The 461,373-nt window shown below is 57.6% G+C and carries 403 protein-coding genes, 3 tRNA genes, 3 rRNA genes, 8 pseudogenes and 1 riboswitch (2 of these 418 running past the window's edge); of the genes and pseudogenes, 205 read left to right on the forward strand and 212 right to left on the reverse strand.

Annotation, left to right across the window (positions count from 1 at the left end; translation table 11 throughout):
• A protein-coding gene (locus FKCLFG_RS13435) for a cryptochrome/photolyase family protein (protein ID WP_472613578.1) crosses the window boundary here: on the forward strand, window positions 1–1,340 show its 3' portion. It extends 136 nt beyond the left edge of the window; only the last 1,340 of its 1,476 coding nucleotides appear in the window; its start codon lies off the left edge, out of view; its stop codon occupies window positions 1,338–1,340.
• Window positions 1,341–1,508: 168 nt separating this feature from the next.
• A complete protein-coding gene (gene gloA / locus FKCLFG_RS13440; RefSeq protein WP_472613579.1) occupies window positions 1,509–1,919 on the forward strand; it encodes a lactoylglutathione lyase in 411 nt (136 codons plus the stop codon).
• A 190-nt stretch (window positions 1,920–2,109) separates the two neighbouring features.
• Here the strand turns inward: gloA and rsmA are convergent, their stop codons facing one another.
• Genes rsmA through FKCLFG_RS13460 form a run of 4 tightly spaced genes read right to left on the reverse strand, consistent with a single transcriptional unit; the run spans window position 2,110 to window position 7,679 of the window.
• Window positions 2,110–2,877, reverse strand: coding sequence for a 16S rRNA (adenine(1518)-N(6)/adenine(1519)-N(6))-dimethyltransferase RsmA (gene rsmA / locus FKCLFG_RS13445; RefSeq protein ID WP_472613580.1), 768 nt, complete (start codon window positions 2,875–2,877; stop codon window positions 2,110–2,112).
• Between the two features lie 28 nt (window positions 2,878–2,905).
• Window positions 2,906–3,961 carry a 4-hydroxythreonine-4-phosphate dehydrogenase PdxA gene (gene pdxA / locus FKCLFG_RS13450; protein ID WP_472613581.1) on the reverse strand — a complete coding sequence of 352 codons (1,056 nt, stop codon included), beginning with the start codon at window positions 3,959–3,961 and terminating at the stop codon, window positions 2,906–2,908.
• Between the two features lie 7 nt (window positions 3,962–3,968).
• Window positions 3,969–5,393, reverse strand: a complete 1,425-nt coding sequence (locus FKCLFG_RS13455) for a peptidylprolyl isomerase (protein WP_472613582.1) — start codon at window positions 5,391–5,393, stop codon at window positions 3,969–3,971.
• Window positions 5,394–5,426: 33 nt separating this feature from the next.
• Window positions 5,427–7,679: an LPS-assembly protein LptD gene (locus tag FKCLFG_RS13460; protein WP_472613583.1), complete on the reverse strand. Its 2,253-nt coding sequence runs from the start codon at window positions 7,677–7,679 to the stop codon at window positions 5,427–5,429.
• 98 nt (window positions 7,680–7,777) lie between these two features.
• Between FKCLFG_RS13460 and FKCLFG_RS13465 the strand changes: the two genes are divergently transcribed.
• From FKCLFG_RS13465 to FKCLFG_RS13480, 4 genes are all read left to right on the forward strand, one after another.
• Window positions 7,778–8,815, forward strand: a complete 1,038-nt coding sequence (locus tag FKCLFG_RS13465; protein ID WP_472613584.1) for an aminoglycoside phosphotransferase family protein — start codon at window positions 7,778–7,780, stop codon at window positions 8,813–8,815.
• A gap of 92 nt (window positions 8,816–8,907) precedes the next feature.
• Window positions 8,908–9,612, forward strand: a complete 705-nt coding sequence (murU, locus tag FKCLFG_RS13470) for an N-acetylmuramate alpha-1-phosphate uridylyltransferase MurU (RefSeq protein WP_472613585.1) — start codon at window positions 8,908–8,910, stop codon at window positions 9,610–9,612.
• A 223-nt stretch (window positions 9,613–9,835) separates the two neighbouring features.
• Window positions 9,836–11,185 (forward strand): aminopeptidase P N-terminal domain-containing protein, encoded by a 1,350-nt coding sequence (locus tag FKCLFG_RS13475; RefSeq protein WP_472613586.1) that lies wholly within the window; start codon window positions 9,836–9,838, stop codon window positions 11,183–11,185.
• On the forward strand, window positions 11,185–12,330 hold the full coding sequence (locus FKCLFG_RS13480) for an FAD-dependent monooxygenase (protein WP_472613587.1): 1,146 nt from the start codon (window positions 11,185–11,187) through the stop codon (window positions 12,328–12,330). Before FKCLFG_RS13475 ends, FKCLFG_RS13480 begins: the two co-directional genes overlap by 1 nt.
• Window positions 12,331–12,571: 241 nt before the next feature.
• Here the strand turns inward: FKCLFG_RS13480 and FKCLFG_RS13485 are convergent, their stop codons facing one another.
• From FKCLFG_RS13485 to FKCLFG_RS13495, 3 genes are read right to left on the reverse strand one after another with little or no spacing between them, the layout of a single operon-like run.
• A complete protein-coding gene (locus FKCLFG_RS13485; protein ID WP_472613588.1) occupies window positions 12,572–14,020 on the reverse strand; it encodes an NAD(P)(+) transhydrogenase (Re/Si-specific) subunit beta in 1,449 nt (482 codons plus the stop codon).
• Window positions 14,020–14,331 (reverse strand): NAD(P) transhydrogenase subunit alpha part 2, encoded by a 312-nt coding sequence (locus FKCLFG_RS13490; RefSeq protein WP_472613589.1) that lies wholly within the window; start codon window positions 14,329–14,331, stop codon window positions 14,020–14,022. Before FKCLFG_RS13490 ends, FKCLFG_RS13485 begins: the two co-directional genes overlap by 1 nt.
• Before the next feature lie 12 nt (window positions 14,332–14,343).
• Window positions 14,344–15,459, reverse strand: coding sequence for a Re/Si-specific NAD(P)(+) transhydrogenase subunit alpha (locus FKCLFG_RS13495; RefSeq protein ID WP_472613590.1), 1,116 nt, complete (start codon window positions 15,457–15,459; stop codon window positions 14,344–14,346).
• A gap of 197 nt (window positions 15,460–15,656) precedes the next feature.
• Between FKCLFG_RS13495 and FKCLFG_RS13500 the strand changes: the two genes are divergently transcribed.
• From FKCLFG_RS13500 to bfr, 16 genes are all read left to right on the forward strand, one after another.
• A complete protein-coding gene (locus FKCLFG_RS13500; protein ID WP_472613591.1) occupies window positions 15,657–16,142 on the forward strand; it encodes an NUDIX hydrolase in 486 nt (161 codons plus the stop codon).
• Complete coding sequence (mnmA, locus tag FKCLFG_RS13505) at window positions 16,135–17,250, forward strand: tRNA 2-thiouridine(34) synthase MnmA (RefSeq protein WP_472613592.1); 1,116 nt, start codon at window positions 16,135–16,137, stop codon at window positions 17,248–17,250. Before FKCLFG_RS13500 ends, mnmA begins: the two co-directional genes overlap by 8 nt.
• A 438-nt stretch (window positions 17,251–17,688) precedes the next feature.
• Window positions 17,689–17,883 carry a hemin uptake protein HemP gene (gene hemP, locus FKCLFG_RS13510; protein WP_472613593.1) on the forward strand — a complete coding sequence of 65 codons (195 nt, stop codon included), beginning with the start codon at window positions 17,689–17,691 and terminating at the stop codon, window positions 17,881–17,883.
• A 91-nt stretch (window positions 17,884–17,974) separates the two neighbouring features.
• On the forward strand, window positions 17,975–18,283 hold the full coding sequence (locus tag FKCLFG_RS13515) for a hypothetical protein (RefSeq protein WP_472613594.1): 309 nt from the start codon (window positions 17,975–17,977) through the stop codon (window positions 18,281–18,283).
• Between the two features lie 56 nt (window positions 18,284–18,339).
• Complete coding sequence (locus tag FKCLFG_RS13520) at window positions 18,340–18,558, forward strand: (2Fe-2S)-binding protein (protein WP_472613595.1); 219 nt, start codon at window positions 18,340–18,342, stop codon at window positions 18,556–18,558.
• Window positions 18,559–18,576: 18 nt separating this feature from the next.
• On the forward strand, window positions 18,577–19,251 hold the full coding sequence (locus FKCLFG_RS13525; protein ID WP_472613596.1) for an energy transducer TonB: 675 nt from the start codon (window positions 18,577–18,579) through the stop codon (window positions 19,249–19,251).
• A 61-nt stretch (window positions 19,252–19,312) separates the two neighbouring features.
• Window positions 19,313–20,029 carry a MotA/TolQ/ExbB proton channel family protein gene (locus FKCLFG_RS13530; RefSeq protein ID WP_472613597.1) on the forward strand — a complete coding sequence of 239 codons (717 nt, stop codon included), beginning with the start codon at window positions 19,313–19,315 and terminating at the stop codon, window positions 20,027–20,029.
• Window positions 20,029–20,445, forward strand: coding sequence for an ExbD/TolR family protein (locus FKCLFG_RS13535; protein WP_472613598.1), 417 nt, complete (start codon window positions 20,029–20,031; stop codon window positions 20,443–20,445). The genes FKCLFG_RS13530 and FKCLFG_RS13535 overlap by 1 nt, the downstream gene beginning before the upstream one ends.
• A 176-nt stretch (window positions 20,446–20,621) precedes the next feature.
• Window positions 20,622–22,844, forward strand: a complete 2,223-nt coding sequence (locus tag FKCLFG_RS13540; protein WP_472613599.1) for a TonB-dependent receptor — start codon at window positions 20,622–20,624, stop codon at window positions 22,842–22,844.
• A 91-nt stretch (window positions 22,845–22,935) separates the two neighbouring features.
• Window positions 22,936–23,616: a Fe2+-dependent dioxygenase gene (locus tag FKCLFG_RS13545; RefSeq protein ID WP_472613600.1), complete on the forward strand. Its 681-nt coding sequence runs from the start codon at window positions 22,936–22,938 to the stop codon at window positions 23,614–23,616.
• Window positions 23,613–24,341, forward strand: a complete 729-nt coding sequence (locus FKCLFG_RS13550) for a PepSY-associated TM helix domain-containing protein (protein WP_472613601.1) — start codon at window positions 23,613–23,615, stop codon at window positions 24,339–24,341. The genes FKCLFG_RS13545 and FKCLFG_RS13550 overlap by 4 nt, the downstream gene beginning before the upstream one ends.
• Window positions 24,342–24,551: 210 nt before the next feature.
• Window positions 24,552–26,681: a TonB-dependent receptor gene (locus FKCLFG_RS13555; protein ID WP_472613602.1), complete on the forward strand. Its 2,130-nt coding sequence runs from the start codon at window positions 24,552–24,554 to the stop codon at window positions 26,679–26,681.
• Window positions 26,678–26,998 (forward strand): iron uptake protein, encoded by a 321-nt coding sequence (locus tag FKCLFG_RS13560; RefSeq protein ID WP_472613603.1) that lies wholly within the window; start codon window positions 26,678–26,680, stop codon window positions 26,996–26,998. The genes FKCLFG_RS13555 and FKCLFG_RS13560 overlap by 4 nt, the downstream gene beginning before the upstream one ends.
• 10 nt (window positions 26,999–27,008) lie before the next feature.
• Window positions 27,009–28,586 (forward strand): PepSY-associated TM helix domain-containing protein, encoded by a 1,578-nt coding sequence (locus FKCLFG_RS13565; RefSeq protein ID WP_472613604.1) that lies wholly within the window; start codon window positions 27,009–27,011, stop codon window positions 28,584–28,586.
• Window positions 28,579–28,977: a DUF3325 domain-containing protein gene (locus tag FKCLFG_RS13570; protein WP_472613605.1), complete on the forward strand. Its 399-nt coding sequence runs from the start codon at window positions 28,579–28,581 to the stop codon at window positions 28,975–28,977. Before FKCLFG_RS13565 ends, FKCLFG_RS13570 begins: the two co-directional genes overlap by 8 nt.
• A 241-nt stretch (window positions 28,978–29,218) precedes the next feature.
• Window positions 29,219–29,695 carry a bacterioferritin gene (gene bfr, locus FKCLFG_RS13575; RefSeq protein WP_472615865.1) on the forward strand — a complete coding sequence of 159 codons (477 nt, stop codon included), beginning with the start codon at window positions 29,219–29,221 and terminating at the stop codon, window positions 29,693–29,695.
• A 195-nt stretch (window positions 29,696–29,890) separates the two neighbouring features.
• Here the strand turns inward: bfr and FKCLFG_RS13580 are convergent, their stop codons facing one another.
• Genes FKCLFG_RS13580 through FKCLFG_RS13590 form a run of 3 tightly spaced genes read right to left on the reverse strand, consistent with a single transcriptional unit; the run spans window position 29,891 to window position 34,470 of the window.
• On the reverse strand, window positions 29,891–31,165 hold the full coding sequence (locus FKCLFG_RS13580) for a TolC family protein (protein ID WP_472613606.1): 1,275 nt from the start codon (window positions 31,163–31,165) through the stop codon (window positions 29,891–29,893).
• A 3-nt stretch (window positions 31,166–31,168) separates the two neighbouring features.
• Window positions 31,169–32,641 carry an HlyD family type I secretion periplasmic adaptor subunit gene (locus tag FKCLFG_RS13585; protein WP_472613607.1) on the reverse strand — a complete coding sequence of 491 codons (1,473 nt, stop codon included), beginning with the start codon at window positions 32,639–32,641 and terminating at the stop codon, window positions 31,169–31,171.
• Window positions 32,638–34,470 (reverse strand): type I secretion system permease/ATPase, encoded by a 1,833-nt coding sequence (locus FKCLFG_RS13590; protein ID WP_472613608.1) that lies wholly within the window; start codon window positions 34,468–34,470, stop codon window positions 32,638–32,640. Before FKCLFG_RS13590 ends, FKCLFG_RS13585 begins: the two co-directional genes overlap by 4 nt.
• A gap of 379 nt (window positions 34,471–34,849) precedes the next feature.
• On the opposite strand from FKCLFG_RS13590, the gene FKCLFG_RS13595 reads away from it, so the two are divergent.
• On the forward strand, window positions 34,850–35,104 hold the full coding sequence (locus tag FKCLFG_RS13595) for a hypothetical protein (protein WP_472613609.1): 255 nt from the start codon (window positions 34,850–34,852) through the stop codon (window positions 35,102–35,104).
• Window positions 35,105–35,276: 172 nt separating this feature from the next.
• Here FKCLFG_RS13595 and FKCLFG_RS13600 read toward each other — a convergent pair whose 3' ends face one another.
• Window positions 35,277–35,870: an SCO family protein gene (locus tag FKCLFG_RS13600; RefSeq protein ID WP_472613610.1), complete on the reverse strand. Its 594-nt coding sequence runs from the start codon at window positions 35,868–35,870 to the stop codon at window positions 35,277–35,279.
• A gap of 62 nt (window positions 35,871–35,932) precedes the next feature.
• Window positions 35,933–37,660: a multicopper oxidase family protein gene (locus FKCLFG_RS13605; protein WP_472613611.1), complete on the reverse strand. Its 1,728-nt coding sequence runs from the start codon at window positions 37,658–37,660 to the stop codon at window positions 35,933–35,935.
• A 569-nt stretch (window positions 37,661–38,229) separates the two neighbouring features.
• Between FKCLFG_RS13605 and FKCLFG_RS13610 the strand changes: the two genes are divergently transcribed.
• Together FKCLFG_RS13610 and FKCLFG_RS13615 are read left to right on the forward strand one after the other, a co-directional pair.
• The gene (locus FKCLFG_RS13610; protein ID WP_472613612.1) at window positions 38,230–38,922 is read left to right on the forward strand and encodes a hypothetical protein; all 693 of its coding nucleotides are present in this window, start codon (window positions 38,230–38,232) and stop codon (window positions 38,920–38,922) included.
• A 57-nt stretch (window positions 38,923–38,979) separates the two neighbouring features.
• Entirely contained in the window at window positions 38,980–45,195 is a 6,216-nt protein-coding gene (locus tag FKCLFG_RS13615; protein ID WP_472613613.1) for a peroxidase family protein, read from the forward strand.
• A 792-nt stretch (window positions 45,196–45,987) separates the two neighbouring features.
• Here the strand turns inward: FKCLFG_RS13615 and FKCLFG_RS13620 are convergent.
• Together FKCLFG_RS13620 and FKCLFG_RS13625 are read right to left on the reverse strand one after the other, a co-directional pair.
• Complete coding sequence (locus FKCLFG_RS13620; protein WP_472613614.1) at window positions 45,988–46,608, reverse strand: SCO family protein; 621 nt, start codon at window positions 46,606–46,608, stop codon at window positions 45,988–45,990.
• Window positions 46,609–46,672: 64 nt separating this feature from the next.
• Window positions 46,673–48,394, reverse strand: a complete 1,722-nt coding sequence (locus FKCLFG_RS13625; RefSeq protein WP_472613615.1) for a multicopper oxidase family protein — start codon at window positions 48,392–48,394, stop codon at window positions 46,673–46,675.
• Window positions 48,395–49,053: 659 nt separating this feature from the next.
• Here FKCLFG_RS13625 and FKCLFG_RS13630 point away from each other — a divergent pair.
• Window positions 49,054–55,953, forward strand: coding sequence for a peroxidase family protein (locus FKCLFG_RS13630; RefSeq protein WP_472613616.1), 6,900 nt, complete (start codon window positions 49,054–49,056; stop codon window positions 55,951–55,953).
• 227 nt (window positions 55,954–56,180) lie between these two features.
• On the opposite strand, the gene glmM is transcribed toward FKCLFG_RS13630, so the two are convergent.
• The 7 genes from glmM to FKCLFG_RS13665 all read right to left on the reverse strand — a co-directional run bounded on the left by glmM (window position 56,181) and on the right by FKCLFG_RS13665 (window position 65,847).
• Window positions 56,181–57,518, reverse strand: coding sequence for a phosphoglucosamine mutase (gene glmM / locus FKCLFG_RS13635; RefSeq protein ID WP_472613617.1), 1,338 nt, complete (start codon window positions 57,516–57,518; stop codon window positions 56,181–56,183).
• Window positions 57,519–57,642: 124 nt separating this feature from the next.
• A complete protein-coding gene (locus FKCLFG_RS13640) occupies window positions 57,643–58,791 on the reverse strand; it encodes a glycoside hydrolase family 10-like protein (protein ID WP_472613618.1) in 1,149 nt (382 codons plus the stop codon).
• Window positions 58,792–58,796: 5 nt separating this feature from the next.
• Complete coding sequence (locus tag FKCLFG_RS13645) at window positions 58,797–59,273, reverse strand: hypothetical protein (RefSeq protein WP_472613619.1); 477 nt, start codon at window positions 59,271–59,273, stop codon at window positions 58,797–58,799.
• Between the two features lie 110 nt (window positions 59,274–59,383).
• Window positions 59,384–60,646: a poly-beta-1,6-N-acetyl-D-glucosamine synthase gene (pgaC, locus tag FKCLFG_RS13650; protein WP_472613620.1), complete on the reverse strand. Its 1,263-nt coding sequence runs from the start codon at window positions 60,644–60,646 to the stop codon at window positions 59,384–59,386.
• A gap of 5 nt (window positions 60,647–60,651) precedes the next feature.
• Window positions 60,652–62,427, reverse strand: coding sequence for a poly-beta-1,6-N-acetyl-D-glucosamine N-deacetylase PgaB (gene pgaB, locus FKCLFG_RS13655; protein WP_472613621.1), 1,776 nt, complete (start codon window positions 62,425–62,427; stop codon window positions 60,652–60,654).
• Window positions 62,427–64,568 (reverse strand): poly-beta-1,6 N-acetyl-D-glucosamine export porin PgaA, encoded by a 2,142-nt coding sequence (pgaA, locus tag FKCLFG_RS13660; RefSeq protein WP_472613622.1) that lies wholly within the window; start codon window positions 64,566–64,568, stop codon window positions 62,427–62,429. Before pgaA ends, pgaB begins: the two co-directional genes overlap by 1 nt.
• 670 nt (window positions 64,569–65,238) lie before the next feature.
• Window positions 65,239–65,847, reverse strand: a complete 609-nt coding sequence (locus FKCLFG_RS13665) for a glutathione S-transferase N-terminal domain-containing protein (protein WP_472613623.1) — start codon at window positions 65,845–65,847, stop codon at window positions 65,239–65,241.
• Window positions 65,848–66,026: 179 nt separating this feature from the next.
• Between FKCLFG_RS13665 and purB the strand changes: the two genes are divergently transcribed.
• The 5 genes from purB to FKCLFG_RS13690 all read left to right on the forward strand — a co-directional run bounded on the left by purB (window position 66,027) and on the right by FKCLFG_RS13690 (window position 70,585).
• On the forward strand, window positions 66,027–67,454 hold the full coding sequence (purB, locus tag FKCLFG_RS13670) for an adenylosuccinate lyase (RefSeq protein WP_472613624.1): 1,428 nt from the start codon (window positions 66,027–66,029) through the stop codon (window positions 67,452–67,454).
• Window positions 67,455–67,560: 106 nt separating this feature from the next.
• Complete coding sequence (locus FKCLFG_RS13675; RefSeq protein ID WP_472613625.1) at window positions 67,561–68,085, forward strand: cytochrome b; 525 nt, start codon at window positions 67,561–67,563, stop codon at window positions 68,083–68,085.
• 89 nt (window positions 68,086–68,174) lie between these two features.
• Window positions 68,175–68,708 (forward strand): YceI family protein, encoded by a 534-nt coding sequence (locus FKCLFG_RS13680; RefSeq protein ID WP_472615866.1) that lies wholly within the window; start codon window positions 68,175–68,177, stop codon window positions 68,706–68,708.
• Window positions 68,709–68,760: 52 nt separating this feature from the next.
• Complete coding sequence (locus tag FKCLFG_RS13685; RefSeq protein WP_472613626.1) at window positions 68,761–69,327, forward strand: YceI family protein; 567 nt, start codon at window positions 68,761–68,763, stop codon at window positions 69,325–69,327.
• A 145-nt stretch (window positions 69,328–69,472) separates the two neighbouring features.
• The gene (locus tag FKCLFG_RS13690) at window positions 69,473–70,585 is read left to right on the forward strand and encodes an ATP-binding protein (protein ID WP_472613627.1); all 1,113 of its coding nucleotides are present in this window, start codon (window positions 69,473–69,475) and stop codon (window positions 70,583–70,585) included.
• 51 nt (window positions 70,586–70,636) lie between these two features.
• Here FKCLFG_RS13690 and FKCLFG_RS13695 read toward each other — a convergent pair whose 3' ends face one another.
• A complete protein-coding gene (locus tag FKCLFG_RS13695; protein ID WP_472613628.1) occupies window positions 70,637–71,686 on the reverse strand; it encodes a succinylglutamate desuccinylase in 1,050 nt (349 codons plus the stop codon).
• Between the two features lie 276 nt (window positions 71,687–71,962).
• Between FKCLFG_RS13695 and FKCLFG_RS13700 the strand changes: the two genes are divergently transcribed.
• Complete coding sequence (locus FKCLFG_RS13700; RefSeq protein WP_472613629.1) at window positions 71,963–73,375, forward strand: DHA2 family efflux MFS transporter permease subunit; 1,413 nt, start codon at window positions 71,963–71,965, stop codon at window positions 73,373–73,375.
• 89 nt (window positions 73,376–73,464) lie between these two features.
• On the opposite strand, the gene FKCLFG_RS13705 is transcribed toward FKCLFG_RS13700, so the two are convergent.
• From FKCLFG_RS13705 to FKCLFG_RS13730, 6 genes are all read right to left on the reverse strand, one after another.
• A complete protein-coding gene (locus tag FKCLFG_RS13705) occupies window positions 73,465–74,229 on the reverse strand; it encodes an ABC transporter ATP-binding protein (RefSeq protein ID WP_472613630.1) in 765 nt (254 codons plus the stop codon).
• 144 nt (window positions 74,230–74,373) lie between these two features.
• A complete protein-coding gene (locus FKCLFG_RS13710) occupies window positions 74,374–75,498 on the reverse strand; it encodes a succinylglutamate desuccinylase/aspartoacylase family protein (RefSeq protein ID WP_472613631.1) in 1,125 nt (374 codons plus the stop codon).
• Window positions 75,498–76,199 (reverse strand): ABC transporter permease, encoded by a 702-nt coding sequence (locus FKCLFG_RS13715; protein WP_472613632.1) that lies wholly within the window; start codon window positions 76,197–76,199, stop codon window positions 75,498–75,500. The genes FKCLFG_RS13710 and FKCLFG_RS13715 overlap by 1 nt, the downstream gene beginning before the upstream one ends.
• The gene (locus FKCLFG_RS13720) at window positions 76,196–76,888 is read right to left on the reverse strand and encodes an ABC transporter permease (protein WP_472613633.1); all 693 of its coding nucleotides are present in this window, start codon (window positions 76,886–76,888) and stop codon (window positions 76,196–76,198) included. Before FKCLFG_RS13720 ends, FKCLFG_RS13715 begins: the two co-directional genes overlap by 4 nt.
• A gap of 657 nt (window positions 76,889–77,545) precedes the next feature.
• On the reverse strand, window positions 77,546–78,319 hold the full coding sequence (locus FKCLFG_RS13725; protein ID WP_472613634.1) for an ABC transporter substrate-binding protein: 774 nt from the start codon (window positions 78,317–78,319) through the stop codon (window positions 77,546–77,548).
• A gap of 344 nt (window positions 78,320–78,663) precedes the next feature.
• Window positions 78,664–79,149, reverse strand: a complete 486-nt coding sequence (locus tag FKCLFG_RS13730; protein ID WP_472613635.1) for a GNAT family N-acetyltransferase — start codon at window positions 79,147–79,149, stop codon at window positions 78,664–78,666.
• A gap of 353 nt (window positions 79,150–79,502) precedes the next feature.
• Between FKCLFG_RS13730 and FKCLFG_RS13735 the strand changes: the two genes are divergently transcribed.
• From FKCLFG_RS13735 to FKCLFG_RS13745, 3 genes are read left to right on the forward strand one after another with little or no spacing between them, the layout of a single operon-like run.
• Window positions 79,503–80,372, forward strand: coding sequence for a phosphatase PAP2 family protein (locus FKCLFG_RS13735; protein ID WP_472613636.1), 870 nt, complete (start codon window positions 79,503–79,505; stop codon window positions 80,370–80,372).
• Complete coding sequence (locus tag FKCLFG_RS13740) at window positions 80,365–81,294, forward strand: diacylglycerol/lipid kinase family protein (RefSeq protein ID WP_472613637.1); 930 nt, start codon at window positions 80,365–80,367, stop codon at window positions 81,292–81,294. Before FKCLFG_RS13735 ends, FKCLFG_RS13740 begins: the two co-directional genes overlap by 8 nt.
• Window positions 81,295–81,300: 6 nt before the next feature.
• The gene (locus FKCLFG_RS13745; RefSeq protein ID WP_472613638.1) at window positions 81,301–82,137 is read left to right on the forward strand and encodes a metallophosphoesterase family protein; all 837 of its coding nucleotides are present in this window, start codon (window positions 81,301–81,303) and stop codon (window positions 82,135–82,137) included.
• Between the two features lie 113 nt (window positions 82,138–82,250).
• Here FKCLFG_RS13745 and FKCLFG_RS13750 read toward each other — a convergent pair whose 3' ends face one another.
• The 4 genes from FKCLFG_RS13750 to FKCLFG_RS13765 form a co-directional block, all read right to left on the reverse strand.
• A complete protein-coding gene (locus FKCLFG_RS13750; protein WP_472613639.1) occupies window positions 82,251–82,751 on the reverse strand; it encodes a VOC family protein in 501 nt (166 codons plus the stop codon).
• A 68-nt stretch (window positions 82,752–82,819) separates the two neighbouring features.
• Entirely contained in the window at window positions 82,820–83,266 is a 447-nt protein-coding gene (locus tag FKCLFG_RS13755) for a YybH family protein (protein ID WP_472613640.1), read from the reverse strand.
• Window positions 83,267–83,316: 50 nt separating this feature from the next.
• On the reverse strand, window positions 83,317–83,694 hold the full coding sequence (locus tag FKCLFG_RS13760; protein ID WP_472613641.1) for a VOC family protein: 378 nt from the start codon (window positions 83,692–83,694) through the stop codon (window positions 83,317–83,319).
• Window positions 83,695–83,985: 291 nt separating this feature from the next.
• A complete protein-coding gene (locus FKCLFG_RS13765; RefSeq protein WP_472613642.1) occupies window positions 83,986–84,345 on the reverse strand; it encodes a DUF1428 domain-containing protein in 360 nt (119 codons plus the stop codon).
• 63 nt (window positions 84,346–84,408) lie between these two features.
• Between FKCLFG_RS13765 and FKCLFG_RS13770 the strand changes: the two genes are divergently transcribed.
• The 3 genes from FKCLFG_RS13770 to FKCLFG_RS13780 all read left to right on the forward strand — a co-directional run bounded on the left by FKCLFG_RS13770 (window position 84,409) and on the right by FKCLFG_RS13780 (window position 87,139).
• Window positions 84,409–84,603: a hypothetical protein gene (locus FKCLFG_RS13770; RefSeq protein ID WP_472613643.1), complete on the forward strand. Its 195-nt coding sequence runs from the start codon at window positions 84,409–84,411 to the stop codon at window positions 84,601–84,603.
• Window positions 84,604–84,749: 146 nt separating this feature from the next.
• Window positions 84,750–85,340, forward strand: coding sequence for a peptidoglycan L,D-endopeptidase MepK (gene mepK / locus FKCLFG_RS13775; protein ID WP_472613644.1), 591 nt, complete (start codon window positions 84,750–84,752; stop codon window positions 85,338–85,340).
• A 200-nt stretch (window positions 85,341–85,540) separates the two neighbouring features.
• Window positions 85,541–87,139 (forward strand): L,D-transpeptidase family protein, encoded by a 1,599-nt coding sequence (locus tag FKCLFG_RS13780; protein ID WP_472613645.1) that lies wholly within the window; start codon window positions 85,541–85,543, stop codon window positions 87,137–87,139.
• A gap of 139 nt (window positions 87,140–87,278) precedes the next feature.
• On the opposite strand, the gene FKCLFG_RS13785 is transcribed toward FKCLFG_RS13780, so the two are convergent.
• Window positions 87,279–87,566, reverse strand: coding sequence for a hypothetical protein (locus FKCLFG_RS13785; protein ID WP_472613646.1), 288 nt, complete (start codon window positions 87,564–87,566; stop codon window positions 87,279–87,281).
• A 724-nt stretch (window positions 87,567–88,290) separates the two neighbouring features.
• Here FKCLFG_RS13785 and FKCLFG_RS13790 point away from each other — a divergent pair.
• Entirely contained in the window at window positions 88,291–89,031 is a 741-nt protein-coding gene (locus FKCLFG_RS13790) for an oxygen-binding di-iron domain-containing protein (RefSeq protein WP_472613647.1), read from the forward strand.
• A 104-nt stretch (window positions 89,032–89,135) separates the two neighbouring features.
• Here FKCLFG_RS13790 and FKCLFG_RS13795 read toward each other — a convergent pair whose 3' ends face one another.
• The 7 genes from FKCLFG_RS13795 to FKCLFG_RS13825 all read right to left on the reverse strand — a co-directional run bounded on the left by FKCLFG_RS13795 (window position 89,136) and on the right by FKCLFG_RS13825 (window position 97,358).
• A complete protein-coding gene (locus tag FKCLFG_RS13795) occupies window positions 89,136–89,504 on the reverse strand; it encodes a glutaredoxin domain-containing protein (RefSeq protein WP_472613648.1) in 369 nt (122 codons plus the stop codon).
• Window positions 89,505–89,836: 332 nt separating this feature from the next.
• Window positions 89,837–91,177 carry an N-succinylarginine dihydrolase gene (astB, locus tag FKCLFG_RS13800; RefSeq protein ID WP_472613649.1) on the reverse strand — a complete coding sequence of 447 codons (1,341 nt, stop codon included), beginning with the start codon at window positions 91,175–91,177 and terminating at the stop codon, window positions 89,837–89,839.
• Window positions 91,178–91,212: 35 nt separating this feature from the next.
• The gene (astD, locus tag FKCLFG_RS13805) at window positions 91,213–92,679 is read right to left on the reverse strand and encodes a succinylglutamate-semialdehyde dehydrogenase (protein WP_472613650.1); all 1,467 of its coding nucleotides are present in this window, start codon (window positions 92,677–92,679) and stop codon (window positions 91,213–91,215) included.
• Complete coding sequence (gene astA / locus FKCLFG_RS13810; RefSeq protein WP_472613651.1) at window positions 92,676–93,737, reverse strand: arginine N-succinyltransferase; 1,062 nt, start codon at window positions 93,735–93,737, stop codon at window positions 92,676–92,678. Before astA ends, astD begins: the two co-directional genes overlap by 4 nt.
• Window positions 93,738–93,745: 8 nt before the next feature.
• A complete protein-coding gene (locus FKCLFG_RS13815) occupies window positions 93,746–94,789 on the reverse strand; it encodes an arginine N-succinyltransferase (protein WP_472613652.1) in 1,044 nt (347 codons plus the stop codon).
• A gap of 49 nt (window positions 94,790–94,838) precedes the next feature.
• Complete coding sequence (locus tag FKCLFG_RS13820; protein ID WP_472613653.1) at window positions 94,839–96,116, reverse strand: acetylornithine/succinyldiaminopimelate transaminase; 1,278 nt, start codon at window positions 96,114–96,116, stop codon at window positions 94,839–94,841.
• 255 nt (window positions 96,117–96,371) lie between these two features.
• Window positions 96,372–97,358, reverse strand: a complete 987-nt coding sequence (locus FKCLFG_RS13825; protein ID WP_472613654.1) for a GlxA family transcriptional regulator — start codon at window positions 97,356–97,358, stop codon at window positions 96,372–96,374.
• 111 nt (window positions 97,359–97,469) lie between these two features.
• Between FKCLFG_RS13825 and FKCLFG_RS13830 the strand changes: the two genes are divergently transcribed.
• The gene (locus FKCLFG_RS13830; protein ID WP_472613655.1) at window positions 97,470–98,285 is read left to right on the forward strand and encodes an MlaE family ABC transporter permease; all 816 of its coding nucleotides are present in this window, start codon (window positions 97,470–97,472) and stop codon (window positions 98,283–98,285) included.
• Between the two features lie 48 nt (window positions 98,286–98,333).
• Window positions 98,334–99,308: an MlaD family protein gene (locus tag FKCLFG_RS13835; protein ID WP_472613656.1), complete on the forward strand. Its 975-nt coding sequence runs from the start codon at window positions 98,334–98,336 to the stop codon at window positions 99,306–99,308.
• Window positions 99,309–99,321: 13 nt separating this feature from the next.
• Here the strand turns inward: FKCLFG_RS13835 and FKCLFG_RS13840 are convergent, their stop codons facing one another.
• A complete protein-coding gene (locus tag FKCLFG_RS13840; protein ID WP_472613657.1) occupies window positions 99,322–100,377 on the reverse strand; it encodes an RNA-guided endonuclease InsQ/TnpB family protein in 1,056 nt (351 codons plus the stop codon).
• Complete coding sequence (locus FKCLFG_RS13845) at window positions 100,374–100,592, reverse strand: ribbon-helix-helix domain-containing protein (RefSeq protein ID WP_472613658.1); 219 nt, start codon at window positions 100,590–100,592, stop codon at window positions 100,374–100,376. The genes FKCLFG_RS13840 and FKCLFG_RS13845 overlap by 4 nt, the downstream gene beginning before the upstream one ends.
• Window positions 100,593–100,631: 39 nt before the next feature.
• Between FKCLFG_RS13845 and FKCLFG_RS13850 the strand changes: the two genes are divergently transcribed.
• Window positions 100,632–101,303 carry a hypothetical protein gene (locus FKCLFG_RS13850; protein ID WP_472613659.1) on the forward strand — a complete coding sequence of 224 codons (672 nt, stop codon included), beginning with the start codon at window positions 100,632–100,634 and terminating at the stop codon, window positions 101,301–101,303.
• Between the two features lie 136 nt (window positions 101,304–101,439).
• Here the strand turns inward: FKCLFG_RS13850 and FKCLFG_RS13855 are convergent, their stop codons facing one another.
• From FKCLFG_RS13855 to FKCLFG_RS13880, 6 genes are all read right to left on the reverse strand, one after another.
• On the reverse strand, window positions 101,440–104,715 hold the full coding sequence (locus FKCLFG_RS13855; RefSeq protein WP_472613660.1) for a type I restriction endonuclease subunit R: 3,276 nt from the start codon (window positions 104,713–104,715) through the stop codon (window positions 101,440–101,442).
• Between the two features lie 7 nt (window positions 104,716–104,722).
• Complete coding sequence (locus tag FKCLFG_RS13860) at window positions 104,723–105,949, reverse strand: restriction endonuclease subunit S (protein WP_472613661.1); 1,227 nt, start codon at window positions 105,947–105,949, stop codon at window positions 104,723–104,725.
• Complete coding sequence (locus FKCLFG_RS13865) at window positions 105,946–108,186, reverse strand: type I restriction-modification system subunit M (RefSeq protein ID WP_472613662.1); 2,241 nt, start codon at window positions 108,184–108,186, stop codon at window positions 105,946–105,948. The genes FKCLFG_RS13860 and FKCLFG_RS13865 overlap by 4 nt, the downstream gene beginning before the upstream one ends.
• 74 nt (window positions 108,187–108,260) lie before the next feature.
• Window positions 108,261–108,638, reverse strand: coding sequence for a type II toxin-antitoxin system RelE/ParE family toxin (locus tag FKCLFG_RS13870; RefSeq protein ID WP_472613663.1), 378 nt, complete (start codon window positions 108,636–108,638; stop codon window positions 108,261–108,263).
• Window positions 108,639–108,659: 21 nt separating this feature from the next.
• Complete coding sequence (locus FKCLFG_RS13875) at window positions 108,660–108,950, reverse strand: type II toxin-antitoxin system Phd/YefM family antitoxin (protein WP_472613664.1); 291 nt, start codon at window positions 108,948–108,950, stop codon at window positions 108,660–108,662.
• A 160-nt stretch (window positions 108,951–109,110) separates the two neighbouring features.
• Window positions 109,111–110,019 carry a DMT family transporter gene (locus tag FKCLFG_RS13880; RefSeq protein ID WP_472613665.1) on the reverse strand — a complete coding sequence of 303 codons (909 nt, stop codon included), beginning with the start codon at window positions 110,017–110,019 and terminating at the stop codon, window positions 109,111–109,113.
• Between the two features lie 334 nt (window positions 110,020–110,353).
• Between FKCLFG_RS13880 and FKCLFG_RS13885 the strand changes: the two genes are divergently transcribed.
• Both FKCLFG_RS13885 and FKCLFG_RS13890 read left to right on the forward strand, forming a co-directional pair.
• Window positions 110,354–110,809 (forward strand): MarR family winged helix-turn-helix transcriptional regulator, encoded by a 456-nt coding sequence (locus tag FKCLFG_RS13885; protein WP_472613666.1) that lies wholly within the window; start codon window positions 110,354–110,356, stop codon window positions 110,807–110,809.
• A gap of 218 nt (window positions 110,810–111,027) precedes the next feature.
• Complete coding sequence (locus FKCLFG_RS13890; protein WP_472613667.1) at window positions 111,028–112,446, forward strand: sensor domain-containing protein; 1,419 nt, start codon at window positions 111,028–111,030, stop codon at window positions 112,444–112,446.
• A 104-nt stretch (window positions 112,447–112,550) separates the two neighbouring features.
• Here FKCLFG_RS13890 and secF read toward each other — a convergent pair whose 3' ends face one another.
• The 3 genes from secF to yajC all read right to left on the reverse strand — a co-directional run bounded on the left by secF (window position 112,551) and on the right by yajC (window position 115,918).
• Window positions 112,551–113,489, reverse strand: coding sequence for a protein translocase subunit SecF (gene secF, locus FKCLFG_RS13895; RefSeq protein ID WP_472613668.1), 939 nt, complete (start codon window positions 113,487–113,489; stop codon window positions 112,551–112,553).
• 92 nt (window positions 113,490–113,581) lie between these two features.
• On the reverse strand, window positions 113,582–115,441 hold the full coding sequence (secD, locus tag FKCLFG_RS13900) for a protein translocase subunit SecD (protein ID WP_472613669.1): 1,860 nt from the start codon (window positions 115,439–115,441) through the stop codon (window positions 113,582–113,584).
• 99 nt (window positions 115,442–115,540) lie between these two features.
• Window positions 115,541–115,918, reverse strand: a complete 378-nt coding sequence (yajC, locus tag FKCLFG_RS13905) for a preprotein translocase subunit YajC (RefSeq protein ID WP_472613670.1) — start codon at window positions 115,916–115,918, stop codon at window positions 115,541–115,543.
• A gap of 359 nt (window positions 115,919–116,277) precedes the next feature.
• Here yajC and FKCLFG_RS13910 point away from each other — a divergent pair, with 359 nt between their 5' ends.
• The gene (locus FKCLFG_RS13910; protein WP_472613671.1) at window positions 116,278–116,514 is read left to right on the forward strand and encodes a hypothetical protein; all 237 of its coding nucleotides are present in this window, start codon (window positions 116,278–116,280) and stop codon (window positions 116,512–116,514) included.
• 101 nt (window positions 116,515–116,615) lie between these two features.
• Here FKCLFG_RS13910 and tgt read toward each other — a convergent pair whose 3' ends face one another.
• The gene (gene tgt / locus FKCLFG_RS13915) at window positions 116,616–117,755 is read right to left on the reverse strand and encodes a tRNA guanosine(34) transglycosylase Tgt (protein ID WP_472613672.1); all 1,140 of its coding nucleotides are present in this window, start codon (window positions 117,753–117,755) and stop codon (window positions 116,616–116,618) included.
• Complete coding sequence (gene queA, locus FKCLFG_RS13920) at window positions 117,748–118,782, reverse strand: tRNA preQ1(34) S-adenosylmethionine ribosyltransferase-isomerase QueA (protein WP_472613673.1); 1,035 nt, start codon at window positions 118,780–118,782, stop codon at window positions 117,748–117,750. Before queA ends, tgt begins: the two co-directional genes overlap by 8 nt.
• 168 nt (window positions 118,783–118,950) lie before the next feature.
• Here queA and recG point away from each other — a divergent pair, with 168 nt between their 5' ends.
• Entirely contained in the window at window positions 118,951–121,068 is a 2,118-nt protein-coding gene (recG, locus tag FKCLFG_RS13925) for an ATP-dependent DNA helicase RecG (RefSeq protein ID WP_472615867.1), read from the forward strand.
• 379 nt (window positions 121,069–121,447) lie between these two features.
• Here recG and FKCLFG_RS13930 read toward each other — a convergent pair whose 3' ends face one another.
• Window positions 121,448–121,855, reverse strand: coding sequence for a hypothetical protein (locus tag FKCLFG_RS13930; protein ID WP_472613674.1), 408 nt, complete (start codon window positions 121,853–121,855; stop codon window positions 121,448–121,450).
• Between the two features lie 284 nt (window positions 121,856–122,139).
• Here FKCLFG_RS13930 and FKCLFG_RS13935 point away from each other — a divergent pair, with 284 nt between their 5' ends.
• From FKCLFG_RS13935 to FKCLFG_RS13955, 5 genes are all read left to right on the forward strand, one after another.
• Window positions 122,140–122,343, forward strand: coding sequence for a hypothetical protein (locus tag FKCLFG_RS13935; protein WP_472613675.1), 204 nt, complete (start codon window positions 122,140–122,142; stop codon window positions 122,341–122,343).
• Window positions 122,340–123,227, forward strand: coding sequence for a LysR family transcriptional regulator (locus FKCLFG_RS13940; protein WP_472613676.1), 888 nt, complete (start codon window positions 122,340–122,342; stop codon window positions 123,225–123,227). Before FKCLFG_RS13935 ends, FKCLFG_RS13940 begins: the two co-directional genes overlap by 4 nt.
• A gap of 248 nt (window positions 123,228–123,475) precedes the next feature.
• Window positions 123,476–124,480 carry a TRAP transporter substrate-binding protein gene (locus FKCLFG_RS13945; RefSeq protein WP_472613677.1) on the forward strand — a complete coding sequence of 335 codons (1,005 nt, stop codon included), beginning with the start codon at window positions 123,476–123,478 and terminating at the stop codon, window positions 124,478–124,480.
• A 185-nt stretch (window positions 124,481–124,665) separates the two neighbouring features.
• Window positions 124,666–125,871: a CaiB/BaiF CoA transferase family protein gene (locus FKCLFG_RS13950; protein WP_472613678.1), complete on the forward strand. Its 1,206-nt coding sequence runs from the start codon at window positions 124,666–124,668 to the stop codon at window positions 125,869–125,871.
• 48 nt (window positions 125,872–125,919) lie between these two features.
• Window positions 125,920–126,888: a hydroxymethylglutaryl-CoA lyase gene (locus FKCLFG_RS13955; protein WP_472613679.1), complete on the forward strand. Its 969-nt coding sequence runs from the start codon at window positions 125,920–125,922 to the stop codon at window positions 126,886–126,888.
• A 58-nt stretch (window positions 126,889–126,946) separates the two neighbouring features.
• Here the strand turns inward: FKCLFG_RS13955 and thpD are convergent, their stop codons facing one another.
• The 6 genes from thpD to FKCLFG_RS13985 all read right to left on the reverse strand — a co-directional run bounded on the left by thpD (window position 126,947) and on the right by FKCLFG_RS13985 (window position 131,852).
• The gene (thpD, locus tag FKCLFG_RS13960) at window positions 126,947–127,870 is read right to left on the reverse strand and encodes an ectoine hydroxylase (RefSeq protein WP_472613680.1); all 924 of its coding nucleotides are present in this window, start codon (window positions 127,868–127,870) and stop codon (window positions 126,947–126,949) included.
• A gap of 39 nt (window positions 127,871–127,909) precedes the next feature.
• Entirely contained in the window at window positions 127,910–128,311 is a 402-nt protein-coding gene (locus FKCLFG_RS13965; RefSeq protein WP_472613681.1) for an ectoine synthase, read from the reverse strand.
• The gene (gene ectB, locus FKCLFG_RS13970) at window positions 128,308–129,600 is read right to left on the reverse strand and encodes a diaminobutyrate--2-oxoglutarate transaminase (protein WP_472613682.1); all 1,293 of its coding nucleotides are present in this window, start codon (window positions 129,598–129,600) and stop codon (window positions 128,308–128,310) included. The genes FKCLFG_RS13965 and ectB overlap by 4 nt, the downstream gene beginning before the upstream one ends.
• Window positions 129,601–129,653: 53 nt before the next feature.
• Window positions 129,654–130,175, reverse strand: a complete 522-nt coding sequence (ectA, locus tag FKCLFG_RS13975) for a diaminobutyrate acetyltransferase (protein WP_472613683.1) — start codon at window positions 130,173–130,175, stop codon at window positions 129,654–129,656.
• Between the two features lie 329 nt (window positions 130,176–130,504).
• Window positions 130,505–131,053 (reverse strand): MarR family winged helix-turn-helix transcriptional regulator, encoded by a 549-nt coding sequence (locus FKCLFG_RS13980; RefSeq protein WP_472613684.1) that lies wholly within the window; start codon window positions 131,051–131,053, stop codon window positions 130,505–130,507.
• A gap of 181 nt (window positions 131,054–131,234) precedes the next feature.
• Window positions 131,235–131,852, reverse strand: a complete 618-nt coding sequence (locus tag FKCLFG_RS13985) for a LysE/ArgO family amino acid transporter (RefSeq protein WP_472613685.1) — start codon at window positions 131,850–131,852, stop codon at window positions 131,235–131,237.
• 133 nt (window positions 131,853–131,985) lie between these two features.
• Here FKCLFG_RS13985 and FKCLFG_RS13990 point away from each other — a divergent pair, with 133 nt between their 5' ends.
• Window positions 131,986–132,882 carry a LysR family transcriptional regulator ArgP gene (locus tag FKCLFG_RS13990; protein WP_472613686.1) on the forward strand — a complete coding sequence of 299 codons (897 nt, stop codon included), beginning with the start codon at window positions 131,986–131,988 and terminating at the stop codon, window positions 132,880–132,882.
• Between the two features lie 25 nt (window positions 132,883–132,907).
• Here FKCLFG_RS13990 and FKCLFG_RS13995 read toward each other — a convergent pair whose 3' ends face one another.
• The 3 genes from FKCLFG_RS13995 to FKCLFG_RS14005 form a co-directional block, all read right to left on the reverse strand.
• Entirely contained in the window at window positions 132,908–133,759 is an 852-nt protein-coding gene (locus FKCLFG_RS13995) for a PA4780 family RIO1-like protein kinase (protein ID WP_472613687.1), read from the reverse strand.
• A 105-nt stretch (window positions 133,760–133,864) separates the two neighbouring features.
• Complete coding sequence (locus FKCLFG_RS14000; protein ID WP_472613688.1) at window positions 133,865–136,318, reverse strand: penicillin-binding protein 1A; 2,454 nt, start codon at window positions 136,316–136,318, stop codon at window positions 133,865–133,867.
• A 141-nt stretch (window positions 136,319–136,459) separates the two neighbouring features.
• Entirely contained in the window at window positions 136,460–136,936 is a 477-nt protein-coding gene (locus FKCLFG_RS14005) for a C40 family peptidase (protein WP_472613689.1), read from the reverse strand.
• Window positions 136,937–137,215: 279 nt separating this feature from the next.
• Here FKCLFG_RS14005 and FKCLFG_RS14010 point away from each other — a divergent pair, with 279 nt between their 5' ends.
• Window positions 137,216–137,608, forward strand: a complete 393-nt coding sequence (locus FKCLFG_RS14010) for a hypothetical protein (protein ID WP_472613690.1) — start codon at window positions 137,216–137,218, stop codon at window positions 137,606–137,608.
• An 8-nt stretch (window positions 137,609–137,616) separates the two neighbouring features.
• Window positions 137,617–137,862, forward strand: a complete 246-nt coding sequence (locus FKCLFG_RS14015; protein WP_472613691.1) for a DUF6139 family protein — start codon at window positions 137,617–137,619, stop codon at window positions 137,860–137,862.
• 172 nt (window positions 137,863–138,034) lie between these two features.
• On the opposite strand, the gene FKCLFG_RS14020 is transcribed toward FKCLFG_RS14015, so the two are convergent.
• Together FKCLFG_RS14020 and FKCLFG_RS14025 are read right to left on the reverse strand one after the other, a co-directional pair.
• Complete coding sequence (locus tag FKCLFG_RS14020; protein WP_472613692.1) at window positions 138,035–139,264, reverse strand: type II secretion system F family protein; 1,230 nt, start codon at window positions 139,262–139,264, stop codon at window positions 138,035–138,037.
• Window positions 139,265–139,266: 2 nt separating this feature from the next.
• Window positions 139,267–140,970 carry a GspE/PulE family protein gene (locus tag FKCLFG_RS14025; protein ID WP_472613693.1) on the reverse strand — a complete coding sequence of 568 codons (1,704 nt, stop codon included), beginning with the start codon at window positions 140,968–140,970 and terminating at the stop codon, window positions 139,267–139,269.
• A gap of 621 nt (window positions 140,971–141,591) precedes the next feature.
• Here FKCLFG_RS14025 and FKCLFG_RS14030 point away from each other — a divergent pair.
• The 23 genes from FKCLFG_RS14030 to FKCLFG_RS14140 all read left to right on the forward strand — a co-directional run bounded on the left by FKCLFG_RS14030 (window position 141,592) and on the right by FKCLFG_RS14140 (window position 162,623).
• Window positions 141,592–142,077 (forward strand): prepilin-type N-terminal cleavage/methylation domain-containing protein, encoded by a 486-nt coding sequence (locus tag FKCLFG_RS14030; protein ID WP_472613694.1) that lies wholly within the window; start codon window positions 141,592–141,594, stop codon window positions 142,075–142,077.
• Window positions 142,078–142,205: 128 nt separating this feature from the next.
• Window positions 142,206–142,679 carry a prepilin-type N-terminal cleavage/methylation domain-containing protein gene (locus FKCLFG_RS14035; RefSeq protein ID WP_472613695.1) on the forward strand — a complete coding sequence of 158 codons (474 nt, stop codon included), beginning with the start codon at window positions 142,206–142,208 and terminating at the stop codon, window positions 142,677–142,679.
• A gap of 110 nt (window positions 142,680–142,789) precedes the next feature.
• Window positions 142,790–143,278, forward strand: a complete 489-nt coding sequence (locus FKCLFG_RS14040) for a GspH/FimT family pseudopilin (RefSeq protein WP_472613696.1) — start codon at window positions 142,790–142,792, stop codon at window positions 143,276–143,278.
• On the forward strand, window positions 143,268–143,837 hold the full coding sequence (locus FKCLFG_RS14045; protein ID WP_472613697.1) for a type IV pilus modification PilV family protein: 570 nt from the start codon (window positions 143,268–143,270) through the stop codon (window positions 143,835–143,837). The genes FKCLFG_RS14040 and FKCLFG_RS14045 overlap by 11 nt, the downstream gene beginning before the upstream one ends.
• Window positions 143,838–143,841: 4 nt before the next feature.
• Window positions 143,842–144,690 (forward strand): prepilin-type N-terminal cleavage/methylation domain-containing protein, encoded by an 849-nt coding sequence (locus FKCLFG_RS14050; RefSeq protein ID WP_472613698.1) that lies wholly within the window; start codon window positions 143,842–143,844, stop codon window positions 144,688–144,690.
• Window positions 144,680–145,195, forward strand: a complete 516-nt coding sequence (locus FKCLFG_RS14055; protein ID WP_472613699.1) for a hypothetical protein — start codon at window positions 144,680–144,682, stop codon at window positions 145,193–145,195. The genes FKCLFG_RS14050 and FKCLFG_RS14055 overlap by 11 nt, the downstream gene beginning before the upstream one ends.
• 122 nt (window positions 145,196–145,317) lie before the next feature.
• Window positions 145,318–148,317: a DUF6701 domain-containing protein gene (locus FKCLFG_RS14060; protein ID WP_472613700.1), complete on the forward strand. Its 3,000-nt coding sequence runs from the start codon at window positions 145,318–145,320 to the stop codon at window positions 148,315–148,317.
• A 126-nt stretch (window positions 148,318–148,443) separates the two neighbouring features.
• The gene (pilM, locus tag FKCLFG_RS14065; RefSeq protein ID WP_472613701.1) at window positions 148,444–149,355 is read left to right on the forward strand and encodes a type IV pilus biogenesis protein PilM; all 912 of its coding nucleotides are present in this window, start codon (window positions 148,444–148,446) and stop codon (window positions 149,353–149,355) included.
• A complete protein-coding gene (locus tag FKCLFG_RS14070; RefSeq protein WP_472613702.1) occupies window positions 149,352–150,113 on the forward strand; it encodes a PilN domain-containing protein in 762 nt (253 codons plus the stop codon). Before pilM ends, FKCLFG_RS14070 begins: the two co-directional genes overlap by 4 nt.
• Window positions 150,110–150,811 (forward strand): MSHA biogenesis protein MshJ, encoded by a 702-nt coding sequence (locus FKCLFG_RS14075; RefSeq protein WP_472613703.1) that lies wholly within the window; start codon window positions 150,110–150,112, stop codon window positions 150,809–150,811. Before FKCLFG_RS14070 ends, FKCLFG_RS14075 begins: the two co-directional genes overlap by 4 nt.
• Window positions 150,796–151,164, forward strand: coding sequence for an MSHA biogenesis protein MshK (locus tag FKCLFG_RS14080; RefSeq protein ID WP_472613704.1), 369 nt, complete (start codon window positions 150,796–150,798; stop codon window positions 151,162–151,164). The genes FKCLFG_RS14075 and FKCLFG_RS14080 overlap by 16 nt, the downstream gene beginning before the upstream one ends.
• A 29-nt stretch (window positions 151,165–151,193) precedes the next feature.
• The gene (locus tag FKCLFG_RS14085) at window positions 151,194–152,924 is read left to right on the forward strand and encodes a secretin N-terminal domain-containing protein (RefSeq protein ID WP_472613705.1); all 1,731 of its coding nucleotides are present in this window, start codon (window positions 151,194–151,196) and stop codon (window positions 152,922–152,924) included.
• A 2-nt stretch (window positions 152,925–152,926) separates the two neighbouring features.
• The gene (locus FKCLFG_RS14090) at window positions 152,927–153,820 is read left to right on the forward strand and encodes an ExeA family protein (RefSeq protein ID WP_472613706.1); all 894 of its coding nucleotides are present in this window, start codon (window positions 152,927–152,929) and stop codon (window positions 153,818–153,820) included.
• Window positions 153,817–154,980, forward strand: a complete 1,164-nt coding sequence (locus FKCLFG_RS14095; RefSeq protein ID WP_472613707.1) for a tetratricopeptide repeat protein — start codon at window positions 153,817–153,819, stop codon at window positions 154,978–154,980. The genes FKCLFG_RS14090 and FKCLFG_RS14095 overlap by 4 nt, the downstream gene beginning before the upstream one ends.
• Window positions 154,981–155,207: 227 nt before the next feature.
• On the forward strand, window positions 155,208–156,185 hold the full coding sequence (locus tag FKCLFG_RS14100) for an HlyD family secretion protein (RefSeq protein WP_472613708.1): 978 nt from the start codon (window positions 155,208–155,210) through the stop codon (window positions 156,183–156,185).
• 8 nt (window positions 156,186–156,193) lie between these two features.
• Window positions 156,194–157,192 (forward strand): ABC transporter ATP-binding protein, encoded by a 999-nt coding sequence (locus tag FKCLFG_RS14105; protein WP_472613709.1) that lies wholly within the window; start codon window positions 156,194–156,196, stop codon window positions 157,190–157,192.
• Window positions 157,189–158,313 carry an ABC transporter permease gene (locus FKCLFG_RS14110; RefSeq protein WP_472613710.1) on the forward strand — a complete coding sequence of 375 codons (1,125 nt, stop codon included), beginning with the start codon at window positions 157,189–157,191 and terminating at the stop codon, window positions 158,311–158,313. Before FKCLFG_RS14105 ends, FKCLFG_RS14110 begins: the two co-directional genes overlap by 4 nt.
• 83 nt (window positions 158,314–158,396) lie before the next feature.
• Entirely contained in the window at window positions 158,397–159,383 is a 987-nt protein-coding gene (locus FKCLFG_RS14115) for a DUF5996 family protein (protein WP_472613711.1), read from the forward strand.
• 182 nt (window positions 159,384–159,565) lie between these two features.
• Window positions 159,566–160,516, forward strand: a complete 951-nt coding sequence (locus tag FKCLFG_RS14120; protein WP_472613712.1) for a hydrogen peroxide-inducible genes activator — start codon at window positions 159,566–159,568, stop codon at window positions 160,514–160,516.
• 65 nt (window positions 160,517–160,581) lie between these two features.
• On the forward strand, window positions 160,582–161,448 hold the full coding sequence (ubiA, locus tag FKCLFG_RS14125; RefSeq protein ID WP_472613713.1) for a 4-hydroxybenzoate octaprenyltransferase: 867 nt from the start codon (window positions 160,582–160,584) through the stop codon (window positions 161,446–161,448).
• Between the two features lie 150 nt (window positions 161,449–161,598).
• Window positions 161,599–161,916 (forward strand): ElaB/YgaM/YqjD family protein, encoded by a 318-nt coding sequence (locus FKCLFG_RS14130; RefSeq protein WP_472613714.1) that lies wholly within the window; start codon window positions 161,599–161,601, stop codon window positions 161,914–161,916.
• A complete protein-coding gene (locus tag FKCLFG_RS14135) occupies window positions 161,917–162,303 on the forward strand; it encodes a phage holin family protein (protein WP_472613715.1) in 387 nt (128 codons plus the stop codon).
• Entirely contained in the window at window positions 162,300–162,623 is a 324-nt protein-coding gene (locus tag FKCLFG_RS14140; protein ID WP_472613716.1) for a YqjK family protein, read from the forward strand. The genes FKCLFG_RS14135 and FKCLFG_RS14140 overlap by 4 nt, the downstream gene beginning before the upstream one ends.
• Before the next feature lie 53 nt (window positions 162,624–162,676).
• Here FKCLFG_RS14140 and proC read toward each other — a convergent pair whose 3' ends face one another.
• Window positions 162,677–163,489, reverse strand: a complete 813-nt coding sequence (gene proC / locus FKCLFG_RS14145; protein WP_472613717.1) for a pyrroline-5-carboxylate reductase — start codon at window positions 163,487–163,489, stop codon at window positions 162,677–162,679.
• Between the two features lies 1 nt (window position 163,490).
• Window positions 163,491–164,210 carry a YggS family pyridoxal phosphate-dependent enzyme gene (locus tag FKCLFG_RS14150; protein ID WP_472613718.1) on the reverse strand — a complete coding sequence of 240 codons (720 nt, stop codon included), beginning with the start codon at window positions 164,208–164,210 and terminating at the stop codon, window positions 163,491–163,493.
• A gap of 121 nt (window positions 164,211–164,331) precedes the next feature.
• On the opposite strand from FKCLFG_RS14150, the gene FKCLFG_RS14155 reads away from it, so the two are divergent.
• Window positions 164,332–165,375, forward strand: a complete 1,044-nt coding sequence (locus FKCLFG_RS14155) for a type IV pilus twitching motility protein PilT (protein ID WP_472613719.1) — start codon at window positions 164,332–164,334, stop codon at window positions 165,373–165,375.
• A 29-nt stretch (window positions 165,376–165,404) separates the two neighbouring features.
• Window positions 165,405–166,541 (forward strand): PilT/PilU family type 4a pilus ATPase, encoded by a 1,137-nt coding sequence (locus FKCLFG_RS14160; protein ID WP_472613720.1) that lies wholly within the window; start codon window positions 165,405–165,407, stop codon window positions 166,539–166,541.
• A 60-nt stretch (window positions 166,542–166,601) separates the two neighbouring features.
• Here the strand turns inward: FKCLFG_RS14160 and FKCLFG_RS14165 are convergent, their stop codons facing one another.
• From FKCLFG_RS14165 to FKCLFG_RS14195, 7 genes are all read right to left on the reverse strand, one after another.
• Window positions 166,602–167,327 (reverse strand): LrgB family protein, encoded by a 726-nt coding sequence (locus FKCLFG_RS14165; protein ID WP_472613721.1) that lies wholly within the window; start codon window positions 167,325–167,327, stop codon window positions 166,602–166,604.
• Window positions 167,324–167,656, reverse strand: a complete 333-nt coding sequence (locus FKCLFG_RS14170; protein WP_472613722.1) for a CidA/LrgA family protein — start codon at window positions 167,654–167,656, stop codon at window positions 167,324–167,326. The genes FKCLFG_RS14165 and FKCLFG_RS14170 overlap by 4 nt, the downstream gene beginning before the upstream one ends.
• 93 nt (window positions 167,657–167,749) lie before the next feature.
• The gene (gene glcF / locus FKCLFG_RS14175) at window positions 167,750–168,976 is read right to left on the reverse strand and encodes a glycolate oxidase subunit GlcF (protein WP_472613723.1); all 1,227 of its coding nucleotides are present in this window, start codon (window positions 168,974–168,976) and stop codon (window positions 167,750–167,752) included.
• An 8-nt stretch (window positions 168,977–168,984) separates the two neighbouring features.
• Window positions 168,985–170,076 carry a glycolate oxidase subunit GlcE gene (gene glcE / locus FKCLFG_RS14180; RefSeq protein WP_472613724.1) on the reverse strand — a complete coding sequence of 364 codons (1,092 nt, stop codon included), beginning with the start codon at window positions 170,074–170,076 and terminating at the stop codon, window positions 168,985–168,987.
• A gap of 25 nt (window positions 170,077–170,101) precedes the next feature.
• Window positions 170,102–171,589, reverse strand: coding sequence for an FAD-linked oxidase C-terminal domain-containing protein (locus tag FKCLFG_RS14185; protein WP_472613725.1), 1,488 nt, complete (start codon window positions 171,587–171,589; stop codon window positions 170,102–170,104).
• A 289-nt stretch (window positions 171,590–171,878) separates the two neighbouring features.
• Window positions 171,879–172,781, reverse strand: a complete 903-nt coding sequence (locus FKCLFG_RS14190) for a LysR substrate-binding domain-containing protein (protein WP_472613726.1) — start codon at window positions 172,779–172,781, stop codon at window positions 171,879–171,881.
• Entirely contained in the window at window positions 172,763–174,196 is a 1,434-nt protein-coding gene (locus FKCLFG_RS14195) for an FAD-binding oxidoreductase (RefSeq protein WP_472613727.1), read from the reverse strand. Before FKCLFG_RS14195 ends, FKCLFG_RS14190 begins: the two co-directional genes overlap by 19 nt.
• A 133-nt stretch (window positions 174,197–174,329) precedes the next feature.
• On the opposite strand from FKCLFG_RS14195, the gene FKCLFG_RS14200 reads away from it, so the two are divergent.
• Together FKCLFG_RS14200 and kefC are read left to right on the forward strand one after the other, a co-directional pair.
• The gene (locus tag FKCLFG_RS14200) at window positions 174,330–174,887 is read left to right on the forward strand and encodes a cob(I)yrinic acid a,c-diamide adenosyltransferase (RefSeq protein WP_472613728.1); all 558 of its coding nucleotides are present in this window, start codon (window positions 174,330–174,332) and stop codon (window positions 174,885–174,887) included.
• Window positions 174,888–174,966: 79 nt separating this feature from the next.
• On the forward strand, window positions 174,967–176,787 hold the full coding sequence (gene kefC / locus FKCLFG_RS14205; protein ID WP_472613729.1) for a glutathione-regulated potassium-efflux system protein KefC: 1,821 nt from the start codon (window positions 174,967–174,969) through the stop codon (window positions 176,785–176,787).
• Window positions 176,788–177,070: 283 nt separating this feature from the next.
• Here the strand turns inward: kefC and FKCLFG_RS14210 are convergent, their stop codons facing one another.
• Together FKCLFG_RS14210 and FKCLFG_RS14215 are read right to left on the reverse strand one after the other, a co-directional pair.
• A complete protein-coding gene (locus FKCLFG_RS14210; protein WP_472613730.1) occupies window positions 177,071–177,784 on the reverse strand; it encodes a hypothetical protein in 714 nt (237 codons plus the stop codon).
• A gap of 218 nt (window positions 177,785–178,002) precedes the next feature.
• Entirely contained in the window at window positions 178,003–179,652 is a 1,650-nt protein-coding gene (locus FKCLFG_RS14215; protein ID WP_472613731.1) for a diguanylate cyclase domain-containing protein, read from the reverse strand.
• Window positions 179,653–180,161: 509 nt separating this feature from the next.
• On the opposite strand from FKCLFG_RS14215, the gene FKCLFG_RS14220 reads away from it, so the two are divergent.
• Both FKCLFG_RS14220 and FKCLFG_RS14225 read left to right on the forward strand, forming a co-directional pair.
• Window positions 180,162–181,088: a hypothetical protein gene (locus tag FKCLFG_RS14220; protein WP_472613732.1), complete on the forward strand. Its 927-nt coding sequence runs from the start codon at window positions 180,162–180,164 to the stop codon at window positions 181,086–181,088.
• 215 nt (window positions 181,089–181,303) lie between these two features.
• The gene (locus FKCLFG_RS14225) at window positions 181,304–183,718 is read left to right on the forward strand and encodes a catalase (RefSeq protein WP_472613733.1); all 2,415 of its coding nucleotides are present in this window, start codon (window positions 181,304–181,306) and stop codon (window positions 183,716–183,718) included.
• Between the two features lie 239 nt (window positions 183,719–183,957).
• Here the strand turns inward: FKCLFG_RS14225 and folE2 are convergent, their stop codons facing one another.
• The 6 genes from folE2 to FKCLFG_RS14255 form a co-directional block, all read right to left on the reverse strand.
• Entirely contained in the window at window positions 183,958–184,773 is an 816-nt protein-coding gene (gene folE2, locus FKCLFG_RS14230) for a GTP cyclohydrolase FolE2 (protein ID WP_472613734.1), read from the reverse strand.
• 59 nt (window positions 184,774–184,832) lie between these two features.
• The gene (gene dxs, locus FKCLFG_RS14235; RefSeq protein WP_472613735.1) at window positions 184,833–186,713 is read right to left on the reverse strand and encodes a 1-deoxy-D-xylulose-5-phosphate synthase; all 1,881 of its coding nucleotides are present in this window, start codon (window positions 186,711–186,713) and stop codon (window positions 184,833–184,835) included.
• Window position 186,714: 1 nt separating this feature from the next.
• The gene (locus FKCLFG_RS14240; protein ID WP_472613736.1) at window positions 186,715–187,599 is read right to left on the reverse strand and encodes a polyprenyl synthetase family protein; all 885 of its coding nucleotides are present in this window, start codon (window positions 187,597–187,599) and stop codon (window positions 186,715–186,717) included.
• A gap of 48 nt (window positions 187,600–187,647) precedes the next feature.
• Window positions 187,648–187,902 (reverse strand): exodeoxyribonuclease VII small subunit, encoded by a 255-nt coding sequence (locus tag FKCLFG_RS14245; protein ID WP_472613737.1) that lies wholly within the window; start codon window positions 187,900–187,902, stop codon window positions 187,648–187,650.
• 101 nt (window positions 187,903–188,003) lie between these two features.
• Entirely contained in the window at window positions 188,004–188,474 is a 471-nt protein-coding gene (locus FKCLFG_RS14250) for a CreA family protein (RefSeq protein WP_472613738.1), read from the reverse strand.
• 210 nt (window positions 188,475–188,684) lie between these two features.
• Window positions 188,685–189,557 (reverse strand): S-methyl-5'-thioadenosine phosphorylase, encoded by an 873-nt coding sequence (locus FKCLFG_RS14255; protein WP_472613739.1) that lies wholly within the window; start codon window positions 189,555–189,557, stop codon window positions 188,685–188,687.
• A 204-nt stretch (window positions 189,558–189,761) separates the two neighbouring features.
• Between FKCLFG_RS14255 and FKCLFG_RS14260 the strand changes: the two genes are divergently transcribed.
• The 3 genes from FKCLFG_RS14260 (at window position 189,762) to FKCLFG_RS14270 (ending at window position 192,356) form a co-directional block, all read left to right on the forward strand.
• Window positions 189,762–190,124 (forward strand): translation initiation factor Sui1, encoded by a 363-nt coding sequence (locus FKCLFG_RS14260; RefSeq protein ID WP_472613740.1) that lies wholly within the window; start codon window positions 189,762–189,764, stop codon window positions 190,122–190,124.
• Window positions 190,125–190,169: 45 nt separating this feature from the next.
• The gene (locus FKCLFG_RS14265) at window positions 190,170–190,880 is read left to right on the forward strand and encodes a hypothetical protein (protein ID WP_472613741.1); all 711 of its coding nucleotides are present in this window, start codon (window positions 190,170–190,172) and stop codon (window positions 190,878–190,880) included.
• Window positions 190,881–191,261: 381 nt separating this feature from the next.
• Window positions 191,262–192,356, forward strand: a complete 1,095-nt coding sequence (locus tag FKCLFG_RS14270) for an FUSC family protein (protein ID WP_472613742.1) — start codon at window positions 191,262–191,264, stop codon at window positions 192,354–192,356.
• Between the two features lie 352 nt (window positions 192,357–192,708).
• Here FKCLFG_RS14270 and FKCLFG_RS14275 read toward each other — a convergent pair whose 3' ends face one another.
• The 6 genes from FKCLFG_RS14275 to FKCLFG_RS14300 form a co-directional block, all read right to left on the reverse strand.
• The gene (locus tag FKCLFG_RS14275) at window positions 192,709–193,869 is read right to left on the reverse strand and encodes an IS30 family transposase (protein ID WP_472613379.1); all 1,161 of its coding nucleotides are present in this window, start codon (window positions 193,867–193,869) and stop codon (window positions 192,709–192,711) included.
• Window positions 193,870–193,944: 75 nt separating this feature from the next.
• Window positions 193,945–194,172 (reverse strand): PaaI family thioesterase, encoded by a 228-nt coding sequence (locus tag FKCLFG_RS14280; RefSeq protein WP_472613743.1) that lies wholly within the window; start codon window positions 194,170–194,172, stop codon window positions 193,945–193,947.
• Window positions 194,169–194,387, reverse strand: coding sequence for a PaaI family thioesterase (locus FKCLFG_RS14285; protein ID WP_472613744.1), 219 nt, complete (start codon window positions 194,385–194,387; stop codon window positions 194,169–194,171). Before FKCLFG_RS14285 ends, FKCLFG_RS14280 begins: the two co-directional genes overlap by 4 nt.
• Before the next feature lie 279 nt (window positions 194,388–194,666).
• Window positions 194,667–196,046, reverse strand: a complete 1,380-nt coding sequence (locus tag FKCLFG_RS14290) for a sensor histidine kinase (RefSeq protein ID WP_472613745.1) — start codon at window positions 196,044–196,046, stop codon at window positions 194,667–194,669.
• Window positions 196,047–196,071: 25 nt separating this feature from the next.
• Window positions 196,072–196,746 (reverse strand): response regulator, encoded by a 675-nt coding sequence (locus FKCLFG_RS14295; RefSeq protein ID WP_472613746.1) that lies wholly within the window; start codon window positions 196,744–196,746, stop codon window positions 196,072–196,074.
• Window positions 196,746–197,078: a PepSY domain-containing protein gene (locus FKCLFG_RS14300; RefSeq protein ID WP_472613747.1), complete on the reverse strand. Its 333-nt coding sequence runs from the start codon at window positions 197,076–197,078 to the stop codon at window positions 196,746–196,748. Before FKCLFG_RS14300 ends, FKCLFG_RS14295 begins: the two co-directional genes overlap by 1 nt.
• A gap of 273 nt (window positions 197,079–197,351) precedes the next feature.
• Here FKCLFG_RS14300 and FKCLFG_RS14305 point away from each other — a divergent pair, with 273 nt between their 5' ends.
• Both FKCLFG_RS14305 and FKCLFG_RS14310 read left to right on the forward strand, forming a co-directional pair.
• Entirely contained in the window at window positions 197,352–198,299 is a 948-nt protein-coding gene (locus FKCLFG_RS14305) for a DMT family transporter (RefSeq protein WP_472613748.1), read from the forward strand.
• Window positions 198,299–199,165 (forward strand): sulfurtransferase, encoded by an 867-nt coding sequence (locus FKCLFG_RS14310; RefSeq protein WP_472613749.1) that lies wholly within the window; start codon window positions 198,299–198,301, stop codon window positions 199,163–199,165. Before FKCLFG_RS14305 ends, FKCLFG_RS14310 begins: the two co-directional genes overlap by 1 nt.
• A 337-nt stretch (window positions 199,166–199,502) precedes the next feature.
• Here FKCLFG_RS14310 and FKCLFG_RS14315 read toward each other — a convergent pair whose 3' ends face one another.
• Window positions 199,503–199,877, reverse strand: coding sequence for a hypothetical protein (locus tag FKCLFG_RS14315; RefSeq protein ID WP_472615904.1), 375 nt, complete (start codon window positions 199,875–199,877; stop codon window positions 199,503–199,505).
• Here FKCLFG_RS14315 and FKCLFG_RS14320 point away from each other — a divergent pair.
• The 5 genes and pseudogenes from FKCLFG_RS14320 (at window position 199,764) to FKCLFG_RS14340 (ending at window position 207,156) form a co-directional block, all read left to right on the forward strand.
• On the forward strand, window positions 199,764–201,203 hold the full coding sequence (locus FKCLFG_RS14320) for an OmpA family protein (RefSeq protein WP_472615868.1): 1,440 nt from the start codon (window positions 199,764–199,766) through the stop codon (window positions 201,201–201,203). The genes FKCLFG_RS14315 and FKCLFG_RS14320 overlap by 114 nt on opposite strands.
• A gap of 13 nt (window positions 201,204–201,216) precedes the next feature.
• Window positions 201,217–202,782, forward strand: coding sequence for a hypothetical protein (locus tag FKCLFG_RS14325; RefSeq protein WP_472613750.1), 1,566 nt, complete (start codon window positions 201,217–201,219; stop codon window positions 202,780–202,782).
• Window positions 202,779–203,612, forward strand: a complete 834-nt coding sequence (locus FKCLFG_RS14330) for a hypothetical protein (protein ID WP_472613751.1) — start codon at window positions 202,779–202,781, stop codon at window positions 203,610–203,612. The genes FKCLFG_RS14325 and FKCLFG_RS14330 overlap by 4 nt, the downstream gene beginning before the upstream one ends.
• 17 nt (window positions 203,613–203,629) lie before the next feature.
• A pseudogene (locus tag FKCLFG_RS14335) lies at window positions 203,630–203,827 on the forward strand (sulfurtransferase); the annotation flags it as partial.
• Between the two features lie 305 nt (window positions 203,828–204,132).
• A complete protein-coding gene (locus FKCLFG_RS14340) occupies window positions 204,133–207,156 on the forward strand; it encodes a transglycosylase domain-containing protein (protein WP_472613752.1) in 3,024 nt (1,007 codons plus the stop codon).
• 336 nt (window positions 207,157–207,492) lie between these two features.
• Here FKCLFG_RS14340 and FKCLFG_RS14345 read toward each other — a convergent pair whose 3' ends face one another.
• The 3 genes from FKCLFG_RS14345 to FKCLFG_RS14355 form a co-directional block, all read right to left on the reverse strand.
• Window positions 207,493–207,897, reverse strand: a complete 405-nt coding sequence (locus FKCLFG_RS14345; protein ID WP_472613753.1) for a nuclear transport factor 2 family protein — start codon at window positions 207,895–207,897, stop codon at window positions 207,493–207,495.
• 179 nt (window positions 207,898–208,076) lie between these two features.
• On the reverse strand, window positions 208,077–208,835 hold the full coding sequence (locus tag FKCLFG_RS14350) for a DUF3108 domain-containing protein (protein ID WP_472613754.1): 759 nt from the start codon (window positions 208,833–208,835) through the stop codon (window positions 208,077–208,079).
• Between the two features lie 2 nt (window positions 208,836–208,837).
• The gene (locus FKCLFG_RS14355) at window positions 208,838–210,037 is read right to left on the reverse strand and encodes a DUF3108 domain-containing protein (RefSeq protein ID WP_472613755.1); all 1,200 of its coding nucleotides are present in this window, start codon (window positions 210,035–210,037) and stop codon (window positions 208,838–208,840) included.
• 101 nt (window positions 210,038–210,138) lie between these two features.
• On the opposite strand from FKCLFG_RS14355, the gene FKCLFG_RS14360 reads away from it, so the two are divergent.
• The 4 genes from FKCLFG_RS14360 to FKCLFG_RS14375 all read left to right on the forward strand — a co-directional run bounded on the left by FKCLFG_RS14360 (window position 210,139) and on the right by FKCLFG_RS14375 (window position 214,703).
• Window positions 210,139–211,434 carry a branched-chain amino acid ABC transporter substrate-binding protein gene (locus FKCLFG_RS14360; protein ID WP_472613756.1) on the forward strand — a complete coding sequence of 432 codons (1,296 nt, stop codon included), beginning with the start codon at window positions 210,139–210,141 and terminating at the stop codon, window positions 211,432–211,434.
• Window positions 211,435–211,525: 91 nt separating this feature from the next.
• A complete protein-coding gene (locus FKCLFG_RS14365; protein ID WP_472613757.1) occupies window positions 211,526–212,191 on the forward strand; it encodes a PhaM family polyhydroxyalkanoate granule multifunctional regulatory protein in 666 nt (221 codons plus the stop codon).
• 498 nt (window positions 212,192–212,689) lie between these two features.
• Window positions 212,690–214,210 carry an aldehyde dehydrogenase gene (adh, locus tag FKCLFG_RS14370; protein ID WP_472613758.1) on the forward strand — a complete coding sequence of 507 codons (1,521 nt, stop codon included), beginning with the start codon at window positions 212,690–212,692 and terminating at the stop codon, window positions 214,208–214,210.
• 106 nt (window positions 214,211–214,316) lie between these two features.
• Complete coding sequence (locus FKCLFG_RS14375) at window positions 214,317–214,703, forward strand: DUF779 domain-containing protein (RefSeq protein WP_472613759.1); 387 nt, start codon at window positions 214,317–214,319, stop codon at window positions 214,701–214,703.
• 8 nt (window positions 214,704–214,711) lie between these two features.
• Here FKCLFG_RS14375 and FKCLFG_RS14380 read toward each other — a convergent pair whose 3' ends face one another.
• Window positions 214,712–216,595: a sigma-54-dependent Fis family transcriptional regulator gene (locus tag FKCLFG_RS14380; RefSeq protein ID WP_472613760.1), complete on the reverse strand. Its 1,884-nt coding sequence runs from the start codon at window positions 216,593–216,595 to the stop codon at window positions 214,712–214,714.
• Between the two features lie 402 nt (window positions 216,596–216,997).
• Here FKCLFG_RS14380 and FKCLFG_RS14385 point away from each other — a divergent pair, with 402 nt between their 5' ends.
• The 6 genes from FKCLFG_RS14385 (at window position 216,998) to msrA (ending at window position 223,604) form a co-directional block, all read left to right on the forward strand.
• Window positions 216,998–219,166 (forward strand): TonB-dependent receptor family protein, encoded by a 2,169-nt coding sequence (locus FKCLFG_RS14385; protein WP_472613761.1) that lies wholly within the window; start codon window positions 216,998–217,000, stop codon window positions 219,164–219,166.
• A gap of 311 nt (window positions 219,167–219,477) precedes the next feature.
• Entirely contained in the window at window positions 219,478–219,846 is a 369-nt protein-coding gene (gene copC, locus FKCLFG_RS14390; protein WP_472613762.1) for a copper homeostasis periplasmic binding protein CopC, read from the forward strand.
• Between the two features lie 216 nt (window positions 219,847–220,062).
• Window positions 220,063–220,803, forward strand: coding sequence for a copper resistance D family protein (locus tag FKCLFG_RS14395; RefSeq protein ID WP_472613763.1), 741 nt, complete (start codon window positions 220,063–220,065; stop codon window positions 220,801–220,803).
• A 241-nt stretch (window positions 220,804–221,044) separates the two neighbouring features.
• Window positions 221,045–222,304 (forward strand): cardiolipin synthase, encoded by a 1,260-nt coding sequence (gene cls, locus FKCLFG_RS14400; protein WP_472613764.1) that lies wholly within the window; start codon window positions 221,045–221,047, stop codon window positions 222,302–222,304.
• Window positions 222,305–222,462: 158 nt separating this feature from the next.
• A complete protein-coding gene (gene msrB, locus FKCLFG_RS14405; RefSeq protein WP_472613765.1) occupies window positions 222,463–222,975 on the forward strand; it encodes a peptide-methionine (R)-S-oxide reductase MsrB in 513 nt (170 codons plus the stop codon).
• Window positions 222,972–223,604, forward strand: coding sequence for a peptide-methionine (S)-S-oxide reductase MsrA (gene msrA, locus FKCLFG_RS14410; protein WP_472613766.1), 633 nt, complete (start codon window positions 222,972–222,974; stop codon window positions 223,602–223,604). The genes msrB and msrA overlap by 4 nt, the downstream gene beginning before the upstream one ends.
• Window positions 223,605–223,872: 268 nt before the next feature.
• Here the strand turns inward: msrA and FKCLFG_RS14415 are convergent, their stop codons facing one another.
• The 3 genes from FKCLFG_RS14415 to FKCLFG_RS14425 all read right to left on the reverse strand — a co-directional run bounded on the left by FKCLFG_RS14415 (window position 223,873) and on the right by FKCLFG_RS14425 (window position 226,921).
• Window positions 223,873–225,315: a sensor domain-containing diguanylate cyclase gene (locus tag FKCLFG_RS14415; RefSeq protein WP_472613767.1), complete on the reverse strand. Its 1,443-nt coding sequence runs from the start codon at window positions 225,313–225,315 to the stop codon at window positions 223,873–223,875.
• A gap of 225 nt (window positions 225,316–225,540) precedes the next feature.
• Entirely contained in the window at window positions 225,541–226,167 is a 627-nt protein-coding gene (locus FKCLFG_RS14420) for a glutathione S-transferase family protein (RefSeq protein ID WP_472613768.1), read from the reverse strand.
• A 40-nt stretch (window positions 226,168–226,207) separates the two neighbouring features.
• The gene (locus tag FKCLFG_RS14425; RefSeq protein ID WP_472613769.1) at window positions 226,208–226,921 is read right to left on the reverse strand and encodes a glutathione S-transferase family protein; all 714 of its coding nucleotides are present in this window, start codon (window positions 226,919–226,921) and stop codon (window positions 226,208–226,210) included.
• 247 nt (window positions 226,922–227,168) lie between these two features.
• Between FKCLFG_RS14425 and FKCLFG_RS14430 the strand changes: the two genes are divergently transcribed.
• Entirely contained in the window at window positions 227,169–227,696 is a 528-nt protein-coding gene (locus FKCLFG_RS14430) for a DUF3617 domain-containing protein (protein WP_472613770.1), read from the forward strand.
• Window positions 227,697–227,844: 148 nt separating this feature from the next.
• The gene (locus FKCLFG_RS14435; RefSeq protein WP_472613771.1) at window positions 227,845–229,056 is read left to right on the forward strand and encodes a YbfB/YjiJ family MFS transporter; all 1,212 of its coding nucleotides are present in this window, start codon (window positions 227,845–227,847) and stop codon (window positions 229,054–229,056) included.
• A gap of 97 nt (window positions 229,057–229,153) precedes the next feature.
• Here the strand turns inward: FKCLFG_RS14435 and FKCLFG_RS14440 are convergent, their stop codons facing one another.
• From FKCLFG_RS14440 to FKCLFG_RS14465, 6 genes and pseudogenes are all read right to left on the reverse strand, one after another.
• Window positions 229,154–229,915 (reverse strand): ABC transporter permease, encoded by a 762-nt coding sequence (locus FKCLFG_RS14440; protein ID WP_472613772.1) that lies wholly within the window; start codon window positions 229,913–229,915, stop codon window positions 229,154–229,156.
• Complete coding sequence (locus FKCLFG_RS14445; RefSeq protein WP_472613773.1) at window positions 229,912–230,838, reverse strand: ABC transporter ATP-binding protein; 927 nt, start codon at window positions 230,836–230,838, stop codon at window positions 229,912–229,914. The genes FKCLFG_RS14440 and FKCLFG_RS14445 overlap by 4 nt, the downstream gene beginning before the upstream one ends.
• Window positions 230,839–231,336: 498 nt before the next feature.
• On the reverse strand, window positions 231,337–231,534 hold the full coding sequence (locus FKCLFG_RS14450) for a DUF3079 domain-containing protein (protein WP_472613774.1): 198 nt from the start codon (window positions 231,532–231,534) through the stop codon (window positions 231,337–231,339).
• A 101-nt stretch (window positions 231,535–231,635) separates the two neighbouring features.
• Entirely contained in the window at window positions 231,636–232,385 is a 750-nt protein-coding gene (locus FKCLFG_RS14455) for an SDR family NAD(P)-dependent oxidoreductase (protein WP_472613775.1), read from the reverse strand.
• Between the two features lie 427 nt (window positions 232,386–232,812).
• Window positions 232,813–233,931, reverse strand: a complete 1,119-nt coding sequence (locus FKCLFG_RS14460) for a sensor domain-containing diguanylate cyclase (protein WP_472613776.1) — start codon at window positions 233,929–233,931, stop codon at window positions 232,813–232,815.
• A 40-nt stretch (window positions 233,932–233,971) separates the two neighbouring features.
• Window positions 233,972–234,070, reverse strand: a pseudogene (locus tag FKCLFG_RS14465) (IS5/IS1182 family transposase); the annotation flags it as partial.
• Between the two features lie 257 nt (window positions 234,071–234,327).
• Here FKCLFG_RS14465 and FKCLFG_RS14470 point away from each other — a divergent pair.
• The gene (locus FKCLFG_RS14470; protein WP_472613777.1) at window positions 234,328–234,924 is read left to right on the forward strand and encodes a hemerythrin domain-containing protein; all 597 of its coding nucleotides are present in this window, start codon (window positions 234,328–234,330) and stop codon (window positions 234,922–234,924) included.
• Window positions 234,925–234,952: 28 nt separating this feature from the next.
• On the opposite strand, the gene FKCLFG_RS14475 is transcribed toward FKCLFG_RS14470, so the two are convergent.
• Both FKCLFG_RS14475 and FKCLFG_RS14480 read right to left on the reverse strand, forming a co-directional pair.
• Complete coding sequence (locus tag FKCLFG_RS14475; protein WP_472613778.1) at window positions 234,953–239,242, reverse strand: translocation/assembly module TamB domain-containing protein; 4,290 nt, start codon at window positions 239,240–239,242, stop codon at window positions 234,953–234,955.
• A complete protein-coding gene (locus FKCLFG_RS14480) occupies window positions 239,239–241,056 on the reverse strand; it encodes an autotransporter assembly complex protein TamA (protein ID WP_472613779.1) in 1,818 nt (605 codons plus the stop codon). Before FKCLFG_RS14480 ends, FKCLFG_RS14475 begins: the two co-directional genes overlap by 4 nt.
• 186 nt (window positions 241,057–241,242) lie before the next feature.
• On the opposite strand from FKCLFG_RS14480, the gene queC reads away from it, so the two are divergent.
• Together queC and FKCLFG_RS14490 are read left to right on the forward strand one after the other, a co-directional pair.
• Entirely contained in the window at window positions 241,243–241,950 is a 708-nt protein-coding gene (queC, locus tag FKCLFG_RS14485; RefSeq protein WP_472613780.1) for a 7-cyano-7-deazaguanine synthase QueC, read from the forward strand.
• A 174-nt stretch (window positions 241,951–242,124) separates the two neighbouring features.
• The gene (locus FKCLFG_RS14490) at window positions 242,125–243,426 is read left to right on the forward strand and encodes an MFS transporter (protein WP_472613781.1); all 1,302 of its coding nucleotides are present in this window, start codon (window positions 242,125–242,127) and stop codon (window positions 243,424–243,426) included.
• A 121-nt stretch (window positions 243,427–243,547) separates the two neighbouring features.
• Here the strand turns inward: FKCLFG_RS14490 and FKCLFG_RS14495 are convergent, their stop codons facing one another.
• Window positions 243,548–243,850, reverse strand: coding sequence for an antibiotic biosynthesis monooxygenase family protein (locus FKCLFG_RS14495; RefSeq protein WP_472613782.1), 303 nt, complete (start codon window positions 243,848–243,850; stop codon window positions 243,548–243,550).
• A 205-nt stretch (window positions 243,851–244,055) separates the two neighbouring features.
• The gene (locus FKCLFG_RS14500; protein ID WP_472613783.1) at window positions 244,056–245,135 is read right to left on the reverse strand and encodes a tartrate dehydrogenase; all 1,080 of its coding nucleotides are present in this window, start codon (window positions 245,133–245,135) and stop codon (window positions 244,056–244,058) included.
• A gap of 119 nt (window positions 245,136–245,254) precedes the next feature.
• Between FKCLFG_RS14500 and FKCLFG_RS14505 the strand changes: the two genes are divergently transcribed.
• The 4 genes from FKCLFG_RS14505 (at window position 245,255) to FKCLFG_RS14520 (ending at window position 249,537) form a co-directional block, all read left to right on the forward strand.
• The gene (locus tag FKCLFG_RS14505) at window positions 245,255–246,172 is read left to right on the forward strand and encodes a LysR family transcriptional regulator (protein WP_472613784.1); all 918 of its coding nucleotides are present in this window, start codon (window positions 245,255–245,257) and stop codon (window positions 246,170–246,172) included.
• A 197-nt stretch (window positions 246,173–246,369) separates the two neighbouring features.
• Window positions 246,370–246,897, forward strand: coding sequence for a metal-dependent hydrolase (locus tag FKCLFG_RS14510; RefSeq protein WP_472613785.1), 528 nt, complete (start codon window positions 246,370–246,372; stop codon window positions 246,895–246,897).
• Between the two features lie 317 nt (window positions 246,898–247,214).
• Window positions 247,215–248,498: an O-acetylhomoserine aminocarboxypropyltransferase/cysteine synthase family protein gene (locus tag FKCLFG_RS14515; protein ID WP_472613786.1), complete on the forward strand. Its 1,284-nt coding sequence runs from the start codon at window positions 247,215–247,217 to the stop codon at window positions 248,496–248,498.
• A 160-nt stretch (window positions 248,499–248,658) separates the two neighbouring features.
• Window positions 248,659–249,537: a Wzz/FepE/Etk N-terminal domain-containing protein gene (locus tag FKCLFG_RS14520; protein WP_472613787.1), complete on the forward strand. Its 879-nt coding sequence runs from the start codon at window positions 248,659–248,661 to the stop codon at window positions 249,535–249,537.
• Window positions 249,538–249,675: 138 nt separating this feature from the next.
• Here the strand turns inward: FKCLFG_RS14520 and FKCLFG_RS14525 are convergent, their stop codons facing one another.
• Entirely contained in the window at window positions 249,676–250,002 is a 327-nt protein-coding gene (locus FKCLFG_RS14525) for an NIPSNAP family protein (protein WP_472613788.1), read from the reverse strand.
• Window positions 250,003–250,223: 221 nt separating this feature from the next.
• Window positions 250,224–251,282 (reverse strand): NAD(P)-dependent alcohol dehydrogenase, encoded by a 1,059-nt coding sequence (locus FKCLFG_RS14530; protein ID WP_472615869.1) that lies wholly within the window; start codon window positions 251,280–251,282, stop codon window positions 250,224–250,226.
• A gap of 180 nt (window positions 251,283–251,462) precedes the next feature.
• Here FKCLFG_RS14530 and FKCLFG_RS14535 point away from each other — a divergent pair.
• Window positions 251,463–251,726 (forward strand): annotated as a pseudogene (locus FKCLFG_RS14535) (aldo/keto reductase); the annotation flags it as partial.
• A 167-nt stretch (window positions 251,727–251,893) separates the two neighbouring features.
• Here FKCLFG_RS14535 and FKCLFG_RS14540 read toward each other — a convergent pair.
• From FKCLFG_RS14540 to FKCLFG_RS14550, 3 genes are all read right to left on the reverse strand, one after another.
• Window positions 251,894–255,517, reverse strand: a complete 3,624-nt coding sequence (locus FKCLFG_RS14540) for an indolepyruvate ferredoxin oxidoreductase family protein (RefSeq protein WP_472613789.1) — start codon at window positions 255,515–255,517, stop codon at window positions 251,894–251,896.
• A gap of 150 nt (window positions 255,518–255,667) precedes the next feature.
• The gene (phhA, locus tag FKCLFG_RS14545; RefSeq protein WP_472613790.1) at window positions 255,668–256,555 is read right to left on the reverse strand and encodes a phenylalanine 4-monooxygenase; all 888 of its coding nucleotides are present in this window, start codon (window positions 256,553–256,555) and stop codon (window positions 255,668–255,670) included.
• 168 nt (window positions 256,556–256,723) lie between these two features.
• Complete coding sequence (locus FKCLFG_RS14550) at window positions 256,724–256,903, reverse strand: hypothetical protein (RefSeq protein WP_472613791.1); 180 nt, start codon at window positions 256,901–256,903, stop codon at window positions 256,724–256,726.
• Between the two features lie 70 nt (window positions 256,904–256,973).
• Between FKCLFG_RS14550 and FKCLFG_RS14555 the strand changes: the two genes are divergently transcribed.
• The gene (locus FKCLFG_RS14555; protein WP_472613792.1) at window positions 256,974–257,465 is read left to right on the forward strand and encodes an Lrp/AsnC family transcriptional regulator; all 492 of its coding nucleotides are present in this window, start codon (window positions 256,974–256,976) and stop codon (window positions 257,463–257,465) included.
• Between the two features lie 111 nt (window positions 257,466–257,576).
• Here FKCLFG_RS14555 and FKCLFG_RS14560 read toward each other — a convergent pair whose 3' ends face one another.
• The 5 genes from FKCLFG_RS14560 to FKCLFG_RS14580 form a co-directional block, all read right to left on the reverse strand.
• On the reverse strand, window positions 257,577–258,260 hold the full coding sequence (locus tag FKCLFG_RS14560) for a GNAT family N-acetyltransferase (protein ID WP_472613793.1): 684 nt from the start codon (window positions 258,258–258,260) through the stop codon (window positions 257,577–257,579).
• A gap of 72 nt (window positions 258,261–258,332) precedes the next feature.
• Complete coding sequence (locus FKCLFG_RS14565) at window positions 258,333–259,577, reverse strand: multifunctional CCA addition/repair protein (RefSeq protein ID WP_472613794.1); 1,245 nt, start codon at window positions 259,575–259,577, stop codon at window positions 258,333–258,335.
• A 19-nt stretch (window positions 259,578–259,596) separates the two neighbouring features.
• Window positions 259,597–260,310, reverse strand: a complete 714-nt coding sequence (locus FKCLFG_RS14570) for a glutathione S-transferase family protein (protein WP_472613795.1) — start codon at window positions 260,308–260,310, stop codon at window positions 259,597–259,599.
• A gap of 43 nt (window positions 260,311–260,353) precedes the next feature.
• A complete protein-coding gene (locus FKCLFG_RS14575) occupies window positions 260,354–261,322 on the reverse strand; it encodes a complex I NDUFA9 subunit family protein (RefSeq protein WP_472613796.1) in 969 nt (322 codons plus the stop codon).
• A gap of 239 nt (window positions 261,323–261,561) precedes the next feature.
• Complete coding sequence (locus tag FKCLFG_RS14580) at window positions 261,562–263,487, reverse strand: lytic transglycosylase domain-containing protein (protein WP_472613797.1); 1,926 nt, start codon at window positions 263,485–263,487, stop codon at window positions 261,562–261,564.
• A 24-nt stretch (window positions 263,488–263,511) separates the two neighbouring features.
• Between FKCLFG_RS14580 and FKCLFG_RS14585 the strand changes: the two genes are divergently transcribed.
• Window positions 263,512–264,135: a 5-formyltetrahydrofolate cyclo-ligase gene (locus FKCLFG_RS14585; RefSeq protein WP_472613798.1), complete on the forward strand. Its 624-nt coding sequence runs from the start codon at window positions 263,512–263,514 to the stop codon at window positions 264,133–264,135.
• Window positions 264,136–264,141: 6 nt separating this feature from the next.
• On the opposite strand, the gene metF is transcribed toward FKCLFG_RS14585, so the two are convergent.
• From metF to metK, 4 genes are all read right to left on the reverse strand, one after another.
• Window positions 264,142–265,008 (reverse strand): methylenetetrahydrofolate reductase [NAD(P)H], encoded by an 867-nt coding sequence (gene metF, locus FKCLFG_RS14590; RefSeq protein WP_472613799.1) that lies wholly within the window; start codon window positions 265,006–265,008, stop codon window positions 264,142–264,144.
• Entirely contained in the window at window positions 265,009–265,350 is a 342-nt protein-coding gene (locus tag FKCLFG_RS14595) for a phage holin family protein (RefSeq protein WP_472613800.1), read from the reverse strand.
• A 153-nt stretch (window positions 265,351–265,503) separates the two neighbouring features.
• Complete coding sequence (ahcY, locus tag FKCLFG_RS14600; protein ID WP_472613801.1) at window positions 265,504–266,955, reverse strand: adenosylhomocysteinase; 1,452 nt, start codon at window positions 266,953–266,955, stop codon at window positions 265,504–265,506.
• 27 nt (window positions 266,956–266,982) lie between these two features.
• Window positions 266,983–267,069: riboswitch (S-adenosyl-L-homocysteine riboswitch) on the reverse strand.
• A gap of 99 nt (window positions 267,070–267,168) precedes the next feature.
• The gene (gene metK / locus FKCLFG_RS14605) at window positions 267,169–268,332 is read right to left on the reverse strand and encodes a methionine adenosyltransferase (protein ID WP_472613802.1); all 1,164 of its coding nucleotides are present in this window, start codon (window positions 268,330–268,332) and stop codon (window positions 267,169–267,171) included.
• A 184-nt stretch (window positions 268,333–268,516) separates the two neighbouring features.
• On the opposite strand from metK, the gene FKCLFG_RS14610 reads away from it, so the two are divergent.
• The 3 genes from FKCLFG_RS14610 to dapF all read left to right on the forward strand — a co-directional run bounded on the left by FKCLFG_RS14610 (window position 268,517) and on the right by dapF (window position 271,200).
• Window positions 268,517–269,383, forward strand: coding sequence for a lysophospholipid acyltransferase family protein (locus tag FKCLFG_RS14610; protein WP_472613803.1), 867 nt, complete (start codon window positions 268,517–268,519; stop codon window positions 269,381–269,383).
• Window positions 269,380–270,261, forward strand: a complete 882-nt coding sequence (locus FKCLFG_RS14615) for an LpxL/LpxP family acyltransferase (protein WP_472613804.1) — start codon at window positions 269,380–269,382, stop codon at window positions 270,259–270,261. The genes FKCLFG_RS14610 and FKCLFG_RS14615 overlap by 4 nt, the downstream gene beginning before the upstream one ends.
• Before the next feature lie 81 nt (window positions 270,262–270,342).
• Complete coding sequence (gene dapF / locus FKCLFG_RS14620) at window positions 270,343–271,200, forward strand: diaminopimelate epimerase (protein ID WP_472613805.1); 858 nt, start codon at window positions 270,343–270,345, stop codon at window positions 271,198–271,200.
• Window positions 271,201–271,372: 172 nt separating this feature from the next.
• Here dapF and FKCLFG_RS14625 read toward each other — a convergent pair whose 3' ends face one another.
• Window positions 271,373–273,001, reverse strand: coding sequence for a tetratricopeptide repeat protein (locus FKCLFG_RS14625; RefSeq protein ID WP_472613806.1), 1,629 nt, complete (start codon window positions 272,999–273,001; stop codon window positions 271,373–271,375).
• 123 nt (window positions 273,002–273,124) lie between these two features.
• On the opposite strand from FKCLFG_RS14625, the gene FKCLFG_RS14630 reads away from it, so the two are divergent.
• The 3 genes from FKCLFG_RS14630 (at window position 273,125) to FKCLFG_RS14640 (ending at window position 276,966) form a co-directional block, all read left to right on the forward strand.
• Window positions 273,125–274,432 carry a porin gene (locus FKCLFG_RS14630; RefSeq protein ID WP_472613807.1) on the forward strand — a complete coding sequence of 436 codons (1,308 nt, stop codon included), beginning with the start codon at window positions 273,125–273,127 and terminating at the stop codon, window positions 274,430–274,432.
• Between the two features lie 295 nt (window positions 274,433–274,727).
• Window positions 274,728–275,798 carry a porin gene (locus FKCLFG_RS14635; protein WP_472613808.1) on the forward strand — a complete coding sequence of 357 codons (1,071 nt, stop codon included), beginning with the start codon at window positions 274,728–274,730 and terminating at the stop codon, window positions 275,796–275,798.
• Between the two features lie 499 nt (window positions 275,799–276,297).
• Window positions 276,298–276,966 carry a DUF484 family protein gene (locus tag FKCLFG_RS14640; protein ID WP_472613809.1) on the forward strand — a complete coding sequence of 223 codons (669 nt, stop codon included), beginning with the start codon at window positions 276,298–276,300 and terminating at the stop codon, window positions 276,964–276,966.
• Between the two features lie 174 nt (window positions 276,967–277,140).
• Here the strand turns inward: FKCLFG_RS14640 and FKCLFG_RS14645 are convergent, their stop codons facing one another.
• The 4 genes from FKCLFG_RS14645 to gpmA all read right to left on the reverse strand — a co-directional run bounded on the left by FKCLFG_RS14645 (window position 277,141) and on the right by gpmA (window position 281,674).
• Window positions 277,141–277,887 carry a HesA/MoeB/ThiF family protein gene (locus FKCLFG_RS14645; RefSeq protein ID WP_472613810.1) on the reverse strand — a complete coding sequence of 249 codons (747 nt, stop codon included), beginning with the start codon at window positions 277,885–277,887 and terminating at the stop codon, window positions 277,141–277,143.
• Between the two features lie 81 nt (window positions 277,888–277,968).
• On the reverse strand, window positions 277,969–279,441 hold the full coding sequence (locus tag FKCLFG_RS14650) for a S41 family peptidase (RefSeq protein ID WP_472613811.1): 1,473 nt from the start codon (window positions 279,439–279,441) through the stop codon (window positions 277,969–277,971).
• A 3-nt stretch (window positions 279,442–279,444) separates the two neighbouring features.
• Window positions 279,445–280,824 carry a murein hydrolase activator EnvC family protein gene (locus FKCLFG_RS14655; RefSeq protein ID WP_472615870.1) on the reverse strand — a complete coding sequence of 460 codons (1,380 nt, stop codon included), beginning with the start codon at window positions 280,822–280,824 and terminating at the stop codon, window positions 279,445–279,447.
• A 103-nt stretch (window positions 280,825–280,927) separates the two neighbouring features.
• Window positions 280,928–281,674: a 2,3-diphosphoglycerate-dependent phosphoglycerate mutase gene (gene gpmA / locus FKCLFG_RS14660; RefSeq protein WP_472613812.1), complete on the reverse strand. Its 747-nt coding sequence runs from the start codon at window positions 281,672–281,674 to the stop codon at window positions 280,928–280,930.
• Window positions 281,675–281,908: 234 nt separating this feature from the next.
• On the opposite strand from gpmA, the gene FKCLFG_RS14665 reads away from it, so the two are divergent.
• The 5 genes from FKCLFG_RS14665 to FKCLFG_RS14685 all read left to right on the forward strand — a co-directional run bounded on the left by FKCLFG_RS14665 (window position 281,909) and on the right by FKCLFG_RS14685 (window position 284,863).
• Window positions 281,909–282,310, forward strand: coding sequence for a rhodanese-like domain-containing protein (locus FKCLFG_RS14665; protein WP_472613813.1), 402 nt, complete (start codon window positions 281,909–281,911; stop codon window positions 282,308–282,310).
• Between the two features lie 15 nt (window positions 282,311–282,325).
• On the forward strand, window positions 282,326–282,589 hold the full coding sequence (gene grxC / locus FKCLFG_RS14670) for a glutaredoxin 3 (RefSeq protein ID WP_472613814.1): 264 nt from the start codon (window positions 282,326–282,328) through the stop codon (window positions 282,587–282,589).
• Between the two features lie 102 nt (window positions 282,590–282,691).
• Entirely contained in the window at window positions 282,692–283,177 is a 486-nt protein-coding gene (gene secB, locus FKCLFG_RS14675) for a protein-export chaperone SecB (protein WP_472613815.1), read from the forward strand.
• Window positions 283,178–283,211: 34 nt separating this feature from the next.
• Entirely contained in the window at window positions 283,212–283,655 is a 444-nt protein-coding gene (locus FKCLFG_RS14680; protein WP_472613816.1) for an SH3 domain-containing protein, read from the forward strand.
• Window positions 283,656–283,867: 212 nt separating this feature from the next.
• A complete protein-coding gene (locus tag FKCLFG_RS14685) occupies window positions 283,868–284,863 on the forward strand; it encodes an NAD(P)H-dependent glycerol-3-phosphate dehydrogenase (protein WP_472615871.1) in 996 nt (331 codons plus the stop codon).
• On the opposite strand, the gene FKCLFG_RS14690 is transcribed toward FKCLFG_RS14685, so the two are convergent.
• A complete protein-coding gene (locus FKCLFG_RS14690) occupies window positions 284,860–286,071 on the reverse strand; it encodes a YbfB/YjiJ family MFS transporter (protein WP_472613817.1) in 1,212 nt (403 codons plus the stop codon). The two genes, FKCLFG_RS14685 and FKCLFG_RS14690, sit on opposite strands and share 4 nt — an antisense overlap.
• A gap of 374 nt (window positions 286,072–286,445) precedes the next feature.
• On the opposite strand from FKCLFG_RS14690, the pseudogene FKCLFG_RS14695 reads away from it, so the two are divergent.
• The 5 genes and pseudogenes from FKCLFG_RS14695 to FKCLFG_RS14715 form a co-directional block, all read left to right on the forward strand.
• Window positions 286,446–286,718: pseudogene (locus FKCLFG_RS14695) on the forward strand (MCP four helix bundle domain-containing protein); the annotation flags it as partial.
• Window positions 286,719–286,797: 79 nt separating this feature from the next.
• The gene (locus FKCLFG_RS14700; RefSeq protein ID WP_472613379.1) at window positions 286,798–287,958 is read left to right on the forward strand and encodes an IS30 family transposase; all 1,161 of its coding nucleotides are present in this window, start codon (window positions 286,798–286,800) and stop codon (window positions 287,956–287,958) included.
• Window positions 287,959–287,967: 9 nt separating this feature from the next.
• Window positions 287,968–289,383: pseudogene (locus tag FKCLFG_RS14705) on the forward strand (methyl-accepting chemotaxis protein); the annotation flags it as partial.
• 567 nt (window positions 289,384–289,950) lie between these two features.
• On the forward strand, window positions 289,951–291,660 hold the full coding sequence (locus FKCLFG_RS14710; protein ID WP_472613818.1) for a methyl-accepting chemotaxis protein: 1,710 nt from the start codon (window positions 289,951–289,953) through the stop codon (window positions 291,658–291,660).
• 692 nt (window positions 291,661–292,352) lie between these two features.
• Window positions 292,353–294,065 (forward strand): methyl-accepting chemotaxis protein, encoded by a 1,713-nt coding sequence (locus FKCLFG_RS14715; protein WP_472613819.1) that lies wholly within the window; start codon window positions 292,353–292,355, stop codon window positions 294,063–294,065.
• Window positions 294,066–294,188: 123 nt separating this feature from the next.
• Here FKCLFG_RS14715 and FKCLFG_RS14720 read toward each other — a convergent pair whose 3' ends face one another.
• Window positions 294,189–294,527: a cupin domain-containing protein gene (locus tag FKCLFG_RS14720; protein WP_472613820.1), complete on the reverse strand. Its 339-nt coding sequence runs from the start codon at window positions 294,525–294,527 to the stop codon at window positions 294,189–294,191.
• A gap of 226 nt (window positions 294,528–294,753) precedes the next feature.
• Between FKCLFG_RS14720 and gspG the strand changes: the two genes are divergently transcribed.
• The 12 genes from gspG to FKCLFG_RS14780 all read left to right on the forward strand — a co-directional run bounded on the left by gspG (window position 294,754) and on the right by FKCLFG_RS14780 (window position 305,874).
• The gene (gene gspG / locus FKCLFG_RS14725; RefSeq protein ID WP_472613821.1) at window positions 294,754–295,218 is read left to right on the forward strand and encodes a type II secretion system major pseudopilin GspG; all 465 of its coding nucleotides are present in this window, start codon (window positions 294,754–294,756) and stop codon (window positions 295,216–295,218) included.
• Entirely contained in the window at window positions 295,206–295,703 is a 498-nt protein-coding gene (gene gspH / locus FKCLFG_RS14730) for a type II secretion system minor pseudopilin GspH (protein ID WP_472613822.1), read from the forward strand. Before gspG ends, gspH begins: the two co-directional genes overlap by 13 nt.
• Before the next feature lies 1 nt (window position 295,704).
• Window positions 295,705–296,088, forward strand: coding sequence for a type II secretion system minor pseudopilin GspI (gene gspI, locus FKCLFG_RS14735; RefSeq protein ID WP_472613823.1), 384 nt, complete (start codon window positions 295,705–295,707; stop codon window positions 296,086–296,088).
• Entirely contained in the window at window positions 296,078–296,701 is a 624-nt protein-coding gene (locus FKCLFG_RS14740) for a PulJ/GspJ family protein (RefSeq protein WP_472613824.1), read from the forward strand. The genes gspI and FKCLFG_RS14740 overlap by 11 nt, the downstream gene beginning before the upstream one ends.
• Window positions 296,698–297,729 (forward strand): type II secretion system minor pseudopilin GspK, encoded by a 1,032-nt coding sequence (gene gspK, locus FKCLFG_RS14745; RefSeq protein WP_472613825.1) that lies wholly within the window; start codon window positions 296,698–296,700, stop codon window positions 297,727–297,729. The genes FKCLFG_RS14740 and gspK overlap by 4 nt, the downstream gene beginning before the upstream one ends.
• 20 nt (window positions 297,730–297,749) lie before the next feature.
• Window positions 297,750–298,994, forward strand: a complete 1,245-nt coding sequence (gene gspL, locus FKCLFG_RS14750) for a type II secretion system protein GspL (protein WP_472613826.1) — start codon at window positions 297,750–297,752, stop codon at window positions 298,992–298,994.
• Window positions 298,991–299,539: a type II secretion system protein GspM gene (gene gspM / locus FKCLFG_RS14755; protein WP_472613827.1), complete on the forward strand. Its 549-nt coding sequence runs from the start codon at window positions 298,991–298,993 to the stop codon at window positions 299,537–299,539. The genes gspL and gspM overlap by 4 nt, the downstream gene beginning before the upstream one ends.
• Entirely contained in the window at window positions 299,540–300,313 is a 774-nt protein-coding gene (locus FKCLFG_RS14760) for a type II secretion system protein N (protein ID WP_472613828.1), read from the forward strand.
• A gap of 35 nt (window positions 300,314–300,348) precedes the next feature.
• On the forward strand, window positions 300,349–302,517 hold the full coding sequence (gene gspD / locus FKCLFG_RS14765; RefSeq protein ID WP_472613829.1) for a type II secretion system secretin GspD: 2,169 nt from the start codon (window positions 300,349–300,351) through the stop codon (window positions 302,515–302,517).
• On the forward strand, window positions 302,517–303,959 hold the full coding sequence (gspE, locus tag FKCLFG_RS14770) for a type II secretion system ATPase GspE (RefSeq protein WP_472613830.1): 1,443 nt from the start codon (window positions 302,517–302,519) through the stop codon (window positions 303,957–303,959). The genes gspD and gspE overlap by 1 nt, the downstream gene beginning before the upstream one ends.
• 4 nt (window positions 303,960–303,963) lie before the next feature.
• Complete coding sequence (gspF, locus tag FKCLFG_RS14775; RefSeq protein WP_472613831.1) at window positions 303,964–305,184, forward strand: type II secretion system inner membrane protein GspF; 1,221 nt, start codon at window positions 303,964–303,966, stop codon at window positions 305,182–305,184.
• 114 nt (window positions 305,185–305,298) lie between these two features.
• Window positions 305,299–305,874, forward strand: a complete 576-nt coding sequence (locus FKCLFG_RS14780) for a type II secretion system protein N (RefSeq protein WP_472613832.1) — start codon at window positions 305,299–305,301, stop codon at window positions 305,872–305,874.
• 134 nt (window positions 305,875–306,008) lie between these two features.
• Here FKCLFG_RS14780 and hslU read toward each other — a convergent pair whose 3' ends face one another.
• From hslU to FKCLFG_RS14800, 4 genes are all read right to left on the reverse strand, one after another.
• Window positions 306,009–307,346 carry an ATP-dependent protease ATPase subunit HslU gene (gene hslU / locus FKCLFG_RS14785; protein ID WP_472613833.1) on the reverse strand — a complete coding sequence of 446 codons (1,338 nt, stop codon included), beginning with the start codon at window positions 307,344–307,346 and terminating at the stop codon, window positions 306,009–306,011.
• 5 nt (window positions 307,347–307,351) lie between these two features.
• Window positions 307,352–307,888, reverse strand: coding sequence for an ATP-dependent protease subunit HslV (gene hslV / locus FKCLFG_RS14790; RefSeq protein WP_472613834.1), 537 nt, complete (start codon window positions 307,886–307,888; stop codon window positions 307,352–307,354).
• Between the two features lie 94 nt (window positions 307,889–307,982).
• On the reverse strand, window positions 307,983–309,389 hold the full coding sequence (locus FKCLFG_RS14795) for an STAS domain-containing protein (RefSeq protein WP_472613835.1): 1,407 nt from the start codon (window positions 309,387–309,389) through the stop codon (window positions 307,983–307,985).
• A 12-nt stretch (window positions 309,390–309,401) separates the two neighbouring features.
• Entirely contained in the window at window positions 309,402–309,566 is a 165-nt protein-coding gene (locus FKCLFG_RS14800) for a hypothetical protein (RefSeq protein ID WP_472613836.1), read from the reverse strand.
• Window positions 309,567–309,595: 29 nt separating this feature from the next.
• Here FKCLFG_RS14800 and FKCLFG_RS14805 point away from each other — a divergent pair, with 29 nt between their 5' ends.
• Together FKCLFG_RS14805 and FKCLFG_RS14810 are read left to right on the forward strand one after the other, a co-directional pair.
• Window positions 309,596–309,802, forward strand: coding sequence for a hypothetical protein (locus tag FKCLFG_RS14805; protein ID WP_472613837.1), 207 nt, complete (start codon window positions 309,596–309,598; stop codon window positions 309,800–309,802).
• 48 nt (window positions 309,803–309,850) lie between these two features.
• Entirely contained in the window at window positions 309,851–310,777 is a 927-nt protein-coding gene (locus tag FKCLFG_RS14810) for a mechanosensitive ion channel family protein (RefSeq protein ID WP_472613838.1), read from the forward strand.
• Window positions 310,778–311,110: 333 nt separating this feature from the next.
• Here the strand turns inward: FKCLFG_RS14810 and dksA are convergent, their stop codons facing one another.
• The 10 genes from dksA to pabB all read right to left on the reverse strand — a co-directional run bounded on the left by dksA (window position 311,111) and on the right by pabB (window position 322,963).
• Window positions 311,111–311,488, reverse strand: coding sequence for an RNA polymerase-binding protein DksA (dksA, locus tag FKCLFG_RS14815; protein ID WP_472615872.1), 378 nt, complete (start codon window positions 311,486–311,488; stop codon window positions 311,111–311,113).
• A gap of 343 nt (window positions 311,489–311,831) precedes the next feature.
• Entirely contained in the window at window positions 311,832–312,881 is a 1,050-nt protein-coding gene (locus FKCLFG_RS14820) for a CobW family GTP-binding protein (protein ID WP_472613839.1), read from the reverse strand.
• A gap of 37 nt (window positions 312,882–312,918) precedes the next feature.
• Window positions 312,919–313,476, reverse strand: a complete 558-nt coding sequence (locus tag FKCLFG_RS14825) for a Fur family transcriptional regulator (protein WP_472613840.1) — start codon at window positions 313,474–313,476, stop codon at window positions 312,919–312,921.
• Window positions 313,477–313,534: 58 nt separating this feature from the next.
• Entirely contained in the window at window positions 313,535–314,575 is a 1,041-nt protein-coding gene (locus FKCLFG_RS14830) for a tyrosine recombinase XerC (RefSeq protein ID WP_472613841.1), read from the reverse strand.
• Window positions 314,576–315,143: 568 nt separating this feature from the next.
• Window positions 315,144–315,256 (reverse strand): 5S ribosomal RNA (gene rrf / locus FKCLFG_RS14835).
• Between the two features lie 169 nt (window positions 315,257–315,425).
• Window positions 315,426–318,300 (reverse strand): 23S ribosomal RNA (locus FKCLFG_RS14840).
• A 392-nt stretch (window positions 318,301–318,692) separates the two neighbouring features.
• Window positions 318,693–318,768, reverse strand: a tRNA-Ala gene (locus FKCLFG_RS14845).
• A 20-nt stretch (window positions 318,769–318,788) separates the two neighbouring features.
• Window positions 318,789–318,865: transfer RNA gene (locus FKCLFG_RS14850), tRNA-Ile, on the reverse strand.
• Window positions 318,866–319,017: 152 nt separating this feature from the next.
• Window positions 319,018–320,550 (reverse strand): 16S ribosomal RNA (locus tag FKCLFG_RS14855).
• Together the 16S, 23S and 5S rRNA genes with 2 tRNA genes alongside form the textbook arrangement of a ribosomal RNA operon.
• Window positions 320,551–321,070: 520 nt before the next feature.
• Window positions 321,071–322,963, reverse strand: a complete 1,893-nt coding sequence (pabB, locus tag FKCLFG_RS14860) for an aminodeoxychorismate synthase component I (protein WP_472613842.1) — start codon at window positions 322,961–322,963, stop codon at window positions 321,071–321,073.
• 269 nt (window positions 322,964–323,232) lie between these two features.
• On the opposite strand from pabB, the gene FKCLFG_RS14865 reads away from it, so the two are divergent.
• A complete protein-coding gene (locus FKCLFG_RS14865; RefSeq protein WP_472613843.1) occupies window positions 323,233–326,082 on the forward strand; it encodes a bifunctional diguanylate cyclase/phosphodiesterase in 2,850 nt (949 codons plus the stop codon).
• Window positions 326,083–326,091: 9 nt separating this feature from the next.
• Here the strand turns inward: FKCLFG_RS14865 and slmA are convergent, their stop codons facing one another.
• The 3 genes from slmA to argB form a co-directional block, all read right to left on the reverse strand.
• Entirely contained in the window at window positions 326,092–326,667 is a 576-nt protein-coding gene (gene slmA, locus FKCLFG_RS14870; RefSeq protein WP_472613844.1) for a nucleoid occlusion factor SlmA, read from the reverse strand.
• Window positions 326,668–326,880: 213 nt separating this feature from the next.
• On the reverse strand, window positions 326,881–327,585 hold the full coding sequence (locus tag FKCLFG_RS14875) for a pyrimidine 5'-nucleotidase (protein WP_472613845.1): 705 nt from the start codon (window positions 327,583–327,585) through the stop codon (window positions 326,881–326,883).
• A gap of 1 nt (window position 327,586) precedes the next feature.
• Complete coding sequence (argB, locus tag FKCLFG_RS14880) at window positions 327,587–328,510, reverse strand: acetylglutamate kinase (RefSeq protein WP_472613846.1); 924 nt, start codon at window positions 328,508–328,510, stop codon at window positions 327,587–327,589.
• A gap of 300 nt (window positions 328,511–328,810) precedes the next feature.
• Here argB and FKCLFG_RS14885 point away from each other — a divergent pair, with 300 nt between their 5' ends.
• Together FKCLFG_RS14885 and FKCLFG_RS14890 are read left to right on the forward strand one after the other, a co-directional pair.
• Window positions 328,811–329,008, forward strand: coding sequence for a hypothetical protein (locus FKCLFG_RS14885; protein ID WP_472615873.1), 198 nt, complete (start codon window positions 328,811–328,813; stop codon window positions 329,006–329,008).
• 198 nt (window positions 329,009–329,206) lie between these two features.
• Complete coding sequence (locus FKCLFG_RS14890) at window positions 329,207–330,331, forward strand: branched-chain amino acid ABC transporter substrate-binding protein (protein ID WP_472613847.1); 1,125 nt, start codon at window positions 329,207–329,209, stop codon at window positions 330,329–330,331.
• 27 nt (window positions 330,332–330,358) lie between these two features.
• Here FKCLFG_RS14890 and FKCLFG_RS14895 read toward each other — a convergent pair whose 3' ends face one another.
• The 3 genes from FKCLFG_RS14895 to FKCLFG_RS14905 are packed head-to-tail and all read right to left on the reverse strand — an operon-like array spanning window position 330,359 to window position 332,624.
• Window positions 330,359–331,036 (reverse strand): SPOR domain-containing protein, encoded by a 678-nt coding sequence (locus FKCLFG_RS14895; RefSeq protein ID WP_472613848.1) that lies wholly within the window; start codon window positions 331,034–331,036, stop codon window positions 330,359–330,361.
• The gene (locus tag FKCLFG_RS14900) at window positions 331,030–331,815 is read right to left on the reverse strand and encodes a type III pantothenate kinase (protein WP_472613849.1); all 786 of its coding nucleotides are present in this window, start codon (window positions 331,813–331,815) and stop codon (window positions 331,030–331,032) included. Before FKCLFG_RS14900 ends, FKCLFG_RS14895 begins: the two co-directional genes overlap by 7 nt.
• Window positions 331,816–331,817: 2 nt before the next feature.
• Window positions 331,818–332,624 (reverse strand): biotin--[acetyl-CoA-carboxylase] ligase, encoded by an 807-nt coding sequence (locus tag FKCLFG_RS14905; protein ID WP_472615874.1) that lies wholly within the window; start codon window positions 332,622–332,624, stop codon window positions 331,818–331,820.
• A 162-nt stretch (window positions 332,625–332,786) separates the two neighbouring features.
• Between FKCLFG_RS14905 and FKCLFG_RS14910 the strand changes: the two genes are divergently transcribed.
• Window positions 332,787–333,425 (forward strand): 1-aminocyclopropane-1-carboxylate deaminase/D-cysteine desulfhydrase, encoded by a 639-nt coding sequence (locus tag FKCLFG_RS14910; protein WP_472613850.1) that lies wholly within the window; start codon window positions 332,787–332,789, stop codon window positions 333,423–333,425.
• 83 nt (window positions 333,426–333,508) lie between these two features.
• Here FKCLFG_RS14910 and FKCLFG_RS14915 read toward each other — a convergent pair whose 3' ends face one another.
• On the reverse strand, window positions 333,509–333,853 hold the full coding sequence (locus FKCLFG_RS14915) for a hypothetical protein (protein WP_472613851.1): 345 nt from the start codon (window positions 333,851–333,853) through the stop codon (window positions 333,509–333,511).
• A 160-nt stretch (window positions 333,854–334,013) separates the two neighbouring features.
• Window positions 334,014–337,112, reverse strand: coding sequence for a COR domain-containing protein (locus FKCLFG_RS14920; RefSeq protein WP_472613852.1), 3,099 nt, complete (start codon window positions 337,110–337,112; stop codon window positions 334,014–334,016).
• Between the two features lie 434 nt (window positions 337,113–337,546).
• On the opposite strand from FKCLFG_RS14920, the gene FKCLFG_RS14925 reads away from it, so the two are divergent.
• Both FKCLFG_RS14925 and FKCLFG_RS14930 read left to right on the forward strand, forming a co-directional pair.
• A complete protein-coding gene (locus FKCLFG_RS14925) occupies window positions 337,547–337,732 on the forward strand; it encodes a type II toxin-antitoxin system HicA family toxin (RefSeq protein ID WP_472613853.1) in 186 nt (61 codons plus the stop codon).
• A 2-nt stretch (window positions 337,733–337,734) separates the two neighbouring features.
• Window positions 337,735–338,151 (forward strand): type II toxin-antitoxin system HicB family antitoxin, encoded by a 417-nt coding sequence (locus tag FKCLFG_RS14930; protein WP_472613854.1) that lies wholly within the window; start codon window positions 337,735–337,737, stop codon window positions 338,149–338,151.
• Window positions 338,152–338,524: 373 nt separating this feature from the next.
• Here FKCLFG_RS14930 and FKCLFG_RS14935 read toward each other — a convergent pair whose 3' ends face one another.
• From FKCLFG_RS14935 to FKCLFG_RS14945, 3 genes are read right to left on the reverse strand one after another with little or no spacing between them, the layout of a single operon-like run.
• The gene (locus tag FKCLFG_RS14935) at window positions 338,525–339,970 is read right to left on the reverse strand and encodes an efflux transporter outer membrane subunit (protein ID WP_472615875.1); all 1,446 of its coding nucleotides are present in this window, start codon (window positions 339,968–339,970) and stop codon (window positions 338,525–338,527) included.
• Window positions 339,971–340,016: 46 nt separating this feature from the next.
• Window positions 340,017–343,169 (reverse strand): efflux RND transporter permease subunit, encoded by a 3,153-nt coding sequence (locus tag FKCLFG_RS14940; RefSeq protein ID WP_472613855.1) that lies wholly within the window; start codon window positions 343,167–343,169, stop codon window positions 340,017–340,019.
• An 11-nt stretch (window positions 343,170–343,180) separates the two neighbouring features.
• Window positions 343,181–344,422 carry an efflux RND transporter periplasmic adaptor subunit gene (locus FKCLFG_RS14945; RefSeq protein WP_472613856.1) on the reverse strand — a complete coding sequence of 414 codons (1,242 nt, stop codon included), beginning with the start codon at window positions 344,420–344,422 and terminating at the stop codon, window positions 343,181–343,183.
• A gap of 363 nt (window positions 344,423–344,785) precedes the next feature.
• On the opposite strand from FKCLFG_RS14945, the gene FKCLFG_RS14950 reads away from it, so the two are divergent.
• From FKCLFG_RS14950 to FKCLFG_RS15000, 11 genes are all read left to right on the forward strand, one after another.
• A complete protein-coding gene (locus tag FKCLFG_RS14950; protein ID WP_472613857.1) occupies window positions 344,786–345,427 on the forward strand; it encodes a TetR family transcriptional regulator in 642 nt (213 codons plus the stop codon).
• A 31-nt stretch (window positions 345,428–345,458) separates the two neighbouring features.
• On the forward strand, window positions 345,459–346,598 hold the full coding sequence (locus FKCLFG_RS14955; RefSeq protein WP_472613858.1) for an MlaE family ABC transporter permease: 1,140 nt from the start codon (window positions 345,459–345,461) through the stop codon (window positions 346,596–346,598).
• The gene (locus FKCLFG_RS14960) at window positions 346,598–347,395 is read left to right on the forward strand and encodes an ABC transporter ATP-binding protein (protein ID WP_472613859.1); all 798 of its coding nucleotides are present in this window, start codon (window positions 346,598–346,600) and stop codon (window positions 347,393–347,395) included. Before FKCLFG_RS14955 ends, FKCLFG_RS14960 begins: the two co-directional genes overlap by 1 nt.
• Window positions 347,385–348,326, forward strand: coding sequence for an MlaD family protein (locus tag FKCLFG_RS14965; protein ID WP_472613860.1), 942 nt, complete (start codon window positions 347,385–347,387; stop codon window positions 348,324–348,326). The genes FKCLFG_RS14960 and FKCLFG_RS14965 overlap by 11 nt, the downstream gene beginning before the upstream one ends.
• Before the next feature lie 162 nt (window positions 348,327–348,488).
• Complete coding sequence (locus FKCLFG_RS14970; protein ID WP_472613861.1) at window positions 348,489–349,142, forward strand: ABC-type transport auxiliary lipoprotein family protein; 654 nt, start codon at window positions 348,489–348,491, stop codon at window positions 349,140–349,142.
• A gap of 3 nt (window positions 349,143–349,145) precedes the next feature.
• Complete coding sequence (locus FKCLFG_RS14975; protein WP_472613862.1) at window positions 349,146–350,324, forward strand: VanZ family protein; 1,179 nt, start codon at window positions 349,146–349,148, stop codon at window positions 350,322–350,324.
• Between the two features lie 324 nt (window positions 350,325–350,648).
• Window positions 350,649–351,119 (forward strand): MarR family winged helix-turn-helix transcriptional regulator, encoded by a 471-nt coding sequence (locus FKCLFG_RS14980; protein ID WP_472613863.1) that lies wholly within the window; start codon window positions 350,649–350,651, stop codon window positions 351,117–351,119.
• On the forward strand, window positions 351,116–353,167 hold the full coding sequence (locus tag FKCLFG_RS14985) for an FUSC family protein (protein WP_472613864.1): 2,052 nt from the start codon (window positions 351,116–351,118) through the stop codon (window positions 353,165–353,167). The genes FKCLFG_RS14980 and FKCLFG_RS14985 overlap by 4 nt, the downstream gene beginning before the upstream one ends.
• Window positions 353,164–353,373: a DUF1656 domain-containing protein gene (locus FKCLFG_RS14990; RefSeq protein WP_472613865.1), complete on the forward strand. Its 210-nt coding sequence runs from the start codon at window positions 353,164–353,166 to the stop codon at window positions 353,371–353,373. Before FKCLFG_RS14985 ends, FKCLFG_RS14990 begins: the two co-directional genes overlap by 4 nt.
• Window position 353,374: 1 nt before the next feature.
• The gene (locus FKCLFG_RS14995) at window positions 353,375–354,268 is read left to right on the forward strand and encodes an efflux RND transporter periplasmic adaptor subunit (protein ID WP_472613866.1); all 894 of its coding nucleotides are present in this window, start codon (window positions 353,375–353,377) and stop codon (window positions 354,266–354,268) included.
• Window positions 354,269–354,300: 32 nt separating this feature from the next.
• Window positions 354,301–355,773, forward strand: a complete 1,473-nt coding sequence (locus tag FKCLFG_RS15000) for an efflux transporter outer membrane subunit (protein ID WP_472613867.1) — start codon at window positions 354,301–354,303, stop codon at window positions 355,771–355,773.
• 232 nt (window positions 355,774–356,005) lie between these two features.
• On the opposite strand, the gene FKCLFG_RS15005 is transcribed toward FKCLFG_RS15000, so the two are convergent.
• From FKCLFG_RS15005 to modA, 4 genes are all read right to left on the reverse strand, one after another.
• Window positions 356,006–356,824, reverse strand: a complete 819-nt coding sequence (locus FKCLFG_RS15005; protein WP_472613868.1) for a TOBE domain-containing protein — start codon at window positions 356,822–356,824, stop codon at window positions 356,006–356,008.
• 87 nt (window positions 356,825–356,911) lie between these two features.
• Complete coding sequence (locus FKCLFG_RS15010) at window positions 356,912–357,622, reverse strand: ABC transporter ATP-binding protein (protein ID WP_472613869.1); 711 nt, start codon at window positions 357,620–357,622, stop codon at window positions 356,912–356,914.
• A 20-nt stretch (window positions 357,623–357,642) separates the two neighbouring features.
• Complete coding sequence (gene modB, locus FKCLFG_RS15015) at window positions 357,643–358,314, reverse strand: molybdate ABC transporter permease subunit (RefSeq protein ID WP_472613870.1); 672 nt, start codon at window positions 358,312–358,314, stop codon at window positions 357,643–357,645.
• Window positions 358,315–358,344: 30 nt separating this feature from the next.
• Window positions 358,345–359,103, reverse strand: a complete 759-nt coding sequence (modA, locus tag FKCLFG_RS15020; protein ID WP_472613871.1) for a molybdate ABC transporter substrate-binding protein — start codon at window positions 359,101–359,103, stop codon at window positions 358,345–358,347.
• A 219-nt stretch (window positions 359,104–359,322) separates the two neighbouring features.
• On the opposite strand from modA, the gene FKCLFG_RS15025 reads away from it, so the two are divergent.
• The 5 genes from FKCLFG_RS15025 (at window position 359,323) to FKCLFG_RS15045 (ending at window position 363,073) form a co-directional block, all read left to right on the forward strand.
• Entirely contained in the window at window positions 359,323–359,667 is a 345-nt protein-coding gene (locus FKCLFG_RS15025; RefSeq protein ID WP_472613872.1) for a (2Fe-2S) ferredoxin domain-containing protein, read from the forward strand.
• A gap of 2 nt (window positions 359,668–359,669) precedes the next feature.
• Complete coding sequence (locus FKCLFG_RS15030; protein ID WP_472613873.1) at window positions 359,670–360,305, forward strand: alpha/beta hydrolase; 636 nt, start codon at window positions 359,670–359,672, stop codon at window positions 360,303–360,305.
• A gap of 106 nt (window positions 360,306–360,411) precedes the next feature.
• Window positions 360,412–361,566: a D-alanyl-D-alanine carboxypeptidase family protein gene (locus FKCLFG_RS15035; protein WP_472613874.1), complete on the forward strand. Its 1,155-nt coding sequence runs from the start codon at window positions 360,412–360,414 to the stop codon at window positions 361,564–361,566.
• A gap of 291 nt (window positions 361,567–361,857) precedes the next feature.
• The gene (locus FKCLFG_RS15040) at window positions 361,858–362,703 is read left to right on the forward strand and encodes a D-amino acid aminotransferase (RefSeq protein WP_472613875.1); all 846 of its coding nucleotides are present in this window, start codon (window positions 361,858–361,860) and stop codon (window positions 362,701–362,703) included.
• A gap of 100 nt (window positions 362,704–362,803) precedes the next feature.
• A complete protein-coding gene (locus FKCLFG_RS15045; RefSeq protein WP_472613876.1) occupies window positions 362,804–363,073 on the forward strand; it encodes an HP0495 family protein in 270 nt (89 codons plus the stop codon).
• Window positions 363,074–363,131: 58 nt separating this feature from the next.
• On the opposite strand, the gene FKCLFG_RS15050 is transcribed toward FKCLFG_RS15045, so the two are convergent.
• From FKCLFG_RS15050 to FKCLFG_RS15060, 3 genes are all read right to left on the reverse strand, one after another.
• A complete protein-coding gene (locus FKCLFG_RS15050) occupies window positions 363,132–363,638 on the reverse strand; it encodes an acetone carboxylase subunit gamma (protein WP_472613877.1) in 507 nt (168 codons plus the stop codon).
• 63 nt (window positions 363,639–363,701) lie between these two features.
• Window positions 363,702–366,026 carry a hydantoinase B/oxoprolinase family protein gene (locus FKCLFG_RS15055; protein ID WP_472613878.1) on the reverse strand — a complete coding sequence of 775 codons (2,325 nt, stop codon included), beginning with the start codon at window positions 366,024–366,026 and terminating at the stop codon, window positions 363,702–363,704.
• Entirely contained in the window at window positions 366,023–368,194 is a 2,172-nt protein-coding gene (locus tag FKCLFG_RS15060) for a hydantoinase/oxoprolinase family protein (protein WP_472613879.1), read from the reverse strand. The genes FKCLFG_RS15055 and FKCLFG_RS15060 overlap by 4 nt, the downstream gene beginning before the upstream one ends.
• A gap of 87 nt (window positions 368,195–368,281) precedes the next feature.
• Here FKCLFG_RS15060 and FKCLFG_RS15065 point away from each other — a divergent pair, with 87 nt between their 5' ends.
• From FKCLFG_RS15065 to FKCLFG_RS15095, 7 genes are all read left to right on the forward strand, one after another.
• The gene (locus FKCLFG_RS15065; RefSeq protein WP_472613880.1) at window positions 368,282–368,500 is read left to right on the forward strand and encodes a hypothetical protein; all 219 of its coding nucleotides are present in this window, start codon (window positions 368,282–368,284) and stop codon (window positions 368,498–368,500) included.
• A 192-nt stretch (window positions 368,501–368,692) separates the two neighbouring features.
• Window positions 368,693–370,714, forward strand: coding sequence for a sigma-54-dependent Fis family transcriptional regulator (locus tag FKCLFG_RS15070; protein ID WP_472613881.1), 2,022 nt, complete (start codon window positions 368,693–368,695; stop codon window positions 370,712–370,714).
• 392 nt (window positions 370,715–371,106) lie between these two features.
• The gene (lipB, locus tag FKCLFG_RS15075; protein WP_472615876.1) at window positions 371,107–371,751 is read left to right on the forward strand and encodes a lipoyl(octanoyl) transferase LipB; all 645 of its coding nucleotides are present in this window, start codon (window positions 371,107–371,109) and stop codon (window positions 371,749–371,751) included.
• 53 nt (window positions 371,752–371,804) lie between these two features.
• The gene (lipA, locus tag FKCLFG_RS15080; protein WP_472613882.1) at window positions 371,805–372,788 is read left to right on the forward strand and encodes a lipoyl synthase; all 984 of its coding nucleotides are present in this window, start codon (window positions 371,805–371,807) and stop codon (window positions 372,786–372,788) included.
• A gap of 576 nt (window positions 372,789–373,364) precedes the next feature.
• On the forward strand, window positions 373,365–374,081 hold the full coding sequence (locus tag FKCLFG_RS15085) for an AzlC family ABC transporter permease (protein ID WP_472613883.1): 717 nt from the start codon (window positions 373,365–373,367) through the stop codon (window positions 374,079–374,081).
• On the forward strand, window positions 374,074–374,403 hold the full coding sequence (locus tag FKCLFG_RS15090) for a branched-chain amino acid transporter permease (protein WP_472613884.1): 330 nt from the start codon (window positions 374,074–374,076) through the stop codon (window positions 374,401–374,403). The genes FKCLFG_RS15085 and FKCLFG_RS15090 overlap by 8 nt, the downstream gene beginning before the upstream one ends.
• A gap of 715 nt (window positions 374,404–375,118) precedes the next feature.
• Window positions 375,119–376,180 (forward strand): ice-binding family protein, encoded by a 1,062-nt coding sequence (locus tag FKCLFG_RS15095; RefSeq protein WP_472613885.1) that lies wholly within the window; start codon window positions 375,119–375,121, stop codon window positions 376,178–376,180.
• Window positions 376,181–376,725: 545 nt separating this feature from the next.
• Here the strand turns inward: FKCLFG_RS15095 and FKCLFG_RS15100 are convergent.
• The 3 genes from FKCLFG_RS15100 to FKCLFG_RS15110 all read right to left on the reverse strand — a co-directional run bounded on the left by FKCLFG_RS15100 (window position 376,726) and on the right by FKCLFG_RS15110 (window position 379,638).
• A complete protein-coding gene (locus FKCLFG_RS15100; RefSeq protein ID WP_472613886.1) occupies window positions 376,726–377,070 on the reverse strand; it encodes a zinc ribbon domain-containing protein YjdM in 345 nt (114 codons plus the stop codon).
• Between the two features lie 153 nt (window positions 377,071–377,223).
• Entirely contained in the window at window positions 377,224–378,642 is a 1,419-nt protein-coding gene (locus tag FKCLFG_RS15105; RefSeq protein WP_472615877.1) for a sensor histidine kinase, read from the reverse strand.
• Window positions 378,643–378,987: 345 nt separating this feature from the next.
• Window positions 378,988–379,638, reverse strand: a complete 651-nt coding sequence (locus FKCLFG_RS15110; RefSeq protein ID WP_472613887.1) for a hypothetical protein — start codon at window positions 379,636–379,638, stop codon at window positions 378,988–378,990.
• 1 nt (window position 379,639) lies between these two features.
• Here FKCLFG_RS15110 and FKCLFG_RS15115 point away from each other — a divergent pair, with 1 nt between their 5' ends.
• The 3 genes and pseudogenes from FKCLFG_RS15115 (at window position 379,640) to FKCLFG_RS15125 (ending at window position 381,483) form a co-directional block, all read left to right on the forward strand.
• Window positions 379,640–380,032: a hypothetical protein gene (locus tag FKCLFG_RS15115; RefSeq protein WP_472613888.1), complete on the forward strand. Its 393-nt coding sequence runs from the start codon at window positions 379,640–379,642 to the stop codon at window positions 380,030–380,032.
• A gap of 199 nt (window positions 380,033–380,231) precedes the next feature.
• Window positions 380,232–380,674: pseudogene (locus FKCLFG_RS15120) on the forward strand (transposase); the annotation flags it as partial.
• 92 nt (window positions 380,675–380,766) lie between these two features.
• The gene (locus FKCLFG_RS15125; RefSeq protein ID WP_472613889.1) at window positions 380,767–381,483 is read left to right on the forward strand and encodes a response regulator; all 717 of its coding nucleotides are present in this window, start codon (window positions 380,767–380,769) and stop codon (window positions 381,481–381,483) included.
• Between the two features lie 66 nt (window positions 381,484–381,549).
• On the opposite strand, the gene FKCLFG_RS15130 is transcribed toward FKCLFG_RS15125, so the two are convergent.
• The gene (locus FKCLFG_RS15130) at window positions 381,550–384,525 is read right to left on the reverse strand and encodes an ATP-binding protein (protein ID WP_472613890.1); all 2,976 of its coding nucleotides are present in this window, start codon (window positions 384,523–384,525) and stop codon (window positions 381,550–381,552) included.
• Window positions 384,526–384,711: 186 nt separating this feature from the next.
• On the opposite strand from FKCLFG_RS15130, the gene torT reads away from it, so the two are divergent.
• Window positions 384,712–385,770 carry a TMAO reductase system periplasmic protein TorT gene (gene torT / locus FKCLFG_RS15135; RefSeq protein WP_472613891.1) on the forward strand — a complete coding sequence of 353 codons (1,059 nt, stop codon included), beginning with the start codon at window positions 384,712–384,714 and terminating at the stop codon, window positions 385,768–385,770.
• 440 nt (window positions 385,771–386,210) lie between these two features.
• Here the strand turns inward: torT and FKCLFG_RS15140 are convergent, their stop codons facing one another.
• Complete coding sequence (locus tag FKCLFG_RS15140) at window positions 386,211–386,519, reverse strand: c-type cytochrome (protein ID WP_472613892.1); 309 nt, start codon at window positions 386,517–386,519, stop codon at window positions 386,211–386,213.
• 336 nt (window positions 386,520–386,855) lie between these two features.
• Window positions 386,856–389,516 (reverse strand): molybdopterin-dependent oxidoreductase, encoded by a 2,661-nt coding sequence (locus tag FKCLFG_RS15145; protein WP_472613893.1) that lies wholly within the window; start codon window positions 389,514–389,516, stop codon window positions 386,856–386,858.
• Between the two features lie 462 nt (window positions 389,517–389,978).
• Between FKCLFG_RS15145 and hemN the strand changes: the two genes are divergently transcribed.
• The gene (gene hemN, locus FKCLFG_RS15150; protein ID WP_472613894.1) at window positions 389,979–391,373 is read left to right on the forward strand and encodes an oxygen-independent coproporphyrinogen III oxidase; all 1,395 of its coding nucleotides are present in this window, start codon (window positions 389,979–389,981) and stop codon (window positions 391,371–391,373) included.
• A 232-nt stretch (window positions 391,374–391,605) separates the two neighbouring features.
• The gene (locus FKCLFG_RS15155) at window positions 391,606–391,923 is read left to right on the forward strand and encodes a hypothetical protein (protein WP_472613895.1); all 318 of its coding nucleotides are present in this window, start codon (window positions 391,606–391,608) and stop codon (window positions 391,921–391,923) included.
• 234 nt (window positions 391,924–392,157) lie between these two features.
• Here the strand turns inward: FKCLFG_RS15155 and FKCLFG_RS15160 are convergent, their stop codons facing one another.
• From FKCLFG_RS15160 to FKCLFG_RS15180, 5 genes are all read right to left on the reverse strand, one after another.
• Complete coding sequence (locus FKCLFG_RS15160) at window positions 392,158–392,673, reverse strand: peroxiredoxin family protein (protein WP_472613896.1); 516 nt, start codon at window positions 392,671–392,673, stop codon at window positions 392,158–392,160.
• Between the two features lie 100 nt (window positions 392,674–392,773).
• A complete protein-coding gene (locus FKCLFG_RS15165; RefSeq protein ID WP_472613897.1) occupies window positions 392,774–393,445 on the reverse strand; it encodes a BON domain-containing protein in 672 nt (223 codons plus the stop codon).
• Window positions 393,438–394,034, reverse strand: coding sequence for a phosphoheptose isomerase (locus FKCLFG_RS15170; RefSeq protein WP_472613898.1), 597 nt, complete (start codon window positions 394,032–394,034; stop codon window positions 393,438–393,440). Before FKCLFG_RS15170 ends, FKCLFG_RS15165 begins: the two co-directional genes overlap by 8 nt.
• Before the next feature lie 35 nt (window positions 394,035–394,069).
• Window positions 394,070–394,462, reverse strand: a complete 393-nt coding sequence (locus FKCLFG_RS15175; RefSeq protein WP_472613899.1) for a YraN family protein — start codon at window positions 394,460–394,462, stop codon at window positions 394,070–394,072.
• A gap of 4 nt (window positions 394,463–394,466) precedes the next feature.
• Window positions 394,467–395,519: a penicillin-binding protein activator gene (locus FKCLFG_RS15180; protein WP_472613900.1), complete on the reverse strand. Its 1,053-nt coding sequence runs from the start codon at window positions 395,517–395,519 to the stop codon at window positions 394,467–394,469.
• On the opposite strand from FKCLFG_RS15180, the gene FKCLFG_RS15185 reads away from it, so the two are divergent.
• From FKCLFG_RS15185 to FKCLFG_RS15195, 3 genes are all read left to right on the forward strand, one after another.
• Window positions 395,518–395,769 carry a hypothetical protein gene (locus FKCLFG_RS15185; protein WP_472613901.1) on the forward strand — a complete coding sequence of 84 codons (252 nt, stop codon included), beginning with the start codon at window positions 395,518–395,520 and terminating at the stop codon, window positions 395,767–395,769. The genes FKCLFG_RS15180 and FKCLFG_RS15185 overlap by 2 nt on opposite strands.
• Window positions 395,766–396,680, forward strand: a complete 915-nt coding sequence (rsmI, locus tag FKCLFG_RS15190) for a 16S rRNA (cytidine(1402)-2'-O)-methyltransferase (protein ID WP_472613902.1) — start codon at window positions 395,766–395,768, stop codon at window positions 396,678–396,680. The genes FKCLFG_RS15185 and rsmI overlap by 4 nt, the downstream gene beginning before the upstream one ends.
• A gap of 224 nt (window positions 396,681–396,904) precedes the next feature.
• Complete coding sequence (locus tag FKCLFG_RS15195) at window positions 396,905–397,270, forward strand: helix-turn-helix domain-containing protein (RefSeq protein WP_472613903.1); 366 nt, start codon at window positions 396,905–396,907, stop codon at window positions 397,268–397,270.
• A gap of 54 nt (window positions 397,271–397,324) precedes the next feature.
• Here FKCLFG_RS15195 and FKCLFG_RS15200 read toward each other — a convergent pair whose 3' ends face one another.
• The 6 genes from FKCLFG_RS15200 to FKCLFG_RS15225 form a co-directional block, all read right to left on the reverse strand.
• Window positions 397,325–398,302 (reverse strand): septal ring lytic transglycosylase RlpA family protein, encoded by a 978-nt coding sequence (locus tag FKCLFG_RS15200; RefSeq protein WP_472613904.1) that lies wholly within the window; start codon window positions 398,300–398,302, stop codon window positions 397,325–397,327.
• Window positions 398,303–398,531: 229 nt separating this feature from the next.
• Window positions 398,532–399,638 (reverse strand): rod shape-determining protein RodA, encoded by a 1,107-nt coding sequence (rodA, locus tag FKCLFG_RS15205; RefSeq protein ID WP_472613905.1) that lies wholly within the window; start codon window positions 399,636–399,638, stop codon window positions 398,532–398,534.
• Window positions 399,639–399,683: 45 nt separating this feature from the next.
• Entirely contained in the window at window positions 399,684–401,657 is a 1,974-nt protein-coding gene (gene mrdA / locus FKCLFG_RS15210) for a penicillin-binding protein 2 (RefSeq protein WP_472613906.1), read from the reverse strand.
• A gap of 265 nt (window positions 401,658–401,922) precedes the next feature.
• Window positions 401,923–402,435, reverse strand: a complete 513-nt coding sequence (gene mreD, locus FKCLFG_RS15215; RefSeq protein WP_472613907.1) for a rod shape-determining protein MreD — start codon at window positions 402,433–402,435, stop codon at window positions 401,923–401,925.
• On the reverse strand, window positions 402,432–403,481 hold the full coding sequence (gene mreC, locus FKCLFG_RS15220) for a rod shape-determining protein MreC (RefSeq protein ID WP_472613908.1): 1,050 nt from the start codon (window positions 403,479–403,481) through the stop codon (window positions 402,432–402,434). Before mreC ends, mreD begins: the two co-directional genes overlap by 4 nt.
• Window positions 403,482–403,720: 239 nt before the next feature.
• Window positions 403,721–404,764: a rod shape-determining protein gene (locus tag FKCLFG_RS15225; RefSeq protein ID WP_472613909.1), complete on the reverse strand. Its 1,044-nt coding sequence runs from the start codon at window positions 404,762–404,764 to the stop codon at window positions 403,721–403,723.
• 248 nt (window positions 404,765–405,012) lie between these two features.
• Here FKCLFG_RS15225 and gatC point away from each other — a divergent pair, with 248 nt between their 5' ends.
• The 6 genes from gatC to FKCLFG_RS15255 all read left to right on the forward strand — a co-directional run bounded on the left by gatC (window position 405,013) and on the right by FKCLFG_RS15255 (window position 409,734).
• Window positions 405,013–405,315, forward strand: a complete 303-nt coding sequence (gene gatC, locus FKCLFG_RS15230; RefSeq protein ID WP_472613910.1) for an Asp-tRNA(Asn)/Glu-tRNA(Gln) amidotransferase subunit GatC — start codon at window positions 405,013–405,015, stop codon at window positions 405,313–405,315.
• Between the two features lie 202 nt (window positions 405,316–405,517).
• The gene (gene gatA, locus FKCLFG_RS15235; protein WP_472613911.1) at window positions 405,518–406,990 is read left to right on the forward strand and encodes an Asp-tRNA(Asn)/Glu-tRNA(Gln) amidotransferase subunit GatA; all 1,473 of its coding nucleotides are present in this window, start codon (window positions 405,518–405,520) and stop codon (window positions 406,988–406,990) included.
• Complete coding sequence (gene gatB / locus FKCLFG_RS15240; RefSeq protein WP_472613912.1) at window positions 406,908–408,488, forward strand: Asp-tRNA(Asn)/Glu-tRNA(Gln) amidotransferase subunit GatB; 1,581 nt, start codon at window positions 406,908–406,910, stop codon at window positions 408,486–408,488. The genes gatA and gatB overlap by 83 nt, the downstream gene beginning before the upstream one ends.
• Window positions 408,489–408,572: 84 nt before the next feature.
• Window positions 408,573–408,977: a DUF2721 domain-containing protein gene (locus FKCLFG_RS15245; RefSeq protein ID WP_472613913.1), complete on the forward strand. Its 405-nt coding sequence runs from the start codon at window positions 408,573–408,575 to the stop codon at window positions 408,975–408,977.
• A gap of 92 nt (window positions 408,978–409,069) precedes the next feature.
• Window positions 409,070–409,360: a type II toxin-antitoxin system RelE/ParE family toxin gene (locus tag FKCLFG_RS15250; protein WP_472613914.1), complete on the forward strand. Its 291-nt coding sequence runs from the start codon at window positions 409,070–409,072 to the stop codon at window positions 409,358–409,360.
• Between the two features lie 14 nt (window positions 409,361–409,374).
• Window positions 409,375–409,734: a HigA family addiction module antitoxin gene (locus tag FKCLFG_RS15255; protein ID WP_472613915.1), complete on the forward strand. Its 360-nt coding sequence runs from the start codon at window positions 409,375–409,377 to the stop codon at window positions 409,732–409,734.
• Window positions 409,735–409,807: 73 nt separating this feature from the next.
• Here FKCLFG_RS15255 and pyrE read toward each other — a convergent pair whose 3' ends face one another.
• Window positions 409,808–410,470 (reverse strand): orotate phosphoribosyltransferase, encoded by a 663-nt coding sequence (pyrE, locus tag FKCLFG_RS15260; protein ID WP_472613916.1) that lies wholly within the window; start codon window positions 410,468–410,470, stop codon window positions 409,808–409,810.
• 177 nt (window positions 410,471–410,647) lie between these two features.
• On the opposite strand from pyrE, the gene FKCLFG_RS15265 reads away from it, so the two are divergent.
• Complete coding sequence (locus FKCLFG_RS15265) at window positions 410,648–411,424, forward strand: exodeoxyribonuclease III (RefSeq protein WP_472613917.1); 777 nt, start codon at window positions 410,648–410,650, stop codon at window positions 411,422–411,424.
• 3 nt (window positions 411,425–411,427) lie between these two features.
• On the opposite strand, the gene FKCLFG_RS15270 is transcribed toward FKCLFG_RS15265, so the two are convergent.
• The 10 genes and pseudogenes from FKCLFG_RS15270 to hppD form a co-directional block, all read right to left on the reverse strand.
• Window positions 411,428–411,895, reverse strand: coding sequence for a GTPase (locus FKCLFG_RS15270; protein ID WP_472613918.1), 468 nt, complete (start codon window positions 411,893–411,895; stop codon window positions 411,428–411,430).
• Window positions 411,892–412,116: pseudogene (locus tag FKCLFG_RS15275) on the reverse strand (helix-turn-helix domain-containing protein); the annotation flags it as partial. The gene FKCLFG_RS15270 and the pseudogene FKCLFG_RS15275, both read right to left, overlap by 4 nt.
• Window positions 412,117–412,292: 176 nt before the next feature.
• Window positions 412,293–412,650, reverse strand: a pseudogene (locus tag FKCLFG_RS15280) (response regulator); the annotation flags it as partial.
• 53 nt (window positions 412,651–412,703) lie between these two features.
• Window positions 412,704–415,079, reverse strand: coding sequence for a sensor histidine kinase (locus FKCLFG_RS15285; protein WP_472613919.1), 2,376 nt, complete (start codon window positions 415,077–415,079; stop codon window positions 412,704–412,706).
• Window positions 415,076–415,651 carry a DUF4390 domain-containing protein gene (locus FKCLFG_RS15290; protein ID WP_472613920.1) on the reverse strand — a complete coding sequence of 192 codons (576 nt, stop codon included), beginning with the start codon at window positions 415,649–415,651 and terminating at the stop codon, window positions 415,076–415,078. The genes FKCLFG_RS15285 and FKCLFG_RS15290 overlap by 4 nt, the downstream gene beginning before the upstream one ends.
• 37 nt (window positions 415,652–415,688) lie before the next feature.
• Window positions 415,689–417,044: a 16S rRNA (cytosine(967)-C(5))-methyltransferase RsmB gene (gene rsmB / locus FKCLFG_RS15295; RefSeq protein WP_472613921.1), complete on the reverse strand. Its 1,356-nt coding sequence runs from the start codon at window positions 417,042–417,044 to the stop codon at window positions 415,689–415,691.
• Between the two features lie 225 nt (window positions 417,045–417,269).
• Window positions 417,270–417,596 (reverse strand): DUF1840 domain-containing protein, encoded by a 327-nt coding sequence (locus FKCLFG_RS15300; protein WP_472613922.1) that lies wholly within the window; start codon window positions 417,594–417,596, stop codon window positions 417,270–417,272.
• A gap of 79 nt (window positions 417,597–417,675) precedes the next feature.
• The gene (fahA, locus tag FKCLFG_RS15305; RefSeq protein ID WP_472613923.1) at window positions 417,676–418,986 is read right to left on the reverse strand and encodes a fumarylacetoacetase; all 1,311 of its coding nucleotides are present in this window, start codon (window positions 418,984–418,986) and stop codon (window positions 417,676–417,678) included.
• A gap of 11 nt (window positions 418,987–418,997) precedes the next feature.
• Window positions 418,998–419,540: a VOC family protein gene (locus FKCLFG_RS15310; protein ID WP_472613924.1), complete on the reverse strand. Its 543-nt coding sequence runs from the start codon at window positions 419,538–419,540 to the stop codon at window positions 418,998–419,000.
• 29 nt (window positions 419,541–419,569) lie between these two features.
• Window positions 419,570–420,643, reverse strand: coding sequence for a 4-hydroxyphenylpyruvate dioxygenase (gene hppD / locus FKCLFG_RS15315; RefSeq protein WP_472613925.1), 1,074 nt, complete (start codon window positions 420,641–420,643; stop codon window positions 419,570–419,572).
• A 335-nt stretch (window positions 420,644–420,978) separates the two neighbouring features.
• On the opposite strand from hppD, the gene FKCLFG_RS15320 reads away from it, so the two are divergent.
• Together FKCLFG_RS15320 and FKCLFG_RS15325 are read left to right on the forward strand one after the other, a co-directional pair.
• Window positions 420,979–422,808 (forward strand): glycoside hydrolase family 15 protein, encoded by a 1,830-nt coding sequence (locus FKCLFG_RS15320; RefSeq protein ID WP_472613926.1) that lies wholly within the window; start codon window positions 420,979–420,981, stop codon window positions 422,806–422,808.
• Between the two features lie 113 nt (window positions 422,809–422,921).
• Window positions 422,922–423,881 carry a TerC family protein gene (locus tag FKCLFG_RS15325; RefSeq protein ID WP_472613927.1) on the forward strand — a complete coding sequence of 320 codons (960 nt, stop codon included), beginning with the start codon at window positions 422,922–422,924 and terminating at the stop codon, window positions 423,879–423,881.
• Between the two features lie 87 nt (window positions 423,882–423,968).
• Here the strand turns inward: FKCLFG_RS15325 and FKCLFG_RS15330 are convergent, their stop codons facing one another.
• Window positions 423,969–424,466 (reverse strand): Spy/CpxP family protein refolding chaperone, encoded by a 498-nt coding sequence (locus tag FKCLFG_RS15330; protein WP_472613928.1) that lies wholly within the window; start codon window positions 424,464–424,466, stop codon window positions 423,969–423,971.
• A 186-nt stretch (window positions 424,467–424,652) separates the two neighbouring features.
• On the opposite strand from FKCLFG_RS15330, the gene FKCLFG_RS15335 reads away from it, so the two are divergent.
• Together FKCLFG_RS15335 and FKCLFG_RS15340 are read left to right on the forward strand one after the other, a co-directional pair.
• Complete coding sequence (locus tag FKCLFG_RS15335) at window positions 424,653–425,378, forward strand: response regulator (RefSeq protein ID WP_472613929.1); 726 nt, start codon at window positions 424,653–424,655, stop codon at window positions 425,376–425,378.
• Window positions 425,378–426,721 (forward strand): ATP-binding protein, encoded by a 1,344-nt coding sequence (locus FKCLFG_RS15340; RefSeq protein WP_472613930.1) that lies wholly within the window; start codon window positions 425,378–425,380, stop codon window positions 426,719–426,721. Before FKCLFG_RS15335 ends, FKCLFG_RS15340 begins: the two co-directional genes overlap by 1 nt.
• 96 nt (window positions 426,722–426,817) lie before the next feature.
• Here FKCLFG_RS15340 and FKCLFG_RS15345 read toward each other — a convergent pair whose 3' ends face one another.
• From FKCLFG_RS15345 to gstA, 3 genes are all read right to left on the reverse strand, one after another.
• Window positions 426,818–429,367, reverse strand: a complete 2,550-nt coding sequence (locus FKCLFG_RS15345; RefSeq protein ID WP_472613931.1) for a mechanosensitive ion channel domain-containing protein — start codon at window positions 429,365–429,367, stop codon at window positions 426,818–426,820.
• A gap of 84 nt (window positions 429,368–429,451) precedes the next feature.
• Complete coding sequence (gene ygiD, locus FKCLFG_RS15350) at window positions 429,452–430,258, reverse strand: 4,5-DOPA-extradiol-dioxygenase (protein WP_472613932.1); 807 nt, start codon at window positions 430,256–430,258, stop codon at window positions 429,452–429,454.
• A 193-nt stretch (window positions 430,259–430,451) separates the two neighbouring features.
• Window positions 430,452–431,063: a glutathione transferase GstA gene (gene gstA, locus FKCLFG_RS15355; RefSeq protein ID WP_472613933.1), complete on the reverse strand. Its 612-nt coding sequence runs from the start codon at window positions 431,061–431,063 to the stop codon at window positions 430,452–430,454.
• A 200-nt stretch (window positions 431,064–431,263) separates the two neighbouring features.
• Here gstA and FKCLFG_RS15360 point away from each other — a divergent pair, with 200 nt between their 5' ends.
• The gene (locus tag FKCLFG_RS15360; RefSeq protein ID WP_472613934.1) at window positions 431,264–432,379 is read left to right on the forward strand and encodes a lipid A deacylase LpxR family protein; all 1,116 of its coding nucleotides are present in this window, start codon (window positions 431,264–431,266) and stop codon (window positions 432,377–432,379) included.
• Between the two features lie 11 nt (window positions 432,380–432,390).
• On the opposite strand, the gene FKCLFG_RS15365 is transcribed toward FKCLFG_RS15360, so the two are convergent.
• Window positions 432,391–432,612 (reverse strand): hypothetical protein, encoded by a 222-nt coding sequence (locus tag FKCLFG_RS15365; protein WP_472613935.1) that lies wholly within the window; start codon window positions 432,610–432,612, stop codon window positions 432,391–432,393.
• A gap of 83 nt (window positions 432,613–432,695) precedes the next feature.
• Between FKCLFG_RS15365 and FKCLFG_RS15370 the strand changes: the two genes are divergently transcribed.
• From FKCLFG_RS15370 to FKCLFG_RS15380, 3 genes are all read left to right on the forward strand, one after another.
• Window positions 432,696–434,213: a B12-binding domain-containing radical SAM protein gene (locus tag FKCLFG_RS15370; RefSeq protein WP_472613936.1), complete on the forward strand. Its 1,518-nt coding sequence runs from the start codon at window positions 432,696–432,698 to the stop codon at window positions 434,211–434,213.
• A gap of 232 nt (window positions 434,214–434,445) precedes the next feature.
• Entirely contained in the window at window positions 434,446–434,640 is a 195-nt protein-coding gene (locus FKCLFG_RS15375) for a hypothetical protein (RefSeq protein ID WP_472613937.1), read from the forward strand.
• A 137-nt stretch (window positions 434,641–434,777) separates the two neighbouring features.
• Complete coding sequence (locus tag FKCLFG_RS15380) at window positions 434,778–435,038, forward strand: hypothetical protein (protein WP_472613938.1); 261 nt, start codon at window positions 434,778–434,780, stop codon at window positions 435,036–435,038.
• 121 nt (window positions 435,039–435,159) lie between these two features.
• Here the strand turns inward: FKCLFG_RS15380 and gcvA are convergent, their stop codons facing one another.
• The gene (gcvA, locus tag FKCLFG_RS15385; protein ID WP_472613939.1) at window positions 435,160–436,062 is read right to left on the reverse strand and encodes a transcriptional regulator GcvA; all 903 of its coding nucleotides are present in this window, start codon (window positions 436,060–436,062) and stop codon (window positions 435,160–435,162) included.
• 113 nt (window positions 436,063–436,175) lie between these two features.
• Here gcvA and FKCLFG_RS15390 point away from each other — a divergent pair, with 113 nt between their 5' ends.
• The 4 genes from FKCLFG_RS15390 to FKCLFG_RS15405 all read left to right on the forward strand — a co-directional run bounded on the left by FKCLFG_RS15390 (window position 436,176) and on the right by FKCLFG_RS15405 (window position 439,399).
• Window positions 436,176–436,541 carry a DUF2917 domain-containing protein gene (locus tag FKCLFG_RS15390; RefSeq protein ID WP_472613940.1) on the forward strand — a complete coding sequence of 122 codons (366 nt, stop codon included), beginning with the start codon at window positions 436,176–436,178 and terminating at the stop codon, window positions 436,539–436,541.
• 102 nt (window positions 436,542–436,643) lie between these two features.
• The gene (locus FKCLFG_RS15395) at window positions 436,644–436,976 is read left to right on the forward strand and encodes a hypothetical protein (protein ID WP_472613941.1); all 333 of its coding nucleotides are present in this window, start codon (window positions 436,644–436,646) and stop codon (window positions 436,974–436,976) included.
• A gap of 201 nt (window positions 436,977–437,177) precedes the next feature.
• Entirely contained in the window at window positions 437,178–438,068 is an 891-nt protein-coding gene (locus FKCLFG_RS15400) for a DUF6502 family protein (protein ID WP_472613942.1), read from the forward strand.
• Window positions 438,065–439,399 carry a DUF5666 domain-containing protein gene (locus FKCLFG_RS15405; RefSeq protein ID WP_472613943.1) on the forward strand — a complete coding sequence of 445 codons (1,335 nt, stop codon included), beginning with the start codon at window positions 438,065–438,067 and terminating at the stop codon, window positions 439,397–439,399. Before FKCLFG_RS15400 ends, FKCLFG_RS15405 begins: the two co-directional genes overlap by 4 nt.
• Window positions 439,400–439,476: 77 nt before the next feature.
• Here FKCLFG_RS15405 and FKCLFG_RS15410 read toward each other — a convergent pair whose 3' ends face one another.
• Window positions 439,477–439,605, reverse strand: coding sequence for a hypothetical protein (locus FKCLFG_RS15410; protein WP_472613944.1), 129 nt, complete (start codon window positions 439,603–439,605; stop codon window positions 439,477–439,479).
• Window positions 439,606–439,632: 27 nt separating this feature from the next.
• On the reverse strand, window positions 439,633–440,856 hold the full coding sequence (locus FKCLFG_RS15415) for an MFS transporter (protein WP_472613945.1): 1,224 nt from the start codon (window positions 440,854–440,856) through the stop codon (window positions 439,633–439,635).
• 134 nt (window positions 440,857–440,990) lie between these two features.
• On the opposite strand from FKCLFG_RS15415, the gene FKCLFG_RS15420 reads away from it, so the two are divergent.
• Window positions 440,991–441,221, forward strand: coding sequence for a hypothetical protein (locus tag FKCLFG_RS15420; protein WP_472613946.1), 231 nt, complete (start codon window positions 440,991–440,993; stop codon window positions 441,219–441,221).
• 419 nt (window positions 441,222–441,640) lie between these two features.
• On the opposite strand, the gene FKCLFG_RS15425 is transcribed toward FKCLFG_RS15420, so the two are convergent.
• From FKCLFG_RS15425 to FKCLFG_RS15490, 14 genes are all read right to left on the reverse strand, one after another.
• Window positions 441,641–444,301, reverse strand: a complete 2,661-nt coding sequence (locus tag FKCLFG_RS15425) for a DNA topoisomerase III (RefSeq protein ID WP_472613947.1) — start codon at window positions 444,299–444,301, stop codon at window positions 441,641–441,643.
• A 203-nt stretch (window positions 444,302–444,504) separates the two neighbouring features.
• Window positions 444,505–444,981, reverse strand: a complete 477-nt coding sequence (locus FKCLFG_RS15430) for a Smg family protein (RefSeq protein ID WP_472613948.1) — start codon at window positions 444,979–444,981, stop codon at window positions 444,505–444,507.
• Between the two features lie 380 nt (window positions 444,982–445,361).
• Window positions 445,362–446,315 carry a methionyl-tRNA formyltransferase gene (gene fmt / locus FKCLFG_RS15435; RefSeq protein ID WP_472613949.1) on the reverse strand — a complete coding sequence of 318 codons (954 nt, stop codon included), beginning with the start codon at window positions 446,313–446,315 and terminating at the stop codon, window positions 445,362–445,364.
• A 7-nt stretch (window positions 446,316–446,322) separates the two neighbouring features.
• On the reverse strand, window positions 446,323–447,528 hold the full coding sequence (locus FKCLFG_RS15440) for a TerD family protein (RefSeq protein WP_472613950.1): 1,206 nt from the start codon (window positions 447,526–447,528) through the stop codon (window positions 446,323–446,325).
• A gap of 12 nt (window positions 447,529–447,540) precedes the next feature.
• Window positions 447,541–448,479 (reverse strand): HpcH/HpaI aldolase/citrate lyase family protein, encoded by a 939-nt coding sequence (locus FKCLFG_RS15445; protein WP_472613951.1) that lies wholly within the window; start codon window positions 448,477–448,479, stop codon window positions 447,541–447,543.
• A complete protein-coding gene (locus tag FKCLFG_RS15450; RefSeq protein WP_472613952.1) occupies window positions 448,472–449,581 on the reverse strand; it encodes a cysteine protease StiP family protein in 1,110 nt (369 codons plus the stop codon). The genes FKCLFG_RS15445 and FKCLFG_RS15450 overlap by 8 nt, the downstream gene beginning before the upstream one ends.
• Entirely contained in the window at window positions 449,578–450,330 is a 753-nt protein-coding gene (locus tag FKCLFG_RS15455) for an HAD family hydrolase (RefSeq protein WP_472613953.1), read from the reverse strand. Before FKCLFG_RS15455 ends, FKCLFG_RS15450 begins: the two co-directional genes overlap by 4 nt.
• Complete coding sequence (locus FKCLFG_RS15460; protein ID WP_472613954.1) at window positions 450,308–451,489, reverse strand: phosphoribosyltransferase domain-containing protein; 1,182 nt, start codon at window positions 451,487–451,489, stop codon at window positions 450,308–450,310. Before FKCLFG_RS15460 ends, FKCLFG_RS15455 begins: the two co-directional genes overlap by 23 nt.
• On the reverse strand, window positions 451,486–452,508 hold the full coding sequence (locus tag FKCLFG_RS15465) for an ATP-grasp domain-containing protein (protein ID WP_472613955.1): 1,023 nt from the start codon (window positions 452,506–452,508) through the stop codon (window positions 451,486–451,488). The genes FKCLFG_RS15460 and FKCLFG_RS15465 overlap by 4 nt, the downstream gene beginning before the upstream one ends.
• Window positions 452,509–452,528: 20 nt before the next feature.
• Window positions 452,529–453,110: a TerD family protein gene (locus FKCLFG_RS15470; protein WP_472613956.1), complete on the reverse strand. Its 582-nt coding sequence runs from the start codon at window positions 453,108–453,110 to the stop codon at window positions 452,529–452,531.
• A 270-nt stretch (window positions 453,111–453,380) separates the two neighbouring features.
• Complete coding sequence (locus FKCLFG_RS15475) at window positions 453,381–454,082, reverse strand: TIGR00266 family protein (RefSeq protein WP_472613957.1); 702 nt, start codon at window positions 454,080–454,082, stop codon at window positions 453,381–453,383.
• Between the two features lie 165 nt (window positions 454,083–454,247).
• Window positions 454,248–454,823, reverse strand: a complete 576-nt coding sequence (locus tag FKCLFG_RS15480; protein WP_472613958.1) for a TerD family protein — start codon at window positions 454,821–454,823, stop codon at window positions 454,248–454,250.
• A gap of 42 nt (window positions 454,824–454,865) precedes the next feature.
• On the reverse strand, window positions 454,866–455,444 hold the full coding sequence (locus FKCLFG_RS15485; protein ID WP_472613959.1) for a TerD family protein: 579 nt from the start codon (window positions 455,442–455,444) through the stop codon (window positions 454,866–454,868).
• A 28-nt stretch (window positions 455,445–455,472) separates the two neighbouring features.
• Window positions 455,473–456,534, reverse strand: a complete 1,062-nt coding sequence (locus tag FKCLFG_RS15490; RefSeq protein ID WP_472613960.1) for a DUF475 domain-containing protein — start codon at window positions 456,532–456,534, stop codon at window positions 455,473–455,475.
• A gap of 306 nt (window positions 456,535–456,840) precedes the next feature.
• Between FKCLFG_RS15490 and FKCLFG_RS15495 the strand changes: the two genes are divergently transcribed.
• Both FKCLFG_RS15495 and FKCLFG_RS15500 read left to right on the forward strand, forming a co-directional pair.
• Window positions 456,841–458,010: a transposase family protein gene (locus FKCLFG_RS15495; RefSeq protein ID WP_472613961.1), complete on the forward strand. Its 1,170-nt coding sequence runs from the start codon at window positions 456,841–456,843 to the stop codon at window positions 458,008–458,010.
• 67 nt (window positions 458,011–458,077) lie between these two features.
• Window positions 458,078–458,154 (forward strand) — tRNA-Gln (locus FKCLFG_RS15500).
• Between the two features lie 318 nt (window positions 458,155–458,472).
• Here the strand turns inward: FKCLFG_RS15500 and gabD are convergent.
• The 3 genes in view from gabD to FKCLFG_RS15515 are tightly spaced (at most 23 nt apart) and all read right to left on the reverse strand, a layout consistent with a single transcriptional unit that may run on beyond the window.
• Window positions 458,473–459,927: an NADP-dependent succinate-semialdehyde dehydrogenase gene (gene gabD, locus FKCLFG_RS15505; RefSeq protein ID WP_472613962.1), complete on the reverse strand. Its 1,455-nt coding sequence runs from the start codon at window positions 459,925–459,927 to the stop codon at window positions 458,473–458,475.
• Window positions 459,928–459,950: 23 nt separating this feature from the next.
• On the reverse strand, window positions 459,951–460,787 hold the full coding sequence (locus FKCLFG_RS15510; RefSeq protein WP_472613963.1) for an ABC transporter permease: 837 nt from the start codon (window positions 460,785–460,787) through the stop codon (window positions 459,951–459,953).
• Window positions 460,788–460,808: 21 nt separating this feature from the next.
• Window positions 460,809–461,373, reverse strand: partial view of an ABC transporter permease gene (locus FKCLFG_RS15515; protein WP_472613964.1) — the 3' end only. The gene runs 728 nt beyond the window's last position; the window shows 565 of its 1,293 coding nt (coding positions 729–1,293); the start codon falls outside the window, past its right edge; the stop codon is at window positions 460,809–460,811.

Below are 461,373 nucleotides of genomic sequence, written 5' to 3' on the forward strand. Positions count from 1 at the left end.
CTTTACTGGAGTCCGGCCTGAAAGCCGACCGCCGGGTGGAATTCATCCATGCCAGCCTGCTCGAACTCGATACTGCTTTGCGGGCCATGGGCGGCGGCCTGATCGTGCGCCACGCCGGGGCTGCCGCTGAAATTCCCCGGCTAGCTGCCGAACTCGACGCCGAAGCGGTGTTCGTCAACCATGATTTCGAACCGCAGGCAATCGCACGCGACGCCGCAGTCGCCATTGCACTGCAAGCAGACGGCCGGCAATTGCTGGACTTCAAGGATCACGTCATTTTTGAGAAGGACGAGGTACTGACCTTGTCCGCACGGCCGTTTTCCGTCTTCACTCCCTACAAGAACGCCTGGCTCAAGAAGCTGCATGCCCGCAGCGACGACTTTTACCTGAAACCGTACCCGGTCGATGCTTACCACGCACAGTTGGCAGCGGCAGCCGAGTGCGTGATGCCGTCGCTGCTGGAAATGGGCTTTGCGCACAGCAATCTGCGCGAACTGAACATCCCGACCGGCATGTCAGGCGCACAAAAGCTGCTGCAGAATTTCCTGCCGCGCATGGGGAAATACGGCGACACCCGCAACTTTCCTGCGATCAAAGGGCCGTCTTATTTGTCGATCCACTTGCGTTTCGGCACGGTTTCGATCCGCACGCTGGCGCGCCATGCGGTGGAGGCGATACGATCCGATGCGGGCAGCACTGGCGCGGCAACCTGGCTGTCAGAGCTGATCTGGCGCGATTTTTACTGCATGATTTTGGATCATCATCCGCACGTGGTGGAACATGCGTTCAAGCCCGAATATGAGGCGATCTGCTGGGAATCCAGCGACGCCGCGCAACAATCCTTTCAAGCTTGGTGCGAGGGCCGCACCGGCTATCCGCTGGTGGATGCGGCCATGACGCAACTGAACCGGACCGGATACATGCACAACCGGCTGCGCATGGTAACCGCCTGCTTTTTGATCAAAGACCTCGGCATCGACTGGCGCTGGGGCGAGCGCTACTTCGCGCAACACCTGAACGATTTCGACCTGGCCGCCAACAATGGCGGCTGGCAATGGGCCGCATCGACCGGCTGCGACGCCCAGCCCTATTTCCGCATCTTCAATCCGGTCACGCAGTCCGAAAAATTCGACCCCGAAGGCGCTTTCATCCGGCGCTACCTGCCGCAATTAGCCAAACTGCACAACAAGCAAATCCACGCGCCGTGGCTGCTGGGCACGATGGAACTGGCGCTGGCCGGTATCACGCTGGGCGGCAACTATCCAAGCCCCATCGTGCAACATGACGCCGCCAGAAAACGCACACTGGAGCGTTATGCGGTGGTCAGGAAAGCGGCTTGAGGAGGATTTGCGGCATTAAATATACTATTCCAGTGTATTTTTTAATGCCGCAATAAAAATATGCAGAAATTGCATGTTTTTAACGCATACTCCGCATTTTTCGCATCTTTCGTGGACGCTGCATATCAGTTAAAGTAACGACTTCTTCCAATGAAAGGAAACAGCATCATGCGCATACTTCACACCATGCTCCGCGTCGGCGACCTGCAACGCTCTATCGATTTTTATACCAAGGTGCTCGGCATGCGCCTGCTGCGCACCAGCGACAATCCGGAATACAAATACACGCTCGCCTTCGTCGGTTACGGCAACAATCCGGAACATGCGGAGCTGGAGCTGACCTACAACTATGGCGTGGACAAGTACGAGATGGGAAGCGCCTACGGCCATATCGCAATCGCAGTCGAAGATGCCCAGAAAGCCTGTGTTGCGGTCAAGGCCGCCGGCGGCAACGTCACCCGCGAAGCCGGCCCGGTCAAGGGCGGCAGCACGGTAATCGCCTTCGTGGAAGATCCGGACGGCTACAAAATCGAACTGATCGAGCGCAAGGCCGATGCGGGTGGAAGCGGATTGCGCTAATTAAGAATACTGAGTGTGATACTGAAGCGCAGCGCAAGCCAGATTAACATTTATAAAAACGCTGGAGTATGCCAATAAAAATGGCAATTACCGCATATCAAACCTGCGGTTTGTAAAAATACTCTGTAGGTTGGCGCTGAGAAACGCGAAGCCCAACCTACGATATTAATACGGCGATTGTCGATTGCGGCTACAGGCGATTTGCCAGCGCCACATATTGTTCCAACGGCACGGTTTCGGGCCGGGTTTGCGGATCGACGCCGGCGGCGATCAGGTCGGCTTCGGTGAACATGCCGGCCAGGCAGTTGCGGATCACTTTGCGGCGCTGGGAAAATGCCTTTTTCACCACTTCGCTCAACTTGTCGGCGTCGCACGGCAAAGGCTGCGCAATCGGGATCATGCGCACGATGGCAGATTCGACGCGCGGCGGCGGATTGAAGGCGGTCGGCGGCACGATGAATAGCAACTCCATCCGGTAACGCCATTGCAGCATCACCGATAGCCGGCCGTAAGTCTTGCTGCCGGGCGCGGCGACCATGCGCTCGACCACTTCCTTTTGCAGCATGAAATGCTGATCTTCGACTTGCTCTGCGAATTCCGCAAAATGAAATAGCAGCGGGGTGGAGATGTTGTACGGCAGGTTGCCGACAATGCGCAGCTTCTTGCCGGGGGCGACCGGAATCTCTGCGAAATCGAATTTCAGCGCATCGCCGGCGTGCACGATCAGCTTGGCCGGGTCGAAGCTTGTCTGCAGCCGCGCCACCAGATCGCGGTCGAGTTCGACTACGTGCATCTGCTGCAGCGGCGCCAGCAACAGGCGCGTCATCGCACCTAGGCCGGGGCCGACCTCGATCATGGCGTCGTCCGGTTGCGGATCGATTACTTCGACGATGTGCGACAGCACGAATTTATCGGTCAGGAAATTCTGGCCGAAGCGCTTACGGGGGATATGTTTCATTAAGGAAATCTATTGTTGTTTATTCTTGTTATGTGCCGGCCGCCACCTGGGCTGCCATGTGGGCCGCCGCCTGGATGGCTTTGACCATGCTGCCGCAATCGGCATGACCGACGCCTTTGGCCGCTAGATCGAGCGCGGTGCCGTGATCAACCGAGGTGCGGATCAGCGGCAGGCCGAGCGTGATGTTGACGCCCTGGCCGAAGCTGGCGAACTTCAGCACCGGCAAACCCTGGTCGTGGTACATCGCCAGCACGCAATCGGCATCCTGCAGATACTTGGGCTGGAACACGGTGTCGGCCGGATACGGGCCGCTGACCTGCATCCCTTTGGCTTGCGCGGCCTGAATCACGGGCGTGATCACGTCGATTTCTTCGCGGCCCAGATAGCCGCTCTCGCCTGCATGCGGGTTCAGGCCGGTGACCAGGATCCGTGGCCGGATTAAACCAAACTTGCGCTGCAAATCGCTGTGGATGATTTCCAGCGTGCGGCTCAAAGCTTCGAAGGTAATCGCAGCCGGCACTTGTTTCAGCGCCAGATGGGTGGTCGCCAGCGCTACCCGCAAATGCGGCGCGGTGCCGCCGGCCAGCATCATCACCACCTGCGGGGTGTGGGTGCGCTGGGCCAGATATTCGGTGTGGCCGGTGAATGCGATGCCGGCGTCATTGATGGTGCTTTTTTGCAATGGCGCGGTGACGATGGCGTCGAACCAGCCGCTTTGCACGCCTTCGATCGCGATATCCAGCGTCTGCAGCAGCGCGCGGCCGTTTTTCGGGTCAAGCTGACCGGGAACCACATGCGCTTCCAGCGGGCAGTCGATGACTATCAGCCGGTCCGGTGGAAAATCCGGCAAGCCGCCATCGCGCAGCGCGCGCAAGGAAAGCGCGACCAGGCTGATGGCAGGATCAAGTGTGTCGGCGATCATGGCCAGATAGGCCGCATCGCCGATCAATACCGCCCTGATTTCGGCGCGCAAGGCCCATGCCGCCTTGATCGATATTTCAGGACCAATGCCAGCCGGCTCGCCGGTGGTGATTGCCAGCGTGGGGCGGCTTGCCGGTTGTCGTGCGGATGCAAGTGCTGGCATCACAGTCTCACTTCTCGTCAGTGCGGAATTCGACATAGGCGCGGTCGCGTATCTGGCGCTGCCAGTCTTGCGTCGCTTCTTCGATCTTGATCTCGCGAATGGCCATGCGCGCGGCGTTGCGCTGGCGCTCCTGCGACACGGCATCGGTCTTGCGCTCAAGCACCTGGATCAGGTGATAACCGAATGGCGACTCGATCGGTTCGCTGACCTGCCCCGGCTGCAGCGCGTCCATCGCGCGCTCGAATTCCGGCACCGTGTCGCCGGGATAGAGCCAACCCAGATCGCCGCCCTGGGACGCCGACAAATCGTTGGAATAGAGCTTGGCCAGATCTTCAAACGTGGCCGCCTTGTTGTCCAGACGCTGTTTCAAATCGGTCAGCGTACGGCGCGCTTCATTGGCCAGCACCGCCTGATTGACCTTGATCAGGATATGCCGCGCACGCGTTTGCTGCACTGCCGGGGTGCTGGCATCGGGCTTGACGGCGGCGCGCTTGCCGACCAGTTTCAGGATATGAAAACCGTTCGCGCTCCTGAGCACCGCAGATACCTGGCCAGGACTCAGGCTGGCGACCGCATCGATGAATAGTTTGGGCAAGCGATCCTGGCCGCGCCAGCCCAGGTCGCCACCGGTGAGCGCCTCGCTGGCGTCGGAAAAGCTGGCCGACACCTTGGCAAAGTCGCCGCCCGATTTGAGTTGCTGCAGCGCCGATTGGGCGCGCTTCTCGCGCTCGGCGATTTGCTCCGGGGAAGCGTTTTCAGGGATGCGCACCAGGATCTGGGCCAGATTTAACTCTTGCTGGGCTTGTGCGGTATTTTTTTCAGCGCCGATATAGTTATCGATTTCCGATTCGGCCACCTGGATCTTGCTGTCAACTTCGCGCTCGCGCAGGCGCTGCGTGATGATTTGTTGCCGGATTTCTTCGCGGAACTGCGGAAAGGCAGTGCCTTCACGCTCCAGCTCGTCGCGAAATTTCTGCAGGGTCATTTTGTTTTGTTCGGCAATCCGACTGATGGCGCGGTCCAGCATGATGTCGTCGACCTGGATGCCGGCCTCTTTGGCAAGCTGCATCTGGGCCCGCTCCAGCACCATTTGTTCCAGCAACTGCTGCTGAAATTCAGCGCGCGGCGGCAGGTTGATGCCCTTTTTAACGGCCCGGGCCTCGACCGTGCGCAGGCGCTGCTCCAGTTCCTGTTGGGTGATGACTTCATTATTGACGACGGCGATGATGGCGTCCACCAGTTGCGGCTGGCCGGCATTCTTCGTCACGGCCGTCGCAGTTACCTTAGCTGCGGTCACTTTCGCTGCGGGCGCGCTCTTGGCTTGCGCCCAGACGCCGGCAGGTGCGCCCAATGCCAGGCTGAGTAGCAGTATCGTCAGTAGTGGTGCCGACTTGTTCGCATTACGATTACGCATAAATTGACATTCGCTCATGGTGTTTTCGTGTTGATGGATTGCTGGACCTGGTTAATTTCTTACTACAGGATCGTTGACTGGCTGGTAGCCGGGAATGTTTTGGCGCAGCGCTTCTAGCGGATTGGAGCCTAACTTGGAGAGTCCGTTCAATTCCAGCTGGAGAAAGACGGTCGAATTAGCGGTTGTGGTCGTGGTGGTAATGCGTTGCGCCACTACCCGGAAAATCCAGCAGTCTGCCTTGTATTCCATCCCGAACAAGCTATCGACGAGCTTGCGATCCGGCAACGAATAACTGACCCGGCCGACCGCATATATCCGGTCCGCCAGCGGCCACTGGCCAGAGAGTTTAACCTGCTTTAGCAATTCCACCGAACTGCTCTTGCGCACGTAGCGATACTCGGCGTTCAACACTTTTTTCGGCTCGGGCTGCCATTGGACGCCCAAATTAGTGCTCGACAGGTTTTTTTGATTGACGCTGTATTGCACCCCACTATCGAGGCGTAGCGCATTGGTCACGCGGCCGCTGGCGGCCAAAAGCAGGTCGGAGCGGCTTTCCTGAATGGCGCTGCTGGGACCATTCAACGTCACACGCGGCTCCCTGATGTAATAACGCTGCCCCAGTGACAGACGCAAACGCTCGGTCCCGTTCGGGTCCAGATAGCGTGACGTCAGCGCCGCGGTGAGCTGATTGGCGTCGCTGATGCGGTCCGAGCCCGAATAGCGGTTCTCGCTGAAGAGCTGAGGGTAATTGAAGGTTGCCTCGGCGCTGTCGAAATTCGGATACAGGCTTTGATCGCGGAAAGGCGTATACACGTAAAACAGGCGCGGTTCCAGCGTTTGCGTGGCTTCCCGGCCGAAAAATGTGGTGTCGCGTTCGAACATCAAACCGCTATCGAGCGAAAAAGTCGGCAGCGTACGCGTTAGCGTCGACGGTACCGCTGATGGCAAGCTGCCCGTCGGCGCGTCGAGTTGATAACTGGTGGCGTGCAGCGACAGTTTGGGCGTGATGAAATAGCCGGGCCGCACTATCGGGTAACTAATTTGCGGGTTGATCACCAGGCGGTCGCCGTTCGGTCTGCCGCGCAACTCTTCATCCGGCAGGAAAAAGCGCGTAAATTCCGAATCGAAGGCCCAATCGAATCCGTCCACATCTTGCCGTCCGGAATGAAAATTGAGTTGTGGCAAGCGACCGAATGGCCGTTCGATCGGCACCAGCGGGTCTTGCAGCAACTGGTAACTGGTCATCCTGGCAGCCGCATTCCAGTAATCACCGGAATAGCTTGTGTACACGTCGCGCGGCAACAGGCGCTGCGAACTGGCAGTGATGGTTTGCGCAAAGTCGCTCGGATAATCATTATCCGAAGCCCGGTTCAGGTTCCACCCGAACGACAGGCGCGGCGTCAGCGTCTGATTGTGAATCGAAGCCAGCGAGTAGCGGTTGGTTTTGGTTTGCTGATCGTCCGGCAAGACTTCGATCTTGGTTTGGCCGGCATAGCTCTGCCCCAGATAGCGGCCTTCGGCACCGAGTTGCAAGCCGCGCCGACTGATGATTTTGGGAAACAGCGTCAAATCGCGGTTAGGCGCGATATTGAAATAATACGGCAGCTCCAGTTCCAGTCCTCCTTTGGAGGTGACGCCTACGGTCGGCGGCAATACGCCCGATTTGCGCGCACCCGAGAGCGGAAACGACATCAAGGGCAGGCCCATGATCGGCACGCCCTTGAAATACACCACCGCTTTGGAGGCGGTGCCGACATCGCGCCCGGTGTCCAGGCGCAAGGTGTCGGCCTCCAGATACCAGTCAGGATCGGGACCTTCGCAGGTGCTATAAGTGCCCTGGCGGACGACCGCGCGCTCGTGGTTTTCAAAATCGATGCGCTGCGCCTTGCCCTGCGCATTATTCATCTCCAGCCGATATGTGGGATTGGTTACATAGCCGGCGCCCGAACTCATGTTGAGTTTTAATTGTTCGCCCTGGTACAGGTCGCCGAAACGCTTGATCCATACATTGCCGGAAGCGGTGACTTCATCCTCGACTTGCAGGTACAGCGCATGGTCGGCCTTGATGGCAGTCTGACCGCGCTGGATTTCGACCTTGCTGTCAAGCTGCAACTCGCGGTCGGGCCGTCCGGTCATGGTCTCGGCGCTGATCTCGGACGGCTGGCTTTCTTCTATCGCCCGGCTGCGGGTCGGATTGGGCAAGCCCTGCGCGTAAGCCAGCACGGGCAGATACGCAAGCGCAACAGCCGCTGCCAGCATGCTGAACCGATATTGCGGCTGTTGCGTTGCGGTATGCCGACTCATGAGCGAAAGGGATGAATAACCATGGCAGGCGATTTTTTGAATTGAATCCCTTATTATATGGGAACTCCTCACCCTCAACCGATTCCCCAGGCTGCTTCATGTCCTTATATACAACTTCACATACCCCATCCGATCTGCGCTTTGCCCAGCTAACCGAATGGCTGGCTACGCTGGCCGCCACGCCGACTCTGCCGCAAACGCTGCGCCCCGCCTCCAGCGATGCCAGTTTCCGGCGTTATTTTCGAGTTGATACCCCCGATGGCGGCACTGCCATCGTGATGGATGCACCGCCGCCGCAAGAGGATGTGCGGCCTTTCATCCATGTGGCCGACGTATTCGGCCAGACCGGCGTGACGGTGCCGCAGGTGTTGGCGGCCGACACCGACCGCGGCTTTTTGCTGCTGTCGGACCTGGGCGCTACCACTTATTTGCAACAACTTAATAGCGACACCGCCCATACGCTGTATCAGGACGCGACCGATGCGCTGATCCAGTTGCAAAGCCAAAGCCAGCCAGGCCTGCTGCCGGAGTACGACCGTGCGCTGCTGCTGCGCGAGCTGATGCTGTTTCCCGAGTGGTATCTGGGACGGCACCTGAACGCCACCCTGACCGATGCCCAACAAGCTGATCTGAACTTGGTGTTCGAAGCGCTTCTAACTAACAATCTGGCGCAGCCGCAAGTGTTCGTGCATCGCGATTATCACTCGCGCAATTTGATGGTTTTGCCACAGGGAAACCCCGGCATTCTCGACTTTCAGGATGCGGTATACGGCCCGCTCACCTACGACCTGGTATCGCTGCTACGCGACGCTTATATCGAATGGGATGAAGAATTGGTGCTGGACTGGGCGATCCGCTACTGGGAAAAAGCCAGGCGCGCCGGCTTGCCGGTCAATCCGGACATCGACCTCTTTTATCGCGATTTCGAATTCATGGGCTTGCAGCGCCACCTGAAGGTGCTCGGCATTTTCGCCCGCCTGAATTATCGCGACGGCAAGAATGCTTATCTGAAGGATATTCCGCTGGTGCTGGAATACGTATTCAAAACTGCGCGCCGCTACCGCGAACTGGCGCCGCTGGTGCGCTTGCTCAATGTGCTGGAAGAGCAAAAGCCGCAGATTGGGTATACTTTTTAACTACCCTCAGTATAGGAAAAAACAAGGAACTTACCGCATAGTTTTAGTGTGGTAAAAATAATACTCCGTCACTAATAATTAATGAAGCCATCATGAAAGCAATGATTTTTGCCGCCGGGCGCGGCGAGCGCATGCGCCCTCTGACCGACACCTGCCCCAAGCCGCTGCTGAAAGTGCGCGGTCGCCCGTTGATTGTCTGGCACATCCAAAACCTGGTGCGCGCCGGCATTACCGAGATCGTCATCAACCATGCGCACCTGGGCCAGATGATCGAAGAAACGCTGGGCGATGGCGCGAAATTTGGCGCCACCATTGTCTATTCGGCCGAAGGCACCGCGCTGGAAACCGCCGGCGGCGTGGCCCGCGCCCGAGATTTGCTGGGCGATGCGCCGTTCGTGGCACTTGCCGCCGACATCTTTTGCCCCCACTTCGACTTTACGCAGGTAAAAGACACGCTGGCGGAAGCCGACATGTGGGGCCGGCCTTATCCGGCCGACCGGCGCGACGTGGCCTGGCTGTATCTGGTCAAGAATCCGGCGCACCATCCGCAAGGCGACTTCGCGCTGAATCTGTATTCGGTCGTCAACGAAGGCGCGCCGCGCTACACCTTCTCCGGCATCGGCGTCTACCGGCCCGAAATGTTCGATGCCATCGAGGCTGGCGCTTCTGCCAAGCTGGCGCCTCTGCTGCGCGAATATGCGGCGCGCGGCCAAGTCGGCGGCGAGGTATACCGTGGCGACTGGACCGACGTCGGCAGCGCCGAACGGCTGGCGCAATTGAACGCGCCATTGGCTTGAACGATGCACAGCCAGGTTGGGTTTCACCCAGCCTCCGGCTGTGCGTGCATGCTCCGCATAAATGCGAGTATATTTTAGAACCGCAATGAACATATGCGGCCAGTGCCATTAAAACGGTGATACACCCTGTTTTTACGAAAATAATTCGTGCCACGAAGCTTGTCATGTTTTTCGTGTTTTTCGTGGAAAATCGGCATCAGCTACCAACTAGAGAGAAAATCCCATGAAATCATATACAAACCGGCGCGCCAGCCTGATCCAACAGATGCTGACCAAGGGCGGCGGCGTCGCCATCATCCCGACCGCGCCGGAAGTGATGCGCAACCGCGACGCCGATTATCCGTACCGGCACGACAGCTATTTCTATTACCTGAGCGGCTTTACCGAACCGGAAGCAGTGATCGTGCTGGTGGCGATCCAGGGCAAGCAGCCGCAAACCATCCTGTTTTGCCGCGAAAAGAATCTGGAACGCGAAATCTGGGACGGCTACCGGTTTGGGCCGGAAGCTGCGCGCACTGCGTTCGGTTTCGATGCTGCGCATCCGATTGCGGCACTCGATGGCGAAATGAACGCGCTGCTGGCCGATGCGCCGGCGCTGTTTTATGCGCTCGGCAGCGATGCCAAGTTGGATGCCCAAGTGCAAGGCTGGCTGGCTGGCGTGCGCGCGCAGTCGCGCGCCGGCGTAACCGCGCCCACCAGCGCCCATGATGTGCGCAGCTTGCTGGACGAAATGCGCCTGTTCAAGGATGCCGGCGAGGTCGGTTTGATGCGCCGCGCCGCTGAAATTTCATCGGAAGCGCACCGCCGCGCGATGCAAATCTCCCGCCCCGGCCTGCGCGAATACCAGCTGGAAGCCGAACTGCTGCACGAATTCCGCCGCCAGGGCTCGCAAGCGCCGGCCTACGGCTCGATTGTGGCAACCGGCGCCAACGCTTGCGTGCTGCATTACCGCGCCAGCGACGCCACGCTGAAAGATGGCGATCTGGTATTGATCGACGCCGGTTGCGAACTCGATAGTTACGCCTCAGACATCACCCGCACCTTTCCGGTCAACGGGGTTTTTTCCGGCCCGCAAAAAGCCTTGTACGAAATCGTGCTGGCATCGCAAACCGCCGCCATTGCCGAAACCCGCCCGGGGCGGCGCTTCATGGACGGCCACGACGCCGCGGTGCGGGTGCTGGCACAAGGCATGTTAGACACCGGCTTGCTGGACGCCAATAAGGTCGGCACGCTCGACGACGTCATCGCCAACGGCGACTACCGCCAGTTTTACATGCACCGCACCGGCCACTGGCTGGGCATGGACGTGCATGACGTGGGCGAATACCGCGCCAAAGCGGAAACCACCGCCGCAGACCAGGAAAAACCGTGGCGCATCCTGCAGCCCGGCATGGTGACTACGGTCGAACCCGGCATCTATGTGCGTCCGGCCGAAGGCGTGCCGCCGGAATTCTGGAATATCGGCATCCGCATCGAGGACGATGCGCTGGTGACGGCTACCGGTTGCGACATCCTCAGCAAGGACGCGCCGAAGACGGTGGCCGAGATCGAAGCCGTGATGCGGCAACAGTGATGCCAAGCGATTTCGAGATTGCCATTTGCGGCGCCGGGCCGGTTGGACTGACGCTGGCGCTGCATCTGGTCAAACACGGCGTGGCAGCAGCGCGCATCGCCTTGATCGATGCCAAGACGGTTGAACAGACCGTCCACGATCCGCGTTCCATCGCGCTGTCTTACGGCAGCCGGCAAATCCTGGAACGGGCCAATGCGTGGCCGATTGCCGCCACCGCAATCGAACAAATCCATGTCTCGCGCCGCGGTCATTTCGGCCGCGCCCTGATCGACTGCGCCGAATACCGCTTGCCGGCGCTCGGCTACGTCACGCGCTACGGCGCGATTGTGGCGGCGCTGCATGCCAGCGCCGCGCAGGCCGGCATCCGGATGCTGCGGCCGGCGCATTTGCGCGCACTGTCCGAGCAGGATGACGGCGTGACGCTGCAGCTGGAAGATGCCGACGGCACGCATTCGATCCGTGCGCAACTGGTGGCGCAGGCCGAGGGTGGCGTGTTTTCCGAGCAAACGGAGAAAGCGCTGCATCATGACTACGACCAGGTCGGGCTGATTGCCCACGTCAGTTGCAGCGCGCCGATTGCACAACGGGCGTTCGAGCGCTTCACTGCGGAAGGCCCGCTGGCGCTGCTGCCGCAAGACGACGGTTATGCGCTGGTCTGGTGCTGCCGCCCTGCCAGCGCCGCAATGTTGCTGAAACTGGACGACACCGCATTTCTGGCGGCGCTGCAACAGGCGTTCGGCAACCGTCTGGGCACGTTTCGCAGCAGCAGCGCGCGACTCGCGTATCCGCTGGGGCTGAATGCGCAACCGGCCATAACCGCACGCACCGTCACCATCGGCAATGCCGCCCAAACCCTGCATCCGGTGGCAGGACAAGGGCTTAACCTTGGTTTGCGCGACGCCGCTGTGCTGGCGCGGCTGTTGTCCAAACAGCCGCTGCCAACTGGCCTGGCCGAATTCCAGTTAACCCGCCAAACCGACCGCAGCACGACCATTCGCCTGACCGATACGCTGGCGCGCATCTTCGCCAGCAGCGCCGATGGCACGCCGTCGCAGGCATTGCTCGGACTTTCGCTCGGTCTGGTCGATGCCGGCAAACCGGTCAAACGCCTGCTGGCGCATCAGATGCTGTTCGGCCGGCGTTAGGGTCTGTCGGATTTGGCTCGGATGTTTGATAAATACATTAGATTGAGAGAACTATCTGTAGGAGCGCACCCGGGCGCGACAGACGGCTGCAGTCTGGCGACTGCTTTCGCGCCCGGGTGCGCTCCTACAAAAACCATCAACCACAAAAAAAAGCCGCATCGGGGTGTAATACCCGATGCGGCTTTTTCAAACTTGCCACCAACGCCGCTATTGGCGGCGCAGAAACGGCTTACTTGCCAACTTACTCGATTGCTTTGGTCATATCCTCGATGACCTTCTTGGCGTCGCCAAACACCATCATGGTCTTGTCCATGTAAAACAATTCATTGTCCAGCCCGGCATAGCCGGAAGCCATCGAACGCTTGTTGACGATCACGGTTTTGGCTTTGTAGACTTCCAGAATCGGCATGCCGGCAATCGACGATTTCGGATCTTTCGCGGCCGGATTGACCACGTCGTTGGCGCCCAGAACAAGCACTACGTCGGTCTGGCTGAATTCGCCGTTGATATCGTCCATCTCGAACACCTGGTCATACGGCACTTCGGCTTCGGCCAGCAACACGTTCATGTGGCCCGGCATGCGGCCGGCCACCGGATGGATCGCGAACTTCACGGTGACGCCTTTTTCCGTCAGCTTTTCGGCCAGTTCCATCAGCGCGTGCTGGGCTCGCGCCACTGCCAGGCCGTAGCCCGGCACGATGACGACGGTTTCGGCATTGCCCATCAGGAAAGCGGCATCGTCGGCCGAGCCGGATTTGACCGGACGCTGCTGCGCGCCACCAGTGGAAGCGACCGCGACAGCGCCACCGAAGCCACCCAGAAGCACGTTGAAGAAAGAACGGTTCATCGCCTTGCACATGATGTAGGACAGGATCGCACCGGAAGAACCCACCAGCGAACCGGCAATGATCAGCATCGAATTGTTCAGCGAGAAGCCGATACCCGCAGCCGCCCAGCCGGAATAGCTGTTGAGCATCGACACCACCACCGGCATGTCGGCGCCGCCGATCGGGATGATGATCAGCACGCCGAGCGCGAACGCGATGATCGTCATCAGGATGAACGGCAGCCAGGCCGGCACGGTGCCCGGAGCGAAGCAGAAAATCAATCCCAATCCGAACATCGCAATGGCGAGTATCAGGTTCAGGAAATGCTGGCCCTTGAAGCTGACGGGCGCGCCCTGAAACAGACGAAACTTGTATTTCCCCGACAATTTGCCGAAAGCGATGATCGAACCGGAGAAGGTGATGGCGCCGACGAAGGTGCCGATGAACAGTTCCAAACGGTTACCGAACGGGATCGCAATCGCATGCCCGGCAACGATACTGAAAGCCCACGGCTCCGACACTGCGGCCACCGCGATGCAGACTGCCGCCAAACCGATCAGCGAGTGCATCGCGGCGACCAATTCCGGCATCCGGGTCATTTCGACCCGTTTGGCCAGGATGGCGCCGATGCTGCCGCCAACCACCACGCCGAGGATGACCAGGCCGTAGCCCATGCCGGCGCCGGAGGCTTCGGATTTGAGCTTGACGATCAGCGCAATCGTGGTCACCACCGCAATCGCCATGCCGATCATGCCGAACGCATTGCCGCGACGGGCAGACGATGGATGCGACAAGCCCTTGAGTGCCTGAATAAAGCATACCGATGCAATCAGATACAGCATCGTGACGAGATTCATGCTCATTATTTGGCCTCCTTTGCTACTTTAGGCTCTTTTTTCTTGAACATTTCCAGCATGCGCTGGGTCACCAGAAAGCCGCCGAATACGTTGACCGCGGCTAAGGCCACGGCCAGCGTACCCATGACCTGGCCAACGACGCCTTCGGTCAGGCCGGCAGCCAGCATCGCGCCGACGATGATGATGGCGGAAATGGCGTTGGTGACGGCCATCAGCGGCGTATGCAGCGCCGGCGTGACGGTCCAGACCACGTGATAACCGACGTAAATCGCCAGTACAAAGATGATGAGATTGGTTACGGTGTGACTGATTTCCATGATGTCTCCTTATTATTTTTTAATGATCTCGCCGCCGGCGCACAGCAGCGTCGCGGCGACAATTTCGTCTTCGCGGTTGATCGTCAGATTGGCGTCGGCATCGATAATCAACTTGAGGAAATCGAGCACATTGCGCGCATACAGTGCCGAGGCGTCGGCCGGAACCTGGGTCGCCAGATTGGAGTCGCCGATGATGTGCACGCCGTATTGATTGATGATTTTTCCGGATACCGACAGCGGGCAATTGCCGCCCTGCTCGGCCGCCATATCGACAATCACCGAACCAGGTTTCATCGCCTTGACGGTTTCCTCGGAGATCAAGATCGGCGCCTTGCGTCCCGGAATCAATGCGGTGGTGATGATGATGTCGGCTTGCTTGGCGCGTTCATGCACCAGCTCGGCCTGACGCCGCATCCAGTCGGGGGGCATCGAACGGGCATAACCGCCGACGCCTTGGGCGATTTCGCGTTCTTCGTCGGTGATGAAGGGCACGTCGATGAACTTGGCGCCGAGCGACTCGACCTGCTCTTTAACTGGCGGGCGCACGTCGGACGCTTCGATCATCGCGCCGAGGCGTTTGGCGGTGGCAATCGCTTGCAAACCGGCCACGCCAACGCCCATGATCAGCACGCGGGCAGCTTTCACGGTGCCGGCGGCGGTCATCAGCATCGGCATGAAGCGGCCATAGGTGTTGGCGGCTAGTAACACCGCTTTGTAGCCGGCGATGTTGGCTTGCGACGACAGCACGTCCATCGACTGTGCGCGCGTGATGCGCGGCGCGGCTTCCAGCGCAAATGCGGTCAGCCCGTGGGCGGCCATCGCAGCGATATTGTCGGCGTCGAAAGGATTCAACATGCCGACCACGACGGTGCCCGATTTAATCAGCGCGCGTTCTTCAACCGAAGGAGCGCGCACCTTGAGCACCATATCGCAGCCGAAAGCATCGGCTGCATTGCCGATTTCGGCGCCGGCAGCCAGATAGGCTGCGTCTATGATGCTGGCAGTGATGCCGGCACCGGATTGCACAATGACCTGGTGCTTTGCAGCCACCAGTTTTTTGACCGTTTCCGGCGTAGCAGCAACGCGAGTCTCTCCCGAGCGCGTTTCGGCGGGGATGCCGATTTTCATGTTTCCTCCGTGGATTTTGTATTCTTGCGGAAATCTTACACGAGAATAATAGAACATCTCGTCGAATTCTATTTGTTGCAAGGCAATACTAGTTGTTAAAACTGACGCGATAGTCAGTAGTGCAATCCAGTATCCAATCCCACCAGCACAGCAGGCATGACGCACACGGTAAAATGCCGCCACACTCAAGGAAAATTATGACTGACATCTGGAAACCTTCGGTCACGGTCGCCGCTGTGATCGAACGGCAGGGCCGCTTTTTGCTGGTGGAAGAAGAAACCAGCGACGGCATACGTTTCAACCAGCCAGCCGGCCATCTGGAGCCGCAGGAATCGCTCGAACAAGCGGTGGTGCGCGAGACGCTGGAAGAAACCGCGCACGATTTCACGCCCACGGCGCTGATCGGCATGTACATGTCGCGCACCGTATCTGCGCGCACCAAGTGCGACGTAACGTATCTGCGCTTCACATTCACCGGCGAAGTCGGCAAACAACACCAGCAAGCGCTCGATACCGGCATCCTGCGCGCGCTCTGGATGACCTACGAAGAAATCGTGGCGTGCCAAGCCACCCACCGCAGCCCGCTGGTGTTGCGCTGCGTGGACGATTATCTGGCAGGGATTCGGGCTCCGCTGTCGCTGTTGCACACCCACGCCTCGATTTTCGAGGTGCCGCATGGCTAAGAAAAAAGTCGTGATTGGTTTGTCCGGCGGCGTCGATTCCTCGGTTTCGGCCTGGCTGCTGAAACAGCAAGGTTATGAAGTCATCGGCCTGTTCATGAAGAACTGGGAAGACGATGACGATTCCGAATATTGCTCAACCCGCGAAGACTGGATCGATGCGGTCAGCGTGGCCGACGTGGTGGGCATCGATATCGAGGCCGTCAACTTCGCCGCCGAATACAAGGACCGGGTGTTTGCCGACTTCTTGCGCGAATATCAGGCTGGCCGCACGCCCAACCCGGACGTGCTGTGCAACGCCGAAATCAAGTTCAAAGCCTTCCTCGACCATGCGATGAAGCTGGGCGCAGACTATATTGCCACCGGCCACTATGCCCGCGTGCGTGAGATGAATGGCAGTTTTCAATTGCTGAAAGCGCTCGACGCCAGCAAGGATCAAAGCTATTTCCTGCATCGTCTGAATCAGGCGCAACTGGCCAATACCCTGTTTCCGCTGGGTGAAATCCACAAGACCGAGGTGCGCAAGATCGCCGAACAGATCGGCTTGCCGAACGCGAAAAAGAAGGATTCCACCGGCATCTGCTTCATCGGCGAGCGTCCGTTCCGCGAATTCCTGAACCGCTATCTATCCTATCAACATGGCCCGATGAAAACCCCGGACGGCGAAGTGGTGGGCCAGCACGTCGGCCTGAGCTTTTACACGCTGGGCCAGCGCAAGGGCATCGGCATCGGCGGCATCAAGTCGCACCAAAATGCCGATGGCAGTAGCGATGCCTGGTATGTGGCCCGCAAAGATATCGCCAACAACACTTTGTATGTGGTGCAGGGGCACGATCATCCGTGGCTGCTGTCGTCCTCGCTGTCAGCCGATCAGGCCAGCTGGATCTCTGGTGACACGCCAAAATCGGGGCAGTATTCCGCCAAGACGCGCTATCGGCAAGCGGACATGGGCTGCGTTCTTGGGAGTATGGGTTCCGATGCGTTTTCGCTGCAATTCGACCAGGCGCAATGGGCGGTCACGCCAGGGCAATCTGCGGTCTTGTACGATGGCGACATCTGTCTGGGCGGCGGCATCATCGACGCCTCGGTTCAGGTTGATCAAGCCGAATAAAATTTAAAGCAGAAAAAAGGCGCACGCATTCATGCGTGCGCCTTTTTTTGCTGGAAAAACATACAACGCAATATGCTGCGCAAATGCGGCCCATCATAATTACTCTGAATTTTTTGTGGAGTATATTGAAAAACACTGCCGTTACCGCAGTATTACATTGCGTATAGTAAAAATACATGCATATGTATTTTTAATTTCCACCACTTAGCCTAACCCGCCGCCGTATTCAGAAACACCCGATTGGCAGGCATGATTCCATGTCTGCAGCAGCCCTCCCCTGATGTCATCCCCTGCCCAAAGCGCACATATTGTTGTTGCGCAATCACGCTTGTCGCTGGTTCGCGCAGAAAAATCCGGAAAACCGCTTGCCAACCTTCTTTAAATGAATAATAATTCGAACGTGAATGCGAATTGTTCTCATTTGATTAAGGCAAGATTATGACCCGTGCAGCGCAACACCAGAAGAATTCCGGACTCGAAAAAGTGCGCACAGCAGATGCAAGTGACACACCCATTGTGCGCATCAAGAGCCAGGACTTGTTCCAGCAAGCGCGTGAAGTCGAAATCGAGCATGAAGGACGCATTTATCGCTTGCGCCTGACACAACTGAATAAGCTGATTCTGAACGCCTGAATGGCACACGGGCATGACCAAAGCAGCACCACTCCAGCCAGCCGACCGCAACCAGGTAGCCAGCCGAACCAACCTAAACCAGGAGAATTTGATGGCAATCGACACACTGAATTCCGCGCTATACGAACCGAATGCTGCGCCCGCGCAACCGGAGTTGCTGGTCTCGGCCACGCTGCACCTGATGTCGCACTACACCGCAGGCGGCGGCTGCGTCAAACTGGCCTCCGTCATAGAACGGCATCTGAAAGCGCTGGCCGCATTGCCTGAGTTGGCCCCGATCCTGCGCGCCACCTGCCTGCAATTATCCGAACAATGGGAGACCGTGGTCGAACGCACTCTGCCCCAGCCGGACAAGTTCAAACGGTTTAGCAAACTGCTGCTAGGAGCGCGTTTCACATGAACTTTAAAACATCCCATCGGCAATATTTAGCCCACTGAAATGCGAAAGGTGCATCAATGATTGTCTGTCTCTGCAACAACGTTTCCGATCGCAAAATTCGTCAGGCGGTCGATTCCGGCCTGACCTCGATGTCCGCGCTGCGCAAGGAACTCGAGGTCGCGACCTGTTGCGGCAAATGCCATGGCTGCGCCAGAGAAATCCTGCGCGAATGCCTGAGCACCCCGACACGCCAGCCGCAAACGCTAGTCTTTCAAGCGCTTGCGCTGGCTGCATAAGGGCATCGGATGCACGCAATGGCAACAACAGCAATACGTCAGCAGGTCCGGCGTATCGGACCGCTCGGCCTGATTATCCTGCTGCATATCGGTTTCTTTTACGCGCTGCAAAGCGGCTTGCTGAAACAGGCGGTGCAAGCGCTGCCGACGAAGGAAGTGTTCGCCTCCTTCATCACGCCCGACCAGCCGCCCGCACCGGCTCCGCCGAAACCACAGCCAGCGCCGCCGAAAACCGTGCCCATCGTGAAAAAATCGATTGCACCGCGCCCCGCGCCACCCGTCAAAATGACGCCGTCGCCGCAAGCGATCACTGCCGCGCCGCAAACGCCCAGCCCGCCGGCCGAGGTCGCGGTGCCGAGCGTCGCAGAGGCGCCAACGGCACCATCTGCGCCCGCAGCGCCGGCGCCACCGAAAACCATTTCATCCGGGGTCGAATACCTGCAGCCGCCGCAACCGAAATATCCGCCAATCTCGCGCCGCATGGGCGAGGAAGGCCGGGTCATCCTGCGCGTGCTGATCAATGACAAAGGGCGTCCGCAGCAAGTGGACGTACAGCAATCTTCCGGCATCCCGCGCCTGGATGAGGCCGGCAGACAAGCCGTACTGGGCGCGTTGTTCCGGCCGCACATCGATAACGGCCAAGCCGTCGCCGTGTACGCAATCGTGCCGATCAAATTTCAATTAAATAATTAAATTATTAAATTATTAAATAATTGAATAATTAAACAATCAACGCTTATCAAAAGGAAACACTATGCAAGCCAGCCCCTACGGATTGGAAAGTCTCTGGACCCAGGGCGATATCGTCACCAAAGGCGTCGCCTTTCTGCTGCTCGCGATGTCGATCGCATCCTGGTATGTGATCGTCACCAAGGCATGGCAGCTATGGCGCTTCCGCCACGCGGCGCAAGCTGCCGGACACGCATTCTGGGACACCACCACATTATCTGAAGGCGTCGCTTTGCTCGGCAGCGCCAACCCCTACGCCGACATTGCCCAGAGCGGTGAAGAAGCGATGCGCCACCACAATGCACACAAGGGCCATCTGCACGATCAGCTGTCAATGAGCGACTGGGTCACGCTGTCCTTGCGCCAAGCCATCGACGAAGCATCCGGCAAGTTGCAAGCCGGCATGGCGGTGATGGCTTCGGTCGGCTCGACAGCGCCATTCGTCGGCCTGTTCGGCACGGTATGGGGCATTTATCACGCACTGGTAGCCATCGGCACCTCGGGGCAATCCAGCATCGACAAGGTGGCCGGCCCGGTCGGCGAGGCGCTGATCATGACCGCGCTCGGGCTGGCGGTGGCGATCCCGGCCACCTTCGGCTATAACGCGCTGGTGCGCGGCAACAAGGCCACCATCGCCAAATTGAACAAATTCGGCTTCGACCTGCATGCACTCTTCGTCACCGGCGCGCGCTCCGGCAGCCCGGCCAACGACGCCGAACTGAACCTGATCAAGGAGGCGTGATGGCGATCGGCTCCCTGTCGGACGCGGACGACGACTTCAATCCGGAAATCAACACCACGCCGCTGGTGGATGTGATGCTAGTGCTGTTGATCATCTTCATCATCACGATTCCGGCGATGAACCACAGCGTCAAGATCGACTTGCCGCGTGCCACCAACCAGCCCGATCTGGTCAAACCGGAGAACATCAATCTGGCCATTGATGCTGCGGGCACGGTGCATTGGAATAATGAGATCGTGGGCCCGGCCCAGTTGCAAACCCACATCGCTGCGGCAGCGCAAAAAACGCCGCAGCCTGAGCTGCATCTGCGCGCCGAACGCACCACGCAGTACGAAAAAGTAGCGCAAGTGATGGCGGCGGCGCAGTCCGGCGGCTTGAGCAAAATCGGCTTCATCACAGAACCGCAGGCGAAATAATCCAGTGCAATTGCAATATGCAGTGCAACGATCGCAGAGAACATGATTTACGCACTGCACTCTTGGGAGGCGACAGTATTTTGCGTAAGTCTTATTAGATTTTCAACCCATATGGAAGCCAGCCACGTGTCTTAGTGAGACATCAGCCAGCCACCTTTTACCGGTAAGGAGGCATGATGGCTTTTATCAAAACTCGCCCTGCGCTATTAGTGGCACTGGCACTGCAACAACTGTACACCCCTGCTTTCGCACAAACACCCGGCCCCGTACCGTCGACCACCAGCAACTCCAAGGTCGAGGCGGAGCAACTGCCGGAAGTGACCGTCAGCGACAATAAAAACAACGACGATTACGCACCGAGCGTCTCGACAATAGGCGGCAAGACGCCGACGCTCCTGCGCGACATTGCGCAATCGGTCACCGTCATCAACCGCGCAGTACTCAATGAGCAGGCGGCAACCTCGATGACCGAGGCGCTACGCAACGTGCCCGGAATCACGATTTCAGCCGGCGAAGGCGGCGCGATCGGCGACAACATCAATTTGCGCGGATTCTCGGCACGCACCGATGTGTTCCTGGATGGCTTCCGGGATCGCGGCCAATACACGCGCGATACTTTCTCGATTGAGGCGGTGGAAGTATTGAAGGGGCCGTCATCCATGCTGTTCGGCCGCGGCTCTACTGGCGGCGTGATCAACCAAGTCAGCAAAAAACCCAACCTGACAGCATCCAGCGAAGTCAGCGTCAGCGTCGGCACCGACGATACCTATCGCACCGCAGTGGGTCTGAATCGTCCGTTGTCGGAGACTTCGGCATTTCGCATCGAGGCATTTGGGCAAGACACGCAATCCACCCGAGATGTCGTGCACAACAAGGATTGGGGCGTCGCGCCGTCATTGCGCTTTGGGATCGGCACGCCGACCGAAGTGACGCTATCGGGATTGTTTCAGCGCAATAGCGACATACCCGATTACGGCTTTCCGTTCGTGACCACGAATGGCGCCGGCACCGTGCGCAAGCCGGTAGACGCGCCGGCCAATCGCTTTTACGGCTACACCGACGACATCTTCGATCAATCGGTGAATGTCGCCAGCGCCACCATCCGGCACAAAATCAGCCCGAATATCACCCTGCGCAACCAAACCCAGTACAGCCAATATGCAATCGACGCGTCACCGTCGCCGTTGGGCGCCGTCACCCGCATCGGCGGCGGCACCCCGACGCTCGGCGATCCGTTATCGCTGCTCAATGCACCGCGCCAGGATCGCGACCGCCATCTGGGCGATAAATCCCTCTTCAATCAAACCGATCTGATCGCCAAAATTCAGACGGATTCGGTATTGCATACGCTGACCACCGGCCTTGAAATCGGCCGTGATGAATATCATGAAGATCGCTTTGCCTGGAATCCGACCAATGTGCCGATCAACCTCGGCAACCCGGTCAACGGTACCCGTCAAGGTGCGCGCGCACTTAGCCGCACAGTCGAAACCACTGCCGACACATTGGCCGTCTACATCAACGATCAAATCGACCTGAACGAACACTGGAAGTTGGTGGGCGGTCTGCGCTGGGATCGCTACAAGGTTGGCACGACATTACAGAAATTCGCGCTGCCAGCGGGATTTGCTGCTGACACCACACTGCTTTCTGCGCCTCAAACCGATACGATGTTGAGCAACCGCGCCGGCGTGATCTACCAGCCCAACGAAGCGCAGTCTTACTACGTCTCCTACGGCACTTCGTTCAACCCTTCGGCGGAAGCGGTCACACAATCGTCGACAACCGCCAATGTAGCTCCGGAGAAAAATCGCTCGTTTGAAGTGGGCGCCAAACTGGATTTCCTGGGCGGCAACTTGTCATTCAATACGGCGCTATTTCATGTCGAGAAAACCAATGCGCGCACCACCGATGCGCTGACGGGCATTGTGTCGCTGGACGGCGATGTCCGCGTCCAGGGTGTTGAACTGGGTGTGGTTGGGCGCATTACGCCCGCCTGGCAAGTATTGGCGGGCTACACGCTGCTCGATGGCAAAGTGCTCAAATCACGCGACACAGGAACCGGTGTCGATCTTGGCATCCGCGCCGAAGGCAAGACGCTGCAAAATACGCCGCGTCACAGCGTGGCGCTATGGAGCACCTACAGCTTCCTCGGCAACTGGGAAGCGGGCGGCGGCGTGGTGTATTCCTCCAAGCGATACGTGAACAATTTTGAAACTGCGCTGGTCGATGGCTACACCCGATACGACGCAACGCTAGCGTACAAACAAAAGAGTTACGACATCCGCTTGAACCTGCAAAATCTGACTGATGAAAAATATTTTGAGACCGCGTCCGGTGGCAGGGCTACCCCGGTAAGAGGTCGATCGGCGATCGTAACGGTGGCGTATCGCTTCTAATGCATTAGCCGCTTTTATCTGATTGCGTCCCCATAGCGGACGCAATCATTTTAAGGTTTATTCACAAGGTCGGTTCACCAGGATTCATCCCATGTTGCTCACCATCCCCGATGTTTTAAGCCCGGAGCAAATTGCGCACTGCCGCGCTGTCCTGAACGCCGCCGACTGGGTCGATGGACGCATCACCGCCGGCTATCAGGGCAGCAGGGTCAAGGACAATTTGCAGCTGCCGGAAGACGCGCCCGCCGCCCGTGCGCTGGGCGATCTGATTCTGGGCGCGCTGGAGCGCAATCCATTGTTCATCAGCGCCGTGTTGCCGTCTGAAGTCTATCCGCCGCTCTTCAACCGCTACGATGGCGGCCGGCATTTCGGCGACCATATCGATAATGCGGTGCGATTGCTTCCGGGCAGCGGACGCAAAATCCGCACCGATGTTTCGGCCACGCTGTTCCTGGCCGATCCGGACGAATACGATGGCGGCGAATTATTGATCGAAGACACCTACGGCGTGCATTCGGCCAAATTGCCGGCTGGCCACATGATCGTCTACCCGGCGACCAGCCTGCATCGGGTTTCCCCGGTCACACGCGGCGTGCGCATCGCGTCGTTCTTCTGGGTCCAGAGCCTGATTCGCGATGACGCGCAACGCACCATGTTGTTCGATATCGATACTGCAATCCAGCGCCTTAACCAGACTGCCGCCGATGCGCGCGCAATCGTGCAACTCACCGGCTGTTATCACAACTTGTTGCGCATGTGGAGCGCGCCATGACAAAGGCATCGTCCATCAACCCGCACCTCGCCCTCCAGGAGAATCCGATTGATATCGGCGCAACCCCACCTCCGCCACTTCCGCCGCGTTCACCGAACAAGACACGTTCGCGACGGTCCGTGATCATGACATGGCTGCGCAAGACGCATGGCTGGATCGGGCTCTGGGGCGCGGCGCTCGGCCTGCTATTCGGTGGGACTGGCATCTTGCTAAACCACCGGGCGATCATGAAGATACCGGCCGCACAAGTTCAGGAAACGATGTTGCAGCTACCGCTGCCGAGCCCGGCACCGTTAAATGTAAAAAAAATGGCTGACTGGCTGCAGCATGAACTGGCTCTCGATCGCGCTGCCACCCGCACGCGTCGTGAACCGCCACGGCCAGTGGCATGGGGCGATAAATCGCTGCAGCAGCCGGAGCATTGGTCGGTCACCTTTAGTTCTTCACAGGCCAACATGCAGGCGGAATACTGGGTCGGCAACAACTTCGTCACAGTCAAGCGCAATGACCACAATATATTCGGCACCTTGAACAATTTGCACAAAGGCGCCGGCGTTGGCGTCGGCTGGATATTGCTGGCTGATACGCTGGCGGGCAGCATTATCCTGCTGTCGCTGACCGGCGTTTTATTATGGTCGCAACTCAATCGCCGGCGCCTGATCGGCACCGCCATCGGCTTGACGGCGCTCACTCTCATGATCGTTTTTGCGGTACAGGCAATGTAGATCGCAACGGCGTTCGAGATCGCCCATCCCACCCCGCTATTCCGTTTCTAAATCAATCGTGAACGCGAAGCCGACAAAGCGCGCGTTTGATTTAGAAATGGATCGCCTATTCGCATCACCGTTTTTACCCGTTTTTACCTCCTCCAATAGCCAGCCATGTGTCTTTTTGATGCACCAGCCAGCCACATAACTAAGCACAAAAAGCAAATCATGGCATTCAAAAAAACCCAACTGGTGCTGATGGTGAGCGTAGCGGCGCTGTCAGCGCAGCAATCGCAAGCCCAAGTCAAAAACCCGGATTCCGGCGCGCAGGACACGCTCATGCCGCCTGTGGTCGTTTCAGCATCCCGATCGAATATTGAGGCCGACAAGGCGCCTCAAACGGTCGTCATCATCGAGAAGGAAGAAATCGAACGGCAGCTGGCCATTTCGAACAACTCGTCGGATGTCTTGAGCAGCATTCTTCCTTCCTATACGCCCAGTCGCGGCAAGATGAACGGCTCCGGCGAAACGCTGCGGGGACGCACCCCTTTGATATTGATCGATGGCGTGCCGCAATCGAACCCGATGCGCCCTACCGGCCGGGAGGCGCACACCATCGATTTCACCATGGTGGAGCGCATCGAGGTGATTCAGGGCGCCAACGCCATCAATGGCCTGGGCGCCACCGGCGGCACGATCAACATCATCACAAAGCAACCCGCTAAAGGATCTTTCAACCAACATATTGATGTGCAGGCCACGATGCCGACGTCGAACCTGGGCTCCGATGTAATGAGCTACAAGACGACCTATCGCGTGGATGGACGCAAGGACAAGCTGGATTACCTGTTTTCAATCGGCTATGACAATCAGGGTTTGTACCGGGATGGCGGGGGCAGAGCGATCGGGGCCGACACTACGCAGGGCGATCTGATGGATTCCCGAAGCTACGACGTTCTTGGCAAGCTCGGCTACTGGATCGACGACAACCAGCGTCTGCAATTCACCGTCAATCGCTACAAAATCACGTCGAAGGCCAACTACATCGGGATCGCCGGCAATCGGCAGCTCGGAATTCCGTCCACCTCCATCGAAGGCGATCCCGAAGGCACGCCGGCCTCGAACAAGGTTTTGACCTCCAGCGTCAGCTACAACCACTTCAACTTGGGTGGCATGGAATTGTCGGCCATGCTGTTCAACCAGGAATTCGAAGGGCTATTCGGAGCGGATATTTCCCCGACATTCCAGGATGCGTCGATCGCGCCAGTGGGCACGCTCTTTGATCAGTCCCGGGCCGTCGCATCCAAGTACGGCAGCAAGGTCGGTCTGACAAAATCGGACCTTCTGAACGGGCGTCTGAAGTTGACAACTGGTTTTGATACGCTGTTCGACAAGGGCAAACAGGATTTGTACGGCACCGGGCGAACCTATGTGCCCGAATCGGAATACCGCAACCTCTCCTTGTTCGCACAGGGTGAATATCGACTTCTCGACAACGTCACCTTGCATGGCGGCGTGCGCAAGGAAAATGCCGACCTGAAGGTAGCCAGCTACCGCACGCTGGCGGCGAACAAAAACGTACTGGTCGAAGGCGGCACGCTGAAGTTCAATGAGGCGCTGCTCAACGCCGGCATCGTCTACAGCCCGATCCAGGATGTCAGCCTGTTCACCAGCTATTCCGAAGGGTTCGGCATGCCGGACATCGGACGCGCGCTGCGCTCAGTCAACACGCCGGGGCAGAGCATCAGCAACATGCGAAATCTCGAACCGATCCTGACCAGAAGCGTCGAGGCAGGCACACGCATCCGAAAAGGCCCGGTCGATTTCGAAGTCAGCTACTTCAAGTCGGATTCGGATTTCGGCACTCGCATCGTCCCGGTCAACGGCGTATTCATGATGGCGCGGGAAAAAACCCGCATTCAAGGCGTCGAGACCAGCCTCGGCTATCGATTCAACCCCGCGCACCGAGCAAAGCTCTCCTACGCCTACACCAAGGGCCGATATGACAGCAACCAGGACGGCAGCCTGGACGCCAAACTAGACGGCCTGAACGTCGCGCCCAATCGCGTGATCGCAACATGGTCCGCAAACTGGACCGGGAAGCTGGCATCGTTCGTGCAGGTACAGCACGCGTTCAATCAATCCTTCGACGATCCCGCAAAAGAATTCAAGGGTTACACGCTGGTCGATGCCACCTTGAATTACAAGCTACCAAAAGGCGAGTTGCGCCTGGGGGTCGCCAACGTGTTCGACAAGGACTACATCACGTATTACTCGCAAAGCGCGCTGGTCGAACCCAAACGTTATTTCGCCGGACGGGGGCGCACGGTCACGCTGGGCTACTCGCTCGGCTTTTGACATCGCCCACTAACGCTGGCGTGAAAGACATGGACCGGAAGCTGCCGTTCAACTTCGTCCTGCGCTTGCTGGGCGCAGTGTTTGGCGGCTACGCGCTGACGGCGCTGACGGTCGCCGCGGCGGGCGCAGTCATGGCCCGCCTTGGCGTGGCGCGATCCGAGGCGGTGGTCCTGGCGGCGATGCTGGGTTTTGTCGTTTATCTGACGCTGCTGTTGTGGGCTTTCAGCGTGCGCAGCGTGGCGCGGCTGTGGGTGGCGTTGGCGGCCGGCGCGCTGGCCATGTCCGTCCTGTTGCACTTTGTGAACTTTGTGAGCTAGGGGTACAAACATGGAACGCACTTTCGGGAAATCCATGGTCTGGCTGCACACCTGGGCCGGAGTGGTGCTTGGCAGCCTGCTGTTTGCCATCTTCTGGATGGGGACGTTGAGCGTGTTCGACCGCGAGATCGACCGCTGGATGAAGCCGGGGACGCGGCTGACGCCGAGCACGCACAGCATTTCCCTCGACCACATCGCGCGCGCTGTCACTGCGACGATTCCTGCGCAAGCGAGCCAATGGCGGGCCGATCTGCCGACTGAACGGGTGCCGACCCTGGGGTTTTCCTACCGCGACAGCGGAGGGAACGTCAGCGCCCGCCAGCTTGATCCGGCAACGTATGCATTCATCCCGGATCAGGGAACCGAAGCCGGCACCGGCTTCATCTTTCCTTTCCACTACGGCCTGCATCTGAAGTGGCAGGATCTGGGCAAATGGCTGGTGGGCCTGGCGGCGATGACGATGCTGGTGCTGCTGGTTTCCGGAGTGATCATCCACAAGAAAATATTTGTCCAGTTCTTCACCTTCCGGCCAAGCAAGCGCTTGCAGCGCAGCGCCCTGGACTTGCACAACCTGACCGGAGTGATCGGGCTGCCGTTTTATTTCGCGATCACGCTCTCCGGGCTGATCATCTTTATTACGCTCTACTTTCCGCAGGCGCACTGGGGCGTATACGACAGCAGCAAGCAAGCCAAGGCGGCTTTCACCACCGAGGTCTACGGCCGTTTCGCACGGCCCAAAGCCAATACGCCGGGAACGCTCGCTTCGCTGGACGCGATGGTGGAACGCGCCGAGCGCGAGTGGGCGGGAGGGCCGCCCTACTTCGTGCGTGTATGGCATCCGGGGGATGCCAACAGTTATGTCGAGCTGCGCCGCTCCTACGCTCGCGACATTACGATGAACCTGGATCAGATCTACTTCGATGCGGCGAGCGGAAAGGTTTTGCATCACTTCGAGGCGGCGCCGGTGATGACGGTGCAGCGTTTCATCTCGGGCCTGCATTTCATTCAGTTCGAGCACTGGGCGCTGCGCTGGCTGTATTTCCTCGCAGGCTTGTCCGGCTGCGTGATGATCGCCACCGGGTTTATTTTCTGGCTGGAGACGCGCCGCGCGCAGCACGCGAAGAAGGGGCTGGCCGGCGTGCGACTGGTGGAAGGGCTGGCAATTGGCAGCGTCACCGGCATCATGCTTGCCACGCTGACCTTCTTCATTGCCAACAGGCTGCTGCCATTGCCTGCCTCGTTTGCCGGCGTGGAGCGGGCCGGGCTTGAAATCTGGGCCTTCTACCTGATGTGGATCGCCGCCTTTGCGCATGCGTGGTTGCGCCCTGGCCGGGCCTGGCGCGAGCAGGCATGGATGATTGCCGGGCTGTCGGTGCTGGCCGTGCTGCTGAACTGGCTTACCACCGGCGACCATCTCGCGCATGCTCTCGCGACACGGCGCTGGGCAGTGGCCGGCATGGATCTGATGCTGCTGGCGGCGGCCATGCTTGCCGTGGCGGCAGCGCGCCGGCTGGGGCAGCGCGCGCGTGAATTTGCCGCGCCAATCGGACCAGCCGTCTCAATCCCCGGGGAGCGCACGCATGGCTGATGCGTTACTGACGGCCGCTGCGTTTGCCGTCTCCTATTTTTCTTTCGCGCTACTGGCCCTCGCACAAGAGCAGCATTGGCACAGTGTCACCCGCAGCTTGGGGCTGCCGCACCCATCTGCTGCGTCATTGCGGCGCTGGCGCTGGTTTGCCGGCGCCGGCCTTGCGCTCGGTTGCGCGCTGTGCCTGTCTGGCAATGGCACGAGCTTCGGCGTCCTGTTGTGGCTGCTGCTGCTGGGCGCCTGCGTCCTGGCGGTGACATTCACGCTGGCCTGGAAGCCGCAATGGCTGCGCGGCGTCGCAAGCTGTGCTCTGCGTGGGCGGGCGCATCGCGCTGTTGGCCCAATACCGCGCAGCGGCCGAAGGTCCGGGAATTCGTCTGAGCCATCATGACGGCGGCTTGGAGCAGGCGCTCTCGCGCCTGCCGGAAATGATCAACGGCGCGGCTAGTCGCGCTGGCAGACTGTCGCAGCGCAGTCAATGCGCTTTCAATTTGAAGCATTTCGGCCAACAAAATACGCATGGTGTGAAAACAGGCGTGCTAAGTTATTATCCGAAGTCCACCCAGGCATTAGCCAGCACTGCTGCCAGCCAAGCCGATTCCTTCACATCACCCATCACCTACGAGGCCCCCATGAAAGGCGACAAAAACGTCATCAAGTTGCTCAATGCACAACTGACCAATGAACTCACCGCCATCAACCAGTATTTTCTGCATGCGCGCATGTACAAGCACTGGGGACTGGAAAAACTCGGCAAGAAGGAATACGAAGAGTCGATCGGCGAAATGAAGCACGCCGATAAGCTGATCGACCGCATCCTGATGCTGGACGGCTTGCCGAACGTGCAGCTGATGCACAAGATCATGATCGGCGAGAACACGCCCGAGATGCTGAAGTGCGACCTGACGCTGGAATACGGCGCGCAAAAAACCGTCAAGGAAGGCATTGCCATCGCCGAAACCGCCGCCGATTACGTTTCGCGCGACCTGTTTCTGCTGATCCTGGATGACACCGAAGAGCATATCGACTGGATAGAAACGCAGATCGACCTGATCGAGAAAGTCGGCCTGCAAAACTACCAGCAATCACAAATGGGCGCTGCATCCTGATGCTGCATCCTGATTACCACATTAGAATAAATGCAGTGGTATATTAAAAAACACTGCCTTTGCCGCATATATAATATGCGGCAATAAAATATACAGATTGCAGTATTAAAAAAATGCGAAAGACATTATGAATGTCTTTCGCATTTTTTTAACTGCGCGATCGGATCGGCCGGCGGCTTATTGCGTCACGATGGATCAGGCCGGCGCAAACATGATCGACTCGATCTGGCTGAACGATTCAGGGATGGGCGTGGCCAGCTGAATATGCAGGTTCAGCAGATTTTCGGCCAGCGTCAACACCGCGTTCAAATATTCATCCTTGGTCTGGTACAGCGTCTGGATGCTGTTGATCACGTCGAGCTTGTTGCGCACGCCGCCGCGAAAACTCTTTTCGGTCGCTTCGACGCTGAGTTCGGCGGACTCGATGCCTTCCAGCCGGATTGCTATTTCCGCTTGCCCCGCCGCCACCAGTTCCCGCAGCCGCTCGGCATCCAGCCTGGTGCGATGTTCTATATCCCTGGTCTGCTCGCTAAAGCGTTCCGCGTTCGCCAGCGCGCCCGAGACCTGGTAATAATTGCCGACTTGCAAAGCTAAGGACAATTGCAGGCCAATGTAATTATTGGACAAACCGCCCGCCTGCGATCGGGTTGCGACCGCATTTATCGTGGGCAGGAAAGCGCCTTTAGCGCGCGTGACAGCCAGTTCGGCCAGCCGTTCGTTTTGGCGCGCCGCCATCAATTGCGGATTGTCCTGCGCCACGCGGGCCAGCGCATCGTTTTGCGGCGGCAGCGAGATGGCGGGCTTTTTGCGCACCAGCACGAAGGCATTGACGCCGGGAACCGCACCGGTGATCGACGCGAACTGACGCTGGGCCGCGGCCAGTCCGGCGCGCAGCGTAACGTCGGTGGCGCGGGCCTGGTCCAGCCGCACCTGGGCGTCGCGCAGATCGGTAATGGTGCCGGACCCCAGCTCGAACGTGCGCTTGGCCGACCGGGCCTGCTGATCGAAAGCGTCGAGCTTGGCCTGGTTGAGTACCAGGCTTTCGCGCGCCCGCACCAGTTCCGACACGGCCTTGAAATAGCGTTGCGCCAGCTCCTGTTCACGCACCTGATAGGTGGCGTCGGCGAGCAGCGCGCGCGGCTCGCCTTCCCTGAAGGTGGTATAGCGGTCGGCGCTGATGAGCGGCTGGATGAGCGATACCGTGGTCCGTATCGTATTTTCCGTTTCCATCTGCGCCGAGTTCAGCCGCAGCTCCGGATACAGCGCAGCGCGCGATACCTGAGAGGAGACGACGTTCACCTCGCGTTCCGCCCGCGCCGACTGGAACAGCGGCTCATAACGTTTCGCACGTTCGAAGTTTTCGACCAGTTCGCCGTCGGCCGCAGCGGCCAGTCCGGCCGCGGCCAGCAGCAAGGCCAGCATGCACAGCGACAATGGCTTGCGGATTCTGTTTTGGGTTCGCATCGTCATCACTCAACTCTCTTTGAAAGATTTGGCAAAGCGATCCGTCAGCGGCTTGAACAGGTAACTCATGAAGCTGCGCTCGCCGGTCTTGATCACGACGTCGACCGGCATGCCGGCCTGGACCATGCTGTCGCCCAGCAGTTTGTAGCCTTCACGTGTGGTTTCTATCTGCACCAGATAATATTCGAACGGTTGTTCCTTGCTGGTTGCCGGCAGACGGTCGGCGCCGACCATCCTGATCCGGCCGGGAATGACCGGCGTGGTATTGACATTGAATGCGCTGAAACGCATGTCGGCTTCGAGCCCCACCTTGACCTTATCGATCAGGTTCGGCGGTACCTGCGCTTCGACCACCAGCTTGCCTTCGCTGGGGACGATTTCCATCAGCACCACCCCGCCCTGAACCACGCCGCCCACGGTATTCGCTTTCAATCCCACCACCGTGCCGGTGGCCGGCGCGCGCAGTTCGGTCAGGCTCAGGTCGAACTTGAGCGAGTCGACCTTGGCGCGCAGCGCGCCGCGCAGCTTCTGCGTCTCCGCCAGCTGGGTCTCCAGATCGCGCCGGTAGATCGCCACAGTCTGGAGCAGCTGCAGCCGGGTGGCGGCGATGCTGGAATGGGTTTTGCCGAGTTCGGAGGCGGTAGTCGCAATGCTCGCCAGGATGTCGCTGCGCGCACGTTCGACTTCGTTGGCCCGGCTGCGCGGCACGAAGCCTTCGGCGGCCAGATCATTGTTGTTCTTCACTTCCACCGCCATGATCGAAAGCTGTTCGCGACGGGCGACAATGATTTTTTGCAGTTCGGCGGCTTGCGCCGCCAGTCCGGCAATCTGCTCGCGCAGGATTCTGAGCTGCCCTTCGATTTCCTCCTTGCGCGACAGGAAAAGCCGGGTTTGCTGGTGCTTGGCTTCGTCTACACGCGCATCCATCTGCACCATCTTCACCATCTGCTGGCCCACTGGATGGCCGGTCGGCTGCTCTGCGAATTCCGCCAGCCAGGCGATGCTGCGCAGGTTGCCCCGTTCGGACACCAGCCGGCTTTCCGCCGCAACGACATTGATGTAATCGAGTTCGGTGCTGTTGAGCGCGGCATCGATACTGAGCCGGTTCAGCTTGATCAACACATCGCCCTGACGCACCGTGGCGCCTTCGCGCACGAAAATTTGTTCGACCACGCCGCCGGAAGGATGCTGCACGGCCTTGCGGTTGCCCATCACGACTACCGTTCCGCTGACGTTGGCGCCCGAATCGATCGGCGCAAACACCGCCCATACCGCGAACCCGATGAAGGCAACCATGATCAGGCCCGCCGTCTTGCCTTTGACGCGCGACTCTTCGATTCTGATCGGTTCGATGCCGTCGCGGCGCAGCTGGTCGGGGTCGTAGGGATTGAGCTTGCCGAGCAGCCTGGAAGATTTTTTCTCCGGCAGCGACACGACCTTAGGCGCTTCCGTTCCCTGCTGATGCTGCGTAGGGGTTTTCATGCCGCCGCTCCTGTCAGTGGTGTCAATGCTGTTCCTGAAGACTGCTGATGCGGATGCTGATTCGGCTGCTGCCCGCCATGCTGGGGCGCTGCCTGCGGCGCTTTCGCTTCGCGCAATTTGCGCGCGGCCGAGAGCATGTCGGGGACGGAACCGAAGCCGACCTGCTTGCCTGCCGTCAGCACCAGCAGGTAATCCGCGGCGCTGACCAGGTCCGGCCGGTGCGTAGTGAATATCACGGTCGCCCCGGCCGCCTTGAGGTTGCGGATGGTCTGGATCAGGCAGCGTTCGCCGACTTCATCCAGGCTCGCATTCGGCTCATCCATCACGATGTAGCAGGGATCGCCGTAAATAGCGCGGGCAATCGCAAGGCGCTGCTTCTGGCCGCCGGTCAGGACAAAACCGGTTTCCCCCAGCTTGGTGTCGTAGCCTTGCGGATAGGCCAGAACGGTTTCATGCATCCCCGCCATGGTTGCGGCCTTGACGACTTTTTCCGAATCGACCTCGCCCAGGCGGGCGATGTTTTCCGCGATCGTGCCTTCGAAAAACTCGATTTCCTGCGGCACGTAGCCGATGTAGCGTCCGAGGTTGTGCTGCACCCAATCCGACATTTCCGCGCCGTCAAGCCTGACCGAGCCATTGCTCGGACGCCAGACGCCGACCAGGCTTTTTACCAGCGAAGACTTGCCGGCCGCGCTGGGCCCGACCACCGCCAGCACTTGGCCGGGCGCGAGGCTGAAATTGATTCCGCTGAGCACCGGGCGCGCAGACGATGCCGGATGCGCAGCCAGATCGGATACGCTAAGGTTGCCGGTCGGCGCTGGCAATTCCATCCGCTCGCCCTGGACATCGTCTTCGGCAAACAGGCTGTTGAGCCTCTCGTAAGCTTGGCGGGCATTCGAAATATCCTTCCAGCTGGCCAGCACCTTCTGGATCGGCGCGATCGACTTGGCAATCAGGAAGGTAGCCGCCATGACCATGCCGCCGGTGATCAGGCCTTCAATCGCCAGATAGATGCCGAGCCCCATCTGCATCGAAGGCAGCGCCTTGATCAGGAAGTTCGAGATGCCGCCAATCGATCCCGCCGATTCGCTGGCGGAAACCTGCATCCCTACGAAGCCCAGATGCCGCTCGTGCCAGCGCATGCGCAGGCTGCGCTGCATGCCGAGCGCCAGCGCCGTTTCGGCTTGCCGCAGGCTCTGGGCGGCCAGCCGGTTGGCCTCCGCCGAGGCGTTGTTGGCCTCGCCCAGCAGCGGCGTCGAAATTTTCTGGGTCAGATAGGTGACGGCGAGCAGCACGACTGACGATACCAGCGCGAAGATCGCCAGATACGGATGGAAAAACGCGCTGATGACGATGAACACGATGGCAAACGGCGCGCTCATCAGCGCCAGCAGCGGACTGCCGGTCAGGAACTGGCGCAGTTGCACCAGGTCGCCCAGCACCTGATGCACATTGATTTTCTTGCGGCCGACGAAGCGGCGAAACGACATGTCGAACACCTCCGCAGCCAGATCCCAATCGATGCGAAGCGATATCCTGACCATCATCCGGCCCCGGACCCATTCGAGCCCAGACCAGAACAGATACACGCCGAAAACCAGCGCCGACAACGACACCAGCGTGACTTCGCTGCGGCTGGTCAGCACCCGGTCATACAGATTCAGCGTGTAGAGAATCGGGATCACCGAAAGCAGTTCCACCGCTGCCGTCAGGATAAAAACAAACACGAACGCGTGCCGGCATTGCTTCATCACATCAGGCAGTTTGTTGCCCTGCCCTGACGTATCTGAAAACGCGGCATCCGCCACAGACATCGATTTTTTGCTCACAATAATATCCTCTACCGAATTAACGGTAAGTTGCCCCCGCAAGCCGGCGGGTCCAGGTTCAGTTGCCGGTCATGCGATGGTTAGCGCAAGTGTCTGCCGGCGTGATTGCCGAGGCCGTCCACGCCACTCTTTTAGTGATGATGATTCCCCCAATTAACAGCCGCCAGACTGGCAACCTTTACAAATATCGACCGTTACAGGCTGCTCGCTATTTTTTACTGTTTTGGTGCTGCGAAGCGATTGATTGCCAGTAATGTATTGGTTGAAGCGGCATCACCAATTTAACGAAATGTTATTTTGTTTGCAACAAATTTCCGGGGTTCAATAAGCAATGATTGATATTGCTCAGATCAAATACATTTCCGGAATTCAATAAGAAATGTTTGATTTTGCGCAGATTAAAACAGGAGGAAGAAGGCCGTTCAGCGCGGGCGGATTCGGCATGATGCTGTTGTTTACAGCATGGTCAAAATCAGGCTTTTTCACGTTGAAAAACAGCAGCGTAGGTGCGAATTTATTCGCACTTTTAACGACTCCATGCGAACTGATGCGAATAAATTCGCACCTACAAAAAAATGGCATCCCAATGTGCGCACCCGGACGCGACCACCAAACCACGCCACGGCAGTTTTAATGGCTACGCGAATTAACAATTACATTAAACAAAATAAATGCAGGGGTATATTAAAAAACATGATGTTTCACGCACACATATCAAGCGGAACTTAAATATACGGTCATTAGTATATAAAAAAGGCGGAAGACATGTGAGATGTCTTCCGCCTTTTACTGCCAACTCCAAAACGTCAGGCAGCGCCCAGGATGGTGCTGACGATCTGCCCGGTCGAACTGAGCGCCGGCACCATGCACCAGCGGTCGGCTGCCACCTTGCCGATCCGGACCATGCCCGTATGCTTCGAAATATCGGCGTCGGCGGTCGGGTCGCTATCATAAAAACCGAGCTTCCTACGGATGTTTTCCATCTCCGCCGGCTTGCCGGTCAAGAAGGTCCAGCCAGGCTGGATGTCATATTGTTTGACATAGGCGCGCAACGCTTCCGGCGTATCGAACTGCGGCCGCAACGACAGCGAGTACATGAAGATGTCTTTGCCAACCCGCCCGCCCAGCGCCTGCTGCACGCTTTTCATGTTGGCGGTATTGGCGGGACAAATCCCGCTGCAACTGGTGTACATCATGTTGATGACTACGAACTTGCCTTTCAGCAGGTCGTCGTAAAACCGCACGTTTTTACCGTCATGGGTTTGCAGCGTCGCGTTTGAAAAATAAGCGGCGTTGCGGGCGGCGGGCGCCGCTGCCGGCGTGCGTCCGCCGGCAAAGGACAGCGCGGGCAGCGCGGCCAAGCCGCCGGCCGCCCTCAGAAACAGGCGCTTGTTGTTCATGATGGTTCTCCCCTAATGAATGATTGGATGCCGATTGGATGGCGCGGTCGATAGCCTTGCTTTCAGGGCACGATATCGAAGCGGATCATCATCGCGTGGTCTTCATGGATCGTGTTATGACAATGCATCATGTATTTTCCGAGGTAATCCCGGAACCGGATGAACACGCGCAACTCATCGTCGGGGCCTAGCACATAGACGTCCTTGCGGCCGCGTTCGTGCGGCGGCGGCGCGACGCCGTTGCGGCTCAGGATGCGGCCCTCCTCGAAATGAATATGCACCGGATGGCTCCAGCCTCCCTTGCCTTTGAGCACCCAGATTTCCGCGGTGCCGCGCTTCGGGCTCGCAGCGGGCTTGGTGACGTCGAACAGCTTGCCGTTGACGGTCCAGCCGCCGGCTTCGCGGTCGAATTCCCAGCGGCGGGTACGCACCACTTCATTCAGATTGATCGGCGACAGTTCGCGCAGTTTGGGCGGCACTCGACTCATATCTTCTTCCTGCAAGGGCAGGACGACATCGAAGCGCAACAGCTGCGTGCCGGGATTCAGAATGACGCCGCTCGGCCCCCTGCCGCTGGTCTGATCCAGGCGGTTGACGATATACAGCTGGCTGCCGATCGGATAGTCCTTGAAATCGATCACGATGTCGGCGCGCTCCGCCGGACCCAGCCTGACCTTCGACATCGTCAGCGGCTCGGTCAGCAGGTTGCCATCGTTGGCGATATATTTGAACGACTGATTGACACCCTGGTGCACCAGATAGAACTCGTAAAAGCGCGACGGCCCGCCGTCGAGCAGGCGGAAACGGTACTTGCGCGGCGCCACCTTGAAGTAGGGCTGCACCTTGCCGTTGACGCAGAACTTGTCGCCCAGGATGCCGTCGGTCTCGAACTGGTCGTAAGCGAGATAGCCGCCCGAATCGAATTTCATGTCCTGGAACACCAGCGGCACGTCGTACACGCCGATCCCGCTCGGCAGGCGCAGCGCGTTCGGATTGCTGTCCTTTTCATCGCCCGAATCGATTTTGTCGAACAGCAGGTAAAAGCCGGCCAGTCCCTTGTAGACGTTGGGGCCGGTGAAATCCTGCCGGTGGTCGTGGTACCACAGCGTGCCTATCGCTTCGCGCGGGTCGCCGTCGGTGGCGTGGTGCAGCGGGTCGTCGTAGCCGGCATAGCAGTTCGAATACAGGTGGTCCTGGTACTTGCCGGGCGCGCTCAACGTCGGGCCGTACTTGGTTGCGCTGTAGTAGTTGCCGGTGAAGCCGTCGCTCTCGGAGCCGCAATGCAAATTATGCAGATGCGTTGATATTTCCGGCGAACCGAAGCCGATGGGATTGCGCGGTAGCTCGTTGTAGATACGCACGATGATCGGCTCGCCATAGTACGACTGGAAAGTCGGGCCGGGCAGCATGCCGTCGTAGCCCCAGATTTTCTGGGTCGGCAATTCAGGGTGGAACGAATGACTCGCTTCCTTGACCCGCAATTGGTAGTACTTCTGCGGCACGAAATCGGCCCAGTGCTGATGTGCATCCCGGCCGCATTCGCCGTTATTCAGGTTCGCATCCTGGGCCGGCGATGGACTGAGATGATCCACCGGCTCTTTCGGCCGATACACCGGCAGCGCCACCGCGAACGGCGTGGTGTACGGCGCGCGGGCGTCATTGCGGTCGCCGTTCTTGGCGGCCGCATCGCTCAGGCTGCCGCCGACCAGACTTGCGCCGGCGCTGACCGCTCCGGCTTTCAGCAGACGCCGGCGGCCGGCTTGCAGTGCTTCATTTTTTGTTTCAGACACAGGATTCCCCTTTTTTTTGTTTCGGACTGGGCAGCCGCCGGCGGGCAAGTCCTGCCGCTGATGGCGTACATCATGTTGGTAGAAACCGATTTTTTTGCCGCCACCGGTTTTACGGCGGGCGTTCGAAAAATGCGAGGCGCAAGGGCCGGATGATGCAGCGTTCGCCGCGCAGGCGAAAAGTGGCTACAACGCTGCCATTAGCAGCGCCCCCCTTGTTATTCATTTTGCTCCCCGACTTTAATTGCTAATTTTGTAACTTGATGCTACTTGAGCGCTTTAAAAGTCGATTGATAGTTATCAATTCTTTAATCTTATGCGTGACAAATAGGGCGCTGGATTGGCGCATGTTGAACGGTGATTATTCGTCAAAATCAGTGACTATTCAGCGCGCTTGCGGGAGAGGGTGACTGCAAAGTTGACGACTTAATTAATCGCTGCACTCTTCATGGATGCTTTGTCGGGGGTAGCCCGACAGCTACTCACTTTTCTTTGCTTCGCCAAAGAAAAGTAAGCAAAAGAAAAGCGACCGCAGACTTGCCCTTCGGGTACCCGTTTGTGTGCTGCAGAAAATGGGAAATGAAGGAACTCGCTACGCTCAGACAGCCTTCATTTCTGATCCATTTTCTGCAGCACACAAACGGCTGCGTCCACAGCGGCCTAACATCAAAAACAGCGTCACTACAACCGCCAATGACATAAAACAGTCACTTGGATATCAATCGCATAGCAGGATGAATAGATACAAAACAACGATAAAACATGGGGTATGGCAAAAAACAATGCCAATGCCGCACTGTTTACAGGTGAATTTAAAAACACTGGCGATACTATTTATGCTTTTCCGAAGCCTGCCATGGCTGCCGGCAGATACCGCACAAACAAGCCGCAGAAATTTTATTCCGCAACTCAACTGTTTGCTATTTGTCAATAAAATATTTTTGCTGAAAGGCTATCTTAATTTTAAGGTTGTATTTTTCGCAACTGATTGCCGGAAAGTTTATCCGAAGCAGCAAGGCGGCACGGACGTATGCCGAGGCGAGGAAAGCCGTCCATCACCTATAAAACGCAATCAAATCAGCAGTATTCATGAGGGGGAAAAGCAATGGCTTTATTTAATCGACAGGATGTCGAATCCATCCTATTTCAATGTCAATTTCCAGGGTCACGCGCAGCGATCATGCCGATCCGAACGCCAGCGCCGCATCGGCCTAACCGGCGAGCGCGCGGCAAGAAATGATTCTGATCGGACGCACACCCAATGAATACATGCGGCATCAAGCGATGCCGCAACTTTTAATCGACACTCTGGAGCAATCAACATGACCACCCCACAATACAATTTCACCGTCAACCAGGCTGATCTCGCATTCATCCTCAAGCAAATCGTTGTTGCAGAGCGAGAAGTGGCGGGCGAAACGCTGCAACAGATTATCGGCCCGAACGCCGCAATCCTGCCGATGGGCTTGCGCCATGTCGATGGCAGCAACAACAATCTGCTGCCGGGCGGCGCGCTGATCGGCGCCGCCGATCAAATCCTGCCGCGCATGGTGCCCGCCAGTTTTCTGAATGACGCCGACGGCGACACGATGCCTCTGGGCCCTCCGGGATCAGGCGCGCCCACGATTACCAACAACAACTACGGCGCACCAGGCAGCGTTGCCGATGCCGACCCGCGCACCATCAGCAACCTGATCGTCGATCAAACCGACCGCAACCCGGCGGCCATTGCAGCCTGGTATGCGAACCCGTTGGCGATCGCCGCCTACCAGGATGCCCACGGTGGCGCGTCGCCGAACCCGCTGACCTATACACCGACCAACACGGAACTTTCGATCATTGCCAACCAGTCACCGGATATCGGCCTGTCGCCGCAATTCAATGGCTGGATGACTTTTTTCGGGCAATTTTTCGACCACGGCCTCGACCTGATCACTAAAGGCGGCAACGGCACGGTGTATATCCCGCTGCAACCTGACGATCCGCTGTATGTGGCGGGCGGCCCCAACTTCATGGCTCTGTCGCGCAGCACTCCCTTCGCCAACCCGGCGACAGGTCTGCTCACCGAGACCGTCAATACGACAACGCCGTGGGTCGATCAGAACCAGACTTACACTTCGGCTGCCTCGCACCAGGTGTTTCTGCGGGAATACGCGTTTTCGGTCGACTCGAACGGCGATGGCATTCCGGATTCACACGCGGTGTCGACTGGCAAAATGCAAGATGGCGCCCATGGCGGCATCGCCAACTGGGCCGAAACCAAAGCCCAGGCGCTCAAAATGCTCGGCATCATCCTGACGGATGCCGATGTCCTTGACGTGCCATTGTTGCGCACAGACGCATACGGCAAATTCATTCCCGGCGAGCACGGCTTCGCACAAATAGCGACTCCCCTCGGATTTGTCGAAGGCACTGCTGCCGGCCTGGTCATTCCGGCCAACGCTTACCACACCGGCCATGCGTTTCTTAACGACATTGCCCATCACGCGGTGCCGGGGTTCATTGACCACGACCACAATCCCACAACGCCTGCGATTGCATTAACGCCGGATACGGACAGCGGTGTCGCAGATGACAACGACCCCCTGACTTACGACGATGAGATGCTGAACGCGCACTTCATCACCGGCGATGGCCGCGGCAACGAAAACATCGGCCTGACCACCGTTCACACCATCTTCCACTCCGAACACAACCGCCTGGTCGACGCCAACAAGGCAACGATTCTGGCTGCCGCGGCCTCGGGCAATCCAGCCGATCTGGCCTTTCTCAATGAGTGGCTGCTGACCGATGTGACGGCCCCGCCGGCGTCCGGCGCTGCTCTCAATTGGGACGGCGAGCGCCTGTTCCAGGCCGCCAAGCTGGTCACCGAGATGGAGTACCAGCATCTGGTATTTGAAGAATTCGCGCGCAAGGTCCAGCCCGCCGTCAATCCGTTCGTTTTTACCAATACGCCCGACATCAATCCGGCGATCGTCGCCGAGTTTGCCCATACGGTCTACCGTTTCGGGCATTCGATGCTGACCGACACGGTATCGCGCCTCGACATCAATATGACGCAGAACGACATCTCGCTCTTCGATGCGTTCCTGAATCCGCAGGCGTTCACGGCCAGCGGCTTGACAGTCGAGGCGGCGGCGGGCGCGATTATCCGCGGCATGACCAGGCAGGCAGGCAACGAAATCGATGAGTTTGTGGTCGACGACCTGCGCAACCGTTTGGTGGGGCTGCCGCTCGACCTTGCCGCACTCAACCTCGCCCGTGGTCGTGAAGCTGGAATCCCGGCCTTTAATGTGGTGCGGGCAGAATTCTACGATCAAACAAACAATATTGACCTGAAGCCCTACGACAATTGGCTGGCTTATGCGCAGAATCTGAAGAATCCGCTTTCGATCGTCAACTTCATTGCCGCCTATGGCACCCACGACACCATCACGGCCGAAGTCACGGTCGCGGGCAAACGCCACGCAGCGGAAATGCTGGTGCTGGGCGGCACCGGCGCACCCACGGACCGGCTCGATTTCCTCAACCACACCGGCACCTGGAGCACGCACGAGACCGGCCTGAACCTGGTCGACCTCTGGATCGGCGGCCTGGCCGAGAAGAAGACTGAGTTCGGCGGCATGCTGGGCTCCACCTTCAACTTCGTCTTCGAGACGCAGATGGAGAATCTGCAGAACGGTGACCGCCTGTACTATCTGAGCCGGCTGCAAGGCACGAACATGCTCAACGAACTTGAGCCAAACACCTTCGCCGCGCTGGTGATGCGCAACACCGATCTGGGTACTGTGGGCTCGTCGCATGTTAGCGGCACGCTGTTCGATACACCCGACCTTATCCTGGAGCTCAACCAGTCGGTGCAGCTCGGCTCCGATCCAACCCAGAACAGCGCGATTCTGCAGGCGATCGATCCGAAGGTGACGCGCGTAAATCCCGGTGCGGACGTAAATGGCGATGGCCACGCAGATGGCGGCTACCTGCGCTTCGCCGGCGGCGAGCATGTAACGCTGGGCGGCACCGCCGGCAACGATACGCTGATCGGTGACCGCGGCATCGACACGCTCTGGGGTGACGGCGGCGATGACTACCTGAATGCCGGGACCGAATCCGACCAGGTTTTCGGCGGCGACGGCGACGATATTATTCAAGATCCTTTCGGTGATAATTTTCTGCGCGGAGATGAAGGCAACGACGTCATTACCACCGGCGCAGGGTTCAACACCGTCTTCGGCGGCGGCGGCCAGGATTTCATCTCCATCGGTCAGGATGCAGCGGAGGTATTTGCCGGCAGGGGCAACGACTTCATCCGCGGCGGCATCGGGGCAGACGGACTGATGGGCAATGAGGGCGATGACTGGATCGAAGGCGGCGACGGCTTCGACAGTCTTTCTGGCGAAAACTCAGACCTGTTCTTTAATTCGCCGATCATCGGCCACGACGTGCTCAACGGCCAGGGCAACGATACCGATTACGACGGCGAGTCCGGCGACGACATCATGTTCGAAGGCCCAGGCATTCAGCGCAACAACGGCATGCTGGGTTTCGATTGGGGCATCCACAAGTCGGACCCGAATGGCGCGAATTCCGATTTGGCCCTCGGTGTATTGGCTAACGGCATAGTTACTCCTCCATTTGCGACCCAGCAAGACCTGACGCTGCGCGACCGGTTCGACTCGGTCGAAGGTTTGTCGGGATGGAAATTCGATGATGTGCTGTACGGGAGCAACGTTCCTCTCGGTGCGGTAGGCGCTGGCGGCGCAGAAGTCGTCGGCGGCACCATCTTCGACAGCGCACTGTTGCAGTCAGGCGTTGACCGCATCGCCGGGCTGCAGGCTGTGATCGGCGGAACGCACCTGGCCGACCCGAACGCGGTCGTCCTGGACACCCACCTGGGCGCCAACATCCTGTTGGGCGGCGGCGGCAGCGACACCATTACCGGCAGAGGCGGCAACGACATCATTGATGGCGACGCCTGGCTGAACGTGCGGATCAGCGTGCGCAGCGCCGATGATCACAATCACGAATTGTTCAGCGTCGACAGCATGACCGAAATCCAGGCCCGGATGCTAACCCGTGAAATCAATCCCGGCCAGCTCGAAATTGTGCGCGAAATCCTGCAGTCCACAACTGCTGCTACCGATGTGGACACCGCGGTGTACAGCGGCAATCGGGCCGAATACACGCTATTGCATAACACGGACGGATCGCTGACGGTCACCCATACGCCTGTGGTGGTGGCTGGTGGGGTTTTGATTGATGATGGCATCGATACCATCCGCAACATTGAGTTTCTGAAGTTCGCTGATCAAACTCTGCTGATTGTGAACCGTGCGGCGACCGGGGCGGCAGTGATCAGCGATGCGACCCCGACTGAAGGGCAAGCGCTCACGCTCAACACCACCTCGATTGCCGATTTGAACGGACTGGGAGCATTTTCCTACCAGTGGCAGTCTTCGGCCAACGGCACGACCTGGGCCAACATCGCCGGCGCGACTGCAGCGTCCTTCACGCCGGATGACAATCCTCTGACATCCTTCGGCGACCAGGCCGGTCTCCAGCTGCGCGCGGTCGTGAGCTTCACAGACGGCGGCGGCAATCCCGAAATCATCACTTCCGCAGCCACCGGTCCGGTGGGCGTGGATTGGGATGGCATCCCCTTCGTCAACAACACCTTCAACGGCACTGCGGGCGACGATATTGCCGACGGCGTCAGTCCGATCATCATCGGCGGCAATGACACTCTGAATGGCAATGCCGGCAACGACATCCTGAGGGGGAGCGGCGGCGCCGACACGTTGAACGGCGGCGCGGGCAACGATACGCTGGACGGCGGCGCGGGCAACGACGTCGCAGTCTTCGCCACCGCAGTCGGCAACTACAGCTTCGAGAGCAGCGGCACCAACATCCTCGTCACCGCTGATGTGGGAACCGAAGGCACCGACACCATCAGCACCGTCGAAACGCTACGCTTCAACGGCGTCAACTACGCGGTGGTCGCGGGCAGCACGGCAGCCAATACCAATTTGAATGGGCTCAATGGCGCTGCTGGCTCACAGGCCGTCTTCGGCTTTGCCGGCAACGACACGCTCAATGGCGGGGCCGGAAACGACATCGTCCACGGCGGCGACGGCGACGATACGATCACCCAGACCGGCAGCACCGGCGGGCGTGACATCGTCAATGGCGGGGCGGGTATCGACACCTATCGGCTCAACGGAGATGCAACTACCGAAACCTTCACGATCTACTCCCGGGCTAATGCGCTGGCGGCGATCGCGGGTCTTGCGCTCAGCGCCAACACCGAGATCGTGGTCGCCCGTAACGGCGCGGTGATTGCGGAACTCGACAACATCGAGGAAATCATCGTCAACACCCTGGGCGTGACGACCCCGGGCGGCGCGGGCGGTGGCGTGAGTGGCGGCGACACCGTCGTGGTGAGCGGCAACTTCGCCGGCACCAGCCTCAACTTCAACACCATCACGGTCAATGGCAGCCAAAGCACCGATACCGTCGACATCTCTGCTCTCACGTCGGAGCATCGCATAGTCTTCAATACCGACGGCGGCAACGACACCGTTATCGGAACGCTGCGTCCTCAGGACGTGATCAACCTGACGGTCACGGGCCCGACTGATGTTTTCCATGGCGGCGCCGGCAACGACACCCTCAATGGCAGCGCCGGCAACGACATCCTTGATGGCCGCGCAGGCGCCGACACCATGGCCGGCGGCGCTGGCGACGATACCTATATCGTCGACAACAGCGGCGACCGGGTCACCGAACTCGGCGGCAGGGGCAACGACACGGTGGAGACCACGCTGTCAAGCTACACACTGGGCGCCAATCTTGAGAACCTCACCTACATCGGCAGCGCGAACTTCACCGGCACCGGCAACACGCTGGCGAATACGCTCAATGGCGGCGCAGGCAACGACAATCTCAGCGGCGGCGGCGGCAACGACATCCTTTACGGCGGAACAGGTGCCGACACCATGGCAGGCGGCGCAGGCGACGATCTGTATTTCGTCGACAACGCGGGCGACATCATCAGCGAGCTTTTGGGTGGCGGCACCGACACCGTGCAGACCACAATGTCGAGTTATATTTTAGGTGTGAATGTCGAGAACGCAACGTTCACCGGAACCGGCGGCTTCACCGGAACCGGCAACGCGGGCGCCAACGTGCTGACCGGCGGCAACGGAGCGGATTCCCTGTCCGGAGGCGACAATGCCGATCGGCTGATCGGCGGCGAGGGCAACGACTCCATGAATGGCGGCGCTGGCAATGACACCTTCGGGTTCGCGGCGCTGTTTGGCAATGATTCCATCCAGGGATTCGATGCCAATCCGGCGGGCGGCGGGCAGGACAAGCTCGATATTTCCGCAATCGGGATCAATGCCGGCAATTTCGGCGCACAGGTTGTCATCAGCGACGTCGGCCTCGACACCCTGGTGCAAATCGGAGGCGACTCGATCCTGCTGCTCGGGATCGACGATGCCACCACCGTTACCGTGACCGATTTTCTGCTCGCGGCGTAACAAGCAAGCCGGCCAGAGCGCTCTGGCCGGCAACTGAAGTTGCTGTCGGTTTAACTGAAAGACAGAAGGCCGCGCCCAAGTTGGGTGCGGCCTTTTTTATTGGGGAAAAATAAGGAGTACTGCCATTTTTATTGTATTTTTCGCATATATAAATTGCGATAAAAAAACATACTCCATTTAATACTTGAAGGCGCGCTGCATTTTTTTCGTGCGTTGTGGACCAGGCTCTTCCCCATCAGGTGCTTGCAATTGGACTGTTTGTGGAACACTCAGGCAAATTCGCATACCGAAATATTTCCCGTGCCGTCATCAGGATTCTGTACCCCAGTGGCGCCATTAACAGCGCTGCGGTGAGCCATAAAAATGGCGACGCAGCCCGATTATCAAGTCAGGTAATTATTCAGCCCGCTATGGGAAAAGTCCAACTGAAGCAGTTTCTGTAGACACTCTGTTCAAACTCAGGCTTTTTCACGTTGAACAACAGCAGCGTAGGTGCGAATTTATTCGCACTTTTAACGATTCCATGCGAGCTGATGCGAATAAATTCGCACCTACAGACAAATGGCATCCCAATGTGCGCACCCGGACGCGACCACCAAACCACGCCACGGCAGTTTTGATTGATACGCGAATGAACAATTACATTAAACAGAATAAATTCAGGAGTATGTTAAAAAATACGGTGTTTAACGCGTACATATAAAGAAATACTTAAATATACAGCCAATAGTATATAAAAAGGCGAAAGGCATTTGACATGTCTCCCGCCTTTTAATTGCCCGCTCCAAAACGTCAGGCTGCGCCCAGGATGGTGCTGACGATCTGCCCGGTCGAACTGAGCGCCGGCACCATGCACCAGCGGTCGGCTGCCACCTTGCCGATCCGGACCATCCCCGTATGCCGCGAAATATCGGCGTCGGCGGTCGGGTCGCTGTCATAAAAACCAAGCTTCCTGCGGATGTTTTCCATCTCCGCCGGCTTGCCGGTCAAGAAGGTCCAGCCAGGCTGGATGTCATATTGTTTGACATAGGCGCGCAACGCCTCCGGCGTATCGAACTGCGGGCGCAACGACAGCGAGTACATGAAGATGTCTTTGCCAACCCGCCCGCCCAGCGCCTGCTGCACGCTTTTCATGTTGGCGGTATTGGCCGGACAAATCCCGCTGCAACTGGTGTACATCATGTTGATGACGACGAACTTGCCTTTCAGCAGGTCGTCGTAAAACCGCACGCTCTTGCCGTCATGGGTTTGCAGAATCGCGTTTGAAAAATAAGCGGCGTTGCGGGCGGCGGGCGCCGATGCCAGCGTGCGTCCTCCGGCAAAAGACAGCGCGGGCAGCGCAGCCAGGCTGCCCGCGGCCGCCCTCAGAAACATGCGCTTGGTATTTGGCTTGTTATCTAGTGTGTTGTTCATGATGGATTTCTTCCCTAATGAATGATCGGGCGCCGATTGGACGGTGCGGGCGATAGCCTTGTTTTCACGGCACGATATCCCAGCGGATCATCATCGCGTGGTCTTCGTGGATCAGGTTGTGGCAATGCATCATGTATTTGCCCAGGTAATCCCGGAAGCGCAGGAAAATACGCAGTTCTTCACCGTTACCGACGGAATAGACGTCCTTGCGCCCGCGTTCATGCGGCGGCGGCGCGACGCCGTTGCGGGTCAGGATGCGGCCTTCCTCGAAATGAATGTGGATCGGGTGCGTCCAATCGCCTTTTACCCTCAGCACCCAAATCTCCGCGGTGCCTCTTTTCGGCATGGCGCTGGCCTTGGTGACGTCGAACAGTTTGCCGTTGACCGTCCAGCCGCCATTGTTCCGATCGAACTCCCACACCCGGGTGGTCACCACTTCCTTCAAATCAATCGGAGGCAGCTCGCGCAGTTTGAAGGGAACCCGGCTGTTGTCGGCAGCCAGTTCGCCGACGTCGAAGCGCAGGATTTGCGTGCCAGGATTGAGTATCTTGCCGGTGGGGCCGCGGCCGTTCACTTGCTCCAGCTTGTTGACAAGGTATAGCGTGCTGCCAGCCGGGTACTTTGAGAAATCGATCACGATGTCGGCGCGCTCGGCCACGCCTAGCCGGACTTTCGACATCAGCAGCGGCGCCGGCAGCAAATTGCCATCGTTGGCAATGTAAGTAAACATCTGGTCCGCGCCCTTGTAGGTCAAATAGAACTCGTAGAACCGGGACGGGCCGCCATCGAGCAGACGGAAACGGTATTTACGGCGCTCGACCGGAAAGTACGGCTGGATCTTGCCGTTGACGCAAAACTTGTCGCCCAGGATGCCATCCGTATTGAACTGGTCGAACGCCAGGTAGCCGCCGGAATCGAACTGCTTGTCCTGGAACACCAGCGGTATGTCGTACTTGCCGATCCCGCTCGGCAAGCGCAGTGCGCTCGGATTGGTGTCATTTTCATTGCCTGAGTCGATTTCATCGAAGATCAGGTAAAAACCGGTCAGTCCCTTGTAGACATTTTGCGCAGTAAAGTCGATGCGATGGTCGTGGTACCAGAGCGTGCCCAGCGCTTCGCGCGGATCGCCGTCGGTGCCGTGATTTTGATCGTAACCGGCCCGGCAGTTCGAATAAAGATGGTCCTTGTATTTGCCGGGCGCGGTCATCGTCGGGCCGTACTTGGTTTCGCTGTAGTAGTCGCCGGTGAAGCCGTCGCTCTCGGAGCCGCAATGCAAATTATGCAGATGCGTTGATATTTCCGGCGAACCGAAGCCGACGTGATTGGCTGGCAGGTCGTTGTAGATGCGCACGGTGATCGGTTCGCCGTAGCGGGCTTCGAAGGTCGGCCCGGGAAGCATGCCATCGTAGCCCCAGATCGATTGGGTCGGCAGCTCGCGATGGAATTGGTGCTGTGCCGGCTTCACATGCATCTCGTAGAATTTTGTTGGCACGAAGTCGCTCCAGCGCTGATGGTTCGGCCTGCCGCATTCTCCGCTGGCAGGAGCAACCGTCGGGCTCGGGGAAAGTCCTGAGACCGGGCGCTTCGGGGTATATACCGGAAGCAGTTCGACAAAGGGCGTGGTATACGGGCTCGGCGGTGGCAGCGGAGCGGCCGGTGGGACCACGACTTGCGAATACGCGTTGCCGACCTTCGCTGCGATTACCACGCCGGCGGTCGCTGCTGCGCCCGCAATCAGCATTTCTCTACGTGCCATTTTTTTGCCTACGCCATCTTCGCTTGCCATGATTTCTACCCCTTGAATTTTGTTTTATTGGTTGTTTAATGCTCGCGCTGCATGAAACTCTTCACTGCTTAATTTTGCATTACTGACGCCATCGCTCCGGCGCCCTGACGAGGGCTGTGATTCAGGAGCAGCTCTTGCAACGTCGCCCTGGATGGCACTGGCGTCGTCGGGAAAATGGTATTGGGAAAACAGGTATTGAAATGTGCGAAATGTGCGATATGCAGAGGCAAAGCGGCTCTGCGCCGAGCTTTACGCCCGGCCCGCGATTGGACTTGAACATGATGCGGCTCCCCTTCTCATACGCGATCAAACCTTTTGACGCGCCGATTTTATGATTCTATTTCTGCGGCTGCATGGTTTGATCAAACATAAAATTAAATTGCTTTTCTGTCATGTAGTGTACGTTTCAGGACCGGCTTAGGTTTGATAAATCGCACATCCGGCCAGCACAAATTTCATTCGGTTGCGATTTATCAAGCATCGGGTTGTGCCGCTGCGTCCGCGCGGGAACTCTCCTACGCCGGCGGATCAGGATGGCGCGAATGCACCGGCCGCAATCAGGAATTTTCAACATGGCATGTTTTTGCTTTTGGTCAAGGTAGCTATCAGGAAATACATTATTGTCAATTGCCTAATAAACAACTTTAAAGGGAAATATCATGGCAACTTTCAATAGATCGGACCTCGATTTCATCCTGACCCAAATCAAGATGGCTGAAGCGGGACAACCTCCAGTGAACGTGCATCTCGCATTCGGGCTGCGCCAGGTAGATGGCCAGAACAACAACCTGGTGCCCGGCCAAGGCGATTTTGGAGCCGCCGACCAGGCATTTACGCGCGTGGCCGATCCGCTATTTCAGAGCGCCGGAACCACCCCGGCGGGCTTTGGCCCGCCCGCACAGACTTCATACGCACAGACGAGCGGTCTGGTATTCGATTCACAGCCGCGCACGATCAGTAATTTGATCTCCGACCAGAGCGCGAACAATGCCGCTGCCGTCGAAGCCGCCGCGAAAGCCAGCGATGCTCTGGGAATCGGCTATCAGCACCAATACAATCCCGCGACCCCGCCCGGCACGGATGGCACCAACCTGTTCATCAACAATGTCACGCCCGATAATGGGCTGTCGGCACCGTTCAACTCCTGGATGACCTTCTTCGGCCAGTTCTTCGACCATGGGCTGGACCTGGTCACCAAGGGCGGCAGCGGCACGGTATTCATCCCGCTGCTGCCGGACGACCCGCTCTATGTTCCCGGCGGCCAGACCAATTTCATGGTCCTGACGCGCGCCACCAACCAGCCGGGCGCGGACGGCATACTCGGCACGGCAGATGACATTCATGACGGCGCCAACACCATCACGCCGTTTGTGGACCAGAGCCAGACCTACTCCTCGCATCCGTCGCACCAGGTATTTCTGCGCGAGTACATTGCCGGCATCGACGGCCATCTGCACGCCACCGGAAGGATGCTCGACCATATCGCCGCCGATGGCAGCCATCACATGCCAACCTGGGCCGATGTCAAGGCTAACGCCCTCAAGCTTGGCATCCGGCTCACTGATGCGGATGTCGGCGATGTGCCGCTGCTGGCGACCGATGCCTATGGCAATTTCATTCCCAACCCGGTCACGGGTATGGCCCAGCTCGTCGTCAAAGGGCCCGACGGCATTGCTGGCACCGCCGACGACCGGTTGGTGTCCGGCTCCCCGAGCGCGCCTGTCGGCACGGACGCCGCAGTGCGCACCGGACACGCCTTCCTCAACGATATCGCGCATAACGCGGTGCCGGTCTTCAACGCAAGCGGCGTCCTGGTCCCGGACGCCGACGTCGCCACCCCGGACAATCCCGCCGCCGGGAACGCCGTGCCTGTCAACCCCTTGACAGGAGCCAACCTGGCATACGACAACGAGCTGCTGGACGCGCACTATATCGCCGGCGACGGCCGCGTCAACGAGAATATCGGCCTCACCGCTGTCCACGAAATATTTCACTCCGAGCACAACCGGCTGCTCGAACAGACCAAGTCGCTGGTCCGCGCCGAACTGGCGAACGGCGATTCGGCGTTCGCGACCGATTGGGTACTCGCGGGCGCCAACCTGGCCGATGGCATCCAGGACAATGAATGGAACGGCGAGCGCCTGTTCCAGGTCGCCAAGTTCGGCACCGAGACCCAGTACCAGCACTTGGTATTTGAAGAATTCGCCCGCAAGATCGCGCCGACCATCCACCTGTTTGGCAACACCGACATTCATCTCGATCCGGCGATCACCGCCGAGTTCGCGCACGCGGTGTATCGCTTCGGCCACTCGATGCTGGACGAGAATGTCAACCGTTATGAGATCGGCCCGGACGGCACCCCGGTCATCGATCCGCTGACCGGGCATCCCAAGCTCAACGCGATCGGCCTGATCGACGCCTTCACCAATCCGCTCGCCTACGCCAGGGAAGGCGCTAACGCCGCCGGCGAAATCGTGCTCGGATCGGTTAACCAGGTCGGCAATGAAATCGACGAATTCGTCACCGGCGCGCTGCGTAACAATCTGCTCGGCTTGCCGCTCGACCTGGCCGCGCTGAACATCGCGCGCGGCCGCGAAACCGGCGTGCCGCCGATCAACCTGCTGCGCAACGAGTTGTACAGCCAGACCCATGACACGTCGTTGAAGCCGTATGAAAGCTGGGATGAATTCGGCCAGTACCTGAAACATCCGGGTTCGCTGGTCAACTTCGTCGCCGCCTACGGCACCCATTCGAGCATCACCGGTGCTGAGAAACTGGTCGACAAGCGCGCCGCCGCGCTCGCTCTGGTGGAACACAGCGTAATCGGCAGCACCGGTTTCGACATGGATGCCTACAATTTCATCCACAGCAAAGCCGCCTATGCGAATAACACCGCAGATAGCCACGCGATCCATACCGCGAACGGCTCCATACCAGTCTGGAGCACCGGTTCGGTCACCGGCCTCGACAATGTCGACCTATGGATCGGCGGCCTGGCCGAGAAGCAGAACCTGTTCGGCGGCCTGCTGGGATCGACCTTCAACTTCATCTTCGAGACCCAACTGGAAAACCTGCAGGATGCCGACCGCCTGTACTACCTGCCGCGCATCGAAGGCACGCACTGGGGAACCGAGATCGAAGCGAACTCGTTCGCCGAGATGATCATGCACAACACCGGCACCCACCACCTGAGCGCGAGCATTTTCCTGACGCCGGAATATACAGTGGAAGCCGGCACCATCAACAAAAACGATCCATCGACCTGGCTGCACAATCCTGAGACCGGCAAACTCCTGGTCGAGGTGACGAACGACGGCACAATCCATTTCATCGGCGACGACAATTTCCTGGGCAACACCATTGTGCTGGGCGGCACCAGCGGCGATGACAAGCTGCTGGCCGGAAATGCCGACGATGACACGGTCTGGGGCGACGGCGGCAACGACACCATCGATGGCGGCAACGGCAATGATTTTCTGTTTGGCGGCGATGGCAATGACATCATTACCGATACCGCCGGCAACGACACCATCCACGGCGACGCTGGCGACGACATCATTGATGCCGGCATCGGCGACGATATCGTGTTCGGCGGCGACGGCAACGACTTCATCAATGGTGGCCTGGGGATCGACGCAATTTCGGGCGGCCTGGGCAACGACATCATCCGCGGCGGCGAGGACGACGACGAATTGGTCGGCAACGAAGGCGACGACTGGATCGAGGGTGGCCTCGGCGGAGACCTGATGGTCGGCGACAGCGGCGCGCCAACCGGCCAGGTGCCTCTGTTCGGCGGCAACGACGTCCTGAACGGGGGCGGCGGCGGCGACCGCATGCAGGGCTTTTCCGGCGATGACATCATGCTGGGCGAAGGCGGCTTCGACAGGTTCGAAGGCCGTCTGGGCTTCGACTGGGCATCGTATGAAAGCGCCCAGCAAGGCGTCAGCGTCGACATGAATCGCAAGGAGTTCATCGCCAATCCGAATACGCCAGCGGGAGACGCGATCCGGGATGTGTTCATTGAAACCGAAGCCGTCAGCGGCTCGGCGCACAACGATTTCTTGCAAGGCACGAACAATGCGATAGCGGACGCCTTCAACACGCTAACCAACGTCAACCTGATCTCGGGCCTGGACACGTTTTTCGCTCCGGGGCCGGTGAACTTCTCGGATGGCAACATAATGCTGGGCGGCGCCGGCAGCGACATGATCGAGGGCCGCGGCGGCAACGACATCATCGACGGCGATGCCGCGCTGCATGTCAGCCTGAGCGCGTATGCGCCCGGCGGCCAGATCATCCGGGAGATCAGGAACGACGGCCAGGCCGGCGATGTCGACACCGCTATTTACTCGGACGTGATGGCCAACTACATCATCGAGTTTCCGGATGATCAGGGCTTCTTTACCGTCAACCATATCTTGGGTACCGGCGCGATCGGTATCGACGGGGTCGACAAGGTTCGCAACATCGAGCGTCTGCAATTTTCCGATGGCATGATCGCGCTTCCCGGCGCAGCCAACGAGGTGCCGACCGGCGAGATTGTCATCTCCGGCGACACCAACCTGGCGACTCCAATTGTCGATCCCGTTATTGGAAGAGTGCTCACCGCCGATGTGACCACGCTGGCCGATGCCAACGGCATTGTAGGACCGCTGAAATACCAGTGGCAGCAGCAGGACCTGGCGCGCCTGGAATGGGTGCCGATCGCTGGCGCCACCAGCGCATCCTTCACGCCGGCCGATTTCCAGAAGGGCCAGCCGCTCCGGGTGCAGGTCAGTTTCGTCGACGGTCTGGGCTTCACGGAACGCATGCAATCCGTGGCGACCTCGGTCGTCACCCTGCCGCCGCTGGTAAACACCGCGCCCATCGTGGTGGTGCAGCAAGCGTTGACCGGCCTGCCTGACACCTCGGCCAAGTCCGGCGTACCAATCAACTTGTTCCTGCCGCTGACTACCGTGTTTGCCGACGACCAGACGCCGGCTAACCAGCTGATTTATGCGGCAAAACTGGCGAATGGCGCGACGCTCGATTCCATCGGGCTGCACTTCACGTTGCTAACCGATGCCAATGGCGTGACCGGCGGCCTGATCACCGGCACGCCGCCCGACAATTTCCTCGGCGCTATCGATGTACGTGTTTCCGCGACCGATGCCGGCCCCGGCACGCCGCTCACCGTCACCGACGACTTCCTGATCAATGTGCTGCCCAATATCATCAACGGCACCGATGCCTCCGAGACCATCAACGGCACCGAGGGCGTCGACCGAATTTTCGGCTGGGGCGGCAACGACATCATCAATGCGCTCGGGGCCAATGATTACCTCGATGGCGGCACTGGCGACGACACGCTTAACGGCGGCGCTGGCGCTGACACCATGCTTGGCGGCGCCGGCAACGACACCTATATCGTCGACAACGCCGGCGACGTGGTCACCGAATTGGCTGGCGGCGGAGCCGACACGGTGCAGACCACGCTGGCGAGTTATGCGCTGGGGGCCGAGCTGGAAAACCTGAGCTTCACCGGCACCGGCAATTTCGCCGGCACCGGCAACCTGCTCAACAATGTCCTTAAAGGCGGCGCTGGAGACGACACGCTTAACGGCGGCGCTGGCGCTGATACCATGTTTGGCGGCGCCGGCAACGACACCTATATCGTCGACAACGCCGGCGACGTGGTAACCGAATTGGCTGGCGGCGGAGTCGACACGGTGCAGACCACGCTGGCGAGTTATACGCTGGGGGCCGAGCTGGAAAACCTGAGCTTCACCGGTACCGGCAATTTCGCCGGCACCGGCAACCTGCTCAACAATGTCCTTAAAGGCGGCGCAGGCAACGACATTCTCGATGGCGGGGCAGGAGCCGACAGCTCGATCGACACCGCGCTGTATTCCGATGTACTGGCTAGCTATGACATCAAGCACAATCCCGACGGCACCTGGACCGTGGCACACCTGCGCGGCGCCGCGACCGACGGCACCGACACGATCCGCAACATTGAACATGTGCAGTTCGCCGACCAGGTGCTGAATTTGGTCAACCACGCTCCCACCGGCGCACCAGCGATCAGCGATACCTCGCCCACCGAAGGCCAGCAGCTGACGGCTTCGATCGGATCAATCGTGGACCTCGACGGGGTGGTGGGAGCGACGCTCACCTACCGGTGGCAATCGGGCAATGGCGTGAATTTCACGGACATTGCCGGCGCAACGGGCCCAAGCTTCACGCCGACCAAGTTGCTGGTCGGCACCCAACTGCGCGTTATTGCCAACTACACCGACACATTTGGAGCGCACGAGGAAGTCATCTCCGCCCCCACTACCGGCGTCGGCGGCCTGTTCATCGGCACCAATCTGGCCAACACGCTCAACGGCACGCAGTTTGACGACGATCTGCGGGGACTCAATGGCAATGACATTCTTAACGGCAGCGCGGGCAACGACCTGCTGGACGGCGGCGACGGCAATGACACGCTCAATGGTGGCACGGGCGCCGATACCATGCTCGGCGGCGCCGGCAACGACACCTATATCGTCGATGACGCGGGAGATATCGTGACCGAACTCGCAGGCGCAGGCATCGACACCGTGCAAACCACACTGGCGAGTTATACGCTGAGCGACAATGTGGAAAACCTGAGCTTCACCGGTACCGGCAATTTCGCCGGCACCGGCAACGCGCTGGCGAATACACTCAACGGTGGCGCAGGCAACGACATCCTCAATGGCGGCGGAGGCGCCGACACGATGGCAGGCGGCGCTGGCGATGATACCTATATCGTCGACAACAGCGGCGTCCTGATCACCGAACTCGGAAGCAGGGGCACCGACACGGTGGAGACCACGCTGTCAAGCTATACACTGGGCTCCAATCTTGAGAACCTAAGCTTCACCGGCACCGGCAATTTCGCCGGCACCGGCAACACGCTGGCGAATACCCTCAATGGCGGCGCAGGCAACGACAGCCTCAGCGGCGGCGGCGGCAACGACATCCTTAACGGCGGCGCAGGTGCCGACACCATGGACGGCGGCGCAGGCAACGATCTGTATTTCGTCGACAACGCGGGCGACATCATCAACGAGCTTTTGGGTGGCGGCACCGACACCGTGCAGACCACAATGTCGAGTTACTTGCTGGGCTTGAATGTCGAGAACGTGACGTTCACCGGAACCGGCGGCTTTACCGGAACCGGCAATGCGATCGCCAACGTGCTGACCGGCGGCAGCGGAGCGGATTCTCTGTTCGGAGGCGACAATGCCGATCGGCTGATCGGCGGCGGCGGCAACGACTTCATGAATGGCGACGCTGGCAATGACACCTTCGGGTTCGCGGCGCTGTTTGGCCACGATTCCATCCAGGGATTCGATGCCAATCCGGCGGGCGGCGGCCAGGACAAGCTCGACATTTCCGCGCTCGGGATCAATGCCGGCAATTTCGGCGCACAGGTTGTCATCAGTGGTGCCGGCCTCGACACCCTGGTGCAGATCGGAGGCGACTCGATCCTGCTCTTGGGAATCGACCATGCCACCGTTACCGTGACCGATTTCCTGCTCGCGGCGTAACAGGCAAGCCGGCCAGAACGCTCTGGCCGGCGCTGCGCCCTGTTTATCAAATCAGAGTAAATTATGGAGTATATTAAAAAACACTGCATTTTCCACATATACATTATGCGGCGCTTAAATATACAGTTATGAGTATAAAAAAAGCGAAAGACATTTTAATGTCTTTCGCTTTTTTTACCTCCAATTGAACGATAGCTGCTTCGAAAACGGGTATCTGCGTCGCAGGTTTACGCAGCGATCTTATCGGCAATGCGGCGTGCCATGCTGGCGGCATTCTCGGCGCTCTTCGCTTCGACCATCACGCGAATCAGGGGCTCGGTGCCGGACGTGCGGATCAGCACGCGGCCACTGTCGCCTAATTCGCGCTCGACTTGCTCCTTCTCGCTGACCATGGCCGGATTCTGTTGCCAGTCAAATCCAGACGCCACTTTCAGGTTGATCAGCGTTTGCGGGTACAGCACCAGGTCGCTGGTGCATTGCGCCAGCGTTTTGCCGCTGCGCTTTAGCGCGGACAATACTTGCAGCGCCGAGACGATGCCGTCGCCCGTGGTGTGCTTGTCCAGACATAACAAGTGGCCCGAACCTTCGCCGCCAAGAATCCAGCCGCGCTCTTTCATCACTTCCAGCACGTAGCGGTCGCCCACTTTGGCGCGCGCGAAGCCGATGCCCATTTGCTTGAACGCCACTTCCAGCGCCATGTTGGTCATCAGGGTGCCAACCGCGCCCGGCACCGGGCCGGTCGCCAGGCGGTCCATCACCATCACGTACAGCAATTCGTCGCCGTTATAAAGACGGCCTGTGGCGTCGCACATGATGAGGCGATCGGCGTCACCGTCAAGGGCGATGCCCAAGTCCGCTCCGTGGGCGCGCACCGCAGCCGACATCGCAGCCGGGGCCGTAGCGCCGAAACCGGCGTTGATGTTGAAGCCATCCGGCTTGTTGCCGATAGCGATCACCTCGGCGCCCAATTCGTGAAAGACGTGCGGCGCGATGTTGTAGGCTGCGCCGTGGGCGCAATCGACTATGATTTTCAGGCCGCGCAGATCGAGTTCGTTCGGAAATGTGCTTTTGCAAAATTCGATGTAGCGGCCCTGTGCATCGTCCAGGCGCTGGGCGCGGCCCAGTTTGTCCGACGCCACGCAGTGCATCGGCAAGTCCAGCGCCCACTCAATTTCTTGCTCGATGGCATCAGGCAATTTGCTGCCATGACGCGAAAAAAACTTGATGCCGTTGTCCTGATACGGGTTGTGCGAGGCGGAAATGACCACCCCGGCCGTCAGGCGCAGCGCCTTGGTCAGGTAGGCGATAGCCGGCGTCGGCATCGGCCCCGCCAGCATGACGTCCACGCCCGCCGCCGACAACCCCGCCTGCAGCGCCGCTTCGAGCATGTAACCGGAGATGCGCGTGTCTTTGCCGATCAGTACCGTCGGTTTAACCGAAGCGCTCTGGGCCTTGGCCAATACCTTGCCCGCGGCGTAGCCCAGACGCATCACGAAGTCGGGAGTGATCGGCGCTTCACCCACCAAACCCCGCACACCATCCGTTCCAAAATATTTACGTGCCATGTTTTTCCTTGGTTAGTTATGTCTGGGGCGCTTCCTGCAATATTTACAATATTTGCAATACTTGCGCGCATCGACTGCATCAGCACCGCCACGCCACATGCGTGGCAAGTTGCGAATGCAGTATTTATCGTTTTATAGCCGCGGCCCGATGTATTTTTACGATGCGCTCAATTTCCTTGGGTTGCCAGTACACCGCTGAGAACCATGCGATAGAGCCGACTTCTGGAAAATTTTTCTGAATGTTCGACAAAATTCCAACATTCTGTGCAAACGTGCCGGTGCCGTCGAGCGTCGGTTTGATCTCCGTATTGCGGGTTCGCTTGCGTGCAATATCCGGCATTAATTTTGTAGTGACCCAGCTGCTGGGAAAATCCCAATCCCTGAAATAGGCCATAGGCAGCACCTCGTCAAAATCCTTGCTGAATAGCGCAAGATCCTGTCCAACCTCGGAAAACTCCGGCGGCAGCACGAACGCCGTCAGGCTCACATTCGAGCGGATCGCCTTGACGGCCTGCCGGACCTCTCGCGTATAAGCGCTGATTTTTTGGGCGCGCCATACCTGCCAGCGGTCGGAAGCGTCAGAAGGTCTGGAAAAATCCAGCAGCATCGGATCAAGGCCGATTTCTTTTTGCGCTAGCTGGCGGGTGTAGGCCCCGACATCCATATTCACATCATCAAAGCGCAGCCAGTCCAGCGAAATGCCGTCGACCTTGTATTTCTTCACGATTTCGACGATCAAACTCAACTGGTAGGCCTGCACCGCCGGATCGATCGGATTGACGAAATATTCGACGTTATTTTTTCCTTTGAATACTTGGCTGACACCGTTTTCATTCGCCGTCATCTGCCAGCCAGGATGCGCGCGAATCGCCGCCTGATCGTGAAACTGCGGCAGCCATGCGTACACTTTAATGCCGCGTTTGTGCGCTTCCGCAATCGACGCGGCCAGTGCATCGAATTTCTCGTAACCCGCGGCGATCGGTGCAATTGCGCTGGCGTAATAGACTTCGCCGGATGGACGCTCGTCATCCTCGTCCTGTTTCACATTGACATGCACGACAGTAACGCGCGCGCTTTTTGCCCGCTCGAAAAAAGCAGCGACGTCTTGGCGCGTCGTGAAATTATTGATCGTTCTGACAATCAGTTCGATGCGCAAGGGCACGGCGACTGTAGAGACAGTCTGGGCGCCTTCCTTGGCCGTAGCGACCGGGATCAAGGAAGGCGTCGCACAGAGCGTCAATATGCTTGCGCACAGGAATTGCCGCAGTTTCATCATTTTTACGCAGCCAATTTTTGTGAATCCGGGTCCGAGTACGCGCAACGCACATCGGTCACAGCACCTGAGAGTGTGTGAAAAACCATCACTTGTTTTTCTTTCCGCATTGCGCTGAGCAGAACGCAGTCGAGATCAAAATGTTGGGCCATATCCTCCACTGTCAGCGCAACGCTGCTGGTGCGGCGGCGCGGCGGAGCCAGCAACAGGCCTAAAATTGACCAGAACAAGACTCCGCACATCAAAAGGCCGACCAGGCTCACATACGTACTTGAAATATGAAAATCTGCCAACATCGCATTGAAAAAAACTTCCTGCGCGGCATACCAGTTAATAAAAGACATTTTTATGTTGCCCCACTCGGCGCCGTTCGCCACCGAGATATGAAAATCTGCCAACAGCGCATTGAAAAAAACTTGCTGCGCGGCATACCAGTTAATAAAAGACATTTTTATGTTGCCCCACTCGGTGCCGTTCGCCACCGAGACCAGGACTGCGGCCCACATCGTCCAGCACAGCAGGAATAACGCCCCATCGCGCGCGCGGATGAGCGGTTTTTTTGAAGTATCTAAATTGATAATGAATTGTGATTTCATGGTTTAAATCCTCTGTCTGGGCTGGTCCATACTGCCCGTTGGCCATTTTTCTTGAATAACGCTTTTGGGAATCCGACAAATGTTGCGCAGGTAATCATGATCCAGTACAAAAACGGGTACCAAATAATCCAAAGGTAAATTTTCCATAATTTTTTTTCGTAACGGCTATCGAGATAAAACCCTATGGCAAATTGTGTGAGACAGATCAACACCAAAATGAAAAAGGTATTTTTTGACGAAAAAAGAAGCGACCAGTGCGGCAAGGCGCTCCCATGTCCCGTCAGCAGCATGATCAGGACTGCCAGTGCAAGGAACGCGGTGGTGTATACCCAGGTCAAACTGACCCCTAGTTCGAGCAATACCGGCCACATGTGACGCTGATTCCAATGCGCGAATACATTTAGGTTGCGAAGAAAAACTTCTGATCCGCCCTGCGCCCAACGCAGACGCTGCTTCCACAGTCCGGATAAAGTCTCTGGCATCAGAATCCAGCATTTTGCGTTCGGCTCAAACCGTACTTCCCATCCCGCCCGTTGCAGCTTCCACGTGACATCGACATCTTCCGTAATCATGTCGGTAGTCCAGAAATTTACATCCGCCAGCGCAGTCTTTCGAAATGCCGCCACCACGCCGGAGACTGAAAAAATATTGCCGTAAATCCGTTGCGCGCGCTTGATGATGCCGACGATGCTGGAGAACTCCCCTACCTGGATTTTTCCCAGCAACGTGGAGCGGTTGCGAATGCGCGGATTGCCCGTGACGGCGCCGACATGCGAGTAGGCAAAATGCGACATCATCCAGGTGCATGCATGGATATCCAGCAGCGCATCGCCGTCGATGCAGACCAGGTATTCATTGGCCGACAACAGCGCCCCCATGCGCAAGCCCATGGCCTTGCCCTGATTTGCCGCCAGATGCACAACCCTCAGCTTCGGATGCAGGGCGGACAATTGATCCAGCAGCTCACCTGTGTTGTCTGTGCTGCCGTCATTGATCGCAATGATCTCAAACGATGGATAGTCTTGCTGCAGCAGCCATCCGACCGTCTCCTGGACATTGTCGCCTTCGTTATGGCAGGGCAGCAAAATGGAAATCGGCGGATAGTGCGCAAGCGTGATGCTGGCTGGCTGCTTGCGTTCCCACTTGAAGTAATAAAGCAGCGCGCCGGCCAGCCAAACGTGGGTCATCACCAGCGGATAAAAGAATACGAAGCTCGACGCGACTTGCAGCACGGCTGAATGTTGCAGATAGTTCTCCATTTTGGCTATTTTCCGAGTAATACAAGCGGGTTGTTGTTTAGGGAGACGGCTTTTCGTACCAGGTCAAGCTTCACGGGGTCGTCCAGAAAATCATCGCTGTCGAGCAAAAAATCAGCGATGCCGCGATGTTGGAAAAAACGCATTTTTGTAACTATGTTTTCCAGGTCTTTGATGCTTGCGCCTTTTACGGGAAACGTCAGGATATGAACCTGGTCGGGCGTCAGATCGCGCACGAATGCCTCAAGCTCGGCGGGAGCGGCGTTGACGGGCATGGCGATGGTGAGCGGAACATCGATCCCATCCGGCGTGGCAGATGTGGTTTTCCCTTTAATGTTGCCCGGCGCGACGGCGCCGTCCCCGGTGTAATACAGCGTAGGCGTCGGGTAGTAGTTCATGCGTTTTAACAGCGCGGCGTTAAAGCCGAGTTGCGCGGCGTCGGTTCGCGTGCCATCGAACATCAATCCTTGCAACTTCGTATTCAGGCCCAACTCGCCATAGAGCTTGAGCAGATTCTCGCGGTCCCGCGCATTTGAAAAATCCAGCCGATGCAGCGCGCCGTTTTCTTCCCGTGCAAATTTCGACGAGTCGATCCGTATGAATACGTCAACCGCCAATCGGGTGCGCAGCTGCCAGGCAACCCGATTGAGAAAATCGGAGCGCATGGGCAAAATCGAGTTCGGAAAATAGGCTTCCCGGACCGTACCGTCCTGGGCCGGCGCCACGAATGCTTGCAACAGCACCTTGTTGATCCCGAGCCGCGCAATCTGATTCATGGCCCGGCCCAGATTCTCGTCCTGCTTGACCGGATCGATATCGTAAAGACGATCCAGACTCAGCCTGATCGCGCGGATCGGATCGCTACCCTTGGGCAAATGTCCGTGCTGAACCGTGTAGGAAAAGCTGCTGAGTGTCAGCTCCTCGCCCACCAAGGTGCGCGCCACCGCTTCCGTATCCACCGTCGAGGCCAGCCCGTCTGCCAAAGTGAAATTGATCGGCATGCCGGCGCGTGCGGCCTCCTCGGCCCCAATGCCGTCCATCGCGCCGTATGGCCAAACCATGATGCGCGGCGACTTCCCGGTGTGTTTTGCAATCAGCGCGGAATTTTTTTGCAAGTCTGCCCGTATCCGCAAACGAAGCTGCTGCGGCGTTTCATATTGCTGTTTTTCGGCATCGTATTGCAGGGTCACCGCGGCCGGCTGCGTGCTGTTTTGCGGGTTGGCGAGAATGCCATGATGCAGATCGTAGCTGTGCGAAGCCATTTCCACCAATCCGGAATCCGCCATTTCATTGACTTGCGCCCAAGTGACGAAGCGCTGCTTGGCAAAATAGGGGTCGGTTAAATTTTGATCTTCTGCAGACCGCTTCTCCTCCATCCATCGTCCTACCAGGCCGAACACTGCAGGAACCTTGTAGAGTTTCAATATCGGAAATGCGTTGATATAGAAATCTTCATAGCCGTCGTCCACGGTGAGCATGAAACTTAGCGCAGGCAGCGGCTTGCGCCCGGCTTTGGCCTCCAGCACATCATTCATGCTGATTCCTACGTAGCCGCGATCCCGTAGCCATGAAAGCTGTTCGGCAAGATTGGTTGCGCTGATCGCGTCAGGGTCGCCGTTATATTTGGCAGGCACCGAGTGATAACACAGCACCAAATACGGCTGCGGCTGCGCGGCGTTTGCATTGATGGACAAGCCGAGCAATAGCAGGCCGACGCTAATCAGGGCGCTGAATACTTGCCATGGATTGCGATTTTTGATTTGAGTGGAGATAAAATTTATCATTAGAATTTCCAGTTAAAGCTCAAGTTGGCCTCGGGGCCGGACGAAGCCACGCCGCTGTATAGCCGTCTGACGTATCCGGCACCGTAGCGCAGCGACAGCACGTCGCTCAGATTCACCTGCTGTTCGTAGTTGACGCTGCCTATCGTGCCGGTCGCAAAGCCTTCCTCGGCGTAACGGCCCACCGCCAGCACCAACTGCTGCCCGAACGAACGGGTATACCGTTGATAGTTGAACCACTCGCTGGTGTATGACAACTGCACGGAACGATCTTTTTTGGGATTGAAATAGGTGGCATTGGCAATGCTGTTGGTCGATCTGAAGAGATCGAGTCCAAGCGTGCCTTTATAAGAGGGTCCCTGGATCAGATTTGCCGTGCCGCCTAGCGATACAGAACGCCGGATATTCTGGTCTGACATATGCAGCTGAGAGTAGCCGGCCTGGACGGCTAATCGCTCACTGGCGCGATAGCTCGCAGCGATTTGGGCCTGCCGGCCCGAGATGCCGTCGAAACGCGCGCGCAACGGCACGTCAATGGGGTTCGAGTCCAAACCGCCGCTGAGTTGCCAATAGTCGTTCAAATCGAATCTGCCGTTCAACGCAATGCTGGTCTTCTTGTTGCGAAAAAATTCCTGCTGGACCTCGGCTTCCACTACGCCCACGCCTGCAATCGCATGTTCCACGCCGGCACCGAGGCGTCGGTAGTCGGCGGTGACATCATCGATGTTCGCGCGTTCGAAGTACTGATGGACAAATGGCCTGGTCTGAAACCCGATCGGTGCCCCCAGGACTTTGGTGTCGAAAATCAAACCCCGGCCACTGCCGACATTTTCCTTGCTGCGGGTGCTGCTGACCGACATCGTCAGTTCATTAAAATTGCGTACCTCCTGGACCCGCAGCAGGGTTTTAATATCAGAATCCTCCGGCGTGGCGACCTGCAATTGCGCCAGTCGCTCGCCCGCAGAACGATAGTCGCCGAGCACTGTGTCGGTCTCGACCAACGCAATATTGGTCTGACGTTCGTCCGGATCTTGTTGCGTGACCAGATCGAGTTCTTGTTTCGCACGGCGCGGCCAACCGCGCCACAAATATATTTTTCCGAGTGCCGCGTGCAGTTCCAAGCTCGATGGCGATTCTTCCTGCAACGCAAGAAAGTGGTTTTGCGCGACGTCTAGGCGATTTTCGTATGCACGTTCCCAGATTGCGGCGGATGTGGCGGCAAATTTTTCCGGCGGCAGCATCGGCTGCGCGACATAAGCATCGATGTGCTGTTGTGCTGCGGAGTAATCATTTTGCGCCATTAATGCATAAAACAGGCCGATATTGGCAGGCGCACTATTCGCCTCGGCAGCGATTGCGGCACGGTAGGCTTGCGCCGAAAGCTCAGGCTTTTTTTCCGCGAAATATGCCGATCCGGCGGCTTCATGCACGTACCCCGGGATCGCCAGTTTGTCGCTTTGCAGGGCCTCGTAGACAACGATCGCGTCGGCACTGCGTTGACGGTTGTTTAAGGCGCGCACCAGATCAAAGCGCGATCGCTCCGAATTTGGGTAGCGCTTCAGGTTTGCTTCGGCCAGTGTAATTGCCTTATCGCTGCTGGGGTATTGCCCGCCCGATTTTGCGTAATACACTTTTTCGCTCCATCGGATTGCGAGCGCGGTTTCATCTTCGTATAGACGTTGAACGATTTCTGCACTGATGTTCGGATACTGCCTGGCTTCGGCGAGCGCGCTGGTAGGCGAACCGAGCCGTGACAGTGCGAGCAACCGACCTTCGCGTGCCGTCCCATTTTCCGGTTCGAGCGCGAGGGCCTGATCATAGGCATTGAATGTCGCCACCAGATCGCCATGATCCCATTCGATCCTGCCGCGCGCCAAATGACCAGCGAGCAATTTCGGACTCGAACTTTGAATCGTCTTGATCATTGCAACCGCGTCCTCGTACTTGCCGGCTTTGGATAGAGCCAAGGCCGAGTCCGGAGTAGCGCTCATGGCTACCGGCATGACGGCGGTGGCAAGAACAGCGTTTTCGGCCGGCGGCGCAGTTGCATCCTGCATCGCGACAACAGGTGCCGCGTTTGCCGTGGACGTATTGTCAAAGGCAACGAGCGCCATCATTAAAAGTAATTTTGTCTTTTTTGTCATGATATTTTGGTTCGGCTGAACAATATGAACTTTCGTCTCGGAATGCGGTCATTAAGAATGATTGGGTGCACGTTCTCCAGCTCTATAGAGTTAGTGCGTGGCACGTCACGAGGTTTTCAACTTCGAGGCGTATTAAAAAATAATGCTCAATACAAATATATTCTTCAAGACGCATTGAGGAAGGTGTGTGCTTGAACTTTTCAAGCAACTATTCCTTCTGTCTTAGCCGCAATATTGCTACCGTTTAACGCTTCAGAGTTTGATTTTCCGCATGCAAATAATGAAAAAATGGCAACTTTTTTCATGTCGGATTTGATGGGCGATGACTGGCGGTGCATTTAAGCATCTTCGAGAAATGTCAGCCGCAGGATGGGGAGATTCGGAACGATTCGCTTGCCAGCCCTCAATGTTTAACCAGCACAACGCACTATTGGGCATCGCATTGCGACGATAGAATGCAAGCTGGAGGCAGATCAAAGGAATTTGAGAGGATGCAATAATTTAATTGTAAATTAACAATTAATTAGGGGGTATGTTGTAAAGCATAGCATTTACCGCATATATATAAAGCGGCACTTAAATATACATACCTATGTAAAATAAAAGGCGAAAGACATTTTAATGTCTTTCGCCTTTTTTACTGCTGATAGTTGCGCGTTTTGTCAGTAGCTTATTGCGGCGCGGTATCCTTGAAAGAGGGCCGCTCCGACAATTTCTCGAACAGGCGTTGCAAGTTGTGGTAATCCTCGCGCCACTGGATTTCCGGGAAGCGGAACGACAGCCAGCCCAGCGTGCAGCCGATTGCGATATCGGCCAGCGTGTACTGGTTGCCGGTGCAAAACGGCTTCTCGCCCAAGTCGGCGGACAATTTCTTCAGGCCGGCCTGGACCTTGCTCATCTGGCGCGCAATCCAGACCTCACTTTGCTGCGACTCGGGACGCTGGATTTTTTCCAGCCGCATCGAAACCGCAGCGTCCAGCACGCCGTCGGCCAGTGCTTCCCAGCATTTGACGCTGGAACGCTCGCGGCCGCCGACCGGGATCAGCTTGCCCACCGGCGTCAAGGTATCCAGATACTCGACGATCACGCGCGAATCGAATAGCACGCTGCCATCATCCATCAGCAGCGCCGGCACTTTGCCCAGCGGATTGGACTCTGCAATCGTCGTGTCAGCGGCCCATACATCCTCCAATACGAATACGTAGTCGAGTTTCTTTTCCGCAAACACGACCCGGACTTTGCGTACATAAGGGCTAGCGAGTGAACCGATCAGTTTCATAAGCGCTTTATTTTAAAAGGATGGCTGCAGTATATCATTGGTGCCCGGCGGTTTCGCCGCTCGCCAGGCCGCCCATTGGGGGCCCGCGCACGGATGGTAAAATCCGGTTTTCGCTGGTTTCCGCCCCCGACGCATGCGCTAAACTGGGCTTTCATTCATCTACATCACACTTCCCTATCATGTCACTGTCCCCGCTCTCCGCTCTTTCTCCGCTTGACGGCCGCTATGCTGCCAAAGTCGATCCGCTGCGTCCGATCCTGTCCGAAGCCGGCTTCATGCGGCATCGCGTCAAAGTCGAAATCTCCTGGCTGCAAGCATTGTCGCTGGCGGGTTTCGCCGAAATCAAGCCATTTTCAGCCAGCGCCAGTGCGCGCCTGGACCAGATTGCGGCCGAATTCACGGAAGCCGATGCGGCGCGGATCAAGGCCATCGAAGCCGTCACCAACCACGACGTGAAAGCGGTCGAATATTGGCTGAAAGAGTCGGTCGGACTGCCGCTCCAAAAAGGATTTGAACATCTGCCGGTGCGCCAGGTCACGATCGATGCCTCGATCACGGCGGAACTGAAGGCCGCTTCCGAATTCATCCACTTCGCCTGCACTTCGGAAGACATCAACAATACGTCGCACGGGATGATGCTGAAAGCCGCCCGCGACGAAGTGATGCTGCCGGCGCTAGAAGACTTGGTCGCCAAGCTGACCACGCTGGCGCACAGCCACGCCGAAGTCGCCATGCTGGCGCGCACCCACGGCCAGCCGGCCAGCCCGACCACGCTCGGCAAGGAAATCGCCAACGTGGTGGCGCGCCTGCAGCGCGCTCAACAACGTATTGCGGCGATCCAGATTCTGGGCAAGATGAATGGCGCAGTCGGCAATTACAACGCCCATTTGGCGGCCTATCCCGACGCCGATTGGGAAACTTTTTCGAAAAATGTGATCGAGCAGCGGCTGGGGCTGACATTCAATCCGTACACGATCCAGATCGAGCCGCACGATTACATGGCCGAATTGTTCGACGCCTTCGCGCGCGCCAACACGATTTTGCTCGACCTCAATCGCGACTTGTGGGGCTATATCTCGCAAGGCTATTTCAAACAAAGCACCAAGGCCGGCGAAATCGGCTCCAGCACCATGCCGCACAAGGTCAATCCGATCGACTTCGAAAATTCCGAAGGCAATCTCGGTTTGGCCAACGCGTTACTCAAGCATTTGTCGGAAAAATTGCCGATCTCGCGCTGGCAGCGCGACCTGACCGATTCGACCGTGCTGCGCAACATCGGCGTCGCTTTCGGCTACACGCTGCTGGCGTATGACAGCTGCCTGCGTGGACTGAACAAGCTGGAAGTCAATCCGGCCCGGCTGGCCGAAGACCTCGACGCCACCTGGGAAGTGCTGGCCGAACCGGTGCAAACCGTGATGCGCCGCTACGGCATCGAAAACCCGTATGAGCAACTGAAGGAACTCACGCGCGGCAAGGGCATTTCGAAAGAGGCGTTGCGCGAATTCATCGCCGGCCTGGCGATTCCGCAGCAGGCCAAAGATTTGCTGCTGGTGATGACGCCAGCCAATTACATCGGCATTGCGGCGGCACTGGCGCGCAAGATTTAATTTTGCGTCAGGGCAGGTTCCAAACCTGCCCTGACAATGTAGCCGTGGCAAGCAGCATTACATTTTTTTTGTTATATTCGTCCTAATCCGAACAATTTACACACTTATGCAACGATACACAAAAACAGCGATGTTGCTGCACTGGCTGGTGGCGCTGCTGATCATTTGCTCCTTTGCGCTGGGCGTCACGATGACCGACATTCCCGGCATCACGCCTACCAAATTGAAATATTTTTCGTGGCATAAATGGCTGGGCGTAACTATATTGGGTTTAGTTTGCCTGCGCCTGCTATGGCGCCTGACCCATGCGGCCCCGACTTATCCGGCCAGCATGGCGGCATGGCAGCAAAAAGCCGCCAGCGGCTTGCACGGCTTGCTGTACGTGTTGATGTTCGCCATCCCGCTATCGGGATATTTTTACAGTCTGGCGGCCGGCGTTCCGGTGGTGTATCTGGGCCTGGTGCCGCTGCCTGTGCTGATCGCGCCCGACCCGGAACTCAAAGTGTTGCTCAAAGCCATCCACTTTGCGCTCAACATGACATTGCTGGCTGCAGTCGGCCTGCATATTCTGGCCGCACTGAAACACCATTTCATCGACCGCGATGGCATTTTCAAGCGCATTTTGCCGTAACTCTGTCGTAACTTCTGCCGCAAACATTTTCTAGACAAGGATTACCCATGCAAGTTAAACCCGTCAAACGCAATACCGCGATTGCCCTGATGCTGCTCGTCAGCGCGCTGGCGTTGCCCAATATCGCCAGCGCATTGCTGAAGGCCGATCCGGCCAAAAGCACTGTCAGCGCAGTTTTCAAGCAAATGAACGTGCCGGTCGAAGCCAAATTCCGCAAATTCAATGCGAAAATCGATTTCAATCCAGCCAAGCCTGAAACCTCAAAAGCCACGGTGGAGATCGACACCAACAGTTTTGACCTGGGCGACAAGGAAATGAACCGGGAAGCGCTGAAGAAGGACTGGTTCAACGCGGCCCAGTATCCGAAAGCCAGCTTCGTCTCCAGCGGCATGAAATCGCTCGCTGCCGGCAAGCTCGAAGTCAGCGGCAAGCTCACCATCAAGGGTAAAAGCGCCAATGTCAGTTTCCCGCTGACGATCAAAAAAGAAGGTGTGCATCAGGTTTTCGAGGGTGCGCTGCCGATCAAACGACTGACCTACAACATCGGCGAAGGCGAATGGTCGGACACCAGCATGGTCGCCGATGAAGTCGTCATCAAATTCCACGTTGTTTCAGCGGAATAATGCAATCGCTCTATCACTTTCATATTTATCTCACTCTAAAAGGAATCAATTCATGAAATATTTCGTCGCCATCCTGCTTGCTGCCAGCACCGTTTCTGCTTTTGCAACCACTTACAATATCGACCCTAGCCATACTTACCCAAGCTTCGAAGCCGACCACATGGGCGGCCTCTCGATATTACGCGGCAAGTTCACCAAGAGCAGCGGCACTGTTACGCTCGATCGCGCTGCCAAAACCGGCGCCATCAACATCTCCATCGATACCGACTCGCTCGACTTCGGCCACGCCAAACTGAACAAACATGCAAAGTCGGACGAAATGTTCGACGTTGCCAAATTCCCGACCGCCGTTTACAAAAGCACCTCGATTAAGTTTGAAGGCGACCAGCCGGTGGCAGTAGAAGGCACGCTGACGCTGCACGGCATCACCAAACCGGTGGCACTGACCATCAACAAGTTCAAATGCATCCAGCATCCGATGCTGAAACGCGAAGTCTGCGGCGCCGACGCCAGTGCCACCTTTAGCCGCGCCGATTTCGGCATCAACTACGGTGTAGCGATGGGGTTCGCGCCGGAAGTGAAACTGGCAATCGAAGTGGAAGCAATCAAGGCTGACTGAGCGCGTCGCTAATACGTAAGTATCCTGCGGAAGAATCCCCGTCGCCCCCGCAAAGACGGGGATTCTTCGCTGCGCAAATCTTGCATTAGTACGCATCAGTAGATAAAATACTTATCGGTAAATACGATAATTATTCTAAATACTTATGCAGACATCTTCTCCTCACTGGCACTTCCCCCGTCCCGAACTGGCGCAAGCGTACCTGGCGTCCTTTGAACTCGGACTGTCCTGCGCACGCGGATTATTCGCCAGGCGCCGCATGGGGAAGACTGAATTTCTGATGCAGGATTTCATCCCGTCGGCCCAGGCCAAAGGGTATGCGTGCGTCTACGTCAACCTTTGGGATTTGAAGGACGATCCTGCCACAGCCTTGGTTTCCGCGCTGCACAAAGCGATTGAGCCCAAGAGCTTTGCCAAAGCGTGGGAGCGCCTCAAGACCCCGTTGAAGAAAATCAAGGCTTCCGGGAAAGTAGCCGGCTTTGCAGAGGCGGGCATCGAGGCGGAACTTGCTGATAAAGACCGACTGACCGGTACTTTGTTGATGGACGTGATGGCGGCCTTCGACAAGACTAAAACCCCGCTGATTCTCATCATCGACGAAGCCCAGGTACTCGCCAACGCGGAAAACACTATCTTTGCGCACGCACTTCGCGCCGCGCTGGATATTCGCAAGGAGCGCATCAAGGTATTGTTTGCCGGCAGTTCTGAAGCCACCTTGCGCCGGATGTTCGGCCGCGCGTCGGAGCCATTCTACAATTGGGCCGCGCTTGAGCCATTTCAGCTGCTTGGAGCAGAGTTTGTGGCGGCAATGGTCGAGAAGGTAGCCAGCATAGCGCGCACTCCATTGCCTTTGGCCGATGCGTTGAGCGCATTTGATGCGCTCAGGCAGACCCCGCTGTTCTTCCGGCTGTATCTCGACCGGTATCTGACGAATCCGTTTGAAGGCGCGCAAGGTGCATTGGACTTCACCAAGGCGCATGTCTTCAACGATATGGGATTTGAAAAACAATGGGACGAACTGCTGCCGGCCGACCAGGCCTTGCTGACAATGATTGCGGAAGGCGCCACCGACTTGCAGGGCAGTGAGGCCCGCGGGCGCATAGGTACGCGTCTCGGACTGGAGAAGCCGGTTACCGCCGCCACGCCGCAAAACGCTCTGCGCAGGTTAGCCGACAAAAATATTGTTACTCGGATGGACCGGGGCCGCTATCAGTTCGAAGACGAGGCGTTTGCCGACTGGGTCCGCCATCGGGAATAAGGATTCCTTAGAAATAAAAGCCTCTTAAATCTTTCGGTTTAAGTCCAGGCATCAATCTTGGCGCACCAGCATCAACCCGGCGCGCAGTCCGACCCTGACATCCGGATTCGGAAACACGATGTATTCCTGCGCCTGCTGGACCCGGTACACCGTCTCGCCGTCGCTGGCGATAATCTCCCCTTGCCGCATCGGCGTGAAATTGTGCGTGTTGCGATCGCATCCCATGCGAAAGTCGGCGCTGCGCTTGATGATTTCCTGTGCCACCCTGAACCGCCGCGGCAAACGGGACGCGGCCGACGCGCTCAAGACTTGCGGATCGGCACGCAACAGCGCCGCCAGCGCCGCTTGCGGCTGCGCCAGCAGGCTGGCGTCATTCTGGCCCAGCACGCCGATCTGCCCCAGCTCGACCGTGGCGCTGACCGTCGCGCACTCGCGCGCGCTGTACGAGCTGTAGGTGCTGGCCGATTGGGGACTGAACACCTCGGCCTCGACGCCGGCATGCGCCAGCCAGTGGGTTAAAGCTAAGGAGGAAGGCAATGGCAAAGTTTGCTTTCCTGCCTCGGCAGCCGACTCTGGCACGATCGCGAAGGTCGGATAGTGCGAAGGCCGGATCGCGGTGTGCAAATCCAGATGCCATTTTGTCGCGGCGGGCCGGGCAAAAAATGCTGCGGTAGCGTGCATGATGGCGTCGGCCCGCGCCGCCTCAGTGACCGACTGCAAGGCACCGCGCTTAGCGCTGAACAGGCGGTTCAGATCGGCCTCGATAAAGCGCCGCTGCTGCGCGATGGCGTCCGGATTTCCCACCACTATCATCAAATCCACCGCCAGTTGCTGCGGCGCTGCAGCCAGTTCGTCCAGCAAGTGCGCCAGCATTTCAATCGGCCCGGTTTCATCGCCGTGGATGCCGACCGACAGCAGCACCGACATCCGCGCGGTCTGTGCGGTCTCGCAGACAATCTGCAGCATGCCCTGCCCCGGCTGGCTGACCGCAAAACCCGCCGCAGAAAAAACCTGCGCGATGGCGCTAAAATCCGCAGCCGCCAATGCGCGTACTGAATCGGAAATGGCTGGCGCGGTTGCTGTCGGTACATTATTTTTCATGGGGTCTCCCGGATACGATTTGCCTAGTGTGCGCCAAGCCGCAACGGGCTGCTTCCAGCTACGCGACATCAATTTATAGCAGTGCGGCAGTTACCTGCAGCGATATCAAGCGACAAAGCTCGACAGCATGAAGGAATGCGCCGAACGTCTTAGAATGATGCTCTGGCGACGCCTGTTTTTTCCTGGGCGAAAAGTGGCGCCGGGCTCCGCGCATAACTCCACGCATCATTCCACGCATCACCCCACTTACATAAACAAATCAAAACACGCCGGCAGATGAACAACCCCACCGTCAAGAGCTACCTGCCCTGGGTTGTCGCCACCGCCTTGTTCATGGAACAACTCGATTCCACCATCGTCAATACTGCAGTGCCGGCGATGGCGGCGAGTTTGCATGTAACGCCCCTCAGTCTGAAGGCAGTGGTTACCAGTTATATCCTGGCCCTGGCGGTCTGCATTCCGATCAGCGGCTGGATGGCTGACCGGTTCGGCACCCGGCGGGTGTTCAGCACTGCGGTCGCGGTTTTCACCGCGTCCTCGATTCTGTGCGGTCTGGCGATCAATGTGCCGATGCTGGTGGCCGCGCGCATTTTGCAAGGCATCGGCGCGGCCATGATGATGCCGGTGGGACGGCTCGCGATTGTGCGCACCTTTCCCAAATCGCAACTGCTAACAGCCATGAACTTTGTCGTGATACCGGCGCTGATCGGACCGCTGCTTGGGCCTACGGTGGGCGGGCTGATCGTGCACTGGCTGTCGTGGCGCGAAATTTTCTTTGTCAATGTGCCGGTCGGCCTGGTGGCGCAATTCCTGATCCATCGCTATATGCCGGATTATCGCGGCGAGACGCCACGTCCGCTGGACTTGATCGGGCTGGTGTTGTTCGGTAGCGGCACCGCGCTGCTTTCCTGGCTGCTGGAAATATTCGGCGAACATACGATCGATGTCACCTCAGAAGCTATTTTGCTGCTGCTCGCCATCAGCCTGCTGGCTGCTTACGTCTGGCATGCGCGCCAGATGCCGTATCCGCTGCTGCGCCTGGAGTTGTTTCGGGTGCGCACCTTTCGGGTCTCGGTGATGGGCGGTTTTATCACGCGCCTCGGCTTGGGCGGACTGCCGTTTCTGTTGCCGCTGCTGTATCAGCTCGGCCTGGGTTTGCCTGCCTGGCAATCGGGCTTGCTGATGATGCCGACCGCCGCTGCCGCAATGGGAATGAAGCTGATCTCGGCCAAGGTACTGGGGCGTTTCGGCTACCGTCACGTGCTGATTGTGAATACGGTCCTGATCGGGCTCACCATATGTTTGTTCTCGCTGGTTAATTCGGCCAGCCCGATTGCCTTGATCGTGCTGCTGGGACTGGCGCAGGGCCTGTTCAATTCGCTGCAATTTTCCAGCATAAATTCAATGGCGTATGCCGACATCGACGGCCCCGACTCCAGCATGGCCAGCACCATTGCCAGTTCGCTGCAACAGATGTCGATGAGCTTCGGGCTGGCCTGCGGCTCGCTGATCACCGGCTGGTATCTGGCGGGGCTGCCGCAGACCGACCAGTTGGCCGTGACCCAGGCGCTGCATTACACGTTTCTGACTTTGGGTGGACTGACGGTATTGTCATCTCTGACATTCTGGACGCTGCGCCCCGAAGATGGCGAAAGCATCAGCAGAGCGCATTTGGTCGAGGTCGAATGAAACCGGAAAAATCCTGGAGCCGCGCACGGCGCTTACGCCATTCGGCAGTGCAAGCCTGCGTGCCGGCACTACGGGATTGCAAAACAGAATTACTTCAACGCGCCAGACAGAAATTTTTGCAGCCGTGCGCTTTGCGGGTTGGATAGCACGGTGCGCGGATCACCCTGCTCTTCGATCACGCCCTGATGCACGAAAATCACCTTGTTGGAAACGCTGCGGGCAAACTCCATCTCGTGCGTGACCACCATCATGGTGCGGCCTTCCTTGGCCAGATTCTGCATCACGCGCAACACTTCGACCACCAGCTCGGGGTCGAGCGCGGAAGTCGGCTCATCGAACAGCATCACGTCCGGCTCCATCGCCAGCGCGCGGGCAATCGCCACCCGCTGCTGCTGGCCGCCCGACAGATGTGCGGGATAAGAATCCTCGCGCCCTTCGACCCCGACCTTGGCCAGATAATGCCGGGCGCGTTCCATCGCCTCTTTTTTGGAGATTCCGAGCACGTGAATCGGCGCTTCCATGATGTTTTCCAGCACGGTCATGTGCGACCACAAGTTGAAATGCTGGAACACCATCGCCAGCTTGGAGCGCACCAGCTGCAATTGCCGGGCGTCGGGGCAATCGAGATCGCCGCTTTTCTGGCGCACCAGCCTGAGTTCATTGCCATTGACGATGATGCGGCCTTCGGTCGGCTTTTCGAGCAGATTGATGCAGCGCAAAAAAGTGCTTTTACCGGAACCCGAGGCACCGATGATGCTGATCACATCACCTTTTTGTGCCTCGACCGAGATGCCCTTGAGGACCTCGTTCTGGCCGTAACACTTGTGAAGATTCTCAACAACTAACTGGGGCATTCTGGTTCCTAAACTGATGTTGAAAAATACCTATTGGTGTATTTTTACACGAGTCAATCAAATCATGCGCAAATATCGACATATTTGCACATACTCCCAATATTTTTTCATATGACTGAATGTGCGCTGAACGCACATTCAATATCAGGGTCCGAGCAAATCACCACCGCTGCGCTTTTCTAACTTGCCGGCAATCTTGGCCAGCTCCATGCCGCGCGTGGCATAGCGAAATATCACCCGCGAATACATCACGCCGTCAACCGGGCTGACCACTGCATACGCGTGCCCGGAGAGCGGATCGACGATGTCGCAAATCACGTCGCCCGATTTCAACACGTCTCCCGGGCAGGCGACATAAGAAATCACGCCCGACTCGGCAGCATAAGCGGTCATCGAACCCGTCAACGGCGTCGGCGCACAGACTGCCGCCGGCGCAGCCACGTCCGAAGTCCCGTCGACAATCATGCCGCTACTGCACAAATAATGGTAAATGCCCTGCGCATCGGCGCTGGCGAGCTGATGCGATACATCTTGCTCGCCGCGCAATTCGACCGTGCTGGCAAAACAGGACTGCGGCACCGGAAACTGCGCGCCAAAATGCTCGCGCAAGCGCAACCACGGCTTGAACAGCATTTCATCGAAACAAGCACCGCCAATCGCGTCCGCAATCAGAATCACGCGCGCGCCCAGGTGACGGCCGAGCAACTCCGCCTCGGCGACATGATCCGACGACGCGTAGATATGCAGCACAGCTTCGCAATCGCAATGCAGGTCCAGCACGATATCGGCGTCGTGCGCCAGACGCATCAACGCTATGCGCATGCCGTCGAGCGGCGTGCGGCACTCTGCAGCGTCCAGCAATTGCCGCATGCCGGCGCGGATCAGCTGGATGTTGCGCTGCGCATCGTCGCTCAGGGAATCTGCCAGCAAGGCAATCAGCGGTTCCGACAAATCCAGAAAACTGCGGTTGAAGTTGGTTCCGCTGGCGAAATCAAAGCGGCCCATCTGGTCGTGCATGAAGGTTTGCCCCAGGCCAATCGGATTCGCCACCGGCACCACCACGATTTCGCACTGCAGGCGGCCTTCGGCTTCGGCCTGCTCCAGCATCGGGCGCAAATGATGCAGCACCAGCATCCCGGGCAATTCATCGGCGTGCAGGCTGGCTTGCAGGTAAACTTTTTTGGCGCCCGGCTGTCCGTAATGGAAACTGCTCAGGCTGTATTGGCAATTAGCGCTGCCGGTCGGCAGCGGGTGTTGATCCATGCGCATCATTTCACCTCTTGTGGACGTTGGTGGGCCAAATAGCGCCATTCGGCATAACGGAAGCCGCGCACCAGGATATAGGTCAGCATCATGTACACCACCGCGGCCACCATGAAGGCTTCGAACGGCAGGTAATAGGTCGAATAGATGCGGCTGGCGGCACCGGTCAGGTCGAGCAGCGTAATCGTGCTGACCAGCGAGGTGGAGTGCAGCATCATGATGACTTCATTCGAGTACGTCGGCAGGCTGGTGCGCAGTGCGGCCGGCAAAATGATGCGGCGCAGATTGGTCCAGTGGCTCATGCCGTAGGCATTGGCGGCCTCGATTTCGCCATACGGCAGGCTGCGTATTGCGCCGGCAAAAATTTCGGTGGTATACCCGACGGTATTGATGGTCAATGCGGCAACCGCACAAAACATCGGTTCCGACAACGCAGCCCAGGCAAAACTGTCGCGCACCGCCTCGAACTGCGACAAGCCGTAATAAATCAAATACATCTGCAGCAATAACGGCGTGCCGCGCACCACATAAGTGAACGCCCATATCGTCTTGCTGATCGCCTTGATGCGTGAATTACGCGCAACCGCCATCGGTATCGAGATCAGGAAACCGAGAAAAACGCAGGAAAACGTCAGTTTCACCGTCATCCAAAAACCACCGAGATACAGATAAAAAGTCTCCGGTGTCAGTATCGCCTCGAAATTCACACGTGACTCCCGTAACGCACGCCAACCGAATACTTGCGCTCAACCCGTCGCAACAAGTAGAGCGAGACCGACGTGATCAATAAATACAGCAGGCCGGCAAACAGCAGCCAGGTGAAAGGTTGGCGCGAACCGGCGCCGGCTTCCTTGGCGCGATACATGACATCCTGCAGACCGATAACCGAAACCAGGGCCGTTGCCTTGGACAATACCAGCCAGTTATTAGTAAACCCGGGCAGCGCGAAACGCACCATCTGCGGAAACAGGATGTGCGTATTGACCTTGAACGGGGTCATGCCGAAAGCGCGCCCGGCCTCGACCTGGCCGCGCGGCACGGCCAGCAAAGCGCCCCGAAACGTTTCCATGAAATAGGCGCCATAGATGAAACCCAGCGTAATGACGCCCGCGGTAAATTGGTTGAGTTGAAGCTGCATGTCCAGACCCAGCCACTCCAGAAAATTGTTCATGGCGATCTGACCGCCGTAAAACAACATCAGCATCAACAGCAAATCCGGAATGCCGCGGATCACAACCGCATAGATACGCGTGAATTCGCGCAAAAAACGGTGTTCCGAAGTAGCCATCAGCGCGCCGACCAAGCCGATCAGTGTGGCAATAAACAAAGAAAGTAGCGCAAGTTCAAGCGTTGTCGCAAAACCGCGCAAAATATGCCCGGTGTATCCATGAAACATAAGTCATCCACTCAATAGGTGTCGAATTCAAAAACCCGATGCACGCCAGTGCCGGCAAATGGCAAGTGGCAGACATCGGATTGCAGTGCGTTACAGATTACTTGTACGCTTACTTGCCCATTTACTTAGCTGCTTGCTTGCCGTAGACATCGAAATCGAAGTACTTATCGGCAATTTTCTTGTAAGCACCGTTGGCGCGAATCGCCTTGATGGCGAAAAGATGCTTCAGTTTCATTGATGTCCCTCCTGATATGTGGATTATTCCAACTGTGTGCAGGGATGCATGCAGCCTTAACCTTGATGGCGCCACGGATTGGCGCAACCAAGGCGCCGATGCACCGTCTTCTTGAAATTGGGCCGGGAGCCTATTCAGCAGTGCTATTGAGTTTAAATTATACGAAGCTCACCCCGGATAATCTTTTGAAATAACGACAGAAAATTTCAAATTCATCGAAAGGAATTTTGTCGATTCAGGGCGCGAATTGTATTGCAAGATGGGAGGATTCACTCTGATGGGATAAAAATAATTTCAATAGTCTTACCGCACATCGCCTGCGGGCGAGTTGACCGGCGCAACATTCGTCATCTGCGCGGACAGCGAACCGGTGATGCCGTTCTGCATCCGGTTCGCTGTCAGACAATCAAGTTCGCTGCTGATTACTTGCCGTACACATCAAAGTCGAAGTACTTATCGGCAATTTTCTTGTAAGCACCGTTGGCGCGAATCGCCTTGATGGCGACGTTGATCCGGTCCCTGAGCTTGGTGTCCTGCTTGCGCAAGGCGGCGCCAGTGCCGACTTTGAAGGTCGGATCATCCAGATCGGCGCCGACCAGTTCAAACGGCTTGCCTTCGGGCTTGGTGAGTAGACCTGCCTTGACCTCAACGATGTCGGCAACCAGCGCGTCGAGACGGCCGGATGCCATGTCCAGATATGAATCCTGGGTATTGCCGTAACCCACCACCGTGGCGCCGGCCTTGGCAAAGACCTTATTGGCGTAGGCTTCCTGAGTGGAGCCCTTGAGCACGCCGATTTTCTTGCCTTTCAGCGATGCCGGCGTGCCATTGATGCCGCTGCCGCGCTTGGCGATCACGCGCGAAGGCGTGTTGTAGATTTTGTCGGAGAAAAGGACCGCTTTTTTGCGCTCGTCGGTCATTGACATCGAGGAAATGATCACGTCGTATTTCTTGGCCATCAATGAAGGAATGATGCCTTCCCAGGCTTGGTCGACAAACACGCATTTCATTTTCATTTCAGCACACAAGGCGTTCGCGATATCGACTTCAAAACCCACCAGCTTGCCATCCGGCGTCTTGTATTCGAACGGCTCGTAAGTCGGGTCCTGACCAACGCGCAATTCTTTCATGTCGGCCGCCTGCACCGAGACCGCGAACGACAGGCCGAGTATGGCGATGAGATGCTTAAGTTTCATTGATGCCTTCCTTGTAAGTGGACTATTTCAACTGCCGGCAAAATTGCATGCAGTTCTAACCTTGATTGCGCGCTGGATTAATGTGCAATCAAACTTCCATAAATTTTCAAATTTGACAACCAAGCTGTTTAGCGGTCTTCGTACAAGCACTCCGACCGACAGCGAACAATACCAAATTTATGAACTGCATGAAAAGCAATATCCACCAGCAGGATGATCAGAGCATGAAATCGACTTGGTACAACATGCCGCCCAAAATCTATCCCACGTAAAAAACATATTGTTTACGCAAGCAGGCAAGCTGGACTTCGACACAGAATACACAATTGCTTTTTAAGTAATGTTTAGCAATCCAGCTTCTTTTGCCAGAACATGGCTTTCCCCATCTTAGGATCTAATGCATAGCTAGCGAAGCCAAAAGCTCTGTAGGCTGCTTGTGCTGGATGGTTTCCTTCCAGCACCTCTAACGTCAGCTTGCAACAGCCAAGCTTGAGAGCGATGGCTTCCGCTTGTTGGAGCATGCGCTTACATACGCCATGTTCTCGATGCTTCTGCGCAACAATAACGTCGTGAATGTTCAGCAAGGGTTTGCAAGAAAATGTCGAAAATCCTTCAAAACACACAATGAGTCCGGCCGGCACGCCATCCACAAAAGCAAGAATCACATGTGCTGTTTCTCTTCTGCGAAGCTCCGCCGCCAAGTTGGTTTTTACAAGATCTGCAAGCGCATGGCCACCACCCATCGGGTCAAGAGAGTAATCGCTCATTAACGCAATGAGTGCGTCAGCGTGTTGCGGTAACGCGAGATTTGCTTCAACAACTTCAACCATGTTGAGATACCTTTTCATTGTAAAAATAGCGTTTGAATAGAGGATGCGCAGCGCGTGAACGAAGCCGATTACCTTTCTTGTCTTGCTGCGCTGACGCTCGGCGCTCCTATCGAACCCTGACGTTTCCACATAGCATTATTGATCCACACTAATTCTTAAATTGCGGGTAAAGCCGGGGTTGATTCAGTAGTGCGCGCAGAGCCGTCGAGCGTATTATTAACTGGCGTTATCCATTGCCTCCGAAAGATGCGGAAGATTTCGCAAACAATGTACTTCTTAAAAATAGTAGGGTATGTATCACTATTTTCATGGCATTGTACGCATACATTTATTGGATTTATAAAAAATACTCCATGAAATACTGGCAGACATCAGCAATTGCATGGCTTGGCGTCAGACGAGAGATGCAGGACTTTTTCGCACTGTCAAAATATGCGCAACCGAATACTTTCCAACCTTCACCTATTATGCTGCCGCAACAATTCACATTATTTAAAAAATTTCTGCACCGTCGTTTCTCCACTGAGGGATATCTCGGGCTGCATTTGACGATCGGCGTTTTTTGCTTGATCGCCGCCAGCTGGATGTTCGCCAGCATCGCGCAAAATATGGTCACAGCCGATACAGCCCATGCGATCACGCTGGTGGATGTACGGCTCGCCCATTGGCTGCATTCTCATGCGACACCGTGGTTGACGCGCTGCATGCTGGTTTTCACCCATTTGCATGGCACGGTAGCAATTCTTTCTTATGTTGTATTGATGGGACTATTTCTGGTCCGAAAAAAGGATTGGCACTGGCTGGTGACGCTGCTTGTTACCGTGCCGGGCGGCATGCTTTTGAATGTTTTCATGAAGCAGGTGTTTCAGCGGACGCGGCCAGTCTTCGATCAACCGCTGCTTACGCTATCCACCTACAGCTTTCCAAGCGGACACACCGCGTCCACCACCCTGCTTTACGGCGTGCTGGCCGCGTATCTGATCTGCCATTCGAAGCCGTGGCGCTGGCGCATTGCCGTCGTCGTGATGACGGTGGCGGCAATGATGGTGGCCTTGGTCGGCTTGAGCCGGATGTATCTGGGCGTGCATTATCTGAGCGATGTGCTGGCCGCCACCGTCGAAGGCGTTGCCTGGCTTGCGCTCTGCCTGACCGTTACTACCAGCTGGCGCAAGCATCGCGCAGAATCTTCTCGCGCCGGCAACGCTGGCAACTCTTATGAATAACATCACGGTCGTCATCAACGCCGCAGCCGGCAACGGCCATACCAGCGAATGGGCGGATACGCTCGCGGCAAAATTTCGCGCCTGCGGACTCGAAGCGCACATCACGCTCGCCAAAAGTGGGGACGAAATTGTAACGACGGTGCAACGTGCGGTAGCCGCCGGCGCACCGATTGTCGTTGCCGGCGGCGGCGACGGCACCATCAATGCGGTGGCTTCATTGTTGGTCGACACCGGCAGTGCGTTGGGCGTCCTGCCGCTTGGCACCTTGAACCACTTCGCCAAGGATCTCGGCATTCCGCTGGAACTGGACCAAGCGATACAGCACATCGCCGCCGGCCACACAATCCAGGTCGATACCGGGGAAGTCAACGGCAAGGTTTTCATCAACAATTCCAGCCTGGGTCTTTATCCCGACATCGTCAGAGAACGGGAGAAACAGCAACAGCGCCTCGGCAGGGGCAAATGGCTGGCATTTTGCTGGGCATGCATGATGGCGCTGCGCCGCTTTCCGTTTTTACATGTGCGCCTGAGCATGGATGGGGAACAACATCTGCGCCGCACCGCATTCGTTTTTATCGGCAACAATGAATATCTCATGGAAGGATTCAACATCGGCGCGCGTGCATGCCTGAATGCCGGGCAATTAAGCCTGTATGTCAGCCACCGTACCGGGCGATTCGGCATGCTGCGGCTGGCGCTTAGCGCGCTACTCGGACGCATACGACAGGAGAAAGATTTTGACGTGGTGTGTACCAAGGAAATCCTGATTGAAACGCATCACAGGCATCTGCGGGTGGCGACCGATGGCGAAGTCAATGTCATGGAGACACCGTTGCAATATCGTATCCGACCGGCGGCCTTGCGCGTATTGGTGCCGCGCAAGTTAGACAGCGATAACGCTGTCGATGCTGCTGCCAAGTAACTCTCCATGCGCACACTTGTCCACTTATCGGATCTGCATTTTGGCCGTATCGATGCCAGGCTGATTCAGCCGCTCACCGATCTGATTCATGGCATCGATCCTGATTTGCTGGTGGTTTCCGGCGACCTGACCCAGCGCGCCCGCAGCACGCAATTCAAACAAGCGCGGCAGTTTCTCGACACGCTTCCGACGCCGCAAATCATCGTGCCGGGAAACCACGACATACCGCTGCATAACCTGTTCAACCGCTTCCTGCGCCCGCTCGACAAATACCGGCGCCATATCTGCGCTGATGTCGAACCGGTTTATATCGACGATGAAATCGCCGTCATCGGCATCAATACCGCGCGCTCCATGACGTTCAAAAATGGTCACATCAATCAGCAACAGATTGCACGCCTTCGCACCCATCTTTTACCGCTGGATCAGCATTGCATCAAGATTATCGTGACGCATCATCCGTTTGATTTTCCCGCGCAAATCGGCATGAAAAATCTGGTGGGCGGGGCCAGGATAGCCATGCAAAGTTTTGCCGAGTGCGGCGCAGACCTGCTGCTGGCCGGCCACCTGCATGCCAGTCATGCCGGCAGCACCGCAGAGCGCTATCCGATCAACGACTATGCCGCACTGGTGGTGCAGGCAGGCACCGCAACCTCAACCCGCGGCCGCGGCGAAACCAATTCATTCAACGTGGTGCGCATCGATGCTCCGCAGGTGGCAATCGAGCGGTTCGGGTGGGATCAGCAACGGTGCAATTTCGTGCCGATTGCAAGCGCCACATTCCGGCGTCATGGCGCTGGCTGGTTGCAAGTCGAAGGCATCGAAAGCCGCGCGCCGCGATAATCTGTCAGCAACAATTCCGCTTTCGTTCATTACATGATTAAGCCTGTTTTTTAAGCCTATTTTATCGCGCTGGGCTCCATGTAAATCGAGAATGCGCTCGGGTTGCACCCGCCCTACACGCCGGCATACGCCCGCTGCAGTGCTTCTATGTCGATCTTCTTCATTTGCAGCATTGCCGTCATGGCTTTTTGGGATTTTTCAGAATTTGGGTCACTGATCATCTCGGGCAAAACGCTGGGAACAACTTGCCATGAAGCGCCGTATTTGTCCTTCAGCCAGCCGCATTGCTGTGCTTTTTCGTCGCCACCCTCAGATAGCTTCTCCCAGTAATAGTCCACTTCTTCCTGCGTTTCGCAATTGACCTGGAACGAGATGGCCTCGTTGAATTTGAATATCGGGCCGCCGTTGAGCGCGGTGAACGCCTGTCCATCGAGTTCAAATGCCACGACCATTACCGTTCCCGCCCGTTTTCCGTGGATCTCATATCCAGCTTCTCCGTACCGGGCAATGTTTGTGATCTTTGAATTTTTAAAGAGTGCGGTATAAAACGCAACTGCCTCTTCGGCTTGATCATCAAACCACAAACACGGAGTGATTTTTTGAGTGACTTGCATAGTGTTTCTCCTAATATTTCTCCTGATCGGGTTTAATTTCAGCTGCGGCCCAGCACGTCCGGGAAGCACTACGGCTTGAGATCAAGCGATGCCATCCCGCTCTTCCCATCGAATGGTACCGAGGCATGCTCGTGCGCGATCATCCATTTGTTGTCAATCTTGCGCAGGCAAACGGTGGCGCGCCACCACATCTCGATTTTCTCTCCATCTGTTGTTGTTCCGTTGACCCGGTTGAGGCTGTGGCAGAAAGCCACGTCGTCGCCCGCTGCGATGCTAAGGTCGCGATTTTCAAAGCCGATCAGGCCTTGGAACGAGGAGAACCAATCCTCTGTGCGTTTGCGACACACATCCAATCCGATTTTTTGCAGTGGGTTTACAACATCAAACAACAGGATGTCTGGCGCGTAGTTGGACATAGCCCCATTGACATCTTTAGCCCGGACTGCCTTTGCCTGATCATCCATAAGCGTGCGGATCTGGGCTTCATCAATAGAGGTGCTATTTGCCGTCGTCATATCTTTCTCCCGTGCTCAAAAAACGCGGCGCAAGCAGTATTCCCAACCGCTTAAAGCGTCTGACTAACAGCCAAAATATTGCCTTCGCTATCTTTGAACCAGGCAGTTTTCGCGCCGCCCCCGGTGACGATGCTGTTCTCCATCTTCAGCCCTGGCATGTCGTACTCCTCGAACACCACGCCTCTATTCTTGAGCTCGGCCACCTCGGCCTCAACGTCATCAACTTGCCAGAAAGCAGTGCTTGCCTTCGAAGTGCCTGCGCCCTCTGACTTGTACATAAAAAACGGTGTGCCGTTGCCACATTTGTATATGACACCCCCGGCGAACTCTTCTCCGGGCTCGATCCCTAGTTCCTCCTCGTAAAATTTCCGAGCGCGCTCAAGGTTGGCAACCGGTATGTACGGCGTTATTGGTGCATTTTTCAACATAGTCATCTCTCCTTTGTGAGCAACATTTGCGAACTGGCCGAGAAAACGTTCGCGCAGCAAGAACTCCTGCCAACAGAATGATGGCGAATTGCAATAGTTTTGATCACATGGAATGCGTCTTGTCATAGAGTGCGGCGCAGCGACTCTCCTAGCCTAACTGACGCCAAAAAACTCCGCGAACCGGCCGTACGACAATGGCGCCTGAATTTTGCGAAAACGCACATCCCCAGTTCGCATCACCCGCCACCGAAAGCATCAGCACGCCATCACCGGCCAGCGTCATGCCATGCCTTAAAGATCAACCAATACCTCAAACCCGCCATAAATCATGCGTTTTCCATCAAACGGCATGTTTTCCGGCTTCATCATCTCGGCCATGCGTGGGTCCTTCATCACCTTGTCGTTGACCTCGTCGCGGTGGGCGCGCGATTCATACACGATCCAGGAGAAAATGACGGTTTCATCGGCTTCGAGATTCACGCTTTGCGGGAACGAAGTAAGCTTGCCAGGCTTCACGTCATCGGCAATGCACTCGCGAAATTGCAGCGCGCCATGCTCACGCCAGATCGCGCCGCATTTGCTCGCAACCTCGCGGTAAGCCTCTACATTTTTTTTGGGAAGTGGCACAACGAAACCGTCGACGTAAGGCATGACATTCTCCTTGAAGAAATACATCCGTTGAACATGCGGCGCAACTATTACGTGGCAATTACAATGTCCAGATTAGTCAAGGATAGTCAGGAAAACAAGGCGTTTATCCACCAAGCGCATGAAAGCGTTATCACCCGTTTTTGGGCAATCAGAATGCAACGTTTATGCAAATCAATAGAATTTTTCTGGAATGCAACAATGACTTCCAGCCAATACTGGCCGGCCAAGGATTTACAAGTGGAGCGTGAATGCGCATAAAATACTGCAGAACCTTACCGGGGCCGCAAGAGTGCCCAAATGAGATTCGCTGCGGGAAATCTACGTCAGTTATTGTCAGTTATTATCAGTTATTAACCGGCAGAGGAGTTGGCTTGAAAAGCCGCTCCAGCCGCCAAAGGAATGCCATGAAACCATTATTTAGCCGAGATACCGCCATTCCGATGGGCAAGACCGTACTCAGCCGGCGCGGATTCCTTCACGCGGGCGCGGTGGCGCTTGCCGCAGTCAGCCTGCCTGGAAGGAGCTTCGCGTCGATTTCGGCAGCCTCCGCGCCAGAGCGCAAACTGGGTTTTTACAATACGCATACGGGCGAGCAATTAAACACCGTGTATTGGGCGGATGGTGGGTACCAGCCTGAAGGGCTCAGTGAAATCTATCACTTGCTGCGAGACCACCGTTCAGGCGCTGTCAACCCCATTGATGCCCGACTACTGGATTTGCTGTGCCTGCTGTCGGCGTCGCTGGACACGAACGAGCGCTTTCATGTCATTTCCGGCTACCGGTCGCCCGTTACCAACGCCATGCTGTCGAAAAAAAGCAGCGGCGTAGCGAAACATAGCCTGCATATGGACGGACTTGCCATAGATATTCGTGTGCCGGGCCGCAATCTGGCAGATATACACCGCGCCGCCATTGCCCTGAATGGCGGCGGCGTGGGCTATTATCCTGCCTCCGATTTTGTGCATATGGATGTTGGCCGCATACGCACCTGGTGAAGTTTCAGAGCGATTGGCTTTATTTGAAGGATGACGGTCATCCGCAATTTTGGGCTCAAGGAAACTAGCAGAACCCATAGCAATCATAGTAATACTCCAGGCGCATTTCCATTTCTATCATCAACTGCGCCCCAGAATATGGCACTCGCCAAAAAGCTGGTATCGAATTAAAGCCCTCAATTATAAAGTTTGACCTATTCATGAAATCAATCAACACGGCAGTTCGTCCCAACCGGAGTTGCCAGTGCTTGCTGTTTGTGTTGCTTGGCTTCGTGCTGGGAAATACTGGCACAGCGTTCGCGAACAGTCTTCCCGTCTGGTTCGTCGATGGAAGTCCCACTGCAGATGCCGTGGAGGCAGTGCAAATCCTGAAGAGGGCTGATACGGATGGCCTGAATCCCAATGACTATTCGGCGGATTTGCTGGCGCAAGCGGTGGACAAAGCTACTCGCGCACCCCTCTCTGTGGTTGAGCAAGCAACACTCGCGGGCGGACTAACGCGGGCCGTGGAACATTTCATATCGGATATTCATTATGGCCGGGTAGCTCCGCGAGATGTTCACGCATCGTTTGCAATGCCCGCGAAGCAATTAGATCCTGAAATCTATGCAAGAGACGCTGTTGCCCGCCATATGCTCACCAGAGCCGTCCGCGCGGCAGCACCCCAGTTGCCGCTCTATGTTGGCTTGCGCCGAGCGCTGGTAAAGTACCGCGCGCTTGAAAACGCCCCCGCTTTCCAGCATCGGCTGCCTCCTATGGCAGGAAATAAAATTGCGCCCGGCCAGGCCTACCTGGGCACTTCCGATTTGGCGCAGAAACTGATGGCGCTCGGGGATATGGCGGCAGAGGCGCCCATTCCAACCCGGTACGAGGCCGCCCTGGTCGATGGCGTCAAGGCATTTCAGAGTCGTCACGGGCTGGCAGCGGATGGCGTCATTGGCAGGGCCACCTTTGAACAGATCAATACCACCATGGCTGCGCGCGTGCGCCAGATCGAACTAACGCTCGAACGCCTGCGCTGGACGCCATTGCTGTTGGGTCCCAGGATGATCGTGGTGAATGTGCCTGAGTTCGTCCTGCGCGCATACGAGATTAACGATGGCCAGATCAGTGTGAAGGTGGCGATGAATGTCATCGTCGGCAAGGCACTTGATACCCGCACCCCACTTTTTTTTGAGGATATGCGCTACATAGAATTTAGCCCTTACTGGAATATTCCACCCTCGATTGCCAAAGCCGAAACCGTGCCGAAGCTGCGCCATGATCCCGCTTATTTCAACAAACAGGAACTGGAGTTTGTGAATGGCGATGGACGGGTTATCTCAGCATTGTCGGGGGCGAATCTGGATGCGGTGCTGCAAGGGAAATTGCGTATTCGTCAGCGGCCCGGGCCAAAAAATGCACTGGGCGACATCAAATTCATTTTCCCTAATAACGACAATATTTACCTTCACCACACACCCACGCCACAACTTTTTAAGCGTGATCGGCGCGATTTCAGTCATGGCTGCATCAGGGTGGAAGATCCCGTTTCTCTGGCAAAATTTGTCTTGCAGGATCAGCCGGACTGGACCGAGGAGCGGATTCGCGACGCCATGGAAAATGGCAACTCAAAGACGATTCGTCTGAAGCAACCATTGCCGGTGGTGATCGCTTATGGCACCACAATTGTCAAAAGCGATGGCAAGGTCTATTTCTTTCAGGACATTTACGGCCACGATCAATTGCTCGATGCCGCCTTGAGCAAGAAAAACAGTCTTACGCGCAAAGAGTCCGAAAGAGTTCAGCGTCAAATGTGAGTAACCGTAGTGAGTGACCGTACCGCGCGCCCGACGAAGCCATCGGCCTCGCGAACGCCCGAAGCTATCCTGCCTTTTGCCGGGACCCAGCGGTCCGGCCGAAAGCCGCGAGCGAACCAGAACGATCCCGGATAGGCGGTTACGGCTGCAAGTTGTGGACGTCAAACGCCGTTTCTTGCGGCGGCGGGGTCAACCCGCCCTTGATGCCCTGTTGCATTCGGGGCAGCAGGATGTCGTCGCGGAACTGCTCCCAACTCTCCTTGGAGTCGTGGATAGCCACGATCGTCCAGCCACCAGCCGACGGGCCAGCCGCGTGGAAGATCTGGCCTTTCGGCAGGCTCCCTCTGCCGGGATGGACCGCCGCGATTGACGCCTCGTACTGCTCCTTCGTACCACCAGGGAAGTAATGCACGATACCGTATGCCATTTTCGTTCTCCTCTCAGGTTAAAGGAGCCGCCTCTCGCGGCCCTTGATGTTGAAACATAAAGTGAAATCCGCAACGCGCAGCGGTGTAGTTCAACTACGTTATTGGGCGACAATTTTGCGCACTTGTCCACGCAAGACACGCACAGGGCACACGACGCAAATAATTTCAAAAAATAAGGAGTATCGTAATTTTCATGATATTTTTCGCATATATTCATTGCGTGCATGAAATATACAGCAGCCACTATAGGAAATTCGTCGCACCCTCGCTTGCATTTTTGCATCTATTCCTGCGCACTTCATTTCTTCTTTTTTCGCGCCTTTCATGTTTTTCGTGGAGATTGTTTTCCACCTTGGTGAAGTACGCAACATCAGTCAAATAATCGTTCAAATCAGTAATTCAATATTGAATATTGCGCGGCGTCGAATGCGTCCGGTTTGAGCGATATCAGATGTCAAAGAAAAATTTGTGTGCCTGTTCACGTGCGACACGGCGCATGCGCGAATTGTTTGAAATCTCAGCCAAGCCTGGCTGCCGAAAAGCCCCTTTATCCCCACCACCGATCGGCCTCCATTGATCTTCCTCAATACGTTATTGATAACAATAATTAACTTAAAGACAGTCATAAAGCGAAAAGCTGGATTGCGCTGAAAACTGCTTATGACATAAAACTGTCTGCGCATAACAAAGTCAGACGAGGGCGTCATAAAAAGGAGGATGGTCATGCAAAGCAAAGTAACTGAAATCGCGCCGGACATCTTTCGGATTTCAACGTTTCATCCCGATTACGCCATCCAGTTCAACCAATTCCTCATCAATGATGAGGAGCCGTTCCTGATGCATACGGGCTTCAAGAAGATGTTTCAAACCACGCTTGAGGGAGTGCGTTCGATCATCGATCCCGCCAAGCTGCGCTGGATTGGGTTCAGCCACTTTGAATCCGATGAGTGCGGGGCATTGAACGAGCTGCTTGGGATTGCTCCGCACGCGCAGGCGGTGTGCAGCGTTGTTGGCGCGATCGTGATGATCAACGACTTCGCAGACCGCGCGCCGCGGCCGCTTGCCGATAACGAAGTCTTGCAAACGGGCAGACACCGGCTTCAATTTCTTGCGACGCCCCATGTGCCGCACTGCTGGGACGCCGGTTTGTTCTTCGATCAAGCAGAACGGACACTTCTCTGCTCAGATCTGTTCTTCCAGCCGGGCGATCCCGAACCGATTATTGATTCCGACATCGTCGGGCGGGCGCGCGACGCAATCTACGGAAGCCTGGACGGGCCGCTGGCGAAGGACATGCCCTACACCCCATACACGGACAGCACTCTCGCACGACTTGCTGCCTTGGACCCAACAACGCTGGCGGTTATGCACGGTTCTTCGTTTCGGGGCGACGGCCGGAAGGCCATTCTTGACCTTGCTGCCGTGATCAAGGCGGTCCTGGGTAAACCAGAGGGTAGCTCCTAACCTGCTTTAGACCCGAACATATTTTCGTGATGCATCATGCGTCACGCCCTCTTCATCAATGATGAATAATCCATGTCAGCAGCGGACGGAAATTTTTCTCCATCTTATTCAGCAATCATGCGAGAGAATTCTCCGCTATCGATCAACCGCTGCAGTTCGGCTGCTCCACCCACCAGCATGCCTTTGACAAACACCATCGGGAAGGTTGGCCAGCCGCTCCACATCTTGAGGCTGTTACGGCGTCTCCACTGGCTAAGGTAGCTGCCATACTCAAGGTACTTGTACGGCGTGCCGATCGCATCCAGCAACTTGCGCGCCTTGCGGGGGAACGGGTTTTGCGCCATGCCGACGACGACTACAGCGTTGCTTGCGATGGCCGCCTGCACTTCGCGAATGATTTCGGAATTCTTGTTAGTGATGGCTTGGCGAATGGCAGGATGGATATGGGCTTCATCTAGAATGCTGCGAGTCATGATGGCTTTCTATGTTGTTATGGTGTTATCGCAATGATAGGGCACGAAGCCCGCCGACGGGCTTCCTTGCCTTGTCCACAATAAGGACTGCGCCTGAACGAAAGAGTGTATTTCCAAGGCGAGATGCGCGTTGATGGCTGAAAATGAACGATCGGCTCTCGCTGCAAGCCGCCTGTCACTTTCTAGGAAACGGTGATTTGAAAGTCAGCCTGCCGCCCGAAATATCGTGAGTGGCCGTTAAAGAATTCCGGCAGCGTGGGTCAAGATCGCATCAGCGTCAACCGGGGCATGCGATCAGGCGTTTCCCCTGGACACTTTAGGCATTGCGCCGATTAGAACGCGTACAGCTCCGGCAAATCCAGAATTGTGCGCAATGCGTCCAGCGCCGTTTGCATCTCCAGCGCCAGCATCGGATCGGCCAGATCATCGGGCGACAGCCGGTCGCGGTAGTGCTTTTCGACCCAATCCACCAGGCTTGCATACAGGCTCTCGGTCATGATCACGCCCTGATGCATCGCTGCTGCCTCGGCATCGGTCAGCGCCACCCGCAAACGCAGGCAGGCTGGGCCGCCGCCGTTGCGCATGCTTTGGCGCAAATCGAAACTGATCAGCTCATCAACCGGGCCGCCGTCGCCAACCAAGCCTTGCAGATAGCGCGCGACTGCCGGGTTTTCCTGACATTCCTGCGGCACTACCAGCGCCATCCGGCCATCTTCTTTTGACAATAACTGGCTATTGAACAAGTAGCTCGATACCGCGTCAGTGACCGAGACTTGCGCGCTATCTACCCGTATCGGTTGCAATTGCGCGCCGGCATCGGCCAGCGCAATGTGTAGTGCGGAAAGTGTGGCGGATTCGTCGAGGAAAGCTTGCTGGTGATAGAACAGCACCGTGCCATTGCCGACCGCGATCACGTCGTTGTGAAATACGCCTTGGTCGATCACCGCAGGGTTTTGCTGCACATATACGGTGCGCTGCGGTTGCAGGCCGTGCAGCCGCGCCACCGCCTGGCTGGCCTCCAGCGTTTGGCGCGCCGGAAAACGTTGCGGCGCCGCGGCGGCAGTATCGAACTCGGCCCTGCCGTACACGAACATTTCTACTGCGCCAGCGCCATGCGCAGCGCACAGCCGGGTGTGATTGGCCGCCCCTTCATCGCCGAACGCCGGCGTACCAGGCAACGCGTCATGCACCGCGAAGCGCGCACACTCCTTGAAAATCGCGCGCAGGGTGCGGGCGGTTTGGGTCTGCTCATAAGAGCGGTGCAACTTGCTATTCAGATTGGCGACGGTGAAATGCACGCGGCGGTCCAGGGTGTCGGCCGACGGGCTGACCGTAGCCGCATTCGCGCTCCACATCGGCGCGGCCGAATAGGCGCAGGCCAGAATCACCGGAGCCTCTTTGGCGGCGCGCGCCAGCACATCGGCATCGCTGCCGCCAAAGCCGATACTGCGCAACAGCCTGAAATCGGGCCGCAGCTGCGGCGGCAGCACGGCTTGGGCGAAACCGCGCGCCGCGAGTGCGCGCATCTTGGCCAAACCCTGCAACGCCGCCTGTTTCGGATTGGACGCGCTTTTGACGTTATTGAACGAGGCAACATTGCCAAACGACAGGCCGGCGTAATTGTGCGAAGGGCCGACCAGGCCGTCAAAATTGAATTCGCGTGTGGTGTGCATGATTTTTTCGGCCTGTCTGCCTGCGTAATTAGAAATTAGAAATGCAAACCCGGCGACAGTTTTTGCGGCATTTCCAGCGTGGTATTCTCGATTGATGCTACCGGATACGCGCAATAATCTGCGGCGTAATACGCACTCGGACGATGGTTGCCGGATTTGCCGTTGCCACCGAACGGTGCAGTACTGGCGGCACCTGTGGTCGGCCGGTTCCAATTGACGATGCCGGCCCGAACGCTGTTTAAAAACTGTTCCCACAACGCCGCATCGTCCGACAGCAAACCAGCGGCCAGGCCGTATTCGGTCGCGTTCGCCGCTTCCAGCGCGGCATCAAAGCTAGCCACGCGCACCACTTGCAGCAAGGGGCCGAACCATTCTTCATCCGGCACCTCTTTGGCATCGGTAACATCGACGATGCCGGGCGAGAGGAAACCGGTGTTTTTGGCGAGCTGGCGCATTTCCAGCAGCACGTTGCCGCCACGCGTCACCAAGCCGGCTTGCGCAGCCAGCAGTTTTTCTGCGATTTTTGCCGACACGACCGGGCCCATGAACGGGGCCGGCGACGCGTCTGATGTGCCGACCGTGATCTTGCCGGCGACTTCAACCAAGCGCGTAATGAAGGCGTGGCCGCGGGCGGAATCCTCGACGATCAAACGCCGCGCGCAGGTGCAACGCTGGCCGGCGCTGACGAATGCCGAAAAAATCGCGTGATGCACCGCCGCATCTATATCCTGCACATCCCATACCACCAGCGCATTGTTGCCGCCCATTTCCAGCGCCAGCATCTTGCCCGGCTGACCGGCAAACTGGCGATGCAAAATAGCGCCAACCTGATAGCTGCCGGTAAACAGCACGCCGTCGAGTTGCGGATGTTGCGACAATGCCTCGCCGGTGGCGCGGCCGCCGTTGACCAGGTTCAGCACGCCGTCCGGCAAGCCGGCCTGCGTCCACAAAGAAACCGTCTTGATCGCGGTTTGCGGCGCATATTCGCTCGGTTTGAAGACGATGGCGTTGCCGGCGATCAGGGCCGGAACGATGTGGCCGTTGGGCAGATGGCCGGGGAAATTGTAGGGGCCGAGTACGCCGAACACGCCGTGCGGCCGGTGTCGCAATACCGCGCTGCCGTCGGCCACCGCGGCTTGCGTCTGGCCGGTGCGCGCCTGATAGGACTGCAGCGAAATATCGATCTTGCCGGCCATGCTGGCAACTTCGGTGCGCGCTTCCCACAGCGGCTTGCCGACTTCCAGCGCTATCAGGCCAGCTAATTCTTCCGTATTCTCTTTCAGCAGATCGCGAAAGCGCTGGCAGACTGCAATGCGCGTTTGCAGAGAAGTGCGCGACCACAGCTGAAAACCGGCGCGGGCCGACTGGCAGGCGCTATCGACGTCGGCAGCACTCGCCGCCGCGCCGCTCCAGAGCGCATCGCCATTGGCGGGATTGATGACCGTAAATGCCGGGCCCTGGCCGGCGAGCCACTGGCCGTTGATGAAATGCGCAGATTTCATGAATTTTTCCTGGCGTTAAGTGTCATGGTGCGAACCGGATCGCCGACACCGCAGGCCAGCAGTTCCCGCTCGGATGCGGAGAGGGCAATGCGGGCCGATGGTGATGGCGATTCGGCTGGCGAGACGATGATGCGAAAGTCGGGCAATACGGTATTGGAAACCAGCACCGGATTAGCAACCGCCTCAGCTGCCTCAGCGACCTCGGTGCCGTTTTCCGCGGCCGGCTCGATGATGGCGAGCACGCTTTCGCGCAGCGCGCGCAACTCGCGCACTCTGGCTTGCAGCACCGGCCCGGCGTCGAAAATATCGACATAACCTTCGTAATACATGCCTTCCTGCTCCAGCAAACGGCGCGCCGGCGCAGTGGCGACATGCACGCGGCCGATCACTTCCTGCGCTTCCTTCGGCAGATAAGCGACATACAGCGGATAGCGCGGCATCAGTTCGGCGATGAACGATTTTTTGCCCAGGCTGGTCAAGTCGTCGACATGATCGAAATCCATCTTGAAAAAATGCCGTCCCAGGCTTTCATAAAACGGTGAAATGCCAGCCGCATCCTGAAACCCGCGCATTTCGGCGATCACCTTGGCATTGAACAAATGCGGGAATTGGGCTATGAACAGTAGCCGGCTTTTCGACAGCAGCTTGCCATTGGTGCCGCCGCGATAATCCGGATGCAGGAACAGCGAACACAACTCAGTAGCGCCGGTCAGATCGTTCGACAGGTACAGCGTTTCCATCTTCGAAAAGACGCCCAACTCCCGGCTCGAATGCACCAGCGTGCCGATCCGATAGTTATAGAACGGCTCTTCCAACCCGACCGCGCTCTTGATCGCGCAAATACCGGCCAGCCGGCCAGTGCGCGTATCTTCCATCACGAACACATAATCGCGCTGGGTCGGCGCGATCTGCTCGGCAAACGAGGCGCAGGCGATTTCCAGCCGCTGCCCCAGCATCTTGCGGTCCGGCTTCAACGTCGTCATGCCGCTGCCGACCTGGCCGGCCAGCTCCAGCATCCCTTCCAGATCGGATTCATTAACAGCGCGTACAACTAACATTTCCGACCTCACAATCTGACACATAAAACGGGTTCGCCAACAGTCAACTTCAGGCTTTGCAGCACCTGCGGCGGCAGCCGAAGGCCGGCCGCATGTTCCAGCGGCGCGCAATCGAACAGGGTGGCGCGAAAATCATTTTCTCTGGCAGTCGCCAGCAGATACGTGACGCTCGCCGCGCCGGCCAACGCGGATTCATCATCCGGCGCATACGCTGCCACCGGACGCACAAACGATGCCGAAAACGAGCGCAACGCGTGCTTGTGGGCCTGCATGATCGGGCCACCGTCGAAGATGTCGATGTATTCGTCCGGCTCAAAACCTTCTTCGGTTAACAACCGGAATGGCAGCTCGCCCTCCGGATGGATTTGCCCCATCACCGCCTGCGCATCGCCCGGCAGCAGCGGCACATACACCGGGTAATGCGGCATCAGTTCGACGATCAGGGTGCGGTTGCGGGCACCTTCGATTAAGCGTTCTGCTTCCAGAAAATCCATTTGAAAAAACTTGCGCCCCAGCGCCTCCCAGAACGGCGACTGCGCATGGCTGTCGGTAATCCCGGCCAGCGACACGAAGAAGCTGTCGCCGAAACGCTGCGGCAAAATCGCAGCGAACAGCAGCCGCGCCCGCGACAACAGCGCCGCCTCCTGGCTACAGTTGCCCCAGCCGCGCACGAAAAAACCCGACAGCTGCGAATGGCTGGTCAACTCGGAACACAGCGTCAGTGCATGCACGCTATGGCTGATGTTGAGGTCGCGCGAGACTTGCTGCATGACGTCGTTGCGGAACGCGAAATAGGTGCCGTTGGAGCCGGCGGTGGCGGAAATCGCCGCGGTGCCGGCGATCGACTGGTCCAGCGTCGATTCCAGCACGAACATGTACGATTCCTCGCTCGGCATCACCACCGGCGTCGCAAAGGATGCGATGGAGCGCTCGACCACGCGCGTGATCGCTGCCCGCGTTCTGGGCAACGTGTGTACGCCGGGCGAAGCGACTGTCGCCAACGACTCCAGCGCTGCAATATCGGAAATTTCTACCGGCCGCACAATATACATAGGCTGCTCCAATCTGATCAAAGACGACGTGTTATAGATGTCATAGATGTCATAGTGCCGCCACGGAAACCGCCAGAAACTCTTCGAGCGCACGACGCAGCAGCAGGTCTGCCTCATCGATTTGCGCATCTGACACGATCAGCGCCGGCAGCAGCCGCACCACATCGGGGCCGGCAATCAGCAGCATCAATCCTTCCGCTTCGGTCGCTCTGGTGATGTCCTTGGCGCGTCCGCGGTATTGCTCGGTGAGCACCATGCCAAGCATCAGGCCGCTGCCGCGCACCAGTGAAAATACTTGCGGATAATCGCCGATGATCGCTTGCAGCATCGCGTTCAGCTTGACTGCGGCTTGCCGGACTCGCGCCAGAAATTCCGGCGCCCGGATAATTTCCAGCACCTTCAGCGCCACCGTCGCGGCCATTGGATTGCCGCCATACGTGGTGCCGTGGGTGCCGACGGAAAACGACGCTGCGATCGCTTCGGTGGTCAGCATCGCGCCGACCGGATAACCGTTACCGAGCGCCTTGGCCGAGGTCAGGATATCGGGCGTGACGCCATAGCTCATGTAGGCAAACAACGTGCCGGTGCGGCCCATGCCGCATTGCACTTCGTCGAAAATCAACAGCGCGTTGTGCTGGTCGCACAAGGCGCGCAGCGCTTGCAGATATTCCTTGCTGGCCGGCACCACGCCGCCCTCTCCCTGCACCGGCTCGACCACCAGCGCGCAGACATCGTTGCCCATCGCAGCGCGCGCCGCTTCGATGTCATTGAATGGAATGTGCGTCAGTTGCTGCGGCAGCGGCCCGAAGCCTTCGGTATATTTGGGCTGGCCGCCGACCGACACCGTAAACAAAGTGCGGCCGTGGAAAGAATTGGTGCAGGAAATGATGCGCGACTTGGCCGTTCCGAACTTGTTGCTCGCATGTTTGCGCGCCAGCTTGAAGGCGGCTTCATTGGCTTCCGCGCCGGAATTGCAGAAAAATACGCGCTCGGCGAAAGTCGCCTGCGTCAGTGCGGTAGCCAAACGCAGTACCGGCTCATTGGTAAAACCGTTGCTGACATGCCACAGCGTTTTGGCTTGCGTGCACAAGGCTTCTACCACGGCGGGGTGCGCGTGGCCCAGACTGGTGACTGCGATCCCGGCGGTGAAGTCGAGATAGCGCTTGCCATCCTGATCCCACACTTCCAGGCCGGCGCCGCGCACCGGCACCACCGCGCTGGGCGCATAGGTCGGCACGATTACGGCATCGAAAGTTTTTCTGGTAACGGTTATGGGCGTGGGCATTGTGGTTGCCGCGCCGGACTGCATGCTGGTCGATTCATTCATATTCACTTTGACTCCCAAATCATCCTGAAGAGGTTGTCATTGTAAAAAAACCGGCGCTAAAACTCTTTTGAAACTGCGACAGGAAATATCATAATCCCGTGGCCTGCGGCGCGGCGTTCGCACCCGGGTGCGCTGCTACAGGCGGCGCGGAGATTTTGCAAAAGCCCACCACGGATAAATACATGCCATTGTATTTTTATATTCCGCAATATACATATGCTGAAACGGCGGCATTTATATGCATACCCCAAGTTTTTACGATTTCAGTGGGTGCGGCAGAACGCTGCGGCCGGGCACCAGCTTGCGTTGTCGCTCCTCGCGCGGGGTGATGCCGAACAGCGCGCCGTAAGCGGTAGAAAAATGCGAACCGGAGGAAAAGCCGCACATCAGGCCGATCTGAACGATCGAATGGTGCGACTCGCGCAGCAGCTGGCGCGAGCGTTGCAGCCGCAGCTCCAGGTAATAGCGGGAAGGCATCGCGGCCAGATATTGCTTGAACAGGCGCTCCAGCTGGCGGCGCGAGATGCCGACCAGGTTGGCGATGTCGTCGGTGGCGAGCGGCTCCTCGATATTGCTCTCCATCAGCGCGACCGCTTCTGACAATTTCGGCTGCAACACGCCGAAGCGCGCCTGCAGCGCCTGGCGCTGGCGCTCGGCTGCGCCGCGGATGCGGTCCACGCACAGCGCTTCCTGGATTTGCGCCTGCAATTGGGCGTCGAACAGCGCGCCGATCAGGCACAGCGCAAAGTCCATGCTGGCGGCGCCGCCGCAGCAACTCAGCCGATTGCCGTCGATCTCGAATAAATTCGGCGTCAGGATGGCGCGCTCGGCGACCTCGCCGGCGTCCGCATACAGCGCCCACGGCAACGCGGTGCGCGCCGCTTCCATCGCGCCGCTGCGCGCCAGCCATAACACTGCCGCCCCGACCGCGCCCCAGAACGGCGCGCGCTGACAGCGCTCCAGCAAGATGCGGCCCTGATCCTTATTCAATTGACCCAGCGCATCGTCGGAAACCAACAGGCAGAGTTGCGCCGCAGGCCAATCCGGCGTTTGCAGCGAAGGTTTCAGCGCGGACTCCAGCGCCAGCAATTCAAGCTGCAAACGCGCCGGTCCCAGCGCTTTGGCCGCCATCTGCAGCGGCTGCAACAGCCCTGCCAGCGTGAGCGAGACTTCGCCGTCGGGGCAAATCAGCAGGATGCGCAACGGGACTTGGTTTAGGGCGGAGAGAGAAACAAATGGCATCGGAGCAGAATACGCTTTTTCAGCGCGCACCTACAAGCGGGCAGCGCAGGCAACGCAGACAGCAGCACGGACTGGGATTGCAAATACCGCATTCGCTGCTACCATGCCGGGATGATGACTCAAGCTACTTACTTGTCGGCGCTCAAGCGCCTGGGCCGCAGAGTGCTGGCGTGGCTCGGCAGCTGGTGGCAGATCGTGCTGTTTGGTGTGCTGGTATTGACGCTGGCGCTGTCGCCATCGACCTACAGCCGTGCCGGCCGCAGCACTATCGCGCGCGAGATCGTGCGCGCGACGATGCCGAACCTGATGTGGTTTACCGTGCTGTCGGCCCTGATCAGCGTGGTGCTGATCCGGATTGTGGTTGTCACTGCTCTCAGCTACGGCTTGTCGCGTTTCGCCATCGAGATGGTGGTCAGGGTGCTGGTGCTCGAACTGATTCCGCTCACGGCCGCCATGTTCGTGGCGCTGCGTTGCACCCTGCCAGACAGCGCGGAGATCGCGCTGATGCGCGCGCAGGGCGCCTTGGACGCCTTGCGGCGCAAAGGGATAGACCCGATCCGTCAGGAATTTTTGCCGCGCGTGCTGGCCGGCGTGTTTTCGGTGTGGATGCTGGGCGCGGTCAGCTGCCTGCTTACCCTGGTTCTGGCATATCTGGCAATCTATGGCTTCACGCCCTGGGCGCTGACAGGCTACACGCGGGTGGTCGGCCAGGTATTCAACCCGGCCGTGACCTTGATCCTGGTGCTCAAAATCTTCTTTTTCAGCCTGGCCGTGTCGTTCATCCCGATGGCTTCGGCGTATTACGATGACGTGGCCGCGGTACGCCGCCACCGCACCGACCTAGCCAGCGGATTGGCCGGCATGGTGCGCCTGTTTGCCGTTGTGCTGGTGATTGAAGTGGCCTCGTTGATGGGCAATTATTATTAGCTTACTGATAGTTTTTCAAAAAAATACCTCCGCCAAACATACATATCCATGACAGATAAAACAAACGACACAGCACCCCTGCCCGCCACGCCGCCGATTCCCCATGTCGAGTTCAAGGCGGCCTTGCTGCTGATCTTGATGGTGGTATTGGTGTCGGCCACGGTGGTCTACCTGATGTATGCGCGCGGCGCATTCGAATCAACCCAGAAGCTGGTGCTGGTGGCGGACGACGCCGAGGGCGTTATGGTCGGGATGGACATCACGTTCGCCGGCTTTCCGATCGGGCGCGTCAGCCGCATCGAACTCAACAACCAAGGCAAGGCCCGGATGATTATCGAAGTGGGGCGCAAGGATGCGCACTGGTTGCGCAGCTCCAGCATCTTCACGATGGAACGCGGCATGGTGGGCGCTACGCGTTTGCGCGCCTTCAGCGGCGTCCTGAGCGACCCGCTGCTACCCGACGGCGCTATACGCAACGTGCTGGCAGGCGACGCCACCGCCGAAATTCCCCGCATTCTGGTTGCCACCAAAGAATTAATTCAAAACCTGAACACCCTGACCGCAACCGACTCGTCGCTGGACTTGAGCTTGCGCAACGTGAAGTCCGTCACTGAAAAACTCAACGGCAAGAGCGGAGCGCTGGGCGTCATCACCGGCACCGATGAAAATGCGAAAAAACTGCTGGTCACGCTCGACCGCGCCAACCAGTTGCTGGCCACCGTCGATGGCATGGCGACCAAGGCCGACCGCCAGGTATTTGGCAAGAACGGCGTGATGCCTGAAGCACAGGCGACTATCGCCCAGCTCAACGGCTTGCTAACCGACGTCAGGACCAGCATGAAAAAAGTCGATGCGGTGTTGGTCGAAGCGCAGGCGGTCGGCGCCAACGTCAAAGACGCGACCGTCGATCTGGCCCCGCTGCGCGCCGACGTCGAGAGCAACTTGCGCAAGGTCGAGCAACTGGTCAATGAAATCAATCGCAAGTGGCCGTTCAAACGCGAAGCGGAGATCAAACTGCCTTGACGTCCTCCCCGTCCTAAAGGACGGGGACTCCTACAGCTAGCGTCGCACGTCCGCGACGGAGAATGTTTAACGCAGCATTTTGGTCACGATCATGTACACAACCGCAATCACTGCATTTCCATTCCCTTATTCCAAGCCCTGCGATACCTTTCGGCCGCGAGTCAGGCAGATTGCCGCAACTCGAACAGGTTTGGGTGGTAAAACTTTCGTTCACTTCTTCGTACCAAGCCCCTGTCGCAATCGACTTGTATTTGAGCATGCTTCGGAAGGACGACCAACCTGCATCCAAAACAGATTTCGCCATACTGGTCTTGGCGAGCCCGGCGGCATTCACGTTGCCGACCGCAATGTAATCAAACTCTCGGACGATGCGCGCCGAAAGTTTGTGGTGAAAATCGTTTCTACGGTTCGTGATTTGCGCATGGATCGCGTTCACGCGGCGCTTTTTGTGGGCGCGCTGCGCCACTGCCAGCGCCTGTTCAGTGCCGCGATAGATGCGCTGTGCCTCGATTTTTTCGCCATTGGACAGCGTGGCAAAGTCTTTCAGCCCAAGGTCTATACCAACACCGCGCACCGGCTGACGAACCCCGGCAGCGACGATATCAACATCAATGACGATGTTCAGAAACCAGTTGCTCTTGCGATCCCTGGCAAAGTTGGTGCCATCCTTGATCTTGCCTTCGGGCAGGGCGCGACTGTTGAATACGCGGAAGGTGTTGCCGGCAAAACGAAACGCATCGCCCTCGCGCTTCAATTCACGGCCCTTGATCGGTACCCAGCCCATCGATTTTCTGGCGCTGCGATAGCGCAGATACGGACGCTTCTTTTGGGACCGCGACTTGGCGTATTGCTCGCACACGGCATTGACCGTGCCGGAATGCAAGCCAAGTTCCTTGCTGCTGCCAGCCGTGAGCTTGTTCAGGTCGAACCCGGTATGCCAACGCCGGCCAAAACGCAAAGCATCCTTTTGCCGGTCGTTACAGAAATTCCAGACGAAATTACAGGCCCGGCTTTGCTGGTTCAGCAGGCCGTTCAGCGATTTCACTCTGTATCTGTAAACAAGGATCATTTTTGCTTTTTGAGAAAATCTTCAATGGCGCGCCGAATCAGCTCGGCAACCGAAAGTCCAGTTTGTTCTGACAGGGCTTTCAGCCGTTCAACCGATGGGTTGGTCAGATATATGTTTGTCCGTTTCATGCCCACAATGTACGCCACATTTGATATGGAGCGCAGCATGTGTTTAAGCGCCAAAGCAGGGAAACCTTCGGCTTCCGCTCTTTTCACTCCCCGGCCTGAAGACCGGGGTTTCTCGGAGCAAATATAATGAAATTTATCCCATTTTTTGGCGTCGCCATGCTCGCCCTACTATTTAGCGCCTGCGCCAGCGGCCCTGCCGTTCCTGACTGGCAAATGAACGCCCAAAGCGGCATCGGGCGCGCCAGCGCTGCCTATATGTCCGGCAACGACAGAGTCGAAGTTCAGGAATTCGCCAAGGCGCGCAGCGAAATGGCCAGCACCGGTCAGATCGCATTGGTGGCGCGCGCGGAATTGATCCGCTGCGCCAGCCGCGTGGCCAGCCTGGTGCTGGAAGACTGCGCCGGCTTTGAAAAGCTGCGCCAGGACGCAGCAGCACCGGAACGCGCCTACGCCGACTATTTGGCCGGCCGTGCGCAACCGCAAGACGTCGCGCTGCTGCCCGCGCAGCATCAAGGCGTGATGCGCGCCGGCGCAGACCCTGCGGCAGTTTCTGCTGCTATGGCCGGCATCAGCGATCCGCTGTCCCGCTTAGTGGCTGCCGGCGTCTTGTTGCGCAGCGACCGCGCCAGCCCGGCTGTGCTGACGCTGGCGGTCGACACCGCCTCCGCCCAAGGCTGGCGGCGTCCGTTGCTGGCATGGCTCGGCGTGCAAGCAATGCGCGCCGAGCAAGCCGGCGCTACCGCAGAAGCGCTGCGCCTGCGCCGGCGCATGGATCTGGTTCAGCAGGCCAAACCCTAATAATCCATCTGTGGATTTTTGACCGGATTGCTTTATGCAATCTTAATATTGCCAATATATTCGCCTGGCACACGAATTCATTGGCGTTTCGAGGTCTGGTGTGAGCCCGCTTAAATGCCGGCCTCACAGTTACGCATCAATGCATCTGCCCCATAAACTCGACATGTCGGAACACTGACTCGGCACTCAGGATAATTTCATCTTGGGTGAACTCATCGGGCATCCCTGCGAACAATTCATTAATAATAGCCACCTTGAGTTTTGCCTGAGCAGAGGCGCGGTCTCGTAGACTGCCCATTTGTCTTCGATTTTCTAGCATGGCAAGTAGTGCGATGGAAACGCTTTTAATCTTTTCGCGATCTTTTTTACTGAGCTTGAGCTTGTTATTACTGAGCAAGTCGAACACGGCGAGTTGGTCTTCGCTTTCCAAACCTTCGCGAGTGTAGCGTTGTTCTTCTTGATCAAGCGAATCGTGAAAGCGCAACAACTCTTCGAAAACACGTTGGATTTCAACTTCATCTTTATCGCGGTTATATTCCGCAACGATGTCGAGATAGCGCTGATAAAAATCCATCCGCACTGGGTTTTTAGCAATCATGCTCGCCAAGCGCGCTTCAATTTTTTCTTTCAGGGTCAGCGTCGCCTTTTGCTTTAAAGGGCTCTTGGCAAACTCGGCGCGCAGGCGCTCAAAATTGATGCCTGAAAGATCGTATTGCTTGGTCTCCTGATACGTCCCAAGTGGTTCTAATTTTGCCGCCACAGCAGCGTCTACCACGGCGTTCAATTCCTGAAGAATGCGGTTGATATCGACATCGTCACGCGCCTTTTGCAGACGGTTATAGATGGCAGAAATGGCATTTTCCTCGTCGTCGTAGTTAAATAGCCCGGCATTAGGAAACAAGCCGCGGAAGCGGTCTGTAATGTCTTCGCAGAGCACCTGGTAGGTTTTTTTGCTTTCTGCATCACAGCAAACCGCATTCTCGGCCAGTAGCAATTCCAACTGTTTGTCAAAGCCATCGGCCTCGATCAGTTTATCAAGGTCATAGCCAACGCCCATCAAATGCGTTCTGGCCTTCAGGATCGCTTCGGCATAGTCGGCCAACGCCTGCGTCTCGTCGCGCAAAGGGTCTACGGCTGGACCGCCAGCATCGCCCTGGGCAAAAGTCGCCAAGGCTTTACGCAGACTTTTGAGCATGCCGTTGTAATCGATTACCAAGCCGTTTATCTTGTTGGCCGCCACGCGATTTACCCGCGCGATGGCCTGCATCAATGTGTGTCCTTTCATCGGCTTATCCAGATATAGCGTCGCCAATGATTTCACGTCAAAGCCTGTCAGCCACATAGCGCAAACAATCGCGATGCGGAAAGGATGCTTGCTATCCTTGAAGCATTCTTCCAGCTTGCGGCCAGCGATGCCTTTGCTGATCAGATCGCGATGCGGGCGTACATCGAGCCCCCATTCTTCGAAGTCTTTCACTTCGTTCTGTTCAGGGCTAAACACCGCACACATTTGGGTTTCGCGCATCCACGACACATGCGCGCGCAAGCGTTCCACAAAGGGACTTGGCTTTTTTCCGGTTTTGGTGAGGAGAGCTTCTTGATTGGCCAGCTTGGCTTCCAACTCGACTGTCTTCGCTTCCCAGCGGGTTTTAATCAGCACATACATGCGACCACAGGTAATCTTGTCGATGCAGACAAACATCGCCTTTGAATTTCCGCCATAGTGAATCGCTTCACCCGGTTTGGTTGAAGGTTCCATCAAACGCCAGCGCTGGTGGAAGTGTTCGACAAAATCAGTTGCGATATCGCCCAGATGGCTATCGGAAGTCAGCACCGGATAATCGCGCGCCAATTGCCGATAGAGTTTTTCTTCCTGCTCTTCGTCCAGTTCGCCATCCGCTTTGGCGGCGTCAATACGTTCTTCAATGCGCCGGTTCAAGTCAGCATCGACAATCTGCAGTTTCTCGCCGCGATTCTCATAGTACAGAGGCAACGTTGCGCCATCGGCTACCGCACGTTGAAAGTCGTATACCGAGACATAATCGCCAAACACCTCGCGGGTAACTTGTTTTTCAGGGCCATCAATCAGCGGGGTTCCGGTGAAACCGATGAACTTTGCGTTTTGCAATGCCTTACGCATGTTCAAGGCCAAACGATTATATTGGGTGCGGTGCGCTTCATCGGACACTACGATGATGTCATCGCGGAGGCTCCAAGGCTCTTTTACCTGCTCGTGAAATTTATGGATCAAGCTAAATACATAGCGGCGATCTTGATCCTGGAGCAATCGTTGCAGGCCATTGCCATCGCGCGCTTTGTCGCCTTTGTTGGTGGCTACGCCGCAGTTCACAAAGGTGCCGTAGATTTGCGCGTCAAGCTCTTTGCGGTCGGTCATTAGCACGAAGGTGTAGCGCGCCGATACCGTGCGATGGATTTTTTGACAGAAAAACACCATCGAATAACTCTTGCCGCTACCCTGCGTATGCCAGAACACGCCCAAGCGGCCAGCTGCCACATCGGGGGTATTGCGCCGCAAATTGGCGATAGCGAGATTCACACCCAAATACTGGTGATTGCGCGCAACGATTTTCACCACAAAGCCTTCGCTGTTATCAAACAGCGTGAAATTCTCTACTATATCCAGCAAATTTTTCTTGCTGCACATGCCCTGCAGCAGAATCGGCAGCAGCGGCTTCTTCGGCGCTTCATTCGCTTTCGGTGCGGGATCTTCATCGCTTTCAGTCAGTCGCTTCCAGCGGTAGAAGTGATCCCAGCCGTTGTTAAGCGCGCCAAAACGGGCATCTACGCCATTCGACACAATCACCAATGCATTGAAGTGAAACAGATGCGGGATGGTGTCTTTGTTATCGCGATAATTATCGTCAAACGCTGCCTTTAAGCCTTTGTCGTGGCGCTTTAGTTCGATAAACACCAGCGGCAGACCATTCACAAAGCCGACAATATCGCAGCGCCGATCCCACGATGCGCCCTTTACCCATAGTTCGCGCACCGCCAGAAAATCGTTGTTGTCGGGCGTATCAAAATCAATCACCCGCACCCGCTCGTCACTCTCGCCATCGGCCGATTTCACCTTTACCGGCACGCCATCGCGCAGCAGTTTCCACTTGGTCTCGTTATGCTGCAGCATCGACTTGCTTGGGTCGGTATCCAGCAACGTATCCATGGCGGCCACCAATGCCGAATCCGGCAGCTTGGGGTTCAGCTTCTTCAGCGCCGCTGTTAGCGCGCGGGTGAGCACCACTTCCGAGCGATCCTTGCGCCCCAGCAGTGAATCCGGGCCGTAGGTTTCTTTATCGTACGCATAGATCGAGCGCCATTTCAGCGTTTTTTCGAGAAACGCCGCAGCAGGTTCTTGAACCAGGATATCTTCTGAGTAATCGCGTCGGGCCATAGTGGGTTCACACGGCCAGTTGGCCGGACATTAGTTTGGGGAGTAAGGCGTCGCGTGCTTCTGCCAGCAAATTACAGGACATGACCAGAGCATTGACCTGTTCGAAGATAGGCCATACTAAGTTATGAAATTCGACTTGAAGATGATTTGGAGGCGCCAATAATTTCAAAGCACCAATGTCTGCACGACCTAGTTCTAGTTGATTGGTTGCGCCTCTGCCCATTGATTCAAAAACTGGTGCCAGTTCCAGCAATGCAACGCCTAAAAATCCCATCGTTTTAGCCAATTTTGGGCGCGCAATGGTGACATGTGTATCGACAGTACAGTCAGCAATTTCTCCTCGCACCTGGGCAACACGACCAAGCGTGCCCGCGCCAGTTGAATTGATTAAAATATCGCCCAGTTGAACCAGCTTATCTTCCCTAACCTCTTTCGATTGGTGCCGTGCAGGCGCTAAATTCAAACGCCCTTCACGAATACATTTTTGATTGATGACCAATCCTTTAGCCAAGTCGTCGTATTTTGGTGTAATCCCACGACTTAACAATACAGTGAAGTCGTCAACAGGTTTACGGTCCCAACCATCCGGCAGGCCATCCGTCACCTCCACTAACGCATAACCGGGAAAGCGGAGTTTGACGAACCATTCGCGATACAACAGCCGCGCCGATTCTTCGAGCAATGCGATACGGCGGTGGTTGTTTTCGATGAGATCGTCGTAGGCTGAAAATAGTTTAACGACTCTATCTTGCACGTCAATTGGTGGTAGTTGAAACTCAAAGCTGGCAATGTCTTTGCCGCTGATATGTGGAATATTTGCGCCGGTCGTAATTCGTTCGATATGGACTACAAAGGACAATGCAGAAAGGGCGTAACGTAGGTAGTTCGTTGTGGCTTTTTGCGGTATGCCACGGATTAGAGTAACACGCTGGACGAGCAAGCACGGAAGATCTTGTTCCTTGATCCATGCAAGCTTCAGCCCGCCGCCGACGATGGGGCGATCCATTGCTAAGATCACGTCGTCCACCCGAAGTTGGTAACGCGCCAAATCATCATAGGCATCGTTGCGCCACTTCATGGCTTTATCGCCCCAACGAATGTGACCTTGCTGAACGTTGTCGCCTCGTACAAGTTTCACACCATCTTCGGATGCTCCAAGAAATTGCTGGCTCTTGAATGCAAAACCAACCAACATGTCGGCAACGTCACCTAGCTTAACCGTCTCCAGTTTCATTCAATAAGTCCCGAAAAAGCCAATTGAATTCTGCTTGCCAGTTCCGTTGCCCTATCGTTCAGCTCGGCCAACTCGCTGTGAACCTCCTTCATTCGCGTCACGAATGCTTGATCGTCTTCTGCGTCCGGACCGCCCACCGCGACGCCGACATAGCGCCCCGGTGTCAGCGAATAATCGTTAGCGGCAATATCTGCGCGCGTAACCAGCTTGCACAGGCCGCCAACATCGTCATACAAACCTTCGGGGAAGCGGCTTAACAGCCAATGCGCCTGGTGGATAAAATAGGGTGCGCGTTTCAGCGCCTCGTGGCTTAAGTCGCGCACGGTGAGCGCTTCGTGCTTTTTTACATCGCGCGCTTGCAGGGCTTTCTTGGCACTGCGGCAGGGTTCCGGGTCGAATCCAGGCCACAGCCGTGCACGGCATTGTTTTTCGGCTGTGTCCAACAGCTTGAGCCACGCTTTATGGCGCGCTTCCACCGCGTCCAGCGCCGCTTTCAAAACAGCTTGCAGGGCTTCAAGTTGGACTTGCAGGTTTTTCCGGGAAGCGAAGTCAACCGATGTGCTGATTTGAGCGCGTGTCTTGAGGGCTTGCGCTAGCAAGGTTTGCACGCTTGATTTCCAGGCCGTCGATTGGCTTTGCGCCTCTGCCACTTGCGCGCGAAAGTCAGCCAGCACCGCATCTTCCAAGCGCTGTTCTTCGGCCAGTTTGCCGCGCACGGTTGCCAAGGCTGCAGTGTCTTGCGTGGCTTTAGCCAGTTTGACCAATGCGTTTGATAACTTCGCGACGGTGTCGCTATCGCTGCGCAAGCGCGTCGGCAACGTATCTAGCCAGTTAGCCGCGACGCTCTGATAACGACCGAGCAGATCAGTAAACTTGTCTTGCTCGCCACGATATAGCCACGTAATCGCGGTGAGATTGGCGAGTTGTTCGTCGGTGAAAATGTGTGAGCGTGCCGAGACCACGGTGTAGACGTTGCGCGCGTCGATCATCAATACATCGTCGATAGTTTCTTTAGTCTTATTCTTATCAAAAAACCACAGGGTGCAAGGCAGGCTGCGGGTATAAAAGAACTTATTCCCGATGGATATCATCACGTCCACATGGCCGGTTTCCACTAGCTTTTGGCGGATTTCTTTGTCTTTGTTCCCTGCGTCCGAGGCGCTGGAGGCCATTACGAAACCGGCGCGGCCTGTATCGTTCAGGTAACTGTAGAAATACTGTAGCCACAGGCTATTGGCGTTAGAAATCGTCTCGCCATCGTCTTTCTTTTTGCTCTTGCCAGCCGTGCCCGGCAGGCCAAATGGCAAGCGATTGCCTTCGCCCACATGGCCCTTGATCTTGTTGAGCTGCACGCCATCCACATTAAACGGCGGATTAGCCATCACAAAATCACACTTGCCCAGCAAATCATGCTGGTCTTCGTAGAAGGTATTTCCAATCTTGATTTGGCCTTCCAGCCCATGCACGGCCAAGTTCATCCGCGCCAGTTTGCTGTTGAGGTCGGCTTTTTCCTGGCCGTAGAAGGTGATGTCTACATCGTTGGTATTTTTATGGCGCGCATCTTCGATAAAGTGGCCGGTCTGCACAAACATGCCGGCAGAACCGCAGGCCGGGTCTAGCACCTTGCCATGATCGGGTTCGATGACGTTGACGATCATGCGAACCAAGCTTGGCGGCGTAAAGAATTCGCCGCCTTCTTGCGCGCCGCTCATGGCGAATTGGTTGAGAAAGTATTCGTAGATGCGGCCAAAGACATCGCCCTTGGCCCCGGCGAGCAGCGGGCGATTAAAAATTTTGATCAGTTCAGCCAGCAGATCAGGATCAAAACCAATATAGTCTTTAGGCAAGGCGCCCGCCAGCAGTTTATTGCCATGCTGGTCGCTGACCTGATCTTCAATCGCAAGCATGGCGTCGCGAATATTGACACCCAAAGTCGCACTTTGCGGCAAGCTGGCAAGGTAATCGTAACGGCTCTTTTCCGGCAAATAGATGGCGGCCTTGCCGCTAAACCCCAGCTTGATGAGCCCTTCCCGCACGGCACCGGTGGCGCGAGCCGGAATAGCGGCTTCGACTTGCGGCAGCAATGCATTGAAGCGCGTGGTGGCATGACGCAGGAAGATGAGCCCCAGCACCGGCATCGAGTATTCAGTTGCGGTGAGCTTGGAGTTGGCTCGGAGCTGATCGGCGGCTTCCCAAAGATCATCTTCGAGTTGTTTTAATTCTTGGTAATCAATCATTTTTCACGGTTTTTCTGTGTGCTGCCTGCTGCAGCGACTTGAATCGCAATCTTGTCAGCTAGGCGTTGTTGCAGTTACGTCGCAGGCCAGTGCCCGGCAAAGTCAAACGAGAGCTGCCGATGGTGTTTGATCGACAGCAGGGTGACGGTCTCATCGTAGCGTGCGTACAGTATCTGGTAATCGGACAACAGGTACTCGCGCAACTCTCCATCGCCTAACTTGGCTCGCAGCGCGGCAACGGCAGTGAGCACTTCGACCGACCTGGCCGGGCGCTCCATGAACGACCGCCCCATGTCTGGAAATCGCTCAAGGTTAGGAACGACGGTATCGAGCAATGCGTCCAGCAGCGCGTCGTAGGCATGCTGTGCGCTGGCTTCTGCCAGGAATGCAGCAATGCTTTCGAGGTTGCGTTCAAAGTTGGCGGCGAGCCTGACGATGGTTTTTTGTGGCACGTGATGTCCTTGCTGCAAAAGTTACGCACCGGGGCGATTTTTCAATCGCTGGATGGCATCGCGTGCGTCTTCCACACGACCGGCGGTAATGTCGTCCAGCCCTTTGCCGGCTTCGTCGATCAGCAGCAGATGGATGCGTTCACGCTCAAGCTGGTGGTAGTAGTCGAGACGCCGGGCGTCGATCAGCGCGACGTAACTCTCGCCATTCTTGGTAATGATTTTCTCGGCGCCAGCCTTGACCTGCTCGGCCAGTTCGGAGAGGTTGGCGCGGGCCTGCGAAAACGGCACGATGTCGCTTGTAGAGATACCCATGAATGCCTCCTTGATTGTGCAAAATGTGCAAAATTTTGTACATTATATGGCAAGGCGCTGTAGGCAGAAATTATTTCACGCGCGTTCCTAAGGTCGCTGGTGCGCACTCCGCACCAGCGACCTATCCCTAACAAGACTGATCATCTCCCTGGAAAAAACATCAGGACGCAACCGGCACCGCCTCGGGTATTTTCGCCTGCGCGCCGCGGCCCTTCCACTGGCTGACTATGATGCCGGCGATCAGCAACACGCCGCCGATCACGCCGCGCCAGCCCATGGTTTCACCTATCCAGAAATAGGCGGCGATGGCCGCGCAGGCCGGCTCGAACGCATACGTGACGGCGGCCTCGTTGGCGCTGGTATGACGCTGGCCCCAGACTTGCAGCGAAAGTATCGCGGCGGTGGCGACGATGCTGAGGTACAGCAGATTCGGGGCGTGCTGGCGCACCGCCTGCTGCAATTGCAGCCAGTCGACCGATTTGTGCGGCAGCTCCCACAGCAGCAGCCAGAGCGCAGCGAAAATGCCGACCGTAATGATTTGGACCGCAGTCAATGCCATCAGATGACTGGCCTTGCGAGTCGCCATTTCCATCTGCTTGACGTAAATGCCGTAGCAGACTGCGCCGCCCAGCGCCAGCGTGTCGCCATACGACCAGGCTCCGCCATCCCAGCACAGCGCCGAAATGCCAGCCATCGCCAGCGTAATGGCGAGCGCGATGTGGCGCGGCGGCAGCTTGCCGGCCAGCACGCCCAACAGCGGCACCACCAGCACGTTCAGGCCGGTGACGAAGGCATTGCGGTTGGAACTGGTCAGTGCCAGGCCTTCGGTTTGCAGCATGAAGGAGACAAACAGGGTCGCGCCCAACAGCGCACCCGCCAGCACATCGATCCGCCGGGCCCGCCACAGAAAGGGCGACAGCAACAGACCCGCCAGCGAGAAGCGCAGCAGCGCGATCCAGACCGCGGACAGATCGGCCGATAAATCCTTCATGGCCGGAAAAGTCGTGCCCCAGACGCAGGTCACAAGCAGCAGCGCCAGAATGCCGCGCAGGTGGTGAGGTATCAACATAGTCAAGTTCAGGTTAAAAATAGTGGACGGGAAATCCGGCGGCAGAGAATCGAACAGCAGAGATGCACGCTATTAATGCGCTTTTTGATTCTTTTAATGCAGCCTGGAAACACATGGTACTACAATCTGTATTTTTTAAATAAGCCTATTAACATGCGTAAAAAGCATATATAAACGATATACTCCCTTTAATTTCGTCAACGAATGGCAGCAAACCGGGACCTCGATCAGCCTGATCCAGCGCATTGAACGCAGCCCGATCTGAGCCGAAATGATCTGAGCCACGATGATGGCCGATAAGTTCGACAACGCCGGCTGCCGATATAATCGCGATATGAAAGAACGCTACTTACGCAGCCTGCGCCTGTTGTCCGAGTGCTATCACGGCTTCGAACAAATGTCTGCGCCCGAAATCCGCAAAGCCGGTCTCACTCAGGCGCAATTCGACATCATCGCCACCCTTGGCAATACGCCGGGCATGACCTTCAAGGAACTGGGCCAGAAAACCCTGATAACCAAGGGCACTCTGACCGGCGTCGTCGATCGGCTGGAATGCAAGCAACTGGTGCGGCGCATCACCAGCCTGGAAGACCGCCGCAACACCATTGTGCAACTGACCGCAGCCGGCGAGCGCACTTTCGAACAAGTGTTCGATCCCCACATACAGTTCTGCAAGCAACCGTTTTCCGGCTACGCCGAAGCGGATTTCGTCGCGCTCGAAGCAGCCCTGGGCAAACTCAAAAACCGGCTGGACGCATTGAGCACCGTCAATAAAAGTGCAAAAAAGTAAAACAAAGCAACTTATGCTGCTGCCAACCTAAAAATGCGTCAGAATGTGCAACCAAATTAATTGTCCATATGGAATTTTTCGGGTGTTGCAGCGTCCGACCGAACAATGCAATTCTGGCAAATATTGAAGTGGCGCCTCGCGACATAGGAATAGAAGGAGAGCCGCATCAAATTGGCGACAAACGCTGCCTAACATTCGTTTCTATTTTGCGCATTAGCATGCTAAAAAACCCACCTCCGATTGACGCAACGCAAAGGCGCCAGATGCTGCTGGAATACCAGGCGCTGCTGGACCATGTTTCGCTCGGCATCGCATTTATCCGCGATGGCAATTTTTTGCACTGCAACCGGCGCCTGAGCGACATATTCGGCTGGCCCGACGACCAGCTGGCAGGACAGCCAGCTGGTCTGCTCTTTGCATCGGAGGCCGGTGCCGAACGCTCCGGCCTGGCCACAACGGCACTGGGTGACGGGCAACCGCGTGATGCCGAACTGCTGATGCAAAGACGCGACGGCAGCACGTTTTGGTGCCATCTGGTGGTAAATGCGATCGATTCGGCTGATCCTGGCAAGGGCCAGATATACCTCATTGAAGACATCACCGAACGCCGCGCCGCGGATGCAGCGGCGCGACTGCTGCTGCTGGAACATCAGGCGATTCTGGACAACGTCTCGCTGGCCATCACCTTCACCCGCAAACGCCGCTTTTTGCACTGCAACCAGCGCTTTAGCGAAATGTTCGGCTGGCCCAGCGACGAACTGATCCAGCAAACTACCGATATCCTGTATCCGACGCCGCAAGCGTTCGACGCATTATCCACGCTTGCCAGGGCGACGCTGGGCAGCGGACAACGGCTCGATACCGAACTGCTGATGCAAAGGCGCGACGGCGCCACGTTCTGGTGCCGCATGCTGGCCAAGGCGATCGATCCGGACGATCTCGGCAAGGGTTCGATCTACATCACCGAAGACATCACCGAACGCAGGAACGCGCAAGAAGCGCTGCTGCGCGCACACGACAATCTGGAGTTGCGGGTGCAGGAACGTACCGCAGAACTGGCTACCGCCAACCAGCGCTTGCAAGCCGAGATACTGGAACGCCTGCAAGCTGAAAAACAGATTCGCCACCTGGCCGATCACGACGCCCTGACCGATTTGCCCAACCGCCGCCTGCTGGAAGACCGGCTCAGGCAAGCTATAGCCGTAGCCAAGCGCAGCGGCAACCAGATGGCTGTCATGTTTATCGATCTGGACAGCTTCAAGCCGATCAACGATTTGCTCGGACACCGGGTCGGCGACTTGCTGTTACAGGCAGTAGCGAAACGGCTGCGCGAGCTGCTGCGCGAGATCGATACCGTGGCGCGCATCGGCGGCGACGAGTTCGTTCTGGTGCTGCCCGACATGCACTCGCAGGCGACCGCGTGCGAGGCCGCCAAAAGAATCCTGAGCGCGCTGGTGCAACCGTACCAGGTCGAAGGCAATGTTTTGACCGTCACGCCCAGCATCGGGATTAGCCGCTATCCCGAACACGGCGCCGATGTCGAGACCCTGATAGGCCGCGCCGACGATGCTATGTACCTGGCCAAGCAAATGGGGCGTAGCAATTACCAGTTCTATATTGACCCCGACAAAGAATAGTTTCCCATTTCCAGTTTTTTCATTTCCGCCGCAGCCGCAGCGCACCGATAAAAAAAGCCAGTCGACAGATTTCTGGCGACTGGCTTGGCAATAGCGCTGGATGCTTACACTACTGCGCCATCGCTTTCCACTTTATCCTTGACCGGTTTGACCAGATCTTCGCGCTTGATGCCAAGCCACATTGCGATGGCAGCGGCGACGAACACCGAAGAATAAATCCCGAACAGAATGCCGATGGTCAGCGCCACTGCGAAGTAATGCAGCGCCGGGCCGCCGAACAGCAGCATCGACAGCACCATGATCTGGGTCGAGCCGTGCGTGATGACGGTACGCGAAATAGTGCTGGTGATCGCGTGATCGATGACTTGCGGCACAGCCATCTTGCGGTGCTTGCGGAACATTTCGCGGATACGATCGAAGATAACCACCGATTCATTGACCGAATAGCCCAGCACCGCCAGCACGCCAGCCAGCACTGAGAGTGAAAATTCCCACTGAAAGAATGCGAAAAAACCCATGATAATGATCACGTCATGCAAATTGGCGACAATCGCTGCCACCGCAAACTTCCATTCGAAGCGTAGCGCCAGATAAATCATGATGCCGAGGATCACCATCGTCAGCGCCATCAGGCCGTCATGCGCGAGCTCCTGCCCCACCTGCGGCCCGACGAATTCGGCGCGCCTGAGCGCCACATCGGCATCTTTTGCCTTCAGCGCCGTCATCACCTTGTCGTTTTGCTCGGCTGCCGTCACGCCGCTCTTGAGCGGCAGGCGGATCATCACATCCTGCGCGGTGCCGAAGCTCTGCACCTGGTTATCGGTGTAGCCCAGCGCTACCACCGATTTGCGGATGCCATCGATATCGGCCGCTTTGGAATAGGCCACTTCCATCACGGTTCCACCGGTAAATTCAATCGATAGATGCAAGCCTTTGCTCACCAGGAAAAACACCGCCAGCGCAAACGTGACTGCCGAGATCACATTGAGTACCAATGCGTGGCGCATAAACGGAATATCTTTTTTGATGCGGAATAATTCCATCATCGATCCTTTCAATGCGGTGCTCTGGCCCGGCCAGACCACCGCGAGATGCTTGATTAAAACTGGCTAAACTGACGTAAGCACAGAACCGTTTAATGTTCCGGCTTCCAGACCGTCCCAATCGACAGACTGGTCAGTTTTTTCTTGCGGCCGTACCACAGATTGGCCAAACCACGCGAGACGAACACCGAAGAGAAAATCGAGGTCACGATGCCGATGCAATGCACCACCGCGAAGCCGCGAATCGCGCCGGAACCGAAGATCAACAACGCCAGACCGGCAATCAGAGTGGTCACATTGGAGTCCAGAATGGTGGCCCAGGCCCGATCGAAGCCCATTGCTATCGCCACTTGCGGCGAGTGTCCGGCCCGCAGCTCTTCCCGAATCCGTTCGTTGATCAGCACGTTGGCGTCGATTGCCATACCGAGCGTGAGCGCAATCGCGGCAATTCCCGGCAAGGTCAAGGTCGCCTGCAGCATCGACAGAATCGCCACCAGCAACAGCAGATTGGTCGACAGCGCGAACACGCTGAACAGACCAAACAGCATGTAATACACCGTCATGAAAGCGGCCACTACCAGAAAACCGTACATGGTCGAATCAAAACCCTTCTTGATGTTTTCAGCGCCGAGCTGCGGGCCGATGGTGCGCTCCTCGATGATTTCCATCGGCGCCGCCAGCGAACCGGCGCGCAGCAGCAGGGCCAGGTCGCTGGATGCCTGGGATGAACCTTCGCCGGTGATCTGAAAGCGCGACCCGAGTTCATCCTGGATGGTAGCTACCGTCAGCACTTCGCCGCGATTTTTCTCAAACAGCACGATCGCCATCAATTTACCGATCTTGCCGCGGGTGGCGTCGCGCATGCGGCGCCCGCCGTCGCCGTTGAGATCGATGCTGACCGATGGCCGGTTGTTTTGATCGAAGCTGGCAGTGGCGCTGGCAATATAGTCGCCGGTAATGATCGGCTCCTTGTACAACACCACCGGCGCGCCCTTGCCGACCTTGAACAGCTCGGAGCCAAACGGAATCGCGGCGCTTTCTTCAGTGCCGCGGGTAACTGTTTCGTCGACCAGGCGAACTTCCAGGGTCGCGGTGCGGCCGATGATGTCCTTGGCGCGCGAGACATCCTGCACGCCCGGCAATTGCACCACGATCCGGCTGGCGCCCTGGCGCTGGATGATCGGCTCGGCCACGCCGAGTTCGTTGACGCGCTTGGACAGGGTCGTGATGTTCTGCTGCACACCGTCATCCACGGTTTTCGTCAGGGCTTCCGGCTTCATGCGCAGCACCAGCTTGAGTTCGCTGCCGCTGCCGCTCACATTGAACGTCAGCTCACTGAGTTGCGACGCCAGCTCTGCCTGCGCTTTAGCCAGGGTGGGCTGATCGCGGAACAGCAGTTCGAGCGTATCGGCGCTGCGGGAAAGACCGTTATGACGGATGTTTTTATCGCGCAAAATGCTGCGAACACTGGCTTGCAGTCCTTGCAGACGCTTGTTAAGGACCGCCTTGGTATCGACTTCCATCAGGAAATGCACGCCGCCGCGCAAATCGAGGCCGAGGTACATCGGCAGCGCATGGAGGCTTTGCAACCAGCCTGGCGTATTCGGCAACAGGTTGAAGGCGACGGTATACACCGGGTCCACCGGGTCGGTGTTGAGTGCTTTCTCCAGCAATGCCTTGGCCTTGAACTGGGCATCGGGATTGGCAAAGCGGGCCCGCACCGAACCCTGATTGCCAACCGCATCAAAGAACACGCCGCCAGTGGCCATGTCATTGGTTTTCAAAATCTGTTCTACCTGCGTCACCAAGCCGGTATCGACCTTGATGGTGGCTTTGGCGCTACTGATTTGCACTGCGGGCGATTCGCCAAAGAAATTCGGCAGCGTATACAACACGCCCAGCAGCAGCGCAAAGGCGATAACGAGATACTTCCAGAGTGGATAACGATTCATATTGATTCAATGTTCAGGGTTGGCCGCCGGGCAGAAATGGCCTGGGTGACTTGGATGGCCGGAACTCCGCACAGCGCGCGCGAACCGGCACACACAGCATCAAATCGATTTGATCGTGCCCTTTGGCAGCAAAGTGGCGATGGCCGCTTTTTGGATCACGATTTCGGTGCCATTGGCGATTTCCAGTGTCACATAGACATCAGTCACTTTGGTCACGCGACCCAGCATGCCGCCGCTGGTGATCACCTCGTCGCCCTTGGCGATGGCTGCCATCATGGCCTTCTGCTCTTTTTGACGTTTCATCTGCGGACGGATCATCAGAAAATACATCACCGCAAACATCAGGATGATCGGCAGAAAACTAGTCAGGTTGCTACCCAAACCCAAAGATTCCAGTGGGCCTGATTGTGCAAATGCATTAGAAATAAACAAGGCGTACTCCAGTTGGTTGTTATAAACAGGCAGGCATTTTAGCATTCAGGCATGGGTTTCCTGACACGCGGCCCTATGACGGCAGGGCAAACCAGCGCCAGCATTCGACATGGCACTGGCCAGAAATTCATACAGGCAACAGTATTTTTAAAGTCGCAATGAAAATATGCGTGAAATGCTATTTATTTGCACATACTGTGCCAATATTTGTTATCTGAGATTGGACATTGCCCATACTTTCCCCAATTATGGCGTGCGTAACATGAGTTATTAATTTGGGGTGTGCTGCGACACAACAGTTCCGCTTGAAAATTATTTGTATTCGTTGTCAACCGGACTCAGAAGCGCTGCGTTATCTGCACTACGTAGCGATTGTCTACGGACCCAACCAAAAGGACTTTAGCATGAACAAACTTATCGCAACTTTAGTAGCCGCTACTTTCGCAATGGGTACAGCTTTTGCAGCAACTCCTGCTGCTCCTGCAACTCCTGCTGCTGCAAGTGCACCGGCCGCTACTCCAGCCGTGCCAGCTAAAGCCGCTGCGAAAAAATCCAGCCACATGAAAAAAGCCAGCCATACCAAGAAAATGAAGCATGCAGCAACGAAAAAATCAACTCCTGCTCCAGCGCCTGCTCTGTAATAAGCAATAACGCACGACCGCTAAATAAAAAGCCCGGAGTTGCCAGTTTTCATAAACTGTCAACTCCGGGCTTTTTATTTTTGTAGCTGCAATTGCAATGATCAGATTCCGCGCGAGCGCTCCGTGCGGAAGCGCAGCACAAAAACCGAAAATTGTTGCGCGTCGATGGCCGAGCGCATTTCACGCATCAGCTGCAAGTAATAGTGCAGGTTATGGATGGTATTCAAGCGCGCGCCCAGAATTTCGCCGGTGCGGTGCAAATGGTGCAGATAAGCGCGTGAAAAATTGCGGCAGGTGTAGCAATCGCAGGTTTCGTCGAGCGGCTGCTCGTCGTCCTTGTAGCGCGCATTCTTGATCTTGATGTCGCCAAAACGGGTGAACAGCCAGCCGTTGCGCGCATTCCGGGTCGGCATCACGCAGTCGAACATGTCGATGCCGTTGGCTACGCCAGCTACCAAATCTTCCGGCGTGCCGACTCCCATCAAATAATGCGGTTTGTCGGCCGGCAGCCTTGGTCCGATGTGCGCCAGCATGCGCATCATTTCTTCTTTCGGCTCGCCCACCGACAACCCGCCGATGGCAATGCCGGGAAAACCGATGTCTTCCAGACCGGCCAGCGATTCGTCGCGCAAATGTTCGAACATGCCGCCTTGCACGATGCCGAACAGCGCATTCGGGTTTTCACCGCCGACAAATTCATCCTTGGAACGTTTAGCCCAGCGCAACGACATGCGCATCGATTGGGCCGCCTCGTCGAGTGTGGCCGGACGGCCATCGATTTCATACGGCGTGCATTCGTCGAACTGCATCACGATGTCGGAATTGAGTGCGCGCTGGATCTGCATCGAGACTTCCGGCGACAGGAACAATTTATCGCCATTAATTGGTGATGAAAAATGCACTCCTTCCTCGGTGATCTTGCGCATCGCACCCAGCGAAAACACTTGAAATCCGCCGGAATCGGTCAGGATCGGCTTGTCCCATCCCATGAAGCGATGCAGGCCGCCAAATTTTTTCAGCACCTCGACGCCGGGGCGCAGCCACAAGTGAAAGGTATTGCCGAGGATGATCTGGGCGTCGATCTCCTTGAGCTCCAGCGGCGACATTGCCTTGACCGAACCGTAAGTGCCGACTGGCATAAAAATCGGCGTTTCGATCACGCCGTGGTTCAGCGTCAGGCGGCCGCGGCGGGCCGAAGTTTGACCGCTGTCGTCGGTTTTAAGGAGTTTAAAATCAAGCATGGTTTTTTGTAGTTAAAAGCATCGCATCGCCGTAGCTGAAAAAACGGTAGCGCTGGGTGATCGCGTGGGAATAAGCGCTGCGGATAGTGGCATAGCCGGCAAAGGCCGACACCAGCATCAGCAAGGTCGATTTCGGCAGGTGGAAATTGGTGATCAGGCGCGTCACCGTTTTAAACCGATAGCCGGGCGTGATGAATAGCGCAGTATCGGCGCTGCCGGCGACAAGCGTGCCGGATTGCGAGGCCGACTCCAGCGCGCGCAGGCTGGTGGTACCGACCGCCACCACGTCGCGCCCGGAGGCTTGGGCGGCCTGCACCGCATCCACCGTGGCTTGCGACAGCGTGTACCACTCGCTGTGCATCTGATGTTCGGCCAGATTTTCAGTGCGCACCGGCTGAAAAGTGCCGGCGCCGACGTGCAGCGTCACGAACGCGAACTGCACGCCCTTGGCGCGCAACTTATCGAGCAAGTCCTGATCGAAATGCAGGCCCGCAGTCGGCGCCGCGACCGCGCCGAGTTCTTTCGCATACACGGTCTGGTAACGGGTTTCGTCGAAAGCATCGGCGGTGTGCTCGATATACGGCGGCAATGGCAGCCGGCCGTGCGCCTCGATCAGTTCGAACACGTCGGACGGAAAGTTCAACGTATAGAACTCGCCGACCCGCACGCCGACCGTGACGTCGAAAGCATCGGCCAGGCGGATGGTGCTGCCGATTGCCGGCGACTTGGAGGCGCGGATTTGCGCATGGACGGCGCGGCTATCCACCACGCGCTCGATTAATACTTCGACTTTTCCACCGGTGGCTTTCACCCCGAAGAAACGCGCTTTCAGCACCCGGGTGTCATTGAACACCAGCAGATCGCCAGCGGTGAATTGATCGGTAATATCGGCAAACCTGCGGTCGATCAGCGTGTCGCCATCGACGTGCAGCAGGCGCGAAGCACTGCGCTGCGGCAGCGGGGTTTGCGCAATCAGTTCCGGCGGCAGGTCGAAGTCAAAGTCGGATAAGGAGTAATTGGGATGCATCGTGTGTCTTGAATTGATAATTCCGGAGAATTAGGGAGCCTGCCGGAAAATTAACTGTATTTAATCACAGCATTAGTCTTGATCAGTACAATAGATACAGGTAAATTATCTGTATCTATTGTAAATAGCCGGCTATTTTACGCCCTAGGCGGTCCATTGATGAGCCACATGCCAGAACCAAAGCAAATACCCGCTGCCGCGCCGGCGCCATCAGCCCCCAAAAAACCTGCGTCCTCAGCGCTGGGCAAAATGGCGGACAAGCTGGCCAAACTTGGCCTGCGATCCAGCATGGATCTGGCGCTGCATCTGCCGCTGCGCTATGAGGATGAAACCCAGGTGCTGTCGATCCATGAAGCCGGCCTGCACTTTGGCCAGCCGTCGCAGGTCGAAGGCGTAGTCAGCGGCTGCGAAGTGCAATACAAGCCGCGCCGGCAACTGCTGGTGACGCTTGCCGACGATTCCGGCCAGTTGGTGATGCGCTTTCTGAATTTTTACGGCAGTCAGCAAAAGCAGCTGGCCGAGGGCGCCCGGTTGCGGGTGCGCGGCGAACTGCGGCACGGCTTTTTCGGCCCCGAGATGGTGCATCCGACTTACAAGATCGTGATTCCGGGAGCGCCGCTGGCAACGGCATTAACGCCGGTCTATCCGGCCGGTGACGGCCTGTCGCAAAGCTTTCTGCGCCGCGCAATTGCTGAAGCGCTGGAGAAGCTCGATTGGCGCGACACACTGCCGCCGGCGCTGCTGGAAAATCTCGGCTTGTCGGCCTTCGAGCCCGCGATTCGGCTGCTGCACAACCCGCCGCCGGACGTCGATCAGCATAGTCTGATGGAGCGCACCCATCCCGCTTGGGAGCGGATGAAATTCGATGAATTGCTGGCCCAGCAGCTATCTCTGAAACGTTCGCAAGCGGCCCGCCGCAAAGTCAATGCACCGGCGCTGAACAGCATCGGTCAACTGTCGAATGCGTTCCTGATGACGCTGCCGTTTGCGTTGACTGGAGCGCAGGAAAAAGTGCTGGCCGAAATCCGTGGCGATTTGCGCGCCGCCTTCCCGATGCAGCGGCTGCTGCAGGGCGACGTCGGCAGCGGCAAAACCGTGGTGGCGGCACTGGCCGCCGCGCAGGCGATCGACAACGGCTACCAGGCGGCGCTGATGGCGCCAACTGAAATCCTGGCCGAACAGCATTTCCGCAAGCTGGCTAGCTGGATGGAGCCGCTCGGCATTCAGGTTGCCTGGCTGACCGGCAGCCTGAAAAGGAAAGAGAAGCTGGAAGCGCTGGCACAAATCGAGTCCGGCGCCGCGCAGCTGGTGATCGGCACCCACGCGCTGATCCAGGACGCGGTGCAATTCGCCCGGCTGGGGCTGGTGATCGTCGATGAACAGCACCGCTTCGGCGTCGGCCAGCGCCTGAGCCTGCACAACAAGGCCGCCAACGCGCAGTCCCCTGACCTGACGCCGCATCAGCTGATGATGAGCGCCACGCCGATCCCGCGCACGCTGGCGATGACGTATTACGCCGACCTCGAAGTCTCGGTGATTGACGAACTGCCGCCCGGCCGCAGCCCGATCGTGACCCGCGCCGTCGACCAGAACCGACGCGAAGAAGTAATCGCCCGGGTCCATGCCGCGGCCCTCGAAGGGCGGCAAATCTACTGGGTTTGCCCGCTGATCGAGGAGTCCGAAGCGCTGCAACTGCAAACCGCAACCGACACCCACGCCACGCTGACGACAGCATTGCCCAGCCTGCAGGTCGGCTTGGTGCATGGCCGCATGAAAGCGGCCGAAAAACAGGCGGTGATGGATGCTTTCACCCAAAACCGGATGCAGGTGCTGGTCGCCACCACCGTGATCGAAGTCGGGGTCGATGTGCCGAACGCGTCGCTGATGGTGATCGAACACGCGGAACGCTTCGGCCTGTCGCAATTGCACCAACTGCGCGGCCGGGTCGGGCGCGGCACGGCAGCTTCAGTTTGCCTGCTGCTGTACCAGAGCCCGCTGGGCTGGGTCGCCAAGCAGCGCCTGATGACGATGCGCGCCACCACCGACGGCTTCGAAATCGCCCGCAAGGATCTGGAAATCCGCGGCCCTGGCGAATTTTTAGGTGCGCGCCAATCGGGCCAGGCAATGCTGCGCTTCGCCAACCTGGAAACCGACCAATGGCTGGTAGAAAAGGCGCGCAATCTGGCGCAGTTTTTATTGCAAGACAAATCGGAGGACAGCGCGCGCATTGTAAGAGCGCATCTGGCGCGCTGGCTGGGCGAACGAGAGGATTTTTTGCGGGTATAAACCCAGGGCAGGTTTGGAACCTGCTCCTATGACGCAACCGCAACCGGCACCTGAAATTACCCGGCAATTAAACCGCTTAACGTCCGCTTCAAAAAATAGTCTGGCAGATTTAAAGCCCCCAGTATTTTCTGGGTTTTTTTGAGAGTATGCTAAAAAACAATGGCATTGCCGCTTTATTTAAAACATTAAATAAAAATACCCTGTCTTAGCAAGTATGAAAATGTAACGGCTTTGCAGGCGTTGTGACGCTATGGGCAGAGCGTTTCAAGCTTTTAAACTGCGAATACGACAAGCGTATTGGTGATGCTCTCAAAACCGCAAAGTCTGCGCCGGTGCTGTCAAAGCAGCAGTTGGAACCTGGTTGGTGCGACCAACCGCACTATCTGGCAGCAGATACTAACGAGATAACATCACAACCTGACATCTTCTCCTGATTTCGCTCAATCTCTGCCAGCAGATTTATCAAGGTCTCTAGCCATGGGTAGCGCTGATAGCGCTGGGCTTTGTTCTTTACCTCTAGTTCAGAGATGACCTGCGGGGTCAAAATGCGCGGCTGGGTTCTGCTACATCCCCCGCCATTAAGTTGCGCACGTTTGCCCAGATAAGCGAGCGCGCACTGTCGTTTATATGCGCTGACGTCACCATAGCAACTGACAAAATCTTTGTTGTCATGGGGCCTTGCGATGTGTTGTAAATAACCTTTCCAGTCACCCTCACGGATTTCAATCGTCACCTCTTGTGGATAAACGTCGGACACTTGGTCATTTGCGTAAAGGACTGCTGACATATCACCTCCGCTGCTACGTTATTGAATTACTACGCTAACTTGTTATTCATCCCACCCAGAGTTCGCTTCAACAGTGCGTCCATCATTGTTTTTTCAGCCCGTACTGCCATTTCTTCGCACTATCACTTTCATATTAGTTAATAATTTTGTAACTGATACTGAGAAATAACAAGACAAGCGTCAATAATTCGGCGCGCCTAATAATCAACCGCCACATCTTGGAAAGGTTAAGGTGCAAGTCGCCACCAACTTGACTGAAGTTATGATAAAAATACCGAAAGCGATTGAACACGCAAAACACTTCGCCGGACTGGAAACCGAGCAATCACGGCTCGAAAAAGAAGGATTTCCAAGGGTATGAAACGGGAGTATGGACCCACCGAATCGAATTAGCGCAGAGCCCGAATTTAGAAAAAATGAGCGCGCAAGACGACCAAATTCTGGGCCTGAAGGCCGACAAGATTGCCATCAATAAGGCTAATACATGAAATTAGATCCCATTTCGCTCAGACTTTTTGTTGATATCGTAGAGGAGGGCTCTATCGCAGCGGCCGCGACGCGTCAACACATTGCGGCTTCTGCGGTAAGTAAGCGCATCAGCGACTTGGAAGATGTGCTTCAGACGCAATTACTGACCCGCACCAATAAGGGCGTGGAAGCGACGGCTGCGGGAATCGCTTTGGCGAACTTGGCGCGTGGCGTGCTTCACGAAATGGATGAAATTTACGTACAAATGCGCGATTACGCGACCGGGATTCGGGGTCACATCAGAGTGATGGCCAATATCTCTGCGATCACCCAATTTTTGCCAAGTGCCATCAAATCGTTTTTATCGGAACATCCGCAAGTACAAATCCATTTGCAGGAAAACATCAGCACCGTCATCACAAAAGCGGTCTTCGAAAACGTGGCCGATATCGGCATTTTTACCATGATGCCGCACGGTCAAAATTTGGAGATATTTCCCTACCGTGACGACGAACTCGTTTTGATAACGCCGGGAGAGCATCCGCTAGCTGGACGACGTTCCGTCACTTTTATGGAGACGCTGGATTACGATTATGTTGGTCTGCATACGGGAAGTGCAATTAATCTGCAGTTGATTAAATCTGCCGCCGATTTGGACAGAACCATAAGAATTGCCATCCAAGTTACCAGTTACGACGCTTTATGTCTGATGGTGCAAACCGGATTGGGAATCGGGGTGATGCCGCGCGCCGTTGCCCAACCGTATATAAAAGCACTGGGAATCCACGTGGTTACGTTGAACGAGCCATGGGCAAAAAGAGCATTAAAAATTTGCGTTCGTTCGCTGGCTGCTTTGCCGGTCGCTGCACAACTTCTCGTCAATCATCTGAAACAATCTGCGTAACGCGCTGCCATCGTGATGCACGATGGCAGGCTCTCGAAATACTGTTTTTCGATATTCTCTTCCTCGCGCATTATCCCGATAACGGCGCAGTCGTGGTTTTTCAAAAATCCGAGCATCACGCGCTCACGCACAATGCTTTTACACGCTGCGCTGCGCATTTTTGATGACTGCAATAGATACATTTATATGCCCGAATACAAAGCGTTAAAACGCAAACAAGACTTAAAAAGATTTCTAAGGAGACTGAAATGAAATTACGCAACCTCATCGCCGGACTTGCCACTTTTGTCGCTTTGACGAGTGCTTTTGCCCAACAGCCGCTGATTATCAAGTTTAGCCACGTTGCATCGAGTGATTCCCCCAAGGGCAAGGCGAGCGAATATTTTAAAAAAATATTGGAAGAACGCAGCAAAGGGCGCATCAAAATAGAGACGTATTCCAACAGCACGTTATATAAAGACAAAGAAGAAATGGAGGCATTGCAATTGGGCGCAGTCCAGATGCTTGCACCGGCTCCCGGCAAATTTGGGCCGATGGGAATCCGTGAATTTGAAGTCTTGGATTTGCCATTTTTGTTCGACAATATGGAAGAAGCGCGCAAGGTGACGGATGGCCCTATCGGTCAAAATCTGTTGCAAAAATTGGAAGGAAAAGGACTTGTCGGACTCGGTTTCTGGAACAACGGATTCAAGCAAATGACCGCAAACAAGGCGTTACACATGCCTGACGACTTCAAAGGTTTGAAGATGCGGATTCAATCTTCAAAGGTAATCGATTCTCAAATTCGCGCGCTCGGCGCGATACCGCAAGTGCTGGCGTTTTCAGAAATTTATCAAGCGTTGCAAACAGGCGTCGTCGATGGGGAAGAAAATCCAGCGTCGAATATCTACACGCAGAAATTCCACGAAGTACAAAAATACATGACGCTCTCCGATCATGGGTATCACGGATATGTCGTCGTTATGAACAAGCGATTTTTTGACGCGATAAAACCCGATTTGCGTACATTGCTAATGGGCGCGGTGAAGGATACGACGACGTACTTTAACGCCATTGCAAAACAAGAAAACGATCTCGCGGTTGACAGCATTAAAAAATCTGGAAAGACACAGATTATCCAATTGACGAAGCAAGAAAAAAACGCATGGAGAAAAGCGACGCAAATTACGCATCGGGAAATGGAAGGCAGGATCGGTAAAGAATTGATCCAGTCGATCTACAAAGAGACTGGATTTAATCCAAGCAAACTTTGATCGGATAGGCTCGACTTTCAGGATTTTTAAAAACACAAGATGTATTTAGCCCGCTATAAGGGACGTCTACATAGGGACGTCTAGATCCGAGCAGTTTTTGGTGGAGCGGCTGTAACCGCGATTGCTTACTTTGTTCTTAATTAGAATTCCGGCTGAATAATTACAAACTTTTTAGGATGATAAAAATGCCGAAAGACGACCAAAAAACGCCGCTAAAAGGCATAAAGGTGATCGAGCTCGGTAGTTTGGTAGCCGGTCCCTATGCCGGCGCTTTGCTGGCGCAATTTGGCGCGGAGGTTATTAAAGTCGAATCTCCCGGTGAAGGTGACCCGCTACGCAAATGGCGCAAGTTGCATGAGGGGACGTCCTTGTGGTGGTACAGCCAGAGCCGCAATAAGAAGTCGATAACAGTCAACCTGAGATTGAGCGATGGTCAGCAGATTATTCGCGACCTGGTAAAAACCGCCGACATCGTCATTGAGAACTTTAGACCAGGTTCTCTCGAAAAATGGGGCCTGGGCTGGGACGATCTTTCCAAGATCAACCCAGCGCTGATCATGATCCGCATTTCGGGGTATGGTCAGACCGGTCCTTACAGCAAGAAGCCTGGGTTCGCGGCAATCGCGGAATCGATGGGAGGAATGCGTTACGTCGCCGGATACCCGGATCGGCCGCCGGTGCGTTCCGGGATCAGCATTGGCGATACTCTGGCATCCCTGTATGGCGTGATTGGTGCGCTGCTGGCAATGCACCACTTGAAGGCGAACGAAGGCCAGGGCCAATATATCGATGTCGCGCTGTACGAATCCGTCTTCGCCGTGATGGAAAGTTTGATACCGGAATATGCGATGTTCAAACACATACGCGAGCGCTCCGGCGCCAGCTTGCCGGGGATTTCTCCATCGAATACCTACCCGTGCCGGGATGGTCGCCACGTCATTATCGCGGGCAATGGCGACAGCATATTTAAGCGCCTGATGATCGCTATCGGACGTCAAGACTTAGCGGAAGATCCGCAACTTGCGCATAACGATGGCAGAGTGCAACGCAATGAATTACTTGACGCCGCAATTGGGGGCTGGACTTCACAGCACAATTTAGCTGACGTCATGCAGATATTGGAAGCGGCGGCTGTTCCTAACGACAAGATATTCACGGCGGCGGATATTTGTGACGACCCGCATTATCAAGCGCGTGAAATGATTGAACATCACACCTTACCCGATGGCACTCCGATTTCCTTGCCTGGAATCGTCCCCAAACTGAGCGCAACGCCTGGCGTGACAAATTGGGTGGGGCCTAAGTTGGGCGAGCACACCACTGAAATATTGCGCTCGATCGGCATCGGCGAAGATGCGTTGGCCGAATTGCGATCTCGCGGTGTGGTGTAAGCGCACTCTTCGGAAACCTAATCGCTTTGAATTAACAGGAGAGCACTTGTGTTTACCCATTTTTCCGAGAAATTGATCGTTCAGGAAGTCGCGCCAAGGGATGGCTTGCAAATAGAGTCAACCTGGGTTGAGACAGGTGACAAGATTGCGTTAATCGACCGCTTGTCGAATGCAGGATTTTCACGCATTGAAGCGGGCTCGTTTGTTTCCCCGAAAGCGATTCCGGCGCTGCGAGATGGAGAGGCCGTTTTCTCTGGCATATTTCGCCAGCCGGGCGTCATTTACGTTGCCTTAGTGCCGAATCTCAAAGGTGGGCAGCGGGCGCTTGATGCGAAGGCCGATGAACTCAATCTCGTTATGTCGGCGAGTCAAACACATAATTTTGCCAATATGCGCATGACTTGCGAGTCGTCGCTGTCCGCGTTTGCAGATATTGTGCGGCACACGAAAGACACCTCGAATGCAACACTCAATGGCACGGTTGCTACCAGTTTCGGATGTCCATTTGAGGGGAAGATCGACGAAGACCGGGTAATAGCTCTGGTCGACGCCTATCTTACATTGGGTATTGGTGGAATTACCCTTGCTGACACCACCGGGATGGCCAATCCGCGGCAAGTGGCCAGGCTCATCACCCGGGTTTTAGAACGTGTGGGGAGTGATGCGCTTACGCTGCATTTACACAACACGCGCGGACTGGGTTTAGCCAATGTCTTAGCCGCTTATGAAGTCGGAGCGCGTCGATTTGATGCAGCGCTAGGCGGATTGGGCGGGTGTCCTTTCGCGCCGGGGGCCTCTGGGAATATTTGCACTGAGGATTTGGTCAACTTGTGCGACGAGATCGGCATTCCGACCGGGATTAATTTGGAAATGTTAATTCAATTGTCCCGCACTTTGCCAAGCTTGCTCGGCCACGCAGTGGCGGGCCAAGTAGCAAAGGCAGGACGCAATTGTGATTTACATCCTGCACCCGATAACATCGTTCAACTTGATGCTACGTTCAGTCAAGCTGCTTAACTGATAAGGCGCAATCGCGCACTTTCTACTGGGCAGTCAGTCAGATTCGGACGAAAAATCATGCAATCGTCAGCGGCTCAGGCTCCAGCGACGCCAGGTTGTGACGCGCGGCGATGAACTCGGGGCGCGGCTTCAATCCGCCCTGCGGCGCTTGCAACTGATTTTCGATACTGTTGTAGACAAAAAACACGTTGCTGCGCGGATAGGGCGTGATGTTGCTGTTCGACCCGTGCATGGTGTTGCAATCGAAAAATACGACCGAACCTGCTTTTCCCTTGCAAGACGTGATGCCGCCCATGTCCGCCAGGTAGCGCAGCAGGAGTTCGTCCGGCACGCCGTATTCCTGCTTCTTCAGTGATTGCTTGGTGTGATCAATCGGCGTTCCACCGGCACAGGAAATGAAGTGCTTGTGCGAACCGGGGATCAGCATCAGCGGGCCGTTGAATTCATCGTTGTCGGTGAGCTGAATCGAGCAGCTCAATGCGCGCATAGCCGGCATGCCGTCTTCGGTGTGCCAGGTCTCAAAATCGGAATGCCAGTAAAACTCCTTGCCGCTAAATCCGGGTTTGTAGTTGATGCGCGACTGGTGAATATAGACTTCACTGCCGAGTATTTCGCGCGCCACATTCAGCACGCGCGGGTCGCGCATCAGGCTGGCGAATACATCGTTCAGACGGTGCACATCGAAGATCGAGCGCACATCGCCGCTGCCCGGCTCCGCAATGACTTCGTCGCGGCCGGTCGCTGCAAAATCTGTGCGCATCATTTGCATTTCATCAAACAGGCTAGCTGCCTCGGCCGCCGTGAACAGCTCGGGCAGAAACAGGAATCCGTTCTCCCGGTAGGCATCGCGTTGCGCCGCGTTCAGCGTAGTGGAGGTGAAGGTGGCGCTTGGTTTCTGGCCGTAGACGACCGGCTCGCAGCGCGCCAGGATCGCCGGTGAAATCAGCGCGCGGCTCTTGTAATGGTCTTGGGATAGCATCTGATGCTCCTCTCTTTATTCGACGGATGATTTGACGAGTTATTCAACGGCTGCTGGCGCGGCGGCGTAGACGCCATCGGCGTCATGTACTTCGTTGCCGACCAGCGGCGGATTGAAGGTGCACACCAGCCGCAGGTCGCCGCCGGCATCGGCGCGCAGCCAATGGCGGTCGTTCTTGTTGAGCGCGTAAATGGTGCCCGGCTCGATGCGGAAAATTTCACCCGAAGGAATCAGCTCAACCTCACCACTGCCCTCGACGCAATACACCGCTTCCAGGTGGTTCTTGTACCAGATGTGCGTTTGGGTGCCGGCGAAGATGGTGGTTTCGTGCATCGAAAACCCCATCCGGTCGTCGCGCAGCAGCAGACGGCGGCTGGCCCAGGTTTCGGTTTTTACGTCGCGTTCGGTATTCAGGATGTCTTGCAGGCGTCGTACGATCATGCTGTCACCTCTATATTCTTTACTGCAGTGGCGCTCAGATCACTCACCGTATCGGCCAGCGCCTGCTCCAGGATGTCCAGGCCAGCCAGCAGCTGTTCCGGTTCGATGGTCAGCGGCATCAGCAGCTTGATTACTTCATCGCTGCCGCCCGAGGTTTCGATGATCAATCCGTTCTGGAACGCCAGCGTGGTAACGCGGTCGGCCAACTCCGGATCTTTAAATGCCAAGCCCTGCATCAGGCCGCGTCCGCGTCGCATCATTTCAGCAGCCGGATACGTTTTCACCAGCTTGTCGAGATAGGTGGCGACGGTCTGCGCTTTCTTGTCGATCGATGCCTGGAATTTGTTGTCGCTCCAGTAATGGTCAAGCGCTGCGGCGGCGGTTACAAACGCCATGTTATTGCCGCGGAAGGTGCCGTTGTGCTGGCCCGGCTTCCACACGTCGTGCTCAGGTTTGATCAGGACCACCGACATTGGCAGGCCGTAACCGGACAGCGATTTCGACAGGGTGATCATGTCGGGCTGGATGCCGGCTGGCTCGAAACTGAAGAAAGTTCCGGTGCGACCGCAACCCGCTTGGATGTCATCGACGATCAGCAAAATTTCATGACGGCGGCACAATTGTTCGATTTTTTTCAGCCAATCCAGGCTGGCGAAATTCAGGCCGCCTTCCCCTTGGACGGTTTCAAGAATAATCGCGGCCGGAAAGTCGACGCCGCTGCTGGGGTCAGTAATGAGCTTGTCGAGCATCGCGACGGTATCGATATCCGGGCCGAAATAGTTGGAATACGCTGCATGATGCACGTCTGTCAGTGTCGCGCCAGAGGCATCGCGGAACTTGCGATTGCCGGTCAGCGACAGCGCGCCCAGCGTTACGCCATGAAAGCCGTTGGTGAACGAAATCACATTCTGGCGACCGGTCACATTGCGCGCCAGCTTGATCGCGGCTTCCACCGCATTGGTGCCGGTAGGGCCGGTGAATTGCATTTTGTAATGCATTTTGCGCGGTTTCAGGATGCGTTCTTCAAACGTGCGCAGAAAATTTTTCTTGGCCGCAGTGGCCATGTCGAGCCCTTGCACCACGCCGTCTGTGCCCAAATACGCGATCAGCGCTTGTTTCAACACGGGATTGTTGTGGCCGTAGTTCAGGCTACCGGCACCGGCCAGAAAGTCGATGAACTCGCGGCCATTTTCGTCGGTTTGTACAGCGTTTTGGGCTTTGGTGAAAATAGTTGGGAAGGAACGGATATACCCACGAACCTCGGATTCCAGTTTATTGAATGTACGCATCATGCTTCTCCTTAGGGGATGGAATGGATGTTGACTATCGTCTTGCCGTCAAGCTACGCGGTCCAGGGACCGATTTTGTAGAGACGTTCTTCTTCGTGCCCACTCTCGCCGAAATCGTCGGCGCTAAACAGAGTGGTGGTGGGACAGCCTGCAGCATGCTGCAAGGCAAAATTGGTAAACAATCGGTTGGATGCGGTGTTGCTGGGGCTGACGGTGGTTTCCATCCAGCGCAGACCGCGCGGCGCGATGCAGTCGGTAAGCAAGTGCTGCAGCATGCGTCGGCCCAGTCCCTGCCCGCGCTGCTGCTTTGCTACCGCGACTTGCCATACGAATAGCGTGTCCGGCTGCTCGGGCGGAATGTACGCGGTGATAGCGCCGACAAGTTTTCCGTCGGCTTCCGCCACCACGCTGGTGTGCGCATGGTGCAGGCACAGCAGAAAATAGGCATAAATTGAATTCAGGTCGAGCGGCGGGCAAGCCGCGATCAGACCATGCAGCGCCGCGCCGTCGCGTTGCTGTGGTTGCCGTAACGTCAGCTGACTCTCTGACGCTGGATCGGATATTGGTGTATTCAAGTGCTGCTCTCCTTTTGTAGACAAAAACGCTCTCACGGCAGGCTTCAGCCGCAGAATGTATTTGCTGGTGAGGAACCTCATCGCTGCACAATGCAGATGAGGGGCGATCTTGCTCACAGTGCTGCTTTTGCGCATGCTGCGAGTGCGGCGAATAGTGTTTCGCCTTGTTGTAGCGAATGTGATGCTGTTGTTCGGCGATGCGAAGACGCTAGCTTAGGGCTTGCATCGGCCCAAGTCTGTACGCCAACACACAGCAAGGCAGTTGGAAAAAACCAAACCCAAAGAAATCAGGGCGCAGCTCGGAGAATCAAATACGAGTCAAATAAGAGTCAAGCAACGCCGGCAGGCGCCTTAACTTCAAGCAGAGTAGCGAATTGCTCCAACACCACCACCAACGTATGTTGATCATCTTCCGGCAACGCGCCAAGCGCACTGGAAAAACCTTGCGGCAGCGCCGACGGCGCATTGTCGACCAAGTGCTGGCCAACCGCCGTTACGCTCACAAAGACATTGCGCCGGTCGCGGGTATCGCGTTCGCGGCAGACCAGCTTCTTTTCTTCCAGCCGGTCAACGATGCCCACTACAGTGCTTGAACTCAGGTGTATTGCCCGCCCGATCGACTTCAGCGTACTCGGCCCCAACTGGGCAATCGCCATCAGCGCTACCAGTTGCGGCGATGTGATGTTGTGGGTTGTCTTGAGCCGCTTGGAATGTTGCTCCACGCACTGCGCGATACGACGCACGCTTTGTAAAATGCGGATTGAATCATTTACGGCTACAAGTTTGGTGGCATCGTTCATGAGCGCCACTGTAACGACATCCTGGCTTCCTGTCTCGCCCCACAGCAACAATCCCGGCGTTTCTGTTTTTTGTTCCACTGGACTCCAAATAAAGAGCCACCATTGTATATTAATAACAATCCATGTCAAATCATCTCAATTCATATCATTTCAATGCGAATGATTTTAAGTGTGGAAATATGGATTGAAGAAGCTTAAATACATTCCTGTAATCAGCCTGTTTTCAGCGCGCTTGATTGCTGCGTGCGCCCCGCCCGCATCAAGCCACGCTGCCCAGCGCCAGCGTCCCGGCCAGAACCAACATCACCGCGCCGATCATGCCGTCCAGCACGCGCCACGCCAGCGGCCGTGCGAATAACGGCGACAGCAGGCGCGAGCCGAAACCCAGCAGCACAAACCACAGGACGGAAGAGGTCATCGCGCCCAGCGCGAACCACAGCTTGCCGGCGCCGGCCTGTTGCGCACCCACCGCGCCCAGCAACACCACGGTATCCAGATATACGTGCGGGTTTAGCAGCGACAGAACGACGACGGCCGTGACTGCCTGCGCGGCGCTCATGACGACGGCCTGCCGATTCACCTGCAACGCATGATTTGCCCATGCCGCACGCCAGGCACGCAATCCATACCAGCTCAGAAAAGCCACGCCACCCCACTGCGCCAGCCCCAACAACACAGGATTGCCGCCTATGGCCGCACCCATGCCGGCGATCCCGACGCCGATCAGCAGCACATCGAGCACGATGCACACCAGCACCGTCAGGCCGACATGCTGTTGCCGCAAGCCCATGCGCAACACATGGGCGTTTTGCGAGCCGATCGCGATGATCAGGCCGGCACCGAGGCCGAGACCTTTCAGGTAGAACGGAAGCAGCATGATGGAATCCTGTATGCGATTGAACGATGGACACCATTTTGCTTTTGGGCTCACAATTAATGAAGCAGAATTAATTTAATTAGTGAATCATTAAAAATTCTTAATATAGAGCCACTTTTCACACCAAAACCCCATGAAATTCGATCCCAGACAATGCGAAGCGGTACTGGCGGTGATAGAGACCGGCAGCTTCGAGCAAGCCGCCAGCCGCTTGCATCTGACCTCGTCGGCAGTCTCGCAGCGGGTGCGGGCGCTGGAAATGCAGCTCGGCAGCCCGCTGCTGGTGCGCAGCCGGCCGTGCCGCGCGACGCAGGCCGGTCAGCGCCTGCTGCAATATCTGCGCCGTGCGCAATTGCTGGAACAGGATTTACAAGCGGAATTTGCCGGCAATCAGTCGGCACCGCTGATGCTGGCCGTGGCGGTCAACGCCGACAGCCTGGCCAGCTGGTTCCTGCCGGCGCTGGCGGAATTTTTAATCCGCGAGCAGGTGCTGCTGGATCTGACGGTGGACGACCAGAACCACACCTACGCGTTGCTGGAAGCCGGTCTGGCGCTGGGCTGCATTTCGACCGAGCGGCTGCCGATGCGCGGCTGCGTCACAGAAACGCTGGGGGTGATGCGGTATCGCTGCATGGCCTCACCCGGCTTCCGTCAGCGCTGGTTTCCGCAGGGAATGAACCGCAGCTCCGCACGTTTGGCGCCGGTGCTGACGTTCGACCGCAAGGACCGCTTGCAGGCCGATTTCCTGCTGCAGCATTTCGGCCTGACGGCAGACGCTTACCCTTGCCATACCATCCCGGCCTCGGAAGCGTATATGCAGGCGGCGCGCCTGGGACTGGGCTGGGGCATGGTTCCGGAGGTGCAGATGGCGCATCTGCAGGATAGCGGTAGGCTGGTCGAGTTGGTCGATCTGGCGCCGGAGCAGCCGACCGATGTCGAACTGTTCTGGCACCACTGGAAGGTGCAATCGCCGCGTCTGGAGTTGATGTCGGCCACCCTGGTGCAGGCGGCGCGGCAGGTGTTGCTGTAATGATGCTGGTTCGGCGCTAGTTTAATTAACCCGCCAATTCCTGCCGGTAGCGAATGCGCGCCTCTTCCTCCAGTCGGGCATCCTCGATCTCGCGCAGCACGCCGTCGACATCCACCTTGCGGTTATCTTGCTTGACGCGGCCCGTCAACGGAGTCTCTGGCGTGAGCAAACCGGCCTGATACAGGGCCCAGATTTCCTTGCCGAACTGCGAAACCAGCAGCGCGGGGGCGAACTGGCCGAAGTAATTTTTGAGATTATCCACATCGCGTTCCAGCATCGGCCCGGCGTTGGTATTGCCGGCCGCATCGACCGCTTGCGGCAAGTCGATAATCACCGGCCCGTCGGCATCGACCAGAATGTTGTACTCGGACAGATCGCCGTGGATGATGCCGGCGCACAGCATCAGCACCACCTGGTGCAGCAGCAGCGCGTGGTATTCCAACGCCGTGGCTTCGTTCATTTCGACGTCATTCAGGCGCGGCGCCGCATTGCCATTGGCGTCGGTGAGCAAATCCATCAGCAGCACGCCTTCGAAGCAGATATACGGCGTGGGCACCTTCACGCCGGCAGCCGCCAGACGGTACAGCGCATCGACTTCGGCGTTTTGCCAGACTTCTTCCTGCATCTTGCGGCCGTAGCGGCTGCCTTTTTCCATCGCGCGCGCTTGCCGGCTATTCTTGACCTTGCGGCCTTCCTGGTAGACGGCGGCCTGTTTAAAACTGCGCTGGCTGGCGTCTTTATAGACTTTCGCGCAGCGGATATCGTCGCCGCAACGCACCACATATACGGTGGCTTCCTTGCCGCTCATCAACTGACGCACGACTTCGTCCAGCAAGCCTTCCTGCACTAGCGGTTCGAGTCTTTTGGGAGTTTTCATGAATTACGGGGCCCTCATTGGATTACATACAGGATTAGGTATTTTAAGTTTGCGCAATGAATATATGCGTGCATATCGCAGTTTTTACGCATACTCCACATTATTTCAATAGTAGTAGAGCGGCTCCCGCGGCGTTGGCGCATCGACTATTGACTCGTCGGTACTCAAGCCGGAGTCGGAGTTCGCATCCGGCCCGGACTCCGCCGGCAAGGCTTGCCTCTGCGGCAGCGTGCGTAATTGCTCCATCCAGTCCTCGGGAACAGGTTCTGCTGCTGGCGCTGCTGGTGCTGTTGGTTCTGCTATTACCGGAGCCCGCTCTGGCGGCAGTTTACCGCCCGGGAATAGCGCTCTGGCATCGATCAGCCGCGCGTTCAAAGCGCTGCGGTAGAAGTCGCCCACCAGCAGCACCGCGTTGTGGCCGCCTTGGCCCCAGTAATTGCTGCGCATGGTAACGCGCGCATCGTTGAAGCCGACCCAGGCGCCGGCCACCAGATTCGGGTGCATCAGGATAAACCAGCCGTCGGTATTGTTTTGCGTGGTGCCGGTTTTGCCGGCGATATCTGCGCTGATGCCGAAGCGCGCCTTGACCGCCTGGCCGGTGCCCTGATTGACCGCGCCGCGCATCATGTCGATCAGCTCCACCGCCGATTCGGACGACATCGCACGCTGGCCTTTGGTCTCGAAAGTGACCAGCACATTGCCTTTGCGGTCGCTGATGCTTTTGATGAAAACCGGTCTGCGGTATTCGCCCTGGGCCGCAATGGTCGCATACGCCGACACCATTTCCAGCAAGGTCACCGGGCTGGTGCCCAGCGCCAGCGACGGCACTTGCGCCAGTTTGCTCTGGTTGATGCCGACCGCTCTGGCCAGCTTGACGATGCTGGGCAGGCCGACATCCTGCATGACCTGCGCGGTGATGGTGTTTTTCGAATACACCAAACCCTGGCGCAACGTCATGGTTTTGCCGCTTGCGCCCGACATGTCGGTGGGCCGCCAGATGCTGCCGTCACCGGCGCGGATATCGATCACGCTATCCTGGTACGGCCGATCCGGACGAAAACCTTTCTCCAGCGCGGCGCCATACACGATCGGCTTGAAGGTCGAGCCGGGCTGGCGCTCGGCTTGCGCCACATGGTCGAACTGGTCGCGCCGGAAGTCGCGGCTGCCGACCCAGGCCCGCACTTCGCCGTTGTTCGGATCAATCGCCACAAAGCCGGCTTCCAGGCGCGTCTTGGCGGCCCGCAGCTTGGCGATGAAATTGCGATCTGCCTGCAGTTTTTTGAAGGCATCGGCGGCGCTGACGCCGGCGTCCAGCGCTTTTCTATATTCGGCCGATTCACGGATGAAGCTGTCCTGCAGCGCGCCATGGGTATCCCAAAAATAACGGAACGGCGCGACCTGCCGGCGCACGCTCGCATACACGGCAGTCGAGGTCGAGATCAGGCCGCCCTGGCTCTGCCCCCATTCCACATCGGCGATGTTTTGCAGCGCATCGGCCTGCCGCTCAACCGCGCGCAACGCTGCCTTCTGTAACCCGGCATCGAGCGTGGTATGGATAATCAAGCCGTCGAGCTGCAAGTCATACTCATTCTGATCGGCCCATTCGATCAGCCACTTGCGCACATGGGCGGTGAAATGGGTTTCTGTGCTGTCGGCCTGGTCGTATTGGCGATGAAAACGCACTCTCAGCGGCTTTTTCAGCAGCGATTTGTATTGGGCGTCGCGCAGATGCCCGTGCTTGTGCATTTGCCCCAGCACCACGTTGCGCCGCTCCAGCGAGCGCTCCGGGTTCAGCACCGGATTGTAATAATGGGTGCCTTTGAGCATGCCGACCAGCGTTGCGCTTTCCAGCACATTCAGTTTCGCCGCCGATTTATCGAAATAAGTGCGCGCCGCCATTTCGATGCCGAACGCGTTGTACAGGAACGGCACCGTGTTCAGATAGGTTTCGAGAATTTGATCCTTGCTGTAGGCGCGCTCGATTTTGAGGGCGGTAACCAATTCCTTAAGCTTGCGGCTGATGCTGCGCGACCGGCCGATCTCTTCCGGGAACAGATTACGCGCCAGTTGCTGGGTAATGGTCGAGCCGCCTTGGGCGTCGCCGCCCAAAGTATGCAAAACCGCGCCGGCGGTGCGCCGGAAATCCACGCCATGATGCTGGTAGAAACGGTGATCCTCGGTCGCAACCAAAGCCTGAATCACGTAGGGCGAGACTTGCGACAGCTTGATGCGCTGCTGCTGGCCCTGGTTGAAACTGGCTAATTGCACACTGTCGGCCGACAGGATCGTGCTCGCCTGCGCGGTGCGCGCCTGTTGCAAATCCTTGATGCTGGGCGTGGTGGGAATCAGTATCAGAATGTACAAAAACAGCAACACGCCCAGCGCCGCGCCGACCAGGCCGAGCATCAGCGCGCCGCGCCGCAGCGGCGGCTTGCCCATCAGATAAGCATGCAAAGCAGCAAACCAGCGCGCCAACCGGGGCACCCAGGTGGCGCGCAACTGACCAGCGCGCTGGCGTAGCAGATCCAGCATGCGCGGCAGGAATTTTTTTTCGTTCAAGTCGAACCTATCGGGGTTTTTCGGAGGAATCGGGGGGCGACGGAGCGCAGGCACAACATGATACAGGCGCATACCGGTGGGCGCAGGCAAGTCGCGCCCGGGCAAATGGAGCGAAGCATACACCAGAGCCCTGCACTATTTTTAATCAAAGTAACTGCGCGTCATTTCATAGCGTTGCGCGTAGTAGCGGTTATCGAGCCGGTCGATGCGCACCCGGCCGTTGGTCGATGGCGCATGGACGAAGCGCGCGTCGCCGATATAAATGCCGACGTGTGAAAACGAGCGGTTCATGGTGTTAAAGAAAATCAAGTCGCCCGGACGCACGCCGGAACGCGGGATTTCCCTGCCGCGCCGCGCAATATCGGCCGCGCTGCCGCTCACGTTCACGCCGGCTGCACGCTGATAGATATACGACACCATGCCGCTGCAATCGAGCCCGGCTTCCGGATTCTTGCCGCCAAAGCGGTAGCCGGTACCGATCAAGCCCAGCGCATAGAGGGCGACCTCGTTGCCTTGTTCGCTGGCCGCCGGCCGCGCTTGTTGCGGCGGCGTCGTGCTGCAAGCAGCCAACAGCATTGCCAGACACAGAAGAAGAAATTTCAATCGCGTGATTTTCATGCGCCAAGTATAGCGGGCAAGCACCACGCGGCACTGCTGCCGGAACACTTGCAAAGAGTTGAATGCGCGTTTGACATGTGCGCGATTCGACGTTTGATGCCGATTAGTTTGATGCTGCTTAATTTATCGCGATTTTTACCCAATTCCTAAAGCGGATTAAGGATATTCCGATACAAGCGCCACCGCTATTTCCCTACACTACCGATCTGCGTCCGGCGGCAACAGCGCTTGCGCCACGCCACATACCACTCATTAAAAAGGTTACTCAAACAAAAAATGATGCAAGCTGAACACAAAGAAACCGAACTTACCCAATACGATCCGAGCCGCATGCTGGATGCGGTGCTTAAAAAAATGCAATGGAAAAACGATGCCGCCCTGGCCCAAAAGCTCAACGTCCACGTCGATGTGATTCGTCGGATTCGGGCCAAGACATTGCCGCTCGGAGCGTCGATGTTGCTCTGGATGCAAGAAGCCACTGGCATCAGCATCGATGAATTGCGCCAATTAATGGGCGACCGGCGCGCAAAATTACGGACAAGTTGTACCTCAGCATTGAAGCCGCCCCGTTTTAACCGCTTCATGCCCCCAAGTCATTCGAGCGCATTGCTCGTCATACCGGGGCAATTGCAGCCGCAAGGTTTGAATATTTCCTGCCAACCTGGTCGATAGGAACAAGCATGAAGGTGGATATTTACCAAAGAATGGAAAGCCAGAACCGCACTTCGTATCTGGCAGTGCCGCAGGGCAAGCTGCTGCCGCAAGAAGTCACCAGCACCGATTGGCAGGCGGCCGAACGCGATATCGACCTGGAACAAGATACCGCCGAGCTGTTCAATTTAACGCTTGACGATGCCCTGGAGCAGATCGGCGCGAAAGGTTACGCGATCACGCATCTGCAAGATCTGCAAGCCCCGCCACCGTAGCGCATCCCTTTCACGCGATATACATGGATTGGTATTTTTTAATGTCGCAATGTTTATATACGTAATTTCCGGTGTTTTTTCACATACTCCAGCAATAATTAAATTACCCCATTCCCTCTCCCCAACCCTCTCCTGCACGCGGGAGAGGGAGTTTTTGCCCTCTTTCGTCCGCCTATTTTTTCAGCGCAACCTTGCCCATATCCCAGATCGGCAAGAAAATTCCCAGCGCCAGGATCAGCACCAGAATGCCCAGCGCGACGATCAGGATCGGCTCGATCTGCGAAGACAGCGTCTTGAGTTCGTAATCGACTTCACGCTCGTACATTTCGGCGATTTCATCCATCAAGTCATCGAGCTCGCCGGTTTCCTCGCCGACCGCAATCATCTGCAGCACCACCGGCGTGAACACGTCAGCCACCAGAGCGGTGCGCAAAATACTTTCGCCGCGCTCGACGCCGTCGCGCATTTGCTCGATGCGGCTGGCGATATACGTGTTGTCCACCGTTTGCGCAACCACATTCAGGCCCTGCACGATCGGCACCCCGCTCTTGCTGGACAAGGCAAAGCTGCGGGCAAAACGCGCCAGCGTGCCTTTCAGGATGATTTTTCCGACGATAGGAAAGCGCAGCTTGAGCTTGTCCCATTGGTATAAGCCCTTGGCGGTCGAAATAGTTGTCTTGAATGCAAACACCGCAGCGCCTATCGCCGCCAGCATCAACGGCCAATAGTGCACGGTGAATTCCGAGCTCGACATCAGGATGCGCGTCATCAACGGCAATTCCGCATTGAAACCGGCATACACCTTGGCGAAAGCCGGGATCACGAAGATATTGATCACGCCGATCGCCGCCAGCATCGCAATCATCACAAAGGACGGATAGCGCATTGCAGTGCGCACCCGTTCGCCCATCTCGCGCTCAAATTCAAGATGCGCAAACAGGCGCAAAAAAACCTCTTCCAGACGGCCGGTCATCTCGCCCACACGCACCATGTTCAGGTAAAAACTGGAGAACACGCTGGGATGACGGCGCATCGCCGCAGACAGTTCACGCCCGGCATCGAGCGACTCCCGGATGTCCTTGAGCACCCGTCCAAATGATTTATTGATGGCCGATTCCTGCAAACCCGCCAGGCCGCGCATGATCGGCACGCCGGCTTTCAACAGCGTATACAACTGCCGGCTGAACAGCTGAACGTCGATGGAGCGTACTTTTTCTTCGGTCAGGCGCGTCCACCAACCCACGTCGTCGCCGGTTCGCGGCTGGCTGGTTGCCGTGATATCGATCGGCGTGATGCCGGTATTGAACAACTGGCTGGCGACGGCGCTGCTGTCGACGCCTTCCAGCACGCCTTTGACCAGTTCGCCGCGGGAATTGCGCGCTTTATAGGCGAAGTAAGCCATCTTTAGTCCTCAAGCTGGTTGCTGATGCGCATCGCTTCGCCGACCGTGGTTTTTCCTGCGATCACCATTCTCACCGCGTGGCGGCGCAGGGTTTCGCCGGCCATTTGCGCTTGCGCCACCTTGATGAAGGCGGCCGGATCATTGCCATTGGCGGCGTCCGCCACTTCCTGCGTCATTTCGAGCATTTCGTAGACTCCCATGCGGCCGCGAAAACCGGTGCCATTGCAATGCGAGCAGCCGCGTCCATGCCGGTAGCGGTGCGCGCTGACCGTGTCTTTAAGCTCCGCCTTCAACCATTCATGCTCGTGGGTTTGCAATGGATGGTCTTCGCTGCAACTTTCGCAAATCACGCGCACCAGGCGCTGCGCCACCACCGCCTGCAGCGAGCTGCCGACCATATAACCGGGCACGCCCATATCCAGCAAACGCATCGGCGTGCTGATGGCGTCGTTGGTGTGCAAGGTGGACAACACCAGATGGCCGGTCATCGCGGCGCGCATGCCGATCTGGGCCGTTTCCTGGTCGCGCATCTCGCCCACCAGCACCACGTCGGGATCCTGCCGCAACGCCGAGCGCAGCACCCGGGCAAAATTCAGCTCGATTTTGTCGTTGACCTGCACCTGATTGATGCCGGCCAGCCGGTATTCGACCGGGTCCTCGACCGTGATCAGTTTTCGTTCCATGGTGTTGAGCTCGGACAGCGCGCCATACAACGTGGTGGTCTTGCCGCTGCCGGTTGGCCCGGTCACCAGCACCAGCCCGTTCGGGCGCTGCACGATGGCGCGGAAGCGTTTCAGCATGGCTGGCGGCATGCCGATGGCGTCCAGATTGAGCGTGCCGCCGCTTTGGTTGAGCAGGCGCATCACCACCGATTCGCCATATTGGGTCGGCATGGTGGAAATCCGCACGTCGATCTGCTGCTGCTTGACCTTCATCGCAAAGCGGCCATCCTGCGGCATGCGTTTTTCCGAAATGTCGAGCTCCGACATCAGCTTCAGGCGCAATGCCAGCGATGCGGCAATCTTGATATCGGCCTCGGTTTGCAGGTGCAGCACGCCGTCGATGCGAAAGCGAATCTGCAAGCGTTTTTCCTGCGGCTCGATATGGATGTCGGAAGCGCGCACCTGGGTCGCGTCATCGAATACCGATTGCAGCAGCTTGACCACCGGCGCATCCTCCAGGCCCGCGCCCATCCCCAGCGTGCCGAAATCGATGTTGCCGTCGCCCAGATCCCGCTCCAGTTCGCGCGCCAGGCCGGAGATCTCATCGGTGCGGCGATACAGGCGATCAATGGTCTGCAGCAGTTCGCTTTCATTGACCACCGCCAGCGCGATGTCGCGTTTCACCAGACGCGTAATTTCATCATAGGCGAACAGATCGGTGGGGTCGGCCATGCCGATCAGCAGCGCATCGTTGCGCTCGTCGAGTGCGATGGCGCGGAAACGGCGCGCCTGCATTTCAGGCAGCAGGCGCACTGTGTGCGGCTTGATGTTGTAGTGCTTGAGGTTGATGTAAGGGATGTTGAGCTGCCGCGCCAGCGCGCCGGAAATCACCTCTTCCGTCACAAAACCGTTCTCGACAAAAACCCGCCCCAATTTACGCCCGGTACGTTTTTGCTCGCTGAGTGCCAAATTCAGCTGCTCTTCGGACAGCAGTTTTTGCTGCAGCAGGATTTCACCCAAACGAATTTTTTCCGGCCTGGCCATACATGCTCCTTGTAGTTTTTGCCTGGGAAGTTGATGCACCGCATTTTATGCCATGCGGGCGCGGCGGGCCGGGTGGTTTTTGCGCTGATTCGGCATCCCAGCCTACGCCCGCCGCATTGCGCCAGTTCCGCCGGCATTGTTCATGGGCCCTATTTTTTTATCGGATACGGTGGGGTATATGCATAAATAGTGCACTTTGCGCATTACCTAATTGCGTCTCTAAAAAATACGCAGGTATGTATAGTTAAATTTCGGGCCAGCAGCACGAAATGCCTGTATCAGCGATGCCCTATCGAAGCAGCGACCGCTGCCGCAGGCACCGCAGACTGTCCGCCACACTCGCACTATCCGCTTGTACGTTCGGCAAGGATGGCACTCGTTTGAGCGCCACTGTGGCAATGAAGCCACAGTGTTATTGGCGTCAGGAAACTTAAGCCCGAATTTGATTATTAAATATCAACATTTTAGCGAAAAAAATCAATTTCGATTAACCGTCTGTAAAAGGCGACTTCTTCCCATGTAATATTGCAAAACAGAAAATTACTGCTTCGTATTTGTTATTTTGAAGTATTATTTTTTGTACCAGTTTGTCAAAATAATGCACTTTAAAGGGGATTGAAAATGCGAAAAATACGAAACATGCAATCTGGTTTTACTCTCATCGAATTAGTCGTGGTCATCACCATCCTGGGCATCTTGGCCGCGCTGGCGCTGCCAAGGTTCGCCGCGCTGCAAACCGAAGCGCGCATCGCGAAAATGAACGGCGCACTCGGTTCGCTCAAAGCAGCGGCAGCCCTGTCCCATTCCGCGCAATTGACGCAGCAATTGGCGCCTGATACAGCGGTTACGATGGAAAATTCCAACGTCGCAATGACAAACGGTTATCCGACCAGCGGTCTGTTTTCGATAGGCATTGCGGCCGGGTTTGTGGATGCGGCAGGTGCGGTCATAGACGGTTTTGTGCCGACCGCCACCAGCGCGACCGTTTTTACGGTTACGCCCGATACGACGCATGCTAACTGCGCAGTCACCTATACAGTGCCTAATGCCGCCGGCTCTGCTCCGCTTTACAGCAATGCCGGCTTAACTGCAGCAAATTGCCAATAGCACCAATGGCGCGGCATTCAATTGAAATCGATTGAATGCCGCAAAAATTGTACAAGTCGTATAGCTGAATGTAACAAACCCGCATCTGTGGTGCCGGCACTTGGAATTATTTAATAACGGAGTTGGATATGAAGATGAAAATGCGCATGATGAACAAGCAACAATCTGGTTTCACCCTGATCGAGCTGGTGATGGTGATCGTGGTTTTGGGTATTCTGGCGGCGACCGCGTTGCCGAAGTTTGTCAACCTGGGGACCGATGCCCGCGCCGCCGCGATGAAAGCGGTGGAAGGCTCAATGCGCTCCACCAATGCGATCATTTATGCCAAGGCGGCAGTAGCTAACCAGTTAGGTGCCGCATCTGCTACAACTAAGGTAACAATCGATGGTAAAGATATATTGCTAGCTTATGGTTTTGCTCAAGACGCGACTGAGCTGGTCAAAGCAATGGACTTGACTACCGCCGATTTTACGGTCGCTGCGACCGTCGGTAAAACCGTTACCCACAGTGGGGCAATCGATAAGACCAAGTGCCTTGTGACTTATGGCGTTGCCACCGCTACGACACTCCCGACCTATCTTCTCGATTCAACCGGCTGCTGATCCGCAACGCCGCAGCCCGGGCACCATGTCGCGCCCGTGCTGCATCTGTAGTCTGTAAAGAGGCACAGCCTGCCTTGTTCTTGATATCTCTTTTCTTGCCAGAGTAAGCAATGTTTCCACGCGCTTCGCATGGCTTTACCCTCGTCGAACTTATCATGGTGCTGATTATCACCGGCATCCTGGCCGCAGTCGTGGCGCCAAAGTTGATGGATAACAGCGACATCCAGGCGCGTGGGTTTGCCGATCAGGTGCAAGCTTCGCTGCGTTACGCGCAAAAAACTGCGATTGCACAACGCCGCTTTGTTTGCGCTGCGTTTACGTCCAACAGAATTACCCTGACCATCAATGCGACAGCGGCGTGCCTGCCGGGAACCGCTCTGGCTCTGGCTTCGGCGGACGGCAAGCCAACGTCTGTCGTTGCCGCCCCTTCCGCCATCACGTTTGTCACCGCTCCTCCAGGCATCGCGGTTCCCACCACACCGCCCGATTTCAGCTTTGATGCGCTGGGCAGACCCAGCCCGAATGCGCAACAAACCATCCGTATAGCCGGTGCCGCCAGCGCCATCACCGTGGAACGCGAGACCGGCTATGTCCACTGAGTACCGGCAAAGAGGCATCTCGCTGATCGAACTGATCATGTTCATCGTGATCGTCAGCGTCGGCATTGCCGGCATCCTGTCGGTGATGAACGTCACCACGAAAAACAGCGCCGATCCGCTGCTGCGCAAGCAGGCGCTGGCGATAGCCGAATCACTGCTGGAAGAAATCGAGTTGCAGCCGTTCACTTATTGCGATCCGGATGATCCTCTAGCATCAGATGCGCGTGGCGCAGCGGTCGATGCTCCCGGTGCTCCTGGTTGCACTAGCGCAGCAACCATTCAAGGAATCGCGCCTCAAGCAGGCGAAGGCCGCTATGCGGCGCCTCAATTTGATAATGTTGGAGACTATAACGGCTTCGCCATGGCAGGCATTCGCGACATCGGCAATGCCCCCATTGTCGGCCTGGGCGCTTACAACGCATCAGTTGCCATCGTGCAGGTGGGCGGAACATTCGCCCTTCCAGCTAATGACGTATTGCAAATTGGTGTACGAGTCGTCTCAGGCAATACCGATATCACTCTCACCGGCTACCGCTTCCGTTATGCGCCAAAGTCCTAATCCGATGCAAACTGCCATGACCCAGCGCCAGCGCCAGCGCGGTTTTACCCTGATCGAAGCGATCATGGTCATTACCATTACCGGGATTCTTGGGGGAATGGTGGCGATCTTCATCCGCACCCCGATTCAGAGCTATTTCGATGTCGAACGGCGCGCAGAAATGACCGACACCGCCGACACCGCATTACGCCGCATAGGGCGCGATGTGCGGCTGGCGTTGCCGAATAGCGTGCGCACCGTTGGCGCCTCGCCACTGTGTATGGAATATCTGCCAACCGTGAGCGGTGGACGCTACCGCGCGGAGGCTCCCGGTACTGCGCTGGATTTTTCGGCCCCGACCAAAACTTTCGACGTGCTGTCACCCTTGAATCCAGTTCCGGCTGTCGGCGACCAGCTGGTGGTCTACAACCTCGGCATACCTGGCGCGGATGCGTATTCCGGCGTGAACCGGGCCACCATTGCAGCTCCCCTTGCTGCGAACAGCATCACGCTAACTGCGGCCACGCAGTTTCCGTTCGCTTCCCCCGGCAACCGCTTTCAGGTGATACCGGATGCAGAACAGGCAGTTTTTTACGTATGCACCAATAGCGGAACCGGGATTGATGCCGCCGGCAATGGCAATGGCGCCTTGTATCGTTTATCGCACTACGGGATTAATGCAGCCGATCCGGCGGCCTGCCCTGCCATACCGGCCAACGCACCGATGCTGGCACAAAATGTCAGTGCCTGCAATTTCACCTATACAGTCGGGGCAGAGCAACGCAACAGCCTGGTCTCGATGCGGATTGCCGTTACAAAAAACAATGAAACGGTCAGTCTTTACCATGAGGTACATGTCAGCAATGTGCCTTAAACACACCCCAATCACCGCAATATGCAATCCCCTGCCCGGCGACCAGCGCGGCTTTGCGCTGGTGTCGGCTATTTTTCTAATAGTGATATTGGCCGCTCTGGGCACATTCATGGTCACCCTCTCGACGGTTCAGCACACCACTTCCGTCCAGGATATGCAGGGCAGCCGCGCCTATCAGGCGGCGCGGGCCGGGATCGACTGGGGCGCGTATCAGGTGCTGATGCCCGAAAACAACACTACTCTGACACAGTATTTTTGCCCACCGCCACTTAAGAAAACGACAGCGCTCAATAATCTGGCCGGTTCATTGGCAGGCTTTGTCGTTACTGTCGAATGTATTGAGTCTGACGTCTTACCTTTTACGGAAGGTGCCAATCAGATTCGCGCCTACCAGCTCACGTCCACAGCCAGACTCGGTACAGCGGGCAGCGCCTATTACATCGAACGGCAGATATCCGCATCGATCAGCACTTGCCGGACAAACGGCGCGCCTTGCGGGGATTGAGCAGAGCAGACAAGAAACCGAGATGAACTAATTATTTATAATGGGGTATAGGCAAAAAAAGTTCCTTATCCGCATATATTTAGTGGCATTGAAAAAATACTGATCAAACATAAAGATTTTCGATGATTACATTCTGCTGCGCGCAATTACACCGTAGTCTGGCTTCAATTTTACGTGACCGCACCAACCTGCCCAGCGCCCGATTGCCCGTCCAGCGTGAACCCTCAACGCTGCTGCGCCTCAGACTCTTGTGCCGCATCGCGTCATTGAGCGCCGCCGCGCGCCGTCGGATATTCCTGCTCGTCGCGCTGCCGATGTTGTTGCTGGCCGCTTTGACGGCACAGGCGACGGACTATACATTTTCTCCATCATCTAAAGACCTGCCTGCAGGCTGTAGCCGCGACAAGGGCGACGCAGCCAGCTCCTACACTTGCGGCGCATTGACTCTTGCCTCAGGCGACACAGTCGCCATTAAATCGCCAAAGACGATCACCATCACTTTCACCGGCGCATTCGTTACCGGTGCCGGCGTCTTCATTAATTCAGGGGGAAGCCCCTCCGACCTCGACCTTGTGGTTAACGGCGCGGTCACCCTGGGCGCCGGCTCCACTTTGAACGCGAACCTGCAAACTCTCGGAGCCGGCGCCGTCACCATCGGTGCGAACAGTTGGATTAGCGGCAACGTCAGTACCGAAACGGGCTTCGTCAAAATAGGGGCAGCAACCATACCGCCCCCAGCACCACCGACACCGCAACAGACAGGGATTGGCGGCAATGTCAGCACCATTACCGGCTATGTATCAATGGGGGCTGATTCAGTAATCAACGGCTCGGTCACCACACAGAGCGCCGGCTACGTCACACTGGGGGCTAGTGCAAAAGTCGGTGGCCCTATCGCCACGCTTGGCGCTGGCTACGTCACCCTAGGGGCTAGTGCACAGGTCAGTGGCTCGATCACAGCCAGTGGCACCACCGGCGCCGACTATGTCACAACCGGGGCTGGAGCCGTCGTCAGCGGCAATATCAGCACCGCCGGTAGTTACATCACCCTCGGTGCCAGTACCCAGGTCAGCGGCAATATCAGCGCCAAGACTAGTTACATCGTCGTCGGTGCTACTTGTATAGTCGGCGGCCAGATAGCCATGAATGATCCCACGCCGAGCTACATCACTATCGGTGCGTCGAGCAGAGTCTATGCCGTGTGCTGCAACGGCAAAGATGCGAGCTGCGTAACTAACGGCTCGGGCATACTGCCGGAGCCGTTAGTATGTGGAGCGCCTGGTTCTGGGGGCTCCAATGCCGCTAATTTTGCATGCATGGAGAAAAGTGCTGGCTACAATAATTTGGTGAGCAATCCCCTTTTGCGCAATCCTTTGTATACCAAGCTTGCGGACACTAACTTCATGTTCGACATCGCCGCGCTCAAGACGGACGGTGCGATAGAAACTGCTTACGCCTCTACATCCAACAAAAGTGTAACGGTGGAACTGGTGGATGGCGCTGGCACTACTGCCTGCGCCAGTCGTACCGCCGTCACCCCAGCCATTTCCCAGACACTTATTTTTGCCGCAGCCGATCAGGGGCGCAAAGCTACCGCCAATATGACGGTCAGTAAAGCCTATTCCAATCTGCGCTGCCGGGTGACGGATGCCAGTAAGTCGCCCAGCATCGTCGGTTGTTCGTCTGACCAGTTTTCGGTCCGTCCAAGTGCTTTCTCGGTGAGTTCGAGCGCAAACGCCGATGCCATTGGCGCAAGTTCCACCGCAACGCCTGCGGTGAAGGCGGGTGCAACATTCACGCTAACTGCCAGCACTTTGTCATCCTACGATGGAACGCCAAAAATTGATTTGAGCAAGCTTGCCGCGCACTCTGGCGCGGGCCGGGCCGGGTCGCTTAACGGGAGTTTCGGTGCGGCGACTTCGGGCACGGGAGTGGCAACGGGGAGCCTCACCTATTCCGAAGTCGGCTACTTCAATTTAGCGCCCGGAGGTGTCTACGATGACACGCTCACTATTGTCGATCAGACAAACGATTGCACAGACAATTTTTCCAATACGCTGGTCGCTGGCAAGTACGGCTGCAAGTTCGGGAACACATCGACTACGAACTATTTCGGTCGCTTCATTCCTGACCATTTCTTGGTTGAATCCGGCGCAGTAGTCAACCGGCAGCCAGCGAACTGCGCCATCCCATCCAATTTCACTTACGCCGGCGAGGAGATGCAGGTAAAGGACTTCAAACTGACTGCCTACAATGGTTTGGCAACGCCGACGGTGACGAAAAATTACTCGGGAGTTTTTGCCAAGTTTGACGGCAGCGCTATCAGCAACTTCAGTTTTGCTGCGGTTGACCTGCCGGATTTGACGCTGCCGAATAACGCCAAAGCTTTTGTCAATGGGATCGGCGCGGGCGAACTTGGTCTGGTGTCGTCCAGTGGCAGTTGGGCTACTGGCATCGACGGCGGGGTCGGCACATTTACCGCCAACCTTAAATTGAACCGTGCCGCGACCCCGGATGGGCCCTACGAATCCTTCCGCATTGGCATTGCGCCAGTCGATCCCGATGGAGTGACTATCCTCCTGGCCGGCAAGAATCTCGACATAACCGCCCCGGCTGATGGCACTTCCGACAAAGTGCTGATCGGTAGTTCCATAGTTCGCCATGGGCGCATGGCGCTTTCCAATGCGCATGGGTCGGAGCTGCTTGCCTTGCCGATTCCAATGAAAGTGCAGTATTACAAAACGGGATCAGGCTGGATAACCAACACCGACGATAGTTGTACACCGATCACCTTACCTGCCAGCATTGGTATTAGTTATGCTGCTTTGACCGCAAAAAACAAATTGTCCGCGACAGGCAGCAGCGTAAAAGCGTATCTGAAGAATACATCAGGCATTGTCAAAGACAATCGCCTATCGTTGGCGAATCCAGCCAATTCAGCCATTGGCCCAGGAAGTGGATATGTCGATGTGTATTTCGATCTTGCAACCATGCCATGGCTCAATTTCAACTGGAAAGGAAAGCTTACCCCAACAGCAGCGGAGTTAAACCCCACTGCCCGCGCGACCTTCGGTACGTACAAAAATGCCAAGGAATTCATCTACATACGGGAAATGTATTAAGCACCAAATCGCGCCGGCAATTGACAAGCGCGGTGTAGTAACTTAACTTCTGAAACTATTTTATAGAGCGCGAGCAAGGGTTTATTTGTGGGCTTATTCGGTAAAACCAAGAAAAATTCCGGCTGGATGGCTATTAGCTGCCAATCCGATGGCATTTTCGTTGCCTATGTAAACAGGCCAGCATCAGGCAAGCCGCTGGTGGAATTATTTTCTTTTTATCCTGCTGATAAGGCAGCGTACCCGGCTGCGCTCGATAAACTCGCAAAAGAACTGCATGCGGATCGTTATCAATGCTCGCACTTGCTGACTTCCGGTGAGTACCAGTTGCTATCACTGGATGCGCCGAATGTGCCGCCTGACGAGCTCAAGAATGCAATCCGCTGGAGCATCAAGGACATGCTGGATTATCACGTTGATGACGCCACTATCGATGTGCTGGCGGTGCCGCTCGACAAGGACGGGCCGGCGCGCAGCAATACCCTGTTTGCCGTGGCGGCCCGCAATCAATTGATCGGACAACGCCAGGCCCTGTTCGAGGGAGCAAAAATCGCGTTGCGCGTGATCGATATTCCGGAGATGGCGCAACGTAATATTTCCGCGTTGCTGGAGCCGGAAGGACGCGCCATCGCGCTGTTGTCGTTTAATGCTGAAGGTGGATTGATTACCATCACTTTTGGCGGTGAACTGTATCTTTCACGGCGCATCGACATGACCGTGATGCAACTGCAGCAGGCTGACGGATCGCACATGACGGCTCTGCATGAACGCATCACGCTGGAGCTGCAGCGCTCGCTGGATCACTTCGACCGGCAATATCATGCGATGCCATTATCCAAATTATTACTCTCCCCAATGGGTCCGGAGGGAGCCGGTCTGCAAGAGTACCTGGCCGCTAATTTGTATACCCCGGTGGAGACCTTAGATCTGGAATCGGTTCTGGATTTTTCCAAGGCGCCGGAACTGAATAATGTTGAATCACAGCAACGCTATTTCATGGTGCTTGGGGCCGCCCTGCGCCATGAGAAGAGGGCGCTATGAGTCAGCAGATCAATCTCTTCAATCCGATTTTCCTGAAGCAGAAAAAATATTTTTCTGCGGTGGCCATGGCGCAAGCTCTGGGTTTGATATTGCTTGGCGCGTTGTTTCTGTCTGCCTATTCACGCTATCAATTTTCCGGCATACGCACGGAGGCGACCAATACGGCAGCGCAATTAGACCGGGTACAGCTGCAGTTAAACATGGTCAAAGCGGAATATGCGCCACGCCAAAAAAGTCAGGCGCTCGAAGACGGCGTCAGGACAACAGACGCGGAAGTGAAGTCCTTGCAACTGGTATTCGATACCCTGCAAAAAGGCGACATTGGCAATACCAAAGGATATTCAGCTTATTTACGCGCATTTGCGCATCAAATCGTGGATGGATTGTGGCTCACCGGCTTCACCATTGTGGGCGCCGGTACCGAGTTGGGCTTGCAAGGGCGCGCGCTGCGGCCGGAGTTGGTGCCGGCTTACATCAATCGGCTAAAACAGGAGCCTGCCATCCAGGGGAAAACTTTTTCCACTTTAGAAATACAGTTGCCGCAGGGACCAGGCAATAAAGTGCCTTCAGCAAGCGCCCTTTTCGCGGCAGCGCCGTATGTTGAATTTGATCTGCACTCCTCCGGCATAGTGAAAAATACAGCGACATCTGCTTTGCCAAACGCCCCTACAGCGCCGGAAGCTTATATTGCGTCCCACTTGCCACCGCCAAAAACGGCCAAGGAATCAGCAGAATCGCCTGGAGCAAAAAGCCAATGAAGCAAACGCTACAACGATTTATCCTGAAAATTGATGCGATGAGCCTGCGCGAACGCATCATGATCTTTGCCGGAACGGCACTGACATTGATGTTGTTGCTCAACACACTATTGTTCGACCCGCAATTCGCACAGCAGAAGATTTTGTCGCAACAAATACAATCGGACCAGTCAAAAATTGCCCAGATGCAGACCGAGATTCAACAAAAAGTGGCGTCACAAGTGTCCGACCCGGATGCCGCCAATAAGGTACTCCTGCAAAAATTGCAACAGCAGTCCCAGCAAATGCATGCTGACTTGCTGGGCTTGAACGATGTATTGGTCAAGCCGGAGTACATGGCTTCGTTGCTGGAAGCTATTTTGAAGCGCAACGGTAGCTTGCGCCTGATTTCACTCAATACCCTGCCTGTGAGTAGTTTGATGCCAGTTGCGGCCAACACGGCGACAGTTCCGGCAGAAAAAGCCGTGCCAGCAGCAGCGCAAAGCGCGCCGGGCACCGGCGAGATTTACAAGCACGGCGTGGAAATTGTGCTGCAGGGGAAATATCTGGACATGCTGGCTTATACGTCGGCCCTGGAAGCGATGCCGTGGCAGTTGTTCTGGGGCAAGGCAAAGATGCAAGCAGAAACCTATCCGGAAGCAACCTTGAGCCTGACTCTGTTCACCCTGAGCCTGGATAAAAAATGGCTAAACCTGTGAGCCTGTCCGGCAAGAGCATCGTGCTGCAGGCGTGCTTGTGGCTGTTGACGTCACTGGCCGTCGCACAGACAATCCCGGACCCGACGCGGCCGCCGGACTCGATCGGCGCGGGACGCGGGGAAGCGGCAGCATCGGCTGTCGCTGGTCCGGTGCTGCAATCGGTGCTGATTTCTCCGGGCAGAAAAATGGCCATCATCAGCGGCCAGACGGTGAAACTGCATGAGAAATTCGGCGACTCTCGCCTGATTCATATTGGTGAAACAGAAGTCATTCTGCGCAATGGCAAGACAGAACAAACATTGAAACTTTTTCCCGATATCAAGATGCGGCCAGCGATGCACTCCGCTCGCTAAAATGTGAATCAACAGGCTTTAGATAAAGAATGCAAAAGACACTATTAAGCTTCCTGATTATAGGATTGACAGGATGCGTTTCACCTGCCCCGCAACGTGAAACGTATGATTTGATCAATGCGGAAATGAACAAGGCAGTGGAAACCAAGGCCAAGCCGGCGCAGCAGGATGCGGTTTTCGCCGCGCTGTTGCCGCCGCTGAAAATTGAAATGCCAAAAACCCGGCAGCCGCTGGAAGAACGATTCAATTTGTCGTTCAACAATGCGCCGGCGCAGCAGTTTTTCATGGGGATAGTGTCGGGCACGCGTTACAACATGCTGGTGCATCCTGACGTCACCGGCACCATCTCGGCCAATCTCAAGGACGTCACCTTGTTCGAGGCGCTGGATGCAGTGCGCGAGCTTTACGGCTATGAATACAAGGTGGAAGGGGCGCGCATTTACGTTAAGCCGTTGAGCATACAAACCAGCATTTTCCAGGTCAATTACCTCAACAGCAATCGCAAAGGCTCATCCGATATCCGCGTGATTTCGGGCTCGGTAAGCGATGTGACATCCAATAGTTCAGGTATGGGTGGCGCATCGGCTTCCGCCTCTGGAACGACTACCCATGCGGTTGAAAGCAGCAAGATCAGCACCTCTTCCAATAACGATTTTTGGGCGGAGCTGAGAGCATCGCTGGAAGCCATCGTCGGAAACAAAGACGGGCGCAGTGTGGTCATCAGCCCGCAGTCGGGGGTAGTGGTGATTCGCGCGATGTCGGACGAATTACGCAATGTGTCCACTTTTTTGAAGGCGACGCAATTGTCAGTGGATCGCCAGGTGATTCTGGAAGCCAAGATCATGGAAGTGGAGTTGAATGACAACTTTCAATCGGGCATTAACTGGGCCTCGTTTGCGTCGCTCAATGCGATTAAAAACAGCCGTTCATCGCTCGGATTTGTCTCGCCCGGGTCAACCTTGGCGCCATTGCCGCTGGATGGGAGCAATCCGGCTGCCTTAACTAGCGGGGGCGCCAATGCCCTCAATGCGGTCAGCGGTATCGCATTGAATGCGGCTGGCACAGCGGCGGGTTCTCTGTTTGGTCTGGCTTTTCAGACCAGTAATTTCGCGGCGCTGATTTCATTCCTGGAGTCGCAAGGCACGGTGCATGTGCTATCCAGCCCGCGGATTGCGACCATGAACAATCAAAAAGCGGTATTGAAAGTCGGTACCGACGAATTTTTTGTAACGAAGCTCACCACAACCCCCGGCACCAGTTCAGGCAGCACTACGCAATTACCGATAACGACAGTGGATGTGCAGCCGTTCTTTTCAGGCGTGTCGCTCGATGTCACGCCGCAAATCGACGCAAACGGCAATATCACGCTGCATGTCCATCCTTCTGTCAGCAAAGTCACTACGGTCGACAAAACCATCAATTTGGGGGCAAATAATGGCGTCTTGAGCCTGCCCTTGGCTTCCAGCGCCATTTCCGAGACCGATAGTGTGGTGCGCGGCCAGGATGGACGCATCATTGCGATCGGTGGCCTGATGCGGCAATCCTCGTCGTCGGATCGTTCGCAAGTGCCGGGTGCCGGCGATGTCCCGGTGTTGGGCAACCTGTTCCGCAACACCGGCCGGGTTTCGCAAAAACGCGAACTGGTCATCTTGCTCAAGCCGACCGTGATTCAGGGCGAAGATAGCTGGGCGCAAGACATGCTCGATAGCCAGCGCCGGATTCAAGGCTTGGCGCCGCGTGATGCGCCGGGGACGTACTAGGGATGTACCAGGCACATTTCTGTTTGCGCGAATTGCCATTTGGGATTACTCCGGACACCAGCTTTTTTTTTGGGTGCGCCAGTTACCAGGCAGCGTTGAATACGCTGCTGATTGCAACAAATAGTGGTGAAGGTTTCATCAAGATCACCGGTGAGGTCGGCACCGGCAAAACCTTGTTATGCCGCAAGTTCATGGCTTCGCTGGATGCGAGTTTTGTTACCGCGTATATGCCGAACCCCTATCTTGAACCGCGCACCTTTATGCTGGCGTTGGCCGACAAGCTGGAAATTCTTCTGGAAAAAGATATCGACCAATATCAGTTGATGAAATCAATCAATCATCGTCTGCTGGAGTTGGCGCGCCTCGGAAAAAAAGTGGTGCTGTGCCTGGATGAAGCACAGGCGATGCCTTTGGAAAGCCTCGAGGCGCTGCGCCTGCTGACCAATCTGGAAACCGAGAAAAGAAAATTATTACAAATCGTGTTGTTCGGTCAGCCGGAATTAAACCTCAAATTGCAAAAAAACGCGATCCGGCAGCTGACCCAGCGCATCACGTTTCACTATGAAATTGCGCCGTTGAGCAAGAGCGATATGGCGTTTTATATCGATCATCGCCTGCATATTGCCGGCTTTACCGGCAGCCGCTTGTTTAGCCCTGGCGCTCTGCGCCGGCTGTACGCGGCCAGCGGCGGCATCCCGCGGCTGGTGAATATTCTGGCGCATAAATCCCTGATGGCGGCCTACGGCGAAGGTCGGCAACAAGTTCGTGCAGGTCACGTCAAAATGGCGGCTCGGGATACTGGTTCAGTAAAAAAGGTTTCCTGGGTTTGGTGGCTGCTGGGCGGCTCGACATTGCTTTTTGCTGTTATCAATATGGCTTGGAATTATTTCAGATGAGTCTCATCAATCAAATGCTGCAGGATCTGGACCAGCGTGGATCTGGCGCCGTGGGTAGCAGCGTAGCGCAAGCCGATATCAGGCCAGTGCCCGGGCCAGGCAACAGATTGCGACTGGCATTGTGGGCAGCGCTGTTGTTGACCGCATTATTGGCTGCCGGTATTGCGTGGTTGCTTTGGCGTCACGCCGCGCCTGTACCTGTGATTGCGGCAGCCAAACCCGCCGTGCCGGTGTCAGCACCGCCATCGCCGCAGAATATGCTGCCGCGCGCCAGCATCGTTCCCGATCAGCTGGAGCCACAGGAAAAAAATACGGTTGTCGCAGTGTCGGCAGCGCCAGACGCCCCCGTCCCAGCCGTAATCGAATCATTAGCGGAAAAGCCGCCCGAAACCAAACCTGCGCCAGTCAAATCCCCAACTGTGACGATAGCTGCCAAACCGCCAGTCGCTGCAGTGACGGCACCGGCTGCAGCGGCAGCAGCGCCTGCGGTGCCGGCTAATGTCAATAAAGACGCCAAAAAGTCCGGGGAAGGCAGCGCAGACGAAGCCGGGGATAGCGATAAATTCAAGCATGCCAAAGAGGTCACGCCGCAGCAAACCACTGAAAATTCTTATCGCCAAGCCATAGCGCGCATCGATGCCGGACAACCGGCAGAAGCCATCGAGATCCTGGAGCAAGTCTTGCAGCGCAATCCGAAACATGCGCCAGCGCGCCAGACTCTGGTGGGCTTGCTGCTGGAGGGCAAGCGTCAGGATGATGCGGTGCGCGCATTACGGGAAGGCTTGAACATCGATCCAGCCCAGTCGGGAATGGCCATGATTTTGGCGCGCCTTCAGGTGGAACGCGGCAATCTGCGGCCGGCGCTGGAAACCTTGCAACGCACCCTGCCGCATGCCGCGGATCAAGCGGATTACCAGGCCTTCCTGGCCGCCTTGCTGCAGCGTGAAAAACGCCACAAGGAAGCGGCTGCGCATTATGCGGTTGCCTTACGCAAAGTCCCGCAAAACGGCCTCTGGTGGATGGGCTACGGCATCTCGCTGCAAGCAGATAATCGCCTGGCGGAAGCGCAGGATGCGTTTACACGCGCCAAGGCATCCGATATGTTGTCTGCTGAATTGCAAGCATTTGTGGATCAGAAGTTGAGGCAGATGCAGCCCTGATGTGGTTATTCAGGAATAGCTGCCCACGCTGCAGCAATAGCCGGGCGTTTTTTACATATTTATTTGAGTATATTTTATATTACCAATAAAAATATGCATGAAATGCCATGAAAATAGCGATACACCCTGTTTTTTATGAAGTGCATCGGGTCATGAACCCGGCTCGTGCTTTTCCTGTCTTTCGTGGACAATGCATAACATCCGTTAAACAGGCGAAAGAAGTTCCGATGAAAGCACTGCGTACTCTGTTCATGCTGGGTTTTGTCGGTATTGCCGCTGCGCTGGCGGCTTGCACCGAGCCGCCGCCCGGCAGCTTTCCCGGCTATGCGGAAGCCGATTATGTGCGCGTTTCCACTCCGATCGCCGGCACTCTGCTGACCCTGCATTTCAAAAAAGGCGACCAGGCCAAGCGCGGCGCGTCCGCCTTCGTGCTGGAGCAAGAAAGCGAAACCGCAGCCCGCGCAGAAGCCGCATTTCGCGTCCAGAGCGCAGCAGCCTCGCTGGCGAACCTAAAAAAAGGCAAGCGCCCGGATGAAATCGCCACCGCGCAAGCGCAACTGGCGCAAGCGCAAGCGGCGCAGCGCCTGAGCGCGGCCGATCTGGTACGACAAACCCAGCTGATCGATGCCCATTTCGTTTCGGCGGCGCGGCTGGATGAAGCGCGCGCTGCCGTCATGCGCGACCAGGCCCGCGTGCGGGAGCTGCAAGCGCAATTGCGGGTGCAGCAACTCGGCGCCAGAAGCGACGAGATTGCGGTGGCCGAACAAGCGCTGAATGCAGCGCAGGCGCAACTGGCGCAAGTCGCCTGGCGGGTCGCGCAAAAAAGCCCGACCATTCCGGTCGATAGCGCGGTGGCGGATGTGCTGTTTCAGGAGGGCGAGTGGGTGCCGGCCGGCGGCCCGGTGCTGAGTTTGCTACCGCCGCAGAACATCAAGGCGCGCTTTTTCGTCCCGGAAACGCTGCTGGGAAAACTACATCTGGGCCAGACCGTAGAGTTGCGCTGCGACGGTTGCAGCGCAGCGATTGCGGCCTCCGTCAGCTTCATCGCGCACGACGCCGAATATACCGCGCCGCTGATTTACAGCAAGGAAAACCGGGCGACGCTGGTGTTCATGGTGGAAGCGCGGCCCGACCGCAAGCACGCCACTCTGCTGCATCCGGGCCAGCCGCTGGAAGTCAGGCTGGCCGATGTTGTCCGGCAATGACACAAGCGATGACGCAAATAAGGACACAAGACACGCCGATCATCGACGTGCGCGGCCTGACCAAGCGTTTTGGCGATCATATCGTGGTCGATCACTTCGACATGCGAGTGCCGAAAGGCCGCATTTACGGCTTCCTCGGGCCGAACGGCAGCGGCAAAACCACCACCCTGCGCATGCTGTGCGGCTTGCTCAATGCCGATGAAGGCGAAGGGCAATGCCTGGGCTACGACATCCGGCGCGAATCGCATCTGATCAAACGCCAGGTCGGCTACATGACGCAAAAATTCGGCCTGTACGAAGATTTGAGCATCGCGGAAAATCTCGATTTCATCGCCCGCATCTTCGAAGTCGCCGACCGCAAGAAGACCGTCGAGGCGACGCTGCTGCGCCTGGGCCTGACCAGCCGCCGCAGCCAACTGGCGGGCACTTTATCCGGCGGCTGGAAGCAGCGCCTGGCACTGGCCGCTTGCCTGCTGCATGCGCCGCAACTGTTGTTGCTCGACGAGCCGACCGCCGGCGTCGATCCGAAGGCACGGCGCGAATTCTGGGACCAGATCCACGATCTGGCCGCGGCCGGCCTGACAGTGCTGGTCACCACCCATTACATGGATGAGGCCGAGCGCTGCCACGAGCTGGCTTACATTTCCGAAGGCCGCTTGCTGGCGCGCGGCACGGTGGCCGAACTAATTGCCGGCGCGGGGCTGGTGACGTGCGCGATTGCCGCCGATGATCCGGCTGCGTTAAGCGCATTGGCCCGCCAACTGCGCACATTGCCGGCGCTGCGCAGCGTCGCTTCTTTCGGCGCCACGCTGCATGTCAGCGCATCTTCGCAGCAGGTGCTGGATGATGCGCTGGATGCGGCGCTGGCGCCTGTTGCGGGCCAGGGCTTCCAGGTCACCGCGATTGAATCCAGCCTGGAAGACGTTTTCATCGTCTTGATGCAAGACAGCCAGGATGGTCAAAGTGGTAAAAATGAGCAAGATGCTCAGGTCAGGAGCGGCGCATGAGCTGGTCGCGCTTTCTCGCCATCCTGCTGAAAGAATTCCGGCAAATTCGGCGCGATCGGCTGACCTTTGCGATGATGGTCGGCGTGCCGATTCTGCAACTGATTTTGTTCGGATTCGCGATCAATACCGATCCCAAGCACTTGCCGCTGGCGCTGGTTTCCGCCGACGAAAGCACGTTTTCGCGCAGCTTCATTGCGGCGCTGGAAAATTCCACCTATTTCCGCATCACGCAGCGCCCGAACAGCGAGGCACAGGCCAACCAGTTGCTGGCCGAAGGCCGGGTTCAGTTCGTGCTGGTGATCCCGGCGAATTTTTCGCGCCGGCTGATCCGAGGCGAAAAACCGGCCGTGCTGCTGGCTGCGGACGCCACCGATCCGGCAGCGTCCGGCAATGCGCTGGCCGCCATCAACGCCATCAGCCGGCAGGCATTGCAGCGCGATTTGACCGGCCCGCTGGCTGGCCTGCAGCCGACCGACGCGCCATTTGAAGTGCGGGTGCAGCGCCGTTACAACCCGGAAGGGCTGTCGCGTTACAACATCGTGCCGGGTCTGATCGGCGTGATCCTGACCATGACGATGGTGATGATGACTGCGCTGGCGATGACCCGCGAACGCGAGCGCGGCACCATGGAAAACCTGCTGGCTACGCCGGTGCGGCCATTCGAAGTGATGGCCGGAAAAATCGTGCCCTACATTCTGATCGGCTACGTCCAGGTCACGGTGATTCTGGTCGCCGCGCACATCCTGTTCGATGTGCCGATGGTCGGCAGTTTGGCTTTGCTATTGTTTGCGCTGGTGCTGTTCATTGCCGCGAACCTGGCGGTCGGCTTCACTTTTTCGACCATCGCCAAAAACCAGTTGCAGGCGATGCAACTGACTTTCTTCTTTTTCTTGCCATCGATGTTGCTGTCGGGATTCATGTTCCCGTTTCGCGGCATGCCGATCTGGGCGCAATGGGTCGGCCAAATACTGCCGCTGACGCATTTCCTGCGCATCGTGCGCGGGATTCTGCTCAAGGGCAATACGCTGGCGGAAATCACCCCCAGCCTGTGGCCGATTGCCGCATTCATGCTGGTAGCGGGTGCAATTGCGTTGCAACGCTATCAAAAAACGCTCGACTAAGCATTAAAGCTAAATAGTAAATAAAATCGCAATATGGCAGTTGAAAACACCTGACACGGTTAAATTTTTGCATGGAGGAAATAATGGAAAATGCGAATTTATTGACGGATGCGTGCGAGTCGGATCAATGGCCCAGCTTGCGTTATGCGGACTGGCAGGATACTTGCGCGACGTTGCACATGTGGACCCAAATAGTGGGCAAGATCCGGATGGTGCAATCGCCGTGGACCAACCACTCCTGGCACGTCACTCTTGCGCTCACCGCGCGCGGCCTGACGACCTCGCCGATCCCCTGCGGCACACGCACGTTTCAGATCGATTTCGACTTTATCGAGCACCGGCTGTTGATCGCGACCAGCGATGGCGCAGTCAGAAAAATGCCATTGAAGCCGCGCTCGGTGGCGGATTTTTATCATGATCTGTTCGCGCATCTGGCCGCACTTGGCCTGGACGTAAAAATTCGCACGACGCCGAATGAAGTCGCCGACGCCATTCCATTCGAGCAGGATCATCAGCATGCGTCGTACAACCCGGAATACGCCAACCGGTTTTGGCGCGTTCTGGTGAGCGCCGACCGGGTGTTCAAGCAATTCCGCGCCGGTTTCATCGGCAAATGCAGTCCGGTGCAATTTTTCTGGGGCAGCTTTGACCTGGCCGTGACGCGCTTTTCCGGACGCACTGCCCCCGAGCATCCTGGCGGCATCCCCAATTGCCCGGATTGGGTCACGCGCGAAGCCTATTCGCACGAGGTAAGCAGCTGCGGATTCTGGCCGGGCAGCGCGCAGTTTCCTAGCCCGGTGTTTTATTCCTATGCTTACCCGGAACCGCACGATTTCAGCGCGGCGGCAATGCGTGCAGAGGGCGCTCGCTACGACGACAGCATTCACGAGTTCATCTTGCCCTACGACGCGTTGCGATGCGCCCCTTCGCCCGATGCGGCGCTGCTTGAATTTCTGCAGGACAGCTATGCGGCAGCCGCGAACCTAGGCGGCTGGAATCGTGCGGCACTTGAACGCGCGGTGCCCGAGCGCCGCGATCAGGAAGGTGCTGGCAGCGCCGGTTATCCTTGAAAAAGGGGCCGGATTCCGCAACATGCTTTTTACAGCGCACAACAGTAAACTATGGAGTATATTAAAAAATGTGCTATTTAACGCATATTTTTATTGCGCATAGATAAAATACAGGATACCGGTATATTATCAACGCCAGAATCCGGCCGGCGTCCGCCGATGGACTGTGCGAAGATACCGGCATGACACTGACAGAACTCAAATACATCGTCGCCGTCGCGCGCGAAAAACATTTTGGCCATGCGGCGGAAGCCTGCTTCGTGGCACAGCCAACCCTTTCGGTGGCCATCAAGAAGCTCGAGGATGAGTTGGGCGTGGTGATTTTCGAGCGCGGCGGCGCTGAAATTTCGGTCACGCCGCTGGGCGCGAAAATCGTCGCGCAGGCCGAACTGGTGCTGGAGCAGACTGCCGCCATCAGGGAAATCGCCAAGCAGAACAAGGACCCGCTGGCAGGCCCGTTGCGTCTGGGCGTGATCTACACCATCGCGCCGTATCTGCTGCCGCCGCTGGTGAGCACCATGATCGACACGGTGCCGCAAATGCCGCTGGTGCTGCAGGAAAATTTCACGGTGCGGCTGCTTGAACTGCTGCGCCAGGGCGAACTGGACGCCGCCATCATGGCGCTGCCGATTCCGGATCATGGCCTGATGGTGCAGCCGCTGTACGACGAACCGTTCGTGGTGGCGCTGCCGAAACACCATCGCTGGGCCAACCGCAGCAGCATCGCGGCCGAAGATCTGAAATCCGAAACCATGCTGCTGCTGGGCAACGGCCATTGCTTCCGCGATCAGGTGCTGGAAGTTTGTCCGGAGATGTCGCGCTACTCCGGCGCCAGTTCCGGCGACGGCATCGCCCGCACCTTCGAAGGCTCGTCGCTGGAAACCATCCGCCACATGGTGGCTTCCGGCATCGGCATTACCGTGCTGCCGAAGGCATCGGTGCCGGACATGGACGCCAAAGACGGCATGCTGCGTTACCTGCCGTTCGAACAGCCGGCACCATCGCGCCGCGTGGTGATCGCCTGGCGCAAAAGTTTCACGCGCAGCCTCGCCATCGAAACGGTGCGGCAAGCGGTTCTGCGCTGCACCCTGCCCGGGGTGACGATGATCGATGCCGCCGCACTGGAACAATAGCGCAATTGTTGTAACTTCCGTTGCAACTTCCCATTTTGCTTTTTACGATGCTTTTAACAATAAACATGCGCACACTCGCTGCCCGCCTGCCCCTGTATTTCCGTCTGGTCCGACTCGACAAGCCGATCGGCATCCTGCTCTTGCTGTGGCCCACACTGATTGCGCTCTGGCTTGCCAGCGACGGCATTCCGGACGGGAAGCTGCTGCTCATTTTTACGCTGGGAACCGCGCTGATGCGCTCGGCCGGCTGTGCGGTCAACGATTACGCCGACCGCGACATCGACCGCCATGTCAAGCGCACGGTCGACCGGCCGCTGACTTCCGGCAAGATCAAGGCATGGGAAGCGCTGATGGTGGCGTTGGCGTTGGCGCTGGCGGCATTCTTGCTGATCCTGCCGCTGAACGCGCTGACCAAGCAGCTGTCGGTGGCGGCGCTGCTGATCGCCGGCAGCTATCCGTACTTCAAACGTTTTTTCGCCATCCCGCAAGCCTATCTGGGCATCGCCTTCGGCTTCGGCATCCCGATGGGATTTGCCGCGGTGCAAGCGACGGTGCCGGCGCAAGCATGGTGGCTGCTGCTGGCAAACATCTTCTGGGCGGTCGCCTACGACACCGAGTACGCGATGGTGGACCGCGACGACGACCTGAAGCTCGGCCTCAAAACCTCGGCCATCACTTTCGGCCGCTTTGATGTGGCGGCGGTGATGCTGTGCTACGCGGCGACGCTGACCATCATTCTGGCGGTCGGCTGGCAATTCGGCCTGCGCAGCTGGTTCCTCGCCGGCCTGCTCGGCGCTGCCGGTTGCGCGATTTATCATTACACGCTGATCCGCGAGCGCGACCGGATGCGCTGCTTCGCCGCTTTCCGCCACAACAACTGGCTCGGCGCATGCATCTTTGCCGGCGTAGCGCTCGATTATGCCGCTGGTTAAAATTCGCCTATACTGGCTGCAGTGTAGATGCAGATATAGATGCAGATGCACGAAGGTCATTTCTGCTTGCCCATTTGATATGGGACAAAACAACCCGAGTGACCTTCAGTAAAATCATTTCAGACCAATCCAACTTTGCCAAGGTGCCTTATGAATCCCAATGAAATCAATACCGATGGTCGCGACAAGATGATGGGCGAACTGAAAAGTGTCATCACGGACGCGGAAGAACTGATGAAAAACACCGAACAGCAAGCCGGCGAAGGATTCAGAGTTGCCAAGGCAAAATTTGAATCGACGCTGCGCAGCGCAAAAACCGAGCTGGTCCATCTGGAAGAAACCATCGTCGAAAGAACCAAGGACGTCATGCATAACACCGATGAATATGTCAAAGATCATCCGTGGAAGTCAGTCGGTTTGGGCGCTTGCGTCGGACTGATTATCGGTTTGCTCATCGGCCGCAAATAAGTGGCGATTGCTGCATCGATTTCCCGGCTGGCCGGGACGCTGATCGACCTGCTGCAAACGCGGCTGGAACTGGCCACGGTCGAACTGGAAGAAGAAACCCTGCGTTTCTTCACCTATCTGCTGCTTGCGCTGGTTGCGATGTTTTGTCTCGCCATGACGATATTGCTGGGCACAGTGCTGATCGTCGCGATTTTTTGGGATACGCACCGGATTCCGGTTCTGGCCTCATTGATTGCCGCTTTCGGTTTCTGCAGCATCGTGATCGGGTTGGGAATTCGCAGCAATTACCGCGGCAAGCCGAAACTGTTGTCGCACACGCTAGCGGAATTGCGCAAAGATTTCGTGCGACTCGATCCCGACCATAGCGGCGACAGGAAGGTGTCATGAATTCCTCTACGTTCGTGCGGCTCGCCAGACGTCGTGCTGAATTGATCGCCCGCTGCACTGCACAGCGCGATGCGCTGTCGATGCAAAGCCAGTCCCTGGTGCAGATGACATCAACCCTGGACCATGTGTTAGCGCTCTTGCAGCGCATCAAGAACAGCCCGGCCGCGATTATCGGTTTACTGGTTGGCCTGGCCATTATCAAGCCGCGCCGCCTGTCGCCGCTGCTACGCACCGGCCTGCTGGCCTGGCAGGCGCTGCGCACCGCTGCGCCATTGCTGCATGACATGGTGACGCGCAACAAGAAAAAACCAGGCGTTTAGTTAAGGTTTGTTTAGTTAAGGTTTGTTTAGTTGCGTTTGTTTAGTTACGTCTGTTAATCGCGTCCCATCTCTTCACCCAGCTCCCGACTCCTAAACGCTGCCGCCTTCACCGCACCGATGATGCGGTCCTTGACGCCGCTGGCGTCCATGCTGGTGAGTGCCGCATACGTGGTGCCGCCTTTTGAGGTGACGCGTTCACGCAAAACCGCGGCCGGTTCGGTGGATTGCGCAGCCAGTTGCGCGGCGCCGACAAAGGTGGCGATCGCTAGCCGGCTGCCCTGCTCTGCATTCAATCCCAGTTCTTGCGCGGCCTGTTGCATCGCTTCGATAAAATAAAACACATAGGCCGGGCCGCTGCCGGAGACTGCGGTGACCGCGTCAATTTGCGCCTCGTCATCCAGCCAGACCGTGCTGCCTACCGCCTGCATGATGCTGTTTGCGGCATCGTGCTGCGCCGCCGACACGCCCGGCAGCGCGACCATTCCGGTGATGCCCTGACCGATCAGGGCCGGCGTATTCGGCATGCAGCGCACGATTGCAGCGTGGCCCGCCAGCCAGCGCGACAAATCCTGCGCCCGGATGCCGGCGGCAATCGACAGCACCAGTTGCGTCGATACCTGCGGCTGCAGATGCGCGGCCACGTCCCGCATCTGTTGCGGCTTGACTGCCAGCACGATCACGTCCGAGTGCGCCACCCTGGCATCGATCTGGGCGGCGGTGGTGACGCCGAATTGCTGCGCCAGTTTTTCCAGCGTGGCGGGATTCAGATCGACCACATGGATATTCGCGCCGGCCGTGAATTTTCCGGCCAAACCGCTGATTAACGCTGTAGCCATGTTGCCGCCACCGATAAAGCTGATTTTCATATCATTCCCCATAATTTCGTTGACCAAAGATTGCCGACCCCACGCGCACAATGGTGGCGCCTTCGGCGATGGCTGCCGCCATGTCGGCCGACATTCCCATTGATAATGTATCGAGCGCGCAACCCTGTGCGTTCAAATCTTCAAACAATTGCCGCAAGCGAGCAAACGACTGGCGCTGCAAATCGAAGTCCGCAACCGGTTCGGGGATCGCCATCAGGCCGCGCAGGCGCAGGCGCGGCATGGCGGCCACTGCTTGCGCCAGGGCAGCAATTTCCTCAGGCGCGGCGCCGCTTTTGCTCATTTCACCGCTGATGTTGACCTGTAGGCAGATATTCAGCGGCGCCAGATGCTGCGGGCGCTGCTCGGACAAACGGCTGGCGATTTTTTCACGCTCGACCGTATGGACCCAGTCGAAATTTTCGGCGATGGGCCGGGTCTTGTTGCTCTGGATCGGGCCGATGAAATGCCACTCCAGCAGCGGCAACTTGTTTTGTTCCTGATGCAACGCAGCGCCTACTGCAGCCATCTTGTCCAGCGCTTCCTGCAAGTAGTTTTCGCCGAACGCCGCCTGCCCTGCACGCACTGCTTCCAACACGGCTTCCGGGCCAAAAGTCTTCGACACCGCCAGCAACTGAACGTTATCGGGATGGCGCGACGCGGCCTGCGCCGCTTGAGCAATGGCCAGGTGAACGGCTTGCAAGTTTTGGGAGATTCTGGTCATAATCATTTTTTTGTAAGCGATGCTTGATAGAAACTCTGCCTGAGTTATATTAAAATTTTGCAGCAAATATTGCAGAAAACACACCAACACTCACGCATTATTGCAGGCCAAAGGATTATAAATGGACATCTCCGAACTACTCGCGTTCTCGGTAAAGAATAATGCATCCGACTTGCATCTATCAGCCGGCATGCCGCCGATGATTCGCGTACACGGCGATGTGCGCCGGATCAACTTGCCGGCAATGGATCACGCGGAAGTGCATGGCATGCTGTACGACATCATGAACGATAGCCAGCGCAAAAATTACGAAGATCACCTCGAATGCGATTTTTCGTTCGAGATACCGGGCCTGGCCCGGTTCCGCGTCAATGTCTTCAATCAGGGGCGCGGCGCGGCTGCGGTGCTGCGCACCATTCCGTCCAAAGTGCTGTCGCTGGAACAGCTCAATGCACCGAAAATTTTTACCGATCTGGCCATGAAGCCGCGCGGGCTGGTGCTGGTGACAGGGCCGACCGGGTCCGGTAAATCGACCACGCTGGCGGCCATGGTCAACCATGTCAACGAGAATGAATACGCGCACATCCTGACGGTCGAAGATCCGATCGAATTCGTGCATGAATCGAAGAAATGTCTGATCAACCAGCGCGAAGTCAACACCCATACGCATTCCTTCAGCAATGCGCTGCGCTCGGCCCTGCGCGAAGATCCGGACGTGATCCTGGTGGGCGAATTGCGCGATCTGGAAACCATCCGGCTGGCCCTGACCGCAGCCGAAACCGGCCACATGGTGTTTGGCACGCTGCATACTTCGTCGGCGGCCAAGACCATCGACCGTATCGTCGACGTTTTCCCGGCCGAAGAAAAGGAAATGGTGCGTTCGATGCTGTCGGAATCGCTGCAGGCAGTCATTTCGCAAACACTGCTCAAGACCAAGGACGGCACTGGCCGCGTCGCTGCGCATGAAATCATGCTTGGCACACCGGCGATCCGCAACCTGATTCGCGAAGGCAAGGTAGCGCAAATGTACTCCGCGATCCAGACCGGCAGCAGCATTGGCATGCAGACACTGGATCACAACCTGACCGAACTGGTGCGGCGCAATGCGATCTCCGTCGGCACCGCGCGCGCGGCGGCAAAAACGCCGGAAAATTTCCCCGGCTGATCCTCGAATAACCCACTAAAGGCAACACCATGGAACGCGAACAAGCCACCAAATTCATGCATGAATTGCTGCGACTGATGGTCAGCAAAAATGGCTCCGACCTGTTCATCACCGCCGATTTCCCGCCGGCATTCAAGATCGACGGCAAGATTCTGCCGGCCTCCAACCAGGCCCTGAGCGCCGTCCACACGATCGAACTGGCGCACGCCATCATGAGCGACAAGCAGGCCGCATCGTTCGAAGCCACGAAAGAATGCAATTTCGCCATCAGCCCGGGCAGTCTCGGCCGCTTTCGGGTCTCGGCCTTCGTGCAGCAGGGCCGTGTCGGCATGGTGTTGCGCGCCATTACAGCCAAGATTCCCACCTTTGAAGAACTGGGCTTGCCGGAAAGTCTGAAAGAAGTAGCGATGGCGCAGCGCGGACTGGTGATCCTGGTCGGCGCCACAGGATCGGGCAAATCCAGCAGCCTGGCGGCCATGATCGGCCACCGCAATCAGAATAGCTACGGGCACATCATCACGATCGAAGATCCGGTCGAATACGTGCATCCGCACAAGAATTGCATCGTGACCCAGCGCGATGTCGGCGTGGACACCGAAAGCTGGGGCGTGGCACTGAAAAACGCGCTGCGCCAGGCGCCGAACGTGATTCAGATCGGGGAAATTCGCGACCGCGAAACGATGGATTTTGCCATCGCATTTGCCGAAACCGGCCATCTGTGCCTGGCGACTCTGCATTCCAATAACGCCAACCAGGCACTCGACCGGATCATCAACTTCTTCCCGGAAGAACGCCGCCACCAGCTGTTGATGGACCTTTCGCTGAACCTGAAAGCCATCATCTCGCAACGCCTGATTCCGCTGCGCGATACCAAAGGGCGCTGCGTAGCGGTTGAAATTTTGCTCAATTCGCCGCTGGTCGCCGATCATATCTTCAAGGGCAATGTGCAGGAAATTAAGGAAGTGATGAAGCGCTCGAATGAAATCGGCATGAAGACTTTCGACCAGGCGCTGTTCGATCTCCATGAACTCGACATGATTTCCTATGAAAATGCGTTACGCTTTGCCGATTCAGTCAACGATCTGCGGCTGGCGATCAAGCTCGACAGCAAGAATGCCAAGAACCGCGACCTCAATGCCGGCACCGAGCACATGGGAATTGTCTAGTTGCGCAGCATCGTAGGTCGGGTTAGCGGCTTCATCGCGTAACCCGACCTACAAAAGCCACTATATTATCCCCAGCAATTTCAACACCAGCGGCAAGAACAGGGCCGTCAATAGTCCCGACAGCCCCATCGCCAAGCCGGCAAAAGCGCCCATTTGCTCGCTGACCTGAAATGCCCTTGCGGTGCCGATGCCGTGCGCGGTGACGCCGAGCGCAAAGCCGCAGGTGCTGGCGTCGGTAATCTTCATCAGGCTCAGGATGCCGCGCGCCATGACCGCGCCGAGCACGCCGGTCACCATCACCAGCACCGCGGTGAGCGACGGCAGGCCGCCGATTTTTTCCGCGACTCCCATCGCAATCGACATCGTCACCGACTTCGGCGCAATCGAAAGAATGGTCGCCGTCGATGCGCCCAGCCACTTGGCGACCGCCATTGCAGTGGCAATAGCCGCAGCCGAGCCGACAATAGACCCCACCAGCAATGCGAACCAGTCGCGCTTGAGCTTTGCGATCTGCTGGTACAGCGGAATCGCCAGCGCCACCGTGACCGGCCCCAGCAGAAAATGCACGAACTGCGCGCCATCAAAATAGGTTTTGTAGGACGTCCCGGTCGAAGTCAGGACCAGTACGATCAAGGCCACCGCGATTGCCACCGGATTGGCCAGCGGATTGAACTTGGCCCGGGTATAAATCGCAAACGCGATCTGGTAAGCCAGCAGGGTCGCCGTCAGCCACAGCAATGGCGAGGCTGCCAGATACACCCAGATCGCATCCAGCTTCGGCGTCATTTCTGCAAACCCTTGACGACTGCAGCGGTGACCACGATCGACACCACGGTGCTGGCCAGCAGCGCCGCGACAATCGGCAGCCACTCGGCAGCAACCCGCTGGAAATGCACCATGATCCCGACGCCGGCCGGCACGAACAGCAAAGACAAGTGGCGCAGCAGAGCAAGCGAGGTCGGTGCCAAATCGTGAATTGCATCGCGTTTAAACACCAGATACACAAACAGCAGCACCATGCCGATGACAGGCCCGGGCACCGGCAGCGACAACGCATAAGCCAGCCCCTCCCCGAGAGTTTGAAAAACCAGCAAGGTGGCGCAGGTATTGATCATGGCGGATGCTCCCGGAGGCTTGCACTACTTAATTTTGCGTATGCATCGTCGGGTTACGCGATGAAGCCGCTAACCCGACCTACTGATGTCGTGTCAGTTACCCAATGCGCTATCGATCAACTCGATCCAGTGCCGCACCGGCGTCGCGGTGCCCGACTGCAGGTGTGTGATGCAGCCGATGTTGCCCGAGACGATCAGCTCCGGCGCGCTGGCCTGCAGATTGGCCAGCTTGTTGTCGCGCAATTGATACGACAGCGCCGGTTGCAACACCGAATAAGTGCCGGCCGAGCCGCAGCACAGGTGGCTGTCGGCGCACAGCGTGACATCGACGCCGGCCGCGCGCAACACGCCCTCGACCTTGCCGCGAATTTGCTGGCCGTGTTGCAGCGTGCAGGGCGGATGATAGGCAACCCGTTTGTTGATCTTGCCATCCAGCTTTTGCAGCAATGCTGCTTCGAAATCGGGCAGGATTTCACTCACGTCCCGGGTCAATGCCGAAATCCGTTGTGCCTTTTCTGCATAGGCCGGGTCGGCTGCCAGCAAGTCGCCGTAATCCTTGACCGTCACGCCGCAGCCGGAAGCCGTCATCACGATCGCTTCCGCGCCGGCCTCCACCAGCGGCCACCAGGCATCGATGTTGCGCCGCATGTCGTCCAGGCCACCGGCCTGATCGTTCAGATGGAAGCGAATCGCGCCGCAGCAGCCGGCTTTGGGCGCCACTATCAATTGCACCCCGAGCGCATCGAACACGCGGGCGGTGGCGGCGTTGATGTTGGGCGACATCGCCGGTTGCACGCAGCCGTCCAGCAGCAGCATTTTGCGTGCATGTATTGTCGTCGGCCAACTCCCGGCTGGATGCGCAACGGGAATTTTGTTTTTTAGCGCCTTCGGCAACAACGGCCGCAGCAATTGACCGGCCTTCAGCGCCGGCGTGAACAGCCAGCGGCGCGGCAACACTTCTTTCAGCGCGGTGCGCAGCAAGCGTTGCGACAGCGGACGCGGCACCTGGTCATCGACGATCTTGCGCCCGATATCGATCAGGCGGCCGTATTGCACGCCGGACGGACAAGTGGTTTCGCAATTGCGGCAGGTCAGGCAGCGGTCCAGATGCGACTGCGTCTTGGCGCTGGCCTGCTTGCCTTCCAACACTTGCTTCATCAGATAGATGCGACCGCGCGGCCCGTCGAGCTCGTCGCCCAGCAGCAGGTAGGTCGGGCAAGTCGCGGTGCAGAAACCGCAGTGGACGCAGCTGCGTAAAATTGCATCGGCCTCCTGGCCTTCGCGGGTGTTTTTGATGAAGTCGGCGAGATTGGTTTGCATGATGTGTCCTACAGATGCGCGAACATCCGGCCCGGATTGAAAACTGCGTCCGGGTCGAATGCGGTTTTCAGGTTGCGGTGTATCCGGTCGATGGCCGGGGCCAGCGGCTGGAACACGCCAACCGACTTGTCGCCGCCGCGAAACAGGGTCGCGTGGCCGCCGGCCTGAAACGCCGCGGCGCGCACGATGGCTGCAGCGGCTGCGCTGGAATCGGTCTTCAGCCAACGCTGTGCGCCGCCCCATTCGATCAATTGCGCATATTCTTCCAGCAGCGGCGCCGTCATGCCCGGCACCGACAAGCGCCACAAAACCGCTTGTTCAGCATCGTCATCAAAATCGTCAAAGAAGCCGTTGCTCTGTTCGCGCAACGGAACCCAGAACTGTTCGGCATCCTCATCCCGCACTGGCTCGCCGCCCAACTTGCTCTGCGCGGCAGACACCGCCGCTTGCGCGCCCGACAGGCGCAGGATCAGCACGCCGTCATGCCAGGCGCTGGCCGAAATCGGCAACGGCTGGCCGGCCCAGGCATTGAGTTGCGTGATCGCCTGCGCCTGCTCCAGCTCGAAGCGCAAGGTGGCTTCGGCGAACGGTTTCGGCAATACCTTGAACGACACTTGCAGGATCAGGCCCAGCGTTCCCATCGATCCGGCCAGCAGCCGCGAGACATCGTAGCCGGCCACGTTCTTCATCACCTGGCCGCCGAAACGCAAGACTTCGCCGCTTCCATCCAGCAGCGTTGCGCCCAGCGCGAAATCGCGCAGCGCGCCGGCGGCAGGACGACGTGGGCCGGACAGGCCGCTGGCGAACACGCCGCCGATGGTGGCACCGTCGCCGAAATGCGGCGGCTCGAACGCCAGCATCTGACTCTCGGCTGCCAGCGCCGCCTCGATTTCCGCCAGCGGCGTGCCGCAGCGGGCGGTGATCACCAGTTCGGTCGGATCGTAAGCGACGATGCCGCGATAAGCGCGGGTATCGAGCGGCGCACCGGCCAATGTTTGGCCGTACCAGTCTTTGCTGCCACCGCCATGAATGCGCAGCGCGGTCTTGTCAGCAGTTGCGCTATGCACTTGCTGTTTGAAATGCTGTAACACTTGCTCCATCATTTACCCGATCGATTCATTAAACTTAAAAACGCGGCAAATCCGCAAACTTCAGCTGGCCGCCGGAAACCCGCATTTTTCCGTATTCGGCGCAGCGCTGCAGGGTCGGGATCGCCTTGTCGGGGTTGAGCAGAAAGGCCGGATCGAAAGCGCGCTTGACGGCGATGAAGGCGGCGATTTCGAGCGCGGTAAACTGCACGCACATCGAACCGATCTTCTCGATGCCGACGCCATGCTCGCCGGTAATGGTGCCGCCGACTTCGACGCACAGCGCCAAAATTTCTGCACCGAAGCGTTCGGCGCGGTCGAACTCGCCTTCCAGATTGGCATCGAACAAAATCAGCGGGTGCAAGTTGCCGTCGCCGGCATGAAATACGTTGGCGCAGCGCAGGCCGTACTTGATTTCCATCTGCGAAATGCCGAGCAATACCTGGGCCAGATTCTTGCGTGGGATGGTGCCGTCCATGCAATAGTAATCGGGCGAAATCCGGCCGGCGGCGGGAAACGCGTTCTTGCGGCCGGACCAGAAGCGCATCCGTTCGGCCTCGTTTTGCGACACCGTGATCGCGGTCGCGCCGCACTCCTTGAGCACCGCGCTCATGCGCGCAATGTCTTCTTCCACCTCTTCGATGGTGCCGTCCGACTCGCACAGCAAAATCGCTTCGGCGTCGATGTCGTAACCGGCCTTGACGAACGGCTCCACCATCCGGGTTGAGGTCTTGTCCATCATCTCCAGCCCGGCCGGGATCACGCCGGCGGCAATCACGTTGGCGACTGCGTTGCCGCAACGCACCACATCGTCGAACGACGCCATGATGACGCGCGCGGTGTGCGGTTTCGGGATCAGTTTCACCGTCACCTCGGTGACGATTCCCAGCATCCCTTCGGAGCCGATGAACACCGCCAGCAAATCCAGCCCGGACGCATCCAGCGCGCCGTTGCCGAGTTCGATGATGTCGCCGTCGATGGTGACAGCCCGCACCCGCATCACGTTGTGGACGGTCAGGCCGTATTTCAGGCAATGCACGCCGCCGGAATTTTCGGCCACGTTGCCGCCGATGGTGCAGGCGATTTGCGATGACGGATCGGGCGCGTAATACAAGCCGTGCTGGGCGGCGGCGTCGGAAATCGCCAGATTGCGCACGCCCGGCTGCACCACCGCGGTACGCGACGCCGGATCGAGCGCGACGATGCGGTTGAGCTTGACCAGCGACAGCACCACGCCGTCGGCAATCGGCATCGCGCCGCCGGACAAGCCGGTGCCGGCGCCGCGCGGCACGATCGGTACCGCCAGCTCGCGGCAGGTTTGCATGATCGCCACCACTTGCGCCTCGTTTTGCGGCAGCAGCACCACCATCGGCAGGCGGCGATACGCAGCCAGCCCGTCGCATTCGTAGGGCCGGGTATCTTCCTCGTTAAAGAGGATGCAATCGGCCGGCAGCAGCGCGCGCAAGGCAGCCACCACCTCGCGTTGCCGCTCCGGCATAAAAGTCGGTTCTGTAGGCGCATTCATGGGCGAGTCCTAATACGGGTGAGGCGGATAAGATAGGTAAAACGGAGTGACACCTTATCACCGCTGTTTCAGTCACAAATAGCAGCAATGCACAAACCATTTTTTACTTTTGGTGACGCTATGGGTAAAAGCATTGCAAGCGGGATTGTGCCAAAAAAGCGTTTTTATGTGGCGTGAAATATTTTCACCCATCCTACGGCATTAATCATTAAAACCGGGGTATGAATAGCATGCGCAATAAATACATGCGGAAAATACATTGTTTATTGATATACCCAGCCAAGTACAATTATTTTATATGCTTGAAAGTCGCAGTCAGCCAGGCGATGAAGGTGGCCACTTCGGGACGCTCCAGCACTTGCTGCTCGTAGACCAGGTAATACGCGTGCGGCGGCGTGTGCAGATGCACGTCGAAAATTGGCACCACTTCGCCGGTAGCGATCGCGTTCTGGGCGAAATGCTTGCGCGTGAGCGCCACGCCGTTGCCGTGCCGGGCTGCTTCCAGCAGCAAACCCAGGTCGTCGACCCGAAAGCCGGTGGTCGGCTCCGGCCAGTCCAGCCCGGCCGCTTCGAACCACGGTTGCCACGGCTCCAGCGGCGAGCGCAGCAAGGTTGCGCGCTTGAGGTCGGCCGGAGCGGCGAGGCCGCCGATCTGCTCCAGATAGCGCGGGCTGGCTACCGCGAACACCGCTTCCTCGAACAATTTTTCAGCCACTTGGCTCTGGTATTCGCCGGTGCCGAAGCGCACTTCCAGATCGGCTTCGGACAGGCTCAGGTCATACAGCGGCACCGACAGAAAGGCTTCCAGAATGATCTCCGGATGCGCGCGCACGAACTCTTCCAGCCGCGGGATCAGAAAGCAGCGGGCGAAGGTCGGCGGCACCGTGATTTTGACTTTGGGCTGGGAAATGGCCTTTTTGTGCGGCAGCGGAAAATCGGTCAGGGTGCGCAGCGCCACCCGCACCACATCCAGATAACGGCGGCCGAATTCGGACAGGCTGACGGCCCGGCCATCGCGATTGAACAGCCGCTCGCCGGTGTAATCTTCCAGCAACCGGATCCGGTGCGACAGCGCCGAGGGCGTGATGCACAACTCTACGGCGGCCAGCGCAAACGAGTTATAGCGCGCCGCCGATTCGAATGCCGACAACGCATGCACAGGGGGGAGCCGGGTTAGTGCGCGGGTTGCCATCTGATGATTTTTCCAGGGTTCATGAGGTTGTGCGGGTCTAGCGCATGCTTGATCAGGCGCATGGTATCGATCGCTGCCGCGCCATGCTCCTGCACCAGAAAGTCCATCTTGTGTAGTCCGACGCCATGCTCGCCGGTGCAAGTGCCGTCCATCTCGATGGCGCGCGTGACCATGCGCGCATTGACGCTTTCGGCTTCTGCAATAGCGACGGCATCGGCCGGGTCGACCAGCAACAGCACATGGAAGTTGCCGTCGCCGACATGGCCGATGATCGAATGCGGGATGCCGCTGGCTTCGCAGTCGGCCTGGGTGGCCAGAATGCACTCGGCCAAACGTGAAATCGGCACGCAGCAATCGGTGGTGATGGCGCGCCAGCCGGGGCGCATTTGCAGCAGGGCGAAATAGGCATTGTGACGCGCTGTCCAGAGCCGGGTGCGGTCTTCCGGCCGGGTCGCCCATTCGAATCCGCTGGCGCCGTGTTCGGCCGCGATTTCCTGCACCCGCTGCGCCTGCTCTTGCACGCCGTGCTCGCTGCCGTGAAATTCGAACAGCAGCAGCGGCTTGACCGGCAACTCCAGTTTGTCGTGGGCGTTGATCGCCTTGACGCTGTTTTCATCCAGGAATTCGACCCGCGCCACCGGCACGCCCATCTGGATGGTTTCGATCACGGTGTTGACCGCGTCGGCCACGCTGGGGAAGGAACAGACCGCCGCCGAAATCGATTCCGGCAGCGGATACAGGCGCACCGTCACTTCGGTGATCACGCCCAGCGTGCCTTCGCTGCCGACAAACAGGCGCGTCAAGTCATAGCCGGCCGAAGATTTTTTGGCGCGGGTGCCGGTCTGGATGACGCTGCCGTCGGCGGTGACGACCGTCAGCTTCAGCGTGTTCTCGCGCATGGTGCCGTACCGCACCGCATTGGTGCCGGAGGCGCGGGTCGCCGCCATCCCGCCCAGCGAGGCATCGGCGCCCGGATCGATCGGGAAAAACAGGCCGAAATCCTTGAGCGCCAGATTCAATTGCTTGCGGGTCACGCCGGCCTGCACGGTGGCGGTCAAATCCTCCGCATGCACCGCAATCACCGCGTCCATCTGCGACAGGTCAATCGTCAGCCCGCCCTGCACTGCCAGGATGTGCCCTTCCAGCGAGGTGCCGGTGCCGTAGGCAATCACCGGCACTTGATGCGCGCCGCACAGGCGCACTGCGGCGGCGACTTCCTCGGTGCTGCGGGCAAAAACCACCGCGTCCGGCAGCATCGGATCATACGAGGATTCGTCGCGGCCATGATGCGCGCGCACCGCCTGCGCCACCGAAAAACGTGCACCGAAAAGTGCCGCAAGCGCTGATGCAAAGGCTGCCGGCAAGTCGGACGATAAAGTTTTTTCGGTTGCCTGTAACTGCTCTATGTGGTTCATTTTGGTCTCCAAATAAGTGCCTGATTTTACTCCGCAGCACCGCCCGGCGCATATTTACAACGTCGGGTCTGGCACCGAAAGGCGCGAATTGACGTATTCTTGAACTCCTTTTCCACCAACCAGAATCGACATCATGGGCAATCGGCTTTCCAAGATAGCAACACGCACCGGCGACAAGGGCACCACCGGCTTAGGCGACGGCAGCCGCATCGACAAGGACAGCCTGCGGATTGCCGCAATGGGCGATGTGGACGAACTCAACTCGCAGCTCGGCGTGCTGCTGTGCGAACCGCTGCCCGACGCATTGCGCGAGGAATTGCTGTCGATTCAGCACGACCTGTTCGACCTGGGCGGCGAACTCTGCATCCCCGGCTATACGATGATCACGCCGGTGCAAGTCACCCGGCTCGATCACCTGCTGGAGAAATACAACGCCGATCTGACGCCGCTGCGCGACTTCATCCTGCCCGGCGGCTCACGCGCCGCAGCGCAGGCGCACGTCTGCCGCACCATCTGCCGCCGCGCCGAACGCACCATCGTCAGCCTGGGCAAAACCGAGAAAATTAACGATGCGCCGCGCCAATATACGAACCGTTTGTCCGATCTGCTGTTCGTGCTGTCACGCGTGCTGAACCGCTTTGCCGGCGGCAGCGACGTGATCTGGGAAAAGGAACGGGATCGCACTATCTGAGTTTAAGTAGTGCAGGCCTCCGTGCCTGCACTACTGCCATATACAGTATTCCCGTGCTCTTCCCTGATCGGAACCCGCGATGGAACACGACCTGCTATCGAATGCGCTGATCTATCTGGGCGCCGCCGTGCTGGCAGTACCGCTGGCGAAACGCCTGGGGCTGGGCGCGGTGCTCGGCTATCTGCTGGCCGGAATGGCAATCGGACCATGGGGCTTGGGCCTGATCGCGGGGGTCGAAGCCATGCTGCATTTTTCCGAATTCGGCGTGGTCATGCTGCTGTTTCTGATCGGGCTCGAACTTGAGCCGAAGCGGCTGTGGTCGCTGCGCCAGCCAATCTTCGGCTGGGGCGGGTTACAAGTCGGCGCCTGTACTGCAGCCTTGTTCGCCGCCGCGCTGGCGCTCGGCGCTGATTGGAAAACGGCGCTGATCGCAGCACTCGGCTTGTCGCTGTCGTCGACCGCGATTGCGCTGGCGACGCTGGAGGAACGCAACCTGAAGGCGACTCCGGCCGGTTCGGCCGGGTTCTCGATCCTGCTGTTTCAAGACATCGCGGCGATTCCGATGATCGCCTTGATTCCATTGATCGGGGCGGCGCCGGTTGCCGGCCAGGGTTCGGGCTTGCTGGTTGCGTTGAAACTAGCAGCGGTGATTGCGCTCCTGGTCCTGTGCGGGCGTTACCTGCTGCGTCCGCTGCTGCGCATCATTGCCAACACCGGCATGCGCGAGATATTCACCGCATTCGCGCTGCTACTGGTGATTGCGATCGGCGCTTTGATGCAATGGGTCGGCATGTCAATGGCGCTCGGCACCTTCCTGGCCGGCGTGCTGCTGGCCGATTCCGAATACCGGCACGCGCTGGAAACCGACCTCGAACCGTTCAAGGGCTTGCTGCTCGGCCTGTTCTTCATTGCGGTCGGGATGGCGGTCGATGTCGGCGTGCTGCTGGAGCGGCCATTGCTGGTCGGCAGCCTGGTACTGGGCTTTCTGGCGCTCAAGAGCGCAGTGCTGTACTTGCTCGGCCGGCGCTTCGGGATTGCGCGCGGGCAGCAAGTCTTGTTCGCTTTTCTATTGGCGCAAGGCGGCGAATTCGCGTTCGTGGTGTTTGGCGCCGCAGCCGCCGCCCGCGTATTCACCGCGCCAATCGCCTCGCTGCTGCTGGTCGTGGTGGCGTTGTCGATGGTGGCCACGCCGCTGTTGCTGCTGCTGTATGACCAGCTGATCGCACCGCGCTTGCGCAAACTGGAGCAGCGCCCTGACGACCGGATCGAACCGCAAGACAACCCGGTCATCATCGCCGGCTTCGGCCGCTTCGGCCAGATCATCGGCCGCCTGCTGCTGGCCAACCGCATCCGCGCCACCGTGCTGGACCACGATCCGGACCAGGTCGATCTGGTGCGCAAATTCGGCTTCAAGGTGTTCTACGGCGACGCCACCCGCAGCGATCTGCTGCGCGCTGCCGGCGCCGAAACCGCCCGGATGATCGTGGTCGCGATCGACGATGTGGCGGACAGCCTGGCGCTGGTGGACGCGGTCAAGCGGCATTTCCCGCACCTGAAAATCCTGGCGCGGGCGCGCAACGTCAGTCATTACTACGATCTGATGGATCGCGGCGTGACGCTGCTGGAGCGCGAAACCTTCGAAGCCGCGCTGCAACTGGGCGGCAAGGCGCTGCAGGAACTGGGTTTTGGCAGCGAGCGGGTTGGCCAGGTAGTGCAGCAATTCCGGGACCATAATATCAAGTCGCTGCATGCGGTATATCCGCATTACCAGGACCAGAATCAGATGATCTCGCTGGCCAAGCAGGGGCGGCAGGAGCTGGAAGAGATGTTCGCCCGCGACGCCGCCGCGCTGCCGTCTGAGGCCGGCGGCAGCGCGGCGCGCAGTGAAGCGGACCAATGAGATATGCACCGATTGGGGACTGGTTTTTTGGCTGGAAATTGGCCAGCGCATAATCGGAATCGGTGACCAACCTACTGTCAGGTATCTGTTCTCAAGATTCGGCTAGGGGATGTTATTAACAGCCAGCTGAGTCATTCGCGAAATGTCTGGGTTCGACCCGAAGCGGTCTACCAGCGTTAGAAAAAGCGGACGTTCAATTTTATATTTAAAATCAGCAGCCTTCGACTCCTATCGGAGATGCTTTTACCAATCGCCATGATCATCGAGGGGCATGCCGGATATGCTAGCTCGGCAGATAAGGATGATATTGCATATCGTTCATCGGAAATCCCCATTTTCCTGATGTCATCCATGAACTTAATGCCCTAAGTTTCAATGCAAAAGCCATACCTCTCGGCAAATTTCGGACAACAACAGAAGTCCTCCCACAGGAAAGCTGCACACAAAAGCCATAGATTTTTCCGTTGGGGAAGGTGTGAATGTTATGTGTGACCATTCCAAATAAAGTAGAGCGCCCCTCAATTAATGCGGGCATTGTAATGAATTGATTTGTCGCGGCATCGGCAAATCCCTTCAGCCAGGTAATTTTTCCGTCCACATTTATATGCCCTACAGCGGATAGTTTTACCGGGAATGAACTGTCGTTGTTGATGGATATTGCGTCAAACCATCGGGCATGAATCGTTTTCTGCTTAACCCGAATACGATGAGCATCTTTTTTGAAGGTGAAGTAGACAGCGATACTCGAAAATAGCAACGAGAATGCCGACATCCATATGGAGATGGTCATGCAAACGCTCCCTGCATGTTTGGACATGCGATTTTGGTAGGTCAAAACGGATATCTTAGCTGATCGTTCGGCCGCTTTAGGAAAACTTCGTGAATGACTTGTCTTGGCCGGTAGCGGCAGATTGTGAAAGCCCGGCTCCGCCCCACTGCCGCCATTGACGATCACGATGATCGGATCACGGGTTTCGCTTCCTAGTCGGTCACGCATGCCTTCGAATCATAAAACCGAACCAAATTGCGCCCGGCATTCTTGGCTTGGTACATCGCCGCATCGGTTTGCAGGCACGACAGGTCTGTACTACTACCACATACATGACAATGTATATTTATATAATGCATATTGTACGTGCGTAAAAACATGTATTTTTATGCATACTCCTAATAAAATTAAAAGTTCTATATAATAAAAAAACGACTAACGGCGTCTTAAGCGGCCTCAACGTTTAAGGCTTCCAAGCCCTCGTCGAAAATGCAAAATCCATGCTTCCCCGCCCGTTTGGCTTGGTACATCGCGATATCGGCCTGCGACAACAATTGCGAAGGCGAGACGCTGGCGCCGGAATACAGCGCAATACCAATCGAGGCGCCGAGCGCCAATGTCTGGCCTTCTATGACAAAAGGTCTGCCGATCGCCGCCAGCAATTGCTGCGCGACGTTAATCGCCGTGTCGCGCGCCTCGCCGAGATCAGACAACAGGACGACAAATTCGTCGCCGCCAAGACGCGCCACAGTATCGATTTTCCGGCGTCCGTCCAATAAGCACGCGGCGACCCGACGCAGAACAGCATCGCCGGCCGCATGTCCAAATTGATCGTTGATCGGCTTGAAATTATCGAGATCGCAAAACAGCAGCGCAAAATACGAACCGTCGCGCTCGGCGCGCGCCAATGCTTGCTGCAGGTGATCGTCCAGCATCGCGCGGTTGTATAAACCGGTCAGCGCGTCGTGATGCGCCATAAACTCCAGCCGCGCCTCGCTCGCCTTGAGCGAAATTTCCTTTTCGCGCAACCGCCGCACCAGATAATTAAATCCGGCCACCAGATCGCCTACCTCGTCCTGACGCTTGACTGGCAGCGGCGCCAGCGGGCGTTTGCCATCCGCCATTTCGCGCATCGAACCTGCCGCATCCGTGAGCGGGCGCAATATGCGGGGCAACAGCAGCATCAATATCGCAATCATCCCGACCATGATCACCACAGAACTCTTCAGGAAAAAATCACGCATCGCCGCAATCGGGTGGAACACTTCCGCAGTAGGCATGCGTGCGACCACAAACCATCCGGTGCTGGGCACCGTCACCATGGCCGCCAGTTCTTCGATGCCCCTGGCATTGATGGTAATGCCGGTGCCGCGGTAACCGGCCATGGCCCGATCATGCAACAGATTCACGCCGGCGGCCGGGGTCGGCGTCAACACCATGACCGGGTCGCTGGCGCCGACGAACAGTTTATCGGCCGGTGAGACCAAAAGGAATCCGCCCGTTGCGCCGAGCCGGGTTGTTTGCAGGCGATCGAGAAAGCCGGGCATATTGAGCCCGGCCGCTCCCGTCAGCACCGCCACCACATGCTTGTCGGCGTCGCGCACCGCTACCGCCATGATCAAGATCGGCTCACCGCCGACGCGTCCGCGTTGCGGCTTGCTGATCACCGGCGCGTCGATGCCCAGCGCGGCCTGAAACCAGTCGGAATCTGAAAAAACCAGCTTATCGCGCCCGTCCACCACCGGATATTGCGCCAGCAGGCCGCTGCCATCCGGCCGCAGCACCATCAACCCGCTAAACAACGGGCTCATTCGCTGCCGTTCCTGAACCCAAAGCGCCAGATCCTCGGGCTGCTGCAACAGCGCGAGCGGCAGCGCCGCACCCAGTTCGCCGATCAGCGCGCGGCGCGTCTGGATACTATGATCGATGTCGCGCGCGACATAAGACGCAATCGACAAGTGCTGCGCGGCCACCAAGTCACGCACGAGTTCCTGCGCAAACGGCAGCGCAATCAACATGCGCACCAAGACGCCGGCCACGACAAGCAATACGCCGAGCGCGATGATGCGGAACTTCATGCTTTGGAAAATTGACATGAGGCAATTTTACCGAAAATTGATGCGCGAGTATTTGAGAAATAACAGGGGTGGAGTCAAATTAAGGCAACCACATCAGTCAGTAATCATTCAAGTCAAACCTGAGAGGATGTAGTCCGGCTGCGGACTTGATTTAACCATATACAGGGCAATGTATATTTTATTACACGCATTTTCAATGCGTATAAATATGAATTTTTATGCATACTCCATTCAAAATTTATAATGCGTTGTAACAAGGAAACGATCAAGATGCCTAACAGAACTATCGTCGTTTCGCGAAATCGAATCGTGCCATGTTTGTTCGGCATCAATATAGCGCAATAAATACACAATATATTTGGAAAGCAAGCAATTGAATACGCCCGGTTTAATGCGGTCCTAGATATTAGTCCTACAGCAATTAATTAGCGCCGGCCTTCAAGCCGGCGAAGCTAGCCTTGATATCCGATTCGAGGGCGCGGTTTCAAACTGGAGCGTGTTTTACGATAAAAATAAAAGGAGAAATCATGCAAGATCAATCCACGGCTGCTGGCATTTATACACTGGGCAGCGACAGTCGAAGCGCTGGTTTTGACGGCAACAGTTCTGGAGTGTCATGGGGCGCTGTGCTGGCCGGAGCGGCCGCGGCTGCCGCCCTGTCACTCCTCTTGCTCATCCTGGGAATTGGGCTTGGCTTGTCGGCGGTTTCGCCTTGGTCGTATAACACAGCGACGATGGGCAAATCGACTATCCTCTGGCTTGCGTTCAGCCAGCTCGCGGCCGCTGGCATCGGCGGTTATCTGGCCGGGCGCTTGCGGGTCAAATGGGCTAGTGTTCACACCGATGAAGTGTATTTCCGCGATACCGCGCATGGCTTGCTGGCATGGGCGGTCGCAATTTTGGTGACGGCAATTTTCCTGGCGGGTGCGGTACGCGCCATAGCCAGCGGCGCCATCGATACCCTTTCCGCTGCGGGCACGGCCACAGCCGCAGCAGTGGGGGCCAGCGCCGGCAGCAATACGTCCGATGGTAGCACCGGTCCGGTCGGCTACTTTTCCGACATGCTGTTACGCTCCGATCAGACCACGCCTGCGCCCGATAATGCAGCCGCACGAGCCGAGATTGTGAAAATTTTCGTCAACGATCTACACACAGGCACCGGTACTCTGGCCGCTGACGACAAACAATATCTCGCGCGCCAGGTTGCCCGCAGCACCGGGTTGTCACAGTCGGATGCCAGCAAGCGGGTCGACGACGTTTATGCGCGCATGAGTAAAGCAAAAGCCGACGCCGAGGCTGCTGCAAAAGCCGCCGCCGACAAGGCACGCAAGGCCGCCGCGTACTCGGCGCTATGGATGTTTGTTGCATTGTTACTGGGCGCTTTTTTCGCTAGCGTGATGGCGACCTTTGGCGGCAAGCAGCGCGACAGCGTACAAGTCAGTACGGACCGCTAAAAGCTGACATGCAAACCTATCGTTCCCAACTCAGGAGATTTCTCTATGCGCTCAATCCTGTTATTGCTTCTCGGCATCCCGATTCCCATCATTATTTTAATCGCGTTATTCACTTAAAACTCGTTTGATCAAGCCCGCAAGCCGATGCACTTTTTTTCGCAAGGCTTACCCATCCCTTGAATACGCATTGATTACATTCTCGCGAGGTATATCTCATGGTTAAACGCAAAAATTCGACACCGTCGATCGCCGGTGCCGGTTCAATTTTGAGCACAGTCTCCGGCCCTTCTGCTGCCGAACCGCCAGACAGCCTGAGCAGCAAAGAAGCGGCACCCAATCAACTTCTGGAAAAGGTCGTGGCCGGGCAGGCGCTGTCGGCGCAAATGCCATACAACCCCACCAAGTCCGGCGAATATGGCGATGCTGCGCGTACACCGCAACCGGGCGCAAACGCCCAACCGGCCAGGGATTCGGCCACCGCTTCCACCGCCACTGAAATTAACCCGTCGCCGAAAGTGGGCGCGGGGCAACCTTTGACCGGCAGCAATCCCGCCGCTGCGCCGCTGGACCGGATGCGGGTCGATGCCGGCGGCCAAATGCTGACGACCAATCAGGGCGTGGCAGTGGCCGACAACCAGAATTCGCTGAAGATCGGACTGCGCGGGCCGACCGCGCTGGAAGACTTCATCCTGCGCGAGAAAATTACCCATTTTGACCACGAGCGGATTCCCGAACGCGTAGTACATGCGCGCGGCTCGGCGGCCCACGGCTATTTCGAATCCTACAAAGACCTCGGCGACCTGACTCGCGCCGCGCCATTTTCTGAGGCGGGCAAGCGCACCCCGGTGTTCGTGCGTTTCTCCACCGTGGCCGGCGAGCGCGGCTCGGCCGATACCGTGCGCGACGTGCGCGGTTTCGCGGTCAAGTTCTATACCGACGAAGGCAATTGGGATCTGGTGGGCAATAACATACCGATCTTTTTTATCCAGGACGCGATGAAATTTCCCGACTTGGTGCACGCGGTCAAACCCGAAGCGCATAACGCAATACCGCAGGCGTCCAGCGCCCACGATACGTTTTGGGATTTCATGTCCCTGATGCCGGAGACGGCCCACATGATGCTGTGGATCATGTCCGACCGTGCGATCCCGCGCAGTTTGCGCATGATGCAAGGCTTTGGTGTGCACACGTTCCGACTGATGAACGCGCAGGGCGCATCGGTGTTTTGCAAATTCCACTGGAACCCGATCGCCGGCACGCATGCGCTGGCATGGGATGAAGCGGTGAAAATCGCCGGTGCCGACGGCGATTACCACCGGCGCGATTTGTGGGAGGCAATCGAGGCCGGCGCGTATCCGGAGTGGGAATTGGGAGTGCAGATTTTTTCCGAGGCAGAGGCTGAAAAATTCAGTTTTGACGTGCTCGATCCGACCAAGATTGTGCCGGAAGAATTGGTCGCGGTGATGCCGGTCGGAAAAATGACGCTGAACCGCAACCCCGATAATTTCTTCGCCGAGACCGAGCAAGTCGCGTTTTGCACCGCGCATGTGGTGCCGGGCATCGACTTCACCAACGATCCGCTGCTGCAGGGCCGCATCCATTCTTACATCGACACCCAGATCAGTCGTCTTGGCGGCGCGAATTTCCATGAAATTCCGATCAACGCGCCGCTCGCGCCGGTGTTCAACAATCAGCGCGACGGCATGCATCGGCAAGCTATCCATCGTGGCCGTGCCAATTACGAGCCGAATTCGCTCGGCGGCGGCTGTCCGTTCCAGGCCGGCATGCAGGGTTTCACCAGCTTTCCGCAACCGATTGCGGCGGACAAGGTGCGCGGCAAGGCCGAACTGTTCGCCGACCACTATTCGCAAGCGCGGCTGTTCTGGAATAGCCAGAGCCCCATCGAGCAAGCGCACATTACGTCAGCATTCCGTTTTGAGCTCACGCGGGTGCAAACGCCGGCGGTGCGCCAGCGCGTGGTGTCGATGCTGGTCAACGTGAATCCGGCGCTGGCCGCCGGCGTGGCGCAAGGGCTGGGGATCGAAGTACCCAGCGCGATGCCGCTGGCGTCCGACTTGCCGATTCCCGAATACGCGCTATCGCCGACACTTTCGCTGCTGTTTCGCCCGGGCCAGATCGGCATCCGCACCCGGCGCGTTGCGGTGCTGGTGGCGGCAGGGGTGGATGGCGCAATGGTGCAAACCATCTACGCGTCGCTGCTTGCCGACGGCGCGGTGCCGCGTTTGGTCGGCAGCCAGCTTGGCAAGGTTGCGACCAGCGACGGCGGCAGCCTCGACGTCGAAATCTCGCTCGAAGCCGGGCCGTCGGCGCTGTACGACGCGGTGGTGGTGCCGGATGGCGCGGCGGCGGCCAAAGCCTGGACGCTGGACGCCCACGCGCTGGATTTCGTGCGGGATCAATACCGGCATGGCAAGCCGATGCTGGTGATCGGCAGCGGCACGGTGCTATTGGAAAAAGCGGAAATTCCGGCTACCTTGCCGGACGGCAGCGCCGACCCTGCGCTGATCGGCACTAAGAGCGAAACGCTGGTGCAGGCGCTGGTTGCGTTCAAATCTGCGCTGGCCAGGCATCGCGCGTTCGAGCGCGAGACTAATCCGCCGCGGGTCTGATGGAGAGTTTGTAATTTGTGGAGTATGGCGAATAACATGCCATTCTCCGCATATGAAACCTGCTGAGTGCAAAAATACCCCGCAGCTTGGTAGGGCGGGTGAAACCCGCGCTGTACTGGCTTTCATAGCGTTAGGCGGGTTGCACCCGCCCTACCTGGCTGCATAATTACAAAAGCACGCAACAAAAAAGCGACCATGAGGTCGCTTTTTTGTTGCAGTGAAATCCGTTCAAACCAGGTTTAAACCCGCTTGTCGCGCTCGATCAACGCATACGCTGAATGGTTGTGGATCGATTCGAAATTCTCGGCTTCGAGCGTATAGGCCAGCACCGATTGTTCCCGATTGAGCATGCCGGCAACGTCGCGCACCAAGTCTTCGACGAACTTCGGATTGTCGTAAGCGCGTTCAGTGACGTATTTTTCATCCGGGCGCTTGAGCAAGCCGTACAGTTCGCAGGAAGCCTGCGCCTCCACCTTGGCAATCAGGTCATCGACTTGCAGATCGCCTCCCAGTAATGCGCTGACGGTGATGTGCGAGCGTTGGTTGTGGGCGCCGTAGGCCGAGATTTTCTTCGAGCATGGGCACAGGCTGGTGACTGGCACCAATACCTTCAGTGATATTTCGGCGACGCCGTTCTTGATCTCGCCGCTGAACCCGACCTCGTAGTCCATCAAGCTTTGCACGCCGGAAATAGGCGCGGTCTTGTTGACGAAGTAGGGAAAAGACAGTTCGATGCGGCCGGCATCGGCTTCCAGCAAGGTCATCATGCGCTGCATCAGATCGCGGAACATGGCCAGATCGAGCCCGCCGCGCTGCGCCGCATCCAGTCCTTCGAGCAAGGCGATGAAGCGCGACATGTGCGTGCCTTTTTGGTGCTCCGACAAATGCACATACATGTTCCAGCTGCCGACCGTAGCCTGAACCCCAGCCGAAGTTTTGACTGCCACCGGATAACGCACGCCTTTGACGCCGACGCGCTGGATTGAAATGTGCCGGGTGTCGGGCGTGCTCTGGACATCGGGAATGCTAGTCATAGGATCATCACGGGTATTCATCAAAAAAACCTTTATGTGTTGGCGTGCAAGCGCGCAGCTTGCACGCTTCCACTTAGATATTATTTAATTGCGATTGGCTGGCGCTGCGCCGCCGGCTCCAAAATGTGTTCAAAACGCTGTTGGATCGACGCCTTGATGCCATCCGCGTCGAGGCCGCACAACGTCAGCAGTTGCGCGCTATCGCCGTGGTCGATGAAGCGGTCCGGCAAACCCAGCATCAGCAGCGGCTTGATAATGCCGGCAGCCGCCAGCGCTTCAGCCACCGCAGACCCGGCACCGCCCATGATCGCGCCCTCTTCGATCGTCACCAACGCATCGTGGCTGGCAGCCAATTGCAGCACCAGTTCGGCATCGAGCGGCTTGACGAAACGCATATTGGCGACGGTTGCATCCAACTCCTCGGCCGCTAGCAGGCTTGGCGCCACCATGCTGCCGAATGCAAGTATGGCAATGCTTTTTCCAGTACGTTGGATTTCACCTTTGCCGAGGGGTATCGTGTCCAATGCCGGAGATACTGCGGCGCCGATGCCGGCACCGCGCGGATAGCGCACTGCTGCCGGACCATTATATTGGAAAGCGGTGGTGAGCATCTGACGGCACTCATTTTCGCTTGACGCAGCCATTACAACCATGTTCGGAATGCAGCGCAGATAGACCAGATCGTAATTTCCGGCGTGAGTAGCGCCGTCGGCACCGACCAAGCCGGCCCGGTCGAGCGCGAAAGTCACGTTCAAGTTTTGCAACGCGACATCGTGAATCAGCTGGTCGTAACCGCGTTGCAAAAAGGTCGAATAAATCGCCAGCACCGGCTTCATGCCTTCGCACGCCATGCCGGCGGCGAAAGTTACTCCATGTTGCTCGGCGATGCCGACATCGTAATAGCGTTTCGGAAACAGTTGCTCGAAGCGCACCATGCCGGAGCCTTCGCGCATCGCCGGCGTGATGCCGACCAGGCGCTGGTCCGCGGCCGCCATGTCGCACAGCCAGTCGCCGAACACCTGCGTATAAGTCAGCTTGCCGGCAACCGCCGGTTTAACGCCTTCCGCCGGATTGAACTTGCCGGGCCCGTGATACAGCACCGGATCGGCTTCGGCCAGCTTGTAGCCCTGGCCTTTTTTGGTGACCACATGCAGGAACTGCGGCCCTTTCAGTTTTTTCAAGTTTTGCAGGGTCGGGATCAGCGCGTCCAGATCGTGGCCGTCGATCGGGCCGATGTAATTGAAGCCGAATTCCTCGAACATGGTGGCCGGCATGATCATGCCTTTGGCGTGTTCCTCGAAACGCTTGGCCAGTTCCAGCATCGGCCCCGGCAGCACGGTCTTGCCGACTTGCCGGGCGGCCGCATAAAACTTGCCCGACATCAGGCGCGCCAGATAGCGGTTCAGCGCGCCGACCGGCGGCGAGATCGACATGTCGTTGTCGTTCAGGACCACCAGCAGGTTGATGTCGTCGTAGATGCCGGCGTTGTTCATCGCCTCGAACACCATGCCGGCAGTCATCGCTCCGTCGCCGATGACCGCAATCGCATGCCGGCCTTCGCATTTGGTGCGGGCCGCCAGCGCCATCCCGAGCGCGGCCGAAATCGAGGTGGACGAATGGGCGGTGCCGAAAGTGTCGTAAATGCTCTCGTCGCGGCGCGGAAAGCCGGAAATCCCGTTCAGTTGACGCAGCGAGTGCATCCGGTCGCGCCGCCCGGTCAGGATTTTGTGCGCGTAGGTTTGATGGCCGACATCCCAGACGATCCGATCTTCCGGCGTATTGAAAGCGTAATGCAGCGCAATCGTCAACTCGACGGTGCCGAGATTGGACGACAGATGGCCGCCGGTTTTAGATACCGAGTCGATGATGAAATGACGCAATTCATCGGCCAAAGGCCTGAGCTGCGCACGCGTCAATTTCCGCAAATCTGCGGGGCTGTCTATCTGTTTGAGTAGGTTCATACTAGGTTTTCCGTTGCACGATCAGGTCCGCCAGTTCGCGTAACCGCTGTGCCTTGTCCCCGAAAGGCAGGATTGCTGCATGCGCATCCTGCCGTAATTGTTCCGCCAACACCAAAGATGCGTCCAGCCCCAGGATCGAGACATAGGTCGGCTTGTTGTCGGCCGCATCCTTGCCGGCAGTTTTGCCCAAAGTGGCCGAATCGGCAGTGGCGTCCAGAATGTCGTCGACCACCTGGAACGCCAGCCCGATGGCGGCAGCATAGCGATCCAACGCCTGCTCTTCTGCAACTGTGAGCAGCTTGCCCGACAGCGCGCCGAGCAACACGGCTGCGCGCAGCAAGGCGCCGGTTTTCAGGCGATGCATCTGTTCCAGCTGATGCCGTGACAGATGCAGGCCGACGCTGGCCAGGTCGATGGCTTGGCCGCCGCACATGCCCAGCGAACCGGATGCCTGCGCCAACAAACGCACCATCGCCAGCTTGCAACTGGCGTCGCCGGCACCTTCAGCCAGCACCAGAAATGCCTGCGCCTGCAGCGCGTCGCCCGCCAGCAAGGCGGTGGCCTGACCGAATTTGACATGCACGGTGGGCTTGCCGCGGCGCAGCGCATCGTCGTCCATGCACGGCATGTCGTCATGCACCAGCGAATAGGCGTGGATCATTTCAACGGCGGCGGCGGCGCGCTGCAACTGCTGTTGCCCGGCTGCGAACAATTCGCCGGCAGCGAATGCCAGCAAGGGCCGCACCCGCTTGCCGCCATCCAGCACCGCGTAGCGCATGGCCAGATGCAATACTTCGGGCGCGCTAGCTTCAGGCGGCAAAAAGGACGACAGCGCCTGCTCCATCGTCGTCTGGACTGCTGCCATCCATATACTGAAAGGTTGCATAGGAGCTTGCACAGCGGGTTTCATAGCTGCCTCGCTAGCGTCCGCCATCTAGGCATCCCCCGCAGTATCGGTATCAGCAGCAAAGGGCTTCAGCATTTCGCCTTGCAGCACCTTGACCTGGTTATCCACCTTGTCGAGTTGCGCCGCGCAATACTTGATCAGCTCCGAGCCGCGCTGATATGCGGCCACGGAAGCTTCCAGCGGCAGGGTGCCGGCCTCCATTTGCGCCACCAGCTGCGCGAGTTCTGCCATCGCGTCTTCAAATGAAGCGGGAAGATTGGCGGAAGGCTGTTTTTTGGACATAAGTGATCGAATCGAGCTCTGAATGAATAGATAAGCCGCTATTTTAGAGCAAACCGCCCGCGTTCAACGCGCAGCGAACCGCGATCAACCCTGCAAACCCGCTATTTCTTGAGTGGAATGATTGTCGTGCGCGGCACCGCCACCGCAGTCACCGCATTCTTCGGGCTGCCCGTGATCAGCTTGTCGGAATAGGTCAGGTACACCAGCGTATTGCGTGCGGCGTCGACCATGCGCACCACGTGCAAGGTCTTGAAAACCAGCGAACGGCGCTCGGAAAACGCATCTTCCTGGCGCGGCAGCGTTTCCTTGAAGCGAATCGGGCCGACCTGGCGACAGGCAATCGAGACATCCGACACTTCTTCCGCCACGCCCACCATGCCGGCCACGCCGCCGCGCTCGGGCTTGGAAACGTAGCAGGCCACGCCTTCCACCTTGGGATCGTCGTATGCCTCCACCACCAGCTTGTGCGAGCCCATCAGTTTAAATTCGGTATTGACGCTGCCGATCTGCTGCGCTTGCGCAGTGCCGGACAACAGAACCGAAGAGATGAACAACAATAAAGTTTTATGCATGATGGTCGCGCTTTCTGTGTTGAATAAAAATAGTTTCGTAGTTTCGTAGGATGGGTGAAACCCATCACTTTTCAGTTGCTATCAACGCTAATGATGGGTTTCACCCATCCTACTTCCGGCTCGTGCGGCCTTGGAACTGCGTAAAGAGATGGGTTGCACCCATCCTACGGTAATCGTGTTTTTCGCAGATATCAAAGTGCGCAACATCAATTACAAGTATTTGCGCAACAACGGCTCCAGCCTTTCGCGGGTGGCGGCCGGCATCGCCGCCAGCGGCGTCACCAGCGCTTGCGCCAGCGCCTGATGCGCCAACGATGGCGGCGGATCGGCGGCCAGCCGCCGGATGCAGGCGCGCAACACCGCTTGCGCGTTCTGCGCGTTATGCATCAAATTGCCGATCGCCATTTCGGCAGTAACTGCCGCATGACTCTGATGCCAGCAATCGAAATCGGTCACCAGCGCCAGCGTCGCGTAGGCGATTTCGGCTTCCCGCGCCAGCCGCGCTTCCGGCATATTGGTCATGCCGATCACCGCTGCGCCCCAGGAACGATACAGCTGCGACTCCGCATAAGTCGAAAACGCCGGCCCCTCGATGCAGAGATAGGTGCCGCCGCGATGCAGCGTGGCGTCCGGTAGTTTGCAATCGAAAAAAGCTTGCGCCACCAGATCGGACAATGTCGCGCACACCGGCTGCGCGAAGCTGATGTGCGCCACCGCGCCCTGGCCGAAAAACGAGCCTGCGCGCTGCCTGGTCATGTCGATGAACTGATCTGGCAGCACCATATCGCGTGGCGTCAAATGCTCCTGCAGCGAACCGACGGCCGACACCGACAGCAGGTAATCGACGCCGAGCTGCTTCATGGCCCAGAGATTGGCGCGAAACGGGATTTCGGACGGCAGCAGCGCATGATTGCGCCCATGCCGCGCCAGAAACGCCACCGGCACGCCGTCCAGCAGGCCGGTGGCGATGGCGTCGGAAGGCGCGCCGAACGGGGTTTCGATATGAACTTCCTGCACCTGCTGCAAGCCGGCCATGCTGTACAGGCCGCTGCCGCCGATGATGCCGAAACGGATTTTGTTCATGATGTGCCCAGAGTGTTTTGCCGTGATTCAGGGAATTTGATGGGGTATGCTTAAAAAACATGCATTTACCGCATTATTTTAATAGCTTTCAAAAAATACACAATAGCGTATATGAATTGCGCAAATACCTTCAGCAGCGCGCTGTCAGCAGCATCTGCTAATCTGGCGGTGATACACACTTCATAAATTCCAGAGCACATACTCATGAATCGTAGCGCAAAAAGCGGCCTTGTATATTCCACCGATGTCGGACGCACATGTCCCGAATGCCGGCTTGCGCTCGCAGAGTGCGCCTGCAAAGCCAGGGCCAAGGCCGCGCCGGCAGGCGATGGCGCGGTGCGCGTGTCGCGCCAGACCAAGGGCCGGGGCGGCAAGAGCGTGACCCTCATCAAAGGGCTAGCGCTCGATTCTGTTGCGCTGGCCGTGCTGGGCAAACAGATGCGCACGGCCTGCGGTTCTGGCGGGACGGTCAAGGATGGCGTGATTGAAGTGCAGGGCGACCATTGCGAGCTGGTCATGGACGCGCTTAAAAAGCACGGCCATAGCGCGAAGCGGGTGGGCGGCTAGGCATTTGAAATACAAACGCCGGCAGACATGTTAAAGAAAGAAATAATGACGATCATCGAACTACCTTTTCGGGCAACAACGGCGCAGGCATGCGACTGGCTTGCGCAGCAAACCGGCACGCCATGGGCATTGGCGCGCATGATAGAGAACGGCTTGACCCCCTACGTCTGGCTGGACTATGACGCCGACTATCCTGCGCTGTTCGGCGACGCCAACGGCGGCTATCCGGCGCCGATTTTTTTCGAAGGCGATACCCAGCGGCTTGCAGCGGGAAGCGAGGATGTGCTCATCACGATCACGAAAGACGCCTACAAGATAGCGACCCAACTCAAGCCGCCGGGCTTTCGACGGGCTTTACATGAGTTGCGTTTTCTGAAGAAGGATCTGGAGCGCTTGGCAAGCAAACTCAAGCGCGAGGCCGAGCCCGAACCGGTCAAAATTGCGGCGGCAATGGAATCACAGGCTGGCATCAACAAGGAGCAGGTGCTGATCGCATTTGCCAGCCTAGTGAAAATGGATCTGGAACAGGCCCTTGAAAGTGGCGGCGGTCTATTCGGCGATGATGGCGCAAGGGTCAAAGGCAGCGCCAAAAAGGCAAAAAACAAAGCGGTGTGGAACCCGGTCACGCTGGCGCTGGGATTAAATGATCTGTACCGGGTGCCAATGCCGCATCTGAAAAGAGCTTTCAATGCGCATGATTTTTTGTACGAATGGGCCGCGGAATGGAACCATACGCTGGCGCTGCTGGGCAAATAAGGCGCCAGCGTCGCAGCCATTTTCTTCCCTTTGCGCCCGGGCCGGGCTCCGGCATTCACCTGCGACCGTGTCAACGGTGGCAACGGCCGCAATGCAGCGATTCCGGACATCGGAAAATGATGACTTTGGAATGCTGGTGTGGCAAGCAAGGTTTCGTGCGGAGAATTTCTGAACGGCCGCTGCTCTGTCGGTTGCTGTCGTTCAAGGCGTCGCAAGCAAAATTCTGTTTTGCCAGGTCACGAAAGGCAGCTTCCGTATAACACGAAACACGAACTAACCCTCACGACCCAAAGCAGCCAAATCATGTATCTAAGTAAAATGGCCGTGTTTCACTGTTCTCTCGGTCGGAGAACAGAATAAACATCACAGAAAGGGAAATCAATGACGTGGTTGAGCCGTTGGAGGAAGTTGCAAGTGCTGATGTGGGAAGAACTGCGTCATCTGACGACGATCCACGCCAGCGACCGGCTATGGCAGATGCCATTTGCTGCTGCGCTTGCTTCGGGGCTGCCGCTACTGATCGGTGCGTATTTCAATCGCTTGGATTACGGACTGGTTTCGTCGCTCGGCGGGCTCGTATTTCTCTATATGCCCAGCACGCCTTTGTATCACCGCATGATATCGGTAATGGCTTGCGCGTTTGGCATGGCTGCCTGCTATGCGCTGGGGCTGATGAGCCACTTTTTTGCGCCGGCCATGATGCCAGTGCTGGTCTTTACCGCCATTCTGGTGACGATGGTCTGCCGCTTTTACGGCGTAGGGCCGCCGGGCAGCCTGTTTTTCATCATGGCCGCATCGATCGGTGCCTATTCGCCGGTGGAGTTGTTGCAGCTGCCGCTGATGGTGGGGCTGCTCACCATGGGCTGTCTGCTCGCTTGCCTGATCGGGTTGGTCTATAGCGTCTATATATTACGGAAGCAGGCACCAAAACCAGTGGCGCCATTGCCGCCACCGACCTTCGATTTCGTGGTGTTCGACTCGGTGGTGATCGGCGTGTTTGTGGGCATTTCGCTGGCAGCGGCGCAGCTGCTGCAATTGCAGAATGCCTACTGGGTTCCGGTCAGTTGCCTGGCCGTGATTCAGGGCGCATCGCTGCGCGCCGTGTGGAACAAGCAACTGCACCGGGTGATCGGTACCAGCATCGGGCTCCTGGTGTCCTGGGCCTTGTTATTGCTCCCGCTGGACAAATGGAGCATTTCCCTGACGATGATGGCGCTGGCCTTCGTGATCGAGTTGACGGTGGTGAGGCACTATGCCTTTGCCGTCATCTTCATCACGCCCCTGACAATCCTGCTGGGAGAAGCGGCCACGTTAGGACACGGTTCGCCTTCCGCGCTCATCCAGGCACGGTTCTTCGATACCGTCCTCGGGTGCTTCGTGGGTCTTGTCGGCGGAATCTGCCTGCACAGCCCGCGCTTTCGTGACGTGGCGGGTAGCCAAATGCGGCGTCTGATGCCGTCGCGTCCCGCGCCATGAGGACTTCGGCTACGCCATTTAAACGTTGCGGCTCTCCATAGCCAACTAACTAAGCGGGGTGCCGAAGCTCTGCTCAGCTTCTGAGGTGAACCTTTCATGGCACAGCCCACTGAACGCGACGTTCCACGTTCCACGTTTCATCTTTCATGTGCAAAGGAACGCAGAGCTGCTTGGTGGAACTGGAGCGCAGTTGCATGCAGGTGACGTCAGGATAGCTGGAACTCGGCGATCCAGGAATTTCGAGACCCATCCGGGGAACCGTAAGGATTCCTACGTAAATGAGTAACAGGCGCAAACGGCCATGGAATCAAGTCGTTTCTGCACTACTGAATGTCAGGAACCGACCTTGGATTCAACCGGTCGATGCAACAAATTGACTGAATTGTTCAGCCGGCGTTTGGTAGTGTAATGTTTTCCTTGGACGCTCGTTTAATTTTCGTGCCACGGCATTTAGCTGCGCCTGTGAGTAATCCGAAATATCGATCCCCTTGGGGAAATACTGCCTCAATAGTCCGTTCGTATTCTCATTGCTGCCACGCTGCCAGGGACTATGTGGATCACAGAAATAAACACTGATGTCGGTCGCCAACGTAAAGCGCTTGTGGTCCGCCATCTCTTTACCCCGATCCCAAGTTAGCGATTGATAGAGCTCCTGTGGTAACTGGCGAGCGTTTTTAATCAATGCGTTGATGACTGTTTCTGTGTCCTTGCTGGCGACCTTCACGAGCATCACATAACGGGTATGGCGCTCAACCAGGGTTGCGATCTGGCTATTGCGGTCCCCAAACAGCAAATCACCTTCCCAATGGCCCGGTACTGCTCGATCCTCCACTGCGGCCGGACGTTCACTAATCGAAACCGTGTCGGTGATTCGTCCGTGATTGACTGTCTTCTGCGTGTGATGGCGGGACCGGCGCATGGCGCGCGTACGCCGCAGATGCTCCAATAATTCCTTCTTCAGAGCACCGCGAGCCTGAATGAAGAGACTGCGATAGATCGTTTCATGTGACACCTGATAGTCATCGTTCTCCGGATACATGTGCTTGAGCCATCCGGCAATCTGCTCTGGCGACCACTGCAATCGTAGTTTGCCAGCCACAATACGTGCCAGTGTGGGATTGTCTATCAGCTTACAGTCCTTGGGACGATGTGCTCGATCCCAGGCAGCTTGATCAGCCTGGCTTGCACGATAGTCTTCTTGGCCGCCATTACGATTGATCTCACGGCTAATCGTTGATGGCGCCCGCTTGAGCAATGCAGCGATGGAGCGAATCGAGTGACTGGCAGCCAATGCACGCGATATCTCTTCGCGCTCGGCCAGGGTCAATGCCAATGGAGAACGGCGTCGCTCTGCAGGACCTATGCCGCCTGTCTCGGCCAGGATGCGTTGGATCGATGCGTGATTCCGGTCGAACAACTGGGCAATCTGTTGGAGGGATTCGCCTTTCTTCCAGCGCTCCCACATCAATGCCTTCTGGCTTTCTGTGTAATAGATCCGAGGTCTCTGTGCCATCTGCAACACTCCTTTTGCTTATGCAGTTTCTAGTGTGTTGCATCGACCGGTTGAATCCAAGACCCAAAGCGGACACTACTTCTCTGTCTTTCCGTGCATGACCATAATGGTCTGCTGCATGAGGGCACAAAGAGTTTCCTTGCCATCTTTGAGGGCGAATACCTCTGCCTTGGTCACAATCAGCGTCCTACCGGGGCGGATAACCTGTCCTCGCGCAATAAGCTTCTCGCCGTCTGCAGGTGCAACAAGGTTCATCTTGTATTCGACAGTCAATACCGAAGCACTGGCAGGCACCATGGTCATTGCCGCAAACCGGCAGCTGAATCAGCAATCATCCCCACCACACCTCCATGCACGAAGCCATGCTGCTGCTCTATGCCGTCCCAGTGCGGCACATGGATTTCGGTACGCCCGTGTTCGACAACAGGCAACGTGGCCTGAATCAGATGCATCGCGTTTTGCTTGTCGAAACTGGCAGTGACACATTCGACGAAGTCTGGGTTGGCAAGACGCGTCATAACACCTCCGGGTTGTTTATAGGCAATGCGGTTACGAATTGTGACGCAACAAAACCCGAAGGCGATTCGCCAAGATGTAACGACCTTGGTTTATGCAGAACGTCCGGTTTGGCCGGTAGCCGCCGGCGAAACATCGCTGGCCGCCTCTCCGATCCCACCATTAATCCCATCCCGCATCAGCTTGATCTGGAGTATGCATAAAAAACATGCATTTACCGCATGATTCAATTGGCTCGTGAAAAATACATAATAGTGTATATATTTCAACGCAAGACTGCGTCAGCCGGCACCAAACGCCGGCAGCGTCACATCGACCCGCACTCCGCCCAACGCACCTTTCGGCACAATTGCAAGGCTGCCGCCGTACAGGACCGCGATTTCTTCCACGATTGCCAAACCCAGGCCGAAGCCGACTTGCGCTTCGTCCAGGCGTTCGCCGCGCTGTCGCGCCAGCGTGCTGGCGACTTCGTCCGGCATGCCGGGGCCGTCATCCTGTATCCGGATGCTGATCCGGGCTTTAGGATCGACATCGGCATCGGTCTGCGGACATAACCCGATATCGACCAGACACAACGAGTGCGCCCATTTGATCGCGTTTTCCATCAGATTGCCGAGCAGTTCGATCAAGTCCTGGCGATCGATTGCGGCTTGCAGCGCTGCATCGCCTTTGACCACAATCTCGATCTGCGGCGCAATCCGGCGCAGGGCGGCCGCAACTTCCTGCGCAATCGCCAGCGGCGTGGCGCCGGTCTGCGCACTGTGCGCGGCGCTGCGGGCCGAGATGCGGGCGCGCGCCAGATGGTAAGCCACCGTGCGATTCAGCAGCGCAATTTGCTGCTGCGCCAGCGCCAAGTCCGGCGTACTGCTGGCGAGCGCATTGGTGACTACCGTGAGCGGCGTCTTCAGTGCATGCGCCAGATTGCCGACGTAGCAACGGGCGCGCTCGACGGCTTGATGATTCTCCGCCACCAGCGCATTGATCTCAGCGAACAACGGCGCAATTTCATCCGGCGCGTTGAGCGCCAATCGTGTGTTCTGGCCGCGACGTATTGCGTGCAGCGCATTTTTAGCCTGACGCAAAGGGCGCAGCCCGGCGATCACGATCACGCATACGCCGGCCACCAGCAGCGCGCCGAGCGCAGTCAGGCCAAACAGCAGGCTGCGCCGCAGGCTGGCGATTTCGCGTTCGGTATTTTCCTGCCCCACTGCGACTTGCACCCACACCGTTTGCTTGAAATCCGGCAGCGTGATGGCGCGAGCCAGCAGCCGCACATCTTCATTGCGCGGGCCTTTGATGGTGCTCCACTGCGAGCCGCTGTTATTGGCATTATTGTTATTACCGGGCTGCGGCGATGGCAGAATTTCGTCCCACAAGGATTTGGAACGCAGCAGATTGCCGGCCGCAGTGATTTGCCAGTAGACGCCGGACAGCGGCTGATCGAACTCGGGCGTGGGCAAGCTGTGCGGCAACTGGATCACGCCGTTGTCATCGAATTCGACATTCGCGGTGACCGCGTCATGCAGGGCGGATATCCGGGCGTCGGCGGCGTTTTGCAACTGGCGCGTGGTGGCCTGGTTCACATATAAACCGACCACCGTCAAGCCCAGCACCACCCATAGCGCGGACAGAATGGCGAGGCGCAGCGTGATGGATTTCATTGTGATGCCGACGTGTTAGACCACATTAGGCAACATTAGAAATCGGCAGCACCAGCCGGTAACCCTGGCCGCGCAGGGTTTCGATCTTGTCGTCGCCGAGCTTCTTGCGCAGGCGCGCCACCAGCACTTCCAGGGTATTGCTGTCGCGGTCGAAATCCTGGCTATACAGATGCTCGGTCAGTTCGGTTTTCGAAATCGGGCGGCCGGCGTGGTGCGCCAAATAGGCCAGCAAGCCGTATTCCATCGCGGTCAGCCGCACCGGCGATCCGGCCAGACTGACGCTTTGCGTGACGGTATCCAACTGCAAATCACCGACCACAATCGTCGCACTGGCGCGGCCCTGGGTGCGCCGCACCAGCGCATTGATGCGCGCCAGCAGCTCGGCCATCACAAATGGCTTGACCAGATAATCGTCGGCACCGGCATTGAGACCATCCACCTTGTCGGTCCAGGCGTCGCGCGCGGTCAGAATCAAAACCGGCATCGTGTGCCCATCCTGACGCCACTGGCGCAGCACGGATAAGCCATCGAGTTGCGGCAAGCCCAAATCCAAAATCACCGCGTCATAAGGTTCCGATTCGCCCAGGAATTTGCCTTCGCGCCCGTCCACCGCCTGATCGACCGCATAGCCCTGTTCCAGCAAAACGGTCTTGATTTGCCGGGCGATTTCAATATTGTCTTCGACTATCAGCACCCGCATCAGCGCTTCTCCTGTACCTGGCCCTTGGCGCCGATGATACGGCCCGTTTGCGCATTGATTTTCAGTTTGTAGACGCGGCCATTCGCCGGCAGCAACTTGAGTTTGTAGACCCAAATTTCATCATAGCGCTCCAGTTCGGTCTTGACCACCCGGCCCACATAGCGCTGTTCGACCTGGTCCAGGATTTCGGCCAAAGGTTTGATATGCCCGGCTGCCATGGCGGCGCGGGCCAGGTCGTGCTCTTCACGCTCGTCATCATGATCGTCAGCCTGCAGGCCGCCGGAGGCGAGCGCGATCAGCACGCTAAATAAGAGAAATCGAAATATTTTCATCATATGCACAAGCATGACAACGCAAACATGAACTGTAGCTGAATGAAGCGATAAGCGCCGGTTCAGCAGCAGGTGATTAGCATCCTGCCGTTGGTTTGCGCATCCGTCGCCGGCTACCATTGAAATGGTGCTTATACTTTTCGCCCGCGGAAGCGTTCCACAGCGCAAGCCGCCGCTCGGCTACACTATCGGCTTTGCGATTTGCGCAAACGATTCTTACCTGAATCTCGCTTAATTCGCGCCGCCACCCCACTCTCTTCCCGGCCCTACCCTATGCAATCACTCTGGATGCTGTGCGCCACTTTTCTGTTCGCCATCATGGGCCTGTGCGTCAAGCTCGCGTCAGACTTGTATTTGACTTCTGAAATCGTGATGTTTCGCGGCTTGATCGGGGTCCTGTTCATGCTGGCGCTGGTGCGCTTGAATGGCGGCACGCTGCGCACCCAGTTCGGACGCGAGCATCTGTGGCGCGGCGCGGTTGGGGTGGTCGCGTTCTGGTGCTGGTTTTATTCGTTCAGCGTACTGCCGCTGGCGATGGCGGTCACGCTCAATTACACCGCGCCGATCTGGCTTGCCGTGATCCTGTTTGCAATCGGCTGGTGGCGCGGCAAGACGCATCTGGAGTGGGGCTTTGCGGCGGCGATTGCGGCCAGCTTTGCCGGCGTGGCGCTGCTGCTGCAACCCACCATCCATGCCGACCAGTGGGTTGGCAGCCTGTTTGCACTTGGCTCCGGCATGCTCTCGGCGCTGGCATATTTGCAGGTGCGCCGACTGGGATTGATGGGCGAACCGGAATACCGGGTCGTGTTCTATTTTTCGCTGATCAGCCTGTGCGCCGGCTTGTGCGGCACGCTCATCATGAGTCCGTCAGCGCTGCTGCAAACGCATAGCGCCAAGGGGCTCGTGCTGCTGCTGGGCGTAGGCATCAGCGCCACATTCGGCCAGGTAGCCATGACGCGCGCCTATCGACTCGGCAATACGCTAGTCACCGCCAACCTGCAATACAGCGGCATCGTGTTTTCCAGCATCTGGGGCATCCTGATCTGGGGCGATATGCTGGGGCTCAATAGCTGGCTGGGCATTGCGGTGATCCTGATCAGCGGCATCAGCGCCACTTATTACAACGCCCGCAATGCCGCCAATGCCCGTAATGCTACCTTGGCGGCAGACGCAGAAACCATTACGAACCACCCGGAAACCATCACCCCCAGGAGCGCCTGATGTCATTTACTACTGCATTCACCACCCTGATCACCGCCGCCGAACTGGCGCAAGCCCGACCCGACAACAACTGGGTCGTGCTGGATTGCCGCCACGACCTCGCCAATCCCGAAGCCGGGCGCAGCGCCTATGCCGCCGCCCATCTGCCGCAGGCGCAGTTCGCGCACCTTGATAACGATCTGGCCGGCCCCAAGATCGGCCACGATGGACAATTTCACGGCCGCCACCCGTTGCCGGAGCGCGACGCATTCGTGGAAACGCTACGCAACTGGGGCATCGATAATGACACCCAAGTAGTCGCCTACGACGCCAGCGGCGGCATGTTCGCGGCCCGGCTGTGGTGGATGCTGCGCTGGGTCGGACACGATGCGGTTGCAGTGCTTGACGGCGGCCTGCCGGCCTGGCTGCAGGCCGGCCACCCGCTGACCACCACTGCGCCAGCGCTGCGGCGCGGCACGCTCGCAGCCCGCGCTGCTCTGACCGCCAGCGTGGACGTTGCCGCCGTGCTGGTCAATCTAGCCAGCGGAACGCGCACGGTGCTGGACGCCCGTTCGCCGGACCGCTACCGCGGCGAAAACGAAACCCTGGACGCGGTCGGCGGCCATATTCCCGGCGCCAAAAACCGCTTCTTCAAGGACAACCTGCAAGCCGATGGCAGCTTCAAGCCGGCGGCCCAATTGCAGGCCGAATTCGCCACCCTGATCGACACCCCGCAAGCCACCATCTCCCAATGCGGCTCCGGCGTCACCGCCTGCCACAACCTGCTGGCGATGGAAGTCGCCGGCCTGCCGGGCGCGGCGCTGTATCCCGGCTCCTGGAGCGAATGGTGCGCCGATCCGGCGCGCCCGGTGGCCACTGGCGGATAGACATACTAATAGTTGTATTTTTTATTGCCGCTTGTTTCATATGCGGTAAATGATACATTTATGCACATACTCCAGTTATTTTATTAAACTGCAAAGATCTGCGAAAGCCCTGATCCGAGCGCTTCCTTTTATCCTGCAGTAAATTCCTGATCCGCTGATACCGGGCATCTTTCCATGCAGATGCCCGTCTTTTCTGCGCGCCCTCTTATTCCCATCAGCGAGCATGACAGATCCCGCAACGCATAAATGCAGGCAGCACATTCGACCAAATCCGATAGTATTGCACACCATAAATAATTGCATTTTGGCATTAATTTTCGGATATGATGTGTAGCTGCTAACGCCCGACTCCCTCATTACGCTCCCAATTCATTAAGGATTCACCCATCTCATGCGCAAGCCAGAAGTACGATCCGCACTGCCAAAAATTACCATTGCCTTGGCCTGCAGCCTGCTTGTCAATGGTTGCGCAGTCGACCCGAGGACGGGTCAACCCTCCTTTCAAGAGACGTTCAACAGCAATGATCCCTGCGCAAACAATGCGCGCAATATTGGAATTGTGGCGGGCACCGTCCTGGGCGCAGTGCTCGGGCATCAAATGGACAAGAATGCCGGCAAATTTATCGGTGCCGGGCTCGGCGCTCTTGTTGGCGGCTTTATCGGTGCCGATATGGACCAACGGCGCTGTGCGCTGGCCAAAGTGGCGCAGCAATACCAGCTGGACATGTCTTTCGCAATGGTCGACGGCGAAGGTCAGGTCATTGATGATGCAGCCCTGAAGAACAGCCGCAATGCCGACGCAGTGAAAAAAGCTGCAATCGGCACGGTCATCTCGATTCGTGATCAAGCCGGAGCAGGCGGCCATTTTGAAGCAAATTCGGACAAGCTCACCTCACGCGCACAGGAGTACTTCGGTGCGATTGCACAGAGCTACAACAACGACAAAATCGCGCGGGGGATTGCCGACCCAAAAGCCCGGCAAGACTACCTGCGGCAAAACGCGCAACGCAAACTGTTATTGGTCGGGCATACCGACGACACCGGATCATCCCGGCTCAATGCTGATTTATCCGAGCGTCGGGCCAAGGCTGTCTCGCAGTTTTTAGCAGAACAAGGGCTGCCAAAGAGCTCCATTTACTTCCAGGGTGCGGGGGAAAGCTACCCGATGGTGGATAACGATACCGAAACCGGACGCGCGCAAAACAGGCGCGTCGAGATCATTGAACTCGCCAGCGACGCCAATCTCCAAAAATATCTGGAAGCACGCGCGCCGAAATACCAGTACTACCGAGGAGTGGAAGCATTACCGAGCAAGGTTGTAGTTGCTACGCAGACCAAAGTAGAAAAAACATCTAGGCCAGCAACCGCTTCCCGGCCCAGAACTGCTGCGATACAAGAGTCGGCAACCCACCCTGCTGCAATTAAAATTGCGACAAATAAAGCGTCGCCGAATGTAGATACGATCGACTTTGGCGGGGCACCTCTGACGCAATCGACGGCTGTTGCCAATCTGGGCAAAATTGAACAAGAAAAATCCTGGTTCTCGATCATCAGCCCGGCATACGCCGATGAGTCGGCTGTTCTGCGCGACTGCACACAGGATCGTCCTCGCGCAAGCGGTGCAGTTAAGGCATTAAGCGATGGCAAGGTATACCAGACCAATGAACATTTGCCGGGACTGTATGGAAAAACCTGGTCCGACCAGGTTAATGGGCACCTGATTGTCGTCAACAAGGTGGCGGTGCTCAAGAATGGTGCGGCATTAACCAGACTGCCCGAATTCAAGGTCTACAAGAACTACAAACCATCGGTCCAACGCAATCAGGTGCCGGACGTGTCCATCACGCCAGAGGTCAACACGTATCTGGGCAGTAACGGGGTGTTATATCGGATGTTTTTGAATGGTAATGCCGGTGTGCGTTGCGTCGACATACTATTTAATAGCAAAGGTGTGACAGCTGCCAAAGCCGGAAAACTGCTATACGCACATGACGGCAAAACTTACGTTGCCGACTTCAAGCCAACCATTGTTCAATAATTAAAAGGTTCTCATGAAAGAATTTTTTGCAGCTTATCCTGTGGCCGCCTGGAGCATCGTGAGCGTGATGCTTGCTCTTGCAGTGATGGCTACCCTATGGGAAAAAATAAAATGGTGGTGGCACAACACCGCATATAGTTTTCCGCTGATCGGGCGCATTGCACGACTGGCAGGGGATGGCAATATGGATGGGACCAACTCCGGCTGGTACAAGGCCGAGCGCACTTTGTGTCGCGATTACAAGAAATTCATTCGGATCCAGGATGAACATGATTTCAACGAAAAGATTACTTACCTGACCAAAGCTGGAGACAACGGACGCCGCGAAACACCGGGATGGATCTGGGTTTTAACGATCGCAATGGTGTTTGTAGAGGCCATGGGGTTCAGCTACGTATTGGCAGGATATACATTGCCCGGCGCCAGCGAAAATTTGCAGCAGACTGGTGCCTACGGCATTGCCTTTCTTATTTCGGTCATCCTGGTGGCTTTTACCCACTTCGCCGGCCATGAGCTATTCAAGTCAGGGCAAATCAAAAACGCACGGCGCGAATGGAACTACGACAAAAACGAACGGCGCGAATCCATCGAAGATAGTCCTAAATTGACAACCGGGACAATACCGCTGGCACGGCCACAGTCATCTGATGACAATCAGCCGACCTATGCACAACTTACAAATCGTGTCGGAACCCATTCAGGCTACGTCATCTTTATATCTACCATCGTCTTTGTCCTATTCATCGCAGCTTTTGCTACGTATGTTCGTGGCCAGGTGCTTGAAAAACAGTTGCAGCAGCAAGTAACCGGACAAACTGAGCAGGCAGCGCTTTCGGAAAACATCGCATCAAGTGGTCTGGACATGTCTGCCAACGAAAGCACTAATTTGCCGGATGCAGATCGTCAAGCGAATAAACAAGCAGATGACAAGGCGTTGCAAGACGAAGCCAATATCGACCGTCATGGTGGCTGGGGTACATTCATCGTGCTGGCGTTCGTATTTGTGTTCTTACAGATACTCGGTGTGATCTTCGGTTTTCGATGGAGTTTTGCGGGGAAGAACAGTTCAGATGCATTTCGCGCAATTGGCGCAGGCCGTTATGCAACCTATACGGATGTACGGGAGCACTACCGGGAAATAGCAGATGTTGCGCAAAGCAAGCTTGAAACATTGCAGCAAAAAATGATGGAAAAAAACTCTCGTTCTGGTACGAATGCACAATACACGACAAAAAGTTTTCGGGATTTCATGCAGGATGCCCGGGAAGAGGAGGCGAAGGACCGGAATAATGAACGTCAGCACGCCACAGGCAACGCCGTTCATAATCAACCTATCACTCTATCAACTGCAACTGCGACTGCAGCGGCTCCTACCGTAAACGCCAAAACCGAGCATCCTGACATTGGCAGCGTGCTGCAACAACTTGACGCGCTGGCGGACAAAGGTGCCAAGAAAGCTTTATTAGATACACTCCCAGAAGCTTTGGATAAGCAAGTGCGTGCAGCCCTTAAAGCAAAAAAAGCAGAGAACGATCAGAAAAGCCGCGAACGCGACGCCGAACTGGAGAGTTTGCTGTGAAGCGCGCTGCGTTCATTTTGGGTTTGTTCTTGCCCGTTGCCGCATTGGCGAGCCAAAGCGATGCCATTTCATCCTGCTATGATCAAAAATTGCAGGTGAAACCGGTACCGATTGCAACCGAAATTTTTATTGCGATCGATCAGACTACCCCGCTCGATCCAAAGTTAAAACAGCTGGTGGCAGACAATATCAAGCCGTTTTTGAGCGCCAATCATGGCTTTACCGTCATGACGTTCTCTGCCTACACCCAAGGCCGATACACTGCAGTGGTGGTCTCGGGCAAGCTGAGTCCGGCATTGGACGCCACCCAGCGCAATGATGTTTCCAAGCCGTTGCTGGGTAAATTCGATCAGTGCATGGCGCGGCAACCGCAGCAAGCGGCGCGCATAGTGGGCGGCGCACTGCGGACCGCTTTTGATGACACGTCAACAGACATTGCGAAGTCCGATGTTTTGGCCAGCATAAAGGACATATCGTCAAAAGTGCGGCAATCGACTGCGCAAAACAAGGTTGTTCTCATTGTGTCCGACATGCTGGAAAACTCATCGGTTTCTTCTTTTTATAGCAACAAAGGCCAGTCGGTTCGAAGAATTGAGCCGCTCAATGAAATGAAGCTGGTCGAGCAAAACCAGCTGTTAGCTGATTTTAGCGGTGCGCGAATTTACGTGGTTGGCGCTGGCCTGTTGTCTGATGATGCAAATAAATCCAAACGCTATCGCGCCCCCCAAACCATGCAGGCGCTCACCAGCTTTTGGCGTTTGTATTTTGAAAAATCCAACGCACAACTCGTCGAGATGGGCAAGCCAGCTCTACTGAACCCGGTGAAGTAATTGTGTAGACGCGGTGGGCGGCCCAATTGCAGGCCGAATTCGCCACCCTGATCGACACCCCGCAAGCCACCATCTCCCAATGCGGCTCCGGCGTCACCGCCTGCCACAACCTGCTGGCGATGGAAGTCGCCGGCCTGCCGGGCGCGGCGCTATACCCCGGCTCCTGGAGCGAATGGTGCGCCGACCCGGCGCGCCCGGTGGCCACTGGCGAATAAGCATACTATTATTGGTATTTTTATTCGCCGCTTTTCTTATATGCGGTAGATGGCATGTTTTTTAACATACTCCTGATATTTTATTAGAATACCGGAAAAAATATCGAACATGCCAAGGTTGATGTAACGTATTTCTTGCGTAGTTTTGCGCCGTCTTGCGCTGCCCTTATCGACCCTGCGAGAGATGTCTGATGCGCAAAAGTGTGGTTTTTAAGTGACAGGGTGCTTGCTGTGCCCGTCTGGCGGGGATGTATCATACGACGTAGCCCGCTCGGGATAATCGGCAGTAAAACTCACACTCAACTATGTATATGCGGGAAAAGAAATCATTGTATTTTTGGTTCAAGTTGGCGCTGGCAGGCACGCTATTGATCGCACTCGTCGTCGCTGGATTGCTGGCGGTGCAGGAAATGCGCACTTCGGCCTATCAAGCGCGCTTTTTTGCCGCGCTGGCGCAGAAGATGACGTATGCGGTCGGGACTGGCCCCAGTCCGTCGATCCGGTTCCCGCAGAAAACACCCTATGACGAGCGCCTTGGTTATTCCGAATTGCCGATTTTGATCGGCAATCTGCAAAAGCACGACTTCGAAATCGTGCAGCAGGCGCGGATCTCGCCGCGCATGGCGCAGTTGGTCGACGACGGTTATTTCGCCCCGTATCCGGAGAAACTCCAGAGCGGCCTGACGATTTTCGACTGCCACAACGACCGTTTGTTTGCGGAGCGTTATCCGGAGCGGGTCTTCAAGAGTTTTGACGAACTGGCGCCGACTCTGATCGATAGTCTGCTGTTCATCGAGAACCGCGAATTGCTCGATGTGCGCTATCCGAAGCGCAATCCGGCGGTGGAATGGGATCGGCTGGCAATAGCGTCGTTCAATCAGGCTTTGCAGAAAGTCGGCGGCACCGGCAGAGCCGCAGGCGGCAGCACGCTGGCGACCCAGATCGAAAAATACCGCCACTCTCCCGACGGACGCACCGCCTCGATAGAGGACAAGCTGCGCCAAATGGTGTCGGCTTCGCTGCGCGCCTACCAACAAGGCGAAGACACCAGCGCGGCGCGGCGTCAGATCGTGGTCAATTACATGAATACCATGCCGCTCTCGGCCCGGTCCGGCTTCGGCGAGGTGCATGGCATCGGCGACGGTTTGTGGGTCTGGTACGGGCGCGACTTTGCCGACGTGCAGCGCATCCTGAAATCCGCTCCGACCGGCGACCAGGCCGAGCAGGCGCTGCTGTACAAACAGGCGCTGAGTCTGCTGATCTCGCAGCGCCGGCCATCCTATTATTTCAACGGCAAAGAAGCCGAACTGGAGCAGTTGACCAACAGTTATCTGCGCTTGCTGGCCAGCGTCGGCGTGATTCCACCGGCGCTGCGGGATGCGGCGCTGGAGGCGAAGCTGAACCGGAATCCGAGCCGGGACGCAGCGCCCGCGTTTTCTTTCATCGCGCGCAAGGCGGCCAACACGGTGCGCACGCATCTGGCCGGCTTGCTGGGCGGCAGCCGCCTGTACGATCTGGACCGGCTCGACGTCAGCGTGGCCAGCACGCTGGATGCGCCGGTGCAAGCGGCGGTCACCGATTTGTTGCGCGGCTTGCGCCTGCCGGCCAACGCGGCAGCGGCCGGGCTCGACAGCAAGCATTTGCTGGGGCAAGGTGATCCGGCCAATGTGGTGTACAGCTTTACCCTTTACGAGCGCGGTCCGAACGCCAATATGCTGCGGGTGCAGACCGATAATTTCGACCAGCCGCTCAATATCAACGAAGGCACCAAGCTCGACCTCGGCTCGACCGCCAAACTGCGCACGCTGCTGACCTATCTCGACATCATCGCCAATCTGCACCAGCGCCTGGCGCCGCTGGACGCTGCGCAATTGCGCGCGCAGGAAGTGAGCCAAAAAGACGTTCTGACGCGCTGGGCGGTCGATTATCTGGCCAGCGCACAAGACAAAAGCCTGAACCCGATGCTGGCGGCGGCGCTGGAGCGGCGCTATTCTGCCAGCCCGGGGGAAGGGTTTTATACCGGTGGCGGCCTGCACCATTTCGATAACTTCCAGCACTCCGACGACAGCAAGATACTGTCGGTGCGCGACGCCTTGCGCAATTCGGTCAACTTGGTGTTCATCCGGCTGATGCGCGACGTGGTGCATCACTACATGTACCAGATCCCCGGCTCCACCGCCAAGCTGCTGCAGGATGCCGACGATCCGCGCCGCGCCGTGTATCTGGCCCGCTTCGCCGACCGCGAAGGACAGGTGTTCATGCGCCGCTTCCTGGTCAAATACCGGGGCAAGACAGCGCAGCAAGCCGAAGATTTGCTGCTGGAAAACGTGCGTCCGAGCGTGTCGCGGCTGGCCGCGATCTTCCGCACCATTTTGCCGGATGCGCCGGCCGATCAGTTTGCCGCCTTTCTGAAGAGCCAGCTGCCGCCCGAAACCGATCTGGGCGAAAAAAGAATCGCCACGCTGTATCAGCAATACGCGCCGCAAAACATGTCGCTGGCCGACCGCGGCTATCTGGCCCGCATTCACCCGCTGGAATTGTGGCTGGTAGGCTATCTGCGCAACCATCCGGGCGCGACCCAGACCCAAGTCATGCAAGCCAGCGCCAAGCAGCGGCAGGAAGTGTATGCGTGGCTGTTCAAGACCCGGCGCAAGAATAAGCAGGACACGCGGATTATGAACCTGCTCGAAGGCGAAGGTTTTCTGGAAGTGCACCGGCAATGGGCGCGGCTGGGTTATCCGTTCGACACCATGGTGCCGTCCTACGCCTCGGCGCTGGGCGCGTCGGCCGACCGTCCGGCGGCGCTGGCGGAATTGATGGGAATCATCGTCAACGATGGCGTCAGAAAGCCGGATCTGCGCATCAAATCGCTGCACTTCGCCGCCACGACGCCGTATGAAACCCTGCTGCAACACAAGTCCGGGGCGGCGGAACAAGTGCTGGCGCCCGAAGTGGCGCAAGCGGCGCGCGGCGCGTTGCGGCTGGTGGTGGAAGACGGCACCGCCAAACGGGTCCGGGGAGCATTCATCCGGCCCGACGGCAGCAGCATCCCGGTCGGCGGCAAGACCGGCACCGGCGACCACCGCTTCGACACTTACGGCGTGCATGGCCAGTTGATTTCATCGCGGGTGGTGAACCGCACCGCCACCTTCGTCTTCAACATCGACGAGCGCTTCTTCGGCACCATCATCGCCTACGTAGCTGGCCCGCAAGCCGCCGACTACGACTTCACCAGCGGCTTGCCGGTGCAACTGCTGAAAGTGCTAGCGCCGCGTCTGCTGCCCTTGATCAATGCAGTCCCAGACGGAGCCAGTGCTTGCGTGCGTTGAGGCCGATTACCGCGTTTCATAGACACTCGGTTCAAAATCAAGTCTTTTTACTTTGAAATTACAGCGCTGTAGGTGCGAATTTATTCGCACCTACAAGTTCATGGCTTTCCGGTGGGGACAATCGCCGATATTTTTCACTGGCCAGGGTGAGCGCAGCCGAATCAACAAATTTAAAAAATACGAGGGTATAGGTAAAAACATGCCATTTACCGCACGTATATATTTCGGAAAACATAAATACATGCAACGGTATATTGACTGATACAACCTATTACTCACGAAAATCACGAACACACGTCATTCGTAGAGTGCCTTACAAATTGCGCCTTACGGTCTTCAATTCTTCTGGTAGGCAGCCGCGGCAGCCGCGGTATCGGAATATTCCTGGAATTTGACGATCTTTCCATCCTGCACAGTAAACACATGGGCCCAGTCGCTTTCCATCATGCGGCCGGTAGCTTTCACACGCCACGCGCCATATCCCAGCACCACTACTTTGTCGCCCTGCGCAATAAACTCTTCCGGAGCAAATTGCTGCATTTCCTGCGCATCGGTAAGCTCCGAGAAAAACTGCGTAACCTGCTCCCGCCCGTGCCGTTTGCCGGCAAACGGCACGTTTTCCAATGCAGGAAATTCCCAGTCGATGTCATCTGAAAATAAGCTGAGTAAAGTCCGCATGTCGTCATTTTTGAAACTGTCGTACGCCCGCTTCACCAGCTGGGTATTTTGTTGCTCGTTCATCATATTCTCCTTCCAATGATTGAATGAATGAGGAATATAACGATTCGCCGTATGCGCCGGTCTGTCAATAAATCAGACGCCGCATCTGCGCCTGACATGATCTTGCTCAACGATTTCCAGAACGCATCATCGCAACGCGTGCCCAGCTCCACAATTCCCACGCAATCCATGCGTATGCGCTAATTCACCCGGTCGATGCGCTCCAGCGTTTGTTCGATGAAATCGCTATCGGCCTCGGAAAAGCGCAGCCGCACCGGATACCAGTCGCGCGTGGGCGCCAGCCAGATGTCGAGTTGCTGTTCCTTTGAATCGGGCGGCGGCATTTTAAGTACATGCATCGCTTGCAGCTTGCCGAGCGGCGTGTCGATGGCCTCTTTCCCGATTACCTTGAAGGTCCAGGCTTGTGCATCGTGCTGCCCGGCGACGAAAAACCGCCATTGCGATCCGGCCTTGAATTTGTTCGGTGCGCCGCGCGCGACCGCTACCAGTTGCCAGATTGCGCTGGTGCGGTCCTGCTCGCCGCCTTTGAGCGGGTAACTCAGCTCGGATTCGGTGAAGCGGATGACCTTGTTTTGACGGTCGAAGCTGGTGGTGGTGAGCGGCTTGCGAAAGCGTTTTTCGGTCGATTGCAGCGGCGCCAGGCCAAATGTATCAATCGCGCCGCTGCTGCCGGCGTCCAGAATCCGCCCCAGAATCGCCGCCTCGGTCTGGGTGCTGATGCTGTATTGCCGGTCCTTGGCGCGCCATTCGACGTTGGCCTTGCCGCTCAGGGAAATACCGCTCTGCCTGGCTTTGATGCCGTAGGACAAATCAGCGGAGGGCGCCAGGTTGGTGGCATAACGCTTGAGCGGATGCTCGGGCAGCGGCTGCGCTGCGGCTGCGGCAGTAGCGCAGCACAGGCACAGGGCCAGCAAGTTGGAGTAAGTATTGCGCAACATATTTATTGTTCCTGTGGGTTGGTAGAGGGTGGTGCGATCTGCTCGATGACCGAGGCGGCCATGTTCAGATAATCGCCATTATTTTCGGTGTAGCGCAGCCGCACCGGATACCACTGATTCTGCGGCGCCAGCCAGATGTCGATCTTCTGATCAAACGAAGCGGCGCGTGGTTGCCGCACCAGATGCCATGCCTGCATCTGACCCGCCGGCAGCTCGATCTGTTCCAGTCCGATGACGCGGATAGGCCAGGTTTCGGCGTCGCGCACGCCGGCCACCATGATCTCGATCTGCGCCCCGGGCGCGAACAGGCTGCTATCGCCGCGGCCAAGAGCGGCCAGTTGCCAAATGATGCTGGCCCGATCCTGCTCGCCGCCTTGACGCGGATACGTCAGGGTGGAAGCGGAAAAGCTGACGACCTTCGGTTCGCGCCGGAAGTGGGTATTGGTGGCCGACTTGCGGAAGCGTTTTTCGGTATACAGCAGCGGCGCCACGCCGAAGCTGTCGAGCGCGCCTTCGCTGCGGAATTCCAGTACGGTAAAGAACAATACGCTGGCTTGGCCGTTGACGGTATAGGCATTGCCATCGGTTTGCCAGGCGATTTTGCCGCTGCCGTAGACGGCCTTGCCGTCCTTCTGCGATTGCACCTCGTATTTGATCAGCACCGGCGGCGGCGGATCGATTGCCTGCTGCAATGCGGCGGCGGCGGGCTTGGTGGCGGATTCAGTGTTGGATTCGGCGATGGATTCGGATTCGGATTCGGCGTCGGGCCCGGTGCGCGCTGCCGCCACCGCGTCCGGCGTCGGCTCGAGGGCGGGCTCGATGCTGCTCCCCGGTACTTCCTCCGCCAATGCTGTTGTCTCAACTGGGGTGGTCTCTGGCGGGGCGACCGCGCTCATTGCCGGCGCGCCCGGGATGGTGTCTGCCGGCTTGGACGCCGGGTGATGTTTTGGCTTCGTCTTAACGGCCGGCTTGCGCACGGCGCGTGGCGGCGCTACAGAAGCCGGAGCCGGAGCCGGCGTCTGACGCAAGTGCAATTGCGCGGTGACGACGTTATGCGACGGTGGCGGTGCAGTTGGCGCGGGAATGCCAATCTGCCAGCCGGCCTGATTCAACACCATCCCATGCAGCAAGACAGAGGCAAGCAGCAAAGCAAGCCAGCGTTTTGGCTGGGCTCGTGGCGCTGAATGGATGGATTTCGTCATCCCGCAAGTGTATATGCTGGCAACGAGAAGCGCAGCCCTACAAGCAGTGCAGCATATTTTGGTCAGCGCGTAAAATAAGCGTTTTTTTCAGGCCGCCACCTATGTCGAAATTTTTAATCGCACTGATTTCGCTATGCTGCATCCTGTCGGCCCACAGCGCAGTCTCAGCAGCAACAGCAGTTCCTGCAGGCACGCCAGCGCCGATCGAAATCGGCATGATCGAGGGCATGTCGGGTCCGTTCGCCAATGCCGGCGCTGCGGTGCAGCGCAACGTGCAGCTGGCCATTGAGCGGGTCAATGCCCGCGGCGGGGTCGCTTTGCCGGACGGCAAGCATGCGCTGCAATTGCGCATTTTCGACAACAAGCAAAGCGTCGAAGCGGCGCTGGTCGAATTCAGGCGCGCCACCGATTTAGGCATTCCCTTCATCATCCAGGGCAACAGCTCGGCGGTGGCGCTGGCCTTGGTCGATGCCATCAACAAGCATAACCAACGGGCGCCGGAGCAGCGCGTGCTGTTCTTGAATTATTCCGCCGTCGATCCGGCCCTGACCAATGAAAAATGCAGTTTCTGGCACTTCCGCTTCGATGCCAGCGCCGACATGCGCATGCATGCGCTGACCGAAGTCATCAAGACCGATAGCCGCGCCCGGCGGGTGTATCTGATCGGCCAGGATTACAGCTTCGGCCGCCTGGTGGCGCAGGCGGCGCGCAGCCAGTTGCGCGTAAAACGGCCCGACATCGAGATCGCCGGCGAGCTGCTGCATCCGATCGGCAAGATCAAGGATTTCGCTCCCTATATCGCCAAAATCAAGGCCAGCGGTGCCGACACCGTGATCACCGGCAACTGGGGCAATGACCTGACCCTGCTGGTCAAGTCGGCCCGCGAATCCGGCCTGAACGTGAAGTTTTATACCTTCTACGGCAACGGCCTGGGCGCGCCGGCAGCCATCGGCGAAGCGGGCGTGGGCAGCGTGCGCGCGGTGGCCGAGTGGCATCCGAACGCCGGCAGCGGCGGCAAAAAATCGGCATCCGATCAGTTTTATCAGGCATTCCGACAGCGCTATCCGCAACCGGAAGACGATTACGTCTTTTTGCGCATGCACCTGATGATTGAGATGCTGGCCAACGCCATCGAAAAAGCCCACAGCACCGAGGCCACAGCGGTGGCAAGAGCGCTCGAAGGGGCGCGCTTTGCCAATGCGTTCCATAACGCCACCATGCGCGCATCCGACCACCAGCTGATCCAGCCGCTGTATGTGTCGGTGATGCAAAAACTGGCCGGCAGCGGCATCCGCTTTGACAACGAAGGCAGCGGTTTCGGCTTCAAGACCGAGCTTTACCTGAGCGGCCCGGCCACCGCATTGCCGACCAGCTGCCGCATGGCGCGCCCGCATTGAAGCTAAAACCAGCCGCGCAAACATGCGTCGTTTGCCTGCCGCAAGGCGCTGATATCTGCTACGCTGATCATTTACATAACGGAGAACAATCATGACCCAAGGTAATATGTTTGGCGCAGGACCGATGACCGATACGCTCGATTTCGTCAAGAAACTATGGGGCGGCATGAGCGTTCCCGGCATGCCGGCGATGGTAGCGCCGACCTTGTCGGTGGAAGAACTGGAGCAGAAAATAGCCGACCTGAAGGCGGTCGAAACCTGGCTCAACGTCAACATGACCATGTTGCGCAATACGATCCAGACCATGGAAGTGCAGCGCGCCACCATCGGCACATTGCAATCGATGAGCAGCGCCTTCCAGACGGCAGTCAATAGCAGCACCGAAGAAAAATTCGATACCAGCGCATTCTGGTCCGCGCTGCAATCCGGGAACACCAGCCCGGCTGCGCCCGCCATCGTTCCGCCTACGCCGCCAGCACCGCCAGCACCGCCAGCGCCAAAGGCGACGGTGAGCGCGCCGTCGGAACTGGCCGCCCAGATGGCCAGCCCGGCCGCATGGTGGGACATCCTGCAGAATCAGTTCAAGCAAGCGGTCAGCAGTGCAATCGTCGAGCCGGAGACTAAAGCCGCCAGCGTTGCCGCAACGCCAAAAACCCCAGCCGCGCCGCACAAACCCGTCGCCAAAGCTACGTCAAAACCGGCAGCAGCAAAACCTGCGCCTGCCGCTCCCAAGCGCAAGCCAGCGTCCAAAGCCTGACCGGCAGACCAACAGACCAACAATAAGCAGCGCGGCTTACGGCCGCCCCCGCTTGCTGCGCCGATTTTTTGCGGCATGAAACATACAAGTCCTTGTATATTTCATGCCGCACTGAAATAAAGCGTGAAAAGCACGTTTTTTCGTGATACTCCCGCACAAATCATAGAAATTCCGCACCATCCGGCGAGAGCCGGATGCGAGCGCGCCATCATGCATTACGAGCGAATTGTCCATCGACTGTTTCCAAAGCCCGGCACTGGAACAATTTGCAACAGTCGCTCTCACACTGTTCAAAAAACAATCACTTTACATAAAATCATAAACAGCAATTCGACCTTCTCCGACTTACCGGAACAGTGCTGAAGCCCCAAGTGACGCGCCATTCCCGGGTTTTTATCGAAAAAACCAAGCTGGCATGGCGATTGCACTAACAGTCATGTGCACGATGCACTTGTTGCAAATAACAATCGACATAATCACTTTGGGAAAGAGGACGACATGAATCTCGCAGACATCAGCAAATTAGGCGTAAAAAATCCATTCAAACAACGCTATGACAATTTCATCGGCGGCAAATTCGTAGCGCCGGTCAACGGTGAATACTTCGCCAATATCACGCCGATTACCGGCCAGCCATTCTGCGAAATCGCCCGCTCCACCGCAGAAGACGTCGAACTGGCGCTCGATGCAGCCCATGCCGCCAAAGATGCCTGGGGCAAAATTTCGCCAGCCGAGCGCGCCAACATCCTCAACAAAGTCGCCGACCGGATGGAAGCCAATCTGGAATTGATCGCCACTGCCGAAACCATCGACAACGGCAAGCCGATTCGCGAAACCATGAATGTCGATATCCCGCTGGCGATTGACCATTTCCGCTACTTTGCCGGTTGCATCCGGGCCCAGGAAGGCAGCGTTTCGCAGATCGATTCCGAAACCTATGCGTACCACTTCCATGAGCCGCTCGGCGTGGTCGGCCAGATCATTCCGTGGAATTTCCCGATTCTGATGGCGGTCTGGAAACTGGCGCCCGCGCTGGCCGCCGGCAACTGCGTGGTGATGAAACCCGCCGAGCAAACCCCGGCATCCATCCTGGTGTTGATGGAACTGATCCAGGATCTGCTGCCTGCCGGTGTGGTCAACATCGTCAATGGCTTTGGCCTGGAAGCCGGCAAGCCGCTGGCATCGAGCAAGCGCATCGCCAAAATCGCCTTTACCGGCGAGACCGGCACCGGCCGCCTGATCATGCAATACGCTGCGCAAAATCTGATCCCGGTGAGCCTGGAACTGGGCGGCAAATCGCCCAACATCTTCTTTGCCGACGTGATGGATCAGGACGATGAGTTCTTCGACAAATGCCTGGAAGGTTTCGCGATGTTTGCGGTGAACCAGGGCGAAGTCTGCACTTGCCCATCGCGGGTATTGATCCAGGAATCGATCTATGAAAAATTCATGGAACGCGCGCTAAAACGCGTGGCGGCCATCAAGCAAGGCAATCCGCTCGATGCAACTACGATGATGGGGGCCCAGACTTCGCAAGAGCAGATGGATAAGATCATGTCCTACATGGACATCGGCACCCAGGAAGGCGCCGACAAGCTGCTCGGCGGCGAGCGTTGCGATCTGGGCGGCGATCTGGCCGGCGGCTATTACATCAAGCCGACGATATTCCACGGCAACAACAAGATGCGCATCTTCCAGGAAGAAATTTTTGGCCCAGTGGTATCGGTCACTACTTTCAAGGATGAAGCAGAAGCGCTGGAAATCGCCAATGACACCATGTTCGGTTTGGGCGCCGGCTTGTGGACCCGCGACGGTTCGCGCGCCTTCCGCGTCGGCCGCGCAATTCAGGCCGGCCGCGTCTGGACCAACTGCTATCACCTGTACCCAGCCCATGCTGCGTTCGGCGGTTACAAACAGTCCGGTTTTGGCCGCGAAAACCACAAGATGATGCTGGATCATTACCAACAAACTAAAAACTTGCTGGTCAGCTATAGCCCGAAAGCGCTCGGCTTCTTTTAAGCCTTTTTTTGTAGGTTGGGTGAGCGGCTTTATCGCGCAACCCGACATTTGCGGCTGTGAATGTCGGGTTACGCTGCGCTAACCCAACCTACATTGGAGTCAATATATGACCCACACAATCCTCCGCGTGACGGCAACCCAGGCGACGCTGGATTTGCTGCAAACGCTGCATCAAAAACACGGGCCGCTGATGTTTTTTCAATCCGGCGGCTGCTGTGACGGTAGCGCCCCGATGTGCTATCCCGCAGGTGAATTCGCGATTAGCGACACCGATGTTCATTTGGGTAACCTCGGTGCGCTGCACAGCACACCGTTTTATATGGGCGCCGAACAGTTCGAATACTGGAAGCACACCCAACTCATCATCGATGTGGTGAATGGCAACGGCGGCATGTTTTCACTGGAAAACGGTTCAGGCCAACGCTTTCTGACGCGCTCGCGTCTATTCACCGATGCCGAATGTGCGATCCTGGAAAAACAGGGCAAGACCTGAGAACCGTATTATTTGGGCGCGGAAGTCTTGCGATAGACGGTGTTGCGGGAGACTCCCAGCGCCCGCGCAGTGGCGGAAACATTGCCGTGGTGGCTTTCCAGCGATCTCTGAATCACTGAAATTTCCATCTGTTCGAGGTTGGTTCCACTGGCAAAAAATTGGCTGGCGCCTTCAATATTTACACGATTTTCTGTCAATGCGATATCTTCAAAAAAATCGTCAGGAAGATGCTCTTTGCGAATTTCATGGCAATCCTCGGCCATCACAATTGCGGTGCGCAGCAGATTGGTCAACTGGCGAAAATTCCCTGGCCAATTATGCTGTTTGAACAACTGCATGATGCCCGGCGCCACCGAGTACGCCACGGTGTTCGACGCCAGCGCGAGCACCCTGTTGATCACCGTTTCGAGATCGGTGCGCTCGCGTATCGGCGGCAATTTGACGACCAATCCGTTTAAACGGTAATACAAATCTTCGCGAAACTCCCCTTTTGCAATCTGTTCCCGCAAATTCTTGTTGGTGGCGCAAATCAGTTCCACATTGACCGGAATCGATTTGGCGCTGCCCAATGGCGTGACCATCCGCTCTTGCAATACGCGCAACAAGCGGGCTTGCAAACTGAGCGGCATGTCGCCGATTTCATCCAGAAACAAGGTGCCGCCATTGGCTTGCAGAATTTTGCCGAGGCTGCCTTTTTTACGCGCGCCTGTAAAAGCGCCCTCCTCATAACCGAATAGCTCCGACTCGATCAAGGTTTCCGGAATGGACGCGCAATTAACCGCGACGAAAGCGCCTTTCGCGCGCGGAGAATCGTTATGGATCGCCTGGGCCAACAATTCCTTGCCAGTTCCGGTCTCGCCCATCACCAAAATCGGAATATCGCGCCCCAGCACTTTGGTAACTTTTTCGATTACCGCTGCAATTTGCGGGTCGCCGGTATTCAGATAGCGCAAGCCCGACAACCGACGCGTTGCCTGAGAGGAATTTTGCTGGCTGCCTGGCAGCGCTGCGCTGTCGGGCTGCGGCATCGCATTGGAAGTATGCTGAAATGCGCTATGGGCCAGGCGCAATTGGGCCCGGCCATATACGCGCATGCCGTTATGCAGGCACAGGTTCAACAAGTCCGGAGCCGCCGTGCGGTAATGGTCAAACAGCGCCGACACCGGCAGGCCGAACAGTGAACTGAAGGTATGCGAATGCAACGCGGAAAGCGACAAGCCAAGCTGAAACAGGCCGCTGCGATTGGCCGATAAAAACCGTCCGTTCGGGGCGAAGGCAGCGATGCCCTCCATCAAGGTGCCGATGAACTCCGGGCGCGTATTGAAATGCAGCAGGATGCCATCCTGAAAGGCGGACGAAAACAGTTGATTCTCGATCATTTGCGCCGACATGCGCACCAGCGCCATCGTGTGCTTATGGAAACTGCGCTGGTCGCCAGTGACATCGAGAACGCCAATGACGTTGCCGCGATAATCGAAAATCGGCGCGGCAGAGCAGGTCAGAAAATGATTGGTCCGCAGGTAATGCTCGTTGGCATGAATCAAGGTCGGCGCTTGCTCCACGATGGCGGTGCCGATTGCGTTCGTGCCCTTGCTTTGTTCCGACCAGACGACTCCCGGCTTGAGCGCCACCCGATCGGCTTTGGCCAGAAAATCGTCGTCGCCCAGCGTATGTATGATCAAGCCGTTGACGTTGGTCAGAATGACCATGTTGTGGGTATTGATAATTTGCTCGTACAGCGTTTCCATCACCGGCAACGCATGGATGTACAGGTCCTGATTCTGCTCCACAAATAGCGATAAATCGGAACCGGCAAGCGCATTGAAATCGGGCTTGTCGTTTTCCATAAGTCCATAGGCAATCGAACGCTGATGTGATTTTTGTATGGCCATGCAGATATTGCCGGCCGGAAGCGTGCCCGCCAATGATTTACTAATATTTGCCATCCCTGAGAGTCCCGAAGTAATTTTTATCAATATGTCAATGCTGGCGTTGTTCGTCTCTGACAAGAATGATCAGATGGCGTCGTGAAATTCAGAAAACGCATAATCGACATTATGTTTTTTAATGTAGCACTTGTTCAAAAAAGATGCAAAAGCGCGCATTGCCCGGGCTAAAAAGTGCATGGCATGGCTATGCATTTCTTTTGTCCTCAGTTTAAAAAACTAAAAATGCGCTGCGCAAAGGATGCGTCACGGATTACCGCAAGACAGAGCTTCATCAACATGGCTTATTTTCACTGTGGAAAAATGCAATTCAACTACCCACTGCATTGCCATGGAGCTGGACAAACCATGCCACCGTTTTGCTGCCCCTTTCGCTGCCCTTTGCACCGCTCTTTGCGTCTGACCTTGCTTGCGGCCATTGCCGCGGCCCTTGCGCCGCTTGCCAGCGCGGACGACAGCAGCGCCGAATTGCCTGCCGCCGCAGTCAGGACGCTCGCCCCCATCGTGGTGACCGGCAGCCGGTTCGAACATTCCAGTTTCGATCTGCCGGCCTCGGTCGATGTGCTGGAGCGGGAACAGATCACTGCAGGTCAGGCCCGGGTCAATGCGTCCGAAGCGCTGGCGGCGGTGCCCGGATTGGTGGTGCAGAATCGCCAGAATTACGCCCAGGATTTGCAGATATCGTCGCGCGGTTTCGGCGCGCGATCCGCTTTCGGCGTGCGCGGCGTGCGCCTGCTCGCCGACGGCATTCCCGCCACCATGCCGGACGGCCAGGGTCAGGCCGCCACCTTCAACCTGGACATGGCCGAACGCATCGAAGTATTGCGCGGCCCTTTTTCCGCTCTATACGGCAACCATGCGGGCGGCGTGATCCAGCTTTTCACCCGCGAAGGACAAGGCGCGCCATCGGTTGAGGCCAGCGTGCTGGGCGGCAACAACGGCAGCTGGAAAACCGATCTCAGCGCCCAGGGCAAACCGGGCGCGGTCGGTTATGTGCTGGATGCGTCGCGCTTTCACACCGATGGCGCGCGCGCCCATAGCGCGGCCACCCGCGACCAGGCTTTCGCCAAAATCACCACCCAGCCCGATGCCGACAGCCGCCTGATGGTGGTGGCCAACGGGTTGTGGCAACACGATACCCAGGACCCGCTCGGCGTAAGTTGGGGCACCTTCCAGCGCGATCCGCGCGCCGGCGAGATCGACCCCACCGATACCCAGAACCCGCAACGCACCTTTGCCGAACGTTACAACACCCGCAAGAGCATCGACCATCAACAGCTAGGCGTCACTTACGAGCGGCGCTTCGGCGCGGATAGTGTGCAGTTGACCGCCTATGCCGGCAACCGCAAAGTCATCCAGTACCAGGCTTTCTCCAAAGGCTTCCAGGCGCCTGCCAGCCACTCCGGCGGCGTGGTCGATTTCAACCGCAGCTTCGGCGGCGTTGACCTGCATTGGACCGGCGTAAGCCAGCTCGGCAACGGCCGCTTCACCAGCACCGTCGGCCTCGACTATGGCCGCTCCAGCGACGATCGCCAGGGCTTTGAGAATTTCATCGGCGACCAGTTCGGCGTCAAAGGCCGGCTGCGGCGCGACGAAACCGATACCGTCACCAGCCTCGACCCGTATCTGCAAACCGAATGGCAGAGCGGCGACTGGGTGCTGACCGCCGGCCTGCGCCACAGCAGAATGCGCATCGCGGTGGACGACCGCTTTATCCGCAATGGCAACGATAGCGGCAGCATAAATTACCGCCGCACCACGCCGGTACTCGGCCTGCTCTACAAAGTCACGCCGGCGCTGAATCTGTATGCCAGTGCGGCAAAAGGATTCGAGACGCCGACGCTCAACGAGCTGTTCTATTCCGGCAACGGGGATGGCTTCAACTTCAACCTGAAACCGGCGCATAGCACCCATCTTGAAGTAGGCGCAAAAGCATTGCTGGGCAGCGCTACGCGGGTCAATATTGCGCTATTCCAGGTGCGCACCGACGACGAACTGGTGGTGGACGCTGCCAGCGGCGGGCGCACCAGTTACAGGAACGCCGGCGCAACCCTGCGCCAGGGGCTCGAACTGTCGCTCGATACCAGCTGGAAGCATGGCTTTTCGGGCCGGCTCGCGTTGACCGGCCTGTACGCCGTCTATGACCAGAGTTTCGGCACAGTCCCTGCCGGCAACCGCCTGCCCGGTGTGCCGCGCGCCACGCTGTATGGCGAACTGGCATGGAAAGATGCACCTTCCGGCCTGAGTGCCGCAATCGAGGCCCTAACCAACGGCAAGGTCTACGTCGAAGACAGCAATACCGAAACCCCCGCGCCCGGCTATGCGGTCGCGAATCTGCGGCTCGGTGCCGAGCAGCATCTCGGCGTCTGGCGACTGCAGCAATTTGTGCGGATCAACAACCTGCTGGGCCGCAATTACATCGGCTCCGTAATCGTCGGCGACAACAACAAGCGTTTCTACGAGCCGGCGCCGGGGCGCAACTGGATGCTGGGAGCCAGCGCGCAATACGTGTTTTAGAAGCCTGCCGGATTGAGGGAAGATCAGGGCTCGCAATGGATAGCGCGATGAAAATCAAGACTTTTGTTTTGCATGGCCGGGAGCGGGCCCGGCACCCATCAGCATTAACTGGAGTATATTTTATTACCGCAATGAATATATGCGGAAATTGCCATAAAAATGGCAATACTCGTTGTTTTAGTGAAACTTGTTGTGTTCTGGATCCTGTTCGTGATTTGCCTGTCTTTCGCGGATATTGTTTTCCACGATAATGAACATGCGTAACATTCATAACACCCATAACATCCGTTATTAACCAAAGAGGAAATACCATGACACGGTTGCACAGACTCCTTTTCACTTCGGTACTGGCAGGAATGATTTTTGTTAGCGCGGGCGCTTGGGCCCATGCAAAACTACAAACCGCGCTTCCCGCTGCGGGAGCGACGCTCGCAGCGCCTCCGGACGAAGTTTCCCTGCATTTCAACGAAAAGCTCGAAGCAGCATTCAGTTCGGTGAAGGTTACTGACAGCGCCGGCAAAAACGTCGGTACCGCCAAGTCTCAGCTAGACCCGGCCAAGCCATCCGTACTTAAGCTTGCGCTGCCGGCTTTAAAACCGGGAGTTTATGGCGTGCACTGGGCTGTGGTTGGGCAGGACGGTCACCGCATAAAAGGCGAGTACACATTCACGGTAAAGTGAATGAACACGGTTGTTCTGTTTAAAGAAATTTCCACCGTGCTCTTGAATGCCAGTTTGGCCTGGATGGCGGGAGCATTTTTCGCGCGCATCTGGTTAGTAAATTGCGCGGCAAGCTGGTGTGATAGAGCGCGGCGCCGGCTTTACTCCTCCGTGCTTGCCGCCGCAGGAATCTGCATTGCGGGCAGTTTCTGTACGCTCTGGGCCGAAACAGCGGTCATGAACGACTCCAGTCTTTGGGATGCGCGTGGCGCATTCTGGACCATGTTGAGCCTGACCCATTATGGACGCGCCGGACTGTGCGGACTGGTCGCGCTGCTGGTCCTCGGTTGCGCATATCTGGCGCACGACAAAATGCGCGACAGGCGCGCCTACGACAGTTTGCTGGTAGCGCTTCTGTTGGTTTTTGCGTTTACGCGCGTCATCGCGAGTCACGCGGGCGTCAATGGAATGTTCGGATTGGATGCGGGGGTGGAATGGCTGCACTTGCTTCTGATTAGTCTATGGGCCGGCGCAATCATGGTTTCAGGATGGATGGTATTGCCGTGCGCTGGCGTTCTCCAAAAAGCTGACTTACGCGCTACCGCCGGTTTCCTGAAAGCGCTATCGCGTACTGCCGCCATTGCGTTGGCGGGAATAGCAGCAACTGGCGCGTATAACGCCTATCGGGGGCTCGGGAGTTTGGACAATCTGTCCGGAAACGCTTACGGAAACGCGCTTACCATCAAGCTGTGCCTGGTCGCTGTCGCAGTCGGCCTGGGCGCATTTAACCGATTTATCGGCTTTCCCGCAGTCGCAGGAATAGAAAATTCGTCAGATTCTTCGGATTTGCGAGCGACGACATTAGCGGCCGCCCTGCATCGCCTTGTCTTCGTTCTCCGTCTGGAATCCCTTGTTTTGCTGGGGGTTCTGATGGCTGCAGCAGCGCTAACGGGTCAGGCTCCGCCCGCCTTGATGTGATTTGACTTGACTTGACGCGCGATAAATTTGGTTCTGCCACCTTAACGTTCACTGGCGAAGCGGGTGGCCGCTCTTTCCGCTGCCACTACGCAAGCGCGCGCATTGCGCACGCTCAAGCCCAACCTTAACGCTTTTCTTATACTGAAAAAATCAAGCGGCGAGACGCCGATGGCGGCTCAACGCTGCTTGTCAAAAACGCGGCAAGCACCCTCGGGATGCCAAGATGACCAAGCGAAGCGCCATGACTGCACTGATAGCCTGCATCCTTACCTTAGTTGCGGTATTCATCGTGCTGAATTTTCTGCCCGGCGAAAATCACATCGAGACCCAGCTCACGCGCCAGTACAACACCGAAGACCCGCAGTTCCGGCGCTCGATGGGCGTCCTGCTGGGGCCGCCTATTCTGGAAGGCAATGCAGTCGAGGTGCTGGTCAATGGCGACGCGATCTTTGCCGCCATGCTCAAGGCGATCCGCGGCGCGCAAAAAACCATCACGTTCGAAACCTATATCTATTGGTCGGAATCGATCGGACGCGAGTTCAGCGAGGCGCTGATGGAGCGCGCGCGGGCCGGCGTCAAGGTGCACGTAATGCTGGACTTCATCGGCAGCGTGAAAATGGACCTGGCCAGCCTGGACGCGATGAAACAGGCCGGCGTGCAGGTCCAGCGTTATCACAAACCCGTGTTGTGGAAACTGGCGCGCCTGAACAACCGCACCCACCGCAAATTGCTGGTGGTCGATGGCGCGGTCGGCTTCACCGGCGGCGTCGGCATTGCCGACCAGTGGCGCGGCAACGCGCAAGATGACAAGCACTGGCGCGACACACATTTCCGGGTCGAAGGCCCGGTGGTAGGCCAGATACAGGCCGTGTTCGTCGACAACTGGACCAAGGCTACCGGCCGCGTGCTGGACGGCGTGGCATACTTTCCGCCGCTCAAGCGCGCCGGTGCCAATGCGGCGCAAATGTTCAGCAGCTCGCCCACCGGCGGCAGCGAAAGCATGCAACTGATGTACCTGATGTCGATCACCGCGGCCCAGCACAGCATCCATTTGTCGAGCTCGTATTTCGTGCCCGACGACCTGACCGTGAAGACGCTGGTGGACGCGGCCAAACGCGGCGTGAAGATCCAGATCATCACGCCCGGCACTGCAATCGATTCCGAAGTGGTGCGCAGCGCTTCCCGTTCGCGCTGGGGCGACCTGCTCGCCGCAGGAATCGGAATCGCCGAATTTCAGCCCACCATGTTTCATGTCAAGGCGCTGGTGGTGGACGCGTTGCTGGTGTCGGTTGGCTCGACCAATTTTGACAACCGGTCATTCAGCCTGAACGACGAAGCGAACCTGAATGTAATGGACCAGAACTTTGCCCTGCGCCAGATCGCCATTTTCGAGGACGATCTGCGGCGCTCGAAAACCATCACCCTGCAGGCGTGGCAGCAGCGGCCCTGGCAAGAAAAATTCACCGAACAAATCGCCTCGCTGCTGGGCTCGCAATTGTGACGAAAAAAATGGGGGTTCGCCGCCAGATTCGCATTAATCGCAAAAACGCATGCTGCGAACGACGCGAATTCTGATAGGAAGCGCAGGCAGTGCGCAGGTACGGCAAGCGCGGCCGACAAAGGACATAATTGATTCAGGAATGGGAATGAGGAGTCGTCATGGATCGCCGCTTAAATCGTCGCTTATCAATCCAATATCTGTCCAGCCTGCTGCTGGCGGGCAGTCTGCTGCCTTTTGCCGCGCGGGCGGCGGCAGCGCCCACTCTGAAGAAATCCAAGTCTGAATGGCAGAAGTTGTTGCCAAAAAGCAGCTACGCAGTGCTGTTTGAAGATGACACCGAACAGCCGCGCAGCAGTCCGCTGGACGCTGAAAAACGCGCCGGCAACTATGTTTGTGCAGCCTGTTATCTGCCGCTATTCAAGAGCGCGCAAAAATTCGATAGCGGCACAGGCTGGCCCAGTTTTTTCGATGTGTTGCCGGCTGCAGTTGAAAAGCACAGAGACTTCAAGCGAATTCTGCCGCGCACCGAATACCACTGCGCCCGCTGCGGCGGACATCAGGGCCATGTGTTCAACGACGGGCCGAAACCGACCGGGCTGCGCTACTGCAACAACGGCGTCGCGTTACAGTTTGTACCCTCAGACCGCAAGCTGCCGGAGCTGCGGACATGAAAACAATACTGCAAGCCATCATGCTGCTGCTGGCATGCATGCAGCCGGGTTCCGGCGTACTGGCCCAGGCGGGCAGCACCGCCAGCACAGGACCGGCATCGGCGCCAGCGGCAACCGCGATTTTTGCCGGCGGCTGCTTCTGGTGCGTCGAGGCCGATTTTGAAAAACTGCCCGGCGTACTGTCGGCGCAATCCGGCTACACCGGCGGCGGCACCGCAAATCCCACTTACGAGCAAGTCAGCGCCGGCGGCACCGGACATGTCGAGTCGGTGCGCGTCAATTACGACCCCGCCAAAGTCAGCTATGCAACGCTGCTAGATTATTTCTGGCATCACATCGATCCGACCGTAAAGGACCGCCAGTTCTGCGATGTCGGCAATCAATACCGCAGCGCGATCTTTTATGACAACGATGCGCAGCGTGCGGCAGCCGAGGCCAGCAAGGCGGCGCTGCTCAAAAGCGGACAGATCAGGCAGATTTACACCGAAATCGTGCCGGCGCAGCCGTTTTACGTCGCCGAGGAATACCACCAGGATTATTACAAGAAGAACCCGATCCGCTATCGCTTCTACCGCGCCAATTGCGGCCGCGACGCCCGGGTGGCGGAAGTCTGGGGTGGCAAACACTAAATTCTGTATTGTTCTGATTCAGAATGGCGCTGGCAGGCTGGGCCGAGCGCAACGGAATCCGGTCTCGGATGCAACTTGTTGCCAGGACCAATCGAACAACATACTACATAACGTATATTTAATTCATGCATATAAATAATGCGTCGAAGCATACGTTTATTGACATACTCCGGCATAAATTCTCAATAAAACGATTAGTGCCTAGCGTTATCCAACCCACCGTGCTTACCATGCTATTACAAGGTAGCTTGCTCTTCCGACCGATCTTTCAGTCCGCAAACTCAACACAATCACGTCCTTTTTTCTTAGCTCGGTAAAGGGCTGCATCCGCCTTGGCCAAAGCAGCATAGACATCTGTTATATCAGCGCCCACCATGGCTAACCCGATGCTGGAGGTCATTGATAGCGCGACTCCTTCATTGTTCGGTATCTCGCTTGCCCGAATTCCCTGGCAAAGACGTTCCGCCACTGCCCGCGCGCCTTCGGCAGTCGTGTTGGACAGCAAAATGGCGAATTCATCGCCGCCAAAGCGACCGAGCAAATCAATATCCCGCAGCACCTTTTGGCAAGCATTGACAAACACGACAATTGCCTGGTCACCAATGGCATGTCCGTGGGTATCGTTGATCTGTTTGAAGTGGTCAATATCAAGCATGAGTACAGCAAGGCCGAAGTTGTATCGCCGAGCCCGTTTTAATTCTGTCTCAGACCTGGAAATAAAATGGCGTCGGTTGGCAATCCCGGCAAGGGGATCTGTGTTGGCCATTTCCGAGAGCGCTTTCTGTTGGCGCATCAGCGCCCAGTGTTCGCGCAAGATGCGAATCGCCATCCCCCAGAACAGCAGCAGAGCAATCACCTCCCCCCATGCACGCTGTCGCCAACCCGCCAGCCAGTCGGAGTCTGCCTCACCAAGAATAATGATGAAGGGCAGATCATCGACCTTGCGCACACCGTACAGACTACTCTCGCCATCAAGAGAAAATTGAGAATGGAAGGTCGCGTAACTCTCGCCGGACGCAATGAACGCTTTGATCTGCGGATGATTTATTGTTTTTCCCAGCATTTCCGGCACTGCCGGCTTCCTTGCCAGCAAGCTAAACCATGTATCTGCGATCACGATGGTTCCATGCGGACCAACCGGCACCTGCCCAAGCCACTTGGAGAAAAATTCCAGGTCAACGGCTATGCCTGCCAAACCGTGAAACCCGGGTGAAGCGCCTGGAAAGCGTCGGACCTGAGTAATAGACGGCCGCCCCGCTTTGCTGAGATACATGTGCGAAACAAATGTTTCGCGCTGCGGGCCGGTCTGGAATGCCTGACACCATTCTCGTTGACTGACATCAACACCTACTTTGGCATTCGTGTGAGTAATAATGCAACGTTTGTCGCTAAGTCCAACGCCAACCGCATTGGGCAGCGTTTTCCGCTTGACATCAATAAACTCCGAAATACGGGCATGCTGCATCGTGTCTGGATAGGGATAGCGGAGTTCTGCCAATGGCACATGGCTGACAATGTCACGCAACACATAGTCCGAGTTCTGCATGGACCCCTTGATCCATTCACTGACCAGGTAGCTGGCATTGGCCACCCGCAACCGGGTGGCATTTTCTTCATTGAGATACGATAAGCGAAGATCGTATGCCGCCACAACGGCGAGTGCCAGACAAAAAAATATGCAGTAGAGAAAGCTTTTTCGGTATTCAGGCATCACAGAACCTCGGAGAAACGAGAGAGATTCTCGCGATCACAGAGCAAGAAAAATCAATCGCCTGGGTCTTGACCCGATTGAATCATCAATGTCTCGCTCCGCAAGTAAGTCTCGCAGGCATCCTTCGTGTGTGTTGTCGAATATTACAGTTCTTCGTGGAAATATGGCGAAAATGTCACTCTTGGCCGGCGATGCTCTTCCAAAACACCAGCTCAAGCCATCACCTCAGGCATCAGCCAGCTTGGCGCTCGGCCGCTGCGCGATGCGGTCGCGCCAGGCTTGCAGATGGATCATGCCTTCCGCGCCCGGCCTGAACTTGATCAGTCGGGCGAATTCAACCGCGCAGAACGCGGTGATGTCGGCGATGGTGAATCGCTCGCCTGCGACGTAGGGACGCGACGCCAGTTGGCCATCGAGCCAACGCGCAATCTCCCGCATTTTCTGGCCCTGCGCTGTGCCGTAATCGGGAAACTGGGGTTGTTCAAGCACCGCCAATCCCGGATGGGTGTGACGCACGCAATTGGCGATGCTGGCAAACAAACTGAACTCGATCTGGCGATCTGTCATTTCGATGAAGGCGCGCTCTTCCCCATCGCGGCCCATTAAATTAGGCTCCGGATAGACCGCCTCAAGATAGGTGCAGATGGCCCGCGACTCGGCAAGGAAGCGGCCATCGTCAAGCTCCAGCACCGGCACCGTTGCCAAGGAGTTGCGCGCCAGGAAATCATCCTTCTTATGCTCGCGGCTGTTCAAGTCGACCAACTGGCGTTCCATGTCGCGCACGCCTTTTTCCGCCAGGAACATATCCACCCGTCGTGGATTCGGCGCACGCGCCGAGGTGTAAAGTTTCATGATCTCTCCTCTGATTGGAATGCTATTTTTGAAAACGGCACTACGCCGCTGTTCCGCTGTTCTGTGACTGGCCCATCTCGACCATCTTGCGCGCCTCTTCGGAAAATTTCTGCGCGGCAGCATCGTCATCGCGCACATCCAGGTTGGAGGGCGGCATCAGAATGCCGCGCTGCACCGCTGGCCGGGCGCGGATCGATGCCAGCCACCGCTTCAGATGCGGGAACGCCTCGACCGACACCCCCGACCATCGGTGCGTACGGACCCAGGCCCAATTGGCAATATCGGCAATCGAATAATCTCCGGCCAGATATTCATGATCCTTCAGATGTCCATCCAGAACCCGGAACAGCCGCGTGCATTCACCTTGGTAGCGATCAATCGCCGGCTGGATTTTTTCAGGGAAATAACGATAGAACACGTTTGCCTGGCCCATCATCGGACCGATGCCGCCCATCTGGAACATCAACCATTGCAGCACGCGTGATCGGCCCTTCGGATCGCCCGGCATCAACTTTCCGGTTTTCTCGGCAAGATAGATCAGGATCGCGCCCGATTCAAAGACCGCAAAGTCATCAGCATCGTGATCCACGATCGCCGGAATGCGGCCGTTGGGATTGATCGCCAAAAACTCCGGTTGTTTTTGCTCATGCTCGCTTAAATCCAGCACGCGCATCGCATAAGGAAGTTGCAATTCTTCCAGCGCGATGGATATCTTGTGGCCGTTCGGTGTGGCGGCGGTAAATAACTCAATCATCTTGCGTCCCCTCCCGGAGTCTTAGGTTAAACCACTTTTTTATTCTATGGCCATCAATGAAAAATGCAGCCTTTTAGGGTCCGCACGGAAATTTTTTACGAATCAAAAAAAAGTATATTTCAGAATGGTTATGCATGCCGGACCCAGCGGGCAACAGCAACTTCATGTTGAATCGGCAATATTCTGAACTTACCCGGTTACGCGCTCTCTGAAAGTTGTATAACATTAATTCCTTTCAGGAGACTCAATGCGCAAAATTTTTCTTCCTTTTGTTTTCATATCATCATTGCTGGTGTCAACTGCGCACTCGGCGGAAAACAACATGCGCCCCGGATTATGGGAAATGACAACGACCTCAGATCTGTTGCGGCTAGTGCCACAGATTCCGCCAGACCAAATGCAAAATTTGATGAACTTGGCCAGGCAGAACGGAATTGATATGCCGCAGATTCAGAATGGCGCGGCAACGTCCCAGGTGTGCATTACCCAGGAAATGGCGGATCAGAAAATTCCGCCTGATTTTTACCAAAACCAGTCGGGATGCACCGCTAAAAACGCGACCCGCATCGGAAATAAATACAGATTGGAATTCGCTTGCGACAACGCTAACCTGAAGGGAAATGGAACAGCGGAAGGGACTTTCACCAGCCCGGAGCGATTTTCAGGACGGACTGAATTCGATGGCGTTGCACAAGGAAATCCTATCAGCCAGCATGCCGACACCAGCGGTCGATGGGTTGGCGCACACTGTGAAGCAGCCAAGTCGCCGCAGTGACCCCGCAGATACGGTGGTGATTGCATGAAGCGGCCAGGATACCGCTGCCCGCAACCACGGCCTGAAAGGCCGCAGTGCGACAGACTTCATGGATGCAACGCAATGACAGCGCGCTTTCAATGTCCAAAATAAACCAAAGAGTTCCAATATGCGTGAACAGAGAGAGCGCCTCAAGGTCCTCAGTGCCGGCATCTTCAGCCTGATCCTGGTGTTGGGCGTTGCCCGTTTTTCCTATACGCCCTTGCTGCCGCTGATGCAGCAGCAAGCGGGGCTTGGCGTGGCCGCAGCCGGCTGGCTGGCGGCCATCAACTACGCCGGCTACCTGAGCGGGGCGATCATCGCCTCCCTCATCAGCGACCTGGTATTGAAGGATCGTCTGTACCGTATCGGCATGGTGCTGGCCATTGTCAGCACCGCCGTCATGGGCCTGACCACGGATATCACCATATGGGCGCTGTCCCGGTACGTCGCCGGCCTCAGCAGCGCCGCCGGCATGCTCTTCGGGACGGGCCTGATCCTGAACTGGCTGATCCGCCACAACCACAGGAGCGAATTGGGCGTCCACTTTGCCGGCATTGGCCTGGGCATCGCTGGCTGCGCCGCCGCGGTGACGCTGTTCAGCCCGTGGCTGGACTGGCGCCAGCAGTGGTTCGCTTTCACCGCCCTCGGTTGTCTGCTCCTGGTGCCCGCGTTGCGCTGGTTGCCCGCGCCGGATCGAAGCGGCTTGACGGAGACCGGACAGAAGATGGAAGACCATCCGCCGAGCCCGCTCTATCTGCGCATCTTCATGGCCGCTTATTTCTGCGCCGGTTTCGGCTACGTGGTGAGCGCGACCTTCATCGTCGCCATCGTGAACAAGTTGCCGGGACTGGCCGGACAGGGCAACCTGGTGTTCCTGGCGATCGGGATTGGCGCCGCGCCGGCATGCATCAATTGGGACTTGATCGCCCGCCGCACCGGCGATCTCAACGCCCTGATATTGGCTTCCGTGCTTCAAATCATAGGGATTTTGTTGCCGGTCATGGTCGGCGGCCTGTTTGCCGCTCTTTTCGGGGCCCTGCTTTTCGGTGGAACGTTCATCGGCATGGTGAGCCTGGTGCTGACCATGGCGGGCCGCTACTACCCGACCCGCCCGGCCAAGATGATGGGTAAGATGACGCTCTCTTACGGCGCAGCCCAGATCGTCGGCCCGGCAATCACGGGCGCGCTGGCCGCCCACCTTGGCAGCTATAACGCAGGTCTGTACTTTGCGGCTGGGGTGATGGTCGTTGGCACGCTGCTGCTGCTGGCGCTCAAGGCCGTAGAGCTACGCGATGCTGCGGCTGTGGCCTCGATCCATGCGTCCTGCCCGCGGCACTGAGCCCGGCTCAACGTCGCGGGCGCAGGTGCGGCGGAAATTTCGCGTTATTTGCGCATGGCTGACTGCTTGATAGTATTCATACGGTATTAATACGGCATCAATACTTGAGTCGGTAGCCGGTCTTGAATATCCAAGCCACGATCGCCAGGAAGGCGGCCAGAAACACCACGGTCATGCTGAGGCTGACCGCGATACTCACATCGGCATTGCCATAGAAGCTCCAGCGGAATCCGCTGATCAGGTAAACCACCGGGTTGAACAGGCTGATCGTGTGCCAGATCGGCGGCAGCATCTTGATCGAATAGAAGCTGCCACCAAGGAACGTCAGTGGCGTGATTATCAGCAGCGGAACCAATTGCAGTTTCTCGAAATTGTCGGCCCAGATGCCGATGATGAAACCGAACAGGCTGAAGGTCACCGCCGTCAGCACCAGGAACAGGATCATCCAGATCGGATGCTCCACATGCAGCGGAACGAAGATTCCGGCCGTGGCCAAAATGATCAGACCGAGAAGTATCGATTTGGTCGCGGCTGCGCCGACATAGCTGACCACTATTTCCCGATACGACACCGGCGCCGACAGCAGCTCATAGATGGTTCCGGTGAATTTGGGGAAGAAGATTCCAAAAGAGGCATTCGAGACGCTTTGCGTGAGCAACGACAGCATGACCAGTCCCGGGACGATGAATGCACCATAGCTGATGCCGTCGATCTCGGTGATGCGCGAGCCTAACGCGGCTCCGAAGACTACAAAATACAGCGAGGTCGAGATTACCGGGGCGACGATGCTTTGCAACAAGGTGCGCCAGGCGCGCGCCATTTCGAACATATACATGGCGCGGATTGCGTGGAAGTTCATTGCTCGTCCTTTATCAGGTTGACGAAAATACTTTCAAGCGAACTCTGTGTGGTTTGAATATCCTTGAATCCGATGCCCGCCGCGCTCACCGCGTTGAGCAGCGAAATGATGGTGCCCCCTTCCTCTTCGGTTGCGTAGGTATAGATCAATTGACTGCCATCACCCGACAGATTCAGGTCGTAGGCGGCAAGTTCGCTCGGGATGCGCTCTAGCGGCTGCTCCAATTGCAGCGTCAGCAGTTTCTTGCCCAGTTTTCGCATCAGTTCTTTCTTGTCCTCAATCAGGAGGATCTCGCCCTTGTTGATCACGCCGATTCTGTCGGCCATATCTTCAGCCTCGTCGATGTAATGGGTGGTCAGGATGATGGTCACGCCGCTATCCCGCAGCGAACGCACCAATTGCCACATGTCGTGCCGCAGGTTGACATCGACGCCAGCGGTCGGTTCGTCCAGAAACAGGATCTGCGGCTCGTGCGACAACGCCTTGGCAATCAGCACACGACGCTTCATGCCGCCGGACAAGGTGATCAGTTTGTTATCCTTCTTGTCCCACAGCGACAAGTCCTTGAGAACTTTTTCGACGTAGGCGGGATTGGCCGGTTTGCCGAACAGTCCGCGGCTGAAGGATACCGTCGCCCACACTGTTTCGAAGGCATCGGTGGTCAGCTCTTGCGGCACCAGACCGATCAGGGATCGCGTGGCGCGGAAATCCGTGACGATGTCGTGCCCATCCACCCGCACCGTTCCCTCGGATATATTCAGGATGCCGCAGATGCAGCTAATCAGCGTAGTCTTGCCGGCGCCATTGGGGCCGAGCAATGCCAGGATTTCTCCACGGCGGATCTCCAGATTGATGTTTTTGAGGGCCTGGTAGCCGGAGGCGTAGGTCTTGCAGAGATTTGCTATGGATATGATGTTTTGCATGAGCCGATCGATTTTATAAACTGACATTCCGCACGGAGTGCGAAATATAAAAAGCATTGTCCACGAAAGACACGAAAAGCACGAAAGAATGCACAGCGATCAGCATCGTAGGTTGGGTCAGCGTAGCGTAACCCGATATTTACGGCTACGAATGTCGGGTTACGCTACGCTGACCCAACCTGCCAAAAACCGCTGCAATACTTGTTCATCTTTCTCGCGAAAGGACCGGTGCGTAACATTAGTTGCTCAATTTTACGTAGTGCAGGCCCGATGTGAGCGCCCAGCCGTTCCCATTTTACCAATGGAAATTGCAGCGCTTCGGGGTGGATGCGGCGCTGACGCCTTGCCCGCAGGTCAAAAAGGCGCGCAACGAGATGCGCTTGCCGAACGAACGTCAGCACAGTGGCTTCCAGTCCTTGCGCGCGGCCGATGCCGTATGGGCCGGACCGTATCTTCAAGGATCGCCAGTAGGAGCAGGGGTTAGAGCAGGAACTAGCGTCAGCTGTCCGCAGGCTCTGCCGGTTTTGCGCCAGAGTCGAGGCCCCACTCGAGCCAGTCCGCTCCAAACAGTTCAGCCGGATGCTGCGTGCGCTCGGACCCGTTTCCGCAGGCTAGGGAACCGACAGGACAATACTTGTCGCATCCCCAGCAAAGTCGCTCGGGATGCTCTGGATTCACGGGAAATTTTTTTGCCATTTAGGTACCTTACTTCTGATGAGTAGCGTTCAGGCGCGATCAGTTAACGAAACACATGGAGTACACGGAGTACAAAATGCGGCATCTCTTGCGCGCATTCATTAACCAATGGTGTATCCGCCGTCGACTACGATTTCCTGCCCATAGATATTTTTCGCCGCGTCCGAGGCGAGGAAAACGGACGTTTCGGCAATGTCTTCTGGCAGGCCGAACGCACCCAGCATCAGCCGCGCATTGATTTTTTCTGCGACTGCATTGAGGGCGTCGGGGGGCAGCCCAACTGTTGCCCACAAATTTGTGGCGATCGGGCCCGGTGCGATGGAATTGACGCGTATGCCCTTTGGCGCGAGTTCCGCAGCCAGGGTCTGCGACAGGGATTTGAGCGCTGCCTTGCTGGCGCTATAAATTGCCAACCCGGGAAATCCCACCTGCGTCAGAAAGGTCGTAATGAACTGTATCGAGCCACCCTTGCGGATGTGCGGGACGAACAGGCGCGCTGTCTCGGCCGCACCGAACAGATTCACCGAAAACTGCGTCGCGAATGCGGCGGCCGTACTGTCTTCAAAGGAAGCAACGCGGGCGATACCGGCATTCGGCACCAGGATATCAATGGCGCCAACACTTTCAACGACGGTCTTGAGCAGACGTTCCAAGTCTTCCTGTCGGGTGACGTCGCCGATCACAGCGTTCACCTTGCCCGGGTTGGCTGCTTCCAGCGCCCGCAGGCTGTCGCCATTGCGTGCAAAAGCGATAACTCTTGCCCCTTCAGCGACAAAATGTTCAACAATCGCGCGGCCGATGCCACCGCTCGCTCCGGTTACCACTGCAATCTTGCCGTCTAAACGTTTCATATATATTCCCGAAAAGTTGTTCTGCGTTGTGATGCTTATCAGTCACTGCTCTGACCACTCTAACATAGATACATGTAAAGTATATCTTTGGCGGCGTGTCGCAACATAGAGCGTTTGCGTAATCGCGAAGTGCGGCCAGCCCAGCGCCAACTTCTGTGCGGTGCAAAGATTTTGGCGCTGGAATCGGCTTAAATGCACCGCGCGGTTACTGCCGGAAGCTATTCATTAACATGCCGGCTGCATAGTGCAGTAAATGATGTTCCCGCTGCGGTCCCAGGTCTTGCTTGCGGTGAGCGGCATTTCTCTCTGTCCAGATCGCCGCAGGTATCGTCCTCGATTAGCGGAATATCGCGTTCTTCGCCCGACCTGCATGCGTGGCCGATGATTGGCCGGCGCTCCTGGTCAAACCCGAGTTGGCGTCAATATGTTATGCCCAAGCCACACGATTACGCCCTTGCCGCTTGGCTTCGTAAAGAGCCTGGTCCGCCAATAATATTGCTGCATCGAGCGAAGTTAATGTCTCGGTAAAGATATGGATACCGATACTGATTGATAGAGAATAGGTGGGATAGGCGTCACAACTGGGGATGCACTGGATTGAATGAAATGCTGTTCGGAGTTTCTCGGCAACTATGTTAATTTGGTTTTTGTCCAATCCGGCGAGTATCGCTATAAATTCTTCGCCCCCGAAACGCCCTACGATATCTATTGTGCGTAATTCGCTTCTACATTGCCTGGCAAACTGGCGTAAAACCTCATCGCCCGTTTGATGTCCAAACGTGTCATTTATTTTTTTAAAATGATCAAGATCGATCATCAGGAGTGCTGTGGATTGATGGTTGCGCCGGTAGCGTTCAAATGCATTTTCAGCCAACTCCATAACACGTCGCCGGTTATTCAGTCCCGTGAGCGGATCTGTATAGGCTAATTGCTGCAATTCTTGCTCTAGTTTTTTCCGCTGCTCCGCTTCCAGGACAAGGCTCATGTTGAGCATCGTGAGTCTTTCAGACTGATCAGCCAGTGTGGTTTTCTGTTCCAAAATTAACTGCTGGAGTCGATTCTCTTCCTCCAGTTCTTTTCTGAGTTTCAACTCCATTTGCAGCTCTAGGTAATTTATCTCCAGCTCTTCCTGCACCTTCTTGCGCTCGGTGATATCCCGTCCCACGCCAATCAATCCTTTGAATTCCCCCGTCGATTCATCGTGAAACGGAACCTTAAATACTTCGTAGTAATGCATGATTCCATCGTCAGTACGGGCACGCTCTTCCGATTGCATTAATCTGCGGCCAGCGACTGCATCTCTGTCGCTCTGCATGCATGATTCAGCAAATTCCTCGGGTAAAAGCTGGTCTTCCGTTTTGCCGATGTAGTTGTTTTTATCGATACTGTAGAGATTTAGAATAACCGGGTTTCCATAGATCCACCGCAAGTCTGAATCTTTCATGAAAACAGGATCGGGAATCGAGTCCAGCAGCCCGGTGAACTGAGAGATGAGATGCTTGAGTTTTGCGTTTTCTTCCAGTAACTGCTGCTCTCTATTTTTCATGTAATTAATTCCAAGTTAAAGCTACTTTGACTTTAAGAACTTATCCGTAAACAATATTGACGACCAGCGGCGCCTTTCCAAACGCGATGATGACGGCAGCCAGATGATTCAGCGTCACAAAGCTGCGCTTCAGCCTATCGCATCCAATTGAACCCGCTTTACGCGGCATCAAATACCCATCATCTAGCCCTCTTGGAAGAGTGAGGCTCCAGCGCAGCCGATTTTTCCCCATCCCACTTTACGTGCGAAAGGGTGCAGTGCTGCGCAATGACGCTTGCGCCAGGCGAGCTTCTGGCAACCGATATGGCGGATTTAATGCTGCATGGTTGATTCACGCGCTTGTCCTTATCGCGGGTACAGAGTAGTTTGGCTCACGTGATTTTAAAAAGGCCTTTTATGCGTGTGCTATCACATCATATTGCGATATGTGTCATTGAGAATGAACATGATCGGCTGTCGGCTGTGCTCCAAGGCATGCAGCATTTCGTGCGCGCCATCAACAAGGGCAAGAAAGCGCCGGACCCCAAGGTATTTCGGGCAATGCTCGAATACATTAGCGAGTACCCGCACAAAGTGCATCATCCGAAAGAAGATCAATACCTGTTTGCTCGGTTACGCGAGCGCACCAATCGAATCGATCAGACTATTGAAGAACTGGAGTCTCAACACAAGCTAGGCGAGTCGCAGTTGCGTGCACTGGAACGCGCGCTGACGCAATATGAACTTGAGGGCGCCGCAGCATTCCAGTCATTTTTTGACATGGTGGAAACATATGCCAAATTCTATTCCGATCATATGAGCTTGGAAGAAGATGTGGTTCTTCCCGCTGCCATCAAATTTCTGACGCCGGATGACTGGGCCGTGATCGATGCGCAGTTTGCTGCCAATGCGGACCCGCTTGCCGGTAGTGAATACAAGGAGAGCCTGGACAAGCTGTTTTCACTGATTGTAAACATCACGCCGGCACCGGTTGGGCGCGGGCCGGCAGCCTAGCAGCAAGCGGCATAAGCGCCTGCCGGCATCAATCAAACGACCAGGTATAAAACAAGTCGAGCGCGGTGCTGGTGCCGGTTTCGGCTTGCAGCGAGAAGCGCTTGGTCAACATGTAGCGCAGTTTAACTAGAGTCGATGCGCCGCTGACGCCTTGCTCGTAGGTCAAGAAGGCGCGCGACGAGATGCGCTTGCCAAACGTCAGCACGGTGGTTTCCAACCCCTGCGCACGGCCGATGCCGAATTCGTCGAGGCCGATCGATTGCGCCACTTTCGCTTGCAGCGATGCGCCCTGGGACGCGCCGAACAAGGCGTTGGCGGCGGCCGAGAGCGCATCGAACTGGCTGCCGGAAGCGCTGTCGGTGCCGTGCCCGAGCACCAGCCAGGACAGCTTTTCGGTGTCCGGCACCGAGGGCGTGGAAACCAGTCTGGCGCGGGGGGCCAACGCGTTGCCGCGCACTTCGACGCCGGCTTCGACATTGCCTTCAATCTCGGGCACCGGGCGCACCGCCAGAATATTCAAACCCGGATTGTCGATGGGGCCGCTGAAGGCGAGAATGCCGCGCCGGATTACCAGCTTTTGGCCGTAGGCGGCGTACGTGCCTTTGACTACTTCGATGCTGCCGTTGGCGCGTGGCAACTGGCCGTCGTCCACCCGCACCCGCAGGCTGCCGCCGACTTGCGCATCGAGCCCTTTGCCCTTGATGAAGAAGCGCTGGCCCAGATCCAGCATGACATCGACCCGCAGCGGCAGCGCCTTGCCGGCACTCTTGCCGCCATTTTTTTCGCGTCCCAACACCACCACGTCGTCGCTGATGGTGGGCCCGCTCTCACTGGGCAGCTCGAATATCGCGCGCTCGGCCTTGAACTTGCCGCCGATCTGCAGCCGCTTGTCGTCCAGCGTGATGTTGCTGTCGCCGCTCAACACCAGCAGCCGTTCCGGGCTGGACAATGCCAGCAGCTTGTCGGCCGTCAGCGTCATTTGCACGCTGGGCCGGGCGTTGGCAAAGCGCGCCTCGCCCTGCACATTCAGCTTGCCTTGTTCGCCATCGAAGGCGAGTTTTTTCAATAGCAAACGGTCGCCCTGCAATTGCGCCCGCAATACGCCGTTGCGCAGTTTTATGCCCTGCTCGGCCCAGCGCACGCCGAGCTGGTCGCCGTTGATCTCGCCGGTCAAATTGGGCGCGCCCAGCGTGCCGGAGCCGCTGATCGCCAGCGCCAGCCGTCCTTGCAAATCCAGCTCGGGGCGGCCGACGACCGGCCCGATCCAATCCAGCCTGGGCAGGCTGGCAGTGCCGCTCATGGTCAGCGGGCTGGTCGCCGGCAGACTCCAGCTGCCGGACGCGCCGCCGATTTTGGTGCTGCCGGCAAAGCGGCTGCTGCCGACATGGCTGCCATCCATTTCAAACTCCAGCTTCAGCGTATTTTTGACGATATCGGCGCGCAAGGCCAGCTTGCTGAGGCCCAGCGCCAGCGGCGCGGCGTTGCTTCCGGTGCGTATGGTGGCGTCGCCGCCTTCGCGAAACAGCCGCACATTGCCGTCGATGAAACTATCAGCGTCGAGCGACCAGTCGGCACCGAAAGTCAGTGAACCGGCCAGATTCTGTTGCAGCGGTTCCGACAATTTCGCCAGCGTAGTCAGCGCAATGCCGCTGGCATGACCGCGGCTTTGTAAGTGGCTGCCGTTCTTTTGCAGCGTTTGCAAATTCAGGCTGCCGCTGAGCAGCGTCAGCCTGAAATCGGTCAATGAAAATTGCCCGGGGCCGACTTTCAGCGGTGCCGGCGCTTGCAGCGTAAAGGCAAACGCGCCGCGATTTTGCAGGCCGCGAATCGCGCCATCCCAGCCTGTGGCCTGTTGCCAGCCGCCGGCCAGCGTCGCTTTGAAATTTTCGCTTTGGTTGTTGCCGCTGAGTTCGATGGTGTGCGCACGCCGGCTGCCGTTGGCTACCAGCCGCAACGCCTCGAATGCCTGCGTGCCGGAGCGCGCTTGGCCCAGCGCGATATCGGCTTGCAGCGGGCCATTTTCGCCTTGCTGCAAGCGGCCGCTGGCGCGCAGGGTTTTGATGAAGGTTTCGCCCGGTAGGCGGATCTCGTTGCCATCCAGCGCAAAGCCGATCTGCAGCGCATCCTTGCTGCCGCTGACGCTGCCCTCGCCGCTTACAGCGCCGCCGAAATTCGGCCCCAACACACTGAGCTGGCGCGCATCGAGACGCCAGTCGAGCCGGTCTTTCGGCGCGCCGAAATTGCCTTTGAGCATGACGCTGTTGTTCGCCAGTTGCAGCGCGATATCGGCGTTGGCGATGCGTGCGGCGTCGGCCTGCAACTTGCCATGTCCGGACAAGGGCGCGCCCAGCAGCGTGCCGGGTTGCAACGTGAAGTCGAGCGCGACCCGCCAATCCTTGGCCAAGTTGCCGGTTGCATCGATGTCGCCGCTGATATCGCCTTCCGGATAAGCGCCGAAGGCGGCCGGATTCAGGCGGGACAAGTTACCTTTCAAACTGAACGGGCCGCTGCCACTCAGTGCCAGATTGCCGCGCGCCTTGAAGTCGCTATTGGCGAAACGCTGTGGTTTACTTTCTTTCGGATTCAAGACCAGCCCTTGCGCGTTGGCATCGAACGCCAATTGCGGCGCTGTCATGCTGCCGGTAAGCGTGCCGGTGGCGCGCAACGCGCCGGCCAGACCTGCTTGCAGCATTGCCAGATTTTTCGCATCGATGCGCAGCGCCAGGCTATCTTTGGGTGCGCCGAAATTGCCTTGTGCGGCAATCAGATTGCCGCCGAGGCGCAACGCCAGATCGACGTCTTGCAGGCGCTGGGCATCGGCGCTTAATTTGACCTGACCGGACAACGGTTGTTTGAGCAAGCGGCTCGGTTGCAACTTGATGTCCGCCGCGACTTGCCAGTTCGGCACCAGATGGCCTTCCAGACGCAGCGCGGCATTCACATCGGCCGCCGGATAAGCGCCGAAATCCGACGGATCGAAACGTTGAATGCTGCCAGTCAGCGCGAACGCTTGCGCGGTGTCCGTGCGCGCTTGCCCTTGCACACTGAGCGCGCTCTTGCCGGCGCTGAGTTTGGCTTGCTGCAAATTCAGCAAGCCGTCGGCCAGCGTTGCATCGAGTGCCAGTTGATAGCGATCCTGCCCCAGCCGCGCTTTCAGCACTTGCCGGCCGTCCAGCGCGGACAGCACGATATCGCCGGCGATGGCGGTGTGGTTGAGCTTGGTGTCAATCGCTTTCAGATTGATTTTTTCGGCACGCAGCGCAAATGCGGCCTTGCCATTTTTGACGCTGCCACTGCCGCTGGCGCGGCCGGCGTCGGCCAGATCGAGCACCATGTCTTTGATATTTGCCGCCTCCAGCGTGCCATCGATGTGGGCGCTGATGCTGCGCAGCGGCAGGCTTTTTTTATCCATCGGGCCGGGTGGCAGCGTGTTGACGATGTTCAGTTTGGCGCTGATGGTTTGGTCCGGCTGCACCTGGCCGGTCAGATCGATCGCGATTGCGGCCTGCGGCAAATCGCCATCGGCACTAAAACGGCTGGGGTCGATGCCGGTCGCTTGCAGCGCAATCCGGCGCAATGCGAAGGCGTCAAACGGCGCGATGGTCAAATCGCCGTGGCCGCTCGCGCCCTGCGCATCAAAGTTGGCCTTGATCGTCAGCGCGTTCAAGTCGCCGCCCAATACGGCCTGGGCTTGACTTGCATCGCGCCCGGCTCCGTGTAAAAAATTGATCTGGCCGGTGAGTAAAAATGGCGGCTTCGCGCCCAGTGTCAGGATTGCGTCCAGATTGCCCCACGGCGTGCCGGCAGCGGCATCCTGCACCTGCCATTGCTGCCGGTCGCCATGCAGCGCAAAATGCAGATCGTGCAATTCGGTGCGCGCACCGGCTTGGGAAATCATCACCAGCTGGCCCAATTGTGCCGCCTTGACTTCGACTTCCAGAGGCACCGACAGGTTAGTCGGCAGCACTAGCGGCTCGTTCGATTCCTGTAATGTTTGCAGCGTAAGGCGCGCCGCCTGCAGCTTTTCAATTCCGACATGGCCGCGCAATAGTTGGGCCGGCGACCAGCGCAGATCGAGATCATCCAGAGTGATCACTTTCTCGGGCGTGTTGTAACGCAGTTGCTTAATATGCACCGGCGCCAGCAGCGAACCGCTCACGCCCGTAAACGTCAGCGCGCCGTTGCTGGCGTTGGCCGCTTGCTGCAACACCCAGCGCAGGCTGGATTCACGCGGTATCAGGATTGCCGCCAGCAGTACCAATAACGCCAATACCAACGCCAGCGACGACAGTGCAATCCACCATGTGCGCCGCCTCAAAATGTCACTCCAAGCGAAAAATGCATGCGTACTTTCTTGTCCGACTGCCCGTAGGCGATATCCAGATTGATCGGCCCGACCGGACTGCGCCAGCGTCCGCCGACGCCGTAACCCACTTTCGGCGTCAGTTCTGCGACGCTATCGGCGGCGTTGCCGGCATCGACAAACACCGCGGCGCCCCATTTCGGCAGAAACCAATTCTGGTATTCGGCGCTGCCGACCGCCATATAACGCCCGCCGACGATGGCCGTGCCTTGCGCCACGCCCAGACCCTGATACGCGTAACCGCGCACCGACTGATCGCCGCCGGCGCGGAACAGGTAAGCGTCCGGAACGCCATCCTTGCTGCTCGAGGCGAGCGCGCCCAGTTCGCCGCGCAGGACCACGATGCCTTTTTTACCCAGCGGGCTGTAATGCACCACGCGCGCGCTGCTGCGCACGAAGCTCTGATCGGTCAGCAAGCCGCCCAGCGCGGCGCCGATTTGCGCATGAATGATGCTGCCATTGGCCGGAAACAATAAGCTGTCGGTATCGCGCCAGGTCACGCCATACGTCAATGGCATCGCCTGACTATTGCGCGAACCGAATCCCTCAATTTCCCTTTGCTCATTCAAGTATTCCAGCGTCAGGTTGCGCTCCAGCGTCGGCTTGCCCCAGACGCGTTTGCCAGAAATGCTGGAGACCTTGCCCACCTCGCCCGCAATGTCGCTGCGCACATACGACAGGCCGGCGCTGTACTGGACGCCTTCTTGCGTGAGCGGCAGATAGATGTCGGCGGTGGCCGACTGCTTTTTGGTTTCTATCGTCAGCGCGCTCTTGAGCTTGAGTTCCCGATCCGAAAAATTCAGGTCTTCATACGTCAGCTTGGCGCGATTGCCGGTATTGGTGCTGTAACCGATCCCGATCCCAGTTTTCCTGCGCTTGTTTTCGGTCACGGTCACGCGTACCGGCACCGGTGCTGACGACGGCAGCGCAGTACTTGGAATGCTTGGAGTACTTTCAAGCTCTTCCGGCGCATCGATTTCGGCACTGACATCGACCCTGCTGAAATAGCCGCTGTCGAGCAAGTGCGCCTGCAGTTCCAGCAGCGCGGCTTCGTTATACGGATCGCCCGGCTTGATCTTGTTTATGCGGCTGATGATGGTGGCCGGATAACGCTGCAAGCCGTCGATGATCAACGCGCCGAAATGAATCTCCGGGCCGCTGTCGATCACTACTTTCAGCGCAACCGTATGCGCCAGCGGATCGACGGTAGCGCTCGTTTGCGTCAGGCGCGCGCGCGGATAACGCTCCAGCAGCAACTTGCGCAGCAAACCATTCTTGGCCGACTCCCACGCTGCCTGCCGGAACACCTGACCCGGCGGCAGCGCCCAGCCGCTGCGCAATTCGGCCACCTGCGGCTGGCTCGCAATCGCCCCTTCAAACGCCAGATCGACCGCGCCCACCAGCGCCGGCGCGCCGGCTAATACCGTGAATTGAATGCGCCAGGCCTGGCCCTGCTGGGTGATTTCGGAAGTAATGGTCGGCGCATAAAAACCCTCGGTCGCCACCAGCGTCCTGATCTGATCGGGCGCCTGGCGGTACAGCCGCTGCAACTGTTCGACGTCAAGGCGCACATTGTCGTGCCAGCGATTCAGGTCGAGATTTTTTTCCAGCACATCCTTCAGGCCAGAGGGCGCTTCCAGCACCACGGTATACTCCAGATTCTCGGCATGGGCGCACACCGACAGCAGCAACAGGCCGACCGGCAGTAGTCGTAAAATCCGCAGCATCCGCTGCATCCATTGCCCAAGGCTAAAAATAGTTCTGATCATTGCAAAATGCCCGTGGCTGCCATAAGGTTTGTATATTGAATTCAAATTCGCATTTTCAGCCGACATGTTACCGGACTCCCGGCTCCTGAGTTGCTACAGGGAGTATGTCAAAAAAACCACTACTTACCGCATACCTAATAAGCGGCTTTAAAAAATACTGCAATAAGTATACTTCAGGAATCAAATATGACAAACGCACAACCCAACGCTGCGCTGGTGCTTTTCAGCGGCGGCCAGGACTCGACCACCTGCGTGGCGTGGGCGCTCTCGCAGTATGCGAAAGTCGAAACCATCGGCTTTGATTACGGCCAGCGCCACAGCATAGAACTAACGGTGCGCCCCACCGTGCTGCAGCAATTGCGCACGCACTCGGCCCAATGGAACCGCAAGCTGGGTGAAGATCATCTGATCGACCTCGGGCTGCTGGGCAAGATTTCAGACACCGCATTGACCCAAAACGTCGAGATCGCGATGCAGGAAAACGGCCTGCCCAACACCTTCGTGCCAGGGCGCAACCTGCTGTTCATGATGGTGGCGGCCACGGTGGCGTACCGGCGCGGGCTGGACGTGCTGGTCGGCGGCATGTGCGAAACCGATTTTTCCGGCTACCCCGATTGCCGCGACGACAGCATGAAAGCGCTGCAAGTCGCGCTCAACCTCGGCATGGCAACCCGCCTCAAGATCGACACGCCGCTGATGTGGATCGACAAGCGCCAAACCTGGCAACTGGCGCAGCAACTCGGCGGACAAAAGTTGGTCGACCTGATCCGCACCGAAACCCACACCTGCTATCTGGGCGAGCGCGGCATGCTGCACGATTGGGGCTACGGCTGCGGGACATGTCCGGCCTGCGCATTGCGGCAGCGCGGGTATCGGGAATTTATACAAAACTAAGTTCGATTCGTGTGGATTGACGCATAAGCTGCAACTTTAATGGCATAAGCTGCAATTTCTTAAATTTGCCGAATCCAGGAAAAATATTTGCACTGAAGTAATGGCAACATCGCGGCGTCGAACATCGTCAATATAAAATACGGCTCCAGCCGGATAACCGAATCGGAAATAAAAATGAATGACATCACTGTAGAGAGCGTGCGTTTCGACGATGCGACCAACATCGACCGGATCTACAAGAAAATCACCTGGCGGCTGATTCCGTTTCTGTTGTTCTGCTACATCCTGTCCTACCTCGATCGCGTCAACATCGGTTTCGCCAAACTGCAGATGCTCAACGACCTGCAATTCAGCGATGCCGTCTACGGGCTGGGCGCAGGCGTGTTTTTCCTGGGGTATTTTTTCTTTGAAGTGCCCAGCAACATCATCATGCACAAGGTCGGCGCACGGCGCTGGCTCGCGCGCATCCTGGTTACCTGGGGCATCTTGTCGGCGGCGATGATGTTTGTCCAAGGCACCACTTCATTTTATGTCTTGCGTTTCCTGCTGGGGGTGGCCGAAGCGGGCTTTTTCCCCGGCATCATCTATTACCTCACTCGCTGGTATCCGGCCGACCGGCGCGGCCGCGCCACATCGCTGTTCCTGACGGCAATTCCGCTTGCCGGCGTGATCGGCGGGCCCTTGTCCGGTTGGATCCTGCGCGACACCAACGGCATGCTGGGCCTGGCAGGCTGGCAATGGATGTTTTTGATCGAGGGCATTCCTACGGTCCTTGCCGGCTTCTTCCTGCTGCGCTACCTGGATGACAAGGTCGAGGATGCAAAGTGGCTGACCGAGGCCCAAAAGCGCGAAGTCATCGCTCTGCTGCAAAAGGAGGAAGCCACCAAGACCCATTCGGCCACCGGCAAGGCCTTCGCCAGCGGGCGCACCTGGTTGCTTAGCGCGATTTATTTCCTGTTCGTGTTCTCTCTGTACGGCATCAGCTTCTGGCTGCCGACCATCATCAAGGCGGCCGGCGTAAAAGACGCGCTCGATATCGGCTTGTTGAGCGCCGTGCCGTGGGCGGCCGGTGTGGTTGCCATGATATTACTGGCCCGCAGCGCCGATCGTCGCGGCGAGCAGCGCTGGCATATCGCCATCCCGGCGATTATCGGCGCCATCGGTTTCGTGATCAGCGTGAAGTTCAGCACAAATGTGCCGATTGCCATGCTGGGCATGTCGATTGCAACGATGGGAATCATGAGCGTGCTGCCGATTTTCTGGAGCATCCCGACCGCCTATCTGGGCGGCGTGGCTGCAGCGGCGGGGATCGCCCTGATCAACTCCTTCGGCAACTTGTCCGGCTTCGTCGGCCCGTCCCTGATGGGATGGATCAAGGGCGTTACCGGCACGCTCGACAGCGGCGTTTATATGCTCGCGGGATGCTTGCTGGCGGGCGGTTTGTTGACGCTGTTCACGTCGCCGAAACTACGCTAGGTTCGGCCGAACTAAAGCGGTGGCGCATTCCGCATCAAGACGGGGTGCAAATGCGCTGCATTGACCGGCCGCATTCATTTGACTTATGACTGGATGCCGGTGCCCGGCGCGCGCAGTGCTGTCACTTGGATTTGTTGAGCAGGTTGAAATGTTCAACTATCGGCGGTGACGCGAAATACGGGCCGACAATACCGCGCCAATCTTGAAACGCGGCGGATTGGCGGAAATCGACCGTGTGATTTTCCAGGGTTTCCCAAAAAATCATCAGCACGTAGCGCTCCGGAGATTCAATCCCCCGGTTTATTTTGTAGCCGCTAAAGCCTTTTGCCTTGGAAATCACTTCGTCGATACCGCGCTGAATTGCGATATCGAAATCGGCTTGCTTACCGGCTTGTATGTGAATATCAGCAAGTTCCAGAATCATATTTTGTCCATTCTTGTGGCGTGGTTGTGCGCAGAGTTATCGCATGTGCTGCGCAAGTTTAAATTTGATCTTTTTTGCAACTGTTCAGCCCGTGATGGATTCCCTCTCCCCAGCTCTCTCCCGCGTGCGGGAGAGGGAATTCAAACAGCCGTTACCGTAGGCTGAACATTAACTCTTTTTTTATATTGTATAAATCGATTGTCGATCAGATCGCGTCGGCAATGGCCTTTCCTGCCTCGGTAGTGCTGGCATTTCCACCCAAATCGCGGGTGCGCGGTCCGCTGCCGGCCAGTACCGTTTCGATCGCGCCCAAGATGGCGTCGTGCGCCTGCCGGTAGACGCCGCTGCCGTTGCCAAGAAAATCGAGCATCATCGCGCCCGACCAGATCATCGCGATCGGGTTGGCAATATTCTTGCCGTAGATGTCGGGCGCCGAGCCATGCACCGGTTCGAACAGCGATGGGAAATTGCGTTCGGGATTGAGGTTGGCCGAGGGCGCGATGCCGATGGTGCCGGTGCAGGCTGGCCCTAAGTCGGACAAAATGTCGCCGAACAGATTGGAGGCGACCACCACGTCGAAGCGATCCGGATGCAGCACGAAATGCGCAGCCAGGATATCGACGTGGTATTTATCCGAGCGCACCTCCGGATATTGCCCGGCCATCGCTTCCACCCGCTCATCCCAGTACGGCATGCTGATGGCGATGCCGTTCGACTTGGTGGCCGAGGTCAGATGTTTTTTCGGCCGGCTTTGCGCCAGCTCGAACGCATATTTCAGTATCCGATCCACGCCCTTGCGGGTGAACACCGCTTCCTGCAGCACGAATTCGCGCTCGGTGCCTTCGAACATGCGCCCGCCGATAGAGGAATATTCACCCTCGGTATTTTCGCGCACCACGTAAAAATCGATATCGCCCGGCTTGCGCCCGGCCAGCGGACACGGCACGCCGGGCATCAGCCGCACCGGCCGCAGGTTCACGTATTCGTCGAAATCACGCCGGAACTTGATCAGCGAGCCCCACAACGAAATATGGTCCGGCACCGTTGCAGGCCAGCCGGCCGCGCCGAAATAAATCGCATCGAATCCCTTGAGCTGCTCGAACCAGTCGGACGGCATCATCTGGCCGTGCTGTGCGTAATAGTCGCAACTGGCCCATTCGATATGCGTGTAATCGAGTTCGATACCGAACTTGCGGGCGGCAGCATCGACCGCGCGCAGCCCTTCCGGCATGACTTCCTTGCCGATACCGTCGCCCGGTATGACTGCGATTCTGTGTTTTTTCATGATTCCTCCGAGGGGTGATTAATCTGGCGCACGGGAAGGTGCGGCACGATGCCCGCTCATCATAAAGGCGACATCGATGGATATAATCACGCAATGTGTAAATCGATAAAGCACGAATCGTGAATAATCTGCCGCTCCTCGACGACTTGCGACTGTTCTGCATCGTGGTGCACAAGTGCAGCTTCATCGCGGCCGCGATCGAACTGGGCGCATCGCCGGCATTCGTCAGCAAGCGCATCGCGCTGCTGGAACGCAAGCTGCAGGTGCGGCTGCTGCACCGGACCACGCGCCGCGTCTCGGTGACTGAAGACGGCGAAACCGTGTATCAATGGGCGCAGCGGATACTGGAAGATGTCGGCCAGATGACCGAGGCGGTGTCAACCGCGAAAACCACGCCACGCGGCCTGTTGCGCATTTGCACCAGTTCCGGCTTCGGCCGCAACCGGGTGGCGCCGGCGCTCTCCGGGCTGGCGTTGCTCTACCCATCGCTGAAAATCCAGCTTGAGCTGATTGACCGCCCGGTCGACCTGATCGGCGAAGGCTTCGATCTCGACATCCGGATCGGCGCCGTGCATGAGCCGAACCTGATCGCCCGGCGGATTGCCGCCAATTCCCGCATCTTGTGCGCCGCGCCGGCTTATCTTGCAAAACAGGGTACGCCGACTGCGCTGGCAGACTTGGCGCAGCACCGCTGTATCGTCATCCGCGAACGCGACGAGGCATTCGGCCTGTGGCGATTGAGCGGACCGCAAGGAATGGAAACCGTAAAAGTGGATGGTTATTTATCGGCCAACAACGGCGAGATCGTGCACCGCTGGGCCATCGACGGACACGGCATCATCCTGCGTTCAATCTGGGATGTCGGGCCGAGCATCGAAGCCGGCGAACTGGTGCGGGTGCTGCCGGCATACTGGCAGGAAGCGGAAGTATGGGCGGTCTATCTGTCGCGGCTGAGCAGTTCCGCCAAGGTGCGGGTCTGCGTCAGTTTTCTCGAACAGTGGCTGAACGGCGGATCGCCGCCGTCAGTTGAACAGTGAAGAAAGAAACGTGCGACCAGGCTGTTTTCGGCGCGGATCGCAGCGCATAAACTGCGAATAAGAATTCGCAGACCTTTTTAGAAGGTTTTTTTACTAAAAACCAGCATCCGTCCGTTTTAATCGCTTGCAGACTGTATATTCCACCACGCATTTATCCATCTCAATTTTAGATACGTTTTAAAGCGTACTGTCTCAACATGGCCTCCAATAAAGCGCATCACGCAACTGGATGGGCTGCTGGCGTCATTGCCGCGGCCCTGGTGGCGCATGCTGGCGCAGGCGGCCCATACCATGTGTGGAGTTTCCTCACCTTTGTTGCGGGAATTTTTGGCGGGACAGCGCCGGATTGGCTTGAAGTGGCGTGGTGGACCCGGCGCCGGCACCGGTGGATCACGCACCGCACCTGGACCCATTGGGGCCTTGCCTGGATAGCGTTGCTGGCGTATTCCTATCTGGAACTGCGGCATCAATCCTGGGCCCCATTGCTATTTGGTTTTGCCGCCGGCGGAGTCATGCATCTACTGGCCGACTGGCCCAATCCTCTGGGCGTGCCATGGATTGTCGGACGTCATTCGCTCAATCTCTGGAAAAGCGGCCGCTGCGATGTATTCGTGATCGCAGTGGCATGGATTGCCGCTTTTATAGTCACCGACAATCTCTTCTTCAAGAATGTCCATTCCTTGAAAATAGTTGCTTTTGTTAAAGCATTGTCAATGTGGTCGTAGCAGGCGCTTGCCCGCGCAAGACACGAAAAACACGAACAGGGCTCACAACTCAGCGAGTTTCACAAAATAAGGAGTATCGTCATTTTCATGGCATTTCACGCATACTTATATTGCGTATATAAAATATACACCAGGTAATATTGAAAACTCGGCGAACCCGCGCCGGAACCTGTTTCTGCACACGCACCTCCCTTTTTTCGTGCTTTTCGTGTCTTTCGCGGACCATGTTTTCTACCAAAATTGACCTGCGTAACATCGGTTACTTATGGCAAAATTATCCGTCTTCGTCTATTACCTTCACAACAACAGGGAATTACATGAAAATCGAAACCATGGCCGTCCACGCCGGCTACTCGCCGGACCCCACCACCAAATCCGCAGCGGTGCCGATTTACCAAACTGTCGCTTACGCGTTCGACAATGCCCAGCACGGCGCCGACCTGTTTGACCTGAAAGTGCCCGGCAATATTTACACCCGCATCATGAACCCGACCCAGGACGTGCTGGAAAAGCGCGTCGCCGCGCTCGAAGGCGGCATCGCCGCGCTGGCGGTGGCGTCCGGCATGGCTGCCGTCACCTATGCGATCCAGACCATCACCGAAGCGGGCGACAACTTCATTTCCTCCACCCAGCTGTACGGCGGCACCTACAACCTGTTCGCGCACACGCTGCCGCAGATGGGCATCGAAGTGCGCTTCGCCGATGCGCGCCAGCCGGAAACCTTCGCGGCGCTGATCGACGAGCGCACCAAGGCCATCTTTTGCGAATCGGTCGGCAACCCGCTCGGTAATGTCACCGATTTCGCCAAGCTGGCCGATATCGCGCACGCCCACGGCATCCCGCTGATCGTCGACAACACCGTGCCCAGCCCGTACCTGTGCCGGCCGTTCGAGCACGGCGCCGACATCGTGGTCCATTCGCTGACCAAATACCTGGGCGGCCACGGCAACAGCGTCGGCGGCGCGATCATCGATAGCGGCAAATTCCCGTGGGCCGAACACAAGGAACGCTTCAAGCGCCTGAACGAACCCGATGTGTCGTACCACGGCGTGGTGTATACCGACGCGCTGGGGCCGGCGGCTTACATCGGCCGTGCCCGCGTAGTGCCGCTGCGCAACATGGGGGCGGCGATTTCACCGATGAATGCGTTCCTGATCCTGCAAGGGATCGAAACCCTGGCGCTGCGCATGGACCGCATCTGCGACAACACCTTGGCGCTGGCGCATTACCTGCAAAACCACTCGAAAGTGGCGTGGGTCAATTACGCCGGACTGGAAGATCATCCGGACCACGCTCTGGCTCAAAAATACATGGGCGGCAAAGCTTCCGGCCTCCTGTCGTTCGGCCTCAAATACAGCGATGCCGACCCGCGCGCGGCCGGCGCACGGGTGCTCGATGCGCTGCAACTGTTCACCCGACTGGTCAACATCGGCGACGCCAAATCGCTGGCAACCCACCCGGCTTCGACCACGCACCGGCAACTGGATGCGGCAGAACTGGCGAAGGCCGGCGTATCGGAAGATATGCTGCGCTTGTCGATTGGCATCGAGCATATCGATGACTTGAAGGCCGATCTGGAACAGGCGCTGGCGGCGGCCTGAAGCAGCGCATCGAGGTTGCGCGCAAGCAATAAAATGGCAGATCAGGCGGTTAACCGATGCGCAAGAACAAGAACAAGAGCATCGATTAACCGCCTACAATGACAAGCTCGGCGCAATCAACGCCGCATCCATTTTTTCGCAAAACAACGACTACCCGACCATGTCGAATCCTTCATTGAAAGAGCACACTATTTTGAATCCAGCCGTCACCGAAGATGAATTCATCGATTTATCGAAAATACTCGATAGTTTGAGGCGTAATTGGCTGATGTTGTTTGCATGCATAATCGCCGCAATGATTTGTGCCGCCCTATTGGCCACTGTCCTGCCATCGCGCTGGCAGGCATCCGTCACGATGCAAATTGGTCAAATGCCCTCTCCGATAAATGCAATCATCCCTATCGAAGATCCGGTTCAGACCATTGAAAGAGTGAAATTGCGTGAATTACAGTCAAGCGCGCTGACCGCACTCAAGCTGCCGCTGGATGAACGTGTAAATAAGCACACAAAGTTATTCAAAAAAACCATCAACGCCAAGGTAGTCAAAAACACCAACTTTATACAGATCAAGCTTGCCGGGTTTACTCCGGATGAGGCGCAAAAAAATCTTGCCGCAACCGCGCAAGCATTGATTGCCTCGCACCAGACCCTGGTGCTTCCAGTAAGAAATCGCTTAATAAAACAATTTCAAGACAATGCGAAAAAAATTGCCGATACAGAAGCAGAACGCGTGAAGCTATTCCGCTTACTCGCTGAAAATAGCAGCTTGAAGTCTGCATCGCAGTTTGCACCCAACATCGTCGCCATCAGTCTGCTGGAAAACAAGGAAGCAGAATTACGGTCTCTGATTTTGGAAAGAACCAGGCTGCTGGATTTACTGGAATCGATTGCCATCTACCCGACCAAAATTATCGATGCAGTGTATGTAGAAGATACGCGTTATTTCCCGAAACTAAGCCTGTTCCTTGCCGCTGGCGCTTTTCTGGGATTGCTGCTGGGACTGGGAGTCGCACTGTGGCGCGACAGAAAGCAGTTCTGAAGCGTTCGATCCCGATTTGGCTCTGAAATGAAAAAGCCGGCATAGCGCGCTATGCCGGCTTTTTCATTTTGCAACATCTATGGTGCGAGCAAACCCCACACGCCGATTGCACTTCGCATCTGAATCCGCAGAAAATTTTCAGCGCATGGCAGAGTATGAAGTTGGCGCCAGAATTTGATTTTCGATGCGCTCCACAATGATGGCTTGCGCTTCTGTTTCTGCGCGTTTTGCCAGCCATTCAGGATCACTCGCGAACGCGTTCCATTTGGTTTCGCGCTCGGCCAAGCTTTCCCACTGCAGCATGTAGGTTAGGGTCTGGTTACTTGACCCTACCAGCGTGCTCCAAAACCCCACTTGTTCAATACCGTATTTCTCCCAAAATTTCAGCGTAATGGTTTCAAAACGCTGGTTCAGTGCGGACAGCCGCCCTGGTGCGCAATGGTAAATTCGCAGTTCATAGATCATGATTATTCATCGATTAAGGATTAAGGATTGGCTCTACCGTAGGACCCCGGTAAAAGCTGAAGGGCTAGAAAATAAGTTGAAAGAGAAACCGTCGCCGGCAGCGAGCATACCGTCACTTTCAATTTAGCACACCCAGCCGCGCGACCGACGCGGCTGGCTTACTTGCCACATTCCCTGCGCCATTCGCATCCGGACATTCCTGCCCGATCAGGTCACGACGTCTACACTTTATGATCTTGCAAGAGACTACCGGACTTGCCCTCTCCGGGCTTTTCGGAAAGCGCATTCGGCAAGGATGCCATGTCGATCACAAAACGATATTTCACATCGCTCTTTAGCATGCGCTCATAGGCATCGTTAATTTTCTGGATTGGGATTAGTTCAATGTCGGACACGATGCCGTGCTCTCCGCAGAAATCGAGCATTTCCTGGGTTTCCGCTATGCCGCCGATCAATGAGCCGGCAAGCTGACGGCGCTTCATGATCAGATTGAATACTTGCGGCGATGGGTGGGGCGACGCGGGCGCGCCAACCAGAGTCATGGTCCGGTCGCGTTTGAGCAGCACCAGGAACGCATCCAGGTTATGTGGAGCGGCGACCGCATTGAGGATGAAATCGAAAGAATTTTCGTGCGCCGCCATTTCTGCCAAATCTGTCGACAGCACAGCTTCATCCGCGCCGAGCCGAAGCGCGTCTTCTTTCTTTCCTTTGGATGTAGTGAAAAGCACGACGTGCGCGCCCATTGCATGCGCGATCTTGATTCCCATATGGCCAAGTCCGCCAAGACCTACGATGCCGACCTTGTGGCCTTTTGCAACCCCCCAGTGCCGCAGCGGTGAATAGGTGGTGATTCCCGCACATAACAAAGGCGCCGCTGCCGCAGGGTCAAGATTGTCCGGGACGCGCAATACAAATTTTTCATTTACGACAATGTTGTTGGCATAGCCGCCGAAGGTCATTCCGCCGACATGCATTTCTTCCCCATTGTAGGTGCCGACAAAACCGTTTTCGCAGTATTGCTCCAGCCCGTCTTTACAGCTCTCGCAATGCTGACAGGAATCGACCATGCATCCGACGCCGACCAAATCGCCTGGTTTAAAGCGACTGACCTGCGCGCCCACCTGTGCTACGCGGCCGACGATTTCATGTCCCGGGACAACCGGGTAAACGGTATTGTTCCATTCATTGCGGACAGTATGTAAATCGGAGTGGCAGACTCCGCAATACTGAATGTCAATCTGCACATCGTGCGGCCCTGGTTCCCGGCGCTCGAACCGCATGAGGTCGAGCGGTTCGTTTGATTCGGCTGCACCATAACCAATAGATTCGAGCATATTTGTCCTTGTATAGAAAATTTGTGTAGGTGGGAAACAATTGAAATACTGAAATTTCTTCGAAAACTGGGTTTTCTTGCAAGCGTTTATCATGGCAGATAATCTATAACTGCGTCAGGATGCGCCATGGTTCCGGACCAATTTCAGGAAGAATACCGTCGCGCCAGCCCGCGTTTCCAAGGTGGAAATTTCACTAAAAATAGGGCGTTGGTGGCGAAGGTAAAAGAAATCGCTACGCTTAAAGGCTGCACGCCGGGGCAACTGGCACTCGCCTGGGTACTGGCGCAAGGTGACGACATTATTCCGATCCCCGGCACCAAACGGCGCACTTATCTGGAAGGAAATGTGAACGCCGTCGACGTGGCACTTAGCCAGAATGAGCTGACAGAAATTGATGCGATCTTTCCATTCGGCGCAGCTACGGGGCCACGTTATGTGAAGGAAGGCATGAAAACATTGAATGGCAAATTCCGGCCTTCAGGCCGGGGACTGCAACCTCCGCCCTTCAGGGCAGAGGTTGAAACTGCAGTGTGTTTTACGATCAAACACTTCCATTTTCAAGCCACATGCTTGCCATGTGACGCAATCGGAATCACCTTGGCTGTATGCGGAGCCACGAATTCGGCCATTAATACAGCTTCCTTCTGTTTGGCTGCGCTCAGATGCCGCTCCTTGATATGGCCGAAGCCGCGGATGTCCTCCGGAATGCTGGCGATGGCAACCGCTTTCGGCAAATTATCCACCGTTAATTTCGACAGCAGTTGCGCGATCGTGTTGCGGTATTCGGCGATCAATGCACGCTCGGTTTTGCGTTCATCGGTGTAACCAAACACATCCAGTGCAGTGCCGCGCACGACTTTGCATTTGGCCAGCAGGCCGAAGGCTTTCATCATCCACGGGCCGAATTCCTGCTTGATCAAATGGCCGTTGCTGTCGCGCTTGGCAAACAAGGGCGGCGCCAGGTGGAATTTCAGCCTGACATCGCCTTCGAACATGGCGGCGACCTTGTCCACAAACGCACCGCTGGTATAGAGCCGCGCCACTTCGTACTCATCCTTGTAGGCCATCAGCTTGAAGGCATAACGCGCCACCGCTTCCGTCAATCGCAACGGCTTGCCGGCCCCAAGCAAAATCGATTCCGCCATTTTCACCTGTTCGACAAAATCGCCGTACTGCTGCGCATAGGCGGCATTCTGGTACGCGGTAAGGATAGTCAAGCGCGTCGAGATCGTATCGTCCAAAGTGGGTGCGCGCTTGATTGCGATCACCTGCGCCGGCGCCACCAGGCGCTGCACCGCAGCCAAATCATGCGCGGCGCTGCGACCCCAGATGAAGGATTTCTTATTGAATTCGACCGACACGCCATTCAACTCAATCGACCTGACGATGGCGGCTTCCGACAGCGGCACCCAGCCTTTTTGCCACGCATAACCGAGCATGAACATATTGGTGGCAATCGCGTCACCCATCAGGCCAGTGGCGATGTTGCCGGCGTCGATCACATCGACATTGTCGGCACCGCAAGCGGCGCGAATGCTGCTTTCGGCCGCTGCGCCCGGATATTGCCAGTCCGGATTCTTGACGAAAGCCGCAGTCGGCGTGCCGGTCGAGTTGATCGCGGCAAAAGTGCGCCCTTCGCCCATGCGCGACAGCGCGTCGCGGCTGGCGGTGACGATCACGTCGCAACCGATCACCAGATCGGCCGCGCCGGTGCCAACCCGGGTCGAATGGATATCTTCCTGATGGTCCGACAGGCGCACATGCGACATCACCGGACCGCCTTTTTGCGCCAAACCGCTCATGTCGAGCACCGAGCAGCCCTTGCCTTCCAGATGCGCGGCCATCGCCAGAATCTGGCCGACGGTGACCACGCCGGTGCCGCCGATGCCGGTGACCAGAATGCCGAACGGCACTGTGGTGGTGGGCAAGACCGGTTGCGGCAAGTTTGCGCTGCTGCTCTTATCGGCGTTCTTGCCAGATGCGTCCGCTTTTTTCGGCTTCTTCAGCTGGCCGCCTTCGACCGTGACAAAACTCGGGCAAAAGCCGGTGACGCAGGAAAAATCCTTGTTGCACGACGACTGGTTAATCTGTCGCTTGCGGCCGAATTCGGTTTCCAGCGGTTCCACCGACAGGCAATTCGATTGCACGCTGCAATCGCCGCACCCTTCGCACACCGCTTCGTTGATGACGACGCGCTTGGCCGGGTCCGGATAAGAATTGCGCTTCCTGCGGCGGCGTTTTTCGGAGGCGCAGGTCTGATCGTAAATCATCGCCGATACGCCTTCGATTTCGCGCAACTCGCGCTGCACCGCGTCGAGTTCTCTGCGATGGCGAATGGTGACGCCCGGCGCCCAATCGTATCCAGACGGATATTTATCCGGCTCGTCGGTGACGACGATGATCGGCGTCACGCCTTCGGCGGCAATCTGGCGCGAAATCATGCCGGGGTCGAGCGGGCCGTCGAACGGCTGGCCGCCGGTCATCGCAACCGCATCGTTGAACAGAATCTTGTAAGTGATATTCACTTTGGCAGCCACCGCGGCCCGAATCGCCAGCAAGCCGGAGTGCTGATACGTGCCGTCGCCCAAGTTGGCGAACACGTGTTTCTCGTTGGTAAACGGCGCGTGGCCGACCCAGGTCACGCCTTCCGCGCCCATGTGGGTGAAGGTGGCGGTTTCGCGCTCCATCCACAACACCATGTAATGGCAACCGATGCCGGCCAGCGCACGGCTTCCTTCCGGCAATTTGGTGGAAGTGTTGTGCGGACAACCGGAGCAAAAATGCGGGATGCGGTCTTTGGCCGGGTCCGGCTTGGCGCTGACCGTCAGGATCGCTTCCTTGGCTTCCAGGTAGGCGATGCGCTGCTTGATGCGCGCCTCGACCGGGTGGCCGGCGAAATACTTCGAAATGCGGGTGGCGATGGCGCGCGCGATTTGCGCCGGGTTCAGTTCATAAGTCGCCGGCAACAGCCAGTCGCCGTGGCCGCTGCGGTGCGGATTGCTCCACTCGCCGGTATCGTCGAACTTGCCGACCACGCGCGGCCGCTCATTGTCCGGCAGGTTGTACAGCTCTTCCTTGAGCTGGTATTCGAGAATCTGGCGCTTTTCTTCGACCACCAGAATTTCTTCCAGCCCTTGCGCAAACTCGTGCACCCCAGTCGCTTCCAGCGGCCAGGTCATGCCGATCTTGTACAGGCGGATGCCGATTTCGCGGGAGACGGTTTCATCGATGCCGAGGTCTTCCAGCGCCTGGCGGGTATCCAGATACGACTTGCCGGCGGTGATGATGCCGATCTTCGCTTGCGGCGCGTCCCAGATGATCTGATTTAGCTTGTTGGCGCGCGCATACGCCAGCGCCGCATACCATTTGTAATTGTTCATCCGCGCTTCCTGCTCCAGCACGGCGTCCGGCCAGCGGATATTCAGGCCGCCTTCGGGCAAATCGAAATCGCTTGGCAACTGAATCCGGACCCGGTCCGGATCCAGATCGACGGTAGCGCCGGATTCGACGATATCGGTCACGCACTTCATCGCCACCCAGAGCCCGGTGTAGCGACTCATCGCCAGCCCGTGCAAGCCGTAATCGAGATATTCCTGCACCGACGACGGATACAGCACCGGAATCCCGCAGGCTTTCAGGATATGTTCGCTCTGATGCGCGGTGGTCGATGATTTGGCCGCGTGATCGTCGCCGGCCAGCACCAATACGCCGCCCAGCTTGGCGCTGCCGGCCATGTTGGCGTGCTTGAAAACGTCGCCGCAGCGATCCACGCCAGGGCCTTTGCCGTACCAAATGCCGAACACGCCGTCAAATTTGGCATCCGGAAACAGATTGACCTGCTGCGTGCCCCAAACGCTGGTGGCGGCCAGGTCTTCGTTGATACCGGGATGAAATTTGATGTTGTGGGCGTCCAGATATTTTTTCGCCTTCATCGCAGTCATATCGACGCTGCCCAAGGGCGAGCCGCGATAGCCGCTGATATAGCCGGCGGTATGCAAGCCGGCCAACTGGTCGCGCTGGCTTTGCAGCAGCGCCAGCCGGATCAAGGCCTGGGTACCGGTCATGAAAGCGCGGCCGCGCTCCAGCGTGAATTTGTCGTCGAGGGAAATAGCGTTGAGGTCGAAGTTGTCGAGTTTAGGCGCAAGCGCTTGCGACTGCCCGGCGGGAAGGGGTGCGTTCATGTTTGTCTCCGTGCTAAAAATTATTTTTTTGGATGCGATGGTGTCGCTGTAAAACGAGCCTGCCTCGTGAGCAAACTGCTTTTAAATTTTGACTTTTTGCAGGGTAGCACAAGCGCTTGCTGCTGTGCCGTAGGATGGGTGAAACCTAACCTACGGGATTGCCAGATTCGTCTCATCCGGCAACAAGGTATCGGCAGGCAGCGCTGCCTGCGCTTTCAGACGCGCATAGATCGGTGTGAAATCCGGTTCGGTTGCATCAAATAATTGCTGGAAATTTGGGATCACGAAATAGGTTTCCTGATAGGAATCGATCTTGTACAAGGTGCGCATCACCCGTTCCACCGTCAATGGAATGCGGCGCGGCAGCGGGCTGTGCAGGCAATATTCAATCTCGCCGCCGGACGATAAAATGCCGGCGCCATACACGCGCAAACCTTGCGCCGTCCGGATCAAACCGAATTCGATGGTGTACCAGTACAGCCGCGCCAGATACTCGAGTCCATCGAGCTTCAGCGCCTTCAGCCCCGCATGGCCGTAGCGTTGCAGATAATCGGCAAACACCGGATCGAGCAGCAGCGGCACATGACCGAAGAAGTCGTGAAACACGTCCGGCTCGACGATGTAATCGAACTCCTCGGGCCTGCGCAACCAGACCGTGACCGGGAAACGGCGATGCGCCAGATGGGTGAAAAAAGTCAGGTCCGGCACCAGCCCGGGCACCGCCACCAATCGCCAGCCGGTGGCCGCGTATAGGATTTCGGAAGCCCGCGCCAGATCGGGAATGCCCTCGGCCGCGTCCAGTTTGGCCATTCCTTTGAGGAATTCGTCGCAGGCGCGACCCGGCACCAGCCTGGCCTGGCGCTGATACAGACGCCGCCACAGCGCGTGCTGCTCGGGCGTGTAGGCATGCCAGTGCTGCTTCACCACATACTCTGCATCGGCGTGGGTGTAGTCGCCGCGCAAGACGCCGGCGCTGGATTTTCCAGCCACCGTGGCAAAGAAATCGTCGGTATTTATGGTATTTAAATTCTTGTCCATGATGCTATCGATTCACAAAAGAACAGGCGCTGTGCGCCAGAGAGTGTGCAATGCCACTGGTACTCCCTACTGCATTATTTTTTTCACAATGAAACAGTGTGGTAAATGACCACAATTTACGCATACTCCACTGCAATCTAATATATACATGGCAGCGTCACAGCGCGTTTAATCCAAGCGCGCACAATAAACGCTCAAGGATGCAAACAGCGCCCGCCACTTCCATTCGCCGAAATTTTCATCGCGCTGGCTCGGAAGGAACTCGAAGCCGCCGACGCCCGCCGGCTTGTCCCAAGGTTGAACGTCGATGCCATATATGTAAGAAGTATAGGCGCGCGCCTTTGGCATAAAATTGCGAAGAGTTCCTCAATCCAGCTCCAGTTCGCAATAATATTGCTGAAACCCTCAGAGGCCCATCATGCCGACCATCGCACTCGACAAAACCGATCGCAAAATTCTCGCCATTCTGCAGTCCGATGGCTGTCTCTCCAATCAGGAAGTGGCTGAACGCGTCAACCTGTCGCCCTCGCCCTGCTTGCGGCGCATCAAGAATCTGGAACAAACCGGCGTCATCCGCCAATATGTAGCCTTGCTCGATCCCGCCAAGATCGGCCTCGGCTTGCTGGCTTACGTGGATGTGCGGCTGGCAAAGCACATCGACGCCTCCGCCGCCGGCAGTGTGCGTTCGGCGCGCGCCGATTTCGCCGCGGCGGTCGAATTGTGGCCGGAAGTGGTGGCCTGTTATGCGATGACCGGGGACATGGATTATCTGCTGCGGGTATACGCGGAAGACATGGCGCATTTTTCGCGCTTCATGATGGCGACGCTGTTGCGCCATCCGGCGGTGCTTGACGTGCGCTCCAGTTTCGTACTGGAACGGCTCAAGGACACTACTGCATTGCCGTTATGATTTTCGTTAATACAGGGGGTATATGAAAAAATTGTGCAATTTCCACATACATTTATTGCGACACATAAAATTACACTATCCGGTATGTTTTCTTGCCACAAGCAGGAAAAATCAGTCGCCCTTGAAGCCAGGCAGATTTGCCAGCCACTTGACCGCGGCACGGGTGTTGGCCTTGAGCGCGTAATCGAAGCTGGCGACCTGCTCTTCCACCGCTTCCTTGAACACGGTGCCTGGACTGGCCGGCAATAATTTCAGGTAGGCATCGGCTTCACCATGATCGCGGTGGATTTCCATTCCGGCTTTTTTGGCGATATGGATCATCACCTGGTTTGAAGACAGGCAATGCATGTAGAGCGTATCGACATCGGCATTGCGGCAATGGATGGCGGCGCGCACAAACAGTTTCGAGCCGACCCCGAGGCCGCGCCCGCTGGCGTTGACCGAGACGCCAAACTCGGCAACCTGGTCTTTCAGCGTAGCGCTGACCGAATCCGGATACGTTTCACGCGGCGCAAACGCCAGGTGGCCGACGCCGACCAACTTGAACTTGCTGTTGTATACGCCGAAGATGGTGTCGCGCGAAAAATTGAGTTGATCCACATACTGCGTAATCAAGTCATCCTTGAGCCGAGTGCCGAAGCGCAAGTAGCGGTCATGGTCATCCAGCGCCAGAAAATGCCGCGAAATGCGGTGACGGTCGCGCTCGGACAGTTCCTTGACGTGGACCGACGACGGGGCCAGCTCGCCGTCAGCTGGGGCGGATAAAGTTTCGGGTAGGTTATCTATTCTGGGCATGCTGGGACTCCTTTATTGTGCAGCGCACAATAACGATACCACGTTCGGCTGCAAGCGGTTTTTTCCTGTACATCACGGCTCGGACATCATAGCCTTAACCGCAGCCACCCGCGCCGCATGCAGCGCCGGCGCGATGCGTTGCGGCTGGCCCGGGTAAGCTTGCGCAGTGTCCGCCGCAATCCGGCCGGCATTGACTGCTTGCGCGGTTGCCAGCGCTCCCAACAGAGGATCGCGCGGCGTCCAGTCCTGATCCGTGCCGCCGCTTGCGTCGCGACCGGCCAGGCTGCATGCCAGTGCCTGCAGCATGTCGGCAAAACGCTGTGGTTTGCGCAGTGCGTCGCAGCGCTCGATCAGGCCCACGATGGCTTCGGCGTCCAGTGGCAGCGCTTGGCCGGGGTTGCCACTGAGATTGCCAAATTCGCGCGCCGTCATGAGCGCGAGATCGCGGCAATCGTGCGGCAGCCGCAGGCGCTCGCACACCGCTGTGACGGCCGGGATAATGTCTGCGCCAGCGCCGGCGCTCGTGCCCGCATCTGCATCCGCATCTAAATCGTGCAGCAGCAGCGCAAAACGGATCGGCAATGCCAAATTTTGCCGCGCTGCAACATCAATGACCCGCATCGTTTGCAGCCCGACCCCGGTGTCAGGATGGTGGCGGGACGGCGCGTCCCACACGGCATTCAGTTCCGGCAGCAGGCGCGCCAGCGCGCCGCAGTCGCGCAGCACATCGAACATGCGAGAGGGCTTTTCTTCCATCAAACCGCGCGCCAGTTCCTGCCAGACCCGCTCCGGCACCAGCGCATCGACTTCGCCGGCGGCCACCATCTGTCGCATCAGCGCATTGGTTTCCGCCGCCACTCGAAAATCATGCGGCGGCAGCGCAAAGCGGGCGGCAAAGCGCGCCAGCCGCAAGATTCGCACCGGGTCTTCGGCAAACGCCGACGAGACATGGCGGAATACACGCGCCGCGATATCGCGCTGGCCGCCGAACGGGTCGATCAGAGTGCCGTCTTCGGCGCGGGCAATGGCATTGATGGTCAGGTCGCGCCGCACCAGATCCTGCTCCAGCGTGACGTCAGGGTCGGCATGGAACAGGAAGCCTTTGTAGCCCGGCGCAGTCTTGCGCTCGGTACGCGCCAGCGCGTATTCCTCGTGCGTTTTGGGATGCAGAAATACCGGAAAATCCTTGCCCACCGGGGTGAAGCCATGCTGCAGCATCAGCTGCGGCGTGGCGCCAACCACCACGTAATCGCGATCCTGCACCGGCAAACCCAGCAAGGCATCGCGCACAGCGCCGCCGACGGTGTAGATTTTCATGTGGATTGCTCCGGCAAGTTCAATCCGGACCGGCGTCGTACTTGGCTGAACGCTCCGGCTCATTCAGCGCATCAATCATCCATTGCGCCACCGCCGGGTGGGCGGCAACCCGGTCGGCATACGCCTGCAGCGCCGGCGCCAACGCCACCTGATAGCTTCTAAAACGCATCACCACCGGCGCGTAGTAAGCGTCCGCAATCGAAAACGCGCCGAACAGGAATTGATGGTGGCCGAATCGCGCCAGGCATTCTTCCCAGATTTCGCAGATGCGGCCGATATCGGCCTGGGCATCGGGCGTGCGCCCTTTGCCGGGGAACGACATGCGGATATTCATCGGCATCGCGCTGCGCAAGCCGTTAAAGCCGGAATGCATCTCGGCGCAAATGCTGCGCGCCATCGCGCGGGCGGCGACATCCTGCGGCCACAGGTGCAAGTCGGGAAACTGCTCGGCCAAGTATTCGCAAATCGCCAGCGAATCCCAGACCGTGATCGCGCCGGCAAGCAGCACCGGCACCCGCCCGGCGGACGATATTTCAGCGATGCGGGTGGCGGTGTCGGGCCGGTCCAGCAGAATGCGACTTTCCTCGAACCGAATGCCGAACGCAGTCATCGCCACCCACGGCCGCATCGACCAGGATGAGTAATTCTTGTTGCCGATCACCAGCCTGAGCCGGGATTTGCCGCCATTGGTCAGCGTATCGGACAGTGTGGTATCGGAATCGGTAGTTTGCATGGCGCTCTTTCGTAATGGCTTCGCTTACTTCAATCAACTTCGATTAACGGTGTGCGCGGGTGCGGTAATCGTCATAGCGCGCGCGCGGGTAGCGGCCCGATAAATATTGCGGCGCGATCGCTTCCAGCGCCGCCGGCTTGATGCCCAGCTCCGGCGCAATCGGCGCCTTTGCCACATTATCGACCTGCATCGAAGCCAGATTATCGCGGCTCATTAGCGGGCCGAACGGTGCATATTCCAGCAGCAGCGCTTGCAACCGCGCCAACGACGGCGGCAGCGCAATGATCGGACGCGGATAACCGGCATACAGGCCAGCCAATTGCACCAACTGGCGCAAGCTGTATACCGTCGGGCCGGCCAGCTCATAGGTGTGGCCGATGGTTTGCTCGCATGCCAGCGCGTTGACGAACGCGCGCGCCACATCCTCGACATGGATCGGCTGGAATTTCGCCTCTGCGCTGCCGAGCGGAAACACCGGCAACATTCTTTGCATCGATGCAAACATGTTGAGGAAATGGTCTGCCGCGCCAAACATCACGGAAGGGCGAAAGATGGTGGTCTTCAGGCCCGGCTCGGAGCGGGCAGCAACCTCCCCGGCGGCCTTGGAGCGCTGGTACATCGACGGTCCGTTGGCGTCGGCGCCCAGCGCGCTCATGTGCAGATAGCGCGACACGCCGCCAGCGGTGCAGGCAGCGACGATGCGTTTCGGCAATGTCACATGGGCGCGCTCAAAATCCGGGCCGTAAGGCGTGCCTGCCGCACCCGCACGCGAATGCAAAATCCCCACCAGGTTGACCACCGCATCGACGCCCCGCATCAGGCGGCGCAGAGTCGCGTCGTCATGCACATCGGCCTCGACCACATCGACCGTCGGCAGCGTGATCAGATGTTTGGCGCGCTCGCGGTTGCGGGTCGGCACAATCACGACATGGCCGGCGTTCGACAATTGCGCAACCAGACTGCTGCCGACAAAACCGCTGCCGCCGATCACTAAGACTGTTGGGTATCGCATGGGGTGTTGCTCCTTGAATGTGGTGTGCCGGTGCGGCAAAAATTATTATTTTGAATTGCAAGTTGGCGCCGAAAAAAGCGAAGCCAAACCTGCGGTAACTAGGCTTAGTATTTTTTACGACCGCAATGGATACATGCGAAAAATGGCATAAAAATGATGATACTCCTCATTTTTCACAACCATTGCGGCGTGATACCGGTTCGTGATTTTCGTGTCTTTCGTGGCCACTCCATCCATTGCTACTTCGGCGAAACCGAACCCAGGCGCGCCTTGAGCGATTGCGGCTGGCCATCGAACAGGGCTGCATAATACGTTGCGTTGGAGAGCACGTTCTTGACGTAACCACGGGTTTCTGAAAACGGGATGGTTTCGGCAAAGATCGCGCCTTCCACCGTCCCCGGCAAAGTGGCGCGCCAGGCCCGCGGCCGACCGGGGCCGGCGTTGTAGGCTGCGGTTGCCAGCGCTTGCGAGCCGTCCAGATCGCCCAGCACGATATTCAGATAATTGGTGCCGAGCATGATGTTGGTGTCAATCTCGTTGACCCGCCCAGGAGAAAATTCGCCGAAGCCGATCTTGTTGGCAACCCATTTGGCGGTAGCCGGCATCAGCTGCATCAGGCCGGAAGCGCCGACGTTCGAGCGCGCATCCATGATGAAGCGCGACTCCTGCCGGATCAGCCCGTACACCCAGGCCATGTCGATGCCGAGCTTTTGCGTATTGACGCGCATGATGTCGCGAAACGGCGTGGGAAAGCGCTGCTCGAAATTGACTTCCGTTTTAGTGCGGTCGGAAGTGTTCACCATCCGGTCCAGCACATTGTTTTGCCGCGCAAACTCGGCCGCCGCCAAATGCTGGCGCTCGCTAAATTTACGCAACTCCCAGTTCCACTCCCGCGTGCCTTCGAAGCGTAAATTCATCGCGAAAAACTTCAGCGCACGGCGCAAACCCGCATTCACCGTCATTGCTGCAACTTCGGTCGGAGTGGCCTTGGCGGCACTGGCGGGAATAGTGATTTTGCCGCCAGTTTCTTCGATCGCCAACTGCCCATAAAAATTGGTTTGATCGGCAATCGAGGCAAACATCTGTTGCGCCGCCGCGTTCTGCCCTTGCGCCTTCAGCGCGCGCGCCGCCCAGTAAACCCAGGTTGCATCGGTGCGCAATATTGGCGGCATCGCATCGATGGCCGCGCCGACTTGTTTCCAGTCGCCGACCCGCAAGGCGGCGCGCGCACGCCACTGATATCCCTCCAGCGACAAACGGGCACCATTCGCCCGACGCCAGTAATCGGCGGCTTCCGGAGTCAGATTGAGCGAAGCCGGCAAGGCAATCTGCGCCCACCCTTGGGCCTGTTCCTGCCGGGCCAGAGCGGCGCTATTGCTGGACAAGCCGCGCGCGGCTTGCTCCGGGCTGGATTTGGCGAGGCGACCGAGCGCGATCAGATACGCCTCGTGCGCCGCACGCCCGCTGCCTGGCCCGTAGGCCACCGTCAGCGCCGGCTGATTGATGGCGCTTGCAACCTTTTCCACCATCGACAGATCGACCAGTGCAGTCAGCGCACGCGCCAATCCCAGATTATTGACTTCAGCCGCCAGCCGGACTTGTTCCCACAGATCATTCTCATCAAACTGTTCGGTTTCGGCCAGCCCGGTCAGCAAAGCCACGCAAGCGGGGCCATAATTTTTCGGCTCCACCAGCAGCGCACGGGCTTGAACCACCACCTGCTGCCGTTTGCTGATAAGCGACATCAAGGCATAACACTTGAGCTGGGTATCGTCGTCAAGCGCGAATTGCGGATATTGCTCATCGAACCTCTTCCAGTTGCGCTGCTGGCCGAGTTCCAGCAGCCAGTCGTTGCGCAAGCGGTCGGCAATCGCACTGCCGTCATAGCGCGCCAGATAGCTGCGAATTTCCGTCTCGGGCGCGGTTTTCAGGCGGGCCTTGAGGCGATAGTAATTAACATAGGAATCAATGTCATAATTTGCCAGCCGCGCCGCAATGCTGTCGGTTTTTTCGACATTATCTTGGCGCGCGGCAGCGCGCAAGGCAATGAAATCCTCGTCCGCGCCCAACTGACCAGTTGGCCTGAACTGTGCATCGGCGACCGGCAGCAGGGATAACATTGCAGCAGCAAGCGCAATTCGGGTAATTCGTTTGATGGTAAACATAGACACAATTTCCACTACTTTCTCATGACAGGTTTCAGCATAACACGCGATTTCGGCAATATTTTAGCGCATGACAAGCCCCCGCTACCTGATGCTGCCGAAGCTGACAAAACCATCCTGCGCCGCAGCCTGATTGCGCTACGGCGCGGCATCGCCAGCGAACAGCGGACGCAGTTTGATCTTGCCATCGGCAGCCACGTCGCCCACTGGTGGCGCGCGCATCCGGTACCGGTGCTGGGAGTTTATTGGCCGATCCGGCACGAACCGGATTTGCATGTTGTATATGCTGAACTGGCCGCGGCAGGCGTGCAGCTGGCGCTGCCGGTAGTGACAATGCCGCACGCGCCGTTGCAATTCGCCGCCTGGACACCGGGCGCGCCGTTGCTCAAGGATGCCTTCGGGGTATCGATTCCGGCAACCATCATCCCGCTGCAGCCGCAAGCGCTGCTGATTCCTTGCGTCGGCTTCACGGCCGCCGGCATCCGACTCGGTTATGGCGGCGGCTATTACGACAGGACACTGGCAAGCACCGCGCGTCCGCTCGCCATTGGCATCGCCTATAGCTGCACCAAAGCCGATTTTTCTGCGGCCGCGCACGATGTGGCGATGGACGCCATCGTCACTGAAAACGGCATGGTGGATGGGTGAAACCCATCACCTATCGTACTTACCGGATGATGGGTTGCACCCATCCACCATAAGCCGTTGCAATATCGCGCTGGTAGGCACCGACTGATTCATCGAGTAAAAATGCAGGCCAGGCGCGCCGCCGGCCAGCAGGCGTTCGCACAATTGCGTCACCACATCCAGCCCGAAAGCCTTGATGGAATCGGTATCGTCGCCGAAACTGGCCAGTTTCAGCCGAATCCAGCGCGGAATTTCCGAGCCGCACATATCCGAAAAACGCATCAGTTGCGAATAATTGGTAATCGGCATGATGCCCGGCACTACCGGCACCCGCACGCCTTGCTTGTGGGCGTTCTCCAGAAACTGGAAATAGGCATCGGCGTTGTAAAAATACTGGGTGATCGCAGCGTTCGCGCCAGCCTGCACCTTGCGCACGAAATTCTGCAGATCATCCTGCGGCGACTTCGCCTGCGGGTGCATTTCGGGATAGGCCGCGACCTCGATATGAAACCAGTCGCCGGTCTCGGCACGGATGAACTCCACCAGTTCGCTGGCATAGCGGAGCTCGCCGGCGCCACCATAGCCGCTCGGCAAATCGCCGCGCAAGGCAACCAGCCGGCGAATCCCGTGCGCCTTGTAATCAGCCAGAATTGCGCGAATCGACTCCCGCGAACTGCCGACGCAGGAAAGATGCGGCGCGGCTTCCAAGCCTTCGCCCATGATTTCAAGCACAGTATCGAGCGTGCCTTGTTGGGTGGAGCCGCCGGCACCGAACGTCACCGAAAAATATTTCGGATGCAACTCGGTCAATTTTGCGCGCGTCGCACGCAGTTTTTCCGCCCCTTCAACCGTTTTTGGCGGAAAAAACTCGACGCTAAAATTTTCTTTTGACATTTATTTCTTCAGAAGGATCGCCGACAAGGCCCAGGAAATGATGCTAAACAACAAAGCGCCGCCCACTGCCGACCAGAAGCCGCCGACATGGAAGCCACTCACCAGACTTGCCACCGCCCAGAACATCAGCCCATTGATGACAAAAATGAACAGGCCCATCGTCAGCACCGTGACCGGCAAGGTCAGCAGGATGAAAATCGGCCGGATCAAGGTATTGACCAGTCCCAGCAGCAGCGCGGCAATTAAAGCGGTTACAAAATTATCGACCCGCACCGAATGCATCAGATAAGGCAAGGCCAGCAGAGCCAGCGTATTGATAAGCCATGAGACGAGTAAAAGCATGACGACCTTTCGGGTTAAATACAGCGCATCAATCAAAAAACAATGGCGCGATTTGGTAGGAGCGCACCCGGGCGCGAACAGTCCTGAAAGGACTGCAACGTAACTAAATAAGAGCCAGTCGCGCCCGGGTGCGCTCCTACAGGGACTGCTGCATCAATACCGATAATGCTCCGGCTTGTAAGGGCCGGCCTTGGTCACGCCAATGTACGCGGCCTGCTCTTCGGTCAATTCAGTCAGCTGCGCATTGAGTTTTTTCAATTGCAGCCGCGCCACTTTTTCATCCAGATGCTTGGGCAGCGTGTAGACGCCGACCGGATACGCGGCGGTGTTGACGAACAATTCGATCTGCGCGATGGTTTGATTGGCAAACGACGAGCTCATCACATACGACGGATGGCCGGTGCCGCAACCCAGATTCACCAATCGGCCTTCGGCCAGCAAGATGATGCGTTTGCCATTCGGGAAAATCACGTGATCGACTTGCGGCTTGATGTTTTCCCAGGTGTATTGCTTGAGCGAGGCGACATCGATTTCATTGTCGAAATGGCCGATGTTGCAAACGATCGCCTGATCCTTCATCTTCACCAGATGTTCGTGGGTCAAGATGTGATAGTTGCCGGTGCAGGTGACGAATATGTCGCCATGTTCAGCGGCATAATCCATCGTCACCACGCGGTAGCCTTCCATCGCCGCCTGCAGCGCGCAGATCGGGTCGATTTCCGTGACCCAGACTTGCGCCGACAACGCGCGCATCGCCTGCGCCGAGCCCTTGCCGACGTCGCCATAACCTGCGATCACCGCCACCTTGCCGGCGATCATCACATCGGTGGCGCGCTTGATGCCGTCCACCAGCGATTCGCGGCAACCATACAAGTTGTCGAACTTGGATTTGGTGACCGAATCGTTGACATTGATGGCCGGGAACGCCAGCTTGCCTTCCTTGTGCATTTGGTACAGACGATGCACGCCGGTGGTGGTTTCTTCGGTTACGCCCTTGATTGCAGCCAAACGGCTGGAATACCAGCCGGGCTGACTCGCCAGACGCTTCTTGATGGAGTTGAACAGGCAGATTTCTTCTTCGGACGCCGGATGCGCCAGTACCGACGCATCTTGCTCGGCCCGCGTGCCCAGATGCAGCAGCAAGGTCGCATCGCCGCCATCGTCGAGGATCATGTTGGCGTATTGGGTCTGCCCTTGTGCGCCATCGGTCCATTCGAAGATGCGATGGGTGAATTCCCAATAATCAATTAGCGATTCGCCCTTGAAGGCAAACACCGGCGTACCGCCAGCGGCAATCGCAGCGGCTGCGTGATCCTGGGTCGAGTAAATATTGCACGAGGCCCAGCGCACGTCGGCGCCCAGCGCTTCCAAGGTCTGGATCAGCACCGCAGTCTGGATCGTCATGTGGATCGAGCCGGCAATCCGCGCGCCCTTGAGCGGCTGGGCAGCGGCGAATTCTTCCCGGATTGCCATCAAGCCGGGCATTTCGGTTTCGGCGATGCGAATTTCCTTGCGGCCCCAATCGGCCAGAGCCAAATCAGCTACGGAATAATCTACGGATGTTGCGGAGGTAGTACTTGTGGAATGGGAAACTGCGGCGTTCATCACGCCCTCCTTTCGGTTAGAAAAAAAGTAACGTGAGCGCAGTTGCGGGAAAAGCCAGCCCAAGCCTGATATCGCTTAACAGAAGTAAGCAACACTGCAACGCTCCTTGGGGGAGTCGGATTATAACCTGATACGCACGGCCGTAGGATGGGTGAAACCCATCGCATATCAACCTACATGATGGGTTGCACCCATCCTACGGCACTACAAATCCTACAACCCGGCCGCTGCGCGCAAGTCCGCGGCTTTGTCAGTGCGTTCCCAGGTGAATTCCGGCTCTTCGCGGCCGAAGTGGCCGTAGGCGGCGGTCTTGGCATAAATCGGACGCAGCAAATCGAGCATCTGGATAATGGCTTTCGGGCGCAGGTCGAAATGTTCCAGCACCAGATGCGCCAGTTCGGCATCGCTGATCTTGCCGGTGCCGAATGTCGTCACCATGACCGAAGTCGGCTTGGCCACGCCGATCGCATACGAAACCTGGATCTGGCAACGTTCGGCCAGGCCGGCGGCGACGATGTTCTTCGCCACATAACGGCCGGCGTAAGCGGCGGAACGATCCACCTTGCTTGGGTCCTTGCCGGAAAACGCGCCGCCGCCGTGCGGCGCTGCGCCGCCGTAGGTATCGACGATAATCTTGCGCCCGGTCAGGCCGCAATCGCCTTGCGGGCCGCCGATGACGAAACGACCGGTCGGGTTGATCAGGTAGCGGGTTTCTTTCAGCCACTCGCTCGGCACCACCGGCTTGATGATTTCCTCGATCGCCGCTTGCTCGATATCCTTGTGCTGCATTTCCGGCGCATGCTGGGTCGACAACACGATGGTGTCGATGGCGACCGGGCGGCCATCCACGTATTTCAGGGTGACTTGCGATTTGGCGTCCGGGCGCAGCCACGGCAGGCGGCCATCCTTGCGCAACTGCGACTGGCGCTCGACGATGCGGTGCGCGTAGTGGATCGCTGCCGGCATCAGTTCCGGTGTCTCATCACAAGCGTAACCGAACATCAAGCCTTGATCGCCCGCGCCCTGGTCAAGGTCAAGCCCCTGGCCGACATTGACGCCCTGGGCGATATCCTGCGACTGCTGGTCGTAGCAGACCATCACCGCACAACCCCGGTAATCAATGCCGAATTCGGTATTGTCGTAGCCGATGCGCTTCAAGGTGTCGCGCGCGACGCGAATGTAATCGACCTGCGCGCTGGAAGAAATTTCACCGGCCAGAATCACCAGGCCGGTATTGCACAAGGTTTCGGCGGCGACCCGGCCGGCCGGGTCTTGCTCCAGCACGGCGTCCAGGATGGCGTCGGAAATCTGGTCGGCGACTTTGTCGGGATGACCTTCTGATACGGATTCGGAGGTGAAAAGATAGGTGTTGGCCATGGCAGGCTCCTTGTAACGATTTTGGCAATGTCGCGGCCAATCCAATGAGCCTGCGACGCTTTAGCGATATTTATAGACCGCCTCGCAAGTTGTCTCTGTTAACTCGGCGGTTACTGCAATGTGATATTTTACGCTCCTTGCCGGCTATCTGTAAAAGCCGCCCTCGTCAACAATGCTCGTTACTTTGTCCTCCATCATGCTCGTCACTCTGTTTCGCCTGCTGTCCCGCCTTCCGTTGCCCATACTGCACGCGATGGGCGCTGCGCTGGGCTGGCTGGTCTATCTGGCCTCGCCCTCGCATCGCCGGCGGCTGTCGGAAAATATCCGCCGCGCCGGCCACGCCGCCCATCGCAGCGCCGCCATCCGCGAGTCCGGCAAAAGCATTCTGGAGCTGGCTTTCGTCTGGTGCGCGCCGCCGGCGCGGGTGTTGCGCTGCGCCACGGTCGAGAATTGGGAGCTGGTGCAGGCCGCGCTCGACGCCAAGCAGGGCGTGATTTTCCTGACTCCGCACCTCGGCTGTTTCGAGATCATCGCCCAGTCCATCGCGGCCAGAACGCCGCTCACCGTGCTGTACCGCCCGCCCCACAAGGACGCGCTGAAGCCGCTGATCGAAGGCGCGCGCGCGCGCGAAAATCTGCTGCTGGCAGCGGCCAATCTGTCGGGAGTGCGGGCCTTGTTCAAGTGCCTGAAAAAGGGCGGCGCGATCGGCTTGCTGCCGGATCAGACGCCGCAGCACGGCGAAGGCGTGTGGGCCGATTTTTTCGGCAAACCGGCCTACACCATGACGCTGTCGGCCAAGCTGCATCAATTGTCCGGAGCGCCGATCATCCTGTCGTATGCGGAGCGGCTGCCGTTGGGGCGCGGCTATATCGTGCGCTTCATCCGTTTCGAGGAAGCGCTGGGCGAAACGCCTGAATCGCAAGCCGCCGCCATCAATCGCGCGATGGAAAAATTGATTGCGCGTTGCCCGGCGCAGTATTTCTGGAGCTACAACCGCTACAAAGTCCCGTCCGGCGTGGCAGCGCCAGAAACCCCGCCGGAGCAGGCATGAGGCTATTGCTGGGCGTGATGTGGCTGCTGCACTGGCTGCCGTTGCCGCTGCTGGGGCGACTGGGCGAAGCCATCGGCAGCGTGCTGTTTGTGTTGCTGAAGTCGCGCCGCCATATCACCTTGACCAACTTGCGCCTGTGCCTGCCGGACTTGAGCCAGGCCGAACGCAAAAAAATCGCCCGCCAGCATTTCCAGGCGTATGCGCGCAGCATTCTGGAACGCGGCATTCTGTGGTGGGCCTCGGAAGCGCGCCTGCGCCGGCTGATCCGGGTAGTGCCGCAGGTGCCGCTGGACGCGATTGCAGCCCGGCCGACCATCCTGCTGTGCCCGCACTTTGTCGGCCTCGACGTGGCCGGAGTCGCGGTGATGCTGGAATCCTCGCTATGCTCGATCTATACCCCGCAACGCAATCGGCAGTTTGACGCTGCGTTGCGCCGGGGCCGCTCGCGCTTTCGGCCGGTGCAACTGTTTGCGCGCAGCGAAGGCGTCAAACCGATCATCCGCGCGATGCGGCAGCGGGTGCCGTTCTTCATGCTGCCGGACATGGATTTCGGCGCCAGGGATGCCGAATTCGTGTCGTTTTTCGGCATTCCCGCCGCCACCCTGACCGCGCCGGCCCGGATTGCCGGCATAACCGGCGCGCAAGTGATCCCGGTCATCGCCACCTATCTGCCGCATTACCAGGGCTGGAAGGTGACGTTTTATCCGGCCGTGGAGAATTACCCGGGCGAAGATCTGATTGCGGCCACCCGGGCCATGAATGCCTTCATCGAACAGCGCATCCTGGAAGCTCCGGCGGAATATTTCTGGACCCACAAACGCTTCAAGACGCGCCCGCCAGGCGTGCCGAGCGTGTATGCACCAGAACCGTCAAATTAAACATACTTACCAATGTATTTTTAAGTTATGCACAGTAAATATGCGGCAATATCATAATTTTTACATATACTCCCATACAAAATGAAACTTAAATTCACCAAAATGCACGGCGCAGGGAATGATTTCGTGGTGATCGACGCGATACATCAGCAGATCGATTTCACGCCGGCGCAGTGGCAATTCATCGCCGACCGCCGTTTCGGCATCGGCGCCGATCAGATGCTGGTGGTGGAACCAGCGCCAACGCCGGAAGTGGATTTCCGCTACCGGATTTACAACGCCGACGGCGGCGAAGTCGAGCAATGCGGCAACGGCGCGCGCGCCTTCGTGCGCTTCGTGACCGAAAAAGGCTTGACCGACAAGCGCAGCATTCGGGTGCAAACGCTGTCCGGCGTGATCGAACCGCGGCTCGAAGCCGACGGCCAAATCACCGTCAACATGGGCGCGCCGGTATTAGCCCCGGCGCAAGTGCCGTTCGACGCCCGCGGCCTGCAAGGCAAAACCGAGGGCAGCGACACGCTGTGGCCGCTGGACATCAATGGCGCGATTGTCTGGATATCGGCCGTCTCGATGGGCAACCCGCATGCGGTGCAAGTGGTGGCGGACGCGGAACTTGCGCCGGTCGCTGCCGACGGCCCGCAGATCGAGCATCACCCGCGCTTCCCGAAACGCGTCAATGCCGGCTTCATGCAAATCGTCGACCGGCACCACATCAAATTGCGCGTGTTCGAGCGCGGCACCGGCGAAACGCTGGCCTGCGGCACCGGCGCTTGCGCAGCGGCGGTGGCCGGCATCCGGCGCGACCTGCTGGATTCGCCAGTGCAAGCCAGCATGCGCGGCGGCGAACTATCGATCGCCTGGGCCGGCCAAACCGAGCCGGTAATGCTGACCGGCCCGGCAGTGACGGTGTTCGAGGGCGAAATTGAGATACCTGAATAGAAGTGCTGGCCTGCCAAGCAAGCCGAAGTGATACGGTTTTGTAGGAACGCACCCGGGCGCGACTGGCTTTTATTCAGTTCTGATATCAGTCCTTTCAGGACTGTTCGCGCCCGGGTGCGCTCCTACCGAAACGGATTCTGTCATGGAATATTTTTCGTGTCTTTCGTGAAACTCAATCATTCCCAACCAAAGCCTTCAGCCGGTACTGGCGCTGGCGGTAATTGCCTTCCGGCCCGCCCGGGCCGGAATCGACATCCTCGAAAATCCGCTTGATGCGGCGCAGCGCTTGCAATTCTTCGGCGGTTTGCAACAGGATCAGACGGCGCTTGCTGCGCGCATTCTGGGCCCGGATATCGACTTGCAGACAATGGCCGCAGTCGGCCAGATCCAGATCAATCAGCAAGGCTTCCGCCCGCGACAATCCAAACAGCGCCGCCAGTTCGATGCGCGCGGCCAGAAACGGATGGGCTGCGATCATGTCGCGGGTAAGCTGCCGTTGCGCTGCCAGCGCCCACGGCGCCGGAGTCGCCGGGGTCGCGACTTTGGTCAGCAACAACAAGGCTTCCCGACTGCCTTGCGCCGCCGCTTTTTGCAGCCAGTAGGCGGCGCGCACGTCGTTCGAGATGGCCTCGCGGCGGCTGCGCCAGGCGCTGGAACCGCACTCCAGTTGCGCCGCGCAATGCCCCATTTCGGCCGCCTGCTCCAGATAACGCCTGGAGTCAGGCAGGCTCCGCTGCGAAAACTCCGCCTTCAGGTATACCCGCGACAAGGCAAACCAAGCCTCGGCCGAACCTTGCTCGCCGGCCTGCGTGAGCCAGAATATCGCTTTCTTGTAATGCGCCGAACCCGGCGCCGACGTCGCCCGCGCACCATCCGGGTCGATCCGGGCCAGCCACAAACCGAGCGCCAACTGGGCCGCACGATCGCCCGCATACGCGGCCAGCTCCCAGCAGCGCTGCATCAGCACAACGTCTGCAACACCGGCATGCGCAGTGCCGGACAGCGCCTGTCCGGTGCGCGACAACAATGTCACGTCCGCCGCCGCCATGTGCTGCACCTGCGCCTTAAGCACATCCGGCGCATCCACCGCAACAATATGCGCGATGCCGCTGATCAGCGAGCGCGCCAGCGGCAATGCGCGACGCAGAAAGCCGTTCCAGTCCGACGCCGCCCAGGCGTGTTCGGCCAGCACCTGCTGCGCTTGCGCCACGCCGCCATCGGCAGCACGGCCGGCCCACACCAAAGGCGTCTCTTCCGGCCCCTGCGGTGGCAGCGTCAGTGTCAGAGGCTGCAGCAACGACGGCGCCGCCGCCGGCGCAGGGTATTGCGACGCCGCGCGGATGCCGGCCTGCTGCGCCAGCAACCATTGCGCCTCGGCTATGCCAGCCTGCGCCGCCGCCTGTAACGCCTGCAACGCCTTGTCGCGCAAGGCCGGGTCCGGCGCGCTGGCGGGCTTCAAATTGGACGTTAAATTGGACTTCAGCTCCGGATCCAGCAGCAGACTGGCAAACACCAGCCCCGCCGGCAGCACCCCGGCATCGAGGGCGCGCTCGTACCAGACCAGATAAGACAGCGGCTTGGCAGTCCGGCGCACCGTCTCGAAGGGAATATGGTTGCCGATCAGCATCCATGCGGCGCTCTCGCCCTGATGCGCGGCCCGGTCCAGCCAGTGCAACGCGGTCGTCAGGCTCTGCGGCAAGCCGCCGCCGCCAAACAGGTAGCGCGTACCCAGCGCCAGTTGCGCGGCAGCATCCCCGGCGCGCGCGCCCCGGATCATCGCCAGCTCTTCACGTGTGGCCATAATTACAGTCCTGCCTAAAAATAATGCATCTAAAAAACCACCCTATCGACAAGGCTTGGAAGGTAAGTATTAAATAAAATCACAGAAAAACGTATTTTTAAAACAACAATTTACCACGCCTCCATGCAAGTCGCCCACCAGGAAAAATTACGAATTACACACAAGCACAAAGACGTCGCAGCACAAAGAATATCAAATGTAACGAAATGTGTTTCAGAAAAACCACAACTCCAGATAATTAGAGGTATTTATCAAATGCAACAAAAGCCAAAATACCAAACCAACGGCGGTGATGCAGTTAAACCATATCTTCTAACCCATCCGCAACAAACGGATCACCAAACAACAAATTCCATTTTGGAGATACAAGTGAAAAAGACCCTCATCGCATTGGCAGTACTCGGCTCTATCGCCGGCGTAGCACAAGCACAATCTGCAGTTACCATCTACGGCATTGTCGACGTCGGCATTGCGCATGAAAACAACGGCAACACTTCTGTCACCAGAATGGATAGCGGTAATTTGAACGGCAGCCGCCTCGGCTTCAAAGGCACTGAAGACCTAGGTGGTGGTCTGTCCGCGCTTTTCCAAATCGAAAACGGCTTTAACGCTGACACCGGCGCGCAGGCAGATACAACACGCCTATTTAACCGCCTGGCTTTTGTTGGTCTGAGCAGTGGTTTCGGCACCGTCAAGCTTGGCCGCCAAAACAACCCTGTCTACGCTAACGCATCAACTTTCGATCCGTTCGGCGATGCGCTGGCTGGCGACTCAGCACGCTTGTTCAGCTATAACGGCAACCGTACCGACAACCTGATCACTTACAATTTCGCCGCCAATGGCTTCCGTGGCGAGTTGCAGTATGGTCTGGGCGAAGTTGCTGGCAACTCATCCGCCAATCGCACAATTGCGGGTTTCGTCGGCTACAAAAATGGCCCGATCGACGTTGTGTTGACGCACCAGAATATTAAGAACTCAGGCTTTGTACCAGCAGCACCTGCACTGATACCTGCTGGCGACGCCAACACCACCAAGATGACATTGCTGGGCGGCAATTACAATTTCGGCGTGGTTAAAGTCTTTGCTTCCTATGCATGGGAAAACGACGTTGTAGGTACTGCAGCTGCTCCAATTCGCGATCAACGCGACGCACTGGTTGGCTTGACCGCACCGATCGGCGCAGCAGGCACCGCCATGATTTCCTATGTCCGTAAAACGGATAAGTCCTTCGACAACGCCGATGCGCACCAAATTGCCATCGGCTACACGCATGCACTGTCCAAGCGTACCTCTCTGTACACCAGCTACGGTATATTGGATAACGATGGCGCAGCTGCCTATAAAATTTCTGCCAACAACACGGCTACTGCCGCTCAAGCTGCTGGCCAGAAAGACAAATTGTTCAATGTCGGTATCCGTCACTCGTTCTAATCGTTTAACGGCCTAGATTAGGCTTTGCACGATTTGAATCTCAGTAAAAAAGCGCCCATGGGCGCTTTTTTACTGGGTAATTTCGTCTATCTCCGTACCGTGCCTGGCGCAGACTTACCATACGCATGTAACAAAAAAACCACACTCGTCAGGCAATTTAAATTATTTAACAAAATTTTCCTGATGCGCCGCACCAATCTTCTATCACTTCACCTGATAAATCATAAGGTAACGACCATATTCAGCTGATTTGAATATTTGGAGCAGCATTCCTCTTTAACTAAGGACGAACAAAATGAAAAAAACACTCATCGCATTGGCAGTGCTGGCATCAGTAGCCGGCGTAGCGCAAGCACAATCAGCAGTCACCATCTACGGTAAAGTGGATCTGGGCGTCACCAAATTGACAGGCGACACGACAGACCTGGGCTTGAACAACGCAGCGCAAATGCAAGCCAACCACGCTAGCCGTATTGGTTTCAAGGGTACTGAAGATCTGGGCGGCGGTTTGTCCGCACTGTTCCAAATTGAAAACCGTTTCAATGCTGACACCGGCGCAGTATCACCTGGAAATTCATTGTTCAGCGGCCCAGCATTCGTTGGTCTGGCTGGTGGTTTCGGCGCGGTTAAAATGGGCCGTAACTGGAGCACCATCGACAGCGTAAGCACCGCAGCAATCGATCCGTTCGAAGGCGACGGCATCGGCGCTATGAATACAGTAACGCGTGCTCGCATCAACAACTCGATCACTTACTACACTCCAGAAATGAGCGGATTCGGTGGTCAAGCGCAATACATTCTGGGTGAAAAAGCAACGACTCCCCTCAATGCCTTGGGTCAAACTTTCGTTCAAGCTGGCACGGACAATGACGGCTACGCTGTTGGCGTGAACTACAACAACGGCCCGATCTACCTCGGCGCTGGTTATGGCGTTGAAGAAAACACCGACAGATCGAATATCTGGGCTGTTTCCGGTTCGTATGCATTTGGTCCAGCCAAAGTTGCTCTCGGCTACGATCAGCGTGAAAACAAGGTAGTTAACGGTATCCGGGTTTCTGGTCAGCCAAAAGCCAAGAATGCAGTTGTTGCACTCACTTATGGCATCGGTGCTGGCTTGATCAAAGCTGCCTACAACCAAACACGCGATGGTGTGGATAACACGACCAACCTTGTCGATGGCCCTGTAGCTCTCGGCGGCGCTTTTGACAAGATCCAGAAATTGTCGATCGGTTATCAACACAATCTGTCCAAGCGCACTTCGCTGTATGCTGACGTTGCACGCACCAAGTACACTCTGGACAACGCAGTGGGCAGCGACAGCCGCTCAGTAACTGGCGTTGGCTTGGGTGTAACACACAACTTCTGATTATCTGAAGACATGACTTGATCGCTTGCCAGGCACAGCAATGTTCTGGCAGCGATTGAGTTGATGCTTCGATAAACCACAAGTTGAACGGGCGCAGACGGGAAACCATCTGCGCCCGTTTTATTATTTGGGCATTCGTAAAACCAAGTTGGCAATCAATCGGATGATCCCGCTGTTTGCCTGACTTTCCAAGCCGCGAATTCAGATGGGCGTAGCCCGTACCGTGCCAGTGCGCCCTCGAGCAGTCGGCGCAATTCCTCGACGATTAGCGCTTGCACGTTCTCGCGATTGGGTTCTTCTACATGCGCGGCAACACTCTGCCGAATGACTGAATACTTTTCAGTAAGTCGTTAGCGGAAGGCATAGTATTTTTTGGCGCAGTTTGTTTAGGCGATGGCGCGATTGTGGCGCAGTTCGCCCCACCTAATTTGCATCTGCCCGAAACGCCGATATACTGGGCAAACTGCATCTTCGCTGCCACTGCCTTAAAGACGATCCCATGACTATTCCGCTTGACTCCCATTCTGTTGCGCAATTTCTGTCAAACACGCCCAGTTTTTTTGAAGAGCATGCGGTCTTGCTGGGGCGGATACGGCTGTCGAGTCCGTTGACCGGGCGCGCGCTGTCTTTGCAGGAGCGCCAGATGGAAGTGATGCGCGAAAAGTACAAGGTGCTGGAGCTGCAGCTATCGGATTTGCTGCACCACGGTCAGGAAAACGATGCGATTGCGCATAAGTTCCAAAGCTGGACGCGGTCGCTGCTGCAAGCGCGCAACGATGTCGATTTGCCGCATGTGCTGGTGACCGGTTTGCAAACCGTTTTCGACGTGCCGCAGGCTACCTTGCGGCTCTGGCGTGTAGCGCCGGATTACGCCCATGCCTGGTTTGCCGAGGATGGTGCAGGCGACGCGATGATTTTTGCCAGAAGCCTGACCGCGCCCTATTGCGGCGCGAATAACGATTTCAATGCGGTGCGCTGGCTGGAAGACGCCGCCAGCGTGCAATCCACCGCGATCATCCCGCTGCGGCTCGGCAGCGCGCCGGAAACCTTCGGCCTGCTGGTGCTGGGCTCAAGCGATCCGCAGCGCTTCGCCGCCGGCATGGCGACCGATTTCCTGAGCGAAATCGGCACCACCGCCAGCGCCGCGCTGACCTGCCTGCTGGATTGAAGGCGGGTCCGCTCAAATTCTAAATGCAACATTTTTTAAGAAAAATGGTAACTATCAACGCCATATTGGGTAATTGATATTGGTTGACGAAATAAAACAATTTCATTTGAATGCAAAAGAGCGGTGCACAATACTTTCAATGGGTATGCAGCATTCCGATGGAAACACCGAAAATCAGTGCGCACAAACCGTACAGTGCGGATTGCGGTGAATTGCGATGCTGGTCCATTCCATGTCGCGTGCATCGAGCAGCAATAAGCGTCCCGCCAGGGAGACGCCTGTTGCTGAAATCAATTTTAAGGCTTCCGCCGCCTGCATCGATCCTATGATTCCTACCAGGGGTGCAAATACGCCCATGGTCGAGCAGCGGATTTCTTCATATTGTTGATCGGGCGGGAACAAGCAGGCGTAGCAAGGGCCGTCAGCTTCGCGCTTATCGAAAACACTGATCTGACCATCGAACTTGATTGCCGCTCCCGATACCAAGGGAACCCGGTTGACCACGCAGGCATGGTTTATTGCATGGCGGGTGGCAAAATTGTCGCTGCAATCGAGGACAACGCTTGCGCCCGCAACCAATTCCGCCAGCCGATCGCCTTGCAAACGTTCATTGAGGGCGATTACGCTCACTTCAGGATTGATCTGCGCCAGGGTTTTTTGCCCGGAAAATACCTTGGCTTGGCCGATGCGCCCGGTTGTGTGCAAAATTTGTCGCTGCAAATTGGTTAGGTCAACCGTGTCATTGTCGACCAAGGTGATGGCGCCAACGCCGGCGGATGCCAGATAGAAAGCGGCAGGCGAACCCAGTCCTCCTGCGCCGATAATCAGCGCGTGGGCTGCCAGGATCTTCTCCTGCCCATCTATGCCGATTTCATCCAGCAGAATATGTCGTGAATAGCGTAACAGTTGATTGTCGTTCATCGTGCGGCGAGATAGGTGTAATGCAAGAAGTGATGCCCACAAAAAAGCCGCATTGCTGCGGCGTTTTTTGGGTGCTAGCGATTATTTTTTCTTGTTGACATCAGCTTTATCGGCTTTGTCGGCTTTGTCACTTGCCGAACTACCGGCAATTTCGGGCTTGACCTTGGCGACTTGCACTGGCAATCCTTTGAGGTGATTCATTGCCTGTGCCAACTGGAAGTCATCCGGGCCGCCATACTCAAGCGGCTTGCGTTTTTTCTCAAGAGCAATCAGGCGTTGTTCTTCTTCCAGCGCATCGCGATTAGTGTTGACAGCATCAGCTTGCTTGACCGTATCGCCGTTGGTCAAATGCTTTTGAAGATCGGCTTCGCGCAGTCGCAAACCGTTCAGGCCATCGCCATCTGCATATTCTTCCACCAACAAGTCGGGAACGATTCCCTTGGCCTGGATAGAGCGGCCATTCGGGGTGTAATAGCGTGCGGTAGTCAATTTCACCGCAGTATCAGCCGACAATTGCCGGATGGTCTGTACCGAGCCTTTGCCAAATGTTTGGGTGCCCATGATGGTTGCACGCTTGTAATCCTGCAACGCACCCGCCACGATTTCAGAGGCTGAGGCAGAGCCGGTGTTGACCAGCACCACCATGGGCACCTTCTTGATCGCCTCCGGCAGTTTGGAGAGCGGATCGCCTAATGCTCGGGATGCATAATATTCGCGCTGGGCATAGAAAGTTGCCTTGGAATCCGGTAATTGGCCGTTGGTGGATACAATCACCACATCTTTGGGCAGGAATGCTGCGGAAACGCCAATTGCGCCAGGCAATACGCCACCCGGATCATTGCGCAGATCCAGTACCAAACCTTTCATGTTCGGCTCCTTGCTGTACAAATCGTCAATTTTTTTGACAAGGTCATCTACCGTCGGTTCCTGGAACTGTGCTACGCGCAACCATCCATACCCAGGCTCAATTATTTTAGCTTTAACGCTCTGGACGTGGATTTCTTGTCGAACAATTGCGATGATCAGCGGTTTGTCTTCATCCTTGCGCGCGATAGTCAGCGTGATTTTGGTATTCGGCTCGCCGCGCATTTGCTTGACGGCCTGCTCGAGTGTCATGCCCTTGACCGGCGTTGAGTCGAGGCGGGTAATCAAATCGCCGGCCTTGATTCCGGCGCGATAAGCGGGGGAATCTTCGATCGGCGAAATGACTTTTACATAACCGTCTTCCATCCCTACTTCAATCCCAAGGCCGACAAATTTGCCTTGGGTGCCCTCACGCAATTCCTTGAATGACTTCTTGTCCAGATAGGATGAATGCGGGTCCAGCGACGCGACCATGCCCGATATGGCTTCAGTCAGCAGCTTTTTATCTTCTACCGGTTCGACATAGTCGGATTTGATCAGGCCGAAGACATCGGCCAGCTGGCGCAATTCCTCATACGGGAGCGGCGCGCTTACTGACTTTTGCGCAAGTGCAGAAAACTGCATGGATGCGGCTACGCCGGCAATCAAACCGAGACTGATCAGACCGAAATTTTTGAGTTTGCTGCCCATGTATCACCTAATAGTTACCCAGCCAAGTGGGTCGAATGCGCGGCCCTGATGCCGCATTTCAAAGTATAAGCCGGATTGCTCGTTACCACCGCTAGTGCCGGTGCTAGAGATGGCTTCGCCAGATTTGACCGCATCTCCCGAGCGTTTGAAAAGAGCCCGATTATTGCCGTAAATCGTCATGTACTGACTGCCGTGATCAACGATGATTAGATTGCCGAAACCGCGCAGCCAGTCCGCGAATATAACACGCCCCGGGGCGACGGCCTTTACCTCAAGACCCTCGCCGGCGCGGATGAACAACCCTTTCGAGTTGGGGCCGTCGCCCCGTTTGCCGCCGAACTTCACCACTAATTCGCCGCGTACCGGCAATCGCAACTGGCCCCGCATTTTGGCGAATACGCCCTCCTGAATGCTGGCATCCGGAGTAAGTTCATTGCGCGCCGGGGACTCAGCCGGTTTCAGCGCGGCATCGTCAGCTTCTGAATTAGTGGGCTGATTTTTTTCGGCTGCGGCCGGGGCTTTACGTCCAGTATCTTTTTTGGCTTGCAACGCTTGTTGCTGCAGGCGCTCGGCCCGCAATCGCTCTGCTTTTGCCTTGGCCGCCAACCGTTCCTGACGCTGTTTCTCTTGTGCGATTGCCTCGGCTTTTTTCTGTGCTTGAATCAGCTGCGCCAGCTTCGTCACCAACCCTCCCAGGCGTTGATCATCGCGCTCCAGATGGCCGGCTTCTTTGCGCTGCGTCACGAGTTTGCTCGATAGCTGCGTCAATAAACGCGCGCGGCGGACTTTCTCTTGTTCCAGCGAGGCTTTTTGCTCGCGCTCTTCCTGGGCGATTTCATCCAGTTCGTCTTTGGCGTTCTGCGCCGCAGCCTGATTGATTTCGACGGCTTTCAGATTGACGCGCAGCGATTCGACCATGCGGGCTTGCGCTTGCGACACATAACCCATGTATCGCAGTTCGCGATTAATGCGGTTGGGATTATCGCCCGACAGCAAAAGTTTGGTGCGGTCTTCATTGCCAGCCATATAGTGCTCCCGCAATAATTGCGCTAGCTGTTTTTGCTCCGCCTGTACCGTTTTGGTGAATTCGCTTTGTTGTTGCGCCAGCTGCGCTAGCCTGGCTTCGGTCTGCGTTTGCTCTGCGCTCAGGTTACGCAAGGAGCGCGTGGCGTTCGAAATCGCGCTTTCAGATTTGGCCAGAGCATCGGCCGCGCTCCCTTTGGCGGTTTCGGTTTGTGCAATGTCACGTTTGAGCTCGCCCAGTTTTTGCCGTAAATCGGTGCGTTCGGATTCGGCGACTAATTTTTGTTTGGCGCGTTCGGTAATTTTGTCAGCAGCAAAAACGTCCTGCTGCACAGATATGGATAGGGACACGGCCAGCATGCCGCACAGCGCAGCGCCATGCGCCAGTGCCGCGAACCAAGGACGGCTGCCGCGCCTGTCAGGGCGCTGGTAATGCTCTAGCGGATTTGACATCGGCGCCGAATTACTTCGCCTTGCCTTGGCTGGCAACCGCTTGCGCTGCAGCGGCAATGGCCACTGGGTCGCCCAGATAATAGCTTTTGATCGGCTTCAGATCGGCATCCAGCTCATACACCAGCGGCTGCCCGTTGGGGACGTTCAGTCCGACAATATCGGCGTCGCTGATGCCGTCGAGCATCTTGATCAGCGCCCGCAGGCTGTTGCCGTGAGCGCTGATGATGATGCGCTTGCCGGCGCGGATGGCTGGAGCGATGGAATCGTCCCAGGCCGGCATCACGCGCGCCACCGTATCTTTCAGGCATTCGGTGAGTGGAATCTGTTCACGCGGAAGGCCCGCATAACGCGGGTCGTCATACGAATTGCGCGGGTCCTGCGGCGCCAGCGGCTGCGGTGGAATATCGTAACTGCGCCGCCATGCCAGTACCTGCGCGTCGCCATATTGGGCTGCGGTTTCGGCCTTGTTCAAACCTTGCAGAGCGCCGTAGTGGCGCTCGTTGAGACGCCAGTCATGCACGACCGGCAGCCACATCAGATCCATCTCGTCGAGCGTGCCCCAGAGCGTGCGGATCGCACGCTTGAGCACCGAGGTATAAGCGAGGTCGAAGGTAAAACCGGCTTCGCGCAGCACGACGCCGGCCTGTTTGGCTTCGGCGACGCCTTTAGCGGTCAGATCGACGTCGGTCCAGCCGGTGAAACGGTTGTCAAGATTCCAGGTGGATTCGCCGTGGCGCATTAAGACTAATTTATACATGTTGGGAATGGGAAGCGTAAAAAGAGTTAAGTTCGAAGCTTAAGTTCAGGCTGCATTGGATTGAATTTTGTCTTCTATTTTATAATGATGCGCTTGGCTGCGGTCCATTCATCGTTAAACCGGCCATTGCATGTATGCGCTGATGCAGCTTAGACGGTGCTTGTCGGCATGAAACTGCTGGTTTGCAGCTGCCGGTTATGGGTAATCTTATTAGACTTTTATCATTGGAAATTTGTGAAATTCATTCTTGAAAATATCAGCTTGTTTGGCTTGGCACTCCTTTCAGGTGGCGCCTTGCTGGTGCCCGGCTTGTTGCGACGCGGATCGAAGGTGAGTTTGTTGCAGGCAACCCAGATCATCAATCAGGGCAAGGCCTTGATTCTGGACGTGCGCGAGCCGGAAGAATTCGCCGCCGGCCATTTGCAGGGCGCGAAAAACATCAGCCAGAAAACTCTGCCGGCGAGGTTGGGCGAACTCGAAAAATTCAAGGGCAAGCCGGTCATCGTCGTCTGTGCAACCGGGACCCGCTCGGCTAGCGCAACCGCACGATTAAAAAAAGCCGGTTTCAGCGAAGCGGTGAGTCTGGATGGCGGCATGACTGCCTGGCAGGCACAGGGCTTGCCAACCGTTAAATAAAGGAAGAACAGAAATATGACAGCACATGTATTGATGTACAGCACCGGAGTCTGCCCTTACTGCGTGATGGCAGAACGTCTTTTGACAGCCAGGGGCGTGGACCAGATTGAAAAAGTGCGGATTGATCTCGATCCGCAGCAGCGCGATACGATGATGGAAAAGACCGGCCGCCGCACGGTGCCGCAAATCTACATCGGCGACACCTACGTGGGCGGTTTCGACGATTTGTCGGCGCTGGACCATGCGGGCAAGCTTGATGCGCTGCTCAAAGGCGCTTAAGCTGCACGCTAGATTTGACCCCAAGGCATTACAATAAGCAGTTAGACGGGCGCCGGATGCAGATTTCCTAGCGCCCATTTTCAAACCTTATGAAAGCGTTTCATGACTGAAGAAGTCCAGCAACCCGTATTCCAAATCCAGCGCGTGTACCTGAAAGACCTGTCTCTGGAGCAGCCGAATTCACCGGGAATTTTCCTCGAACAAGAGGCGCCGAATATCGAAGTCGCAGTCGATGTCGGGGTCGACAACCTGGCCGACGGAATCTTTGAATCGACTGTGACGATTACCGTCACGGCCAAAATCAATGACAAAGTGGCATTTCTGGTCGAAGGCAAGCAAGCCGGCATTTTTGAGGCGCGCAACATTCCGCCCGAGCAGATTGAAGCCTTGCTAGGAATCGGCTGCCCGAACATCGTGTATCCGTATTTGCGCGCCAACATCGCCGATGCGATTACCCGCGCCGGATTTCCGCCGGTGCATTTGTCCGAAATCAATTTCGAAGTGTTTTATCAGCAGCGCCAGCAGGCCCTCGCTGAACAAAGCGCAGCCGCCATCCTGGCGCCGAATGGCACACCTACCACGCACTAAAGTAGGCACTTTGCTGCACTGCCGGAGCCCGTTCATGAAGACCGCAGTTTTCGCTGTATGTTTGGGATTAATGGTGCCGGCTGGCATAGCGCAGGCGGCCGATTTCAAATCGGTCGCGGCAGCGCCGGCCATCATGTACGACGCGCCTTCGGTGCGCGGCGCAAAAGTGTTCATCGCGCCGCGCAATATGCCGCTGGAAGTGATCCTGAGCTACGGCGACTGGATCAAGGTGCGCGACGCCAGCGGCGATTTATCGTGGGTCGAATCCAGCGCGCTGAGTGCGCAGCGCTGGGTGGTTGTCAGTGTCGCCAATGCGCAGATCCGGGCCTCGCAGGACGAAGCCGCCAGCGTCGTCTTCAGCGCCGACAAAAACGTCTTGCTCGAATTACTGGCGCCGGCCGTATCCGGCTGGCTCAAGGTAAAACACCGCGACGGCCAGAGCGGCTACATCAAGGCAGCCGACGTGTGGGGCGAATAGATTTATCAGTAAATAGCGGGGATATGCCTAAAAACCACTGCTTTCCCGCATATGTTTACTGCGGCAGTGATTTATACAACGACTTGTATCAATTCAATTACAAACATCAGGAAGCGCTTTCCTGAAGCGCCGCCTGGCTCTCTGCAATGCCGATGCACCCTCTCGGAAAATAACTCCATACCGCCATGTCAACCGATCCCACCTTGTTTTCCATGCCTATCTCGATCCTCGGCGCTGGCGCCTGGGGCACCGCTCTGGCGATATCGCTGGCTGAACGGCAGCGGGCCGTGCTGTGGGGGCGCGACGCCGAACTGATCCGCGACTGCGCGGCGCGGCGGGAAAATTTGCGCTTTTTGCCGGGCAGCCGCTTGCCGGATGCGCTCGAATTGAGCGCCGATTTCGAGCATGCCGTCGCGCATGCTGCAGCCGATGGCTTGCTGATCGCCGCCACACCGGTGGCAGGCTTGCGCTCGCTGCTGGAACGCCTGAAACCGTATGCGCCGGCCAATATAATCTGGCTGTGCAAAGGCTTCGAAGAACAGACCCGGATGCTGCCGCATGAAGTGGTGCTCGATGTGCTGGGCGAGCGCATCTCGTCAGGCACGCTGTCTGGTCCGTCGTTCGCGCAGGAAGTGGCGCGCGGCCTGCCTTGCGCGCTGACGTTTGCCACCACATCGCAAGACTTCCGGGATCATGCTGTGCGCGCGATTCATGGCGGCAATATCCGGGTGTATTCGAGCGAGGATCAAATCGGGGTCGAGGTGGGCGGTGCGGTCAAGAATATCCTGGCGATTGCCACCGGGATCGCCGATGGCCTGGGGCTGGGGCACAACGCCCGCGCCGCGCTGATTACGCGCGGCCTGGCTGAAATCACGCGACTCGGCGTGGTGCTCGGCGGCCAGGCCGAAACCTTCATGGGGCTGGCCGGGATCGGCGACCTGATTCTGACCTGCACCGGCGACCTGTCGCGCAATCGCCAGGTCGGCTTGAGGCTGGCGCAAGGCAAGCCGCTGGCCACGATCGTGGCCGATCTCGGGCATGTGGCCGAAGGCGTGCGGTGCGCGCAGGCGGTGCGCGCGCTGGCGCTTGAGCGCGGGGTCAGCATGCCGATTACCGATGCGGTGGCCGGCGTGCTGTTCGACGGCGATCCGGTGCAAGAGATGGTAGCGCGCCTGTTGGCGCGCGATCCGCGCGAAGAATCAGTCTAAGCGCCCACGGCGGAAATGACCGCCCGCTGCCGCAACGCCAGCAATCCACCGACGCACAACGTCAGCGCCGAAAACACCAGGCCCCGTTGCAAACCGCCAGCGCCATCGGCGATCCAGCCGACCGCGCTGGGGCCGACAATCTGACCGAAGGCAAACACCGTAGTGAAGGCGCTGATCCCGGCCGACCATGCCGGCGGCGGCAGGTTGTGCCGCACCAGCGTGGTAGCGGACGCCACCACCGACAAAAAGACGCCGCCGAACAGCACGCCTGATGCGAATACCACCAACGGGCTCGCGGAGAGTGCCGGCAACAGCGTGGCCAGCGCCAGCAAACCGTTCAAAATCGCCAGCGACTGGCCGCCCTTGAAATGGTCCAGCATGCGGGCCCAGATGCGCGACGAAGCCAGCACCGCCAGTCCCAGCATGGTGTAAAACAGCGTGATCAGCGGCGCACTCATGCCCTGTTGCTTCAGCAGCGCGATGACGAAGGTCATATAGCCGATATAGCCGGCTCCGAACATGAAATAGGCCGCCAGCCCATAGCCGAAAGAGCGCACGCGGAATCGCCCCTGCGCGCCGGCCTGCCGCGGCGCATCCGGGATCTGCCGGGCCGGCGCTGCCATGCCCAGCGTCGCCAGCAGACAGGTGCCGGCCAAGGTGAGCCAGGCCCATTGCCAACCGTGCGCAGCGCCAAAAGTCGCGGCTACGGCCAGCGCGGCGGGCACCAGCCAGGCCGACAGGACGATGCCGAAACCGGTGCCGCCGTAATACAGGCCGATCAGAAAGCCGGCATGACGCGGATGCATACCGCCCAGGCGCGCCGCCAGCACGCCGCCGGAAATAAACGTGAAGGCGCTGGCCACGCCAGACAGGACGCGCTGCCCCATCAGCAAGTTGGTGTCAGTGACAAAGCCGGACAGCAGCATGAACAGCGCCGCCAGCAGCGCGCCGGCAACCAGCATGCGGTGCGCGCCGAAGCGCCGCATCAGGGCGGGCGTCATCAGCGCGCCGATGAAGTAACCAAACGCATTGCCGGTATTCATCGCGCCGGCCAGCAGATAAGTCCAGCCCAGATCGCTGCGCATCGGCGGCAGCAACAGCGCATAAGAAAAACGCGTCATGCCGAGCGACACGGCGGCGCCCAGCGAGATGGCAAGCGCGGTCAGGAACGGGCGGCGAACGGCGAGACTATTCAGATTGGTTGGCATGATTGGGATTGTGACGGCAATGCAACCGAATGTAGCATGTGCTCAAAAGCAATGCACAGCCCGGGAAAGCCGCATGCCGTGGCTGATCGCAGCTCGCGAGGCCACTTGGCATTTCCACCCGGCGCGCGCGGGTATCTAATTTTGGAGTGCAGATGCGGTGTAGCATATAATCCCGCGATTAATTTCTACGAAACAATACACTCACTTCATTCACGCCAGGCTAATGCTATGCGGATGCATGCTGATCCTGATGGATATCGCCCAGCTAATGGCGAGCCACCAGCTGGGCTTGATAGAAAAATGCGTGGTCTGAAACCGGCGCCATGGAATCACAACAAGCTTGCTTTAACGCCCCTTACCTAAAGAGGAAAATAATGAAATGGTTTTATGATTTGAAACTGGCGGTCAAGCTCGTCGCGTCATTTCTTGCTGTGCTGGCATTGACTGCGTTTCTTGGCATTTTTTCGATTTTCCAGTTGGAGAAGGTCCACGCCAGCACTACGGATATCACGACCAACTGGATGCCGGCTTCGAACGCGGCGCTGCAAATGAAGGCGAGCCTGGACCAACACCGTTCACAGGCGCTGCAGCATATCCTCTCAACTGACGCGACTGAGAGGACTAAGTACGAGAAGCGGATCGACGACGCAGTTGCTGCTTTACATCTTGGATTCAACCGGTCGATGCAACACACTAGAAACTGCATAAGCAAAAGGAGTGTTGCAGATGGCACAGAGACCTCGGATCTATTACACAGAAAGCCAGAAGGCATTGATGTGGGAGCGCTGGAAGAAAGGCGAATCCCTCCAACAGATTGCCCAGTTGTTCGACCGGAATCACGCATCGATCCAACGCATCCTGGCCGAGACAGGCGGCATAGGTCCTGCAGAGCGACGCCGTTCTCCATTGGCATTGACCCTGGCCGAGCGCGAAGAGATATCGCGTGCATTGGCTGCCAGTCACTCGATTCGCTCCATCGCTGCATTGCTCAAGCGGGCGCCATCAACGATTAGCCGTGAGATCAATCGTAATGGCGGCCAAGAAGACTATCGTGCAAGCCAGGCTGATCAAGCTGCCTGGGATCGAGCACATCGTCCCAAGGACTGTAAGCTGATAGACAATCCCACACTGGCACGTATTGTGGCTGGCAAACTACGATTGCAGTGGTCGCCAGAGCAGATTGCCGGATGGCTCAAGCACATGTATCCGGAGAACGATGACTATCAGGTGTCACATGAAACGATCTATCGCAGTCTCTTCATTCAGGCTCGCGGTGCTCTGAAGAAGGAATTATTGGAGCATCTGCGGCGTACGCGCGCCATGCGCCGGTCCCGCCATCACACGCAGAAGACAGTCAATCACGGACGAATCACCGACACGGTTTCGATTAGTGAACGTCCGGCCGCAGTGGAGGATCGAGCAGTACCGGGCCATTGGGAAGGTGATTTGCTGTTTGGGGACCGCAATAGCCAGATCGCAACCCTGGTTGAGCGCCATACCCGTTATGTGATGCTCGTGAAGGTCGCCAGCAAGGACACAGAAACAGTCATCAACGCATTGATTAAAAACGCTCGCCAGTTACCACAGGAGCTCTATCAATCGCTAACTTGGGATCGGGGTAAAGAGATGGCGGACCACAAGCGCTTTACGTTGGCGACCGACATCAGTGTTTATTTCTGTGATCCACATAGTCCCTGGCAGCGTGGCAGCAATGAGAATACGAACGGACTATTGAGGCAGTATTTCCCCAAGGGGATCGATATTTCGGATTACTCACAGGCGCAGCTAAATGCCGTGGCACGAAAATTAAACGAGCGACCAAGGAAAACATTACACTACCAAACGCCGGCTGAACAATTCAGTCAATTTGTTGCATCGACCGGTTGAATCCAAGATAAAAACCAGCAGATCTATTCCAAACTCATTGCCAGCCCCGAAGAAAAAGCACTATATGACGAGTTCCTCAAGCTGTGGGGGGTATATGCGACCGAAGGCGCCAAAGTCTTAGCGCTGTCGCGTGAAAACAGAACCGAGGAAGCAAGGGCTGCGATCCGCGGCGAGCCGTCGCGGCTGAATCACGAGCTCAAAGAGACTATCGAAAAAATGGTCCAGCTGAATGTGGATGGCGGCGCTCAGGCAGCGCTGATGGGTGACACGCGGTATGCCACGTCGCGCAGCCTGATCATCGGCCTTCTGGTAGCAAGCGTTACCCTCGGTTTGTTCGTTGCGTTCTGGCTCGCCCGCATTATCTCGCGGCCGTTGAACGAAGCCGTGAAAATCGCCCAAACCGTGGCCGCCGGCGATCTGACCAGCCATATCGAGGTGAAAACCACGGATGAGACAGGTCAATTATTGCGAGCGTTGAAAGACATGAACGACAGCCTCGTCAATATTGTTGGACAGGTCCGCAGTGGCACCGACACCATCGCTACTGCCTCCAGCCAAATCGCGGCCGGCAACATGGATCTGTCCTCGCGCACCGAGGAGCAAGCCAGCTCCCTGGAAGAAACCGCGTCCTCGATGGAAGAATTGACCAGCACCGTGCAGCAAAATGCCGACAATGCGCGCCAGGCCAATGTACTGGCCTTGACCGCTTCCGACGTCGCGCAAAAAGGCGGCGCAGTAGTGGCGCAGGTGGTCGACACCATGGCGTCGATTAATGATTCATCCAGGAAAATCGTCGACATCATCGGCGTCATCGACGGCATCGCATTCCAGACCAACATTCTGGCTTTGAATGCGGCAGTCGAAGCGGCCCGCGCCGGCGAGCAGGGCCGCGGCTTTGCGGTGGTGGCAACTGAAGTGCGCAGCCTGGCGCAGCGCAGCGCCAGTGCCGCGAAGGAAATCAAAACTTTGATCGGCGATTCGGTGGAAAAAGTGGATCAGGGCGCCAAGCTGGTAGACCAGGCCGGCGTCACCATGGAAGAGATCGTCGCCAGCGTCAAGCGGGTTACTGACATCATGGGTGAAATCACGTCGGCCAGCCGGGAGCAAACTTCCGGCATCGAGCAGATCAATCAAGCCATCAGCCAGATGGATCAGGTCACCCAGCAAAACGCGGCGCTGGTGGAAGAAGCTGCAGCCGCCGCCGCATCGCTGCAGGATCAGGCGGGAAATCTGTCGCAAGTGGTGAGCGTGTTCAAGCTTGATGGCGGACAACTAGCCCAACGGAGCGCGGCGTCTGCCCGGACCCTTAATACGGCGGCCGCATTGCCGAATGCCGGCAAGCGCGCCGGCAACAGGAAAGCGCCCTCCGCACAGAAATTGACCGCGCCGACAGCGGGCGCAGATGGCCAGTGGGAAGAGTTTTAAGAATCCCGGCCGGCTTGTGCAGTCACCAATAAATGCGTGGGTATAGGTAAAAACATACTATTTCACGCATAGTTGCATTGCGGATTGTAAAAATACAATAACCAGTATGTTTCTATACGGCGCCTCGCCCTGCCGCTTTCTTAAGATTCTGACCGGCCAGACCGCGATGAAGGCGACACCCTTTCAGACATTGCGCCGTGATCTCACCCGAGACCTTGCGCGCCGCAATGCGCCATCGACATTTCCTTAAATTTTCCAGTATGGCCGTGGCGCGAATCCGGGCTGGCGACAGCTTGCGGAGCAATGCGGCTTTCCCGATCAGAAGCGGATGCAAACCGGGCACTTAATGCGGCATCTAGCACATCTATTATGGCTATAATGCTGCAGCAAATTTCTTCGAGGTAATGCAGATCCCTCCCCGCGCAAAGCGAATGCCATCAGGGCGCATGCTGATATCCAGTGCCGAAACGGGATGGATCGGCACTCCGGCAGCGCGAACATAAAAACATTATCCACATCGATTTCGACGTCTAATCAGCACCACTCTATTAAAGATAAGAGCATTCCATGAAAATGGCAGACATTAAGATTGGTACATGGCTTGCAATCGGATTTTCGATTGTAATTATCCAGCTGGCGCTCATCGCAGGGATCGGCTCCTGGCAGTTGCAAAGCATCGGCAGCAGCGTCACAACGATGGTTGACCACGACATGCAGAAAGAGCGGCTGTTCTCTGAATGGGCTGCCAACACGAACATCAATGGAGCGCGCACCATCGCGGTGGCGGAATCCACTGATCCGGCAAGGCAGCAACAAGTCCAGGCCAAAATCAAGGAAACCAGCGCAAGGATCACCGAGATTCAAAAGAAGCTGGAAACGTTTGAGAAAAATGCCGATGAAACCGCCCTGCTCGCCCAGATCGGCGGCAAACGTACCATTTACATTGCAGCCCGCGAGGAAATTTTCAAGGAAAAAATCAGCAATGCAAAAAATGCGCGAACGCTGATACAAGCCAAACTGGAACCGGCGCTGGACGACTATGTAGCCAGTATCAAGAAACTCTCGGCTTATCAAACGGAGTCGATTGCAAAAACGGTGGTACAGACCAAAGAGCAATCGCGCACTTCAGTGCTGCTGTTGGCCTTATTGGGCGCTGTAGCCACGCTTTTCGGCATCGTTATCGCGCTGATCATCAGGCATGGAATCAAAAAACAGTTGGGCGGCGAACCAAGTTATGCCACCAACATTACGCGCCGCATCGCGCAGGGCGATCTGACGGTTGCGGTCGAGTTGAAAGATAACGATCGGACCAGCCTGCTGCATGCGCTAAAAGAGATGCGCGACAGCCTGGTCAATATTGTTGGGCAAGTGCGCAGCGGCACCGACACCATCGCCACCGCCTCCAGCCAAATCGCGGCCGGCAACATGGATCTGTCCTCGCGCACCGAGGAGCAAGCCAGCTCTCTGGAAGAAACCGCGTCCTCGATGGAGGAATTGACCAGCACCGTGCAACAGAATGCCGACAATGCGCGCCAGGCCAACGTACTGGCCCTGACCGCTTCCGACGTCGCGCAAAAAGGCGGCGCGGTAGTGGCGCAGGTGGTCGACACCATGGCCTCAATTAACGATTCATCCAGGAAGATCGTCGACATCATCGGCGTCATCGACGGCATCGCATTCCAGACCAACATTCTGGCCTTGAATGCGGCAGTCGAAGCAGCCCGCGCCGGCGAGCAGGGCCGGGGCTTTGCGGTGGTCGCAACCGAAGTGCGCAGCCTGGCGCAGCGCAGTGCCAGTGCCGCGAAGGAAATCAAAACCCTGATCGGCGATTCGGTGGAAAAAGTGGATCAGGGCGCCAAGCTGGTAGACCAGGCCGGCGTCACCATGGAAGAGATCGTCGCCAGCGTCAAGCGGGTCACTGACATCATGGGTGAAATCACGTCGGCCAGCCGGGAACAAACTTCCGGCATTGAACAAATCAATCAAGCCATCAGCCAGATGGATCAGGTCACCCAGCAAAACGCGGCGCTGGTGGAAGAAGCGGCTGCCGCCGCTGCGTCGCTGCAGGATCAGGCGGGAAATCTGTCGCAAGTGGTGAGCGTGTTCAAGCTTGATGGCGGACAACTAGCCCAACGGAGCCCGGCGTCTGCCCGGACCCTTAATACGGCGGCCGCATTGCCGAATGCCGGCAAGCGCGCCGGCAACAGGAAAGCCCCATCCGCGCAGAAATTGACCGCGCCGGCAGCGGGCGCAGATGGCCAGTGGGAAGAGTTTTAAGAATCCCATCGGCTTGTGCAATCACCAATAAATGCGTGAGTATAGGTAAAAACATGCTATTTCACGCATAGTTGCATTGCGGATTGTAAAAATACAATAGCAAGTATGTTTATTGCCGCAACTTCATGCCGCCGGCTTCCTTAAGATTCTGCGCTGGCCAGACCGCGATGAAGGCAACACACTCCCAGGCATTGCGCCGTGATCTCGCCCGAGACCGTGCGCGCCGCAATGCGCCCTGGGCATTTCCTTAAATTTTCCAGTATGGCCGTGGCGCGAATCCGGGCTGACGCCAGCTTGCGAGGACGTTTGGCATTTCTGCGCGCCGGCGGTGGGCGGAGAATTAATTTGTGGAGCGCCGCTGCGATGTAGCATATAATCCCGCGATTATTTTCCGCAAGGCAAGACACCCGTTCATTTAAACCCATCAAATGCCATGCGAATGCATTCTTATTTTGATGACAATTGACACTTTGACTGCCTTCGGCAGACCTGCATTTGATTGAACAAGTTGCCAGCGCCTTATAAAGAATCAGCCTGAATTACTAGGAAACACATTAGAAAACACATATGCTCAAGCGGCAAAATCTCCGCTCCATGAGAATTGCAGAAACGCTAGGGCGGCTCACCTTCAGCACTATTTTCCACACCACCGCACTCGCTCCAAACTCACTTCAACACATTCCGAAACAATGATGAATTTACATAATCTCAAAGTCAGCCAGCGTCTTGCGCTTGGTTTCAGCATCGTAATTGCATTCATGATCGCTATCGTATTATTCGGCAGCAACCGCCTGAGTCTGCTCACGAGCAAAATCGATGAAGTGGTCGAGAACCGCTACGAAAAGACCGTGCTCTTGAATGCGATACAAGACAAAGTCAACCTGCAGGCACGCAGCATGCGCAATATCTTGCTGTTTACCGACGAAGCGGAGCTGAAAAAAGACTTTGACAGGGTTTTGCAAGCCACCGCGACAATCACTAAAGATACCGCTGAATTAACGCAGCATATCCAGTCGCCAGAAGGCAAGCAGCTCCTCAAAAATATGGACGACGCCCGTAACGCGTATGTGCAGGCGCGCGATGCCACTCTCAAGCTTGTTAGCGAAGGCAACAAGGACGCGGCGACCACCATGTTATTCGCGGTACTGCGGCCGTTGCAGCAGGATTTCTTTGCCGCAATCAATAAAATGCTTGCGCTGCAGACCAATGAAATGCGTGAAGCGGGCCGGGATGCGCACGATGCAGCGCAGGGCGCAAAAATGCTTATGCTAGGGCTGGGCGGACTTGCCGCGCTGATCGGCGCCCTCGCCGCATTGTTTATCACGCGATCGCTGACCAAGCAACTCGGCGGCGAGCCGGAATATACGGCCAACATTACGCGCCGCATCGCGCAGGGCGATCTGACGGTTGCGGTCGATCTGAAAGATAACGATCGGACCAGCCTGCTGTATGCGCTAAAAGAGATGCGCGACAGCCTGGTCAATATTGTTGGACAGGTGCGCAGCGGCACCGACACCATCGCCACCGCCTCCAGCCAAATCGCCGCCGGCAACATGGATCTGTCCTCGCGCACCGAGGAGCAAGCCAGCTCTCTGGAAGAAACCGCGTCCTCGATGGAGGAATTGACCAGCACCGTGCAACAGAATGCCGACAATGCGCGCCAGGCCAACGTACTGGCCCTGACCGCTTCCGACGTCGCGCAAAAAGGCGGCGCGGTAGTGGCGCAGGTGGTCGACACCATGGCCTCAATTAACGATTCATCCAGGAAGATCGTCGACATCATCGGCGTCATCGACGGCATCGCATTCCAGACCAACATTCTGGCCTTGAATGCGGCAGTCGAAGCAGCCCGCGCCGGCGAGCAGGGCCGGGGCTTTGCGGTGGTCGCAACCGAAGTGCGCAGCCTGGCGCAGCGCAGTGCCAGTGCCGCGAAGGAAATCAAAACCCTGATCGGCGATTCGGTGGAAAAAGTGGATCAGGGCGCCAAGCTGGTAGACCAGGCCGGCGTCACCATGGAAGAGATCGTCGCCAGCGTCAAGCGGGTCACTGACATCATGGGTGAAATCACGTCGGCCAGCCGGGAACAAACTTCCGGCATTGAACAAATCAATCAAGCCATCAGCCAGATGGATCAGGTCACCCAGCAAAACGCGGCGCTGGTGGAAGAAGCGGCTGCCGCCGCTGCGTCGCTGCAGGATCAGGCGGGAAATCTGTCGCAAGTGGTGAGCGTGTTCAAGCTTGATGGCGGACAACTAGCCCAACGGAGCCCGGCGTCTGCCCGGACCCTTAATACGGCGGCCGCATTGCCGAATGCCGGCAAGCGCGCCGGCAACAGGAAAGCCCCATCCGCGCAGAAATTGACCGCGCCGACAGCGGGCGCAGATGGCCAGTGGGAAGAGTTTTAAGAATCCCATCGGCTTGTGCAATCACCAATAAATGCGTGGGTATAGGTAAAAACATGCTATTTCACGCATAGTTGCATTGCGGACTGTAAAAATACGATAACCAGTATGTTTGTCGCCGCAACTTCATGCCGCCGGCTTCTTGAGCAAGATCATGATCAGCACCGAGGCATTTTCGAGCGCTTCCAGCGCGTGCATTTCATCGCCGGCCAGGAAGATCATATCGCCGGCATGCAGATTCTGAACCCGCCCATGCACGCTGAAGGCTACGCTGCCTTCCAGGCATTGCACGGTGATTTCGCCCGGGACCTTGTGCGCCGGCATTGTCTTGCCGCGCGGCAGGGTCAGGCGCATAACTTCCAGCTGCGGGGTTTTGATCAGGGCGATCGATGAAAAAATCGCGCATTTTTCGCCCAGCGGACGCAGGTCGATTACGGTGCCGGATGTGGCGTGCGGTAGTGCCATTAGAATCTCCTTAAGTTTTTCCAGCATGACCGTAGCACGAATCAGGGCTGCTGGCTGCCAGGCAATTCCGATCGGAGTGCCTGCGCCTGCGGAACTTAGCATTGCGCCCCAGGTCCCATTCCGGTTGCTTGCGATGGCGCAAGGTGCGAGCGGTTTCCGCGCCAACGCCTCGACCGCTTCAGCCTTATACTCATGGTTCTTTTTCTATTTTTAACAAGAAATTCTTATGTCGAATGCTTCCCTATTCCATGCACCACGCCGCCTGGGCAACGCCGTGCAGCGCGGCTTTACTCTGATCGAAATCATGGTCGTGGTCGTGATCATGGGCGTGCTGGCAGCGCTGGTGGTACCGAAACTGATGGGCCGCACCGACGAGGCGCGCATTGTTGCAGCCAAACAGGATATTGCGACCATCATGCAGGCGCTCAAGCTGTACAAGCTCGATAACCAGCGCTATCCGAGCACCGAGCAGGGCTTGGCGGCGCTGACTACGCGGCCGACTTCCGGCCCGGCCGCCAACGGTTGGAAAACCGGCGGTTATCTGGATAAGGTGCCGAAAGACCCGTGGGGCGGCGCTTATCAGTTGCTGTCACCCGGCATCAAAGGCGAGATCGACGTGTTTTCGTTCGGCGCCGACGGCCAGCCTGGCGGCGCCGCTAACGATGCCGATATCGGCTCGTGGGATCTGTAACCACATACAGACTTGCCCAGTGGCGCCCGCTTGCGCGCGGTTTCACCTTGCTGGAACTGATGATCGTCATCGTGATTATCGGCATCACGCTCGGTGCGGTGGCGTTCAACGCGCTGCCGGATGCGCGCCAGTCGCTGCAAAACGAAGCGCAGCGCATCGCGCTCTTGCTGCAACTGGCGCGCGACGAAGCGATCGTGCGCAACCGGCCGGTTGCCTTCGAGCTGGAGCCGGATCGTTACCGCTTCCTGGTGCATGAGGACCACGCCTGGCAAGCCATCACACAGGATGACATGCTGCGCGAGCGCTTGTTCAAAAGTGCGCCGCTAGCGCTGTCGATCAACCCGCCGTTGGCAGCTACCGATGGGCCGCTGCGCATCGTGTTCGGGCGCGAGCCGGTCGACAAGCCTTTCGTGCTAACGCTGTCTTTGGAGACAGTCAGCGTCGCCATTCGCGCCGATGGCATCGGCCATTTCGTGGCGGACTGAGATGGCGCGAACCCCAAACCGCGGCGCCGCCGGCTTTACCCTGCTCGAAGTGCTGGTGGCGCTGGTGATCGTCGGCACCTCGCTGGGCGCGAGCTTGCGCGCGGTGGGGAGTCTGACCCAAAACAGCGCAGGTTTGCGCGCCTCGATGATGGCCAACTGGTCGGCCGAAAACCGCCTGAGCCAGATCCGCCTGGCGCACGAATGGCCGGCCTTCGGCAAGCGCGCGTTCGATTGCCCGCAGGGCCGCTTGCTACTGGTCTGCGAGGAGGAAGTGATCGCCACCCCGAACCCGAATTTCCGCCGGGTCGAAGTCAGTGTGTTCGAGTCCGGCAATCCGGAACGAAGCATCATCAAACTGGTGCAGGTGGTGCCCAATGGTCTATAAGCGCAGCCGTCATGGCTTTACCCTGATTGAATTGCTGGTCGCCATCAGCATCCTGGCGATTGTCGCGGTGCTCGGCTGGCGCGGGCTGGATGGCATCGTGCGCGCGCGCGTGGCGCTGACCGCCGAACTGGAGCAAACCCGCGGCCTGCAACTGGCATTCGCGCAACTGCAAAGCGATGCTGAACATTTCGCCAGCGAAACCAGTATCGGCCGCCCCACGCTGGCGGCGGAAGACGGACGCCTGACGTTGATTCGCACCGTATTTGCCGACGATCAGCCGTCGCGGCTGCAAGTGGTAGCTTATCGCATCCGCAATGGCGAGTTGATCCGGCGCGAATCGATCGCTACCCGCGATCTGAGCGCGCTCGACGCGCTCTGGAAAAGTAGCGTCAGCGGCACTGACACCGACACCGCACCGGCGGTGGTATTGCAAAGCGCGGTATCGGGCCTGACGATGCGCTTGTGGTGGGGCGACAGCAATGGCAGCGCCGTCGGCTGGCGCACCGACTACAGCACCACCACTGGCGCGAGCGGGCTGGAGGTCGTGCTGACAGTGCTGCAGACCGAACCAGCGCTGCGCATGACCAAGGTATTCCTGCTGGGGGCGTCATGAGGCGCGCGCCATGGGCCGACCAGCGCGGCGTAGCCATCATCACCGCGCTGCTGCTGACAGCGCTGGCGGTGACGATAGTTGCCAGCCTGTTCTGGCAGCAACAGGTGCAGGTGCGCTCGATCGAAAATCAGCGCTTGCACCTGCAGACCAAATGGATTTTGCGCGGGGCACTCGACTGGGCGCGCTTGGTGCTGCGCGAAGACGCCAAGTTTTCCCGCGTCGACACGCTCGATGAGCCGTGGTCGGTGTCGCTGGCGGAAACCCGGCTCGACCAGTATGTCGAAAACGGCCGCACCGGCAACGATCAGACCGACGCCACTCTGTCGGGTCAGATTGAGGACGCGCAAGGACGCTTCAATCTCGCCAATCTGGCGCAAGGCGGCAAAGTCAACCCGCGCGAAGTCGCCGTCTTTGCGCGCTTGCTGGGCAGTCTGCAACTGAATACCGGCCTGGCGCAAGCGGTGGCAGACACCATGGCGCGCGCCCAGCCGGTTCCGATCTCAGCCTCAGCCTCAGCCTCAGCCTCAGCCTCAGCTTCAACTTCAACTTCAACTTCAACTTCAACTTCAAGCGGCAGCGCGCCGGCGGGCGTTGCCAGCCAGCCCGGGTCCGGCCTGCAGCCGCTGGAATTATTGCAAGTCGACGATTTGCTGGCGGTGCCCGGGTTTACTGCACCGCTACTGGCCCCGCTACGCGATTTCGTGACCGTGCTGCCGAACGTTACGCTAATCAATGTGAATACCGCTTCGGCCCAGGTATTGGCGGCCAGAATTGATACACTCTCGCTATCGGACGCCACGGCGCTGGTGGCCGCGCGCGCAAAGACGCCTTTTCGCAGCAGCGCCGAGTTTATTGCGCTCTTGCCACCGGGTAAGTCGGGCGAGGTAAGCGCCAACGACTTTGCGGTGGCGACAAATTATTTTATTGTCAATGGCAAAGTGCGCCTGAACCGTGCCACCATGGAGATGCAGGCCCTGGTTGAGCGTAGCAATCGCACCACCAAGCTAATCTGGGTTCGGGACCATTAATTTTCGGGAAATTTGACACCGTGAGCATACTGTACATCCGCCATCCTTCCAAAGCAGCCTTCGACGCCGCGCTGATGCCGCTGCCATGCCGGTTTGCACTGGTATCGAACAGCGGCGCAGTCGAGCGCGAGGGCCAATCCGCGCTGCCCGGCCTGACCGATGCGATCCGGCAGGCCGCCCGGGTGGTGCTACTACTGGCCGCCAGCGATGTCAGCTTGTTGCGCGTCAAGGTGCCGCCGTTGTCAAGTGCCCGGCTGAAGGCGGCGCTGCCCAACCTGGTCGAGGATCAATTGATGTCGGACCCGGCCGAGTGCGCGTTTGCCGTCGGCACAGCGCAGGACGGCATGCGCACGGTAGCGGTGATCAATCGCGCCTGGCTGGAACAGTTATCCGCGAGCCTGACCGCGCTGGGGGCGCGCCAACTGGCAGCCGTGCCGGCCCAGCTCTGCCTGCCGTACCAGCCTCCCGCGGTTGCGGCGACGGTCACTGAATACGGCGCTGACAGCGACGTTGCCTTGCGCTGGTCGGAGCAGGATGGAATCGGCTTTTGCGTCGGTGCCACAAATGGAAATGGCGCCCGCGAAGTCATCGATGCATTGCGGCTAATGGTGCCGCAAGCCGATCTGATGCTGCAAGTGTCGCCGGCCAGCGTGGCGGCTTATCAGCAGGCAGCGGCCGATACCGGCGATGCACAATTGCAGATAGAAGCCGAAAACTGGGTTCAGTGCGCCGCTGCTGCCAGGGGCGTGACGCTGGATCTGATGAGCGGGTTGGGCGCGTCGGCCGGTCCGCAGGTAAACTGGCGGCCGTGGCGCTGGCCGGCGGCGCTGGCGCTGCTGGCGATTCTGGTGAATATTGTCGGGCTTAATGCCAACTGGCTGCAGTTGCAGCACGAAGCCGATTTCCTGCATGACGGCATGAATCAGACTTTCCGCGCCGCCTTTCCGAAAGAAAGCGTGATCATCGATCCGGTGGCCCAAATGCAGCAAAAAATCAGTGCCGCCAAACAAAGTGCTGGCCAGGCTGGACCGGATGATTTTCTGACGCTGGCGGCCGCCTTTGGGAACGCCTGGACCGGCCTGCAGCAAGCGGGCCAAACGCAGGCCGCGATTGCCGCGATCGAATACCGCGAGCGCAGCCTGCTGGTGCGCCTGAAGCCTGCTGATGCGGTCAAACCCGATACCATCCGGCAGGTCTTGGCACCGCACAAGCTGGCGTTGACCGAACAAGGCGCTGGCGTCTGGCAGATCAGGAGTGCGCCATGAATCTCAACCGCAAGTTTTCCAAAAAATGGGCGCTCCAGTCCGTCCGTTTTGCCGATAGGCGCGCCACAGCGGCGCACTTCTGGGTTGAGCGCAATCAGCGCGAGCGCATCCTGATCGCGCTGGGTGCTGCAGTGGTTTTGCTGGGCCTGTTGTACCTGCTGTTGATTGACCCGGCCTTGCAGGGCCGCACCCAGCTGCACAAAAATCTGCCTGTCTTGCGGCACCAATCCGCACAATTGCAGGCAATGGTCAAACAGGCTGCCGCCTTGCCCGCAGCGACGCCGGCTGCTGCTGCGACGGGCGTGAGCAAAGAAAGCATCGAGGCGGCGCTGCAGAAAGACGGTCTAAAGGCGCAAAGCGTGGTGTGGAGCGGTGATTTTGCCCGACTGCAATTCGCAGAAGTCCCTTTCAGCGCCTTGCTGGACGCCTTGCAGGCGCTACAGAAAACGACGCGACTGGCGGTAGTCGAGGCCAATGTTACGGCCACAACCATGGCCGGCAGCGTCAAAGCCAGCCTGACCCTGCGCGCGCCAAAGGCCGATTGAGTGGCGCGCATCTTGCTCTGGTTGCTGGCAGGTTGCGTCAGCATCGCCCTCACGGTGCTGGCATACTTGCCAGCCAGTTGGATGGCAACACTAGTGGAGGCGCAGACCGCAGGACGCTTGACGCTGGGCGATGCGCAAGGCACGCTCTGGAACGGCTCGGCCTCGATCGGCGGCGCCCCCGGCGTCAGAGATCCGGTCACGCCCTTGCTGCCGGGCCGATTTTCATGGCATTTATCACCGCTGCTGTTGCTGGGCCAAGTCCGACTGCAGCTGGAAAACCCCGCTGCGCTGACGCAGCCGGTCAGTATTAGCGGCAGTTGGTCGCAGTGGCAGGTCAGCGCGGCAGAAATCATGTTGCCGGCGGAACGGCTGGCCGGATTGGGCGCGCCGCTCAATACGATAGCGCCCAGCGGCCGGATGCGCTTGTCCTGGAGTCCGCTGCAACTGGCGCGTCGTGGCCAAAAGATCGATCTGCAGGGCGCACTGCGGCTGGATATCGAAGATATAGCGTCGGGTCTGTCGCCGATCAAGCCACTGGGTGCTTATTTGGTAACAATGGAATGGCGCGGGCAGAGCGCGCAACTGGTGCTCAAGACCGTCAAGGGTCCGCTGCTATTGAATGGCGGTGGCGCGCTGGAGAATGGCCGTCTGCGTTTTTCCGGCACCGCCGAGGCTGCCGCCGGACAGCAGGAAAAATTGGCCAACCTGTTGAATTTACTGGGCCAGCGCCGCACGGTCGCTGGCCGTGATGTGATCGCTTTAGAGTTCAGATAATGAAAAAACAATCAAATACAGCGGTGGGAAACAGCATGCAAAAACACATTAAGAAAAACGCCCAATGGCAGCGCTTGCGCGCAACTGCAGTATTGCTGCTGAGCGTTGCGGCAATCCCGCCGGCCTGGCCGGCCGCGGCCGCCAATAACGAAGCGACGCTGAATTTCGTCGGCGCCGATATCGAATCCGTGATCAAGGCGATCGGCCACTACACCAACACCACGTTCATCATTGATCCGCGCGTCAAGGGCACCATCAATTTGGTGGCCGAGACTGCGCTGACCAAGGCGCAAGCCTTCAGCCTGCTGGCCTCAGCCTTGCGCCTGCAGGGGTATGCTATGGTGGCCGGCGATGGTTTCACCAAGGTGGTGCCGGAAGCCGATGCCAAGCTGCAAGCGACCCCGACCCAGATCAGGAGCGACGCGGTTCGCCTCAAGGGCGACCAGATCGGAACCCGGATCTTTCGCCTGAATTATGAATCGGCCGGCAATCTGGTGGCGGTATTGCGGCCGCTGATTTCACCCAACAACACGATCAATGCCAACCCGGGCAACAATTCGCTGGTGATTACCGACTATGCCGACAACCTGAACCGGCTGGGGAAAATCATTACCGCGCTGGATGCTCCCGCCAGCGGAGATATGGATGTGGTGCCGGTGCGCTACGCGATTGCCGCCGATATCGCGTTCATGATCAATAAACTACTGGAACCGGGCGCCGCGGCACCTGGCACGGATTCCGGCCGCGTCAACCTGATTGCAGATAGCCGTACCAATGCAGTGATCGTGCGCGCGCCGTCGCTGGCACGGGCGAACCTGGCCAAATCGCTGATCGCCAAACTGGACCAGCCGACCGCGCAACCCGGCAACGTGCATGTGGTCTACCTGAAAAACGCTGATGCCACCAAGCTGGCGCTGACCTTGCGTTCGGTGGTCGGCTCGGATGGCGCGGCGCCAAGCTCGACCCCGGCGACATCAGCACCGGCGCCCATGCAAAATACAGCGAACGGGATGTCCGGGTCCATGCCGCCTTCTGCCGCGCCGGCCGTATTGTCGTCCGGCGGCGCGGCTGGCTTTATCCAGGCCGACACCGCCACCAATACCCTGATCATCACCGCCAGCGAGCCTGTGTATCGCAATCTGCGCACAGTCATCGATCAGCTCGACGTGCGCCGGGCCCAGGTCTATATCGAATCGCTGATCGTCGAAGTCACAGCCGACAAGGCGGCCGAGTTCGGCATCCAGTGGCTCGGCTTGTCCGGCAATAGCGGCAGCAGTTATCGGATCGGCGGCGGCACCTCGTTTGCCTCTGGCGGCGATAATCTCGTCAGCCAGGCAATTGCCAATAGCACGCCCGGCGGTAGCCTTTTGCCACCGGGCGCCGGTCTGACGCTGGGCGTGTTTCGCCAGATCAATGGCGCGCTCGGCCTGGGCGCGCTGGCGCGGGCGCTGGAGTCCGACGCCAATACCAATATCCTGTCGACGCCGAACTTGATCACGCTCGACAATGAAGAAGCTAAAATCATCGTCGGCCAGAATGTGCCTTTCATCACCGGCCAGTACACCACGCAAGCGTCGGGCGGCGGCGCCGGCGTCAATCCGTTCCAGACCATCGAGCGCAAGGACGTCGGCCTGTCGCTGCGGGTGCGGCCGCAAATTTCCGAGGGCGGCACCGTCAAGATGGCGATTTACCAGGAGACTTCGGCGGTCCAGGACACCGCCAACGCGGCCGGCATCATCACCAGCAAGCGCTCGATTGAAACCAATGTGCTGGCCGATGACGGCCAGATTATCGTGCTCGGCGGCTTGATCGAAGATACCGTCGGCGACGGCGTCGAGAAGGTGCCTGGCCTGGGCGATATCCCGATCATCGGCAACCTGTTCAAATACCAGAAGCGCAGCCGTAAGAAAACCAATCTGATGGTGTTCTTGCGCCCGACCGTGATCCGCAGCAGCGAGCAGAGCGCCAACGTGGTGGCCGACCGCTACGATTACATCCGCGGCACCGAAATCGCCACTCAGCCGGCCAGGACCGCTGTTTTACCGGATACCGGCGCACCGATTCTGCCGCCGCTGGAAGCTGGCCAACCCATCGGCGGCACGTTCCTGAGACCGCTGCCAAGGGTTAGCATGCCGGGCGCAAACGGCAATGGCGGCGCGGCGATCCAGGTCACACCCACTGCGCCGGAGGCAGAGTCGCGATAATGAACAGCATGATGAACGAGGCCCGCTTGTTGCCGTATGCGTATGCGCGCGATTTCGCGCTGCTGGCGTACCGCAAGACTGAAGATCACGAAAGTACAGTCGAGGTATGGTTTTCGGATGCGACACCGCCGACCGCAATTGCCGAAGTGAGCCGCCGCTTCGGCCGCGTCAAGCTGAAATCCCTGCCGCACGAAGAACTCAAGGCGGCGATTGCCAAAGCCTACGCCGGCTCCGGCGGCGATGCCGCGCAGGTGGTGGGTGAAGTCGAGTCCGATCTCGACCTGACCCGGCTGATGCAGGACATGCCGGCCATCGAGGATCTGCTGGAATCGGCCGACGATGCGCCGGTGATCCGCATGATCAATGCGCTGCTGACCCAGGCGCTGCGCGAGGGTGCGTCCGACATCCACATCGAGCCGTTCGAGCTATCTTCGGTGGTGCGGTTCCGGATCGACGGCGCGCTGCGCGATGTGGTGCGGCCGAAGAAGGCGATCCACGCGGCGCTGATCTCGCGCATCAAGATCATGGCGCAACTCGATATTTCCGAGAAGCGTCTGCCGCAAGATGGCCGCATCACGCTGCGCGTCGGCGGCAAGCCGGTCGACGTGCGGGTTTCCACCTTGCCGACCGGGCACGGCGAGCGCGCGGTGTTGCGCTTGCTGGACAAGGAAGCCGGCCAGCTCGATCTGCAGAATCTGGGCATGGGCGATGCGCTGCTGCCGCAATTTGCCAAACTGATCGCACAGCCGCACGGCATCGTGCTGGTGACCGGGCCGACCGGTTCCGGCAAGACCACTACCCTGTATGCGGCGTTGACGCGTCTGAACACCACCGCCACCAATATCCTGACGGTGGAAGACCCAATCGAATACGATCTGGCCGGGGTCGGCCAAACCCAGGTCAATCCACGCATCGACATGAGCTTCGCCAAGGCGCTGCGGGCGATCCTCCGGCAAGATCCGGACATCATCATGATCGGCGAAATCCGCGACCTGGAAACCGCGCAGATTGCAGTGCAGGCGTCGCTCACCGGTCATCTGGTGCTGGCAACCTTGCATACCAATGATTCCGCCGCTGCGGTGACGCGCTTGCTCGACATGGGGATTGAACCGTTCCTGCTGTCGTCGTCGCTGCTCGGGGTGCTGGCGCAGCGCCTGGTGCGCAAGTTGTGCCCGCATTGCCGGCACCATGACGGCCAGAACTGGCAACCGGTCGGCTGCGACAAATGCGGCAATTCCGGGTATCAGGGTCGGGTCGGCGTGTATGAACTGCTGCAAACCACCGATGAAATCCGTGCGCTGATCCATCACAGTGCATCCGAAGCCGAGATCCGCAGCGCCGCCCAGCGTGACGGCATGCAAACCATGCGCGAAGATGGCGAGCGCTGGTTGCAGGACGGCACCACCTCGCAGGCGGAATTGCTGCGCGTGACGAAAGACTAGGATCATGGCAGTTTTTCGTTACGAAGCCGTGAATGCCCTGGGCGCCACCAGCAAAGGCGTGGTCAACGCCGACAGCGCCCGTGCGGCGCGCACCGATCTGCGCCTGCAGGGTTTGACGCCGATTGCGGTAGAACCGATTACCACCCAGGTCGATGCCACCGGCGCACGTCGCCGGCACGGCTTCGGCGAGCGCTTGTCGACCAATGAACTGTCGTTGTTTACGCGCCAGATGGCGAGCTTGCTGGAAGCCAGCCTGCCGCTGGAACAAGCTTTTTCCGCCTTGCTGGAACAAGCCGAGCGGCCGTATGTGCGCGACCTGATCGCCTCGATCCGCTCCGAAGTGATGGGCGGCGCGTCGCTGTCGGACGCCTTGTCCCAGCATCCGCGCGATTTTGCCGAGATTTACCGCGCCCTGGTCGCCTCCGGCGAGCAGATCGGCCAACTGGCGCGGGTACTGTCGCGGCTGGCCGACTTTATCGAACGGCGCAATGCGCTGGTGCAAAAGGTGAAGCTCGCTTTTACTTATCCGGCCATCGTCTCGGTGGTGGCGTTTGCGATCGTGATCTTTTTGCTGACCTATGTGGTGCCGCAAATCGTTTCCGTGTTCTCCAATACCAAGCAAAAACTGCCGCTGCTGACAGTGATGATGCTGGCAATTTCTGATTTCGTGCGAAGTTACGGCGTGTTTATGTTGCTGGCGATCATCGCGATGGGTTTCGCCTGGCGCGCCGCTTTGCAGAATCCGGCTACCAAAATGCGCTGGCACAAGTGGCTGCTGACCGCGCCGCTATATGGCAAATTCGAGCGCAGCCTGAATACGTCGCGCTTTGCCAGCACGCTGGCGATCACGATTGGTTCCGGGGTGCCGATTTTGCGTGCACTGCAGACCAGCCGCGACACGCTGTCGAATGTCGCCATGCGCGAGCAAGTCGAAGAAGCCGCTGCGGCGGTGCGCGAAGGCGTCAGCCTGGCGCGTGCGCTGTCGGCGCGCCAGCATTTCCCGCCGATGCTGATCCACATGATCCGCGCCGGCGAAGCCACCGGCGAATTGCCGGCGATGTTGGAGCGCGCAGCCACTTCCCAGGAGCAGGATCTGGAACGCCGCACGCTGACCATCGCCGGCTTGCTGGAGCCGGCGCTGATCCTGATCATGGGCGTGGTGGTGCTGCTGATCGTGCTGGCGGTGCTGATGCCGATCATCGAGATCAATCAGTTGGTGCATTAACATCAGTATCGTAGGATGGGTGCAACCCATCGCATATCGAACTTACATGATGGGTTGCACCCATCCTACGGACGTGCGTGACATTGGTTAATAATATGCGTAGAAAGAATTGACATGAAGCGCTTGCCCTGGTTTGCCAGTTTTGCGATGTTCATCGCGCTGTGCGCGTCGGCCGCCTATTGGGCCATGCAACTGTTCCAGCCGCCAGTACGCGCGGTGGCTGCCGTACCGCAGGCGGAGCCGCCCGCGTTGTCGCTGGACGCCGCCAAAGGCTTGTTCGGCGGCGCGGCAATTAATCTGGCCAGCAATTATCAGCTCAACGGGGTGGTCGCTGCCGCCAGAAGCTACGATAGCGTGGCCATCCTGTCGGCCGACGGCAAGCCGGCCAAGGCGGTGGCTGCCGGCGAGGAACTGACGCCGGGCGTGACGGTGAAGGAAGTCCATCCGCAATACGTACTGCTGTCGGAGTCCGGCGTCATCAAGCGCGTCGAACTGGCAGTCAGCGCCAAGGCTGAAACCGGCCTGGATCTGTCGATCAGGGCGCCGGGCGCGGTGACGCCGGGCATGTCTTCGGCCACCACGACCACAGTAGTGCCGGGGGCGACCACTGGCTTGCCGCCGCCCGCTCAACAAGGAGTGGCGCCCGCAGCGCAATCACAGCCGCCGCCAAGAGCAGGTACACAACGTTAAATATTACGCTTCCAAAAATTTGTGGGCTTTAAATATACATGTTAGTGTATATTTAAAGCCCACAATAATTATATGCGGCAACAGTATGTTTTTTGCATATACCCGAGCATAAATAAAATTATGCTGCGGGGTTCCTACAGAATGTAACGCGCCAGGTCGTCATCGATTGACAGCGCCCCGAGCCGCTCGTTGACGTAGGCGGCGTCGATCGAGATTACCTTGCCGGCGGTTTCGCTGGCCGCGAACGAGATTTCTTCCAGCAGCTTTTCCATCACGGTATACAGGCGGCGGGCCCCGATGTTCTCGGTCTTTTCATTCACCGAGTATGCGATTTCGGCCAGGCGCCGCACGCCTTCCGGGGTGAAGTCGATCTGCACTTCCTCGGTCGCCAGCAGCGCTTCGTATTGCGCGGTCAGACAAGCGTCGGTGGAGGTCAGGATGCATTCGAAATCGGCAATCGACAGCGATTCCAGTTCGACCCGGATCGGGAACCGGCCCTGCAGTTCGGGGATCAGATCGGACGGTTTGGCCAGATGGAAAGCGCCGGAGGCAATGAACAAAATGTGATCGGTCTTGATCATGCCGTATTTGGTATTGACGGTGGTGCCCTCGACCAGCGGCAGCAGGTCACGCTGCACGCCGGCGCGCGATACTTCGGCCCCGCCGGCTTCGGAACGCGACGCGATCTTGTCGATTTCGTCCAGGAACACGATGCCGTTTTGCTCGACATTGGTGATCGCCTGCTGCTTGAGTTCTTCCTCATTGACCAGTTTGCCCGCTTCTTCCTCGATCAGCAGCTTCATCGCGTCGCGGACTTTCATCTTGCGGGCTTTCTTGCGGGCGCTGCCCATGCCGGAAAACATGGTCTTGATCTGCTCGGTCATTTCTTCCATGCCGGGCGGCGCCATGATTTCCATTTGCGGGCCAACCTCGGCGACTTCCAGCTCGATCTCGTTATCGTCCAGCGCACCTTCGCGCAAGCGCTTGCGGAAAGTCTGGCGCGTGGAATTGCCTTTCTGTGCATCGGTCTCGGCTGGCGTATTCAGGCCGAAATCGCGCGCCGGCGGCACCAGGATGTCGATGATGCGGTCTTCGGCCGCATCTTCGGCGCGTGCGCGCACCTTGCGGGTGGCCGCTTCGCGAGTTTGCTTGATGCCGATATCGACCAGGTCGCGGATGATGGTGTCGACGTCACGGCCGACATAACCGACTTCGGTGAACTTGGTGGCTTCGATCTTGATGAAGGGCGCATCCGCCAGTTTCGCCAGGCGGCGCGCGATTTCGGTCTTGCCGACGCCGGTGGGGCCAATCATCAGGATGTTTTTAGGCGTGATTTCGTGCCGCAGCGGCTCTGCCACTTGTTGCCGACGCCAGCGGTTGCGCAGCGCGATGGCGACTGCGCGCTTGGCGTTGCCTTGGCCGACTACATGCTTGTCGAGTTCGGAGACGATTTCTTGCGGTGTCATGTTCATGGCGATCAACCCAGCGTTTCGATGGTGTGTGACATATTGGTATAGATGCAAAGCTCGGCGGCAATCGTCAGCGATTTCTTGACGATATCCAGCGGCGTCAGATCCGTATTTTCTTGCAGGGCTTTGGCTGCGGATTGGGCGAAAGTGCCGCCGGAGCCGATAGCGCCGATGCCGTCTTCCGGCTCCAGCACGTCGCCGTTGCCGGTGATGACCAGCGTCGTTTCGCGGTCGGCCACCAGCAACATCGCTTCCAGCCGGCGCAGCATGCGGTCGGTGCGCCAGTCCTTGGCCAGTTCGACCGAGGCGCGCATCAGATGGCCCTGGTGTTTTTCCAGCTTGGCTTCGAAGCGTTCGATCAGCGTGAATGCATCGGCGGTGCCGCCGGCAAAACCGGCCAACACTTTGCCGTGGTACAGCGTGCGCACCTTGCGGGCGGTGCCTTTCATGACGATATTGCCGAGCGTGACCTGACCGTCGCCGCCGAGTGCGACGATGTTGCCGCGCCGCACCGACAGGATGGTGGTGCCGTGAAATTGTTCCATGCTTACCTCAAAAATATGATGGACGGATGTACTCCGGATATGCTCCATAAGACATAAAAGTGGGGATGTGCCAGCCGATTGCAAGACGACGGCATCAGCCCTTGCGCGGGATGATGCGGGCGATTTCCTTCAATCCCATGACGTTGAGCAGGGCCGCGACCGGGCAGTTGACTGCATGGAATTCGAGTATTTTGCCTTTTCTGGCTAGCGGCACCAAACCGGCCAGAAGTTGCCAGGATGCACTGAAATCAATGCGGCACAACTGCGAACAGTCGATCACAACAGTTTCGCGCTCAGACGCGAATGCACTGATAGCCTCCAGTAGTTGCCGGGTATCGCCGGTCACAAGCTCCGGCATCGCGAAGTGCTCTGGCCGGTTGACAGCAGAGATTGGCTCGCTCCCCTCTCCCGCTTGCGGAAAAGGGGCTGGGGCTGTGGGGGAAGGCGGCCTTGGCGCCTCAAAGGCGGGAGGGGAAATTTCGAAGGTGATGCAATATTCAATACTGTTTTCTTCGAATTCCTGTTCCCGGTCCAATAGCCGTAGCAGCTCCAGCAGCAAAAGCCAGGGTGCGGCACTGGCATCGCGCTGCCCGGCCTGCAAGGTGGATTGGATGCGCTCGACCAGCTCCGGCGCTCCCGGCAAGATCAGATCATGGCCGGATTTGTGCAGACGGCGCAAGAGTTGCAACAGCAGCGCGCAACCGGCCGGGTCGGTCTTCCGTATGCGGCTGAAGTCCAGGCGCAATATCTGGTGTGCGGCGCTCAACTGTTGTGCGCGTTCGACCTGCGTTGCGCTGTCGCCGTCCAGAGACTCCGGAAAAACCACGCTTGGCCAACTGGATGCCGGCGCAGCGGACGGCACTTGCTGGGTTCGGCTGCGCCATGCCGGCGGCGAGGTTTCAAAGCGGCTGATGTAATCGGTCGACAAACTGTCGAACGTCTGTTGCTGGCCGCTGAGTTGATACAAGTCCAACAGCAGCAGATAAACAGGTTCATTGGGCTCGGTAAGCGGCGCTTGCAGGATCGCATTTTGTAGTAAACGTTCGGCCAGTGCCTGCTGATCGTTCGCAAACAGGATCGCGGCTTCTTCAATTAATGGAGTCGGGAGGGTTGTCGCCATCACGCTGGTAGCGCCGGGCAGATCGTTGTCAAACTTATCAAACAGGATTTCGGTCGGTGCATCCATCAGCTGTATGGTGTTCTTGAATGCGCTGGATTCAGTGCCGGACTGCGCCTTGGCGCTCACTGTGCGCGAGGCGCCATTCGTGCGGGGATTGCCGTCAAGTTGGAGCGACATGGCCGATTCGATCGCATCGATCTTCAGTTCAGTAGCGCGGGCGACCTTGTGCCGATCGAAGTGCATGTTGCCACTGCGTTCGACTTGATTGTTCGCGCGCAGGTTTTCTTCGCTGCCGTCGCGTGCACGCGCGTCTTCAGCCGGTGTGTCGGCCTGCGACTGCTGCTTCTTGCCAAAAAGAGAAAAAAACTTCACGTTCTTCATGTTCTGCGGGCCTCACCGGTGCTGTGTGTTTTCTGAAATGACATCCGACAGGCTGCCAGACAGCAGAATCTGTTCAAAAATATAATCGATGGTTGTTTTGCTGTTGACTTCGACCACCCCGGCAGCGCGCCAAGGGCCGCCATTACATTGAATACTTTGGCTATCAGATAACAACATTTACTCTGAATCGGCAAGGCGATTATGGCATGCTTTTCTCGGCTCATTGTCCCAGAAGTACAACCTCCCAGGCGCGCTCTACTGGCGCAAAAACCAAACCGCTGACCCTCCCCATGGCGCGTCTGGAGCGGATCAAAAACCTGACCGTCCTGGTGGAGTGGTATGCTGCATTGCACTATCCGGACCTGTTCTGCCATTTGCAATTGCGTCCGCGGGCAGCCAGAATCATCCGGTAGCAGCATCTCCAGACACCTCTTTAGCAACGTCACAGCGTTAGAAAAACAATGAAAACACTCAACAACATAATCGGCACCTTCGATGTAAAGGAATTGCTGAACCTGTCCCAAGCGGCACTGCATATCCTGTTAATTTTGATCCTGTCCTGGGTGCTGCTGCATTTATCGAATAAAGCCATCCTGGTACTGCAGAACTATTCGATACGCCGTACCGGCAATGATCCGGAAGATCTCAAGCGCATCGAAACGTTGGGCCGGGTGTTCCACTATGTTTCGTCAGTGGTTATTTATGTGGTCGCGGGCATGGTAATTTTGAGCGAGCTGGGTGTTTCCATCGCGCCGATCCTGGCCACCGCCGGAGTGCTCGGCATCGCAGTTGCATTTGCTGCGCAAAGCCTGATCAAAGATTACTTCAACGGCATCTTCCTGCTACTGGAAAACCAGGTGCGGCAAGGCGACGTGATTGAGGTGGGCGGCAAGGCTGGGCTGGTAGAGGAAGTGACGCTGCGCTATATCAGGTTGCGCGATTACGACGGCAACGTGCATTTCATTCCCAACGGCATTATCACCACGGTCACCAACATGAGCCGGGGATTCGCCTTTGCTGTGGCCGATGTCGGCGTGGCGTACCGGGAAGACACCGACGAGGTGATGCGTTTGATGCTCCAGGTAGGAGCAAATTTGCGCAAGGACGAGACCATCGGCCCTAAGATTATGGCGGATATGGAAATGGCCGGCGTCGATAAACTGGAGCAATCCGCAGTCATTATCCGCTGCCGTTTCAAAGTGCTGCCGCTTGGACAATGGGAGGTGCGCCGGGAATTCCTGCGCCGGCTGAAACAGGCCTTCGATCAGCACGGTATCGAAATACCCTACCCACACATGACTATCTATCCCGGTCAAGCCAAAGACGGTTCAGCGCCAACCTTCCATATAGCACCTGATAACGACTCCGCAAAATCAGATGAGGACTGATGAAAAACATTGTCCACGAAAGAATGCATAACGCCCTCCTTTCGGCTACCAAAAAGAAGGTCCCTTCATGCTTTTCGTGGACTGCATTTTTTGTGTGCGACATCAGATATTTGATGCAATACCACACATACCCCCATAAAAAATAATTGAAACATCTGCTTTACGCATATAAAAATTGCAGTAAAAAATAATACGCCACCATGTATATTTTTTTAGCGCATACGGCAGGTTTACAACATTGTCGTTATTTTCTTCATGGCAATAAAAAACGTGCGAACAACTTGCTCGCACGTTTTTTTAACACAACGCCACATCGGGCGTTCTATTTAGTCTTTAATCGCCATACAGCTTTTGCTTGAGTTCACGCCGCTGCTGCGCTTCCAGCGACAGGGTTGCGGTCGGACGGGCCAGCAAACGCGGAATGCCGATTGCTTCGCCGGTTTCTTCGCACCAGCCGTAATCGCCTTCATTGATTCTGGCGATCGATTGCTGGACTTTCTTGATCAGCTTGCGTTCGCGGTCGCGGGTGCGCAATTCCAGCGCATGCTCTTCCTCGATCGTGGCGCGGTCGGCAGGATCGGGCACCAGCGTGGTTTCACGCAAATGCTCGGTGGTGTCGTCGGCGTTTTGCAGCAGGTCTTTCTCAATCTGCTTCAGGCGCGCCTTGAAAAAGGCCAGTTGCGCCTCGTTCATGTAATCTTTTTCGCCCATCTTGAGGATTTTCTCTTCAGTAAGAAGCGTGTCGGTCACGTTGACGTCGGCATTGGGTTGTTTAGTTTTAGTAATCACTTCGCTGACTTTCGATGCAGGTTCAAATAATTTTATCCGCTAATCCGGCTACGGTATCGTTCATTAATGCGCTGCCGGAACGGATTCGCTCACATTGTCAATTTGCCTGGAAGTCTCACAATCGGCTGGCTACTTTAGCAGACTTCATAGCGCTGACGTTGATAATCCTCATCTTCCAGTGCGTTAATACTTGTGCTGTTTTTGGAAGGTTAACATGGTGTTTTCAAGAATAAATTCTGCCCATACCACCAAAAACGCCGACAGTTTATACCAGACATTGCTCCAGGCCGGTAATAATTGTTTCCTTTGGCAGATTTTGTCCGATAAACACCATCTTGCTGCCCCGTATTTCGCCCTCCGCCCACGCACCACCGATATCGGTGCCCATCAATTGATGCACGCCTTGGAACAGCACCTTGCGATCAGCGCCTTCCATCAGCAATACGCCTTTGTAACGCAGCATGCGCGGCCCGAAAACCTGCACGATGCTGCCCAGAAATTCATCCAGCAGAGCGCTATTGAACGCGCGCTCGCTCTTGAATACGAACGAGGAAATATCGTCGCTGTGGTGCGCGCGATGATGGTCATGATGCTCGTGGTGCGCGTGATCGCAACCGGGCGCGCATGCATGTTGTTTTTCATGTGCTTCAGCGTCTTCAGCGGCCAGAAATTCGGGATCGATTTCCAGTTTTTCGTTGAGGTTGAAGCCGCGGATGTCGAGCAGTTCGGCAATCGGGGCGCGGCCGAAATCGGCGGCTCCCACCGGTGCCCGCGGATTGATGCGTTTTAAGCGCGTGGTCAGTATGGCGACTTCGGCCGCGCTGACCAGATCGGTTTTCGATAACAGGATGCGGTCGGCGAAGCCCACCTGGCGCTGTGCTTCTTCATGCGCATCGAGTTGTTGCATCGCGTGGCGCGCATCGACCACGGTGATGATCGCATCCAGCATGTAGGACAGTGCGACTTCCTCATCCATGAAGAAAGTTTGCGCCACCGGCCCCGGATTTGCCAAGCCGGTGGTCTCGATCACCAGGCGATCAAAGTGCAGCAGTCCGGCGGCGCGCTTTTGCGCCAGATCGGTCAGCGCTGCGATCAGGTCGCCGCGCACCGTGCAGCAGATGCAGCCGTTGTTCATCTGAATGATCTGTTCGCTGCTGTCTTGCACCAGGATTTCGTTGTCGATGTTTTCTTGGCCGAATTCATTTTCAATTACGGCGATTTTATAGCCGTGATTTTCCTGCAAAATGCGATTGAGCAAGGTGGTTTTGCCGGCGCCGAGGAAGCCGGTCAGTATCGTGGTTGGAAGCAATGCCATAGTGTATTTCGTCGTAAATTGTCGCAAATATTGGGAATTATTGTGGTTGCCGTGCGCATTCGGCGCACCAGCCCTTGATGGTCAGTTCGATGTCGTGGCTTTGAAAACCAGGACCAAGATTGTCTTGCAGCACCGCTTGCAATTGCTGGCGCAGTGTCGATTGCCGGCAAGCCGATTGCGCCAACACATCGGACACCAGATCTGCCTCGCCGTCCACGTTCAGGCAAAATACCTTGGCGCAGCGCGTGCATTTGAAATGTCCATGCTGGTGCGCGCTGACGCCGCCGCGTTCGGAATGTTCGGTTCCGGCGCTGTAACGGAACACGCGATCATCGCCGGCGATCTTGTGGGTCAGGCCCGCTGCAATCAGGCAGTCCAGCGCACGGTACAGAGTGACGCGATCCATCTCGGCAAAAGCCTCCTGCATATCCTGGTGCGACAGCGCGCGCGGCGCGCCAAGCAAGGCTGCCAGCACTTTAACGCGCGCCGGCGTGACCCGCACCGAGACTGCGCGCAAACGGCCTTGGGCTTCTGTGCGCGCCGCTTCCGATGGCTTGCTGCGGTGGGCGATGGCGATCTGGGGCGTGGGGTTCATAGGGTGTATATGTGAAAAATCCATTTGGTAATTATGCCGCAACTGCGCAATTGCGTAGTCACACCCCAGTCGGGGATTTTTTCTTGGCGCGCGGGTGGGCGGCATCATACACGGTGGCCAGACGCTGAAAATCGAGCGCGGTATAAATTTGCGTGGAGGCAATCGATTCGTGCCCCAACATTTCCTGCACCGCACGCAAGTCGCCCGACGATTGCAGCAGATGCGAGGCAAATGAATGGCGCAGCATGTGCGGATGCACATCAGCCGGAATTCCCAGTGCCTGCGCATGCGTCTTGATGCGCATTTGCAGCGTTCGTACCGAGATTCGGGTACCGCGGGTGCTCAAAAATAGTGGGTGCGGGTCAAGCTGGATCACGCCCGCACGGGCGGTAATCCATGCCTGTAGCGCCAGAATCGCACCCTGGCCGACTGGCACGCTGCGCACCTTGCTGCCTTTGCCGGTGACAATCACATCCCGCGCATCGATATCGACCCAGCCTGCTGAAGTGTATGGCTTGCCGCGCGGCGTCGTCTCATGGACATAACGCACATCCAGCCCGACCAGTTCCGAAACCCGCAGGCCGCTCGAATACAGTAGTTCGAACATCGCCCGATTGCACAACTGGATGGCACTGTCGGCGGCGGCATTCGGATTCGGGTTTGACACCAGACGCACCGCATCGTCGGCACCCAGCGCCAGCGGCAAAGTTTTGGCCCGCCTGGGCGCGCTGACACCATCGACCGGGTTCGACGCTAGCGTAGTCTGCTCGGACAGCCAGCCGAAAAACCCACGCCAAGCCGACAGTTTGCGTGCAATTGAGCGCGGATTCAAACCCCTGGCATGCAGGCGCGAAGTCATGCTGCGCACCTGCTCATGGGTTACCAGCAGTAGCGCAGTGCCGTCCAGCATTGTCGCCAGTTCGTACAAGTCACGTCCATAATTGTCTGTAGTGTGCGGAGATAGATTACGTTGCGTCTTCAAACAATCCAGATAACAACCGATGCGCGCATAGTTCGCGCTAACGCTGTCGCTCGCTACGTCCGCAGGTGGAATGGTGCGCAACCTGGGAAAAGCAATTGGAAAGGCGCGAGGATGCATTTTTTCGGTTTCCTGACAAGGTGCGACGACTCGAATGTGTCAGTCGCTTTGGGACAATTATTGCGAAGCTTAGCGTCTGATTCTATCTAATTTCTTTCGTCATCTACTGAAGTCGGTTTTGGCATATATAGTGAAGATGACACGGAGGTTGTAATGAGAGGTTGTAATGCGCTGACTTGGCCGCCCCCTTGATTTTGCTGATTTCTCACGGCCACACCTTACATGGCCTCGTCGCCAGCAACTCTGACTGTGCATATGCTGGATCCACCAGTTTGTTGCGCCGAGCAAAAGCGACACCACCACGAAACTCGGCATCAGCGACAAGCGACTGAAAGCTGATTGGAACGTTAATTACCTTGGCAAGTTACTGGGCTCAACAACTGACCCTTCATGCAATCGCCATGCTTGTGCTGGCGTATTGCAAATTCGCAGAAAGCGGATGCGGAGTCATGCTGCTGGGGTTAGTGCGGTGGTTAATCAAGTGGAATTTTGAATACTGAAGGTATTTATGTGTTGGAGCGCATAAAAAAACCCCCGTAGGATGAGTACGGGGGTTTTAGGGATAACAGCCTGACGATGACCTACTTTCACACGTGTTGACGCACTATCATCGGCGCGAAGTCGTTTCACGGTCCTGTTCGGGATGGGAAGGGGTGGTACCGACTTGCTATGGTCATCAGGCATAACTTGTAACATCGTTTGCTACTGCGTATATCGTATTGCTACGAGTGTGCATGTCAGCAAGCGACGCAATCTGGAAGAAGTAAAGATATATTATTTTTGGGTTGTGACTGCCAAAGTTGTCAAACACAAGTTTTACTCATTGATTTCTATAACCTGCCAAGGTTATAGGGACAAGCCTTACGGGCAATTAGTACTGGTTAGCTTAACGCATTACTGCGCTTCCACACCCAGCCTATCAACGTCCTGGTCTCGAACGACCCTTCAAGGAGCTCAGGGCTCCAGGGAAATCTCATCTTAAGGCAAGTTTCCCGCTTAGATGCTTTCAGCGGTTATCTCTTCCGAACTTAGCTACCCGGCAATGCCACTGGCGTGACAACCGGTACACCAGAGGTTCGTCCACTCCGGTCCTCTCGTACTAGGAGCAGCCCCCTTCAAATTTCCAACGCCCACGGCAGATAGGGACCAAACTGTCTCACGACGTTTTAAACCCAGCTCACGTACCACTTTAAATGGCGAACAGCCATACCCTTGGGACCGGCTACAGCCCCAGGATGTGATGAGCCGACATCGAGGTGCCAAACTCCCCCGTCGATATGAACTCTTGGGAGGAATCAGCCTGTTATCCCCAGAGTACCTTTTATCCGTTGAGCGATGGCCCTTCCATACAGAACCACCGGATCACTATGTCCTACTTTCGTACCTGCTCGACTTGTCAGTCTCGCAGTTAAGCACGCTTATGCCATTGCACTAACAGCACGATGTCCGACCGTACCTAGCGTACCTTCGAACTCCTCCGTTACACTTTGGGAGGAGACCGCCCCAGTCAAACTGCCTACCATGCACTGTCCCCGATCCGGATAACGGACCAAGGTTAGAATCTCAAACAAACCAGGGTGGTATTTCAAGGTTGGCTCCACGCAAACTAGCGTTCACGCTTCAAAGCCTCCCACCTATCCTACACAGATTGGTTCAAAATTCAATGCAAAGCTACAGTAAAGGTTCATGGGGTCTTTCCGTCTAGCCGCGGGTAGATTGCATCATCACAACCACTTCAACTTCGCTGAGTCTCGGGAGGAGACAGTGTGGCCATCGTTACTCCATTCGTGCAGGTCGGAACTTACCCGACAAGGAATTTCGCTACCTTAGGACCGTTATAGTTACGGCCGCCGTTTACTGGGACTTCAATCAAGAGCTTGCACCCCATCATTTAATCTTCCAGCACCGGGCAGGAGTCACACCATATACGTCCACTTTCGTGTTTGCATAGTGCTGTGTTTTTATTAAACAGTCGCAGCCACCAGTTTATTGCAACCCTTTCATCCTTCCCCCGCAGGGGGGTCAAACTACCAGGGCGTACCTTATCCCGAAGTTACGGTACCAATTTGCCGAGTTCCTTCTCCCGAGTTCTCTCAAGCGCCTTAGAATACTCATCTCGCCCACCTGTGTCGGTTTGCGGTACGGTCTTGTATGACTGAAGCTTAGAGGCTTTTCTTGGAACCACTTCCAATTGCTTCGCGAACAAGTTCGCTCGTCTCAACCCCTTGAATTACGCCCCCGGATTTGCCAAAGGGCCTTCTACAAGTCAAGAACCGGCACTTCCAACCGCCGGACAACCTTCTGTGATCCGTCCCCCCATCGCATCATACAATGGTGCAGGAATATTAACCTGCTTCCCATCAGCTACGCATCTCTGCCTCGCCTTAGGGGCCGACTCACCCTGCTCCGATGAACGTTGAACAGGAAACCTTGGGCTTACGGCGTGGAGGCTTTTCACCCCCATTATCGCTACTCATGTCAGCATTCGCACTTCTGATACCTCCAGCATCCTTTACAAGACACCTTCGCAGGCTTACAGAACGCTCTCCTACCATATCCTTACGGATATCCGCAGCTTCGGTGACTGGCTTAGCCCCGTTACATCTTCCGCGCAGGACGACTCGATCAGTGAGCTATTACGCTTTCTTTAAAGGATGGCTGCTTCTAAGCCAACCTCCTGACTGTTTTAGCCTTCCCACTTCGTTTTCCACTTAGCCAATCTTGGGGACCTTAGCTGGCGGTCTGGGTTGTTTCCCTCTTGACGCCGGACGTTAGCACCCGACGTCTGTCTCCCACGCTCGCACTCATCGGTATTCGGAGTTTGCAATGGTTTGGTAAGTCGCGATGACCCCCTAGCCATAACAGTGCTCTACCCCCGATGGTGATACGTGAGGCACTACCTAAATAGTTTTCGGAGAGAACCAGCTATTTCCAAGTTTGTTTAGCCTTTCACCCCTACCCACAGCTCATCCCCTAATTTTTCAACATTAGTGGGTTCGGACCTCCAGTGCGTGTTACCGCACCTTCATCCTGGCCATGAGTAGATCACTTGGTTTCGGGTCTACACCCAGCGACTAAATCGCCCTATTCGGACTCGATTTCTCTACGGCTTCCCTATACGGTTAACCTTGCCACTGAATGTAAGTCGCTGACCCATTATACAAAAGGTACGCAGTCACGGAACAAGTCCGCTCCTACTGTTTGTATGCACACGGTTTCAGGATCTATTTCACTCCCCTTCCGGGGTTCTTTTCGCCTTTCCCTCACGGTACTGGTTCACTATCGGTCGATATCGAGTATTTAGCCTTGGAGGATGGTCCCCCCATGTTCAGACAGGATTTCTCGTGTCCCGCCCTACTTGTCGCAAGCTTAGTACCACAATAAACATTTCGTGTACGGGGCTATCACCCTCTATGGCAGCCTTTTCCAAAGCTTTCCACTATGTCTACTGCTATTGCTTGCAGGCTCTTCCCATTTCGCTCGCCGCTACTTTGGGAATCTCGGTTGATTTCTTTTCCTGTAGCTACTTAGATGTTTCAGTTCGCCACGTTCGCTTTGCACACCTATGTATTCAGTGTGCAATGACCTTTCGGCCGGGTTTCCCCATTCGGAAATCTGCGGATCAAAGCGTGTTTGCTCGCTCCCCGCAGCTTATCGCAAGCTACTACGTCCTTCATCGCCTGATATCGCCAAGGCATCCACCATGTGCACTTATTCACTTGTCCCTATAACGTTGGCTTCTAACCCGATAGTGCTGTTCATGCACGGATTAAAAACCGGTTATAGGATATTTCTATGAGTATTACTTTAGCGTTTGCCGTATTGCAAGGAATTTGTATTTAAAACATCTTAACAAACTCGCTTTTAATACTTTTTGATTTGATACAATCACAACCCATCAAGTCATACAGATCCATCAATGTGCACGCCTGGCATTGCTGCCGCGATATTGCTATCAACGTGGGCATCGATTTATCCATACTCCTTGATAAATCTTTACTTCTTCCAAATTTTTAAAGAACGAAACAGCTAATGGCTTAAGAAACCAAACCTGAATTTTTCATGCACCTCTTACTTTTGCATGAGTGACTCAGGTTTGTATTCTTGATCAGTTACGTGGTGGAGGTTGACGGGATCGAACCGACGACCCCCTGCTTGCAAAGCAGGTGCTCTCCCAGCTGAGCTAAACCCCCAGTATCTTTTTTATACTCTTTGGTAGGTCTGGTTGGACTCGAACCAACGACCCCTGCGTTATCAACACAGTGCTCTAACCAGCTGAGCTACAGACCCGCTTGAATCAGCGACTAGTCAACTCTGCGCTGTTGGTCGTGCGGCTCTTCTTACACAACACACACGCTGGCAGTCCAATTACTGTTCATTGCTGCTCTTCTTTTTCATAACAGTCGATAAGTGTGAACACTTGACTTCAGCACATACTCTAGAAAGGAGGTGATCCAGCCGCACCTTCCGATACGGCTACCTTGTTACGACTTCACCCCAGTCACGAATCCCACCGTGGTAAGCGCCCTCCTTGCGGTTAAGCTACCTACTTCTGGTGAAACCCGCTCCCATGGTGTGACGGGCGGTGTGTACAAGACCCGGGAACGTATTCACCGCGACATGCTGATCCGCGATTACTAGCGATTCCAACTTCATGTAGTCGAGTTGCAGACTACAATCCGGACTACGATACACTTTCTGGGATTAGCTCCCCCTCGCGGGTTGGCGGCCCTCTGTATGTACCATTGTATGACGTGTGAAGCCCTACCCATAAGGGCCATGAGGACTTGACGTCATCCCCACCTTCCTCCGGCTTGTCACCGGCAGTCTCATTAGAGTGCCCTTTCGTAGCAACTAATGACAAGGGTTGCGCTCGTTGCGGGACTTAACCCAACATCTCACGACACGAGCTGACGACAGCCATGCAGCACCTGTGTTACGGCTCTCTTTCGAGCACCCTCTGATCTCTCAAAGGTTCCGTACATGTCAAGGGTAGGTAAGGTTTTTCGCGTTGCATCGAATTAATCCACATCATCCACCGCTTGTGCGGGTCCCCGTCAATTCCTTTGAGTTTTAATCTTGCGACCGTACTCCCCAGGCGGTCTACTTCACGCGTTAGCTGCGTTACTAAGTCAATTAAGACCCAACAACTAGTAGACATCGTTTAGGGCGTGGACTACCAGGGTATCTAATCCTGTTTGCTCCCCACGCTTTCGTGCATGAGCGTCAGTGTTATCCCAGGGGGCTGCCTTCGCCATCGGTATTCCTCCACATATCTACGCATTTCACTGCTACACGTGGAATTCTACCCCCCTCTGACACACTCTAGCCATGCAGTCACAAATGCAGTTCCCAGGTTGAGCCCGGGCATTTCACATCTGTCTTACATAACCGCCTGCGCACGCTTTACGCCCAGTAATTCCGATTAACGCTTGCACCCTACGTATTACCGCGGCTGCTGGCACGTAGTTAGCCGGTGCTTATTCTTCAGGTACCGTCATTAGTAAGCTATATTAGAACTCACCGTTTCTTCCCTGACAAAAGAGCTTTACAACCCGAAGGCCTTCTTCACTCACGCGGCATTGCTGGATCAGGGTTGCCCCCATTGTCCAAAATTCCCCACTGCTGCCTCCCGTAGGAGTCTGGACCGTGTCTCAGTTCCAGTGTGGCTGGTCGTCCTCTCAGACCAGCTACTGATCGTGGCCTTGGTAGGCTTTTACCCTACCAACTAGCTAATCAGATATCGGCCGCTCCACGAGCACAAGGTCCTTGCGAATCCCCTGCTTTCCTCCGTAGATCGTATGCGGTATTAGCGCAACTTTCGCTGCGTTATCCCCCACTCGAGGGTACGTTCCGATATATTACTCACCCGTTCGCCACTCGCCACCAGAGCAAGCTCCGTGCTGCCGTTCGACTTGCATGTGTAAGGCATGCCGCCAGCGTTCAATCTGAGCCAGGATCAAACTCTTCAGTTTAATCTCTGTTTTATGTCATTGCTGACATGGTCCATTTTACCGGACCGGTCGCTCACTCAAAATACTGACAGGCTCTTCTTGAAGTTGCCTCCAAAAAGATCCTATTTTTCTTCTGTGCGAGCATTTGATATTTTAAGTTTCACAACAGATACTTTCGCATCCGTCGCGGCGCTTCCATCAAGTGCTCACACTTATCGACTGTTAGTTGTTAAAGATCTTTCTTTTCTCCGCTAGCCCTGGCATCTTCACCCGGACCAACCAGACTGCAAAGCGTTTTGTTTGCAGCACTGAAGAGGGCAGATTATGCAGCGTTTTTCTTACTCAGTCAACATTTTCTTTCGTCACACCCGGCGCAAACTTCAACTCCCTGCACCCCGCGTTTCGTCCAATCCCGCCAACTTCCGCTGCCACTTCTCTCCCTGCTTATCGCCCCGCCTCTCAGCGGGAGCCGAACTATAGCAAACGTCGCAGAACTTTGGCAAGGAATTTCGGGGAATAATTGCTCACACGGCCGAATAACCTAATCCCGCCACGCCACTACTGCTGCCACCGCACCGCGCAGTGCATTGCAGACCACGACGCGCTCGGCTGCGCGCAAATCTGCCAATATCAAACGGCGCTCGCTGGCGGTCCATTGCGGATCGTCCAGCAACACACTGCGCATTACGCCCGGCAAAACACCAGATTCTAGAGGCGGCGTGTACCAATGCCCTTGTATTTGCAGGAAAATATTGCTGCGCCCGCCCTCGGTTAATTCGCCCTCGGTATTGGCAAATATTGTATCAAACGCTCCTTTCAATTCTGCCTCATGCCAGGCGGTATCGTAGCGCGCCCTGAGCGTCGTCTTGTGACGCAAAAACAAATCTGCCGCATTGGTGGGATGCGCGCTTATCAGTATTTTGACTTGCGCCGGCAAAGGCTCCAACGGCACGGTCTGCACCTCGCACTGCCCAGATTGATCCAGTGATAATCTGGCCCGATATGCCCCATCAAACGGTAACCTGCCGAGAGCCTCTTCCAGAATATGGCGCACCTTACCCTCTGCATATACAAAACCGAAGTAGTCGGCAGAAGCGCGCAGGCGGCCCAAGTGCAACGCAAGGTGGCGATAACCCTCCAAACGTGTCGCATGCAAAGTCTCGAATAAATTAAATTCATGCTGCAAACCGGTAAGGAATTGGGCTTTCAACTGGCACTCGGCATACTCTTCAGTAACTTCGCTATCGTGCACGATACCTGCGCCCACACCCATCTCGCCGTTGCGGATGCCGCTTGAAAGCGGAGCTTGCAAGACCAGGGTACGAATCGGAACGGAGAGACAAAAATCACCGACTGTTTGAGGTGCATTGTTAGGGATCGGATCAAACCAGCCGATGCTGCCGGTATATATCCCACGCGGGTCCGGTTCCAATTCGCGTATAACCTGCATCGCACGCCGCTTGGGTGCGCCGGTGATGGAGCCGCAAGGGTAAAGCGCCGTGAACAGTTGTTCCAGGGTGACATCTGCGCGCAGTTGGGCGCGAATGGTTGATGTCATCTGCAGCACACTGCTGTAGCGCTTCACCTCGAACAATTCCGGTACTGCCACCGAACCCAGCGTCGCAATACGTCCGAGATCATTGCGCAGCAAATCAACAATCATCAGGTTTTCCGCCCTGTTCTTGGGATCGGTTGCAAGCGCCTGCGCGTTTGCCGCATCCCGCAATGAATCGCCGGATGCTGGCGCGGTCCCCTTCATAGGGCATGCTGTCAACTGGCCATTTTCGTGCCGGGCAAATAGCTCTGGCGAAAACGACAGCACTGCGCGCCCGTCCGGCAACGCTATCAAGGCGCCATACGGCACCGGTTGACGTTGGCGCAAACGCAGATATAACGCATACAAATTGCCAAAAGCATCAAAGCGCAGACGATAAGTGTAATTGGCCTGATAGATGTCACCCGCCGCGATGTAAGCGCGAATCTGGGCGATGGCTTGGCCAAACTGTCTCTCACTAATATTGGCTTGAATATTTGCAATGCCGGCACTGAACGCATGACTATCCATGCTGTCCGACTGACTCTTGCTTTGCGCTGCCAGCCACGCCTGCACTTGATCGACGGAAAGTTGCTGGTAGCTTTTGAATAACAGAATTTGCGCCAAAGGCTGGTCTATTGGATGCTGCGCCGTTCCCATCAATTCCGGTCCGAGCTCATAAGAAAACAGGCCCACTGCATGCAACCCGCGTTGCAATGCCTGCTCCATTTGGGTGAGCAAGGCGGGAAATGCACGGCACTCGCTGCAACTCAGTGTATCGACATACGCGGTGTAAAGGCGGGAGCGCGGATCAGTGGCACTGGCGTCACAATCATCGAACAGGGCAAAAACGTCGCCGTTGGCGACATTATCAGAAGTTGTATCAGAAAGATGCGGCACAGGGAAACAGGCTTTCAAATGAAAAAATTAAAATCAGCAACAACGCCGAGGGTCTTATTGTAGGGCCTTTTTCGTAACCTCCGCTCCCGCCTCTATTGCACAAAATGCGGCATTACTACGACCTCGGGTAGGATCAAAAACGCAGCAACACTGCGTTGCGATAATGTAACAATTCGAGTTTAAACTTATCCCCTTTCACCAAATGAATTACCCTATGGCAATCGGTGCCCAGGGCTTGTACGTGGCGCGCCACTAATGGAGTACACAGTTTGTCTGAACGTAAACATTTTTCTGCATTTGTACCTGCACTGCTGACCCTGCTGACGGGACTGCTTGTCACGTCGATATTATTCGTTAGCAGCCGGCATCTGGAGAATGACAAGGTAGAAGCCAGCTTCAGGCAAAATGCTGCAATTTACTTGCAGACCATCCAGAATGAACTGGATAACGCGATCATGGCGCTGCGCGCGATCAATCAACTCTTCGTAACGAACCAATCGGTGAGCCGGGAACAATTCCAAGTCTTTACCCGCCCCTTGCTGGAGCGCTATCCGTATGTTTTGAATTTCGACTTCCATCGCATTATTTCCCACGATGAACGACCGGCTTTCGAAGCCGGCATACGCAAACGCTATCCGGATTTCGCGATAATGGAAGCGAATGGCCAGGAGCGCATCACTGCCCGCTCCAGACCATATTATCGCGTGGTGGATTACATTGAGCCGATGCAAGGCAATGAAGCGGTGTTCGGATTCGATGCCGATTCTCAGCGCGGACAAGCGGCAGCGATGCAGCGCGCCGTCGACAGCGGGCAGCCGGCAGCCACCGGCCTGTATCGACTGGTGCAGGAAAAAGGCAACCAGCGCGGGTTCCTGGTATTGATGCCGGTGTATCGGCATAACGCCAGCCTGCACGATGCGGCGGCGCGACGGCAAGCGTTGATTGGGGACACCGCGGTGGCTTTTCGCGCCGGCGACCTGATCGGGCAGATTCTCGCCAAAACACAACTCATGAACCCGGCTGACATCAGTATCAGCGTGTATGCCAATGCCTCGCCTGACGAAAAATATCTTGCGTTTCGCAAAGGTAGCAAGGACATGCCGGCGTCGGGGCCTGAGCGCGTATTGCCGCACTGGCTTTTTTATAATCAGCCGGCAACGGTCGCCATGCAACTAGAGGTGGCCGGCAGCCCTTGGCACCTGACTGTCGCAGCCGCTCCCGAGCCATTTTACAAAACAAACAATAATGCGCTGTATGCGTTGATCATGAGCGCGCTGCTGAGTGTGCTCGCAGCGGCCTATGTGCATACGCTGTCATCGCGCTCCAGGCGCATCCAGTCGCTGGTCAACCTGCGCACCGCTGAATTGCAGCTCTCGAACCAAAGGCTCAACGAAGATATCGCGGCGCGGGAAAAAACCGAACATCGATTGCAAATATTGGAAAGCGCGGTGCAATCGAGCGCCAACTCCATCTTCATCACCAGTGCGACCGCGCCTGACTATGCGATCGAATATGTCAATCCGGCTTTTGAGCGCATGACAGGCTACACGGCAGCCGAAGTGATCGGGCGGAATTTGCGTTTTCTGTTTCGCGATGACCGCAAGCAGGACGGCATCAAGAATATCCAGGAAGCAGTGCGAAGCCGGCGTGAAGGCCATGCGGTGGTACGCAATTACCGCAAAGATGGCACGCTGATCTGGGTCGAAATCTACTTCGCGCCAGTCAAGGATGACACCGACCAGGTCCACCACTTCGTGGTTTCCAGCTATGACATCACGGCCAACAAGCGCTATCAGGCTGAACTGGAATTCCAGGCTGGCCACGATGTTTTGACCGGGCTGTCCAATCGCAATTTGCTCGACGACCGCTTAAGCCAGGCGATTGCCCATGGAGCGCGCCATGCGCATCCGGTTTGGGTGGTCTCCGTCGACCTCGACCGCTTCAAGTTCGTCAACGATACACTGGGCCACAAGGCGGGCGACATGCTGCTGCAGGCGGTTGGCAACCGGCTCCAGTTGGCCGTGCAGGAATCCGATACCGTGGCCCGCCTGGGCGCCGACCAGTTCGTGCTGGTGCTGCAGGAACGCAGCCACGCACGCCTGACGCTGGCGACAATTGAGCAAATAATGGACACGATCGCGCAACCGCTGTCGATCCATGGGCATAATTTCCAGCAAAAATGCAGCATCGGGATCGCCATCTATCCGACCGATGGCGACGACCCGGAAATACTGATAAAGCATGCCGATATCGCCATGTACCGCGCCAAGGAAAGCGGCCGCAACAATATCCAGATGTATGCGGCGAGCATGAATGCGCGGGCGCTGGAACGGCTGCGGCTGGAAGGCGATTTACACAATGCGCTGGAGCGCAACGAATTCCTGCTGCACTACCAGCCGCAAGTGGATTTGCGCAGCGGGCACATCGTCGGCATGGAGGCACTGATCCGCTGGCAGCACCCGACCCTGGGCATGATCGCGCCCGATCGGTTCATCATGCTGGCCGAGGAAACCGGTCTGATCGTGCCTATCGGCGCCTGGGTGATTCACACCGCATGCGCCCAGAACCGGGCCTGGCAACTGGCCGGCCTGGGATACTTGCGAGTCGCTGTGAACCTCTCGGCGATCCAGTTCGCCCAGCGCGATATAGTCAAATCGATCGCTGCCGTGTTGCAGCAGACTGAACTGGCGGCGCAGTATCTGGAGATCGAGCTCACCGAAAGCCTGGTCATGACCGACGTCGAACATGCAATCGGGATTCTGCGTGAACTCAAAGCGCTCGGGGTGCAACTCTCGATCGATGACTTCGGCACCGGTTACTCCAGCCTGTCGTACCTGAAACGGTTCCCGATCGACGTCCTGAAGATCGATCAATCCTTCGTGCGCGACATCACCATCGACCCCGATGATGCGGCAATCGTGGTGTCGATCATCTCGCTGGCGCACAGCCTGCGGATGAATGTGATCGCCGAAGGGGTCGAAACCGCGGCCCAGCTGGCTTATCTGCGCCGCAACAATTGCGACCAGATGCAAGGCTATTACTTCAGCCGTCCTGTGCCGTCCAACGATTTTGAGCTGCTGTTGCGGCAGAACAAAAGCCTGCCGGCCGAAGACGCCTGAGCCGAGCCGTTAAACCAGCAGCAAGGTGATTTGCCCTTGCAAGCTGCCAGACGGCAGTTGCTTGAAACCGGTCTTGGCAAAACGATGCCAGCCACCGATGACGAAATTGACGATCAGGTTGGCGCGCGCCGGCACTTCCGCTTCCTTTGCATGGCCCTGCGTGACGGCAATGCGCAACGATTGCTTGAGGGCCAGTTCGATCCGTTCGACGAACTGGTTCATGCGCGCTTGCAGACGCGCATCTTCATTGACCAGCGCCTCGCCTATCATTACCCGCGTCATGCCCGGATTGCGCTCGGCAAAATTGAACAGCATCACGGTAATGGCCTGCGCCTGCGACAGCCCGTCGTCCTGCTGCTCGGTGATCTGATTGATCAGGCCGAACACCGAGGACTCGATGAATTCGATCAGGCCCTCGAACATCTGAGCCTTGCTGGCGAAATGCCGGTACAGCGCCGCTTCCGAAACAGCAAGCCGGCTGGCCAGTGCGGCGGTGGTAATTTTTACGCTTTTCGGCTGCTCCAGCATGGCCGCGAGTGTCTGCAGTATTTGGAGCTTGCGCTCACCGGATTTAACTATTGCCATATTCTCGGAAAAAATAAATGCATTGTTGCAAGGCCGCCAGGCGCATCTGCGGTTTGCGCAAAAGCCTCTGGGGAATTCTGTTAGAGCGGGAGTATGGCAAAAAAACAATTATTTACCGCATGTACTTATTGCGGCTTTTAGAATACTCCGCTAGCAACATCATACGCTTGCAAAGCTGCCGCCGCCCTTGCGTTAACCTTTAATGTGCCGACATCAACGCAAACGATGCAACTGGCCGGGCAATTGCCGGACCGACTTTACCTTGACGTCGACATAAGCGGGGCGCGCGCCGCGTTTGGGAGCGCTCGGCGCAGCCAGATATTGGGTCACCCAGGCGGTGCGCATGCCCAGCGCGCGGGCGACTTTCAGCGTGGCCGCGGTATCCTCCACCAAAATGCAGCGACCGGCGCAGACGCGCTGCCGGGCCAGCAACTGGCGCAGCATCAGGCTGGACGGTTTGGGGCGCAGCTTGCCATGCACCCGCATCGACTCAATCGGAACATGCGCGGCAAAATGCCGGTGCAAGCCAAGATGGCGCAGCACCGCGCGCGAATATTGATACGGCGCGTTGGTCAGCAATATCTTGCGTCCGGGCAGCCGTTTGAGCAGTTGCGCCAGGCCGCGCTCGGCGCGGATCATCGCGCTGACGTCGTCGAAGCAATGCGCGGCGTGCAGGAAATCTGCTTCCCGTACCGCGTGATGCTTGACCATGCCGAGCAAGGTCGCGCCGTAACGCCGCCAGTAATCGATCCGGATCGCATTGACGATCTCCGGATCGGCCGGTCCGGCATCATTGCCCAGCACTTGCGCGATGAACGCGTTCATGTTGGCGTTAATGGCGGGAAAGATCGCGTGCGAGGCGTTATGCAGCGTATTGTCGAGATCGAACAGCCACAACGGCCCGGATCTGTGGCGCAAATCAGTGGCTGCGGATCATGGTGCCGAACGCTTGTTCGGTCAACACTTCCAGCAACAGCGAGTGGGCGATCCGGCCATCGACGATATGCACCGTGTTGACGCCCGATTTGGCGGCGTCCAGCGCCGATGAAATCTTCGGCAGCATGCCGCCGGAAATGGTGCCGTCGGCAAACATTTCATCGATTTCGCGCGCCGACAAATCGGTCACCAGATTGCCCGCCTTGTCCTGCACGCCGGCGATATTGGTCATCATGATCAATTTTTCGGCCTTCAGGATTTCGGCGATCTTGCCGGCCACCACATCGGCATTGATGTTGTAAGCCTGGCCGTCGTCGCCAAAACCGATTGGTGAAATGATCGGAATGAAGGCGTCGTCCTGCAGCGCCTTGACCACCGCCGGATTGATCGCGTCGATTTCGCCGACGAAGCCGAGATCGAGGAATTGACCCGGATTTTCCTTGTCCGGCATGCGCATCTTGCGGGCCCGGATCAGGCCGCCGTCCTTGCCGGTCAAGCCTACCGCCTGGCCGCCGTAATGATTGATCAGCATCACGATGTCTTGCTGCACTTCGCCGCCCAGCACCCATTCCACCACTTCCATGGTTTCTTCATCGGTGATGCGCATGCCTTGCACGAAAGTGCCCTGCTTGCCGATTTTCTTCAGCGCGCTATCGATTTGCGGGCCGCCGCCATGCACCACCACCGGGTTCATGCCGACCAGCTTGAGCAAAATCACATCGCGCGCAAAGCCGTGCTTCAAGCGCTCATCGGTCATCGCGTTGCCGCCGTATTTGATGACGATCGTCTTGCCGTGGAATTTGCGGATGTAAGGCAAGGCTTCAGCGAGGATTTCGGCCTTGATTTCCGGCGCGACAGCGTTTAAATCGCCGCCGGGATGGAGATCAAAATTAGTGAGAGCGGTCATGGCAAGTCCTGAAATATTTTCCGCGATTTTACAGGGAAAATCATCTTTCCCCGCAATTGCGCATTGCATGTCGCATGCCGAGGCACCCAGGCTCCGCCGCCGGAGGACTGATGCGTGTAGCATCGTGCCGGCAGCGCGGCCCCTTGCAGATACCGGCACAGCGGCCGCATTTAAGGCTGAATTGACACGAATATCATCCAATTAACTCAAGGACTTATCGATGAAAATACGCGACACACTGCTGCTGGCGGCAGGATCATGAGCCAGTGCATGCGCTGCGGTGCGCCATTCGCGTGCGGCATGGTTGACGTGCATGGCGCGGACCTGGCGCCGTGCTGGTGCGCCACATTGCCAGCCTTGCCAGCCGGCGCGATTGGTGCGATTGGCTCAGAAAGCAGCGCCGGGGCGCCCGCATCCTGCCTTTGCCCCAGCTGCCTCCACACGGCAGTTGCGGCGTTGCCGCGGCTGCCGACAATCTTGGAAAAAACTTCGCGGTAAATCATACATATATGTGTATTTTTTAATCCGGATATAAATAATGCGGAGAACTGGTGCTTTATCAGCATACCCCTGATATTTAAATTATATCCAGAGCATGTTGCAAAATTTTTCAGCAGCCGGTTGCACTATTTTTTCACTCAAAAGATGTCTAATGGCACTATCATCACAAGCACATCCGCACAATCAGGAGGACAAATGAATCCATTCAAGCGCATCGCATGCATCATCGCCGCACTCACTCTGCTGGGCGCTTGCAGCCGCGAGGTAACCGTAAAAATCGGCGTGGTCGGACCGATGAGCGGGCCGCTGGCGCAGTACGGCAAAGACATCGCACACGGCGCCGAAGTGGCGGTGGACGAGCTGAACCGGGATTTTTTCATGATCAACGGCAAGCGCGCCCATTTCGAGCTGGCGATCGAAGATGACAAGGCGTCCCCGGACGAAGGAAAACTTGCCGCCGGGCGCTTGATCGATGCAAAAGTTGCGGCAGTGTTCGGCCACTTCAACTCCGGCGTGACGATTGCCGCGGCACCGCTGTACGCCAGCGCCGGCATTCCGCAATTATCGGTTTCCACCAACCCGAAATACACCCGCATGGGCCTGAAGACCGCATTTCGCATCACCGCTGACGATATTGAGCAAGGCGCCGCGCTGGGCCATCTGATCCAGAAGAAGTTGCGCCCAAAATCGGTGTACCTGGTCGATGACGGCACCCTGTTCGGGGCCGGGCTGGCGACGGAAGTGAGCAAGGCCCTCAAAAGCGCCAATATCGCCACGCAGCAAGACAGCGTGACTGGGGCGAGCACCGACTTCGCGCAGCTAGCGCAAAAAATCGTCGGATCGAAGGCCAACATTATCTTCTTCGGCGGCGACGAAGCGGCCGGCATGCCGCTGCTGAAAGCCTTGCGCAAGGCTGGCTCCAGCGCCAAATACGTAGTGGGCGATGCGATGTGCGATGCCTCCACCGTCAAGAACGCGGAAGGCAGCGGCGATAACGATTTCTATTGCTCGATTGCGGGCGTGCCGCCGTCCTGGCTGTCGGCCGGAATCGCTTTCACCGAACTGTACAAAACCAGGTTCGGCGTACCGGGGGCCTATTCGGCGCTGGCCTATGACGGCATTCATCTGTTTGCGCAAGCGATGCAGCGCGCCAACTCGACCAACCCGAAAGTGTATCTGCCCGAAATCAGCAGGGAATCATTCAACGGCAAGATCCAGGGTTCGCTGTCGTTCGACGACAAAGGCGACATCCGTGACGGCACCATTGTGATTTTTGAATCGATCAACGGCAAGCTGACCGAACAACGCAACATGCTGTAAACATGCCGACAAGACGCGGCTATCGGCTTATTGGCAGTTGCGCAACTGCTGCTCCGGAAAATCTGCGGCAATCCGGTCGAGCGCCGCTTTGCTGGCCGGGTCCAGATCGCGCAGCTGAAACATCACGTTGCCGGTAGCCACGCTGCGGGCGCCGATCCGGGCCGACTGCACGCCTTGCTGCCTGAGCTTGTCCAGCAGGATTTTGGCAGCAGATTCCGTCTTGTATACCCCCAGCGAAATGCCCCAGCGCAAATCGGGGCTGGGATTGTCTTGCATGATGAAGAAATTGGTCACGCCGCGCTGGCGCAACTCCGCCACCTTCTTCTGCGCGCCGGCCTGGCCTCCTTGCGGCGGGAGATACACCATGTAACTGCCGATGTCGCGCACATTGCGGCGCGATTGCCGGTCGCCCAGCGCCAACTCCGCAGTCTGCGCCTCAAAACGCTTGGCCTGCGCCAGCGGGAAATTGCCGATTTCAGTGCAGGCAATCAGGGCTGGCGGCGCAGGCTCGGCCGCCACCGCTGCCGGCGCAGCCGCCGCAACTGCGGCTCCGGCAGCAAGCAAGGTCAGTTGTTCCGGATGGATTTGGCGCTGGATGCGCTGCGGCTCGCGCCCGTCCGGCATCAAAGCATCGAAAATGTTCCAGTTAACAGCCAGCAACGCAGCGTTGACCAGCAACAATATCCAGAAAATGAATTTCAACATGATGGGTCCGAATCCGAATCCGCGGCCTGCAACGCCACGACTTGTAAGCCGATAAGCACCAGATTATCGACGGTTTTGTGCGGCACGCGCAGCTGCGGCGCAATATACGATGCCGCGCCGCCGGCCACCACGCACTGCACAGCAGCATGCTGCTGTGCATGGGCCGCCACCGCGCGCTCGATGGCGCCAGCCTGGGCCGCCAGGCAACCGGCCACAATCGCTGCATCGGTATTGTCGGCAAACGTCTGCGACAGCGATAAGGTATGTGCCACTTGCGGCAATTGCGCGGTGTTTTGCGCCAGCGCACGCGCCATCAAACCCAGGCCCGGCAAGATCATCCCGCCCACAAAATCCCCATCCGGACCAAGCGCATCGACCGTGGTGGCGGTGCCGCAGGTGGCGACGATCAAGGCTTGCTGCGGAAACAGTGCGTGCGCGCCAATCACGGAAGCGAAACGGTCGCAGCCGAGCTGGGCCGGATCGCGATAGCCGTTCTTGACCCCGCCCAGTTGCGGCGTTGAAGCGAACCACGCGATCTGCGTTGGCTGCGTGGTGGCAGCGGCCGCAGTCAAAGCCGCCTCCAGTCTCTGGCGCAATGCTGCACCGGCCACGTTGGACAACAGCGCGCGCGAAAACCGCAAGTTTTGCCAAGTCTGCGCCAGCGTGTCAATCTCGGCGTGGCTGACCGAACCAAAGGCGCTCCAGCGGCCCAATTGCGCGGCAGCATCCACCAGCGCCCACTTGATCCGGGTGTTGCCGGCATCGACCAATAACAGCATGCTTAATTTTCCTTCACACGCAACGATACATCGCCGGCCAACACGGCAACCTGGCCGGCGGCAGTGTCCAGCAGCAGGCGGCCGATGGCATCCACTCCCATCGCCACGCCTTGCTGCACCACCTGGCCGCGATCCAGAATTGCCACCGTTTGGCCGGCAAACGCATGCAAGCCATTCCAGCGCGCCACGAAAGCGGCAAAACCGCCCGACTCGAATTGCACCAGTGCCTCCGTCAACGCATTCAACAATGCCGCCAGCAACAGGTTGCGATCCAGCCGCGCCAGCCATGGCGCATCGGCCACCGCGTGACCGATCTGCGCTTCGAGGAGATCCGGCACGCTCAAATTCAAGCCAATCCCGATCACCGCCCAAGTGCCGCCTTGCGCGCCCTGTCTTGAAGCAGGCACGGCCGCGGTCTCGACCAGAATCCCGGCCAGTTTGTTGCCGTCTTTCAGCACGTCGTTCGGCCACTTCAAGCCAACCCGGACATCAAACAGCGCCAGCGCCTCGGCCAGCGCCACCCCGACCGCCAGCGGCAAACCCAGCAGCGCCTGAATCGGCAGCGCAAAACGCCACGCCAGCGAAAACGTCAACGCGCCGCCCGGCGCCGAATGCCAACTGCGCCCGGCGCGGCCACGGCCGGCAGTCTGGCTTTCGGCCGCCAGCAGCACCGGCGACGACAAGCAGCCCAGCCGCGCCAGCAAGTCGGCATTGGTCGAGCCGGTCTCGGCCACCACCTCGACCGCGACCTGTTGCGCGCTAGCCTGGCGCAAAGCAGCAATCCGTGATTGTGAAAGCAAGATATCCATGCCGCGCATTGTAGCGGCAGTGGCGCGTTTGGCGCAGCAAAGAAAGGCAAGACCGTAAGCCGCAATCCGTGGCTGGGTGCAAGCCATCGCGTGTCGAGCTTGCATCCGTTCGGCCTTGCGGCCTTACAATCCCGTTCTCCTCTTTCTATATTGGCCATCTGCATGCCATTTCCCCACCAGCCATCGCCCTGCCAGCCCCTCATCAGCCCGCTGTTTGCCGGCTACAAGGTGTGGGTGAAGCGCGATGATTTGCTGCATTCCGATGTGTCCGGGAATAAATTTCGCAAGCTCAAATATCCGCTGCTGGCATTGCGCGGCCGTGGCGCGACGCTGGTGACGATGGGCGGGCCGTGGTCGAATCACTTGCATGCATTGGCGCACGCCGGTGCGCTGCTGGGCTGGCCGACGATGGGCCTGGTGCGCGGCGCGGCAGGCGTGAATACTGCCACGCTGGAGGATTGCCGGCAGCTCGGGATGCGGATTGCATTTGTGTCGCGCACGGATTATCGGACGCTGCGCGAATGCCCCGAGCAATGGCGCCGGCATGCGATGGCGGTGGACACGGATGCAGGCGATAGCCATGTCTGGCTGCCGGAAGGCGGCAGCGCGCCAGCAGCGGTGCGCGGGGTGGCGGAATTGGTGGCCGAATTGCCTTTCATTCCCGATACGATGATGGTGGCTTGCGGGACGGGCGCGACGCTGGCGGGTTTGCTGGCCGGTTTGCAGGGGCACGGGCGCGTGATCGGCGTTGCCGTGTTAAGAATGCCGAATATCTGCATGGGGAAATTGCGCGGCTGTTAGGCCAGGCTGGTTATCCGGCTTATGACAATTACACCTTGCTGACCGATTGCCATCACGGCGGCTACGGCAAGGCGCCGCCGGAATTAAGGCAGTTTTGCGCTGATTTTGCCTAGGAAACCGGAATCCCGATCGAGCCGGTGTATACCGGCAAGCTGTTTTATGCGCTCCGGCAGATGGCGCAATCGGGCGCATTCCGCCCGGATGAGCGCATCGTCGCCGTGCATACCGGAGGCTTGCAAGGGGCGCGGGGATTTGCGCCGATGGATGACCGCTAAAAGCCGTAAGGCGCGCTCGGAAATTGCATGATACCGGCTTGTGTATTTTTCATTAACGTAATTATTATATGCGGCAATGGCACTGTTTTTAACTATACTCGTGCTATTTTGAAATATAAGCGATGCCAAATTCAGCCGGTAGATTGCGCGCAAAGCGCGCAATCCGTGATTTTGAATGCTAGATATCCATACTGCGCTGTGTAGTGAGAGTCGAGTGTTTTGCGAATCAAAAGGTGATGGCAACGGCCGCAAGAGACGCAAGAGCCGCTTCGGACTTTTAAAAATAGCAAAACAAACCCAAATACGATTAAAACTATTTGACCACTGAAGGGTGCTTCATCCCTTTCAGCAGTCTGGCGCCACCTTTTTTCATGAGCTTTTCGCATACTGCCGCCAATCCGTTTGCTACGCTATTCCATCCTTCTGATCGTGGTATCCATTTGTTCAGAGCTTTGCCTTTTTCCGGCAGGGCATTCAAGGCACCAAGGGCGGTCTTGGTCCAGCGGCACGTCTCCAAAATCACTGGCACGACTACTGTCTTGTCCGCGTTGTGCAATTCCAGCGCTTTCGGGATTTCGTGTGTGGTGATGTAGTCTGTAGAAAGCGCAGCGCTGCTGGCCAGAATGATTACGACGTCAGCCTCTGTTAGTTCTTTCTGAATGGTGTCGTCCCAGTCGGCGCCGGGATCGATCATCCGGTCATGCCACAGGCCAGCCAGCAGACCCTCGTTCATCAGCATTTTAAGTTCGGATTCCAGCCGTTTGCGCTGGTTCACATTGCTCTTTGAGTAGCTGATGAAAACCGTAGGCTTCCAAACATCATCGGAGCGGGCGAGCTTTTCGGAATACTCATTGTTTGGCTCGGCGGGATCCACCATCACCGTCCCCTGGTCCTTTGTAGGAACGCCGGTTTGCTTCCGATTTTTTTCGTCCAATTCCAGAGTCGCGGTCGCCATCCATGTGCCCTGAACCTGCGTTTCCTCGGTCGGGTCAAGTCCGCGAATCTCCGCATGGATATCTCGCATCTCTGCCTGGCATAGTCCAGCCAGTTGCTGGCGGGCTTTGGTCGGTCCGGTTACGGTGATCATTACCTGTCGATCCTGCGCTTCCGTGCGGATCAAGGCACGGGCATTTTCACGGTTTAGAATCACGCCGCTGGCCCATTGCTGCTTATCTCCGTTCACCTCTTCGATAAACTCATGCAGCCGCACGATGGCACGTGCCACCAGCCCTTCCGGCAGCGCCTGATAGGTATAACGTAGGCGGGTCGTGTCGGCGGCGGCGCGGAAGGCCGCCACGCCTTTGGGTTGCTGGTCGGGCAGTGCCTGCGGCACCAGCCAGACACCGCCGTTCTCGTCTTTGGCACGTGGCGCGTAGGCGATCTCGAAGCGTTCCATAATCTGCACCAGATAAGCGCGCATCTTTGGATCCCTTTCCGACCGCAGCACCACATCCACATCAGCCTGCGTCAGTACACCAGCCTGTTTTTCTGCACGGCGCACCAGCCCATAGACATTCTTTGTCAGCCACTCCGGTTGCAGTACTGTGGCCTCGCGCAGGCGGGGATCGTTGCGGTAGTTCAGCGCGGCTCCCAGATGGTGCAGAATTTCTGCCAGCGAATCCTGCTGCCCTTCATCCCTCACCCCATGTTCAGCACATAGCGCACGATATTCGGCATAACTGAGATGCGCCCGCTTTTTACGGCCGGTGGTCAGAGCGCGGCGTACTGCATCCCACGACTCGGGAAAAGGCTCGCGCACCCATTTCAGGCGATCCACCTCCCGGCACAGGGCAGTTTTCAATTTGGCGATGCCCTTGTTTGACTGGCAGTCAATCTCCACGAAACCACGGATGAAGGGATAGCGTTCCTGCAAGGCGCTGCGGTCCACCTTGGGACGGCAGCCGGGCATGTCCCATTTATTGAGCGCGATGATTACCGGCGGGCCGTTGCCCTGCTCATCCGTGCCAAAGGCCTTGATCAGGCGCAGCCAGTATTCGGCATCATCGCGTTCGTTATTCTCGCGGCCCGTGAGTACCACCACATACACGCTGCGCACGCTGAAGAAGAACTGGTGCAAGGCGTGAGTGATCACTTGTCCGGCAAAATCCCAGACATGCGCTGTGACTGGCGACTTCTTGCAGCCGTCCATGATCCAGTCGCAAAGGGCGATGCCCGGCGTACTTACTTCGTCATCATTGAACGGCAGGCCCTGCAAGGCTTGCACCGTGCTGGTCTTGCCAGCGCCGCCCCGGCCCACCATGATCAACTTCACTTCGTTCAAGGGACGGGTCTTGCCTGTTCGCGTGCCGAAATAAAAATCCAGTATCGACTTCGCTGAGGCCCATCCTTTGTCAGCTTGTCGCGGATCCGGTCCGAGCACGGAGGGCGAGAGCTTAAGGGCAGGATTGCCATGAAGGAGCAAACGCTTCAACTGTGGCAAATTCCTGAGCCAGCCCGGCAGCTTGCTCAATTGATTGCTGGCGAGGTTAAGCGCCGTCAGCGCCGTGAGCTGGCTGATCTCCGGCGGCAGACTGCTCAATTGATTGCTGGCGAGGCCAAGCGCCGTCAGCGCCGTGAGCTGGCCGATCTCCGGCGGCAGACTGCTCAATTGATTGCTGGCGAGGCCAAGCGCCGTCAGCGCCGTGAGCTGGCCGATCTCCGGCGGCAGACTGCTCAATTGATTGCTGGCGATGTCAAGCGCCGTCAGTGCCGTGAGTTTGCCGATCTCCGGCGGCAGACTGTTCAATTGATTGCTGGCGATGTCAAGCGCCGTCAGTGCCGTGAGTTTGCCGATCTCCGGCGGCAGGCTGCTCAATTGATTGCTGGCGATGTCAAGCGCCGTCAGTGCCGCGAGTTTGCCGATCTCCGGCGGCAGGCTGCTTAATTGATTGCTGGAGAGGTTAAGCGCCGTCAGTGCCGCGAGTTTGCCGATCTCCGGCGGCAGGCTGCTCAATTGATTACTGAAGAGAATAAGTGCCGTCAACGCCGTGAGTTGGCCAACCTCTGGCGGAAGGCTACTTAGTTGATTGTCAAAGAGGAAAATCGTGGTCAGCGCCGTGAGTTGGCCGATCTCCGGCGGCAGGCTGCTTAGTTGGTTATTAAAGAGGTAAAACGCCGTCAGCGCTGTCAACTGGCCGATTTCCGGCGGTAGCGAGCTCAGTTGATTGCCGAAGAGGAAAAGCGCATTTAGTGCTGTCAGTTTTCCGATCTGCGGTGGCAGGCTGATCAGTTGGTTACCGGCGAGGTTAAACTCAGTCAGTTCTGTCAGTCGGCCGATCTCCGGAGGTAGGCGCGTCAGTCCGAGGCCGCTTAAATCGAGCCTAGTGCCGCCTTTTTTGCGGCAGGCTTCAATTCTCTTCAGGGCCTTGTTGTAGGCTTGTTGCTGCTCTAGAGTCATGACGGTATCTGGCATCGGATTTTTCTTGTTGGCATAGTAATAAGCAATGGAAGCCGGTCAGTGGATAGAACATTCAACCACGCGAGCCAGAGTATCCACCTTCGTAATTATGTCAGTCAAGCAACTATTTCAATCTACTGATACTAGAAACGCACCGTGGTATTCGGTGGACATGCGCGGTGCTGTAAAGCAGCACATCGTAGTGCCGCATCCTTTGTCATGCTGTGTACCAAATTTCGGTAGCCGATTTGTATGCGCAGAAAATCAGTGCAGCCAAGAATGGCGTTTCCAAGTCCGGGAAAAATTTCGTGCTTGAAGTTGCGCAAAACTATGCGCGCCACCATCCGGGCAAGCCTCCGATTACGCCAGATGCATAGCATCAACCCCTTCCAAATGGCGTGACGCGCATCCTTTAAAATATCATTTAAGTGTGTATGATACACATCACGATGAAAAGCGCTGACCTGATAAAACTGTTAAAAAAGAATGGCTTTGAGGTCGTTCGCATCAGCGGCAGCCATCACCAACTCAGGAAAGAAGGCCGCCCGGGGGTTGTGACCGTGCCGCACCCCAAAAAGGATTTGGGCGTCGGCTTGGTCAAAACGATTTTGAAACAGGCCGGATTAAAGGAATGATGATGCGATACCCAATTGTGATTGAACCGGGAGATGAAAACACAGCATACGGCGTGGTGGTGCCGGATCTGCCCGGATGCTACTCGGCCGGCGACACCCTGGATGAAGCGGTGACCAACGCGAAAGAAGCAATCGAGCTGCATATCGAAGCACTGCTTAGCGCAGGCGAACCGCTGCCGGCCATTCACCGATTGGCCGATCATCAAGCCAACGCAGACTATGCCGGATGGGTCTGGGCCTTGGTCGAAATCGACATGAGCCGACTGGAAGACGTGACCGAGCGGGTAAATATCACGTTGCCGCGCCGGGTGCTGCATATCATCGATGAGGCTGCGAAGCGGGCCGGCGAGAGCCGTTCCGCATACCTGGCCAGGGTAGGCGTGACCGAGGCGACGCATTACAGCTCTGCACATGGCTGACGCTTCAGTCTGCGATACCTGTTTGCGCGAGTTGGCTGCGTGAGCAAGAGCGCCGCTGGACGCAACAGCATGCTGATTTCAATCGCCGCGTATAACCAGACCGTGGAGACTGAAGAGTTGCCGCTGGAACGGTGGCGCGGGTTTTGAGATGGCGCGTTTTGATGGGGCAGAAGCCGCATCAAAATTTAATAATACCGACTTATGTATTTTTCATTATCACAATGAATACATGCGGTAATTGCACTATTTTTAACTATACTCCAGTTATTTTGCAATATCAGCGATGCCAAATGCAGCCGATTTGGGTGTAGTAGGGGTTTCGAATGGCGGGCCATTCGAAACCCCTACTACACCCCTACCGCTAGCTATCTGCTCATTGCACTGCGGCGCCAGTTTCCATCGAACCGCCGCCCAACGCGCGGTACAGGTCGATCGCATTGGTCAGGCGCAACAACTGCACCTGCACCAGCGTCTGCTCGGCGGCGAACGATTGGCGCTGGGCGTCGAGCACGTCGAGCGAGCTGGCGATGCCATTGCGAAAACGCGCTTCGGAGAGTTTCAGGCGCTCGGCTTCGGCGTCCTTGACTGCGGCCTGGGCCTCGATCTGTTCATCGAGCAGGCTGCGCGCCACCAGCGCATCGGAGACTTCGCGAAAGGCGACTTGAATCGCCTTTTCGTAATCGACAATCGCCAGGTTTTTGCGCACTTCGGCCAGATTCAAATTACCCCGGTTGCGCCCGCCATCGAAGATCGGCAACACCAGCTGCGGCGCGAACGACCACGCGCCGGAGCCGGCATCGAACAATCCCGACAACGCACCGCTGGCGGTGCCGGCGCTGGCGGTAAGTGAAATACGCGGGAAGAATGCGGCCCGTGCTGCGCCGATATTGGCGTTGGCGGATTTCAATTTTTGCTCGAACTGGCGGATATCGGGGCGGCTGGCCAACAGGTCCGACGGCAGTCCGGCCGGAATTTCGGCGATGATGTTTTGCGCCGACAGCGGTTGTGCCGGCGGCAGTTCGGTCAACGGCTTGCCGACCAGCAGCACCAGTGCGTTTTCCGCCTGGGCGCGCTGGCGCGACAGCGTGACTAGCGCTACTCTGGCCGTCTGCAGCAGGGATTCTTCGCCACGCAAATCGAGCGCGGAACTGGCGCCGACTTCAAAGCGTTTCTGCGCCAGCTGGTAGCCGCTATTGCGCGCATCGAACGATTGCTGCGCCAGCGCACGTTGTTCGGCAAACCCGCGCTCGGCCAGATACGCCTTGGCGACTTCCGACACCAAACTGATTTTGACTGACTGACGCGCTTCTTCGGTGGCCAGATATTGCGCCAGGGCGGCGTCATTCAGGCTGCGCACCCGGCCGAAAAAATCCAGCTCGAACGAGGCCAGGCTGACGCCGACGTCGTAGCGGCTGCCGATGCCGGCATTGCCACTTTGCGACGTCAGACTAGCCGGCGTCTTGCTGCGCGATCCGCTGGCAACGCCGTTCAGGTTCGGCAACCGGTCGGCCGACTGGATGTTGTACTGGGCCCGCGCTTCTTCGATCCGCAGGGCGGCTGTGCGCAAGTCGCGGTTGTTGTCCAGCGCGCTGGCGATCAGCGCCTGCAGCCGCGCATCCGTGAAGAACTCGCGCCAGCCGATGTCGACCGCCGAGCGGCTGGCGGCATTGTCCGTTGCGGCGTTGTCGGATGCGGTGCTGTAGCTGGCAGCCACGGGCGCATCGGGGCGCACATATTGCGGCGTCAGCGAACAGCCCGACAGTACGCCGGCGACCAGCAACAGGGCCGGCAATGCCGACACGGCTGGCAGCGCTGACATGCGTTGCTGCACGGATTTAAAAATTTTCGATTTAAACATTTTGGATTCAAACATTCTCATTCTCCACATCGATTTTCTTATGGCTCGCGTACATCTTGCGTTGCCGCTCGCTGCCCTTGAACAGGGTGCGCACCACGACGAAGAATATCGGCACCAGGAACACTGCCAGCAAGGTGGCGGTAATCATGCCGAACATGACGCCGGTGCCGATCGCGCGCTGCGCGGCCGAGCCGGCGCCGCTGGCCAGCACCAGCGGCAATACGCCGAGGATGAAGGCCAGCGAAGTCATGATGATCGGCCGGAACCGCAAGTGCACCGCTTCCAGCGTGGCTTCGATCAGGCCCTTGCCTTGCGCCTGCAGGTCTTTGGCGAATTCGATGATCAGGATCGCATTCTTGGCCGACAGGCCGACCACCGCGATCATCCCGACCTTGAAATACACGTCGTTAGGCATGCCGCGCAAGGTCACGCCCAACAGCGCACCGAGAATCCCGAGCGGCACCACCAGCATCACCGCTACCGGAATCGAGGTGCTTTCGTACAGTGCAGCCAGCACCAGAAATACCGCCAGCAGCGACAGTGCGTACAGCATCGGCGCTTGCGAGCCGGAGGTCTTTTCTTCCAGCGACTGGCCGGTCCATTCAAAGCCGAAGCCGGGCGGCAGTTTGGCCATCAGCGTTTCCATTTCGGTCATCGCATCACCGGTACTGGAGCCGGGAGCGGCGCCACCGGAAATCTTCATGGCCGGATAGCCGTTATAACGAATCAACTGCACCGGACCGGTGAGCCAGTGCGAAGTGGTGAAAGCCGAGAACGGCACCATCTCGCCCTTGGCATTGCGGGCGTACAGTTTATCCAGATCTTCCGGCTGCAAACGCTGCGGCGCATCGGCTTGCACGATCACGCGCTGCTGACGCCCCTGATTGGGGAAGTCATTGGCATAGCTGGAACCGAGCGACGTCGAGAGCACGCTATTGATATCGGCAAACGTAACGCCGAGCGCATTGGCCTTGTCGCGGTCGATATCGAGCTGCAGTTGCGGCGCATCTTCCAGCCCTTCCGGCCGCACCCCGGCCAGCACCTTGCTCTGTGACGCCAAGCCCAGCATCTGATTGCGCGCCGCGACTAACGCATCGTGTCCAACCCCGGCGCGGTCCTGCAAGCGGAAGGTAAAGCCGGTGGCGTTGCCCAGTTCCGCAATCGGCGGCGGGTTGACCGGAAACACGATGGCATCCTTGATTTTCGACAGCGCGCCCATGGCCCGGCTGGCAATCGCATCGGCCGAATCTTCCGGCCCGCGTTCGCTCCAGTCCTTCAGCGGCGTAAATGCCAGGCCGGCATTCTGGCCGCTGCCTGAAAAGCTGAAGCCAGTCACGGCGACGATATGGGCAATGCCGGGCTGTTTCAGGTAGTAATCTTCCACCTGTTTGACGACTTCAAGCGTGCGCTCGGCGCTGGCGCCTGGCGGCAACTGCATGTTGGTTACCAGGAAGCCTTGATCTTCGGTCGGCAAAAACGATGCCGGCAAACGCACGTACAGCAAGCCGACGCAGAGCACAATCAAGCCGTACACCAGCATGTAACGCCCGGCCTTGCCCAGCATCTTGCCAATAAAACTTTGGTAACCGGTGGCGGTGCGGCCGAACCCGCGATTGAACCAGCCGAAAAAACCAGTTTTTTCGTGATGATGGCCGGCCTCGACCGGTTTCAGAAGCGTCGCGCAGAGTGCCGGCGTCAGGGTAAACGCCATCAGCACCGAGAAGAACATCGACGCCACCATCGAGAGCGAGAACTGGCGATAAATCGCACCGACTGCGCCGCCGAAGAACGCCATCGGGATGAATACCGCGATCAGCACCAGTGTGATACCGATCAGCGCGCCGGTAATTTGGCCCATCGCTTTACGGGTGGCGTCGCGCGGCGACAAACCTTCTTCGCTCATGATGCGCTCGACGTTTTCCACCACCACGATCGCATCATCGACCAGGATACCAATCGCCAGCACCATGCCGAACATGGTCAGCACGTTGATCGAAAATCCAAACAGCAGCAAGGTGGCAAAGGTACCCAGCAACGCCACCGGCACCACGATGGTAGGAATCAGCGTGTAGCGGATATTCTGCAGGAACAGGTACATCACCAGGAACACCAGCACAATTGCTTCGAGCAGGGTCTTGACCACTTCTTCAATCGAAATCTGCACGAACTTCGAGGTGTCGTAAGGCACCAGGTACTGGATGCCGGACGGGAAATATTTCGACAACTCTTCCATCTTGGCATGCACTGCCTTGGCGGTGCCCAGCGCATTCGCGGTAGGCGACAATTGCACCCCGATTGCCGTAATCGGCTTGCCGTCGATACGCGCTGAAGTGGCATAAGCCTGACCACCGATTTCAATCCGCGCTACATCGCGCAGCCGCACCATTGAACCGTCGGCATTGGCGCGCAGCACGATGTCGCCGAACTGCTCGGGTGTGGATAACTGCCCGGAGACCACGATAGTGGCGGAAATCTGCTGCCCGGCAGGGCTCGGCAAATCGCCCAGGGTGCCAGATGCGACCTGGGCATTCTGGTTCTTGATCGCGGTGGAGACATCGGCCGGGGTCAGCTTATAGCCGACCAGCTTGGCCGGATCGATCCAGATCCGCATCGCCCGTTCGGTGCCGAACAACTGGGCTTGCCCGACGCCAGGCAGGCGCTTGATTTCATTCAATACATTGCGCGACGCATAATCGCCCAGCGCAATCGGATTGAGACTACCGTCTTTGGATGCCAGCGTGATGAACATCAGGAAATTGCTGCGCGATTTGGTGACTTGCACGCCTTGCTGTGTGACCGCTTGCGGCAGGCGCGCCTCGACCCGTTTCAGGCGGTTTTGCACATCCACCGCTGCCAGATCGGGATTGGTGCTGGTGGAAAAAGTCACCGTGATCTGCACCTGGCCGTTGGCCTGGCTTTGCGACTCTATATATTGCAAGCCTTCGGCGCCGTTCATTTCCTGTTCGATCAGGCTGGTGACGCTATCGTCCAGGACTTGGGCGGTGGCGCCCGGATAGTTCGCCGTCACCACGATGGTGGGCGGGGCGATGCTCGGATATTGCGATATCGGCAATTGCGTAATGGCCAAGATGCCGGCCAGCATGATGAAGATCGCCAGCACCCACGCAAATACCGGTCGATCAATGAAGAATTTTCCCATTTTATGAATCCTTATTGCGCTTTTGCGGTTGGAACAACTTTGGGAGTATCAGTCTTTTTAGCGCTATTTTGTTGCGCAGAAGGCACTGTGCCTTTGGCAGTATTTGCCGCTTGCGGCTGCCATGGCACGACCTTGACGGCAGCGCCCGGCTTGATTTTTTGCAGCCCTTCCACCACCACCCGGTCACCGGCTTTCAGTCCATCCTTGATCAGCCAGTCATTGCCCTGCGCGCTGCCGGTTATCACCGTACGCACAGCCACCTTGTCGTCGGCTCCGACCACCATCACAGTAGCGCCGTCGGCACCGCGCGTAAGCGCTTGCTGCGGCACGCTAATGGCTTGTTCCCGGATGCCCTGTTCCAGCTTGGCGCGCACATACATGCCAGGCAACAGGCGGCGGTTCGGGTTCGGAAATTCAGCCCGCAAGCTGACCGCGCCGGTGCCTTCATCCACGCTCACATCGGAAAACAGTAGCTTGCCCGGCAGCGGGTACGACGTGCCATCTTCCATCACCAGCGTGACCGCAGCCTTGCCCTGGCCTACGCTTTGCAGTTCGCCGTTGGCCAGCGCGCGCTGCAGTTTCAGCAGATCGGTGCTGGATTGGGTCAGGTTGACGTAAATCGGATCGAGTTGCTGAATCGTCGCCAGTTGGGTGGCTTCACCTTGGCCGACCAACGCGCCTTCAGTCACCAGCGCACGGCCGATGCGGCCGGAAATCGGCGCGGTCACCCGGGCGTAACCGAGATTCAGGCCGGCGGTGGTGCGCGCCGCCTTGGCTGAGGCGACGTCGGCGGCAGCCTGTTTCTGCGCGGTGCCGGCGTCGTCATATTCCTGCTTGCTCACCGCATTGATTTCTATTAGCGGCTTGTAACGCTGCAGCTTCAGATTGGCCTGCGCCAGGTTGGCCTCGGTCCTGGCCAGTGCCGCCTGAGCACTCTCGAAAGTAGCCTGATACGGGGCCGGATCGATCCTGAACAGCAGCTCGCCCGCCTTGACTTCGCTGCCCTCGCGGAATTCACGTTTCTGCACGATGCCGGCTACGCGAGCGCGCACTTGCGCCACCCGGGTGGCTTCCAACCGGCCCGGCAATTCGTTGCTGATGGTTAGCCGCTGCAATGCCACCGTCATCACCGACACTTCGGGCGCTGGCGCGCCGGGTGCGGCCGCGGCCTTGGGTTTTTCGCTGCAGCCGGCGAAAATGGATAACACGGCGAGTACGGCAGCCAGGCGCGCAAAGCGTTGATGTGATGTCATAGAACTCTCATACGGTAATGGTTGGCAAACCACCTGCTGCGCTGGAGCGGCAGACAAATGGATGGGGCGAAGACGGAAATAACTACGACGCCAAAAGACGAAAATCCCAGTATATAAAAGGTGATGGGTGAAATCCATCGCTCTTCAACTGCTGTCAAAAAAGGATGGGTTTCGCCCATCCTACATATATTGCTTCGATGCTGCTGGTGCAGCGGGAACTCGGGCTATTATATATACATTCGTGAATGTATGTTAAATTGATGAGCGATTGAAAATCGTTATCAATGATTCCCGTAATATTAAGTAATGCCAGCCTGTCGTGCCTGCTCTATGGGCAAACCAGGACATTCAAGGACATTCATCATGGCAAGATGTACCAAGGAAAAAGCGCTGGAAACCCACGAGCGCATTCTCGATGCGGCCGAAGACGTATTTAATGCCAAGGGCGTGTCGAACACTTCGCTGGCCGACGTGGCCGCCGCCGCGGGCGTGACGCGCGGCGCGGTTTACTGGCACTTCACCAACAAGGCCGATCTGTTCGACGCGATGTGCCAGCGCATTCGCTCACCGATGGAAACCATGATCGAAGCGACCGCCAACGCCAGCACCAGTGATCCGCTGGGCCAGTTGCGCGAGGCCGGCCTGTTCGTGATGCGCCAGGCGGTCGAAAACCCGCATAACCGCAAGGTATTGACGATCCTTTCCCATAAATGCGAATTCGTCGATGTCAACGATCCGATTCTGATTCAGCGCCGGGAGTGGCTGGCGCACGGCCAGTTCAACCTGGAGCGCATCCTGGCCAATGCGAAAGCCAAAGGGCAAGTGCCGGCCGATCTGGATCTGCGCCTGGCCGCGCTGATGCTGCATGTCACGTTCGACGGCCTGCTCCATCTGTGGTTGTTTGCGCCGGAAAAATTTGATCTGGTAGCGGACGCCGAAAAGGTTCTCGATGTCGCAATGGCCAGCTTGTATAGCGGCAGCAAATCACTGCGCACGCCCGGATGACGTAGCGCTACTTCTCCCTTACACTACAAGCATGCCAAGCAAACAAGACCCCGCACTCACCGTTGACCGCCTTGACGGCAACGGCGTGACGTTGCGCGCGTCCGGCATCTGGCTGGTGCAAAAAATGGCGCAAAAAAAGGTCATGCAGGCGCTCCGTGCCAGCGTCCAATCGATCCCGCCCGACAGTAATAGCAACGACATGCAATGGGATTTATCGCAGATTGATCGCCTAGACCACATCGGTGCGCAATTTTTCTGGAATTTATGGGATAAAACCCGGCCAATCAAGCTGACGCTGGCGCCCGAACATGAAAGCTTTTTTGCGCGTTTGGCAGACGCCAGCCATCTCGCATTGCCGCAGCAGCCAGCGCAACGGCTGCTGCCACTGGTCACGCTGGGCGGCAGCGTACTGGATTTTTTCGAACACATCCAGAGTTTCATCGGGCTCATCGGGCAACTGGTGCTGGACTTCGGCCAGTTCGCGCGCAATCCCGCACGCGGCCCGTGGAAAGAAATTTCGGCGAATATCTTCCATATCGGCTTTCAGGCGCTCGGCATCACCGCCTTGGTCGGGTTTCTGATCGGCGTGGTGTTGTCGTACCTGTCGGCGCAGCAATTGCACACCTTCGGCGGCGACATTTATCTGGTCAATATCCTGGGCATGAGCATCATCCGCGAACTGGGACCGCTGCTGGCGGCGATTTTGGTGGCCGGGCGATCCGGCTCGGCGATTACCGCCCAGCTGGGCGTGATGCGGGTTACCGAAGAACTTGATGCGATGCTGGTGATGGGCTTGCCGCACGGCTTCCGGCTGGTGCTGCCGAAAGTCATTGCGCTGGCGATTGCGATGCCGTTGCTGGTGATCTGGACCGACGCGATCGCGCTGATCGGCGGCATGACGGCGGCCCAGCTGCAACTGGATATGTCGCCCAGCTATTTCATCCAGTCGCTGCCGGATGCGGTGTCGCTGCCGAATTACTGGATCGGACTCGGCAAGGGCGTGGTGTTCGGCGCACTGATCGCGCTGGTGTCGTGCCATTTCGGCTTGCGCATCAAACCGAATACCGAAAGCCTCGGGCACGGCACCACTACCTCGGTGGTTAGCGCGATCACGGTGGTGATTCTGGCCGATGCAGTGTTTGCGATCGTCTTCAGCGGAGTCGGCTACTGATGACTACCGCCCCGATCATCGAACTGCAGGATATCTGCATGCGCTTCGGGCGCAACGTCATCCTCGAGAACCTGAACCTGAGCGTCCAGCCGGGCGAAATCCTGTCGCTGGTGGGCGGCTCCGGTTCCGGCAAAACCACCGTGCTGCGCCAGATTCTCGACTTGCAGCGCCCCACCGGCGGTAGCGTGCGGGTCTTCGGCGAAGATATTCAGCGCACCAGCGTGCAGCAATTGCAGGCGCTGCGCCAGCGCTGGGGCATGCTGTTCCAGCACGGCGCGCTGTTTTCCTCGCTGTCGGCGTTCGAGAATGTGGCGCAACCGCTGCGCGAATTGCGCTATTTGCCGGAAGACCTGATCCGCGACACCGTGCTGCTCAAGCTCGGCATGGTCGATCTCGGCCCGCAAGATGCGCTCAAGATGCCGGCCGACCTGTCCGGCGGCATGGTCAAACGGGTCGCGTTGGCGCGCGCGCTGGCGCTGGAGCCGGAACTGCTGTTCCTGGATGAGCCCACCGCCGGTCTCGATCCGGACATGTCGGAGACCTTCGTGAGTCTGATACGGTCGCTGCACCAGGAACTCAAACTGACGGTGGTAATGGTCACGCACGACCTCGATACGCTGCTGGCGCTGTCGAGCAAGATTGCGGTGCTGGCCGACAAGCGCGTGATCATCAACGCCGCGCCTGCCGAAGTGATCGCCTTCGAGCACCCGTTCATCAAGGATTTCTTCCACGGCGCACGCGGCCGCCGTGCGCTGGAAGCATTGGATACTAAAATGGAAACCCATCATGGAAAATAAATCACACGCGCTGATGGCCGGCCTGTTTACCGTTGCGCTGTTGGTTGCAGCGGTGTTTTTCGCGCTCTGGTTCAACCGCGACCGGGTCGATCGGGTGCCTTACATAATGACAACCACGCTGGCGGTGTCTGGCCTCAATCCGCAGGCAACGGTGCGCTATCGCGGGCTCGATGTCGGTCAGGTCGATGCGATCGGCTTCAATCCGCGCCAACCTGGCGAAATTCTGGTCCAGATCAGCGTCGATCCGCACACCCCGATCACGCAGTCGACCTTCGGCACGCTCGGCTATCAGGGCGTGACCGGGATCGCTTATGTCGAGCTGGACGACGACGGCAGCAAGCCGGCGCACTTGGCCAGCAACAAAAGCCGCCCGGCCCGCATCGAAATCCGGCCCAGCATCCTCGACAACATCCAGAGCCGCAGCGCTGCAATCCTGAAGCAGACCGAAGCCCTGACTGCCAATTTCAACGCGCTGCTGGCGCCGGCCAACCAGCAAAAAATCATCGGCGCCATCGATCACATCGGCAGCGCCGCCGCTACGCTGGAAGCGTTGCCGCGACAGCTGGAGCCAACCCTGGCGAAACTGCCGGCGCTGGCCGACCAAGTGCAACAGGCCCTGACATCGATCTCGGCGCTGTCCAAAGACGCCAGCGCGCTGACGGTCGATCTGGCCAAGACCAGCCGGCAACTGCAGGCCGCTGACGGGCCGCTGGCCAAAATCACCGATACCGCGGACCACTACAGCACGATTGCCGACAACATCGAGCGCGATACATTACCTAGGATCAATGTTCTGACCAGCGAAGCGCGCAGCACGATGCAGAGCCTCAACCGCAGCATCGAGAAATTCGGCGAAAACCCGCAAAGCATCCTGCTCGGCGCGCCCGATCTGCCGCCCGGACCGGGCGAAGCGGGCTTTCAGGGCAAGTAAGCGATTGCACCTTAGACATATTGAAATATGTGACAGTATAGGAAAAAAGAATATGTTTTCCGCACTATTTCATTGGCAGTTGAAAAATACGCTGGCGTGTATATACGCAATACGCCAGCCCGTAAGCCGCAGCGCACAATAACGCCAGACCAAGGACCCGCCATGCATCCATTCCAAAAAACCGGCCATTATTTGCACCCCGTACTGCTACTGCTGTGCATGCTGGTGGCCGGCTGCGCCACCCGCGCCCCGCTCAATCTGTACGATTTCGGCCCGCTGCCGGTGGCAAGTACGGCCAGTGCGGACAGCGCCGGTACGGTAGCGAGCACCCCGCTGCCGGCGCTGTCGATTGCCAGCGTGGATGCGCCCGCCGCGCTGAACAGCCCGCTGATGCGGTACCGGCTGGCCTATGCCAGCGACTTGCAAACCCGTTCGTATGCCGGCAGCCGCTGGAGCATGACGCCGGCGCAATTGCTGGAGCAGCGCCTCAAGGCGCGCCTGGCGCAAGCCGGCACCGTGGTGTTGTCGGGCCGCGAAAGCGCGGGTACGCTGCCGCTGCTGCGCATCGAAGTCGATGAAATGATCCAGAACTTCAGCAGCCCTAACCAGAGCGACGCGCAACTCGCGCTGCGCGCCACGCTGTTCAAGGGCCGCACCCTGCTGGCGCAAAAGTCCTTCCGCCAGCGTATAGCCGCATCCAGCGCCGACGCCGGCGGCGGCGCGCAGGCGATGGCCAGCGCCAGCGATGCATTGATCGGCGAAATGATGGCGTGGCTGGCCGAGACGCCTGTATCACCTGCACCGCTGCAAAAATAATCGATGACCGAAGAAGCGCCACTGCAACCTTCGCCGCTGGCACGCATCACGCTGCTGGCTTACCTGTTTCTGATCGTCTATGCCAGCTGGTTTCCATTCTCGGGCTGGCGCGACGTCGGCCTGCCGCCATGGGGTTACCTGTGGGCGCCGATGCCGAAATACTGGACCAAATTCGACGCCCTGATCAACATCGCCGGCTACATTCCGCTCGGCATGCTGATCGTGTACGCGCTGCATCCGCGGGTCAAGAAAGCCGGCGCGGTTGTCCTCGCGATTCTGGCCGGCGCACTGGTATCGGGCGCGATGGAGGCGGTGCAACAATATCTGCCGAGCCGGGTTTCCTCGATGCTGGACTTTTACACCAACCTCGGCGGCGTCTGCATCGGCGCGCTGCTGGCGACCTGGAGCGCGGCCGCGCTGCTGGAACGCGGCCGCCTGCGCCTGCTGCGCCAGCAATGGTTTCAGCATCAGGCCAGCAGCGGCATGATTCTGCTGGCGCTGTGGCCGCTGGCGCAAATTTTCCCGCAAGGCTACTTGTTCGGTCACGGCCAGCTGCTGCCGATCCTGTCGGACTGGATCTCGGATGCGCTCTCTGACTGGATCCCGGAGACGCTAACGGACTCACTCACCGGCTGGCAAAGCGATCTGCTATCGGCGCCGATCCATCTGAACGCATTTCTGAGCCGCAATCCTGAGACTAGCGCGGGGCAATACTGGTTGCTGGAGACGCTCATTACTGCGTCCGGACTGACCGGCGCGGTGTTGCTGCTGCACTGCCTGCTGCGCAAGAGCGCGCCCAAAGTGGCGCTCACGCTGATGTTGATCGGCGCTGCGCTGGCCACCAAATCGCTCGCCAGTGCCTTGCTGTTTGCGCCCGAAAATGCCTTTGTCTGGCTCACCACCGGAGCCCAGGGCGGTCTGCTGGTGGCGGCGCTGATGCTGTCCGGGCTGATCTATACGCAGCCCGTGATCCAGCGCCGGCTGGCGGTACTGATGCTGACAGTGAGCTTGCTGGCGGTCAACAGCGTGCCCGTCAATCCCTACTTCGTGGCGACGCTGCAAGCCTGGGTGCAGGGGAAATTCCTGAACTTCAACGGCGCCGCACACTTCCTGTCGCTGTTATGGCCGTTTTTAACGCTGTGGTTTTTGTTGCATCCGCTGCACCGCGTCAAGCGCCAGTAGCCGGAAGCACGGCCGCAAAGCAATTCCAAAAATAAAAAAACCATGCGCCAATCCACCCGCCCCTGATCGTCGACGACGATACGAAATCCGTACCCTGCTTTGCAATTAGCAGGCCGATTTCGGTATCGCATCGCACAGCGCTGGCCGGTGAACATTACGATGTAGTGATTCTGGACTTGACGCTGCCGGGAGAAGATGGCTTGACGCTGTGTCGGCAGTTGCGTGCGGCAACGCCTTGCAAAGACAAAGAATATCGCAGCCGTACCGGTATTTAATTAGCATGCTAATATATATCAAGCTAATTAAAACTCCAGGCAAATTCGCATGCAAAGTTTCGACCATACCCTGATGCACCTCACGATGGCGCTCACGCAAGTGGCGCGCGCCTACAAGTCCGCCGCCGACAAAATGGCCAGCGATTTCGACCTGTCGCATGCCACTGCCTGGCCGATTGTGATGATTGGCCGGCTCGGCGATGGCGTGCGCCCCGGTGCGGTGGCCGACGCCTTGGGGCTGGAACCGCCTTCGCTGGTGCGGGTCATCGACCAATTGGTCGATGCCGGCCTGGTCGAGCGCCATGACGACAGCAGCGACCGTCGCGCCAAGACGCTGCATCTGACCGCTAGCGGACGACAATGCGCATCCCGCCTCGAAAAGGCATTGATTCCGTTTCGCCGCAAGCTGTTCGATGGCATGGATAAATCCGAGATCGAGACCTGTGCCCGCGTATTGGAAACGCTGCACGTCGCACTGACCGGAACTGAAGTCGCGCAAGGGGGCCGGAAAGCATCGTGAAACGCCCCACTGCCGGTGAGATTCTGTACTCGCTCAAGTGTTTCTCGGCATCGATGCTGGCGCTGTATCTGGCTTCCCGCATCGGCTTGCCGCGTCCGTTCTGGGCCATGATGACCGCCTACGTGGTTGCCAGCCCGCTTGCAGGGGCGGTGCGCTCGAAGGCGGTGTACCGGATCGGCGGCACGCTGCTCGGCTCGACCGTCACGGTGTTGCTGGTGCCGCAGCTGGTGAATGCTCCCGAGTTGTTGTCGCTGGCACTGGCTTGCTGGGTCGGCGCCTGCCTGTATTTTTCGCTGCTGGACCGCACCCCGCGCTCCTATGTGTTCATGCTGGCCGGCTACACCGCTGCCCTGATCGGCTTTCCGGCCGTGACCGAGCCGGCGACCATATTCGATGTTGCATTAGCGCGAGTCGAAGAGATCAGCCTCGGCATCCTGTGTGCGACCGTGGTGCACACCCTGGTATTTCCGCAAAGCCTGGGCCCGGTGCTGCTGGCGCGCGTGGACCGCGCGATCGGTGATGCGCAGCGCTGGATTCACGATGTCATGACTGGCAACGATTCGGATCATGGCGTGCGCGCCCGACGCACGCTAGCCGGGGATATCACCGAATTGCGGCTGATGTCGACCCATCTGCCGTTTGATACCTCGCACCTGCGCTGGACTTCAGGCACGATCCATACGATACAAGACCGGCTGGCAATCATGCTGCCGACGCTGTCAGCGGTAGAGGATAGGCTGCAGGCAATCCATCAGATCGATGCCGCCAGCCTGACACCGCGCTGGCGCGATGTGATGCGCGACATCGCGGCATGGGTGCAGGATGGCCAATCCGCCAGGCCCGAGACAGCGTTGCGCTTGCGCGCAGCGCTGTCCGGCCTGACGCCGGATATCGGGCCCGACGCCGGCTGGGACGAAATCCTCCGACTGAATCTGGCAGTGCGCCTGCGCGCGCTGGTCGACGCCGGTGCGGCATGCCTGGAGTTGCGCCGCCATCTCGATGCCGTCCTGCATGGCACCCTGCCCGCCGGGCCGCAGCGGCAAGCCAGCCAGTCGCCCGCAGTGTTGCATCGCGATCACGGCATGGCGCTGCGCTCGGCGTTCGCGGCCGTGATTGCGATTGCCGCATGCTGCGCATTCTGGATCGCCACCGCCTGGCCGGCCGGATCGGCGGCAGCGATGATGGCTGCCGTGTTCTGCTGTTTCTTCGCCACCCAGGACGATCCGGTGCCGGGCATCCGGCTGTTTCTGAATTACACCCTGCTGTCGATTCCGATTTCGGCGTTTTACCTGCTGGTGGTGCTGCCGGCCGTGCATAGTTTCGAGATGTTCGCCTTTGCTGCAGCCCCGATTTTCCTGCTGCTTGGGATCTACGCAGCCCGACCCGCAACGAGCCTCCAGGCAATGGCGACGCTGTTCGGCGTAGCCGGCATGATGAGCTTGGAGGATACCGGAACTGCGGACATGGTTTCATTCATCAACGGCATGCTGGCGCAGGTGCTCGGCGCCATTGCCGCCGTGTTGTTTACCCGCCTGCTGCGTTCAGTGAGCGCGCAATGGACTGCGCGCCGGCTGCTGCGCGCCGGCTGGAGCGAATTGGCCCAGATGGGCACAGCCGAGCGTGCGCCCTCGGTGATGGAGGTTTCGGCACGCATGCTCGACCGGATCGCGCTGCTGACGCCCCGCCTGGCCATGAATGGCCAGCAACAGGATTTAAGTGCGGTCGATGCGCTCGGCGATCTGCGGGTCGGGCTGAGCATCGCGCAATTGCGCAACCTCCAGCCGCGGCTGGAACAGGATGGCGTGCCGCTGCGGCCGCTGATGCAAAACCTATCGGCGCACTTCCGCCAGCAGCACATCCAGCCTGCCGCTGCTGCAACCCCTGCGTTGCTCGATGACATCGACGCCACGCTGCGCGCCGCCTGCGCAACTGCGTCCGGCAAGGAACGGCTGCGGGCGATTGCAGCGCTGGCCAGCATCCGGCGCGACCTGTTTCCGGCTGCGTCGCCTTACCAACCATTTATCCGCGTACCTGAGGAATCCCGATGATCGGCGAATTCAGCCTTTACGGCATCTATATTCCCTGGATTTTGCTGTTGTGCCTGCTGTCGCTGGCCTGCTCGCGCACTCTAAGCTACCTGCTGGCGCGGCTGGGCTTCTACCGGCTGGTATGGCATCCGGCGCTGTTTGACTTTGCCTTGTTCATCATCATTCTGGGCGGTTTCACCTTCCTCTTACCGAATCAGGTCTACTGACATGTCCATCAAATTTTCATTGCCGGCGATTGGCCGGGTCGCCGTGACACTGGCCGCCGTAGCCGCCGCCCTTGCCATCGGCTGGCGCCTTTGGCAGCACTATGAAGTCGAACCCTGGACCCGCGACGGCCGCATCAGGGCCAATGTGGTGCAGGTGGCGCCGGATGTCACCGGCCAGGTAACGGCAGTCCACGTGCACGACAACCAGCGTGTCGCCACCGGCCAGGTGCTGTTCGAGATCGACCGGGCCCGCTTCGAACTGGCCCTGCGGCAGGCTGAAGCGGCCGAACAGGCGCAACGCGTCGCGCTGGCGCAAGCCCTCAGGGAAGCCCGCCGCAATACCGAACTGCACGAACTGGTCGCGCAAGAAGTGCGCGAGCAGGGCCAGTCGCATGTCGAGCAAACCCGCGCCGCACTGGCGCAGGCACTGGCCAATCTCGATCTGGCCAGGCTCAACCTGGCGCGCACCCGGGTCGTGTCCGTAGTCAATGGCGTCGTCACCAATCTCGACCTGCAGCCCGGCACCTATGTCACTGCCAGCCGTCCGGTCATGGCCTTGGTCGACCACGACTCGTTTTATGCCGAAGGCTATTTCGAGGAAACCAAGCTGCCGGGGATTCAGGTCGGCGATCCGGTGTCGGTAGCGCTGATGGGCGAGAAGCAGGCACTGAGCGGGCATGTGGACAGCTTTGCGCAAGGCATCGCCGACCGCGACCGCAGCACCGGCAGCAATTTGCTGCCGAACGTCAACCCCACCTTCAACTGGGTGCGGCTGGCGCAGCGCATCCCGGTACGCGTGGCGCTCGACCGGGTGCCGGCCACGATCCGGCTGGTGGCCGGGCAGACCGTCACGGTGGAAGTCCACCACAAGGTCGCACTTGCCGCTGCCCGTTGATGCAGCACTCGATAGCCAGGATGTTTGACACCATGAAATCAGCCTGCATCATGCGCACGGTCATCGCCGTTGCGCTACTCATGGCAGTAGCTGCCTGCGGCACCGTCGGCCCCGATTACCATGTGCCGTCGCAAGCGGCAGCCAAGCTGCCGGCCGCTGCCGGCCAGTTTATTGGCGCGGCGGAAGCGCCATTCCAGGCCAGCCCGCTGCCGCCGCAATGGTGGCGCCTGTATCGGGATGAAACGCTCGACCGGCTGATTGCACAAGCATTTGCCGCCAATACCGATTTGCGCATCGCGTCAGCCAACCTGGCGCGCACACGGGCGCTGCAAAATGAGGCTGAAGCAGCGGGCCGCCCTGCGCTTGGCGTCAATGCCGCACCGGCGTATGGGCGGCCCTCCGCCGCGGCGAATGGCTTGAGCGCAGCGCTGCCGGATGCCTGGTCGCACGATGCCGGCGTCAGCGTGTCGTATCAAATCGACCTGTTCGGCAAAATTGCCCGGGCGGTCGAAGCGGCCGGTGCCGACACCCAGGCCGCCCAGGCCGGCTACGACCTGGCGCGGGTGACGGTGGCGGCGGAGACCGCGCGCGCCTATGTCGATACCTGTACCTCCGGCCAGCAAATCCTGGTGGCGCAACACTCGCTCGGCCTGCAGCAGCAATTCGTGCAACTGACCGAACAGCGGGTGCGCGCCGGACGCGGCACCCCTTTGGATAGCAGTCGCGCCCACAGCCAGCTGGAACAACTGCATGCCGCAGTGCCGCCGCTGCTGGCGCAACACCGCACTGCGCAATACCGGCTGGCCGTGTTGACCGGCGACCTGCCCGGCATGCTGCCGAAGGATGTCGATCAGTGCAGTGCGGCGCCACGGCTGACGTCGCCAATTCCGGTTGGCGATGGCGCAGCGCTGCTACGCCGCCGTCCCGACATTCGCCAGGCGGAACGCGGCTTGGCTGCTGCCACCGCGCGCATTGGCGTGGCGACGGCCGAGCTGTATCCGAGCATCAGCCTCGGCCTGTCGGCCGGCAGCAGCGGCACGCTGGCGCAGTTCGGCGCCGCCGATGCCCTGCGCTGGAGCCTGGGGCCGCTGATATCGTGGACACTACCAGCAACCGGTTCGGCCCGCAGTCGCATTGCCCAGGCCGAAGCGGGCAGCGACGCCGCATTGGCGCGCTTCGATGCCGCCGTGCTGAATGCATTGCGTGAAACCGAAAGCGCGTTGACGGTCTATGCGCGCGAGCTCGACCGGAATGCCGCGTTGCAGGCGGCACGCGACCAAAGCGCGCTGGCGTCGGGGCAGGCGCGCAGCCTGTACCGCTACGGCCGTACAGATTTCCTGACCACGCTGGATGCCGATCGCACCCTGGCCGCCGCGGAAAGCACACTGGCGGTATCGGACGCGCAATTGGCGGCGGATCAGGTGAGCTTGTTCCTGTCCCTTGGCGGCGGCTGGGAGCCGGCCGCGATTGCCGCCAACCAAGCACAGAGGCCGGCGTCGCGCTGACGCCGGATACCGGCCAGTCCCCCACTTGGTGGCGACGCTGCAAGCGCGGCAGCGACGCAATGCCATGCATTGAATGAAAATATTAAGGGTATGCACAAAAAATATTAGCTTTATGCTTTCTTTTATTGAGCCTTTAAAAATACATGCATATGTATATTTAAAGCATCCCGGATGCCCTGCAGAAATGCAGCGACCGCGCAGGCGGTCGGTCCGGGGTTGGCGCCCTGAAGACTTACGCCGGGACGCCCAAGATCACACTGGATGCCTTGAAAATCGCGCTGGCCTTGACGCCCACCGCAAGCCCGAGCGCGCTGCAGCTGGCGTTGGTGATGATGGCAGCAACCGCGCCACCGCCGGCCAGCGCGATCACGACTTCGGTGTTGACCGCGCCCGGCTGCACGCGCGAGACGGTGCCGCTCATGCGATTGCGGGCGGAAAACTTCGCGTCCGCGTCTTCCGTCACCAGAATGATCGAAGATGCCTTGATCAGTGCGAACGCTTCCGCCCCGGGGCGCAAGCCAAGCCCCTTGGTACTATCCTGCGTGACGATGGCGACGATCTTCTGACCGCCGCCGATTTCCAGCTCGATCTCGTCGTTGACCGCGCCTTGCTTGACATGCGTGACCTTGCCCATAAACTGGTTGCGTGCGCTGGTTTTCATAGTCAGTCTCCTGATGAGTAAAAAATCGTCCGCGATCCCCTCCGCTTGCGCCTGACGGCTGAGTTGATCGACAAAGTTGCGGTGCTCGCGTTCGATGATTCTGAAATTCGCCACCAACTGCGCGCCGCGCCGGGTCAAGTGGGTGCCGCCGCCGCCCTTGCCACCGGTCAGGCGTTCCACCAGCGGCTCGCCAGCCAGATTGTTCATGCTGTCGATGGCGTCCCAAGCCGCCTTGTAGCTCATCTTGATGGCCTTGGCCGCCTGGGTAATCGAGCCGCATTCGGCGATGCTGGCCAGCAGCGCGACGCGCCCCGGACCGCCGAAATTCTCGCCGCCCACCATCATCCATACCGAACCGCGCAACTCGATGAATTTATCTTTGGTCTCCATGTGCTTTATCCGCCTTATCTATTTGAGATTCTTTGCGTTGCGCTGGCAAGCCGCATATAACAATGCGCAAAACAGTGAGTAAAAAACTCAGTCCGCAAAATCCGTAATTTCCAGTGAAACATCGCTGCTATTGCCGGCATCGATTGCACCTTCGCGCAGTTCCAGAACTTGCTCGCCAAACACCCGCGCATCCTCCGGGTCATGGGTAATCAGGATCATCGGCACCTGCAGACGCCGCTGCAGCGCATCCAGTTCGCTGCGCATGCGCACCCGCAGCGCCGGATCGAGCGCGGCAAACGGCTCGTCCAGCAGCAGCACTTGCGGTTGCGTCACCAAAGCGCGCGCCAGCGCGGCGCGCTGGCGCTGGCCGCCGGAAAGTTCGTCAGGGAATTGATGGGACACATGACGCAGATGAAAAGCGTCCAGCCAATAATCGACCGCCGCGTGCTGATCGCGCTCACATGGATTGAACCAGCCGCGCGCCAGGCCGAAGCCGACGTTCTGGCGCACGTTCAGGTGCGGGAACAGCGCGTAGTCTTGAAACAGGTAGGCCACATTGCGCGCCTGCGGGGCCAGGTTGATGCCCGCCTGCGCATCGAACAACGTGCTTTCGCCCAGGCGGATATGACCGCTGTCGAGCGTCATCAAACCGGCAATCGCCTTCAGCGTCAGGCTCTTGCCGGAGCCGGACGGCCCGATGATGACAATGCGCTGACTATTCGAGCGCAGCTGCACGTTCAGGTGGAAAGTGCGCTTGCCGGAGCGCAGCGTCTTACGGATATCGATGTCAAATTGCATGCGTTTCACCCACTATCCCACTATCGATTGACGATCCGGCCGGGAGCCAGTCGGCCCGCCGCCAGCAGCACCACCACGCAGACTGCCGAAGTGATCAACACCAGGGTATTGGCCACGCCGTCCTGCCCCGCCTGCACCGCTTCGTAGACCGCGATCGACAAGGTTTGCGTTTTGCCGGGAATGCTGCCGGCCACCATTAGAGTTGCGCCGAACTCGCCCAGCGCCCGCGCAAAAGCCAGCAGCACGCCGGCCAGAATGCCGCGCCAGGCCAGCGGCAGCGTGACCCGGAAAAAAATGCCGGCTTCGCTGATACCCAGCACCCGGGCCGCTTGCTCCAGTTGGCCATCGACCGCTTCGAAGGCGGCGCGCGCCGGTTTGAACACCAGCGGGAAGGCCACGATGGCGGCGGCGATCACCGCGGCCTGCCAGGTGAAAATCAGATTGATGCCGAAATTATCAAACAGCCACGCGCCCAGCCAGCTGCGCCGCCCCATCAGCACCAACAGGTAATAGCCCAGCACGGTGGGCGGCATCACCATCGGCAGCGTCAGCAGCGTATCCAGCAAGTCGCGGCCGGGGAAACGCAGGCGCGCCAGCGCATAGCCCACGGCGATGCCAAGGACGAGGTTGATCGCGGTGGCGCAACCCGCGACTTTCAATGAGAGGGTGAGTGCGATCGATGCCGAATCCATATCGAATCTATGCGCTATTGGCTAGTGTTGTCAGGGCTTGCTGAAGCCGTATTTGTGCAAAATTGTCTGTCCGGCAGGCGACAAAACATACGCAACGAAGCGTTTGGCTTCCGCGCCATTGGCGCTGGCAGTAGTTTTGGCGATTGGATAGCTGATGGGAATATCCAGCGCAACCTCCAGCACTATCTTGACCTTGTCTTTCATGAGCGCGGCGTCGGTGGCGTAGACGAACCCTGCATCGACTTCGCCACGGGCCACGTAATCCAGCGATTGCCGCACGTTTTGCGTGCTGATGACTTTGGCTTCCACCATCGGCCACAGTTTGGCCGCTTCCAGCGCGTGCTTGGTGTAACGCCCGACCGGGACGCTGGCCGGGTTGCCGATGGCAACGCGTGTGATGCCGGACTGGCCCAAATCCTGCAGCCGCTTGATCGCAAGCTTGCTGTCGGTGGGTTCAATCAGAACCAGCGTGTTGCGCACGAAATTGCGGCGGTCGCCGGCCGCAATCAAGCCTTGCTTCTCGGCCAGGTCCATCGTTTCCTGATCGGCTGAGGCGAAAATATCGACCGGAGCGCCTTTTGCCAGTTGCTGCAAAAGCGCGCCGGACGCGCCGAAGTTCAACGCAACTTTTGCGTCGGAGTATTGCGCCTGATAGCTTTGCGCGATTTCCTTGAGGGCGTTGGTCAGGCTGGACGCAGCGGAAACCGTGAGATCGCCGGCAAAGACGGAGCCGGTTGCGGCGATCAGGACGGCGGCTGCCAGCAGCCGTTGCAAAATCGTGGATTGCATTTTTATGCCCAAGAGTGCTTCGATAAAAACCGTAATATACAACAATATATTACGCTATCAAAACCGCTTGCCCGATTCGCTTCGCCGCTTGCCGTAACCTTGACCGAAGTTAAGAAAATCGGCCTGATTCCGATGCGGTAATTCCGCCGCAGCCGGCATCAGGCAATCCGGCTGCGGTGTATCATTGCGGGTCCGACTTCCAGCCTTGCAAGGCCCGACATGAGCGATACTCCCGATACTCCTGACACTCCCGATGCTCCTTATTATCAGCATCACGTTTTCTTTTGCCTCAACCAGCGCGATGACGGTCGCCCCTGCTGCGCCGATCGCGGCGCGCAAGCGGCGCAGCAACACGCCAAAAAACGCATCAAGCAACTCGGCCTGAGCGGCGCCGGCAAGATTCGCATCAACCAATCCGGCTGCCTCGACCGTTGCGACGAAGGCCCGGTGATGGTGGTGTATCCGGAAGGCACTTGGTACACCTATGTCGACAACGAAGATATCGATGAAATCATCGACAGCCATTTAATCGGCGGCAAGGTCGTCGACCGCCTGAAAATCTGACAATGAACCTCCACCTTAAAAAATTCTTCATCAGCGGCGCTGTCGGCCAGCTCGAATGCGCGCTCACCTTGCCCGATGCAACCGAATTCACCACCCCGCGCGGCGTGGCGCTGATAGCGCATCCGCACCCGCTGTATGGCGGCACCATGGACAACAAGGTGGTGCATACGCTGGCGCGCACCTTCACCAAGCTGGGCTATGTCACGGTGCGGATGAATTTCCGCGGCGTAGGCGCTTCCGAAGGCGTGCATGATGCCGGCCTCGGCGAGACCGACGACATGGCTATTCTGCTGGCGCACATGCAGCAGCAATATCCGGATCTGCCGCTGGCGCTGGCCGGCTTTTCCTTCGGCACTTTCGTCCAGGCGCAATTGCAGCAGCGCCTGATTGCGCAAGGCCAGCCGGCCGAACGGCTGGTGCTGGTCGGCACCGCCGCCGGCAAATGGGCGATGCCCGCCGTGCCGGCCAATACCATCCTGATCCATGGCGAGCAGGACGAGACGATTCCGCTCTCCGACGTGTTCGACTGGGCCCGGCCGCAGAATCTGCCGGTGGTGGTGATCCCAGGCGCAGATCATTTTTTTCACCGAAAATTGCAACATATCAACAATTTGACGGTCGAAATGTGGCGTTGTTAAATACGTAGGATGGGTGAAACCCATCTTGCAAATTCAATCGTAGATGGGTTTCACCCATCCTACGAATACTAGTTTTCCATACATGAATTTCACTTTCCCTCTCCCCATGAAAAAATTATGTGCGGTATTTGCCGCCAGTGTCCTCTCCCTTTCCATTCTTTCCACCGCAGTGGCGCAAACCCTGCCGTCGCCGACGATTGCCGCGCGCTCCTGGCTGTTGCTCGACATGAACAGCAACCAGGTCATCGCCTCGCAAGATCCGGATCTGCGCATCGAACCGGCCTCGCTGACCAAGGTCATGACCGCCTATCTGACTTTTGCCGCGATCAAAGACAAAAAGCTGGCGATCAACCAAATGGTCACGGTGTCGGAACATGCCTGGAAAGTCGACGCCGACAGCTCCAAGATGTACATCGAGCCGCGCGTGCCGGTCAGCGTGAATGACTTGCTGTACGGCCTGATGGTGCAGTCGGGCAACGACGCGGCGGTAGCATTGGCCGAAGCGGTGGCCGGCACCGAAAGTGCGTTCGTGGTGTTGATGAACCGGGAAGCGCAGCGCATGGGCATGAAGAACACCAGCTTCGGCAATCCGCACGGCTTGCCCGATGCCGAAAACTTCTCGACCGCGCATGATCTGTCGCTGCTGGCCGCGCACATCATCGCCGACTACCCGGAGTTCTATAAGATCGATTCGACTAAATATTTCACCTATAACAAGATCAAGCAGCCGAACCGCAACCGCCTGCTATGGTCCGATCCATCGGTGGACGGCATGAAGACCGGCCATACCAACGCCTCCGGCTACAGCATGATTGCCTCGGCCAAGCGGCCCAACGGCTCCGGCCAGCGCCGCCTGCTCAGTGTGCTGTCGGGCGCGACTTCCGACCAGCTGCGGGCGCAGGAAAGCCAGAAACTGTTGAACTGGGGTTTCCAGAATTTCGACGCGGTCAAGCTGTACGCAAAAGGCCAGCCGCTCGCCACGCTGCCAGTCTGGAAAGGCGCGCAAAATCAGCTCAAGGTCGGCTTTAACCGCGACGTGTTCGTGACGCTGCCGAAGGGCATGGCCGACAAGATGAAGCCAGTGCTGGAGCGCAACGACCCACTGGTGGCGCCGATCGATCAAAACGCCAAAATCGGCACGCTGAAGATGATGGTGGACGGCAAAGTGGTGACGCAATTGCCGGTGCTGGCGCTGGAGCAAATCAATCAAGCCAGCATTTTCGGGCGCGCCTGGGATTCGCTGCGGCTGTGGATAAAATAATCTGATCGACCCGGTGCGCGGCTGGTTGCGATCCAATCAACAACCGCGCGCCTATTTTCGCAACATCAATTTTCTTGGCATCAACTATGCGCACCATACTGCGCAGTGTAAATATTGATGCCGCAATTGATATATGCGGAAATAGCATGGTTTTAAGTCATACTCCCGTATTTTTTAACATTCACAGGAATGCCGGCACAACCAGCCCGTCGTAGTTATGCATTAATTGCATCGTCTGATGGCGCGCGCTGTGCCAGAATCCCCGCTTTCACTTTAATGGAAACCCACACTATGGACGACCCACTGGTCTATCTGAACGGCCAACTAACGCCACTGTCCGAAGCCAAGATCCCGGTGCTGGATCGCGGCTTCATCTTTGGCGACGGCATTTACGAAGTTATTCCGGTCTACCAGCGCAGGATGTTCCGCTCTGAACAACATCTGGCGCGCCTGTTTCGCAGCCTGGACGCGATCAGCATCGCCAATCCGCACACCAAAACCGAATGGCTGGCCCTGATCCAGACCATCATGGATGCGCATCCGGCCGACGACCAGATGGTCTATCTGCAAATTACCCGCGGCGTAGCCAAGCGTGCCCATGCGTTTCCGGCCAACGTGACGCCGACCGTTTTCATCATGACCAATCCGATCGTGCTGCCGAGCGACGCCGTGCGCGCCAAGGGCGTGGCTTGCGTATCGCTGGAAGACAAGCGCTGGCTGCATTGCGAAATCAAGTCGAGCTCGCTGCTGGGCAACGTGCTGGCCGCGCAATACGCGGCCGAACACGACGCCACCGAAGCGATCCAGTTCCGCGACGGCTTCCTGACCGAGGCGTCATCTGCCAACGTCTGGATCGTCAAGGACGGCAAGCTGATGGGGCCGCCGAAGACCAACCTGATTCTGGAAGGCATTCGTTACGCGCTGCTCGAAGAACTGTGCGCGGCCAACGGGATCGTCTTCGAAGCGCGCGACATCACGCGGGCCGAAGTCTTTGCCGCCGATGAAGTGTTGTTGTCGTCCGCCACCAAGGAAGTGCTGCCGGTAGTCTCCATCGACGGCCAGCCGATCGGGGTAGGCGTGCCGGGCCCGATGTACAAAAAATTGTATGCGGCCTATCAGGCGGCGAAAGCGGCCTAGCACGCTTGTCTTTTCGGATTTGGGCCTAAAATAAGTGCCATGCGCCGGACATTTTTGTCCGGCGCATGGCACTTACTGTATCCATCACTAAACCGAAACCATGGCAACCACTCCCGACACCCTGATTGAATACCCCTGCGATTTCCCGATCAAGATCATGGGCGCAATGCACGATGATTTCGCCCAGGTCATCGTCGAACTGGTGCTCCAGCACGACCCCAGCTTCGATGCCGGCAAACTGGAAATGCGGCCCTCTTCCAAAGGCAGCTACCTGGGCCTGACCGTCACCGTGCGCGCCACTAGCCGGGTCCAGCTCGACGACTTGTACCGCGCGTTATCGTCGCATCCGATGGTCAAAGTAGTGCTGTAAACAATGCTTTAAAACCGCGAGGCTGCAGGTTGGGCAGCAAAGCTCAACCTGCAGCCTCTTAGTGGGCTTTTTCCGGCAATGGCAGATGCACCCAGTCATTGTAGAAAGCTTCGATATCCGGTTCGAATTCATGAATCACCGGATACCAGGGCGTCGGTGCTTCGACGTCATGCATGGTTCCGCACTCCGGGCAGTAGTACTCACGGTATACCTGCCAGGTCGTGTCCGGCGCCATCAGCTCCGGATAGACTTCCTGCATCGCTTCCGGCGTATCGCGCACGTACACCAAAGCCTCCAGTTTCCAGTTCTTGCGGTAGTCGCCAAACTCGTGACCGCAACTGCATTTGGTGACCCATTCCTTGGTTTTCTTGTTTTGCGCAATGTAAAGATGCAAGCTGATCGGAAGAATCACCTTGTCATCCCAGGGCAATTTGGATTGCAGCGTATTCAAATACATGCGGAAGCGATCATGGTCCTTCGGCAAGGAAAGCATGCGCATGGTGGTTTCCCAGTCCAGCTTGCCTTCCACCAGATAGTTCACTTGCTCTTGTGTGTAAACAGACATTTTATTTCTCCAATAAGGGGGGCTGGCCGGGGCCGGGGCTACGCCCCGAACTCCGGCGTCAAATCACTCTTCGACCAGGCTCACGGTGCGCACGTCAGGCAACTTCGACAGATCCATCCGGTATTTGGAACCGAATGAAGGCACGCCCAACTCGGACTCCAGCAGTTCCCAGTCAGCGGGAAGATCCCAGAACGTCTTGAATTCATTCTTGAACTTGGCGCTGAGGTCAAAGCTGGTTGCAAACATGTGACGCACCTGAACCGATGCGGATTTGGTCATGACCCGTGCGCGTTCTTCCTTCATCCATTCGCGGGTTGGAACGGCTCTGGCGATGCGCTCTTTGCGGACCTCCTTGCGGCGGGCGACAGTCTTGGCAACATCGACTTTCCACACCTGATTGTCGTCTTGCGCAATCACCACGCCGTAGACCTTCACCGCGAACTCGGGCAACACGAAGTGACTGTTGAGATCATTTTCAACCGACGCGCAATCGCGATCGAGTGGATCGCCAAAGCCCGGGCCGCCACGCAAATAGTTCAGATACAGATCATGGTTTTCGAAAATCGCTTCGGTGGTGGTGCACTGCTTGTCACGCTTGACCTCCGCCGTGGCGCTGATGTGACGCTCGTATTCCGTATTGCCGGGATTGCGATCGGCGCCCAATGGCAGCGACAAGCCATCCTTGATGCGGGCTTCGAGATCGGTTTTGTGGGCTTCAAAACGATACCCGGTAGCCGATGGGTAGCCGCCCATCAGACCCCAGTCGCTGTTCATGTAGCCATTGCCGGAGAAGAACATGGTCCAGTCTTGCGCTTTCCACACCATGCGCAAGGTCTCGAAACCACAGCCGCCCCGGAATTTGCCGTAACCGCCGGAGTTGGTCTTGACGTTGCGCCCCATGTACAGCAGCGGTTCCGCCATTTCCCAAATCTCGATATCGCCCATGTCGCCTTCAGGATTCCACACCGCAGCATTGTGGTTCAGTCCATCCTTGATCGCGCAAGCGCCGGTGCCGCATGCGGCAGTCTCAAAATTGTTGACCGCATGCACTTCGCCATCTTGATTGATGCCGCCGCCCTGCAGCCAGTTGCAGGCATTGGCATTGCCGGCATTGACTTCCTCCAGATAGCCGCGCGCATAGTAGGCCTGGCTCATGCCGCGCCAGATCCCGCTCCAGGCCGAAACCAGGAAATGCCAGGCATTGGCATGCGCGGTACGGCGGTCGTCCGGATTCATCCAGGTGCCTTTGGGAATCTTGAATTCGGTCGCGTAGTAGGCGCCATCGTTGATGCGCGCAGTGGGCACCAGGGTTTGCGTCAGCATGACCCAGATGCCGCTGGTGAATGCTACCTGATTCGCATTGTAGCTATGCCAGCCCCAACGGCTCGCGCCTTCAAAATTGAGCTTCCAGGTGGCGTCCGGACGTATCGTCATTTCGCACGGCGCATGCATGATGCTATTCATCTTGCCGAACTCCGATGCCAGACTCATGTCCTTATGGTCATATGGAACATCGACAAAGGAAACCCTGCGGTAGACGCCGGGAACGGTCATTGCCTTGAGCCGCAACTGCAGGCCGCGCCGGCCCTCTTCGATGATCTCGTGGGCAAACTTGGTGTAATTCTCGATCCCTTCGGCCGCCAGAACTTCCTCTACCAGCGTGCGAATCATGTGGCAACCGGCGATCCGGGTGCGTTCGTCCAGAATCCAGTATTTGGCGGTACGGACATTGCGCTGGCTTTCGTGCAGCCAGTCACGCAGCGGGGTGTCGTTGATGCCGGTCTTGCGGCAGGTCACCTGCAAGCCGTCGCCGAAGCGCGATACCTGGCCGCTCGACATCGAACCGGGCGTCATCGCGCCGAGATCGATCACGTGGGTGACGCCGCCGACCCAACCCACCAGATTACCTTCCCAGAAGATCGGCACGATGGTGGCGATATCGCAAGGATGCACATTGCCGATCGAGCAATCGTTGTTGGTGAACATGTCGCCCGGATTGATGCCTGGATTGGCTTCCCATGCATTTTCGATCATGTACTTGATCGCCGCGCCCATGGTGCCGACGTGGATGATGATCCCGGTGGACGTCAGAATGCAGTCACCCGCTGCGTTATACAGCGTGAAACACAGTTCGCCTTCTTGCTCCACGATTGGCGATGCAGCAATTTTTTTCGCCGTTTCGCGGGCATGCACCAGGCCGCCGCGGATTCTGGAAAACAGCTTTTCATAGGTAATCGGATCGGCTTCCTTGAACTCCAGCGTTTCGAGGCCGTTGTAGAAACCGGTCTCCTTGGTGCGCGCCAAAATCGCATCGCGATGCTCTTTGAGGGTCTTGCCGTTGCCTAGCAAATCGGGCAAGCCCATTTCTTTCCGTGACATTTTGTTCATGATTGGTCTCCTTTTTTGACTGCTTTAACTTCTTTGAGATGAAATAAGCGGTGCTTGTCGCAATAGGTTTCAAACCCCAACGGCACGATGAAAGTAGTGGAAGGCGATTCGATAATGGCCGGGCCCACCACGCGATTGCCTGCCTTGAGTGCCTCCATCGACCAGATTTGCGCATCCTGCCATTGCTTATGGCGATAGAAAGGACGGCTGCCGATATGCGCTTCTTTCGGCGGGATCGGGCCGGCATCGGGTTCTTCAGGCAGTTCTGGTTTGGAGGAAACAACGCTGCCGCGCATGATTGCGCCGGTCACGCCAAAACCCAATTCCGGTGAACTTGCAGACGCCGCATAAACCCGTGCATAAGTCTCGTCAAATGCGTGCACCATCTTTTCCCAATCCGCCAGCGTGGACGCATTGGTAATCGGCGAATTGATTTCGAGGTCGTTGAGTTGGCCCATGAACTGCATCCGATAGCCAGGACGCAGCAATACATCCTCCGGCTTGAATCCGTTAATGATGAATTCGTCGATGACCTTTTCGCTCAGTTCGGCCCAGGCTGCGGTCAAGGTGGTGCAGGCTTGTACCTTTTCAGCGTCGGTGGCTTTCGGGCCGACGCCGATATCGACACTCTTGTCATAGCGGTATTCGTATTCGGCGCAGGCGCAGCCGAAGGCGGAGAACCCGGCCGCCCAGGCTGGCACCACCACGTCCTTGAAGCCCAGTCCTTCCGTATAGCCGTAGGTATGGACCGGACCCGCGCCGCCGTACGAAAAGCACACGAAGTCGGCCGGGTTGTAGCCCTTGGCGCTGATGACGGAACGCATATATTCGCGCAGGTTCAAATCCAGCAGTTCGATCACGCCTGCGGCAGCATCTTCGACCGAGAGGCCGAGTGGATCGGCAATTTGTTCCTTCAGATATTTACGGGCCCGGTTGAGGTCGAGCTTGATCGCGCCGCCCAGGAAATTATCAGGATTGAGGTAACCCAGCACGACGTGGCAATCGGAAACCGACACCGTATCCAGGCCGCTGTCGGCCCAACACATGCCCACCCGGTACCCGGCGCTGTCGGGTCCGAGTTTGATCGCCTTGCTGTACGGATCAATGCGGATAAAGCTGCCTGCGCCAGCACCGACTGAATCCATGGCGACCAGCGGCAATGAAAGCAGCAGGCGCGCCATGTCCGGATCGGACTGGATCGCGAAATTGCCCTTGGTAATGATCGCCATGTCGAAACTGGTGCCGCCGATATCGCTGCAGGCAATATTGTCATAGCCTAGTTTCTGGCCCAGAAATTTGGAGCCAATCACGCCGCCGATGGGGCCGGAGACAATGGTGCGGGCCAGCTCCTTGGCTTTCCAGCCGATGGTGCCACCGTGGGTTGCCATCACGCGCAGATCGAACTTGGCGCCATGTTTCTTGAAGCGGTCACTGACTTTTTTCAGCGTGGCGCGCGAAGGTTCAGCTGCGTAAGCTTCCAGAATGGTGGTGTTGGTGCGGTGGGTTTCCTTGCGCGACGGGTAATAATCGACGGTCGCGAAGACCGGGATATCGGCACCGATTTTGGTCAATTCTTCACGGCAAATATCGCGTGCGCGCAATTCGCTCTGGGCGTTCTTGTGCGATTGCAACAGACTGATCACGATCGCCTGCGAACCGCGCGCCACCAGCTCGCGGGTGGCAACGCGCACTTCCTCTTCGCGCAGCGGAATCACGACCTGACCCTGGACATCGGTGCGCTCGGTGACGCCGCGGGTGCGCGATAGCGGCACCAGTGGTTCATCGTAATGGTGGCAATTCAAATGGATGCGTTCTTCCAGCGCGTACCCAAGGTAGCTCTGCGCGGCACGGCCCATCGAATGGATATCTTCAAAACCCCGGTTGCACATCAGGCCCACATCCAGCCCCTTGCGCTGCACCACCCGGTTGAGCATGGCAGTACCGGAATAAACACAGGTCAACAGTTCCGGGAAAACATCATCCACCTTGCGCTGCCATTCGGCCAGAGCGTCGATCGACGATTCGTAGATTGCCTGTGATTCGTCTCCAGGATTACTCTGCGCCTTGCCGACGACGAATGATCCATCCTCCCTGACGAAGAAGGTGTCAGTCATCGTGCCGCCGGCATCGATGCCCATCACCTGTACTGGCGAGTGTTGAGTTTGCATGTGTGTCTCCTCAATGAATGTGGTTTTTCAAATCCAGCCATCGACCGTTGATGTAACAGTGGCAACAGTTGATGGCAGTGTTTGGCGATGAAATTAAAAGCCCGCACACCAGCTATCGCAAGGAGCATGCCAATGCCTTTGAAAAGGCTTCAAGAAACCATTTCCTCCTATGAAAAACATCAAAATAGTGAATCGATCCCGCTGCCGCGACGGCGGGCGGAAACGTTTGTTTTTCGGACGATCAGGTCGAACACGGCCGGAAATCGAACGCTGCCCGGCGTCAACACGGAAAATAAAAATTCGTGACTGATAAGCTAAAAACAAGCCAAAACGAGGGCGCTATGCAGGCCGTCTTTAAAAACGGTGTTGCACTGCAACCTTAAATTCACGTTATGGAGAGGTGTATAGTCAAAAAAAACGTTAATGAATTTTCCAAGAAAAGCCTGCCAGCGAAGCTAAGGCCTTTGGGAATAAGGCGCATAGCCAGTAGGAGACAATATGATTGCAAACGAGCCAAACCAGCGGCTATCCAATCCGCAAAACAACCGCAAGATCATGGCCGCCTGGGAAGGATTTCTGAGCGGGCATGCGCCCCAAGCCAATGCATTACGTTGTCTGATCGATGATTCCTGGCGGCGCTGCCAGGAGGTGCAGGTGGACCCCGCCCGCCAGCATGCATTGCCCCCGGTCAATGAGGACACACTCCATTCTCTGCAATACCAGCATCGTGAGTTGCTGAGCGCAGGCAAACAGGTGATGGCGATGGCCAAGGATTTCCTGGCCGAAACCGAGACGATCATGATCCTCTCCGATCCGAACGGGATGATCCTGGGCGTTGAGGGGGATCTCCGCGCGTTGGGGGCGGCCGAGGACATTCACCTGTTTACCGGAAGCAGTTGGAGCGAGCTGATTTGCGGCACCAATGCGATCGGCACCGCCCTGTCCATCGGCCAGCCGGTACAGATTCACGCAGCCGAACATTTCTGCGCCGGGATCAAGCAGTGGACCTGTTCAGCCACCGTCATCCGCGATCCCTATGACGGCAAAATCCTGGGCGCGGTTGATGTTTCCGGCCTGGGCAAGACGTTCAACCCGCATAGCCTGGCTTTGGCCGTCACCACTGCCAGCCGGATCGAGGGCCAACTGGCCAAGTTGGAGTTGGACTTTCGGTATCAATTGCTGGAACAAGGCATGGCGAAAATGTCCAGCGCGACAGACGGTGTGATTATCTGCGATCGGCGCGGCTATCCGATCAAGGTCAACGAGCGGGCCGCGACAGTTTTGCTGGCACGAGGCATCGACTTCGATCTCAAAAAAACCACCCAAATCCCGACCTTGAGCATGGGGACATTCGCGCCCACTACGCGCGCAAAGGCTCCCGAATGGCTGTGCGCCGACTGGCTTGAACCGATTATCGATGCCGGAGAACGGATCGGGACTTTGCTGACAATTCCAGGCTTGCCGCAGGCTGGCATGTCATTGCACGTTGCCAGAAAAGGCGTAACCGCAAAGTCTGTAATATCCACCGACATCAAAGGTTTCGCCGGAATGGTGGGCAGTAGCGCCGCCTTGACGCAAGCGGTGCAAAAGGCAAAGCTGCTGGCCAAAACCAATGTCCCGGTGCTGTTGCTCGGCGAAACCGGGGTCGGCAAGGAAAATTTTGCGCAAGGAATCCACCTTTGTGGGCCGACCGGAGAACGCCCATTTGTGGCACTCAACTGCGGCGGCCTTTCCAAGGATCTATTGGCAAGCGAGCTTTTTGGTCATTGCGAGGGAGCCTTCACCGGATCGCGGCGCGGCGGCATGATCGGCAAGGTCGAGGCGGCGAACGGCGGCACGCTGTTTCTCGATGAAATCGGCGAAATGCCGCTGGAGCTGCAACCGCATTTCCTGCGGGTCCTGGAAGAAGGAGAAATTTATCGCATCGGCGAAACTACGCCACGAAAAATCAATTTCAAGCTGATCGCGGCCACCAACCGGGAACTCCGGGATGAAGTGGCCGAGGGCCGATTCCGCATGGACCTCTATTACCGGGTAGCGGTGACCAGCATCCGCATTCCGCCGCTACGAGAACGTAAAGAAGATATCCGGCCGCTGGTGGAGCATTTTCTCGCTAAGTTTGCCCAACAGTACGGCGTCGGCTCCAAGCACATTCAGCCGGAACTAATCACCGCGCTGGAAAACCATCCGTGGCCGGGGAACGTGCGTGAACTGCGCAATGTGGTAGAAAGCATGCTTTTGATGGCCAGCGGGGAATCGTTGGGTTTGGATGCGCTGCCGCCTGAAATCGGCTTGCCACTGGTTTTCGACGGCGGAAAAGCGAGCGCGCGATCTCCCATAACCACGGGGAAACTGGAAGACGCGGAACTGGAGTTCATCCGCGAGACGCTCGAAGCGGACCGCGGCAATCTGACTCTGGTGGCCAAGCATCTTGGCATTGCAAAGAGCACTTTGTACATCAAGCTCAAGAAATACGGGCTGGATCAGGTTTTAAATGGCGTCAGAGCTTCAGGTCATTAGCCTCCTCTCATCCAAGCCGCCACCTTTTCCAAGCAGACTTTGCCTCATGCCCAAGCAGGAAAAATAACGTGCTCGCTAACGCGCCGCATGCAACAGCGAGCGGTTCTTTTGAGGCCACCGCCCGGCTCTGTCATATTCAATATACTATTAAGTGTATTTTTATGTATAGCATTAAATATATGCGAATAATGCACAATAATAAAGCATACTCCCGCCAATAAATAAATAATAGAAATTGTAAAGCAGCCCATTTTCGGCCATCAAGCGCGCTAATCATGCGGTTGCCGCACTGCATTTTTCTACCGCGCCGCGGCCAACCGATCCTCGCAATACCCACATTGGAATCAAGCTTGTTGGCGCGCCAGCCGCGCTATTTCGGTACACTGGCGGCCATGCAAGCACCCTTCATACTTCAACGCGGCGTCGAACCTTACGACGCCAGCTTCGACGCCATGCGCGCCTTCACCGACAGCCGCGACGCCGCCACCCCGGACCAATTGTGGATTGTCGAACACCCGCCGGTTTTCACACTTGGCCTTGCCGCCGACCGCGCCCACGTGCTCGATGCGCACGGCATCCCGATTGTGGAAACCGATCGCGGCGGCGAAGTCACTTATCACGGACCGGGCCAAGTGGTGATTTACCTGCTGATGGATTTGCGCCGCCACTCGGGTGCGCGCATGTTCCCGCGCGAGTTCGTGCGCGCCATCGAGCAGTCGGTCATCGAGGTACTCGCCGCGTATAATCTGGCCGGTGAACGCAAGCCAGGCGCGCCCGGAATTTATATGGCGAACGGCGCCTCGGCCGGCGCAAAAATCGCCGCCCTCGGCCTCAAGATCCGCGCCAACGGTTGCACCTATCACGGCGTAGCGCTGAATGTGGCGATGGATTTGACGCCGTTTTCGTGGATCAATCCCTGCGGTTACGCCGGCCTGCAAACGGTCGATATGTGCTCGCAAGGTGCGCATATACCGTTGCCGGAGGTGCAGTCTGCGCTGGCGCACGCACTGATTAAAAATCTTACCCGCTCAACCTAGCACCGCAGCGCACAGCGAAAACTCTGCTGCATTAATTGCCACCAGGACATGCAATGACTTCTGAAACCAAGCTACCGCTACCGCTCGCCTCATCCGCCTACAACCCGAGCGACAAGCAAAAAGGCGCGGATAAAACCGCCCGCATCCCGATCAAGATCATCCCTGCCGAGCGGCTCAAGAAGCCGGACTGGATTCGGGTCAGGGCGGGTTCGCCCACCACCCGCTTCTACGAAATCAAGGACATCCTGCGCGAAAACAATCTGGTCACGGTGTGCGAAGAAGCCTCCTGCCCGAACATCGGCGAATGCTTCGGCAAGGGCACCGCAACCTTCATGATCATGGGCGACAAATGCACCCGGCGCTGCCCGTTTTGCGACGTCGGCCACGGCCGCCCGGACGCGCTGGACGCCGCCGAGCCGGAAAAACTGGCCAAAACCATCGCTGCACTGAAGCTCAAGTACGTCGTCATCACCTCGGTCGACCGCGACGATCTGCGCGACGGCGGCGCCGGCCATTTTGCCGACTGCATCCGCAAGATTCGCGAACTGGCGCCCAACACCCGCATCGAAGTGCTGGTGCCCGACTTCCGCGGCCGCCTGGAGCGCGCACTGGAAATTTTCAAGGACATGCCGCCGGACGTGATGAACCACAACCTGGAAACCGCGCCGCGCCTGTACAAGGAAGCCCGCCCCGGCTCGGATTATCAACACTCGCTGAACTTGCTCAAGCAATTCAAGGAGCAGCACCCGAACATTCCGACCAAATCCGGCATCATGGTAGGTCTGGGCGAAACCGACGAAGAAATCCTGCAAGTGATGCGAGATCTGCGCGAGCACAACGTCAACATGCTGACCATCGGCCAGTACCTGATGCCGTCCGGCGACCACTTGCCGGTGCGCCGCTACGTGCATCCGGACGTTTTCAAGATGTTCGAGCAGGAAGCCTACAAGATGGGTTTCGACCACGCCGCCGTCGGCGCGATGGTGCGCTCAAGCTACCACGCCGATCAGCAAGCGCATGGCGCTGGTGTGATTTGAGTAATCAGTAGTTGAGGGGACAAATCTGTATTGTTGCAATGGATGCAGATTTGGCCTCTTATCATCGCCGATGCAGCGCTTGCATCGTACTCGGAAAATGTCTGCTATTTGGTCGGTTCTGGATGCTTCTGGGAACGAGTCAAATCGGCAAAAACCAAGGCCGTAACACCTAACCGTAGGGCGTCAATAAGCGCAGCGTATTGCGCCGCATGCTGGCAGCGCAAGGATTAGGAGTTGCGCCATACAGCCTTCATGATTTTGCAAAAAAAGTGGAGTATCACTTAGAACAGGCATTTTTCCGCATGTTTTACATGCAATATTAAAAAATACACTTGTAGGTATATGTGGAACATGCGGCGCAATGCGCTGCGCTTATTGCACCCTACGAATTGCGCCTTACGGTCTGGCATCCTTGGCTGACGGAGTCCGCTACAGACGAACTGAGGACATTGGCGATCAGGGGACATTTGCCCGCTTCGGGGCGATTCACATGCAACTGACTTCTGCAGGACAGGCAGAGCCAAGCCATAGATTGCCCTGTTACAATTTACCCCTGCCTGCTTCAGTTTTTCCTTCATGACACATCAAAACCTCTCAGCAAACGCCCCCATCATCAATCGCCTTTCAGTGCTATCGCTGACTGCTCCCGTTGCGATGGGTTATATCCCGCTTGGCACGGTTTTTGGATTTCTGTTTGTCCAGGCCGGCGCTGAATGGTGGCTGGCCGTCCTGGCTAGCCTGTTTGTATTCGCGGGCGCTGCGCAGTACATGATGATTCCGATGCTCGCAGCCGGGCTTTCCGTGGGTACGATTGCTCTGGCTACATTGATCGTGAATCTGCGGCATATGTTTTATGGTCTGTCCTTGCTGAACAAATTACCCCAAAAAAAGTTGCTCCGCTGGTACATGATTTTTGCGCTGACCGACGAGACATATTCGGTCCTTACAACGATACCTGAGACCACAAGCGACAAAAAAATGGCTTTGGTTGCTTTGCTTAATCATTTTTGGTGGGTATTGGGCACTACTATCGGTGCGGTAATCGGCGCCCAGGCACAAATTACTCTGGTTGGCCTCGACTTTGTTTTGGCGGCTCTGTTTGCCGTACTCACCGTTGAGCAGTGGCGAACGAAAAAAAGCCCTGTTCCATTATGGGTTGCTCTGACTGCATACACCGTGGCCTATTTCCTGGCAGCCAAACACGCACTGGTGATTTCCATCGCACTGAGCATAGTCGCCGGAATGCTCTGGCAACCCAAAGCTGTCACGGCCAAGGAGGTGGACAATGATTGAAAGCAAGTATGTGATCGTGGTGATTGCTGCCATGGGACTGGTTACGTTTGCCCTGCGAGCGCTCCCTTTCCTGGCCGCCCAATGGCTGAAAAAACATCCGATAGTGCAACGTTTGGGGGAGTTTTTACCCTTGGCGATCATGACGCTTTTGTTGGTGCACTCCGGTACAAGTGCCGCCCTTGAGCATGCGTCAGGCCCATGGCCAGAATTGTTGGCAGTCGCCTTGGTGGTGCTTTTGCAATGGCGGAGCAGGAATGCGCTGTTGAGCATTGTGGTGGGCACCTGTGTTTATGTGCTCATCCGCAATCTCAATTCTTTGTAGCGCGCCGAACCGCTTGACGGCCTGCGCTGCTGCCGGTCGCACGAAATTGCGCCAGATGCTGGCTATGCATTCAATAACTTCCTACGCGCCAGAATGCATCAAATTTTCACGCGCAGCTTGACCTTTGACGCCGTCAGCTTGGCCACATCTCTGCATCGCCCTTGTTGCACTCCGGACAATGATTTTAAGTTTGTTGGCGTAAATGCCAAACTGACCCACCTACCGAAATTCGTTGTTCGGCGCATATCTTGCACACCGTTAACGGTCCTGGAATTGCACCGATTGGAGATAGAGCAGCCAAGTAGGACGGGTGAAACCCGCGCTGCTCTAGCGCTGTTATTGCCATTTCCATATCGGAAAACTCTTTTTGTTTGTTGTTTTGCGGAACATCCGCAATTTCCCCCATTCAAGTTTTCATAAATAGCTTAACATTGACGAATATCAAGAGAGTCTTGACAAAATGATCTCGATCTGGTAGGTGCCGCGCGCGTGACAGGCAGGCGACGAAGAAATCTTGATGCCGCACATGTATGGTTCGCACCCGCAATAGATCAACCCACCACCCGCAACTGCGGGCGCCAATGAAGAAAGACAGAAAATGAACAGATTCGCAAATTTATCCAAACCACGGGCGTGGTGCATGGCATTACTGCTACCTGCTTTTGTGGCCGGGTGCGGCGGAGCGGGGGACGGTGGGTCTCAGGCAAACGCAAGCTTGCTAGCGAGCACGGCTGTTGTTACAGGCGCGCCCAAGGTGACGCAAACCAGCCCGAGTAACGGCACCACGAATGCCTCGACCAGCACCAATATCGGCGGCAACTTGACCGGCACGGTAATCACCGCCACCTTCAACCAGTCGATGGACCCGGCAACGATCAATTCGTTCCTGCCCGGCGCCCTGACCACGTTCACGCTCAAGGAAACCACCGGCAACAACGTACCCGGCACCGTCGCCCTGAATGCCGAAAACACGGCAGCCGCCTTTACGCCTAGCGCGTCCGCTCTGACGCCGAACACCAGTTATACCGCCACGCTGACCACAATGGCCAAGAGCGCCGGCGGCGCTGCCATCGGCAATCCTGTTGTCTGGAGCTTTACCACCAGAGCCATTCCCTTTACCGCCCATGCGCCAGTAAACCTCGGCACCGCCGGCACTTTCGCGATTCTGAGCAAAACCGGAGTCACCGACGTGTATGCCTCTGCCATTACCGGAGACGTGGGAACTAGTCCCATCACCGGCGCTGCTCTTCTTCTCACATGCGGGGAAGTGGCGGGGAAAATTTACGTCGTCGATGCGTCCGGTCCGCTGCCTTGCGCGATAAATGATGCCACCACCCTGACTGCGGCAGTGGGCGACATGCAAACCGCGTACAGCAACGCCGAGGGACGCGTATTGCCCGACGTTAATGAACTGGGCGCCGGCGAAATTGGCGGCCTCACTTTGGTTCCCGGGCTGTACAAATGGGGTACCGATCTCTTGATTAGCACCGACGTTACCCTCTCTGGCGGCCCGAATGACATCTGGATTTTCCAGGTGGCGGGACAGCTGAAACAGGCCAGCGCAACGCGGATAACCCTGGCCGGAGGCGCGCTAGCCAAGAACATCTTCTGGCAGGTCGCTGACAATGCGTCCATTGGAACGACCGCGCACTTCGAGGGCGTCCTGATGGGGAAAACGCTGGCGGCCGTGAATACGGGCGCGTCAGTGAACGGCAGGCTGTTTGCACAAACTGCGGTCACTCTCCAAAAGAACGCGATCACGCAGCCGGCTCCGTAAAGCCGCCAGGAGCACCATCGTTGTGACCAAGGAGACGGCAATGGCCGTCTCCTTTTTTTTCGGCAGCATCGATCTACGCTAGAGGGATTACGCCGTAAATGGCGGCTTTTTGCCTGAAGGCGAAGGTCGCCTTTTGTAGCGCGGCGCGACCAAAAACAAGGCGCAGCGCTGCAAGCCGAAACCGGCACCAGCACCGTGCCCGCCCTGTTTTATACCTGGTCATTTGATTGATAATTTATGCGGGAGTATGCCGATAAACATGCTATTTACCGCATTATTTATATGCGGTAATAAAATATACGTTATCCAGTATATTTGCAGTCACAGGAATTTTTGCAAATAATCACTTAAAACAATTGGGTAGTCTGCGCCGAAGCCCTGCATCAGAACTTCGGCTTCCATCTGCAAATGGAGCGTGGATACCGGCGGCGACTTAAGCTGATGGAGAAACATCTTCGGCAGATGCGAGCGCCTGGATTGGGGCGAATTCTTAACGGCGCAGCTAAAGCCGCACCTACAGAAACCACCTCAGTTTACAAGCAAAATCAGACTTTTTTAACAAACTCCGATTTCAGACTCATGGCGCCAAAGCCGTCAATTTTGCAGTCGATGTCGTGATCGCTATCGACCAGGCGAATGTTCTTGATCTTGGTGCCGATCTTGATCGTCCCAGCCGAGCCTTTCAATTTCAAGTCCTTGATGATGGAGACTGTATCGCCGTCCTGCAACACATTGCCGGCGGAATCGCGGTAGACCTTGCCGCCTTCTTCCGTCGGCTCGGTGGCGGCGTCTGCACTCCACTCATGGGCGCACTCGGGGCAAATATACAGGCCGCCATCTTCATACGTGAATTCGGAATTGCATTTTGGGCATGGGGGTAGAACGCTCATGATGTTGTCCTTAGAGGGTAGGCCGTAGCCTCAAAAAAGAAGGCAGTATACTGTGTGCCTGTTTGAAGACCATCCCATTCCACATTTCGGCGCGCCTGCCGCAGCCAGGCAGGCTCAAACCGGCCAAGACAGATTCTTCAAAAAGGGACGCAGTCAGGATCGTTCAGAGACGACCCCAACTTGGTTTGGTATCGATACCGTAACCTTAAAGCCACTGCCTTGCGCAGTGACAATCTCAACCCGGCCCCCTAGCCTGCTGATGCGTTCTGTCATTCCCAACAGGCCAAACGAATTCTTCTTGGCGTTGTAGCCGGAAGCGGTTCCTACCCCGTTATCCGACACCGTCATCAGCACATTGTCCTCATCGGCATGCAGTTCAACCACCACACGCGTAGCCTGGGAATGACGACTCACATTCGTCAATGACTCTTGCAATATTCTGAACAGGGAGGTAGCGCCGCTGTCTGTCAATTCAACATCCTGACTGTCCGGCGCAAGCACGCACTCAATGCCGGTTCGAAGCTGAAACTGCTGGAGTTGCCATTCGATCGAGGCGTGCAAACCCAGGTCGAGCACCGCAGGACGCAGGTCATTGATGATTGCTCGCACGCTGCGCATGATGGCGCCGATGTCCTCCAGGACGGCGCTGACCTTTTCAGGGAAGTTCGCGTGCGGCGCTAAGGCCTTGGTTTGGAGTAGCGTGACGTCGATGCGAAGCACCAGCAAACGCTGCCCTAATTCATCGTGGATTTCTCTGGCGATCCGCTTGCGCTCGTCTTCCTTGATTGACTCTTGATAGGCGGCCAGTTGGTGCAGCAAATATTGCGATTCCTGAAGCGCCCTTTCTGCCTTTTCGTGCTCGGCAACTTCCAGGTTCAAGAACACATTGGCTGTTTCCAACGCCACAGTGCGCTGCTGCACTCTGGTTTCAAGTTCGTCGTGCGCGATTCGCAATGCCACGCCTGCTTGTTCTTGCCGCCCGATGTCCCTATGGATGCGTCGGGCCAAAAATAACAAGACGATTAGAAGGGCTGCCATGAGCAAAATAAAACTGCCCCGGGCCAGCTGGACCCGCAATGTTTCGTCTGCGTTGCGAACCCCCAGCAGCCATCTCTCCTCTATCTTTATTTTGTCGGCAACGTCCTGCAGCTGCTCCGACAAAAAGGCGCCTTTAGCGAAATAGGCAGCCCTGGCTACCGTGTCCTTGGAATCCGAGATTCCCTGCGTTTCGGCGAAAGCGGCGATGCGCTGTAAAAACAAGTCATGCAGCAAAACGATATGGCGTCTTTGCTCTAAATTATCTGTCGTGAGCTGTTCGATTGCCAGGATGCCGGCACGGGCCGCATCTAATGCCTCTTCACGTTCGGTCAGTAAATTGGGTGCGCGCAGCAGAAAATAACCACGATGTGCTGATTCGGCTTGCGCCAGTTCACTGGTGATTTTTTCAAGCGTGGTCAGCACTTCGAGCGTGTGCGTCACCAGATCCGTGGCCTCAACCAATTTCTTGTTGGTGTACCAAGCCACACTGGCCAACAAGCCGAGGACGATCACGACCACAATAAAAGCCGTCATCACCAATGGCTTTATGTCTCTTTTTATCATTTCTCTTTTCCGACTCCATCTCATCAACATCGGTAAATAACAATATTCTGCAAACAGGATTTATACGTAAAGTCCATGTTCTTGCGCAACATAGCATAGGCAGAATCCTGTAGTAAAACGCATCAGGGGCCATGCCGTCAAGCAAACCATGCTGCCTTCGCATTTTGGCCAGGTGGTCTTGCGATTTGACTAACAGGGCGGCAAGCGCGTTCTCCGATGCAGGCCGGGCGCAATCTCGCAGTGAGAAATTGACGCGTCCTCCGCGCATTGCTGGGCGGAGGACGCAAGTTACCGCAGAGCCAGATTCAAGCAGATTCAGGGCTTGGTACCGACAAATATCGCTCCGTCGCTGCTACCGACGATGTTGCCAACTATATACAGACGCTTGCGGAGCGCGTCCAGATACACATTTCCGGCGACTTCTTTATTGCTCAGCAAGTGATTGCCACCCACCATCGAGAGATTCGCGACATACGCCATTCCATCCTTGCGCGGCGCCAGCAGCGCATTGACTGTGCAGCCACAGTTCAATGCACCGCTCAATGTCCCGTCCTGGGCGATCGTCAGGATAATGTCTTCGCTCAGATCTTTGGTTGCAATGCTTCCGCTGTAAACCCCGGCCAATGCAGCCATATCCGGCAGGGTAGCGTAGGCGTTGTTATAAGCGCTCGTGAAGGCCGCCGCCTTGCCGCTCGGTGTGTAGTTCAAGCTGCCATCGAATGATTGCTGCTGGTTATAACTCGCCGAAAGCGTCACCGCCTGCGGTGTTTGTGCGGCGGTGCCAACCAGATTGAGATCCAGCCCGTTGCTTGACGCAAAACTGCCGCCGCTCAAAGTGCCGGTTCCAACGATGGCGCCCAGTACTGCCTGCGGCGCTGCTGCGTTTGAATACACGATGAAATAAGAGCCGTCTTCCAGCAGTAACGCCGTGACGGGCTGGCTTGAATCGTTTTGCCCTTCAAACACATTGGAAATAGCACTGTCGGGTTCTGTTACCGGGATAACTGGCGTTGGCGTTGGCGTTGAAGCTGTAGTTGGCGTTGAAGCTGTAGTTGGCGTTGTAGTTGAGGTTGAGGTTGTAGCTGGGGACGGCGTTGGCGTTGGCGTTGAAGCTAAAGTTGTAGGTGTAGTTGGCGTTGGCGTTGGATTTAAAGTTGAAGCTATAGTTGGCGTCGCACTGGACGAACCTCCACCGCAGGCGGCAAGCAATAAGGCGCTGATGGTGGCAACTGCCAATAGTCTGATGTTTGGATTGTTCATTATCGTCTCCCTAAAAATGGTTTTTTGCGCGGACGAACCACAATGCGTGCACGGTTATCTTCGTAACACGAGCCTCATTGAAACATTGCTAAATAATTAATTCTTTACTGCGAAACAAAGATTTGTTCGAAACAACTTTTCAATAGTGCAAATAGCAAATCGCATTGCGTTGCAACTCGACCAGAAGGGTTGGCGCCAGGGCGTCCGCTGGCGCCGGCCGGCGGCAGGCCGCGGGCGTCGCATGCATGCCGGAGCGCACAGTTGACAACATTCCGTACCCGATAGGTAACCACATGAATCTTGCATTGACCGGTGTGAAAGCGTCGAAGGATTACCCATCTCATCTGCGGCGCATCCGCTTCATAGACCCGGAATCGGGCAAGACGTTGGTGTTCCTGACCAACGATTTCCAATTGCCCGCACTGACCATCTGCGCTCTTTACAAGAGCCGCTGGCAAGTGGAATTATTCTTCAAATGGATCAAGCAGCATCCTCGTATCAAACAGTCTTATGGCACATCACAGAACGCGGTTAAAACGCAAATCTGGGTTGCCGTGTCGGTTTATGTCTTGGTGGCGATCGTCAAAAGAAACTCGATCTGGACGCTTCGCTCTACACGTCGCTACAGATAGTATCGGTGTCCGTTTTCGAGAAAACCCAGCTACAGCAAGCCTTTGCGGGCAACAGCATCACCTCAAAGCAGAACATTTTTTCTAACCAATTGAATTTGTTCAGTTTTTAACCGGACACTAGTGCTGCTACAATCTCATTTTTTCGCCTGACCTTCCTGACTGAAAACGGGAATGTAACCAAGATAAATCAAGTGTTGAATTAATGGACGACACCCCTATCCAGCTTCTCGTTGTCGATGATGATCCGATCACTTGTGCTCGCCTGAAGACCTATTTCGCAAGTCAGGGATATGCTGTTCATATAGCCACGAACGGCAAGGAGATGTGGCGCATTCTGCATTCCGAGCCCGTAGTTATCGTTTTGCTTGACGTTGGCCTACCTGGGAAAGATGGCCTTGAGCTTGCCCGTGAGTTACGGGCCCATGATGAAAATCTGGGCATCATTCTGGTGAGCGGGCGCACCGATGATATTGACAAAATTGTCGGTCTCGAATCGGGAGCGCACGACTACGTGACCAAACCGTTCAACTCCCGGGAATTGCTGGCACGGGTAAAGATCGTTCTGCGTGGAATCCGCAATCGTCGCCCGCAAGTCAAGGACAATATATGTATTTTTGGCCGCTGGATTTTCGACATCACACATCGCCGCCTGACGGACAAGGACGGCAAAAAAGAAACCCTTACTCACGGTGAATTTGAATTGCTCGCGACTTTGGCGCGCCATCCGGGAGTGGTGCTGAGTCGTGATCGCCTGATGCACAACGTCAGTCGCCGGGCCTGGGACCCGACGGACCGGACGATTGATGTGCTTATTTCAAGATTGCGGGAAAAGCTCGAAGACGATCCCAGAAACCCCGAACTGATCACCACTGTGCGCAGCGAGGGCTATGTGCTGATCACCGACGCCAGTCCGCTGTAACTGCCCAAGCCTGATACTGCGCCAGCCTCCAGTCAGCCCGCCGGCAAGCTCTCGCCGCAGGCGACGTCATGTTCTGGAATGATTGTAGATGGCGGATAATTTCTGATGAAGCGCGTCGCAGCTGCTGTGACAGATATTTTCAAGGCTCTCAAGGAGCCCGCCAACAATTGTGGAATCGACGCTTGTCTGTGCCACGATTAATTCCAGCTGCCGCGCTTGCTCGATGACCTGTGCCATGCCGATATTCCCGGCTGCGCCCCGCAAGCGGTGCGCGCGTTTGCGCAGAGCGTCCCAGTTTCCCTGTCTTGCCGCTTCGCCCAGTTCGATGAAGGCGGAGTCGAGGCCGCTGCAAAACATGTCCAGCAGTTGAAAAAGTGTGCCGGCGCCCAAGGTTTCAATTTCAACCTCAAGATAGGGCTTATCAAGCAGTGATTCGGTCTGCGTGATGCCGCTCGTCCCCAGTTCCTTACGCATGTATTCCGGCCAAGCATTGCCGGCAGTCTGCGCAGTCGCCGCATTCAGGGCTCTGCCCAGGATTGCCACCGTAAAAGGTTTACTCAGAAAAGCGGCCATTCCCGCCATCAGATACTGTTCCGTGGCACCGCCGGACACATGGGCTGACATGACGATGACTGGCACCCGTTTCCAGCGCGGGTCGTCAAGTCCTCGAATTTGCTGCGCCACTTCCAAGCCGGAAGCGCCGGGCAAACTGATGTCCATGAGGATGGCATCAACGGCTGATGTTTGCTGTTGCAGCAAGAGCAAGGCTTGCTCTCCATTAACTGCTACCAAAGGGCGGTGACCAAGGGATTCCAGGTAGCGCGTGCATACCAGGCGATTGATTTCATCATCCTCCACCACTAGTACCGTGAGCGGACGCTCCGCGCCCGATATCGCCTCCGCGCATCTTTCGAACGGAAGCGCGGGAAGACTCGATGCTGTGGCGAAATCCAGATCGAAACTGACGCAGGTGCCTTCGTTAATGCGGCTCTGCAAGCCGATCCGGCCGCCCATCGCTTCCACCAGTCGGCGGCAAATGGCCAGCCCCAGCCCGGTTCCGTCATGGCGACGGTGGGTGGTATCCTCCACCTGAACGAAGGGCATGAAAACTTCCTCGCATTGGTCTGCCGGAATGCCGATGCCGGTATCCGCGACCGCAAAGGTCAGCCGGGTGAGCGGCCCGGACCGATTGACATTGCCACGGACCGAAACGGTTATCGATCCCTCATCGGTGAACTTGATCGCATTACCGATGATATTGAGCAGAATCTGATTGAGCTTGCGCCGGTCGCCGACGATGATTGCCGGTACGGTTTCCTCGACATCCCGGATCAGGGCGATGCCTTTACCCCGAACCGGAATCGATTGCAGTGACAGCATATCGTCTATAGTTCCCAGCAAATCGAAAGGCACACACTCGAAATCAAGCTTGCCGGCTTCTATGCGCGAGAAGCTGAGCATATCTTCCAGAATTTCCAGCAGCGTCGTATTCGCATAGGCGATCATCCTGGCGTATTCCAGTTGCCGCGCATCGAGACCGGTGTCGCGCAAGAGTTGCACGGTGCCGCTGACGCCGCTCAGGGGAGTGCGCAACTCGTGGCTCAATGTCGCCATGAAAATGGCCTTGGCATTGTTGGCTGCTTCGGCTTGCTGCCGCGCCACAGCGTGTTCAGCAACTTCGTGTTCGAGCAGCGTATTGCTTTGCTTGAGTTCAGCAGTGCGCGCCGTGACTTGCTCCTCAAGAACTTGCTGGTGTAGCAGCAACGCATCCTCAAGCCGTCGGCGCTCACGTGCATTTTCTCGAAACTGCTCAAGGGCACGGCCCAGCGGCGCCAGCGGGTCGTTGCCGGCAGTGGTGATATGGACTTCATAATTTCCGCTGCCGAGAGCGCGAACAGCGGCTTCCATCCCTTGCAGGCGGCCGAGGACGTGATAGCGAAATAGAACCCATAAAGTGGCGACAAGGGCAATGAGGAGCAAGGCGGCCACCGCGAGAAATCCTGTCAATCCGCGATCCACTGCGCGCCTGGACTGATTGCCGGCGGTGTCGATCGCCTTGCCGCCGGCTGCAACCAGCAGGCTGGCCTGTTCATTCAATTGCGAGGCCAGTACTCCGCTCTGCCCGCGCAGCCGTAGAATGGACGCCATCAGTTCTAGTTCTTGGCGACGCATGTCAAACAGGCCGCCCGCTTCCATTGCCGCTGTCAATATCTGGTAATGATGCAGGCCGCTCAGTTTCCGGTCGGGATCATGGATGTCCTGGATGCGGCGCTTGAGCGTGGTCAGATTGTCGGAAAATCTTGAGCGCAAAGCCCCGATGGTGCGGGAATCCTCTTCGCTCTCCAGCCGTTCCAGCAAGGTTTTGAGATTGAAACACGTGAGCTGGAGTTCGGACATGCGCTCCATCGAATCGACATTGACCTCAATGAGTCGGTCGAGAGTCTCAAAAATCTGGTTGCGCGCGCGCCCTCCCTCAATCATCGGATAAATGTTGGCAATGGTTGCGGTGGTGGCTGCCGACGTATTGGCAACGAGGGATTCGGACAGGGTTATCAGACTCAGAGCCGCCTGTCGTTGAAGGATGATCTCAGCTTTCTCATGTTGCTCAAGCGCCAGGCGCTCAATAATTTTTCTGGACTGCAGCCGGAGATTGTCGTCAATGGCTGTCACGGTCGCGTGTGCGGCGCTGCTGAGTACCGGGGTGAATTTATGCTGGTCCAGCCTGTCCAATTGAATACGCACGTGGGTCAGTTGCCCAACAAGTGCAGTCTGCATACGCTGCGCTTCTGGAACGCTTGTTGCTAGGCCAAGTTGCTGCATCAGAGCAATAATGCGCGTATTGCTGCGCGCCAAATCCTGCACCGCATCCATGGCAGGAATGGCTTCATTGATAATCGTTTTCTGGCTGGAAACGACTTGATGAAAACTCAGCCAAGCCATAACCGCGATGACCACAGTCAGTAGCGCCGCCGCTCCAAAAACCAGGAGCACCTTTCCGATCAGCCCGAACCGCAACTCCAAGCGTCTGAGTCTATTGAGCATCGCATGGCCAGAAAAACGCGTAAAAATAATGTTGTCCCTGCATGTCGATTAAGTTACCATTTTGCGCTACCAGAAACAGTCTGGCAATTATTGCCACGCCAACGGCAGCCTGATTTCGAGATTACTTTCTGGCGTCAATTCAAGATCGAAATCTGTCCCATGCAAGAAACATTCAACAAATGGCTTATGGCTCTTGCAGCTGGTGTCGCGCTTATCGTGGCAATTTTGTCGCCAGGAATGCGCGCCGTCGCTGCCGAAGTGGTGCGCTGGGATCCTCCGTTCGCCTATGGCAGGCACGCCACCATCATCCCGCATTCGGAAGCCTTGCCCGCACGCAAGCACTGGTCCCTGTGTATTGTTTTCCCCCACCTCAAAGATGCTTACTGGCTAGGCGTCAATTACGGGATGGTAGAGGAAGCCCGGCGGCTCGGCGTCGGGGTGCGCTTTCTGGAAGCAGGCGGCTATACCAATCTGCAGCGCCAGCGCGACCAAATTCAGGAATGTACTGCGATGCGCGGTACCGATGCCTTGATCCTCGGCACCGTCTCGTTCGATGGCCTGTCGAATCTGGTAAAAGAGACCAGTCGCCGGATGCCGGTGCTGGCAACCATCAACGACATTGCCAATGACGGCATCAGTGCCAAGGTCGGGGTTTCCTGGTATGACATGGGCCGCTTGATCGGTGAATATCTGGTGGCTCGCAATCCACCGGACGGCCCGCCGATACCGATCGCCTGGTTTCCTGGTCCACGTGATTCCGGTTGGGTGCCTTTTGTCGATCGCGGCTTCCGCGCGGCGATCCGCAACAGCCGGATAGTCATTGCCACCATCGGTTGGGGCGATACCGACAAGGCCGTGCAGCGCAATCTGGTGCAGAGCGCTCTCGACAATCATCCCAAGGTGCGCTATTTAGTGGGTAATGCGCTGATGGCGGAAGCTGCGATCAGCGTACTGCGCGAGCGGGGAATTCAAGAAAAAACGGCCATTATCTCTACGTACTTCACACCAGGCGTCTATCGGGGCATTCTCCGCGGCAGGATTCTCGCTGCACCTTCCGATTCGCCAGTGCTGCAGGGCCGGCTTTCCATCGCACAGGCCGTGAATCTTCTGGAGGGACGAACCTATATCAAGCACCTGGGACCTGTCATCAGGGTGATTGATGCTGAAAACATCAAGAACCTCAATCTCGAAGATTCGATCACGCCCCCGACCTTCACTCCCCAATTTCGCTACGTTCCGAAATAACACCCGACCTTACGGAGCGGCGGCAGTTTTTCCGGGCCGGTTACTACCAGCGCAACCTCGCCGCTCAAACGCAAGTTTGATATGACCGAGCGATCATAAATATAAAGGTTGCTCAACGTTCAGAGCCTGATATCGCTTGTAGCGTAGTTCATGGCACATGCCGTGTTTTACACCAACCCAGCGAGGCATTTCGGTAGCGATGATATGCCTGCGGAGGAATTATTTTGGCGATTGATTACCTCGCAAAAATAACGGGGTGGTGGAAGCCGCTGTGCTACGAATATCCAATTTGGATACGCGCCACGCAAAGAATGCTGCAAGACTGGCGATGACGCTGACCACCTCTGTAGAAGCAGCACGCGAGCCTGACTTCACAGCCAGGCTCGCTCTGAACCAATAAAGCCGGCGCAGGCTCGGCTTTATTTACCAAATGCACAAGATTACTTCTGGGTCATGACCCAAGCTGCAAGCTTGTGCGCCTCATCTTCCGTTACGTTGTTAGGCGGCATCGGGATCGGGCCCCAGTTCCCTTTGCCACCGGCTTTGATCTTGGCAGCCAGCAGGGCGACAGCTTGCTTGTCGTCCTTGTATTTGGCAGCGACATCCTTGAAGGCAGGACCAACCAACTTCTTGTCGATAGCATGGCAGCCCATGCAATTCTTGCTCCTGGCCAAAGCTTCGTCGGCTTGCGCTTGACCGGTCATGACGATGCCGGCGATGGCCATCATGGCAACATAAACAGCTTTCATTTTCTTGCTCCGTTCTATGTGGTGATAGTTAAATAAAACAATTGCGATCCAATGGCTTACTGACGCTACGCACTTGCACACGAAAAACGAGAAAAACACAAACCGGCCTCGCGATCCGAAATTATTCTAAAAAATAAGGAGTATCGCCATTTTCATGGCATTTGCCGCATATATTAATTGCGAGAATTAAATATACTATAGCCAGCATAAGGAGTTACCCAAGCCGTGCTTGATACGTGATGAAACTACGCGACTTGCATTTTCCCTATTTTTTCGTGTCCTTCGTGTATTTCGCGGACATTTTTTCAACCATAAAACATGCGTAACACCAGTGACTTACAGTGCCGCGGCATCCTTCGCATTGGCCTTCAGGAACTTCAACACCGTTGCTTTTTCCGTATCGTTCAGGCCGGCACGCGGGAACATACTCTGGGTAATGCCGAGCCACTGTTTCTGTGTATAGTCGCCCGGTTCCCGCGGCACGTGACAGAGGGTGCAGCGCTCATAGAACAGCTTCTCGCCCACAGACATGCTGGCCGTCGTCGTACCCTTGAGTTCAGCGGCGCGTTCAATGAGCTTCATCGATGCGACATCCAACCCCAGTTTGCCGCTTTGCTCGATGACCGGCGGCTCGAAAGCCCGGTTCTCCGATTCGGCATCGGTGCATTTTTTCAGACTGGCGATGCAGGTATTGGCGCTGGTGGCCTGGCTCAAGCCGCTCGATGCAATGCTAGTCGTGATGACATTGATGGCCCCGCTATTGCAGCGGCCCCGCGAGTCGAACTGCACCCAGTTGCCTTCTTCCAGGCTGACCACGCCCTTCATGATTTGGTCGGTTACTTGCGCGCCGGCGATGAGGGCGCCACGGCCATTGTAAAGCTCGACCAGATCGCCGTCCTTGATGCCGTTGGCGGCGGCATCCTCGATACTGATGCGTACGTGTTGGCGGCCATGGACATTCTGTTCTTTGCGCAGATCGGCGTTGGCCATTTGCGAATGCAAGCGATTGAACGGATGCGGGCTGACCACGTGCACTTGCCCCGGTTTGGCATTGCCCAGATATTCGGCAGGCTCGAGAAATTTTGGAATCGGCGGGCAATCCTTGATCTTGAAGCTGTCGATTTCCTCGCAATACAGCTCGATTTTGCCGGACTTGGTGTGCAGCGGCTTCTTGACCGGATCAGTATAGAAATCACCATGACGCACCCATCGGTTCATGTGTTCCGGCACTTCCAGCTTGACGATGCCATTTTTCCAGAATTCATCGAAAGGTACCTTGGCATCGGTCCGCGCGTATGAGTTCTTCAAGATTTCCATCACTGTCAGGCCTTCGGTGAACTGGTAGCCGACGCCCATCAAACCACCCAGGCGGCTGAAAATTTCGAAGTCATCCAGGCTCTCGCCGAATGGCTCGATCACCTGGCGCATCGCGTAAATCTTGTCATTGCTGTAGGTGCCGCCGGAGCCGATGTCGTTGCGCTCCAGCGCCGATGTGGCCGGCAGGACGATATCGGAAAAACGCGACGAGGCGCACCACCAGGGGTCCTGGCAGATAACGGTGTCGACTTGCTTGTTCATGGCGCGCAGCAACTCGTTGGTGTCCTGTTGGTGCGACATGAAATTATTGCCGGAGTTGTAGATCAGCTTGGCATTCGGATAGGTATGCACAGCGCCGTCGCGTGTATATTTTTTGCCGGGGTTGAATAACATTTCGCTGATGCGCGAGGCCGGGCAACGCGCCTTGATCGGGTTGCGGCCCTGCGAAAGACCGACCGGCATCACCTTGTTTGATTGCGGCATGCCGCCGCAGCCGTAGTGCCAGCTAAAGCCAACACCCTCTCCTGGTTTGCCGATCTTGCCGAGCATGGCGGCAAAGTTGATGATCGCCCAGTGCGACATTTCACCATGGTGCGCGCGCTGGAGCGACCATGCACCGGCAAACTGGGTGCGTTTGCTGGCAAATAGGTTCGCCATTTCGACGATTTTTTGAGCCGGGATGCCGGTGATCGCCGCGGCCCATTCCGGGGTTTTCGGCGGCGTGCCGTCGGCATCCTTACCGAGCAGGTAGGGCAGGAATTTGTCGAAGCCGACCGTATACTTGGCCACGTAGGCTCGGTCGAACTTGCCGGTGGTGTAGACATGGTAAGACATCGCCAGGAACAGGGCGGCATCTGTATTGGGAACGATCTTCACCCATTCCGACCCGAGTGCCACGTCGGTAGTCGTGTATTGCGGGTTGATCGAAATGAACTTGACGCCCTTCTCTTTGATCTGCTTCCAATGCGGAAACATCTGGTGGTCGGCGACCATGTATTCGACACGATTGTTCTTCCACGGGTCGCAGCCGATCCAGACCATTACCTCGGTATGGTCGGCAATGACTTGCCAGGCCGTCTGCGGCGAATACACTTCCATGTCGCCGATGATGTGCGGCAGGCTGACTTGAGACGCGCCGCCGGAATAGTCGCCGGTGGTCACCGAATGGCCGCCGATCAGGCCGAACAGACGGCCTTGCAGGACTTGCGGGCGCAGCAGGCCGGCATGCGACCAGCCGCCGTAGGAACTGCTGAACAACGCCTCGTTGCCATGTTTCTTGGCGGTAGTCAGGACAGCGTTGGCAGTGATGGCCAGAATTTCATCCCATGTGACGCGAACGAACGGCTCCTTGCCGCGCAGATGGGGCTTGGTGTCGCCGCCCGGATTGGCCAGATAGGACTTGCGCACCATCGGGTACTTGACCCGGGTCTTGTGATACACGCGGCCGAGCAAGCCTTCGGTCAGCATCCTGGTCGGCGTCGCGTCGATGTCTGTCAGCGGCTGGACGCCAATCAGAACCCCCTTCTTGACTACCGCCTTGAACGGGCCCCAGTGACTGGCGCTGGGAATGACCACGGTATCGGCACCGAAAACTTCACTCGCGCTGAACCAGGTCAAGCCATTGGCTGCGATGGCCGTGGCGACCGTGGTTTTGAGAAAATTTCTTCTTGAAATGCTCATGATTTAAGCTCCGCTAAACATCGGCTCCGGTATGAAACCTTTTTCCTGATGGAAAGTTTAGCGATAGCGCATAAATGCACTGGAGACTTTTGTGACTGTTATGTGGAGATTTGTTAACCAGCGTTAATAGGCAGCGATCATGCCGCACTTTCGGCTCTACCCATCGAAACCAGAATATATGAGTCATGGCGACTACCCCGTAATTCGCCGTCAAGAATTCGCAAACGTCCATTTTCCTGCATACTTTTGAACATTGCTCTACATTTTGCAGACACGTGCGACAGAAATGAAACCAAAATCTTAACGCTGGAGGCATGGCAAAGGCTTTCTCCGGCGCCGGCCGCAAGCGCCACGGCGGTACCGAATCGCACTGCCGGTGGCGTAAAATAGGCGTTTTTCTGCGCTTTCGACTATCGTCGGCGGCGCGCAATTGACAATACTTCGTACCCGATAGGTAACCCCATGAATCTTGCATCGCCCGATATAGAAATTTCAGAACAGCTGATTCGCCGCTTCGATACCCTGGGCCCGCGGTATACGTCGTATCCAACCGCGGATCGCTTCAACGCCGAATTCGATACCGCCTCTTACAACGCGCAACTGGAACAGCGCGCCGCCAACACCGGCAACAATCCGCCGCTGTCGGTTTACGTGCACATACCGTTTTGCGAGTCGCTCTGTTATTTCTGCGCATGCAACAAGATCATCACCAAGGAGCATGACCGGGCGGCCGAATACCTGCGCTATCTGGATAAGGAAATGGCGCTGGTGGCAGCCCGCATGGGCAGCGACCGGCAGACCGCGCAGCTGCATTTCGGCGGCGGCACGCCGACCTTTTTGAGCCCGGACGAATTGCGCCAGCTGATGCAGATGCTGCGCAGCCATTTCAATTTCCTGCCGGACGCCGAACTCGGGATCGAGATCGATCCGCGCACCGTCAGCGACGACACCATGGCGCTGCTGGGCGAGCTGGGTTTCAACCGCACCAGCTTCGGGGTGCAGGATTTCGATCCTGCGGTGCAGCAGGCGGTGAACCGGATCCAGCCGCTGGAAATGGTCCAGAAAGCCGTCAGCGCCAGCCGCAAGGCCGGTTTCGTGTCGGTCAATGCCGATCTGATTTACGGCTTGCCCAAGCAATCGCTGGCAAGCTTCGACCGCACGCTCGACAGCATCATCGACCTGTCGCCGGATCGCATCGCGCTGTACAACTACGCGCATCTACCGAGCCGCTTCAAGGCGCAGCGCCTGATTGTTGACAGCGACCTGCCTTCGGCCGAAGAACGGCTGCAGATTTTCCTGTTGTCGATGCGCCGCTTGCTGGAAGCCGGCTATGTGTATATCGGCCTGGATCACTTTGCCAAGCCGGACGATGAGTTGAACCTGGCGCGGCTGGACAAGAGCCTGCATCGCAACTTTCAGGGCTATACCACCCGCGCCGACTGCGACCTGGTTGGCCTGGGCGTGTCCGCCATCAGCAAGGTGGGCGATTCGTACAGCCAGGCGGTGCGCACCGTAACCGCGTATTACCAGCGCATCGACAGCGGCGAACTGCCGATCGATCGCGGCTATGCGCTATCGATGGACGATGTGTTGCGGCGTCAGGTGATCATGGAGTTGATGTGCAGCGGACCGGTCGATTTCGAGGCGATCAATCGCGCCTACGGCATCGATTTTGTCAGCTATTTCGCAGCCGAGCTGGGCTTGCTGGGACAGTACGAAGAAGCCGGCCTGATCAAGGTGGACGCCAGCAGCATCCAGGTCAGCGCCAAGGGCCGGTTGTTCGTGCGCGCGGTCGGGATGGTGTTCGATAAATACCTGATTCAAAATACCACTTCGAAATTCTCCAAGCTGATTTGAAAATAATGGGGGTATGGGATAAATCCTAGTGTTTTCCGCATAATTAATATGCGGCAATTAAAAATACCTGGAACTGTATGCTTATTGCACGAAAACAAAAAAGCGCCTCGGGCGCTTTTTTTTGCGTAACATCGGATGCAGCACCTTTATCCTTCAATTATCAAAAAAACCTTATCTTTTGGCGATTCGATTACTACAATGGGATGACCATCCCATACGATAGGAGGTTGATATGTCTTTTACACGTTCCGTTTTTGTCTCCGCTTTTCTCGCGACTCTGCTGATCGGTTGTAAAAAGGCAGAAACCCCGCCCGCCCCGACCCTCGGCGGAACCTCCGGCTCCATCGCCGCGCCCGAAAACACCGCGCCGCCGCCAGATGCGCAAATGCCGCCAGCCGCATCGGGCGCTGCGACCGGCAGCGGCGACGCCAGCGGCACGACGCAAGCCGATCCGAAGGAACTCAGCAAGGGGCAGGAGTCATCTTCGATGCCGCTATCAGGCCAGGCGAATAGCCACTCCACGCCCGACGCTGGCGGCGAAAAAAAGTAAGCGCGACGCTGGCGATCGTCAAGCTGCCTGGCTGTTTTCAGATAGGCGGGTTTTACTTTGCCTTATGACTTCAGGCGATTCCGGGACTATTTAAAAAATAGGCGGAGTATGCCAAAAATATAGGCATTTACCGCATATACGTTATGCGTGTATAAAAATTACAGGGGCTTGTATATATTTAAATGGGCAACAAAAAAGCGCCAAAGGCGCTTTTTAATAACTTCAGTGGTGCAATCAGGTCGCCAGCGCTTTGCCCAGCAGTTGATGCAGCTCGGGAAAGTCGGGTTCGCCGACATACCGCTTGAGGATATTGCCTTCTTTGTCGATCACGAAGGTGGTCGGGGTCAGCTTGATGTCGCCGAATGCCTTGGCCGCAGCACCATCGGTATCGAGCGCGACTGTAAACGGCAGGCTGCGGGTTTTGGCGTAGTTCAACACATAATTCGGCGGGTCATAGCTCATCGCGACGGCGATGAATTCCAGCCCCTGGCCCTGGAATTTGTTGTAAGTCTTGACCATGTCGGGCATTTCCTTGATGCAGGTGACGCATGAGGTAGCCCAAAAATTCACCATCACCACCTTGCCGCGCAAACTCTGGGAAGTGATTTTTTCCCCGGAGAGGCTGGTGTAGGTGACTTCCGGCGCGGCGCTGCGCGTGGCTAGTGAAAAGTAGCCGGCAATCGCGATTGCCAGCACCGCAATGAGGGCGAACACGCCGATCCAAGTGCGCTTTTTGTCAGGGGATTCCATCAGATATTTATCCAGTGCTATCGGTAGTTACGTGACGTCAGTGACGTCATTATGAATATCCTGCGGCGCACGGGTGGCCGCCGCAGTTGCCGGCAGGCTGCTAGTTTGCAGCCTCAGGCTGATTCGATAACGAACTCAGCTCGTCTTCGGAAATGTAGTCGAATATCTTCACCACTTTTTGCACGCCGGCCACGCCGCTGGCGATATTGCCGGCAAGCGCGCTTTCGCGCTGGGTGACGCGTCCCATCAGGTAGACGTTGCCGCGCTCGGTCACCACTTTGACCGAATTGGCGTACATGTCCTTGGCGTCGACGAAGGACGCCTTGATTTTGCCGGTGATCAGGCTGTCGTTGGCGCGGGAAGTAAAGCTCGCCGGACCGGCGATTTCCAGTTCATTGACCACCCCTTTGGCGCCTTCAATCTGTTGTGCTTCGCGTTCGACTGCGGCTTTCATTTGCGCGTCGCGCACTTCGCCGGTGAGCAGCACCCGGCGGTTGAAGCTGGTTATATTGACATGCCCGGCATCGCCCACCAGAGCCGGGATGCGCAGTTCGCCTTTGACGACGATCCCCTTGTCTTCCGTTTGCGCGCCGAGCGTGCGCCGGTCGGTCGCCGCCAGCGTCCCTACCACCGCGCCGCCGACCATCATCCCGACACAGCCCTGCAGGCTGACCAGCACGCTGGCACACAATACGGCGGTGGCCAGCGGACGCTTAATGTGCTGCAGGCGTTGCTGCCAACCCGGTTGCAAATTCTTTTGCTGCTCAATCATTACCATCACCCCCAAATAGTGCGACATCGATACCGTCGCACAAACAATGAATCGTCAACAAGTGGACTTCCTGAATCCGCGCGGTGCGGTCATGCGGCACACAAATATGCACGTCCGCATCGCCAATCTGCCGGCCGATGGCGCCGCCGTCTTTGCCGGTCAACGCCACGATACGCATGTCGCGCTCCATTGCGGCCTCGATTGCGGCTATCACATTGGCTGAATTGCCCGAGGTGGATATCGCCAGCAGGACGTCGCCGGCCTGGCCGAAAGCCTGCACTTGCTTGGAATAGATGTCGCGATAGCCATAATCGTTCCCAACCGCAGTCAAAATCGAACTATCGGTAGTCAGCGCCAGCGCCGGCAAGGGCAAGCGTTCACGCTCGAAACGGCCCACCAGTTCGGCCGCGAAATGCTGGCAATCGGCAGCCGAGCCGCCATTGCCGCACGCCAGGATTTTGTTGCCGTTGGACAGCGCCATGAACATCAGCTCGACGGCTTGCGCAATCGGCTCCGCCAACTGGGCTGCGGCCTGCATCTTGAGTTCGGCGCTTTCGTGGAAGTGGTCGAGAATTCGTTGGTTTGTCATCATGTCGGAATTATAGAGCAGTGATTGGAATCGGATTAGGTGTCGATGGCATTGCGCAGCCATTCTAACTGTTCGCCATCGATCGCGATTACGTCGAAACGGCAGGCCGGCGGCATCCGGTAACGTTGCAAATAAATTTGCGCCGCGATGATCAGACGCGCCTGTTTGCTGGGCGTCACGCTGGCGGCAGCACCGCCGTGTCGCAGATTGGCGCGCCGGCGTACTTCGACAAAGACCAGCACCTGGCCTTCCTGCATGACGAGGTCGATCTCACCGCCCTTGCAGAGAAAATTGCGCTGCAACAGCGTCAGCCCCTGCGCCAACAAATAAGTCAGCGCCGCATCCTCGCCGGCCTGGCCCTTGATTTGTTGCGCGGTCCGGCGCCGGTTGGCGCCGGGCAGCCGGGGCAGCGTATCGAACAGGCCCATAGCCTTAGCGCACGCCTGGCAGCAGCAGCGCGGTCCCGTCCTGATACACCGCTTGTGGCGTAATACGTTTGAAACTGGCGCTGCCAGGACCGAAAGTCACCGCCAGCTGGCCTGTCACGCCGTCGATTTCGAATTGTTCGTGGGCGGCAGCGATTTCACGGGCGACGCGGAAGGCGTCGATCCCCAGCGCATACAGCCGCTCCAGATCCGGATTGCTTTTCTGGTCGGCGCCCGTGACCAGGCGCGGGTAAGTCATCACTGCCGGATGGTCAGGTTGCAATTGCCACGGCATATCCACCAGATGCAGCCCTTCGATCAGAGGATCGACTGGCCTGTCCGTGCTATTGGGCACAAGCAACGGGTTGAGTTGCGAGGTGCCGTAGACCGGGATTCCGGTGCCGATTGCCTGCCGCAATTGTCTGGTCTGGCCGGCATCCATCGACACGAACAACAGCGCCGGCTGTTCAAGCTGCAGCCGGCTACGCAACTGCGCCATGCCGTTCGCGCTCAGGTAACCGTCAACGATGCCCAGCTCCATCGATTGCGACGACAAGCCCAGGCGCTGCCACTCTGCCGCAAAGGCCTTGGCGGCACGATGTTGCCACGCGATATTCGTGCCGACCACAAAAGCGTTGGCGCCGGGATGCTCCATGCTGGCCCAGCGCGCCACCTGGCGTGCTTCATCTTCGACCGACAATCCCATCGCCAGCATTTTCGGCGGCAACGGCGCGGCCCCCTCCTGCACGGGCTGGTTCAGCACGATGGTGGGAATATGCACCGCACCGCTTTGCGCGATGGCCGCTACGCCGCCGCGCGACAGCGGGCCGACGATCACATCCTGACTGGCTTGCGCATCCAGATAAGCCGACAGCGTGTGCGCCGCCACATCGTCGCTAGCGATCACAGTGACGGTGACGCCTTCCTGCTCGCGCGCATACGCCGCCATGAAGCCGGCGCGCACCGCCTCGGCTGCTGCGCCCAGGGTTTCGGAGCGCAGCGGCAACAATAGCGCGATGCGCGTCGCGAGCGGTTTTTCCGGCATAGGTTTTTCCGGCATGAATATCGCCACATCCGGCGGCGCCACGCTGCTGGTTTGCGCCCCGGGCCAAGGCTGGAGTCCGGTGTCGGCAGGCGGCGTCGCTGACGCCCTCGGCATGGTTGTATTTGCCGGCACAGGGGCGCACAATGCATCCGCTGCGCCGCACCGGTCAAATATCGGGGCCAGACTGACGCTGCTGCAGCCCGCCAGCACACTGCACAACAGCAGCATTTTTATCCATTTGCACGACATCGACCACTCCTCATGAATCCTGTTTCGAATAATGCCCCGGTCGCTTTGCCACTGATGGATGAAGTGGCGCGCCAAGTGTATCCCGCCTCCACATTATATGTGCTGGCAACACCGATCGGAAACTTCGCCGACATCACGCTGCGCGCCTTGCACGTGCTGACGCTGGTGGACGCGGTGGCCTGCGAAGACACCCGCAATACCGGCCACTTGCTGACGCGCTACGGCTTGTCGAAAAGCCTGATTGCCGCCCATCAGCACAACGAGCGCGAAGTCGCTGAAAAACTGATAGCGCGCCTGCAAGCCGGTGAGCGCATCGCGCTGGTGTCGGACGCCGGCACCCCGGCCGTTTCCGACCCGGGCGCGCGCATCGTCGATGCGGTGCGCGCCGCCGGCTTGCGCGTGATGCCTTTGCCCGGCCCATCGGCCGCCATCGCCGCCCTGTCTGCCAGCGGCCTGGTCTGCGACCAGTTCCACTTTGTCGGCTTCCTGCCGGCCAAGGCCAGACAACGGGACGCCGCGCTGGAATTGCTGCGCACTACTGCCGCGACTCTGATCTTTTATGAAGCGCCGCACCGCATCAGCGCGGCGGTCGATGCGCTGGCGGCGGCGTTCGAGGGTCAGCGTCAAATCGTATTCGCCCGGGAATTGACCAAGTTATTCGAGGAAATCCATCGTTGCCCATTGGCGCACGCAGCAGCCTGGGTGGCGCAGGACGCGCATCATCAGAAAGGTGAGTTCGTGCTGCTGCTGGAAGGCGCGCCGCCCGCCGCCGAAGAGGATGACGCCGAGGCCGAGCGCGTGTTGCGCATCTTGCTGGCGGAATGCACCGTCAAACAAGCGGCGGCGCTGGCAGCGCAAATCACCGGGCACAAGAAAAATGCGCTGTATGAACTGGCATTGGACATAAAAGCGGAGTCAGCGGAGTAAGCGCAGCCCTCGCGAATCAATCCAGTTGCATTAATTTTTTGGGGAGTATCATGCCAAAAACTATCACTCCCGGAATATTTACAACCGTTATAAAAAATACACAATAGCAGTATATTTTCTGTAGGGCGTGCCCGAGCAGCTTGTTTGGCGCCAGAATGCCGAAAAATGCGCGGACAATATCAAGCCAGAAAGCAGTACAGAAAACTCTCTCATAGGAAACCGCAATGAACCATCGTTTGACAAAAGATGAATTTGACGCGCTTGGGCAAGTCAGCAAGATGCCCAAGTTCACCAAGCCAAGCGCCTGCGTGGCAAGAAACGCCAAGCGCCTTACCGGCCTGAAATATATTACACATGGAAAAGACGGCAGCCTGACGCTGACCGAAAAAGGGCAAAAAACACTGTTTGCCCAGCGCTGCATCGACGCGCTGCGCGCGGTATCGACAGACCCGCACGCCAAGCTGGAGGCCGATGTCGTCACATTCCATAGTAAAAAAGGCTACATCATTCCCGGGCTAGAGTCGGGCGGGTTCGACATCACGCCAAGAGGGCTGGAATGCCTGGCGGACATTGACGCCACCGGTGGCTAATTAGAATAATTTCGCCCGATTTGGCGATGCACGGCAGTAGCGCCGTTGCAGTGGTTAACGCTGCACGATGAACGGCATGGCGGCGCCGGAGGATTGCATTTTTTGCGCCGCCTGCTGCGCCGCAGTGAGGTTCATATACGGCCCGCTATACAGGCGATACAGCGCACCGGCCTGCACTACTTCGATCGGCTGCAAGGTGCCGGCCCAGTTCTGCGTCAGCTGGCTGCGCATCGAATGCGCGTTATAGGCTTGGCCATAAGCGCCCAGCTGCAAATAAAAACCGTTATCCGCTCCCTTTGCGTCCCGCTCAGTGGTTGCCATTAGCTGCGGCTCACTCGATTTTTCGCTCTGGATCCGGGCAATATCGTCCGGCAGCAAACGCTCGACTTCCAGTTGGCTGCTGCCCTTGTCCAGATAGCCCAGCTTCAGCGCGGCAGCATATGACAGATCGATGATGCGACTGGAAAGGAACGGGCCGCGGTCGTTGACACGCACGATCACCTGCTTGCCGTTGACCTGATTGGTCACCCGCGCGTAAGACGGAATCGGCAAGGTTGGATGCGCTGCCGTCATCTGGTACATGTCATACAGTTCGCCGGAAGAAGTTTTCTGGCCGTGAAATTTCTTGCCGTACCAGCTGCCGATGCCGCGCTGGCGCAACGGGACGTCTTCCGTGATCGGCGTATAAGTCTGGCCGAACACCACATATGGCCGGTTGCCCCGGGTGGAATAAGGCTCGACTTTCGGCTCGGCGTCCGGTAGCGCATGCAGCCCGTCTGGCGGATTGGCGCCCGGACCATCGTCCATGTAATAACCGCCGCGGCCGGAACCGGCGGCCGGCAGGGTGGGAAGCGCAGTGCGCCTCGGATTAATTTTCTTGACGGCAATGCCGGACTGGGCCGATTTCGGGCTCAGGACAGGCCCTGACGTCTGCGGCAGACTACTGCAGCCCCACAACAGCGACGCCGATAACAGCATCACGCCATATTGGAGGTTTGCCAGCCTGACTGAGGGATATTTGCCGAACTGCATCATGAACTCCTGATGGGGTTAGATTGAATCGCCGGCGATTGCTCACGCGCGCTGCGCGAACCATTGCCGGCCGTTTTGAAGCCTCCCAGGAATATTCATACTGCGCATTGTATTTTTTATATATGCATGAAATACTTGCGGAAAAGCATGTAATTTTTACTATACTCCTATTTAATTCAATAAATGACAGGTGCTTTTGCAGCTTCGCGCAGGCGCTGCAAAAGCCGCTTCAGGTTTGAATCAGCTTGCGGTGGCGCTGGATGCTCATCAGAATGCCGGCGCCCAGTCCCAGCGTCACCATCGCGGTGCCGCCATAACTCATCAGCGGCAGCGGCACGCCCACCACCGGCAGGATACCACTGACCATACCCATGTTGACGAACGCATAGGTGAAGAAGATCAGCGTAATCGCCCCCGCCAGCAGGCGCGAGAACAAGGTCGGCGCATTGGCGGCGATCATCAGGCCGCGGATCACCAGCAGCGCATACAGGCCAAGCAGGAAGCTATTGCCGATCAAGCCGAATTCTTCGGAAAAGACCGCAAAGATGAAATCGGTAGTGCGCTCCGGAATGAATTCCAGATGCGACTGCGTGCCATGCAGCCAGCCCTTGCCATGGATGCCGCCGGAGCCGACCGCAATGGTTGACTGGATGATATGAAAGCCCTTGCCCAGCGGGTCCAGGGTTGGATCAATCAGCATCATCACGCGCGCCCGCTGATAATCGTGCAACAGAGTCCAGACCACCGGCAGGCTGGCACCAACCGCCAGAACTAGCCCAAGCAGCACTTTCCACGACAGCCCGGCCAGGAAAATCACATAAAACCCGGCTGCCAGCACCAGTACCGCCGTTCCCAGATCGGGCTGCTTGACGATCAGGCCGACCGGAACTATCAGCAACAGGCCGGCAATCAGGAACTCGCGCCAGTGCACCCTGCCTTCGCGTTTCTGGAAGAACCAGGCCAGCATCAGCGGCATCGCAATTTTCATGATTTCGGACGGCTGGATCACCACGCCGAGATCGATCCAGCGCCGCGCGCCCTTCTTCACCAGGCCGAATACAGCCACCGCCACCAGCAAGGTAATGCCCAATGTATACACCGGCACTGCAACGCGCATCAGCGTTTGCGGCGGGATGGTGGCGGCCACCCATAGCACGCCAAACGCAATCAGGATGTTGCGCAGGTGACCTTCAATCCGGCCCGGGAAATCGATGCCAGCCGAATACACGGTGACGATTCCGGTCGCCACGATCAGGAACACGATCAACGCCAGCGGCCCGTCGAATACGTTCACGAATGGCTTGACGACCTGCCATGGATGGCGCTTCTCAAGCATGATGCGCGGGCAGCGACTGCGGCCGTATGGTGAAGATATGCATGATTAGTCCTCGTGAAGGTGGGGCTCGCTCGCCGCCAGTTTGGCGCTGTCGGCAGATGATGGCTGCGGGTTCGATTTCGGGCTGGCGCGCTTGCCGCTGGCAGTAACCGGATTCGACGGGTCTTGCGGCCGCTTGTCCAGCAGATAATAATCGAGCGCTTTTTTGACGATGGGAGCCGCAACAGCAGCCCCGAAGCCGCCATTTTCGACAATCACGGCAATCGCAATGCGCGGCTTGTCAGCCGGCGCAAAAGCCGTATACAGCGAATGGTCGAGCAAACGTTCCGCCCTCGTTTTGGCATCGTATTTCTCGTTTTTTTTCATGCCGGTAACCTGCGCGGTACCGGTCTTGCCGCCCGATTCATAGCCGGCATTGGCAAACACCCGCGAGGACGTGCCTTCATGCGTGACGCCCACCATGGCCCGCTTGATGAAGTCGATATTTTTCTGCGCCAGCTTGATGCGATAGCTTTCTTTGGGCACGGTCAGGGTGCGCTCGCGGGTGCGCGCATTCTCCACCATCTTGACCAGATGCGGCTTCATTACCACCCCATTGTTGGCCAGGTTGGCCACCGCATGCGCTATTTGCAATGGCGTAAACGCGTTATAACCTTGACCGATGCCAAGCGAAATCGTTTCGCCCCCATACCATTTTTGTTGCGCCGCATTTTTGTAGGACGTGCGTTTCCACGAGGTAGACGGCAGCAGACCGCTGCGTTCATGCTCCAGGTCGATTCCCGTCAGTTGACCAAAACCGAACGGTTTCATGAAATCGTGCATGGTATCGACGCCCAGGTCATTGGCCAGCATGTAGTAGTAGGTGTTGCACGACTGCACGATCGATTTATACATATCGACCGTGCCGTGGCCACCCGGCTTGTCATCCATGAAGGTATGGTTGCCCAGATTGAAATAACCGGGGTCACGGATCGCCATCTCCGGCGTGCGCTTGCCGAGTTCCAGTGCGGCCAGCGCCATGAATGGCTTGTAGGTTGAGCCCGGCGGATAGGTGCCGGCCAGCGGGCGATTGAACAACGGCCGGTCGATCGAATCGTTCAATGCATCCCAGCTTTGCTGGTCGATGCCTTCCACGAACAGGTTCGGATCGAACGATGGGCGGGATACGAAGGCCAATACATCGCCTGTTTTGGGCTCGATTGCCACCAGCGCGCCGCGCCGGTCGCCAAACGCTTGCTCGACAATTTGCTGCAACTCCATATCGATCGACAGGATCAGATTATTGCCGGGTACGGCCGACGCTCTGGACAAGGTGCGCACCGCTTTGCCGCTGGCCGAGACTTCGACCTTTTCATAACCGGTGGTGCCATGCAGCACTGTCTCATAGCTTTTCTCCAGGCCATTCTTGCCGATGTAACTGGTGCCGTTATAGTTGGCGGCAGCGTCCGAATCATCGATGACATCGGCATCCCTTTGACTGATGCGGCCGATGTAACCGATCACGTGCGCGGCCGATTCGTTTAACGGATACTGCCGAAACGGCCGGGCCTGGATCTCGACGCCGGCAAAGCGGTAACGCTGTACGGTGAAACGGGCCACCTCTTCATCGGTGAGCCGGGTGCGCAGCGGCAAACTTCCCAATTTCTTGGATTCATCCAGCAGCTTCTTGAAACGCTTGCGGTCTCTGCTCTGGATATCGATCAAAGTTGCCAGCTCGTCAATCACATCGTCGAGCTTGCGGTCCAGCTTGGAAGGTGTTATTTCCAGCGTATAGGCGGAATAATTGTGCGCCAGAACGACGCCATTGCGGTCCATGATGGCACCGCGGTTGGGTACCAACGGGATAATCGAGATCCGGTTGTTTTCAGCCCGCGCTGCATAATCATCATGCCTGTAGACCTGCAACCACAGGAAGCGCGACAACAACAAGCCGAAGCAGATCAATACGAAGATGCCCGCCACCGTCAGCCGCAGGCGAAAGAAATATAATTCACGCTCGGTGTTCTTGAATTCAGTCATGCATTTTCCGCCACCGCATCATCCTAGAAACCTCAGTTGGACAGGGCTGAGTGTGCATTTTTCCGGCTCTATGGCTAGGCGCGACGACGAAGCAACCTTCATGTTGCTAGGAGGAGCAACGAAGCCAGGGAGTCGGAAAAGTGTGCAATCGGCCCTGTAGCGCTCGCACCTAAAGGATGAACAATTTAAATGGCACAGTTCTCAATTTAATCAATCATTTATCGAAGCTGATTAGCGGTCAACTGAGGTTTCTAGGATCACTGGCTCACAGCGGTCGCGTCTCATCCCGGTCGATGGACCGCCGCTGCGGCGCCAGCAACAGCCCTGTCACCAGCGGCCATAAGGCAGCTGAAACAAAACTTTCCAGGAAGAACGTCCAGCCAGGCATCTTGCCGCTGACCAGCAGTTGCACCATCATCTGCACCAACTGCGTCATCAGCAATAAAGGCAGGATGTACCAGCTCTGCGACAGGGCGGGGAACCACAGCACGCGGCGGTGAATAGTGATCGCAAAATAGGACAGCAAGGTATAAGCCAGCGCGTTTTCCCCCAGCAGGGCGGCGTCGTGCACATCCATCAGCAAGCCCATCAAGAAGGCAACGCCGATACCCACCCTGCGCGGCTGGTGGATGCTCCAGAATACCAACACCAGCGCGACGAAATCGGGCATCCCGATCCAGCCGCCCAGCGGTTGCAAATTCAGCAGGAAGGCACCGACCAGGCTCAAAAAAATGAACCAGGGGTTGGCCGGCAACAGGATGTAATGGGGGCGGCTCATTGCGCGGAGTCCGGGTGTTTAGGCGCAGCACTGGCGGTTTTTTTTGCATTTGCCACCGCACGCTGCGGACCAGCCTGGTCTTGCTTGCCAATAATTTTCTTGCCCGTATCTTGCTCGGGCTTGTCTGGTTTGACCTTTTCTTGCTTGGCCTGCCCTTGCTTGCTGGTGATTTGCTTGCTCTTGTCAATAATTGCCGGAGCAAGAAGCTGCTGCTTTGCTTGCGCCAGCAAAATCAGGAGTTGCTTGTTGTTGCCAATCCCGGCCAGCGGCGCGCTGGTCACGCGCCGGAAAGAATCGTTCAATATATTCTCAACCTGCACCACGCGCGCCACCGCCAAGCCGGCCGGATAAATCCCGTCGATACCGGAAGTCGTCAGCAGATCCCCCTTCTGGATGTCGGCATTGGTTGCAATGAAGCGCAAATCAAGCAGCCCGGATTGACCATGACCATACGCCACGCTGCGCAAGCCATTGCGCACGATCATCACGGGAATCGCCTGATCCCGATCCGTCAATAACGTGATTTCCGAGGTAAAGGGAAATACCCGCGTGACCTGGCCGACCACGCCCACATCATCGATGACCGGCTGCCCGGCAGCCACGCCATGCTGTGCGCCACGGTTGACCACGATCTTGCGGCTGTAAGCATCGCGCGCATCGTACAGAATTTCAGCCAGCACCGACTGCACCGACAAACGCTCGGCCGCCGCCATCAGTTTGCGCAACTGGCTGTTCTCTGCTATCAGTTGTTGCGATTGCTGGATTATCTGGGCATTCTGGAGTCGCTGCAAGCGCAAACCGTTGACTTCTTTTTGCAACGTCGCAACCGTTAAAAAATACTCGCCCACCCGATATGCGGCGTCGCGCGGCATCAGCGCCACCATCTGCAATGGATAGAGCGCAGTGCCAACCGCCTGGCGAATCAGACCGAGCGAGCGCAGGTTGGAATCGACCACTAGCAATACGATTGCGATCAATGCGAAAAATACCACTTTCACCCGTGCCGAGGCACCTTGCTTGAAAAGTGGCGGTGGACTGTATTGCATTCAAGTCAATCTAATCTAACTGATGTTACGCACGGTGCATGCAAGACATGAAAAGCCTTGTCCACGAAAGACGCGAAAAGCACGAAAGAATGCATAACGCCATCCGTTCGACTGCGGCAGAGAAGGTTTTTTCGTGTCTTTCGTGTTTTTCGCGAACTGAATTTTTTGTACATAACATCAGCTGCAACCTTAATTGCAACCTTAATTCCACCCGTAGCAACTTACCAATATCGCACTGTTTATTCGTGCGAAAAAATCGAACCCAGCTTATCCATGCGCTCCAGCGCCATGCCGGAGCCGCGCACCACGCAGGTCAGCGGATCTTCGGCGACGATGACAGGCAGGCCGGTTTCTTCCATCAGCAGACGGTCGAGGTCGCGCAACAAGGCGCCGCCACCGGTGAGCATCATGCCTTTATCGGCAATATCGGCACCCAGTTCCGGCGGTGTTTGCTCCAGCGCATTCTTGACCGCGGAGACGATATTGTTGAGCGGGTCGGTCAGCGCTTCCAGGATTTCATTGCTGGAAATAGTGAAGGAGCGCGGGATGCCTTCCGACAGGTTGCGTCCCTTGACTTCCATTTCCTTGACTTCCGAACCCGGGAAAGCCGAACCGATGGTTTTCTTGATCATTTCGGCGGTTTGCTCGCCGATCAGCATGCCGTAGTTGCGCCGGATGTAATTGACGATGGCTTCGTCGAATTTGTCGCCGCCGACCCGGATCGAGCCTTTATAGACCATGCCGCCGAGCGAGATGATGCCGACTTCGGTGGTGCCGCCGCCGATATCGACCACCATCGAACCGGTCGCTTCCGACACCGGCAAGCCGGCGCCGATCGCGGCCGCCATCGGCTCTTCGATCAAAAATACCTGCGAAGCGCCGGCTCCCAGCGCCGACTCGCGGATTGCGCGGCGCTCGACCTGGGTTGAGCCGCAGGGCACGCAAATGATGATGCGCGGCGATGGCTTGAAGAACTTGGTGTCATGCACCATGCGGATGAATTGCTTGAGCATTTGTTCGGTGACGGTGAAATCGGCGATCACGCCGTCTTTCATCGGACGAATCGCTTCGATGTTGCCGGGCACTTTGCCCAGCATTTGCTTGGCTTCCTTGCCGACTGCCATGATGGTTTTTTTGCCGTTCGGCCCGCCCTCCTGGCGAATCGCGACCACCGACGGTTCATCCAGCACGATACCCAGGCTACGCACGTAAATCAACGTGTTGGCGGTACCCAGATCGATGGCCAGATCATTCGAAAAATAATTACGTAAAAATCCAAACATGAATTGTCCTGATGCGCAACAATAGTGCGCTTAAGCATTTTGAGGTGGTTGTGAGTGCCTGCAGCGATACTACGCGCGCGCCAGCAAGGCAATAACCGGGCATTCTACCTTATAATTCAGTGGAACCATGGCCAAACACAGGCCAAACTCAGGTCGCAAACTATTGCATATAGCGCAATTTTGACGCGGTTTTGCACCACCCAAATACTTTTCCCATCCTTTCATGCGCACTCAAGCGCCAGCCAGCCATGTCATTAACCATTTCCGACGTCAAACGTATCGCCCACCTGGCGCAACTCGAACTGAGTGAAGCGCAAGCCGCCACCTCGCTGGTGCAGCTCAATGGCATCTTTGCGCTGGTCGAACAAATGCGCGCAGTCGATACCACCGGCATCGAACCGTTGAGCCATCCGATCGCTGCCTATATGCCAAATCTGGCGCTGCGGCTGCGCGAAGACGTGGCGACCGAGCCCAACCGGCGCGAAGATTATCAAAACGTCGCCCCTGCCATCCAGGACGGCTTGTATCTGGTGCCCAAAGTGATCGAATAATTCATCGAATAATCAATGTCCTGCGGCGTCTGCGGAAGACGTGCGGACCGGACTCAGGCCACAACGAATTTCGAAAAAGTAAGGAGTATCATCATTTTTATGGCGTTTTTCGCATAATTTTATTGCGCCCATAAAATATACTCTCCAATAGAGAGCGAAGTGAGTCGCACCGCAACTTTCACGTTAAAAGAATACCGACCTCATGCATACCAAAACCATCAAGCAACTCTCGGCGCTGCTCCAGGCCAAACAGATTTCCGCCACCGAACTGGCGGCGCTGCATCTGGAGCGCATTAAACACAGCGATCTGAATGCTTTCCTGCATGTGGATGCAGCGTTGACCTTGCAGCAGGCCGCAGCCGCCGACGCCCGCATTGCCAGCAATCAAGCCACGCCGCTAACCGGGATTCCGATCGCGCACAAGGATATTTTCGTCACGCGCGGCTGGCGTTCGACTGCCGGCTCAAAGATGCTGGAAAATTACACCAGCCCGTTCGATGCCGCGGTGGTGGAGCAATGCAATGCGGCCGGCATGGTGACGTTGGGCAAGCTCAATTGCGACGAATTCGCGATGGGCTCCGCCAATGAAAACTCGTTCTTCGGCCCGGTCAAAAATCCCTGGGACAAGCGCGCGGTGCCGGGCGGGTCCAGCGGCGGTTCGGCCGCCGCACTGGCGGCGCGCTTGACGCCGGCTGCCACCGGCACCGACACCGGCGGCTCGATTCGCCAGCCGGCCGCGTTGTGCGGCATCACCGGCATCAAGCCGACCTACGGCCGGGTGTCGCGCTTCGGCATGATCGCCTTTGCCTCCTCGCTGGATCAGGCCGGCCCGATGGCCAGGACGGCCGAAGATTGCGCGCTATTGTTAAGCACGATGGCCGGTTTCGATGCGCGCGACTCGACCAGCCTCGAATGCGGCAAAGGCGGCGACGTTGAGGACTACAGCCGCGACCTGCATCAACCGCTGCAAGGCTTGCGCATCGGCCTACCGAAAGAATATTTCGGCGCCGGGCTGGCGTCCGACGTCGAACAAGCGATCCGCGCCGCGTTGCAGGAATATGAAAAGCTCGGCGCCACCTTGGTCGATATCTCGCTGCCGAACACTGCGCTGTCGATTCCGGTGTATTACGTGATCGCGCCGGCCGAAGCATCATCCAACCTGTCCCGTTTCGACGGCGTGCGCTACGGCCATCGCGCCGAAAAATACACGGACTTGTCGGACATGTACAAAAAGACCCGCGCCGAAGGCTTCGGCGAGGAAGTCCAGCGCCGCATTCTGGTTGGCTCCTACGTGCTGTGCCACGGCTATTACGATGCGTATTACCTGCAAGCGCAAAAAATCCGACGCCTGATCGCGCAAGACTTCCAGCACGCGTTTGCCCAATGCGACGTCATCATGGGGCCGGTGGCGCCCAGCGTGGCGTGGGATCTGGGCGACAAGACCGACGATCCGGTCGCCAATTATCTGGCCGACATTTTCACCTTGTCGACCAGTCTGGCCGGCTTGCCGGGGATGTCGATCCCGTGCGGTTTCGGCCAAGGCGAAAAGAATGCGCAGCGCCCGGTTGGGCTGCAAATCATCGGCAATTATTTTGCCGAAGCCAAGTTGCTCAACGTCGCCCACCAGTTCCAGCAAGCGACCGACTGGCATCAGCGCGCACCGGCCAACATTTAAAATCGACACAGACGCTTTAATAGCGAGCAAGGACACTATGCAATGGGAAGTCGTAATCGGTCTTGAGACGCACGCTCAGCTCTCGACCCAATCAAAAATTTTCAGCGCGGCATCGACCCGTTTCGGTGCCGAACCTAACACGCAGGCTTGCCCGGTCGATCTGGCGCTGCCCGGCGTATTGCCGGTGATGAACCGGGGCGCAGTCGAACGCGCGATCCAGTTCGGGCTGGCGATTGGCGCCACCATTGCGCCGCAATCGATTTTTGCGCGCAAGAATTACTTTTATCCCGACCTGCCGAAAGGCTATCAGATCAGCCAGTTCGAGATTCCGGTAGTGCAAGGCGGCCGCGTGCCTTTCATGATGGAGCAGGACGGCAAGACCGAGTTGCGCTCGGTGCAACTAACGCGCGCCCATCTGGAAGAAGACGCCGGCAAATCGCTGCACGAGGATTATCACGGCATGACCGGCATCGACCTGAACCGGGCCGGCACTCCGCTGCTGGAAATCGTCACCGAACCCGACATGCGCAGCGCCGCCGAAGCGGTGGCTTACGCCAAATCCTTGCACGCATTAGTAATGTGGCTCGGCATTTGCGACGGCAACATGCAGGAAGGCTCGTTCCGCTGCGACGCCAACGTCTCGGTGCGCCCGCTCGGCCAGAAAGAATACGGCACCCGCTGCGAGATCAAGAACCTGAACTCGTTTCGCTTCATGGAAGATGCGATCAACTACGAAGTGCGACGCCAGATCGAACTGATCGGCGACGGCGGCCGGGTGGCGCAGGAAACCCGGCTGTACGACCCGGACAAGAAGGAAACCCGCTCGATGCGCAGCAAGGAAGACGCGCAGGATTACCGCTACTTCCCCGACCCCGATTTGCCGCCGCTGGTGATTGGCCCAGACTGGATCGAGCGCGTCAGAGTCGCCATGCCGGAACTGCCGGACGCGATGCGCGAACGCCTGATCCGCGATTACGCGCTGCTCGAATACGATGCGGCAATGCTGACCCAATCGAAAGCGCTGGCGCTCTACTTCGAGGCGGTAGTCCTCAAGACTGGCCCGGAACAAGCCAAAGCAGCCGCCAACTGGCTGATGGGTGATGTTGCATCGACCCTGAAGCGCGCCAACATCGACATCGCGGCCAGCCCGGTATCTGCCGCGCAACTGGCGCTGCTGTTGCAACGGATCGCCGACGACACCATTTCCAACAAAATCGCCAAGGAAGTGTTTGCGGCGATGTGGGAAGCCGGCCCGGAGCACGACGACAGCGCCGACCGCATCATCGAAGCCAAGGGCCTGAAGCAGATTTCGGACAGCGGCGCGCTGGAAACCATCATCGACACGGTGATGGCCGACAACGCCAAACTGGTCGAGGATTTCCGCGCCGGCAAGGAGAAAGCCTTCAACGCGCTGATCGGCCAGGCGATGAAAGCCACCAAAGGCAAAGCCAATCCAGCCCAGGTGACGGCCCTGCTGAAACAGAAACTTGCTGAATAAGCAGGGAGTATAGGAAAATACATGCAAATTACCGCATGTATTTCGTGCATATTAAAAAATACATATTGATGTATATTGCAGTCTATGAACCTGACCACGCCCGCCTTGCTGTTCCCGGCAATCTCATTGCTGCTGCTGGCCTACACCAACCGCTTCCTGGTGCTGGCGCAGTTGATACGTCAGCTGCACAGCCAGTACAAAAAAGATGATCAAAAGGTGCTTGTGGTGCGCCAGATTACCAATCTGCGCCACCGCATCACGCTGATCCGGCGCATGCAGGCGCTCGGCGTGATGAGCTTCATTCTGTGCGCGGTCGCCATGTTTCTGGTGTTCATTCAGCTGGAGCTGGCCGCCCAGCTTGCCTTTGGAGTCAGCCTTTTCCTGCTGCTGCTGTCGCTGATTTTTTCCTTGTATGAAATCACCATCAGCACCCGCGCGATTGAAATCGAACTGGAAGACCTGGAGCAAAAGCTCAATGCGCCGATGTAATTTCTTTCGCATTCACGCCTGAACGCGAAGACGAGGCACCGCCACCAATAGCAACGTTTGACGTGATTAACGCAGCGCGTTAATATCGACCCATGCCGATACAATCATTCAAAAACAAGGAAACGGCTGCTATTTTCGCCGGCCAGGAGGTAAGGAAGCTCCCACGCGAAATGCAATCTTTGGCAAAGATAAAGCTGGCCTTGATCGACGCCGCAAAGCTGGCTGAGGATCTTCGCGTTCCTCCTGGGAACATGCTTGAAAAACTGATTAGCACGCGAAAAGGGCAGTGGAGCATTCGCATTAACCGGCAATGGCGTATCTGCTTCAATTTCGATGACGACACTGGCAACGCGTCCCATGTTGAAATCTGTGATTACCACTAGGAAGGTGGATTGAGATGACTATTAACCGGAACGACCTCCGCAATACCGATTTTTCCGATGTAACTACCGGCAACGCCATCAAGTCGGCCACGCCTGGTCAAATCCTGAAATCCGAGTTCCTGGACCCGTTTGGGATCACGCAGTATCGCCTGGCAAAATCGATTGAGGTGCCGCCGCAACGGATCGGCGCGATCATATCCAATGGCCGCGCAATAACTGCCGACACCGATCTGCGCCTGTGTCACTTCTTCAAGCTATCGGATGGATTTTTCCTGCGCTTGCAGGCACAGCACGACCTGGAAGTTGCGCGCACTAGCTTGGGGGATGCATTAGAGCGCATGCCGCACTACGAAGAAGTGCTGCACGCGGCTTGAATCGGCCAACTCGCGCAGCCCATGCTATGTGCGCTTTCTCGCTTTCGCATTCACGCCTGAACGCGAAATCGGATCACACCCCGTAGCGCTGCCGGTAAGCTGCCACGGCGTCCGCATATTGCGCCAGTTGCGGATTGACGCCGGCGGCTGAAATATATTCCAGCAAGTCGTCCAGGTTGCCAATCGAGATCACCTCCATCCCATAGTTGCTGCTCACTTCCTGCACCGCCGAATGTGCGGAAAGCGCAGCGTCGCTGCCGCTGCGCTCCATCCGGTCGAGCGCGATCAGCACTGCGCAGGGCTGTGCGCCGGCGGCGCGGATCAGTTCGACCGATTCGCGCACCGAAGTGCCGGCCGAAATCACGTCGTCGATGATCACTACCCGCCCCTGCAGTTTGGCGCCGACGATGCTGCCGCCTTCGCCGTGGTCCTTGGCTTCCTTGCGGTTGTAGGCGAACGGCACATTGCGGCCTTTTTGGGCCAGCGCCACCGCAGTGGCCGAGGCCAGCGTGATGCCTTTGTAAGCCGGGCCGTACAGCATGTCGAATTCGACCCCGGAATCGAGCAGCGTCTGGGCATAGAATTCGGCCAACTGGCCCAAGGTCTGGCCGTAGTTGAACAAGCCGGCATTAAAGAAATACGGCGAGTTGCGGCCCGCCTTGGTGACGAATTGGCCGAATTGCAGCACGCCGGCATCGACCGAAAATGCAATAAATTGTTGACGTAAATTATTCAAAATATCCTCAGCAACTGTGATCTGACAAAACGTCAGTGATTAATTCAGGTAATTCGATAGAACGCTATTTTAAAGCCATCGCAGCAGATTGATAGCGCAACCCAATCCTCCTCTGCCGCAAAATTATCGTGTTTCGGTTATTCTGCGAACTCACCAAACACGCCTGCCTGCACATTTATGCCGACCATTATTTCCGCCAACCTCAACGGCATCCGCTCCGCCAGCAAAAAAGGTTTTTTCGACTGGATGCAAAAACAGGATGCCGATTTTATCTGCGTCCAGGAACTCAAGGCGCAAGCCGCGGACATGAGCCCCGAGATGCTGGCGCCCGCCGGCTATCACGGCCATTTCCATTACGCGCAAAAGAAAGGCTATTCCGGCGCCGGCATTTACAGCAAAGTCGAGCCGGACGCGGTGCAAATCGGTTTCGGCAATCCCGAATTCGACGCCGAAGGCCGCTATGTGCGCTGCGACTTCGGTAACCTGACCGTGATTTCAGTGTATTGCCCGTCGGGCTCGTCCTCGCCGGAACGCCAGGAAGCCAAATTCCGCTTCATGCTTGCGTTCCAGGCCCATCTGATCGGCCTGAAGGCGGAAGGACGCGAGTGCGTGATTTGCGGCGACTGGAATATCGCACACCATGAAATCGACCTGAAAAACTGGAAAGGCAACCGGAAAAATTCCGGCTTCCTGCCCGAAGAACGAGCATGGATGACGCAATTGTTCGACGAAATCGGCTTTGTCGATGTCCACCGCACCATCGATTCCCGCGCCGAGCAATACACCTGGTGGAGCAATCGTGGCCAGGCCTGGGCCAAAAACGTCGGATGGCGCATCGATTATCACGTCGCCACGCCCGGTATCGCCGGCAAGGCCAGCAGCGTGGCAATTTACAAGGACGAGCGTTTTTCCGACCACGCGCCGCTGACCATCAGCTACAGCGCCCAGAAATAACAATCAACAATCGGCATTCAGATCGTCGTTCAACTGCAGCAGACGGTCGTATGGCGGCTGGCTCAGGAAAGTGCGCACTTGCGCGATATGGGTTGCTGTGGCCAGGCTGATGTATAAGAACTGCAAGCGTTGCGGCCGCTGCCGCAAGATGCGGTTCAGGGTCACCTTCAGCGTCAGATTGCCGACGCAGCACAGGCAGCCTGGGGCGATGCGGGCCGCTTGCGCCAGAACTGGGTTGTGCTGCGGATCGAGGGCGGCGGCTTGCTGCGACAGGCCGCTCGGCAAGCCTTCCAGGATCAGCGCGATGCTGCCGTCGGATGTGGAATGGGCTGCGGGCCGGATTGCGGCCGCGATTGCGCCCTCGCGCGCGGCGGCGTGGGCGCCAGTCACCAGCGTGACGCACACGAGCACTTGGCCCTGCTCAACACCGGTTTCCAGGTTCAATTTTCCAGGCGCGACTATTCGGCTCAACTATTCGGTTCCGGCGGAGCCTCAAGCGCTGCGTCGCCTTGCAGCTTGCGGGCGGCTTTTACGGATTCGATGCCGAGCTGTTTGAGTTTTCGGTACAGATGGGTGCGCTCCAGCCCAGTCCTGTCGGCCACCCGCGTCATACTGCCGCCTTCGCGCGCCAGATGGTGTTCAAAATACACCCGCTCAAAAGCGTCGCGCGCCTCGCGCAGGGGCAATTCAAAGGTCATCGCAAAAAATTGCGGTTCGTTGATTGCGGCGTTTGCCGGCAGCGCAAGCGCTGCCGGCTCGGCAGCAGTTCTGGTCGCCGTCGCAGTGGCGGGCGCAATGGATGGCGCGGAACTGGCGGCCGGCAGCGCTTTTGCGTAGGCAGAAGAAACCCGCATCGGGTTAATGCTCTTCGACAAGCCTTGCTGGACCGCCTTCAATAGCTTTTGCAGCGCGATCGGCTTTTCCAGAAAGTTAATGGCGCCGATGCGGGTAGCCTCGACTGCGGTGTCGATCGTTGCGTGGCCGGACATCATGATCACCGGCATCGTCAACAAACCTTCGCGCTGCCATTCCTTGAGCAGGGTTACGCCATCGGTATCCGGCATCCAGATATCCAGCAGCACCAGATCCGGCGCGCCGGCGGCGCGCTGCTGACGGGCTTGTTCGGCATTTTCTGCAATCTGGACCGCATGACCTTCATCGCTCAGAATTTCTGAAAGCAATTCACGGATACCCATTTCATCATCGACGACGAGGATATTTGCCATAACAATTTGTTTCCCTAATAATATTTTTGCAACATTATTTTAGCCTACTGCCGTCAAGGCAGTAATAATGGTGTTTCTTCTGATGACTTATTTGCCAGCTTATTTGCCAGCTTATCTGCCAACTTATCTGCCAACTTCAGCAGTACGATCCGGATCGTTGTGCCGCTGCCATCGGTGCGGTTTTGGATGTCGATCCGGCCGCCATGTTCATCGACTATCTTTTTCACCATTGCCAGGCCGAGCCCGGTGCCGCGCGGCTTGGAGGTCACATAGGGCTCGAACGCAGAAGCCAGTATCCGGGGCGAAAAGCCGCTGCCATTGTCGATGATCGACAAACGTACCGCGGTCCGGGTGTCGCCTTCGCCCTGGTAATGGATGGTTTCGGTATGCACGTCGATGCGTGGCGCCGGGTCGTCTGCGTTGCTCTGGCTAGTGCGTTCATTGACTGCATCCTGGGCATTCTGCAGCAGATTATGGACCACTTGACGCAGTTGAGTCGGGTCGCCCAGGAGTTCCGGCAAATCGGGGTCCAGCGATAAGTGAATGGTGTCACTGGCGTCGTTGCTCAGATATAACTGCAGGGTTTCCCGGATCAACGCATTCAGATCGAGCGGCGCCAATACCGCCGGCGGCGTTCTGGCGTAATCGCGGAAACTATCGACCATGTGCTTCATCGCTGTGACCTGGTTGACGATGGTGGCGGTGCCTTTGTCGAGCAGGGCGGCATCTGCGGCCGAGAGCTTGCCGCGCAACTTCATTTGCAAACGCTCGGCCGAGAGCTGGATCGGCGTCAGCGGGTTCTTGATTTCATGCGCGAGGCGGCGCGCCACCTCGCCCCAGGCCAGCGAACGCTGCGCCGAAATGACGTCTGAAATATCGTCGAACACGACCACGTAACCATTGCCGTTGCCGGTATCCAACGGCAAATTCGAGCCGCGCGCCAGCAGCGTGATGGCGTGGTCAATCTCGGTGCCGGCCGGCTGACGCGGAATTTCGATTTGCTGCTGCCAGTGCAGTTTGGCCCCAGCCTCGTCGCCGGCGGCGATTTGCGCACTTTGCTTGGAAAAAGCCTGGATTACCGCGCTTGAAAATGCAGTCAGTCCATCGATGCGCGACAGCGGCTGACCGAGTGACTCAGCCAGCGGCTGTTGCAGGATGCGCTCCACTGAAGCATTGCAGGAAACCAGCCTGAATCCAGTGTCGAGCACCATCACGCCGGCCGACATATTCGCCAGCACCGACTCCAGATAGGCTTTCGCGTGTTCCAGCGCCGCACTGTTGCGCTCGACCGTATTGCGGGCATCGAATAATTGCCGCGTCATCGCATTGAACGATTGCGTCAAGGTGCCCAGCTCGTCCGGGGTGGCGACAATCGGACGCGGCGACAAGTCGCCCTCGGCCACCGCTCTGGTGCCCTCGGCCAGCAGCAGCAACGGCTTGGCCAGGCCGCTGGCGATCAGGAAGGCGCTGACGATGGCGGCGAAGATCGCCAGCAGCAAGGTCAGCGTCAGGGTCACGATGTAGATCTTGCGTAAGCCCGAGCGCGCCAGCGAACGCTGCTGGTATTCGCTGTAAGCCACTCGCAAATCTTCGGCATTACCCGCCAGATGGGCCGGCACCGGCTGTAACAGTTGCAGGAAAGTGGTTTCGTTTTGCAGCGATAGCGAGTTGGCGGAGGCCGGCAGCTGCATGACCACCCGCAGCCGCAATGCCGGCTGGTCGCTGGCATTCGCGCTGGCATCCGGGCCCGCATTCTTTCCAAAATCGGCGCCGGGGTCGGTGCCGCCCTCGATGGCGGCAAAGCCGCGGCTCAGGCGCGCCTTGCGCAGCGCTGCGGCGTTCGGCAAATCCGGCAGCAAACTGGTCAGGCTACCGCCAGCGGTGGCGATCACGCGCCCGCCGGCGCTTAATATCGTGGCTTCCTGAATCTGACTCTGCTCGCGCAGCCGCGACAGCCGGAACGGCAGTTCACTGTCCGGCACGTCGGCCAGTTCCTGAACCACAATGCGGGCTTTCGACTGCAAGTCGTTGAGCGACTCGTCCAGCGCCGCGCGGCCGAGGTTGAGGCCGGATTCCAGCGCAGCTTCGACCCGCACATCGAACCACGATTCAATCGAACGCGAGACGAATTGCACCGAAACCAAATAGATCAGCGCGCCCGGCAGAATGCCCATCAGCGCGAACAGCAATACCAGCCGGGCCATCAATCTGGAACCAAATTTGCCGCGCCGGTAACGCTTGTACAGGCGCGTCAGCAACACTATTACCGAACCCAGCAAAACCACCGCAACCAGCGCATTCAAGCCCAGCAGCCAGGGGTAATTTTGCTCGAAAAAACTGGAATTATCGGACGCCGAAGCCAGCAGGAACAGCAGGATGCTCATGATGCCGATGCCGGCAACCAGCGCATACCGCATGGTCCGTGTCACGGCTGTTCCGCCTTGAAACTGAAGTGCTTCCAGTCGGAGGCCATTTGCCAGTCGCTGTTATTGAGCGCGTTGACCTGGAACGGCTTGGCCAGCTGCGTCACGTCGAGCCGCATGCGCACCGCGACCTGATAAGTTACGCCCGCTTTCAGCGCACCCTTGTCGGCCACCAGCCAGCGCCCCGGATGCCGGATCAGCGACAGCGCATCGTCGAGCGTGGCAAAACTCTGCTGCAAGCTGCCGCTGACGGCGGCGTGGTAGCGCCGCGTCAGCACATTGTAGGAAATGCGCACGGTGCGCGAAGCCAGCAGCGCATTCTCATCGAACCAATACCAGCGCGGCCGCGTCAGCTCCAGCTCGGTGGTAAACGAGAGCGGCACGCCGCGCATGATCGCATCTTCCAGACCGCGATTGAGTTGAAACGAAAAACTGGCCAGGAGCTTATATCCCTCCTCCGTCGCCTCCAGCTGTGCCTGCACGGTTTCGACCGCATCGCCGGCGCGTGCGGCCAGCGGCAAATGCGCCAGCAAGGCCAGCAGGCAGCAGGTCAGAAGATGGAATAAGCGTCTAGTCACGCGTTTGGGGCCCGGTTAGCACGTTGTTCAAGGTTATTTAGTCGGAAGCTTTTTGAAACAAGGCATAAAACAAGCCATCGTGATCGTCCAGCAGCTCGGTAGCCGGCAGCAATTGGCCGGGCGCGGACAAGCGCCGGGCCTGGTTGCGCACCGCAAAAGCGGCGGCCTGCGCCTCCGACTCTTGCGGCCAGACTGAGCAAGTAACAAACAGCAATTTACCACCGGGGCGCAGCATGCGCCAAAGATTGTCGAGTATCTGCGCGGAAAGCGTCGCCAGTTGCGCGCTATCGCTCTTGCGGCGCAGCCAGCGGATATCCGGATGGCGGCGCACGATGCCGGACGCGGTGCAGGGCACATCGGCCAGGATGCGGTCGAACAATTGGCCGTCCCACCAGTAGCGCGCTTGCGCATCGCCGGTCTTCAGGGTCGCCTGCAATTGCAGGCGCTGCAGGTTTTCTGCGATCCGGGGCAAGCGCCGGGCATCGTTGTCGAGCGCGATCAGCTCGATATTGGCGGACTCCAGCAAATGCCCGGTCTTGCCGCCCGGCGCAGCGCAGGCGTCCAGCACCCGCATCCCTTGCTGGACGTCCAGCAAGGGCGCGGCCAATTGCGCGGCGGCGTCCTGCACCGACACCAGCCCGTCCATGAAACCGGGGATTTGGCTCACCGGCAGCGGTTTTTCCAGCCGCAGCGCGGAGGGGCCGATCTGGGTCGCGGCCATGCCATTGGCAGCCAGCAAGGCCAGATAGTCGGCCATCGTGGTCTGGCGGCGATTGACGCGCAAGGTCAGCGGCGGCGCAGTATTGCCGGCCTGCAGAATCGCTTGCCAGTCTTTCGGATACGCGGCTTGGGCGGCGGCGATCCACCAGGCCGGATAATTCCAGACTGCTGCCGGTTGCTTGAGCGCTTCCTCCAGCAAGGCGTCGCGTTCGCGCAGGAAGCGCCGCAAGACCGCATTCACCATGCCCTTCGCGTGCGCCATGTCGCCATGTGAAGAAGCTGCGGTGACGGCTTGATCGACCACCGTGAAGACTTCATAAGGCAGCGCCTCGGCCGGGTCGTCCGGCGGGCTGATCAGGGCCAGCGCGCAGCACAACAGGCTGTGCAGGATGGCTGGATCGGGCTGTTTCTTGGCCAGCAGCGACAGCAGCACTTCGCTGCGGCCGAGCCCGCGCATGGCGCGGTAAGCGATATCCTGAATCGCGCCGCGCGCCGTCACCGGGGTATTGTTTTGCGCAATCACTTTGGCCAATGCCAGCGGCAAGGCGGTGCCGCTGCGCACCATCGCGACCGCTTGTGCGGCGCGCAGCAGTGAGTAGGAAAGGGAATCTATTTTCAGAGTGGACAAGTTGGATGTGGTCACGGGTATTTTTCGTAATGTGTTGTGCGGCAAGCTTTAGCACCAGGCGCTTGCATCAGGCGGGTACGAATTATGACGCATTGCATGGCGGCGCCGGCAGGGCATTCATAATCGCCGCTGGCGGATTTTTCACGCTATTACGATACTACTGCGGTGTATTTTTTTCTGCGCAATGATTTAATGCGAAAATACATGCATTTATCTGCATACTCCCGCATATTTACATTGGAAAATGCAGGGAAAAACGCCCTGGCGGCGTCAGACGCCCCACATAATGTCCTGGCCGTCCTTGTGCGCGGCGCGCAGCATTTCCAGCAGCGGATAGACCCGCGCCGAAAACGAAACGATGGCACTGGCCTGATGCGCATTGTCATCGTCCTCATCGTCGGGCTGCACTTTGTCAGACGCCGCGCGCAGCCGGCTGGCGGCGATTTCTGCTTCCAGCGTGGCGATCGCGCCGGCGGTTTCGGCGGCAGTGATGACGCCGCGCTCGAGATCCTTGTGCAGCAGATCGAGAATGCGTTTTGCATGCTCCTTGTACATGATGACTTCGGCGGCGGCTTTGGATTTGAACGTGATCAGCATGGCGATGCTCCGTGGAGTTAATTCGTTTCATTTATAGCACGAGTTGCCAATCCGGTTGCGGCGATTGCGCCGCGCGTTTTCATCCCATCGGGATTGGCGCCAATACGGTGCCCGAGCAGTCGCCAAAGCCGATGCGCCGGAAGCCGGGGCGCTGGCAATAGCCGCGCAGGATGACCGTATCGCCATCTTCGAGCCAGCTCCGGGTCTCGCCGCTGGCGAGCGTCAGCGCCTGCTTGCCGCCCTGGCTGAGTTCCAGCAATGATCCGCCCTGCTCGGGCCTCGGGCCTGACAGGGTGCCGCTGCCGAGCAGGTCGCCGTCGCACAGGTTGCAGCCATTTGCCGTGTGGTGCGCGATCAACTGGGCCACGCTCCAGTAGGCGTCGCGGTAGTTGGAGCGCGTCAGGCGTTCGGCCGGGGTTCCCGCTGCGCGCATCGCTGCGGTTTGCAGCCACACCTCCAAGCTGATATCGATGCCGCCGCTGGAACGATTTTCCGGCGAATCCAGATACGGCAATGGCTCCGGGTCCGCTTCCGGGCGCTGCAACGGGACCCGAAACGGTTGCAACGCTTCCAGCGTGACCATCCACGGCGACACCGTGGTGGCAAAGTTCTTCGACAGGAACGGCCCCAGCGGTTGATATTCCCAGGCTTGGATGTCGCGTGCGCTCCAGTCGTTGAGCAAGGTGAAGCCAAACAGATGTTGCTCGGCGTCAAGCATAGAAATCGGCTCGCCCAGGGCGTTCGGGGTCGAGATCAGCGCGCCGAGTTCCAACTCGTAGTCGAGCCGTTTCGATGGCCCGAAAATCGGCGTGGAAGCGCCAGCAATCATGGTCTGACCGCGTGGCCGGCGGAAGCTTTGGCCGCTGGCGCAAATCGACGAGGCCCGGCCGTGATAACCGATCGGCACCCATTTGTAATTGGGCAGCAACGCGTTGTCGGGCCGAAACAGCTTGCCCACGGTCAGCGCGTGATGGATGCCGGTGTAGAAGTCGGTGTAGTCGCCAATCCGGCACGGCAAGCCCATCTCCACCTCAGCCTGCGGCACCAGCGCGCCGCAGGCGCACCATTCGTCCTGGCGGGCGCTGCCGAGCGTGAGGCCTTGCGACACCGCCACGCGCAGCGCTTCGCGCACTGCGCGCCCGCTGCGCATCAGGCGGTTCATGTCGTCGGAATCGATCAGTTTTGCGCGTTTCAGGTCGAGCACCTGGTCGCCGATGGCGATGCCGATGCGCCAGTCCATGTCGGCACCGGCGCTGCGGCGGAAGCGTCCGAACGGCAGATTCTGCAGCGGGAAATCGGTCGCCGGATCGTTGGCCGAGGCCACCCAGCTCAATAGCGCCGGATCGAGGGTGCTGGTTAATGTTGTGTCCGGTGTATTCGGCGTGTTCATTCGCACCCTTTTCAGTGTTTTTTAAATTCGCTGGCATGCAGGAAGGCCGCATGTTTCGGCGCGCGCCTGGTGCGCGACCATTCTTCCAGCATGTCCCATTTCACCGCGTCCAGCTTGGCCAGCAGCGCCGCTTCTGCGGGGTCGGGACAGGCCAGCTCCAGCCGGTGGCCATTCGGGTCGAAAAAGTAGATCGAATGGAACATGCCGTGGTCGGTGACGCCCAGCACCGCAACCCCGTTCGCTTCCAGATGCGCCTTGAATTCGAGCAACTCAGCGCGGTCCCTGACCCTGAAGGCGATGTGCTGGACCCAGTCCGGCGTGTTGGGGTCGCGTCCCATCTCGGGCCTGGTGGGCAGTTCGAAGAACGCCAGCACATTGCCCATGCCGGCATCCAGGAACACGTGCATGTACGGGTCCGACTCGTGGGTTGACGGCACTTCGTCTTCGGCAATCGCCAGCACGAAATCCATGTTGAGCATTTTCTGATACCACAGCACGGTTTCTTTGGCGTCGCGGCAACGGTAGGCGACGTGGTGAATTTTTTCGATCTTCATGATGCTGCTCCTCGCAAAGATTTTTGGACTTACGCGGCCTGAATCACGCCGCGCCTTATCTGATCGCGCTCGATCGAATCGAACAAAGCCTTGAAGTTGCCTTCGCCGAAACCGTCATCGCCCTTGCGCTGGATGAATTCGAAGAACACCGGCCCCAGCTGCGTTTTAGAAAAAATCTGCAGCAGCAAGCGTTTTTCGTCTTGATTGCACACGCCATCGAGCAGGATGCCGCGGGCCTGCAGTTCGGCCACCGGCTCGCCATGCCCGGGCAGGCGGTTTTCCAGCATTTCGTAGTAAGTGGCGGGCGGCGCGCTCATCAATGGCACGCCGGCTTGGCGCAGGCTGTCGACGCTGGCGATCAGGTCATCCGAGAGCAGCGCAATGTGCTGGATGCCTTCGCCGTTGAACTGCATCAGGAATTCTTCGATCTGGCCGCCGCTGCCGGCTTCCTCGTTGAGCGGGATGCGGATTTTGCCGTCCGGCGCCGTCATCGCGCGCGAGGTCAGGCCGGTGTACTCGCCCTTGATGTCGAAGTAGCGGATCTCGCGGAAATTGAAGATGCGCTCGTAGAAACTGGCCCAGTAGCGCATGCGGCCGTGGTACACGTTGTGCGTCAGGTGGTCGATCAGCTTGAGGCCGTGGCCGACCGGATGGCGATCGACGCCGTCGATGAATTCGAAGTCGATGTCATAGATTGCGCGGCCTTCCTCGAAGCGATCGATCAGGTACAGCGGCGCGCCGCCGATGCCCTTGATCGCGGGCAGGCGCAGTTCCATCGGACCGGTCTGCAACTCCAGCGCTTGCGCCCCCAGTTCCAGCGCGCGGGCATAGGCCTTGGGCGCGTTTTTGACCCGGAACGCCATGCCGCAGGCCGACGGGCCATGCTCGGCCGCGAAGTACGATGCGACGCTGTGCGGCTCGTTATTGATGATGAAATTGATGTCGCCCTGGCGATACAGCGCCACGTCCTTGGAGCGGTGCAGCGCCACCTTGGTAAAGCCCAGCAGCGCGAACACCGGCTCCAACACATTCGGGGTAGGCGAAGCAAACTCGACGAACTCAAAACCCATCAGTCCCATTGGATTTTCGAAAAGATCAGCCATTGCATTGCTCCTTGTTAACTGATGCTGCGTCCAAAAATGCTGCACACGAAACACACGAAACACACTTCTCTGCCGAAATAAAAAGGATGGTGTTGTTTTCGCGCTTTCATCTCTTGCATACGCCATGCGCAACATCCGTGAATATTATGCTCTTGCGCGATTCCTGGGCCAAGCGGGGCTGCGCCGCTTTCGTTTGCCTTGCTCTCAACAGGATTGTCTCAGGCCGGAACCGCTGTCCCTGGAGCCTGTCGAACCCAGATGGCAGCGGCCGGCGCGATGCAGTCTCTGCCGTCGGACGGTTGTATCTGCGCAACTTTCAGATTAAAAGGATTTCGATGGATATGGCAAATACCTCGGCCAACTCGGCTACTCCAGAAATTGCTGCTGCGTCCACGCTGGACTGCGGTGTTATCGGAAATTGCGCATTCAGCGCGCTGGTGGACCGAATGGGGCGGATGGTCTGGTGTTGCCTGCCGCGTTTCGATGGCGATCCGGTCTTTAATGCTCTGCTTGATGGCTCCGAAAACGGCAGCCTGTGGAGCATCGAGGTCGATAATTTTGCGCGCAGCGAGCAATTTTACGAACCCAACACCGCCGTGCTGATAACCCGCCTGTTCGACACCAAAGGCCGGGGCATCGAGATCACCGACTTCGCCCCGCGTTTCAAGAGCCGCGGCCGCATGTTCCGGCCGCTGATGCTGGTGCGCCGGGTGCGCCCGCTGGACAGCGCAATCCGCATCAGGGTGCGGCTGCGGCCGCGCTTCGACTGGGGCCGGCAGTTGCCTGTCGTCACGCAGGGCAGCCACCACATTCGCTACGTCGGATCGCCCCAAACACTGCGACTCAATACCGACGCCCCGCTGAGTTACCTGTTGACCGAATCATTCTTTGTGCTGGATAAAACGCGCAACTTCATGCTCGGTCCGGACGAGACGCTGGCGGCCGGCATCGACGACACCGCGCTTAGTTTTGAAAAGGAAACTACCGGCTACTGGCGGAACTGGAGCCGGGGTCTGGCCGTGCCATTGGAGTGGCAGGAGGTGGTGATTCGCGCCGCCATAACGCTGAAGCTGTCCTTGTTTGAAGATACCGGCGCGATCATTGCGGCGATGACCACCAGCATCCCCGAAGCACCGGGCAGCAGCCGCAACTGGGACTATCGCTACTGCTGGTTGCGCGACGCTTTTTTCGTAGTGCGCGCTCTGAATAGTCTGGGTGAAGTTGCCACTATGGAAGATTACCTGCGCTGGCTGTCAAACGTGGTGGCGCGCTCCGATGGCGGTCACATCCAGCCGCTGTACGGCATCGGGCTGGAGCAGGAATTGCCGGAGTCGATCCTCGATCATCTGCCCGGTTACCGCAACCACGCGCCGGTGCGCGTGGGCAATCAGGCGCAGGAACATTTTCAGCATGATGTGTACGGCAATATCATTTTGGGCGCGACCCAGGCGTTTCTCGATTCCCGCCTGTTCCACCGCGGCAGCATTACCGACTTCTGCTATCTGGAAGCGGTCGGCGAACAGGCGTTTCGCGTCTATGCCGAGCCCGACGCCGGCATGTGGGAGCTGCGCTCGCGGGCGCGGGTGCACACTTCGTCGGTGTTGATGTGCTGGGCCGCCTGTGACCGGCTGTCCAAGATCGCGCAGACGCTGGCACTCGGCGAGCGGGCGGCGTACTGGCAGCAGCGGGCGCAGATCATTCGCGAACACTTGCTGCGCGATGCCTGGAGCGAGGAACGGCAGGCTTTCGCCGAAAGCCTGGGCGGACGCGATCTGGACGCCAGCGTGCTGCTGATGGCCGAAGTGAATTTCATCGACCCCAAGGACCCGCGCTTTATCGCCACCGTGGACGCTCTCGAGCGTTCTTTGTGCGACGGACCGTACATGCGCCGCTACGAGGCGCCGGATGATTTCGGCGCTCCCGAAACCGCATTCAACATCTGCACCTTCTGGCGTATCGATGCGCTGGCGCGGATCGGCCGCAAAGAACAGGCGCGCGAGATTTTCGAAACCATGCTGAAGGCCCGCAATCATCTGGGATTGCTGTCCGAAGATACGCACCCGGTCACCGGCGAGATGTGGGGAAATTTTCCGCAGACCTACTCGATGGTGGGTTTGATCAACTGCGCGGTGCGCCTGTCCGCCCCCTGGGACAGCGCCATCTAGGCGCCAGATTAAGAAAGAACGCCATGTCGCATCTGGATGGATAGGAGTATGCGATAAACAATGCCATTATCCGCAGGTATCAACTGAGATTTTAAAAATACATTATTGGGTATATGAATACAACAAGCTCTGTCGGCGCGCCCTGGATGTGGGCCGCATTCATCGCTTTTGTGCTGGTCATGCTGGCGCTGGACTTGTTCGTATTCGGCGGGCGCAAGGCGCACAAGGTGAGCATCAGGGAGGCGGCCGCCTGGTCGCTGGCCTGGATCAGCCTGGCGCTGCTGTTCAATGCCGGCCTGTGGTGGCATCTGAGCGGCACGGTCGGGCCGGAGATCGCCAACCGCAAGGCGCTGGAATTCCTGACCGGCTATCTGATCGAGAAGTCGCTGTCGGTGGACAACGTGTTCATCTTCCTGCTGATCTTCTCGTCGTTCCACGTCACCGCCGAATACCAGCGCCGGGTGCTTGTCTACGGCGTGCTGGGCGCCATCGTGATGCGCGCGGTGATGATCCTGGCCGGGGCCTGGCTGGTGCGGGAGTTCCACTGGGTGCTCTACATCTTCGGCTTGTTCCTGGTCGTTACCGGTCTGCGCATGCTGGTCATGGCGGAGAAACAGCCCGATCTGGCCAATAACCCGGTGCTGAAATTCGCCCGCCGGTATCTGCGCATTGCCGACGGCGATCACGGCGAAAAATTCAGCGTGATGCGGGATGGCGTGCGCCATTTCACGCCGCTGTTTCTGGTGCTGATCTTGATCGAGGTCTCCGACCTGGTGTTCGCGGTGGATTCGATCCCGGCCATCTTCGCCATCACCACTGATCCCTTCATCGTCTTCACCTCCAACATCTTCGCCATCATGGGGCTGCGGGCGCTGTATTTCCTGCTCGCCGACGTCGCGAACCGCTTCCATCTGCTGAAATACGGCCTGGCCATGGTGCTCATCTTCATCGGTGCCAAGATGCTGATCGCGCCCTGGTATCACGTGCCGGTTGCGGCCTCGCTGGCCATCGTCGCGGTGCTGATCGGCACCAGCGTGGTCGCCAGCCTGATCGCCACGCGCCGCGCATCGTGATGCGGGCGGTGGGCAACGCAAAACGGCGCCGAAAGGCGCCGTTTTGCGTAATGTGCCGGCTGCGTTGCCGTTGCCTAAAAGCGATTATTACTTCGAATGTTTTTCCATGCCGCCGCGATGATGCTTGCGGCCGTGGCTAAATTCAGCATCGAACGTCTTTTGCTGCTCTGGCGTCAGCACCGCATAAAACGTTTTCAATGCAGCCAGGTGGCTTTCCATCCGGGTCTGGCCTTGCTTCATCCGCTCAAGCATGGCTTCCATGCGTTGCGGCGCCGGCATCTTTTGCATCGCGGCGCGATCCGGGCGCTGGGCCTGGCGCTGCTCCGGGGTAGGCGGCGTCATGCTGGCGGTGTAGGTTTTCCAGGCCGGTTCCTGGCTGGCGCTCAGTTTCAGCTTCGCATGCAGGTCTGCCTGATGCTTGGCGCGCTTGGCCATGTGCTCTTGCATGCGCTCGCCGCGCTTTTCATGCTTGTCTTGCATGCTGGTCTTGCCAGCGCCGTCTGATGGTGGGATTTGCGCCAGCGCGCTGCCGCCCAAACCCAGTACAGTCATGCCGATGATGATGCTTTTGGTAAATGTACGCATGGTGTTTCCTCTTTTCAGTATGTTTATGAACATGTGCACTGCACATGAAGCCACTCTGCGCTGCTGATGTATCTGGCAAGTGTCTGCGGCGCGGCTTTTTGTATCATTCTGTAATTTTTAGCGCGATTACAAGAAGATACAAAATGGCGCTTCCCTGCACGCGCAAGCCGCCATAATCTATCGCCTATGGAACCCATTTCTCACATCTTGATCGTCGATGACGATCGCGAAATCCGCTCCCTGCTGGCGGATTACCTCAACAACAACGGCTACCTGGCGCACACCGCCGAAGACGGCCGCGCCATGTGGAAAGCGCTGGAAGAAGCGCAGATCGACCTGATCGTGCTGGACCTGAACCTGCCGGGCGACGACGGCCTGACGCTGTGCCGCACTCTGCGCGCGAAGTCGCAGATGCCGGTCATCATGCTGACCGCGCGCAGCGAACCGCTGGACCGCATTCTGGGGCTGGAAATGGGGGCCGACGATTATTTGCCGAAACCGTTCGAGCCGCGCGAACTGCTGGCGCGCATCCGCAGCGTGCTGCGCCGCAGCCATGCGTTGCCGCCCAATCATGCCGACCTGAGCGTGCAACAGTTGCAGTTTGCCGGCTGGACGCTAGATTTGACGGCGCGCCATTTGCTGAGTCCGGATCAGGTGGTAATCATGTTGTCGGGCGCGGAATTTCGCTTGCTGAAAATTTTCCTGGAACATCCGAACCGGGTCCTGAACCGCGACCAATTGCTGAACATGACGCAGGGCCGCGACGCCGATCCGTTTGACCGCTCGATCGATATCCAGATCAGCCGCCTGCGCCAAAAGCTGGGCGAAGATGCGCGCTCGCCGCAAATTCTGAAGACCGTGCGCAACGGCGGCTATGTGCTGGCGGTCACAGTGCATGCGGAAGGCGCGTAATGAAAAATTTTTTCAACTCGATGACCGGGCGCGTGTTCCTGATTTTGCTGTGCGGCATGCTGGGGGCAATCGCGCTGACGTTCTGGCTTGCCGACAGCGAGCGGCAGCGCACCATCGGCCAGTTCCGCGAGGTGCATCAGGTCGAGCGGGCCGAACAATTGACGCTGGCGCTGGATGCGCTGCCGGGAGCCAGCCGGCAAGCCTTTCTGGAAACCGCAAAACGAATCGGCTTGCGGGTCGAGTCGGCGCAATCCGGCAGCCGCGAGCAAGCCGAACCTTCGGCCTTCGCGCAGTCGCTGGGCGCACAACTGGGGCAGGAGTTCCGGGTCGCGTCGCTAGAGCCGAGCGACGCCGATTGCCAGCCGCCGCACCGGGGCCGCAGCGCACCGCGGCCAGCCCGCAGTCCGGACTGCGAAATCACCCGCATCACGCTGCGCGACGGCAGCTTGCTGCGGATGACGGTGTTGCCGCCGCGCAGCGGCATGCCGCCGCTGCACCGCGATTTTCTGCTGTATCTGGCGCTGTTCGTGTGCAGCATCGGGGTGCTGGCGTATCTGGTGGCGCGCATGACGATGCGCCCGCTCAAGCAGTTGGCGCAGGCTGCCTTCGACCTGGGGCGCGACCTGAATCACCCGCCGCTGGCGCTGGCGGGCAGCAGCGAAATCCGCCAGGCCAGCAGCGCCTTCAATGCGATGCAGGGCCGCATCCGCGACCATCTTCAGCAACGCACCCAGATGCTGGCGGCCATCACGCACGATCTGCAAACGCCGCTGACGCGGCTGCGGCTGCGGCTGGAAAAAGTGGCCGACGACGCATTGCGCGACAAGCTGATCGACGATCTGTCGGCGATGCAGGACATGGTGCGCGAAGGGCTGGAACTGGCGCGCAGCATGGCCTCAGCCGAGCCGATGCAGCGCCTCGATCTGGATTCGCTGCTCGACAGCGTGTGCAGCGACGCCGCCGATGCCGGCCAGCGCGTGCAGCTATCCGGACAGCTCGGCAAGTCGGTGCTGGCGCGCCCCAACACGCTGCGGCGCTGCCTGATCAACCTGATCGACAACGCGGTCAAATACGGCCAGTCGGCTGCGGTTAGCGTGGTCAGGGATGCCGGCGGGGCGGTAATCCGCATCCGCGATCATGGCCCCGGCATTGCGCCCGACCAGCTGGCGCGCGTGTTCGAGCCGTTCTACCGGATCGAGACTTCGCGCTCGCGCCAGACCGGCGGCACCGGCCTGGGCTTGACCATCGCCCACAATATCGCCGAACAGCACGGCGGCAGCCTGACGCTGCGCAATCACCCGGACGGCGGGCTGGAAGTGGTGCTGACGCTGCCGCAGGGATAACGTGTACTACACAGTGTATTTTTATATTGCGCATAATATTCATGCGCAATATCCCATGAAAATCAACATACTCCCATATTCAATATGCAGGGCGGATTACGTCGGCGGCTCGTTTTGCAGCGTGCTGCGCAACTGCGTGAACACGCCATCGTCGACGCTGCGCAGATGCAAATCGCGCTGCTGGAACGGCATTTCGATATGGGCTTCCGCCAGAGCCTTGCTGATGGCCACGCATAATTCGCTGCGAATCGGCAGAAAGCGTTCATATCGTCCGCTCCAGCAGCGCAACTTGAAATTCAGGGAATCGGTGCCAAACCCCTGGAAGTAGGCGTCCGGCGCCGGCGCATCGAGCACTTCCACATGCGCTGTGGCCACCCCGATGAGCAACGCCAGCACCTGCTCCGGATCGCTGCCATAGGCGATGCCGATTGGAATTTCGATCCGGCACTGGCGGTCCGACAGGGTCCAGTTGACCACATCGTTCGAGGTCAGGGCGGCATTCGGCACCACCACTTCGGAGCCATCCCAGGTGCGCAAAATACTGGCGCGAATGCCGATGCTCTTGATCTCGCCGGAGCGCGTGCCGGTCTCGATGGCGTCGCCCACTTTGATCGGGCGCTCGAACAGCAGCACCAGGCCGGACATGAAATCTTTGACCAGGCCCTGCAAGCCGAAACCGGCGCCGACGCCGAACGCGCTGATCAGGATCGTGAAACGGTCCAGATCGACGCCGGTGGCGACGATGGCCAGAATGAAACCGGCCATCAATACCACGTAATTCACCACTATCGATAGTGCATACGGGATGCCGCGGGCCAGCGCAATGCGCGGGAAGACGTCTTCTTCGAGCACGAAGCGCACCAGCCGCGAGAGCAGGAATGCGGCCCAGATAGTGCCGCCAAACGCCAGCACGTCGCCCAGCGAGATATGCAGCGCGCCGATCGCGCCCTTGGCGGTCAGAATGCTGACAACGAAGTCGAACAGCGGCTTGCGCAAAGCAAAGATATCGAGCGTCGCCAAGACCCACCAGCCCAGAACCAGCCAGTGTGCGGCGCGATGCAGGTGGCGTTCCAGCACGTGTTTGTAGTGCCGCACCATGCCCAGCGAACGCAGCGGCCAGGTATACAGCGCCAGAGTCGACAGGCTGACCAGCGCCCGCAACGCCGCATACAGGATCACGCCGAAATACAAGGTAGTGAGCATCGCCGCATTCATGAAGTGTCCGAGTTGCGAATAGCCCAGCACGTCGGCCGCCAGTGCGATTGCAAATACCAGCGTGGCGGCGCGGGCAATAAACAGCGACCCCTTGTAATCCTTGTCGCCGATGACTGCGGCCGGCATTTGGGCCAGACGACGCGGCTGCAGGAACCAGAACAGGAACAGCAGCGTGCCGGTCAGCTGCAGTTCGAACAGCAGCCGCTCCCCCAGCAGCGCCGCGCCGAATATTTCGCGCAGCCGGTTGACCACGTACAGCACCAGCAGCGCATACAGGAAAGAGGCCAGGTTGTGGTGGATCAGACGCCGCAGGATCACGATCGTCGGCGGCAGCGCCAGCGTCAGCAGCAACAGATTGAATTCGCGCGGGGCATACACCAGCACCGAGGGGCTGACGATGGTAAATAACAGCATCGCAATCGCGCCCGGATGTTCGAACACCCAGGCGGTGCCGGCCAGTTCCGGATCGGCCTCGGTGCGCAGCCGCATCTGGGTCCGGATGCGCCACAATCCGACCAGAAACAGCGCCGCCAGCAGCAGCAGGAAAATGCCGCTCTTATAGCTTGCCGCCAGGTATTGCGCAATCGTCGCCTGATTGGCTTGAATCGCACTCTTGAATTTTTGCAGGCGGTCGAACTTGCCGTCGGCGCTGCTGTCGGCGCTCCAGATCGGCACGCTGTCGCGCAACAGCAGACTCTCCAGCGCGGCATCGGTGGCCCGCTTGAGCTGCCCGCGCTGCTCGGCCGCGCGGGTCTCGAAGCGGCTGACCTGGGCTTGCAGCGTCAGGATCTCGCCCCGCGCCTTGTCCACCAGCTGTTGCACCCGAGCGGCCTCGGACAGCACCGTATTCGTGCGCTCCTGGACTGCGGCGGGGGCACCGCTTTCGCGCGCAACTTTAGCCGTGGTCTGCCAAGTCAGTTGCAGAGCCTCGATCTGGACCAGATTGCCTTCGAGCAGGACCGCGCGGCCGGTGAGTATCTCGTCCCAGCGGCCCAGCCGGGCCAGCAGCGAGAGCCAGCGCGTATCGAGTTCGCGCAGCTGCTCCTGCGAGTAAATCGCTCCCAGCGCCAGCGTGGTCTCTTTCCCGGTAGCCTCGAAATCGCGCCCGAATGCTCTCAGCTCGGGGCCGACTGCGGCCACCTTCGGCACCGGCGCCAGGCCTGCGACGATATCGCGCAACAGCGCATCGGCAGTTTCTGCGGCGGCGGCAATATTCGGCACCGCGATCGGCTTCACCGCCGGCGGCGCAGCTGCCGCAGCCGGCGCGGCAGCAGGCGTGGCTGGCAGGATGGCGGTGGCGGCCAGCGCAACACCGGAGCCACCAGCAACGCCGCCCAAAGTACACAGCAGCAATAACAACAGCAATATGCGGCCGGGGCCGGGGCCGGGGCCGGGGCCGGGGCCGCGCAACCAGGTGGTCAGAGGCAACATAGGGAGTCTTTAAGTCAGAAAAGTCGGCAAAGTCGCGCAGGCCAATAGTGTAGTGCCTGGCTGGTGGAATCCGGCCAAAACCGGTTAAAGATCCACGCTCTGCGCGGGCAGTCCGAACCCCACCGACAGCATGCCGATCGAGCCCAGTTCGATCTGATCGTTAAATAGCGTAATGGTTTCATCCGGCTGCTTGCTGCCGACTATGTACAGCAAGGGCAAAAAATGCTCCGGCGTCGGCACCGCCAGCCGGGCGTCCGAATTTTCTGTCATGGCGGCGCACAGTTGCACGCGATCATCAATCAGCAAGCAATCGCGCATGCTGCGGTTGAAGCGCTGCGCCCAGTCGAACGCCGGTGTGACGCCATCCCACGATAGCGTGCGCAGGTTGTGCACCAGGTTGCCGCTGCCGATGATCAGGACGCCCTCGTCGCGCAACGCCGCCAGCCGGCGGCCCAGATCGAGGTGGAACGCCGCATCCTGCGTCAGGTCGAGACTGAGCTGCACCACCGGCACGTCCGCCGCCGGATACATCTTGCACAACACCGACCAGATGCCGTGATCCAAACCCCAGGACTGGTCCATCTGCACCGGCGTCGGCGCCAGCAACGCGCGCACCCGCGCCGCCAGCGCCGGGTCGCCGGCAGCCGGGTATGCGATGTCGAATAAGGCCTGCGGAAAACCGCCGAAATCGTGAATCGTCGCCGGTGCTGCCATCGCCGTCACCGCGGTGCCGGACGTGGTCCAGTGGGCCGATATCGCCAATATCGCCTTCGGGCGCGGGATCCGTTGCCCCAGACGCTGCCAGCTTTGGGTGAACTGATTGTCCTGCAGCGCATTCATCGGGCTGCCGTGGCCGATAAAGAGTGCCGGCATCCGTTGCGGTTGGTTCATGGCGGGGATTTCCTGGTTGTTGTTCTTGTTTAGGACGCACGCGAATAAGTGCGGTTCTGTAGGTGCGAATTTATTCGCACTAGTTCGCTTGGGATAGTTAACAGTGCGAATAAATTCGCACCTACAAGCTCGCGGCTAAAGCTGCTCTACAGAAACCGCTGCAGTTTTATAGCGCAATTAACCCATTAACCTATTAACCCTTGATCAAGCCTTCGGCCAGCATTGCAGCGCGCACCGCCGGACGCGCCGCGATGCGCGCCTGGTAGCTTGCAATGGCCGGCCAGCGGCGCATGTCGAACTGCATCTTGCCAGTCCAGTTCAGTATCGTAAACAGATAGGCATCGGCCACCGTGAATTGCGCGCCCAGCAGATAATCGGCGCTGTCCAGCTGCCGCGCCACGATGTCGAAGCGCACTGCCAGCGCGTCGCGCGCCATTTGCTTGCTCTGTTCCGGCGTTTCCGGGTTGAACAGCGGGCCGAAACCCTTGTGCAGTTCGCTCGAAATGAAATTCAGCCATTCCATCAGGCGGTAGCGCGCCATGCTGCCGGCGGCCGGCGCCAGCTGTTTCTCCGGCGCCAGGTCGGCGATATATTGCACGATGGCCGGGCCTTCGGTGAGGATCTGGCCGTCGTCCAGTTGCAGCGCCGGCACCGAGCCCTTCGGATTAACGGTCTTGTAATCTTGCCCGCTGGCAGTAGTTTTCTTGCTCAAGCTGACCTTTTCGGTCTCGAACGCAAGGCCGGCTTCGCACAGCACGATATGGGGAGAAAGGGAACAGGCGCCAGGGGAGAAATACAGTTTCATCAGAGTATTCTTTCGCAAATGTGGGACAACAGGCGCAGCACCATGCCGCATCCGGCAACTGTCTTGCCGCTGCTTCGGATGGTAGCGCATTGCGTATTGCCTTGCTGCGGACACCGCCAGCGATTATCCGGCTATGATGCGGAGCTGCATCCAGGCCGCCGGCACTGGTTTGATGCATATTGTCTTCATTCGATCAGATCATGCGCATCCCATCCCGTTTCACCCTTCGCCGCTTGCGCTGCGTCAGCGCGCTGGCGCTGGCGCTGACCGCATTGCCCGGCCTGGCCCAGATCAGCAATGAAACCCTGATGGAGCAGATATGCGGCAGCCCGACGCCGGACGTGGCGGCGCTGGCGCAACACCCGGAAATCATCAATTTTTACCTGGAAAACGACTTGGTCTCTGGCTCCGACAGCAATTACACCAATGGTGTCAAGGTGTCGTGGGTGTCGGCCAACCTGAAAGACTACATTAATGACCCTTGCCTGCCGCGTTGGGTGCGTACGCTGAACCGGGCGTTTGAATCGGTCCATCCGGGCCAATACACGTCGCGCAACATGGTGGTTACCGCCGGCCAGGCGATGTACACGCCACGCAACAGAACAGCCACCGGCATAGTGGCCGACGATCGCCCCTACGCCGGCTGGCTGTATCTGGGCTTGGGTTACAACGCCCGCAATGCGCGTCAAATGGATACCGTCGAAGTCAACCTCGGCATGATCGGCCCGGCCTCGCTGGCCGAGCAATCGCAGGATTTCATCCACAGCCTGCGCGGCATCGAGCGCTTCAACGGCTGGGGCAATCAGTTGCACAATGAACTGGGGCTGCAGATCGTGGCCGAGCGCAAAAACAAGATCTGGATCAGCGCCAACAAGTCTGGCCCGAAATTCGATGCGATCAGCCATTACGGCGTCAGCCTGGGCAACGTCGCCACCTACGCCAACGCCGGGCTGGAACTGCGCGCCGGCAGCCGGCTGCCGGACGATTTCGGCACTGCGCCGATCCGCCCCGCCAGCGACAGCAATGCGCCGCTGGCAGAAGGCGCAGCATCGCGCCGATTGGCCGACAACGCGCTACACGTGTTCGTCGCGCTGGATGCGCGCGCAGTGGCGCGGGATATTTTTCTCGACGGCAATACTTTTGGCGACAGCCACAGTGTGGCCAAGAAAAATCTGGTAGGCGATCTGTCAGCCGGGGTGGCCTGGCACTGGCCAGGCGGCAAGGTAACCTATGCGTATTACATGCGCAGCAAGGAATACCAGACGCAGAGCAAGGCACCCCGCTACGGCTCGATCACCCTGAGCCTGGAATATTGAGTTTTACTGCGCTATATAAAAATACCCGGCAATGTATTTTTATATAGCGCAGTAAAAATATGCGGAAAAACATATGTTTTTGCATATACCCCACATAAATTATCGATATTGCAGGCATGGATACGACGGCTGCAGCAGCGCTGTCGAAACATTGCTGGCCCCGCCGCATCCGGCATTGCCCTGATCGCCGGCACATTGGCGCTGGTGATCGGATTGGCGAGTGCGCCATTCAAGCCACGCGGCATCAATCGGCATCGCTTGTGAAAACGCATTACAGCACGCGTAAAATGTCCTTTTAATCGAAGACGCCACCGCAATGACCATCATTCTGTCCACGCTGAACGCCCGTTACGCACACGCCTCGCTGGGCTTGCGCTACCTGCTTGCCAACATGGGCGATTTGCAGGAGCAAACCCAGCTGCAGGAATTCATCATCGGCGCCAAGACCACCGATATCGTCGAGAAATTACTGGCGCAGAATCCGCGCATCATCGGTTTCGGCGTGTACATCTGGAATGTCGAGGAAACCACCAAGGTAGTGGCGATGCTCAAGCAGGTTGCGCCGCAGATCGTGATCGTGCTGGGCGGGCCGGAAGTCTCGCACGAGTCGCAGCAACAGGCGATCGTGCAGGCGGCCGATTATCTGATCACCGGCTGGGGCGACGTCAGCTTTGCCAAGCTGTGCCGCGGCATTCTGGCCGGGCCAAAACCGATCATGAAAATCCACGCCGGGCTGCAGCCGCCGCTGGATGAACTCACGCTGCCGTATGCGCTGTATTCGGAGCAGGACATCAAGCACCGCATCCTGTACGTGGAAGCGTCGCGCGGCTGTCCGTTCAAGTGCGAATTCTGCCTGTCCTCGCTGGACAAGACCGCGTGGCCGTTTGACCTCGACCGCTTTTTGGCCGAACTGGAATCACTCCATGCGCGCGGCGCGCGGCTGTTCAAATTCGTCGATCGCACCTTCAACCTGAACATCAAGACCAGCCTGCGGATCATGCAGTTCTTCCTCGACAAGATCGCGGCCGACCCGCAGGACCCGGTGTTCGCCCACTTCGAGCTGGTGCCGGATCATTTGCCGGATGCGCTGAAAGCCGGCATTGTGCAATTTCCGCCCGGCGCGCTGCAGTTTGAAATCGGCATCCAGAGTTTCAACCCCGAAGTGCAAACGCTGGTCAGCCGACGCCAGGACAACCAGAAAGCGGCCGACAACATCCGCTGGCTGGTCGAACATTCGCACGCCCACATGCACGTCGATCTGATCGCCGGCCTGCCGGGCGAGGACATAGCCAGCTTCGCCGCCGGTTTCGACCAGTTGTATGCGCTCAAGCCGCACGAAATCCAGTTCGGCATCCTCAAGCGTTTGCGCGGCACGCCGATCATTCGCCATACCGAAACGTTCAAATTGGTGTTCGACGCCCAGCCGCCCTACACCATCCTGGCCACCGATCAGGTCGACTTTGCCACCATGCAACGACTGGTGCGCTTTGCCCGTTACTGGGATTTGATCGCCAATTCCGGCCGCTTCGCCCACACGCTGCCGCTGATCCTGGAGCAAAGCCCGTTTGCCCGCTTCATGGCGCTGTCCGACTGGATCTACGCCAAGACCGACGCCACCCACCGCATCGCGCTGGAACGGCTGGCCGCGCTGGTATCGGAATGGCTGCAAACCCAGGGCATGGATGCGACCCTGGCAGACGAGGTGCTGGCCAGCGATTACGCCGGACAGGCAAACCAGCTGCATATCAAATCCAAGGCGGCCAAGCAAAAAAAGGCGGCCCAGAGTGCTGAACACGTTGCGCCGCAAAGGCAGGCGCGGCACCTGGCAGCCTGAGACCGAGCGATAACTTAAGTCTTCACTGAAACTGTCTAAACATATTTTTAAATGGTTCTTTGACTTTCATCAAACAAATCCATCAAAGAATGGATAAACACCTGACTTTGCCTATCTTATATAAACACTATCAGCCATTAAAGGAGGCGAGGAGGCGAGGATTTGGAGTGTTATCGTCATTGATGAATCTGTCTTCGGCGGGTTATTTTTAATTTTTTACTAAGGAATTAACATGAACTCGAACCAAAAAAGCGGTCAAGACTCTAAACGAAGTAGCAGCTCCGACAAAAAGAGCCCTGGCTCCGGCAACGGTTTTTCTAAGCCGCAGGGCGGCGCGCACGAGCAGCACGCTGACGCGGGCCATCCGAGCCACAAAAAAGTTGGCAGTAGTTCCGGTGGCAAGCAATCAGGTTCTGGCAACAAGTAGTCCGGCGCCAGTGGAACACGCGGCCGCTGAAAGTTGACTGAAGGTTGGCTCCAGGCCCCTGAAGGCGTCGGCATCGGCGGCGATGCCGGCGCTGCTCATCGCAGGATTGGACGAAAAGGTGACAGAGGTGACAGCGCATGACTAACGAAACCAGCGACCACACGGTCACAGTCAACACCGCTGCCTCGATCAAGAGCGACGGCGCAACGCGGCTGCCGCACGAGCGCGACGAAGCGGCTGACGCGCAACCCACCACGCCGCGCGAAAACATGAAGCAAGCCGCCAAGGATTTGGCGGACGGGCTGGTCGACACCGACCTGCATGGCATTCGCGGCGTCGAAAAGGTGGTGCAAGCGGACGACAAGGCTACGCCCGCAAACGGCCCCAAACCGGCATGACAGTTTGAAGCGCCTCTTTAGTTATTCAGAATAGTTATCGAACTATACGGACGAATGCTGCGAACAGCAGCCCCGTAGTTGGTGCCGAGCGCTGCGAAGCCCAACATTCGCCGGCCGTACATCAGACCGGCTCCTGCGCCTTGATTTCCTCCCACAGCCAGGCCCGGAAACGCTGGACTTTACCGGTCTGCGCCAGCGCCGGCGGGCACACCAGGTAATACTCGACCGGGCTCGGTATGCTGAGCGAAAACAGCCGCACCAGCGCACCCCGTTGCAAGTCGTCGGCCACCATGGTTTGGCGCGCCAGCGCAATCCCCTGCCCCTCCTTGGCGGCCTGCAATAGCGAGTGCGAATCGCTGTAAGTGACGCCGCGCGGTTCGGGCGCATCCAGCCCCGCCGCCACGAACCACGGCATCCAGGGCTCTCCGATCGAATTGAGCAAGTGCAGGCTTGGCAATTCGCCGGGTTTTTCAGGCAATTTGCCCTGATTGAAAGCGGGCGCGCAAACCGGGAAATAAATATCCCCGAACAAGCGTTCGCACCACAGGTCCGGCCAGTTCCCGTTGCCCATGCGCAAACCGACATCGACCGCTTCGCGCGAAAAATCGACCAGATGGCTTGCGGTCTGAACCACCAGCTGAATGTCGGGATTTTGCTCGATGAAGCGTCCCAGGCGCGGCACCAGCCAGCGCGCAGCAAAGGATGGCAGCACACTGATCGTCAATTGGCCGGCATTGGCGCGGCGGCTGATGTCCTGCGCCGCGGTGGCGATATCGAGCCAGGCCGCGCGCACCCGGTCGGCCAGCATCCGCCCTTCCGGCGTCAGCGCCAGGCCACGGCCGACACGGGTAAATAGTTGCACCCCCAGCGACGCTTCCAGCGCCCGCACCTGATGGCCGACCGCGCCGTGGGTCAGGTGCAGTTCCAGGGCGGCGCGGCTGAAACTGTTGTGCCGCGCGGCGCTTTCGAACGCCCGCAAGGCTGACAACGCGGGCATTCTCGGCAAGGCTTCTGCAGCATTCATACGATAGTTTTATTATCAGGTTGGCGAAAAGGTATCACTGGAAGTCGTCATCATCACGCACTACCATGACATTGTGCCAGCGGAAAATGGCATCACACCCAAGGAGCACGATGATGGATCGCCACAACGACATGATAAGCAGATTCTCCATACAACGGCTGGAAATGCGCGCCGGTACAGTCACCAAGCTGCGGCTGGCGGCGGGAGACTGCCTGACCAACCGGCAAGGCAAACTGTGGATCACCCGCAGCAACGATAGCCACGATTACTGGCTGCTGCCCGGAGCCGGCCTGTCCTTCCCGCGCGCCGGCGTGCTGTTGCTGGAAGCCTGCGGCGACAGCGCACTGACGATCGAATCGCGCCAGCCGGCCAAATTCAGTACGCGCTGGCTGACTAAGGTGCTCCGCGCCGTCCTGCGCGCTGCGCCAGCGCCGAGATGCAGGCGGGATTCACTGCGCTGCGCACCGCATGCACCATGATCGAGGCATGGCGGCTGAGAGCCGCCATGCCTGTTAGCGCGCTGCGTCATCCGCCCCGCTCACATGCCCGGCAGCGTCATCCGCGCCTTGGCCACGGCGGGTGTGGCCCGCCCCATCATCGGCACCACTCACGTGCCCCGCAGCGTCATCCGCACCTTGACCATGGCGGGTATGGCCCGCCCCGTCATCGGCGCCACTCACGTGTCCGGCAGCGTCATGCGCGCCTTGATCATGGGCGCGCCCCGCCCCGTCATTAGAACTGCGGCCGCTGTCACCACCGCTGCCCGATCGACCGCTGTCGCCGCCACCGCTGCTGCCTCTGCCACTACCGCTACCGCCGCCACTACCACTACCACCACTACCACCACCACTACCGCCGCGGGCGAACACGGGCGTAGCCACCATGCTAACAACGAGGGCGGCGATCAAGGCTAGTGAGGTTTTTCTGAAGTTCAACATGACATTGCTCCTAAAGGTTTAAAAGTTATCACTCCGTGTGGTGCGTTTAAAACGTGTAACTATTTCCCACGTTTGATTCCAGTATATGTGGGGAATAATTCCTCAGCAAGGGGAATGTGTAAATATTTCCCACGTTTTATGCTAAAGTGAAATTCATAAATTACCAGGATTTCACTGATGTCAAACCCAGACACGCCAACTGCCACGCCGTCGCCAGCATTGGTGCTGGCCATGCGGCGGGTTTTGCGCCCGCTGGTCGGGCTGATGCTAGCACGTGGCGTGACCTTCCCTTATCTCACGGAACTGCTCAAGACCCTGTTTGTCGAGGTGGCCGACAAGGAATTCCGCATCGACGCCAAGCCGTCGACCGACAGCCGGGTCAGCCTGGTCACGGGCATGCACCGCAAGGACGTGAGTCGTCTGCGGCAGAATCTGCATTCGAGCGCCGAGACCGTGCCGTCGGTGGTCTCGCTGGGTGCGCAGCTGGTGGCGGTGTGGCTGGGATCGCCCCGCTACCACAATGACGATGGCAGTCCCAGGCCGCTACCGCGTTTTGCCAGCGAAGGCGGCGAACTGTCGTTCGAGGGTCTGGTCACCAGCGTCAATAGCGACATCCGCCCGCGCGTGGTGCTGGACGAGTGGCTACGTCTGGGCGTGGTGCACTTTGACGAGGAACGCCGCGTGTGCCTCAAAGCCGATGCCTTTGTGCCGGCCGAGGGCTTCGATGAAAAGGCTTTCTATCTAGGCCACAACCTGCACGACCATGCCGCCGCAGCCGCCCATAACCTGCTGGGCGGCCAGCCGGCGTTTCTGGAGCGCAGCGTGCACTACGACGCGCTCAGTTCCGGCTCGATCCAGTTGCTGTCCAGGCAGGCCGAAGAGTTCGGCATGAAGGCATTGCTAGCCATCAATAAGAGCGCGCTAGCCGCGGAGCAAAAGGACGCAGACGACGCCGCGCCACGCCAGCGCATGACCTTTGGCATCTATTTTTATTCCGAACCCAGCGCTGCCGGCTCCGGCGCGCTCCCAGACCGGGCGGGGACGACGCCCGCAGGAGAGTCTGCATGATCCGTTTGATCAATATTTCCATGGCCCGCGCGGCCGGCAGCCTATTGCTGCATCTGGCGCTGTATATGGCGCTGGGCCTTCCCGCGCAGGCACAGAACCTATGCGCTACCCAAGCCTCGCCGATTAATCCGGCGGCGCTCGCGTCATCGGGCGTGGGCGGCACCGGAGCAACAGCGACCGAGTTGGCCAACCCATCCAAGGGTGCGGCGTTGGTCAGGGACGGCACCGGAGGAATCGGCGGCACCGGCGTGGTGGCCGGGCGGCCCGGCATTGGCGGCACCGGCATCGTCGGCATCATCACTGGCTTTGCCAGCATTTGCGTCAACGGGGTTGAAGTGTATTTCGACGCCAGCACGCCGGTGTCGGACAACGGGCAGCCGAGTTCGGCGCGGCAACTGGCGGTGGGGCAGGTGGTCGCAATACGGGCCGCAGGCGTCGGTGCGGAGGTTGCGGCGCGCAACATTGTTTTGATCCATGCCGCGGTCGGACCAGTGGACGCGCTTAACGCCAAAACCGGCGAGTTCCGGATTCTGGGCCAGACCGCCTGGGCTGATGACCCGGGTGAACTTTCCGGGCTGAAGACGGGGGATTGGGTCCGAGTCAGCGGGCACCGCCTGGTGCAGGGCGATATCGCCGCCTCGCGCATCGAACCGATACCCCCGCAGACGCAGGTGCAGCTGAATGGCACCGTGAGCCAGATCGACGCCGACACCTTCACGGTGTATGGCACCCGCGTCCGGCTCCACGCGCCGCCACTACCCGCAGAATTTGCGCTGGGCCGGGAAGTCTTGGTGCGCGGCACATGGGACGGCACCACCCTGCAGGCGCAGCACATACAAATCGAGCCCACGCGGGATGGCTTGGGGCCAGTGGACCAGGTCGTGCTCGAGGGCTACGTCCATGCGCTGGGCCGGCGCGAACTCGACCTCGGCCTCGGACCGCTGACCCTGAGCCACGACCTGCAGATCGTGGGGGGCAGCGCGGCACAACTCACCATCAACCAGCACGTTCAGGTTAGCGGCCGGGTCGGCGCCGACCAACGCGTGACGGTGGAACGCCTTGAATTTCGCAACGACCGTTCAGGATCGGACGGCCGCAGCAGACCGGGATCGCATCGGGGCAAAGGGGCGTCGGACGGGGCCGAGTCGCCCGATCATTCTGGTCCGTCAGGCAGTTCGGGGGCGTCGGATAATTCAGGCTCTTCCGGCAGTTCAGGCAGTTCTGGTAAGTCAGGTGGCTCTGGCGGCTCCGGTAGCTCCGGTGGCTCCGGTGGCTCGGGCAGGTCTGGCGGCTCTGGCGGCTCGGGGCATGGCGGCGGTCGCGGCAAGTGACCGGCGGTCCGATGGCCGGGCTGCAGGCTCAGGGCCTCATGGGTTTTCTGCAGTTGCAAGACCGTAAGCCGCGCACATTAAAAGCACAAATAAATCCGGTTCGCCAGATCCAGCACGAAGCCGGGTTGCAAGTAAGCGCCGAAGATCAGCGCCAGCAATGCTGCGCCGGCGATACCGAACAAAATGCGCTGGAGGCCTTGTTTCATTGGTGGGTTTTATCGAATTGCATCACATCAAGCCATTACCGGCTGCGACCGCGCGATGGCTTTTTCGTTGATCGGCAGATTGATCAGTGCCGCGAACAGGCCCAGCGCGATCGTGATCATCCAGACCATATCGTAATTTCCCTGTTTGGTGAACAGGAAGCCGCCCAGCCATACGCCCAGGAAACTGCCGATCTGGTGCGACAAAAAGACGAAGCCGGACAGCATCGACAGGTAGCGCACCCCGAAGATCCCGGCAATCACGCCATTGGTCAGCGGCACGGTGGACAGCCACAGGAAGCCGATCGCGCTGGCGAACAGATAGACCGAGGCGGGCGATAGCGGGGCCAGCAGGAACAGGCCGATGACGATGGCGCGCGTGAGATAAATTCCCGACAGCAGATAGCGCTTCGGGTATTTTCCACCCAGCTTGCCGGCCGCAAAAGAGCCGAAAATATTGAACAGGCCGATCAGGGCCAGCGCGATCACCCCGACATTGGGGTCGAGCATGCCTTTGTCTTTCAGGTAGGCCGGCATATGCACGCCGATGAACACCAACTGGAAGCCGCACACGAAATAACCGGACACCAGGTACAAAAAGGGCCGGTAACCGAACGCTTCGCGGGTCGCTTCCAGGATGCTTTGCTGGGGTTCGGTCGAGTGGGCCAGCGCCGGCTCGCGCAGGCGCAACGCCATCGGAATCATGACCAGCAGCACCAGCGCAGCCAGCACATAGAATGCATTTTGCCAGCCGGCGTGCGAGATCATCTGCTGCTCGACCGGCATCATCATGAATTGCCCGAGCGAACTGGCTGCGCCCGAAATGCCGAACGCCATCGAGCGTTTTTCAGCCGGCGCGATGCGCGCGATAATGCCGCTGACTGCGCCGAAGCCGGTGCAGGCCAGCCCGCCGCCGACCAATATGCCGGCGCCCAGAACGAACAGCGTCGGCTCATTCACCAGCGCCATCCACAGCAAGCCCGCCGCATACAGCAGGGCGCCGACGATGACCACACGCATGGTGCCGTAACGGTCGGCCGCCATCCCGGCGAACGGCCCGAATACGCCCCACATCAGGTTTTGCAGCGCCATCGCCAGCGAATAAGTCTCGCGGGTCCAGCCTTGCGCCTGCGAAATCGGCTGCAGCCAGAAGCCGAAGCCATGCCGGACCCCCATCGCGATGGTCAGGATCAGGCCGGTGGCTATCAGAATGGTTTTTAGTTCAGGGGCGCGGGAAGCGCGGTCATGTTGCATGGCGTTAATCGTTTGGCAAAAAAAGCAGTGTAGCGCAAAGTGCCGCGCAGGCGCACGCGCCCTAGCCAAACCAAGAGCCGGCGAACAGTATTATCCCGACGACTTCTGCCCGATCAGATCAAAATATTCCGCTCATGCGCCGCACCCAAGCCGGCCAATCACACCAACTGAAGTCCCGTCAACGCCCGTACATATCAGAGTTGCGCTCCATGCCGCTAGTCGTCATCGGGGCTGGCGGCGACATCGATGAGGACGATGATGGCGACATTGATGATGATGACGACATTGAACCGCAAGCGGTGACCACCAATGCGCACAGCACAACCGTAATCCATTTAGTATTGTTCATGGCGATTTTTCCTTAGAAGGGTTACGTCCGAAGCAAGCTCCATTCATTAATCTTTAATAGGCGCATTAATGGGCGGATGCATGCGTAGTTTGGAGCGCGGCGGCTGCCAAACGTTCGGCTGGAAAATCGGCTGGGCTCTTAGTCTTTGATCTGCGTCAAACATACGAATCAACCGAATCGTGTGGGCAACTGGATTCCGCTACAAAACCAACACACGGCCACTTTGCGCCCGCTCTTGCGCAGCTTGCAGGATGACATTGAAATCGAATCGGAGCACAGAATCCGAGGCGGCAGAACGCCGCCGCAAGGATTGGGTAAAATCAGAATAATGCACGGGTATTATTTTTTTACGCAGTAGATATATGCGTGCAGCATGGAATTTTTTGCCATACTGCCCGCATATCAGCGCAGAAGAAGATCTGCGCGTAAGGTGTTTCAGGCAGTTTTTTTGGCTGCCGCCTTGCGTACTGCGGGTTTAGCAGCCGGTTTTTTGGCAGCGACTTTCTTGGCGGCCGGTTTTTTGGCGGCTGCTTTCTTGGCCGCCGGCTTTACTGCTGCGCCCGCATCTGCATCTGCATCGGCATCCGCGTCTGCTGCTGCCACCTTGCCTTTGGCCGGCGCTTTCGGTTTGCGCTCTTCAAACTCGAAGCTGACCTTGCCATCCTTGCCCTTGACCAGAAAAGCCTTGAATGGACGGCGGGTGCGCTGCGAGACGAAGCCTGGCAGCAGATCGGTCTTGCCTTCATTCAATAGCTTGACCATCTGTTCCGGCAAAATTTCTTGCTGCAAGATGATGCGTCCGCTGCGGAAATCGCAGGCTTTCGGCTTGGCGACGGTTTTTTCGCAAACGTAACCCAGGCCCAATTCGTACACGCCGCTGCCGCATTTCGGGCAAGCGCCGAGTGCCGTCTGGCCGGTGAAATCGACGGCTTCGCCATCTTCGCCGCCATCGTTCTGGCCGAAGTCGAATTCCATCTTCTGGTTTTTGTGCTCTTCGTCGTCAACGATGCGCAGGATGGCGGCAAACGGGCGTCCCATCTTGGAGCGGAAACCTTGCAGCGGGCCGATGGTGCGATTGGTCAACAATTCCTCGACCTCGGCCACCTCGAACTGGCGGCTGCCGGGCGTTTTGGAGATCGAGAATTCGCACTTGGTGCAGGCGAAACGGCGGTAATTTTCTTTCACCACCGAGCCGCAATGCGGGCATGGCGTGGTTAGCGTCGCGTAATTGCCGGGTATCGTGTCGTTGTCGTATTCCTTGGCGCGCTTGACGATGATTTGCGTCATCTGGGCGATTTCGCGCATGAATTCTTCGCGGCTGATGTTGCCCTTTTCGATCTGCGACAGCTTGTATTCCCACTCGCCGGTCAACTCCGGCGAAGTCAGCTCGGACACGCCGAGGCCGCGCAGCAGCGTCATCAGCTGGAACGCCTTGGCGGTCGGGATGATTTCGCGCCCTTCGCGCAGAAAGTATTTTTCGCTCAACAAACCTTCGATGATGGCGGCGCGCGTAGCTGGCGTGCCAAGGCCCTTGCCGGCCATCGCTTCGCGCAGGCCTTCGTCGTCGAGCAGCTTGCCGGCGCCTTCCATCGCCGACAGCAGCGTGGCTTCCGAGTAACGTGCTGGCGGTTTGGTGACCAGGCCGTTGGCCGTGATCTTGTCGGTCAAGACTTTTTCACCCTTGGCCACCGGCACCAGGTTGCCGGAATTCTCGCTATCTTTTTCCGCTATTTCCTTGCCGTAAATCGCCAGCCAGCCGGGGTTGGTCATGACCTTGCCTTCGGTCTTGAACTGGTGGCCGGAGACTTCGGTGAAACGGGTCGTGACCTGGAATTCGGCCGCCGGGAAGAATACCGCCATGAAGCGCTTGGTCACCAGGTCGTACAACTTCTGTTCCGGTTCCGACAGATTTTTCGGCGCTTGCGGGGTCGGGATGATCGCGAAGTGATCCGAAATCTTGCTGTTGTCGAAAATCCGCTTGTTCGGCTTGACCCAGCCCTTGTTCAGGATTTGCGCGGCAAACTGCTGATAATTGTTATTTTCCGATACGGTTTCCAGCGTTTGCTTGACGGTGTCGAGGTAATCTTCCGGCAAATGGCGCGAATCGGTACGCGGATACGTCAGCACTTTGTGCTTTTCATACAGCGCTTGCGCCAGGCCCAGCGTGTTCTTGGCCGAAAAGCCGAAGCGCGAGTTGGCTTCGCGCTGCAGGCTGGTCAGGTCGAACAATCCTGGCGCCATTGAAGTGGTCGGCTTCGATTCTTCGCTGACATTGCCTTGCCTGCCGCGGCAGGCGGCGACGATGGATTCGGCGGCAGCTTTGCTCCACAGCCGTTCGGCGCGTTTTTCAGGATCAATTTCGTCTTTTTTGTGCTTGGTATCGAGCCAGCGGCCTTCGTAAATACCGGCCGCGCAGACGAATTCGGCGCGCACTTCCCAGAAGTCGCGCGGCACGAATTGCTTGATTTTCTCTTCGCGCTCGACCACGATCGACAGCGTCGGGGTTTGCACCCGGCCCACGGTGGTCAGGTAGAAGCCGCCTTCTTTCGAATTGAAGGCGGTCATCGCGCGGGTGCCGTTGATGCCGATCAGCCAGTCGGCTTCGGAGCGGCAGCGCGCGGCGTCGGCCAGCGGCAGCATTTCGGCGTCGCTGCGCAGCTTGGTGAAACCTTCGCGGATCGCGCCCGGCGTCATCGACTGCAGCCACAGGCGCTGGATCGGCTGCTTGGCTTTGGTGTGTTGCGCGATCAGGCGGAAAATCAGCTCGCCTTCACGTCCGGCATCGCAAGCGTTGATCAGCGCGGTGACATCCTTGCGCTTGATCAGCTTGCTGAGTACCTTCAACCGCGCTTCGGTCTTGGCGATCGGATTCAGCGCAAAATACGGCGGAATCATCGGCAAATGCGCGAAGCTCCATTTGCCGCGCTTGACGTCGTGCTCTTCCGGCACCGCGATTTCAAGCAAGTGGCCGACCGCGGAGGACAACACGTACTGGTCGGATTCGAAGTACTCATCGTGCTTGGTGAAGCCGCCGATCGTCTTCGCGATATCGTTCGCGACCGAGGGCTTCTCGGCGATGATGAGGGTTTTGGTCATAGGTGCATTCTCTAATGGAGTACAGATGGGCGCATTTGCAAAGGTGCCAAATGGCAAAACGGCAAAGCCGCCACTAACATAACAAGCATCTGGATTGTCAAGCGGCCCATGATAAGCGCGTTGCAGCGAACTCTGCAAGCGCCCGAGTCCCGCTCAACCAGAAAGTGCCGTTCTGCAACGCAGCGCGCTGCTTTAATATTGCCTCAATGCAGCCAGTGCTTTTGCGGCTGCGTATCGTCGGCGAACAGCTCGTCGAAAATCAGCGCATCGGGTTCCTGGCCCTGGCTCCACAACATCATCAGCACGATGATTTTGAGCTTGTCGAGCGGCATCGGCGATTCATTCGCTGCCAGCGCGCGCTCGATGACGATCTCGCGCTGGTTGGGGTCGAGCACTTTGGCCAGCTCCAGAAACTGAATGAAACCGATCGCATCTGGTCCCAGCACGCTGGACTCTTGCTCTGGATAGATGCGCAAACCGAAAGAAAACGCACTCTGCTGCGGATACGCGTTGGCGAATGCGTCGGTAGACTCCACCAGATGCCCGAGCCAGTCCAGCGCTTCGAAAATTTCTTCATGTTCAAAACCGACTGCAGATAATTTCTTGGTCAGCGCTACCGAGTCAGGACAGGCTTCCGGGCGGTAATACGTTTCGTAGAGATATACAAGTATGTCAAACATGGCTCTACTCCTGCGTTAGGTTGCTTCGACACAAGCAAGGATTCTTGCGCCAATACTATGTCACATTATTGTAAAAAGCGTGATCCACTCCCGGAGTTTACACGTACTGCATTCAGTACTTAATGCTTACGCATATAAAATATGCGGAAAATACGGTGTTTTTTAGCATACCCATCCTATTATTTTTTTGCAGAGGTTCTGCGCATAATTACGGATTTTTCGCGTTGAGACAGCGGTGCCGTAGCTGCGAATTTATTCGCATGAGCTGTCATGGAATAGTGAGGAGTGCGAATAAATTCGCACCTACATCGCGGGTGGGAGAGTACTAACCACAATGCACTTCCCAGATACCTTGCACAACGCCGGGCCAGCTTCCGAGATCAGCCGAAGCAGCCGGTTTCCATCGGAAAACCTTGCAGAAACTCGGCGGCCGGCAAGCGTTTTCCGCCCGGTTTCTGCAATACGGCCAAACGCAATACGCCATCACCGCACGCCACCAGCACGCCGTCCTGCGCATTGGCCGCCAACACTTGCCCTGGCAAACCGCCGGCGACATCAGGCAGCACCTGCGCTTGCCACAGCTTGAGCGTGACGCCGTTAAACACCGCAAACGCGCCGGGAAACGGATTAAAGGCCCGGATTTTGCGCGCCACCGCAGTTGCCGATTGGCTGAAGTCAAGCTGCGCCTCTTGCTTGCTGATCTTGGCCGCGTAATTGGCGCCTGCTGCCGGTTGCGGCGTGGCGGCCAGACTGCCTTGCTCCAGTTGGCGCAGCGCCTGCACGATCATGTCCGCGCCCAGCGCGGCCAGCTTGTCATGCAGGCTGCCGGTGGTATCGTCCGGCGCAATCGGCACGCGCCCGGACAGCAGCATCGGTCCGGTATCGAGCCCTTCTTCCATCTGCATGATGGTCACGCCAGTTTCAGCGTCGCCGGCCTCGATCGCGCGATGAATCGGTGCCGCGCCACGCCAGCGCGGCAACAGCGAGCCGTGGATATTGATGCAGCCAAGGCGCGGCATATCCAGCACGCTGCGCGGCAAAATCAAGCCGTAGGCGGCCACCACCATCACGTCATGCGGTGTGGCGCGGAGCAATGCGTGGGCATCTTCGGCGTCTTGCGGGTATTTGCCGTCCAGCCGCAACGATGCCGGCTGCGCCACCGTGATGCCGTGCGCCACCGCATATTGTTTCACCGGCGAAGCCTGCAACTGCATGCCGCGCCCGGCCGGCCGGTCGGGCTGGCTCAATACCAGCGCAATCTCAAAACCGGCCTCGTGCAAAGATTGGAGCGCCACTGCGGCGAATTCCGGGGTTCCAGCGAAGATTATTTTCATGCGCAATTCAATCCTTCAAACCTTTCTTGAACCGTAGCCCAAATTCGAAACGGTCGTTTAGCAACTCGTGCGCGCTCTTGCCTGCGCTCTGCTTGAAATACTCGACGAGCTTGGTTATTTGCAAATTGCCGCCGTTATTTTCAATCATCGCAATGGCGCACATCGAGGCGTCGGTTCCGTTATCGAGGCGGACTTCCACCGGCGCCTGGCCGGGCGCTTCGATGGTGACCACGCCGTTGGTCGCGGCCCAGTTGGGCGCACCGTCATAAATGAAGGTGAATATCACGATGCGCTTGATCTGATTGAGCTGGTCGCCGTTGATGAATAGATTTTCTCCCTCGGTGTTGGTGCCGGAGCGGTCATCGCCTTCCAGATGGACGAAAGGCGCTTTATCGAAATTTCCCCAACTGTTGCCGAGCGCCTGCACGCAACCCGGACTGCCATCCGCCATTTGAAACATGCAGCCCAAATCCAGGTCGATGCCGCCGCCTGATTTTGACTGCGCGTTGCCCATGATTTTATTCAGGAAGCCCTGTTTTTGGGGCGCAACGGCCGGCAGCGCTGCCTGATTCCAGTTCAGGTTGACGCGGATGCGCCCAAAGCCGCGACTGCCGGTTTTTTCAAGCGAGACTTTGTCGCCGCGTTTCTCCAGTGTGATCTTGGAAAGCGATATTTTCTTTGGTGCCGGTGCTGGTGCCGGCGCACTGTCCGCCTCGGTGCCGCCGAAATGTTTCAGCAGCGCCGACATGCCGCCGTTGAATCCCTGGCCCACCGCGCCAAAGCGCCACTGACCATCGCGCTTGTAGACTTCGCCGACGATCACGGCTTTTTCATCCTGGAAATCGGCTCCTGAAAACTGGAATGTGGTGCTGCCGAGTTGCATCGAACTCGAACCCAGCTTGCGCATGGTTCCTTCGCCGCCGATGGTCGCGGCAAAAACCAGCTTGTGAATCGAATCCGGCAAGCGCGCAACATCGGTGGTAAAGGTCGACTTGCCGTCGCCGATCTCCAGCGTTACGCCATCGCCCGGACAGGATTTTTGGTTGAAAAAAACCATGTAGCGGTCATCGGACAACTTGTCATTGGCGTCCAGCCCGAAGCAGGCGATATCGACATCCATGCCTTGCGCTGCAACGTTCAGTACGATCGGAAATGCGCCGGCACATCCCATGTCGGCTAATTTTCCCTTTTGTCCTCGTGTGAAATCGGTCATTGTGTTCAATCCTTATATGGGTTGATTCTGCTGTAAATGTATGGCGGAAATATCATCAATATCGTCGTCGGCATGATGTATGCCGAAGACCCGCGCCTGCTCGACGACGCCATGCGCCCACGCCCGATGGGTGGCGACTTCGCACATGGAATCATGCATTTTGAATACCGCCGGGCTGGCTGCATCCATGATCCGCAGCGCCACTTCGACATCGGTGCGTTGTACGCGGTAATGGCGCTCAATTAACGCGACCTGACTCGGATGAATCGCGGTCTTGCCAATCATCCCGTGCGCCAGATCCTCTTCCATTTCCTGCGCCAGCAGGGCCGGATTGTCCAAATGTTCGAACACCGGCGCAGTCAGTGCAAAGCCGTAGGGGCGAAAGGTCGTCACCAGTTTCGATATGACCGGTCCCAGCGGCGTGCGGTAAATGGTCATGTTGCGCGGCCGCCGGATTCCCAACAGCGCCAGCAAGTCATTGCCGCCGATGCGCAGCGCAAGAATGTGATCGCGCACGCCCGGCTGCTCCAGACATTGGCGAAACAGCTTCATTTCCGCTTCGTCAAACACATCGGCTGTCTCCAGCGTCGGCATCAGCATGTAGTGCGTTTTGCGCACTTGGCGGAAATAGGCGTCGAAGTTGTGGCGCGTGGTTTTCGGCAGCACGAAGCCGGTCAATTTTTCCGCGCCGGGCATTTCCAGCACGCGTTGCATCACGTCCGGATTACGCACGCGCACAAAGCGTTCGGTAGTCGGCCGTGCAATCATTTGTTGCAGCACCAGCGACAAATTGAATAGCGAGTAACTCAGTTCACTATCGGCCACCGCATCTTCGGTACAAAAAATAACCGAGCGCAATTCACCGAGCAATTCGCCATCGGCGATCTGCTGCAAATCCTTATGCGTTGCCGGCACGTACAACGTAGCGCCGAGCGTTCTTATATTAGCCATCTATTGCACTCCTTATCAGCGATACGGCTTGGTAAGGCAAATCTGCATCGACGATCAGCCGCACGGATTTTTCTGCGGCGAGCACCTTCAAGTGCGCGACATCAGGCGCATCAGGGTCGCGCAGGATCAGCAGACGCGGCACCCGGCGCAACAGCACACGGGTCGCTTCGCCGATGCCGGGCTTTACCAAATTCACGTCATTGATACCATACTGCGCCATCGTTGCATGCAGGAATTCGGTCGAAATTGTCGCGGCTTGCGCGCGGTCAATCGGCGTCGCTTTGGGTATGCCGTCGCGCTGCGCCAACGCCACGCCATCGGCAATCAATCCATCCGCAAACGCACGCGACTGATCGTGCGGTTCGAACGCGTCGTAATACACGCAGCCGTGAAAATCACCGGGGCCAATCGATTCGTTCAATACCGAACGGCTGACCAATCCGGATACGGTGGCATTCAAAATGCTGGACGGGATCAGGTAGTCGGCAGACGAGGCCGCGCACGCAGCGGTGCCGGCCAGATCCGACAACACATACAAGCCGCTGTCGATCGCCACCGCATTGCGTTGATTGAAATCATCCACGGCCTGTGCAAGCACGCGCGAGATCACGCCTTTCCCGGTCCAGCCATCAATGAACACGATGGACTGCGGCGCATGGCCCTGATCCAGAATATGCTGCAGCGCCACTTGGTCGATGCCGCGGTCTCGAATGATCGACACCGAATAATGTACCGCCTGACGCCCCATCACTGTATGTAATAAATGCTTGAGGATGACGCCAACCGGCGTGCCGGCGCGCACCAGCGACACCAGGGTAATGGGACCGCTGCGCTGCGCTGCAATCAGCGCCGCCAGCGACAAACAATCGCGCGCCATCTGCTGCCGATTGGCCGCAAAGGCGTCCTGGAATACCTGCAAGTAGCGCGTTGACGGCAGCGATTCCGGCGACAGCATTTCGCTGTAATGACGGGCGCCGGACTGGATCAGTTGTTCCTTGCGCGCGACGTCGACAAACGGCTGCTGCGCCAGACGCTTGAGCAGAAATTCGACGTCGTCAGGCCGATAGCTTCCGCAAAAACTCGTCGTGTTCAAGGTATTCATAAGGCGGCTACCGTCAGGGCCGCCAGCTGGGTGCCGTTCGGGATGATCGCGTAATCGCAGGCGGCCATGAAGCGCGCATCCGATTTGCTGTCGCCCATGCCGAAGGTCATGATCTCGCCATGCTCGGCTTCCAGCCGCTGGCGCAAATACGCTACCGCGCGCGCCTTGTTCAGCGCCTTTGGCAGCACCGCCAGATTGTTGCCATTGCGGTGAATGAAAAAATCTTTTCCGGCCGTCGCAATCCAGGGCGCGACGGCTTCGCGCTCTACTTGTTCGAGGCGCTCGGCTATTTTTTCCGGGTCCTTGAGCACGATGTAAAAAGGCGTCGAGCAATCTTCAATCAGGCGCGCGCGCCCTTTCAGACCGACGCTTGCGGAGTAGCCATCAATAATCTGCATCACTTCGCGCAAGCCAGTGAGCGCCTGCGCCATGTCCGCTTGCATCAGCGCCAGCCAAACCGGATCGACAGTGCCATCCGGCTCCAAGACGACACCACCGTAATCGATGATGGAATAACTGGAGAACGGCAAATCTACCCGACTCAAGGCGTCGCGATTGCGCGCGGTGGTGGGAATCAGCGTCATGTCACGCTGCATCAGCGCAAAGAAAGCGCGCTGGCGCGCCGTCGTGAAAGAACAGGCCGCGCCGTCTTTCAAATACGCGGCAGGACGCAGCTCTTGTTCTTTTCCGCATTTACCCGGCGTTTGGAACAGGGTGTCGTCCAGGTCAACGAACAGAAATTTCTTCAATATTATTCTCAGACAAAAAATGGAACAAACGGCCGCCAACGGCTTGCGCAAGCTGATGCAGCGCTGCGTTCGGTGGCGTCTCGTGGCAAATGAAAACGTGATCGTACTGGCCGGGCGCGACGTTATAAATGAAATTCGCCACGCCTTCGCCGTAGTTGTCGGGAAAGGTCAGCGCGTGGCCGACTGCGCCCCATTCCAAAATGGGAGAGCGGGTGGTCGATTGCACCACCACGTCGATACCGCGTTGCTCCAGTGCGCGCCCCAGCAGAAAAGCCATGTGCATGAATTCGCCGGTGCCGAGCACCAGCGTGCGCTCGCCATTGCCGATCGCAGCGCTCAGACAGCCGGCCAAATCGTCCGGCACGGCATACTGACGGTCCACGCCCAGCCGGCCGAATGCGGCGCTGGCGCCGCGGTCCGCATGCGCTTCAAAGAGCTGGGCGGCGCTGGTTGCCTGCTGCAATTGACCCGCGGTGAATGCATATTCGCCGCTGAGGGCAGCGCCAATCGTGACCGCAATGCCGAACCGCTGCGACAACGCATCATTAGCGGCCGGCCCCATGAAGTTGGTAATCGTGGACAAATGCACGCGCTCGATGGCCGGATTGAGCACGCGACAGGCTGCGGTCAAATTCAGGAATGTGTTGCCGGTGCTGGCTTCATCATCGACCAGCACCAGCGAGCGTGCGCGCAGCAAAAGATCGCGCAAATGCGCATCGGTGGGCATATGCAAAAACTGCCGCGGCGCGTGGCTATGCGCTTCTTCAAACTCAATGATCGGCGTATCGCCGACGTGATAGCGCGAGGTATGCAGGAACAGCGCCGCACGATCGGGATGGGCATCCTTATATGCTTCAAAAACGCCCTGCCCCAATCCGATCGCTGTCTCAGCCATGGCGATGAACACCACCGGGCCCGGCAAATCCACCGGCACTTGCGCTGCCAGCGCGACATGGATATCGCGCATCAATTGCGGCGTCACCGGCCAATGCTTGCCCAATACCTTGCTCATGAACAGGAAGCCGCGCTTGGCGTTGGCACGCGCAGCAAACCCGATCAAATCATCCAGCCGGAAGGTGCCGGCATCGACCTTGAGTTCCATCAAGCCGGTCGGCAGCGCGACCTTGCGCATTTCTGCGGGTACGATGGGTGCGCTCACTGCAGTTCCGTCGCGCGCGCCAGCTCCACGACACGAATGCCATTGCGAATCTCCGGTATTTCCAGACCGTCGAAACCGCGATCAAATCCGCGCAAAGCCAAGTACGGCAAGTTGGGTCCGGCAAGGCAAGCCATTGCAATGCCGCCGGACATGCGGGGATTAATCTCCAGCAGGCCGAGTCCGTTCTGGCCTTCGCGGAATTGCACATTGAATATGCCGTTCAAGCCATAAGCGGCGGTCAGTTGTCGGGTGCTTTCCAGAATATCGTCGCGCATGTCGATGATTTGCCCCTGACCGGCGACCAGCGCTTTTTTGCGTGGAACCGCGCATACCAGCCGGCCGTTGTCGCCGACGCAATCGACACTGTATTCGTGCCCATCCAGATATTCCATCACCAGCATAGTGCGAAATCCGTCCATGGCGGCGAATCCGCGCCGCAGATCGTCCAGACCGATGTGGTACGGCACGCCGTCGAGCAGCAGTTGCGCGCTGGAGCGCTCTTCATCGACCACGCTGAAGCCCAGTCCATACACGGATACCGACGGCTTGACGCACAACTTTGCATGCGACTGCCTGAGTGCGCGATAGGCAGCATCGAACTGTTCGACATTTTCAACCACGCGGAACGCTGCCGGCGGCGCCAGCTTCAAATCCACTGTTTGATAAAAACGCGCTTTGTCATGCAGCAGATGCAGCACTTCCTGCGTTCCGGCACACGACACGCGCGTGCCAAGCGCTGCAAACTGTTCGCGTGCGGCGCTGATCAGACTGGCTTCCTTGCCGGGCACAAAAATACCGATGTTTTTCTCGCGGCAAAAATGCAGACACCAGTCCAGGTAGGCTTCGCCTTTCAAGCCGCTGGGTTCGATGGCTGATTCGTGCGCGGCGAGAAAACCCGGCGCATGCGGATTGGTGCTGCTGCACACGATGCGATAGTCGCCAACAGCATCCGCTTCACGAATGAGGCGGATGGCTGCAGCAACCGATGAAAAAGTTTTATTAAACCAGACGCGCTGCATGGCTTCCTTATAGTTACAGGTTACAGGTGTGGAGTGATCTGCGGCATCAGTTCGGCGAAGGTGCGGCCATTGCCGATTTCGCCGATCGCATGCATTTTCCATTCGGCGTCATGGCGATACAGCTTGGCCATGATCTGCGCGTTATGGGCTCCCAGTGTAGACAAATTGAAGCGCGCGATTTCCTTGTTGTCGCTTGCGTTAACGATGCGGCAAGTTGCATTTTCGATTTGCGAAAAATTTTGACCGGTGAAGCTGTTGACTGTAAACACCAGGCTCTTGACGTTGGCAGGCACTTTCGTCAAGTCGACAACGATTTGCTCGTCGTCTCCATCCCCGGCACCAGTGCGATTATCACCATTGTGGACGACCGAGCCGTCCTTCGACTGCAACTGCCGAAACCATGCTGCGTCGGTTTGATTGCCCTGCTCGTCGAACATGATGCAGGATGCATCGAGATCGATTTCCTGCGTCTTGCTGCCAAAGCCGAGGAAACCTTTGCTCTTCACTGCATCCCAGCCAAGTCCCATGATGATTTTGGTTAATTTAACGCCGGCCTCTTTGTCGAGGGATATTTTTTGACCTTTTGCCAGATTAATCGCCATGTATTTCTCCTTGAGTGATTGCGTTACTAATACTAAAAATTGTCCACGAAAGACACGAAAATCACGAACAGAATCAATGACCAAGTTGTTTCGTTAAACTACTGAGTATTGGAATTTTCATGGCATTTCGTGCATGTTTTCATTGCGTATATAAATATACCCCTACATTTATAGTGTCATGCGCCGCCAGCTTCCGCCCTTTTTTCGTGCCTTTCGTGTTTTTCGTGGATAAAGCTTTGCGCCATGACGGGCAGAGGCAACATCCGACGCCTATTTCTGCATCAAGCCGGCAAATGCCTTGCGATTGCGCGAGCACACAAAAACCTTGCCCGAGCCACTGAAGCGCAGCACGATGCCTTCGCCGCTGGTGGTGCTGTTGACCAGGTTGCCTAACATCCCACTAATGCCGCCACCGCTGGCAGTGCCGGTAGTCACCGAAATTTCATATTGCAAAGTGCTATCCCAGCACACGACGTGGGAGTTATCGATGATTACATCCTTGCCGGGCGCAACTTCGAGTTCAAATATCGAACCAAAACCAGACACGACAACTTGACCGGTACCGGATGTTTCCATCACGAAGAAACCGCCAGACTGCGCAAACAACGCATTCCCGATACTTTGCGTGCGCACCTTCATTTCGGTGCCCGATGTGGCTGCCAGGAAGGCGCCGTCGTTCAACAAATACTGGCGCTTGCCGACGTCGAGTATTTCCAGCGCGCCGGGCAACACCGGAGACAGCAGACAGTCGCCATCGCCGCGCACTGCTTCGATATGCTGCTGAAAGAAAGATTCGCCATTGGCGAAGCGGCGCATGAGGGCACTGCCGATGCCGCCGTTCATGCGGCCCTTGAGGTCGAGCGCGGTTTCCATCATCACCATCGCATCGGACTCGCAATAGATCTTGTCGCCCTTTGTCAGCGCAACGTGCAGAAACGGATCAACCTCGCCGGTTGAAGTGAACACTGTCATGTCGGGAATTCTCTACTTGGGAAATATTTGGGTGGGCCGCGAAAGACACGAAAAGCACAAAAAATAGGCTGGACTAATGCTTTATCAGACCAGCCTTGTGCGCGCAATGCCGGGCTGATAATGCGTTAGCCCAGCCTACTTCACCCGGTTCGTCCGGGTTGAGTATTAAGCGCTGATACCGAAGGACCGTGCCAGAGGGCCGAGACCGCCTGCAAAGCCTTGTCCGACCGCCTTGAATTTCCATTCAGCGCCGGCGCGATAGACTTCACCGAAGATCATCGCCGTTTCAGTCGAACTGTCTTCGGACAAATCGTAGCGCGCGATTTCCTTGTCGCCATTGGCGTCGAGGCAGCGGATGTAAGCCTTGGCGACCATGCCGAAGTTTTGCTTGCGTGTTTCAGCATCGTGAATGGTGACGCCGATTGAGATTTTGTCGACCTCAGCCGGAACCTTCGACAAGTCGATGATGATTTTTTCGTCGTCGCCAGCACCTTCTCCGCTGGTATTGTCGCCGGCGTGGGTAACCGAGCCATCGGTGGATTTCAGGTTGTTATAAAAAATGAAGTCGGCGTCGGAACGCGCCTTGCCATCCGCTTTCAGCATGAACGCGCTGCCGTCAAGATCGAACGCCGCACCATCAGTTGCACGTGGGTCCCAGCCGAGTCCGATCACCATCTTCGTGAGTGAGGGTGCTTCTTTGCTCAGATTGACGTTGCCGCCTTTTTGCAGACTAATTGCCATGAAATATGCTCCTTGAGAAAGTTAACTACCGTGGTGACATTGTTACTGTACATCTACGCCATGATGAATTGCCAGCGCGCGCAGACCGCCCGCATAGCCTTGCCCTACTGCCTTGAATTTCCATTCAGCGCCGTAGCGATACACTTCGCCGAAAACCATCGCCGTTTCGGTTGAATAATCTTCCGAGAGATCGAATCGGGTAATTTCGACACCCGTTTCGAGGTTCACAAGACGGATGAAAGCGCCATGCACCATGCCGAAGTTTTGCTTGCGCTGTTGCGCTTCGTGAATGGTGACCGCTACCACCAATCTGGTAATAACCGGAGGTACCTGATCCAGCTTGATTTTGAGCGCTTCGTCGTCGCCATCTCCGGCGCCGGTGCGGTTGTCGCCGGTGTGTTCGATCGAGCCGCACGACGAGCGCAGCTGGCCATAGAATATGAAGTCGCTGTCGGCGCGGACGCGGCCGTTTTCGGTGACCATAAACACACTCGCGTCGAGATCGAAGTCGGCGCCATCGGCAGAACGCGCATCCCATCCAAGACCCAGCAGAACCTGCTTCAGATTCGGATCTGTTTTGGAGAGATTGACGTTACCGCCTTTTTGTAAGCTGATTGCCATTCTTGATTATCCCTTTCGATAAATAAAACTATTTAGAGGATTCCAATACGCCGGCATCCGCATCCGTGTTTTGATTGCGCTTGTAGCGAACCGAAGACCACAAAGACAAGCCGATGAAGGCAACGCCCGACAAGCCGGTGAACCATTCTGAAATATGAAATTTCACACTTGCCAGCATGATGAACGCCAGGATACCGATCGCGTAATGCGCGCCATGCTCCAGGAAAACGAATTCTTCGAGGGTGCCTTTATGCACTAGGAAGACTGTCATCGAACGCACGAACATTGCGCCGATTGCCAAGCCTAACATGATGATGACCACGTCGTTTGTAATTGCAAAAGCGCCGATCACACCATCGAAACTGAACGAGGCATCCAGCACTTCCAGATACAGGAAGCCACCGATGCTGCCGCGTTTGACCACGGTGCCGAGAGCAGGATCGCCTACTTCCTTACCCAGCATATCGCTGAGGAAACTCACCGCCAGATACACTGCGATACCACCGATACCGGCCATCAGAACCGACAGCTTCTGCGCTTCAGGAACCAATGCCATACAACCGAACACCGCCAATAAAGCCAACAAAGTCGACAAACCTTCATTGCCGTGCTCGCCTAGTTTTTCTTCAATCCAGCCCAGCCAATGCAACTCTTTTTCTTCATCAAACAGAAAATTCAGAAATACCAGAAGCAGGAAAGAGCCACCGAACGCAGCGACCTGCGCATGATTTGCGGTCAGATGCCGCGAATATTCTTCGGGCGTATTCAAAGCCATGGTCATCACATCGATCAGTCCCAAGCCGGTCGCAATGGACACGATCAGAATAGGAAATACCAGGCGCATGCCGAACACCGCAACAATGATGCCGACCGTCAAGAACAGTTTTTGCCAGAACGGATCCCAGTTTTTCAACACGGACGCATTCACCACCGCGTTATCGAAAGAGAGGGAAACCTCCATGATCGACAGGATGCCCGCGATAAAGAATGCCTGCGCTGCGCCGGCCCAACCACCGAGACTGTAACCCCACCATGCCGCGAGGCTGAGCAGAATAATAGTAACTAAAAATGACACCCTGAAATGCTGCATGCTGACTTCCTAATTATCGATATAAGGGATGAAAAAGCGGTATTACAAATTATTTTTGGAACGAATGAATCTCTGAATTGCGGTCAAGAGTATCACATCTAATTAATTTTAGAAAATAGGGACGTTTCAAAATATTGCGGATTAATTTATAGTTTTAAAAATTGATTATTTTTCGATGCAACTGACTTTCCTTACAATCCTGCTCTTATTCTGACGTAGATGGTGTTTTCATGAGATGATTAGAGCCTGAAATATACATAATATAATCCGTATTGTTTTTAACAATTTCGGCTTGAGGATGACGCAATGCCTGCACAAGCAGCGACCTGGAGCATGCCTTTAAAAGGCGTACGACTGCTCTATATGCACGAAACCGATGTTGAGATTTTGATTGGACTCGAAACCGAGAAAAAAGCGGTGGCCTGTCCTTGCTGCGGCTCTGCCGCGGTGGTCGGATATGGCAAGATGAACTGGCGCATCCGCGACCTTCCGGTCAAGAAAAAAGCTGTTTACCTGGAAATAAAACGGCGGCGTCTGCGTTGCCGCGACTGCCTGGTGACCTTCAATGAACCGGTATCCCAGATCTCTGCACATCACCGCGCAACCACGCGATTGGTGCAAAGCGTTTGGAAAATGGCCTTGCGCCAACCATTTACTACGCTATCGAAAGCGTTTGGCATGGACGAAAAGACCATCCGGAATATTTTCAATGACACGTTCGATGCCGCAGCAAGTCAATTCAAGATTCCGCCCCGGCCGCCGGCACCATTGGCGCTGGAGATACGCCTGCTGACCATCCTGCGCCAGCAGCGCGTCATGTGGATCAACCTCGATCAGGGCACCCTGATCGACATGGATGAAAGCACCAGCCCGGAATCCATTCATGAAACCTTGCAGCGCGTGGCCAGAGATGGCGCGCACAAGATCAGCGTGCCGCCCGACGCCGCGCTCATCAGGGCACTGCAGGCGTCAACCCAATCGCCGCTGATCCTGCATCTGCTTTCGATGCGAACCGCATGCAACGATGTGATTGCGCTGGGCCGGACGATTGGCAATGCTGCTTCGTATGTCGAGGCGCTGTCGCAATTCGTCAGCGCAAAAAATGCAAGCGAAGCCAGCCGGTTGTGGCAGGATTTGATTTCTGCTCCAGCCGAGCTGCGCACGAAAATGCATCCATTGATCGTGGCAGTGGAATTGCTTGGGGCGGAACGCTTCGACGCATTCGGCCAGCCGGATCATGCATACGAGGTGCTCACCGATCAACTGGATAAAATATTGAGCACCGATTTTTCCAGAAGGTCCTACGATGTGATTTGCGCCATCGTGTTATTTGACAAGACACTGCAAAAGACGGCCAGAACCGGCGTGGCAGAGAATGGTGCGCACCTGGGCTACCAAAAGACCAACTATGGGACCTCAATACCAAAACTGGTGGCCAGGCTTGAGAAATTAACCCGCGACAGCGAAGCAATCTGATAATCACCGCACGCGTGTGTTATTCTCAGCACCTGCATACTTCTGTGTGCGTTATTACTTCTTCAACAGGGGAGTCGCCAAGTTGGTTAAGGCACCGGATTCTGATTCCGGCATTCGAAGGTTCGACTCCTTCTTCCCCTGCCAATCTTTCCGGTTCTGCCGATCCTGCTAATTCATAGCGCTGGATTTAAACTCCGCAGGCAATCAAGACTTTTCATCGTGCCCAGGGATACTTGGCAAAGTCAAACCACCACACGCAACATCCGGTATTTTCCAGCGTCATTGCGCCTGTCCGCGTGCGCACAAAAATCCGCCAGCACCACCCGCCATTGAGAAAATAAGCAGGAGTATGCAGAAAAACACACGATTATCCGCATATTTTTAAAGGGTATCAAAAAAATACATATTTCAGTATATGCAAGAACAGCAGGCGCTCGCTTGCTGCGCCCGCTGCGGACAGAATTAAATCCCGCCCATGCACAGATACTTGATGATCAGGTAATCATCCATGCCGTAGGTTGAACCTTCGCGTCCCAGGCCGGATTGCTTGACGCCGCCGAACGGCGCGATTTCATTCGAAATCAGGCCGGTGTTGATGCCGACCATGCCGGACTCCAGCGCCTCCGCGACGCGCCAGATGCGGCCAATGTCGCGCGAGTAGAAATAGCTGGCCAGGCCGAATTCGGTATCGTTGGCCAGGGCGATGACTTCTGCATCGGTCTTGAAGCGGAACAGCGGCGCCAGCGGGCCGAAGGTTTCTTCCCTGGCTACCTGCATCTCGGAGGTGACATCGGCGATCACGGTCGGCTCAAAGAAGCTGTGGCCCAGCGCATGGCGCTTGCCGCCGGCCAGCAGACGGCCGCCTTTGGCGAGCGCGTCGGCGATATGCTGCTCGACCTTTTCCACCGCTTTGGCGTCGATCAACGGCCCTTGCGTGATGCCCGCCTCGGCGCCGTTGCCGACGTTCAGTTTGGCCACCGCCGCCACCAGTTTGGCGGCAAACGCATCGTACACGCCGTCCTGCACGTAAATCCGGTTGGCGCAAACGCAGGTCTGGCCGGCGTTGCGGTATTTGGAAACCATCGCGCCTTCGACCGCGGCGTCCAGATCGGCGTCATCGAACACGATGAACGGCGCATTGCCGCCCAGTTCCAGCGACAGCTTCTTGATGGTCGGCGCGCTTTGCTCCATCAGCAGGCGGCCGACTGCGGTGGAGCCGGTAAACGTCAGTTTGCGCACAATCGGGTTGGCGGTCATTTCGCCGCCAATGGCGCGCGAAGACCCGGTGATGACGCTGAAAATCCCGGCCGGAATGCCGGCGCGTTCGCCCAGCACCGCCAGCGCCAGTGCCGAAAACGGGGTCGATTCGGCTGGTTTGACCACCATCGGGCAGCCTGCCGCCAGCGCCGGGCCGGCCTTGCGGGTGATCATCGCGGAGGGGAAATTCCACGGCGTGATGGCGGCGCAAACACCGATCGGCTCCTTGATCACCACCAGGCGGCGGTCCGGCCACGGCGATTGCAGAGTTTCACCGGCGATGCGTTTGCCTTCCTCGGCAAACCATTCGATGAACGAGGCGGCGTAAGCGACTTCGCCCTTGGCTTCAGTCAGCGGCTTGCCTTGCTCGGCGGTCATCAGCAAACCCAGATCATCGACATTGACCAGCATCAGATCGTTCCACTTGCGCAGGATGGCGCTACGCTCCTTGGCGGTTTTCTTGCGCCAGGCGGGCCAGGCGGCGTTGGCGGCGTCGATCGCGCGTTTAGTCTCGGCCGCGCCCATCTTCGGCACCGTGCCCAACGCTTCGCCGGTGGCCGGATTGGTCACTTGTATCGTGCTGCCGTCATCGGCATCGCACCATGTGCCATCCAAATATGCTTGTTGTCGCAACAGCGACGGATCTTTTAATTGCAGCATGCAGAAATCTCCGTAATGTGAGGTTAAATTTTGGCAGCGGCCTTATTGCGGCCGCGTAGCCACTCGAGAACCAGTAGCAAACAGGTGGAAAAGATGATCAGTATTGTCGCCAAGGCGGCAATGGTCGGACTGATGTTTTCGCGAATGCCGGTAAACATCTGGCGCGGCAAGGTGGTCTGGTTGGGCCCGGCCACGAACAGGGTGATGACCACTTCGTCAAACGAGGTGGCAAAGGCGAATAGTGCGCCGGAAATCAGCCCCGGCGCAATCACCGGCAGCGTGATGCGGAAAAAAGTCTTCAGCGGACCGGCGCCCAGGCTCAGGCTGGCGCGCACCAGATTGTGATTGAAGCCCTGCAGAGTGGCCGATACCGTGGTCACCACGAATGGCGCGCCGAGCGCCGCATGTATCAGGATCAGGCCGGTGTAGCTGTCGGCCAGGCCGATTTCCGCAAAGAAGATGTACACGCCGACGCCGACCACCACCGCCGGCACCACCATCGGCGAAATCAACACCGCCATCAGCAAGCCCTTGCCGGGGAAATCTGCCTTGTTCAGGCCGACCGCTGCCAGCGTGCCGAGCACGGTGGCGATCAGCGTGGCCAGCGGCGCGACGATGAAGCTGTTCTTGGCGGCGCGCACCCAGGCTTCGGAATGGATCAGATTGTCGTACCAGCGCAGCGAATAGCCGGGCATCGGATACGACAGGAAAGTGCTGTCCGAAAACGAGAGCGGAATAATCACCAGAATCGGCAGCACCAGAAATAGCAGCGCCAGCAGATTGAAGCCGCGCAGGAAAAAGAACCAGATGCGCTCGGTCAGCGATACATAGGGCGGGAATAAGGGCAAGGAAGTTTTCATGGTGTTGGTCCGGTTACATGATTACATGCTGACTTCAATTTTGGCGAAACGCCGATACAGGCCATACAGCACCAAGGTTGCCGCGAACAACAAGGCGCCGAGCGCGCAGGCCATGCCCCAGTTGAGGGTCACGTTGGTAAAGTACGCCACGTAATAGCTGACCATCTGTTCGTTCGGGCCGCCCAGCAAAGCCGGCGTGATGTAGTAGCCGAGCGCGATGATGAATACCAGCAAGCTGCCGGCACTGACGCCGGGAATAGTTTGCGGCACATACACGCGCCAAAACGCGGCAAACGGATGGCTGCCGAGCGAGATGGCGGCGCGCATATAGGTCGGTGGCACCGATTTCATCACGCTGTACAGCGGCAAGATCATGAACGGCAGCAGGATATGCGTCATCGAGATATACACGCCGATGCGGTTGAACAGCAGTTCCAGCGGCGCATGCGTCAAGCCCAGCGCCATCAGCGCGGAGTTGACCAATCCTTCCGACTGCAGCAGCACGATCCAGGATGCGACCCGTACCAGGATCGAAGTCCAGAACGGGATCAGCACCAGAATCATGAACAGATTGGAGCGCCGCTCC

It is taken from the genome of Gelidimonas denitrificans (genome assembly GCF_055694065.1).

What these genes read in the sequence shown, in the direction of transcription:
- gloA (WP_472613579.1), top strand. Translation starts at nt 1,509, where the DNA reads ATGCGCATACTTCACACCATGCTCCGCGTCGGCGACCTGCAACGCTCT.
- rsmA (WP_472613580.1), bottom strand. Translation starts at nt 2,877, where the DNA reads ATGAAACATATCCCCCGTAAGCGCTTCGGCCAGAATTTCCTGACCGAT.
- pdxA (WP_472613581.1), bottom strand. Translation starts at nt 3,961, where the DNA reads ATGCCAGCACTTGCATCCGCACGACAACCGGCAAGCCGCCCCACGCTG.
- FKCLFG_RS13455 (WP_472613582.1), bottom strand. Translation starts at nt 5,393, where the DNA reads ATGAGCGAATGTCAATTTATGCGTAATCGTAATGCGAACAAGTCGGCA.
- FKCLFG_RS13460 (WP_472613583.1), bottom strand. Translation starts at nt 7,679, where the DNA reads ATGAGTCGGCATACCGCAACGCAACAGCCGCAATATCGGTTCAGCATG.
- FKCLFG_RS13465 (WP_472613584.1), top strand. Translation starts at nt 7,778, where the DNA reads ATGTCCTTATATACAACTTCACATACCCCATCCGATCTGCGCTTTGCC.
- murU (WP_472613585.1), top strand. Translation starts at nt 8,908, where the DNA reads ATGAAAGCAATGATTTTTGCCGCCGGGCGCGGCGAGCGCATGCGCCCT.
- FKCLFG_RS13475 (WP_472613586.1), top strand. Translation starts at nt 9,836, where the DNA reads ATGAAATCATATACAAACCGGCGCGCCAGCCTGATCCAACAGATGCTG.
- FKCLFG_RS13480 (WP_472613587.1), top strand. Translation starts at nt 11,185, where the DNA reads ATGCCAAGCGATTTCGAGATTGCCATTTGCGGCGCCGGGCCGGTTGGA.
- FKCLFG_RS13485 (WP_472613588.1), bottom strand. Translation starts at nt 14,020, where the DNA reads ATGAGCATGAATCTCGTCACGATGCTGTATCTGATTGCATCGGTATGC.
- FKCLFG_RS13490 (WP_472613589.1), bottom strand. Translation starts at nt 14,331, where the DNA reads ATGGAAATCAGTCACACCGTAACCAATCTCATCATCTTTGTACTGGCG.
- FKCLFG_RS13495 (WP_472613590.1), bottom strand. Translation starts at nt 15,459, where the DNA reads ATGAAAATCGGCATCCCCGCCGAAACGCGCTCGGGAGAGACTCGCGTT.
- FKCLFG_RS13500 (WP_472613591.1), top strand. Translation starts at nt 15,657, where the DNA reads ATGACTGACATCTGGAAACCTTCGGTCACGGTCGCCGCTGTGATCGAA.
- mnmA (WP_472613592.1), top strand. Translation starts at nt 16,135, where the DNA reads ATGGCTAAGAAAAAAGTCGTGATTGGTTTGTCCGGCGGCGTCGATTCC.
- hemP (WP_472613593.1), top strand. Translation starts at nt 17,689, where the DNA reads ATGACCCGTGCAGCGCAACACCAGAAGAATTCCGGACTCGAAAAAGTG.
- FKCLFG_RS13515 (WP_472613594.1), top strand. Translation starts at nt 17,975, where the DNA reads ATGGCAATCGACACACTGAATTCCGCGCTATACGAACCGAATGCTGCG.
- FKCLFG_RS13520 (WP_472613595.1), top strand. Translation starts at nt 18,340, where the DNA reads ATGATTGTCTGTCTCTGCAACAACGTTTCCGATCGCAAAATTCGTCAG.
- FKCLFG_RS13525 (WP_472613596.1), top strand. Translation starts at nt 18,577, where the DNA reads ATGGCAACAACAGCAATACGTCAGCAGGTCCGGCGTATCGGACCGCTC.
- FKCLFG_RS13530 (WP_472613597.1), top strand. Translation starts at nt 19,313, where the DNA reads ATGCAAGCCAGCCCCTACGGATTGGAAAGTCTCTGGACCCAGGGCGAT.
- FKCLFG_RS13535 (WP_472613598.1), top strand. Translation starts at nt 20,029, where the DNA reads ATGGCGATCGGCTCCCTGTCGGACGCGGACGACGACTTCAATCCGGAA.
- FKCLFG_RS13540 (WP_472613599.1), top strand. Translation starts at nt 20,622, where the DNA reads ATGGCTTTTATCAAAACTCGCCCTGCGCTATTAGTGGCACTGGCACTG.
- FKCLFG_RS13545 (WP_472613600.1), top strand. Translation starts at nt 22,936, where the DNA reads ATGTTGCTCACCATCCCCGATGTTTTAAGCCCGGAGCAAATTGCGCAC.
- FKCLFG_RS13550 (WP_472613601.1), top strand. Translation starts at nt 23,613, where the DNA reads ATGACAAAGGCATCGTCCATCAACCCGCACCTCGCCCTCCAGGAGAAT.
- FKCLFG_RS13555 (WP_472613602.1), top strand. Translation starts at nt 24,552, where the DNA reads ATGGCATTCAAAAAAACCCAACTGGTGCTGATGGTGAGCGTAGCGGCG.
- FKCLFG_RS13565 (WP_472613604.1), top strand. Translation starts at nt 27,009, where the DNA reads ATGGAACGCACTTTCGGGAAATCCATGGTCTGGCTGCACACCTGGGCC.
- FKCLFG_RS13570 (WP_472613605.1), top strand. Translation starts at nt 28,579, where the DNA reads ATGGCTGATGCGTTACTGACGGCCGCTGCGTTTGCCGTCTCCTATTTT.
- bfr (WP_472615865.1), top strand. Translation starts at nt 29,219, where the DNA reads ATGAAAGGCGACAAAAACGTCATCAAGTTGCTCAATGCACAACTGACC.
- FKCLFG_RS13580 (WP_472613606.1), bottom strand. Translation starts at nt 31,165, where the DNA reads ATGACGATGCGAACCCAAAACAGAATCCGCAAGCCATTGTCGCTGTGC.
- FKCLFG_RS13585 (WP_472613607.1), bottom strand. Translation starts at nt 32,641, where the DNA reads ATGAAAACCCCTACGCAGCATCAGCAGGGAACGGAAGCGCCTAAGGTC.
- FKCLFG_RS13595 (WP_472613609.1), top strand. Translation starts at nt 34,850, where the DNA reads ATGTTTGATTTTGCGCAGATTAAAACAGGAGGAAGAAGGCCGTTCAGC.
- FKCLFG_RS13600 (WP_472613610.1), bottom strand. Translation starts at nt 35,870, where the DNA reads ATGAACAACAAGCGCCTGTTTCTGAGGGCGGCCGGCGGCTTGGCCGCG.
- FKCLFG_RS13610 (WP_472613612.1), top strand. Translation starts at nt 38,230, where the DNA reads ATGGGAAATGAAGGAACTCGCTACGCTCAGACAGCCTTCATTTCTGAT.
- FKCLFG_RS13615 (WP_472613613.1), top strand. Translation starts at nt 38,980, where the DNA reads ATGACCACCCCACAATACAATTTCACCGTCAACCAGGCTGATCTCGCA.
- FKCLFG_RS13620 (WP_472613614.1), bottom strand. Translation starts at nt 46,608, where the DNA reads ATGAACAACACACTAGATAACAAGCCAAATACCAAGCGCATGTTTCTG.
- FKCLFG_RS13625 (WP_472613615.1), bottom strand. Translation starts at nt 48,394, where the DNA reads ATGGCAAGCGAAGATGGCGTAGGCAAAAAAATGGCACGTAGAGAAATG.
- FKCLFG_RS13630 (WP_472613616.1), top strand. Translation starts at nt 49,054, where the DNA reads ATGGCAACTTTCAATAGATCGGACCTCGATTTCATCCTGACCCAAATC.
- glmM (WP_472613617.1), bottom strand. Translation starts at nt 57,518, where the DNA reads ATGGCACGTAAATATTTTGGAACGGATGGTGTGCGGGGTTTGGTGGGT.
- FKCLFG_RS13640 (WP_472613618.1), bottom strand. Translation starts at nt 58,791, where the DNA reads ATGAAACTGCGGCAATTCCTGTGCGCAAGCATATTGACGCTCTGTGCG.
- pgaC (WP_472613620.1), bottom strand. Translation starts at nt 60,646, where the DNA reads ATGGAGAACTATCTGCAACATTCAGCCGTGCTGCAAGTCGCGTCGAGC.
- pgaB (WP_472613621.1), bottom strand. Translation starts at nt 62,427, where the DNA reads ATGATAAATTTTATCTCCACTCAAATCAAAAATCGCAATCCATGGCAA.
- pgaA (WP_472613622.1), bottom strand. Translation starts at nt 64,568, where the DNA reads ATGACAAAAAAGACAAAATTACTTTTAATGATGGCGCTCGTTGCCTTT.
- FKCLFG_RS13665 (WP_472613623.1), bottom strand. Translation starts at nt 65,847, where the DNA reads ATGAAACTGATCGGTTCACTCGCTAGCCCTTATGTACGCAAAGTCCGG.
- purB (WP_472613624.1), top strand. Translation starts at nt 66,027, where the DNA reads ATGTCACTGTCCCCGCTCTCCGCTCTTTCTCCGCTTGACGGCCGCTAT.
- FKCLFG_RS13675 (WP_472613625.1), top strand. Translation starts at nt 67,561, where the DNA reads ATGCAACGATACACAAAAACAGCGATGTTGCTGCACTGGCTGGTGGCG.
- FKCLFG_RS13680 (WP_472615866.1), top strand. Translation starts at nt 68,175, where the DNA reads ATGCTGCTCGTCAGCGCGCTGGCGTTGCCCAATATCGCCAGCGCATTG.
- FKCLFG_RS13685 (WP_472613626.1), top strand. Translation starts at nt 68,761, where the DNA reads ATGAAATATTTCGTCGCCATCCTGCTTGCTGCCAGCACCGTTTCTGCT.
- FKCLFG_RS13690 (WP_472613627.1), top strand. Translation starts at nt 69,473, where the DNA reads ATGCAGACATCTTCTCCTCACTGGCACTTCCCCCGTCCCGAACTGGCG.
- FKCLFG_RS13695 (WP_472613628.1), bottom strand. Translation starts at nt 71,686, where the DNA reads ATGAAAAATAATGTACCGACAGCAACCGCGCCAGCCATTTCCGATTCA.
- FKCLFG_RS13700 (WP_472613629.1), top strand. Translation starts at nt 71,963, where the DNA reads ATGAACAACCCCACCGTCAAGAGCTACCTGCCCTGGGTTGTCGCCACC.
- FKCLFG_RS13705 (WP_472613630.1), bottom strand. Translation starts at nt 74,229, where the DNA reads ATGCCCCAGTTAGTTGTTGAGAATCTTCACAAGTGTTACGGCCAGAAC.
- FKCLFG_RS13710 (WP_472613631.1), bottom strand. Translation starts at nt 75,498, where the DNA reads ATGCGCATGGATCAACACCCGCTGCCGACCGGCAGCGCTAATTGCCAA.
- FKCLFG_RS13720 (WP_472613633.1), bottom strand. Translation starts at nt 76,888, where the DNA reads ATGTTTCATGGATACACCGGGCATATTTTGCGCGGTTTTGCGACAACG.
- FKCLFG_RS13725 (WP_472613634.1), bottom strand. Translation starts at nt 78,319, where the DNA reads ATGAAACTTAAGCATCTCATCGCCATACTCGGCCTGTCGTTCGCGGTC.
- FKCLFG_RS13730 (WP_472613635.1), bottom strand. Translation starts at nt 79,149, where the DNA reads ATGGTTGAAGTTGTTGAAGCAAATCTCGCGTTACCGCAACACGCTGAC.
- FKCLFG_RS13735 (WP_472613636.1), top strand. Translation starts at nt 79,503, where the DNA reads ATGAAATACTGGCAGACATCAGCAATTGCATGGCTTGGCGTCAGACGA.
- FKCLFG_RS13740 (WP_472613637.1), top strand. Translation starts at nt 80,365, where the DNA reads ATGAATAACATCACGGTCGTCATCAACGCCGCAGCCGGCAACGGCCAT.
- FKCLFG_RS13745 (WP_472613638.1), top strand. Translation starts at nt 81,301, where the DNA reads ATGCGCACACTTGTCCACTTATCGGATCTGCATTTTGGCCGTATCGAT.
- FKCLFG_RS13750 (WP_472613639.1), bottom strand. Translation starts at nt 82,751, where the DNA reads ATGCAAGTCACTCAAAAAATCACTCCGTGTTTGTGGTTTGATGATCAA.
- FKCLFG_RS13755 (WP_472613640.1), bottom strand. Translation starts at nt 83,266, where the DNA reads ATGACGACGGCAAATAGCACCTCTATTGATGAAGCCCAGATCCGCACG.
- FKCLFG_RS13760 (WP_472613641.1), bottom strand. Translation starts at nt 83,694, where the DNA reads ATGTTGAAAAATGCACCAATAACGCCGTACATACCGGTTGCCAACCTT.
- FKCLFG_RS13765 (WP_472613642.1), bottom strand. Translation starts at nt 84,345, where the DNA reads ATGCCTTACGTCGACGGTTTCGTTGTGCCACTTCCCAAAAAAAATGTA.
- FKCLFG_RS13770 (WP_472613643.1), top strand. Translation starts at nt 84,409, where the DNA reads ATGTCCAGATTAGTCAAGGATAGTCAGGAAAACAAGGCGTTTATCCAC.
- mepK (WP_472613644.1), top strand. Translation starts at nt 84,750, where the DNA reads ATGAAACCATTATTTAGCCGAGATACCGCCATTCCGATGGGCAAGACC.
- FKCLFG_RS13780 (WP_472613645.1), top strand. Translation starts at nt 85,541, where the DNA reads ATGAAATCAATCAACACGGCAGTTCGTCCCAACCGGAGTTGCCAGTGC.
- FKCLFG_RS13785 (WP_472613646.1), bottom strand. Translation starts at nt 87,566, where the DNA reads ATGGCATACGGTATCGTGCATTACTTCCCTGGTGGTACGAAGGAGCAG.
- FKCLFG_RS13790 (WP_472613647.1), top strand. Translation starts at nt 88,291, where the DNA reads ATGCAAAGCAAAGTAACTGAAATCGCGCCGGACATCTTTCGGATTTCA.
- FKCLFG_RS13795 (WP_472613648.1), bottom strand. Translation starts at nt 89,504, where the DNA reads ATGACTCGCAGCATTCTAGATGAAGCCCATATCCATCCTGCCATTCGC.
- astB (WP_472613649.1), bottom strand. Translation starts at nt 91,177, where the DNA reads ATGCACACCACACGCGAATTCAATTTTGACGGCCTGGTCGGCCCTTCG.
- astD (WP_472613650.1), bottom strand. Translation starts at nt 92,679, where the DNA reads ATGAAATCTGCGCATTTCATCAACGGCCAGTGGCTCGCCGGCCAGGGC.
- astA (WP_472613651.1), bottom strand. Translation starts at nt 93,737, where the DNA reads ATGTTAGTTGTACGCGCTGTTAATGAATCCGATCTGGAAGGGATGCTG.
- FKCLFG_RS13815 (WP_472613652.1), bottom strand. Translation starts at nt 94,789, where the DNA reads ATGTATATTGTGCGGCCGGTAGAAATTTCCGATATTGCAGCGCTGGAG.
- FKCLFG_RS13820 (WP_472613653.1), bottom strand. Translation starts at nt 96,116, where the DNA reads ATGAATGAATCGACCAGCATGCAGTCCGGCGCGGCAACCACAATGCCC.
- FKCLFG_RS13825 (WP_472613654.1), bottom strand. Translation starts at nt 97,358, where the DNA reads ATGCCATTTGTTTCTCTCTCCGCCCTAAACCAAGTCCCGTTGCGCATC.
- FKCLFG_RS13830 (WP_472613655.1), top strand. Translation starts at nt 97,470, where the DNA reads ATGATGACTCAAGCTACTTACTTGTCGGCGCTCAAGCGCCTGGGCCGC.
- FKCLFG_RS13835 (WP_472613656.1), top strand. Translation starts at nt 98,334, where the DNA reads ATGACAGATAAAACAAACGACACAGCACCCCTGCCCGCCACGCCGCCG.
- FKCLFG_RS13840 (WP_472613657.1), bottom strand. Translation starts at nt 100,377, where the DNA reads ATGATCCTTGTTTACAGATACAGAGTGAAATCGCTGAACGGCCTGCTG.
- FKCLFG_RS13850 (WP_472613659.1), top strand. Translation starts at nt 100,632, where the DNA reads ATGAAATTTATCCCATTTTTTGGCGTCGCCATGCTCGCCCTACTATTT.
- FKCLFG_RS13855 (WP_472613660.1), bottom strand. Translation starts at nt 104,715, where the DNA reads ATGGCCCGACGCGATTACTCAGAAGATATCCTGGTTCAAGAACCTGCT.
- FKCLFG_RS13860 (WP_472613661.1), bottom strand. Translation starts at nt 105,949, where the DNA reads ATGAAACTGGAGACGGTTAAGCTAGGTGACGTTGCCGACATGTTGGTT.
- FKCLFG_RS13865 (WP_472613662.1), bottom strand. Translation starts at nt 108,186, where the DNA reads ATGATTGATTACCAAGAATTAAAACAACTCGAAGATGATCTTTGGGAA.
- FKCLFG_RS13875 (WP_472613664.1), bottom strand. Translation starts at nt 108,950, where the DNA reads ATGGGTATCTCTACAAGCGACATCGTGCCGTTTTCGCAGGCCCGCGCC.
- FKCLFG_RS13880 (WP_472613665.1), bottom strand. Translation starts at nt 110,019, where the DNA reads ATGTTGATACCTCACCACCTGCGCGGCATTCTGGCGCTGCTGCTTGTG.
- FKCLFG_RS13885 (WP_472613666.1), top strand. Translation starts at nt 110,354, where the DNA reads ATGAAAGAACGCTACTTACGCAGCCTGCGCCTGTTGTCCGAGTGCTAT.
- FKCLFG_RS13890 (WP_472613667.1), top strand. Translation starts at nt 111,028, where the DNA reads ATGCTAAAAAACCCACCTCCGATTGACGCAACGCAAAGGCGCCAGATG.
- secF (WP_472613668.1), bottom strand. Translation starts at nt 113,489, where the DNA reads ATGGAATTATTCCGCATCAAAAAAGATATTCCGTTTATGCGCCACGCA.
- secD (WP_472613669.1), bottom strand. Translation starts at nt 115,441, where the DNA reads ATGAATCGTTATCCACTCTGGAAGTATCTCGTTATCGCCTTTGCGCTG.
- yajC (WP_472613670.1), bottom strand. Translation starts at nt 115,918, where the DNA reads ATGCTAAAATGCCTGCCTGTTTATAACAACCAACTGGAGTACGCCTTG.
- FKCLFG_RS13910 (WP_472613671.1), top strand. Translation starts at nt 116,278, where the DNA reads ATGAACAAACTTATCGCAACTTTAGTAGCCGCTACTTTCGCAATGGGT.
- tgt (WP_472613672.1), bottom strand. Translation starts at nt 117,755, where the DNA reads ATGCTTGATTTTAAACTCCTTAAAACCGACGACAGCGGTCAAACTTCG.
- queA (WP_472613673.1), bottom strand. Translation starts at nt 118,782, where the DNA reads ATGCATCCCAATTACTCCTTATCCGACTTTGACTTCGACCTGCCGCCG.
- recG (WP_472615867.1), top strand. Translation starts at nt 118,951, where the DNA reads ATGCCAGAACCAAAGCAAATACCCGCTGCCGCGCCGGCGCCATCAGCC.
- FKCLFG_RS13930 (WP_472613674.1), bottom strand. Translation starts at nt 121,855, where the DNA reads ATGTCAGCAGTCCTTTACGCAAATGACCAAGTGTCCGACGTTTATCCA.
- FKCLFG_RS13940 (WP_472613676.1), top strand. Translation starts at nt 122,340, where the DNA reads ATGAAATTAGATCCCATTTCGCTCAGACTTTTTGTTGATATCGTAGAG.
- FKCLFG_RS13945 (WP_472613677.1), top strand. Translation starts at nt 123,476, where the DNA reads ATGAAATTACGCAACCTCATCGCCGGACTTGCCACTTTTGTCGCTTTG.
- FKCLFG_RS13950 (WP_472613678.1), top strand. Translation starts at nt 124,666, where the DNA reads ATGCCGAAAGACGACCAAAAAACGCCGCTAAAAGGCATAAAGGTGATC.
- thpD (WP_472613680.1), bottom strand. Translation starts at nt 127,870, where the DNA reads ATGCTATCCCAAGACCATTACAAGAGCCGCGCGCTGATTTCACCGGCG.
- FKCLFG_RS13965 (WP_472613681.1), bottom strand. Translation starts at nt 128,311, where the DNA reads ATGATCGTACGACGCCTGCAAGACATCCTGAATACCGAACGCGACGTA.
- ectB (WP_472613682.1), bottom strand. Translation starts at nt 129,600, where the DNA reads ATGCGTACATTCAATAAACTGGAATCCGAGGTTCGTGGGTATATCCGT.
- FKCLFG_RS13985 (WP_472613685.1), bottom strand. Translation starts at nt 131,852, where the DNA reads ATGCTGCTTCCGTTCTACCTGAAAGGTCTCGGCCTCGGTGCCGGCCTG.
- FKCLFG_RS13990 (WP_472613686.1), top strand. Translation starts at nt 131,986, where the DNA reads ATGAAATTCGATCCCAGACAATGCGAAGCGGTACTGGCGGTGATAGAG.
- FKCLFG_RS13995 (WP_472613687.1), bottom strand. Translation starts at nt 133,759, where the DNA reads ATGAAAACTCCCAAAAGACTCGAACCGCTAGTGCAGGAAGGCTTGCTG.
- FKCLFG_RS14005 (WP_472613689.1), bottom strand. Translation starts at nt 136,936, where the DNA reads ATGAAAATCACGCGATTGAAATTTCTTCTTCTGTGTCTGGCAATGCTG.
- FKCLFG_RS14010 (WP_472613690.1), top strand. Translation starts at nt 137,216, where the DNA reads ATGCAAGCTGAACACAAAGAAACCGAACTTACCCAATACGATCCGAGC.
- FKCLFG_RS14015 (WP_472613691.1), top strand. Translation starts at nt 137,617, where the DNA reads ATGAAGGTGGATATTTACCAAAGAATGGAAAGCCAGAACCGCACTTCG.
- FKCLFG_RS14020 (WP_472613692.1), bottom strand. Translation starts at nt 139,264, where the DNA reads ATGGCTTACTTCGCCTATAAAGCGCGCAATTCCCGCGGCGAACTGGTC.
- FKCLFG_RS14025 (WP_472613693.1), bottom strand. Translation starts at nt 140,970, where the DNA reads ATGGCCAGGCCGGAAAAAATTCGTTTGGGTGAAATCCTGCTGCAGCAA.
- FKCLFG_RS14030 (WP_472613694.1), top strand. Translation starts at nt 141,592, where the DNA reads ATGCGAAAAATACGAAACATGCAATCTGGTTTTACTCTCATCGAATTA.
- FKCLFG_RS14035 (WP_472613695.1), top strand. Translation starts at nt 142,206, where the DNA reads ATGAAGATGAAAATGCGCATGATGAACAAGCAACAATCTGGTTTCACC.
- FKCLFG_RS14040 (WP_472613696.1), top strand. Translation starts at nt 142,790, where the DNA reads ATGTTTCCACGCGCTTCGCATGGCTTTACCCTCGTCGAACTTATCATG.
- FKCLFG_RS14045 (WP_472613697.1), top strand. Translation starts at nt 143,268, where the DNA reads ATGTCCACTGAGTACCGGCAAAGAGGCATCTCGCTGATCGAACTGATC.
- FKCLFG_RS14050 (WP_472613698.1), top strand. Translation starts at nt 143,842, where the DNA reads ATGCAAACTGCCATGACCCAGCGCCAGCGCCAGCGCGGTTTTACCCTG.
- FKCLFG_RS14055 (WP_472613699.1), top strand. Translation starts at nt 144,680, where the DNA reads ATGTGCCTTAAACACACCCCAATCACCGCAATATGCAATCCCCTGCCC.
- FKCLFG_RS14060 (WP_472613700.1), top strand. Translation starts at nt 145,318, where the DNA reads ATGATTACATTCTGCTGCGCGCAATTACACCGTAGTCTGGCTTCAATT.
- pilM (WP_472613701.1), top strand. Translation starts at nt 148,444, where the DNA reads ATGGCTATTAGCTGCCAATCCGATGGCATTTTCGTTGCCTATGTAAAC.
- FKCLFG_RS14070 (WP_472613702.1), top strand. Translation starts at nt 149,352, where the DNA reads ATGAGTCAGCAGATCAATCTCTTCAATCCGATTTTCCTGAAGCAGAAA.
- FKCLFG_RS14075 (WP_472613703.1), top strand. Translation starts at nt 150,110, where the DNA reads ATGAAGCAAACGCTACAACGATTTATCCTGAAAATTGATGCGATGAGC.
- FKCLFG_RS14080 (WP_472613704.1), top strand. Translation starts at nt 150,796, where the DNA reads ATGGCTAAACCTGTGAGCCTGTCCGGCAAGAGCATCGTGCTGCAGGCG.
- FKCLFG_RS14085 (WP_472613705.1), top strand. Translation starts at nt 151,194, where the DNA reads ATGCAAAAGACACTATTAAGCTTCCTGATTATAGGATTGACAGGATGC.
- FKCLFG_RS14090 (WP_472613706.1), top strand. Translation starts at nt 152,927, where the DNA reads ATGTACCAGGCACATTTCTGTTTGCGCGAATTGCCATTTGGGATTACT.
- FKCLFG_RS14095 (WP_472613707.1), top strand. Translation starts at nt 153,817, where the DNA reads ATGAGTCTCATCAATCAAATGCTGCAGGATCTGGACCAGCGTGGATCT.
- FKCLFG_RS14100 (WP_472613708.1), top strand. Translation starts at nt 155,208, where the DNA reads ATGAAAGCACTGCGTACTCTGTTCATGCTGGGTTTTGTCGGTATTGCC.
- FKCLFG_RS14105 (WP_472613709.1), top strand. Translation starts at nt 156,194, where the DNA reads ATGACGCAAATAAGGACACAAGACACGCCGATCATCGACGTGCGCGGC.
- FKCLFG_RS14110 (WP_472613710.1), top strand. Translation starts at nt 157,189, where the DNA reads ATGAGCTGGTCGCGCTTTCTCGCCATCCTGCTGAAAGAATTCCGGCAA.
- FKCLFG_RS14115 (WP_472613711.1), top strand. Translation starts at nt 158,397, where the DNA reads ATGGAAAATGCGAATTTATTGACGGATGCGTGCGAGTCGGATCAATGG.
- FKCLFG_RS14120 (WP_472613712.1), top strand. Translation starts at nt 159,566, where the DNA reads ATGACACTGACAGAACTCAAATACATCGTCGCCGTCGCGCGCGAAAAA.
- ubiA (WP_472613713.1), top strand. Translation starts at nt 160,582, where the DNA reads ATGCGCACACTCGCTGCCCGCCTGCCCCTGTATTTCCGTCTGGTCCGA.
- FKCLFG_RS14130 (WP_472613714.1), top strand. Translation starts at nt 161,599, where the DNA reads ATGAATCCCAATGAAATCAATACCGATGGTCGCGACAAGATGATGGGC.
- FKCLFG_RS14140 (WP_472613716.1), top strand. Translation starts at nt 162,300, where the DNA reads ATGAATTCCTCTACGTTCGTGCGGCTCGCCAGACGTCGTGCTGAATTG.
- proC (WP_472613717.1), bottom strand. Translation starts at nt 163,489, where the DNA reads ATGAAAATCAGCTTTATCGGTGGCGGCAACATGGCTACAGCGTTAATC.
- FKCLFG_RS14150 (WP_472613718.1), bottom strand. Translation starts at nt 164,210, where the DNA reads ATGACCAGAATCTCCCAAAACTTGCAAGCCGTTCACCTGGCCATTGCT.
- FKCLFG_RS14155 (WP_472613719.1), top strand. Translation starts at nt 164,332, where the DNA reads ATGGACATCTCCGAACTACTCGCGTTCTCGGTAAAGAATAATGCATCC.
- FKCLFG_RS14160 (WP_472613720.1), top strand. Translation starts at nt 165,405, where the DNA reads ATGGAACGCGAACAAGCCACCAAATTCATGCATGAATTGCTGCGACTG.
- FKCLFG_RS14165 (WP_472613721.1), bottom strand. Translation starts at nt 167,327, where the DNA reads ATGACGCCGAAGCTGGATGCGATCTGGGTGTATCTGGCAGCCTCGCCA.
- FKCLFG_RS14170 (WP_472613722.1), bottom strand. Translation starts at nt 167,656, where the DNA reads ATGATCAATACCTGCGCCACCTTGCTGGTTTTTCAAACTCTCGGGGAG.
- glcF (WP_472613723.1), bottom strand. Translation starts at nt 168,976, where the DNA reads ATGCAAACCAATCTCGCCGACTTCATCAAAAACACCCGCGAAGGCCAG.
- glcE (WP_472613724.1), bottom strand. Translation starts at nt 170,076, where the DNA reads ATGGAGCAAGTGTTACAGCATTTCAAACAGCAAGTGCATAGCGCAACT.
- FKCLFG_RS14185 (WP_472613725.1), bottom strand. Translation starts at nt 171,589, where the DNA reads ATGAATGCGCCTACAGAACCGACTTTTATGCCGGAGCGGCAACGCGAG.
- FKCLFG_RS14190 (WP_472613726.1), bottom strand. Translation starts at nt 172,781, where the DNA reads ATGGCAACCCGCGCACTAACCCGGCTCCCCCCTGTGCATGCGTTGTCG.
- FKCLFG_RS14195 (WP_472613727.1), bottom strand. Translation starts at nt 174,196, where the DNA reads ATGAACCACATAGAGCAGTTACAGGCAACCGAAAAAACTTTATCGTCC.
- FKCLFG_RS14200 (WP_472613728.1), top strand. Translation starts at nt 174,330, where the DNA reads ATGGGCAATCGGCTTTCCAAGATAGCAACACGCACCGGCGACAAGGGC.
- kefC (WP_472613729.1), top strand. Translation starts at nt 174,967, where the DNA reads ATGGAACACGACCTGCTATCGAATGCGCTGATCTATCTGGGCGCCGCC.
- FKCLFG_RS14210 (WP_472613730.1), bottom strand. Translation starts at nt 177,784, where the DNA reads ATGCGTGACCGACTAGGAAGCGAAACCCGTGATCCGATCATCGTGATC.
- FKCLFG_RS14215 (WP_472613731.1), bottom strand. Translation starts at nt 179,652, where the DNA reads ATGTCAATTTTCCAAAGCATGAAGTTCCGCATCATCGCGCTCGGCGTA.
- FKCLFG_RS14220 (WP_472613732.1), top strand. Translation starts at nt 180,162, where the DNA reads ATGCAAGATCAATCCACGGCTGCTGGCATTTATACACTGGGCAGCGAC.
- FKCLFG_RS14225 (WP_472613733.1), top strand. Translation starts at nt 181,304, where the DNA reads ATGGTTAAACGCAAAAATTCGACACCGTCGATCGCCGGTGCCGGTTCA.
- folE2 (WP_472613734.1), bottom strand. Translation starts at nt 184,773, where the DNA reads ATGAATACCCGTGATGATCCTATGACTAGCATTCCCGATGTCCAGAGC.
- dxs (WP_472613735.1), bottom strand. Translation starts at nt 186,713, where the DNA reads ATGAACCTACTCAAACAGATAGACAGCCCCGCAGATTTGCGGAAATTG.
- FKCLFG_RS14240 (WP_472613736.1), bottom strand. Translation starts at nt 187,599, where the DNA reads ATGCAACCTTTCAGTATATGGATGGCAGCAGTCCAGACGACGATGGAG.
- FKCLFG_RS14245 (WP_472613737.1), bottom strand. Translation starts at nt 187,902, where the DNA reads ATGTCCAAAAAACAGCCTTCCGCCAATCTTCCCGCTTCATTTGAAGAC.
- FKCLFG_RS14250 (WP_472613738.1), bottom strand. Translation starts at nt 188,474, where the DNA reads ATGCATAAAACTTTATTGTTGTTCATCTCTTCGGTTCTGTTGTCCGGC.
- FKCLFG_RS14255 (WP_472613739.1), bottom strand. Translation starts at nt 189,557, where the DNA reads ATGAACAAAATCCGTTTCGGCATCATCGGCGGCAGCGGCCTGTACAGC.
- FKCLFG_RS14260 (WP_472613740.1), top strand. Translation starts at nt 189,762, where the DNA reads ATGAATCGTAGCGCAAAAAGCGGCCTTGTATATTCCACCGATGTCGGA.
- FKCLFG_RS14265 (WP_472613741.1), top strand. Translation starts at nt 190,170, where the DNA reads ATGACGATCATCGAACTACCTTTTCGGGCAACAACGGCGCAGGCATGC.
- FKCLFG_RS14270 (WP_472613742.1), top strand. Translation starts at nt 191,262, where the DNA reads ATGACGTGGTTGAGCCGTTGGAGGAAGTTGCAAGTGCTGATGTGGGAA.
- FKCLFG_RS14275 (WP_472613379.1), bottom strand. Translation starts at nt 193,869, where the DNA reads ATGGCACAGAGACCTCGGATCTATTACACAGAAAGCCAGAAGGCATTG.
- FKCLFG_RS14280 (WP_472613743.1), bottom strand. Translation starts at nt 194,172, where the DNA reads ATGACCATGGTGCCTGCCAGTGCTTCGGTATTGACTGTCGAATACAAG.
- FKCLFG_RS14285 (WP_472613744.1), bottom strand. Translation starts at nt 194,387, where the DNA reads ATGACGCGTCTTGCCAACCCAGACTTCGTCGAATGTGTCACTGCCAGT.
- FKCLFG_RS14290 (WP_472613745.1), bottom strand. Translation starts at nt 196,046, where the DNA reads ATGAAATCCATCACGCTGCGCCTCGCCATTCTGTCCGCGCTATGGGTG.
- FKCLFG_RS14295 (WP_472613746.1), bottom strand. Translation starts at nt 196,746, where the DNA reads ATGCGGGTGCTGATAGTCGAAGACAATATTGAAATCGCCCGGCAAATC.
- FKCLFG_RS14300 (WP_472613747.1), bottom strand. Translation starts at nt 197,078, where the DNA reads ATGAAAATATTTCGATTTCTCTTATTTAGCGTGCTGATCGCGCTCGCC.
- FKCLFG_RS14305 (WP_472613748.1), top strand. Translation starts at nt 197,352, where the DNA reads ATGCAATCACTCTGGATGCTGTGCGCCACTTTTCTGTTCGCCATCATG.
- FKCLFG_RS14310 (WP_472613749.1), top strand. Translation starts at nt 198,299, where the DNA reads ATGTCATTTACTACTGCATTCACCACCCTGATCACCGCCGCCGAACTG.
- FKCLFG_RS14320 (WP_472615868.1), top strand. Translation starts at nt 199,764, where the DNA reads ATGGACAAGAATGCCGGCAAATTTATCGGTGCCGGGCTCGGCGCTCTT.
- FKCLFG_RS14325 (WP_472613750.1), top strand. Translation starts at nt 201,217, where the DNA reads ATGAAAGAATTTTTTGCAGCTTATCCTGTGGCCGCCTGGAGCATCGTG.
- FKCLFG_RS14340 (WP_472613752.1), top strand. Translation starts at nt 204,133, where the DNA reads ATGTATATGCGGGAAAAGAAATCATTGTATTTTTGGTTCAAGTTGGCG.
- FKCLFG_RS14345 (WP_472613753.1), bottom strand. Translation starts at nt 207,897, where the DNA reads ATGAACGAGCAACAAAATACCCAGCTGGTGAAGCGGGCGTACGACAGT.
- FKCLFG_RS14350 (WP_472613754.1), bottom strand. Translation starts at nt 208,835, where the DNA reads ATGTTGCGCAATACTTACTCCAACTTGCTGGCCCTGTGCCTGTGCTGC.
- FKCLFG_RS14355 (WP_472613755.1), bottom strand. Translation starts at nt 210,037, where the DNA reads ATGACGAAATCCATCCATTCAGCGCCACGAGCCCAGCCAAAACGCTGG.
- FKCLFG_RS14360 (WP_472613756.1), top strand. Translation starts at nt 210,139, where the DNA reads ATGTCGAAATTTTTAATCGCACTGATTTCGCTATGCTGCATCCTGTCG.
- FKCLFG_RS14365 (WP_472613757.1), top strand. Translation starts at nt 211,526, where the DNA reads ATGACCCAAGGTAATATGTTTGGCGCAGGACCGATGACCGATACGCTC.
- adh (WP_472613758.1), top strand. Translation starts at nt 212,690, where the DNA reads ATGAATCTCGCAGACATCAGCAAATTAGGCGTAAAAAATCCATTCAAA.
- FKCLFG_RS14375 (WP_472613759.1), top strand. Translation starts at nt 214,317, where the DNA reads ATGACCCACACAATCCTCCGCGTGACGGCAACCCAGGCGACGCTGGAT.
- FKCLFG_RS14380 (WP_472613760.1), bottom strand. Translation starts at nt 216,595, where the DNA reads ATGGCCATACAAAAATCACATCAGCGTTCGATTGCCTATGGACTTATG.
- FKCLFG_RS14385 (WP_472613761.1), top strand. Translation starts at nt 216,998, where the DNA reads ATGCCACCGTTTTGCTGCCCCTTTCGCTGCCCTTTGCACCGCTCTTTG.
- copC (WP_472613762.1), top strand. Translation starts at nt 219,478, where the DNA reads ATGACACGGTTGCACAGACTCCTTTTCACTTCGGTACTGGCAGGAATG.
- FKCLFG_RS14395 (WP_472613763.1), top strand. Translation starts at nt 220,063, where the DNA reads ATGAACGACTCCAGTCTTTGGGATGCGCGTGGCGCATTCTGGACCATG.
- cls (WP_472613764.1), top strand. Translation starts at nt 221,045, where the DNA reads ATGACTGCACTGATAGCCTGCATCCTTACCTTAGTTGCGGTATTCATC.
- msrB (WP_472613765.1), top strand. Translation starts at nt 222,463, where the DNA reads ATGGATCGCCGCTTAAATCGTCGCTTATCAATCCAATATCTGTCCAGC.
- msrA (WP_472613766.1), top strand. Translation starts at nt 222,972, where the DNA reads ATGAAAACAATACTGCAAGCCATCATGCTGCTGCTGGCATGCATGCAG.
- FKCLFG_RS14415 (WP_472613767.1), bottom strand. Translation starts at nt 225,315, where the DNA reads ATGCCTGAATACCGAAAAAGCTTTCTCTACTGCATATTTTTTTGTCTG.
- FKCLFG_RS14420 (WP_472613768.1), bottom strand. Translation starts at nt 226,167, where the DNA reads ATGAAACTTTACACCTCGGCGCGTGCGCCGAATCCACGACGGGTGGAT.
- FKCLFG_RS14425 (WP_472613769.1), bottom strand. Translation starts at nt 226,921, where the DNA reads ATGATTGAGTTATTTACCGCCGCCACACCGAACGGCCACAAGATATCC.
- FKCLFG_RS14430 (WP_472613770.1), top strand. Translation starts at nt 227,169, where the DNA reads ATGCGCAAAATTTTTCTTCCTTTTGTTTTCATATCATCATTGCTGGTG.
- FKCLFG_RS14435 (WP_472613771.1), top strand. Translation starts at nt 227,845, where the DNA reads ATGCGTGAACAGAGAGAGCGCCTCAAGGTCCTCAGTGCCGGCATCTTC.
- FKCLFG_RS14440 (WP_472613772.1), bottom strand. Translation starts at nt 229,915, where the DNA reads ATGAACTTCCACGCAATCCGCGCCATGTATATGTTCGAAATGGCGCGC.
- FKCLFG_RS14445 (WP_472613773.1), bottom strand. Translation starts at nt 230,838, where the DNA reads ATGCAAAACATCATATCCATAGCAAATCTCTGCAAGACCTACGCCTCC.
- FKCLFG_RS14450 (WP_472613774.1), bottom strand. Translation starts at nt 231,534, where the DNA reads ATGGCAAAAAAATTTCCCGTGAATCCAGAGCATCCCGAGCGACTTTGC.
- FKCLFG_RS14455 (WP_472613775.1), bottom strand. Translation starts at nt 232,385, where the DNA reads ATGAAACGTTTAGACGGCAAGATTGCAGTGGTAACCGGAGCGAGCGGT.
- FKCLFG_RS14460 (WP_472613776.1), bottom strand. Translation starts at nt 233,931, where the DNA reads ATGAAAAATAGAGAGCAGCAGTTACTGGAAGAAAACGCAAAACTCAAG.
- FKCLFG_RS14470 (WP_472613777.1), top strand. Translation starts at nt 234,328, where the DNA reads ATGCGTGTGCTATCACATCATATTGCGATATGTGTCATTGAGAATGAA.
- FKCLFG_RS14480 (WP_472613779.1), bottom strand. Translation starts at nt 241,056, where the DNA reads ATGATCAGAACTATTTTTAGCCTTGGGCAATGGATGCAGCGGATGCTG.
- queC (WP_472613780.1), top strand. Translation starts at nt 241,243, where the DNA reads ATGACAAACGCACAACCCAACGCTGCGCTGGTGCTTTTCAGCGGCGGC.
- FKCLFG_RS14490 (WP_472613781.1), top strand. Translation starts at nt 242,125, where the DNA reads ATGAATGACATCACTGTAGAGAGCGTGCGTTTCGACGATGCGACCAAC.
- FKCLFG_RS14495 (WP_472613782.1), bottom strand. Translation starts at nt 243,850, where the DNA reads ATGATTCTGGAACTTGCTGATATTCACATACAAGCCGGTAAGCAAGCC.
- FKCLFG_RS14500 (WP_472613783.1), bottom strand. Translation starts at nt 245,135, where the DNA reads ATGAAAAAACACAGAATCGCAGTCATACCGGGCGACGGTATCGGCAAG.
- FKCLFG_RS14510 (WP_472613785.1), top strand. Translation starts at nt 246,370, where the DNA reads ATGGCCTCCAATAAAGCGCATCACGCAACTGGATGGGCTGCTGGCGTC.
- FKCLFG_RS14515 (WP_472613786.1), top strand. Translation starts at nt 247,215, where the DNA reads ATGAAAATCGAAACCATGGCCGTCCACGCCGGCTACTCGCCGGACCCC.
- FKCLFG_RS14520 (WP_472613787.1), top strand. Translation starts at nt 248,659, where the DNA reads ATGTCGAATCCTTCATTGAAAGAGCACACTATTTTGAATCCAGCCGTC.
- FKCLFG_RS14525 (WP_472613788.1), bottom strand. Translation starts at nt 250,002, where the DNA reads ATGATCTATGAACTGCGAATTTACCATTGCGCACCAGGGCGGCTGTCC.
- FKCLFG_RS14530 (WP_472615869.1), bottom strand. Translation starts at nt 251,282, where the DNA reads ATGCGGTTCGAGCGCCGGGAACCAGGGCCGCACGATGTGCAGATTGAC.
- FKCLFG_RS14540 (WP_472613789.1), bottom strand. Translation starts at nt 255,517, where the DNA reads ATGAACGCACCCCTTCCCGCCGGGCAGTCGCAAGCGCTTGCGCCTAAA.
- phhA (WP_472613790.1), bottom strand. Translation starts at nt 256,555, where the DNA reads ATGGACAAGAATTTAAATACCATAAATACCGACGATTTCTTTGCCACG.
- FKCLFG_RS14550 (WP_472613791.1), bottom strand. Translation starts at nt 256,903, where the DNA reads ATGCCAAAGGCGCGCGCCTATACTTCTTACATATATGGCATCGACGTT.
- FKCLFG_RS14555 (WP_472613792.1), top strand. Translation starts at nt 256,974, where the DNA reads ATGCCGACCATCGCACTCGACAAAACCGATCGCAAAATTCTCGCCATT.
- FKCLFG_RS14560 (WP_472613793.1), bottom strand. Translation starts at nt 258,260, where the DNA reads ATGCCCAGAATAGATAACCTACCCGAAACTTTATCCGCCCCAGCTGAC.
- FKCLFG_RS14565 (WP_472613794.1), bottom strand. Translation starts at nt 259,577, where the DNA reads ATGAAAATCTACACCGTCGGCGGCGCTGTGCGCGATGCCTTGCTGGGT.
- FKCLFG_RS14570 (WP_472613795.1), bottom strand. Translation starts at nt 260,310, where the DNA reads ATGCAAACTACCGATTCCGATACCACACTGTCCGATACGCTGACCAAT.
- FKCLFG_RS14575 (WP_472613796.1), bottom strand. Translation starts at nt 261,322, where the DNA reads ATGCGATACCCAACAGTCTTAGTGATCGGCGGCAGCGGTTTTGTCGGC.
- FKCLFG_RS14580 (WP_472613797.1), bottom strand. Translation starts at nt 263,487, where the DNA reads ATGTTTACCATCAAACGAATTACCCGAATTGCGCTTGCTGCTGCAATG.
- FKCLFG_RS14585 (WP_472613798.1), top strand. Translation starts at nt 263,512, where the DNA reads ATGACAGGTTTCAGCATAACACGCGATTTCGGCAATATTTTAGCGCAT.
- metF (WP_472613799.1), bottom strand. Translation starts at nt 265,008, where the DNA reads ATGTCAAAAGAAAATTTTAGCGTCGAGTTTTTTCCGCCAAAAACGGTT.
- FKCLFG_RS14595 (WP_472613800.1), bottom strand. Translation starts at nt 265,350, where the DNA reads ATGCTTTTACTCGTCTCATGGCTTATCAATACGCTGGCTCTGCTGGCC.
- ahcY (WP_472613801.1), bottom strand. Translation starts at nt 266,955, where the DNA reads ATGAACGCCGCAGTTTCCCATTCCACAAGTACTACCTCCGCAACATCC.
- metK (WP_472613802.1), bottom strand. Translation starts at nt 268,332, where the DNA reads ATGGCCAACACCTATCTTTTCACCTCCGAATCCGTATCAGAAGGTCAT.
- FKCLFG_RS14615 (WP_472613804.1), top strand. Translation starts at nt 269,380, where the DNA reads ATGAGGCTATTGCTGGGCGTGATGTGGCTGCTGCACTGGCTGCCGTTG.
- dapF (WP_472613805.1), top strand. Translation starts at nt 270,343, where the DNA reads ATGAAACTTAAATTCACCAAAATGCACGGCGCAGGGAATGATTTCGTG.
- FKCLFG_RS14625 (WP_472613806.1), bottom strand. Translation starts at nt 273,001, where the DNA reads ATGGCCACACGTGAAGAGCTGGCGATGATCCGGGGCGCGCGCGCCGGG.
- FKCLFG_RS14630 (WP_472613807.1), top strand. Translation starts at nt 273,125, where the DNA reads ATGCAAGTCGCCCACCAGGAAAAATTACGAATTACACACAAGCACAAA.
- FKCLFG_RS14635 (WP_472613808.1), top strand. Translation starts at nt 274,728, where the DNA reads ATGAAAAAAACACTCATCGCATTGGCAGTGCTGGCATCAGTAGCCGGC.
- FKCLFG_RS14640 (WP_472613809.1), top strand. Translation starts at nt 276,298, where the DNA reads ATGACTATTCCGCTTGACTCCCATTCTGTTGCGCAATTTCTGTCAAAC.
- FKCLFG_RS14645 (WP_472613810.1), bottom strand. Translation starts at nt 277,887, where the DNA reads ATGAACGACAATCAACTGTTACGCTATTCACGACATATTCTGCTGGAT.
- FKCLFG_RS14650 (WP_472613811.1), bottom strand. Translation starts at nt 279,441, where the DNA reads ATGGGCAGCAAACTCAAAAATTTCGGTCTGATCAGTCTCGGTTTGATT.
- FKCLFG_RS14655 (WP_472615870.1), bottom strand. Translation starts at nt 280,824, where the DNA reads ATGCTGGCCGTGTCCCTATCCATATCTGTGCAGCAGGACGTTTTTGCT.
- gpmA (WP_472613812.1), bottom strand. Translation starts at nt 281,674, where the DNA reads ATGTATAAATTAGTCTTAATGCGCCACGGCGAATCCACCTGGAATCTT.
- grxC (WP_472613814.1), top strand. Translation starts at nt 282,326, where the DNA reads ATGACAGCACATGTATTGATGTACAGCACCGGAGTCTGCCCTTACTGC.
- secB (WP_472613815.1), top strand. Translation starts at nt 282,692, where the DNA reads ATGACTGAAGAAGTCCAGCAACCCGTATTCCAAATCCAGCGCGTGTAC.
- FKCLFG_RS14680 (WP_472613816.1), top strand. Translation starts at nt 283,212, where the DNA reads ATGAAGACCGCAGTTTTCGCTGTATGTTTGGGATTAATGGTGCCGGCT.
- FKCLFG_RS14685 (WP_472615871.1), top strand. Translation starts at nt 283,868, where the DNA reads ATGCCTATCTCGATCCTCGGCGCTGGCGCCTGGGGCACCGCTCTGGCG.
- FKCLFG_RS14690 (WP_472613817.1), bottom strand. Translation starts at nt 286,071, where the DNA reads ATGCCAACCAATCTGAATAGTCTCGCCGTTCGCCGCCCGTTCCTGACC.
- FKCLFG_RS14700 (WP_472613379.1), top strand. Translation starts at nt 286,798, where the DNA reads ATGGCACAGAGACCTCGGATCTATTACACAGAAAGCCAGAAGGCATTG.
- FKCLFG_RS14710 (WP_472613818.1), top strand. Translation starts at nt 289,951, where the DNA reads ATGAAAATGGCAGACATTAAGATTGGTACATGGCTTGCAATCGGATTT.
- FKCLFG_RS14715 (WP_472613819.1), top strand. Translation starts at nt 292,353, where the DNA reads ATGAATTTACATAATCTCAAAGTCAGCCAGCGTCTTGCGCTTGGTTTC.
- FKCLFG_RS14720 (WP_472613820.1), bottom strand. Translation starts at nt 294,527, where the DNA reads ATGGCACTACCGCACGCCACATCCGGCACCGTAATCGACCTGCGTCCG.
- gspG (WP_472613821.1), top strand. Translation starts at nt 294,754, where the DNA reads ATGTCGAATGCTTCCCTATTCCATGCACCACGCCGCCTGGGCAACGCC.
- gspI (WP_472613823.1), top strand. Translation starts at nt 295,705, where the DNA reads ATGGCGCGAACCCCAAACCGCGGCGCCGCCGGCTTTACCCTGCTCGAA.
- FKCLFG_RS14740 (WP_472613824.1), top strand. Translation starts at nt 296,078, where the DNA reads ATGGTCTATAAGCGCAGCCGTCATGGCTTTACCCTGATTGAATTGCTG.
- gspK (WP_472613825.1), top strand. Translation starts at nt 296,698, where the DNA reads ATGAGGCGCGCGCCATGGGCCGACCAGCGCGGCGTAGCCATCATCACC.
- gspM (WP_472613827.1), top strand. Translation starts at nt 298,991, where the DNA reads ATGAATCTCAACCGCAAGTTTTCCAAAAAATGGGCGCTCCAGTCCGTC.
- gspD (WP_472613829.1), top strand. Translation starts at nt 300,349, where the DNA reads ATGCAAAAACACATTAAGAAAAACGCCCAATGGCAGCGCTTGCGCGCA.
- gspE (WP_472613830.1), top strand. Translation starts at nt 302,517, where the DNA reads ATGAACAGCATGATGAACGAGGCCCGCTTGTTGCCGTATGCGTATGCG.
- gspF (WP_472613831.1), top strand. Translation starts at nt 303,964, where the DNA reads ATGGCAGTTTTTCGTTACGAAGCCGTGAATGCCCTGGGCGCCACCAGC.
- FKCLFG_RS14780 (WP_472613832.1), top strand. Translation starts at nt 305,299, where the DNA reads ATGAAGCGCTTGCCCTGGTTTGCCAGTTTTGCGATGTTCATCGCGCTG.
- hslU (WP_472613833.1), bottom strand. Translation starts at nt 307,346, where the DNA reads ATGAACATGACACCGCAAGAAATCGTCTCCGAACTCGACAAGCATGTA.
- hslV (WP_472613834.1), bottom strand. Translation starts at nt 307,888, where the DNA reads ATGGAACAATTTCACGGCACCACCATCCTGTCGGTGCGGCGCGGCAAC.
- FKCLFG_RS14795 (WP_472613835.1), bottom strand. Translation starts at nt 309,389, where the DNA reads ATGAAGAACGTGAAGTTTTTTTCTCTTTTTGGCAAGAAGCAGCAGTCG.
- FKCLFG_RS14800 (WP_472613836.1), bottom strand. Translation starts at nt 309,566, where the DNA reads ATGTTGTTATCTGATAGCCAAAGTATTCAATGTAATGGCGGCCCTTGG.
- FKCLFG_RS14805 (WP_472613837.1), top strand. Translation starts at nt 309,596, where the DNA reads ATGCTTTTCTCGGCTCATTGTCCCAGAAGTACAACCTCCCAGGCGCGC.
- FKCLFG_RS14810 (WP_472613838.1), top strand. Translation starts at nt 309,851, where the DNA reads ATGAAAACACTCAACAACATAATCGGCACCTTCGATGTAAAGGAATTG.
- dksA (WP_472615872.1), bottom strand. Translation starts at nt 311,488, where the DNA reads ATGGGCGAAAAAGATTACATGAACGAGGCGCAACTGGCCTTTTTCAAG.
- FKCLFG_RS14820 (WP_472613839.1), bottom strand. Translation starts at nt 312,881, where the DNA reads ATGGCATTGCTTCCAACCACGATACTGACCGGCTTCCTCGGCGCCGGC.
- FKCLFG_RS14825 (WP_472613840.1), bottom strand. Translation starts at nt 313,476, where the DNA reads ATGAACCCCACGCCCCAGATCGCCATCGCCCACCGCAGCAAGCCATCG.
- FKCLFG_RS14830 (WP_472613841.1), bottom strand. Translation starts at nt 314,575, where the DNA reads ATGCATCCTCGCGCCTTTCCAATTGCTTTTCCCAGGTTGCGCACCATT.
- slmA (WP_472613844.1), bottom strand. Translation starts at nt 326,667, where the DNA reads ATGGCAATAGTTAAATCCGGTGAGCGCAAGCTCCAAATACTGCAGACA.
- argB (WP_472613846.1), bottom strand. Translation starts at nt 328,510, where the DNA reads ATGACCGCTCTCACTAATTTTGATCTCCATCCCGGCGGCGATTTAAAC.
- FKCLFG_RS14885 (WP_472615873.1), top strand. Translation starts at nt 328,811, where the DNA reads ATGGTTGACGTGCATGGCGCGGACCTGGCGCCGTGCTGGTGCGCCACA.
- FKCLFG_RS14890 (WP_472613847.1), top strand. Translation starts at nt 329,207, where the DNA reads ATGAATCCATTCAAGCGCATCGCATGCATCATCGCCGCACTCACTCTG.
- FKCLFG_RS14895 (WP_472613848.1), bottom strand. Translation starts at nt 331,036, where the DNA reads ATGTTGAAATTCATTTTCTGGATATTGTTGCTGGTCAACGCTGCGTTG.
- FKCLFG_RS14900 (WP_472613849.1), bottom strand. Translation starts at nt 331,815, where the DNA reads ATGCTGTTATTGGTCGATGCCGGCAACACCCGGATCAAGTGGGCGCTG.
- FKCLFG_RS14905 (WP_472615874.1), bottom strand. Translation starts at nt 332,624, where the DNA reads ATGGATATCTTGCTTTCACAATCACGGATTGCTGCTTTGCGCCAGGCT.
- FKCLFG_RS14910 (WP_472613850.1), top strand. Translation starts at nt 332,787, where the DNA reads ATGCCATTTCCCCACCAGCCATCGCCCTGCCAGCCCCTCATCAGCCCG.
- FKCLFG_RS14920 (WP_472613852.1), bottom strand. Translation starts at nt 337,112, where the DNA reads ATGCCAGATACCGTCATGACTCTAGAGCAGCAACAAGCCTACAACAAG.
- FKCLFG_RS14925 (WP_472613853.1), top strand. Translation starts at nt 337,547, where the DNA reads ATGAAAAGCGCTGACCTGATAAAACTGTTAAAAAAGAATGGCTTTGAG.
- FKCLFG_RS14930 (WP_472613854.1), top strand. Translation starts at nt 337,735, where the DNA reads ATGCGATACCCAATTGTGATTGAACCGGGAGATGAAAACACAGCATAC.
- FKCLFG_RS14935 (WP_472615875.1), bottom strand. Translation starts at nt 339,970, where the DNA reads ATGTCAGCGCTGCCAGCCGTGTCGGCATTGCCGGCCCTGTTGCTGGTC.
- FKCLFG_RS14940 (WP_472613855.1), bottom strand. Translation starts at nt 343,169, where the DNA reads ATGGGAAAATTCTTCATTGATCGACCGGTATTTGCGTGGGTGCTGGCG.
- FKCLFG_RS14945 (WP_472613856.1), bottom strand. Translation starts at nt 344,422, where the DNA reads ATGACATCACATCAACGCTTTGCGCGCCTGGCTGCCGTACTCGCCGTG.
- FKCLFG_RS14950 (WP_472613857.1), top strand. Translation starts at nt 344,786, where the DNA reads ATGGCAAGATGTACCAAGGAAAAAGCGCTGGAAACCCACGAGCGCATT.
- FKCLFG_RS14955 (WP_472613858.1), top strand. Translation starts at nt 345,459, where the DNA reads ATGCCAAGCAAACAAGACCCCGCACTCACCGTTGACCGCCTTGACGGC.
- FKCLFG_RS14960 (WP_472613859.1), top strand. Translation starts at nt 346,598, where the DNA reads ATGACTACCGCCCCGATCATCGAACTGCAGGATATCTGCATGCGCTTC.
- FKCLFG_RS14965 (WP_472613860.1), top strand. Translation starts at nt 347,385, where the DNA reads ATGGAAAATAAATCACACGCGCTGATGGCCGGCCTGTTTACCGTTGCG.
- FKCLFG_RS14970 (WP_472613861.1), top strand. Translation starts at nt 348,489, where the DNA reads ATGCATCCATTCCAAAAAACCGGCCATTATTTGCACCCCGTACTGCTA.
- FKCLFG_RS14975 (WP_472613862.1), top strand. Translation starts at nt 349,146, where the DNA reads ATGACCGAAGAAGCGCCACTGCAACCTTCGCCGCTGGCACGCATCACG.
- FKCLFG_RS14980 (WP_472613863.1), top strand. Translation starts at nt 350,649, where the DNA reads ATGCAAAGTTTCGACCATACCCTGATGCACCTCACGATGGCGCTCACG.
- FKCLFG_RS14990 (WP_472613865.1), top strand. Translation starts at nt 353,164, where the DNA reads ATGATCGGCGAATTCAGCCTTTACGGCATCTATATTCCCTGGATTTTG.
- FKCLFG_RS14995 (WP_472613866.1), top strand. Translation starts at nt 353,375, where the DNA reads ATGTCCATCAAATTTTCATTGCCGGCGATTGGCCGGGTCGCCGTGACA.
- FKCLFG_RS15000 (WP_472613867.1), top strand. Translation starts at nt 354,301, where the DNA reads ATGAAATCAGCCTGCATCATGCGCACGGTCATCGCCGTTGCGCTACTC.
- FKCLFG_RS15005 (WP_472613868.1), bottom strand. Translation starts at nt 356,824, where the DNA reads ATGGAGACCAAAGATAAATTCATCGAGTTGCGCGGTTCGGTATGGATG.
- FKCLFG_RS15010 (WP_472613869.1), bottom strand. Translation starts at nt 357,622, where the DNA reads ATGCAATTTGACATCGATATCCGTAAGACGCTGCGCTCCGGCAAGCGC.
- modB (WP_472613870.1), bottom strand. Translation starts at nt 358,314, where the DNA reads ATGGATTCGGCATCGATCGCACTCACCCTCTCATTGAAAGTCGCGGGT.
- modA (WP_472613871.1), bottom strand. Translation starts at nt 359,103, where the DNA reads ATGCAATCCACGATTTTGCAACGGCTGCTGGCAGCCGCCGTCCTGATC.
- FKCLFG_RS15025 (WP_472613872.1), top strand. Translation starts at nt 359,323, where the DNA reads ATGAGCGATACTCCCGATACTCCTGACACTCCCGATGCTCCTTATTAT.
- FKCLFG_RS15030 (WP_472613873.1), top strand. Translation starts at nt 359,670, where the DNA reads ATGAACCTCCACCTTAAAAAATTCTTCATCAGCGGCGCTGTCGGCCAG.
- FKCLFG_RS15035 (WP_472613874.1), top strand. Translation starts at nt 360,412, where the DNA reads ATGAAAAAATTATGTGCGGTATTTGCCGCCAGTGTCCTCTCCCTTTCC.
- FKCLFG_RS15040 (WP_472613875.1), top strand. Translation starts at nt 361,858, where the DNA reads ATGGACGACCCACTGGTCTATCTGAACGGCCAACTAACGCCACTGTCC.
- FKCLFG_RS15045 (WP_472613876.1), top strand. Translation starts at nt 362,804, where the DNA reads ATGGCAACCACTCCCGACACCCTGATTGAATACCCCTGCGATTTCCCG.
- FKCLFG_RS15050 (WP_472613877.1), bottom strand. Translation starts at nt 363,638, where the DNA reads ATGTCTGTTTACACACAAGAGCAAGTGAACTATCTGGTGGAAGGCAAG.
- FKCLFG_RS15055 (WP_472613878.1), bottom strand. Translation starts at nt 366,026, where the DNA reads ATGAACAAAATGTCACGGAAAGAAATGGGCTTGCCCGATTTGCTAGGC.
- FKCLFG_RS15060 (WP_472613879.1), bottom strand. Translation starts at nt 368,194, where the DNA reads ATGCAAACTCAACACTCGCCAGTACAGGTGATGGGCATCGATGCCGGC.
- FKCLFG_RS15065 (WP_472613880.1), top strand. Translation starts at nt 368,282, where the DNA reads ATGAAATTAAAAGCCCGCACACCAGCTATCGCAAGGAGCATGCCAATG.
- FKCLFG_RS15070 (WP_472613881.1), top strand. Translation starts at nt 368,693, where the DNA reads ATGATTGCAAACGAGCCAAACCAGCGGCTATCCAATCCGCAAAACAAC.
- lipB (WP_472615876.1), top strand. Translation starts at nt 371,107, where the DNA reads ATGCAAGCACCCTTCATACTTCAACGCGGCGTCGAACCTTACGACGCC.
- lipA (WP_472613882.1), top strand. Translation starts at nt 371,805, where the DNA reads ATGACTTCTGAAACCAAGCTACCGCTACCGCTCGCCTCATCCGCCTAC.
- FKCLFG_RS15085 (WP_472613883.1), top strand. Translation starts at nt 373,365, where the DNA reads ATGACACATCAAAACCTCTCAGCAAACGCCCCCATCATCAATCGCCTT.
- FKCLFG_RS15090 (WP_472613884.1), top strand. Translation starts at nt 374,074, where the DNA reads ATGATTGAAAGCAAGTATGTGATCGTGGTGATTGCTGCCATGGGACTG.
- FKCLFG_RS15100 (WP_472613886.1), bottom strand. Translation starts at nt 377,070, where the DNA reads ATGAGCGTTCTACCCCCATGCCCAAAATGCAATTCCGAATTCACGTAT.
- FKCLFG_RS15105 (WP_472615877.1), bottom strand. Translation starts at nt 378,642, where the DNA reads ATGACGGCTTTTATTGTGGTCGTGATCGTCCTCGGCTTGTTGGCCAGT.
- FKCLFG_RS15125 (WP_472613889.1), top strand. Translation starts at nt 380,767, where the DNA reads ATGGACGACACCCCTATCCAGCTTCTCGTTGTCGATGATGATCCGATC.
- FKCLFG_RS15130 (WP_472613890.1), bottom strand. Translation starts at nt 384,525, where the DNA reads ATGCTCAATAGACTCAGACGCTTGGAGTTGCGGTTCGGGCTGATCGGA.
- torT (WP_472613891.1), top strand. Translation starts at nt 384,712, where the DNA reads ATGGCTCTTGCAGCTGGTGTCGCGCTTATCGTGGCAATTTTGTCGCCA.
- FKCLFG_RS15140 (WP_472613892.1), bottom strand. Translation starts at nt 386,519, where the DNA reads ATGAAAGCTGTTTATGTTGCCATGATGGCCATCGCCGGCATCGTCATG.
- FKCLFG_RS15145 (WP_472613893.1), bottom strand. Translation starts at nt 389,516, where the DNA reads ATGAGCATTTCAAGAAGAAATTTTCTCAAAACCACGGTCGCCACGGCC.
- hemN (WP_472613894.1), top strand. Translation starts at nt 389,979, where the DNA reads ATGAATCTTGCATCGCCCGATATAGAAATTTCAGAACAGCTGATTCGC.
- FKCLFG_RS15155 (WP_472613895.1), top strand. Translation starts at nt 391,606, where the DNA reads ATGTCTTTTACACGTTCCGTTTTTGTCTCCGCTTTTCTCGCGACTCTG.
- FKCLFG_RS15160 (WP_472613896.1), bottom strand. Translation starts at nt 392,673, where the DNA reads ATGGAATCCCCTGACAAAAAGCGCACTTGGATCGGCGTGTTCGCCCTC.
- FKCLFG_RS15165 (WP_472613897.1), bottom strand. Translation starts at nt 393,445, where the DNA reads ATGATTGAGCAGCAAAAGAATTTGCAACCGGGTTGGCAGCAACGCCTG.
- FKCLFG_RS15170 (WP_472613898.1), bottom strand. Translation starts at nt 394,034, where the DNA reads ATGACAAACCAACGAATTCTCGACCACTTCCACGAAAGCGCCGAACTC.
- FKCLFG_RS15175 (WP_472613899.1), bottom strand. Translation starts at nt 394,462, where the DNA reads ATGGGCCTGTTCGATACGCTGCCCCGGCTGCCCGGCGCCAACCGGCGC.
- FKCLFG_RS15185 (WP_472613901.1), top strand. Translation starts at nt 395,518, where the DNA reads ATGAATATCGCCACATCCGGCGGCGCCACGCTGCTGGTTTGCGCCCCG.
- FKCLFG_RS15180 (WP_472613900.1), bottom strand. Translation starts at nt 395,519, where the DNA reads ATGCCGGAAAAACCTATGCCGGAAAAACCGCTCGCGACGCGCATCGCG.
- rsmI (WP_472613902.1), top strand. Translation starts at nt 395,766, where the DNA reads ATGAATCCTGTTTCGAATAATGCCCCGGTCGCTTTGCCACTGATGGAT.
- FKCLFG_RS15195 (WP_472613903.1), top strand. Translation starts at nt 396,905, where the DNA reads ATGAACCATCGTTTGACAAAAGATGAATTTGACGCGCTTGGGCAAGTC.
- FKCLFG_RS15200 (WP_472613904.1), bottom strand. Translation starts at nt 398,302, where the DNA reads ATGCAGTTCGGCAAATATCCCTCAGTCAGGCTGGCAAACCTCCAATAT.
- rodA (WP_472613905.1), bottom strand. Translation starts at nt 399,638, where the DNA reads ATGCTTGAGAAGCGCCATCCATGGCAGGTCGTCAAGCCATTCGTGAAC.
- mrdA (WP_472613906.1), bottom strand. Translation starts at nt 401,657, where the DNA reads ATGACTGAATTCAAGAACACCGAGCGTGAATTATATTTCTTTCGCCTG.
- mreD (WP_472613907.1), bottom strand. Translation starts at nt 402,435, where the DNA reads ATGAGCCGCCCCCATTACATCCTGTTGCCGGCCAACCCCTGGTTCATT.
- mreC (WP_472613908.1), bottom strand. Translation starts at nt 403,481, where the DNA reads ATGCAATACAGTCCACCGCCACTTTTCAAGCAAGGTGCCTCGGCACGG.
- FKCLFG_RS15225 (WP_472613909.1), bottom strand. Translation starts at nt 404,764, where the DNA reads ATGTTTGGATTTTTACGTAATTATTTTTCGAATGATCTGGCCATCGAT.
- gatC (WP_472613910.1), top strand. Translation starts at nt 405,013, where the DNA reads ATGTCATTAACCATTTCCGACGTCAAACGTATCGCCCACCTGGCGCAA.
- gatA (WP_472613911.1), top strand. Translation starts at nt 405,518, where the DNA reads ATGCATACCAAAACCATCAAGCAACTCTCGGCGCTGCTCCAGGCCAAA.
- FKCLFG_RS15245 (WP_472613913.1), top strand. Translation starts at nt 408,573, where the DNA reads ATGAACCTGACCACGCCCGCCTTGCTGTTCCCGGCAATCTCATTGCTG.
- FKCLFG_RS15250 (WP_472613914.1), top strand. Translation starts at nt 409,070, where the DNA reads ATGCCGATACAATCATTCAAAAACAAGGAAACGGCTGCTATTTTCGCC.
- FKCLFG_RS15255 (WP_472613915.1), top strand. Translation starts at nt 409,375, where the DNA reads ATGACTATTAACCGGAACGACCTCCGCAATACCGATTTTTCCGATGTA.
- FKCLFG_RS15265 (WP_472613917.1), top strand. Translation starts at nt 410,648, where the DNA reads ATGCCGACCATTATTTCCGCCAACCTCAACGGCATCCGCTCCGCCAGC.
- FKCLFG_RS15300 (WP_472613922.1), bottom strand. Translation starts at nt 417,596, where the DNA reads ATGCTGATCACGTTCAAATCCAAAGCCGCCGCCGAAGTCATCATGTAC.
- fahA (WP_472613923.1), bottom strand. Translation starts at nt 418,986, where the DNA reads ATGAACACGCCGAATACACCGGACACAACATTAACCAGCACCCTCGAT.
- FKCLFG_RS15310 (WP_472613924.1), bottom strand. Translation starts at nt 419,540, where the DNA reads ATGAAGATCGAAAAAATTCACCACGTCGCCTACCGTTGCCGCGACGCC.
- hppD (WP_472613925.1), bottom strand. Translation starts at nt 420,643, where the DNA reads ATGGCTGATCTTTTCGAAAATCCAATGGGACTGATGGGTTTTGAGTTC.
- FKCLFG_RS15320 (WP_472613926.1), top strand. Translation starts at nt 420,979, where the DNA reads ATGGATATGGCAAATACCTCGGCCAACTCGGCTACTCCAGAAATTGCT.
- FKCLFG_RS15325 (WP_472613927.1), top strand. Translation starts at nt 422,922, where the DNA reads ATGAATACAACAAGCTCTGTCGGCGCGCCCTGGATGTGGGCCGCATTC.
- FKCLFG_RS15330 (WP_472613928.1), bottom strand. Translation starts at nt 424,466, where the DNA reads ATGCGTACATTTACCAAAAGCATCATCATCGGCATGACTGTACTGGGT.
- FKCLFG_RS15335 (WP_472613929.1), top strand. Translation starts at nt 424,653, where the DNA reads ATGGAACCCATTTCTCACATCTTGATCGTCGATGACGATCGCGAAATC.
- FKCLFG_RS15340 (WP_472613930.1), top strand. Translation starts at nt 425,378, where the DNA reads ATGAAAAATTTTTTCAACTCGATGACCGGGCGCGTGTTCCTGATTTTG.
- FKCLFG_RS15345 (WP_472613931.1), bottom strand. Translation starts at nt 429,367, where the DNA reads ATGTTGCCTCTGACCACCTGGTTGCGCGGCCCCGGCCCCGGCCCCGGC.
- ygiD (WP_472613932.1), bottom strand. Translation starts at nt 430,258, where the DNA reads ATGAACCAACCGCAACGGATGCCGGCACTCTTTATCGGCCACGGCAGC.
- gstA (WP_472613933.1), bottom strand. Translation starts at nt 431,063, where the DNA reads ATGAAACTGTATTTCTCCCCTGGCGCCTGTTCCCTTTCTCCCCATATC.
- FKCLFG_RS15360 (WP_472613934.1), top strand. Translation starts at nt 431,264, where the DNA reads ATGCGCATCCCATCCCGTTTCACCCTTCGCCGCTTGCGCTGCGTCAGC.
- FKCLFG_RS15370 (WP_472613936.1), top strand. Translation starts at nt 432,696, where the DNA reads ATGACCATCATTCTGTCCACGCTGAACGCCCGTTACGCACACGCCTCG.
- FKCLFG_RS15375 (WP_472613937.1), top strand. Translation starts at nt 434,446, where the DNA reads ATGAACTCGAACCAAAAAAGCGGTCAAGACTCTAAACGAAGTAGCAGC.
- FKCLFG_RS15380 (WP_472613938.1), top strand. Translation starts at nt 434,778, where the DNA reads ATGACTAACGAAACCAGCGACCACACGGTCACAGTCAACACCGCTGCC.
- gcvA (WP_472613939.1), bottom strand. Translation starts at nt 436,062, where the DNA reads ATGAATGCTGCAGAAGCCTTGCCGAGAATGCCCGCGTTGTCAGCCTTG.
- FKCLFG_RS15390 (WP_472613940.1), top strand. Translation starts at nt 436,176, where the DNA reads ATGGATCGCCACAACGACATGATAAGCAGATTCTCCATACAACGGCTG.
- FKCLFG_RS15400 (WP_472613942.1), top strand. Translation starts at nt 437,178, where the DNA reads ATGTCAAACCCAGACACGCCAACTGCCACGCCGTCGCCAGCATTGGTG.
- FKCLFG_RS15405 (WP_472613943.1), top strand. Translation starts at nt 438,065, where the DNA reads ATGATCCGTTTGATCAATATTTCCATGGCCCGCGCGGCCGGCAGCCTA.
- FKCLFG_RS15410 (WP_472613944.1), bottom strand. Translation starts at nt 439,605, where the DNA reads ATGAAACAAGGCCTCCAGCGCATTTTGTTCGGTATCGCCGGCGCAGCA.
- FKCLFG_RS15415 (WP_472613945.1), bottom strand. Translation starts at nt 440,856, where the DNA reads ATGCAACATGACCGCGCTTCCCGCGCCCCTGAACTAAAAACCATTCTG.
- FKCLFG_RS15420 (WP_472613946.1), top strand. Translation starts at nt 440,991, where the DNA reads ATGCGCCGCACCCAAGCCGGCCAATCACACCAACTGAAGTCCCGTCAA.
- FKCLFG_RS15425 (WP_472613947.1), bottom strand. Translation starts at nt 444,301, where the DNA reads ATGACCAAAACCCTCATCATCGCCGAGAAGCCCTCGGTCGCGAACGAT.
- FKCLFG_RS15430 (WP_472613948.1), bottom strand. Translation starts at nt 444,981, where the DNA reads ATGTTTGACATACTTGTATATCTCTACGAAACGTATTACCGCCCGGAA.
- fmt (WP_472613949.1), bottom strand. Translation starts at nt 446,315, where the DNA reads ATGAAAATAATCTTCGCTGGAACCCCGGAATTCGCCGCAGTGGCGCTC.
- FKCLFG_RS15440 (WP_472613950.1), bottom strand. Translation starts at nt 447,528, where the DNA reads ATGACCGATTTCACACGAGGACAAAAGGGAAAATTAGCCGACATGGGA.
- FKCLFG_RS15445 (WP_472613951.1), bottom strand. Translation starts at nt 448,479, where the DNA reads ATGGCTAATATAAGAACGCTCGGCGCTACGTTGTACGTGCCGGCAACG.
- FKCLFG_RS15450 (WP_472613952.1), bottom strand. Translation starts at nt 449,581, where the DNA reads ATGAATACCTTGAACACGACGAGTTTTTGCGGAAGCTATCGGCCTGAC.
- FKCLFG_RS15465 (WP_472613955.1), bottom strand. Translation starts at nt 452,508, where the DNA reads ATGCAGCGCGTCTGGTTTAATAAAACTTTTTCATCGGTTGCTGCAGCC.
- FKCLFG_RS15470 (WP_472613956.1), bottom strand. Translation starts at nt 453,110, where the DNA reads ATGGCGATTAATCTGGCAAAAGGTCAAAAAATATCCCTCGACAAAGAG.
- FKCLFG_RS15475 (WP_472613957.1), bottom strand. Translation starts at nt 454,082, where the DNA reads ATGACAGTGTTCACTTCAACCGGCGAGGTTGATCCGTTTCTGCACGTT.
- FKCLFG_RS15480 (WP_472613958.1), bottom strand. Translation starts at nt 454,823, where the DNA reads ATGGCAATTAGTCTGCAAAAAGGCGGCAACGTCAATCTGAGCAAAGAA.
- FKCLFG_RS15485 (WP_472613959.1), bottom strand. Translation starts at nt 455,444, where the DNA reads ATGGCAATCAGCTTACAAAAAGGCGGTAACGTCAATCTCTCCAAAACA.
- FKCLFG_RS15490 (WP_472613960.1), bottom strand. Translation starts at nt 456,534, where the DNA reads ATGCAGCATTTCAGGGTGTCATTTTTAGTTACTATTATTCTGCTCAGC.
- FKCLFG_RS15495 (WP_472613961.1), top strand. Translation starts at nt 456,841, where the DNA reads ATGCCTGCACAAGCAGCGACCTGGAGCATGCCTTTAAAAGGCGTACGA.
- gabD (WP_472613962.1), bottom strand. Translation starts at nt 459,927, where the DNA reads ATGCTGCAATTAAAAGATCCGTCGCTGTTGCGACAACAAGCATATTTG.
- FKCLFG_RS15510 (WP_472613963.1), bottom strand. Translation starts at nt 460,787, where the DNA reads ATGAAAACTTCCTTGCCCTTATTCCCGCCCTATGTATCGCTGACCGAG.